The 346079-nt window shown below is 72.6% G+C and carries 330 protein-coding genes, 6 tRNA genes and 4 pseudogenes (1 of these 340 only partly in view); 182 read left to right on the forward strand and 158 right to left on the reverse strand.

Features of this window, described 5'->3' with window-relative positions; genetic code table 11:
- The 11 genes from dnaA to ACFYYT_RS16255 all read left to right on the forward strand — a co-directional run.
- Positions 1-895 carry the 3' portion of a chromosomal replication initiator protein DnaA gene (gene dnaA / locus ACFYYT_RS16205; RefSeq protein WP_351822086.1) on the forward strand. 890 nt of this gene lie to the left of the window's left edge, so only the last 895 of its 1785 coding nucleotides appear in the window; its start codon lies off the left edge, out of view; the stop codon is at positions 893-895.
- An 865-nt stretch (positions 896-1760) separates the two neighbouring features.
- Entirely contained in the window at positions 1761-2891 is a 1131-nt protein-coding gene (gene dnaN, locus ACFYYT_RS16210) for a DNA polymerase III subunit beta (RefSeq protein WP_351822083.1), read from the forward strand.
- Between the two features lie 61 nt (positions 2892-2952).
- Positions 2953-3942, forward strand: a complete 990-nt coding sequence (gene gnd / locus ACFYYT_RS16215) for a phosphogluconate dehydrogenase (NAD(+)-dependent, decarboxylating) (protein ID WP_385316336.1) — start codon at positions 2953-2955, stop codon at positions 3940-3942.
- 108 nt (positions 3943-4050) lie between these two features.
- Entirely contained in the window at positions 4051-5187 is a 1137-nt protein-coding gene (recF, locus tag ACFYYT_RS16220) for a DNA replication/repair protein RecF (protein WP_351822080.1), read from the forward strand.
- Positions 5184-5717 carry a DUF721 domain-containing protein gene (locus tag ACFYYT_RS16225; protein ID WP_351822077.1) on the forward strand — a complete coding sequence of 178 codons (534 nt, stop codon included), beginning with the start codon at positions 5184-5186 and terminating at the stop codon, positions 5715-5717. The genes recF and ACFYYT_RS16225 overlap by 4 nt, the downstream gene beginning before the upstream one ends.
- A 432-nt stretch (positions 5718-6149) precedes the next feature.
- Positions 6150-8171, forward strand: coding sequence for a DNA topoisomerase (ATP-hydrolyzing) subunit B (gene gyrB, locus ACFYYT_RS16230; protein WP_351822220.1), 2022 nt, complete (start codon positions 6150-6152; stop codon positions 8169-8171).
- Positions 8172-8211: 40 nt separating this feature from the next.
- Positions 8212-10833 (forward strand): DNA gyrase subunit A, encoded by a 2622-nt coding sequence (gene gyrA / locus ACFYYT_RS16235; protein ID WP_351822074.1) that lies wholly within the window; start codon positions 8212-8214, stop codon positions 10831-10833.
- Positions 10834-10835: 2 nt separating this feature from the next.
- Complete coding sequence (locus ACFYYT_RS16240; protein WP_351822071.1) at positions 10836-11480, forward strand: DUF3566 domain-containing protein; 645 nt, start codon at positions 10836-10838, stop codon at positions 11478-11480.
- Between the two features lie 83 nt (positions 11481-11563).
- Positions 11564-11637: transfer RNA gene (locus ACFYYT_RS16245), tRNA-Ile, on the forward strand.
- A 144-nt stretch (positions 11638-11781) separates the two neighbouring features.
- On the forward strand, positions 11782-11916 hold the full coding sequence (locus ACFYYT_RS16250; RefSeq protein ID WP_208809277.1) for a DLW-39 family protein: 135 nt from the start codon (positions 11782-11784) through the stop codon (positions 11914-11916).
- A 97-nt stretch (positions 11917-12013) separates the two neighbouring features.
- On the forward strand, positions 12014-13429 hold the full coding sequence (locus ACFYYT_RS16255; RefSeq protein WP_388608209.1) for a hypothetical protein: 1416 nt from the start codon (positions 12014-12016) through the stop codon (positions 13427-13429).
- Here ACFYYT_RS16255 and ACFYYT_RS16260 read toward each other — a convergent pair.
- Together ACFYYT_RS16260 and ACFYYT_RS16265 are read right to left on the reverse strand one after the other, a co-directional pair.
- Positions 13426-14637, reverse strand: coding sequence for a serine/threonine-protein kinase (locus ACFYYT_RS16260; protein ID WP_351830840.1), 1212 nt, complete (start codon positions 14635-14637; stop codon positions 13426-13428). The genes ACFYYT_RS16255 and ACFYYT_RS16260 overlap by 4 nt on opposite strands.
- Positions 14638-14671: 34 nt before the next feature.
- A complete protein-coding gene (locus tag ACFYYT_RS16265; RefSeq protein WP_351830837.1) occupies positions 14672-15220 on the reverse strand; it encodes a DNA-binding protein in 549 nt (182 codons plus the stop codon).
- A 161-nt stretch (positions 15221-15381) separates the two neighbouring features.
- Between ACFYYT_RS16265 and ACFYYT_RS16270 the strand changes: the two genes are divergently transcribed.
- A tRNA-Ala gene (locus ACFYYT_RS16270) sits at positions 15382-15454 on the forward strand.
- A 241-nt stretch (positions 15455-15695) separates the two neighbouring features.
- The gene (locus tag ACFYYT_RS16275; RefSeq protein WP_351830835.1) at positions 15696-16256 is read left to right on the forward strand and encodes a LysM peptidoglycan-binding domain-containing protein; all 561 of its coding nucleotides are present in this window, start codon (positions 15696-15698) and stop codon (positions 16254-16256) included.
- Positions 16257-16329: 73 nt separating this feature from the next.
- Here the strand turns inward: ACFYYT_RS16275 and ACFYYT_RS16280 are convergent, their stop codons facing one another.
- Positions 16330-17049: a DUF5324 family protein gene (locus tag ACFYYT_RS16280; protein WP_351830833.1), complete on the reverse strand. Its 720-nt coding sequence runs from the start codon at positions 17047-17049 to the stop codon at positions 16330-16332.
- 176 nt (positions 17050-17225) lie between these two features.
- Here ACFYYT_RS16280 and ACFYYT_RS16285 point away from each other — a divergent pair, with 176 nt between their 5' ends.
- Both ACFYYT_RS16285 and ACFYYT_RS16290 read left to right on the forward strand, forming a co-directional pair.
- The gene (locus ACFYYT_RS16285) at positions 17226-17753 is read left to right on the forward strand and encodes a peptidylprolyl isomerase (protein ID WP_351830846.1); all 528 of its coding nucleotides are present in this window, start codon (positions 17226-17228) and stop codon (positions 17751-17753) included.
- Positions 17754-17860: 107 nt separating this feature from the next.
- Positions 17861-18745 carry a rhomboid family intramembrane serine protease gene (locus ACFYYT_RS16290; protein WP_351830830.1) on the forward strand — a complete coding sequence of 295 codons (885 nt, stop codon included), beginning with the start codon at positions 17861-17863 and terminating at the stop codon, positions 18743-18745.
- A gap of 117 nt (positions 18746-18862) precedes the next feature.
- Here the strand turns inward: ACFYYT_RS16290 and crgA are convergent, their stop codons facing one another.
- Positions 18863-19117 (reverse strand): cell division protein CrgA, encoded by a 255-nt coding sequence (gene crgA / locus ACFYYT_RS16295; protein ID WP_266575696.1) that lies wholly within the window; start codon positions 19115-19117, stop codon positions 18863-18865.
- A 91-nt stretch (positions 19118-19208) separates the two neighbouring features.
- Between crgA and ACFYYT_RS16300 the strand changes: the two genes are divergently transcribed.
- The 6 genes and pseudogenes from ACFYYT_RS16300 to ACFYYT_RS16325 all read left to right on the forward strand — a co-directional run bounded on the left by ACFYYT_RS16300 (position 19209) and on the right by ACFYYT_RS16325 (position 23183).
- A complete protein-coding gene (locus ACFYYT_RS16300) occupies positions 19209-19985 on the forward strand; it encodes a DUF881 domain-containing protein (protein WP_351830826.1) in 777 nt (258 codons plus the stop codon).
- Complete coding sequence (locus ACFYYT_RS16305) at positions 19954-20670, forward strand: class E sortase (RefSeq protein ID WP_351830824.1); 717 nt, start codon at positions 19954-19956, stop codon at positions 20668-20670. The genes ACFYYT_RS16300 and ACFYYT_RS16305 overlap by 32 nt, the downstream gene beginning before the upstream one ends.
- A gap of 112 nt (positions 20671-20782) precedes the next feature.
- Positions 20783-20959 carry a hypothetical protein gene (locus ACFYYT_RS16310; protein WP_030225149.1) on the forward strand — a complete coding sequence of 59 codons (177 nt, stop codon included), beginning with the start codon at positions 20783-20785 and terminating at the stop codon, positions 20957-20959.
- Positions 20956-21594: an aminodeoxychorismate/anthranilate synthase component II gene (locus ACFYYT_RS16315; RefSeq protein ID WP_351830821.1), complete on the forward strand. Its 639-nt coding sequence runs from the start codon at positions 20956-20958 to the stop codon at positions 21592-21594. The genes ACFYYT_RS16310 and ACFYYT_RS16315 overlap by 4 nt, the downstream gene beginning before the upstream one ends.
- A gap of 146 nt (positions 21595-21740) precedes the next feature.
- A pseudogene (locus ACFYYT_RS16320) lies at positions 21741-22436 on the forward strand (class E sortase); the annotation flags it as partial.
- A gap of 12 nt (positions 22437-22448) precedes the next feature.
- Positions 22449-23183, forward strand: coding sequence for a class E sortase (locus ACFYYT_RS16325; RefSeq protein ID WP_351830818.1), 735 nt, complete (start codon positions 22449-22451; stop codon positions 23181-23183).
- A 110-nt stretch (positions 23184-23293) separates the two neighbouring features.
- Here the strand turns inward: ACFYYT_RS16325 and pknB are convergent, their stop codons facing one another.
- The 6 genes from pknB to ACFYYT_RS16355 all read right to left on the reverse strand — a co-directional run bounded on the left by pknB (position 23294) and on the right by ACFYYT_RS16355 (position 31353).
- On the reverse strand, positions 23294-25336 hold the full coding sequence (gene pknB / locus ACFYYT_RS16330; RefSeq protein WP_351826644.1) for a Stk1 family PASTA domain-containing Ser/Thr kinase: 2043 nt from the start codon (positions 25334-25336) through the stop codon (positions 23294-23296).
- Between the two features lie 157 nt (positions 25337-25493).
- Complete coding sequence (locus ACFYYT_RS16335) at positions 25494-26957, reverse strand: penicillin-binding protein 2 (RefSeq protein ID WP_351826643.1); 1464 nt, start codon at positions 26955-26957, stop codon at positions 25494-25496.
- Positions 26954-28378 carry an FtsW/RodA/SpoVE family cell cycle protein gene (locus ACFYYT_RS16340; protein ID WP_351826642.1) on the reverse strand — a complete coding sequence of 475 codons (1425 nt, stop codon included), beginning with the start codon at positions 28376-28378 and terminating at the stop codon, positions 26954-26956. The genes ACFYYT_RS16335 and ACFYYT_RS16340 overlap by 4 nt, the downstream gene beginning before the upstream one ends.
- A gap of 31 nt (positions 28379-28409) precedes the next feature.
- Positions 28410-29873, reverse strand: a complete 1464-nt coding sequence (locus tag ACFYYT_RS16345; protein ID WP_351826641.1) for a PP2C family serine/threonine-protein phosphatase — start codon at positions 29871-29873, stop codon at positions 28410-28412.
- Positions 29874-30017: 144 nt separating this feature from the next.
- Positions 30018-30515, reverse strand: a complete 498-nt coding sequence (locus tag ACFYYT_RS16350; RefSeq protein ID WP_351826640.1) for an FHA domain-containing protein — start codon at positions 30513-30515, stop codon at positions 30018-30020.
- Between the two features lie 10 nt (positions 30516-30525).
- Positions 30526-31353: a DUF3662 and FHA domain-containing protein gene (locus tag ACFYYT_RS16355; protein ID WP_351826639.1), complete on the reverse strand. Its 828-nt coding sequence runs from the start codon at positions 31351-31353 to the stop codon at positions 30526-30528.
- 292 nt (positions 31354-31645) lie between these two features.
- Here ACFYYT_RS16355 and ACFYYT_RS16360 point away from each other — a divergent pair.
- From ACFYYT_RS16360 to ACFYYT_RS16385, 6 genes are all read left to right on the forward strand, one after another.
- Positions 31646-31728 (forward strand) — tRNA-Leu (locus ACFYYT_RS16360).
- Between the two features lie 165 nt (positions 31729-31893).
- The gene (locus ACFYYT_RS16365; RefSeq protein ID WP_351826638.1) at positions 31894-33588 is read left to right on the forward strand and encodes a sensor histidine kinase; all 1695 of its coding nucleotides are present in this window, start codon (positions 31894-31896) and stop codon (positions 33586-33588) included.
- 20 nt (positions 33589-33608) lie between these two features.
- Positions 33609-34256 carry a response regulator transcription factor gene (locus tag ACFYYT_RS16370; protein ID WP_351826648.1) on the forward strand — a complete coding sequence of 216 codons (648 nt, stop codon included), beginning with the start codon at positions 33609-33611 and terminating at the stop codon, positions 34254-34256.
- Positions 34257-34323: 67 nt separating this feature from the next.
- Complete coding sequence (locus tag ACFYYT_RS16375) at positions 34324-35757, forward strand: DUF2252 domain-containing protein (RefSeq protein WP_388608222.1); 1434 nt, start codon at positions 34324-34326, stop codon at positions 35755-35757.
- Positions 35758-35935: 178 nt separating this feature from the next.
- On the forward strand, positions 35936-36766 hold the full coding sequence (locus tag ACFYYT_RS16380; RefSeq protein ID WP_351826636.1) for a hypothetical protein: 831 nt from the start codon (positions 35936-35938) through the stop codon (positions 36764-36766).
- A 111-nt stretch (positions 36767-36877) separates the two neighbouring features.
- Positions 36878-37222 carry a rhodanese-like domain-containing protein gene (locus ACFYYT_RS16385; RefSeq protein WP_351826635.1) on the forward strand — a complete coding sequence of 115 codons (345 nt, stop codon included), beginning with the start codon at positions 36878-36880 and terminating at the stop codon, positions 37220-37222.
- A gap of 13 nt (positions 37223-37235) precedes the next feature.
- Here ACFYYT_RS16385 and ACFYYT_RS16390 read toward each other — a convergent pair whose 3' ends face one another.
- From ACFYYT_RS16390 to paaA, 6 genes are all read right to left on the reverse strand, one after another.
- Positions 37236-38378, reverse strand: a complete 1143-nt coding sequence (locus ACFYYT_RS16390; RefSeq protein ID WP_351826634.1) for an acyl-CoA dehydrogenase family protein — start codon at positions 38376-38378, stop codon at positions 37236-37238.
- Positions 38379-38535: 157 nt separating this feature from the next.
- Positions 38536-39669 carry a 2Fe-2S iron-sulfur cluster-binding protein gene (locus tag ACFYYT_RS16395; RefSeq protein WP_351826633.1) on the reverse strand — a complete coding sequence of 378 codons (1134 nt, stop codon included), beginning with the start codon at positions 39667-39669 and terminating at the stop codon, positions 38536-38538.
- On the reverse strand, positions 39670-40170 hold the full coding sequence (gene paaD, locus ACFYYT_RS16400) for a 1,2-phenylacetyl-CoA epoxidase subunit PaaD (protein WP_351826632.1): 501 nt from the start codon (positions 40168-40170) through the stop codon (positions 39670-39672). It abuts the gene before it with no gap.
- On the reverse strand, positions 40164-40898 hold the full coding sequence (gene paaC, locus ACFYYT_RS16405) for a 1,2-phenylacetyl-CoA epoxidase subunit PaaC (protein WP_351826631.1): 735 nt from the start codon (positions 40896-40898) through the stop codon (positions 40164-40166). Before paaC ends, paaD begins: the two co-directional genes overlap by 7 nt.
- A complete protein-coding gene (gene paaB / locus ACFYYT_RS16410) occupies positions 40895-41179 on the reverse strand; it encodes a 1,2-phenylacetyl-CoA epoxidase subunit PaaB (RefSeq protein ID WP_030225109.1) in 285 nt (94 codons plus the stop codon). Before paaB ends, paaC begins: the two co-directional genes overlap by 4 nt.
- Entirely contained in the window at positions 41176-42198 is a 1023-nt protein-coding gene (paaA, locus tag ACFYYT_RS16415; RefSeq protein ID WP_351826630.1) for a 1,2-phenylacetyl-CoA epoxidase subunit PaaA, read from the reverse strand. The genes paaB and paaA overlap by 4 nt, the downstream gene beginning before the upstream one ends.
- 135 nt (positions 42199-42333) lie before the next feature.
- Between paaA and ACFYYT_RS16420 the strand changes: the two genes are divergently transcribed.
- Genes ACFYYT_RS16420 through ACFYYT_RS16430 form a run of 3 tightly spaced genes read left to right on the forward strand, consistent with a single transcriptional unit; the run spans position 42334 to position 45124 of the window.
- Positions 42334-43005, forward strand: coding sequence for a DUF5819 family protein (locus ACFYYT_RS16420; protein ID WP_351826629.1), 672 nt, complete (start codon positions 42334-42336; stop codon positions 43003-43005).
- Entirely contained in the window at positions 42990-44321 is a 1332-nt protein-coding gene (locus ACFYYT_RS16425; protein ID WP_351826628.1) for an HTTM domain-containing protein, read from the forward strand. Before ACFYYT_RS16420 ends, ACFYYT_RS16425 begins: the two co-directional genes overlap by 16 nt.
- Positions 44322-44365: 44 nt before the next feature.
- On the forward strand, positions 44366-45124 hold the full coding sequence (locus ACFYYT_RS16430) for a TrmH family RNA methyltransferase (RefSeq protein WP_351826627.1): 759 nt from the start codon (positions 44366-44368) through the stop codon (positions 45122-45124).
- Between the two features lie 55 nt (positions 45125-45179).
- On the opposite strand, the gene paaN is transcribed toward ACFYYT_RS16430, so the two are convergent.
- Positions 45180-46862 carry a phenylacetic acid degradation protein PaaN gene (gene paaN, locus ACFYYT_RS16435; RefSeq protein ID WP_351826626.1) on the reverse strand — a complete coding sequence of 561 codons (1683 nt, stop codon included), beginning with the start codon at positions 46860-46862 and terminating at the stop codon, positions 45180-45182.
- Positions 46863-47030: 168 nt separating this feature from the next.
- On the opposite strand from paaN, the gene ACFYYT_RS16440 reads away from it, so the two are divergent.
- Entirely contained in the window at positions 47031-48557 is a 1527-nt protein-coding gene (locus tag ACFYYT_RS16440; protein WP_351826625.1) for a 3-hydroxyacyl-CoA dehydrogenase, read from the forward strand.
- Entirely contained in the window at positions 48554-49141 is a 588-nt protein-coding gene (locus tag ACFYYT_RS16445) for a TetR/AcrR family transcriptional regulator (RefSeq protein ID WP_351826624.1), read from the forward strand. Before ACFYYT_RS16440 ends, ACFYYT_RS16445 begins: the two co-directional genes overlap by 4 nt.
- 101 nt (positions 49142-49242) lie before the next feature.
- On the opposite strand, the gene ACFYYT_RS16450 is transcribed toward ACFYYT_RS16445, so the two are convergent.
- The gene (locus ACFYYT_RS16450) at positions 49243-49824 is read right to left on the reverse strand and encodes an Lrp/AsnC family transcriptional regulator (protein ID WP_351826623.1); all 582 of its coding nucleotides are present in this window, start codon (positions 49822-49824) and stop codon (positions 49243-49245) included.
- 177 nt (positions 49825-50001) lie between these two features.
- On the opposite strand from ACFYYT_RS16450, the gene pdhA (ACFYYT_RS16455) reads away from it, so the two are divergent.
- The 3 genes from pdhA (ACFYYT_RS16455) to ACFYYT_RS16465 are packed head-to-tail and all read left to right on the forward strand — an operon-like array spanning position 50002 to position 53491.
- Complete coding sequence (gene pdhA, locus ACFYYT_RS16455; protein ID WP_351826647.1) at positions 50002-51138, forward strand: pyruvate dehydrogenase (acetyl-transferring) E1 component subunit alpha; 1137 nt, start codon at positions 50002-50004, stop codon at positions 51136-51138.
- Positions 51135-52142, forward strand: coding sequence for an alpha-ketoacid dehydrogenase subunit beta (locus ACFYYT_RS16460; RefSeq protein WP_351826622.1), 1008 nt, complete (start codon positions 51135-51137; stop codon positions 52140-52142). The genes pdhA (ACFYYT_RS16455) and ACFYYT_RS16460 overlap by 4 nt, the downstream gene beginning before the upstream one ends.
- A complete protein-coding gene (locus ACFYYT_RS16465) occupies positions 52142-53491 on the forward strand; it encodes a dihydrolipoamide acetyltransferase family protein (protein ID WP_351826621.1) in 1350 nt (449 codons plus the stop codon). The genes ACFYYT_RS16460 and ACFYYT_RS16465 overlap by 1 nt, the downstream gene beginning before the upstream one ends.
- A 123-nt stretch (positions 53492-53614) precedes the next feature.
- On the opposite strand, the gene ACFYYT_RS16470 is transcribed toward ACFYYT_RS16465, so the two are convergent.
- The 10 genes from ACFYYT_RS16470 to ACFYYT_RS16515 all read right to left on the reverse strand — a co-directional run bounded on the left by ACFYYT_RS16470 (position 53615) and on the right by ACFYYT_RS16515 (position 65610).
- Complete coding sequence (locus ACFYYT_RS16470) at positions 53615-54592, reverse strand: NAD(P)H-quinone oxidoreductase (protein WP_351826620.1); 978 nt, start codon at positions 54590-54592, stop codon at positions 53615-53617.
- 22 nt (positions 54593-54614) lie between these two features.
- The gene (locus ACFYYT_RS16475) at positions 54615-55715 is read right to left on the reverse strand and encodes a potassium channel family protein (protein WP_351826619.1); all 1101 of its coding nucleotides are present in this window, start codon (positions 55713-55715) and stop codon (positions 54615-54617) included.
- Positions 55703-56986, reverse strand: coding sequence for a molybdopterin molybdotransferase MoeA (locus ACFYYT_RS16480; protein ID WP_351826618.1), 1284 nt, complete (start codon positions 56984-56986; stop codon positions 55703-55705). Before ACFYYT_RS16480 ends, ACFYYT_RS16475 begins: the two co-directional genes overlap by 13 nt.
- A complete protein-coding gene (locus ACFYYT_RS16485; protein ID WP_351826617.1) occupies positions 56983-57864 on the reverse strand; it encodes an NTP transferase domain-containing protein in 882 nt (293 codons plus the stop codon). Before ACFYYT_RS16485 ends, ACFYYT_RS16480 begins: the two co-directional genes overlap by 4 nt.
- 225 nt (positions 57865-58089) lie before the next feature.
- Entirely contained in the window at positions 58090-58629 is a 540-nt protein-coding gene (locus ACFYYT_RS16490; protein ID WP_351826616.1) for a bacterial proteasome activator family protein, read from the reverse strand.
- Between the two features lie 82 nt (positions 58630-58711).
- The gene (locus ACFYYT_RS16495; protein ID WP_351826646.1) at positions 58712-61567 is read right to left on the reverse strand and encodes an ABC transporter permease; all 2856 of its coding nucleotides are present in this window, start codon (positions 61565-61567) and stop codon (positions 58712-58714) included.
- An 8-nt stretch (positions 61568-61575) separates the two neighbouring features.
- Positions 61576-62340: an ABC transporter ATP-binding protein gene (locus ACFYYT_RS16500; protein WP_351826645.1), complete on the reverse strand. Its 765-nt coding sequence runs from the start codon at positions 62338-62340 to the stop codon at positions 61576-61578.
- Between the two features lie 96 nt (positions 62341-62436).
- Positions 62437-63102: a PadR family transcriptional regulator gene (locus ACFYYT_RS16505; RefSeq protein ID WP_351826615.1), complete on the reverse strand. Its 666-nt coding sequence runs from the start codon at positions 63100-63102 to the stop codon at positions 62437-62439.
- Positions 63103-63174: 72 nt separating this feature from the next.
- The gene (locus ACFYYT_RS16510; protein ID WP_388608235.1) at positions 63175-63744 is read right to left on the reverse strand and encodes a hypothetical protein; all 570 of its coding nucleotides are present in this window, start codon (positions 63742-63744) and stop codon (positions 63175-63177) included.
- A gap of 213 nt (positions 63745-63957) precedes the next feature.
- Positions 63958-65610 carry a protein kinase gene (locus ACFYYT_RS16515; RefSeq protein ID WP_351823568.1) on the reverse strand — a complete coding sequence of 551 codons (1653 nt, stop codon included), beginning with the start codon at positions 65608-65610 and terminating at the stop codon, positions 63958-63960.
- Between the two features lie 226 nt (positions 65611-65836).
- On the opposite strand from ACFYYT_RS16515, the gene ACFYYT_RS16520 reads away from it, so the two are divergent.
- Positions 65837-67474: a protein kinase gene (locus tag ACFYYT_RS16520; RefSeq protein ID WP_351823571.1), complete on the forward strand. Its 1638-nt coding sequence runs from the start codon at positions 65837-65839 to the stop codon at positions 67472-67474.
- 61 nt (positions 67475-67535) lie between these two features.
- Here ACFYYT_RS16520 and ACFYYT_RS16525 read toward each other — a convergent pair whose 3' ends face one another.
- Positions 67536-67961 (reverse strand): pyridoxamine 5'-phosphate oxidase family protein, encoded by a 426-nt coding sequence (locus tag ACFYYT_RS16525; RefSeq protein WP_351823574.1) that lies wholly within the window; start codon positions 67959-67961, stop codon positions 67536-67538.
- Between the two features lie 163 nt (positions 67962-68124).
- A complete protein-coding gene (locus tag ACFYYT_RS16530) occupies positions 68125-68784 on the reverse strand; it encodes a response regulator transcription factor (protein ID WP_030225053.1) in 660 nt (219 codons plus the stop codon).
- A 325-nt stretch (positions 68785-69109) separates the two neighbouring features.
- Here ACFYYT_RS16530 and pdhA (ACFYYT_RS16535) point away from each other — a divergent pair, with 325 nt between their 5' ends.
- From pdhA (ACFYYT_RS16535) to ACFYYT_RS16555, 5 genes are all read left to right on the forward strand, one after another.
- Positions 69110-70318, forward strand: a complete 1209-nt coding sequence (gene pdhA / locus ACFYYT_RS16535) for a pyruvate dehydrogenase (acetyl-transferring) E1 component subunit alpha (RefSeq protein ID WP_351823577.1) — start codon at positions 69110-69112, stop codon at positions 70316-70318.
- Between the two features lie 5 nt (positions 70319-70323).
- Positions 70324-71304, forward strand: a complete 981-nt coding sequence (locus ACFYYT_RS16540; RefSeq protein WP_351823580.1) for an alpha-ketoacid dehydrogenase subunit beta — start codon at positions 70324-70326, stop codon at positions 71302-71304.
- Between the two features lie 12 nt (positions 71305-71316).
- A complete protein-coding gene (locus ACFYYT_RS16545; RefSeq protein ID WP_351823583.1) occupies positions 71317-72789 on the forward strand; it encodes a dihydrolipoamide acetyltransferase family protein in 1473 nt (490 codons plus the stop codon).
- Between the two features lie 149 nt (positions 72790-72938).
- On the forward strand, positions 72939-73898 hold the full coding sequence (locus ACFYYT_RS16550; protein WP_351823585.1) for a GNAT family N-acetyltransferase: 960 nt from the start codon (positions 72939-72941) through the stop codon (positions 73896-73898).
- Between the two features lie 398 nt (positions 73899-74296).
- Positions 74297-74698 carry a hypothetical protein gene (locus ACFYYT_RS16555; protein ID WP_351823588.1) on the forward strand — a complete coding sequence of 134 codons (402 nt, stop codon included), beginning with the start codon at positions 74297-74299 and terminating at the stop codon, positions 74696-74698.
- A gap of 12 nt (positions 74699-74710) precedes the next feature.
- On the opposite strand, the gene ACFYYT_RS16560 is transcribed toward ACFYYT_RS16555, so the two are convergent.
- The 3 genes from ACFYYT_RS16560 to ACFYYT_RS16570 form a co-directional block, all read right to left on the reverse strand.
- Positions 74711-75124 (reverse strand): PPOX class F420-dependent oxidoreductase, encoded by a 414-nt coding sequence (locus ACFYYT_RS16560; protein ID WP_351823591.1) that lies wholly within the window; start codon positions 75122-75124, stop codon positions 74711-74713.
- Positions 75125-75198: 74 nt separating this feature from the next.
- Positions 75199-76407 (reverse strand): DUF1266 domain-containing protein, encoded by a 1209-nt coding sequence (locus tag ACFYYT_RS16565; protein WP_351823594.1) that lies wholly within the window; start codon positions 76405-76407, stop codon positions 75199-75201.
- Positions 76408-76475: 68 nt separating this feature from the next.
- Positions 76476-76883: an ATP-binding protein gene (locus ACFYYT_RS16570; RefSeq protein WP_351823597.1), complete on the reverse strand. Its 408-nt coding sequence runs from the start codon at positions 76881-76883 to the stop codon at positions 76476-76478.
- A 218-nt stretch (positions 76884-77101) separates the two neighbouring features.
- Between ACFYYT_RS16570 and ACFYYT_RS16575 the strand changes: the two genes are divergently transcribed.
- From ACFYYT_RS16575 to ACFYYT_RS16600, 6 genes are all read left to right on the forward strand, one after another.
- Positions 77102-77965: a helix-turn-helix transcriptional regulator gene (locus tag ACFYYT_RS16575; RefSeq protein WP_351823600.1), complete on the forward strand. Its 864-nt coding sequence runs from the start codon at positions 77102-77104 to the stop codon at positions 77963-77965.
- Between the two features lie 4 nt (positions 77966-77969).
- Positions 77970-78146: a DUF397 domain-containing protein gene (locus tag ACFYYT_RS16580; RefSeq protein ID WP_351823603.1), complete on the forward strand. Its 177-nt coding sequence runs from the start codon at positions 77970-77972 to the stop codon at positions 78144-78146.
- Between the two features lie 38 nt (positions 78147-78184).
- Positions 78185-79459: an FAD-dependent monooxygenase gene (locus ACFYYT_RS16585; protein WP_351823606.1), complete on the forward strand. Its 1275-nt coding sequence runs from the start codon at positions 78185-78187 to the stop codon at positions 79457-79459.
- Between the two features lie 201 nt (positions 79460-79660).
- Positions 79661-81553, forward strand: coding sequence for a C1 family peptidase (locus ACFYYT_RS16590; RefSeq protein ID WP_351823609.1), 1893 nt, complete (start codon positions 79661-79663; stop codon positions 81551-81553).
- A gap of 59 nt (positions 81554-81612) precedes the next feature.
- Positions 81613-82296, forward strand: a complete 684-nt coding sequence (locus tag ACFYYT_RS16595; RefSeq protein ID WP_351823611.1) for a GntR family transcriptional regulator — start codon at positions 81613-81615, stop codon at positions 82294-82296.
- A complete protein-coding gene (locus ACFYYT_RS16600; RefSeq protein ID WP_351823614.1) occupies positions 82293-83672 on the forward strand; it encodes an MFS transporter in 1380 nt (459 codons plus the stop codon). The genes ACFYYT_RS16595 and ACFYYT_RS16600 overlap by 4 nt, the downstream gene beginning before the upstream one ends.
- Positions 83673-83687: 15 nt before the next feature.
- Here ACFYYT_RS16600 and ACFYYT_RS16605 read toward each other — a convergent pair whose 3' ends face one another.
- Complete coding sequence (locus ACFYYT_RS16605) at positions 83688-84512, reverse strand: maleylpyruvate isomerase family mycothiol-dependent enzyme (protein ID WP_351823615.1); 825 nt, start codon at positions 84510-84512, stop codon at positions 83688-83690.
- A 138-nt stretch (positions 84513-84650) separates the two neighbouring features.
- On the opposite strand from ACFYYT_RS16605, the gene ACFYYT_RS16610 reads away from it, so the two are divergent.
- Together ACFYYT_RS16610 and ACFYYT_RS16615 are read left to right on the forward strand one after the other, a co-directional pair.
- Positions 84651-85466 (forward strand): carbon-nitrogen family hydrolase, encoded by an 816-nt coding sequence (locus tag ACFYYT_RS16610; protein WP_351823618.1) that lies wholly within the window; start codon positions 84651-84653, stop codon positions 85464-85466.
- A 28-nt stretch (positions 85467-85494) separates the two neighbouring features.
- Positions 85495-85929, forward strand: coding sequence for a hypothetical protein (locus ACFYYT_RS16615; RefSeq protein ID WP_351823620.1), 435 nt, complete (start codon positions 85495-85497; stop codon positions 85927-85929).
- 31 nt (positions 85930-85960) lie between these two features.
- Here ACFYYT_RS16615 and ACFYYT_RS16620 read toward each other — a convergent pair whose 3' ends face one another.
- Positions 85961-86467: an LURP-one-related family protein gene (locus tag ACFYYT_RS16620; protein ID WP_351823622.1), complete on the reverse strand. Its 507-nt coding sequence runs from the start codon at positions 86465-86467 to the stop codon at positions 85961-85963.
- Between the two features lie 32 nt (positions 86468-86499).
- Here ACFYYT_RS16620 and ACFYYT_RS16625 point away from each other — a divergent pair, with 32 nt between their 5' ends.
- The gene (locus tag ACFYYT_RS16625) at positions 86500-87306 is read left to right on the forward strand and encodes a hypothetical protein (protein ID WP_351823625.1); all 807 of its coding nucleotides are present in this window, start codon (positions 86500-86502) and stop codon (positions 87304-87306) included.
- On the opposite strand, the gene ACFYYT_RS16630 is transcribed toward ACFYYT_RS16625, so the two are convergent.
- Positions 87269-88423 (reverse strand): acyltransferase, encoded by a 1155-nt coding sequence (locus ACFYYT_RS16630; protein ID WP_351823627.1) that lies wholly within the window; start codon positions 88421-88423, stop codon positions 87269-87271. The two genes, ACFYYT_RS16625 and ACFYYT_RS16630, sit on opposite strands and share 38 nt — an antisense overlap.
- A 210-nt stretch (positions 88424-88633) precedes the next feature.
- On the opposite strand from ACFYYT_RS16630, the gene ACFYYT_RS16635 reads away from it, so the two are divergent.
- On the forward strand, positions 88634-90214 hold the full coding sequence (locus tag ACFYYT_RS16635; protein ID WP_351823629.1) for a recombinase family protein: 1581 nt from the start codon (positions 88634-88636) through the stop codon (positions 90212-90214).
- 154 nt (positions 90215-90368) lie between these two features.
- The gene (locus ACFYYT_RS16640; protein WP_351823632.1) at positions 90369-92207 is read left to right on the forward strand and encodes an NHL domain-containing thioredoxin family protein; all 1839 of its coding nucleotides are present in this window, start codon (positions 90369-90371) and stop codon (positions 92205-92207) included.
- 41 nt (positions 92208-92248) lie between these two features.
- On the opposite strand, the gene ACFYYT_RS16645 is transcribed toward ACFYYT_RS16640, so the two are convergent.
- The 4 genes from ACFYYT_RS16645 to ACFYYT_RS16660 all read right to left on the reverse strand — a co-directional run bounded on the left by ACFYYT_RS16645 (position 92249) and on the right by ACFYYT_RS16660 (position 97167).
- Complete coding sequence (locus ACFYYT_RS16645) at positions 92249-93541, reverse strand: M18 family aminopeptidase (RefSeq protein ID WP_351823635.1); 1293 nt, start codon at positions 93539-93541, stop codon at positions 92249-92251.
- A gap of 102 nt (positions 93542-93643) precedes the next feature.
- Positions 93644-94378 (reverse strand): hypothetical protein, encoded by a 735-nt coding sequence (locus tag ACFYYT_RS16650; protein ID WP_351823637.1) that lies wholly within the window; start codon positions 94376-94378, stop codon positions 93644-93646.
- A 145-nt stretch (positions 94379-94523) separates the two neighbouring features.
- Complete coding sequence (locus ACFYYT_RS16655; protein WP_351823640.1) at positions 94524-96350, reverse strand: acyl-CoA dehydrogenase; 1827 nt, start codon at positions 96348-96350, stop codon at positions 94524-94526.
- 172 nt (positions 96351-96522) lie between these two features.
- Positions 96523-97167: an NAD(P)-binding domain-containing protein gene (locus ACFYYT_RS16660; RefSeq protein WP_351823642.1), complete on the reverse strand. Its 645-nt coding sequence runs from the start codon at positions 97165-97167 to the stop codon at positions 96523-96525.
- Between the two features lie 87 nt (positions 97168-97254).
- On the opposite strand from ACFYYT_RS16660, the gene ACFYYT_RS16665 reads away from it, so the two are divergent.
- Positions 97255-97650, forward strand: a complete 396-nt coding sequence (locus ACFYYT_RS16665) for a helix-turn-helix domain-containing protein (protein ID WP_351823645.1) — start codon at positions 97255-97257, stop codon at positions 97648-97650.
- Here the strand turns inward: ACFYYT_RS16665 and ACFYYT_RS16670 are convergent.
- Complete coding sequence (locus ACFYYT_RS16670) at positions 97647-98012, reverse strand: ATP-binding protein (RefSeq protein WP_351823647.1); 366 nt, start codon at positions 98010-98012, stop codon at positions 97647-97649. The genes ACFYYT_RS16665 and ACFYYT_RS16670 overlap by 4 nt on opposite strands.
- Positions 98009-98215, reverse strand: coding sequence for a hypothetical protein (locus tag ACFYYT_RS16675; RefSeq protein ID WP_351823649.1), 207 nt, complete (start codon positions 98213-98215; stop codon positions 98009-98011). The genes ACFYYT_RS16670 and ACFYYT_RS16675 overlap by 4 nt, the downstream gene beginning before the upstream one ends.
- Before the next feature lie 118 nt (positions 98216-98333).
- Between ACFYYT_RS16675 and ACFYYT_RS16680 the strand changes: the two genes are divergently transcribed.
- The 3 genes from ACFYYT_RS16680 to ACFYYT_RS16690 are packed head-to-tail and all read left to right on the forward strand — an operon-like array spanning position 98334 to position 99850.
- On the forward strand, positions 98334-99182 hold the full coding sequence (locus ACFYYT_RS16680; protein ID WP_351823652.1) for a helix-turn-helix transcriptional regulator: 849 nt from the start codon (positions 98334-98336) through the stop codon (positions 99180-99182).
- Positions 99166-99393: a DUF397 domain-containing protein gene (locus ACFYYT_RS16685; RefSeq protein WP_351823654.1), complete on the forward strand. Its 228-nt coding sequence runs from the start codon at positions 99166-99168 to the stop codon at positions 99391-99393. The genes ACFYYT_RS16680 and ACFYYT_RS16685 overlap by 17 nt, the downstream gene beginning before the upstream one ends.
- A gap of 10 nt (positions 99394-99403) precedes the next feature.
- Entirely contained in the window at positions 99404-99850 is a 447-nt protein-coding gene (locus ACFYYT_RS16690) for an SseB family protein (RefSeq protein ID WP_351823656.1), read from the forward strand.
- Here the strand turns inward: ACFYYT_RS16690 and ACFYYT_RS16695 are convergent.
- On the reverse strand, positions 99847-100281 hold the full coding sequence (locus ACFYYT_RS16695; protein WP_351823659.1) for a hypothetical protein: 435 nt from the start codon (positions 100279-100281) through the stop codon (positions 99847-99849). The two genes, ACFYYT_RS16690 and ACFYYT_RS16695, sit on opposite strands and share 4 nt — an antisense overlap.
- A 190-nt stretch (positions 100282-100471) precedes the next feature.
- Here ACFYYT_RS16695 and ACFYYT_RS16700 point away from each other — a divergent pair, with 190 nt between their 5' ends.
- Complete coding sequence (locus ACFYYT_RS16700) at positions 100472-101431, forward strand: pirin family protein (RefSeq protein ID WP_351823662.1); 960 nt, start codon at positions 100472-100474, stop codon at positions 101429-101431.
- A 46-nt stretch (positions 101432-101477) separates the two neighbouring features.
- Here the strand turns inward: ACFYYT_RS16700 and ACFYYT_RS16705 are convergent, their stop codons facing one another.
- Together ACFYYT_RS16705 and ACFYYT_RS16710 are read right to left on the reverse strand one after the other, a co-directional pair.
- The gene (locus tag ACFYYT_RS16705; RefSeq protein WP_351823665.1) at positions 101478-102554 is read right to left on the reverse strand and encodes an AI-2E family transporter; all 1077 of its coding nucleotides are present in this window, start codon (positions 102552-102554) and stop codon (positions 101478-101480) included.
- Positions 102555-102592: 38 nt separating this feature from the next.
- The gene (locus ACFYYT_RS16710; RefSeq protein WP_351823721.1) at positions 102593-104758 is read right to left on the reverse strand and encodes a SpoIIE family protein phosphatase; all 2166 of its coding nucleotides are present in this window, start codon (positions 104756-104758) and stop codon (positions 102593-102595) included.
- A gap of 135 nt (positions 104759-104893) precedes the next feature.
- Here ACFYYT_RS16710 and aspS point away from each other — a divergent pair, with 135 nt between their 5' ends.
- The gene (gene aspS, locus ACFYYT_RS16715; RefSeq protein WP_351823668.1) at positions 104894-106723 is read left to right on the forward strand and encodes an aspartate--tRNA ligase; all 1830 of its coding nucleotides are present in this window, start codon (positions 104894-104896) and stop codon (positions 106721-106723) included.
- Between the two features lie 109 nt (positions 106724-106832).
- On the opposite strand, the gene ACFYYT_RS16720 is transcribed toward aspS, so the two are convergent.
- Positions 106833-108572, reverse strand: coding sequence for a VWA domain-containing protein (locus ACFYYT_RS16720; protein ID WP_351823671.1), 1740 nt, complete (start codon positions 108570-108572; stop codon positions 106833-106835).
- Between the two features lie 299 nt (positions 108573-108871).
- Here ACFYYT_RS16720 and ACFYYT_RS16725 point away from each other — a divergent pair, with 299 nt between their 5' ends.
- The gene (locus ACFYYT_RS16725) at positions 108872-110962 is read left to right on the forward strand and encodes a PhoX family phosphatase (protein ID WP_351823674.1); all 2091 of its coding nucleotides are present in this window, start codon (positions 108872-108874) and stop codon (positions 110960-110962) included.
- 48 nt (positions 110963-111010) lie between these two features.
- On the opposite strand, the gene ACFYYT_RS16730 is transcribed toward ACFYYT_RS16725, so the two are convergent.
- The 4 genes from ACFYYT_RS16730 to ACFYYT_RS16745 all read right to left on the reverse strand — a co-directional run bounded on the left by ACFYYT_RS16730 (position 111011) and on the right by ACFYYT_RS16745 (position 116019).
- Entirely contained in the window at positions 111011-112276 is a 1266-nt protein-coding gene (locus ACFYYT_RS16730) for a HAMP domain-containing sensor histidine kinase (RefSeq protein WP_351823677.1), read from the reverse strand.
- The gene (locus ACFYYT_RS16735) at positions 112264-112974 is read right to left on the reverse strand and encodes a hypothetical protein (protein WP_351823680.1); all 711 of its coding nucleotides are present in this window, start codon (positions 112972-112974) and stop codon (positions 112264-112266) included. The genes ACFYYT_RS16730 and ACFYYT_RS16735 overlap by 13 nt, the downstream gene beginning before the upstream one ends.
- 143 nt (positions 112975-113117) lie before the next feature.
- Positions 113118-115121 (reverse strand): FUSC family protein, encoded by a 2004-nt coding sequence (locus tag ACFYYT_RS16740; protein ID WP_351823683.1) that lies wholly within the window; start codon positions 115119-115121, stop codon positions 113118-113120.
- 70 nt (positions 115122-115191) lie between these two features.
- On the reverse strand, positions 115192-116019 hold the full coding sequence (locus tag ACFYYT_RS16745; RefSeq protein WP_351823686.1) for a hypothetical protein: 828 nt from the start codon (positions 116017-116019) through the stop codon (positions 115192-115194).
- 245 nt (positions 116020-116264) lie between these two features.
- Between ACFYYT_RS16745 and ACFYYT_RS16750 the strand changes: the two genes are divergently transcribed.
- The gene (locus tag ACFYYT_RS16750) at positions 116265-116678 is read left to right on the forward strand and encodes a hypothetical protein (protein WP_351823688.1); all 414 of its coding nucleotides are present in this window, start codon (positions 116265-116267) and stop codon (positions 116676-116678) included.
- Positions 116679-116893: 215 nt separating this feature from the next.
- On the opposite strand, the gene ACFYYT_RS16755 is transcribed toward ACFYYT_RS16750, so the two are convergent.
- The 7 genes from ACFYYT_RS16755 to ACFYYT_RS16785 form a co-directional block, all read right to left on the reverse strand.
- Entirely contained in the window at positions 116894-117103 is a 210-nt protein-coding gene (locus ACFYYT_RS16755) for a hypothetical protein (protein WP_351823691.1), read from the reverse strand.
- A gap of 57 nt (positions 117104-117160) precedes the next feature.
- A complete protein-coding gene (locus ACFYYT_RS16760) occupies positions 117161-117532 on the reverse strand; it encodes a hypothetical protein (RefSeq protein ID WP_351823694.1) in 372 nt (123 codons plus the stop codon).
- 104 nt (positions 117533-117636) lie between these two features.
- Positions 117637-118284, reverse strand: coding sequence for a class F sortase (locus ACFYYT_RS16765; protein WP_351823697.1), 648 nt, complete (start codon positions 118282-118284; stop codon positions 117637-117639).
- Positions 118285-118593: 309 nt separating this feature from the next.
- Positions 118594-119655, reverse strand: coding sequence for a helix-turn-helix domain-containing protein (locus ACFYYT_RS16770; RefSeq protein WP_351823700.1), 1062 nt, complete (start codon positions 119653-119655; stop codon positions 118594-118596).
- 114 nt (positions 119656-119769) lie between these two features.
- Entirely contained in the window at positions 119770-120015 is a 246-nt protein-coding gene (locus ACFYYT_RS16775) for a hypothetical protein (protein ID WP_351823703.1), read from the reverse strand.
- Between the two features lie 43 nt (positions 120016-120058).
- Positions 120059-120811 (reverse strand): CbtA family protein, encoded by a 753-nt coding sequence (locus tag ACFYYT_RS16780; protein WP_351823706.1) that lies wholly within the window; start codon positions 120809-120811, stop codon positions 120059-120061.
- Positions 120812-120994: 183 nt separating this feature from the next.
- Positions 120995-121210: a CbtB-domain containing protein gene (locus ACFYYT_RS16785; RefSeq protein WP_351823709.1), complete on the reverse strand. Its 216-nt coding sequence runs from the start codon at positions 121208-121210 to the stop codon at positions 120995-120997.
- Between the two features lie 252 nt (positions 121211-121462).
- On the opposite strand from ACFYYT_RS16785, the gene ACFYYT_RS16790 reads away from it, so the two are divergent.
- Positions 121463-121957, forward strand: coding sequence for a histidine phosphatase family protein (locus ACFYYT_RS16790; protein WP_351823712.1), 495 nt, complete (start codon positions 121463-121465; stop codon positions 121955-121957).
- 17 nt (positions 121958-121974) lie between these two features.
- Here ACFYYT_RS16790 and pucL read toward each other — a convergent pair whose 3' ends face one another.
- Positions 121975-122892: a factor-independent urate hydroxylase gene (gene pucL, locus ACFYYT_RS16795; protein ID WP_351823715.1), complete on the reverse strand. Its 918-nt coding sequence runs from the start codon at positions 122890-122892 to the stop codon at positions 121975-121977.
- Positions 122893-123154: 262 nt separating this feature from the next.
- On the reverse strand, positions 123155-124504 hold the full coding sequence (locus ACFYYT_RS16800; RefSeq protein ID WP_351823718.1) for an aspartate aminotransferase family protein: 1350 nt from the start codon (positions 124502-124504) through the stop codon (positions 123155-123157).
- A gap of 324 nt (positions 124505-124828) precedes the next feature.
- Between ACFYYT_RS16800 and ACFYYT_RS16805 the strand changes: the two genes are divergently transcribed.
- A complete protein-coding gene (locus ACFYYT_RS16805) occupies positions 124829-125236 on the forward strand; it encodes an ATP-binding protein (protein ID WP_351831817.1) in 408 nt (135 codons plus the stop codon).
- 95 nt (positions 125237-125331) lie between these two features.
- Here the strand turns inward: ACFYYT_RS16805 and ACFYYT_RS16810 are convergent, their stop codons facing one another.
- Both ACFYYT_RS16810 and ACFYYT_RS16815 read right to left on the reverse strand, forming a co-directional pair.
- Entirely contained in the window at positions 125332-126213 is an 882-nt protein-coding gene (locus ACFYYT_RS16810; protein WP_351831814.1) for a SigB/SigF/SigG family RNA polymerase sigma factor, read from the reverse strand.
- Between the two features lie 200 nt (positions 126214-126413).
- Complete coding sequence (locus ACFYYT_RS16815; protein ID WP_388608271.1) at positions 126414-127145, reverse strand: TetR/AcrR family transcriptional regulator; 732 nt, start codon at positions 127143-127145, stop codon at positions 126414-126416.
- Between the two features lie 97 nt (positions 127146-127242).
- Here ACFYYT_RS16815 and ACFYYT_RS16820 point away from each other — a divergent pair, with 97 nt between their 5' ends.
- Together ACFYYT_RS16820 and ACFYYT_RS16825 are read left to right on the forward strand one after the other, a co-directional pair.
- Complete coding sequence (locus ACFYYT_RS16820) at positions 127243-128307, forward strand: aldo/keto reductase (protein WP_351824636.1); 1065 nt, start codon at positions 127243-127245, stop codon at positions 128305-128307.
- A 97-nt stretch (positions 128308-128404) separates the two neighbouring features.
- Positions 128405-128836, forward strand: coding sequence for a hypothetical protein (locus ACFYYT_RS16825; RefSeq protein WP_351824633.1), 432 nt, complete (start codon positions 128405-128407; stop codon positions 128834-128836).
- A gap of 185 nt (positions 128837-129021) precedes the next feature.
- Here ACFYYT_RS16825 and ACFYYT_RS16830 read toward each other — a convergent pair whose 3' ends face one another.
- Both ACFYYT_RS16830 and ACFYYT_RS16835 read right to left on the reverse strand, forming a co-directional pair.
- On the reverse strand, positions 129022-130218 hold the full coding sequence (locus ACFYYT_RS16830) for a hypothetical protein (protein WP_351824630.1): 1197 nt from the start codon (positions 130216-130218) through the stop codon (positions 129022-129024).
- Between the two features lie 253 nt (positions 130219-130471).
- Positions 130472-130837: a MerR family transcriptional regulator gene (locus ACFYYT_RS16835; protein WP_351824628.1), complete on the reverse strand. Its 366-nt coding sequence runs from the start codon at positions 130835-130837 to the stop codon at positions 130472-130474.
- 111 nt (positions 130838-130948) lie between these two features.
- Here ACFYYT_RS16835 and ACFYYT_RS16840 point away from each other — a divergent pair, with 111 nt between their 5' ends.
- Positions 130949-131389 (forward strand): hypothetical protein, encoded by a 441-nt coding sequence (locus tag ACFYYT_RS16840; protein ID WP_351824625.1) that lies wholly within the window; start codon positions 130949-130951, stop codon positions 131387-131389.
- 83 nt (positions 131390-131472) lie between these two features.
- On the opposite strand, the gene ACFYYT_RS16845 is transcribed toward ACFYYT_RS16840, so the two are convergent.
- The 11 genes from ACFYYT_RS16845 to ACFYYT_RS16895 all read right to left on the reverse strand — a co-directional run bounded on the left by ACFYYT_RS16845 (position 131473) and on the right by ACFYYT_RS16895 (position 140202).
- Complete coding sequence (locus ACFYYT_RS16845) at positions 131473-132882, reverse strand: DEAD/DEAH box helicase (RefSeq protein ID WP_388608276.1); 1410 nt, start codon at positions 132880-132882, stop codon at positions 131473-131475.
- Between the two features lie 122 nt (positions 132883-133004).
- Positions 133005-133208, reverse strand: coding sequence for a cold-shock protein (locus tag ACFYYT_RS16850; protein WP_014047008.1), 204 nt, complete (start codon positions 133206-133208; stop codon positions 133005-133007).
- Positions 133209-133448: 240 nt separating this feature from the next.
- Positions 133449-134648, reverse strand: a complete 1200-nt coding sequence (locus ACFYYT_RS16855) for an FAD-dependent oxidoreductase (RefSeq protein ID WP_351824620.1) — start codon at positions 134646-134648, stop codon at positions 133449-133451.
- An 85-nt stretch (positions 134649-134733) separates the two neighbouring features.
- Entirely contained in the window at positions 134734-135678 is a 945-nt protein-coding gene (locus tag ACFYYT_RS16860) for an RNA polymerase sigma-70 factor (RefSeq protein WP_351824617.1), read from the reverse strand.
- Positions 135679-135807: 129 nt separating this feature from the next.
- Complete coding sequence (locus ACFYYT_RS16865; protein WP_351824615.1) at positions 135808-136119, reverse strand: SCO5918 family protein; 312 nt, start codon at positions 136117-136119, stop codon at positions 135808-135810.
- Positions 136120-136167: 48 nt separating this feature from the next.
- Positions 136168-136632 carry a CBS domain-containing protein gene (locus tag ACFYYT_RS16870; RefSeq protein WP_388608410.1) on the reverse strand — a complete coding sequence of 155 codons (465 nt, stop codon included), beginning with the start codon at positions 136630-136632 and terminating at the stop codon, positions 136168-136170.
- Positions 136633-136678: 46 nt separating this feature from the next.
- On the reverse strand, positions 136679-138208 hold the full coding sequence (locus ACFYYT_RS16875) for a DEAD/DEAH box helicase (RefSeq protein WP_351824612.1): 1530 nt from the start codon (positions 138206-138208) through the stop codon (positions 136679-136681).
- Between the two features lie 280 nt (positions 138209-138488).
- Positions 138489-138692, reverse strand: a complete 204-nt coding sequence (locus ACFYYT_RS16880; protein ID WP_351824609.1) for a cold-shock protein — start codon at positions 138690-138692, stop codon at positions 138489-138491.
- A 281-nt stretch (positions 138693-138973) separates the two neighbouring features.
- The gene (locus ACFYYT_RS16885) at positions 138974-139246 is read right to left on the reverse strand and encodes a hypothetical protein (protein ID WP_351824607.1); all 273 of its coding nucleotides are present in this window, start codon (positions 139244-139246) and stop codon (positions 138974-138976) included.
- 36 nt (positions 139247-139282) lie between these two features.
- Positions 139283-139531, reverse strand: coding sequence for a hypothetical protein (locus tag ACFYYT_RS16890; RefSeq protein WP_351824641.1), 249 nt, complete (start codon positions 139529-139531; stop codon positions 139283-139285).
- 86 nt (positions 139532-139617) lie between these two features.
- Positions 139618-140202 (reverse strand): DUF5994 family protein, encoded by a 585-nt coding sequence (locus tag ACFYYT_RS16895; RefSeq protein WP_351824606.1) that lies wholly within the window; start codon positions 140200-140202, stop codon positions 139618-139620.
- A 315-nt stretch (positions 140203-140517) separates the two neighbouring features.
- Between ACFYYT_RS16895 and ACFYYT_RS16900 the strand changes: the two genes are divergently transcribed.
- Positions 140518-141021: a DUF5994 family protein gene (locus ACFYYT_RS16900; protein WP_351824603.1), complete on the forward strand. Its 504-nt coding sequence runs from the start codon at positions 140518-140520 to the stop codon at positions 141019-141021.
- Positions 141022-141045: 24 nt separating this feature from the next.
- Here the strand turns inward: ACFYYT_RS16900 and ACFYYT_RS16905 are convergent, their stop codons facing one another.
- Positions 141046-141984 carry a helix-turn-helix transcriptional regulator gene (locus tag ACFYYT_RS16905; protein WP_351824600.1) on the reverse strand — a complete coding sequence of 313 codons (939 nt, stop codon included), beginning with the start codon at positions 141982-141984 and terminating at the stop codon, positions 141046-141048.
- A gap of 392 nt (positions 141985-142376) precedes the next feature.
- Entirely contained in the window at positions 142377-142559 is a 183-nt protein-coding gene (locus ACFYYT_RS16910) for a hypothetical protein (RefSeq protein ID WP_351824646.1), read from the reverse strand.
- Between ACFYYT_RS16910 and ACFYYT_RS16915 the strand changes: the two genes are divergently transcribed.
- The 3 genes from ACFYYT_RS16915 (at position 142477) to ACFYYT_RS16925 (ending at position 145441) form a co-directional block, all read left to right on the forward strand.
- Positions 142477-143511 carry an ice-binding family protein gene (locus ACFYYT_RS16915; RefSeq protein ID WP_388608413.1) on the forward strand — a complete coding sequence of 345 codons (1035 nt, stop codon included), beginning with the start codon at positions 142477-142479 and terminating at the stop codon, positions 143509-143511. The two genes, ACFYYT_RS16910 and ACFYYT_RS16915, sit on opposite strands and share 83 nt — an antisense overlap.
- A gap of 318 nt (positions 143512-143829) precedes the next feature.
- Complete coding sequence (locus tag ACFYYT_RS16920; RefSeq protein WP_351824597.1) at positions 143830-144399, forward strand: DUF5819 family protein; 570 nt, start codon at positions 143830-143832, stop codon at positions 144397-144399.
- Positions 144389-145441 (forward strand): HTTM domain-containing protein, encoded by a 1053-nt coding sequence (locus ACFYYT_RS16925; protein WP_351824594.1) that lies wholly within the window; start codon positions 144389-144391, stop codon positions 145439-145441. The genes ACFYYT_RS16920 and ACFYYT_RS16925 overlap by 11 nt, the downstream gene beginning before the upstream one ends.
- A 9-nt stretch (positions 145442-145450) precedes the next feature.
- Here ACFYYT_RS16925 and ACFYYT_RS16930 read toward each other — a convergent pair whose 3' ends face one another.
- Positions 145451-146011: a hypothetical protein gene (locus tag ACFYYT_RS16930; RefSeq protein ID WP_351824591.1), complete on the reverse strand. Its 561-nt coding sequence runs from the start codon at positions 146009-146011 to the stop codon at positions 145451-145453.
- Positions 146012-146156: 145 nt separating this feature from the next.
- Here ACFYYT_RS16930 and ACFYYT_RS16935 point away from each other — a divergent pair, with 145 nt between their 5' ends.
- Positions 146157-146942: a hemolysin III family protein gene (locus ACFYYT_RS16935; RefSeq protein ID WP_388608288.1), complete on the forward strand. Its 786-nt coding sequence runs from the start codon at positions 146157-146159 to the stop codon at positions 146940-146942.
- A 43-nt stretch (positions 146943-146985) separates the two neighbouring features.
- On the opposite strand, the gene ACFYYT_RS16940 is transcribed toward ACFYYT_RS16935, so the two are convergent.
- Together ACFYYT_RS16940 and ACFYYT_RS16945 are read right to left on the reverse strand one after the other, a co-directional pair.
- Positions 146986-147330: a MerR family transcriptional regulator gene (locus tag ACFYYT_RS16940; protein ID WP_351824586.1), complete on the reverse strand. Its 345-nt coding sequence runs from the start codon at positions 147328-147330 to the stop codon at positions 146986-146988.
- Between the two features lie 816 nt (positions 147331-148146).
- Positions 148147-149085 (reverse strand): NAD(P)-binding domain-containing protein, encoded by a 939-nt coding sequence (locus tag ACFYYT_RS16945; RefSeq protein ID WP_351824583.1) that lies wholly within the window; start codon positions 149083-149085, stop codon positions 148147-148149.
- 84 nt (positions 149086-149169) lie between these two features.
- Between ACFYYT_RS16945 and ACFYYT_RS16950 the strand changes: the two genes are divergently transcribed.
- The gene (locus tag ACFYYT_RS16950; RefSeq protein ID WP_351824581.1) at positions 149170-149541 is read left to right on the forward strand and encodes a helix-turn-helix domain-containing protein; all 372 of its coding nucleotides are present in this window, start codon (positions 149170-149172) and stop codon (positions 149539-149541) included.
- Positions 149542-149741: 200 nt separating this feature from the next.
- Here ACFYYT_RS16950 and ACFYYT_RS16955 read toward each other — a convergent pair whose 3' ends face one another.
- Positions 149742-149966, reverse strand: coding sequence for a hypothetical protein (locus ACFYYT_RS16955; RefSeq protein WP_351824578.1), 225 nt, complete (start codon positions 149964-149966; stop codon positions 149742-149744).
- Between the two features lie 134 nt (positions 149967-150100).
- On the opposite strand from ACFYYT_RS16955, the gene ACFYYT_RS16960 reads away from it, so the two are divergent.
- Positions 150101-150565, forward strand: coding sequence for a hypothetical protein (locus ACFYYT_RS16960; protein ID WP_351824575.1), 465 nt, complete (start codon positions 150101-150103; stop codon positions 150563-150565).
- A 77-nt stretch (positions 150566-150642) separates the two neighbouring features.
- Here ACFYYT_RS16960 and ACFYYT_RS16965 read toward each other — a convergent pair whose 3' ends face one another.
- The gene (locus tag ACFYYT_RS16965; protein ID WP_351824573.1) at positions 150643-153270 is read right to left on the reverse strand and encodes an RICIN domain-containing protein; all 2628 of its coding nucleotides are present in this window, start codon (positions 153268-153270) and stop codon (positions 150643-150645) included.
- A gap of 337 nt (positions 153271-153607) precedes the next feature.
- Between ACFYYT_RS16965 and ACFYYT_RS16970 the strand changes: the two genes are divergently transcribed.
- Both ACFYYT_RS16970 and ACFYYT_RS16975 read left to right on the forward strand, forming a co-directional pair.
- Entirely contained in the window at positions 153608-155164 is a 1557-nt protein-coding gene (locus ACFYYT_RS16970) for a sigma-70 family RNA polymerase sigma factor (RefSeq protein WP_351824570.1), read from the forward strand.
- Positions 155165-155550: 386 nt separating this feature from the next.
- Entirely contained in the window at positions 155551-157932 is a 2382-nt protein-coding gene (locus ACFYYT_RS16975; RefSeq protein ID WP_351824567.1) for a non-reducing end alpha-L-arabinofuranosidase family hydrolase, read from the forward strand.
- Positions 157933-158161: 229 nt separating this feature from the next.
- Here the strand turns inward: ACFYYT_RS16975 and ACFYYT_RS16980 are convergent.
- Positions 158162-158232 (reverse strand) — tRNA-Gly (locus ACFYYT_RS16980).
- A gap of 463 nt (positions 158233-158695) precedes the next feature.
- Here ACFYYT_RS16980 and dcd point away from each other — a divergent pair.
- Both dcd and ACFYYT_RS16990 read left to right on the forward strand, forming a co-directional pair.
- Positions 158696-159283, forward strand: coding sequence for a dCTP deaminase (dcd, locus tag ACFYYT_RS16985; protein ID WP_351824564.1), 588 nt, complete (start codon positions 158696-158698; stop codon positions 159281-159283).
- Positions 159280-159777 carry a phosphoribosyltransferase gene (locus ACFYYT_RS16990; protein ID WP_351824561.1) on the forward strand — a complete coding sequence of 166 codons (498 nt, stop codon included), beginning with the start codon at positions 159280-159282 and terminating at the stop codon, positions 159775-159777. Before dcd ends, ACFYYT_RS16990 begins: the two co-directional genes overlap by 4 nt.
- An 83-nt stretch (positions 159778-159860) precedes the next feature.
- On the opposite strand, the gene ACFYYT_RS16995 is transcribed toward ACFYYT_RS16990, so the two are convergent.
- From ACFYYT_RS16995 to ACFYYT_RS17005, 3 genes and pseudogenes are all read right to left on the reverse strand, one after another.
- Complete coding sequence (locus ACFYYT_RS16995; RefSeq protein ID WP_351824559.1) at positions 159861-160814, reverse strand: Yip1 family protein; 954 nt, start codon at positions 160812-160814, stop codon at positions 159861-159863.
- A 740-nt stretch (positions 160815-161554) separates the two neighbouring features.
- Positions 161555-163771, reverse strand: a pseudogene (locus ACFYYT_RS17000) (heterodisulfide reductase-related iron-sulfur binding cluster); the annotation flags it as partial.
- A 110-nt stretch (positions 163772-163881) separates the two neighbouring features.
- Positions 163882-164415, reverse strand: coding sequence for a sugar transferase (locus ACFYYT_RS17005; RefSeq protein ID WP_351824556.1), 534 nt, complete (start codon positions 164413-164415; stop codon positions 163882-163884).
- Positions 164416-164643: 228 nt separating this feature from the next.
- Here ACFYYT_RS17005 and dnaK point away from each other — a divergent pair, with 228 nt between their 5' ends.
- From dnaK to ACFYYT_RS17025, 4 genes are read left to right on the forward strand one after another with little or no spacing between them, the layout of a single operon-like run.
- On the forward strand, positions 164644-166494 hold the full coding sequence (gene dnaK, locus ACFYYT_RS17010) for a molecular chaperone DnaK (RefSeq protein ID WP_351824554.1): 1851 nt from the start codon (positions 164644-164646) through the stop codon (positions 166492-166494).
- Complete coding sequence (grpE, locus tag ACFYYT_RS17015; protein ID WP_351824551.1) at positions 166494-167165, forward strand: nucleotide exchange factor GrpE; 672 nt, start codon at positions 166494-166496, stop codon at positions 167163-167165. Before dnaK ends, grpE begins: the two co-directional genes overlap by 1 nt.
- 39 nt (positions 167166-167204) lie before the next feature.
- Positions 167205-168392, forward strand: coding sequence for a molecular chaperone DnaJ (dnaJ, locus tag ACFYYT_RS17020; RefSeq protein WP_351824548.1), 1188 nt, complete (start codon positions 167205-167207; stop codon positions 168390-168392).
- Between the two features lies 1 nt (position 168393).
- The gene (locus tag ACFYYT_RS17025) at positions 168394-168858 is read left to right on the forward strand and encodes a heat shock protein transcriptional repressor HspR (RefSeq protein WP_351824545.1); all 465 of its coding nucleotides are present in this window, start codon (positions 168394-168396) and stop codon (positions 168856-168858) included.
- Positions 168859-168958: 100 nt separating this feature from the next.
- Here the strand turns inward: ACFYYT_RS17025 and ACFYYT_RS17030 are convergent, their stop codons facing one another.
- Complete coding sequence (locus tag ACFYYT_RS17030) at positions 168959-169990, reverse strand: helix-turn-helix transcriptional regulator (protein ID WP_351824542.1); 1032 nt, start codon at positions 169988-169990, stop codon at positions 168959-168961.
- Between the two features lie 84 nt (positions 169991-170074).
- Between ACFYYT_RS17030 and ACFYYT_RS17035 the strand changes: the two genes are divergently transcribed.
- Together ACFYYT_RS17035 and ACFYYT_RS17040 are read left to right on the forward strand one after the other, a co-directional pair.
- The gene (locus ACFYYT_RS17035; protein WP_385323160.1) at positions 170075-170371 is read left to right on the forward strand and encodes a hypothetical protein; all 297 of its coding nucleotides are present in this window, start codon (positions 170075-170077) and stop codon (positions 170369-170371) included.
- Positions 170371-170685, forward strand: coding sequence for a (2Fe-2S)-binding protein (locus ACFYYT_RS17040; protein WP_267088552.1), 315 nt, complete (start codon positions 170371-170373; stop codon positions 170683-170685). The genes ACFYYT_RS17035 and ACFYYT_RS17040 overlap by 1 nt, the downstream gene beginning before the upstream one ends.
- A 147-nt stretch (positions 170686-170832) precedes the next feature.
- Here the strand turns inward: ACFYYT_RS17040 and ACFYYT_RS17045 are convergent, their stop codons facing one another.
- Positions 170833-171237, reverse strand: a complete 405-nt coding sequence (locus ACFYYT_RS17045) for a TIGR03618 family F420-dependent PPOX class oxidoreductase (protein ID WP_351824534.1) — start codon at positions 171235-171237, stop codon at positions 170833-170835.
- Positions 171238-171351: 114 nt separating this feature from the next.
- On the opposite strand from ACFYYT_RS17045, the gene clpB reads away from it, so the two are divergent.
- Together clpB and ACFYYT_RS17055 are read left to right on the forward strand one after the other, a co-directional pair.
- The gene (gene clpB, locus ACFYYT_RS17050) at positions 171352-173958 is read left to right on the forward strand and encodes an ATP-dependent chaperone ClpB (RefSeq protein WP_351824531.1); all 2607 of its coding nucleotides are present in this window, start codon (positions 171352-171354) and stop codon (positions 173956-173958) included.
- A gap of 125 nt (positions 173959-174083) precedes the next feature.
- Positions 174084-174626 carry a YbjN domain-containing protein gene (locus ACFYYT_RS17055; protein ID WP_351824528.1) on the forward strand — a complete coding sequence of 181 codons (543 nt, stop codon included), beginning with the start codon at positions 174084-174086 and terminating at the stop codon, positions 174624-174626.
- A gap of 13 nt (positions 174627-174639) precedes the next feature.
- On the opposite strand, the gene ACFYYT_RS17060 is transcribed toward ACFYYT_RS17055, so the two are convergent.
- Positions 174640-175767 (reverse strand): hypothetical protein, encoded by a 1128-nt coding sequence (locus ACFYYT_RS17060; RefSeq protein WP_351824525.1) that lies wholly within the window; start codon positions 175765-175767, stop codon positions 174640-174642.
- Between the two features lie 109 nt (positions 175768-175876).
- On the reverse strand, positions 175877-177064 hold the full coding sequence (locus ACFYYT_RS17065) for a pyridoxal phosphate-dependent aminotransferase (protein ID WP_351824522.1): 1188 nt from the start codon (positions 177062-177064) through the stop codon (positions 175877-175879).
- Between the two features lie 128 nt (positions 177065-177192).
- On the opposite strand from ACFYYT_RS17065, the gene ACFYYT_RS17070 reads away from it, so the two are divergent.
- The 10 genes from ACFYYT_RS17070 (at position 177193) to ACFYYT_RS17115 (ending at position 187580) form a co-directional block, all read left to right on the forward strand.
- Entirely contained in the window at positions 177193-177447 is a 255-nt protein-coding gene (locus ACFYYT_RS17070) for a hypothetical protein (RefSeq protein ID WP_351824519.1), read from the forward strand.
- Between the two features lie 326 nt (positions 177448-177773).
- Positions 177774-178292 carry a DUF2617 family protein gene (locus ACFYYT_RS17075; protein WP_351824517.1) on the forward strand — a complete coding sequence of 173 codons (519 nt, stop codon included), beginning with the start codon at positions 177774-177776 and terminating at the stop codon, positions 178290-178292.
- A 100-nt stretch (positions 178293-178392) separates the two neighbouring features.
- Positions 178393-180033, forward strand: a complete 1641-nt coding sequence (locus ACFYYT_RS17080) for a polyamine aminopropyltransferase (RefSeq protein WP_351824514.1) — start codon at positions 178393-178395, stop codon at positions 180031-180033.
- Between the two features lie 77 nt (positions 180034-180110).
- Positions 180111-180983 (forward strand): SRPBCC family protein, encoded by an 873-nt coding sequence (locus ACFYYT_RS17085; protein ID WP_351824511.1) that lies wholly within the window; start codon positions 180111-180113, stop codon positions 180981-180983.
- Between the two features lie 43 nt (positions 180984-181026).
- Positions 181027-181815 carry an aldose 1-epimerase gene (locus tag ACFYYT_RS17090; RefSeq protein ID WP_351824508.1) on the forward strand — a complete coding sequence of 263 codons (789 nt, stop codon included), beginning with the start codon at positions 181027-181029 and terminating at the stop codon, positions 181813-181815.
- A gap of 21 nt (positions 181816-181836) precedes the next feature.
- The gene (gene pyrE, locus ACFYYT_RS17095; protein ID WP_351824505.1) at positions 181837-182400 is read left to right on the forward strand and encodes an orotate phosphoribosyltransferase; all 564 of its coding nucleotides are present in this window, start codon (positions 181837-181839) and stop codon (positions 182398-182400) included.
- Positions 182401-182663: 263 nt separating this feature from the next.
- On the forward strand, positions 182664-183686 hold the full coding sequence (fbaA, locus tag ACFYYT_RS17100) for a class II fructose-bisphosphate aldolase (RefSeq protein ID WP_351824502.1): 1023 nt from the start codon (positions 182664-182666) through the stop codon (positions 183684-183686).
- A gap of 229 nt (positions 183687-183915) precedes the next feature.
- Positions 183916-184641, forward strand: a complete 726-nt coding sequence (locus ACFYYT_RS17105; RefSeq protein WP_351824499.1) for a ScbR family autoregulator-binding transcription factor — start codon at positions 183916-183918, stop codon at positions 184639-184641.
- 83 nt (positions 184642-184724) lie between these two features.
- Positions 184725-185537: a BTAD domain-containing putative transcriptional regulator gene (locus ACFYYT_RS17110; protein ID WP_388608311.1), complete on the forward strand. Its 813-nt coding sequence runs from the start codon at positions 184725-184727 to the stop codon at positions 185535-185537.
- Positions 185538-185657: 120 nt separating this feature from the next.
- Positions 185658-187580 (forward strand): GAF domain-containing protein, encoded by a 1923-nt coding sequence (locus ACFYYT_RS17115; RefSeq protein WP_351815423.1) that lies wholly within the window; start codon positions 185658-185660, stop codon positions 187578-187580.
- Between the two features lie 37 nt (positions 187581-187617).
- Here ACFYYT_RS17115 and ACFYYT_RS17120 read toward each other — a convergent pair whose 3' ends face one another.
- Positions 187618-188853: a transposase gene (locus tag ACFYYT_RS17120; RefSeq protein WP_351815426.1), complete on the reverse strand. Its 1236-nt coding sequence runs from the start codon at positions 188851-188853 to the stop codon at positions 187618-187620.
- Between the two features lie 256 nt (positions 188854-189109).
- Between ACFYYT_RS17120 and ACFYYT_RS17125 the strand changes: the two genes are divergently transcribed.
- The 4 genes from ACFYYT_RS17125 (at position 189110) to ACFYYT_RS17140 (ending at position 192791) form a co-directional block, all read left to right on the forward strand.
- Positions 189110-189523: a DUF3151 domain-containing protein gene (locus ACFYYT_RS17125; RefSeq protein WP_351815429.1), complete on the forward strand. Its 414-nt coding sequence runs from the start codon at positions 189110-189112 to the stop codon at positions 189521-189523.
- Between the two features lie 126 nt (positions 189524-189649).
- Positions 189650-190498 carry a tryptophan 2,3-dioxygenase family protein gene (locus ACFYYT_RS17130; protein WP_351815431.1) on the forward strand — a complete coding sequence of 283 codons (849 nt, stop codon included), beginning with the start codon at positions 189650-189652 and terminating at the stop codon, positions 190496-190498.
- Positions 190491-191744: a kynureninase gene (gene kynU, locus ACFYYT_RS17135; RefSeq protein ID WP_351815434.1), complete on the forward strand. Its 1254-nt coding sequence runs from the start codon at positions 190491-190493 to the stop codon at positions 191742-191744. Before ACFYYT_RS17130 ends, kynU begins: the two co-directional genes overlap by 8 nt.
- Positions 191745-191915: 171 nt before the next feature.
- Positions 191916-192791, forward strand: a complete 876-nt coding sequence (locus ACFYYT_RS17140) for an alpha/beta hydrolase (RefSeq protein WP_351815436.1) — start codon at positions 191916-191918, stop codon at positions 192789-192791.
- A gap of 9 nt (positions 192792-192800) precedes the next feature.
- Here ACFYYT_RS17140 and ACFYYT_RS17145 read toward each other — a convergent pair whose 3' ends face one another.
- Positions 192801-194033 (reverse strand): serine hydrolase domain-containing protein, encoded by a 1233-nt coding sequence (locus tag ACFYYT_RS17145; RefSeq protein WP_351815809.1) that lies wholly within the window; start codon positions 194031-194033, stop codon positions 192801-192803.
- Positions 194034-194214: 181 nt separating this feature from the next.
- Between ACFYYT_RS17145 and ACFYYT_RS17150 the strand changes: the two genes are divergently transcribed.
- Positions 194215-194709 carry a hypothetical protein gene (locus ACFYYT_RS17150; protein WP_351815438.1) on the forward strand — a complete coding sequence of 165 codons (495 nt, stop codon included), beginning with the start codon at positions 194215-194217 and terminating at the stop codon, positions 194707-194709.
- 111 nt (positions 194710-194820) lie between these two features.
- Here ACFYYT_RS17150 and ACFYYT_RS17155 read toward each other — a convergent pair whose 3' ends face one another.
- On the reverse strand, positions 194821-196104 hold the full coding sequence (locus ACFYYT_RS17155; RefSeq protein ID WP_351815441.1) for an adenylosuccinate synthase: 1284 nt from the start codon (positions 196102-196104) through the stop codon (positions 194821-194823).
- 184 nt (positions 196105-196288) lie between these two features.
- Between ACFYYT_RS17155 and ACFYYT_RS17160 the strand changes: the two genes are divergently transcribed.
- Positions 196289-197095, forward strand: coding sequence for a diacylglycerol kinase (locus tag ACFYYT_RS17160; RefSeq protein ID WP_388608416.1), 807 nt, complete (start codon positions 196289-196291; stop codon positions 197093-197095).
- A gap of 152 nt (positions 197096-197247) precedes the next feature.
- Here the strand turns inward: ACFYYT_RS17160 and ACFYYT_RS17165 are convergent, their stop codons facing one another.
- Together ACFYYT_RS17165 and ACFYYT_RS17170 are read right to left on the reverse strand one after the other, a co-directional pair.
- Entirely contained in the window at positions 197248-197931 is a 684-nt protein-coding gene (locus ACFYYT_RS17165) for a response regulator transcription factor (protein ID WP_351815446.1), read from the reverse strand.
- On the reverse strand, positions 197928-199256 hold the full coding sequence (locus ACFYYT_RS17170) for a histidine kinase (protein WP_351815449.1): 1329 nt from the start codon (positions 199254-199256) through the stop codon (positions 197928-197930). Before ACFYYT_RS17170 ends, ACFYYT_RS17165 begins: the two co-directional genes overlap by 4 nt.
- Positions 199257-199462: 206 nt before the next feature.
- On the opposite strand from ACFYYT_RS17170, the gene ACFYYT_RS17175 reads away from it, so the two are divergent.
- Complete coding sequence (locus ACFYYT_RS17175; RefSeq protein ID WP_351815452.1) at positions 199463-199873, forward strand: DUF2690 domain-containing protein; 411 nt, start codon at positions 199463-199465, stop codon at positions 199871-199873.
- 105 nt (positions 199874-199978) lie between these two features.
- Here ACFYYT_RS17175 and ACFYYT_RS17180 read toward each other — a convergent pair whose 3' ends face one another.
- The 7 genes from ACFYYT_RS17180 to ACFYYT_RS17210 all read right to left on the reverse strand — a co-directional run bounded on the left by ACFYYT_RS17180 (position 199979) and on the right by ACFYYT_RS17210 (position 207489).
- The gene (locus ACFYYT_RS17180) at positions 199979-201196 is read right to left on the reverse strand and encodes a cytochrome P450 (RefSeq protein ID WP_351815454.1); all 1218 of its coding nucleotides are present in this window, start codon (positions 201194-201196) and stop codon (positions 199979-199981) included.
- Positions 201197-201278: 82 nt separating this feature from the next.
- Positions 201279-201938 (reverse strand): response regulator transcription factor, encoded by a 660-nt coding sequence (locus tag ACFYYT_RS17185; protein WP_351815456.1) that lies wholly within the window; start codon positions 201936-201938, stop codon positions 201279-201281.
- Positions 201935-203266 (reverse strand): histidine kinase, encoded by a 1332-nt coding sequence (locus ACFYYT_RS17190; RefSeq protein WP_351815459.1) that lies wholly within the window; start codon positions 203264-203266, stop codon positions 201935-201937. Before ACFYYT_RS17190 ends, ACFYYT_RS17185 begins: the two co-directional genes overlap by 4 nt.
- 88 nt (positions 203267-203354) lie before the next feature.
- Positions 203355-204026 carry a response regulator transcription factor gene (locus ACFYYT_RS17195; RefSeq protein ID WP_351815462.1) on the reverse strand — a complete coding sequence of 224 codons (672 nt, stop codon included), beginning with the start codon at positions 204024-204026 and terminating at the stop codon, positions 203355-203357.
- Entirely contained in the window at positions 204023-205327 is a 1305-nt protein-coding gene (locus ACFYYT_RS17200; protein WP_351815465.1) for a sensor histidine kinase, read from the reverse strand. The genes ACFYYT_RS17195 and ACFYYT_RS17200 overlap by 4 nt, the downstream gene beginning before the upstream one ends.
- A 10-nt stretch (positions 205328-205337) precedes the next feature.
- Complete coding sequence (locus tag ACFYYT_RS17205; protein WP_351815467.1) at positions 205338-206546, reverse strand: acyltransferase; 1209 nt, start codon at positions 206544-206546, stop codon at positions 205338-205340.
- On the reverse strand, positions 206539-207489 hold the full coding sequence (locus ACFYYT_RS17210; RefSeq protein ID WP_351815469.1) for an alpha/beta hydrolase: 951 nt from the start codon (positions 207487-207489) through the stop codon (positions 206539-206541). The genes ACFYYT_RS17205 and ACFYYT_RS17210 overlap by 8 nt, the downstream gene beginning before the upstream one ends.
- A gap of 188 nt (positions 207490-207677) precedes the next feature.
- Here ACFYYT_RS17210 and ACFYYT_RS17215 point away from each other — a divergent pair, with 188 nt between their 5' ends.
- Positions 207678-208157, forward strand: coding sequence for a diadenosine tetraphosphate hydrolase (locus tag ACFYYT_RS17215; protein ID WP_351815472.1), 480 nt, complete (start codon positions 207678-207680; stop codon positions 208155-208157).
- A 56-nt stretch (positions 208158-208213) separates the two neighbouring features.
- On the opposite strand, the gene ACFYYT_RS17220 is transcribed toward ACFYYT_RS17215, so the two are convergent.
- From ACFYYT_RS17220 to ACFYYT_RS17235, 4 genes are all read right to left on the reverse strand, one after another.
- Complete coding sequence (locus tag ACFYYT_RS17220; protein ID WP_351815475.1) at positions 208214-208870, reverse strand: LysE family translocator; 657 nt, start codon at positions 208868-208870, stop codon at positions 208214-208216.
- Positions 208871-208875: 5 nt separating this feature from the next.
- Entirely contained in the window at positions 208876-209358 is a 483-nt protein-coding gene (locus ACFYYT_RS17225; RefSeq protein WP_351815478.1) for a nuclear transport factor 2 family protein, read from the reverse strand.
- 117 nt (positions 209359-209475) lie between these two features.
- Entirely contained in the window at positions 209476-209955 is a 480-nt protein-coding gene (locus tag ACFYYT_RS17230; protein ID WP_351815481.1) for a MarR family transcriptional regulator, read from the reverse strand.
- Complete coding sequence (locus ACFYYT_RS17235) at positions 209948-210088, reverse strand: hypothetical protein (RefSeq protein ID WP_351815483.1); 141 nt, start codon at positions 210086-210088, stop codon at positions 209948-209950. The genes ACFYYT_RS17230 and ACFYYT_RS17235 overlap by 8 nt, the downstream gene beginning before the upstream one ends.
- 233 nt (positions 210089-210321) lie before the next feature.
- Between ACFYYT_RS17235 and ACFYYT_RS17240 the strand changes: the two genes are divergently transcribed.
- The 3 genes from ACFYYT_RS17240 to ACFYYT_RS17250 all read left to right on the forward strand — a co-directional run bounded on the left by ACFYYT_RS17240 (position 210322) and on the right by ACFYYT_RS17250 (position 213250).
- The gene (locus ACFYYT_RS17240; protein WP_351815484.1) at positions 210322-211674 is read left to right on the forward strand and encodes an aspartate aminotransferase family protein; all 1353 of its coding nucleotides are present in this window, start codon (positions 210322-210324) and stop codon (positions 211672-211674) included.
- 109 nt (positions 211675-211783) lie between these two features.
- The gene (locus ACFYYT_RS17245) at positions 211784-212455 is read left to right on the forward strand and encodes a GntR family transcriptional regulator (protein WP_351815486.1); all 672 of its coding nucleotides are present in this window, start codon (positions 211784-211786) and stop codon (positions 212453-212455) included.
- 144 nt (positions 212456-212599) lie between these two features.
- A complete protein-coding gene (locus ACFYYT_RS17250) occupies positions 212600-213250 on the forward strand; it encodes a hypothetical protein (protein ID WP_351815488.1) in 651 nt (216 codons plus the stop codon).
- A gap of 77 nt (positions 213251-213327) precedes the next feature.
- Here the strand turns inward: ACFYYT_RS17250 and ACFYYT_RS17255 are convergent, their stop codons facing one another.
- Entirely contained in the window at positions 213328-214059 is a 732-nt protein-coding gene (locus tag ACFYYT_RS17255; RefSeq protein WP_351815490.1) for an SLATT domain-containing protein, read from the reverse strand.
- 266 nt (positions 214060-214325) lie between these two features.
- On the opposite strand from ACFYYT_RS17255, the gene ACFYYT_RS17260 reads away from it, so the two are divergent.
- The 7 genes from ACFYYT_RS17260 to ACFYYT_RS17290 all read left to right on the forward strand — a co-directional run bounded on the left by ACFYYT_RS17260 (position 214326) and on the right by ACFYYT_RS17290 (position 220530).
- Entirely contained in the window at positions 214326-214670 is a 345-nt protein-coding gene (locus tag ACFYYT_RS17260; RefSeq protein WP_351815493.1) for a YbaB/EbfC family nucleoid-associated protein, read from the forward strand.
- A 39-nt stretch (positions 214671-214709) separates the two neighbouring features.
- The gene (gene recR, locus ACFYYT_RS17265) at positions 214710-215309 is read left to right on the forward strand and encodes a recombination mediator RecR (protein ID WP_351815496.1); all 600 of its coding nucleotides are present in this window, start codon (positions 214710-214712) and stop codon (positions 215307-215309) included.
- Complete coding sequence (locus ACFYYT_RS17270; RefSeq protein WP_351815498.1) at positions 215302-215949, forward strand: DUF5063 domain-containing protein; 648 nt, start codon at positions 215302-215304, stop codon at positions 215947-215949. The genes recR and ACFYYT_RS17270 overlap by 8 nt, the downstream gene beginning before the upstream one ends.
- Before the next feature lie 125 nt (positions 215950-216074).
- A complete protein-coding gene (locus ACFYYT_RS17275; RefSeq protein ID WP_351815501.1) occupies positions 216075-217358 on the forward strand; it encodes an aspartate kinase in 1284 nt (427 codons plus the stop codon).
- Positions 217355-218428, forward strand: a complete 1074-nt coding sequence (locus ACFYYT_RS17280) for an aspartate-semialdehyde dehydrogenase (RefSeq protein ID WP_351815503.1) — start codon at positions 217355-217357, stop codon at positions 218426-218428. Before ACFYYT_RS17275 ends, ACFYYT_RS17280 begins: the two co-directional genes overlap by 4 nt.
- A 282-nt stretch (positions 218429-218710) precedes the next feature.
- Positions 218711-219364, forward strand: a complete 654-nt coding sequence (locus ACFYYT_RS17285; RefSeq protein WP_351815506.1) for a SigE family RNA polymerase sigma factor — start codon at positions 218711-218713, stop codon at positions 219362-219364.
- Positions 219361-220530 (forward strand): hypothetical protein, encoded by a 1170-nt coding sequence (locus ACFYYT_RS17290; RefSeq protein WP_351815509.1) that lies wholly within the window; start codon positions 219361-219363, stop codon positions 220528-220530. Before ACFYYT_RS17285 ends, ACFYYT_RS17290 begins: the two co-directional genes overlap by 4 nt.
- Here the strand turns inward: ACFYYT_RS17290 and ACFYYT_RS17295 are convergent.
- Entirely contained in the window at positions 220508-221368 is an 861-nt protein-coding gene (locus ACFYYT_RS17295) for an SURF1 family protein (RefSeq protein WP_351815512.1), read from the reverse strand. The two genes, ACFYYT_RS17290 and ACFYYT_RS17295, sit on opposite strands and share 23 nt — an antisense overlap.
- A gap of 44 nt (positions 221369-221412) precedes the next feature.
- Positions 221413-223239 (reverse strand): prolyl oligopeptidase family serine peptidase, encoded by a 1827-nt coding sequence (locus ACFYYT_RS17300; RefSeq protein WP_351815515.1) that lies wholly within the window; start codon positions 223237-223239, stop codon positions 221413-221415.
- Positions 223240-223452: 213 nt separating this feature from the next.
- On the opposite strand from ACFYYT_RS17300, the gene codA reads away from it, so the two are divergent.
- Both codA and ACFYYT_RS17310 read left to right on the forward strand, forming a co-directional pair.
- Positions 223453-224844, forward strand: a complete 1392-nt coding sequence (gene codA, locus ACFYYT_RS17305; protein WP_351815517.1) for a cytosine deaminase — start codon at positions 223453-223455, stop codon at positions 224842-224844.
- A gap of 10 nt (positions 224845-224854) precedes the next feature.
- The gene (locus ACFYYT_RS17310) at positions 224855-225448 is read left to right on the forward strand and encodes an HD domain-containing protein (protein WP_351815520.1); all 594 of its coding nucleotides are present in this window, start codon (positions 224855-224857) and stop codon (positions 225446-225448) included.
- A 14-nt stretch (positions 225449-225462) separates the two neighbouring features.
- Here ACFYYT_RS17310 and ACFYYT_RS17315 read toward each other — a convergent pair whose 3' ends face one another.
- The 14 genes from ACFYYT_RS17315 to lxmA (ACFYYT_RS17380) form a co-directional block, all read right to left on the reverse strand.
- Entirely contained in the window at positions 225463-226779 is a 1317-nt protein-coding gene (locus tag ACFYYT_RS17315; protein ID WP_351815523.1) for a chloride channel protein, read from the reverse strand.
- Positions 226776-227309 carry a potassium channel family protein gene (locus tag ACFYYT_RS17320; protein WP_351815526.1) on the reverse strand — a complete coding sequence of 178 codons (534 nt, stop codon included), beginning with the start codon at positions 227307-227309 and terminating at the stop codon, positions 226776-226778. The genes ACFYYT_RS17315 and ACFYYT_RS17320 overlap by 4 nt, the downstream gene beginning before the upstream one ends.
- 148 nt (positions 227310-227457) lie before the next feature.
- Entirely contained in the window at positions 227458-228204 is a 747-nt protein-coding gene (locus tag ACFYYT_RS17325; protein WP_351815529.1) for an ABC transporter permease, read from the reverse strand.
- Positions 228197-228997 (reverse strand): ATP-binding cassette domain-containing protein, encoded by an 801-nt coding sequence (locus ACFYYT_RS17330; protein WP_351815532.1) that lies wholly within the window; start codon positions 228995-228997, stop codon positions 228197-228199. Before ACFYYT_RS17330 ends, ACFYYT_RS17325 begins: the two co-directional genes overlap by 8 nt.
- 110 nt (positions 228998-229107) lie before the next feature.
- Positions 229108-230121, reverse strand: a complete 1014-nt coding sequence (gene lxmJ, locus ACFYYT_RS17335; protein WP_351815535.1) for a F420-dependent peptide dehydroalanine reductase LxmJ — start codon at positions 230119-230121, stop codon at positions 229108-229110.
- Complete coding sequence (locus ACFYYT_RS17340) at positions 230118-231458, reverse strand: insulinase family protein (protein WP_351815538.1); 1341 nt, start codon at positions 231456-231458, stop codon at positions 230118-230120. Before ACFYYT_RS17340 ends, lxmJ begins: the two co-directional genes overlap by 4 nt.
- Complete coding sequence (locus tag ACFYYT_RS17345) at positions 231455-232729, reverse strand: pitrilysin family protein (protein ID WP_351815541.1); 1275 nt, start codon at positions 232727-232729, stop codon at positions 231455-231457. Before ACFYYT_RS17345 ends, ACFYYT_RS17340 begins: the two co-directional genes overlap by 4 nt.
- Positions 232726-233541, reverse strand: a complete 816-nt coding sequence (locus ACFYYT_RS17350; protein WP_351815544.1) for a class I SAM-dependent methyltransferase — start codon at positions 233539-233541, stop codon at positions 232726-232728. The genes ACFYYT_RS17345 and ACFYYT_RS17350 overlap by 4 nt, the downstream gene beginning before the upstream one ends.
- A gap of 1 nt (position 233542) precedes the next feature.
- Positions 233543-234598, reverse strand: coding sequence for a T3SS effector HopA1 family protein (locus tag ACFYYT_RS17355; RefSeq protein ID WP_351815547.1), 1056 nt, complete (start codon positions 234596-234598; stop codon positions 233543-233545).
- Entirely contained in the window at positions 234595-235755 is a 1161-nt protein-coding gene (gene lxmK / locus ACFYYT_RS17360) for a class V lanthionine synthetase subunit LxmK (RefSeq protein WP_351815550.1), read from the reverse strand. Before lxmK ends, ACFYYT_RS17355 begins: the two co-directional genes overlap by 4 nt.
- Positions 235752-236711 (reverse strand): hypothetical protein, encoded by a 960-nt coding sequence (locus ACFYYT_RS17365; protein WP_351815553.1) that lies wholly within the window; start codon positions 236709-236711, stop codon positions 235752-235754. The genes lxmK and ACFYYT_RS17365 overlap by 4 nt, the downstream gene beginning before the upstream one ends.
- Positions 236708-237289, reverse strand: coding sequence for a peptide terminal cysteine decarboxylase LxmD (gene lxmD, locus ACFYYT_RS17370; protein WP_351815555.1), 582 nt, complete (start codon positions 237287-237289; stop codon positions 236708-236710). The genes ACFYYT_RS17365 and lxmD overlap by 4 nt, the downstream gene beginning before the upstream one ends.
- 93 nt (positions 237290-237382) lie before the next feature.
- Positions 237383-237598, reverse strand: coding sequence for a lexapeptide family class V lantibiotic (lxmA, locus tag ACFYYT_RS17375; protein ID WP_351815558.1), 216 nt, complete (start codon positions 237596-237598; stop codon positions 237383-237385).
- Positions 237599-237736: 138 nt separating this feature from the next.
- Positions 237737-237952, reverse strand: a complete 216-nt coding sequence (gene lxmA / locus ACFYYT_RS17380; protein ID WP_351815558.1) for a lexapeptide family class V lantibiotic — start codon at positions 237950-237952, stop codon at positions 237737-237739.
- 255 nt (positions 237953-238207) lie between these two features.
- Here lxmA (ACFYYT_RS17380) and ACFYYT_RS17385 point away from each other — a divergent pair, with 255 nt between their 5' ends.
- Both ACFYYT_RS17385 and ACFYYT_RS17390 read left to right on the forward strand, forming a co-directional pair.
- Positions 238208-239962, forward strand: a complete 1755-nt coding sequence (locus tag ACFYYT_RS17385) for an ABC transporter ATP-binding protein (RefSeq protein ID WP_351815561.1) — start codon at positions 238208-238210, stop codon at positions 239960-239962.
- 82 nt (positions 239963-240044) lie between these two features.
- On the forward strand, positions 240045-240596 hold the full coding sequence (locus ACFYYT_RS17390) for a hypothetical protein (RefSeq protein ID WP_351815563.1): 552 nt from the start codon (positions 240045-240047) through the stop codon (positions 240594-240596).
- Between the two features lie 103 nt (positions 240597-240699).
- On the opposite strand, the gene ACFYYT_RS17395 is transcribed toward ACFYYT_RS17390, so the two are convergent.
- Entirely contained in the window at positions 240700-240945 is a 246-nt protein-coding gene (locus tag ACFYYT_RS17395) for a LuxR C-terminal-related transcriptional regulator (protein ID WP_351815566.1), read from the reverse strand.
- 191 nt (positions 240946-241136) lie between these two features.
- Between ACFYYT_RS17395 and ACFYYT_RS17400 the strand changes: the two genes are divergently transcribed.
- The gene (locus ACFYYT_RS17400) at positions 241137-242126 is read left to right on the forward strand and encodes a helix-turn-helix transcriptional regulator (protein ID WP_351815569.1); all 990 of its coding nucleotides are present in this window, start codon (positions 241137-241139) and stop codon (positions 242124-242126) included.
- Here the strand turns inward: ACFYYT_RS17400 and ACFYYT_RS17405 are convergent.
- Complete coding sequence (locus ACFYYT_RS17405) at positions 242123-242380, reverse strand: hypothetical protein (protein WP_351815572.1); 258 nt, start codon at positions 242378-242380, stop codon at positions 242123-242125. The two genes, ACFYYT_RS17400 and ACFYYT_RS17405, sit on opposite strands and share 4 nt — an antisense overlap.
- Positions 242381-242387: 7 nt before the next feature.
- A complete protein-coding gene (locus ACFYYT_RS17410; RefSeq protein WP_351815574.1) occupies positions 242388-242561 on the reverse strand; it encodes a hypothetical protein in 174 nt (57 codons plus the stop codon).
- A gap of 374 nt (positions 242562-242935) precedes the next feature.
- Here ACFYYT_RS17410 and ACFYYT_RS17415 point away from each other — a divergent pair.
- The 6 genes and pseudogenes from ACFYYT_RS17415 to ACFYYT_RS17440 form a co-directional block, all read left to right on the forward strand.
- Positions 242936-243548, forward strand: a pseudogene (locus ACFYYT_RS17415) (LacI family DNA-binding transcriptional regulator); the annotation flags it as partial.
- A gap of 268 nt (positions 243549-243816) precedes the next feature.
- Positions 243817-244287: a hypothetical protein gene (locus ACFYYT_RS17420; RefSeq protein ID WP_351815577.1), complete on the forward strand. Its 471-nt coding sequence runs from the start codon at positions 243817-243819 to the stop codon at positions 244285-244287.
- Positions 244284-244919, forward strand: a complete 636-nt coding sequence (locus tag ACFYYT_RS17425) for a hypothetical protein (RefSeq protein WP_351815580.1) — start codon at positions 244284-244286, stop codon at positions 244917-244919. The genes ACFYYT_RS17420 and ACFYYT_RS17425 overlap by 4 nt, the downstream gene beginning before the upstream one ends.
- Positions 244916-246559: a putative T7SS-secreted protein gene (locus ACFYYT_RS17430; RefSeq protein ID WP_351815583.1), complete on the forward strand. Its 1644-nt coding sequence runs from the start codon at positions 244916-244918 to the stop codon at positions 246557-246559. Before ACFYYT_RS17425 ends, ACFYYT_RS17430 begins: the two co-directional genes overlap by 4 nt.
- 35 nt (positions 246560-246594) lie before the next feature.
- Positions 246595-247017 (forward strand): DUF4279 domain-containing protein, encoded by a 423-nt coding sequence (locus ACFYYT_RS17435; protein WP_351815586.1) that lies wholly within the window; start codon positions 246595-246597, stop codon positions 247015-247017.
- Between the two features lie 51 nt (positions 247018-247068).
- A complete protein-coding gene (locus ACFYYT_RS17440; protein WP_351815589.1) occupies positions 247069-247470 on the forward strand; it encodes a hypothetical protein in 402 nt (133 codons plus the stop codon).
- Between the two features lie 252 nt (positions 247471-247722).
- Here ACFYYT_RS17440 and ACFYYT_RS17445 read toward each other — a convergent pair whose 3' ends face one another.
- From ACFYYT_RS17445 to ACFYYT_RS17460, 4 genes are all read right to left on the reverse strand, one after another.
- The gene (locus tag ACFYYT_RS17445; RefSeq protein WP_388608350.1) at positions 247723-248085 is read right to left on the reverse strand and encodes a hypothetical protein; all 363 of its coding nucleotides are present in this window, start codon (positions 248083-248085) and stop codon (positions 247723-247725) included.
- Between the two features lie 55 nt (positions 248086-248140).
- Entirely contained in the window at positions 248141-248476 is a 336-nt protein-coding gene (locus ACFYYT_RS17450) for a hypothetical protein (RefSeq protein WP_388608353.1), read from the reverse strand.
- Positions 248477-249123: 647 nt separating this feature from the next.
- Positions 249124-249197 (reverse strand) — tRNA-Pro (locus ACFYYT_RS17455).
- 90 nt (positions 249198-249287) lie between these two features.
- Positions 249288-250226, reverse strand: a complete 939-nt coding sequence (locus ACFYYT_RS17460; protein ID WP_351815595.1) for a metallophosphoesterase — start codon at positions 250224-250226, stop codon at positions 249288-249290.
- 68 nt (positions 250227-250294) lie between these two features.
- On the opposite strand from ACFYYT_RS17460, the gene ACFYYT_RS17465 reads away from it, so the two are divergent.
- On the forward strand, positions 250295-250756 hold the full coding sequence (locus ACFYYT_RS17465) for a GatB/YqeY domain-containing protein (RefSeq protein ID WP_351815598.1): 462 nt from the start codon (positions 250295-250297) through the stop codon (positions 250754-250756).
- 100 nt (positions 250757-250856) lie between these two features.
- Here the strand turns inward: ACFYYT_RS17465 and ACFYYT_RS17470 are convergent, their stop codons facing one another.
- The gene (locus ACFYYT_RS17470) at positions 250857-253208 is read right to left on the reverse strand and encodes a transglycosylase domain-containing protein (protein ID WP_351815601.1); all 2352 of its coding nucleotides are present in this window, start codon (positions 253206-253208) and stop codon (positions 250857-250859) included.
- 398 nt (positions 253209-253606) lie between these two features.
- Here ACFYYT_RS17470 and ACFYYT_RS17475 point away from each other — a divergent pair, with 398 nt between their 5' ends.
- Positions 253607-253957 (forward strand): WhiB family transcriptional regulator, encoded by a 351-nt coding sequence (locus tag ACFYYT_RS17475; protein ID WP_351815604.1) that lies wholly within the window; start codon positions 253607-253609, stop codon positions 253955-253957.
- Between the two features lie 37 nt (positions 253958-253994).
- Here the strand turns inward: ACFYYT_RS17475 and ACFYYT_RS17480 are convergent, their stop codons facing one another.
- Both ACFYYT_RS17480 and ACFYYT_RS17485 read right to left on the reverse strand, forming a co-directional pair.
- Positions 253995-255323: an ArsA family ATPase gene (locus ACFYYT_RS17480; protein ID WP_351815607.1), complete on the reverse strand. Its 1329-nt coding sequence runs from the start codon at positions 255321-255323 to the stop codon at positions 253995-253997.
- On the reverse strand, positions 255316-256305 hold the full coding sequence (locus tag ACFYYT_RS17485) for an ArsA-related P-loop ATPase (RefSeq protein ID WP_351815610.1): 990 nt from the start codon (positions 256303-256305) through the stop codon (positions 255316-255318). Before ACFYYT_RS17485 ends, ACFYYT_RS17480 begins: the two co-directional genes overlap by 8 nt.
- A gap of 46 nt (positions 256306-256351) precedes the next feature.
- On the opposite strand from ACFYYT_RS17485, the gene ACFYYT_RS17490 reads away from it, so the two are divergent.
- The 5 genes from ACFYYT_RS17490 to ACFYYT_RS17510 all read left to right on the forward strand — a co-directional run bounded on the left by ACFYYT_RS17490 (position 256352) and on the right by ACFYYT_RS17510 (position 259183).
- Complete coding sequence (locus ACFYYT_RS17490) at positions 256352-256513, forward strand: DUF4177 domain-containing protein (RefSeq protein ID WP_007264966.1); 162 nt, start codon at positions 256352-256354, stop codon at positions 256511-256513.
- On the forward strand, positions 256510-256983 hold the full coding sequence (locus tag ACFYYT_RS17495; protein ID WP_351815613.1) for a RidA family protein: 474 nt from the start codon (positions 256510-256512) through the stop codon (positions 256981-256983). Before ACFYYT_RS17490 ends, ACFYYT_RS17495 begins: the two co-directional genes overlap by 4 nt.
- A gap of 159 nt (positions 256984-257142) precedes the next feature.
- Positions 257143-258045 (forward strand): NUDIX hydrolase, encoded by a 903-nt coding sequence (locus ACFYYT_RS17500; RefSeq protein ID WP_351815616.1) that lies wholly within the window; start codon positions 257143-257145, stop codon positions 258043-258045.
- Entirely contained in the window at positions 258042-258887 is an 846-nt protein-coding gene (locus tag ACFYYT_RS17505) for an MBL fold metallo-hydrolase (protein WP_351815619.1), read from the forward strand. The genes ACFYYT_RS17500 and ACFYYT_RS17505 overlap by 4 nt, the downstream gene beginning before the upstream one ends.
- On the forward strand, positions 258884-259183 hold the full coding sequence (locus ACFYYT_RS17510) for a hypothetical protein (protein ID WP_351815622.1): 300 nt from the start codon (positions 258884-258886) through the stop codon (positions 259181-259183). The genes ACFYYT_RS17505 and ACFYYT_RS17510 overlap by 4 nt, the downstream gene beginning before the upstream one ends.
- A 22-nt stretch (positions 259184-259205) precedes the next feature.
- Here the strand turns inward: ACFYYT_RS17510 and ACFYYT_RS17515 are convergent, their stop codons facing one another.
- Both ACFYYT_RS17515 and ACFYYT_RS17520 read right to left on the reverse strand, forming a co-directional pair.
- Positions 259206-260006, reverse strand: a complete 801-nt coding sequence (locus ACFYYT_RS17515; RefSeq protein ID WP_351815625.1) for a nucleotidyltransferase domain-containing protein — start codon at positions 260004-260006, stop codon at positions 259206-259208.
- Positions 260007-260092: 86 nt separating this feature from the next.
- Entirely contained in the window at positions 260093-260767 is a 675-nt protein-coding gene (locus tag ACFYYT_RS17520) for a Crp/Fnr family transcriptional regulator (protein WP_003981529.1), read from the reverse strand.
- Between the two features lie 254 nt (positions 260768-261021).
- Here ACFYYT_RS17520 and nth point away from each other — a divergent pair, with 254 nt between their 5' ends.
- From nth to ACFYYT_RS17535, 3 genes are all read left to right on the forward strand, one after another.
- Positions 261022-261996: an endonuclease III gene (nth, locus tag ACFYYT_RS17525; protein ID WP_388608362.1), complete on the forward strand. Its 975-nt coding sequence runs from the start codon at positions 261022-261024 to the stop codon at positions 261994-261996.
- Between the two features lie 179 nt (positions 261997-262175).
- The gene (locus ACFYYT_RS17530; protein ID WP_351815627.1) at positions 262176-262892 is read left to right on the forward strand and encodes a CoA pyrophosphatase; all 717 of its coding nucleotides are present in this window, start codon (positions 262176-262178) and stop codon (positions 262890-262892) included.
- A 13-nt stretch (positions 262893-262905) separates the two neighbouring features.
- Complete coding sequence (locus tag ACFYYT_RS17535) at positions 262906-264108, forward strand: MarP family serine protease (RefSeq protein WP_351815815.1); 1203 nt, start codon at positions 262906-262908, stop codon at positions 264106-264108.
- Between the two features lie 54 nt (positions 264109-264162).
- Here the strand turns inward: ACFYYT_RS17535 and ACFYYT_RS17540 are convergent, their stop codons facing one another.
- From ACFYYT_RS17540 to ACFYYT_RS17565, 6 genes are all read right to left on the reverse strand, one after another.
- Positions 264163-264339 (reverse strand): hypothetical protein, encoded by a 177-nt coding sequence (locus ACFYYT_RS17540; protein ID WP_351815630.1) that lies wholly within the window; start codon positions 264337-264339, stop codon positions 264163-264165.
- A 183-nt stretch (positions 264340-264522) separates the two neighbouring features.
- Entirely contained in the window at positions 264523-265503 is a 981-nt protein-coding gene (locus tag ACFYYT_RS17545) for an alpha/beta hydrolase (RefSeq protein WP_351815633.1), read from the reverse strand.
- The gene (locus tag ACFYYT_RS17550; RefSeq protein WP_351815636.1) at positions 265500-265958 is read right to left on the reverse strand and encodes a phage holin family protein; all 459 of its coding nucleotides are present in this window, start codon (positions 265956-265958) and stop codon (positions 265500-265502) included. Before ACFYYT_RS17550 ends, ACFYYT_RS17545 begins: the two co-directional genes overlap by 4 nt.
- A 54-nt stretch (positions 265959-266012) precedes the next feature.
- The gene (nhaA, locus tag ACFYYT_RS17555; protein ID WP_351815639.1) at positions 266013-267488 is read right to left on the reverse strand and encodes a Na+/H+ antiporter NhaA; all 1476 of its coding nucleotides are present in this window, start codon (positions 267486-267488) and stop codon (positions 266013-266015) included.
- 255 nt (positions 267489-267743) lie between these two features.
- Complete coding sequence (gene acs / locus ACFYYT_RS17560; RefSeq protein ID WP_351815642.1) at positions 267744-269741, reverse strand: acetate--CoA ligase; 1998 nt, start codon at positions 269739-269741, stop codon at positions 267744-267746.
- 202 nt (positions 269742-269943) lie between these two features.
- The gene (locus tag ACFYYT_RS17565; protein WP_351815645.1) at positions 269944-272430 is read right to left on the reverse strand and encodes a SulP family inorganic anion transporter; all 2487 of its coding nucleotides are present in this window, start codon (positions 272428-272430) and stop codon (positions 269944-269946) included.
- A 233-nt stretch (positions 272431-272663) separates the two neighbouring features.
- Between ACFYYT_RS17565 and ACFYYT_RS17570 the strand changes: the two genes are divergently transcribed.
- Positions 272664-273974, forward strand: coding sequence for a hypothetical protein (locus ACFYYT_RS17570; RefSeq protein WP_351815648.1), 1311 nt, complete (start codon positions 272664-272666; stop codon positions 273972-273974).
- Here ACFYYT_RS17570 and ACFYYT_RS17575 read toward each other — a convergent pair.
- Positions 273931-274941 carry an ATP-binding protein gene (locus tag ACFYYT_RS17575; protein ID WP_351815651.1) on the reverse strand — a complete coding sequence of 337 codons (1011 nt, stop codon included), beginning with the start codon at positions 274939-274941 and terminating at the stop codon, positions 273931-273933. The two genes, ACFYYT_RS17570 and ACFYYT_RS17575, sit on opposite strands and share 44 nt — an antisense overlap.
- A gap of 109 nt (positions 274942-275050) precedes the next feature.
- Between ACFYYT_RS17575 and ACFYYT_RS17580 the strand changes: the two genes are divergently transcribed.
- Positions 275051-275872 carry an oxidoreductase gene (locus tag ACFYYT_RS17580; protein ID WP_351815653.1) on the forward strand — a complete coding sequence of 274 codons (822 nt, stop codon included), beginning with the start codon at positions 275051-275053 and terminating at the stop codon, positions 275870-275872.
- 458 nt (positions 275873-276330) lie between these two features.
- On the opposite strand, the gene ACFYYT_RS17585 is transcribed toward ACFYYT_RS17580, so the two are convergent.
- Positions 276331-277191: an HAD-IB family hydrolase gene (locus ACFYYT_RS17585; protein ID WP_351815656.1), complete on the reverse strand. Its 861-nt coding sequence runs from the start codon at positions 277189-277191 to the stop codon at positions 276331-276333.
- Positions 277192-277679: 488 nt separating this feature from the next.
- On the opposite strand from ACFYYT_RS17585, the gene ssd reads away from it, so the two are divergent.
- Genes ssd through ACFYYT_RS17620 form a run of 7 tightly spaced genes read left to right on the forward strand, consistent with a single transcriptional unit; the run spans position 277680 to position 282620 of the window.
- Positions 277680-278858: a septum site-determining protein Ssd gene (ssd, locus tag ACFYYT_RS17590; protein ID WP_388608420.1), complete on the forward strand. Its 1179-nt coding sequence runs from the start codon at positions 277680-277682 to the stop codon at positions 278856-278858.
- Positions 278855-280003 carry a TadA family conjugal transfer-associated ATPase gene (locus tag ACFYYT_RS17595; protein ID WP_351815659.1) on the forward strand — a complete coding sequence of 383 codons (1149 nt, stop codon included), beginning with the start codon at positions 278855-278857 and terminating at the stop codon, positions 280001-280003. Before ssd ends, ACFYYT_RS17595 begins: the two co-directional genes overlap by 4 nt.
- Positions 280000-280878 carry a type II secretion system F family protein gene (locus ACFYYT_RS17600; protein WP_351815662.1) on the forward strand — a complete coding sequence of 293 codons (879 nt, stop codon included), beginning with the start codon at positions 280000-280002 and terminating at the stop codon, positions 280876-280878. Before ACFYYT_RS17595 ends, ACFYYT_RS17600 begins: the two co-directional genes overlap by 4 nt.
- Positions 280878-281660 carry a type II secretion system F family protein gene (locus ACFYYT_RS17605; protein ID WP_351815663.1) on the forward strand — a complete coding sequence of 261 codons (783 nt, stop codon included), beginning with the start codon at positions 280878-280880 and terminating at the stop codon, positions 281658-281660. Before ACFYYT_RS17600 ends, ACFYYT_RS17605 begins: the two co-directional genes overlap by 1 nt.
- A gap of 60 nt (positions 281661-281720) precedes the next feature.
- A complete protein-coding gene (locus ACFYYT_RS17610) occupies positions 281721-281918 on the forward strand; it encodes a DUF4244 domain-containing protein (RefSeq protein ID WP_351815666.1) in 198 nt (65 codons plus the stop codon).
- A 34-nt stretch (positions 281919-281952) separates the two neighbouring features.
- Positions 281953-282282 (forward strand): TadE family type IV pilus minor pilin, encoded by a 330-nt coding sequence (locus ACFYYT_RS17615; RefSeq protein WP_388608373.1) that lies wholly within the window; start codon positions 281953-281955, stop codon positions 282280-282282.
- Positions 282279-282620: an Rv3654c family TadE-like protein gene (locus ACFYYT_RS17620; protein WP_351815671.1), complete on the forward strand. Its 342-nt coding sequence runs from the start codon at positions 282279-282281 to the stop codon at positions 282618-282620. The genes ACFYYT_RS17615 and ACFYYT_RS17620 overlap by 4 nt, the downstream gene beginning before the upstream one ends.
- A gap of 316 nt (positions 282621-282936) precedes the next feature.
- Here the strand turns inward: ACFYYT_RS17620 and ACFYYT_RS17625 are convergent, their stop codons facing one another.
- Positions 282937-285408 carry a DEAD/DEAH box helicase gene (locus ACFYYT_RS17625; protein ID WP_351815674.1) on the reverse strand — a complete coding sequence of 824 codons (2472 nt, stop codon included), beginning with the start codon at positions 285406-285408 and terminating at the stop codon, positions 282937-282939.
- Positions 285409-285489: 81 nt separating this feature from the next.
- Between ACFYYT_RS17625 and bldG the strand changes: the two genes are divergently transcribed.
- From bldG to ACFYYT_RS17680, 11 genes are all read left to right on the forward strand, one after another.
- Positions 285490-285831 carry an anti-sigma factor antagonist BldG gene (bldG, locus tag ACFYYT_RS17630; RefSeq protein ID WP_266935919.1) on the forward strand — a complete coding sequence of 114 codons (342 nt, stop codon included), beginning with the start codon at positions 285490-285492 and terminating at the stop codon, positions 285829-285831.
- 114 nt (positions 285832-285945) lie between these two features.
- The gene (locus tag ACFYYT_RS17635) at positions 285946-286392 is read left to right on the forward strand and encodes an ATP-binding protein (RefSeq protein WP_351815677.1); all 447 of its coding nucleotides are present in this window, start codon (positions 285946-285948) and stop codon (positions 286390-286392) included.
- A 236-nt stretch (positions 286393-286628) separates the two neighbouring features.
- Positions 286629-289031, forward strand: a complete 2403-nt coding sequence (locus tag ACFYYT_RS17640; RefSeq protein WP_351815679.1) for a sodium-translocating pyrophosphatase — start codon at positions 286629-286631, stop codon at positions 289029-289031.
- 172 nt (positions 289032-289203) lie between these two features.
- Positions 289204-289758, forward strand: a complete 555-nt coding sequence (locus tag ACFYYT_RS17645; protein ID WP_351815682.1) for a small secreted protein — start codon at positions 289204-289206, stop codon at positions 289756-289758.
- A 116-nt stretch (positions 289759-289874) separates the two neighbouring features.
- Positions 289875-291407, forward strand: a complete 1533-nt coding sequence (locus ACFYYT_RS17650) for a methyltransferase (RefSeq protein ID WP_351815685.1) — start codon at positions 289875-289877, stop codon at positions 291405-291407.
- A gap of 214 nt (positions 291408-291621) precedes the next feature.
- A complete protein-coding gene (locus ACFYYT_RS17655; RefSeq protein ID WP_351815687.1) occupies positions 291622-291819 on the forward strand; it encodes a hypothetical protein in 198 nt (65 codons plus the stop codon).
- Between the two features lie 266 nt (positions 291820-292085).
- Positions 292086-294917, forward strand: coding sequence for a type I DNA topoisomerase (gene topA, locus ACFYYT_RS17660; protein WP_351815690.1), 2832 nt, complete (start codon positions 292086-292088; stop codon positions 294915-294917).
- Positions 294918-295091: 174 nt separating this feature from the next.
- Positions 295092-298331: a dTMP kinase gene (gene tmk, locus ACFYYT_RS17665; RefSeq protein WP_351815693.1), complete on the forward strand. Its 3240-nt coding sequence runs from the start codon at positions 295092-295094 to the stop codon at positions 298329-298331.
- Positions 298332-298444: 113 nt separating this feature from the next.
- Positions 298445-299656 (forward strand): DNA polymerase III subunit delta', encoded by a 1212-nt coding sequence (locus ACFYYT_RS17670; protein ID WP_351815820.1) that lies wholly within the window; start codon positions 298445-298447, stop codon positions 299654-299656.
- Positions 299657-299800: 144 nt separating this feature from the next.
- Entirely contained in the window at positions 299801-301330 is a 1530-nt protein-coding gene (locus tag ACFYYT_RS17675) for an alpha/beta hydrolase (RefSeq protein ID WP_351815696.1), read from the forward strand.
- A gap of 358 nt (positions 301331-301688) precedes the next feature.
- On the forward strand, positions 301689-304493 hold the full coding sequence (locus tag ACFYYT_RS17680; protein WP_351815698.1) for an NACHT domain-containing protein: 2805 nt from the start codon (positions 301689-301691) through the stop codon (positions 304491-304493).
- Between the two features lie 80 nt (positions 304494-304573).
- Here ACFYYT_RS17680 and ACFYYT_RS17685 read toward each other — a convergent pair.
- Positions 304574-304647 (reverse strand) — tRNA-Thr (locus ACFYYT_RS17685).
- A gap of 282 nt (positions 304648-304929) precedes the next feature.
- Here ACFYYT_RS17685 and ACFYYT_RS17690 point away from each other — a divergent pair.
- From ACFYYT_RS17690 to ACFYYT_RS17705, 4 genes are all read left to right on the forward strand, one after another.
- On the forward strand, positions 304930-305499 hold the full coding sequence (locus tag ACFYYT_RS17690; protein WP_351815701.1) for an NADPH-dependent FMN reductase: 570 nt from the start codon (positions 304930-304932) through the stop codon (positions 305497-305499).
- Positions 305499-306110: a serine O-acetyltransferase EpsC gene (gene epsC / locus ACFYYT_RS17695; protein ID WP_351815704.1), complete on the forward strand. Its 612-nt coding sequence runs from the start codon at positions 305499-305501 to the stop codon at positions 306108-306110. Before ACFYYT_RS17690 ends, epsC begins: the two co-directional genes overlap by 1 nt.
- A gap of 75 nt (positions 306111-306185) precedes the next feature.
- Complete coding sequence (locus ACFYYT_RS17700; protein WP_351815706.1) at positions 306186-307217, forward strand: cysteine synthase family protein; 1032 nt, start codon at positions 306186-306188, stop codon at positions 307215-307217.
- Positions 307218-307355: 138 nt separating this feature from the next.
- Entirely contained in the window at positions 307356-307841 is a 486-nt protein-coding gene (locus tag ACFYYT_RS17705) for a GNAT family N-acetyltransferase (RefSeq protein WP_351815709.1), read from the forward strand.
- Positions 307842-307872: 31 nt separating this feature from the next.
- Here ACFYYT_RS17705 and ACFYYT_RS17710 read toward each other — a convergent pair whose 3' ends face one another.
- On the reverse strand, positions 307873-309615 hold the full coding sequence (locus ACFYYT_RS17710) for a bifunctional 3'-5' exonuclease/DNA polymerase (RefSeq protein ID WP_351815712.1): 1743 nt from the start codon (positions 309613-309615) through the stop codon (positions 307873-307875).
- 162 nt (positions 309616-309777) lie between these two features.
- Here ACFYYT_RS17710 and ACFYYT_RS17715 point away from each other — a divergent pair, with 162 nt between their 5' ends.
- Positions 309778-310959, forward strand: a complete 1182-nt coding sequence (locus tag ACFYYT_RS17715) for a DUF2786 domain-containing protein (protein ID WP_351815715.1) — start codon at positions 309778-309780, stop codon at positions 310957-310959.
- A 114-nt stretch (positions 310960-311073) separates the two neighbouring features.
- On the opposite strand, the gene tatA is transcribed toward ACFYYT_RS17715, so the two are convergent.
- Complete coding sequence (tatA, locus tag ACFYYT_RS17720) at positions 311074-311304, reverse strand: Sec-independent protein translocase subunit TatA (protein ID WP_351815718.1); 231 nt, start codon at positions 311302-311304, stop codon at positions 311074-311076.
- A 105-nt stretch (positions 311305-311409) separates the two neighbouring features.
- Between tatA and ACFYYT_RS17725 the strand changes: the two genes are divergently transcribed.
- Positions 311410-313455 (forward strand): FUSC family protein, encoded by a 2046-nt coding sequence (locus tag ACFYYT_RS17725; RefSeq protein WP_351815721.1) that lies wholly within the window; start codon positions 311410-311412, stop codon positions 313453-313455.
- A 128-nt stretch (positions 313456-313583) separates the two neighbouring features.
- Complete coding sequence (locus tag ACFYYT_RS17730; RefSeq protein ID WP_351815723.1) at positions 313584-313829, forward strand: DUF397 domain-containing protein; 246 nt, start codon at positions 313584-313586, stop codon at positions 313827-313829.
- 137 nt (positions 313830-313966) lie between these two features.
- Here ACFYYT_RS17730 and ACFYYT_RS17735 read toward each other — a convergent pair whose 3' ends face one another.
- The gene (locus tag ACFYYT_RS17735; RefSeq protein ID WP_351815726.1) at positions 313967-314455 is read right to left on the reverse strand and encodes an ATP-binding protein; all 489 of its coding nucleotides are present in this window, start codon (positions 314453-314455) and stop codon (positions 313967-313969) included.
- A gap of 385 nt (positions 314456-314840) precedes the next feature.
- Between ACFYYT_RS17735 and ACFYYT_RS17740 the strand changes: the two genes are divergently transcribed.
- From ACFYYT_RS17740 to ACFYYT_RS17760, 5 genes are all read left to right on the forward strand, one after another.
- The gene (locus tag ACFYYT_RS17740) at positions 314841-315677 is read left to right on the forward strand and encodes a helix-turn-helix transcriptional regulator (RefSeq protein WP_351815823.1); all 837 of its coding nucleotides are present in this window, start codon (positions 314841-314843) and stop codon (positions 315675-315677) included.
- Between the two features lie 89 nt (positions 315678-315766).
- Positions 315767-317224 carry an aldehyde dehydrogenase family protein gene (locus tag ACFYYT_RS17745; RefSeq protein WP_351815728.1) on the forward strand — a complete coding sequence of 486 codons (1458 nt, stop codon included), beginning with the start codon at positions 315767-315769 and terminating at the stop codon, positions 317222-317224.
- 135 nt (positions 317225-317359) lie between these two features.
- The gene (locus tag ACFYYT_RS17750; RefSeq protein WP_351815731.1) at positions 317360-317869 is read left to right on the forward strand and encodes a DinB family protein; all 510 of its coding nucleotides are present in this window, start codon (positions 317360-317362) and stop codon (positions 317867-317869) included.
- 144 nt (positions 317870-318013) lie between these two features.
- Complete coding sequence (locus tag ACFYYT_RS17755) at positions 318014-318772, forward strand: MerR family transcriptional regulator (protein WP_351815734.1); 759 nt, start codon at positions 318014-318016, stop codon at positions 318770-318772.
- A 152-nt stretch (positions 318773-318924) separates the two neighbouring features.
- Positions 318925-319629: a DedA family protein gene (locus ACFYYT_RS17760; protein ID WP_388608388.1), complete on the forward strand. Its 705-nt coding sequence runs from the start codon at positions 318925-318927 to the stop codon at positions 319627-319629.
- Positions 319630-319721: 92 nt separating this feature from the next.
- Here ACFYYT_RS17760 and ACFYYT_RS17765 read toward each other — a convergent pair whose 3' ends face one another.
- Both ACFYYT_RS17765 and ACFYYT_RS17770 read right to left on the reverse strand, forming a co-directional pair.
- On the reverse strand, positions 319722-321362 hold the full coding sequence (locus ACFYYT_RS17765) for a threonine/serine exporter family protein (protein WP_351815736.1): 1641 nt from the start codon (positions 321360-321362) through the stop codon (positions 319722-319724).
- Between the two features lie 200 nt (positions 321363-321562).
- On the reverse strand, positions 321563-322057 hold the full coding sequence (locus tag ACFYYT_RS17770; protein WP_030756147.1) for an inorganic diphosphatase: 495 nt from the start codon (positions 322055-322057) through the stop codon (positions 321563-321565).
- A gap of 163 nt (positions 322058-322220) precedes the next feature.
- On the opposite strand from ACFYYT_RS17770, the gene dacB reads away from it, so the two are divergent.
- From dacB to folE, 6 genes are all read left to right on the forward strand, one after another.
- Positions 322221-323648, forward strand: a complete 1428-nt coding sequence (gene dacB, locus ACFYYT_RS17775; RefSeq protein ID WP_351815739.1) for a D-alanyl-D-alanine carboxypeptidase/D-alanyl-D-alanine-endopeptidase — start codon at positions 322221-322223, stop codon at positions 323646-323648.
- A 39-nt stretch (positions 323649-323687) separates the two neighbouring features.
- Positions 323688-324833 (forward strand): zinc-dependent metalloprotease, encoded by a 1146-nt coding sequence (locus tag ACFYYT_RS17780; protein WP_351815741.1) that lies wholly within the window; start codon positions 323688-323690, stop codon positions 324831-324833.
- Between the two features lie 194 nt (positions 324834-325027).
- Positions 325028-326059 (forward strand): tRNA lysidine(34) synthetase TilS, encoded by a 1032-nt coding sequence (gene tilS / locus ACFYYT_RS17785; RefSeq protein ID WP_351815744.1) that lies wholly within the window; start codon positions 325028-325030, stop codon positions 326057-326059.
- 66 nt (positions 326060-326125) lie between these two features.
- Positions 326126-326686: a hypoxanthine phosphoribosyltransferase gene (hpt, locus tag ACFYYT_RS17790; RefSeq protein WP_266576669.1), complete on the forward strand. Its 561-nt coding sequence runs from the start codon at positions 326126-326128 to the stop codon at positions 326684-326686.
- Positions 326687-326899: 213 nt separating this feature from the next.
- A complete protein-coding gene (gene ftsH, locus ACFYYT_RS17795) occupies positions 326900-328930 on the forward strand; it encodes an ATP-dependent zinc metalloprotease FtsH (protein WP_351815748.1) in 2031 nt (676 codons plus the stop codon).
- A 94-nt stretch (positions 328931-329024) separates the two neighbouring features.
- Positions 329025-329633: a GTP cyclohydrolase I FolE gene (folE, locus tag ACFYYT_RS17800; protein ID WP_351815751.1), complete on the forward strand. Its 609-nt coding sequence runs from the start codon at positions 329025-329027 to the stop codon at positions 329631-329633.
- A gap of 102 nt (positions 329634-329735) precedes the next feature.
- On the opposite strand, the gene ACFYYT_RS17805 is transcribed toward folE, so the two are convergent.
- From ACFYYT_RS17805 to ACFYYT_RS17830, 6 genes are all read right to left on the reverse strand, one after another.
- On the reverse strand, positions 329736-330221 hold the full coding sequence (locus ACFYYT_RS17805; protein WP_351815754.1) for a DUF3180 domain-containing protein: 486 nt from the start codon (positions 330219-330221) through the stop codon (positions 329736-329738).
- Between the two features lie 58 nt (positions 330222-330279).
- Positions 330280-330888: a 2-amino-4-hydroxy-6-hydroxymethyldihydropteridine diphosphokinase gene (gene folK / locus ACFYYT_RS17810; protein ID WP_351815757.1), complete on the reverse strand. Its 609-nt coding sequence runs from the start codon at positions 330886-330888 to the stop codon at positions 330280-330282.
- Positions 330885-331244, reverse strand: coding sequence for a dihydroneopterin aldolase (folB, locus tag ACFYYT_RS17815; RefSeq protein WP_351815760.1), 360 nt, complete (start codon positions 331242-331244; stop codon positions 330885-330887). Before folB ends, folK begins: the two co-directional genes overlap by 4 nt.
- 131 nt (positions 331245-331375) lie before the next feature.
- Positions 331376-331819, reverse strand: a complete 444-nt coding sequence (locus ACFYYT_RS17820; protein WP_351815762.1) for a nuclear transport factor 2 family protein — start codon at positions 331817-331819, stop codon at positions 331376-331378.
- Between the two features lie 28 nt (positions 331820-331847).
- On the reverse strand, positions 331848-332720 hold the full coding sequence (folP, locus tag ACFYYT_RS17825; protein WP_351815765.1) for a dihydropteroate synthase: 873 nt from the start codon (positions 332718-332720) through the stop codon (positions 331848-331850).
- Positions 332721-333042: 322 nt separating this feature from the next.
- Positions 333043-334890 (reverse strand): phosphatidylglycerol lysyltransferase domain-containing protein, encoded by a 1848-nt coding sequence (locus tag ACFYYT_RS17830; RefSeq protein WP_351815768.1) that lies wholly within the window; start codon positions 334888-334890, stop codon positions 333043-333045.
- Between the two features lie 153 nt (positions 334891-335043).
- On the opposite strand from ACFYYT_RS17830, the gene ACFYYT_RS17835 reads away from it, so the two are divergent.
- Complete coding sequence (locus ACFYYT_RS17835) at positions 335044-336153, forward strand: alpha/beta hydrolase-fold protein (RefSeq protein WP_351815771.1); 1110 nt, start codon at positions 335044-335046, stop codon at positions 336151-336153.
- A 63-nt stretch (positions 336154-336216) separates the two neighbouring features.
- Here the strand turns inward: ACFYYT_RS17835 and ACFYYT_RS17840 are convergent, their stop codons facing one another.
- Positions 336217-337185 carry an ATP-binding cassette domain-containing protein gene (locus tag ACFYYT_RS17840; RefSeq protein WP_351815774.1) on the reverse strand — a complete coding sequence of 323 codons (969 nt, stop codon included), beginning with the start codon at positions 337183-337185 and terminating at the stop codon, positions 336217-336219.
- A gap of 169 nt (positions 337186-337354) precedes the next feature.
- Here ACFYYT_RS17840 and ACFYYT_RS17845 point away from each other — a divergent pair, with 169 nt between their 5' ends.
- From ACFYYT_RS17845 to ACFYYT_RS17860, 4 genes are all read left to right on the forward strand, one after another.
- A complete protein-coding gene (locus tag ACFYYT_RS17845; RefSeq protein WP_351815777.1) occupies positions 337355-338044 on the forward strand; it encodes an ABC transporter permease in 690 nt (229 codons plus the stop codon).
- Between the two features lie 4 nt (positions 338045-338048).
- Positions 338049-338717, forward strand: coding sequence for an ABC transporter permease (locus ACFYYT_RS17850; RefSeq protein ID WP_351815780.1), 669 nt, complete (start codon positions 338049-338051; stop codon positions 338715-338717).
- Positions 338718-338821: 104 nt separating this feature from the next.
- Positions 338822-339811: an ABC transporter substrate-binding protein gene (locus ACFYYT_RS17855; protein ID WP_351815783.1), complete on the forward strand. Its 990-nt coding sequence runs from the start codon at positions 338822-338824 to the stop codon at positions 339809-339811.
- Positions 339812-339909: 98 nt separating this feature from the next.
- Positions 339910-341061: a hypothetical protein gene (locus ACFYYT_RS17860; protein ID WP_351815786.1), complete on the forward strand. Its 1152-nt coding sequence runs from the start codon at positions 339910-339912 to the stop codon at positions 341059-341061.
- A 22-nt stretch (positions 341062-341083) separates the two neighbouring features.
- Here the strand turns inward: ACFYYT_RS17860 and ACFYYT_RS17865 are convergent, their stop codons facing one another.
- Together ACFYYT_RS17865 and ACFYYT_RS17870 are read right to left on the reverse strand one after the other, a co-directional pair.
- Positions 341084-341299, reverse strand: a complete 216-nt coding sequence (locus ACFYYT_RS17865; RefSeq protein WP_351815789.1) for a hypothetical protein — start codon at positions 341297-341299, stop codon at positions 341084-341086.
- A gap of 57 nt (positions 341300-341356) precedes the next feature.
- A complete protein-coding gene (locus ACFYYT_RS17870; RefSeq protein WP_351815792.1) occupies positions 341357-342499 on the reverse strand; it encodes an NADH-quinone oxidoreductase subunit D in 1143 nt (380 codons plus the stop codon).
- Positions 342500-342530: 31 nt separating this feature from the next.
- Here ACFYYT_RS17870 and ACFYYT_RS17875 point away from each other — a divergent pair, with 31 nt between their 5' ends.
- From ACFYYT_RS17875 to ACFYYT_RS17900, 6 genes and pseudogenes are all read left to right on the forward strand, one after another.
- Positions 342531-343022, forward strand: coding sequence for a PH domain-containing protein (locus ACFYYT_RS17875; protein WP_351815795.1), 492 nt, complete (start codon positions 342531-342533; stop codon positions 343020-343022).
- Positions 343023-343057: 35 nt separating this feature from the next.
- Positions 343058-344425, forward strand: coding sequence for a PH domain-containing protein (locus ACFYYT_RS17880; protein WP_351815797.1), 1368 nt, complete (start codon positions 343058-343060; stop codon positions 344423-344425).
- A gap of 109 nt (positions 344426-344534) precedes the next feature.
- Positions 344535-344867, forward strand: coding sequence for a hypothetical protein (locus tag ACFYYT_RS17885; RefSeq protein WP_351815800.1), 333 nt, complete (start codon positions 344535-344537; stop codon positions 344865-344867).
- Positions 344868-344887: 20 nt separating this feature from the next.
- Entirely contained in the window at positions 344888-345199 is a 312-nt protein-coding gene (locus tag ACFYYT_RS17890; protein WP_351815803.1) for a pore-forming ESAT-6 family protein, read from the forward strand.
- Positions 345200-345253: 54 nt separating this feature from the next.
- Positions 345254-345634 (forward strand): DUF6507 family protein, encoded by a 381-nt coding sequence (locus tag ACFYYT_RS17895; protein ID WP_351815806.1) that lies wholly within the window; start codon positions 345254-345256, stop codon positions 345632-345634.
- A pseudogene (locus tag ACFYYT_RS17900) lies at positions 345631-346079 on the forward strand (hypothetical protein); the annotation flags it as partial. The gene ACFYYT_RS17895 and the pseudogene ACFYYT_RS17900, both read left to right, overlap by 4 nt.

Genomic DNA, 346079 nt, shown 5'->3' on the forward strand with positions numbered 1-346079 from the left:
GGGCCTCGGCAAGACGCACCTGCTGCACGCCATCGGGCACTACGCGCGCAGCCTCTACCCCGGCACCCGGGTGCGGTACGTGAGCTCGGAGGAGTTCACCAACGAGTTCATCAACTCCATCCGCGACGGCAAGGGCGACGCCTTCCGCAAGCGCTACCGCGAGATGGACATCCTGCTCGTCGACGACATCCAGTTCCTCGCGAGCAAGGAGTCGACGCAGGAGGAGTTCTTCCACACCTTCAATACGCTCCACAACGCCAACAAGCAGATCGTGCTGTCCTCGGACCGGCCGCCCAAGCAGCTCGTGACCCTGGAGGACCGGCTCCGCAACCGCTTCGAGTGGGGCCTGATCACCGACGTCCAGCCGCCCGAGCTGGAGACCCGGATCGCGATCCTGCGCAAGAAGGCCGTGCAGGAGCAGCTCAACGCCCCGCCGGAGGTCCTGGAGTTCATCGCCTCCCGCATCTCGCGCAACATCCGCGAGCTGGAGGGGGCGCTGATCAGGGTGACGGCCTTCGCGAGCCTGAACCGGCAGCCGGTCGACCTGGGTCTGACCGAGGACGTCCTCAAGAACCTGATCCCGGGCGGCGAGGACAGCGCGCCCGAGATCACCGCCTCCGACATCATGGCGGCCACCGCCGACTACTTCGGGCTCACCGTGGACGACCTGTGCGGCTCCTCGCGCAGCCGGGTCCTGGTGACCGCCCGGCAGATCGCCATGTACCTGTGCCGGGAGCTGACGGACCTGTCGCTGCCCAAGATCGGGGCCCAGTTCGGCGGCCGCGACCACACGACCGTCATGCACGCCGACCGCAAGATCCGCGCGCTGATGGCCGAACGCCGCTCCATCTACAACCAGGTAACGGAGCTCACCAACCGCATCAAGAACGGCTGACGACGGCCCCCCGGCGGTGGCGTCAGGGGCTCTTCACACCCCACGACAGGGCGCACCCGGATCGAACCGGGGGCGCCCTTCTTCGTCCGTGCGCCCCTGGTCTGTTCGAATACGCCCCCTGGGGAGGCGGTCATCCACAGATTCGCCGACTTTCTTCCGTCCACAGCCTGAGGACAGTTTCCACTACCCACAATTTGTCCACAGGCGAGCGGGTTGAGGGACCATCAAAGCAGGTCAGCTGCCTGTGTACTTGTGCGCAAGAGTCATCCACAGCCTGTGGACAGAAAAATCATCCACAGGCTCGTCCACGCCTCTGTCCACCGGAGACCCACAGGTTCCCGCGTCCTGTGCACAGGACGCGAGGGGTTCTCCACACCGTTGTCCACTGTTCGGCAACGAGCCACCCCCCGTCACCGTCGCGAGTGAAAGCCGTCACACGGATGTCGACGTTTGCTGTGTGGACGACTGGGGAAAAGCTGGGGACACACCTGTGGAGTACCGGGGGTCTCCTGGGGACGGCCTGTGCAGAACTTTTCGTTCTCCACAGGGACACCGTGTTGTCCACCGGTGCCGCCCACAGGGTGTGGGGATAAAAAACAGGGGTTGACCTGGGAAAACGGGCTTATCCACCGTTTCCACAGGCCCTACTACTACCCCCATAGAGAGTTAGGCCGGATTCGGTTTTCAAGCAGGTCCTGTGCACAACTCGTCGATCGGCCGCCCCGACGCCTCGCTCCCGACTTGACCGCCAGCCGCGACGACTGTCGGCGCCGTACGTCAGACTGGTCCCCGGCATCGGTCGAGGCATCGACGAGCCGACGACGAAGGCCGGCAGACGAGCGAGCAACAGCAGGAGGCGGTTCCGGTGAAGATCCGGGTGGAACGCGACGTACTCGCGGAGGCGGTGGCCTGGGCTGCACGCAGCCTCCCGGCCCGGCCGCCGGTACCCGTGCTCGCGGGCCTGCTGCTGAAGGCCGAGGAGGGCACGCTGTCCCTCTCCGGCTTCGACTACGAGGTCTCGGCCCGCGTCTCCGTCGAGGCGGACGTCGAGGAGGACGGCACCGTCCTGGTCTCCGGCCGGCTGCTCGCCGACATCTGCCGCGCCCTCCCCAACCGCCCGGTGGAGATTTCCACAGACGGTGTACGGGCGACCGTGGTCTGCGGCTCCTCCCGGTTCACCCTCCACACCCTGCCGGTGGAGGAGTACCCCGCCCTGCCCGAGATGCCCACCGCGACCGGCACCGTGCCCGGCGAGGTCTTCGCCTCCGCCGCGGCCCAGGTCGCCATCGCCGCCGGACGCGACGACACGCTGCCCGTGCTGACCGGTGTCCGCATCGAGATCGAGGGCGACCGCGTCACCCTGGCCTCCACCGACCGCTACCGCTTCGCGGTCCGCGAGTTCCTGTGGAAGCCGGAGAACCCGGACGCCTCCGCCGTGGCCCTGGTGCCCGCCAAGACCCTGCTGGACACCGCCAAGTCCCTCACCAGCGGTGACACCGTCACCCTGGCGCTCTCCGGCTCCGGCCACGGCGAGGGCCTGATCGGCTTCGAGGGCGCGGGCCGCCGCACCACCACCCGGCTGCTCGAAGGCGACCTGCCGAAGTACCGCACGCTCTTCCCGACCGAGTTCAACTCCGTCGCGGTGATCGAGACCGCCCCGTTCGTCGAGGCCGTCAAGCGCGTGGCCCTGGTCGCCGAGCGCAACACGCCGGTCCGCCTCAGCTTCGAGCAGGGCGTCCTGATCCTGGAAGCCGGGTCCAGCGACGATGCACAGGCTGTGGAACGCGTCGACGCGAACCTGGAGGGCGACGACATCTCGATCGCCTTCAACCCGACCTTCCTGCTGGACGGCCTGAGCGCGATCGACTCGCCGGCGGCCCAGCTCAGCTTCACCACGTCCACCAAGCCCGCGCTGCTCAGCGGCCGTCCGGCCGTCGACGCCGAGGCCGACGAGGCGTACAAGTACCTGATCATGCCGGTGCGCCTCTCCGGCTGACGCCCCGCGCACACCGACGCCGGGCCCGGTCTCGCCGCCTGCGGGGGCCGGGCCCGCCGTCGTGCGGAGCGGGCCCCGCCGCGCGGCCCGGCGTAGGCTCGGATCCGGTGGGCACCCCGCGACCGGGGAGCCCCCGAACAGGCAAAGACGGCCCCAACGCGTAAGGAAGCACCTGATGGAGCTCGGTCTCGTCGGTCTCGGCAAGATGGGCGGCAACATGCGCGAGCGCATCCGCCGCGCAGGCCACACCGTCATCGGATTCGACCGCAACCCGGACCTCGCCGATGTCCACAGCCTGCGGGAGCTTGTGGACAGCCTGCAGTCCCCCCGCGTGGTGTGGGTGATGGTCCCGGCGGGCGCCGCCACCCAGTCCACCGTCGACGAGCTGGCGGAACTGCTCTCCCCCGGCGACATCGTGGTCGACGGCGGCAACTCCCGCTGGACCGACGACGAGAAGCACGCCGAGGAGCTGAAGGCCAAGGGCATCGGCTTCGTCGACTGCGGCGTCTCCGGCGGCGTCTGGGGCCTGGAGAACGGCTACGCGCTGATGTACGGCGGCGACGAGAAGCACGTCGCCGCGGTCCAGCCCGTCTTCGACGCCCTCAAGCCCGAGGGTGACTTCGGCGCCGTACACGCCGGCAAGGTCGGCGCGGGCCACTTCGCGAAGATGGTCCACAACGGCATCGAGTACGCCATGATGCAGGCCTACGCTGAGGGCTGGGAGCTGCTGGAGAAGGTGGACTCGGTCACCGACGTCCGCGAGGTGTTCCGGTCCTGGCAGGAGGGCACGGTCATCCGTTCCTGGCTGCTCGACCTGGCCGTGAACGCGCTGGACGAGGACGAGCACCTGGAGCAGCTCAGGGGCTTCGCGCAGGACTCGGGCGAGGGACGCTGGACGGTCGAGGCCGCGATCGACAACGCGGTGCCGCTGCCCGCGATCACCGCCTCGCTGTTCGCCCGCTTCGCCTCGCGCCAGGAGGACTCGCCGCAGATGAAGATGATCGCCGCGCTGCGCAACCAGTTCGGCGGCCACGCGGTCGAGAAGAAGTAGCCGGGCCGGCCGCCACCGCGGCGGCCGGGCACCACGGCACCACGGCAGCACAGCAGCACACAGCACCACTGAGCACAGCAGCAGGAAGCCGGGGGAGGTCGGCGCCGAATGCACGTTTCGCATCTCTCACTGGCCGACTTCCGCTCGTACGCCCGGGCCGAGGTTCCCCTCGCCCCGGGCGTCACGGCTTTCGTGGGGCCCAACGGGCAGGGCAAGACGAACCTCGTGGAGGCCATCGGCTACCTGGCCACCCTGGGCAGCCACCGCGTCTCCTCGGACGCCCCCCTCGTCCGGATGGGCGCCGACCGGGCCGTCGTCCGCGCCGCCGTCACCCAGGGCGAACGCCAGCAGCTGGTGGAGCTGGAGCTGAACCCCGGCCGCGCCAACCGCGCCCGGATCAACCGGTCCTCGCAGGTCAGACCCCGTGACGTGCTGGGGATCGTACGCACCGTGCTGTTCGCCCCCGAGGACCTGGCCCTGGTCAAGGGCGATCCGGGAGAGCGGCGCCGCTTCCTCGACGAGCTCGTCACCGCCCGCTCACCGCGCATGGCGGCCGTCCGCTCCGACTACGAGCGCGTCCTCAAGCAGCGCAACACCCTGCTGAAGTCCACCGCGATGGCCCGCCGCCACGGCGGCCGCTCCATGGACCTGTCCACCCTCGACGTGTGGGACCAGCACCTGGCCCGCGCCGGGGCGGAGCTCCTCGCGCACCGCCTCGACCTGCTCACGACCCTGCTGCCGCTGGCCGACAAGGCCTACGAGCAGGTCGCGCCCGGCGGCGGCCCGCTCGGGCTCGGCTACAAGTCCTCGGCCGGCGAGCCGGTCGACAGCGGCGCGGCCCGCAGCCGCGAGGACCTGTACGGGGTCCTGCTGGCGGCCCTGTCCGAGGTGCGCAAGCAGGAGATCGAGCGCGGCGTCACCCTCGTGGGCCCGCACCGCGACGATGTCCTGCTGCGCCTGGGCGACCTGCCCGCGAAGGGGTACGCCAGCCACGGCGAATCCTGGTCGTACGCGCTCGCCCTGCGGCTGGCCTCGTACGAGCTGCTGCGCTCCGAGGGGGCCGAGCCGGTGCTGATCCTGGACGACGTCTTCGCGGAGCTGGACGCGCGCCGCCGCGAGCGGCTGGCGGAACTGGTCGCTCCGGCCGAGCAGGTGCTGGTGACGGCAGCGGTGGACGACGACGTTCCGGGGGTGCTGACGGGCATCCGGTTCGCGGTCTCCGGCGGTGAGGTGACCCGGCTGTGAGCGCGGGCGAGGACGGTCAGGACAAGCGCAGGGCCCCGGAGCCTTCCGGGGTCGACCTCGCGCGGCAGGCGCTGGCCGCCGCCCGCGAGCAGGCCCGGGCCCGCGGCAACGCGGCGACCGGACGCAAGCGCCAGCAGCAGCCGGGGCTGCGCTCCGGCGCGCGGGCGGACGGCCGCGACCCGATGCCGCTCATGGCGGCCCTGGACCGGCTGCGCACCGAGCGCGGCTGGGAGATGCCGATCGCGGTGGCCGGGGTGATGGAGCGCTGGGCGGAGATCGTCGGCCCGGAGATCGCCGCGCACTGCGAACCGGAGCGCTACGAGGACCGTGAGCTCCTCGTACGGTGCGACTCCTCGGCCTGGGCCGCGCAGCTGAAGCTGCTGGCCCCGCAGCTGGTGGCGCGGCTCAACGCGGACCTGGGACAGGGCACGGTCCGGCTGATCAAGGTGCAGGGGCCCGGTGGCCGGCCCAAGCGGTACGGACCCTGGCGCAGCCCCGGCAGCACGGGCCCGGGCGACACCTACGGCTGAGGGCCCCCGCCGCCCGCTCACCTCCTGCCTCCACCCCCGCCCCGCCCCCGCCCCACCGTTCCGCGCCCCGCGGCCCCCGCTCCCGTACGGCTGCGGCAGGCGTCCGCGGGCACGCCGCCGCGCCTTCCCCGCCCGGCCCGGCCCCGGCGTGGCGTCCCCGTTCCCGTGGTGTCCCTCACGGTAGCCGCGGGTTGACAGGCCGAAGCGCTGGATGCCCGCGTGAGCCACTTTGAGCCCCTCCCTGGATATGGGGAGTCGGAGAGAGGAGGTTCAGGGCGGCACATGCGTACTCAGGTACCGGCAAACCCCCATTCATGTCCGTGGTACCGGTAGACTGGAGACAATCCCGCCCGTTCGCGGGGTTGACGCAGACAACGCAGATCGACGCGGCCGCTCCGCCGGTGTACATGCTGGTCCGGAGTACGGGCTGCGCTGTGCCAGAGAGGGCGCTTCGTGGCCGATTCCGGCGACTCCAACGAGAAGAATTACGACGCCAGTGCGATCCAGGTCCTCGAGGGCCTGGACGCGGTCCGCAAGCGGCCGGGTATGTACATCGGATCGACCGGCGAGCGTGGCCTGCACCACCTCGTCTACGAGGTCGTGGACAACTCGGTCGACGAGGCGCTGGCCGGGCACGCGGACACGATCGACGTGACGATCCTCGCCGACGGCGGCGTGCGCGTGATCGACAACGGCCGTGGCATCCCGGTCGGCATCGTGCCGTCCGAGGGGAAGCCGGCCGTCGAGGTCGTCCTCACGGTCCTGCACGCGGGCGGCAAGTTCGGCGGCGGCGGCTACGCCGTCTCCGGCGGTCTGCACGGCGTCGGCGTCTCCGTCGTGAACGCACTGTCGACCAAGGTCGCGGTCGAGGTCAAGACGGACGGCCACCGCTGGACCCAGGACTACAAGCTGGGCGTCCCGACGGCCCCGCTGGCCAAGAACGAGGAGACCGCCGAGACCGGCACCTCGGTCACCTTCTGGGCCGACGGCGACATCTTCGAGACGACCGAGTACTCCTTCGAGACGCTCTCGCGCCGCTTCCAGGAGATGGCCTTCCTCAACAAGGGCCTGACCCTGACGTTGACGGACGAGCGCGAGTCGGCGAAGGCCACCGTCGGCGCGGACGACCCCGAGGCGGACACGGCCGAGCCCACCGCGCGCACGGTGAAGTACTACTACGAGGGCGGCATCGTCGACTTCGTGAAGTACCTCAACTCGCGCAAGGGCGAGCTGATCCACCCGACCGTCATCGACGTCGAGGCCGAGGACAAGGAGCGCATGCTCTCGGTCGAGATCGCGATGCAGTGGAACTCGCAGTACACGGAGGGGGTCTACTCCTTCGCGAACACGATCCACACGCACGAGGGCGGCACCCACGAGGAGGGCTTCCGCGCGGCGCTGACCGGCCTGGTCAACCGCTACGCGCGCGAGAAGAAGTTCCTCCGCGAGAAGGACGACAACCTCGCCGGCGAGGACATCCGCGAGGGTCTGACCGCGATCATCTCGGTGAAGCTGGGCGAGCCGCAGTTCGAGGGCCAGACGAAGACCAAGCTGGGCAACACGGAGGCCAAGACCTTCGTGCAGAAGGTCGTCCACGAGCACCTCAACGACTGGTTCGACCGTAACCCGGTCGAGGCCGCGGACATCATCCGCAAGTCGATCCAGGCGGCCACCGCCCGCGTCGCGGCCCGCAAGGCCCGTGACCTGACCCGCCGCAAGGGCCTCCTGGAGAGCGCCTCGCTGCCGGGCAAGCTGTCCGACTGCCAGTCGAACGACCCGACGAAGTGCGAGATCTTCATCGTCGAGGGCGACTCCGCCGGCGGCAGCGCGAAGTCCGGCCGCAACCCGATGTACCAGGCCATCCTGCCGATCCGCGGCAAGATCCTGAACGTCGAGAAGGCGCGCATCGACAAGATCCTCCAGAACACCGAGGTCCAGGCGCTGATCAGCGCCTTCGGCACGGGCGTGCACGAGGACTTCGACATCGAGAAGCTCCGCTATCACAAGATCATCCTGATGGCGGACGCCGACGTCGACGGCCAGCACATCAACACCCTGCTGCTGACCTTCCTGTTCCGCTTCATGCGGCCGCTGGTCGAGGCCGGGCACGTGTACCTGTCCCGGCCGCCGCTCTACAAGATCAAGTGGGGCCGCGACGACTTCGAGTACGCGTACTCCGACCGCGAGCGCGACGCCCTGGTCGAACTGGGCAAGCAGAACGGCAAGCGGATCCGGGAGGACTCGATCCAGCGCTTCAAGGGTCTGGGCGAGATGAACGCCGAGGAGCTGCGCGTCACCACCATGGACGTGGACCACCGCGTGCTCGGCCAGGTCACCCTGGACGACGCCGCGCAGGCCGACGACCTGTTCTCGGTGCTGATGGGTGAGGACGTCGAAGCCCGGCGCTCCTTCATCCAGCGCAACGCCAAGGACGTTCGCTTCCTCGACATCTGAGTCGGCTCAGCTGACCGCCTGAAAGGACTTCTGACCAGCAATGGCCGACGAAACCACCCCCACCGCGGAGAACGCCGAGAACGCCGCGGAGGAGCAGCCCGTGATGCGCATCGAGCCCGTCGGGCTCGAGACGGAGATGCAGCGCTCCTATCTCGACTACGCGATGTCCGTCATCGTCTCCCGCGCCCTGCCCGACGTACGGGACGGCCTCAAGCCCGTCCACCGCCGCGTGCTGTACGCGATGTACGACGGCGGCTACCGGCCCGAGAAGGGCTTCTACAAGTGCGCCCGCGTCGTCGGCGACGTCATGGGCACCTACCACCCGCACGGTGACAGCTCCATCTACGACGCGCTCGTGCGACTCGCCCAGCCGTGGTCGATGCGCATGCCGCTGGTGGACAGCAACGGCAACTTCGGCTCCCCGGGCAACGACCCGGCCGCCGCGATGCGCTACACCGAGTGCAAGCTGATGCCGCTGGCCATGGAGATGCTCCGGGACATCGACGAGGAGACCGTCGACTTCACGGACAACTACGACGGCCGCAACCAGGAGCCCACCGTCCTGCCGGCGCGGTTCCCGAACCTGCTGGTCAACGGCAGCGCCGGCATCGCGGTCGGCATGGCCACCAACATCCCGCCGCACAACCTCCGCGAGGTCGCGGCGGGCGCGCAGTGGGCGCTGGAGCACCCGGAGGCCACGCACGAGGAGCTCCTGGACGCCCTCCTGGAGCGCATCAAGGGCCCCGACTTCCCCTCGGGCGCGCTGGTCGTGGGCCGCAAGGGCATCGAGGAGGCGTACCGGACCGGTCGCGGCTCCATCACGATGCGCGCGGTGGTGGAGGTCGAGGAGATCCAGAACCGCCAGTGCCTGGTGGTCACGGAGCTCCCGTACCAGACCAACCCCGACAACCTCGCGCAGAAGATCGCCGACCTGGTGAAGGACGGCAAGATCGGCGGCATCGCGGACGTCCGCGACGAGACCTCGTCCCGGACCGGTCAGCGCCTGGTGATCGTGCTCAAGCGCGACGCCGTCGCCAAGGTCGTGCTGAACAACCTCTACAAGCACACCGACCTCCAGACGAACTTCGGCGCGAACATGCTGGCGCTGGTGGACGGGGTGCCGCGCACCCTGTCGATCGACGCGTTCATCCGCCACTGGGTGCAGCACCAGATCGAGGTCATCGTCCGGCGCACGAAGTTCCGCCTGCGCAAGGCGGAGGAGCGCGCCCACATCCTGCGCGGTCTGCTCAAGGCGCTGGACGCGATCGACGAGGTCATCGCCCTCATCCGGCGCAGCAACACGGTCGAGATCGCGCGCGAGGGCCTGATGGGCCTGCTGGAGATCGACGAGATCCAGGCGAACGCGATCCTGGAGATGCAGCTGCGCCGCCTGGCGGCCCTGGAGCGGCAGAAGATCGTCGCCGAGCACGACGAGCTCCAGGCCAAGATCAACGAGTACAACTCGATCCTGGCCTCGCCGGAGAAGCAGCGCTCGATCGTCAGCGAGGAACTGGCGGCGATCGTCGAGAAGTTCGGCGACGACCGGCGTTCCAAGCTGGTGCCCTTCGACGGCGACATGTCCATGGAGGACCTGATCGCCGAAGAGGACATCGTCGTCACCATCACGCACGGCGGCTACGTCAAGCGCACCAAGACCGAGGACTACCGCTCGCAGAAGCGCGGCGGCAAGGGCGTGCGCGGCACGAAGCTGAAGCAGGACGACCTGGTCGACCACTTCTTCGTCTCCACCACGCACCACTGGCTGCTGTTCTTCACGAACAAGGGCCGCGTCTACCGGTCCAAGGCGTACGAGCTCCCGGACGCCGGCCGCGACGCGCGCGGCCAGCACGTGGCGAACCTGCTGGCCTTCCAGCCGGACGAGAAGATCGCCCAGATCCTCGCGATCCGCGACTACGAGGCGGCGCCCTACCTGATCCTGGCCACCAAGGGCGGCCTGGTGAAGAAGACGGCGCTCAAGGACTACGACTCGCCCCGTTCGGGTGGCGTCATCGCGATCAACCTCCGGGAGACCGAGAGCGGCGGCGACGACGAGCTGATCGGCGCCGAGCTGGTGTCCGCGGACGACGACCTGCTGCTCATCAGCAAGAAGGCGCAGTCGATCCGCTTCACCGCGACCGACGACGCGCTGCGCCCGATGGGCCGTGCCACCTCCGGTGTGAAGGGCATGAGTTTCCGGGAAGGCGACGAGCTGCTCTCGATGAGTGTCGTCCGGCCCGGTACCTTCGTCTTCACCGCGACCGACGGCGGCTACGCCAAGCGGACGGCAGTGGACGAGTACCGCGTCCAGGGCCGTGGTGGTCTTGGCATCAAGGCCGCCAAGATCGTCGAAGACCGCGGGTCGCTCGTCGGCGCGCTGGTGGTCGACGAAACGGACGAGATTCTCGCCATCACCCTCGGCGGTGGTGTGATCCGTACGCGCGTCAACGAAGTCAGGGAGACGGGCCGTGACACCATGGGCGTCCAGCTGATCAACCTGGGCAAGCGCGATGCCGTGGTCGGCATCGCTCGTAACGCCGAGGCCGGTCAGGAAGCTGACGAGGTCGACGAGATCGAGACAGAGATCGAGGCCGGGGCAGCCGACGGACAGGCCGCCGAGGCCGCCGAGGGCATCGAGCCCCCGGCTGGGGAGCACGAGGAGTAAGCGTGAGTGGAGCCACGGGCGCCGGACCGGCCAAGACTGGAGCGAACGGTGCCCGTGGCCCCGCCGCGGACTCCACGGGGGGACAAGGGGGAACGGTGACGGACACCCGGGAACCGCAGCCGGAAGCACAGCCGGCCGCGAAGTCGAAGACGAAGCCGAAGGCCGCCACCCAGGGCAAGGAGCGCGGCGGCCAGCCCTACCAGCCCCCGCAGGCGTACGCGGCCCCCAAGGGCCCCGGCGCGCAGCGGGGCGCCCCGGGCACCCGTACGGCGCCCAGGACGCGCAAGGCGCGGCTGCGGGTGGCCAAGGCCGACCCGTGGTCGGTGATGAAGGTCAGCTTCCTGCTGTCCATCGCGCTCGGCGTGTGCACGGTCGTCGCGTCGGTGGTGCTGTGGATGGTCATGGACGCCATGGGCATCTTCTCGACCGTCGGCGGCACCATCAGCGAGGCCACCGGATCCAACGAGAGCAACGGGTTCGACCTCCAGTCGTTCCTGTCGCTGCCGCGCGTACTGATCTTCACCTCGGTGATCGCGGTCATCGACGTGGTGCTGATGACGGCCCTGGCGACGCTGGGCTCCTTCATCTACAACCTGTCGGCGGGCTTCGTGGGCGGCGTGGAGCTCACGCTCGCCGAGGACGAATGACCTGCGCGGACGCCCCGTAGGAAGCGATTTTGGCTCGACCCCGTCTGTGCGCTAATCTTCAGGAGTCAGCGCGCAGCGCGGATGGGGCTATAGCTCAGTTGGTTAGAGCGCATCCCTGATAAGGATGAGGCCACAGGTTCAAATCCTGTTAGCCCCACAGTGTCGAAGACCCCCAGGCCCCAGGCCTGGGGGTCTTTGTCGTTGGGCCAGTTGAGGGGTTCCAGGTAACCGATCGGTATCGGCCGGTGTGTATTGTTGGGCGCCAGAAGTCCCCAACGTCAACGAAAGACGAGGTCGCGCGGTGAAGAAGCTGCTCCTGGTCGCACTGGCCGCCATCGGCGGGCTCCTCGTGTACCGCCAGATCCAGGCGGACCGCGCCGAGCAGGACCTGTGGACGGAGGCAACCGACTCCGTGCCCTCTGGTTCCGGCGTGTGAGACCCGCTTGATTCCATGAAGCCCCGGCTGCCGCTGCTGCCGGGGCTTCTTGCTGTCCCGGGACAGTGAGTTCCGTTATGTGAATATTGTGCTTGCGTTGGCAAAGACGGGGGTGCGGGGCGTGGGGCGGGTGCGTCGGGAACGCGGAAGGGGCGGGGCGGCGGCCCGGGCCGGGGGCCGGACCCTGCGCCGCGCACGGGCCGCGGGGCTGGTGGCCGGGCTGGTGGCGGCGCTCGCCGCCGGGCCGCCGGCGGGGGCCGCGCCGGCCGCGCAGGGGCCCGCCGCCTCGCCGCCGCCGCGGTACCGGGTGGCCGAGGGGGCCCGGCGGGTGGAGGGCGGACCCTCCACGGCGGACGCCCCGCTGCTGGAGGCGGGCGTGGTCTACGAGGACACCGCCGCCCCGGGCGAACGGGTCTACCGGCTGGGCCTGGACGACGCCTCCACCGTGTACGTCTCCGCCGTGCTGCGCCCGCCCGCCGGGAGCAGGGTGGGGTACGGGGACGGGCTGGAGGTGGAGGTGATGACCAGCGGCGGCCGGTCCTGCCCGAACAACCCGGGCCGGGGCGGCTTCGGCTACGACCCGGTCCCGCTGGCGGCGGCGGGCCAGCGGCGGCTGGAGGAGGACGCCGCATGCCAGTCGGCGGGCACGTACTACGCGAAGGTGACGCGGACGGCCGCGAAGGACTCGGACCAGTCGGCGTGGCCGGTGGAGCTGCTGGTGATGCGCGAACCGGCGCCCGCCCGGGGCAGCGCCCCCGCCCCGCCGCCGCCCGCCTCGCCCTCCCCGTCCCCGGTGCTGCCCGGCACGGACCCGGTCGCCCGCGGCGGGGGCACCGGCTTCAACGACGCCCGGGCGCTGGCCTCCGGGGTCTGGCGCGACGACCTGCGGCCCGGCCAGACGCGGTTCTACCGGGTCCCGGTGGACTGGGGGCAGCGGCTGGCGGCCGGCGCCGAGATCGCGAAGGCCCGTATGACCCGGCCGTACGGCTCGGCCTCCGACGGGCTCACCCTCTCGCTCTACACGCCCTACCGGGCGCTCGTGGCGTCGAAGGACGCCTCCTACGACGGGCGGCAGGCGGCCGTGACCCTGCCGGGGACCGTGCCGGTGGCCTACGCGAACCGCTTCTCGGACGAGGCCGTCGTGCGGCCGGTACGGGTGGCCGGCTGGTACTACCTCGCCGTCACCCTGGGCGGGAAGGTGGGCGAGTTCACCGAGGACGCCTCGCCGGTGCCGCTGACGCTACGGGTGGACGTGGACGGCAGCCCGGCCGGGGAGCCCGCGTACCGGGAGGGCCTGGCCGCCGCCGGATTCGGGGTCGGCGCGGCCGAGCGGGCCGCGGCGCGGGACGGGCTCACCGTCCCCGAGGCCCTCGCACGGGAGGACGCCCGCTCGGTGATGCGGACGGTGGCCGGCGCGGGCTTCGGGGCGGGGGCGCTGTTGCTGCTGGTGCTCGGCGGCTGGCTGCTGCTGTCCCGGCGCCGGGTCGGGCGGGACTTTGACGACAGACCCTAGATGCGGGTCAACGCCCAGACGGCGGTGGCGAAGCAGAGCAGGGCCGCCGTGAGGAGGCCGACGACGACCTTGGGCGGGGGCGGCGGAACGCGGCGGCGGGGCCGGGGTCCGGGGCTCGCGGGGTCTTCGGGGGTCGTCGGGGTCGTCGGGGGTGTCGGGGCCGCCTCCCGGCGCGGTGGGGGCGCCAGGTGGAAGCCGTCCGTCTGCTCCGCCGGGCCGAACCCGGGCGGCGGCGGTCCGAAGGCGCCGGCGGCACCGGCGAGTCCGGCGGCCGGGGTGTGCGGCGCCCGCTGCCGGGGGTCCGGCCGGGGGCCCGGAGCGGGCCTGGCCGGGGGGCCGTCCGGGCCGAAACCGGGCGGGAGCGGGCCGAGCTGGTCGAACACCTCCACCGGATCCTCGTCCGGGCCGGGCTCGGGCAGCAACTGGGCGGCCTCGGCAAGGGCCTTGCGCGCCCCCGTGGCGGTCCGGAACCGGTTGCGGGGGTCCGGGTGCAGGAGGTTCGCGATCACGTCCCACAGGGGCGCGGGGACGCCTTCGGGGGCCTCGGGGACGCCCTGGGCCGGGAACCGCTCCGCCAGGGCGCGGGAGTCGGGCTTGCGGCCCAGCATCAGGTACAGCGCGACGAGCCCCGCGGCGTAGAGGTCGGCGGGGAAGTCGGGCTCGGCGCCGCGCAGTTGCTCGGGGGCGAAGTAGCCGGGCGTGCCGACGACCAGGTCGGTCCGGGTGAGCCGGGGCTCGCCCTTGCGCACCGAGATCCCGAAGTCGGACAGCCGCAGGTGCGGCCGCCCGGTTCCGGTGGCCTCCATCAGGATGTTGGCCGGCTTGACGTCGCGGTGGACGACGCCCTCCGCGTGCACCGCCGCCAGCCCCGACAGGAGCTGGTCGAGCAGCGCGCACACGAACCGGGGCGGCAGGGCCCCGTAGTCACCGATCACGTGGGCGAGGGACCCGCCGGCGACCAGGTCCATGGTGAACAGGACCTTGTCGTCGTCTGCCGCCCAGCTGGCCGGGGCCAGCACGTGCGGGTGGTCGATGCGCAGCGCCTGCTCGCGCACGAAGCGCAGCAGGGTGTGGGCGTCGCCCTGGTGGAGCACCTTCGCGGCGATGTAGCGGCCGCGGCGGTGGTCCCACGCCCGCCAGACGGCTCCCGCCCCGCCCCGTCCGACCGGGTCGATCAGTTCGTACCGGCCGGCGAAGACCTCACCCATCGCTGTGCCCGTCCCCCGTTCACGCGCCCGCGTGTCAGTTCTGGTGGGCCTCGTAGTGCGCGACCGCCTCGGCGGTGCGGCCCGCGCCGTAGACCCTGAGGAACTCTGCCAGTTCCGGGTGGGTGGGGGCGAGCGAGTCCGCCGCGTCGATGATGTCCCCGGCCGCGGAGACCGACCGCAGCAGCGACTGGATCTCGCGCACGACCCGCTTGACGGTGGGGGCGCCGGAACTCGGCGTGCTCTGGCCGCTGTTGCTGAGGACGGAGCCCCCCTGGGTGTTCTTGATCTCGTCCATCCGGTCGGTGGCCTCGGCCGCGCTGACGCTTCCGTCGGCCACCTGTCCGGCGAGGTCCTGGAGGGCCTGGACCCGCTGGACCACGGCCGGGTTACCGATCTTGGCGCGCTGTCCGCTCATCAGCTGGGACAGCATCGGCGCCGACAGTCCGAGGACGGCAGCGAGGCGGGCCTGGTTGAGGCCGAGGTCATCTATGAGCCGTCGGAACAGCGCGCCGAGCGGCTCCCCGTACCAACTGCGCTGGAGTTCCCTGGCTCTGGCCGTGGCCTCTTGCTGTACTGCGTCCACTCTGACTACTCCCCTTCGCTGGTGCGAACCTCGCGAGCATCTTACGGAGCGTGGTCGCGGGGCGGGAGTCCCTATCATTTTGCGGGATGCGGGGGTACACCGGGTACTCTGTCCTGCGGAACGCCCGCTCCCGTACGGGGGAGGGCCGCATCCGGTTGTTTGGGGCCTTAGCTCAGTTGGTAGAGCGCTGCCTTTGCAAGGCAGATGTCAGGAGTTCGAATCTCCTAGGCTCCACTGTGAAAGACCCCCTGACCTGCGAAAACGCAGGTCAGGGGGTCTTTTTTTGTCGCCGTGGCCCGGCCGCGCGGCGCCCGGCCAGCACCGGCCCGGCCGCGCGGGCCGGGGCGCCGCGTGCTCCTCGGCGGCGGGGGCGGTCCCCCGGACGGCCCAGTCACGCGGCCGGGCGGCCCGCGGTGTCCGAGAGTGGGGGCAGGCACCGAGCCCAGGGGGCACCACACGCCGGAGGCGCACGTACATGGGAATCTTCGACTTCCTGAAGTCCGAGAAGCACAAGGAGCACGAGGCCGCGGACAAGGCGAAGGAGCAGGCGGAGCAGCAGGCTTCGGCAGGGCCCGCGCCCTCCGCGATGGGCGGCAAGTACACCGACGCCGCGGCGGCCACCAAGGCGGCGGCCGACCGGATGGCCGCGTCCGCACCGCCGAAGCCCCCGGTCACCGGGCCGGCTTCGCCGAGTCCCGCGTCGGCCGCGCACAAGGCCGTACCGGTGACGCCCCGGCCGCCCGCGGCCTCGGCGACCCGGCCGCCGGTCCCGCCGAAGCCCCCGGCGGCCGCCCGGCCCGCCTCGCCGAGTCCCGCGTCCGCCGCGCACAAGGCGGTGCCGGTCCCGCCCAAGCAGGCGCCCGCCGCCAAGAAGCGCACGTACACGGTGAAGCCGGGGGACTCGCTGTCCGCGATCGCCCGCCGCGAGCTGGGCAACGAGGCCCGCTGGCGCGAGCTCTACGCCATGAACCGGGGCGTCGTCGGCGCGAACCCGGACCTGATCCATCCGGGGATGGTGCTCACGCTCCCCAACTAGGGGGGTACGCCGAAGGGGCCCGGATCCAGGTGGTGGATCCGGGCCCCTTCCGCTTACCGGCCGGGAGGCGGGGTCAGAGCTGCTTGTCGCTGTCGGGGCGCGTCGGAGCGGGACCCGGCGTGCCCGCCTCGCCCTCGCGCTCCTTCTCCTCCAGCTCGTCGTCGAAGCTGGCCGGACCGGCTTCGCGCGAGGGGACCTCGGTGGCCGCCGGGGGCTCGACGAGCCAGTCCGGGTTCGACTGCCGGTCCCACCACTTCCACGCCGCGAACGCGGCGCCCGCGACGAGGCCGATGAGGGCGACGTTGCGCAGCCCCCGGCCGCAGCGGGCCCGGCGCTCGTGACGGCGTACCAGTCGGCGCACCTCCTCGGGCGTCACCTGCCCGCGCAGCGCGGCGAAGGCGGCGACCGAGCGGGAGGCGGCCTCCTCGGCGACCGGGGTGGCCACCGCGAGGGCGCTTTCGATGCGCGGCTGGGTGTACTCGGCGGCCTGGCGGGCGGCGCGGCGGGTCTGCTCCACCGCCTGGGTGGCGGCCCGGTCGACGTTCGGCGGAACGTGGGCGCGGGCGGCGACCATACGGGGATGCAGATGGGAGTCGTAGGCGGCGCGGGCCTGGAGCGACGCCTGGCCGGCCGCGTACGAGACCTTGGGCACCAGCCGCTCGTTCGCCTCGTGCGCGTAGTGCACGGCGGCGTCTCTGGCGGTTCCCGCGTACGGCGCCACCACTTCCGCTGCGTGCCTCACGGTGTCCTTGGCGCTCTCGGCGGCCAGGCGCACGCTGTCCTTGCGGGTCACGGGATCCTCCTCCTCGGTGGCGGACACAGTTCACCTTTCCACCCTTCGTCGGATCATGCCTGCCACAGGGCCGCCCGTCGCGTACGACAGGGCATACGGGTGGGGGGATTTTCTGTACGGCGCTGCCCTCCGTGGGAGGATCGGGACCGACAGTGATGACTATGGAAGGCAGACCCGTGGCCGAGAAGCTCTACGCCACCCTGAAGACGAACCACGGCGACATCGAGATCGAGCTGCTGGAGAACTTCGCGCCCAAGACCGTCCGCAACTTCGTGGAGCTGGCCACGGGCAGCCGCGAGTGGACCCGTCCCACCGACGGTCAGAAGACCACGGCACCGCTCTACGACGGCACCGTCTTCCACCGCGTCATCAGCGGCTTCATGATCCAGGGCGGCGACCCGCTCGGCAACGGCACCGGCGGCCCCGGCTACCAGTTCGCCGACGAGTTCCACCCCGACCTGGCCTTCACCAAGCCGTACCTGCTCGCCATGGCCAACGCCGGGCCGGGCACCAACGGCTCCCAGTTCTTCATCACGGTGGCGCCCACCGCCTGGCTGACCCGCAAGCACACCATCTTCGGCGAGGTCCGCGACCCGGCAAGCCAGAAGGTCGTGGACAAGATCGCCGCGGGCCCCACCAACCCGCGCACCGAGCGGCCCCTCGACGACGTGATCATCCAGTCGGTCACCGTCGAGAAGCGCTGACCGGGCGACGGGAACCTTTGCGCCCCGCCCGTCCGTCCAGGATGTGTACCTGCGCGCACCGGACCGGCGGGGCGGCTATCCTGCCCCGCCGCTGATCGAGGGGACCGATGGACACCGACCGTCTGCCGGGCTGCTACCGCCACCCGGACCGCGACACGGGCATCCGCTGCACCCGCTGTGACCGCCCGGTCTGTCCCGAGTGCAGGGTCGACGCCTCGGTCGGCTTCCAGTGCGTGGACTGCGTACGGGAGGGCTCCGGCACCGGGCACTCCCGTGCGGCCAACGCGCCGCGCACCCTCGCGGGCGGGCTCGTCGCCGCCGATCCCCAGCTCGTCACCAAGATCCTGATCGGGATCAACGCGGCGGTCTTCCTCGCCACGCTGGCCGTACCGGGGCTGGCGGTGCGCCTGGAGCTGCTCGGCCGCTACGTCGAGTACTACGGGGCCCCGCTGGAGGGGATCTCCACCGGGCAGTACCACCGGCTGCTGACCTCGGTGTTCCTGCATGTCGAGTGGTGGCACGTCTTCAGCAACATGCTGGCCCTGTGGGTGATCGGCGGTCCGCTGGAGGCCGCGCTGGGGCGGGCCCGCTACCTCGCCCTCTACCTGCTGTCGGGGCTGGGCGGCAGCGCCCTGGTCTACCTGCTGACCGCGCCGAACACCCCGACCCTCGGCGCCTCGGGCGCCATCTGCGGCCTGCTCGGCGCCACTGTGGTCCTCGCCCGCCGGCTGCAGTACGAACTGCGGCCGGTCCTGATCACGCTCGGGCTGATGCTGCTGATCACCTTCGTGCCGCTGGGCGGCAGCCTGACGGTGTCCTGGCAGGCGCACATCGGTGGTCTGGTGACCGGCGCGCTGGTGGCGCTGGGGCTCCTGGCGCCCGCCACCGGCAGCAGGCGCACCCTGGTGCAGGCGGGGACCTGCGCGGCGGTGTTCCTGCTGGCGGTGGTGCTGATCGTGGTCCGCACGTCCGAACTGTCCGCACTCACCTGATCACACCGGCGTCAACTCTCCACAGAGTTATCCACAGATCTTCTGTCTTTTCCTCAGGTGTGGATGACGCTGTGGATAACTCATGGGGAGAGCTTGCGCGGCGGCGCCGGATGCGCCCTACTTCCACTGCGTGGAGACACCGAACCCGGCCGCGATGAAGCCGAAACCGACCACGATGTTCCAGTTGCCCAGTGCCTCGACGGGCATCTGGGTATCGGTCACGTAGAAGACGACGATCCACGCGAGACCGATCAGGAACAACGCCAGCATCACCGGGGCCACCCAGCTGCGGTTCGTCAGCCTGATCGTCTGCGCCTGCTTCGCCGGCGGCGGCGTGTAGTCGTCCTTCTTGCGGATACGTGACTTCGGCACGAGGGGCTCTCCTGTCGATGCGCTGGGGACCTTGCCTGCCCCGGGCGTCCGTTAGCGTAGTGGACCTGTGGCGTTGAAGGAGAAGGGTACGTTGAGCAATTCCGACGACTCCTCCGCGGGTCCCCGTCGCCGGGCCAGACCGGTCCGGCTGCTGACGGCCGCCGTGTTCGCCCTGGCCGGCCTGATCTTCGTCACCAGTTTCAACACCTCCAAGGGTACGAACATCCGCACGGACGCCTCGCTCCTGAAGCTGTCCGACCTCATCCACGAGCGCAGCGCCAAGAACGCCGGGCTGGAAGAGAGCGCCGCGGCCGCGCGCGCCGCGGTGGACGCCCTCGCCGAGCGCGACGACGGCAGCACCAAGGCCGAGGACGCCAAGCTGGCCGCCCTGCGCGTCGCCTCGGGCACCGAGGAGCTCTCCGGCAAGGGCCTGAGCGTCACCCTCAACGACGCCCCGCCGAACGCCACCGCGCGCGTCCCGGGCGTGCCGGAGCCGCAGCCCAACGACCTGGTGATCCACCAGCAGGACCTCCAGGCCGTGGTGAACGCCCTCTGGCAGGGCGGGGCCCGGGGCATCGAGGTCATGGGCCAGCGGCTGATCGCCACCAGCGCGGTGCGCTGCGTGGGCAACACGCTGATCCTCCAGGGCCGCGTGTACTCGCCCCCGTACAAGGTGTCGGCCGTCGGCGACCCGGGCGCGCTGCGCAAGGCGCTCGCGGACTCCCCCGCCCTGCAGAACTACCAGCTGTACGTCAACGCGTACGGGCTCGGCTGGAAAGTGGACGAGGACAAGAGGCTGACACTGCCGGGCTACTCCGGCACAGTGGACCTCCACTATGCGAAGCCGCTGGAGTCCGCCGCGCCCTGACGTCGTACTGCGCCTGGTGGTACGGACGTTCAGCGAGGTGTGCCTGACGGCCGGGACGCTGATCGTGCTGTTCGTGGCGTACGTGCTGCTGTGGACCGGGGTCAAGGCCGACCGGGCCATGGAGGGCGAGCGGGACCGGCTGCACGACCGCTGGGCGGCGGCTCCGGCCGCCGCTCCGGCCCCCGCCCCCGCCCCCGCGCCTGCCCCCCGGCAGGCCGCCCCGGCCCCCGTGCCGGCCGCCTACCCGGCCGGCGGGGTCTTCGCCGAGATGTACGTCCCCCGCTTCGGCGACGACTGGAGCAAGCCCGTCCTCGAAGGCACCGGCGCCGACCTGCTCAAGAAGGGCCTGGGCCACTATCCCGGCTCGGCCCGCCCGGGCGGGGAGGGGAACTTCGCGGTGGCCGGGCACCGGCGCACCTACGGGGACCCCTTCAAGGACGTCCCCGAGCTGCGCCCCGGGGACGCCGTGATCGTGCGGGAGGCCGGCACCCTGTACACGTACACGGTCCGCGCGCGGCCGCTGCGCACCCTGCCCAACGAGACCGGGGTGGTCGACCCCGTGCCGAAGCGCTCCCCCTTCACCGCCCCCGGCAAGTACCTGACCCTGACCACCTGCGATCCGGAGTGGGGACACAGCCACCGGCTGATCGTCTGGGCCGAACTCACGGGCACCCGGCCCGTCTGACTGCCGAGGGGACCCCCTGATTGCCGAGGGGACCCCCGCCGCCGGGCCCCTGGCCTTTAGGCTGTTGCGGTACCGCTCCCGCGGTGCGCAGAGCGAGAGGGACGCGGACGGAATGTACGGCTGGATCTGGCGGCACCTGCCGGGCAACGCGTGGGTACGCGCGCTGATCTCTCTCGTACTGATCCTGGCGGTGGTGTTCGTACTGTTCCAGTACGTCTTCCCGTGGGCCGAGCCGCTGCTCCCGTTCAACGATGTGACGGTGGACGAGGGATCGGGAGCCACTCCGTGAGCGCGCGCATTCTGGTGGTCGACAACTACGACAGCTTTGTCTTCAATCTGGTCCAGTACCTCTATCAGCTCGGCGCCGAATGCGAGGTGCTGCGCAACGACCAGGTCGAGCTCGCGCACGCCCAGGACGGCTTCGACGGCGTGCTCCTCTCGCCGGGGCCGGGCACCCCGCAGGAGGCGGGCGTCTGCGTCGACATGGTCCGGCACTGCGCGGACACGGGCGTCCCGGTCTTCGGCGTCTGCCTGGGCATGCAGTCCATGGCGGTCGCCTACGGGGGCGTCGTGGGCCGGGCCCCCGAGCTGCTGCACGGCAAGACCTCACCGGTGCTCCACGAGGGCCTCGGCGTCTTCGCCGGACTGCCCTCGCCGTTCACCGCGACCCGCTACCACTCGCTCGCCGCCGAACCGCAGACCCTGCCGGACGCGCTGGAGGTCACCGCGCGGACCGAGGACGGGATCATCATGGGGCTGCGGCACCGGGAGCACGACGTCGAGGGCGTGCAGTTCCACCCCGAGTCGGTGCTGACCGAGTGGGGCCACCGGATGCTCGCGAACTGGCTCGTGCGCTGCGGTGACGCCGGCGCCGTCGAGCGGTCGGTGGGGCTGGCCCCGGTGGTGGGCAAGGCCGTCGCGTGACGACGGTCGCGCCGTCCGCGCCCAGCGAGGGCCGGGCCGCGCGGCGCAGGGCGGCCCAGGAGGCCGCGAAGCGCTCGCACGCGCGGGCACGCAAACGGGGCGGACGGGGACGGCGGCGCGCCCGCCCGCGCTCGGGCGGTCCGGTGGTGGTCCTCAGCCGGGCGGCCGGTGAGCTGTTCATCACCGTCGGCGTGGTGATGCTGCTGTTCGTCACCTACCAGCTCTGGTACACCAACGTGCTCGCGGAGCGCACCGCGAACGGGGCCGCCGGCTCCCTGCGGCAGACCTGGGAACAGGTGCCGGGGGCGGGGGCGGGGGCCGGGGCGTCGGCCGCGCCGCCGGTGGCCGCCTTCGAGCCGGGACAGGGCTTCGCGATCCTGTACATCCCCAAGCTGGACCTGAAGGTCCCGGTGGCGGAGGGGATCAGCAAGGCGAAGGTGCTGGACCGGGGGATGGCCGGGCACTACGGCGAGGGGGCGCTGAAGACGGCCATGCCGGCCGACAAGCAGGGCAACTTCGCGGTCGCCGGACACCGCAACACCCACGGCGAACCGTTCCGCTACATCAACAAGCTGGTCCCGGGGGATCCCATCGTGGTGGAGACGCGGGACGCGTACTACACGTACGAGATGACCTCGGCGCTCCCCCAGACCTCCCCGGCGAACGTCTCGGTGATCAAGCCGGTCCCCGAGGGATCCGGATTCACCGGACCCGGCCGGTACATCACGCTGACGACCTGCACCCCCGAATTCACGAGCACCTACCGGATGATCGTATGGGGCAGGATGATCGACGAACGCCCGCGCAGCCAGGGCGCCCCGCCCGCGCTGACCAGCCCGTAAGGACGACCCGCAGTGTCTCGTGCCCGCCGCCGCTCCGCACCGCCGCCCGCCGATCGCAGTGTGATCGCCGGGTTCCTGAGCCTGCTGGGCGAGCTCCTGATCACGGTGGGCCTGATCCTCGGCCTGTTCGTGGCGTACTCGCTGTGGTGGACCAACGTCCTCGCGGACCGGCAGGCCTCGGCCCGCGGCGACCAGGTCCGGCGGCAGTGGCAGGCGGCCCCCGCCCCGGCCGCGAACGCCCCGGTCCAGCCGGGCGCCCTCGACACCGGGGACGGCATCGGCTTCCTGCACGTGCCGTCGATGAAGAACGGTGAGGTGCTGGTCAAGCCGGGCACCGCGCCGGACGTGCTGAACGACGGCGTCGCCGGCTATTACACGGAACCGGTCAAAGCGGCGCTGCCCTGGGACGACAAGGGCAATTTCGCCCTCGCCGCGCACCGGGACGGGCACGGGGCGAAGTTCCACAACATCGACAAGGTGAAGACCGGCGACCCGATCGTCTTCGAGACCCGGGACACCTGGTACGTGTACAAGGTCTTCGCCGAGCTGCGCCAGACCTCGAAGTACAACGTGGACGTGATCAACCCCGTCCCGAAGGAGTCGGGGAAGACCGGTCCGGGCCGTTTCATCACCCTGACGACCTGCACCCCGGTCTACACCTCGAAGTACCGCTACATCGTCTGGGGCGAGCTGGTGCGGACGGAGAAGGTCGACGGCAAGCGCACCCTGCCGACGGAGCTGCGCTGAACCTTCCCCCGGCCCGTTGTTTCACGTGAAACGGCCCGGCCCCCTCATGAACGAGGGGGCCGGGCCGTTTCACGTGAAACAACGCCGCTGCGTCGGCTGCGTCGGCGCCGTCAGCGGCCGCCGGTCAGGCCGCCGAACCAGCCGCCGCCCTGCTGCTGCCCGCCCTGGCCGCCCTGCCCGCTGTTCGGCACGGTCTGGACGTTGATGACGGTTCCGGCGGGCTGCGGGGTGCCCGCCGCCGGGGTGGAGCCGAGCACCTGGGCGTTGTCGTCGGTCGGGCCCGACAGGACCGAGCCGAACACCAGGCCCGCGCGCTTGAGGTCGTCCTTGGCCTGGGCGACGGTCCGCCCCGTCAGCAGCGGCACCGCGGTCGGAGCGGCGCTCGCCTTGGCGATGCTCACGTTGACCGCGGTGTCCTTGGCCAGCTCGGTGCCGGGCGCGTACTGCTGCGCGACGATCGTCTTCGGCGGGGCTCCGGGGGAGTCGACCTCCGTGGTGCTGCCCAGCTTGAGCTTCACCGCCTGGAGGGCCTTGACGGCGTCCTCCTTCGACAGGCCGCTGAGGTCCGGGACGGTGCCCTTGGAGACTTCCTTGGCGACGTTGAGCGTGACCACCGAACCCTGCTCGGCCTGGGTGCCGCTCTTGGGGTTCTGCTCGATGACGGTGCCGGGGGTGGCGTTCTCGGACTCGACCAGCTTCTTCTCGACCTGGAACTTCTTGGCCTTGAGCGCCGATTCGGCGTCCGCGTAGCTCAGCCGGACCACGTCGAGCACCGGCACCTTGGGGGCGCCCGTGGAGACCTTGACCTTGACCGTGCTGCCCTTGTCGACCTTGGTGTCGGGAGCCTGGTCCTGCGAGCAGACATTGCCCTTGGGCTGGTCCGCGCAGGGTTCCTCGGCCGCCTTCTCCACCACGAGCCCCGCGTTCTTGCCGCTCTCCTGTGCCGAGGCGAAGGTCAGGCCGACGAACTTGGGCACGGCGGGGCGGTTGTCCACGGTCTCGTCGAAGAGGGTGCGGCCGATCAGGATCGCGCCGACGAGGACGAGGACGCCGGCGAGGACCAGCAGGATCGTCGAGGCCCGGCTCTTCTTCTGCTGGCGGCGGCCGTGCCCCTGGTCGTAGCCGCCGGAGCCCTGGTCCCCGTACCCGTATCCGCCGTCGCCCCCGGGGGGCATCGGCGGGAGCATCGAGGTCTGGCCCGCGTCGGGGGAGCGCAGGGACGTGGTGGCCTGGTCGTGGCCGGAGTGCCCGTAGCCGCCCTGGTCGGGGTAGCCGTAGCCGGCCGCGCCCATGGAGGCGGTGGCCGTGACGGGCTGGCCGTCGAGGCAGGCCTCGATGTCGGCCCGCATCTCGTCGGCGGACTGGTAGCGGTAGTCGGGGTCCTTGACCAGGGCCTTGAGGACGATGGCGTCCATCACGGGCGTGATCTCGGGGTCGAAGTTCGAAGGCGGCTGCGGTTCTTCGCGCACGTGCTGGTAGGCGACGGCCACGGGAGAGTCGCCGACGAACGGCGGCCGCACGCAGAGCAGCTCGTAGAGCAGGCAGCCGGCGGAGTACAGGTCGGAGCGCGCGTCGACCTGCTCGCCCTTGGCCTGCTCCGGGGAGAGGTACTGGGCGGTGCCGATCACGGCGGCCGTCTGCGTCATCGTCATGCCGGAGTCGCCCATGGCGCGGGCGATGCCGAAGTCCATGACCTTGACCTGTCCGGTCCGGGTCAGCATGACGTTGGCGGGCTTGATGTCACGGTGCACGATGCCGGCGCGGTGGGAGTACTCCAGCGCCTGGAGGATGCCGATGCACATTTCGAGGGTGCGCTCGGGCAGCAGCTTGCGGCCGGAGTGCAGCAGCTCGCGCAGGGTCGAGCCGTCGACGTACTCCATCACGATGTACGGGATGGAGATGTTGTCGACGTAGTCCTCGCCGGTGTCGTACACGGCGACGATCGCCGGGTGGTTCAGCGACGCGGCCGACTGGGCCTCGCGGCGGAACCGGGCCTGGAAGGACGGGTCGCGGGCGAGGTCGGCACGCAGGGTCTTGACGGCGACGGTACGGCCGAGCCGGGTGTCGTGACCGAGGTACACCTCGGCCATGCCACCACGGCCGAGCACGTGGCTCAGCTCGTACCGGCCGCCGAGGCGACGCGGCTCTTCCATAACGTTTGCAGCCCTCTCCGTCAGTCCCGACCGCACCCGTGTGTGGTCCGGCGGTGTGCTGTTCGCGGCAAGGCTACCGGCCGATCGTCAGTGATCGGTTCGTGACCACAGGCTGATATCGGACCGGTACCGAGCGCTCGGACCCTGTCGGCGGTTCTCATCCCTTGCTCTTCAGAACGGCTTCCATGACGGCCCTGGCGACCGGGGCCGCCAGGCCGCCACCGGTGATGTCCTCGCGGTCGGCGGCGCTGTCCTCGATGACGACGGCCACGGCGACCGGGGAGGTTCCGTCGGCGTTCTCGGCGTAGGAGATGAACCAGGCGTAGGGGCGCTTCGCGTTCTTCTCGCCGTGCTGGGCGGTGCCGGTCTTGCCGCCGACGGTGACGTTCTTGATCTTGGCGGTGGTGCCGGTGCCGTTCTCGACGACGTTGACCATCATCTGCTGGATCTTCTGCGCGTTCGCGGCGGAGAGCGGGCGGCTCATCTCGGACGGCTCGTGCTTCTCGACCGTGTCGAGGTTGGGCGCCGTCAGCTGGTCGACCATGTACGGCTTCATCAGCTTGCCGTCGTTCGCGATGGCCGCGGTGACCATGGCCATCTGGAGAGGGGTGGCGGCGGTGTTGAACTGGCCGATGGAGCTCTGGGCGTTGCCGTCCCTGCCCATGGTCTTGTCGTAGACGCTCGCGAAGGCGCGGACCGGGGTGTCGATCTTGTCGTTGTTGAAGCCGAACTTCTGGGCGGTCTCGACCATCTTGTCGCGGCCGACCTTGTCGCCCACGTTCGCGAAGACCGAGTTGCAGGAGACCTGGAGGGCGAAGTTCAGCGTCGCCTTCTCGCAGCCGCTCGCGTGGTTGACCATCGGCGTCTTCGTGCCCGGCAGGATGTACGGCTCGGGTGTGTCCGTAGGGGCGTTGATGTCGGTCACCACGCCGTTCTCCAGCGCGGCGGCGGCCGTGACCACCTTGAACGTGGAGCCCGGCGGGTAGGTCTCGCGCAGGGCGCGGTTGACGAGGTTCTTGTCCTCGTTGTCCTTCAGCGAGACCCAGGCCTTCTCGTCGGCCTTCGAGTTGCCGGCGAAGGCGGACGGGTCGTACGAGGGGGTGCTGACCAGGGCCAGGATGGCGCCCGTGCGCGGGTCGATCGCGGCGACGGCGCCCTTCTTGGAGCCGAGCTTCTCGTACGCGGCCTTCTGGGCGGCGGCGTTCAGGGTGGTGACGACGTTGCCGCCCTGCTTCTTCTCGCCGGTGAACATGCCGATGGTGCGGTCGAAGAAGAGCCGGTCGTCGTTGCCGGTGAGGATGCCGTCGTCGAGGGATTCCAGCTGGGTGGAGCCGAAGGCCTGCGAGGCGTAGCCGGTGACGGGCGCCCACAGCGGCCCGTCGGTGTACGTCCGCTTGTACTTGTAGTCGCTGCCGTCGGTCACGGCGGAGCCGGTGACGGGCTGGCCCTCGACGATGATGTTGCCGCGCTCGGTGGCGTACTGGGCGATCTGGACCCGGCGGTTCTCCTTGCGCGTGCTGAGGTCCTCGGCCTGCACGTACTGCAGCCAGTTGGTCCGGATCAGCAGCGCGAGGACGAGCAGCCCGCAGAACAGCGAGATGCGGCGCAGGGGCTTGTTCATGACGGGCGGACCACCTGGGTCATCTCGGAGTCGGGGGACGGGGCGGGGGCCGGGGCAGGTCGGCGTGCGGTGTCGCTGATCCGGATGAGGATGGCGATGAGGACCCAGTTCGCGAGGACGGAGGAACCGCCGGAGGCGAGGAAGGGCATGGTCATGCCGGTGAGGGGGATGAGGCCCATGACTCCGCCGGCGACGACGAAGATCTGCAGGGCGAAGGCGCCGGAGAGCCCGATGGCGAAGAGCTTGCCGAAGGGGTCGCGGGCGGCGAGGGCGGTGCGGACGCCCCGCTCGATGATCAGCCCGTAGAGCAGGAGGAAGGCCATGACGCCGGTGAGGCCGAGCTCCTCGCCGACGGTCGAGAAGATGAAGTCGGAGTTGGCGGCGAAGCCGATCAGGTCGGAGTTGCCCTGGCCCCAGCCGGTGCCGAGCACACCGCCGGAACCGAAGCTCATGATCGACTGGCCGACCTGCTCGCAGGCGCCGGACGTGGTGTAGCAGGCGAAGGGGTCGAGCCAGGCGGTGACGCGGACCTTGACGTGGCTGGCGAAGGTGCCGACCACCACGGCGCCGCCGACCGACATCAGCAGGCCGATGACGATCCAGCTGGTGCGCTCGGTGGCCACGTACAGCATGATCACGAACATGCCGAAGAAGAGCAGCGAGGTGCCGAGGTCGTTCTCGAAGACGAGGACGAGGAGGCTGACCGCCCAGATCATCAGGATCGGGCCGAGGTCGCGGCCGCGCGGCAGGTAGAGACCCATGAAACGGCGGCTGGCGAGGGCCAGGGCGTCGCGCTTCACCATCAGGTAGCCGGCGAAGAAGATGGCGATGACGATCTTCGCGAACTCGCCGGGCTGGATGGAGAAGCCGCCGACGCTGATCCAGATCTTCGCGCCGAAGACGTCCGCGCCCAGACCCGGAACCACGGGCAGGATCAGCAGGACCAGCGCACCGGCCATGGAGATGTACGTGAACCGCTGGAGCACGCGGTGGTCCTTGAGGACCAGCAGCACGACCGCGAACAGGGCGATGGCCAGCCCCGTGTACATCATCTGGCGCGGCGCGGACTCGGAGAAGACGCCGAAGCTGCGCTTGGCGAGGGTCCGCAGCCGCTCGGACTGGTCGAGCCGCCAGATCAGGACGACGCCGAGGCCGTTGAGCAGGGTGGCGATGGGCAGCAGCAGCGGGTCGGCGTACTTGGCGTAGCGCCGTACGACGAGGTGGCCGATGCCCGCGAGGACGGCGAAGCCCAGTCCGTAGAGGAACATGCCCGGGGGCAGCTTGCCGTGGATCGCCAGACCCACGTTGGCGTAGGCGAAGATCGGGATGACCACGGCGAAGGCGAGCAGCAGGAGCTCGGTGTTCCGCCGGCTCGGCGCCTCGATGGCGCCGATGGTGGTCGTGTTGGTGACAACGCTCATGGTGTGGCAGGCCCCCTGTGCCCGCGTATGTCTACTGCTTTTCGCACTGGCCGACGAGAGCTTGCTCCGCGGGAGTCAGGCTGGGGCCGGGCGTCTGGTTGTTCTGGGCTTCCGCGGCGCGGCGGGCTTCGTCCTTCTTGCAGGCGGAGACCTGGTTGCCGAGATCGTCGATCTTCTTGCGGGCCCCGTCGACGCTGCTTTCGCTGATGGTGGCCTCGACCTGCTTGCGCTTGAAGCTCGGCAGGTACTTCAGTTCGATGTCGGGGTGGTCCGTGTCCACCTGCGAGAGGTGGATCCAGGCCAGGTTCTGACTGATGCCGCGGTACAGGGCTACGTGGTCACCCTTGACGCCGACGTAGTACTGGCTCTGCGTCCAGCGGTGCCCGGCGTACAGGCCGCCGCCGACGACGCCCGCGACGAGCAGCAGGAGCAGCGTGCGCGTGGTCCACTTGCGCCCTTTGCTGCGCCGCCTGCGGGGGTGGTCGTAGGTGTCCTCGTACCCGGCGTCGGCCTCGTAGCCGTCGGCTTCGCCGAAGCTGCCGTACGCGCCGCCGCCGCCCTTGCCCTGCTCCGCGTAGCCGTAGCCGGAGGCCTCGCCGCTGCCGGGGGGACCGAAGGAGCCCGCGGGAGGTGCGGACTGGCGGCCGAGCCCGGAGGCGCGGCCGGCCGGGGTCTGCATGGCGTTGCCGTCGAAGAGCTGGTGCTGGTTCTCGGCGACCGCGCCGATGACGACCGGGGTGTCGTTCAGCTGGGCGGCGAGGGTGTCGCCGCTGTCGGTGTCGAGGACGTCCGCGACGATGCAGGTGATGTTGTCCGGGCCGCCGCCGCGCAGCGCCAGCTGGATCAGCGTCTGCACGGTCTCGTGCGGGCCGTGGTAGTCGGCGAGGGTCTCTTCCAGGGTCTGGTGGGAGACGACGCCGGAGAGCCCGTCGGAGCAGATCAGGTAGCGGTCGCCGGCCCGGACCTCGCGGATCGAGAGGTCGGGCTCCACGATGTCGCCGCTGCCGAGCGCCCTCATCAGGAGCGAGCGCTGCGGGTGGGTGGTGGCTTCCTCTTCGGTGATCCGGCCCTCGTCGACGAGCCGCTGCACCCAGGTGTGGTCCTGCGTGATCTGGGTGAGGACGCCGTCGCGGAGCAGGTAGGCGCGGGAGTCGCCGACGTGGACGAGTCCGAGCCGCTGGCCGGTCCACAGGAGGGCGGTGAGCGTGGTGCCCATGCCCTCCAGCTGGGGGTCCTCCTCGACCATCACGCGCAGCTGGTCGTTGGCGCGCTGCACGGCGGTGGCGAGCGCCGTGAGGATGTCGGAGCCCGGGACGTCGTCGTCGAGCTGCACGAGGGAGGAGATGACCTCGGAGCTGGCGACCTCGCCGGCCGCCTGCCCGCCCATGCCGTCGGCGACGGCGAGGAGCCGGGGGCCGGCGTAGCCGGAGTCCTCGTTGCCCTCGCGGATCATCCCCTTGTGCGATCCGGCGGCGAACCGCAGGGACAGACTCATGCGCACCTGCCCTGTCGACGATGCCTCGGGGTACAACCGGTCTCGAGCCACACTGCCCACCCTCCGGTCGGGAGCGCGCTCGGGTCCGTGTCCCCGGTGGGACGGACCGCCGCGGCTCGCTCGCTCCGCTCGCTCATTCTCGTACTACTTCCGCAGCTCGATGACGGTCTTGCCGATGCGGATCGGGGCGCCCGGCGGAATGGGCGTCGGGGTGGTCAGCCGGGTCCGGTCGAGATACGTGCCGTTCGTGGACCCGAGATCCTCGACGATCCACTGGCCGTCACGGTCGGGATAGATCCTGGCATGCCTGCTGGAGGCGTAGTCGTCGTCCAGCACGATCGTCGAATCGTGGGCGCGGCCCAGCGTGATCGTCTGGCCGGCGAGGGCCACCGTGGTTCCCGTGAGGGTGCCCTCGGAGACGACCAGCTTGGTCGGCGCCCCACGGCGCTGGCGCTGCTGGGGCGGCGCGGACTGCCGCCCCGTCTGCTGCGGAGCGCTGGGCGCGCCGCCGCGGCGGGAGCCGCGCTGCGTGACTCTCGTTCCGAAGAGGTCGCTGCGGATGACCTGAACGGCCACGATGACGAACAGCCACAGAACGGCCAGGAAACCCAACCGCATGACCGTCAGGGTCAGCTCTGACATTGCCCCCGCTTCACCCTTCGGCTTGCCGGTAAATGATGGTGGTGCTGCCCACGACGATCCGCGAGCCGTCGCGGAGCGTAGCGCGGGTGGTGTGCTGCCCGTCCACCACGATGCCGTTGGTGGACCCGAGATCCTGGATCGTCGGGGGTGTTCCGGTCCGGATCTCACAGTGCCGGCGCGATACGCCGGGGTCGTCGATCCGCACATCGGCCTCGGTGCTTCGGCCGAGTACGAGCGTGGGGCGCGAGATCTGGTGGCGGGTGCCGTTGATCTCGATCCAGCGGCGCGTGGTGCCCGGGGCGCCGGGAGGTACGGGTGCACCGCCCGGGCGTCCGCCCTGGCCGCCCTGGCCACCGGGTCCGCCCGGGGGCGGTCCGGAGGGCATGGGCGGGGCGGCCACCGGCGGGTAGCCGTAACCGCCCGGCTGCGGTCCCTGAGGGGACTGCGGGCCGTCCTGGGAGGTGCTGGAGGCGAGGGTGCGACTGCGGACCCGGTACAGGCCGGTGTCCAGGTCGTCCGCCTTCTCCAGGTGGACCTTGATGGGGCCCATGAAGCTGTAGCGCTGCTGCTTGGCGTAGTCGCGGACGAGGCCCGCGAGCTCGTCGCCGAGCTGGCCGGAGTAAGGGCTGAGGCGTTCGTAGTCACCCGTGCTGAGCTCGACGATGAAGTCGTTGGGCACGACCGTCCGCTCGCGGTTCCAGATGGTGGCGTTGTTGTCGCACTCCCGCTGGAGGGCGCCGGCGATCTCCACCGGCTGGACCTCGGACTTGAACACCTTGGCGAAGGTGCCGTTCACCAGACCTTCGAGTCGCTGCTCGAACCGCTTCAGAACTCCCATGGGGCACCTCCTCCGTCGTTGTCGCCCTGTACTGCTTACTGATCGTATCCACGCGTGGCGGATTCGGCTGGTTCCCCTTCGGTCCCGTGTGCAGGAGTGTTGGTCCTCACAAGGGATCGTAGGGGTGCTCCCGAACAGTGTCCCGCACCCGGAGGCGACTGCGGGAGGGGCCGCCCCGGCAGCCGTGAGGGTGCCCCGGGAAAGGGATGTGAATCCACCCCGGATGACGTGCTAATCTTTCGTTCGTCGCCAGGGGAACGGCCCGCAAGGGAAGTCCACTGGAGAGCTACTCGGGCGAGTGGCGGAACGGCAGACGCGCTGGCTTCAGGTGCCAGTGTCCTTCGGGACGTGGGGGTTCAAATCCCCCCTCGCCCACAGAAGAAGAACCCCCGCTCCGGAGAAATCCGGGGCGGGGGTTCTTCGTTGTACCCGGGTCCGTGCGCGCGTGCGCCGGAGCCCGGCCGCCCGGCGACTTTCGTCGGGCGGGGCGCGACGAAAGAGGGCGGGCGGCCCCGGGCGCGGGTGTCTAGGGTCGGTCGGGTGGATGTCGAGGCGGCGGTGCGGGCGGGCTGGGAGCGGCTGAAGGGGGCCGAGCCCTGGTCCCGGCGCGCGTTCGCGGGGGACCTGACGATCGCGGCGGTGCTGGCCGTGCTCGGGCTGGGCATCGACGAACTCAGCAACAGCTCCGGCAAGAAGATGCTCCTCGGCGTGGTGGCCGTGGTGACGCTCACGCTGCTGCGCCGCAGGCTGCCCGCGGCCACGCTGGTGCTGGGGGCCGCGGCCAGCGCCTTCCTGCCCGCCGTGTTCCTCGTGACCGTCGTGCTCGGCTGGTCCGCGGGCCGCCGGATCGTCGGCGTGGGGCGGGCCCTGACCGCCTTCGTGCTGGCCTTCCTCGTCGAGGTCGGGTTCAGCCTGGTCGACCAGTGGTCGCAGATGCGGCCCCTGCTGGTCGTCGTCTTCTCCACCCTGCTCTTCCTCGCCGCCACCGTCATGCCCGGTCTGGCCAGCCGCTACTGGTACCAGCGCCGGACCCTGCTCAGCGCCCTCCAGGAACGCAACGACCAGCTGCTGCGCGAGCGGACGATGGTGGCCGGACAGGCCAGGCTGCGCGAACGGCAGCGGATCGCCCAGGACATGCACGACAGCCTCGGCCACCAGCTGGCGCTGATCTCGGTGCACACCGGGGCGCTGGAGGTGGACCCCGAGCTGACCGACCGCCAGCGCGAGGGGGTCGGCGTCCTGCGGCAGGCCTCGGTCGCGGCGATGCACGAGCTGCGCGAGGTCGTCGGGATCCTGCGCGACGGGGTGGAGGCCCCGGCCGCGCCCGTGGAGGAGGCGCAGCCCGCGGCGCGCGGGGTGGCCGGGATCACGGGCATCGTGGAGGCCGCGCGGGCCGCGGGGACCGACGTACGGCTCACGGCGGCGGGCCGGCCCCGGCCGCTGGTCGCGGCCTGTGACCACGCGGCGTACCGGATCGTGCAGGAGGCGCTGACCAACGCCTACAAGCACGCGCCCGGGTCGGCGATCACCGTCGAGCTGCGCTACGAGGACGACTCCCTGGTGGTGGAGATCGCGAACGGGCCGGCGGCCGGTCCGGACGCGGGCGAGGTGGTCTCCGGCGGCCAGGGCCTGACCGGGCTGCGGGAGCGGGCCCGGCTGGTCGGCGGCATGGTCCACGCGGGTGCGACCGAGGGCGGCGGCTTCCGGGTCGCCGGAGTGCTCCCGTACGGGACCGAGCCGGCCGGGGCCGCCGAGGACGTGGCCGACGACTTCGGGCAGCGCTCCCAGGCCCGGGCCTCGGTGCGGCGCAGCGCGCCCCCGATGGACTGGGCGGCCGTGGACCGCGAGCTGGCCGTACCGGTCCGCAGCCGGACCGGTGGCATCGCGATGGGCTGCGGCATAGCCGTCGCGGCACTGGTGCTGCTGCTCATCGTGCTGGGGGCCGGGGTGACGCTGCTGGTGGGCTCCGTCGGCAAGGCGATGATCAGCGAGGAGGAGTACGACGCCGTGCAGGTGGGGCAGCCGGAGAAGTCCGTGCGCGACCGGCTGCCGGACGGGGACAGCGTCCTGACCTCGGGGCTGGACCGCAAGGGGCCGGCGAGGCCGGCGGGCACCGAGTGTCTCTACCTGCTCTCGACGGAGGATCCGTCCCGGTTCACCAACGACTCCGTTTTCCGCTTCTGCTTCCGGGACGGCAAGCTCGTGGAGAAGCAGGCGTACGAGGTCAAGCAGTAGGAGCGCGGGTGACAGCCAAGGTGATCAGAGTGGTGATCGCTGACGACGAGCCGCTGATCCGGGCCGGGATCAGGATGATCCTGACCTCGGCGCCGGACATCGAGGTCGTCGCGGAGGGTGCCAACGGGCGGGAGGCGGTGGAGCTGGCCCGCTCGCACGCCCCGGACGTGGTGCTGCTCGACATCCAGATGCCGGTGATGGACGGGCTGACCGCGCTGGGGGAGCTCGGGCGCGCGGCGCCGGGCGTACGGGCGCTGATCCTCACCACCTTCGGGGAGCGGGAGAACGTGCTGCGGGCGCTGAGCGAGGGCGGTGCGGGGTTCCTGCTGAAGGACTCGGCGCCGGGCGAGCTGATCGGAGCGGTCCGGGCGGCCGCGTCCGGGGACGCCTACCTCTCGCCCGCCGCGACCCGGCACGTCGTGGACCAGCTGGCGACCGGCCGGGCCGCGGGGCGCGGCGAAGCGGCCCGGCGGCGGGTGGACGGGCTCAGCGAGCGGGAGCGCGGGGTGCTGGCCCTGCTGGGCGAGGGCCTGTCCAACGCGGACGCGGGCCGTCGCCTGCACATGAGCGAGGCGACGGTGAAGACGTACGTCAGCCGAATCCTGGCGAAGCTGGAGTGCGAGAACCGGGTCCAGGCGGCCCTGCTGGCCAGGGACGCCGGGCTCTAGATACGGTCGGGCCGATCTGACCGGCGAAAGAGGCCGGTGCGGCGCTAGAAGTGCGGGGGCAGCGCGAGTGGTGACGGCAGCGAAGCAACAGACGGCCGAGACGGCGGCGGAACGGGACGGGCGGATACCGCGCGTCGACGGCTTCGCCCCCCGGTTCGTGACGGGATCGCCCCGGGAAGCCGGGAAGGCACTGCGGGTCCGGGTGCCGCGTGCGGCGCACGCCCGCTTCGAGGCGCCCGCCGGGCGCCCGGACGCGGTCCGCGCGGTGGAGGAGTCCAATGCCGGCCGGGTGGCCGAACTGACCCCGATCCGGGTGGGCCGCATGGCCGCCAACCCCTTCGCGTTCCTGCGCGGAGCGGCCGGGCTGATGGCCCACGACCTGTCGGGCGGACCGGTCACGGGCGTCGGCGCCCAGATCTGCGGCGACGCGCACGCCGCCAACTTCGGCCTGTACGGGGACCCGCGCGGCCGGCTCGTCATCGACCTGAACGACTTCGACGAGACCGTCTTCGGTCCGTGGGAGTGGGACGTGAAGCGGCTCGCGACCTCGCTGGTGCTGGCCGGGCGGGTCGCGGGAGCCGACGAGGACACCTGCCGTGCGGCGGCGCGGGACACGGTGGGCGCCTACCGGCGCACCATGCGGCTGCTGGCCAAGCTGCCGGCCCTGGACGCGTGGAACGCCATCGCCGACGAGGAACTCGTCTCGCACACCGATGCCCGGGACCTGCTGGGCACGCTGGAGCGGGTCTCGGAGAAGGCCCGCAACAACACCTCCGCCCGGTTCGCCGCCAAGGCGACCGAGGTGGGGGCGGACGGCGGCCGCCGGTTCGTGGACGCGCTGCCCGTGCTGCGCCGGGTCGGGGACGGGGAGGCCGCCGCGGTGGCCGCCTCGCTGGGCCCGTACCTGGAGACCCTCTCCGGGGACCGGCTGCCGCTGCTGGCCCGGTACGCCATCCACGACGTGGCCTTCCGGGTGGTGGGCACCGGCAGCGTGGGCACCCGCTCGTACGTGGTGCTGCTGCTGGATCACCGCGGTGAGCCGCTGGTGCTCCAGGTGAAGGAGGCGCGGCCGTCGGTGCTGCTGCCGCACCTGCCGGGGCTGGGCTTCCCCGCGCGGCCGGAGGAGCACGAGGGCCGGCGGGTGGTGGCCGGGCAGAAGATGATGCAGGTCGTCTCCGACATCATGCTGGGCTGGACCACGGTGGAGGGCCGGCCCTTCCAGGTGCGCCAGTTCCGCAACCGCAAGGGGAGCGTGGACCCGGCGGCGCTGGCCGCCGAGCAGCTCGACGACTACGGCCGGATGACCGGTGCCCTGCTGGCCCGGGCCCACGCCCACAGTGCGGATCCGCGGCTGCTGGCGGGGTACTGCGGGAAGAACGAGGAGCTGGACGAGGCCATGGCCGCGTTCGCCGTGGCCTACGCGGACCGGAGCGAGGCGGACCACGCGGATCTGGTGGCGGCGGTGAAGTCGGGCCGGATCGCGGCCGAGACCGGGGTCTGAGGGGCCGGCTCCGAGGGGCCGGCTCCGAGGGCGGGGCGGCCTTTCGGGCCGCCCCGGTTTGCGGGTGGGCCGTGTTTCACGTGAAACACGGCCCACCCGGGGGCCGTGCTCAGCGTGAGCCGTGTTTCACGTGAAACACGGCGGTCCGGGCGGGCCCGGCGGGCCGTAGGCTGGCCGGGTGAGCGAGCAGACCGAGCAGACAGTTCCCGAAGAGCCCGCCGACTCCCGCGACGAGCGGCCCGAGGCGCGGCTCGACCGGGCCGTGCGGGCCGCCGAGCAGGCGCTGATCGAGTTCGAGATCGCCGTGGAGACCTTCCGGGTGGAGGTCGAGAACTTCTCCCGGCTGCACCACCAGAAGCTCGGCCCGATGTACTCGCGGCTCGACGAGCTCGACGCGCTGATCGCCGAGGCGAAGGCGGCCCGCAGCGGCGACCCGGAGGACCTGCGCCTGGCCCGTGAGGCACGCGCGCTGGTCATGCCGATGCCCGGGGTGGAGGAGCTGTTCCACGACTGGATGGACTCGGACGGGATCTCCGACGACGCGGGCGCCATGCTCACCGACCGGTCCGTGAAGCCGCCGGAGCGGGTGCGGCCCTCGGAGGAGGTCCGCCGCCTCTACCGGGAGCTGGTCCGCCGGGCCCACCCGGACCTGGCCCAGGACGAGGACGAGCGAGCCCGTCGTGACGCCTTCATCGTGCGGGTCAACGCCGCGTACGGGCGGGGCGAGGAAGGACTGCTGCGGGAGCTGGCCGCCGAGTGGGAGGCCGGTCCGGCGTCGGCGGCCGCGCGGCCGAGCGAGAGCGAGGAGCTGTACGCCCGGCTGGAGTGGCTGGCCCGCCGCAAGGAGCTGCTGTCCGTGGTGGCCGGGGAGCTGGAGGACAGTGCGATCGGGGCGATGCTGCGGATGGCCCCGGACGACCCCGACCGGCTGCTGGAGGAGATCGCCGAGCAGCTGCTCGCGCAGGTAGCCGAGCGCGAGGCGGAGCTCGCGGCCTTCGGCACCCTCTAGCCGTGCGGCCGTGCGGCCGTGTGTTGTGCGGTCGTGTGGTTGTGCTGCCGTGCGGTGTACGGGGTCGGATAGGTTGGCGGGCGAGACCCGTGAAGAGAGAAGGCGACAGTTATGAACCTCGGACCGCTCCCCTCGGTGGACGCCGCCGCGGTGCCCGCCGAAGGCTTTGTCCTGGACGTCCGTGAGGACGACGAATGGGCGGCCGGTCACGTCGAGGGCGCGCTGCACATCCCGATGAGCGACTTCGTGGCCCGCTTCGGCGAGCTGACGGAGGCCGTCGAGGACGGCCGCCGGGTCCACGTGATGTGCCGGGTCGGCGGGCGCTCCGCGCAGGTGACCCAGTACCTGGTGCGCCAGGAGATCGACGCCGTCAACATCGACGGCGGGATGCAGGCGTGGGAGAGCGCCGGGCGCCCGATGGTGACGGACAACGGGAACCCGGCCTTCGTCCTCTAGGTCCTTCGGCCCGTCACGCGAGGGGGTGGGCGGCCAGCAGGTCGCCCAGGGCCTCCTCGTGGGCCGCGGCCGGGCCCAGCTGGAGCTCCAGCTGCTTGGCCCAGGCGTGGTAGCGGTGCAGCGGGTAGTCGGTGTCGGCACCGAAGCCGCCGTGGAGGTGCTGCGCGGTCTGCACGACCCGGCGCACGCCCTCCGAGGCCCAGATCTTGGCGACGGCGACGTCCCCCTCGCTGGGCAGCGGACCGCCCGCGCCGCCCGTGGCGGCGTCCAGCCGCCAGGCGGCCTGCCAGAGGGTCACCTCCATGGCGCGGAGGTCGATGTAGCGGTCCGCGGCCTGGACCGCGACGGCCTGGAAGGTGGCCACGGGGAAGCCGAACTGCTCGCGCTTGCCGGTGTACTGGCTGGTCATGGTGAGGACGCCCTCGCCGAGGCCGAGCGCGAGGGCGCAGGTGCCGGTGGCCAGGACCTGGCGGAGCCGGTCCCAGGCCCCGGGGGTCTCGATCAGGTGCGCGGCGTGGACGCGGACCCCGTCCAGGGTGAGTTCGGCGAGGCGTTCCCCGCTGGTGGAGTACTGGTCGGCGAGGGTGAGCCCGTCGGTGACGCGGGGGACCAGCGCGAGGACGGCCTCTCCTTCGCCGGTGTGGGCGGGTACGGCGATCCAGTCGCAGCTGTGGGCCCAGGGCACGGAGGTCTGGACCCCGTCCAGGATCCAGTGGTCGTCCTCGCGGCGTGCGGTGACGGCGAGTTCGGCCGGATCGTGGCCGGTGCGGCCGTGCGCGGCGACGGTCAGGACGAGCGTGCCTCGGCTGGCGCCGGGCAGCAGGGCGGCGGCCAGTTCGGGGCTGCCGTGGGACTGGACGGCCATGGCCGTGGCGCAGTGCTCCAGCAGCGGGACCCGGGCCAGGACCCGGGCCGCCTCGCGCAGGACGAGGCACAGCGCGATGGCGTCGAGACCCGCTCCGCCGTGCTCTTCGGCGAGGACGAGGCTCAGCAGGTCCGAGCCGGCGAGCTTGGCCCACAGGGGCCGGTCGAACTCCTCGGCGACGGCCCCGGGCGTCAGCGCGGGGCTCGGTACGCGGTCGGGGGTGACGTCCGCGAACACGGCCTTCGCCGCCTCGACGGCGGCCCGCTGTTCCTCGGTGAAGGTGAAGTCCACTGCCTGTCCTCCCGCGCGCACCGGATCCCGGTCGTATCCGTCGTCCGTTCAGATCTGACGGTGCGTCAAGATAGAGCACCGCAGGGGAAAAGCACAGCCTGACGGGGGCTCGGGAACGGAGGCCGGGAACGAAGCCGGGAACGGGCGCGCGGGCCGGTCAGCGGTCGAAGTCGATCTCCACTTCCTCCGACACCGCGTGGGACTGGCAGGCCAGCACGAACCCGGCCTCCGTCTCGTCCTCCTCCAGGGCGAAGTTGCGCTCCATCCGCACCTCTCCCGTCACCAGGAAGGCCCGGCAGGTGCCGCAGACCCCGCCCTTGCAGGCGTACGGGGCGTCCGCGCGGCCCCGCAGCACGGCGTCCAGCAGCGACTCGCCGTCCAGCACCGGCCAGGTGCCCGAACGGCCGTCGAGCCGGGCGGTGACCGTGCCGCCGGCGGCCGCGTCCGCCCGGGCGGGCGCCGCGGCCGCGGCGTCCTCGACGTGGAAGACCTCCTCGTGCACCCGGGTGCGGGAGACGCCCAGCGCGCCCAGGGCGCGCTCGGCGCCCTCGACGAGTCCGTACGGCCCGCACAGGTACCAGCCCGTCACCTCGGTCACCGGCAGCAGGGCGGGCAGCAGGGAGGTCAGCCGCGCCTCGTCCAGCCGGCCGGACGGGAGCCCGGCCTCCTGCTCCTCCCGGGAGAGGGCGGTGACCAGCTGGAAGCGGTCGGGGTAGCGGTCCTTCAGGTCGGCGACCTCGTCCAGGAACATCGTCGACGCGGCCGTGCGGTCGCCGCGCACCAGGCAGAACCGGGCGTCGGGCCGGGCCGCCAGCAGGGAGGCGGCGATCGACAGAACCGGGGTGATCCCGCTGCCGCCGACGACGGCCGCGTAGTGCGCGCCGGCCGGGGCCGCGGCCGGGTCCAGGACGAACCGCCCGGCCGGGACCATCACGTCCAGCACGTCCCCGGCGGCGATCTCCTTGTGCGCGAAGGTGGAGAACGCGCCGCCCTCCACCAGCCGCACCCCGACCCGCAGCCGGGCCGGGCCCGGGCCGTCGGCGGCCGGGGCGGGCGAGCAGATCGAGTAGGTCCGGCGGACCTCGGTGCCCTCGGAGCCGGTGCGGCGCAGCGTGAGGTGCTGGCCGGGCGCGTGCCGGTACTCGGCGCGCAGTCCCTCGGGGACGGTCAGGGTCAGCGCCACCGAGTCGTCCGTCAGCCGGTCGACCGCCGCCACCGTCAGCGGGTGGAACGCGCCGTGGCGCGCGGGGCGGCCGGTTCCGGCCGGGGCCTGGGGCACTGACACGGCCATCTACAGCTCCTTGAAGTGGTCGAACGGTTCGCGGCAGGCGACGCAGCGGCGCAGAGCCTTGCACGCGGTGGAGGAGAAACGGCTGAGCAGCTCGGTGTCGGTGGAGCCGCAGTGCGGGCAGCGCACGGACAGGGTGAGCGGGACGGCTCCGCCGGCGGAGTGCGGGCGCGGCGGGGCGATGCCGAACTCGGACAGTTTGCGGCGGCCCTCGGCGGTGATGTCGTCCGTCGACCAGGCGGGGGACAGGACCGTCGTCACCCGCACCCGCGGTATGCCGTGGCCGGTCAGGACCCGCTCGATGTCGGCGGACATGGCCTCGATGGCCGGGCAGCCGGTGTAGGTGGGGGTCAGGGTGACCTCCGCGTGGCCGTCCTCATGCATCCGCACCCCGCGCACGACGCCGAGCTCGGCGAGGGTGAGCACCGGCAGCTCCGGGTCGGGGACGGAGCCCGCCAGTTCGGCCAGCTCCGCTTCCAGGCGGGTCCGGGCGGCCGTCACCACGATGCTCCCGGGTGGCTGCGGTGCAGATGCTGCATCTCCGCGAGGAGCCGCCCGAACGACTCGGTGTGCAGGCCCTGGCGGCCCGCTCCGGCGGCCCAGGCGCCCGTACGGGGCCCCTCGGGCCGGGCGAGCCCGGCCCGCTCCAGTACGCCGGTCAGCGCGGTCAGCCAGCGGGCTTCGAGGGCCGCCATGTCGACCTCCAGCCCCTCCACCGGCTGGAACATCTCCCCGGTGAACTTCCACAGCGAGTCGAGCGCCGCCCGCATCCGCGACCGGCTCTCCTGCGTGCCGTCGCCCAGCCGCAGCGTCCACTGCTCGGCGTGGTCGCGGTGGTAGGCGGTCTCCTTGACGGCCTTGCCCGCCAGCGGGGCGAACGGGCCGTCGCCGGCGGCGAGCTCCGCGTAGAGCTCGTGCTGGTAGAGGGAGAAGTACAGCTGGCGGGCGATGGTGTGGGCGAAGTCGCCGCCCGGCTGCTCGACCAGCTGGAGGTTGCGGAAGGCGCGCTCCTCGCGCAGGAAGGCCAGCTCGTCCTCGTCGCCCGCCATGGAGAGCAGGACACGGGCCTGGCCGAGGAGGTCGAGCGCGATGTTGGCGAGGGCGACCTCCTCCTCCAGGACGGGGGCGTGACCGGCCCATTCGCCGAGGCGGTGGGAGAGGATCAGCGCGTCGTCGCCGAGGGCGAGGACGGCCGGCGTCACGGCGGTGGCCTGGGCGTCGGTGCTGCTCACAGGTGGCGCACCCCCTCGGGGATCTCGTAGAAGGTGGGGTGCCGGTAGGGCTTGTCGGCGGACGGGGCGAAGAAGGGGTCCCGCTCGTCCGGGGAGGAGGCGACTATCTCGGTGGAGGGCACCACCCAGATCGAGATGCCCTCGCCGCGCCGCGTGTAGAGGTCGCGCGCGTTGCGCAGGGCCATCTCCGCGTCGGGCGCGTGCAGGCTGCCCGCGTGCGTGTGCGAGAGGCCGCGGCGCGAGCGCACGAACACCTCCCACAGGGGCCAGTTCTGCGTCATGCCTGTACCTCTCGTCCGGTGCCGGTGTGCTTCTCGCTCGGCGCGTGCTTCAGCGCGTACGCGGCGGCCGCCTCGCGGACCCAGGCGCCTTCCTCGTGCGCCGTGCGCCGCTGGCTGATCCGCTCTTCGTTGCAGGGGCCGTTGCCCTTGAGGACGTCCCAGAACTCGGCCCAGTCGATGGCGCCGAAGTCGTGGTGGCCGCGCTCCTCGTTCCACTTGAGGTCCGGGTCGGGCAGGGTCAGGCCCAGCGACTCGGCCTGCGGGACGGCGATGTCGACGAACCGCTGGCGCAGCTCGTCGTTGGAGTGCCGCTTGATCCGCCAGGCCATCGACTGCGCCGAATGCGCCGACTCGTCGTCCGGCGGGCCGAACATCATGAGCGAGGGCCACCACCAGCGGTCGACCGCGTCCTGGGCCATGGCGTGCTGGGCCTCGGTGCCCCGGGAGAGCGCGAGGAGCAGCTCGTACCCCTGGCGCTGGTGGAAGGACTCCTCCTTGCAGATGCGGACCATCGCGCGGGCATAGGGCCCGTAGGAGCAGCGGCAGATCGGCACCTGGTTGGTGATCGCCGCGCCGTCCACGAGCCAGCCGATGGCGCCGACGTCCGCCCAGGTCAGGGTGGGGTAGTTGAAGATCGAGGAGTACTTCTGCTTGCCCGAGTGCAGCTTGTCGAGGAGCTCGTCGCGGCTCGTGCCGAGGGTCTCGGCGGCGCTGTAGAGGTAGAGGCCGTGGCCGGCCTCGTCCTGCACCTTGGCCATCAGGATCGCCTTGCGCCGCAGGGAGGGCGCGCGGGTGATCCAGTTGGCCTCAGGCTGCATGCCGATGATCTCGGAGTGGGCGTGCTGGGCCATCTGGCGGACCAGGGACGCGCGGTACTCGTCGGGCATCCAGTCGCGCGGCTCCACCCGCTCGTCCGCCGCCACGGCAGCGTCGAAGGATGCCCGGAGCTGCGCCCCGAGATCCCCGGGCTGTGTGCCCGCGGTGCCTGACGTGCCCGTTTCCGGGGTCACTGCGACCATCCCGGTCCCCTGTCAGAGTGTGCCGTCCGCCCGACCGACCGATCGTTCGGTTCATTCCCTTCAATGGTGAGACGGCGGCCCGTAGGGTGTCAACCTCTGTGGGCAACCCTGTGGAAGCCGGATGATCGGGGCGGGATGGATTCGAACCAGCGGGAGCCCGTGGAAGGAGACCTTCCACAGCCGGCCGAGAACCCCCGCGCACCCGGGATCGCGGGCCTTTCCGCCCCCTACCGGGCCGTCGCCGCACTCGCGCTCGCGGCCGTCGCCGTCGCCGCCTGCGCCCACCTGGCGCTCGTCTTCCTGCACGTCGCCCCGTCCAACACGGTGAGCAAGCGGCACGCGGCCCTGATCGACGGCTGGATCTACCCCGAGTTCGAGCAGAACTGGAAGCTCTTCGCGCCCAACCCCCTCCAGCAGAACATCGCCGTCGAGGTCCGCGCCCAGGTCCGCACCGCGGACGGCAAGCTCGTCACCGGCGGCTGGCGGGACCTGTCCGCCGAGGACGGCGCCGCCATCCGGCACGGCCTCCTGCCCAGCCACACGGAGCAGAACGAGCTCCGGCGGGCCTGGGACTTCTTCACCGGCTCCCACGACGAGAACGACAAGCCGAACGGCGAACGCGGCGAGCTGTCGGAGGCCTACCTGCGGCGCATCGCGCTGGAGCGGCTGGCCCCCGGCCACCGCGGCGACCGGATCCTGCGGGTCCAGCTGCGCTCGGCGACCCGGTCCGTGGCCGCCCCGGCCTGGAGCGACGAGAAGACCGACACCCAGACGTACTACCGGGAGCTGCCGTGGTGGACGGTGTGAGCGCGGCGGCCCGCCCGCGGCCGGCGCGGGCGGGCCACCCGCGGCGGGCCTGGGCCGAGCGCCCGCGGCGGGCGCTCGCGAGGGCCACGGGCGAGGCGCTCGGGCCCTACCAGAGCGCCGTGGTCCGCATCGGCTTCGCCGGTACCTGGCTGTTCTTCCTGCTCCGGGAGTTCCCGAACCGGCACGAGCTGTACGGGCCCGACGGGCCGTGGAGCTGGGAGCTGGCGCGGCGGCTGATCACCTCGAACGAGGCCTTCAGCGTGCTGATGTGGTCGAGGTCCGCGTTCTGGTTCGAGACCGTCTACGTGGTCTCCGTGCTCGCGAGCGCGCTGCTGGTGCTGGGCTGGCGGACGCGGGCGACGTCGGTCGTCTTCATGGTCGGCGTGCTGTCGCTGCAGAACCGCAGCGTGTTCATGGGCGACGGCGGGGACAACGTCATCCACCTCATGGCGATGTACCTGGTCCTGACCCGCTGCGCGCAGGTGTGGTCCCTCGACGCGCGGCGGGCCCGGCTGCGCGGCTCGGCCTCGGCGGGGGCGGTAGGGCCGGTGCTGTGGGGCGTGCTGGGCGCGGTGTTCGCGTACGGGGTGGTGACCGGGCGCCTCGGCCCGGGCTGGACGGCGGCGTTCGCGGCGCTGTGGGCGGGGGCCGCGGCATGGTGGCTGGCCGGGCGCCGCGCTCCGCAGGGTGAGGGGCGGGCCGCGCTCGACGTGCTGGCGAACCTGCTGCACAACGCGGGGATGCTGGTGATCATGGCCGAGGTCTGCCTGATCTACGCGACGGCCGGCTGGTACAAGATCCAGGGCTCGCGGTGGCAGGACGGGACCGCGCTGTACTACCCGCTCCGGCTGGACTACTTCACCCCGTGGCCCTGGCTGTCGGGGATGCTCGCGGGGAGCGGGCTGCTGGTGATGCTGCTGTCGTACGGGACGGTGGCGGTGCAGGTGGCGTTCCCGTTCACGCTGTTCAACCGGCGGGTCAAGAACGTGCTGCTGGCGGCGATGATGCTGGAGCACGCGGGGATCGCGGTGCTGCTGGGGCTGCCGTTCTTCTCGATGGCGATGATCGCCGCCGACGCGGTGTTCCTGCCGACGGGCTTCCTGGTGTGGGTGGGGCTGCGGGCCGGTGCCCTGCGGGGCCGTGCCCTACGCGGCCGTGCCCTGCGGGGCCGCACCCTGCCGGGCCCGTCCCCCACCGGGCCTTCCGCCGCTCCCCGGGCCGCGCCCGGCGCCCGCCCGGGCTCGGCGCCGCTGCCCGGGGCCCTGCCCCCGGAGCCCCGCGCCTCGGACGCCGACGGGGCCGAGGTGGGCCGGTGAGGGGCGGTGGGGGCCGGACGGGGTGAGCTCGTAAGGTCGGCGGTATGAGTGAGCAGGGGATCAGTGAGGGCGCGCGGGCGTGGCGCGAGTGGGCCGGGAGCGACAGGGCGGTCGTGCTCGACGGGTTCCACGCGCTGAAGCACGCCCTGCGCTTCGGCGCCGAGGTGCTGGTGGCCGTCGCCGACGACCCCCGGGCGGTACGGGCGCTCGCCGACGAGCTGGCTCCGGACGTGGCCCCCGAGGTGGAGCGGCTGGTGCGGCCGGCCGCGCTCGCGGAGCTGCTGCCCCGCGTGCACCCCACCGGGGTCGCCGCGCTCGCCGTCCGCCCCGACCGGGCCGCCGGACGGGCCGCGCTCGCGAGGCGGCCCCGTACGGCCCCCGTCGTCCTGCTCGACAACCCCCGCAACCTCGGCAACGTCGGGGCGGTGGTCCGGCTCGCCGCCGGCTTCGGCGCCACCGGGGTGCTGACCCGCGGCGACCTCGACCCCTGGCACCCGAACGTGGTCCGGGCCGGAGCCGGGCTGCACTACGCCACCACCGTGGACCGCACCGAACTCGACGAGCTGCCGCCCGGACCGCTGTACGCGCTCGACCCGGAGGGCGAGGACATCCGCGCCCTCACCCTCCCGGACGACGCCCTGCTGGCCTTCGGCTCGGAACGCCACGGGATCTCGCCCGAGCTGCGCGCCCGCGCCGACCACCTGGTGTCCCTGCCGATGCGCCCGCAGGTCTCCAGCTACAACCTGGCCACCAGCGTGGCCATGACCCTCTTCCACTGGGGCGGCCCCGCTCCCGCGCACTGAGCGCGCCCGAGGGCCGGGCCGGCCCCGCGCGTGGAGGGCCGCGGGGCCGGGCCGGTCAGGCCTGGCGGCGGACTTCCACCACGCGGAAGCGGTTCGCGACGAAGGCGCCGTCGCAGAGGGCCGCGTTCGCCGCCGGGTTGCCGCCCGAGCCGTGGAAGTCGGAGAAGGCCGCGGTCTGGTTCACGTAGACCCCGCCCGTGAGGTTCAGGGAGAGCTGCGCGGATTCCTCCAGGCAGACCTCCTCGATCGCCCGTTCGGTGTCCGCGGAGGTCGTGTACGCGCCCACCGTCATCGCGCCCTTCTCCCGCACGGTGCGGCGCAGCAGGTCGAGGGCGTCCGCGGTGGAGTCCACGGCCACCGCGAAGGAGACGGGGCCGAAGCACTCGGAGAGGTAGGCCGCCTCCGGGTCGGCCTTGGCCGCGTCCAGCTTCACCATCACCGGGGTGCGGACCACCGCGTCCGGGAACTCGGGGTTGACCACTTCGCGGGAGGCCAGGGCGACCTCGCCCAGGCCGGCCGCGGCCTCCAGGCGGGCCTTGACGTCCGGATTGACCAGGGCGCCCAGCAGCGCGTTGGCCCGGGCGTCGTCGCCCAGCAGGCCGCCGACGGAGGCGGCGAGATCGGCGACGACCTCGTCGTACGTCTTGTGCCCGGCGTCCGTGCCGATGCCGTCGCGCGGGATCAGCAGGTTCTGCGGGGTGGTGCACATCTGGCCGCTGTAGAGGGACAGCGAGAAGGCCAGGTTGGACAGCATGCCCTTGTAGTCGGAGGTCGAGTCGAGGACGACGGTGTTGACGCCCGCCTTCTCCGTGTAGACCTGCGCCTGACGGGCGTTGGCCTCCAGCCAGTCGCCGAACTCCGTCGACCCGGTGTAGTCGATCAGCTTGATCTCGGGGCGCAGCGCGAGGGTCTTGGCGATGCCCTCGCCCGGCCGCTCGGCCGCGAGGGCCACCAGGTTCGGGTCGAAGCCGGCCTCGGCGAGGACCTCGCGGGCCACCTGGACGGTGAGCGCGAGGGGGAGGACGGCCCGCGGGTGCGGCTTGACCAGGACGGCGTTGCCCGTGGCCAGGGAGGCGAAGAGGCCCGGGTAGCCGTTCCAGGTCGGGAAGGTGTTGCAGCCGATCATCAGCGAGATGCCGCGCGGGACCGCGGTGAAGGTCTTGCCCAGTTCCAGCGGGTCGCGCTTGCCCTGCGGCTTCGACCAGTCGGCCTGCCCGGGGACGCGGGTCTGCTCCTCGTACGCGTAGGCCACCGCCTCCAGGCCGCGGTCCTGCGCGTGGGGGCCGCCCGCCTGGAACGCCATCATGAAGGCCTGGCCGCTGGTGTGCATGACCGCGTGCGCGAACTCGTGCGTGCGGGCGGAGATGCGGGCCAGGATCTCGATGGAGACCAGGGCGCGGGTCTCCGGTCCGGCGTCGCGCCAGGCCGGGATGCCGGCCTTCATCGCGGGCAGCAGGACGTCGGGGTCGGCGTGCGGGTACTCGACGCCCAGCTCCGGGCCGTACGGGGACACCTCGCCGCCGGTCCAGCCGTCGGTGCCGGGCTGCCCGAGGTCGAGGCGGGTGCCGCGCAGGGCCTCGAAGGCGGCCAGGCCGTCGGCCGGGGCGGTCTCCCCGTAGGCCTTCGGGTGTTCGGGGTGCGGGGACCAGTAGGCGCGGCTGCGGATGGCGGCGAGCGCCTGGTCCAGGGTGTTCCGGTGCTTCTCGGTCAGCTGGGGGAGGGTGAGCTCGGCGGCCATCAGGGACCAACTCCTCGTTGAGCCGGGCAAGATCAGGCTGGTTTCACAGGCTGAGATCAGGCGGGGGCGGGTGAAGAAGAGCAGACTGCAGTTAGAGTAACCGAACGATCGGTCGGGACAAGAGGGCCCGGCAGACCTGTGGACAACCCGGTGCGGGAGGATCAGGACATGACAGCAATCGAGCGGTCCCGCACTGTGGCGGTCGTCGGCGCCGGCACCATGGGTCAGGGCATCGCCCAGGTGGCCCTCCTCGCAGGTCACCGCGTGCTGATCCACGACATCGGCCCCGGCCTCGCCGCCGCCGGCGCCGCCCTCGTGCGCGAGCGCGTCGAGCGGATGGCCACCAAGGGCCGGCTGGACCCGGCCACGGCCGAGGACGCGATCGGCCGGATTGGTGCCGCCGACGGCCTCGCCGCCCTCGCCGGCGCCGCGCTCGTCATCGAGGCCGTCGTCGAGGACGCCTCCGTCAAGCGGGCGCTCTTCGCTTCGCTCGAAGAGGTGGTTCCGGCCGACGCCCTGCTGGCCACCAACACCTCTTCCCTCTCCGTCACCGAGATCGCCGCCGGCCTCGCGCACCCCGGCCGCTTCCTCGGCCTGCACTTCTTCAACCCGGCCCCGCTGCTCCCGCTCGTCGAGGTGGTGAGCGGCTCCGCGACCGCGCCCGATGCCGCCGAGCGCGCCTACGACACCGTCCTGGCCTGGGGCAAGACCCCGGTCCGCTGCGCCGACACCCCGGGCTTCATCGTCAACCGGATCGCCCGCCCCTTCTACGCCGAGGCCTTCGCGGTGTACGAGGAGCAGGGCGCCGACCCGGCCACCATCGACGCCGTCCTGCGCGAGAGCGGGGGCTTCAAGATGGGCCCCTTCGAGCTGACGGACCTGATCGGCCAGGACGTCAACGAGGCCGTCACCCGTTCGGTCTGGGAGTCGTTCTTCCGCAGCCCCAAGTTCACCCCCTCGCTCGCCCAGCGCCGACTGGTCCAGTCGGGCCGTCTCGGCCGCAAGTCGGGGCAGGGCTGGTTCCCGTACGCGGAGGGCGCCGAGCAGCCCGCGCCGCACACCGCGGGCCCCGGGACGGCGCCGGACAAGGTCACCGTCGTCGGCGACCTCGGCCCGGCGGCGGAGCTGGCCGAGCTGCTGGAGGAGGCCGGGATCGCGGTGACGGCCACCGAACACGGCGGCCCGTACATCCAGCTGCCCGGCGAGGGCCAGCTGGTGCTCGCGGACGGCAAGACCTCGGTGGAGTTCGCCGACGTCGTCTACTTCGACCTCGCGCTGGACTACCGCGGCGCCACCCGGATCGCGCTCTCCGCCAGCGCGGACACCACCGAACGCACCCTCTCCGAGGCGGTGGGCCTCTTCCAGAAGCTCGGCAAGCGGGTCTCCGTCATCGGCGACGTCCCCGGCATGATCGTCGCCCGGACCGTCGCGATGCTGATCGACCTCACCGCCGACGCCGTGGCGCGCGGGGTGGCCACCGCCGAGGACATCGACACCGCGATGCGGCTCGGCGTCAACTACCCGCTGGGCCCGTCCGCGTGGCACGAGAAGCTCGGCCGGGACTGGGCATACGACCTGCTCCACCACCTGGACGAACGCTGTCCCGGCGGCCGGTACGCGCCCTCGCTGGCCCTGTTCAAGCTGGGTTACGCGGCCGGCGAGGACGAGGACGAGGGCGCGGAGGAGACCGGATGACCACCGTGAGGCGTGACACCTACACCCCGGAGACGCTCCTGTCCGTCGCCGTGCAGGTCTTCAACGAGCGCGGCTACGACGGCACGTCCATGGAGCACCTCTCCAAGGCCGCCGGCATCTCGAAGTCCTCGATCTACCACCACGTCGCGGGCAAGGAGGAACTGCTCCGCCGGGCCGTCAGCCGGGCCCTGGACGGCCTCTTCGCCGTCCTGGAGGAGCCCGGCGCGGTACGGGGGCGCGCGGTCGAGCGCGTCGAGCACGTCACGCGCCGCACCGTCGAGGTGCTGGTCGCGGAGCTGCCGTACGTCACCCTGCTGCTGCGCGTGCGCGGCAACACCCGGACCGAGCGCTGGGCCCTGGAGCGGCGCCGCGAGTTCGACCACCAGGTCGCCGAGCTCCTCAAGGCCGCCGCGGCCGACGGGGACCTGCGCGCGGACGTGGACATCCGGCTGGCCACCCGCCTGCTCTTCGGCATGGTGAACTCCCTGGTCGAGTGGTACCGCCCGCACCCGGGCACGACCCCCGACCAGCTCGCGGACGCGGTGGTCAGCATGGCCCTGGACGGCCTGCGCACCGCACGCTGAGCGGCCGGCCCGGGGACCCGTTCGGCCGCCGCGCGGGGAGTGACCCCGCGTGCCCCCGAGTGCCCCCCCCATGACCCCGGCCCGGCCCCGGCCGGCCGCCGTCAGTCCTCCGCGAGCGCGGGCGGCGGACCCGGCGGGAGGGGCTGGTTCGGGCCCGGGGCCAGCAGGTCGGTCTCCTCGAAGACCAGCAGGGTACGGGTGGAGAGGACCTCCGGGATGGCCTGGAGGCGGGTGAGGACCAGCTCGCGCAGGGTCCGGTTGTCCGGGGTGTGGACCAGCAGCAGGACATCGAAGTCCCCGCTCACCAGGGCGATGTGGGCCGCGCCCGGCAGCTCGCGCAACTGCTCGCGCACCGTCCGCCAGGAATTCTGGACGATCTTGAGGGTGATATACGCGGAGGCCCCCTGACCTGCGCGTTCGTGGTTCACGCGGGCGGTGAAGCCCCGGATCACCCCGTCGTCGATCAGCCGGTTGATGCGGGCGTAGGCATTGGCCCGCGAGACGTGCACCTGCTCGGCCACCGACCGTATCGAGGCACGGCCGTCCGCCTGGAGCAGCCGCATGATCGACCGGTCGATCGGGTCCAGGGGGCGCGGCGGAACCGCTGGTGCCGGTGTGACGGCCGGGCCACCCCCCGGTGGGACCGGTGCGGAGCCCGCTCCGGCCATTTGTTCATCCGGCATTGCCCACTGCCTCCCTCTGCTGGACGTCCTGCACCCATCCCAGGGCCCCGTCGCCACTTTGTCCACAGCCTGGAGCCGCCTGTAGCCAAATTGCGCTGACGACCGAACAATCGGTAGGTGAGGCGCCTCACACCCGAGCCGTCCCTGCCCGCTTCCCACGAGGAGGTGTACGCCGCCATGACGGTCCAAGAGCTGCCCGGTGCCGGTGCGTCCCACCGTGTCACCCCGCCGCCCGCCTGGAGGCCCCGTACGGAGGCCGCTCCGCTGCTTCCGGACCCCGAGCCGTACCGGGTGCTGGGCACCGAGGCGGCCGCCGGCCTCGACCCCGCGCTGATGCGCCGGTACTACGCCGAGCTCGTGCGCGGCCGCCGCTACAACGCGCAGGCCACCGCGCTGACCCGGCAGGGCCGTCTCGCCGTGTACCCCTCCACCGTCGGGCAGGAGGCCGCCGAGATCGCGGCCGCCCTGGTGCTGGAGGAGCAGGACTGGCTCTTCCCCAGCTACCGGGACACCCTCGCGGCCGTCGCCCGCGGGCTGGACCCCGTACAGGCGCTGACGCTGCTGCGCGGTGACTGGCACACCGGGTACGACCCGCGCGAACACCGCATCGCCCCCCTGTGCACCCCGCTCGCCACCCAGCTGCCGCACGCGGTGGGCCTGGCGCACGCCGCCCGCCTGCGCGGCGACGAGGTCGTCGCGCTCGCCATGGTCGGCGACGGCGGCACCAGCGAGGGCGACTTCCACGAGGCCCTGAACTTCGCCGCCGTCTGGCAGGCCCCGGTGGTCTTCCTGGTCCAGAACAACGGCTTTGCGATATCCGTCCCCCTCGCCAAGCAGACCGCGGCCCCGACCCTCGCCCACAAGGCCGTGGGCTACGGCATGCCCGGCCGGCTCGTCGACGGCAACGACGTCGCCGCCCTGCACGAGGTTCTCACCGAGGCCGTCCAGCGGGCCCGCGCCGGCGGCGGACCGACCCTCATCGAGGCCGTCACGTACCGGATGGAGGCCCACACGAACGCCGACGACGCGACCCGCTACCGCTCGGACGCCGAGGTGGAGGCCTGGAAGGCGCACGACCCGGTGGAACTGCTGGAACGCGAGCTGACCGCCCGCGGGATCCTCGACGAGACGGGCATCCAGGAGGCGCGCGCCGCGGCCGAGGCGATGGCCGCGACCCTGCGCGAACGGATGAACGCCGAGCCGGTCCTCGACCCGATGGACCTCTTCGCGCACGTATACGCGGAGCAGACGGGCCGGCTGCGCGAGCAGGCCGAGCAGCTGCGCGCCGAACTGGAAGCCGAGGGCGACGCATGACCACGGTGGCACGACCGGCGGTGAAGCCCGCGACGATGGCGCAGGCGCTCACCCGCGCCATGCGCGACGCGATGGCCGAGGACCCGACCGTCCACGTCATGGGCGAGGACGTCGGCGCGCTCGGCGGCGTCTTCCGGATCACGGACGGGCTCGCCAAGGAGTTCGGCGAGGACCGCTGCACGGACACCCCGCTCGCCGAGGCCGGGATCCTCGGCGCGGCGGTCGGCATGGCCATGTACGGGCTGCGGCCCGTCGTGGAGATGCAGTTCGACGCGTTCGCGTACCCGGCCTTCGAGCAGCTGATCTCGCACGTCGCGAAGATGCGCAACCGCACCCGGGGCGCCATGCCCCTGCCGATCACCATCCGGGTCCCGTACGGCGGCGGCATCGGGGGCGTCGAGCACCACTGCGACTCCTCCGAGGCCTACTACCTGGCCACGCCCGGGCTGCACGTGGTGACCCCGGCGACCGTCGAGGACGCGTACGGGCTGCTGCGGGCGTCCATCGCGAGCGACGACCCGGTGGTCTTCCTGGAGCCGAAGCGGCTCTACTGGTCGAAGGCGCAGTGGTCGCCGGACGCCCCGGCGGCCGTCCCGGGCATCGGGAAGGCGCTGGTCCGGCGGACGGGCACGAGCGCGACCCTGATCACCTACGGGCCTTCGGTGCCGGTCTGCCTGGAGGCGGCCGAGGCCGCCCGCGAGGAGGGCTGGGACCTGGAGGTCGTCGACCTGCGCTCGCTGGTGCCGTTCGACGAGGAGACCGTCGTGGCCTCCGTACGCCGGACCGGGCGCGCGGTGGTGGTCCACGAGGCGGCCGGGTTCGGCGGGCCGGGTGCGGAGATCGCGGCCCGCGTGACGGAGCGCTGCTTCCACCACCTGGAGGCGCCGGTGCTGCGGGTGACGGGCTTCGACATCCCGTATCCGCCGCCGATGCTGGAGAAGTACCACCTGCCCGGAGTGGACCGGATCCTGGACGCCGTGGCCCGGCTCCAGTGGGAGAACTGATGCCGCAGGTACTGGAGTTCAAGCTGCCCGACCTCGGTGAGGGGCTGACCGAGGCGGAGATCGTGCGCTGGCTGGTGGCCGTGGGCGATGTCGTCGAGGTCGACCAGCCGGTGGTCGAGGTGGAGACGGCCAAGGCGATGGTGGAGGTGCCGTGTCCCTACGGGGGCGTGGTCACCGCGCGGTTCGGCGAAGAGGGCACGGAGCTTCCGGTGGGAGCTCCGCTGATCACCGTGGCGGTGGGGTCGGGGACGGCTCCGGAGCCCGGGCCGGCGGCGGACGACGCGGCGCCGTCGGGCTCGGGGAACGTGCTGGTGGGCTACGGCACCGACCACTCGCGGCAGGCGCGGCGCAGGCGGGTGCGGCCGGCGGGCGGCGGCGCGGTGGCGGCCCCGGCGACCCTGGTCGCGCCGGTCGCTCCGGCGGCCCCGGTCGCCCCGGTCGTGGTGCCGGTGGTGGCTCCGGTGGCGGCCGAGGCCCCCGGCGGGCCCGTCGCGGTGATCTCGCCGCTGGTGCGCAAGCTGGCCCGGGACAACGGGATCGACCTGCGGACGCTGCGCGGGTCCGGCCCGCAGGGGCTGATCCTGCGGGCGGACGTCGAGGCCGCGCTGCGGCCGGTGGCCGCGGCTCCCGCCGCCGCGCCGGCGCCCGTGGACGCCGGGCGGGGCGAGCGGATCCCGCTCAAGGGGCTGCGCGGGGCCGTGGCGGAGAAGCTGTCGCGCAGCCGCCGCGAGATCCCCGAGGCGACCTGCTGGGTCGACGCGGACGCCACCGAACTCATGGCGGCGCGGGCCGCGATGAACGCCGTGGACGGCCCGAAGATCTCGGTGCTCGCCCTGCTGGCGCGGATCTGCACGGCCGCGCTGGCCAAGTACCCCGAGCTGAATTCCACCGTGGACCTGGCGGCGAACGAGATCGTCCGGCTCCCGGCCGTGCACCTCGGCTTCGCCGCGCAGACCGACCGCGGGCTGATGGTCCCGGTGGTCCGGGACGCCCACACGCGCAGCCCCGAATCCCTCTCGGCGGAGTTCGCGCGGCTCACGGAGCTCGCGCGGACGGGCAAGCTGACGCCGGGGGACCTCACGGGGGGCACCTTCACCCTGAACAACTACGGGGTGTTCGGGGTCGACGGCTCCACGCCGATCATCAACCACCCCGAGGCGGCCATGCTGGGGGTGGGCCGGATCGTGCCGAAGCCGTGGGTGCACGGGGGCGAGCTGGCCGTACGGAAGGTCGTGCAGCTGTCGCTGACCTTCGACCACCGGGTGTGCGACGGGGGGACGGCGGGCGGGTTCCTGCGCTTCGTGGCCGACTGCGTGGAGAACCCGGCGGTGCTGTTGCGCGGGCTGTAGGTCCGGCGTTACCGCCTCCCTCGCCGGCGGGCTGGAGAACCAGCCCCGGCGGCGAGGGAGGCGGGATCCGAGGGTCGGGCCCCCGGGCGGGGTCAGGGGGTCAGGGGTCAGCGGGTCAGCGGGTCAGCGGGTCAGCAGGATCTTGCCCACGTGGGAGCTGGATTCCAGGACGCGGTGGGCTTCGGCCGCCCGGTCCATCGGGAACGTGGCGTGGACGACCGGGCGGACCCGGCCCGAGGCGATCAGGGGCCACACGTGTTCCCGTACGGCGGCCACGATCGCCGCCTTCTCCGCCAGCGGCCGCGTGCGCAGCGAGGTCGCCGTGATGGCCGCCCGCTTGGCCAGCAGCGCGCCCAGGTTGAGCTCGGCCTTGACCCCGCCCTGCAGTCCGATGATCGCGAGGCGGCCGTTCACGGCCAGCGCGTCCAGGTTCCGGGCCAGGTACTTCGCACCCATGATGTCCAGGATCACGTCCGCCCCGGCCCCGCCCGTCGCGGCCCGCAGCTCCTCCACGAAGTCCTGCTCGCGGTAGTCGACCAGCACGTCCGCGCCCAGCTCCGCGCAGCGCGCCAGCTTCTCCTTGCCGCCCGCCGTCACCGCCACCCGCGCGCCGACCGCCTTGCCCAGCTGGATCGCCATGGTGCCGATGCCGCTGGAGCCGCCGTGGACGAGGAGGGTCTCGCCGGGACGCAGCCCGGCGACCATGAACACGTTGGACCACACCGTGCAGACGACCTCCGGCAGCGCCGCGGCCTCCACCAGGTCCACGCCGTCCGGCACCGGCAGCAGCTGCCCCGCCGGGACGGCCACGCGCTCCGCGTAACCGCCGCCGGCCAGCAGCGCGCACACCTCGTCGCCCACCGACCAGCCGGACACCCCCGGACCGAGGGCCACGATGCGCCCGGAACACTCCAGGCCGGGGTGGCGCGAAGCGCCGGGCGGAGGGTCGTAGAAGCCCTGTCGTTGGAGGACGTCGGCGCGGTTCACGGCGCTCGCCACGACCTCGACGAGCACCTCCCCCTCGCCGGCCACCGGATCGGGTGCTTCGGTCCAGACGAGGGCCTCGGGGCCGCCGGGCTGCTCGATGGTGATCGCATGCATGGCCCGGAATCTACCCCGCCCGTTACTCCGCCGGGCCGAGTATGACCTGAGGGGTCGTCGGCGGTGTCGCCCGCACGATGGTGATCAGGCGGTCCGTCAGCTGGAGCGGGCTCGCGTGCGGGTCGTCGTAGGCGAGGAGGCGGTGTCCGCGCAGCACGCTGACGATCAGGTCTTCCGTCTCCCGCACTCCGCGCCCCACCTCGGCCCTGCGGACGGGCCGTTCGATCAGGTCCAGGCCGGAGCCCTGCTGGATGAGGTCCTCCATCACGGTGCCCGCGCTCGGGCTGAGCACGGACAGGCCCAGGAGCCGGCCGGCCGCGCTCGCGCTGGTGATGACGGCGTCCGCGCCGGACTGCTTGAGCAGCGGCGCGTTCTCCTCCTCGCGCACCGCCGCGACGATCTTCGCGCCGCGGTTGAGCTGCCGGGCCGTCAGGGTCACCAGGACCGCCGTGTCGTCCCGCTGTGTGGCGATGACGATCTGACGGGCCTTCTGGAGTTCGGCCCGCAGCAGCACCTCGGAGCGGGTGGCGTCCCCGACGACTCCGGTGAACCCCTCCGAGTTCGCGATGTCGATCACCTTGGCGCTCGGGTCGACGATGACGACCTGATCCTTGCGGAGGCCGGTCGCCAGCAGCGTCTGCAGGGCGGAGCGGCCCTTGGTGCCGAAGCCGACGACGACCGTGTGGTCACGCAAGTTGTTCCTCCAGCGGCTGAGCCGCCACTCTTCGCGGGTGCGTTCGGTCAGCACTTCCAGGGTGGTGCCGACCAGGATGATCAGGAACAGCACGCGCAGCGGGGTGATCAGCAGGATGTTGGCCAGCCGCGCGCCGTCGCTGTACGGGACGATGTCGCCGTAGCCCGTCGTCGACAGGGTCACCGTCGCGTAGTAGACGCAGTCGAGGAAGTCGACCTGGCCGTCGGCGTTGTCGTGGTAGCCGTCGCGGTCCAGCCAGACGATCATCACCGTCAGGACCAGCACGAACAGAGCCATCAGCAACCGCCGCGTGACCTGCCGCAACGGTTTCTCGACCACGCGCGTGGGGAGTTTGACGCGGCGTGAGACGAGCTTCTCGTCCGCGCCGCGCGCCATGGCGTCCTGGCCGTGGAGTTTCACGTGAAACATCCTCCCGAGGCCCACGGCAGGTCGAGGACCTCGACGTCCTGTCCGGACCGGACTCCGTGCGGCGGTACGACGGCCAGCGCGTCGGCGGCCGCCACCCCCCGGAGCATCGCCGGGCCGTTGTAGCGCAGCGGTACGGCGTGCTCGTCGGTCAGCAGCACCGGCACCAGCCGCGTGTCGTACGGGTGGCCGTGCACGTCGCCCTCGACCGCCACCGTGTACCGGGGCCGCTGGCGGCGGCCCGCGAGGGCGCGCAACAGTGGTTCGGCGAGGGTCAGCAGCCCGGAGACGGCGGCCAGCGGGTTGCCGGGCAGCCCGACCACGTGACGGCCGTCCGCGCGGCCGCCCAGGCGGGCCAGCAGCATCGGGTGCCCGGGGCGTACGGCGACCCCGTCGACGAGCAGTTCGGCGCCGGCCCGTGCCAGTACGGGGTGGACGTGGTCGACGGGGCCGGAGGCGGTGCCGCCGGTGGTGACGACCAGGTCGGCGGTGGAGCCGGTGATCGCGGCGAGGAGGGCGTCGGCCCCGGCCGGATCGTCGCCGAGCCGGCGCGCGGCGACGACCTCGGCGCCGAGCCGGGTGAGCCAGGGGCCCAGCATGGGACTGAGGGCGTCGCGGATCAGGCCGTCGCGCGGCAGGCCCTCGGTGAGCAGCTCGTCCCCCAGCACCAGGACCTCCACCCGGGGGCGGGGCCGGGTCGGCAGCTCGTCGTACCCGGCGGCGGCGGCGAGGCCGAGCACGGCCGGGGTGACCAGGGAGCCGGCGGGCAGCAGCAGATCGCCCGAGCGGCACTCCTGGCCGCGCGGCCGGATGTCCTGGCCGTGGCTGACGGGCCGGGCGGCGTACAGCTGGCCGCCGGATTCGCGGGCGTGCTCGCTGCGGATGACGGCGCTGGTGTCGGCGGGGATCCGGGCTCCGGTGGCGATCCGGACGGCCTCGCCGTCGCCGAGCGGGGCGGGCTGCTCGGAGCCGGCCAGGATCCCGCCGCCGGGGAGGACGCTCCAGGGGCCGGGACCGGCGACGGCCCAGCCGTCCATGGCGGAGGTGTCGAAGGACGGCAGGTCGCCGAGGGCGTCGAGGGGGGCTGCCAGCACCTCGCCGAGGGCGTCCGCGAGGGCGACCCGGTGGGTGCGGCCCCGGACCCCCGAGCCGGCCCGGGCGGCGGTCTCCCGGGCGCGGGGCCAGGGGGAGGCGCGGTGGCCCCCGCCGGCTGGGGTGCGGCTGACCAGGGCGAGGGCTTCGTCCAGGGCGCCGTCGGCATCGGTACGGGTCATCCGGAGCCGGTCTCCTCGGGGTGGGGGGGCTGGGCCTCGGCGGCCCAGCGCAGGGCCAGGCCGGCGGCCTTGCGGGAGGCCTCGGCCACCGCCCGGGCGGGGTCGGCGCCGGCGGCTTCGGCGCGGGCGGCCGCGTAGCCGACCAGGAAGGTCGTCAGCGGGGCCGCGGGGCGGGCGACGCCGTGTGCGGCGTCACGGGCTACGTCGAGCAGGGTGGCGATGTCGACGTCGACATCGATGCCGAGCTCGTTCTTGGCGGCGGTGATCCATTGCTCCAGCACGCTTCCATGCTCCCTGATCCGGGCCCGGGCCGCCGCCAGGTCCTCCCAGGTGTCGCAGTCGAAGGAGGCGAGTGGCGCAGTGGCGGTCACGGTGACCGGGGCCAGCTCCAGTTCGGCGGTGAGCGCGCGGAGGGGGAGGCCGCGGAGGTGGCCGTGCTCGGTGGCGAGCAGGGCGGTCTCGCGGCGCAGGGGTTCGGCGCGGTAGGCGGCGACGAGGGGCTGGTCCCGGCCGTCGGGGTCGCGGAGCAGCGCGCCGTCGGCCGGGCCGGCGGAGGCGGCGCCGATCAGGGTGCGGACGGTGTCCCGGTCCAGGAAGGGCAGGTCGGCGGAGAGTACGAGGACCAGCTCGGCGGTCGTGGCGCGCAGCCCGGCCGCCAGGGCGGCCACGGGGCCGCCGCCGGGCGGGTCCTCCAGGGTCCAGGTGACCGGGCGGGCGGTGGGCCTGCGGGGGCCGACCACCACGGTGGTGGCGGCGTCCGGGCAGGAATCCAGGACGCGGTCCAGGAGGGCGCGGCCGCCTACGGGGAGGGCGGGCTTGTCGGCTCCGCCGAGGCGGCGGGCGGCGCCGCCGGCCAGGACGATGGCGTCGTAGCTCATGCCCCGAGTATGCGGTGGCCTTGGCGGCCCGCGCTTACCCGGGTTTTACGCGGGCCCGCCGCGCCGCGGCGCCGCTGCGCGGGCTGCTCCCCGCCCCGCCCTCAACCCGTTCCCGGAGCGCCGCCCCGGCCCCGACCCCGGCGGGGCTGTGTGCCCACCGCACCCCCAGGGCCCGGCCGGAGCCCGGGAGGGGGTGGGGCCGGAGCGTGGCTCCGGCCCTCGGGGTCAGAGGTACGGGCCCGAGCGGATGGCGCCGTGGGGGCCGTCTTCGTCGTCCTCGTGGGAGCTGCCCGGAGGCAGGGCGCGGCGCATCTGCTCCAGCTGGGCCCGCGCCGCCATCTGCTGCGCGAACAGGGCCGTCTGGATCCCGTGGAAGAGACCCTCCAGCCAGCCCACCAACTGCGCCTGCGCGATCCGCAGTTCCGCCTCGGACGGAATGGCCTCCTCCGTGAAGGGGAGGGACAGACGTTCCAGTTCCTCGACCAGCTCGGGGGCGAGGCCGTCCTCCAGCTCCTTCACCGAGGCGGCATGGATGTCCTTGAGCCGGACCCGGCTCGCCTCGTCGAGAGGCGCGGCGCGTACCTCTTCCAGGAGTTGCTTGATCATGCTGCCGATCCGCATGACCTTGGCGGGCTGTTCGACCATCTCCGTCACCGGGACCTCGCGCGACTCGTCATCGGCGCCGCCGACCGCCGCCCCGTCCTGTCCCACGATCAGGACGTGCGGGGGACTGTCCTGCGACCGTTCACTCCTCGGCATCTCCATGCCGTCATTGTCTCGCACACCTGCGTACTCACACGGTGTGCCCCCGTACGGGCGTGATCCACCCTGTACGGGGGCCGGAACATCAGCCCGCGGCCCGCCGGGCCAGGGCGCCGCTCGACTTCGTGACCAGGGCCGCCAGCAGGGCCGCCCCGAGCGGGACCAGCACCAGCAGCCCGGCGAGCGTCTCCCACGGCACCGCGATCGGCACGTAGAGCTCGGTGTCCCGGAGCGTGGCGTAGCCCATCTCGATGCCGTGACGGACCAGACGTTCCTGTTCGCGTTCCTGCGTGAGCCGCAGCCCGACCGCGGGCAGGATCCCCGCCGCCGAGCCGAGGACCACGCCCATCAGGGCGACCACCCCGCACTGGAAGCCGCTGAGCGCGCGCCGCACGCGCGGGGCCGCGCCGACCGCGGCCAGCGTCTTCAGGTCGGCCTCGGAGTCGGCCTGGGCCAGGCCGGTCGCGATGCCGGCGGCGCCGATGGTGACGAGGCCCGCGAAGACGGAGAGCGCGAGCACACCCAGGCTGCTCTGGCCCTGGTACCCCTCCTCGATCGTGAAATGGGCGTCGGCGCCCAGCCGGTCGATGTCCCCTTCGAGCCGCTGCCGCCGCTCGCTGGGGGCCTTGCCGTCGAGGCTGAAGTAGGAGCCGGCCGGGGCGGTGGCCAGGCCCGCCGCCTTGGCCGCCGCGGGCGGGACGACGAGGGTGAAGCCCCAGCCCTCCGCGCTCGCCGGAGCCTGGTGGACGGTCAGGACCTTGTCCTGGCCGGGCAGTTCGGCGTGCTGGGCGGTGGCCTGGTCGGCGGCGGCCTCGTCGGTGACGAGCCGCAGGGTGACCTTGCCGTCCTTCACGTTGCGTCCGTCGAAGGAGACGGCCCGGCCGTCCTTCAGGGCGGCCGCGGAGCCGGGGTCGGTGACCGCGAGCACGGCGAGCAGCTTCTCGTCGGCGACGACCATGTCCAACTGGGCGCGGTGTTTCGGCGTCGCGCACCGCGGGTCCTGCCGCAGGGTCCTGGCCTGGTCGGGGGTGAAGGAGGCGGGCCCGTTCGCGGCCTCCCAGAGCGGGCAGCGCGCTTCCTTCGGGGTGATGAGGGTGACGCGCCCGCAGCCCGGATCCGTGGATCCCCGGGCGCAGTTCGGGTTCCCGGCCACGAGCCGGTCCACGTCGGCCCGCACGCCGAGCGGCAGGTCCTTCGCGAGGGCCTCCCGCAGGGCGGGCACCTCCTTGCGGCCGAGGTCGCTGTCGGCGAGCAGGTACCCGGAGCCGGCGGGCAGTTCGGCGGTGTACTCGTGCCGCGCCTGGACGTCCTGGCTGTGCTGGTACGTGGACACCGCGACCGTTCCGGCGACGGCGGCCAGCACGGCGGCCACGGCCGGCGCTGTGCGGCCCCGGTTGCGGACGGCGTCGCGCAGGGCGAGCCGGGGGGCCAGCGGCAGCAGGCCGCCGAGCCGTCCGAAGACGCCGACCAGCACCGGCGTGAGGGCGACGATGCCCAGCTCGGCGAGGGCGCTGCCGCCCGCGACGACGTTCGGGCTGACCCGGTAGCCGGTGCCGTACACGGCGATGGCGGCGCCGCCGAGGACGGCGAGCAGGCCGAGGACGGGCAGGACCCGGTTGGCCCGGCGGATCCCGCGGCGGCCGGTGAGGGAGGCCAGTACGGTCTGCCGGGACGCGGTGACCGCGGGGGCGACGGCGGCCAGCAGCCCGGTCAGCACCGCGAGCAGGGCGATGCCGAGGAGCTCCAGCGGGCGGACCACGAAGCCGCCGAAGCGGACCCCGAGCTGCTCCTCCAGTACGGGGCGCAGCCCGATGGTGAGCGCCACGCCGAGGGCGGTTCCGCTGACGGCGGCGACGGCGCCGATCACCAGGCCGCCGGACAGGACGACGGACCGGACGTGGCGCCGGTTGCCGCCGTTGGCGCCGACCAGGCCGAGCTGGCGGCGCGAGCGCCGGGCCCCGACCGCGAAGGCGGGTCCGGCGAGCAGGCAGATCTCCAGCATGGCGAGGCCGACGACGGTGGCGAGGACGGCCTTCTGGGTGACTTCACCGCCGCCGGAGACCGGCTCGTACTGCTCCTTGCGCTGTTGCTTGAACAGCGGGACCTCGGAGTCGGCGGGCGGGCGCAGGGCCACGGCGCGGGAGAGCACGAGGGCGCCCTTGGCGTTGGCCTCCTTGGTCATGTTCCACGTGAAACCTTCACCGCCGCCGACCGAGACCAGGTAGGAGGTGGTGGTGGGGCCGGGGAGCCCGGATCCGCCTTCGGCCCGCAACGCGGCCTCCAGCGGGGCGAACAGGGTGCCGGGCAGCGCGAGCAGTTCGGTGTTCTTCAGCTTGGAGGGCAGCTCGTACGCGCCCACGATCCGGTAGGGGGCGGGGGCGCCGCGCATGCTGACCGCCGAGCCTACGTGCAGCCCGGAGGCGTCGAGGAAGGCCTGGGTGGCGATGACCTCGCCGGGGCCCCGGGGCAGCCGGCCGCGGTCGAGCGTGAACAGGCCCCGGGTCAGCGGGTCGTGCACGTCCAGCTCACGCAGGTCGCTCTGGAGCAGCCCGTGCGTGGTGCGCACCTTGATGTGGCCGGTGGTGTCCTCGGCGGCCTTGGCACCGGCCGGGAGGGCCGACGCGAGGGGCTGTGCCTTCTCCTTGCCGGGCCGGTACTTCTCGTAGCCGCCGACGGGCGCGAAGTGCTCGCCGTCGGGGTGCTGGAGGACGGGACCGTCCAGGCCCGACGGGGAGAGCCGGGCGTCGGCGGCGCCGATCTGCCGGGTCAGGCGCTGGTCGGCGGAGAGCTCGGAGCTGCGGAAGGTGAGGTCGGCGGCGCTCACGCCGACGATGGGCAGGGCGATCATCGCCAGGACCAGGGCGCTGCGGCCCTTGGCGCGCCGGGCGTCGCGGCGGGCGATGCGCAGGGCGGCGGCCCAAGGGTGGTACCAGGAACCGATCCGGGAGGTCACAGGCCGGCCGCCCGGCCGGAGAGCAGGGAGTCGGCCCCGCCGCGCACGGTTTCGTCGACGACGCTGCCGTCGCGCAGGAAGACGACCCGGTCGGCCCAGGCGGCGAAACGGGGTTCGTGCGTGACGAGGACGCCGGCGGCGCCCGCGTCGCAGCGGGAGCGGAGCAGGGCGAGGACGGATTCGCCGGTCTCGGAGTCGAGGGCGCCGGTGGGCTCGTCGGCGAGGACCAGGCGGCGCTCGCCGACGAGGGCGCGGGCGATGGCGACGCGCTGCTGCTGCCCGCCGGACATCTCGTCGGGGAAGCGGTCGGCGAGCGGGCGCAGGCCCATCTCCTCCAGCGAGGCGAGGGCGGCGGAGCGGGCCTTGCGGGCGGAGGTTCCGTCGAGTTCGAGCGGCAGGGCCACGTTCTCGGCGGCGGTGAGGGCCGGGATCAGGTTGTAGTCCTGGAAGACGTAGCCGATGCTGCGGCGCCGCAGGGCGGCCAGCGCCTTGCGGTTGGCGGTGGTGATGTCGACGCCCTCGACCAGGACGTGGCCGCTGGTGGGGGTGTCGAGTCCGCCCGCGAGGGTGAGCAGCGTGGACTTGCCGGAGCCGGACGGGCCCATGACGGCGACGAGTTCGCCGGGGTACACGCTCAGGTCGATGCCGCGCAGGGCGTGCACCTCGGTGGCTCCGCTGCCGTGCGTGCGCACCAGCCGGTCGAGCCGGAGTACGGGCCGGGGTCGGTGCTGCTGGTCGGGCGTGCCGTGCGGGTCGGGCATGCCGTGCTGGTCGGGCGTGCGGTACCGGCCGGGTATGCCGTGCTGGTCGGGCGTGCGGTACTGGTCGGACATGAGGGTCCCCCCTGGAACGTTGGTTCAGCCCCGGCGCGTGCGGGCGCTGCGGGACGGGCCGGCGGCGCAATCAGCCGGAGCGGCGGGATCGGCCGGAGCGGCGGGACCGGCCGGAGCGGCCGGGGACGCCGGCTCGGTGGCGGCGCGGGCGGCCAGCCGGACCAGCCGGGACTCGGAGTGGTCGAGCCAGCGGGCCTCGGCCTCGGTCTGGAAGATGAGCTGCTCCAGGACCAGCAGCCAGGCCAGGTCGTCGCGTTCGTCGGAGCGGCCGCTCTCGACGGCGGTGATCGCCTGCGCCTTGAGCCGGGTGTAGTCCTGCATCGCCCGGATCGTGGCGTGCCGCTGGGACTGGATGACGGCGCGGATGTCCACCCCGGGGGCGCCGACGGCCATGGCGAGCTTGATGGAGAGCTCGTCGCGGGGCGGGTTGGTGCGGTCGACGGGCCGTTCGTACCAGGCGCGGAGCTCGGTGCGTCCGGTGTCGGTGATGGCGTAGAGGGTGTGCCCGGCGGCGTCCTCGCCGCCGGGGGCGACGAGGCCGTCCCGCTCCAGGCGGGCGAGGGTCGTGTACACCTGCCCCACGTTGAGCGGCCAGGTGGAGCCGGTGCGGGATTCGAATTCGGTGCGGAGCTGGGAGCCGTAGCGCGGGCCCCGTTCCAGCAGGGCCAGAAGCCCGTGACGGATCGACATACTCAGTATGTATACCGAGTATGCTCCTCTCCACAAGCCCCCCGGGCGTCGCCGCACCCCACCGGACGCCCCCTAGCGGCCCTGTCGCAGCCGCATGCCCATGAAGCCCAGGCCCAGCCCCATCAGGGCCAGACCGGTGCCGAGCGGCAGGAGGTGGGCGGCCAGGTCCGCGGCCCGGTCGCTGGGGTCCGTGCCGAGCGCGTGGAGCCCGGGGGAGCGGCTCGGCGCGGGGCCGTCCGGGGTGTCCGCCGGGTCGCTCGCCGCCGGACGCGCGGCCGGGTCGTTCGCGGCGGTCCCCGGCGGCACGCGGTGCGGCGGGACGGCGGGCCGCTCGGGCTTGGGCCGCGCCGGACGGACCTGGCGCACCGGCCGGGGTGCGGCGAGCAGCTCGGTGGCGGGCGGCTCGCCGGCGGGCCGCCCCGGGTGCTCCCGGCCGACGCCCGCCGGACTGCCGGCGAGCTCCTCGTACGCCTCTTCCGGTACGGCCTCCGCGACCGCGCTCGCCGGCGCGGCGGCGCCGGGGGCGCGGGCGGGGGCCGCGCCCGCGGGCGCGGTGGCCAGCAGCGCGGCGGCGGCCAGTACGGCTCCGGCGGTCCAGCGCGGCAGGCGCGGCGGGCGCGGCGGGCGCGGGCGTCGGGTCACGGGGAAGCCCTCCCCTTCCGTGCGGCCGGAGCGCCGGGACGCCGAGGCATCAGAATGACGTCCTCAGATTTACATGGTGGGACAAAAGCGGCATCCCGGGCCGCCCATGAGGGTGGCCCGGGATGCCGGTCAGTCCTTCGGCGGTGCCCCGCCGTGCTTCGCCGTGCTTCGCCGTCTTCTGCCGCCCGCGCCGCCGTCGCGCGGTGCGGGCTCCTACTGCGGGTCGCCGGTCGAGACGACCAGGGTGAACTCCGTGCCCTCCTTGGGGACGTCCGCGCCGGACGCCGGGAGCTGCTCCAGGACGGTGTCCTGGCCGTAGACCGCCTCGTCACGCTCCTGGAGGGTGAACTTCCAGCCGGCGGCCTGGATGCACTCCTTGACCGAGCGGAGGTTCTTGTAGCGGAAGTCCGGCGCCATGACCTTCGTGGCGTCCTTGTAGGACTTCGTGGCGCTCTTGCACTTGTCCGCGTCGATCGTGCGCGAGGTGTCCGGCCCCTTGTGGCCCGCCGCGGCCGGGGCGGAGGCGGACGAGCTCGCGCCGCCGGACCCGGCGGTGTCCTTCTTGTTGTCGTCCCCGCCCTGGTTCAGCACCGCGATCAGTCCGCCGACGGCCAGCAGGGCCACCACGACCGCCCCGACCACCACCGGCGTGTTCCGCTTCCCGCCGCCGCCCGGCGAGGACGCCGCGGACGGGGCCGGAGCCGGGGAGATGGTGAACGGCGGCGGGGTCTGCGGGGCGTACTGCTGCTGCGGCGCGGGCGTGTGCGGGTACGCGTACCCGCCCTGCGCCGGGGTCTGCGGAGCGTACGGGGACGGCGCCGGGGTGTGCTGCGGCTGGTACGGCTGCTGGAGCGACTGCGGCGGCGGCGCCTGGAAGGCGGAGTCCACCGGCGGGAACACGGCCGAGCTGACGCCCGCTCCGCTGCCGCCCGGCGCGGCGCCCGGCACGATGACCGGAGCGCCGGTCTGACCGGCGGACAGCACCCGCAGGATCTCGTCCCGCATGGCCGCGGCCGTCGGGAAACGCTCGTTCGGGTTCTTCTTCAGGGCCCGCGCCACCAGCGAGTCCATCGCCTGGGTGACCGACCGGTTGATGGAGGACGGAGCCACCGGCTCCTCCTGCACGTGTGCGTACGCGATCGCCAGTGGGGAGTCCGCCTCGAACGGGATCCGGCCCGTCAGCAGTTGGAAGAGCATGATGCCGACCGAATACAGGTCGGAGCGGGCGTCCACGCCCCGGCCCAGGGCCTGTTCGGGCGAGAGGTACTGGGGGGTGCCGACGACCATGCCGGTCTGCGTCATCGAGGTGACCCCCGACTGCATGGCCCGCGCGATGCCGAAGTCCATCACCTTGACCACGCCGCGCTTGGTCATCATCACGTTGCCGGGCTTGATGTCGCGGTGGACCAGCCCCATCTCGTGGCTGGTCTCCAGGGCGGCCAGCACGTCGGAGGTCACCTTCAGCGCCTTGTCGGCCGGCATCGCCCCGTACTGGCGGACGTCGGCGTCGAGGACGGAGCCGAGGGGCTGCCCCTCCACGTACTCCATGACGATGTACGGCATGACCGTGCCGTCGCCCGAGCCGCCGAAGGAGACTTCGCCCTCGCCGGTGTCGAAGACCGAGACGATATTGGTGTGCGACAGTTTCGCAACAGCCTGCGCCTCACGCCGGAACCGCTCGCGGAAGGAGGCCTCCCGGCCCAGTTCGCTGTGCAGGGTCTTGATCGCGACCTGCCGGTCGAGGGCGGAGTCGTACGCGAGGTAGACGGCGGCCATGCCCCCCTCGCCCAGCAAATCCCTTAGCTGGTAACGGCCACCGGCCAGAGAGCCGCCTGCGTACCGGCCCTGTGTGCCGTCCTGGCTCATGACTGTTGCTTCCCCTCGGGCTGTGTCCCTACGCGTCCGGCTGAGCGCATGTCGCGCCCAGTCTGCCGGAGGGCAAGCACACGTCAAGCCGGTGCCCGCTCCGTGACCGGGGGGCCACGGGGCGTCTGTGTCCGAACGGTGACCGGTTCGGAGGCTGTAGCGTTCATCGGAGCACCCGATGAGGACCCACCGCTAGAGCGGACGAGAGAGACGACGGCGAGGACTGATGGCACCCGAACCCGAGGGAAACGGCGCCGGGATGACCGATGGTCCTGAGCACTGGGGCGCCGGCGGACTGGTGGGCGACGGACGTTACCGCCTGACCCACCGGCTGGGCCGCGGCGGCATGGCCGAGGTGTTCGCCGCCGAGGACGTGCGCCTGGGCCGCACCGTGGCCGTGAAGCTGCTGCGCGCCGACCTCGCCGAGGACCCGGTGTCCAAGGCCCGCTTCACGCGCGAGGCACAGTCGGTCGCCGGGCTGAACCACCACGCCGTGGTCGCCGTGTACGACTCGGGCGAGGACCGGGTCGGCCCGAACGTCGTCCCCTACATCGTGATGGAGCTGGTCGAGGGCCGCACCATCCGGGACCTGCTGATCAGCGCCGAGGCCCCCGGCCCCGACCAGGCGCTCATCATCGTCTCGGGCGTGCTGGAGGCGCTCGCCTACTCGCACCAGCACGGCATCGTGCACCGCGACATCAAGCCCGCCAACGTCATCATCACCCACTCCGGTGCGGTCAAGGTGATGGACTTCGGCATCGCCCGCGCCCTGCACGGCGTGCAGTCGACGATGACCCAGACCGGCATGGTCATGGGCACCCCGCAGTACCTGTCGCCCGAACAGGCCCTCGGCAAGGCCGTCGACCACCGCAGCGACCTGTACGCGACGGGCTGCCTGCTCTACGAACTCCTCGCCCTGCGGCCCCCCTTCACCGGGGAGACCCCGCTGTCGGTGGTCTACCAGCACGTGCAGGACGCGCCGGTGCCGCCCTCGCAGCTCCCCGAGGGCCACTCCATTCCGCAGGAACTCGACGGCCTGGTCATGCGGTCGCTGGCCAAGGACCCGGACGACCGCTTCCAGAGCGCCGAGGAGATGCGCGGGCTCGTCCAGTACGCGCTCCAGATGCTCCAGGACCAGGGGGCGAACACCGGCACCTGGAACACCGGCCCGGTCACCATGTCCCTCCCGCACGGCCAGCCCGGCTCGTCCACCACGGCGATGCCGGCGGGCGGCAACGGCGGCCCGCGCCCCCAGTACAACGCGCACGCCACGACCTCGCAGTTCCAGCAGCCGATGGTGCCCCCGCTCAACCCCGACGACGGCACCGCCTTCCCGGGCGGCGGCGGTCACGGCGGCCAGGGCGGCGGCCGTGGCGGCCACGGTGGCTACGACGGCTACGACGGGTACGACGACCGCCGGGGCGGCGGCCGCTGGAAGATGTGGGTCTTCGCGCTGCTCGCGGTCCTCGCCATCGCCGGCGGTGTCGCGTACGCGGTGAGCACCATGAACGGCACCGGCAAGGGCGGCGGCGGCAAGCCGGGGGCCGGCCAGAGCTCGCCGGGCGCGACGCCGAGCAACCCGAGCTCGACGCCGGAGACCCCGTCGAACCCGCCGACCACCGACTCGGGCGGCTCCTCGCACGACGAGACGTACGTGCCCACGCCGAGCCGCAGCAAGTACACGCCGAGCAGCAGCCCGCCGGCCACGGCGAGCAGCCCGCCGCCGAAGACGGAGGAACCGACCACTCCGCCGGCCTCACCGCCGACCAAGCCGCCGACGAAGCCGCCGACGATCGCGCCGCCGACTTCGGGCGGCGCCGGTGGCGGCGGTGGCGGGGACAACCCGGGCGGCACATCGGAATGACCGGAGAGGGCCCGGCGGAATCGCTTCCGCCGGGCCCTCCCGCATAGGTGCGCGCCGCTTGTCAGAGGGCGTGCTGGTACTGCCTGCCCTGCCGGTGCAGGTTCCCCGCGAGGGTGTGGACGGTGATGAGCTGGGGTTCGATCCGCATGTACACGGGGTCGAAGACCGCGCCGTCCACGAAATGCGGACCCGGACCGAAAAGCTCCAGTTCAGCGGTGGTCGGTTCGACGATTTCCGCCGTTCCGGTGAACTGGACGGACCACAGGCGCGGATCCTCGGAATTGGAGTTGTCCGCCCCGTAGGAGACGACGCTGCCGTTACAGGCCTGGTGGTAGCCGAATCCCGCGTGCATTCTCAGCACGACCTTGCCGTCCACCACGATGTGGCGGGCGAGGGCGAGGAAGGGCAGCGCGCGCATGCTGGTGGCGACTCGGCCGTAGGGCACGCGGCGCAGCAGTTCGATGGCGTGGAGTTCCTCAGGGGACATGCGGACCACTCTCCGGCACCGGCACGGCGTCGCGACAGAGGATCCCGCCCCGATGATCGGGGACGTTGGTCCCGAATGGAACGGCACGCCCCGTGGCACCGCGGCGCCACGGGGACGGCGGGTCGAGGAACGCTCCGGACGGGCCGGAGAGCGGCTGGACCGGCTAGCGCTTCTCGGCCTGGAGGCGCGCCACGTACGCGGCCGCCTGGGACCGGCGCTCCATGCCCAGCTTCGACAGCAGGCTGGAGACGTAGTTCTTGATCGTCTTCTCGGCGAGGTGCAGCCGTTCGCCGATGACCCGGTTGGTCAGGCCCTCGCCGATGAGGTCGAGGATCTTGCGTTCCTGCTCGGTGAGGTTCGACAGCCGGTCGTCGCCCTTGCCGTTCTTGCCGTCGCGCAGCCGCTCCAGCACCCGCGCGGTGGCCACCGGGTCCAGCAGCGACTTGCCGGCCGCGACGTCCCGTACGGCGCTGAGCAGCTCGTTTCCGCGGATCGCCTTCAGGACGTAGCCCGAGGCGCCGGCCATGATCGCGTCGAACAGGGCTTCGTCATCGGCGAACGAGGTGAGCATCAGGCACTTGATGTCCTCGTTCTGGGAGCGCACCTCGCGGCAGACCTCGACCCCGCTGCCGTCCGGCAGCCGCACGTCGAGGACCGCCACGTCGGGGCGGGTGGCCGGAATGCGGACGAGCGCGTCCGCGGCCGTACCTGCCTCACCGACGATCTCGATGTCGTCTTCGACCGACAAGAGCTCATGAACGCCCCGACGTACCACTTCGTGGTCGTCCAGGAGGAATACCTTGATTTTTCCGTCTTCGCGCACAAAGTCATCTTCACACACTCACCCCTTCCCTGCCGGAGTTACCCGGGATAACGTGCCGTTGTTCCGGCCCCCTGCAAGGCTGTGACCAGTCGTTGTTCCCGAGACCGCCGATTTACTTGGATATCCAAGCAAAATCGCAGGTCAAGCGGGGTTTCGCAGTTATGCGGAGCACTGGGTAACGTGCATTGCGCAGGGCACTCGCCGGGGCACCTGTCACGCCTGAATCCCGTACGCGCCGTGCACCCACCCCGTGCACGGGTACGGATACAGGTGAGCCGCACTGGTCCCCGGAGAACCCGGGTGCCGGACCGACGGAGGAGCACACGTGACCGTGGAGAGCACTGCCGCGCGCAAGCCGCGACGCAGCAGCGGCACCAAGCGGGCGGCAGGCGCGGCGAGCGCCCGCAAGACCGCCGCTGCCACCGCACAGCCGCACGACGCCGAGCCTCAGCTCGTACAGCTGCTGACGCCCGAAGGCGAACGGATCGAGGCCGGGGCCAACCCCGACGCCGCGGAGTTCGCACCCTTCGTCGCGGACATCACCACCGAGGACCTGCGCGGGCTCTACCGCGACATGGTCCTGACCCGCCGCTTCGACGGCGAGGCGACCGCCCTGCAGCGTCAGGGCGAGCTGGGCCTGTGGGCGTCGCTGCTGGGCCAGGAGGCCGCCCAGATCGGCTCCGGCCGGGCCCTGCGCGACGACGACTACGTCTTCCCGACCTACCGCGAACACGGCGTGGCCTGGTGCCGCGGCGTGGACCCGACGAACCTGCTCGGCATGTTCCGCGGGGTCAACCACGGTGGCTGGGACCCGACCACGAACAACTTCCACCTCTACACGATCGTCATCGGCTCGCAGACGCTGCACGCGACCGGTTACGCGATGGGCGTGGCCAAGGACGGCGCGGACTCCGCGGTCATCGCCTACTTCGGCGACGGCGCGTCCAGCCAGGGCGACGTCATGGAGGCGTTCAACTTCTCGGCCGTCTACAACTCCCCCGTGGTGTTCTTCTGCCAGAACAACCAGTGGGCGATCTCCGAGCCGACCGAGCGCCAGATGCGCGCGCCGCTCTACCAGCGCGCGCGGGGCTTCGGCTTCCCGGGCATCCGGGTGGACGGCAACGACGTCCTGGCCTGCCTCGCGGTCACCCGCTGGGCGCTGGAGCGGGCCCGCCGGGGAGAGGGCCCGACCCTGGTCGAGGCGTTCACGTACCGGATGGGGGCGCACACCACCTCCGACGACCCGACGAAGTACCGGCGCGACGAGGAGACGGTGGCCTGGGAGGCCAAGGACCCGATCCTGCGCCTGAAGGCCCACCTGCTGGCCACCGGCGGCGCCGACGAGGCGTTCTTCGCCGAGCTCGAAACCGAGAGCGAGGCGCTGGGCAAGCGGGTGCGCGAGGTCGTGCGCTCCATGCCCGACCCCGACACCATGGCGATCTTCGAGAACGTCTACGCGGACGGGCACGCGCTCGTCGACGAGGAGCGCGCGCAGTTCGCCGCCTACCTCGCGTCCTTCGAGGGTGGGGAGTGACCACGATGGCCATCGAGAAGATGTCGATCGCGAAGGCGCTCAACGAGTCGCTGCGCAAGGCGCTGGAGACCGACCCCAAGGTCCTGATCATGGGCGAGGACGTCGGCAAACTGGGCGGTGTCTTCCGCATCACCGACGGGCTCCAGAAGGACTTCGGCGAGGAGCGGGTCATCGACACCCCGCTCGCCGAGTCGGGCATCGTCGGCACCGCCATCGGCCTGGCCCTGCGCGGCTACCGGCCGGTCGTGGAGATCCAGTTCGACGGTTTCGTCTTCCCCGCGTACGACCAGATCGTCACGCAGCTCGCGAAGATGCACGCGCGCGCCCTCGGCAAGATCAAGATGCCGGTCGTCGTGCGCATCCCCTACGCCGGCGGCATCGGCGCGGTCGAGCACCACAGCGAATCCCCCGAGGCGCTCTTCGCGCACGTCCCGGGCCTCAAGGTGGTCTCGCCGTCGAACGCGGCCGACGCCTACTGGATGCTCCAGCAGGCGATCCTCAGCGACGACCCGGTGATCTTCTTCGAGCCGAAGCGCCGCTACTGGGACAAGGGCGAGGTCGACGTCGAGGCCATCCCCGGCGAGCTGCACAAGGCGCGCGTCACCCGCGAGGGCTCGGACGTCACGCTGGCGGCCTACGGCCCGATGGTGAAGGTCTGCCTGGAGGCGGCCGCCGCGGCCGCCGAGGAGGGCAAGTCGGTGGAGGTCCTGGACCTGCGCTCGATGTCCCCGGTCGACTTCGACGGGATCCAGGCGTCGGTCGAGAAGACCCGCCGCCTCGTGGTCGTCCACGAGGCGCCGGTCTTCCTCGGTGTGGGCGCGGAGGTCGCCGCCCGCATCACGGAGCGCTGCTTCTACCACCTGGAGGCGCCGGTGCTGCGCGTGGGCGGGTTCCACGCCCCGTACCCGCCGGCCCGCCTGGAGGACGAGTACCTGCCGGGCCTGGACCGGGTGCTCGACGCCGTCGACCGCTCGCTGGCGTACTGAGGAGCCACGTTCATGACCATCCGCGAATTCAAGATGCCCGACGTGGGCGAGGGCCTCACCGAGGCCGAGATCCTCAAGTGGTACGTCCAGCCCGGTGACACCGTCACCGACGGGCAGGTCGTCTGCGAGGTCGAGACGGCGAAGGCGGCCGTGGAGCTGCCGATCCCCTTCGACGGGGTGGTGCACGCGCTGCTCTTCGAGGAGGGCGTGACCGTCGACGTCGGCCAGGTCATCATCTCGGTCGAGACCGGCGGGGACGACGCGCAGGCCCCGGCCGCCGCCGCCGAGGCCCCGGCCGCCGTCGCCGCCGAGGCCGAGCCCGCGCCCGAGGCGCGCCAGCCCGTCCTGGTCGGCTACGGGGTCTCCACCGCCTCCACGAAGCGCCGCCCGCGCAAGGCCCCGGCGGGCGCGGCCGCGCAGAACGGCTCGGCCGCGGCGGTGGCTCCGGCCGCCCCCGCTCCGGCCGCCCCCGCGGCGCCCGCCCCGGCTCCGGCCGCCCCGGCGCTGCCCGCCGTACCGGCTCAGCCGGGCGGCGAGCGGCCGCTGGCGAAGCCGCCGGTGCGCAAGCTCGCCAAGGACCTCGGCATCGACCTGGCCTCGGTGGTCCCCACCGGCGACGGCGGGGTCGTGACCCGGGAGGACGTCCACGCGGCGGCCGCCTCGGCGATCGCCCCGCAGCAGGCGGCCGTACCCGCGACGGCTCCGGCAGCCGCCCCGGCCGCCGTCCCGGCCCCGGTGGGCGCGCCCGTCGCGCCGGCCGCGGCCGTCCCGGCCGACGCCTCGGCGCGCGAGACCCGCATCCCGGTCAAGGGCGTCCGCAAGGTCACCGCCCAGGCCATGGTCCACTCGGCCTTCACCGCGCCCCACGTCACCGAGTTCATCACCCTCGACGTGACCCGCACGATGAAGCTGGTCCAGGAGCTGAAGGACGACCCGGACCTCGCCGGTCTGCGGATCAACCCGCTGCTCCTGATCGCCAAGGCCGTCCTCGTCGCGATCCGCCGCAACCCCGACGTCAACGCGTCGTGGGACGAGGCGGCCCAGGAGATCGTGCTCAAGCACTACGTGAACCTGGGCATCGCGGCCGCCACCCCGCGCGGCCTGATCGTGCCGAACATCAAGGACGCGCACGCCAAGACCCTGGGCGAGCTGTCCACGGCCCTGTCCGAGCTGGTCGCCACGGCCCGCGACGGCAAGACCTCCCCGGCCGACATGCAGAACGGCACCATCACCATCACCAACGTCGGCGTCTTCGGCGTCGACACCGGTACGCCGATCCTGAACCCGGGCGAGTCCGCGATCCTCGCGGTCGGCGCGATCAAGCTCCAGCCGTGGGTCCACAAGGGCAAGGTCAAGCCCCGGCAGGTCACCACCCTGGCGCTGTCGTTCGACCACCGTCTGATCGACGGCGAGCTCGGCTCCCGCTTCCTGGCCGACATCGCCGCCGTCCTGGAACACCCGCGCCGGCTCGTCACCTGGTCGTAGCGGTCCACAGGCGGTACCCGCGGCATCCGCGGTACGTCCGAGGGGCCGGTCCCCCGCGCACGCGCGCGGCGGGACCGGCCCCTCGGCCATGCCGGGAGCCGGGGAGAAATGCCTGGTCAGCGCCGGTACGGGCGTGTGATCATCGCCGGATGCACTTCCGCGCTGCCTCCGCAGACCCCACAGACCGCGTCGGACTCGCCGGCCCCGCCGACCGCGCCGCCGCCTACCCGGCCGACGGCCCCGTCACCGCCCTCGGCGCCGACCGCGTCCGCGAGGAGTTCGCGGCCCACCGGCTGCGCCCCGAGTGGACCTGGTTCGCCGAGGACGAGGACGGGGAGCCGCTGGCCCGCGCCCTGTGGTGGGGCCGGGCCGACAGCGAGCGGCCCGTGGCCCTCGACTGCCTCCAGGTCCGCGAGGGCGTCGCCGACCCGGCCGCCCTCGCCGCCGGCCTGCTGGAGGCCGGCCACACCGCCTTCGGGGCGGTCCCCGGCTACCACCTGTCCCTGCCCCGCGACTGGCGCGCCGACCCGGCCCTGGCCGCCGCCGTCGCCTGGCGCCGGGAGGCCGCCCGCAGGGCCGGTCTGACGCGGGAGACCGAGCGCCTGCGCTACGAGTGGACCCCGGCCGCGGGAACCGCCGCGCCCACCGGGCGCCTCGTCTTCCGCGAGGGCACCGACGAGGAGTTCCTGGAGGCCTTCGCCCGGCTCTCCCGGGGCAGCCTCGACCTGAACACCCGGAGCGAACTCGCCACGATGACGGAGGAGGAGTTCGCCCGCGCCGACTTCGCGTTCTACCTCGACTGCCCCGGCGAGCGCGCGTGGTGGCGCCTGGCCCACCTGCCCGACGGCACCCTCGCCGGGATGGCCATCCCCTCCGCGACCCCCTACCACCGCAACGTCGGATACCTGGGAGTCGTCCCGGAGCAGCGCGGCCGGGGCCTGATCGACGAGGTCCTCGCCGAGATCACCCGCTTCCACGCGGCCGCGGGCGCCGAGCGCGTCACCGCGACCACCGACACCGTCAACGTCCCGATGGCCGCCGCCTTCGACCGGGCCGGTTACGAGGTCACCGAGATCCGCCTCGTCCTGGAGCCGCCGCCGGCGGCCTGACGCGGTAACCTCCCGCACCGGGAAGGGGGTCGGGGTGCCCATCACCGAGTTGCAGGTGTACTGCGTCGAGGAGACCGACGCCACGGGCGGCGTGTGCGTCGTGCGGTGCCTGGGCGGGGCCGCCCGGGCCGGGCAGGTCTACGCCGCCGGGCCCGCGCGGCTCGGGCTGCGCCGCATAGAGCGCCACGGCCGCCCGGTCGAGGCCTTCGGCGCCGGGCACACGGCACGGGTCCGCCTCGCGGGGGCCGTCGTCGCGCTGCTCGGCCGGGGACAGGTGCTGACCTCCGTACCGCCCGCCGGGCACGCCCTGGCGGAACTGGAGGCCTGGCTGGCCACCAGGCCGCCGCTGGGGGGACGAGCCCCTGCCGCGGACCCTGCGGAGCCTGGCCGGGGGCGGGATGCGGGACGAGGCCCTGCCCGCCGGGGTGCGGCTGCGCTGGGGCCGGGTGGCGCTGGCGGCGGCGGACTGGTGCGCGCGGGCCGAGGGCGCCTCGGGCCTGGCGCGGGGCATCGACCTGGCCCACGTACGCGGCTACCTGATCCGGGAGTTCGGGCCCGGGCCGGGCGGGGACCCGGCGGCGCTGTGCCGGGAGGCCCTCGCGCTGCTGGACCTGTCCCCCCGGGAGGCGGCCGCGCGGGCCGCCGTCTGGCGGGACCTGCCCCGGGCGGGGATCGTGCACCTGCGCCTGATCAAGAACCTGCTGGGCCACACCGAGGCGGTCCGGCCCTACCTCGCGGACGGCGGCCCCCTGCGGGAGGCCGTGGACGCCTGGTCTGCGGTGCGGCCACGGCTTCCCTGAGGGTGCTCCGGCTCAGCCCTTCGCGGCGTTGCCGGCGACCTTGGACGGGGTGATGCGCACGATGACCCGTACCGCTCCGTCGGCGGCCTGCGCGTACTCCTTGCCGCCGCCCGGGCCCAGGTACTCCTCGGCGATGCGGACCGCGACCGCGCGTCCGGCGTCCTCGGTGACGGTGGCGGTGCCGCGGATCTCCGCGTAGACGTAGGGGTTGGCCAGGTCGAAGACGGTCAGGCTGACCCGGGCGTCGCGGACCGCGTTGCGCTCCTTGCGGCGGCCCCGCTCGGTGGAGATCAGCACGTCGTCCCCGTCCCGGGTCACCCAGACCACCGAACTCTGGGGGCTGCCGTCGGGGTTGAGGGTGGAGAGCACGGCGGGGTGTGGGGCGTCGAGGAGCCGGCGTACGGCGTCGTTCAGCGTGATCGTCATACGCGGCAGGGTAGTTGGGGCACGGACGGCGCGGGGCGGAGCCGGGCGGCGGAGCCGGGATTACCCGAAGTCGCTCAGCGCCACGGGATGTTGAGCCAGGGACTCGCGGGATCGGTGGTCAGCGTCAGATGGGTGGCGAGGGAGGAGGTGTACCACTCCCCGAACTCCTCCTCGTCGAAGTGCAGGCACCGGCCGAGGGCGTACCCGGCGGAGAAGTCCGCCCAGGAGCGGTACGTCCGGCGGACCGCCCCGCCCGCGCGGAGCACGGCCCGCTCGGCGTCCTCCACGGTGCCGTAGCGGGTGGCGACGCCCCAGCGGGCCATCTGGGAGGCACGGCCGAGGTCCCAGCCCTCCACGGAACGCACCCAGCCGTCCGGCGGGAGCAGCCCGTCCGCCCGGAAGCGCTGCTCGTAGCGGGCGATCCGGCCGATGAGCCGGCGCACACCGGCGATCTCGCCCTCGACCTCGGCGCGGGGGCGTGGCTCGGCGACCGTGACCCCGTCGGGGGTGAGCTGCGGCTCGGCGGAGCGTTCGGCGCCCCGGCGCAGGCCGGCCTCGGCGGCGTGGCGCCAGTGCTCCACGTCGACGGGGCCGGCGAAGTCCGAGGCGAGGACCCGGCGCACGCGCAGCGCGAACTCCCAGACGGGGCTGACGGCTTCGGCGTTCAGCAGCTGGCGCAGGGCGTCCAGCCAGCCCGCGCTGTCGGTGACGCCCCACCATTTGCGCAGCCGTTCGCGCTCGCGGGTGTAGCCGAGTCCGTGGTAGGCGAGGGCATTCCAGAACTCCCCGTTGGAGACGGCCAGATGGGCGCCGACGGCGAGCCCGTGCGCGACCGGCCCGTGCAGCGGCCCGCCGGTGTGCAGGGCGTGCACGGCGCCCTCGGCCAGGCCCCAGGAGGGGGCGGCGTCCCAGTGCGCGCGCCAGCGGGCGCGGTCGGCGGGGGTGGTGGTCAGGTAGGCCTCGGCGGGGCAGCCGGGGTTCACCGCGAGGAAGGCGGGGTCCCGGGCGTCCCAGGCGTTCGCGAACCAGGCGAGGCTCTGGCGCAGGTACACGGTGTACGGGTCGGGCGCGGGCAGCATGCCCCGGGTGTAGACGGCCAGGGCGGCCCCGCCGGGCATGGGGTGGAAGCGCGCGTGCGCCGGTTCGGCGTCGACCTGGGCGCGGTGCTGGGGGAGGAAGAGCTCGGCCCGGGCGAGGGCGTCCAGGTAGCCGGGCCAGTCCCCGCGCGCCTTGGCCCCGTACAGCTCTCTCTCGATCGCGCTCGGCGCAGTCCAGCCATCCATACGTCCCGACTGTATAGGGGGGACCCGGGGCGCCCGCAGGCCGGTCGCGGGGTGTACGGGACCGGGTGCTACGGGGACTCCCCCAGCGGCAGCTCCGCCCAGACGGTCTTGCCGACCACCCGGTCCCTGACGCCCCAGTCCCGCGCGAGCGCCCCGACGATGTGCAGCCCCCGCCCGAACCGGTCCCCCGGCGCGGCGACCCTCGGCCGGGGCCACCGTTCCCCCCTCGGATCGGTCACCTCGATCCGCAGCACCGCCTCCATGAGCCGCAGCCCTACCCGCAGGTCCCGGCCGTCGACGGCCCCGTGCAGCAGCGCGTTGGTGGTCAGCTCGCTGGTCACCAGGGCCACGTCCGCCGCCAGCTGGGGCTGCCCCCAGAGCACCGCGAGCCACGCCGCGCGCCGCCGGGCCGCCGGTACGGAGTCCTGGCGGGGCGGGTAGTTCCGTACGTCGTACCGGGTGGGTGTGAGCTCCATGACCGTGGCACCTCCTGTGCGGGCGGTGGCATGCCGGTGCCTCGTGGGCAGCGGTGCGCTTCCGCCAACGGACGCTGTGCGGTGATTGGTTCGTCACCGACCGTAGGGGTCCGTCGCGCTGGCGTGCAAGCTGTCTTGGGGATATATATCCCCAAGGGTGAGTTGTGTGGTCCGGCCGGAGCGGTGAAGACTGCGTCCGGTGCGAGGAGGTGGACCAAGTGCCCACGGACAACCGGGTGTCGACGGTGCTGGCCCGTCGGCTGGGCGGCGAGCTGCTGCGGCTGCGTGACGCGGCGGGCCTGACCCAGCCGCAGGCGGCCCAGGTGCTCAGTGCGACCGCGGCGAAGATCGCCAAGATGGAGCGGGGCTGGGTGCCCTTCCGGGACCCCGACGTCATCGCCCTGTGCACGTTGTACGGCGTGACGGACAGGGCGGTCGTGGACGGCCTGCTGGCGCTGGCCAAGCTGGACCGGGAGCGCCGCAAGGCCAGGGGATGGTGGCAGAAGATGCCCATCGTCGGCGGTCTGGGCGAGTACATCGCGATGGAGGAGGTCGCCAGCCGCATCCGTACCTGGCAGCCGGCCCTCGTTCCCGGGCTGCTCCAGACCCCGGAATACGTGCGGGCGCTCGGCGTCACGTCCAACTGGTCGCACCCCGACGAGATCGAGGCGCTCGTGACGTCACGGATCAAGCGCCAGGCGCGGTTGTGGGGCGACGCGCCGCTGGAGTTCCACGCGGTGCTGTGGGAAGCCGCGTTGCGCCAGCAGGTCGGCACCGCCGAAGTGATGCGCGCGCAGCTCGACCACCTGGTGAGGATGGCGGAACTGCCGCACGTCCACGTGCAGGTGCTCCCCTTCCGGGCGGGGAGGTACCACGGTGTCGACGGTTCCTTCAACATCGTGTCGTTCGCGGAGCCCGGAGCACTGGACGTCGGCTATGCCGAGAGCCTCGCCTCTACTCTGTGGGCGGAGGGGGCGGAGGCCAGCGCCGCCTACAACCGGGCGTTCGCCCGCGTATCGCAGCTGAGCCTCGCGCCGCTCGATTCGGTGAGCCTGATCGACGCCATCAGCAAAGGTATGTAGGCCCTTGAAAAAGTTCGTGTTCGTGAAGTCCAGTTACAGCGGAGACCAGGCCAACACCGAGTGCGTCGAGGTGGCCACGAACGTGCCCGGCACGGTGGCCCTCCGGGACAGCAAGCGGCCGGACGGCCCGGTCGTCCAGGTCAGCGGGACCACCTGGGAGGCGTTCGTCGCGGCCCGGTAGCCGGGGCGGCGGACCTCCCTCTACGGCAGGAGACGCGTATGCGGGGCGGGGCGGTGGCGGTCGTCGGCGGGAGCATCGCGGGATGCGCGTTAGCGTCGGCGGCGGTACGGGCCGGGGCGGAGGGGGTCGTCGTGCTGGAGCGCACGCGGGGGCGGCTCGCCGACCGGGGGCTCGGGCTGTGCGTGCACGACGACCGGGCCGCCGAGCTGGCCGCGGCGGGGGCGCTGCCCGCGGGCATCCCCGCGCACCGGCTGGAGCGGCGCCGGTGGGTGGTGCGGGATCCGCGGGAGGCGGGCGGCCGGCTCATCTGGGAGCAGCCCTTCCCCTTCCACTCGTACCACTGGGGGCTGCTGTGGCGCGGGCTGCGCGCGGCGACCCCGGACTCCGTGGTCTACCGGCAGGGCGAGACGGTCGAGGCGGTGACGGGGGACGGGGGCGGCGCCGGGATCCGGTTCGCAGGGGGCGCCGTCGAGCGGTACGACCTGGCCGTCGGCGCCGACGGGTACCGCTCCGTGGTGCGCGAGGCGCTCTGCCCGGGGGCGCGGCCGCACTACGCCGGGTACGTCTGCTGGCGCGGCAACTTCGACGCGGGCCGGCTCGCCGGGCTCGGCGGCGCCGCCGATCCGCACCCCGGGGCGGTCACCACCGTCTGCTTCGCGGGCGGGAGCTGCGTGATCTACCGGATCCCCGGTCCGGACGGCCCCCGGGTGAACTGGGTGCTGTACGCGCCGCCGCCGCGGGGCGGCGGGCTGCGCTTCGACGACCCGACGAGCTTCCCGCCGGGCGCGCTGACCCCGGAACTGTCGGCGCACCTGCGGGCGTTGCTGGAGCGGGAGTTCCCGGCGTACTGGGGGGCGGCACTGGCCCTGACCGACCCGGCGGACACCTTCGTGCAGCCCATCTACGACCTGGAGACCGAGCGGGTGGCCGGGGGCCGGCTCCTGCTCGCGGGTGACGCGGCCACCGTGGTGCGCCCGCACAACACCAGCGGCGCCGCCAAGGCCCTCCAGGACGCCGCCGCCTTTGCCGCCGCGTGGCGCCGCGCGGGGACCTGGGAGGAGCTGGTGGACGGCTACCAGGCGGCCCGGGGCCGGGCCGGGCGGGACCTCGTGGCGCTGGCCCGGCGGCTCGGGCGGGCGCAGGTGGAGCGGACTCCGGCGTGGGCCTCGATGGGGCCGCAGGAGGTGGCGGCCTGGTGGCAGGGGCAGCTGGGCGGTGCGGCGGGCATCGGCGGCCAGGCCCTGACCCCGCCCCCGCCCGCGCCCCCGGCCGCTGATGCCGACGCGGCCCGGGCGGGCGGAACGGCCCCGTAACCCGCGCCCGACAGCATCCGTACCGCCCCCGTACCGCCCCCGTACCCCGCTCCGTACCGGCGCCCCCGCCGGCGGCCGCCCGGGGCCCGGCGCCCGCGACGGCCGTGCCTCCGTGCGCCCGCGCGGACCCCCTTGACGGGCGCCGGTGACGGGGAGACGCTCCCGGGGCCCAGGACCGGGCGGTTGCAGCTGGGGGGCGGTATGCCGGGGGAGTCTGGCCAGACGGCGGGGGAGCTGCGGGCACGGCTCGCCGCGTACGGGGCGCGGTGGTCGGTGAGCGAGCACCTGGCCGACGGGGACCCCGTACCGCGCCCCGCGCTCGGCCTGGAGCCGGGGGTGAACCTGACGCCGGCCGCCGAGGCGGGGACCGTGGACCTGCGGGCGCTCGTCGGCCGCCCCAGCGGCAACCCGCACCTGACCCGGCGCCGCGCGGCGCACGGACTGCTGGACGGGCGGCCCGGGGCCGCCGTCGCCCCCCGCCCGGTGGCCGTGGACTGGCGCAGCCGCTGGGGCTGGCCCTGGCTCACCAAGGTGAAGGACCAGAACCCCTGCGACTCCTGCTGGGTCTTCGCCGCGGCGGGCCTCGTCGAGTCGATGGCCCGGATCGAGCACGACGTATGGGCGCGCCGCTCCGAGGGCGACGTGCACGACGGGCTGAAGTCCGCCTGCGGGCAGGGCGGGAACCCGGAGACCGCCCTGGACTGGATCCGGACCAACGGCGGCCTCGCGGACCCGGACTGCTGGCCCTACGGCACCCCGCCCCCCGGCCTGCCCGCCGAGCGGCGCGAGGCCTGGCGCGCCGAGTACACGCCCAGCTGGGACCGCTCCGGGCGCACCGTCCGGATCACCGGCCACGTACGCCTGGGGGACGTGGAGCAGCAGAAGGCCTGGCTGGACACGGTCGGCCCGCTGACCGCCTGCTTCGACGTCTACGACGACTTCTTCGGGCTGGGGTCCGGCGTCTACCACCGCACCAGCGACCGGCTCGCGGGCGGCCACTGCGTCCTGGTCGTCGGCTACGACGACGCGGCGGGCTGCTGGCTGTTCAAGAACTCCTGGGGGACCGGCCACCACGTCGGCGGCTACGGCCGGATCGCGTACGGCGAGGTGAACATCGACTACTGGGCCAAGTCCGGGCTGGTCGGCACCAACATCGACCCCTGGAGCAAGCGGCGCCTGCACGCGGGCAACGTCTACGAGAGCGGCAACGGCCGGGCCCACCGCAACTTCGAGCTGGCCGCGACGGCGGGCGGCGGCGGCCGCCTGCGGCACTGGTGGCGCGACGGCGAGGCCCCCCACGGCTGGTCCCGGGCGGCGTCCTTCGCCTCGGACGCCTCCGGCCAGCCCGCCTTCACCGGCACCACCTACAACCGGAACATGGAGTCCCTGCACGTCACCACGGGCGGCCGGCTGCGCCACTGGTACTACGAGCAGGCCGTCGGCGTCTGGCGGGACGGCGGCGCCTTCGGCCCGGGCGACGCCGCGGTCGGCTCGACCCCGGCGTTCATCCAGAGCGACTACGGCAAGCCGGGCAACTTCGAGGTGGTCGTGCGCACCGCCGACGGCCGGCTGGGCCACTGGTGGCGGATCAACGGCGCGCCCTGGACCTGGAACGACGGCGGCCGCTTCGCCTCGGGCATCGCCCACTACGGGCCCGCCCTGGTACAGACCCGCAGCCGGCACCTGGACCTGGTGGCCGCCCGTGAGGACGGCACGATGCAGCTGTGGTGGCGCGACGACCCGAACGGCTTCGTCTGGCGCCCCGGCGAGGTCTTCGGCGCCGGGATCACCTCCGCGCCCTGCCTGATCGAGGCGCAGTACGGGGCCGTGGACGAGGACACCGCGGGCAACTACGAGCTGTGCGCGGCGCGCGCCGACGGCCGTGTCGAGCACTGGTGGCGCGGGAACGCGGCGGGCTCCGGCTGGGTCCGCGACGCGGTGTTCGGGCACGACGTGCGCACCGTCACCGGGATGCTCCAGGGCAGCTTCGGCTTCAACCTGGAGGTCGTCGTCCTGCGCACCGACCGCCTGCTCCAGCACTACTGGCGCGACGGCGCGGGCTGGCACGAGGGGCCGGTGATCGGTCCCGTCTGATCCAGTCCGGATCGTGGACACGGATACGCGTGCATCCCTCATGTATCTATCCTGTGCGCATGCCAGCCCTGCCGCTCTCGCCCGCCTCCCCGGCCCCCTCCGGCCCGAAGCCCCCGCCCGCCGCCGACCGCGTCTACCGCCACGTCAAGGAGGGCGTGCTGGAGCGCCGTTACGAGGGCGGGGTGCTGCTGACCGAGGGCGAACTCGCCGAGGCCGTCGGGGTCTCCCGTACGCCCGTCCGCGAGGCGCTGCTGCGGCTGGAGACCGAGGGGCTGCTGAAGCTGTACCCGAAGAAGGGCGCGCTGGTGCTGCCGGTCTCCGCGCAGGAGATCGCCGATGTCATCGAAACCCGGCTGCTGGTCGAGGAGTTCACCGTCCGCCGAGCCGTCCCCGCGCCGCCGGCCCTGCTGGAGCGGCTCGCGGAACTCCTCGCCGAGCAGCGGCGCTGCGCCGGGCGCGGCGACCTGGCCGCGATGATGCAGGCCGACCGGTGCTTCCACGCCGAGATCGTCCGGCACGCGGGCAACCAGATCCTCTCCCGGCTCTACGACCAGCTGCGCGACCGCCAGTTGCGGATGGGCGTGGCCCTGCTGCACGCGCACCCCGACCGGGTGGAGCGCTCCCTCGCCGAGCACGCCGAGATCCTGGACGCCCTGCGCTCCGGGGACGCCGAGACCGCCGCCGCCGCCGTACGCGGACACGTCGGCCGGGTCGAGGAACTGGTGCGGGGGACGGGCCGGTGAGCGGCTCCCGCACCGTCGCGGTGTCCGAGGACCCGCCCGGCGGCCGCCGGGCCGTGGCCGTCTGGTCGATCGGCGTCGCCGTCTACTTCGTCGCCGTCATCTTCCGCACCAGCCTGGGCGTCGCCGGCCTCGACGCCGCCGGCCGCTTCCACGTCAGCGCCTCCGCGCTGTCCACCTTCTCCCTGCTCCAGCTCCTGGTCTACGCGGGCATGCAGATACCCGTCGGCCTGATGGTGGACCGGCTCGGAACCAAGAAGGTGCTCACGCTGGGCGCCGTGCTCTTCACCGCCGGGCAGCTCGGCTTCGCGCTGTCCCCGTCCTACGGAATGGCGCTGGCCGCCCGCGCCCTGCTGGGCTGCGGCGACGCCATGACCTTCATCTCCGTGCTGCGGCTGGGCACCCGGTGGTTCCCCGCCCGGCGCGGGCCGCTGATGGCGCAGCTGGCCGGGCTGGTGGGGATGGCGGGCAACCTGGTCTCCACCCTGGTGCTGGCGCCCGTCCTGCACGGGCTCGGCTGGGTGCCGGCCTTCGCGGGCAGCGCCGTCGCCGGGCTGGTGGTCCTCGTCCCGCTGGTGCTGTTCCTGCGCGACCACCCCGAGGGCCACGAGCCGGCGCGGGCCGCGCCGACGGGCGGGGCGCGGGGCGCGGGCGCCTTCGTGCGCCGGCAGATCGCCGACTCCTGGCGGGAACCCGGCACCAGGCTCGGGCTGTGGGTGCACTTCACCACCCAGTTCCCCGCGATGGTGTTCCTGCTGCTGTGGGGGATGCCGTTCCTCGTCGAGGCGCAGGGGCTGTCCCGGACCACCGCGGGCGCCCTGATGACCCTGGTGGTCGCCTCCAACATGGGCTTCGGGCTGCTCTACGGCCAGCTCGTCGGCCGCCGCCAGGCCTCCCGGATCCCGCTCGCCCTGACCACCGTGGCGGTCACCGCCACCCTGTGGGGCGCCGTCCTCGCCAGCCCGGGGGACCGGGCGCCGATGTGGCTGCTGGTCACCCTGTGCGTGGTGCTCGGCACCTGCGGACCGGCCTCGATGATCGGCTTCGACTTCGCCCGGCCCGCCAACCCGGCCGAGCGTCAGGGCACCGCCTCCGGCATCACCAACATGGGCGGGTTCCTCGCCTCGATGACGACCCTGCTGGCGGTGGGCGTGCTGCTCGACGCCACCGGCGACAACTACCGGATCGCCTTCTCGTCGGTGTTCGTCCTGGAGGCGCTCGGCGTGGCCCAGATCCTGCGGCTGCGCGGCCGGGCCCTGGCCCGCGAACGGGAGCGCGGCGCCCCCGCCGCGCAGCCGCAGGCCGTGGCGGTCGCGGGCTCCGCCGGCCCCGCGAGCCCTGCGAGCCCCGCCAGCCCCACCAGTCCCGCCGGGGTCTGAGGGGCCCGGCGGGCCCTACGGAGTGACCGCGAAGGCCGCCAGGATCGCCTCGGCCAGCTCCGGGTCGCCCTCCGCCTTGACCCGGTCGGCCACCGCGCGCGGCCGCACCCGGCCCGCGGCGAGCCGTACGTACGTCTCCCAGTCCATGGTGAGCGTCACGGCCGGCCCCAGCGAGGGCGACTTGTCGAGGGTGGCCCGGCCCGTCGCGTCGACCCGTACGGTCCGCATGAACTCCAGCTGCCCGTGCACGTCCAGCACCACCGCCGAGTTCGGCGGCGCGCCCGCGCCCTTCGCGACCGCCTTCGGCAGCCCGGCGAGGAGCAGGTCGCGCGCCACGTAAGCGCCCGGGGAGTCCCAGTTGCCGGGCACGCCCAGCGCGGCCCGCAGGTCCTGCTCGTGGATCCACACGTCGAACGCCCGCAGCCGCAGCGCGTGCTCCAGGGGCACCTGCTCGCCGAGCGGTCCGCGTACCAGGGTGGCCGGATCCCGCTTCTCGCTCCGCAGCTGGCGCGCGCGCCGGATGACCGTGTACTCCAGCTCGGAGGTCATCTCCGGGGCGGTGTGGTGGCGCCGGACGTCAACCTGCACCTCCATGTACCGGGTGAACTCGTCGACGACGTGCCGCAGGTCGCGGGGCAGGGTGTGGATCGGCCGGGGGTCGCCGAGCTGCTCGCATTCGATGCCGATGATGTGCGACACGACGTCGCGGACGGACCAACCGGGGCACGGGGTGGCCCGGTTCCACTCGCTCTCGGCCAGCGGGAGGACCAGCTCGGTTATCGCCTCGATGGAATGCGTCCACGCGTCGGCATAGGGCTCAAGGCTGGGATGGACGGTCAACGGGACCCCTCGCGTGCAGTTTCAGTGGCGCGTTGTGGACTATTCCCAAAACTACGCTGCCGATGAGCACCCCGGCAGTGCTTTCGTGTGACGATCGTAGGCCCGAACGGACGGCTGATAGGCCAGGACGGTGGTACTGTGCGCGCTTCTCTGATCCAAATCGCGGTGAACGAAGGGGAGTCGGTGGGCTCCCGGCGTTCCCGCGCGGCCGAACTCGTGCGCGAGCAGGGCGGCAGCGACCTCGTCGTACTGCCCGAGCTGTGGACGGTCGGGGCCTTCGCCTACGAGCAGTTCGAGACCGAGGCCGAACCGCTGGACGGCCCGACGTACGAGGCCATGTCCAAGGCCGCCCGCGACGCCGGGGTCTGGCTGCACGCCGGCTCGGTCGTCGAGCGCGCCGGTGACGGCTCGCTCTACAACACCGCGCTCGTGCTGTCCCCGGCCGGCGAGCTCGCCGCGACCTACCGCAAGATCCACCGCTTCGGCTTCGACCAGGGCGAGGCGGTGCTGATGTCGGCCGGGGACTCGCTGACGACGGTGACCCTGCCGGAGCAGACCCTGGGCCTGGCCACCTGCTACGACCTGCGCTTCCCCGAACAGTTCCGGGGCCTGGTCGACGCGGGCGCCACGACCATGGTCGTCTCGGCGGGCTGGCCGGCCAGGCGGCGCGCTCACTGGACCCTGCTGAACCGGGCGCGGGCCGTCGAGGACCAGTCGTACGTACTGGCCTGCGCGCTGGCCGGCACCCACGCGGGCGTCGAGCAGTCCGGGCACAGCCTGGTGGTCGACCCGTGGGGCGAGGTGCTCGCGGAGGCGGGCCCGGGGGAGTGCGTCCTGACGGTGGAGCTGGACCCGGCGAAGGTGGCCGCCACCCGGGAGCAGTTCCCGGCGCTGAAGGACCGCGTGCTGGGGCTCCGCACCCCGGGCGGCGCGGCCGGTCGGGAGGGCTCATGATCCGGCGCGGACGGGGCAGGACAGCGCCATGACCCAGCGCAGCGAAACCGCGACCGCCACGGACACGGACACGGACACGGGCGCCGCCACGGCCCCCGGGGCCGCCACGGCCCCCGGCGCCGCCACGGCCTCCGGGGCCTCCGGCGCCTCTGGGGCCTCCAGGGCCGAAGCCGCCGAGGCCGTCGAGGCGGCCGCCGAGCCGCACGAGCCCGCCCCCGGCGAGCGCGCCGCGCGCGACCGGGTCCGCGCCGAGGCCACCGGCATGCGCCACCACGAAGCGGAGGACGCCCTGGAGGCCGCCCGGGAGGCCGGGGCGGAGCCGGCCGTCGTGGCGGAGTGGCAGCGCATCGAGGAGCACCTCGTGGACCACGGCGGCCCCTACGCCCCGGAGTCCGATCCCTACGTCCAGGGCCAGCTCACGGCCCGCTCCCACCACGCGGACAGCCACCGCGACGACCTTTAGGGCGGGTCCCGGGCGCGCGACCGGGAGGGCCTCACTCCTCGGGGTCCGGGCCCTCCCGCTCCTTCTCGGCCATCCGGATCACGCACACCGCGACCGCGATGAGCAGCGCCGGGTCCGCGTCCTCGCGGATCACGTCGACGGCGTACGTCTCGCGGATCCGGTACCACTGGCGGGAGATCAGCGCGAGCAGTTCGCCGTCGTACTCGACCTTGAACTCGCGGTCCAGGATCCGCCCGCTGACGTCGAGCTCCGTGCCGTCCGCCAGCGTCACCAGGAAGTGGTTGCGCAGCAGCGACAGGCGTTTGCGGCGGATCACCGCGAGGCGCAGGTCGTCCCGCTCCAGGGTCATCGCGTCGCGCAGGGCGAAGAGCTTCGCCCGCAGGGTGATCAGGATCCGGCCGTCCCGGTCCTTCAGCTCCAGGGTGTCGCGGAAGCGCAGGGCCTTCCCGTCGACGAGGAAGGCGGGCCGGCCGTCCTCGTCCTCGATCCAGTAGTCGTCCCCGATGGCCAGCAGTTTGTCCCGTACGAGGTATTTCATGCCCTGATCGTTGCCCGCGATAGGTTGCCGCCATGCCTCTTCTCTACGTGACCGACCTGGCGTACCCGGCGCGCGGCCGCCGCTACGGCGACGAGGACATATTCCTCACCGCCCGGCTCCGCGAGCACTTCCCGCTGGCCCTGTGCCATCCGCTGGACGCGGCGGCGCTGATGCCCGGCTTCGACGCGGTGATCGTCCGCAACAGCGGCCCCGTCCTGCACTACCAGGAGGCCCACGACGCCTTCCGCGCGGCCGCGCTCGCCGCCGGGACCCGCGTCTACAACCCGCTCACCGGCCGCGGCGACATGGCCGGGAAGCAGTACCTCCTCGACCTGACCGCCGCCGGGTTCCCGGTCATCCCGACCGTCGACGACCCGGCGGACCTGCACCTGCTGCCGCGCGTGCCCTCGTACGCGGTGAAGCCCAAGCAGGGCGCCGACTCCATCGGGCTCACCTTCACGGCCGAACCGTCCGGTCCGGCCGGGGAGATCCTGATCCAGCCGCGGATCGACTTCGCGTACGAGGTGTCCTTCTACTTCGTCGACGACGCCTTCCAGTACGCCCTGTACGCGCCCGACCCGAAGCGCCGCTGGGAGCTGGCCCCGTACGAGCCCACGGACGCGGACCTGGCCTTCGCGCGCCGCTTCGTCGAGTGGAACACCCTCGCGCACGGCATCCAGCGCGTCGACGCCTGCCGGGCCCCCTCCGGCGAACTGCTGCTCGTGGAGCTGGAGGACCTCAACCCCTACCTGTCCCTGGACCTGCTCGCGCCCGAGGTCCGCGACTCCTTCGTGCGGGCCCTCACGGCCTCGCTGCGCTCGTTCCTCGCCACCGCCTGAGCAGCAGCCGCCGGCCCGGGACCTCCACCCAGGTGTGCAGGGCCCAGGCGAGGGCCAGGGACACCGAGAAGGCCGCGGCGAGCACCAGCAGGCCCCCGTCCCACAGGGGGAGCTTGGGATGGCCGCCGAAGAGGTGCTCGCCGGTCCGGATCACCAGGATGTGGACCATGTAGAAGGCGAAGGAGACCTCGCCCAGCTTGACGCTGAGCCGCCCCCGCCAGGGCGAGGGCTCCCCCGCCACGTCGGCGCGCGCGGCGGCGGCGATCAGGCACGTGAAGCCGACGACGGTGCAGGCGACGGAGCGGTAGGCGTAGTCGGCCTGGTAGCTCAGGAAGTAGCCGCCCATGGCCAGGGCGAGGGAGGCGGTCAGGCCCGGGCCGCGCCAGCGCCCGGAGCGCACCAGCTCGGCCACGGCGATGCCGAGGACGAATTCGGGGAGGCGGACCAGCGGGAAGAAGTACTGGGACCAGATCGTGCCGTCGGGCACCCCGGTCAGCTCCCAGACGGTCGGCACGGCCAGGACGGCGGCCAGCGCGCAGGCCGCGACGGGCCAGGCGGAGCGCGGCCCGAGGCGGCGCAGCGGCCACAGGAGCAGCGGGAAGCAGAGGTAGAAGAACGCCTCGCAGGCCAGGGACCAGCTGACCGGGTTCAGCCCCTGGAAGTAGGGGATCTCCAGCACCCAGGACTGCACGAGCCCCAGGTTCGCCGCGAGCGGCCGCAGCCCCTGCTTGGTGTCCGGCGCGAACGCCACGGCCATCAGCAGCGCGAAGGCGACGGTGACCAGGTGCAGCGGGTACACGCGGGCGAACCGTCGCCGGTAGAAGGTCAGGACGCGCCGCCCGGTGGGGGCGGTGGCGCTGGACCAGGCGAGGACGAAGCCGGAGAGGACGAAGAAGAACGACACCCCGCTGTTCCCGGCACCGAAGGCGAAGGTGACCAGGTCGTTGGCGCGTCCGCCGAAGTACTCCACGATGTGCACGTGGTACAGGAACACCATCAGCGCGGCGGTCCACCGCAGCCCGGTGAGCGAAGGCAGCGAAACGATTCCGCCACCCCGGCCCTTCTCCGCCACGGCTCCCGCGCCGTCTGTTCCGCTTATCAGCTCAGTCGTCGCCACGGCCGCAAAAACTAGCACGCCCCCACCTTCCGCTTCCGCCCGGCGAAGCCCGCTCACCCGGGGCAGCGGGCCCCCGAGCGGACCGGTGCGGGGGGCCGGCCCAATACCGGAGGAACCTCCTACACCCTCGCCGATCCGCGAGGGCGGACCGGCATCCTCGATTTCTGGATCTCCTGAACCAATGTGCGCACTTCTCGCTAGCGTGGGGACGTGCACCAACACACCACTGCCGACCTGTACTTGCGCCTGTCCCTGGACCGGGAGGGCAAGACCGCGATCGACCGCCAGGAAGCGGACTGCCGCGCGTGGGCAGAGCGCAACGGACTGACCGTCCGCAAGGTCCACATCGACCGTGGACGTTCCGGTTACAAGAACGTCAGCCGCAAGGGGTTCGATGCGGCGATCACAGCGGCCACGGCCGGCGTCGTGGGCGTTCTGATCGTCTGGAAACTCGACCGCCTGTCCCGCAAGGGCATCGGCGAGGTCGGCAAGGCGCTGGACGACATAGGCCGGGCCGGCGGACGGCTGGTCTCCGTCATGGACGGCCTCGACACGAAGAACGACAGCGCCCGGGTCACCATCGCGATGCTGGCGGAACTGGCCCGCAACGAGTCCCGCAATCTCGGGATGCGCGTCGGCAACGCCAAGCGGTACCTGCGTCAGCGGGGCCAGTGGATCGGCGGACAGCCGCCTTACGGGCTGCTGGTGGACCCGGAGGCGAAGAAGCTCGTCCACGACCCCGAGACCGCCGTCTACGCCCGCCTGATCGCCGACGAGGCGCTCTCCGGGAAGGCCCTCGTCCACATCGCCCGGTTGCTGAACGAACACGGGGTGGAGTCCGCCCGTGGAGGCGAGTGGAACTCGTCCAGCGTCATGCAACTCCTTCGCTCACCGGCCTTCGCCGGTCTCATGCCGCAGACCGAGTACGAGGAGCAGCCGGACGGGACACGCAAGTACATGAACCGGGTCTCTCCCTACCGGGATCCCGAGACGCTCGAAACCGTGGGTATCGGTGAGGGGATCATCACGGTCGGGGAGCGTGAACTCATCCTCCGCCAGCTCGAAGCGCGGACGTTTCCTCTGGCGGGAAAGCGGCACGGCCACAAGCAGGGCAAGTCACTGCTCACTGGCATAGCGCGTTGTGGGCTCTGCGGGGCACGGATGAGCAAGGCCGGCACGTCGTACCACTGCTCCAGCCACCGGATGGGGCGAGGATGCTCCGGCGTATCGGCTCGGGTCGAGAGCATCGACGACTACGTGACCCGGGCATTCCTCTCGCGCCTGCCGTCCCTGGAGCCCCAGGACCCGCTCCTCGCCGTGATCGCCGATCGCTGGGTACAGCGGGAGGACCCGGAGGTTTTCGCGAAGCGGGACGCGATCGAGGCGGAGATCGCGGACGAAGGGGCCCGTCTGGCGGACCTGGAGGAGGCCAGGTACCTCCGTGGCGAGTTCACCGGCGCAGACGCGATCGACCGGTACGACCGGCTCGCCGGACGACTTCGTACCCGGATCGAGGGGCTGCGCGCCGACCTACTGCGGATGCCGACCCCTTCCGTGGACATCTCTCCTCTCCTGGACGCGGGCCTGCTGCGTGAGGCTTGGGAAGCCGACGATGCGGCCGGAAGGCGTGAACGCCTGGGCCTCGCAATCGATCGAGTGGAAGTCCGCCGAGGCAGGGTGGGCGTGAGGTTCGACGGCGACGAGCGCTGCCGGATCGTCTGGGCGACGGGCAACCGCGCGGTGCCTGAACCCGGACTGCCAGTGGACCTCCGAACCGACCGGGAACGCTGACGTGTGCACCGACAGGTGCACACAGCACACCGGCCGGACCGGTCACATGACCTTCCTCCGGGAGTTCTCGGAAGTCGCCGTGGTGGAGCGGGTGCCCTGAGTCGCTTCGTACGGGCGTGATCCCGCCTTCACACGGGGATGGCAAGCTTGAAACATGAACGATGCTGCCTCGGCGCCCACCCCCGCGCCCGCGCCCCGCCGTGCCCGTGTCCGTGCCCCCGAGCTGATCGGCAAGGGTGGATGGATCAACACCGGCGGCAAAGATCTGAAGCTGGCCGACTTCCGAGGTCGCACATTGATCCTCGATTTTTGGACCTTCTGCTGCATCAACTGCCTGCACGTCCTCGACGAGCTGCGCGAGCTGGAGGAGAAGCACCGCGACACCGTGGTGATCGTCGGGGTGCACTCGCCGAAGTTCGTGCACGAGGCCGACCACGCCGCCGTCGTCGACGCCGTCGAGCGGTACGAGGTGCACCACCCCGTGCTCGACGATCCCGAGCTCGCGACCTGGAAGCAGTACGCCGTGCGGGCGTGGCCCACGCTCGTGGTGATCGACCCCGAGGGGTACGTCGTCGCGCAGCACGCCGGCGAGGGGCACGCGCACGCCATCGAGCGGCTCGTCGGGGAGCTGGAGGCCGAGCACGCCGCCAAGGGGACCCTGCGGCGCGGCGACGGGCCGTACGTGGCGCCCGAGCCGGTCGCGACCGACCTGCGCTTCCCCGGCAAGGCGCTGCTGCTGGCCAACGGGAACCTGCTCGTGTCGGACTCGACGCGGCACCAGCTCGTGGAGCTCGCCCCCGACGGGGAGAGCGTCGTACGGCGCGTCGGCAGCGGGGAGCGCGGCTTCGGGCCGGACGCCTTCAGCGAGCCGCAGGGCCTGGCGCTGCTGCCCGACGGCCGGGTGGTGGTCGCCGACACCGTCAACCACGCGCTGCGCACCTACGACCCCGCCACCGGTGCCGTCGAGACCGTCGCCGGTACCGGACGCCAGTGGTGGCAGGGCTCGCCCACCTCCGGTCCCGCCCTGGAGGTGGACCTCTCCTCCCCCTGGGACGTGGCCTGGTGGCAGGGCCGGGTGTGGATCGCCATGGCCGGCGTGCACCAGCTGTGGACCTGGGACCCCGAGGCGGGGACCGTCCAGGTGGCCGCCGGGACCACCAACGAGGGGCTCGTGGACGGCCCCGCCGCCGAGGCCTGGTTCGCGCAGCCGTCGGGGCTGTCGGCCGCCGGGGACCGGCTGTGGATCGCCGACTCCGAGACCAGCTCCCTGCGGTACGCGGAGCCCGACGGCGCGGACGGCTACGTGATCCGCTCCGCCGTCGGCACCGGCCTGTTCGACTTCGGCCACCGCGACGGCGACGCCGCCCAGGCCCTGCTCCAGCACCCCCTCGGGGTGACGGCCCTGCCGGACGGCTCGGTCGCGGTCTGCGACACGTACAACCACGCCCTGCGCCGCTTCGACCCCGCCACCGGGCAGGTCACCACCCTCGCCACCGACCTGCGCGAGCCCAGCGACGCCGTCCTCGTCGGCGAGGACATCGTGGTCGTGGAGTCCGCCCGGCACCGGCTGACCCGGCTGCGGCTGCCCGAGGAGGCCGTACGGGTCGACGCGGTCGCCCACCGCACCCGGCGGGCCGCCACCGACGTCGCCCCGGGCACGCTCCGCCTCGACGTGGTCTTCCAGGCCCCGGCCGGGCAGAAGCTCGACACCCGCTACGGGCCCTCCACCCGGCTGCTGGTCTCCTCGACCCCGCCGGAGCTCCTCACCGCCGGGGAGGGCCCCGGCACGGACCTGTTCCGCGAGCTCGCCCTGAACCCGGAGGTCACCGAGGGCGTCCTGCACGTGTCGGCGATGGCCGCCTCCTGCGACGACGACCCGGCCAACGAGTACCCGGCCTGCCACGTCCACCAGCAGGACTGGGGCGTGCCGGTCCGCGTCACCCCGGACGGCGCCGCCCGCCTCCCCCTGGTCCTGGCCGGCCTGGACGCCTGAGCCCCCGCCACGGCCGGCCCGCACGGTCCGGCCGTGGCCGCTCAGCCCTCCAGGAAGGACAGGAGGGCGTTGGCGAGGAGGAACGGGTCGTCGGCGCCGCAGAGTTCGCGGGCGGAGTGCATCGAGAGGATCGCCACGCCGATGTCCACCGTCTGGATGCCGTGGCGGGCGGCCGTGATCGGGCCGATCGTGGTGCCGCAGGGCATCGAGTTGTTGGAGACGAAGGTCTGCCACGGCACCCCGGCGCGCTCGCACGCCCCCGCGAACACCGCGCGGCCGCTGCCGTCGGTCGCGTACCGCTGGTTGACGTTGACCTTCAGGATCGGGCCGCCGTTGGCCCGCGGGTGGTGCGAAGGGTCGTGCCGTTCCGCGTAGTTGGGGTGGACGGCGTGCCCGGTGTCGGAGGACAGGCAGATGGTGCCGGCGAAGGCCCGCGCCCGGTCCTCGTAGCTGCCGCCGCGGGAGAAGACAGAACGTTCCAGCACGTTGCCGAGCAGCGGCCCGTCGGCGCCGGTGTCGGACTGCGAGCCGTTCTCCTCGTGGTCGAAGGCCGCCAGCACCGGGATGTGGTCCAGGGCGGGGTGCGAGGAGACGGCGGCGAGGGCGGCGACGCCCGCGTGCACCGACAGCAGGTTGTCCATGCGGGGTCCGGCCAGCAGCTCGCGGTCGCGGCCCAGATAGGCGGGCGGCTCGATCGAGTGGACCATCAGGTCCCAGCCCGCCACCGAGCCCTGGGGCAGGCCCTCTTCCTCCTCCAGGAAGGCGATCAGGTCGCCCTCGCGGGCGTCGCCCAGACCCCAGATGGGCTGCATGTGGCGCTGCTTGTCCAGCTTCAGCCCGTCGGTGTTCACCGACCGGTCCAGATGCACGGCGAGTTGGGGCACGCGCAGCAGCGCGCGGTCCACGTTCACCAGCCGCTCGGTGCCGTCGCGCAGGGTCAGCCGCCCGGCCAGGCCCAGGTCGCGGTCCAGCCAGGTGTTGAGCAGGGTGCCCCCGTAGATCTCCACGGCGACCTGCCGCCAGCCCTGCGAGCCCGTGTCCGGGACCGGCTTGACCCGCAGGTTGGGGGAGTCGGTGTGGGCGCCGACGATCCGGAAGGGGGTGTGCGCGGCCGCGCCCTCCGGCACGTACCAGGCGATGAGCGCGCCGCCGCGCAGGACGAACCGGCCTCCCGTGCCCGAGTCCCAGGCGTCCTGTTCCGACAACTGCCTGAAGCCCGCCTTCTCCAGCCGCTCCGCCGCGTTGGCCACGGCGTGGTACGGCGACGGACTGGCCGTCAGGAAGGTCATCAGGTCGTCGGTGTGGCCGCGGTCGAAGCGGGCGGGAGAGCTCATGTGGTTCACCTTAACGACGGTCGTGTTCGCCATGTCCGGACTGCGGCGGATAGCCGAAACGTCGGGGGCCGGGGGCTCTTTGGCCCCGGGACCCCGTCGTTCTCAGCCCGGCGGACGCTCGAATCTGCGCTGCAGTTGCCGACGCTCGCCCCGGCGGATGCGCGGGAGCATCTCGGGGGTCTGCGGCGGCCGCTGCGCGCGTCTTCTGCGTCCGGCGCAGAAGATACAGGCCTCACCGGGAGGGGCATCGGGGTCCACCGGCGCGCCCGGGTGTTCGGAGCATCCGGAGGCCCCCCGGGGCCGGGACAGTTCGCGCGCGACGATGAAGGCCCGGTGCAGGTCGTCGGCGATGCGCACGAAGTCCTGGTCGGGTGAGCCGAGCGTGAGGTGGAAGCGCTGCTCGTCGATCGTGCGCAGGTACTGCCGGAGCATGTCGAGCGTGTACGGGGGCTCGGGCACGGGGTAGCCGAGGCGGCGCTGCTCGCCCGCCGCGGCGGGGCCCGCGGCGCGGCCGCCCTGGAGCCGGCGGCCGAGGCGGCGCCGGTCGTTGCAGATCAGGCAGCGGCCCCAGCCCTCGGGGGCCTCGGGGTCGAGGGCGCCGTTGGGGTGCTCGGGGCAGCCCGTGTAGCTCTTGGCGGGGGCGAGGGCGGAGGCCGTCCGGAAGGCGACGTACAGGGCGTCGGCGACGGGGTCGTACTCGGCCGGGTGCGCGCCGTCGTAGAGCTCGGTGATCCGGTCCCCGAGGGCGCCCACATTGGCCTGCAGCTCCTTGAGGGCGTACGGCCGCCCGGTGGGGACGGAATACCCCCTGCTGTTGTGCTGCTCCTGTGGACTCATGCCTACGAGCGTCCCATGAACGACCGACATCGGGGAAAGCCGCCGGCGGGGTGGGTCCGGTCACACCAGCGGCCGGGCCTCCGCTGGGAGGCCCGGCCGCTGTGCGTACACCGCGTACGAGGGGTGCGCCCCGCAGGGCGGCCGGCTAGAAGGCGGCCTCGTCCAGCTCCATGAGGGAGTTGTCGACGGCCTCGGCCAGCGCGCGCTGGACGGAGACGCCCGGCAGCACCTGGGAGGCGAAGAACTTCGCGGCGGCGATCTTGCCGGTGTAGAAGGCCACGTCCTTGGCGGAGGCGGTGGCGAGCTTCTCGGCGGCCACGGCCGCGCCCTTGAGCAGCAGGTAGCCGACGACGACGTCGCCGGAGGCCATCAGCAGGCGGGTGGTGTTCTGGCCGACCTTGTAGATGTTCTTGACGTCCTCGCCGGTGGCGGTGAGGTCGACGATCATCTGGCCGACGATGGCCTCCAGGTCCACGGCGGCCTTGGCGAGGGCGTCGCGGGCGGGGGCGAGGTCGTCGCCGCCGGGGCCCTCGGCGAGGAACTTCTTGATCGTCTCGGAGAGGACGTTCAGCGAGGCGCCCTGGTCGCGGACGATCTTGCGGAAGAAGAAGTCCTGGCCCTGGATCGCCGTGGTGCCCTCGTAGAGGGTGTCGATCTTGGCGTCCCGGATGTACTGCTCGATCGGGTATTCCTGGAGGTAACCGGAACCGCCGAAGGTCTGCAGCGACTGGGCGAGCTGCTCGTAGGAGCGCTCCGAGCCGTAGCCCTTCACGATCGGCAGGAGCAGGTCGTTCAGGCCGATCTCGGCGGAGGCGTCCTCGCCCGCGGCCTGCTTGACCTGGATCGTGTCCTGGACGGAGGCGGTGTACAGCACGAGGGCGCGCATGCCCTCGGCGTACGCCTTCTGCGTCATGAGGGAGCGGCGCACGTCGGGGTGGTGCGTGATGGTGACCTTGGGGGCCGTCTTGTCCATGAAGTTGGCCAGGTCCGGGCCCTGCACGCGCTCCTTGGCGTACTCCAGGGCGTTCAGGTAGCCGGTGGAGAGCGTCGCGATGGCCTTCGTGCCGACCATCATGCGGGCGAACTCGATGATCATGAACATCTGGCGGATGCCGTCGTGCTTGTCGCCGATCAGCCAGCCCTTGGCGGGGTGCTGGTCGCCGAAGGTCATCTCGCACGTGTTGGAGGCCTTGAGGCCCATCTTGTGCTCGACGTTGGTGGCGTACACACCGTTGCGCTCGCCCAGCTCGCCGGTCTCCCAGTCGAAGTGGAACTTCGGGACGAGGAAGAGGGACAGGCCCTTGGTGCCCGGGCCGTGGCCTTCGGGGCGGGCGAGGACGTAGTGGAGGATGTTTTCCTCCATGTCGTGCTCACCGGACGTGATGAAGCGCTTGACGCCCTCGATGTGCCAGGAGCCGTCGTCCTGCTGGACGGCCTTCGTGCGGCCCGCGCCGACGTCCGAACCGGCGTCCGGCTCGGTCAGCACCATGGTGGAGCCCCAGCGCTTCTCGACGGCGATCTCGGCGATCTTCTTCTGCGCCTCGTTGCCCTCTTCGAAGAGGATGCCGGCGAACGCCGGGCCGGAGGAGTACATCCACACGGCCGGGTTCGCACCGAGGATCGTCTCGGCGAACGCCCAGATCAGGGAGCGGGGCGAGGTGGTGCCGCCGATCTCCTCGGGCAGGCCCAGGCGCCAGTACTCGGAGTCCATGAAGGCCTTGTAGCTCTTCTTGAAGGACGCCGGGACGGGCGCGGTGTTCGTGGCCGGGTCGAAGACCGGCGGGGTGCGGTCGGCGTCCTCGAAGGAGGCGGCCAGCTCGTTCTCGGAGAGCTTGGTCATCTCGCTGAGGATGGTCCTGGCGGTCTCGGTGTCCATCTCACCGAACGGGCCGGTGCCGTACACGTTGTCGCGTCCGAGCACCTCGAAGAGGTTGAACTCGATGTCGCGGAGATTCGACTTGTAGTGCCCCATGGCGACGGCTCCGTTAAGGCTCGGGGAGACAGGTTCCTCGTACATACCAATCGGTAACGTCATGATGCTACCCGTCGGTAATAAGGCGCAACCCTTCAACGAAGACTGTGACCAGCGTCAAGCCAGGGACGCTGGAGCGCCGCCGGGGCACCGGCCCGGCGGCGCCGGGGCGTCAGGCCGCGGCCCCCGCGGGCTCCGGGAAGGCCAGGCGCGGCGAGCCGCCCGCCCACCAGACGCCGATCACGAAGGCGGCCGTGGCCTCCACGTACCCCGCCCGGTCCAGCCCGCCCGCGGGCATCGGGCTCCACCCCATCCCCGTGATCAGCTCCTCCACCCGACCCGCCGCCGCCGGGTCGTCCGCGCAGAACGGCACCGCGGGGGCGGCGCCGTCCCGGGTGACCGGGGGCCGGTCCCACATGCTCACGTGGGCCAGGTTGAAGGCCTTCACCACGTGTGCGCCGGGCGCCGCCGCCGCGATCAGCCCCGCCACGCTCCGTCCGCCGCGGGTCGTGAGCATCACCCCGCCGGGGCCGGGCTCCAGCGCGTTCGTGCAGTCCACGACGGTCCGCCCGGCCAGCGCCCCGGCGTGCTCCCGCGCCAGGTCCGGGGCCGCCCCGGCCGGTACGGCCAGCAGCGCCACCTCCCCGTACGCCGCCGCCTCCGCCGGGGACCCGTGCCCGGCCGCCCCGATCCGCCGGGCGAGCACCGCCGCGGCCGCCGCGTCCCGGCCGCCCACGAACACCTCGTGCCCGGCCCGTACCCAGGCGCCGCCCAGGGCCGCCGCCATCGCTCCCGTACCCATGACACCGATCCGCACGGTCCACCCCTCTCCTCGTCGAGTGGCCGACGCTACGGAGACCGACGCACACCGCCCGGTGTCCATCGTCCGGGGCAGGATGACCGCATGGACACGCCGACCGACCCGTCAGACCCGTCCGAGGGCCTGCCCGACATCCCGTACACGGCCGACTGCCGGGCGCGGGTCGCCTTCGAGGTGCTGGCCAAGCGCTGGGACAGCGTCGTGGTCTTCACGCTCGGCGTGCACGGCCCGATGCGGCCGCGCGCGCTCGTCGCGCGGATCGGCGGGATCAGCCCGAAGGTGCTGAACGAGGCGCTGCGGCGGCTGGAGTACAACGGCCTCGTCGAGCGCCGCCCGTACGCCGAGGCCCCGCCGCGCGTGGACTACGCCCTGACGGAGGCCGGCACCGCCCTGCTGGTCCCGATGCGGGGGATGGGAGCCTGGGCCGCGCGGTACGCGGACGCGGTGCTCGACGCGCAGGACCGGTACGAGGGCCGCTAGGGGCGGGGTAGTTCGGCCCAGACGGTCTTGCCGCCCGGCTCCCGCCGCACGCCCCAGCGCAGCGACACGGCGGCCAGCAGGGCCAGCCCCCGCCCGGACTCGTCGGTCTCCGCGGCCTGCCGCGGCGCGGGCCACGCGTGCGGACCGGGGTCGGTGAGCTCGACCCGCGTACGGGTTGCCCTGCCGGTGACCCTCAGGGTGACGGGGGTGCCCTCGCCGAGGTGGGCGATCACGTTGGCCAGCAGCTCGCTGACACAGAGCTCCGCGTCGGGGCTCGCCCCGGCCCCGAGGTGCTCGCGCACGGCGTGCCGCAGCAGGGGCGCCGCCTGGGGGACGGCGAGCAGCCGGATGGTGAGGCTCACCGCGAGGTCAGCACTTCGGCGAGCCGCCGCGCGGTGGCGGCGTTGCAGTTGCCGAGGGCGATGAGGGGCGGGGACTTGGACGTCCCCGCGTACGAGGGCAGGTGCAGGTCCAGCGAGGGCAGCGTGATCCCGTGTGCCGCGAGGGCGGCGCGGAGTTCGGTGAGGGCGGTGATCGCTACGCGGTCGCCGTCGTGATCGCTCATGGGGGGATTTCCGTTCCTGTGCGGAGTGTGACGAAGCCCTCACAGGCTGACGCGGCGCCGCGTACCGTGGGAAGGGTTTCGGCTCCACAGGACGAAGTGTGGAAAGCAGGCCCTGGCGATGGCCGCACGCAAGGACATTGACGGCTCGGAGAGCGTCCCGGCGTTCTACGGCAAGGAGCTGCGCTGGCGGCGCGAGAAGGCGGGACTGACGCTCCAGCACCTCGTGGAGGGCAGCTTCTACGGCGTCAGCTACCTCAGCGAGATCGAGCGTGCCCAGCGCCGCATGCCGCAGGATTTGGCCCGGCACGTGGACCAGGTGCTGGGTACGGACGGCTTCTTCGAGCGGTGCTGCGAGGACGTCCGGAATGCCCCGCAGGGACCGCACGCCAAGTACTTCGCGCCGGTGGCGGAGAAGGAAACGCGGGCGCGGACCATCGAGGAGTGGGCCAACGCACTGATCCCCGGACTGCTGCACACGGGACCGTACATCCGGGCGATCATCCATGCCACGCACCCGCTGGAGTCGGCGGAGGAGGTCGAGGCGAGGGTGCAGAAGCGGCTGAAGCGAGGACGGCTCTTCGAGGACCCGAAACGGCCGGAGTATTGGGTGATCCTGCATGAGTCGCTGCTCAGGTATCCCCTGCTGCCGCCCCTGGAGATGGCGGATCAGCTGGACCACATCGCCTCACTGGCCAGGCGCCGCCGCATCGTTCCACAGGTCCTTCCGTGGAACGTCGTCAGCCGACCGTTCATGGCGCACTCCATCAAGCTCATGTACTTCGATGATGAGCCGCCGTTCATGTACACAGAAGGGCCCTATTACGGCCAACTCATCGACGATCCAGCCATCGTGACCGCGTATCGGAACGCATACGATCACCTCAGGGCCGCCGCTCTGTCGTCGCAGGCGTCCCTCGACCTGCTCGAATCGACAGCCGAGGACCTTCGAAATGGAACGCAGCGTTGATCTGCGCAATGCCACCTGGCGGACGAGCACCTACACCAACGGCGATAACGGCGACTGCGTCGAAGTGGCCGACGGGGTGGACGGGGTCGTGCCCGTGCGGGACTCCAAGGTGACGGGCGGGCCCGTGCTCGTGCTGTCGGCGGCGGCCTGGGGGCCCTTCGTCTCCGCACTGAAGGGCGGTACCGCCCCGGACGGTCCGCGGCATCGATAGGCTGTCGGCCATGTACGGCTACGACCAGAACCCCGGCGCTCAGCAGCAGTACGCGCAGCCCCAGCAGGGCTACGCGCCGCCGCTGTACCCCGAGCCGTCGCCGCCGTCGCTCGCGGACGCCGTTCGGGCCTTCACCACCGGGCAGCTCGCCGCCGAGGACTTCCAGCAGATCTTCGCCTCCTCGAAGGTCTACTGCCCGCGCGGGGACACCCCGGGATTCCTGGCGCTGCACAACACGCAGCAGCCGGTCATCCCGATGTTCACCACGCTCAAGGAGCTCCGCCGGTACGCCGGCAAGGAGTCCAAGTACTTCGTGATCACCGGCGCCGAGGTGATCGACCTGCTCCCCACCGGCTACGGCTTCGTCCTCGACATGGAGGGCGACCACCGGATGGTGTTCGACGCCAAGGCCGTCGAGCAGATGGTCGACTTCGCCATGCGCCGCATGTACGGCTAGGAGCCGGTCCGGCGCGGTCCGCGCCGCCGCCACAGCGCCACGCCCGCCGCTCCCGCCGCCAGGGCCGCCGCCCCGTACCCGTACAGCAGGGCCGGGTCGGGGTGGTGGGCCAGGCTGAGGCGGATGCCGGCGTAGACCGGGAGGACGATGAGCTGCCAGCGGCCGTCGTAGTCGACCCCCGCGGTGGCCCACTGGAGCAGCAGCCCGGCGAGGAACGTCAGGACCGCCCAGGCGGTGAGGTACGGCCAGGGGGAGCCGGGCAGCGGGGTCAGCGGCATGCCCGTCGCCGCCCAGCGGTGGGTGGCGTAGCCGATGGCCGTGACCAGGGCGGCGATGCCGGCGGCCCGGCCGAGGGCGGCCAGGGGTGCGGGCGGGCTCCAGCGGGCCGGGGCGACGGGATCGGGCAGGGGTGCGGACGTACGGGTCTCCATGTCCGGGAAGACCGGGCTGCGCTCGCTTCGGTTGTCATGCGTAGGACATTTGGCGGGATTTACCTGGTCAGCGGCCTGCTGCCCCCTCGCGCGCCCGTCCGGGAATGAGCCGGGCGGGTGCACTGTTCTGTGGGGTGTGGCAGAAAGTTCGACTTTCAACTAAAGTTGATGCCAGAAGGAGGTCCTGACCATGCCCGCAGTGACTGTTGAGAACCCGTTGACCCTTCCGCGCGTGGCCGCACCGCAGACGGCCGAGCCGCGCAAGGTGCTGGCCGTGTCCACGGCCCCGGGTGGCTTCGAGGGCGAGGGCTTCCCGGTGCGCCGCGCGTTCGCCGGGATCGACTACCAGCACCTCGACCCGTTCATCATGATGGACCAGATGGGCGAGGTGGAGTACGCGCCGGGCGAGCCCAAGGGCACCCCCTGGCACCCCCACCGCGGCTTCGAGACCGTCACGTACCTGATCGACGGAACCTTCGTCCACCAGGACAGCAACGGCGGCGGCGGAGTCATCAACGGCGGCGACACCCAGTGGATGACCGCCGGTTCGGGCCTCCTGCACATCGAGGCCCCGCCGGAGTCCCTCGTCGTGTCCGGCGGGCTCTTCCACGGCCTCCAGCTGTGGGTGAACCTCCCGGCCTCCGACAAGATGATGCCCCCGCGCTACCAGGACATCGGCGGCGGCCAGGTCCAGCTGCTCACCACCCCGGACGGCGGCGCGCTGATCCGCGTCATCGCCGGTGAGCTGGACGGACACCAGGGCCCGGGCATCACCCACACGCCCATCACGATGATCCACGCGACCGTCAGCCCCGGCGCCCAGGTCACCCTGCCGTGGCGCGAGGACTTCAACGCCCTCGCCTACGTCATGGCCGGCCGCGGCTCGGTCGGCGAGGAGCGCAGGCCCGTCCACACCGGCCGGACCGCGGTGTTCGGCCAGGGCGGATCGCTCACGGTGCGGGCGGACGAGTCCCAGGACTCCAACGCCCCCGACCTGGAGATCGTCCTCCTCGGCGGCCGCCCCATCCGGGAGCCCATGGCGCACTACGGGCCGTTCGTCATGAACAGCCGCCACGAGCTCCAGCAGGCCTTCGACGACTTCCAGGCGGGCCGGCTGGGCACGGTTCCGACGACGGAGCGCACGAGGTAGAAGCAAGTAGAAGCAAGCGGAAGCAGCGGGAGCGGGGCCCCGCCCCTCAGCGGGGCGGGGCCCCGGATCCGTTCCCGGCCCCGTTCCCGGCTTCGCCGTAGCGGTCGCGGAGTTCCGCGAGGGTTCCGGTGACGGCTGCCGTCAGGGGGACGGCGAGGAGCATGCCGAGGATGCCGGCGAGGCTCGCTCCGGCCGTGATGGCCAGCATCACCACCGCCGGGTGCATCTGGACCGTCCGGCTCTGGACCAGGGGCTGGAGCACGTACCCCTCGATCATCTGCACCGCCAGCACCACGGCCAGCACCCACAGGGCGATCACCCAGCCCCGGTCGGCGAGGGCGACGAGGACCGCCACGGCGCCGGAGAGGAAGGCGCCGAGGTACGGCACGTACGCGGTGATGAACACCAGCGCGGCCAGCCCCAGCGCCCCCGGAACCCGCAGTACGAGCAGGGCGGTGCCGATCAGCACGGCGTCGACGAGGGCCACGAAGGTGGTGCCGCGCATGAAGCCCTCGACGGCGCGGAAGGCCCGGCGGGCCATCGCCTCCACCAGGTCGCCCGAACGGCTCGGCACCAGCGCGCGCAGCGCGCCCGTGGCCCGGTCGGAGTCACGCAGGAAGAAGAAGACCAGCACCAGGGCCAGGGCACCGGTCGCGATCATCGAGGCGACCGCGCCGACCCCGGAGAGCAGCCCCGAGGCGGCGCTGCCGCCGAACTTCGCGAGCAGGTCCTTGGCGTTCCCGGCGACGTCCTCCAGCGAGGTCCCGGCCGCCCCGAAGTGCTCGGCGATGCCCCGGCCGGCCCGCGCCAGCGCGTCGACGATCTGATCGCCGGTCTCGAACAGCGCCAGCGCGACGACGTACGTGGCCCCGCCGACGACCGCCACGACGGCGAGGCAGGTCAGCCCCGCCGCGAGCGAACGGTTCATCCCCTTGCGCACCAGCCGGCGGTGCAGCGGCCCGAGCAGGGCCGTACCGAGTACGGCCAGCAGGACGGGCGTGACCACGCTGCGCAGGAACACGCACAGCCAGATGCCGAGCGCGAGCACGCCCGCGACGAGCAGGACGACCGCGCACCAGGCGGCCAGCCGCCGCACCGGGGCGGGAAGCAGGGGGGTCGGCATCGCCGCGGCCGCCTTTCGGGAGGTGTCCTCAGCCCTCGTCAGTCCGGGTCCGGGCCCTGGTCCTCGTCCGGTTTCGAGCGCTCGTACAGCTCGAACCAGATCGACTTGCCGGCGCCCCGGGGGTCGACGCCCCAGGTGTCGGCGAGCATCTCCATCAGCAGGACGCCGCGGCCGCTGGAGGCCATCTCCCCCGGCTGGCGCTTGTGGGGCGGCTCGTCGCTGCCGTCCGCGACCTCCACGCGCAGCCGCCGCGCCCCCAGCTCGCCCACCGCCTCCGCGACCAGCAGGGCGTCGCCGTCGGTGTGCACCAGCACGTTGGTCACCATCTCGGAGACCATCAGCACCGCGGAGTCCACCTGGTCGGGGTCCGCCCAGTCGTGCAGCAGCTCCCGGACCTGGCGCCGCGCGCCCGCGATCCGCTCCGGCTCGGCCTGCGCCACCGTCGCCGCCATGCGCCGCGCGGGCCGTGCGCCGTGCGGGAACGCGGGGCCGCAGCCGCAGGCCGCGCCCTCGCGGCAGAGCAGCACCACGGCTATGTCGTCCTCGCGGCGGTCGGCCAGCGGTCCGGTGGTGTGGTGCGAGGAGGGGCCGTGGACGGCCTGCACCAGCAGGTCGGCCAGCTCCTCCAGGCTCTCCGTGTCGTGCGCCCAGGTCTCCAGGACAACCCGCAGCCGGGCCCAGCCGGTGTCCAGGTCGTGCCCGCCGGTCTCGATCAGCCCGTCGGTGCACAGCATCATCGTCTCGCCGGGTTCCAGGGCGAACCGGGTCGTCGGGTAGTCCGTGTCGGGGACGATGCCGAGCGGCAGCCCGCCCGCCGTGGGCCGCATCAGGACGGTGCCGTCCGTCATCCGGACCGCCGGGTCGGGGTGCCCGGCCCGGGCCACCTCCAGCAGGCCCGTCTCCGGGTCGCACTCCACGTACAGGCAGGTCGCGAAGCGCGGGCTCTGGTACTCGGCGTCCCCGGCGGAGTCCGACTCCTGGGAGGAGCACAGCCCGGCCAGGAAGCGGGAGGCCCGCGAGAGCACCGCGTCCGGCCGGTGCCCCTCGGACGCGTAGGCCCGTACGGCGATCCGCAGCTGCCCCATCAGGCCCGCGGCCCGTACGTCGTGCCCCTGGACGTCGCCGATGACCAGCGCGAACCGGCCCGAGGGCAGCGGGATCATGTCGTACCAGTCGCCGCCGACCTGGAGCCCGCCGCCGGTGGGGACGTAGCGGGCGGCGATGGTCATGCCGGGGATCTCGGGCCCCAGCTGCGGCATCATCGACCTCTGGAGACCGGTGGTGAGTTCCCGTTCGGACTCGGCGACCCCGGCCCGCTGGAGGGCCTGGGCCAGCATCCGGGCCACCGTCGTCAGCACGGACCGCTCGTCGGGCGAGAACGTCACCGGGTGCTTGAAGGCGGCCATCCAGGCGCCCATGGTCCGCCCGGCCACGATCAGCGGCAGGAAGGCCCAGGACTCCCGGCCGAAGCGCTGCGCGAGCGGCCAGGTGACCGGGAAGCGCTCCAGGTAGTCCCCTGGGGTGGGCAGGTAGATCGCCCGGCCGGTGCGGACCACCTCGGCGGCCGGGTAGTCCGTGTCCACCCGCATGTCGCTGAAGGGGCTCTCGTCCCCCGGACCGTGCCCGTGGTGCCCGATGATCGACAGCCGGTCGCCCGCCACCCCGAAGACGGCCAGCCCGTCGGGGCTGAAGCCCGGCATCGACAGGGACGCCGCCACCCGCAGCACCTCCGCCGTGGAGCGGGCCTCGGCGAGCGCCCGGCCCGCGTCCAGCAGGAAGGCCTCGCGGGAGCGGCGCCAGTCGCCGGTGATCGGGGTGTGCACGGCGGTGGTGCCGGGCTGCGGCTCGGCGATCTCCTGGATGGTGCCGATCAGCTCGTAGTCGACCCGGCCCCCGGCGGACCGGTTCTCCATCGGCTTGCTGCGGCTGCGCACGGTGCGCAGCACGCGCCCGTCCTCGTCCATGATCCGCAGCCGGGCCTCGGCGAGGGTGTCCTCGGCGACGGCCAGGTTCACGATGCCGTTGATCTCGTTCCAGTCCACCGGGTGGAAGCGGGAGCGCACGGCCACCTCGGGCAGCACGACGGGCTCCGCGGGCAGCCCGAGCAGCCGGGCGGCCTCGCCGTCGAGGGTGACCGTCCCGGAGGCGTTGTCCCATCGCCACAGGCCGGTCGCGATGGCGGCCAGGACGTCCTCGGTGCGCACCCGGCCATCTTTACAGGTCATCCCACCGGGCCGCCTGTTCGCCGCCTCTCCGGGCGCGCCCGCCGGGCGGCCCGCCCGGACGGTAACCTTGGGACGGTTGAATCCACCCTGGTATCGCGTAGAACTGGATGACTGATGCATCGGTACAGGTCCCACACGTGCGGCGAGCTCCGTGCCTCCGACGTCGGCTCCGACGTCCGGCTGAGCGGCTGGCTGCACAATCGTCGAGACCTGGGCGGCATCCTCTTCATCGATCTGCGTGACCACTACGGCATCACGCAGCTCGTCGCCCGCCCCGGCACCGCCGCCGCCGCCGTCCTGGACAAGCTGTCCAAGGAGACGGTCGTGCGCGTCGACGGCAAGGTCGTCTCCCGCGGCGCCGACAACGTCAACCCGGAGCTGCCCACCGGCGAGATCGAGATCGAGGCCGCCGAGGTCGAGGTGCTCGGCGCGGCCGCCCCGCTGCCCTTCACGATCAACACCGACGACGGGGTGAACGAGGAGCGGCGCCTGGAGTACCGCTTCCTCGACCTGCGCCGCGAGCGCATGCACCGCAACATCATGCTGCGCTCGGCGGTCATCGCGTCGATCCGCTCGAAGATGGTGGCCCTCGGCTTCAACGAGATGGCGACCCCGATCCTCACCGCGACCTCTCCCGAGGGCGCCCGTGACTTCGTCGTCCCGTCCCGCCTGAACCCGGGCAAGTTCTACGCCCTGCCGCAGGCGCCGCAGCAGTTCAAGCAGCTGCTGATGATCTCGGGCTTCGACCGCTACTTCCAGATCGCGCCCTGCTTCCGCGACGAGGACGCCCGCGCGGACCGTTCGCCGGGCGAGTTCTACCAGCTCGACGTCGAGATGTCGTTCGTCGAGCAGGAGGACGTCTTCCAGCCGATCGAGCGCCTGATGACCGAGCTCTTCACCGAGTTCGGCGGCGGCCGCGAGGTCACCTCCCCCTTCCCGCGGATCCCGTTCCGCGAGTCGATGCTCAAGTACGGCAACGACAAGCCCGACCTGCGCGCCAAGCTGGAGCTCGTCGACATCACCGACGTGTTCGAGGGCTCGGAGTTCAAGGCGTTCGCCGGCAAGCACGTGCGTGCGCTGGCCGTCCCGGACACCGCCGCGCAGCCGCGCAAGTTCTTCGACGGCCTCGGCGAGTACGCGATCTCGCTGGGCGCCAAGGGCCTGGCCTGGGTCCGCGTCGGCGAGGACGGCGCCCTGACCGGCCCGATCGCCAAGTTCCTCACCGAGGAGAACGTCAAGGTCCTCACCGAGCGTCTGGGCCTCGCGGCCGGCCACGCGGTGTTCTTCGGCGCGGGCGAGTTCGACGAGGTCTCCAAGATCATGTCGGGCGTGCGCGTCGAGGCGGCCAAGCGGGCGGGCCACTTCGAGGAGAACGTCTTCCGCTTCTGCTGGATCGTCGACTTCCCGATGTACGAGAAGGACGAGGAGACCGGCAAGATCGACTTCTCCCACAACCCCTTCTCCATGCCGCAGGGCGGCATGAAGGACCTGGAGGAGAAGGACCCGCTCGACATCCTGGCCTGGCAGTACGACATCGTCTGCAACGGCATCGAGCTGTCCTCCGGCGCCATCCGCAACCACGAGCCCGAGGTCATGCTGAAGGCCTTCGCGATCGCCGGGTACGAGGCGGAGACCGTCGAGCGGGAGTTCGCGGGCATGCTGAAGGCGTTCCGCCTCGGCGCCCCGCCGCACGGTGGCATCGCCCCGGGCGTGGACCGCATCGTGATGCTGCTGGCCGACGAGCCGAACATCCGCGAGACCATCGCCTTCCCGCTGAACGGCAACGCCCAGGACCTGATGATGGGCGCGCCGACGGTGCTGGAGGAGGCCCGCCTGCGCGAGCTGAACATCGCGCTGCGCAAGCCGGTCGAGACGAAGACGGCGGCCTCGGAGCGGCCCGTCTCGGACGCGGTCATCCCCGACCCGGGTTCGCCGCGCGGCTGATCCGGGCCCGCGCCGGCCGTAGCGCGCGCAACGCATGTAACGCATGTAACGCCGAAGGCGGCGCCCCCTCCGTGGTGGAGGGGGCGCCGCCTTCGGCGTGGGGGGCCGTCTAGAAGCGCTCCAGCAGGCCCTTGAGGAGGGCGGCCGAGGTCAGTTCGGCGGGGGCCGGGCCGGCGTGGAAGAAGCCGGCGTTCTCGGCGTCCAGCTTGCGCAGGAAGTCGAAGGCCTTGTTGTCGTGGTCGCCGAACGCGACGAACTGCCAGTGCACCTCGGGGGCGGTGGCCGCCGCGTCGGCGATGGCCTGGCGGGCGGGCTGCCGGTTGTCGGGCGCGCCGTCCGTCTGGAAGACGACCAGGGCCGGGCCCGTGCCGCCGTCCTTGCGGTAGCGCTCCAGGACGGCCTCCACGGCCACGTGGTAGCTGGTGCGGCCCATGCGGGCCAGCTCGGCGTGCCGGGTCTCGACCCAGGCCGCGTCGTGGGCGTCGAGGGTCAGCTCGGCGGTGCCGTCCACCTCGGTGGAGAAGAACACCGTGTGGACGGTGGCCTCCTCGTCGAGGTGCGCGGCCAGCGCCAGGGTGTGGTCCGCCAGGTACTGGGCGCTGCCGTCCTTGTAGAAGCCGCGCATGGAGCCGGACCGGTCGAGCACGAGGTACACCTTGGCGCGGGCGCCGGCCCGGCCCTTGCCGCGCAGCACCTGAGCGGCGGCCTTGTACGGGGCCGCGACCCCGGCCGCCCGCCGCCGGACCGCTGCCGCGGCCACGGCGGGCCCCTGCCCTGCCTCGTCGGCGACGGCCTCCGCCTCGGCGTCGGCCTCGGCCTCGACCGGGGTGGCGGCTGCGGGCTCCGCCTCCGGCTCAGTGGCTTCGGCTTCCGCCGGGGTGGCCTCCGCCTCGGCGGCGGGCTCGGCGTGGGCCGCGACGGCCTCCGGCTCGGCGGCCGCTGCTGCGGGCTCGGGCTCCGGCTCGTCGGCAACGGCCTCGGCCGGGGCTGCGGCTGCTGCCACGGGCTCCGCCTCGGCGGGCGCGGGCTCGGCGTGGGCCGCGACGGCCTCCGGCTCGGCGGCGACGGCTTCCGCCGGGGTGGCCTCCGGCTCGGCGGGCGCGGGTTCGGCGTGGGCCGCGACGGCCTCCGGCTCGGCAGCCGCTGCTGCGGGCTCGGGCTCCGCCGGGGTGGCTTCGGCCTCGGTGGCCGGCTCGGCCGGGGCTGCGGCTGCTGCCACGGGCTCCGGCTCGGCGGGCGCGGGCTGCGCCTCCGCCTCGGTGGCGGCGGCTTCGGCTTCCGCCGGGGTGGCCTCCGCCTGGGCGGCGGGCTCGGCCGGGGCTTCGGCCGGGGCGGCTGCTGCTTCGGGCTCCGCATCGGTGGCCTGCGGCTCCGCCTCGGCCTCCGGCTCGGCGGCGAGGGCTTCGGCTTCCGCCGGGGTGGCCTCCGCCTTGGCGGCGGGCTCGGGCTCCGCCGGGGCGGCTTCGGCCTCCGCCTCGGCCGGGGTGGCTTCCGGCTCGGCGACCGTGACGGCCTCGGCCTTCGCCTCCGCCGGGGCGGCCTTCCGCTCGGCGGGGGTCGGGGGCGGCTGGGGGGCCGCCGCAGGCGACGGGCGGCGTGCCTCCGGGACCGTCGGGTCCGCGACCGGCGTCGGGGCGGTGAGCACCGTTCCCGGCTCGCGGTCCCGCGGCGCGGACTGCGGCGGGACGGTGGGGTTGTCGAAGGAGGCCGCCACCAGTTCGGCGGCCGCGTCCAGGGGATGGCGTTCCGCCTGGCTGGGGACCGCCGCCGAGGTGGAGGAGTCCGACGTCTCCGGAACCGGCTCGGCAGACCGTCCGAACACCTTGCGCAACAAGCTCCGAATACCCATGGGCCAGGCCTTTCGCATGAGTGCGTGCGTCATTTGTCCGTGCTGCGCGGTTGATCCCTGCCCAGAGTGGACACGTAAGGTTATCGGCCCCTTGGCTGGAACTTCGGCAGGGGCGCCTTTCGTGGCGCCCAGCCAACCAGGGAACCGGGGCCTGCGCCCGAACTGCCCCTCCGCCGTGCCGGGTTCATTCAGCGTTCACTCCCGTGCCGTCGCATCGGCGCAACCCGCGCCTAGCGTCGCGTCACCGCTGGTTCGTACCGACACGCTGTCGGCCCCGTGCACTCACCGGAGGACACTTCGTGCGCAAGCTCCTGCCGATCATCGGCAACCCGCATGGGAGCGGCCGTTCCGCTCTCACCTGTCGCTACCGCTGTGGCGACGCATGCTTCCACGAGGTGCCCAACACCAGCGACAACGAGTACGTCGGCGACGTCATGGCCCGCGCCTACTCGCGCCGCTCGATGCTGCGTTCCGCAGCCGTCGTCACCGTCGCGACCGCCGCCGGCACCGCCGTCGCCCTCGGTGCGGGCGGCGGCCAGTCCGCCGAGGCCACCCCCACCGCCGACCCCCAGGCCGGTTCCGGCGAGGCCGCGCGCGGTCTGCGTTTCAAGGCCGTCGCGCCGAACACCGACGACCGCGTCACCGTCCCCGAGGGCCACGACCAGAACGTCGTCATCCGCTGGGGCGACCCGATCGTCAAGGGCGCCCCGGGGTTCAACCCGGACAAGCAGACCGCCGCCGCCCAGGCCGGCCAGTTCGGGTACAACAACGACTTCCTGAGCCTGCTCCCGCTCGGCGGCGGCTACGAGCGCCGGCAGCTCCTCGTGGCCAACCACGAGTACACGGACGAGAACCTCATGTTCAAGGGCTACGACCCGGCGAACCCGACCCGCGAGCAGGTCGAGATCGCCTGGGCCGCGCACGGCCTCGGCGTCGTCGTCGTCCAGGAGGACCACCGCTCCGGCAAGCTGACGGCGGTCAACCGCCACCAGCTCAACCGCCGCCTCACCGCCACCAGCGAGTTCCGCCTCACCGGCCCGGCCGCCGGCAGCCCGCTGCTGAAGACCTCCGCCGACCCGACCGGCACCAAGGTGCTCGGCACGCTCAACAACTGCTCGGGCGGCACCACCCCGTGGGGCACCACCCTGCACGGCGAGGAGAACTTCAACCAGTACTTCGCCAACGCCGCGCAGGTCACCGACCCGGCCGAGGCCGCCCGCCTGAAGCGCTACGGCGTGAGCGCCGGCGCCACCGAGCGCAAGTGGGAGCGGTTCGACAAGCGCTTCGACTGCGTCCAGGAGCCCAACGAGTCCCACCGCTTCGGCTGGGTCGTCGAGCTGGACCCGTACGACCCGGGCTCCGTCCCGCGCAAGCGCACCGCGCTCGGCCGCTTCAAGCACGAGGGCGCCCAGCCGCGGCTGACCGAGGACGGCCGTCCCGTCGTCTACATGGGCGACGACGAGCGCTTCGACTACTTCTACAAGTTCGTCTCCTCGAAGCAGATGAAGAAGGGCGACTCGCGCGCGGCGAAGGAGCACAACCTCACGCTGCTCGACGAGGGCACCCTCTACGTCGCCAAGCTCAGCGGCGACTCCCCGGCCGAGGAGTTCGACGGCTCCGGCAAGCTGCCCGCCGACGCCCAGTTCGACGGTTCCGGCGTCTGGATCAAGCTCGCCACCGCCTCCCCCTCCGGCAACGTCTCGCACGTCCCCGGCATGAGCGCCGAAGAGGTGTTCGTCTTCACCCGCCAGGCCGGTGACAAGGTCGGCGCCACCAAGATGGACCGCCCCGAGGACATCGAGCCGAGCCCGCGCACGGGCCGCGTCTACGTGGTGCTGACGAACAACGCCGACCGGGGCAAGCCGGGCAAGGAGGGCGCGACCGAGCCCAACCCGCGCAACCTCAACAAGCACGGCCAGATCCTGGAGCTCGCAGAGAACTTCGACGACCCGGCGGGCGACGGCTTCGCCTGGCGGCTGTTCCTGGTCGCCGGCGACCCGAAGGACCCGTCGACCTTCTTCGCGGGCTTCCCGAAGGACAAGGTCAGCCCGATCTCCTGCCCGGACAACGTGACCTTCGACCCGCACGGCAACCTGTGGATCGCCACCGACGGCAACCAGCTCGGTTCGCACGACGGCCTGTTCGGCGTCGCCACCGCCGGTGAGCGCCGCGGTGAGCTCAAGCAGTTCCTCACCGTGCCGCGCGGCGCCGAGACCTGCGGTCCGCTGGTCCAGGACAAGCGCGTCCTGGTCGCCGTGCAGCACCCGGGCGAGATCGACGGCGCGTCCGTCGAGAAGCCGCAGTCGGTGTGGCCCGACGGTCCGGGCAAGATCGTCCGCCCGGCGGTCGTGTCGGTGTGGCGCAAGGACGGCAAGAACATCGGCGTCTGATCCGCCGGTCATCCTCGCTGCGGCGTGGGGCAGTTGGCCGCACCCCGGTCAACTGCCCTCCGTCAGCCGCCCCACCGGCAGCCGCAGGGTCGTCACCGCACCCCCGTCCGGGGCGTTGGCGAAGGTCAGGGTGATCTCCAGGACCGCGGCCTGCCCCGCCACGATGGTCAGGCCCAGCCCGTGGCCCCGGCCGCGGCCGGGGTCCCCGGTGCGGAAGCGCCGGGGGCCCTGCTCGATCAGCTCGGCGGGGTAGCCCGGCCCGTGGTCCCGTACCACCACCACCGGGCCCTCGACCGTCACCTCGACGGGCGGCCGCCCGTGCCGGTGGGCGTTGGCCAGCAGGTTGGCCAGGATCCGGTCGAGGCGCCGCCGGTCGGTGAGCACCGCCAGATCCCGTACCACCCGGACGTCGGCGGGCAGCCGGGTCCCCGCGACGGCCCGCTCCACGGCCCGGCCCAGCTCCACCCGGGCCAGGTCGGCCCGCTCCACCCCGGAGTCCAGCCGGGAGATCTCCAACAGGTCCTCGGTGAGCAGGTGCAGGGCCTTCAGCCGGTCGTTGATCATCTCTTTCGGGCGGCCCTCGGGGAGCAGCGCGGCCGCCGCCAGCGAGCCCGTCAGCGGGGTGCGCAGCTCGTGCGCGACATCGGCGGTGAACCGCTTCTCGGCCTCCAGCCGTCCCTGGAGCGAGGCCGCCATCGAGTCCAGCGCCTGGGCGACGTCCCGTACCTCGTCGTGGTGGCGGCGCGGCCGCTCCGTCTGCGCGTCCGCGTCGGCGGGCAGGCCCACCCGGGCGTCCAGGTCCCCCGCGCTGATCCGGCGGGCCACGGCGGCCGCCCCGGCGAGCCGCCGGCTGATCCGGTCCGCGAGGAAGAGCCCGGCCAGGGCCACCAGCCCGGCCGCGAGCGCCGAGCACGCCAGGATCGCGGTGTCGAGGTCGCGCAGCCGGTCGCGGGTGTTCCCGTACGGGATCCAGACGGCCAGGGCCTGCCGGTCGGCGGGTGCGGCCGCCCACATCACCGGCTTGCCCTCGCGGGTGCCGACCATGCTGCCGGTCCGGCCGCGCGCCACGAGCCCGCGCAGCGGGCGGGGCAGGCCGGGGGGGTCCAGGGCGGCGTTCACGTCGCCGTGGGCGGTGCCGTACTCGTAGTGGCCGAGGGCGTGGTCGAGGTCCCGGCCGGCTTCCTTGCGGACCTCTCCGACGACCTGCCGGGCGACCACGTCGTGCACGAGGATCCCGAGGACGGCCGCGACCAGGCAGCACACCGTCGTCGTGGTGAGGGCGATCTTCCACCGCAGGCTGCTCAGCGGGCGCATCGGGACCGGTTCGCGGGCAGCGGCACGTCGGTGAGGCCGTGGCACTCGTCGAGGGTGAGCTGCGACAGGCTCATGCTGCCCGTCTTCGGGTCCCAGACGTAGTCGGAGACCGAGATGTACTGCGGGTTCGTGGTCGGTTCGCGGATGGCCAGGTGCTCGGCGGCCACCTCGACCCCTTCCAGCACCCCGCGCCGGGCCAGGATCCGGGCGACGCGCCCGTCGTCGCGGACGCCGTACACGCGCAGCTCGCTGATCCGGCCGTCCACGTCCAGGGCGGTGATCAGCTCCTCCCGGCCGTCGCCCGTCAGGTCGTGCAGGACGCCGGGACGCACCGGGCAGTCCGGTCCGCCGTCCCGGGCCCGCGAGCACAGGGCGAGCCGCTGCGCCGCGCGCGGGTCGACCAGGCGGCCCGTGCCGCCGTCCTCGGCGGTGGCGGCGGTGATGTCGGCCCGTACGACGGCCAGCGCGTCGACCCCGCGCATGGTCCGGGCGGGCACCTCGGGCAGCCCGGGCACCACGGCGGGCGCGCCCGCCTGCTGGCCGGGGCCGGGCGGGGCGGGGTGGATGTCCTTCCACAGGCTGCGGGGGGCGTGCACCGTGCCGAGGTCGCCGCCGTCGCGCAGCCCCTCCGTATCGGCGCAGCCCGCCGCAGCCGCCAGAACGGCGGCGAGGACCATCACGGCCGGCACCCGGTGCATGCTCCGATGCTCCCCCGGCGGCCCCGGCCCGGCCCGGCCCGTGCGCCGTTCGGGGGACGCGCGCCGCCGGCTGGGGCGGGATGCCGGGGCGGGCCGCAGGACGGCGTGGTGTGCGGCCCGCGCGCCCGCCCGCGCGCCGCCGGTCAGCGCTCGGGCTGGGCGATGGCGCGCGCGGCCGCGACCTCGTGGTGGAGCGGGGCGAGTACGGAGTCCTCCGCACCCGGCGCCAGCGGCGGGATCCGGACCTCCTTCAGGGTCCGGCTGCTGCGCAGCCCCGCCGCCAGGCCGTGCAGCTCGGCGCTGAGGGCCGCCACCTCCGCCGCGTCGGGGGCGGCCGCGCCGTGGTTGACCCGGACGCGGGCGGCGGTCGTCGCGTCCACGATCCGCTCCAGGGCCACCACCAGCGGCCACCACGCGGCGGCCCGGGCCCCGGTGGGCGGCGGCTCGGTCAGCGCCCGCTGGAACTCGCTGCGCACGCCGGAGAGGTCCCGGTAGATGCGCCGCCGGGCCTGGAGCCGGATCTGCCGGGCCTCCCGCAGCGCGGCCTCGTCCGTGACGGGGGCGAAGGCGCGGTCCACGTAGCGGGCGGCGTCGTCCACGGTGTCGGCGAGCCGGTCCCCGATCCGGGCGTGCCAGCTCTCGGGCCACAGCAGGTATCCGGCGACGAGGGCGATGGCGCAGCCGATGAGGCTGTCCAGCAGCCGCGGCAGGATCAGGTCGAAGCCCTGGTGGTTGAGCAGGTCCGACAGGAGCAGGATCACCGGGGTGATGGCCGCGGTCTGGAAGGCGTATCCCTTGGCGGAGAAGACCGGGATCAGCGCGGCCAGCAGCACCATGACGGGTACGTCCCACCAGCCGCGCGGCACCTCGGCCAGGACGGCGGCGGCGAGCACGAGCCCGGCGGCCGTCCCCAGGGCGCGCAGCACGGCCCGGGAGAACACCGAGCCGAAGTCGGGCTTCAGGACGAAGGTGACGGTCAGCGCCACCCAGTAGGACCGCTCCACCGGGATGAGGGAGACCAGCGACTGCGCGAGCCCGATGCACAGGGCCAGGCGCAGCCCGTACCGCCAGGAGGCCGCGGAGAACACCATGTCGCGCACCGCCCGGCGGGCCCGCACGCCCAGGGCGGCGGGCCGCCCGAGGCGGTCGTCGATGTTGTTCGGGTCCGGGTCGGCGAGGTGCACGGTGACCGCGGCGTGCCGCAGCGCGGAGTCGAGGGCGCGCCCGGACGGCCCCTCGGGCGTGGGCAGGACCAGGTCGGGCGTTCCGCTGCGGCCGTCCTCGACGGCCCGGGCCAGGTCCCGTACGGCCGCCGGGACGGCGGGGTCCAGGGGTCTGCCGCGCAGGTGGACGGCGGGGGCGGCCTCGACCAGCGGGATCAGCGCGTTGAGCTGGGCGAGCATCCGCACCAGCGGGGCGCTGCGGCCGTGCACCAGGGCGCGGCGGGCCAGGACGAGGTCGTAGGCCTGGTTCAGGGCCTGGGTGACCCGCTGGCGGCACTCCTCGTACGCGGACTGCGGCCCGGCCGCGGCCTCCAGGCTGTCGGCCAGCGCCCGGTAGGCCCCGGCGACGGCCGTCCGTTCGGGGCCGCGGCCGCGCAGCGGCCAGCCCAGCAGGGTCAGGACGAGGACGAACAGGCCGCCCGCGGTGAGCAGGAGCGGGGCGGTCCACCAGGGCCGGGGCATCGGCAGGCCGGCGCCGACGACGGCGTTGAGCAGGAGCAGCAGCCCCGACACGGAGGCGACCGTGCCGATCGAGGAGATCATCCCGGAGACGAGGGCGATCAGGGTGAGGACGCCGACGGCGAGCCAGCCCTGTCCGAAGACGAGGGTGCCGATGGCGACCCCGATGGCGCCGAAGAGCTGCGGGACGGCGATGTTGAGGATCCGCATCCGGTAGGCGTCGGCGGTGTCGCCGATCACCCCGGACAGGGCGCCCATGGAGACGAGGGCGCCGTACTCGGGCTCGTCGAGGGCGAAGCCGACGGCGAGCGGGGTGGCGAGGGCGATGCCGGCCCGGACGGCCGCCGCCCAGGGTACGGGGGCGTGGTGGGGCCGCAGTCCGGCGAGCAGCCAGGCGGGGGGTGCCAGCGGCTTCGGGCGCGGTGGCCCGGACGGTATGTGCTCGGTGCGTCGTTCGGTGGTCATTCCGCTTCCGTGTCGCCGCTCGCGAATCGGTTCTTCTGGGGGGTTCTGCGGAGTATGGGCACTTCCGAGCTTATGGGGTGCGGCGCAGCCGTCCGGACAGCCATGCGGCCAGGGCGGCCAGCAGCCCGACGGCGAGCACCACCCAGGTGGTGGTCCGCAGGAACGCGGTGAGCGCGTCGTACACCGCTCCGGCGGCGGCCCGGTCGACGTCGGCGGGCAGGTCGTCGAGGGTGAGGCGGCGGCCCAGGACGACCGCGAGCCACAGCAGTACGGCCCCCGCGGCCAGTCCGAGGCCGGTGGCCAGGACCGCGCGGCGCCGGCGGACGGCCACCGCGACCGCCGAGACGGCGAGGACCAGGGTGAGCACCGGCAGCCAGACTCCGGCGATCTGGAGCATGTGGAACCCCTTCCGGAGGGCGCCGAGGTTGTCGTACTCCATGACCTTCACGGTCAGATGGGTTTGCGGGATGCGGTCCGCGAAGGGCACCCCGTCGGCGACGAGTTCGCCCCTGACCTGGGCCGTCACCGGTGCGAGGTCGATGGTGACGGCGTCTCCGCGGCCGCTGTCGAGGGCGGCGAGGAAGGCCGTGTGCGCGGCCCGGTTGGCGGCGTCCCAGGCCGTCCGGTAGGCGGGGGTCCCGGCGAAGGAGTGCAGGGCCTCGCCGATCAGGGCGTCCACGCCGCCCTGGAAGGGGCCCGCGTCGATCTGGCCGGCCAGGGCGCGGGTGGCCTGGGTGACGACCACCCCCTGGACGGCCCGGTTTTCGGCGAGCGGGGACATGGCGGCGGTGTAGCGCCCGGCGTCCGCCAGCTCGTGGTGGGTCCAGTAGGCGACCGCGCTCACGGGCACGAGGAGGGCCACGAGCACGATCAGGGCCGCCGAGAGATAGGTGCGCACGTCACCAGGGAAAGCCCCGGAGGGCGGGCCGCGCCAGTGGCACTGCTGCGTCCGGGTGGCCCGGGCGCGTCTCCGCGCACCCGTACGCGCACCCGCCCGCGTCCCGTACGCGCACCCGTACACGCCCCGCCCGGGCCGCGCTCGTCGCGCGGGCCCGTACGGCCCCCCTGCCACCCGGACGAGTGATCCACTTGCCGCCCCGGGGCGGCGGGTGTGCCCTGGAGGCTGGAAGAGAGGAGCCCGTCATGGCACACGCGGCACCCACCGCCCCGCGGCGGCACCGGCCGATGACGTCGGCGGCGGACATGGACCACACGGCCAGGAACGCCCTGACCCGCGCCCTGCTCATGGGCCTCGTCTACGGGGTCTGGGCGGCCTTCATCAAGCGCCAGACGGGCCCGGTCGACGCGGGCAACGTCTTCTACGGGATCCTGTGCGGCGTCCTGTTCGCCGCCATCATGTTCGCCCTCAACCGGGTCGGCCCGAGCCTGCCGCGGGAGCTGCACGCGGCCGCGTACGGCGTGTTCCTCGGTGTGGCCGCCGGCTACCTGCACAGCCTCACCAACCAGTCCGTCCTGCGGGCCTGCGGCGTCGGGCTCGCGGTCGGCGCGGGCTGCGCGATCATCGCGTTCTACCGCTACTACACGCGGGAACCCTGACCCGCCCGGCCCCCGCCCCCGCCCCGCCCCCGCCCCGCCCCCGCCCCGCCGGGGCCGTACTTTCGGCCGATCCCGGACCGGCCGGCCGCCTGAGGCGCCGGGCACCCGCGGGAGCGGACAGTGGACGGTGGCGCCGGTTCCCGTGCCCCGTGGTCGAACCTCACAGGACCACAACCCGTTGCCGGGGGCACGGGAACCGGCGCCGCCTCGTTCTCCTACGCGGCCGGGTCGGTGGACCCCTGCTGCGTCGCGGGCCCGGTCTCGCACCCGGCGGTGACGGGGTCGGGGGCGGTCCCGGTGGCCGGGGCGGCCGCCGCCGCCGGCTGCGGCGCGGTCCGCTCCGCGCTCGGCCGGGCGGGCGGGGAGAAGCGGGCGGCCTCGGCGCGGAGCATGGCGTTCAGGGCGGCGTACGGGTCGATGGGCATGGCGGAACCTCACGGTGGTTCGAGGAGTGTGGGGGGACGCGCTGCTGCTCGGCCCGCTCAGCAGCGCAGGACCACGCTCCGTACCGCCCTCGCGGACAGGGCCGGTACGGCCCCGCCACCCGCCGTCGCGCGGACCGGACGCGCCGGTTCGCACGCGTGTTTCACGTGAAACATTCCCGGCGGCAGCCTCCGGACGGCCGCCGTGCCCCGTGCGTCCGTGCGTACGGCCGCCCGGGCATCGCTGTCCCCGGCCCCGTCGGACTGCCCCTCGGTGGGCTCGGCCGGGGCGGAGGAGGCGGGACGGGAGTCGGCGCCCGGCGCGGCGGCCGTGGCCGCCGCCGGACCGGCGCCGAACAGGCACAGCAGCGCGACGCAGGCCACCGTCAGGGCCCGGGCCAGCACCGTCCGCGCGTCCCGCGTACCGCTCATGAGGCCTTCCCTGCCCCGCCACGCCGGGCGGCTCCCCACCCGGCCCCCAGAAGCCCCCGACCGGGGGACGAAGTCACCCCCCAGGGCTGACCCCGGACGGCCCGTCAGGAGCCGTCCGGCCCACCGCCGCCGCGCAGGGGGCCGGTGAGCCGGGCCAGGACCACCGTCTCGCCGCTGACCAGCCGCAGCCGGGCCCGTCCCGGCCGCTCCGCCGAAGAGTCGACCCCGCCGGGCGAGACCCGCTCGACGGTGAACACGGCCGTACGGTGGTCCGCGCGCGGGATCTCGATGGTGCGGCCCCGCCGCAGTCGGCCGAGCGGGAGCCCGTCCGCGGTGATCACGGCGGTACCGGCGGTCCCGGGGACCGGGGCCCCGGGGTCCCAGCCGGCCGCGCCCGGCGTGCCCGGCGTGCCCGGCGTGCCCTGCGTGCCCTGGGTGCCCGGCGTGCCCTGCGGAGCCCGCTCCAGCGGCAGGTCCACCCCCAGGCCGGGGATCCGCAGCCGCAGCGGCCGCGAGGCCCGCAGGGGCGGGACGGACACCTTCCGCGGCGTGTGCCCCGGGCCGTGGGCCCCCGAGTGTTCCAGCCCGTGCACCAGCCGCCGGTGCCCGGACAGCCCGAGCGCCCGTGAGGGCAGCGCGTCGGCCGCCCCCGGGGCCGCGGGCTCGGCGCCCTCGCTGCCGTGCAACAGGGCCACCCCGGTGCAGAGCAGAGTGACCGTCAGCGCGGCGACGATCCACTGGGCACGGGCCATGGCGTTCCTCCCGGTCCGGCTCGGACGGCCGGCTCCTGTGAGCAGTGGACCCTTCCAGGGTCGCCCGCTGCGCACCGGGACGCCGTGAGGTGACGGCGCGTCACCGGTGTGTCGCGTCCGCGCGCCCGAGTCTTCGCAGTTGGCGGGGGTGCGCCGGGCGTGCTCCCGGAACTGCCGCGGCTACGCCCGATCGGGTGAGCCGCTCCCACGGCCCCCATCCCCCGGCGGGTGTCCCGCGAAGTCCCGCCCGATGCCCCCGGGACAGCCCCGGACACCCCAGGACGCCCCCGGACACCTCTGGAGGGCGCGCTAGAGGGCGCGCGCCGGCCAGTCCAGCAGCCGGGCCCCGATCACGGCCGTCTGCAGGGTGTACCGCTGGACCGGGTCCCCGGGGTCGGTCCCGGTCAGCCGGTGGATCCGCTCCAGCCGGTAGGTCAGGGCCCGCACGCTCAGGTTCAGCCGCCGGGCGGCCTCCGCGGCCACGCATCCCGAGCCGAAGTACGCGTCCAGGGTCTCCAGCAGCGGCTCGGCCCCGCCGCGCCCGGCGCGCAGCGGCCCGAGCACGCTCAGGACCAGATCGGCCATGGCGGCCCGGTCCCGGGTCAGCACGGGGAAGACCAGCAGGTCGGCGGCGTGCAGCACGGGCCCCGCGAGGCCGAGCCGGTCCGCGAGGTCGAGGGCGCCCAGCGCCTCCTCGTACGAGGTCACCACCCCGCCCGCGCCCGGATGCGGGCGTCCCACCGCGACGAGCCCCCGGGCGCCGAACGCCGCGCACGCGTGCTGCGCGAAGCAGGACAGCACCTCGTCGTCGGCGCCCGGTGCCACGCAGATGAGCCGGCCGTCCTTGGTGGCGAGCAGGACGGTGCGGTCCCCGAACCGGGCGGTGAGGGCCAGTTCGACCTGGCGGACGGCCGCGCCGGTGTCCTCGTAGGACTCGGGGCCGCGGGCGACGCCCACCGCGTGCGCCCGCGCCAGGTGCAGTCCGAAGCGGGCCGCGCGCTCGCTGAGGCGGCCGAGGTCGCTGCGTCCGAGGAGCAGGTCGTCGATGAACTCCCGCCGCGCGGCCTCCTCCTGGCGCACGGCCAGGCGCTGGGCGCGTTCGTACCCCTCGGCGAAGGCGTCGACGGCCACTTCCACCGCCGCCAGCACATGGTGGGGGACGGTCCGGCCGCCCAGCGCGGTCCGGGTGGCGGCCAGATGGGCGCCGACCAGGCCGCGCAGCCCGTACCCGGCTTCGGCGGCCCTCTCGCCGAGCGCACGGCGGGCGTCGAGCGCCTCGCGCCCGGGCCGGCGGCCGGTGGAGCGGACATCGGCGAGGATCCCCGCGTACCCGGCCAGATACTCCTCGGGTATGTCCCGTCCTGACGTCACACCGGCTCCCCCGTCGATTTCCGGCCCCCATTGTCTCCGCAGGGCCTCGAACAGGCCTGGTCCGGGGCCGACATCGGGCCCGGCAGCGGGCCCGGGCCAGGGGGGCCGCGAGGGTCAGATCACCACGAAAGCGACCGCCGCCGCCCCCATGAGGGCGGCGGCGAGGTGGATGGCGGGGTGTCCGTAGTCGCCGAACAGCAGCTGGCGGGCCAGTCCGCCCACGGCGGCCAGGGCGGTGATGACGCCGATCTGCGCGAGCAGGGTGGCCGCCGTGAAGGGCGCCACGAGCAGGAGCAACGAGTTCAGCCAGAAGGGTGCGGCGCCGGTCCAGCCCCGCCATTCCCAGATCGCGGTCGGCATGTCCCGGCTCCCACCTTTCACACCCGCAACAGGTGTGTCGTGCTCAACTCGTCGGCTGTACAGACTCCTTGGGCGCGACGACCGGGGCAATAGCGCGTTCGGCTAGAAATCCGAAGACGAGGCCGAAAGTCGCCCACAGGGCGGCCTGGATGGCCAGGGACGTGAGACGGAACTGCCAGATCAGCACCGCCGGGAAGTCCGCCGGGACCTCGTTGACCCCGGGCAGCAGGGCGTAGGCCAGGCCGACCGCGGCGACGAAGGCGAGCGAGGCGACGACGGAGGCGTTCCAGTGGCCCAGCGCGGGGGCGAGGCGACGGCCCAGGATCAGGGCGCCCGCCCCGAGCAGCAGGCTCAGGGCGATCATCAGGACGAACAGCGTGGTCCGCCGGACCACGGTGTCGGGGTCGCCCACGGCGGGCGGATTGGCCGGGTACTTGAGGAACGGCACCACGTTCAGGGTCAGGAACAGCCCGCCGGAGACCAGCAGCGCGGTGGCCCGCGGGCCGAAGCGGCCGATCCGGCCCAGGGCGTAGCAGAAGACGAGCGCGGCGATGCCGCCGAAGGCGACGCCGTAGAGCAGGGTGCCGGTGCCGAGGCCGGCCGTGGCCTGGAGGGCCCGGCTGACGGGCGCGTCCCCGGCATGGTCGTGCATGGGGGAGCCGGCTTCCTCGATGGCGATGGCGGCGTCGACCTTGGACTCGCCGAGCAGGTACGCGACGAGGAAGGCGACGGCGCCGGCCAACAGGCCGGCGAGCATGCCCCGCACGAGCAGGACACGGGGGGAGATGGGGTTCATGCTTCGGTTTCCCTTGCTGGGGCGGAGACGACGAGCGGGAGCTCACGGGGCCGCACGGGCGCGGAAGCCGCACGCGAACAGGGCACGGCGGACCCCCCGTACGGGCGGGCCGTACGGGGACGCCGTGGAGCCGTCGCGCGCGGGGGAGTTCCGGGCGGGTGCGGGGGCCGGGCGGTCAGCCGGTCAGTGGCAGGGGAAACCGAGCAGGTGGCGGCCGTCGTGCATCCACTCGTGGATGCCCTCGCCCTGGAAGACCGCGGTGGCGCCCTGCTCGGCGCCGACGAGGTAGAGCAGGACGAGCATGAGGACGCCCACGAACAGCGCCCAGGGGGCCAGTTCCTTCAGGGAAAGCGGGGCGACGGCGACGGGCGCCGACGTGGGAACGGCGGAGTGGGCCATGGCGAACCTCCAGGGGGAACACGCGTCCCGGTCAGTGGTGCTCTCGAAGAAGGTGGCGGGTCTGACTTCCCTGCCCACGTCGCCGCGGGAGGATTCACAGTGGCGCGACCGTGCCGGATTCTCACCGGTACTTCCGTCGTACCTTCTTCATGTCGTCCGAGACCGTACCGCGCGCATGGCCTGAACACCACGGCGTGTGTTCGCCGTCTCACGCCCTGGGCGTGCGCCGCGGGCGGCCGTACGCTCCCTGCCATGGCCCCCACGACGACGCCCGACGCCCGCCCCGCGCCGCCCGTACGGCTGCACCTGACCACGCCCGCGCTCGACGGGGCCGCCCGCGCGGGCCGCTTCGGCCACGGCGATCCGTGCCCGGGCCACGCGGGCCTGGCCGCTCCGGCGACGGGGGACTGGGCGGGACGGACCCTGGAGGAGGTCGCCGCCGAGGACCCGCTGGGGGTCCGGCGCTGGCTGACCGATCCGCAGTACGCGCCGCCCGGCGGCGGGGAGTCGGTGGCCGCGCTGATCGCCCGGACGGGCGCGCACCTGGCGGCGCTGCCGCCGGGCCGGCACGACGCGGTGGTGGCGCAGGCCGTCGTACGGGCGGCGGTGGTGTGGGCCCTGGAACTGCCCCCGGCGGCCTTCTGGCGGCTCGACGTACGGCCGGGGACCGTGACCGCCCTCAGCGGGCGCGCGGGCCGCTGGAACCTGCGCGTGGGCAGCCCCGTACGGGACTGCCCACCGGGGTGAGGAGGGGGTGCGGGGCGTTACGCCACGATCCAGTCGGAGGTGGCGATCACCGGCTGCACCCCGTCGCGGTGGATCGTGCCCTCGATCAGGCCGTACATCCGGTCCGCCGCGAAGTAGACCTCGTTGTCGTTCTTCAGCCCGAAGGGCTCCAGGTCGACGAGGAAGTGGTGCTTGTTGGGCAGGTTGAGGCGCACCTCGTTGACCTTGGGGCAGTTGTCCAGGACCCGCTCGGCCATCTGGTTCAGGGTCTGCTGGAGCGAGTACGAGTACGTCTCCGCGAAGGCGTCCAGCAGGTGCTTGCGGACCTTCTTGTACGACCGGTCCCAGTCGAACTCCGGGTCCTCGGCGGCCAGCGCCGAATGCGCCCAGCGGGAGGTGACCTTGGTGGCCAGGATGCGGTCGTACGCCTCCTGGAGGGTCGTGTACCTGTCCTTGATGTAGCCGTGGAACTCGGAGTTGGTCGAGTTCATCACCGTCAGGTCCTTCAGACCCGAGATGACCTGGAGACCGGTGGTCTCGCTGTAGGTGACCTGCGCGGTGCGAACTTCCTGGCCCTTGAGGACGAAGGAGTGCTGCTCCTTGCGCGTCGGGACCGGGATCCGCTCCCAGGCGTACTCCTCGATGCGGATCTGCGCCTCGCGGATCGGCGCCTGCGAGGAGACGAAGTGCCTGGCCAGCAGTGTGCCGAAGGCCTCGGGGGAGGCGATGCCGTGCTCCTTGGCGAAGGCGTACACCGTGTTCTTGGTGGTGTCGGTCGGCAGGCAGTTGGCGTTGTCGCCGGTCAGGTGGACGTCGCGGAACTCGCCGCGGAGCGCGACGGAGACGTTGAGGTCGCGGATCTCGTGCCAGGAACCGTCGCTGCCCTTGCGGGTCACCTTCACGATGCGGTTCTCGGCCTTGCCGTACTGGTTCTGGGCCAGGACGTGCTTGCTCATGGTGTCTTCCTTCGGGTACTCGGGAACACGGAGTCCGGTCATCTGGATCCCGTACGCCCGGCGTCCAGCGCCCGCCCCGAACCGAAGACGTGCCGCTCCCCGCCGTTCGGCCCGTGGGGCCGCCCCGGGACTGACGTGCATCCCGGTCCGTAGGTGCTTGATTCGTACTGACTGGATTGCAGCACGCGTACGGCGGGTCAACACCGCACCGATCGTCCGAACACCGGCCCCCACGGCTTGGGCGACCCCACAACCACGCGGGTCAGTCCATGTGCGCGTCCGTGACCGAGAGGGCTTCGTCGAGGATCGCCAGGCCCTTGGCCACGTCTTCGGCGGAGATGTTGCAGGGCGGGGCGACGTGCATCCGGTTCCCGGCGAGGAGCGGCCACAGGCCGCCCTTCTTCAGGGCCGCGCCGAAGGCCGCCATCGGCGCGGCCTCGGCGCCGGAGGCGTTGTACGGGACGAGCGGCTCGCGCGTGTCCGCGTCCCGTACGAGTTCCAGGGCCCAGAAGGTGCCCAGGCCCCGGACCTCGCCGACCGAGGGGTGCCGCTCGGCGATCTCGCGCAGGCCGGGGCCCAGGAGTCCGGCGCCGGTGCGGGCGGAGCCCCCGACGATGTCCTCCTCCTCCATCACGTTGATCGTGGCGACGGCGGCGGCGCAGGCCAGCACGTGCCCCGAGTACGTCAGCCCGCCCGGGTAGGGGCGGCGGGCGAAGGTCTCCGCGATGGCGGCGGAGATGGCGACGCCGCCGAGCGGCACGTAACCGCTGGTGACGCCCTTGGCGAAGCAGATGAGGTCGGGGGTGACGTCCCAGTGCTCGGCGGCGAACCAGGTGCCGGTGCGGCCGAAGCCCACCATGACCTCGTCGAGGATGAAGACGATCCCGTACCGGTCGCAGAGCGCGCGGACGCCCGCCAGGTAGCCGGCCGGGGGCACGAGCACGCCCACGGCGCCGCCGACGGTCTCCAGGATGATCGCGGCGATGGACTGCGGCCCCTCGAAGACGATCGTGTCCTCCAGGTGGCGCAGGGCCCGCTCGCACTCCTCGGCCTCGGTGGTGGCGTGGAAGGGCGAGCGGTAGAGGAACGGGCCCCAGAAGTGCACGACCCCGGCGGTCGCGGTGTCGTTGCCGAACCGGCGGGCGTCCCCGGTGAGGTTGATCGCGGTGGAGGTCGCCCCGTGGTACGAGCGGTACGCGGCCATCACCTTGGGCCGGCCCGTGTGCACCCGGGCCATCCGCACGGCGTTCTCGACGGCCTCGGCGCCCGCGTTCGTGAAGAAGATCTTGTCCAGGTCCCCGGGGGTGCGCTCGGCGATCAGGCGGGCCGCCTCGGAGCGGACGTCCACGGCGAAGCCGGGCGCGACGGTGCAGAGCCGGGCGGACTGCTCGGCGATGGCCGCCGCGACCTTGGGGTGCTGGTAGCCGATGTTCGTGTAGACGAGCGCGCTGGAGAAATCGAGGTAGCGGTTGCCCTCGTAGTCCCAGAAGTACGAGCCCTCGGCCCCGGCCACGGCCAGCGGGTCGATGAGCTCCTGCGCCGACCAGGAGTGGAAAACATGGCTCCGGTCGGCGGCTTTCACGGCGGCGAGGGCATCGGCTTCTGCGTTCATGTGCCGAGGGTAGTTGTCCAGGATGTGGACCCCGGGCTGGCTCCGGTGCGGCGCGGCCGGGGGGTGACTTGACGGACCGGACGGAGCCCGCTCGACGGGCCCGGCGCCGCCGCCTAGCGTCGCTCGAACCGGCCGCTCCACGGGGGAGGGCGGCGGGCACCACCCGGCGGGGCCCCCTTCTGGGCCCTCCGCACCGCGCGGAGGGCCCAGAAGGGGGCCCCGCTGTGTTCCGCGGATCCGGCCACCGGACGATTGGATTTGTGCCTCCAGGTCGGGGGTAGGTGCGGCGCCGGGGGTAAGGGCGCCGGTGGAGACGGGAGAACTGTGGCCGAGCAGACGCGGAGGCTGGTCCTCGGCGGTGGTACGACGGGTGTCGTGACCCGCTGTCGGGACTTCACGCGGCGTGCCCTCGCGGACTGGGCCTGGCCGGCCGGATCCGAGGCCGAGGACGACGTCCTGTTGCTGGTCTCGGAGGTGGTCACCAATGCCTGCCTGCATGCGGGCGGGCCGCGCGAGCTGGTGCTGCGGCACGGCCCCGGGTGGCTGCGTGCCGAGGTCACCGACGACAGCCCCGAGCCGCCGAGTCCCCGGCCGCCGGACCGGGGACGGCCGGGCGGGCACGGGCTGATCCTGCTGCGCAGGCTCGCCCGCAGCTGGGGCTGGGCCCCGGCGCCGCCGGGCAAGACCGTGTGGCTGGAGGTTCCGACGCCGCCCCGGCCGGACGCGGGCTGACGCTCCGGGCAGGCGGGGCGCCATCGGCGCGCCGGGGCCCCGCCGGTCCCGGCTGACGCGGGCGGGCGGGGCCGGGCATGGCGCTCCGGCGGGCTTCAGGCGTGCTCGGCGCCCGCGTCGGCTCCGGGGTCCGTCGTCGGGGCCTCGGCTCCGGTGTCGGTGAGGAGGCCGCCGCGCAGGCGGGTCAGGGTGCGGTTCAGCAGCCGGGACACGTGCATCTGCGAGAGCCCCATCCGCGCGCCGATCTCGGACTGGGTGAGCTCCTGGCCGAACCGCAGCGAGAGCAGCGTGCGCTCCCGGGCCGGCAGACCGGCCAGCATCGGCTTGAGCGACTCCAGGCACTCGATCAGGTCGTACGCGGGCTCCTCCTCGCCCAGCGAGGCCCGCTCGGCCTGCGGGTCGCGCTCCGCGTCCTCCTGCGGCGGGGCGTCCAGCGAACGCGCGGAGTAGGCGGAGGCCGCCTTGCGCCCCTCGATGAACTCCTCGTCGGTGACCTTCAGCCGGCGCGCCATCTCGCTGTCGGTGGGCTCCCGCCCGAGGTCCTGTTCGAGGGCGTCGTGGGCCTTGGCGGTGTCGATCCGCAGCTCCTGGAGGCGGCGGGGCACCTTCACGGCCCAGCTGGTGTCACGGAAGAACCGCTTGATCTCACCGCTGATCGTGGGCATCGCGAAGGTCGTGAACTCCACCCCGCGGTCCGGGTCGAACCGGTTGATGGCCTTGATCAGGCCGATCGTGCCGACCTGGACGATGTCCTCCATCGGCTCGCTGCGCCCGCGGAACCGGCGGGCGGCGAACTTCACCAGGCTGACGTTCAGCTCGACCAGGGTGTTGCGGACGTACGAGTACTCGGCCGTGCCCTCTACGAGTTCCGTCAGCCGCCGGAACAGGGCCACCGAGAGCGCCCGGGCTTCGCCGGTCGCCACGCCGGTGTGATCGGCACGGTCGGTGAGGGTGAGGGTGGGGTCGGTACGGTCCATCGTTCTGCGCTCCTCGGACAGGGCGCCCCTTCGGGGCCGTCGTCATGCGCGGTCGGCGTTCTTGTCCAGGTCGATATACCCGTTCCGATCGGCACATATCCGTACCAATCCCCCTGAAACCCCGCCGAGGGGCCCATCGCCGGTGTCCCACGGCGATGTTTCACGTGAAACCACGGAGCGTGACGGCGAGGGCGTGACGGTCAGCCCCGCCCGGGTCCCCGTACGAAGGCCCCCGCGCGGGCCGCCGCCACCGCGGCCTTCGCCGCCCGTTCGGCGGCGGCCTCGTCCAGGGGCTCCGCGGTGGTGAGGAAGCGGTAGTACAGCGGGGCGGACACGGCGCGGACCACCTCGGCGGCATCGGTCCCCTCGGGCAGTTCCCCCCGCTCCACGGCCTGCCGCACGCACGGCGCCCACTCCGCGACCCGGACCTCGTAGAAGCGGTGCAGGGCCTCGGCCGTGCGGGCGTCCCCGGTGGCGGCGGCGATCACGGCCTTGAACAGGGCTCCCTGGCGCGGGTCGGCCAGGGTGCGGCGGACGAGCTCCGCGTTGGCGAGCAGGTCCTCCAGCAGCGAGCCCGTCCGCGTCCGGGGCAGCGACTGCTCGGCCATGTCCGTCAGCAGGTCCGCCACCAGGCCCGCCACCGTGCCCCAGCGCCGGTAGACGGTGGTCTTGCCGACGTCGGCGCGCCGGGCGACCTCCGCCAGGTCCAGCCCGTGGAACCCCTGCTCGGCGAGCGTGTCCCCGGCCGCCTCCAGCACCGCCGCGCGCACCCGCGCCGTCCGCCCGCCGGGGCGCACGCTCCCGGGGGTAGCCGCATCGGCCCCGCCCGCCGACGCCGCCGCGCCCGCCGACGCCGCCGCGCCCGCCGACGCCGCCCCGTCCGCCGACGCCGCCCCGTCCGCCGTGGATCCCGCCTCACCCGGCAACGTCATAACGGGTCTCCAGTTCCATTAATCGCGATCTCTTGTTAGGTTGGGGCCATATTAACGGGCCTGCGGTGCCATTACCGCTCGCTGAAGGGATTTCGCCATGGAGTACAGACAACTCGGAACGTCCGGCCTCAAGGTCCCCGCCCTGAGCTTCGGCGCCGGAACGTTCGGCGGCCGGGGGCCCCTCTTCGGCGCGTGGGGCACCACGGACGCACGGGAGGCGCGCCGGCTCGTGGACATCTGCCTCGACGCCGGCATCACCCTGTTCGACACCGCCGACGTCTACTCGGCCGGCGCCTCGGAGGAAGTGCTGGGCCAGGCCGTGAAGGGACGCCGGGACCGGGTGCTGCTCTCCACCAAGGCCGGCCTCCCCACGGGCGACGGCCCCGGCGACGCCGGCACCTCCCGCGCCCGCCTGATCCGCGTCACCGAGGACGCCCTGCGCCGGCTGGGCACCGACCACCTCGACCTCTTCCAGCTGCACGCCTTCGACGCGGCCATCCCCGTCGAGGAGGTGCTCTCCGCCCTCGACGGACTCGTGCGCTCCGGGAAGATCCGCCACGTCGGCGTCTCCAACTTCGCGGGCTGGCAGCTGATGAAGTCCCTGGCCGCCGCCGACCGGCACGGATTCCCCCGCTACGCCGCCCACCAGGTCTACTACTCCCTCGTCGGCCGCGACTACGAGTGGGAGCTGATGCCCCTGGGCCACGACCAGGGCGTCGGCGCGATGGTCTGGAGCCCGCTCGGCTGGGGCCGCCTGACCGGCAAGGTGCGCCGCGGCCGGCCGCTGCCGCCGGACAGCCGCCTGCACGCGACCGCCGAGTACGGGCCGCCGGTCGAGGACGACCACCTCTACGACGTGGTCGACGCCCTCGACGGCATCGCGCGGGAGACCGGCCGGACGATCCCGCAGGTGGCCATCAACTGGCTGCTGCGCCGCCCCACCGTCGCCTCGGTCATCATCGGCGCCCGCAACGAGGAGCAGCTCCGGCAGAACATCGGCGCGATCGGCTGGGAGCTGACCCCGGAGCAGGTGGCCCGGCTCGATGCCGCGAGCCACCGCCCGGCCCCGTACCCGTACTTCCCCTACGAGCGCCAGGAGGGCTTCGCCCGGCTCAACCCGCCGCTCACCGGCCCGGGCGCGCCGGGTGGCTCCGAACGGTGAGGGTGCGGATGCAGAAGGTGATTAGTGTGCATATTTTGGCCTTGTGGTCAAAGATCCCGGATCACGCGTTACGCCCCCTTTGAGGAAGGCCTCACCCATGAAGCGTTTCCCCGTGATCGGCGTGCTCTGCGTCAGCGCGGCGTTCGGTCTCGCGGCCTGTTCCGACAGCAGCAGCAGCTCGCCCGCCGAGCAGGCCAGCCAGGCCGCCGCCGACCTCTGCACCGACCTGAACGCCCTCAAGGCCGACAACGCCAAGCTGCGGACGCTCGACCCGGCCGTCGCGACGAAGGACCAGGTCAAGGACGCCTACAACGCGGTACAGAAGGACTGGGAGAACGTCCGGAACAACCTCACCAAGCTGAAGGAAGAGCAGCGCAACGCGGTCAAGGCGGCCGCCGAGAGCCTCAAGAGCGGGTACCAGGACCTGCCCGGCGACACCACCGGCAAGGACGCGCTCACCAAGCTCCAGCCGCAGATCCAGACGCTCGACCAGGCCACCACGGCGGCCTCGACCAGCCTCAAGTGCTGACGGGCTGACCCCCGGCCGGGGGCCGGCACCCAGCCGTCCGGAGGGCGCTCCCGCCCCCCGGACGGCTTTCGGCGGTTCCGTCTCGTCCATCCGTACGGCCCCGGGACTCCAGGACGCCCCGCCGGACCGGGTGCGGGCGGTCTACGCCGCCGACGACACGACGGCCCCCCGAGGGCGCCGTACGCTCACCCGTCCCCGGGATCCGCCGGGCGTCCTGTCCCCTCGCCGGCGCGGCCCCCGGCCGCCAGCAGCGCGAGGACGGCCAGCACCGCCAGCAGGATGAGGACCAGCAGCAGCACCGTCAGCACCGTCGGGTGGTTCCACAGCGCGAACACCAGCGCGAGCGCGAGCAGGGCGCCCAGGGTCAGCGCCCGCCGCCGGGCCAGCACCCAGCTCCCGGCGCTTGCGGTCCGCACCCCGTGCGCGGCCCCCCAGCGGACGGTGGAGTCGGCCGCGCGCTCGGACCTGCCGCGCACGGCCCGCGGCAGCCGCCCGGCCCCGGACAGGTAGGCGCCGAGCGCCACGACGACCCCGAGGACCATCGCCGTCCGCAGGCTGACCCGCAGGAACCGCACCAGGGTGTCGAAGATCGCGGCGGCCGCCGCCGGGGACTGGACCTGCTCGGGCAGCTGGTCCAGGTAGGTGCGGCGTACGACGGCCAGGGCGATGGCGACGAGCAGGCACGCGGCGGCCGCGCACAGGGCCGTCACCACCAGCGCCCGGCGGCGCCGCCGCGCGAGCAGCACCCCGGCGGTGGCGAGCAGCACCGTCAGCACGGGCAGCCAGTTTCCGGCGAGGTCGAGGAGGCGTACCGCGTTCCTGATCTTCTTCAGCTCGTCGGACTGGAAGAGCACCATCTGCTTGTCGACCTCGGGGATCTTCTCGGCCGGGGAGAGCCCGGCCTTCACGAGGTCCTGTTTGACCGTCTCGACGGCGGCGCCGACGTCGAGGGTGACGGTGCCGTCGTCGACGCCGACCGGGCCGCGGCCCTTCCCGGTGAGCGCGCGCACCACCGACTGGTGGGCGGTGCGGTTGGCCTGCGTCCAGATCTGCTCGAAGGCACGGCTGGAGACGAAACGGGCCGCCACCTTGGAGACGGCCTGGTCGGCGGCGGAGTCCAGCTGGGGGCCGAGCGATTTGACCGCCGCACCGACGCGCGGCGGCAGGCCCTGTGATTCCAGCCACTTCGCCAGATCCGCGGTGACCTGCGCGCCGTCGATGCGGGCGCCGGCCGCCTCGGTGATGCGGTGTACGGCGGCGGCCTCGACCGCCGGGTCCGAGGCGAGGGGGGCGACCGTGGACACGTAACGGTCGTTGTCGAGCACGATGTCGTGCACCCAGACGGTGAGCAGGGAGACCGGTACGAAGAGGCACGCGAGCACGATCAGAACGGCGGACGCGGTGCTCGCGGCGACCCGCCCCGCACGGCGCCGCCGCCCCGGCGGCCCGGGGGGCGGCGGGGCCGACGGCCCGGACGGGGGCCCGGACGGGGGCCCGGACGGGGGCCCGGGGGGCTCGGACGGCAGACTCATGGCCCTCCCGGGGACGGAGGAGGCGCAGCGCCTCACCCGTCCATTGGAAGGGCCTCAGGGGCGCGGGCGCACCCCGGCTTGGGCCCACCGGGTGGCGGCGCCCTCAGCCGGAGGCGCCCCGCCCCTCCGCGCTCCCGGAGGTCCCGGAGCCCCCGCCCGCGGCCCGGCGGAACTCCGCGTTGATGCGCTGGGCCTCCTCCAGCTGGTCCTCCAGGATGACGATGCGGCAGGCCGCCTCGACGGGAGTCCCCTGGTCGACGAGCTCCCGCGCGCGGGCCGCGATCCGCAGCTGGTACCGCGAGTACCGGCGGTGTCCGCCCTCGGAACGCAGCGGGGTGATCAGACGGGCCTCCCCGATCGCCCGGAGGAAGCCGGGAGTGGTGCCGAGCAGCTCCGCGGCCCGGCCCATCGTGTAGGCGGGGTAGTCATCGTCGTCCAGCCGGCCGCCGAGCGATTCGTCACCTGTCATCTGCACCTCTTCGTCTGAACGCGTCGCGGGACCGGGGCGCCGCACGGCACCCGGCCCGGAGCAAATACAACACCATCCGCCCGGACGGCGCGGTGCATAGAATCCGCTTCCATGTCGAAGCCTGACGAGCTGCTCGTGGACATCGCCACCCTGGTGGAGTCCGCGCAGAGCAATCAGATGTCCCTGACCGTCGTCACCGGGGGTGCCGTCATCACCGGCCGGCTGGCCCCCGAAGCCGTCTGGAGGCAGCGGGTGGCGGAGGTCCTGACGGACTCGGCCCGCCTGGGCGAGTTCTCCGGAGCCTTCACCGAACCGGCCGGCCCGGCCGAGCCAGCCGAGCCGGCCGACCGGCCCGGTTCACCCGGTTCACCCGGTTCGTCCGGTCCGGCCGCCTCACCGCGCAAGGACGGCCCACCCACCCACCTCCACTTCCACGTCGCCCGCATCATCCAGGGCACCGTGGGCATCCCGGAGACCGGCGGCATGTACCGCGTCTCCATCGAGGATGTCAGCGCCTGGACCGTGGGCGACTTCAGCTACTCCGACCACTGACCGCCCCCGCACACACGGGAAGGGCCCCACCGGTACCGACCGGTGGGGCCCTTCCCCTGTGCGCTGTGCGCGTCTGCCTGCGGCTACGCCGCCACGCCCGCCCCGGGCCGCCCCGCGGGCGTCCGGGGGCCCCGGGAGCCCTGGGCCCCCCGGGCGGCGAAGGAGCCGCGCGCAGAGCGCTCCGAGGGCGGCGCGGTCACCGTCACGGGCACGCCGGACGGGGTCCGGGCCCCGGTGATGCGGCGCAGCTCCTCCTCGCCGGACCGGACCTGCGTGGTCTGCGGGACGATCCCGGCGGCGGCCATCAGCCGGACCATGTCCCGCCGCTGGCGCGGGGTGACCAGGGTGACGACGCTGCCGGACTCGCCGGCGCGGGCGGTGCGGCCGCCGCGGTGCAGGTAGTCCTTGGGGTCGGTCGGCGGGTCGACGTTGACGACGAGGTCGAGGTGGTCGACGTGGATGCCGCGGGCGGCGACATTGGTGGCGACCAGCACCGTCACGTGCCCGGACCGGAACCGCGAGAGCGTCCGGGTGCGCTGCGGCTGGGACATCCCGCCGTGCAGCGCGGCGGCCCGCACCCCACTGAAGAGCAGGTCCTCGGTCAGCCGGTCGACCCCGTGCTTGGTGTCCAGGAACATGATCACCCGGCCCTCGCGGGCGGCGATCTCGGTGGTGGCCGCCTGCTTGTCGTGGCCCTGGACGTGCAGGACGTGGTGCTCCATGGTGGTCACCGCACCGGCCGACGGGTCCACGGAGTGGACCACCGGGTCGTTCAGGTAGCGGCGTACGAGGAGGTCGACGTTGCGGTCGAGGGTGGCGGAGAAGAGCATCCGCTGGCCCTCCGGGCGCACCTGGTCGAGCAGGGCGGTGACCTGCGGCATGAAGCCCATGTCGGCCATCTGGTCGGCTTCGTCGAGGACGGTGACCGCCACCTGGTCCAGCAGGCAGTCCCCGCGCTCGATCAGGTCCTTCAGCCGTCCCGGCGTCGCGACGACCACGTCGCGCCCGCCGCGCAGCGCGGCGGCCTGGCGGCCGATGGGCATACCGCCGACGACGGTCGCCAGCCGCAGCCGCACGGACCGGGCGTACGGGGTGAGGGCCTCGGTGACCTGCTGCGCGAGCTCGCGCGTCGGTACGAGGATCAGCGCGAGCGGCTGCTTCGGTTCGGCGCGCCTGCCCGCCGTGCGGGCCAGCAGCGCCAGTCCGAAGGCGAGCGTCTTGCCGGAGCCGGTCCGGCCGCGGCCGAGTACGTCACGGCCCGCGAGCGCGTTGGGCAGCGTCGCCGCCTGGATCGGGAACGGCTCGCGCACCCCCGCCGCCTTCAGCGCGGTCAGCAGCGGCGACGGCATGCCGAGGTCGGCGAACGCCTCGACCGGGGGCAGGGCGGGAGTGAGGGTCCGGGGCGGCGCGAACTCGCGGTTCTGGCCACGCGAACCGGATGAGCCGTACGAGCGATTCAAAATACGGAATCCTTCCTTGATGTGCCGGCGCATATCAAGGGATTCCCTCGGCCTTGTACTGTGCGGCGGAGAATCGCGAGAACAGGCCGAATGAACGAAGAAGCCGGGGCCCGCACCCCGAAGGGTGCGGGCCCCGGCTCGCATCTGCGTCAGCGTCAGGCGGGAACGATGTTCTCCGCCGTCGGGCCCTTCTGGCCCTGCGCGATGTCGAAGTTGACCTTCTGGCCTTCCTGGAGCTCGCGGAAGCCCTGGGCGGCGATGTTCGAGTAGTGGGCGAACACGTCAGCGCCGCCACCGTCCTGCTCGATGAAGCCGAAACCCTTTTCGGCGTTGAACCACTTCACGGTACCTGATGCCATGTCATATCTCCTTCGGGGACGTGCGGAACCCCGTCCGGAAAAGACCGGCAAATGCGAGAACATCTCGGGAACCACAACTTCAACTGATATCGACAGTAGCACGCGGAACCCCGGCCCGGACGCCGGAAAACCCGCCCCATTTCGAGGCCCTAAAAACCCTCACCCGGCCCTCTTTTGAATCCTCATTCGGCGGCGACAGATATTCCCTCCCGGGGGAGGGAGAGGCCGTCGCGGGGCCCCTCACGGGGTGGCGGGGCGGGCCTCCCGGGTCCGCGCGGCGGCGTGGGGCGCGATCCGGCGGCGCCGGGCCGGCATCAGCATGGTCGGGTGGGAGACGCTCCACGCCGCGCCCGAGCAGATGAGCTCCTTGATGCGCGCGCCGGTCCGGCCCGTGATCACGGTGGAGGTCGGCCGGTCGTCGGGGGTCACCTTCTGGAGCATTCCGTCGCGGCGGCCGAGGCTGATGCACTGCACGCTGTAGCCGATCGTGCTCCCGGGAACCGTGCGACCGGTCAGGCGCGCGGCGAGGGCGTCGGCCGCCCGCCAGGCCATCGGGGTCGCCGTCGCGCAGGCCATCCGCAGCGGCTTTCCGCCCGGTCCCTCGGCGAGCGCGGCGTCACCGACGGCGTACACGTCGGGGTGGGAGACCGAGCGCATGGTGGCGTCGACGACGATCCGCCCGGTGTCCGACACCTCCAGCGTGCTGGCGGCCGCGATCGGGTGGACGCCGAAGCCCGCCGTCCACACGGTCACCTCGGCCGGGATCCCCCCGCCCGCGGCGGTGACCACGCCGTCCGCTCCGACGCGCGTGACGTCGGCCCCCTCGTGGACCGCGATGCCGAGCCGGCCGAAGACGCCGCGCAGGTGGCGCCGGGCCTTCCCGCTGAGCCGGTCGCCGATCTCGCCGCGGGCCGCGATGGCCACCTTCAGGTCCGGGCGGGCCTCGGCGATCTCGGTGGCCGCCTCGATGCCGGTCAGGCCGCCGCCCACCACCAGGACGGCCGCGCCCGGCGCCAGCTCGCCCAGGCGGGCCCGCAGCCGCAGCGCGTCCTGCTTCCCGGCGACGGTGTGGGCGTGCGCGGCGGCCCCGGGGACGCCGTGGTCGGCGGAGGTGCTCCCCAGGGCGTACACGAGGGTGTCGTAGCCGAGGGTCTCGGCGCCGTGCTCGCCGGTGAGGCCGACGGTCCGCCGGTCCGCGTCGACCGAGGTGACCCGCGCCTGCCGCAGCCGCACGCCGGTGCCTGCGTACAGGTCGCGCAGCGGGCGCCGCCGCAGGTCCTGGCCGCTCGCGAGCTGGTGCAGGCGGACCCGCTCGACGAACTCGGCGTCGCCGTTGACCAGGGTGATCTCGACGTCGTCGCGGTGCAGTCGCCGGGCGAGACGGCCGGCGGCGATGGCTCCGGCGTATCCGGCCCCGAGGACGACGATGCGGTGCTTCATGGCTGGCTCGCTCTCTCTCCGGTGGGATTCACCTCCTGAACCGGACGGCCGCGCGATCCCTGACAGGAAGCGGCTGTGACGTGGGTCACCAGATCTGCGTGAAGGGCCGGTGGGGGCCGGCGGCCGCCCACTGGCGGGTGATGCGCTCCAGCTTGTCCGGGTTGACCTGGATGTGGATCGCCCCGATCCCCTCGGCGGTCGGCGCGAGGCAGATTACGCCGAGGATCCGCCCGCCGGCCGAGATCAGCGCGGCGGGACCGCCGTTGACGACGGCGGCATGGAAGGAGGCGCTGCCGCCGACCTGGGCCCGCTTGGCCTCGCTCGGCCGGAACAGCCCGCGCAGGTAGCGCGCGATGTGCAGCGCACCGATGACCGGCGTCCGGCGGGCCCGGACCTCGGCTCCGCCGTCGGCCACGCTGACCGCGTCGTCGGTGAGCAGCCGGATCAGCGGCTCGGTGTCGCCGCTGAGGGCCGCGGCGAGGAACTCCTCGACGGCCCTGCGCGCGGCGGCCGCGTCGACCTCGGTGCGGGCCCGGCCGGTGGCCAGGTGCTGTCTGGCCCGCCGGTGGATCTGCTGGCAGTTGCCCTCGGTGAGGTCCAGGATCTCCGCGATCTCGCGGTGCGGGTAGCCGAAGGCCTCGCGCAGCACGTACACCGCGCGCTCGTTGGGCGACAGCCGCTCCATGAGGGTGAGCATCGCGATGGACACCGACTCGCGCTGCTCGGCGGTGTCGGCCGGACCGAGCATCCGGTCTCCGGCCAGGACCGGCTCCGGGAGCCACTGGCCGACGTAGGTCTCCCGCCGGACCCGTGCCGAGGTGAGCTGGTTGAGGCAGAGGTTGGTGAGCACCTTCGTCAGCCACGCCTCGGGCGTCTCGATCCGCTCCCGGTCGGCCGCGTGCCAGCGCAGGTACGCGTCCTGCACCGCGTCCTCGGCATCGCCGGCCGAGCCCAGCATCCGGTAGGCGATGGCCTCCAGACGGCCCCTGGAGCGCTCGAACGGATCGGCCTCGTACGCGGGGAGCGGCATCAGGCCATGATCGGCCATGGCTGCGAACGGCGTCCACCCCCCGCTACGCCGCCGGCCCCCTCGCTGGGGGGCGAGGGGGCCGGCGGGGGCAGGTCGGGCGGTGGGTCAGACGGCCGGTCAGGCGGTCGGTCAGACCGTCGCCGGGACGCCGAGCAGCGCGCTGGCCCGCTCGAGCGGGCTGGTGGCGGGCTGCGGCGCGGCGGCGCTGGGAACGGCGCGGCAGGTGAAGCCGAGCTGGGTCATGGCCCGGATGACTTCGCCGGCGCTGAAGTCGCGCCGGTCCTGGCGCGTGACGACCTGGCCGACCTGCTTGACGGGGTAGGTGCGGCGGCCGATGATCACGGACTCGCCGACGACCGGCTCGGGCTTGATGCCCTTCATCGATTCCAGGACGCCGCTCTTGGTCAGGTCGAACGGGAAACGGGCGATGACACAGCGCATGGATGCCTCACAGGAAGAAGGGGGACGGTCGTGCCGCGGGGAGTCGGTTCAGCGTGCGAGGGCGAAGACGCCCAGGGGACAGCCGCTTTCGTCGACCACGGGCAGTGCTTCGAGCCGGCGGTGGCGCATCGCGTGCCGGGCCTCGGCCGTCGTGGTCAGCGGCGAGGCGAACGGCCCGTGGTCCTCCAGGACGTCACGCAGCCGGATCCGGTCCGTGTACGCGTCGCCCTCCCGGACGGCGGCGAGCCGGGCCCGGCCGACCAGCCCCACGCACAGGCCGTCCTCGTCGCAGACGAGCAGACGATCCGTGCGGGCGCTGGTCATGACCGACAGGGCCACCTCGACCGTCATGTCGTCACCGACCTGCGGACCGGCCGCCTCCATGACGTCGCCCACCGTGCGGTGCGCGTAGCCGGTGTGCGGGGAACCGGTGTGCGTGGAACCGGTGTGCGCGGGGCCGGCGTGCGTGGAGCCGGCGTGCGCGGGGCGGGGTTGCGTGCGGACCAGCGTCACCATGTGCCTCCTGCAGAGATGGGTCAGGTTCCTGAGCACGTGGTGGTCAGGCCGCCGGACCGTTGGAGGACTGCGGTCCGCCCGTGCGCCGGGCGCCCGAACGGGGCCTGCGCCGGCCGCGCGAGGTACCGCCGGCGCCGCTGCCGCGCTCGCGCCGCTCGGACACCGGTGCGGTGATGGTGACGGCGATACCCGAGGGCTCCTGGGCGCCGGTGATGCGGTTCAGGGCCTCTTCGCCCGGACGGACCTGCGTGGTCTGCGGGGTGATCCCGGCGGCGGCCATCAGCCGGGTCATGTCGCGGCGCTGGTTGGGGGTGACCAGGGTGACGACGCTGCCGGACTCGCCGGCGCGGGCGGTGCGGCCGCCGCGGTGCAGGTAGTCCTTGGGGTCGGTCGGCGGGTCGATGTTCACGACGAGGTCGAGGTGGTCGACGTGGATGCCGCGCGCCGCGACGTTGGTCGCGACCAGGACGGTGACGTGCCCGGTCTTGAACTGGGTGAGCGTCCGGGTGCGCTGCGGCTGGGACTTGCCGCCGTGCAGCGCGGCAGCCCGCACACCACTGTTGAGCAGGTGCTCCGTCAGCCGGTCGACGGCGTGCTTGGTGTCCAGGAACATCATCACCCGGCCTTCGCGCGCCGCGATCTGCGTCGTCGTCCGCTGCTTGTCCGCGCCGTGGACGTGCAGCACGTGGTGCTCCATCGTCGTGACGGCGCCGGCGGACGGGTCGACGGAGTGCACGACCGGATCGGTCAGGTAGCGGCGCACCAGCAGGTCGACGTTGCGGTCCAGGGTGGCGGAGAACAGCATCCGCTGGCCCTCCGGGCGCACCTGGTCGAGCAGGGCGGTGACCTGCGGCATGAAGCCCATGTCGGCCATCTGGTCGGCCTCGTCGAGGACGGTGATCGCGACCTGGTTCAGCCGGCAGTCGCCGCGGTCGATCAGGTCCTTCAGCCGGCCCGGCGTGGCCACGACGACCTCGGCCCCGCCGCGCAGCGCGGCGGACTGCCGGCCGATCGACATGCCGCCGACGACCGTGGCCAGCCGCAGCTTCACGGCGCGGGCGTACGGGGTGAGGGCGTCGGTCACCTGCTGCGCGAGCTCGCGCGTCGGTACGAGGATCAGGGCGAGCGGCTGGCGGGGCTCGGCGCGCAGCCCGGCGGTGCGGGCCAGCAGGGCGAGGCCGAAGGCCAGGGTCTTGCCGGAGCCGGTGCGGCCGCGGCCGAGGACGTCCCGGCCGGCGAGGGTGTTGGGCAGGGTGGCGCCCTGGATCGGGAAGGGCACGGAGACGCCCTGCGTGCCGAGCGCGGCCAGCAGTTCCCCGGGCATGTCCAGGTCGGCGAAGACGTCGACCGCGGCCAGCGCGGGGGTGATCGTCTTGGGCGGGGCGAATTCGCCCTGGACCGCGGCGGGCCGGCGGCCGTAACCGCTCGATCGGCTCGGACCCGCGGAACGGCCGGGGGTGGACGAGCCGAAACGGCTGCCACGGGGCGCACCCGCGCCGCCCGTGCCGAAAGCGGGACCGCCACTGCGGCCGCGGGTGCGGGAGGAGCGCTCATTGGTGCGTACGGGGTTCATTCAGAACCTTCCTTGATACGACGGCACGCATCAAGGAACTCCCGCAGCGGAACGGCGGCGCAGGGAATTACGAGAACGGGCCGAATGGAATTCGAAAGCGAACCTGGCGTGCGGGAAATCCGTAGGGGCTCAGGTGCTGGTGCTGGTGCTGTAATGGGCGACGTCGGAGGGACGTGCCCCGAATGCTGCGTTCCGCAGGCGGAACCACTGCGGAAAAAGCGTGCAGCCGGGGCCCGCACCCCGAGGGATGCGGGCCCCGGCTGCACCTTGCGCGTCAGCGTCAGGCGGGAACGATGTTCTCGGCCGTCGGGCCCTTCTGGCCCTGCGCGATGTCGAAGGTGACCTTCTGGCCTTCGAGCAGCTCGCGGAAGCCGGCGGCGGCGATGTTGGAGAAGTGGGCGAACACGTCGGGGCCGCCACCAGCCTGCTCGATGAAGCCGAAGCCCTTCGCCGCGTTGAACCACTTGACGGTGCCGTCAGCCATGTCATATCTCCTCTGACCCGGAGATTGACCGGGAATTCAAAGCGCGTCTGGGCCGGAAAAATGCAACCCGACATCGACAGTAGCATGCTGGGGTGCATTGTGTCCGCTCAATTCCACCCTCTTATGTGCGGTGGTAAAAAGTCTCCTCGCGGGGTCCATCAAACTCTCAGACCGCGGACATAGATAATTGATTCGCGGGGCGGCGTGGGGTCGTCGGCCCCACCGCCAGGGCGAGGGCCCCGAGAAGCAGGGCGGCAGGCCGCCGGTGCCGGCCCAGCGGTTCAGCCGCGTTCCTCCTCCGCGGCCTCCATGAGCCGGATGCCCTGGTGGGTGAGGGTGACCATGGCCGGGATGTTGCCGGGTTCCCAGTCCACGGTGATCAGGCCCTCGCCCGCCAGGTAGGTGCAGGCGGCGGCGAGGTCCTGTTCCGGTACGCCGAGGTCGCGGGCGAGCCGGGTTCCCGTCATCCCCAGCAGGCGGTTGCCCTCGATGGCTTCGTATAGGGCCCCGAGGATCTGCTCGCGATAGCCCTTTCGCTCGCGGAGGGTCGCCATGACCGCTCCTCTCCTACGGGGTGGGGCCCGTGGTCGTCAGATCTCGTCGGCGTGGGTCTCGGTGCGGCTGCCGACAGGAGCTCTGCTGCTGGTCAGCCAGGAGCGCGCGGGTCCGGCGGCGGTTTCGGTGTCCACGGTGAGGTGGAGTCGGGTACCGCCGCCCCGGGCCGGGTAGCTGCGCTGCTCGGTGCCGGCGAAGCAGTGGCGCAGGACCTCCGCGACCGCGCGGGCGGCCTCGGGAGAAGCGGCGACGATGCGTACTTCCGCCTGCCCGGCCGACGGCATCGCCCCGGGGTCCGTCCCGCTCGTTGTCACGGGGCGTGGTTCTTGTCGGCTGGAGACGGAACGGCCCGTGCCGATGCTCATGCCGCTCACCTCCATGTGTCACCAGGCACGGGGAAGGGCATGACCGGCAGTCCGAGCGGCCCTCCGTAGGGCGACACGCACGCGCCGCCCTCGTCCTCCCAGCCGTCCTCCGGGCGCCGGGTGTCCCGCATGCCGCGTCCGATGACGGCTTCGTTGGCCAGCAGGGCCCCGGCCTTCAGAACGCTCCCGGGGATCGCGGCGGCAGCCATCAGCCGGGCGGCAGCGGCGGGCTCGGTCTCGGGCGGGATCACCAGGAGATCCCAGCGGCCCATGGCCGGGGAGAGCAGGATCAGCTTGTCGGGGTCCTGCTCGGTGAACCATCCGACGTGCAGGGTGTGGCCGCCGCCGACGGGCACCTTGTGGGGGACGACGGGCCAGCGGGCGGGGTTCACGGTGACGCGCGTGACGCGCCCCCACGGTTCGCCGAGGGCCGCCGCCAGCGGCGGGAGCTCGGCGGCGAGGTCGCGGGAGCGGGGCCACCAGGCGCCGTCCAGCTGGCCCGAGAGCATGGTCTTCGGGGTGAGCGACAGACGCGCCGGAAGTGCGGGGGCGGTGCCGCGCGGTGTGGTGAGGTCGAGGAGCGTAGACATGGCGCGAAACCTGCCCCCGGGCTGCCCGTCGGCAGCCCGGTGTTCGGCGATCGCCGGGAACGGCACCTGCGCGGAGCTGGTGTTCGAATTGCTCCCGGTCCTTTGACCATACTCCTGCCGGAGGGCTCCGAACCGTTTCGTGACCAGGCACTTTACGGGCGGACGGTCCCTGCGGCCGGCGGCCGGCATGCGGCGGGGTTGTCAGCAGCGGCGGCGCGCAGGTCCGGGGCGTAGCGTGAGGGAACGGGCCGTGAAGGCACGGCCGCGGCGTTGCCGGGCCGGGCACAGCCGCATTCCCGAGAGGGGCGGACCGCGATGGCTGACTCCGACACTCCCCGCCCCGCGCCGCTGCTCCTTCCGGACGCCATCCACCAGGCGGTGAAGCCGGGGACGGCCGTGCTGCGGCTGGAGACCACCCACTCCCGGACGGGGATCCTCGACGGCGCGTGGTGGCCGCGCTCCCGGGACATCGCGACCGAGCTGCCCGCCCTGATCAAGGTTCTGACGGAGTACCTCGGCCCCGTCACCCGCGTCGGCCTCGACGCCGGCGCCTGGAACGGACTCCCGACCCGCCTGGTCATCGCCGACCGCGTCGTCCACATCGACTCCGACCCGGTCGGCGACGACACCATCCTGATCACCCGCGGCCGCGCCGACCTCTTCGCCCTCCTGGTCGTTCCGCCGGACACCACGCCCGACGCCGCACGGACCGCGATGGCCCGGGCGGTCCGGGCCGACAACATCACCCAGGCCGCACAGCTCCTCGTCGCCTCCCTCGACGATCCGGGCCCCGGGGCGGAGGCCGAGCGCCGCCGGTGAGAGCGCCCTGACACGTTCAACGGGTCAGGGCGCGGGCGCCATGACGGCCTGTCGGCGGCTCGCGTGGGCGTCAGCGGGTGCGGGAGCGGCGGGCCTTGAGTCCGGGTTCGTGTGCTGCCTCAGGACGTCGGTGAGGAACTGACGGGTGCTCGCGGGACCCAGCGCCTGTGCCTGCAGATGCGCGAACGTGTCCCGGCAGGCCCGTACGTCGGAACGTTTCTCCGCGTACAGGCCGCAGGTGAACCGCTCCTGATACACCACGCCGGACTCGGAGGCGCTGGCGAACTCGAGCAGCGAGAAGTGCCCGGAGACCCCTGGATGCGCTCCCGCGGAATACGGGAGCACCTGCACCGTGACGTGCGGCTGCGTGCTCATGTACATCAGATGCTCCAGCTGACCGCGCATGACCTCATGGCTGTCGACGACGCGCCACAGCACCGACTCGTCGAGCACGGCCCACAAGCGCAGCGGGCGGTCCGAGGCCTTCGTGATCCGGTCCTGGCGGCGCAGCCGTACCCGCAGGCGCGCGGCTGCCTGCTCGGTGGTGGGGGGCGGGAGCGCCGCCGAGATGAGCGCCCGGGCGTAAGCGGGCGTTTGCAGCAGGCCCGGGACCACCAGTGGCTCGTAGGCGCGGACCGAAGTGGCTTCGCCCTCCAGGCCGATGTAGGCGCCGTCGGGAATGTCGCCGTAATTGTTCCACCAGCCTTCCTGGCGGGACTCTTCGGCCATCTTCATCAGCGAGTCGACGATCCTCCGGTCCCGGACGCCGTAGAGCGCGCACAGGTCACGGACATCGCGTGGGTTGATGCGGCGCCGGCCGTTCTCCAGGAGGCTGATCTTGGGCTGGGAAACCAGCAGGTGTGCGGCGGCCTGCTGCATCTTCAGGCCGCTGTCTTCCCGGAGGCGGCGCAGCTCCGCTCCGAGCCGACGCCTTCTGATCATGGGATTGACGTACGCCGTCACGGAACCTCTACCTCCACTCACGGGTTCTGCTGCTCAGCAGATTGCCAGGGCCGGATGGAAACGAATCCCCTATTTGGCCCCGTGTCGTGAGCGCGTTTGCGCCGTACCGCCGAAGGGCGGATGGCGGTTCCGGCCTTCCTGACTGGGAGTGGGCGCGGAGCACGGTCATCGCAATGCTGACGTTCTTCGTCGCCTTGTTTTTTGGACAGTCATATTTGCCGTCGGCCCATATGGCCGAATATGCGAATCACCCATATGCATCACATTCCGATGCGGATTACTTCGTAATATGCCAGCGAAAATGGAAGCGGGTTCCGTGCGACCGGGAACTTCCCCCTACGCCACCACTCAGGAGTTGGTCCCTCGATGACGCCGAACATCTCTCACCTGCCTCAATGGCGCAGAACGCCCGCCTTGATCGCGTCGGCGATCGCGGCGGTGATCGCCGTTGCGGTGGCAACGGTGACGCCGACACCGGCACATGCCATCGCAATCCCCGTACCTCTCGGCACCGCGACCCCCTTCGCGATCCTGGCCGGTACGCAGATCACCAACACCGGCCCCTCGACGGTCACGGGAGACATCGGGGTGCATCCGGGATCGGCCATCACCGGATTCCGCCCGCCGGTGACGGAGGACGGAACGGTCAACGGTGTCCAGCACCGGGCGGACGCCGTGGCCCTCACCGCCAAGAACGATCTGGTCAACGCCTATGACCAGGCCGCCGGCCAGCCCGTGGACCAAGCCATTCCGGCGGGCCTCGCCAATGTCACGCTGGCTCCCGGCGTCTACCACGCCGCGGCCGGTCTCGGACTCACCGGCGACCTGGTCCTGGACGCCGCGGGTGACCCCAACGCGGTGTGGGTGTTCCAGATCCCCGAGTCCTTGACGACGGCCTCCGCCAGTCGCGTGCTCCTCGTCAACGGGGCTTCGCCGTGCAACGTGTACTGGCAGATCGGAGCGTCCGCCACCCTCGGCAGCGGCTCCACATTCGTGGGCACGATCATGGCTCTGACCTCGATCACCGTCGACGACGGGGTGTCCGTCGCCGGACGGCTGCTGGCTCGTAACGGCCTGGTGTCCCTGATCAACGACACGATCGACCGGGGGAACTGCGCCACCGGCAGCACCGGTGGGACCACGGGCGGTCTGGTCACGGGCGGTCTGGTCGCCGGCACGACCACGGGCGGCACGGCGACCGGCGGCACGGCGACCGGCGGTACCGCGGGCGGCCTGCTCGGCGGGGTGACGACCGGTGGGACCACGGGCGGCGGTCTCCTGGGCGGTGTCCTGGGCGGAGCCACCGGCGGCCTTCCGGGTGGTCTCATCGCGGGCACCACGGGCGGCACCACGGGCGCCACCACGGGTGGCGTCAACGGCGGTGTGACCGGCGGGATCCCCGGCTACCCCAAGCCCCCGCACGACCACGGCAAGCCCGGTCACGACCACGGCAAGCCCGGTCACGACCACGGCAAGCCCGGTCACGAGGAGCACGGTGAGCATGGTGAGCACGGCTACGGCGAGTAGGGCCGTGCCCGGCCCCGAAGAGCACCACGGGCACGACAAGTAGGCAGCCAGACGGTGCCGGGCGGCGGAGCGTCACCGCGTTCGCCGCCCGGCGCCGGCGAGAGCCCGGGAGATCAGTTGCGCGCAGTCGGGACGGAAAGGGCGGCCGAGGCCGTGCTGGAATCAGCGGAGCCGGCGGGGGTGAAGGAGCCGGAGCAGCGGAGCGGAGCCTCGGCGGCAGCACCGGACCAGGTCGGGAAACCCCCTGGAGACCCGGCCGGTCCGGACCACCTGACCACCCCGTGGAGAGCGGCAGTCTCGGCCGGTGCGGTCGTGTGCGTGGCGACGGCCCTGATCCACGTCCTCCTGGTCTTTCTCCACGTGGCACCCCCGAACGCCGTTTCACAGCAGTACGGCCCAAAGATCAACGCATGGGTCTTTCCCCTGTTCGAGCAGAACTGGCGCCTGTTCGCCCCCGATCCGGAGTCGGTCAACCGGCAGATCTCGGCGCGGACCGTGCGCACCGCCCCCGACGGCACCGCCGAGGTGAGTGACTGGTTCGATCTGTCCGGCCCGGATGGTGCCGCGGTCGAGCACAACGCCTTCCCCAGCCACACGACGCAGAACATGCTGCGGCGGGCCTGGAGTTCCTACCTCGAAACACATGGCGGCGACGACCAGCCGCGTACGGAGCGGGCTTCGATGATGCAGACGTACCTGCGCAACATCGCGGTGGACCGGGTGGCCGCCCAGCGCGGTGGCCGCTTCGATTCCATCCAGTTGCGGGTGATCACCCGGCCCATCGGCCCGCCTGCCCCAGCGGGCGACCCTCGCCGGGCCACCTCCGTTCCCGCGCCCGCCGACACCCGGTACCTGCCCGTTTGGACGGTGGCCCCGCATGAGCACTGAGCGGACGACCTCGGCGCGTCGCGCCTCCTGCGCCGTGCTGACCGAGTCACCGGTGTCCCTCTACGCGGCCGCCGTGCTGCGCATCGGTTACGGATTCCTGCACCTCGTGCTCCTGTTGCGCGAGTTCCCGTACCGGGACGAGATCTGGGGGCCCGGTTCGCCGTGGACCCCCGAGCTGGCGAGGCAACTGTTCGACCAGACCGGCTGGCTCAGCGTCCTCACCTTCTCCGACAGCCGGATGTACTTCGAGATCTGCTACGCGGCGGCCCTCGTCACGTCGGCACTCTTCATGCTCGGCTGGCGGACCAGAGCGACCTCCGTGCTGTTCGCGGTCATGGTCGCGTCGTTCCATTCCAGGGCGGTCTTCATGACGGACGGAGGGGACAACGTCACCCTCCTCATGGCGGCGTACCTCGTGTTCACCATGTGCGGACGCCGCTGGTCACTCGATGCGCTCACCGCGCGGACGCGAGCGCCGGCGGCCCCGCCGGGCGGTCGTCGCATGCGCAACCTCGCCCAGGCCCGACGGACCCTGACCACAGTGCTGCACAACTGCGGCATGTTCGTCATCGCCGTACAAGTCTGCTTCCTCTACGGATCCGCAGGCCTCTACAAGGTGCAGGGCGGTTCCTGGGGGAACGGGACAGCCCTCCACTACGTCCTGAACCTCGACCTGTTCCGGCCCTGGCCGGCCCTGTCCCTCATGGCGGACGCGCACCCGGTACCGATGGCCGTCGCCGGCTATCTGACGGTGCTGCTCCAGGTGGCGTTTCCGTTCGTCCTGTTCGGCAGACTGAAGTACCCCGTTCTGACCATGCTGCTGGGCATGCACCTCGGCATCGCCGTGCTCATGGGCCTGCCGCTGTTCTCCGGCGCGATGATCATCGCGGACGCCGTCTTTCTGCCGGACCGCTTCTACCGGGCACTGGGACGGTGGTGGCGGCCCCGCGTCCGGTGGACACGGGCCGCCGCGCCCCCGGCCCTGGCCGGGCCCGGCGCCGGGGTCGGGGTCGGGGCCGGGGCCGTTCCCGAGCAGCGGTGATCCTGCCGGTCAGACCCTCGTCCATGCGTCGAGAAAGGCCTTCCGCCCGGCCGGATCCGCTGATTTGTGGTCCGCGTGCAGGACGCGCCAGGCGCTGAGTTCGAGGTCCCGGAGCCACAGTTCGCCGATGACCTGCGTTTTCAGGTCGGGGAGGTGGTCGGACTCGGAGAGCGCCTGGCCGATGACCTCCCCGGCCGCGATGCGCTGGGGCGGGGTCATCTCGTCGACAGCCGACAGGATCTGCCCGGCCAGACCGGTGCCCTCGCCCGCAAGCGAACTCAGGACGTACGTCTTGATGTTGGCGGGCAGCAGGTAGAGGGAGCCCGAAGACCTCCACAGGTCCGACCAGAAGCGTTCTCCGGCCTCGGTGGGAGCGGGGAGCGCGGCCAGCAGTCCGAGGAGGTGCGCGGTGGCCGCGTATCCGTCGGAGTGGGCCGCCGCGACGACGGCGATGTCCGCGACGCGCTCCACGTCGATCCGGCCGGCTGCGAGGCCCGGGTCCAGTCCCAGCCGCTGTTCCAGCTGATGGGAAAGGGGAACGGATGCGTGGGAGCGGAACTCGGGAAGCATCGGCGGTCCTTGAACGTCGGTGAGCGGTAAGCCCGTTCGGGAGCTCTGATCGTTCCCACAGCCCGCCGGATTACACGAGTTCCGCCTTCTCGAGTGGCGGAGGCGTCGGGCGCTGCTGCCCGGCGCGGGCTCCTAGCATGAGCACATGGTTGCCAGTCATGCCCAGCATTTCGAGTCAGGACGGGAAGCAGTGTCCGTAGACGACACCGAAGCCGACAGCGCTCCTTCCGCGCGGACCGTCGGGGGACGCGAGGACCCCCACCCGGTGGCCGGCCTGGTCGAGCGGGCGGCCGATCTGGTGGAGCCGCTCAAGCCCAAGCTGCGCGGCTGGCTCCATGCCGGCATGGTCCCCGCATCGCTGGCCGCGGGCATCGTTCTCATTTGCCTGGCGGGCACCCCGCGCGCCGCCCTGGCCTGCACCGTGTACGCCGTCACCGCCTGGATGCTGTTCGGGACGAGCGCGGTCTACCACCTCGGCACGTGGGGCCCGCTCGGCGAGGCCGTCCTGCGCCGCCTCGACCACGCCAACATCTTCCTGATCATCGCCGGCACCTGTACCCCGCTCGCCGTGCTGCTGCTCTCCCCGGACCGGCAGTCCGTCCTGCTGTGGATCGTGTGGACGGGTGCGCTGGCGGGCATCGCCTTCCGTGTCCTGTGGGTCGGAGCTCCCCGCTGGCTGTACACCCCCTGCTACCTGGCCCTGGGCTGGGCGCCGGTGCGTTACCTGCCCGACTTCCTGCACAGCGGCGGGGCGGCCGTACTCACCCTGGTCGTGACCGGCGGGCTCCTCTACAGCGCGGGGGCCGTGGTGTACGCCCTCCGGCGCCCCGATCCCTCACCCCGCTGGTTCGGCTACCACGAGGTCTTCCACGCCCTGACGGTGGCGGCTTTCGGCGCGCACTACACCGCGATCTTCCTCGCCGCCCGCTGACCCCGACGAGGCCCGGGGCTGCGGGCGGGCGGCACCGCTCGCCTCAGGCCGGGGCCGGGGCCGACGGACCGGACGCTTCGGCGACGCGGCGGTATTCGGCGTTGATGCGCTGGGCCTCTTCGAGCTGGTCTTCGAGGATGACGATCCGGCAGGCGGCCTCGATGGGAGTGCCCTGGTCGACGAGTTCCCGGGCGCGTGCCGCGATGCGCAGCTGGTAGCGCGAGTAGCGGCGATGGCCCCCTGCGGAGCGGAGCGGCGTGATGAGGCGGGCTTCGCCGAGTGCGCGGAGGAAGCCCTGGGTGGTGCCGAGCATCTCGGCCGCCCGGCCCATCGTGTAGGCGGGGTAATCGTCGTCGTCGAGACGGCCGAACGAGTCGTCTGCTGTCATTGAACCTCTCTCATGGAACGCGTGGAGGGGCCCTGGCGCCATACGGCACCAGGGCCCCGAAGGAACTACTACACCATCTGCCGACCCTGATCCTGCGTCGGCCCTCTGTTTCCGCCGACCCGTCCGAACCGGGACAGGCCGTGCGGGGATCGCGGTTGCTTGACCGGAGACCACCTCACTATCGATGTCCTGCGGTACCAGGGCTCTGACTTCCGCCCCGGCGATCCTGATGGCGCTCGGCTCCTCCGTTCTTCCCTCGATCCCCCACTGCTTCCAACGGGGGCACTGCGTACTGCTGGTACTGCTCTTACTGCGGGGTACTGCACTTACCGGGTACTGCGCACTGCTGGTACTGCGCACTGCTGGTACTGCGCACTGCTGGTACTGCGCACTGCTGGTACTGCACCTACTGGGTACTGCTCGGTGGCCTGCGTCAGCGCCACTCTCCGGCAGCCAGCCCCGTCGCCCATCCTGCGTCTGCTCTGGCTTGGAACCCCACTGCCGAACTTCCCGATGCGCGCGCCCGCAGCCGACGCCTTCACCGAGGTGCTGCTCACTCACTTCACTGCTGGTACTTCACTGCTGACGGCAGCCCCTGATGACTGCGGGCCACCCGGTCCGGTCGCCAGTCCCGTCGCCGTCCTGCACAACCATGGCTTCGAAACTCCACCACCGCACCGCACTGCGAACTGCTCCTGCGTGTACTGCTGCCCGGCAGTTCGTCTCTGCCGGGCCTTGCTGTCTCTCTGGGCTACGAGAGAAACCATAACCACGTCACCACCCAATGTCTACTCTGGCGGCCATAGATTTTCGCGCCTACCGAACAGAGCTAGCCGCCGCCCGACGCCAGCGCGGTCCTCGGATGCTGTCGATGATGCGAGTCCAGTTGTCGCTGCCGTGGCCGTCCTCGATCGCCTGCCGGTAGTGGGCCTGCACGGCCAGTGGGAGCGCGAGGTCGAGGCCGAGTGAGGTGCTGGTCTCGACGATGTGGTCGGACGTCGCACCCATCATGGTGACCGTGCTGAGGTCGCCGGGATGCTGGCCGGCATCAAGCGCGGCACCGGGGCGCTCTTCACCAGCCCGCAGGATGGCGCCGATCGAGTCGGCGAAGGAGAGCAACTCGGGCAGCGCTTCCTTGGCCTTCATTCCCGCAGTGCCGAGCATCGCGGTGGCGTGCATCAGTCCGGACAGGGCGGTGAGGAACACCGCGAGTTGGGCTTGGTACATCATCTGGGCGAGGCCCGGGTCCTCACCCAGATGCCGTGGTGTCCCGAGCAGTGTCAACGTCGCCAGGTGTCTCTCCATCGCCTCGTCGCTGCCGCTGTAGTAGACGTGGGCTGCCTCCGTGCCGACCATCGGCGCGGGAACCATGACACCTCCGGTGAGGAAGGTGGCGTCGTGGCCCGCTGCCCAGGCGGCCGCCTCTCGTGTGCGGTCGGGAGTGTCGGAGCTCAGGTTGACCAGCGTCCGGCCCGCGAGGGATTCGGTGGCGCTTTCGAGGACGTCGTACATCGCCGGGTAGTCGGTGAGGCTGAGGATGACGAGGTCACTCGCTTCGACCGCCTCGCCGGGCGTCGCCGCGAGCGCTGCTCCGTCGGTGACGACGCCGGCGGCCCGACTGGCGGTGCGGTTCCAGACGGTGACCGGGTGGCCGGCGGTGAGGAGGGTGCGTGTCATCGCCTGGCCCATCGGGCCGAGTCCGATCACGGTGACAGGGCTCTTCTGCCTGGTGGTGCGGTTCTGTTGGTCGTTCACACCGCCATGTTCGCCAGAGCGGCACTACGCTCGGAAGTACCCACTATTTACTGCGGTACTTACCTTTTAGTAAGGGGATCAGCGATGGCCAAGGCGCCGAGATGCGGGCCCTATATCTGCGGCATCGACGCTGCGCTCGACGTGGTGAGCGGCAAGTGGAAGGGGCTGATCCTCTGGGAACTCGATGCCCACCGCGTACGCCGCTTCGCCGAGCTCCGTCGCGCTCTGCCGGGAGTGAGCGAGAAGATGCTGACGCAGCACCTGCGTGAGATGGAGGCGGACGGTCTCGTGCTCCGGAAGGTCTATGCCGAGGTACCGCCGCGGGTGGAGTACTCCCTGACCGAGGACGGGCGCATGCTCAATCAGGCGCTCGGGCCGCTCGGCGCCTGGGGGACTGAGCGGATACGTCGCGAAGGCCACGAAACGGTCAACGTGGCCGAGACCTCACCCGGCTGAGCGGCCCGGCCGCCGCCAACCCCGCCCCGGCGCCGTAACACCCGGCTTTCCGTGTTGCCGGTTTCTCCGGCCGAGGCGGCGACTTGCGGCTGAGCTGCGAGCCGGCTCCACCAACTGGCCGTTCCGGGTCGGTGTTCGGTCGCGCCTACCGCAGCCGCCCAGGATCGGCCTCCCCCGCGGCCGTGGCTACCTCCCGGCGGTCAGCTCCTCCTCTCCTTCCGGCGGGGGCGGCCGATCTCGGCAGCCGTCGCGCCGACTACGGCGAGCGCGTCCGCATACAGGCTCAGAGCGTGCGCGCCCGCGTCGCCGCCTGTCAGGACCAGTACGACGATGACGATCACCCACAGCCGGAGATCGGGCATCCATCCCGGCAGCCCCATCGGGCCCGGGCTGGGACTGAGGACGGTACGTTGGTGCTGGTTCATCGGTCTCCTTGGACGCGAGTGGACTGCGGGCGGCTCCTGGGCCAACAGGGGCCGCCCTTCGCGTAACCAGCATGCTGAGAGCTCGCTCGCCGGTTGTCAGTGCCGGGCTGACGGCCGTGCGTCAAGATGCTGATATGACGTCGTCTCAGCATGACCGGTTGAGGAACCTGCTCGTCGCACTGTCGAATGCCGCGCTGGAACTGGCCAATGACGGGGTGGCGCTGGCGCATCCTCGGGAAGGTGCGGCTTTGGGGCTGGTGATCACACCGACCCTCCAGAGCAAGGTCGCCCATGTCGAGGCACTCGCATGCGCCGTCTTGCGTCATTCGGGCGTGTCATGGGACGCGATGGCCGGCAGGTACGACGTCACGCGCCAGTCCTTGCACCGAAGACTGTCGGCTTCCGCGGATCAAGTCGCGGAGAACGCCCAGAAGCTCGCGGCTGGTCAAGAAATGTCCGCGTACCAGGAACTCGGTCTTCTCGTGGCGGCGTGTCAGCGCCTGGGGCAGAACTTCGAAAGGGAGTTGGAACGGGCCCCGGAGTCATGGGAAGCGCGTCGAAGGACCCCGGGCTGGTGGTGGGAACCGGGCGACAAGTAGGGGGACGAAGCGGGGTTCCTCGGCCATGGCGGGGCCGCAGGCCGTCGGGCGCCCGTGGCCCCGCCATGGTGTCGGGGTCAGGAGGACGGGTCGCCGTACTGGAGGCCGCGTCCGTTGGTGCCGATGTAGACGCGGCCGTAGGTGTCGGGGTCGCCGGTGATGACGCCGAGGCTGCCGATGCCGCCCCACTGGTGGGCGTCGTCGTTGATGCGGAGCCAGGTGGCGCCCTTGTCGGTGGAGCGGAAGACTCCGGTGACGTCCTTGACGGTGCCGATCAGGTACAGCGCCTGGTAGTCGGCACCCGGCGCGGCCTTGCCGAAGCCGAGGGCTGAGGCGGACTGCGCCGTGGCGAGCGGGGTGAAGGTGCGGCCGCCGTCGGTGGAGTGCAGCAGCCCCTTGCCGCCCCCGGCGATCCACAGGTCCCCGGCGACGCCGGGGACGGCCGTGAGCCGGCCGGAGGGCAGGTTGGTGGCGCGGGCGCCGAAGCTCGCGCCGCCGTCGGTGCTGGCGTAGAGCGTGCCGCCGGCCAGTGAGTAGAAGGTACCGGCCGAGGAGCGGTCGGCGACGACCACGGCGTCGGTGCCCAGGCCGACGACCTTCGACCAGGTCGTCCCCTTGTCGGTGGAGCGGTACGGGGTCTGGCCGGCCTCGGTCCAGACGATGGTGGAGCCGTCCGCCGCGAGCGCGATGTGACCGCTGTGGGCGCCGGCCACCGGCTCCGACGTGAAGCCGTTCCAGCTGACGCCGCCGTCGGTGGAGTAGGCGCCGTCCTGCGTGCCGCCAGTGCCGACGCGGACCATCATCGAGGGGTTGGACTGGGCGAAGTCGATGTCGGTGCTGCTGGACATCAGCGGGTTCTTCAGCCGCCCGGCGGGCACCTCGGTCAGGGAGCCGTACCGGAAACCGCCCTGGTCACCCATGGAAGTGACGAGGGTGGCGCCGCCGGGCGGGGCGATCGCGTCCGCCAGCGAGGTCTCCTCCAGCCCTCGCGCCCCCGCGGCCCAGTGGCTGGTGCCGCCGCTGTCGGTGGCGGAGGCGTCCTTGCTGCGCCAGATGCCGTTGCCGGTGCCGTACAACGCGTGCCCGGAGTCGAAGGGGTCGATGGCCAGGGCCGTCATCCAGTGCCCGGTGGCGGTACCGATGTAGGGAGCGCCGGAGGCGTCCCGCACCGACTTGTCGGCCTGTGCCTTCCAGGTCGTGCCGCCGTCGGTGCTCCGGTAGATCTCGTCCTGGGGCCACCAGCGGTCGAGGGTGGTGACCATCACCGTCGAGGGCTTCTGCGGGTCGACGGCCAGGCCGGAGAACCCGTAACCGCCCTGGGACGGGGAGACGTTCTTCCACGCCCCGCCGGCCGGCGTGTACTTCCAGACCGAGCCCGCCGTCACGTCGTTGGGGCCGACGGTGTTCGTGTACGTCACGTACAGCGAGCCGTCACCGGACAGGACTCCATGCTGCGGCAGCTGGCCGGTGGGCTGCCCGGGGACGGCCTGCCAGGTGTTTCCGCCGTCGGTGGAGCGGTACAGGGAGGTGGACTTGTCGCCGACGCCGACGTAGAGCGTCTTGCTGCCGGCCGGGCCGTACGTCACGAAGGAGATGCCCGTGCCGCTGCTCGCGCCGTCCTTGACGGGGAACGCGGAGACCTGCTTCCACGTCACGCCGTAATCGGTGCTGCGCCACAGGCCGTTCTTGCGGGTGCCCAGCAGCAGGGTGCCGTGGTCCGCGGGGTCGATCACCAGTCGTTCGCCCGCGCCGCGACCGGGCTCGTTGGCGCCCAGCTTGAAGGGCAGCTCGGTGCGCTGGAAGGTGCGGCCCCGGTCGGTGGAGCGCAGTATCGCGGCGTTGCCGGCCCACTCGTTGGTGTAGGTGCCCGCTCCGAGGTAGAGCCGGTTGGGATCGACGGGGTCGGTGGCCAGCGAGTCGATGCCCAGCAGGTTCCAGTCCTTCTCGCCGACCCAGTCGGTCAGCGGGATCCACTGTTCGGCCCCGGTGTCCCAGCGGTAGGCGCCGCCCATGTCGGTACGCGCGTACAGCAGACCCTTCTCCTTCGGGTTGAACACCAGCCCGGTGACGTAACCGCCGCCCACCACCTGGGCGTTCTTCCACGTGTACGGTCCGGATCCGGCCGGCTGGGACCCGGCCGCCTTCACCAGCTTCCACTGCTGGTTGGTGCTGCCAAGGCCGGGATACTGGATGACTCCCGCGCCATCGGCCGTGGAGCCTCCGGAGACGTCCAGGACCTGGCCGGTCCGGCGGGAGGTGAAGGTGACGGCTTCGGAGCCGCTCACATCGTCGATCCGCCACTGCTGGGAGGCGGAGGAGCTGTCGGTCTGCTGCTCCGCGGAGGCCGCCTGGGCGGTCGAATCGCCCGCTATGCCGAGCACTTTGCCGCTGTTGCGGTTCACCAGCTCGTAGTAGCCGTCCCCGGTGGGCTTCAGCTTCCACTGCTGGTTGGCGGTGTTCTGGTCGGTCCACTGCTGGATGCGTGTGCCGTCGGCGGTGGAGAAGGCGTTGACGTCCAGCACCTTGCCGCTGCGCACCGAGACCAGCCTGTAGTACGCGTCGCTGTCGACCGTCGCGGCCTGGGAGTCCTCGACTCCGAACACGAAGTACGACCCGGCGCCGAGGGGAATGCCGAGCAGCAGAACGGTGGCGCTCAGGCGACGGCGGTGACGCCCGCGGCGCCGTCCGTTCGTGGGGTTCTTCATGGGGGGTCTTCTCCTTGCATGCCACCAGAGGAAAGGTGGATCCGGCCATCGCAGCCGCCGGATCCGACTCCTTGTGGTCACAGGCCCCGCAAGAGGTTGCCCTGAGCCGGGAACTTCTTCAGATCGCCTCGTCGTGGCGCGGCAGGCGTTGATCAGCGGCCGCGTGACGTTCGCGCCGAGGCTGGACCACCACCGACAAGCCCACAACGCGCGCTGCCGGAGGGCCGAGTGGGCGCGGGCCGGCCCAGTGACCCGGGGCACGGGCCTTGGCCACATACCCTTGCCGACGCCGAGGTTGCGCCGCACTCGGCGGATCGCTCCACTGAGGGGGGTAGGAATGGGGCTCGTGGATCCGGACCACGCGGGGCTGGTCGTCGCGGCGCGGGCCGGTGACGACCGGGCGCGCGAGGAGCTGATCGCCGCGTACCTGCCGTTGGTCTACAACATCGTCCGGCGAGCGCTGAGCGGACATGCCGACGTCGACGACGTCGTCCAGGAAACCCTGCTGCGCGTGGTGCGCGACCTGCCTGCCCTGCGTGCCCCGGAGAGCTTCCGCTCCTGGCTGGTTTCGATCACGCTGCGCCAGATCACCACGCACTGGCAGAGGCAACGCGACTTCGCCGGCCGGACCACGGTCATCGACGAGGCACTCCAGATACCGGACACCGGCGCCGAACCCGAGGACGTGACGATCCTGCGTCTGCACGTGTCGGACGAGCGCCGGCAGGTCGTCGAAGCCGGCCGGTGGCTCGACCCGGACCATCGGGCGCTGCTGTCGCTGTGGTGGCAGGAATGCGCCGGTTTGCTGAGCCGTGACGACATCGCCGCCGCGATGGGGCTCACCGTCGCCCACGCCGGAGTACGCCTGCAACGCATGCGCGAGCAGCTGGAACTGAGCCGGACGATCGTCGCCGCGCTGGAGGCCGACCCGCGCTGTCCGCAGTTGGACGAGAGCCTCGTCGGCTGGGACGGTCTGCGTTCATCGGTGTGGCGCAAGCGGATCGCGCGGCACACCCGCGTCTGCCCGGTCTGCACGGCGACGACGGCAGAACGGGTGCCGGCCGAACTGCTGCCCCTCAGCCTCACGAGCCTCACGCTGGCCGTCCCCGCCGGACTCATCGCCGCGCTGGCCGCCAAGGGCCTGCTCCCGGGTACGGCGGCGAGCGCCGCCGGGCTGGCCACGGCGCCCGTCGCCGTCGGCACGGCGACGGGGGGAGGCAGTCTGCACAGCGCGCTGACCGGCACGTTCCATGCGGTGACCGCCCATCCGATGGTGAGCCTCGCCACCGCCGCGGTGCTCATCACGGGGACCGCCACCTACGCGACCTGGCCCGAACCGGCGCAACGGGAGCCCGGGGCCATCGCCGCTCCCGCGGTCGGCACTCCCGCGCCGATCCCGTCGCGCACCACCACGTCGGCCGGACCGTCCCCGGTGAGTCCGTCCGCCGTCGCAGGCACCGTTGCGCTGGGTGCGCAGTCACTGGAGTCCGTGGACGAACCCGGCCTGTACCTGGCGTATGCCGACGACTTCGCGACGCTCGGCCGAGTCTCCGCGTCCAGCGGCGCGCGGACACGGCAGCGGGTCACGTTCACGGTGGTCGGGGGGCTGGCCGACACCCGGTGCGTCACCCTCCGCTCCGCCGACGGCCGCTACCTGCGCCATCGTGACCTGAGGCTGCGGCTGAGCACCGATGACGGCAGTGAGCTGTTCCGTGAGGACGCCACCTTCTGTCCGCAGCCCGGGGCGGTCGCCGGATCGGTCACCCTGCATGCGCACAACTATCCCGGATCGGTCCTCCGCCACCGCGACGGCGGCATCTGGCTCGACGGCTCCGACGGCACCCGGTCCTTCGCCGGCCAGGCTTCCTTCGTCATGCGCAAGGCGTGGGCCTGAGAACCGCTCCCTGAGCGATGCGGACCGGGTCGCGCGCTGACAGCCGGTGATCCTGCGCCACGGTGCCGGCACGCACGTCCCCAGCGGCGGTCACCGGGGCTTGGCGTAACGCTTTTTGCCTGCGAGATGCATCACCGGGCAATCGTCGGGGCGGCGCGACTTTTCCGTTACGAGGGCGCGAGTTCGCGGGCCTCCACTTCATGGGGCGCTCTTCCCGCCGCTCACCACGACGTGGCGGCGCGGCAGGTTCCCCGACCTTCCCCGTTGACGTACCCCCTGAAGAAAGCCCCTCCAATGACGCGACACAGTCACCAACCCCGGGAGACCGGTGGGCGGGAACGGCCCCACCTCCCGCACCGCACCCACCCTGGCCACCGGGGTGAATCATGAAGGGCCTGCACCAGCTCGGCCGGCGTCGCCGGACACTGACGATAGGCCTGTCGGCCGCTGCGCTGGTGGGCGGTGTCATGACGCTCCTGCCCAGCTCGGCCGGAGCCGCGACGCCCCTGGGTACGCAGGCGGCCCCCTCGGGCAGGTACTTCGGCACCGCCGTGGCCGCCGGCCGGCTCGGCGATGCGACGTACGCCGCGCTCGCGGACCGGGAATTCAACATGATCACCCCGGAGAACGAGATGAAGTGGGACGCCATCGAGCCGTCCCGCGGCAATTTCAACTTCGGCCCGGCCGACCGGATCGTCAACCGTGCCACGGCACAGGGCCAGCGCATGCGCGGCCACACCACGGTCTGGCACTCGCAGCTCCCGGCCTGGGTCAGCTCCATCGGCGACGCGAACACGCTGCGCAGCGTGATGAACAACCACATCACCACCGAGATGACCCACTTCAAGGGCAAGATCTACGCCTGGGACGTGGTCAACGAGGCGTTCGCCGACGGTTCCACCCAGCACCGCGGCTCGGTGTTCCAGAACGTGCTGGGCAACGGCTTCATCGAGGAGGCCTACCGCACCGCCCGGGCGGCCGATTCCTCGGCCAAGCTCTGCTACAACGACTACAACATCGAGAGCTGGTCGGACGCCAAGACCCAGGGCGTCTACGCCATGGTGAAGGACTTCAAGTCCCGTGGCGTGCCCATCGACTGCGTCGGATTCCAGAGCCACTTCGGCGCCGGTGGCCCTCCGTCCAGCTTCCAGACCACCTTGTCCAGCTTCGCCGCCCTGGGCGTTGACGTCCAGATCACCGAGCTGGACATCGCCCAGGCGTCGCCCACCCACTACGCCAACACGGTCAAGGCCTGCCTGTCCGTGGCCCGGTGCACCGGCATCACGGTGTGGGGCATCCGCGACAGCGACTCCTGGCGCGGCGGCGAAAGCCCCCTGCTGTTCGACAACAACGGCAAGCCCAAGGCCGCGTACACCGCCGTCGTGAACGCCCTCAAGGCCGCCCCCGGCACCACGGCCGGAGCCGGCACCGGGGCGATCAAGGGCGTCGCCTCCGGCCGTTGCATCGACATCAACGGCTCCACCACCGTCAACGGCACGCAGGCACAGCTGTGGGACTGCAACGGGCAGACCAACCAGCGCTGGACCTACACCTCCGACAAGCAGCTGATGATCTACGGCAACAAGTGCCTGAGCGCCCTGGCCAACGGCACCACCAACGGCACCGCGGTGGTCATCGCGGACTGCGACGGCGGCGCCGGCCGGCAGTGGAACATCAACACCGACGGCACGATCGCCGGCATCCAGTCCGGGCTGTGCCTGGACGCCGTCGGCGCGGCCACCGCCAACCGCACCAAGATCCAGCTGTACGCCTGCTGGTCCGGCGGCGGCAACCAGAAGTGGACCGGCCCGTCCGGGACCTCGGCCCCGACGGCGCCCGCGCCGCCGGGCGGGACGTGTGCCCTTCCGTCGACCTACCGATGGACGTCTACGGGTGCGCTGGCGCAGCCGGCGAACGGGCGGGTCTCGCTGAAGGACTTCACCACCGTGACGTACAACGGCAAGCACCTGGTCTACGGGACGGACTTCTCGGGATCGTCGTACGGCTCGATGATGTTCGGCCCCTTCACGAACTGGTCGGACATGGCGTCGGCCGGCCAGAGCGGCATGAACCAGGCCGCGGTGGCGCCCACGCTGTTCTACTTCGCGCCCAAGAAGATCTGGGTGCTGGCGTACCAGTGGGGTCAGTGGCCCTTCATCTACCGCACGTCGAGCGACCCCGCCAACCCCAACGGCTGGTCCGCGCCGCAGCCGCTGTTCACCGGCAGCATCCCCCGCACCGACTCCCCCACCGGCCCGATCGACCAGACCCTGATCGCCGACGACAAGAACATGTACCTGTTCTTCGCCGGTGACAACGGCAAGATCTACCGGGCGAGCATGCCGATCGGGAACTTCCCGGGCAACTTCGGCTCCTCGTACACGACGGTCATGAGCGACACGGCGGACCACCTGTTCGAGGCGCCGCAGGTCTACAAGGTCCAGGGCCAGAACCAGTACCTCATGATCGTCGAGGCGAAGGGTGCGAACCAAGCGCGCTACTTCCGCTCGTTCACGGCCTCCAGCCTGAGCGGTTCGTGGACCCCGCAGGCCACGAGCGAGAGCAATCCCTTCGCGGGCAAGGCGAACAGCGGGGCCGGCTGGACCAACGACATCAGCCACGGTGACCTGGTCCGCAACAACCCCGACCAGACCATGACCATCGACCCCTGCAACCTGCAGTTCCTCTACCAGGGCAAGTCCCCCACCGCGACCGGCCCCTACGACCAACTGCCGTACCGTCCGGGTGTCCTCACCCTGCAGCGCTGACCCGCCCGCCCCTCGGTGATCGCCATCCGGGCCGGCCCGGATGGCGCGCAGCCGAGCGGTCCCCGCCGCGCGCAACCCCACCCGCTGACCGACCTGCACCGCCCCGAGAAACCCCGGCCGCCCGTCGGCCGGGGTTCCTCCCTCCTGTGGACGCGCTGAAGGACACGGCTCTGGGGCAGGTCTGGACAACAAAGAAGGCCCAGGTCGCTGACCTGGGCCTTCTTCAAAGAGCGGATGACGGGAATCGAACCCGCGCTATAAGCTTGGGAAGCTCATGTTCTACCATTAAACTACATCCGCACGGGGGTCCAATGGCTTGGATCCGTACCGTTGCACACTGTACCCCATGATCGACCCCCGGTGAATTCCCCCGGGTGGCAGCGCTCGCGGAAGTCGGACAGCAGGGTTCGTGGGGGCGGGAGTTGGGGCGTAGCGTGGGGGGTCGGAGCGGCGGCTGGAGTGGGTCCCGATCATCCCCTAATGTGGCGATTCATCGCAGTACGGCGCGTTGGGGAAAGGGACTCGATGGAGCACACAGTCGTCCGTTGTGCCGAAGGGCACGTATTCAGCACCGCCTCGTTCCCGTTGCAGCACCTCGGTGCCGGACGGATCGGGCCCGGGCGGCTGCTGCGGTGTCCGCGGTGCGCGCGGCTGCGGCACGCGGTGCCCGTGGGCGGCGCCAAGCGGTAGGCGGCCGGTGGGCCGGGCGCGCGGGTGTCGCTCCGATTGGGGGTGGCCCGCGCGCTCTGCGTATCCTCGGGACGTGCTTCTCTCCGACAAAGACATCCGGGCCGAGATCGACAGCGGACGGGTTCGCATTGACCCCTTCGACGAGTCGATGGTGCAGCCCTCCAGCATCGACGTGCGGCTCGACCGGTTCTTCCGGGTCTTCGAGAACCACCGCTACGCGCACATCGACCCCGCCGTCGAGCAGCCCGACCTGACCCGCATGGTCGAGCCCGAGGGGGACGAGGCCTTCATCCTGCATCCGGGCGAGTTCGTGCTCGCCTCGACGTACGAGGTCATCTCGCTGCCCGACGACATCGCCTCCAGGCTGGAGGGGAAGTCCAGCCTGGGCCGCCTGGGTCTGGTGACGCATTCGACCGCCGGGTTCATCGACCCCGGGTTCTCGGGTCACGTGACCCTGGAGCTGTCGAACCTCGCCACCCTGCCGATCAAGCTGTGGCCGGGGATGAAGATCGGCCAGCTGTGCCTGTTCCGGCTCAGCTCGCCCGCGGAGTTCCCGTACGGCAGCGAGCGGTACGGGTCCAGGTACCAGGGGCAGCGCGGCCCGACCGCCTCGCGCTCCTTCCAGAACTTCCACCGCACCCAGGTGAGGCACGAGGCATGAGCGACGTACGCGAGAACCTGAACTACGAGGGATTCGGGCATGCCGTCCGCGAGCTGGCGCAGACGATCGCCGACGACGGCTACGAGCCGGACATCATCCTGAGCATCGCCCGCGGCGGTGTGTTCGTCGCCGGCGGTCTGGCGTACGCGCTCGACTGCAAGAACATTCACCTCGTGAATGTTGAATTTTATACAGGAGTGGGTACCACTCTTGAAATGCCGGTGATGCTGGCCCCCGTCCCCGAGGCGATCGACTTCACCGACAAGAAGGTGCTGATCGCCGACGACGTCGCCGACACCGGCAAGACGCTCAAGCTGGTCCACGACTTCTGCCTCGGGCACGTGGCCGAGGTGCGCTCGGCCGTGATCTACGAGAAGTCCCACTCGCTCGTGAAGTGCGAGTACGTGTGGAAGAAGACCGACGAGTGGATCAACTTCCCGTGGTCGGTCGAGCCGCCCGTGGTCAAGCGTGAGGGCCAGGTCCTCGACGCCTGAGGGCCGGACACCGACACCGGCATGACGGAGGGCCCGCCGCGCATCGCGGCGGGCCCTTCGGCGTGGGTGCGGCGGTACGGCGGCTAGAGCGTGCCCAGCTTGATGATCGACAGCAGGGCCACCAGCTGGATCGCGGACGCGCCGAGCGCCTTCTGCCACGGCAGGTCGTGCGACTTGCTGACCAGCGAGGTGAAGAGCGCGCCGGCTGCCAGCCAGGTGGCCCAGCCGAGGATCTGGACGAGCATGTTGTCGCCGCCCAGGAAGATCGCGAAGAGCAGGCGCGGGGCGTCCGTCAGCGACATGACCAGCATCGACAGGCCGACCGTCGGCTGCCAGGCGCCGTCGCCGCCCAGCTGGCGGGCCAGCGTGTGGGTGACCGCGCCCAGGATCAGCCCGCAGATGACGAAGGCCGCGCCGGTGCTGAGGACGATCGGGATCGCCTGGGTGAGGGTCGCCTTGATGGCGTCCTCGCGGGCCTTGTCGAAGCCGAAGACCGCGAGCATCCCGTAGAGGAAGGTCACGGTCAGCGCCGGGCCCCAGACGGCGTAGTCGCGCATCTGGAGGAAGGTCGGCCCCGGGCGCATCACGATGCCGCGCAGGAGCTCCTTCCAGGGCAGCCGCGGACCGGCGGGGGCGACGGCCGCCGCGCCCGCCTGGTACGTCGCGCCCTGGCCGTACGGGTCCTCGTTGACGGAGAAGGCCTGGGTGTGGCCCGGGTTGTTCGCGTACGAGGAGGCGTACGGAGCCGTGTACGCGTCGCCGTGCGGGTCCGCGTACGGATCCTGCGGCTGCTGCGGGTGCGGCCGGCCGTACGGGTCGAAGTACTCGGGCTCGCCGTGGCCCCCGGGGCCGCCGCCCTGCTGCGGCCAGTGCTGCTGCGGGGGCGGCCCGGCGGGCGGGTACGACTGACGGCCGTACGGTGCCTGCGGCGCTTGTGGCGCCTGCTGCTGACCGTACGGCTGCTGCCGCGGGGCTTGCGGGGGTTGTTGCGGGGTGCGGTTGTTGTCCCGGCCGCGTCCGATCCTGAATCCAGCCACGTGATCGAAAGTACCTGCTCCGCGGGGGATCGGTGGCCGGGCCGCCGGAAGTGGGGGGCTTTGCGGCTGAGCTGTGACATCCCCTAGGGGACACCGGGAGTTACCGGTTTGCGGGGCTGCGGGGAGGTCTGCGGTGGTTCGTTACCTTCCCTATGGGATGTCCTGATGTTCGGTCCGTGGCTTCGGGAGGGTCGCCGGTTCGAACCCCGCGAACGGCTGACCTCCGGTCCGGTGACGCGGGAACGGCCGGTCCCCCCTCGCGGGGGACCGGCCGTTCCGTACCTGTCTGTTGCCGGGTGGCCCGGCCCGCCCTACTTGGCGCCCTCGGCCTCGGCCTCGGTCTCCGGCGCCGCGGCCGTGGCGTCCTTGGCCTCGGCCGGAGCGTCGGTCGCGGCCTTCGGCGCGGGTTCGGCTGCGGGCTTGGCCTCGGCCGGGCCGTCGGTGGCGGCCTTCGGCGCGGGCTCGGGTTCGGCGGGGGCTTCGGCCTTCGGCTCGGAGTCTGCCTTCGCCTCAGCCGCCTCAGCCGCCTCCGCCGCCTCAGCCGCCTCCGCCGCCTCCGCCGCCTCCGCGGCTTCCGCGTCGGCCTTGGCCTTGGCTTCCGCGTCGACCTTCGCCTTCGCGGCGGCGGCGGCAGCAGCAGCCTCCGCCTCCGCCTCCGCCTTCGCCTTCGCGGCGGCAGCAGCAGCCTCCGCCTCCGCCTCCGCCTCGGCGGCAGCGGCGGCCGCGGCGAGTTCGGCTTCCGTCGGCTCCGGGGCCTTCACCGATGCGAGCAGCAGCTGCGCCACGTCCACCACCTGGACGGATTCCTTCGCCTGGCCGTCGTTCTTCTTGCCGTTCACCGAGTCGGTGAGCATGACGAGGCAGAACGGGCAGGCCGTGGAGACGATGTCCGGGTTCAGGGACAGGGCCTCGTCGACGCGCTCGTTGTTGATGCGCTTGCCGATCCGCTCCTCCATCCACATCCGCGCGCCGCCCGCGCCACAGCAGAAGCCCCGCTCCTTGTGGCGGTGCATTTCCTGCTGGCGCAGCCCCGGTACGGCCGACATGATCTCGCGCGGCGGCGTGTAGACCTTGTTGTGGCGGCCCAGGTAGCAGGGGTCGTGGTAGGTGATCAGCCCGTCGACCGGCGTCACCGGCGTCAGCCGGCCCTCGTCGATCAGGTGCTGGAGCAGCTGCGTGTGGTGGATGACCTCGTACTCGCCGCCCAGCTGCGGGTACTCGTTCGCGATCGTGTTGAAGCAGTGCGGGCAGGTCGAGACGATCCGCTTCGCCGTCTTCGGCTTCTTCGTCGACTCGTCCTCGTCGTCCTCGCCGAAGGCCATGTTCAGCATGGCCACGTTCTCCTGGGCCAGCTGCTGGAACAGCGGCTCGTTGCCCAGGCGGCGCGGCGAGTCACCCGTGCACTTCTCGTCGCCGCCCATGATCGCGAACTTGACGCCCGCGATGTTCAGCAGCTCCGCGAAGGCCTTCGTGGTCTTCTTCGCCCGGTCTTCCAGGGCGCCCGCGCAGCCGACCCAGTAGAGGTAGTCGAACTCCGAGAGGTCCTCCGCGTCCTTCCCGATGATCGGGACCTCGAAGTCGACCTCCTTCGTCCACTCGACGCGCTGCTTCTTGGCCAGGCCCCAGGGGTTGCCCTTCTTCTCCAGGTTCTTGAGCATCGTGCCCGCCTCCGACGGGAACGCGCTCTCGATCATCACCTGGTAGCGCCGCATGTCGACGATGTGGTCGATGTGCTCGATGTCGACGGGGCACTGCTCCACGCACGCACCGCAGGTCGTGCAGGACCACAGCACGTCCGGGTCGATGACGCCGTTCTCCTCGGCGGTGCCGATCAGCGGGCGCTCCGCCTCGGCCAGGGCCGCCGCCGGGACGTCCTTCAGCTGCTCGGGGGTCGCCTTCTCGTTGCCCTCCATGTCCTTGCCGCCGCCCGCGAGCAGGTACGGGGCCTTGGCGTGCGCGTGGTCGCGCAGCGACATGATCAGGAGCTTCGGGGACAGCGGCTTGCCGGTGTTCCAGGCCGGGCACTGCGACTGGCAGCGACCGCACTCGGTGCACGTGGAGAAGTCGAGGATGCCCTTCCAGGAGAACTGCTCGACCTGGGAGACGCCGAAGACGTCGTCCTCGCCCGGGTCCTCGAAGTCGATCTCCTTGCCGCCGCTGGTCATCGGCTGGAGCGCGCCCAGAGCGACGGCGCCGTCCGCGTTCCGCTTGAACCAGATGTTCGGGAAGCCGAGGAAGCGGTGCCAGGCCACACCCATGTTGGTGTTGAGCGAGACCGTGATCATCCAGATCAGCGAGACGCTGATCTTGACCATCGCGGTGAAGTAGATGGCGTTCTGCAGGCTGCCGAGCGAGAGCCCCTTGAAGGCCAGGACCAGCGGGTACGAGGCGAAGTACGCGGGCTCGTACGAGTCCACGTGGTGGATCGCGCCCTCCAGGCCGCGCAGGGCGAGGATGGCGAGGCCGATGGTGAGGATGACGTACTCGACGAAGTACGCCTGCCAGGCCTTCGAGCCCGCGAAGCGCGACTTGCGACCGGCCCGCGAGGGGAGGTTGAGCAGCCGGATGGCCATCAGGATGACGATGCCCACGACCGTCATGACGCCGATGAACTCGGTGTACATCTCGAAGGGCAGGAAATCGCCGACGATCGGCAGCAGCCAGTCCGCCTGGAAGAGCTGGCCGTACGCCTGCACCAGGGTCGGAGGCAGCGTCAGGAAGCCGATGGCGACGAACCAGTGGGCGAAGCCGACGATGCCCCAGCGGTTCATCCGGCTGTGGCCGAGGAACTCCCTGACCAGGGTGAGCGTTCGTTCCTTCGGCCGGTCCGTACGGCTGCCCGCCGGTACGGGTTGGCCGATTCTCACGAAGCGGTAGATCTGGGCCACGGCTCGGGCGAGCAGCGCGACGCCGACCACGGTCAGGACCAGCGACACGATGATCGCGGCGAGTTGCATGGGAGGGCTCCTCGGGCGGGACTTACTAAGCGGTAACTTATTGAGTCAAGGCTTGAGGTTACCCAGTTCCCGCGCCGCGATGTAGGTGGGCGAGCGGTGATCTGTGTCGCTCAGGCATGCCTCTGTCGGTAGGCCGCCCGAGGGGTCTGCGCGAGGATCGCGAGATCCATCCCCAGCCAATGGCTCTCCACATAGTGCCGGTCCAGCAGGGCCATCTCCTCCCAGGGGAGGTCGGATCGCGCGCTGACCTGCCACAATCCGGTCATTCCGGGGCGTACGTGCAGGCGTTCGGGCCGGTCCGTCCGGGCGAGCGCGGGCTGGGGGCGGGGTCCGACCAGGGACATCTCCCCGCGCACCACGTTGAGCAGCTGCGGGAGCGCGTCCAGGGCGCACCGCTCCACGGCCTCGCCGGCCCGCCCGGCGCCCTCGGTCCGCAGCCGCCAGGTGTGGAACGGGCGCCCGCCGAGGCCGAGCGCCGGCTCGCGTACGAGGACTCCCCGGCGCCGGGCCGCGTAGAGCAGTGCGGCGGCGAGCAGGAGCGGCAGGGCGCACACCGTCAGCAGGGCCAGGGCGCCGATCAGGTCGAAGACCCGCTTGGCCGGCCACGGCGCCGGCCGGGCGGGGAGCGTGAGCAGCAGGGGCATGGCAGCACGGTGCCGGACGCCGGGTGCGGGGCATCCGCGCCGCGCGGCGGGCGTCCCCCGCTCGGCGGTGGGGGGCCCGGCCCCATGGTCGCCGGCCCGAACCCCGCAGCGAGGGTGAGCGTAAGGGGCACCTAAAGGTTGAGTGTCCCCGACTCACCTCTGTTGACGTGGGGAGCGTCGTGGGGCACTCTTGAGTCCGTTGCACTCAAGTCAGCTGGAGGAATTGAAATGGCACGTGCGGTCGGCATCGACCTGGGCACCACTAACTCCGTCGTCAGCGTTCTCGAAGGCGGAGAGCCCACCGTCATCACCAACGCCGAGGGCGCCAGGACCACGCCGTCCGTCGTCGCCTTCGCCAAGAACGGCGAGGTCCTCGTCGGCGAGGTGGCCAAGCGCCAGGCGGTCACGAACGTGGACCGGACCATCCGCTCCGTCAAGCGCCACATGGGCACTGACTGGAAGATCAACCTGGATGGCAAGGACTTCAACCCGCAGCAGATGAGCGCCTTCATCCTGCAGAAGCTCAAGCGCGACGCCGAGGCGTACCTGGGCGAGAAGGTCACGGACGCGGTCATCACCGTCCCGGCCTACTTCAACGACTCCGAGCGTCAGGCGACGAAGGAGGCCGGCGAGATCGCGGGCCTGAACGTCCTTCGTATCGTCAACGAGCCGACCGCGGCCGCCTTGGCCTACGGCCTCGACAAGGACGACCAGACCATTCTCGTCTTCGACCTCGGTGGCGGCACCTTCGACGTGTCGCTCCTGGAGATCGGCGACGGCGTCGTCGAGGTGAAGGCCACCAACGGTGACAACCACCTCGGTGGCGACGACTGGGACCAGCGCGTCGTCGACTACCTGGTGAAGCAGTTCCAGAACGGCCACGGCGTCGACCTGTCCAAGGACAAGATGGCGCTCCAGCGTCTGCGCGAGGCCGCCGAGAAGGCGAAGATCGAGCTGTCCTCCTCCACGGAGACCTCGATCAACCTGCCGTACATCACGGCCTCCGCCGAGGGCCCGCTGCACCTGGACGAGAAGCTCACGCGCTCGCAGTTCCAGCAGCTCACCGCGGACCTGCTCGACCGCTGCAAGACCCCGTTCCACAACGTCATCAAGGACGCGGGCATCAACCTGTCCGAGATCGACCACGTGGTCCTGGTCGGCGGCTCCACCCGCATGCCGGCCGTCGCCGAGCTCGTCAAGGAGCTCACCGGCGGTCAGGACGCCAACAAGGGCGTCAACCCGGACGAGGTCGTCGCCATCGGCGCCACCCTCCAGGCCGGTGTGCTCAAGGGTGAGGTCAAGGACGTCCTGCTCCTCGACGTGACCCCGCTGTCCCTGGGTATCGAAACCAAGGGCGGCATCATGACCAAGCTCATCGAGCGCAACACCACGATCCCGACCAAGCGGTCCGAGATCTTCACGACGGCCGAGGACAACCAGCCGTCGGTGCAGATCCAGGTCTACCAGGGTGAGCGCGAGATCGCGGCGTACAACAAGAAGCTCGGCATGTTCGAGCTGACCGGTCTGCCGCCGGCGCCCCGCGGCGTCCCGCAGATCGAGGTCTCCTTCGACATCGACGCCAACGGCATCATGCACGTGACGGCGAAGGACCTCGGCACGGGCAAGGAGCAGAAGATGACCGTCACCGGCGGCTCTTCGCTCGGCAAGGACGAGGTCGACCGCATGCGCCAGGAGGCGGAGCAGTACGCGGACGAGGACCTGCGCCGCAAGGAGGCCGCCGAGTCCCGCAACCAGGGTGAGCAGCTCGTCTACCAGACGGAGAAGTTCCTCTCGGAGAACGCGGAGAAGGTTCCGGCCGACGTCAAGACCGAGGTCGAGACGGCCATCACCGAGCTCAAGGAGAAGCTGAAGGGCGAGGACGCGGCGGAGATCCGCACCTCGACCGAGAAGCTCGCCGCGATCAGCCAGAAGCTGGGCCAGGCCATCTACGCCGACGCCCAGGCCGCTCAGGGTGCCGCGGGCGGCGCCGGTGACGCGGGCCAGGCCAAGGCCGCCGACGACGACGTCGTCGACGCCGAGATCGTGGACGACGAGAAGCCGAAGGGCGGCGCTGCCTGATGCCGGAGGAGACCCCGGGCTTCGACGAGAAGCCCGAAGTCCCCGCCGACGGCACGTCCGACGACGCCGCCGAGCCGAAGGCCGCCGCTTCCTCCGACAAGGAGGAGGCCGCGGCCCCGGCCGGGGACTCCGCAGCAGCAGACGTGGCTCTGCTGGCGCAGCTGGACCAGGCCCGTACCGCGCTCGGCGAGCGCACCGCGGACCTCCAGCGGCTCCAGGCGGAGTACCAGAACTACCGTCGCCGCGTGGAGCGGGACCGGATCGCCGTCAAGGAGATCGCGGTCGCGTCCCTCCTGACGGAGCTCCTGCCCACCCTGGACGACATCGGCCGGGCGCGCGAGCACGGCGAACTGGTCGGCGGCTTCAAGTCGGTGGCCGAGTCGCTGGAGACCGCGGCGGCCAAGATGGGCCTCCAGCAGTTCGGCAAGGAGGGCGAGCCCTTCGACCCGACGATCCACGAGGCCCTGATGCACTCGTACGCGCCGGACGTCACCGAGGACACCTGCGTGGCGATCCTGCAGCCGGGGTACCGGATCGGCGAGCGTACGATCCGTCCCGCGCGGGTCGCGGTCGCCGAGCCCCAGCCGGGTGCGGCGCCCGCCGCCAAGTCCGAGTCCGCGGAGGGTGACAAGCCGTCCGACAAGGACGCGGATGCCCCCGAAGAGGGCTGACGCAGCACACGTAGGAAACCGAGAGGAGGGCCACCGGGGATGAGCACGAAGGACTTCGTCGAGAAGGACTACTACAAGGTCCTCGGTGTCCCGAAGGACGCCACCGACGCCGAGATCAAGAAGGCGTACCGCAAGCTCGCGCGCGAGTTCCACCCGGACGCCAACAAGGGCGACGCCTCGGCCGAGGAGCGCTTCAAGGAGATCTCCGAGGCGAACGACGTCCTCGGCGACCCCAAGAAGCGCAAGGAGTACGACGAGGCCCGAGCCCTGTTCGGCAACGGCGGCTTCCGCCCCGGTCCGGGCGGGGGCGGCGGCTCCTTCAACTTCGACCTGGGCGACCTCTTCGGGGGCGCCCAGGGCGGTGGCGGCGCGGGGGCCGGCGGCTTCGGCGGCGGCCTCGGGGACGTCTTCGGCGGCCTGTTCAACCGCGGCGCCGGCCCGGGTGCGGGAAGCCGCACCCAGCCGCGCCGCGGCCAGGACGTCGAGTCCGAGGTGACGCTCTCCTTCACGGAGGCGGTGGACGGCGCGACCGTCCCGCTGCGGATGTCCTCGCAGGCCCCCTGCAAGGCCTGTTCGGGCACCGGAGACAAGAACGGCACCCCCCGGGTGTGCCCGACCTGCGTCGGCACCGGCCAGGTGTCCCGCGGCAGCGGCGGCGGCTTCTCGCTGACCGACCCCTGCGCGGACTGCAAGGGCCGCGGCCTGATCGCGGAGACCCCCTGCGACGTCTGCAAGGGCAGCGGGCGGGCCCGCAGCTCGCGGACCATGCAGGTCCGGATCCCGGCGGGCGTCTCGAACGGCCAGCGGATCCGGCTGCGCGGCAAGGGCGCTCCGGGCGAGCGCGGCGGCCCGGCGGGGGACCTCTACGTGATCGTCCACGTCGACTCCCACCCGGTGTTCGGCCGCAAGGGCGACAACCTCACGGTGACGGTCCCGGTGACCTTCACCGAGGCCGCCCTGGGCGCCGAGATCAAGGTGCCGACCCTGAACGGTCCGGCGGTCACGCTGAAACTCCCCCCGGGCACCCCCGGCGGCCGTACGATGCGGGCCCGCGGCAAGGGCGCGGTCCGCAAGGACGGCACCCGCGGCGACCTGCTCGTCACGGTGGAGGTGGCGGTGCCGACGGAACTGTCCGACAAGGCCCGCGAGGCCCTGGAGATGTACCGCGACGCGGCGGGGTCCGAGGACCCGCGCGCCCTGCTGTTCGAGTCCGCGAAGGGAGCTTGACATGGACGGCCGCCGACCTCAGACCCGTTTCGGCAGTGGTGCCTACCAGCTGACCGACGAGACCCCGGTCTACGTGATCTCCGTGGCCGCCCAGCTCTCGGGCCTGCATCCGCAGACCCTGCGCCAGTACGACCGGCTCGGCCTGGTCTCCCCGGACCGTACGGCCGGCCGCGGCCGGCGCTACTCCGCCCGGGACATCGAACTGCTCCGCACGGTGCAGGCGCTGTCCCAGGACGAGGGCATCAATCTGGCGGGAATCAAGCGGATCATCGAACTGGAGAACCAGGTGGCCGCGCTCCAGCAGCGCGTCGCCGAGCTCGCCAGCGCGGTGGACGGCGCCGCGGCCACCCTCAAGGCCCGCGAGGCCCAGGTGCACGCCTCGTACCGGCGCGACCTGGTCCCGTACCAGCCGCCGCAGCCGGGCAGCGCGCTGGTCGTCTGGCGCCCCAAGCGCCCGCTGGACTGACGCGCGGCAGCGGCCCCGCAGCACGTACGCAAGAAGCCCCGCCCGGATTCCGGGCGGGGCTTCTTGCGTACGGGGGCTTGCGCGGCCCTGTACGGCCCTCTCAGCCCTCCGGAACGTCCGGGGGTCCCTCGGTGTGCAGGATCCCCGACTGGGCGATCAGGTAGCCCAGCTGGGCCCTGCTGCCGCTGCCCAGGGCGGTGGCCAGCCGGGCGATGTGCGCGCGGCAGGTGCGCACGTTCATCCCCAGCCGGCGCGCGATGGCCTCGTCCACGTGCCCCTCGATCAGCAGCTGGGCGATGGAGCGCTGGACGCCCGAGATCCCGTCGGGCATGTGCGTGTACGTGACCTCGTCGCTGAGCGGCACGGCCCGCCGCCACAGCTGCTCGAACACCTTGATCAGGTAGTCGACCAGCCCGGGGTGGCGGAGTTCCAGCGCCACCCGCCGGTCGTCGCTGACCGGGATGAAGGCCACCGTGCGGTCGAACACGATGAGCCGCTCGATCAGCTCCTCCAGGGTGCGGATCTCCACCTTGCCCGCCGAGATCCGCTCCACGTAGGCGAGCGTGCCCTGGCTGTGCCGGGCGGTGTGCTGGTAGAGCGTGCGGATGCTCACCCCGCGGTCGATCAGCGGGGCGTCGCGCTCCAGCGCCTCGCTGAGGGCGTAGGAGGGGCGGGCGCCGCCCGGCTGGACCGTCAGCATCTCCGTGTGGCACTCGGCCGTCGCCAGGTCGAGCGCGGCGTTGATCTGGTCGAATCCCTCCAGGACGGTGATGGCGTGGGTGTTCGCGGGGTTCTGCGCGCTGATGGTGAGGAACGGCTCGAATGCGTCGGTGAGGTCGATCGCGCTGCGCCGCCGGTCCTGGATCTCGCGTTCCAGGGGCTGGAGCCGCTGCGCCAGTGCGATGGCGGGCGGAACCGCCCGGAGCTGGTTGGCGTCATCCGGGTCGGGGCGCAGGAGGGCGAATTCAAGCAGGCAGGGAACGTTTTCCACCTCGCTGCGCGGTACCCGTCCGGTGCTCAGCGCCGCCGCGTAGAGCCGGGCTCCCTCGTCGCACATCGATGTCACGGGGTGGGGATGCGTCGGGTTTGTGTCGCTTATGGGCAAATCTCCACCCCCCAGGGTCCTGAACATGCAAGAACATGATGCATCGTCCCTGTGGCCGTAACGTGCCTGAATGAGCCATGGTCTGACATGCGGGGGAGAGGATTCCATCAAGTGAGGACGAAGCCGACCATGTACAAGAGAATGCTTCGCTCGGCGCTTGCCGTTGTTTTCTCCGCTGTTGCGGTCTTTGGGGCAGTCGGCGCTGTCAACGGCGACGCGGGGGGTGCTCTGGCCGACAGCGGTTGGAACGTCGCGCCGGCCAACAGTGGCACGGACGCCAGGCCCGCGGGCAAGGCGGACAGCGGCTGGAACACCGTGGCGGACGGTGAGCTCGACAGCGGTTGGAACGTCGTGCCGACCGTCCAGTCCGACAGCGGCTGGAACGCCGCCCCCGCGACGGTCGCCTGATGACCCCCGACGACCGCGACTTCCGACGTGAGATGGCTTCCGCCTACCGGTCCGGCTGGCAGTTCATCGACCTTGCGACCGCCATTCCCTACGCGGGCGATTCGCTGATGGTCACCCTCTTCGGCCAGCCGATCGTCGTCGTGCGCGAGGAGGACGAAGACGTCCGCGCCTACCGCTGTCTGCGCCGCCCCCGGGGCGCACCGCAGCCCGTCCGCTGCGAGGTGCGGTACGGAATGGTCTTCGTCAACCTCGATCAGCGTGATCACCAGCTCTTCGAACCCGACATCACCGCCGCCACCCCCCGCAGTGCCTGAGGCGATTCCCCCGTCGTTGCAGATCGCCCCAGGTGCTTCCCCCACACAACGGCGCCATCGTGGACCTGACCACGATGGCGCCGTTGTGATGTCCGCGTCCAGTGGTCGGACCGGACCACCGCTCCGGGCGGCCCCCCGGGGTCGGGGTCAGGCGCGGCCCATCGCCCGGTCCAGGGTGATCTCCAGGACGACCCGGTCCGGGTTGGGCGAGGGCGTGCGCCCGTAGCGCACCGCGTAGCGCGCCACCGCGTCGGCGACCGACGCCTCGTCCGTACGGATCACCGCGCGCCCCTCCAGCGTCGCCCAGCGCCGGCCCTCCATCTGGCAGACCGCCACCCGCGCCGAGCCGTCCGGCGCCGCCAGGACGTTGCGCACCTTCTTGCTGTTCTTGCTGGAGATCACCCGCGCCAGCCCCGCTTCCGGGTCGTAGGTCACGCCGACCGGCACCACGTGGGGCGTGCCGTCCGGGCGGGGGGTGGTCAGGGTGCAGACGTGCCGTTCCCGCCAGAAGGCGAGGTACTCGGGCGTCGGATTGAGTACGTCATGGGCCATGCCGCGAAGCGTACGCGGGGGCGCTGCCAAACTGGCCTTGAGTGGAATAGACTCAACTTTGCAGACGCTGAACCTGTCAGATTTTTGTGCCCCGCCGGAGAGGAGACCCCGAGAGTGGACGCCGAGCTGACGAACAAGAGCCGCGATGCCCTGAACGCGGCCACCAGCAGGGCCGTCAAGGACGGCCACGCCGACCTGACCCCCGCACACCTGCTGCTGGCACTGCTCGCCGGCGAGGACAACGAGAACGTCACCGACCTGCTCGCGGCGTCCGACGCCGACCAGGCCGCCGTCCGGGCCGGCGCCGAGCGGCTGCTCGCCGCCCTGCCCAGCGTCACCGGTTCCACGGTCGCGCCCCCGCAGCCCACCCGCGAGCTGCTCGCCGTCCTGGCCGAGGCCGACGCGGAGGCCGGCCGGCTCGGCGACGACTACCTCTCCACCGAACACCTCCTCATCGCGACCGCCGCCAAGGGCGGGGCCGCCGGTGAGGTCCTTTCCGCCCAGGGCGCGACCGCGAAGAAGCTGCTGTCCGCATTCGAGAACGCACGAGGAGGACGGCGGGTGACCACCCCCGATCCCGAGGGCCAGTACAAGGCCCTGGAGAAGTTCGGCACGGACTTCACGGCAGCCGCCCGCGAGGGCAAGCTCGACCCCGTCATCGGCCGCGACCACGAGATCCGGCGCGTTGTCCAGGTGCTTTCACGCCGTACGAAGAACAACCCGGTGCTCATCGGCGAGCCCGGCGTCGGCAAGACCGCCGTCGTCGAGGGCCTGGCCCAGCGCATCGTCAAGGGGGACGTCCCCGAGTCCCTGAAGAACAAGCGGCTCGTCTCCCTCGACCTCGGTGCGATGGTCGCCGGCGCGAAGTACCGGGGCGAGTTCGAGGAACGCCTCAAGACCGTCCTCGCGGAGATCAAGTCCAGCGACGGCCAGATCATCACCTTCATCGACGAGCTGCACACCGTCGTCGGCGCGGGCGCCGGCGGGGACTCCGCCATGGACGCGGGCAACATGCTCAAGCCCATGCTGGCCCGCGGCGAACTGCGGATGGTCGGCGCGACCACCCTCGACGAGTACCGCGAGCGCATCGAGAAGGACCCGGCGCTGGAGCGCCGCTTCCAGCAGGTGCTGGTCGCCGAGCCCTCCGTCGAGGACACCATCGCGATCCTGCGCGGGCTCAAGGGCCGTTACGAGGCCCACCACAAGGTCGTCATCAACGACAGCGCGCTCGTCGCCGCCGCGACCCTCTCCGACCGGTACATCACCTCCCGCTTCCTGCCCGACAAGGCCATCGACCTCGTCGACGAGGCCGCCTCCCGGCTGCGCATGGAGATCGACTCCTCGCCCGTCGAGATCGACGAGCTCCAGCGCTCCGTGGACCGCCTGCGGATGGAGGAGCTGGCCCTGAAGAACGAGTCGGACGCCGCCTCCCGCGAGCGCCTCGACAAGCTGCGGAAAGACCTCGCGGACCGCGAGGAGGAGCTGCGCGGCCTGACCGCCCGCTGGGAGAAGGAGAAGCAGTCCCTCAACCGGGTCGGCGAGCTCAAGGAGCGCCTGGACGACCTGCGCGGCCAGGCCGAGCGCGCCCAGCGCGACGGGGACTTCGACTCCGCCTCCAAGCTGCTCTACGGGGAGATCCCGGCCCTGGAGCGCGAGCTGGCCGAGGCCACCGAGGAGGAGGAGGCCACCAAGGCAGGCGGGGGCGCCGCCGCCAAGGACAGCATGGTCAAGGACGAGGTCGGCCCCGACGACATCGCGGACGTGGTCGGTGCCTGGACGGGCATCCCGGCCGGCCGGCTGCTGGAGGGCGAGACCCAGAAGCTGCTCCGCATGGAGGACGAGCTGGGCCGCCGCCTGATCGGCCAGGGCGAGGCCGTACGGGCCGTCTCCGACGCCGTGCGCCGCACCCGCGCCGGCATCGCCGACCCGGACCGCCCGACCGGCTCGTTCCTCTTCCTGGGCCCGACGGGCGTGGGCAAGACCGAGCTGGCCAAGGCCCTCGCGGACTTCCTCTTCGACGACGAGCGGGCCATGATCCGCATCGACATGTCGGAGTACGGCGAGAAGCACAGCGTGGCCCGGCTCGTCGGGGCCCCGCCCGGGTACGTCGGCTACGAGGAGGGCGGCCAGCTCACCGAGGCCGTCCGGCGGCGCCCGTACTCGGTCGTGCTGCTGGACGAGGTGGAGAAGGCCCATCCTGAGGTCTTCGACGTCCTGCTCCAGGTCCTCGACGACGGCCGGCTCACGGACGGCCAGGGCCGCACCGTGGACTTCCGCAACACCATCCTGGTCCTGACCTCCAACCTGGGCAGCCAGTACCTGGTGGACCCGGCGATCTCCGCCGAGGACAAGAAGGCCCGCGTCCTGGAGGTGGTCCGGGCGAGCTTCAAGCCGGAGTTCCTCAACCGCCTCGACGACCTGGTGGTCTTCTCCGCCCTCACCCGCGACGAGCTGGCGCACATCGCGGAGCTCCAGATCGGCCGCCTCGCCCGGCGCCTCGCCGACCGCCGCCTGAACCTGGACGTCACCCCCGGGGCCCTGGCCTGGCTGGCCGACAAGGGCAACGACCCGGCGTACGGCGCCCGCCCCCTGCGCCGCCTGATCCAGACGGCGATCGGGGACCGCCTGGCCCGGGAGATCCTCTCCGGCGAGGTCAGGGACGGCGACACCGTCCGCGTCGACGTGGCCGGCGACGACCTCCTGGTCGGCAAGGCGCTCTGAGCGGGCGGGGCCCCGCCGCCTTCCGCGTCCCCGTGTCCGCCCGGAGCGGATCGGGCGTGCGGGGGTGGACACGGAGTGGGAGCGATGGTGGAGGATGGCTGTATCCGCACGAAGGGAAGTACACGGTGAGCATCGACCCGGCCTCGATTCCGAACTTCGGGGGTCAGCCCGAACCGCAGGCCACAGGACCGGCGGGCCCCGTCGTCCCCGACCAGGATCTGGTCAAGCAGCTCCTGGAGCAGATGGAGCTCAAGTACGTCGTCGACGACGAGGGTGACCTCGCGGCGCCGTGGGAGGACTTCCGGACGTACTTCATGTTCCGCGGCGAAGACGAGCAGCAGGTCTTCTCCGTGCGGACCTTCTACGACCGCCCCCACGCGATCGACGACAAGCCGCAGCTGCTCGAGTCGATCGACGACTGGAACCGCCGCACCCTGTGGCCGAAGGTCTACAGCCACACGCACGACGACGGCTCGGTCCGTCTGATCGGCGAGGCGCAGATGCTGATCGGCACCGGCGTCAGCCTGGAGCACTTCGTGTCCTCCACGGTCAGCTGGGTCCGCGCCTCGATCGAGTTCGACAAGTGGCTCGTCGAGCAGCTCGGCCTGGAGAAGGACGTCGACTCCGCGGAGGGCGACGACACGGCCGAGGGCGACGAGACCAACTAGTCGCCGACGGCCCTCACAGGGGTACCCGCGCCACCAGGAGCAGGTACACCCCGTAGCCGTACGAGAGCCCGGCCGCGCACCCGGTCACCACGACCGCGGTGCGCGGCCGGGCTCTCGCCATGACGGCCGCCAGCGGCAGCAGCAGCGGGAACGCGGGCAGCAGGAACCGCGGCTTCGACTCGAAGAACCCGGCGCCGCCGAAGGTGATCAGCAGCAGGGTCCCGGTGTACGCGAGCAGCGGCAGCGGGGCCCGTTCCAGCACCAGGGCCGCCGCGAGCAGCCCCGCCGCGGCCAGCACGGCCACCGTCACGGTGGTCGCGAGGGGGACGTGCCCGCCGGTCAGCACCGTCTCGGCGGACCGCATCGCCCCGACGCCGAAGTCGAAGCGCGAGCCCCACTGCCGCTGCACGGCGAAATAGCCGAGCGGGTCGCCGCGGGTCGCCCCGACGGCCAGGACGTACGCCGCCCAGCCCGCCGGGGCCAGCAGCCCGGCCGCCCACACGCCGGGCGCGCGGTTGCCCCGCAGCGCCAGTTCCCGTACCGCCAGCGCCGTCACGGCGGCGGCCACGGCGATCCCGGTGGGCCGGGTCAGCCCGGCGAGCACGGCGAGGGCCGCGGCGCAGGCCCAGCGCCCGCGCAGCAGCGCGTACAGGGCCCAGGCGGCGAGGGCGGCGAGCAGCGCCTCGGTATAGGCCAGGGTCAGCACCACGGCGTGCGGGAGCGCCGCCCACAGGCCGACGAGCAGCACCCCGGCCCGGGCCCCGAGGAGGTGCTCCCCGACCCGGTACACCCCGACGGCGGCCACCGCGGCGGCCGTCCAGGCCACCGCCAGCCCGGCCGGCGCGGTGGCCCCGGCCAGCCGGACGAGGGCGGGGTAGAGCGGGAAGAAGGCGTAGTCGCTCTGGATGGAGCCGGCGGCCCACATCTGGGTCCGGCCGTAGCCGTGGGCGGCGATGGCGAGGTACCAGACGGAGTCCCAGGAGCCCCCGAGCACCCGTACCGGGCCGCGCCCGGCCCACCAGGCCGCGGCGGCCAGCACGAGCACGCCGGCCCCGCGCACGGCCGCGAACACGCCGAGCGCGACGAGGGCCGCCGGGGCCGTGGTTTCCCGCACCCGCGGCCGCAGGGACACCGTCGTCATGTTCTGCCCGGCTTTCCCGTGCCCGCGCGGGCCGCTCCTCGCACGGCGCGGGCGGCGGGCACTCCCAAGTCGTCGGTCCCCCTCCGGCGCCACCCTACGAGCCCGCGGCCTACAGACGCCCGAGGCGGGCCACGGCCTCGTCCAGGATTTCCGTCCGCTTGCAGAAGGCCCAGCGCACCTGGGTGGCGCCGGCGGACTTGTCGTCGTAGAAGACCTGGTTCGGGATGGCGACGAGGCCGCAGCGTTCGGGCAGGGCGCGGCAGAAGGCCAGGCCGTCCGTCTCGCCGAGCGGGGAGACGTCGGTGGTGATGAAGTACGTGCCCTGCGGGCGGAAGACCTCCAGGCCGGCGGCGGCGAGGCCGCCGGCGAGGAGGTCGCGCTTGGCGGCGAGGCCGGCGCGCAAGCCGTCGTAGTAGGCGTCGGGCAGGGCGAGGGCCTCGGCGACGGCGTACTGGAAGGGACCGGAGGAGACGTACGTGAGGTACTGCTTCGCGGAGCGGACCGCGGAGACCAGGGCGGGCGGGGCGGTGATCCAGCCGACCTTCCAGCCGGTGAAGGAGAAGGTCTTGCCCGCGGAGGAGATGGTGACGGTGCGCTCGCGCATGCCGGGCAGCGAGGCCAGCGGGGTGTGGCCGCCCTCGAAGACGAGGTGCTCGTAGACCTCGTCGGTGACGACCAGGAGGTCCCGCTCGACGGCGAGCTCGGCGATCGAGGCCAGTTCGGCGGGGGTCAGGACCGTGCCCGTCGGGTTGTGCGGGGTGTTCAGCAGGAGCAGCCGGGTGCGCGGGGTGACCGCGTCGCGCAGGGCGTCGAGGTCGGGGCGGAAGTCCGGGGCGCGCAGGGTGAGCGGGACGCGGACGGCGCCGGCCATGGCGATGCAGGCGGCGTAGGAGTCGTAGAACGGTTCGAGGGCGATGACCTCGTCGCCGGGCTCCAGCAGGGCGAGGAGGGCGGCCGCGATGGCCTCGGTGGCGCCGGCGGTGACGAGCACCTCCGTGTCCGGGTCGTACGCCAGTCCGTAGAAGCGCCGCTGGTGGGCGGCGACGGCCTCGCGGAGCTCGGGGACGCCGGGGCCCGGCGGGTACTGGTTGCCGCGGCCGTCCCGGATCGCGCGGACGGCGGCCTCGGCGATCTCGGCGGGGCCGTCGGTGTCGGGGAACCCCTGGCCCAGGTTGATCGATCCGGTGCGGGCGGCCAGGGCCGACATCTCCGCGAAGATCGTGGTGCCGAAGGAGGCCAGGCGGCGGTTGAGGAAGGGGCGGCTGCTGCTGCTCGCGGGTGCGCTCATGGGCGCCATCCTGGGGGGAAGCTCTGGAGTTGCTCAAGTGTGCTTTGGCCGCCGTGGCCTGCGGGCATCCCCCCTGCACGCCGGGACATGGGGATCCCGGGCCCCGGGGGACCGGGCATCGGAGAGGGGGCGGGGACATGCTCCTCGTATGGGTGATCATCGGGGTCGTCGTGGCGGGAATCGTCTGGATCGCCAAGATCGTCGGCTGGGGTTCGGGCCGCGGTCGGGGCGGCGGTTCGGGCGGCGGCAGCAGCTCCAGCGGCTGGGTGGGCGGGGACGGGGGCTCCTCGTGCGGCTCCTCCTCGTCCTGCGGCTCCTCTTCCTCCTCGTGCGGTTCGTCCTCGTCCTCGTGCGGCTCCTCCTGCGGTGGCGGGGGCTGCGGGTCCAGCTGACACTGGAAAGGCCTTCCGGACCTGCGTGAACGCGGGCTCCGGCGGGGACAACTACCCCGGGACGTCTTCTTGTTCGGGCTCGCACTACGGCGTACGGGGGGAGTGCCGTTGAACACGTGAACTGTGTATCCCCCCGGGGGGATGTAAACCCCGTCAAGTTGGGTAAAAACGCTGTGAGTGCCGTGCCTTTCATGATTCCCTCGGTTGAGTAGACCAGTCCTCGGGCCTCCCTGGACTTCCTGCGGACCCGTGCCGGTGTCCCCCCACCCGTTGACCACCGCTGGCGGGCCCGGCCCCTCTCCCTCGCGCGTTTGCGGAGCCGACTCATGCTCACGACCCTCCAGACCACCTACACCGACACGCGTGCCGCCGACCTCGCCTGGGCCCTGGGACGTGAGCGGCTGCCCGCCCTTGCCGTGCTGAACCTCCAGCTCGCGGACGCGAAGGTGGAGCTGCGTCTGCTCGGAGCCTCCCACCAGGTGCTCCTGGAGGAGGGCGAGGTGCTCTGTTCGGAGACGGTCGCCTGCATGCCCGGCAGCAGTACGCCGCTTCCGCTGGGCGTGGCCAAGCGGGTGGGCGACTGGGAGTACGAGTTCGCCGCGCGGGTCGAGACCCTCTCCCGCGGCTCCTTCACGGGCCGGGCCCAGGAACTGCTGGCCCTGGTCGCGGACCACCCGAACGGGTTGGCGGGCACCTTCCCCGGCGACGAACACGCCTTCACCGCCCTGCTCGCGCAGCGCTGCGAGGGGCAGGTGCGCTGGCGGACCTGGCACGCCTACCCGCAGGAGGGCCAGCTGGTGGCCACCCGCACCCGGGTCGGCGTGCGGATGGGGGTGCCGGCCTAGGGGGGTTGCGCGCCGATTGCGCCAACTGGCCGATTCAATAAGCCACTTGCACCCATGTGGGTGACAGGGTGTGCGTGGGTGGTGACGTACGGTTCGCTTCATGATCGACCGTTCCGCCCCCCGCGGGGTGCTCCCGGCGGCGGAGCCGCGGGGCGTGCAGACCGTCCCGGCCGCCCTGCCCGTACGTCCCCGGACCGGCCGACTCCTCGTCCTGGCCACGGTGTTCGTGTGCGCCGCCTGTGGACTCGTGTACGAGCTGGAGCTCCTCGCCCTCGGCTCGTACCTCATCGGCGACTCCGTCACCCAGGCGTCCGTCGTGCTGTCCGTCATGGTCTTCGCCATGGGCGTCGGCTCCCTGCTCGCCAAACGCCTGCGCGCCCGGCCCGCCTTCGGCTTCGGCGCCATCGAGGCCGTCCTCGCCCTGCTCGGCGGCTTCTCCGCCATGGCCCTGTACGCGAGCTTCGCCTGGCTGGGGGAGTCCCGCCCGGCGCTCGTCGGCTTCTCCTTCGCCATCGGCGTGCTCATCGGCGCGGAGATCCCGCTGCTGATGGTCCTCATCCAGCGCATCCGCAGACAGGACGCCGGCGGCGCCGTCGCCGACCTGTTCGCCGCCGACTACGTGGGCGCCCTCGTCGGCGGCCTCGCCTTCCCCTTCCTGCTGCTCCCGATGGTCGGCCAGCTCACCGGGGCGATGCTCACCGGCACCGTCAACGCGGTCGCCGGGGGCGGCCTCGTCCTGTGGCTGTTCCGCCGCGACCTCAGCCGCCGCTGCCGCTGGCTGCTGATCGCCGCCAACGTCACCGTCCTCGCCTTCCTCGCCTGCGCGACCCTGCTCGCCGACGACTTCGAGCGGATCGCGCGCACCGCCGTCTACGGCGGGGAGGTGCGGGTCGCCGTCCAGACCGGCGTGCAGGAACTGGTGCTGACCGGCCCCGCCGCCGGCTCCCCCCGCTCCCTCGACCTCTACCTCGACGGCCGGCTGCGGGTCTCCGGCTACGACGAGTACCGCTACCACGAGGCCCTGGTGCACCCCGCGATGACCGGCCCGCACGCCCGCGTCCTGGTCCTCGGCGGGGGCGACGGGCTCGCCGCCCGCGAGGTGCTGCGCTACCGGGACGTCGCCTCCGTCACCGTCGTCGAGCTCGACCCCGGCGTCGTCCGGCTCGCCCGCACCGACCCGATGCTCTCCGTGCTCAACGGCCGCGCCTACGAGGACCCGCGCCTGGGCGTCGTCACCGAGGACGCCTTCCGCTGGCTGCGCGGGCCCGCCGCCCGCGCCCGCTTCGACGTCATCGTCTCCGACCTCCCCGACCCGGGCATCACCCCGAGCACGAAGCTCTACTCGCAGGAGTTCTACGGGCTCGCCGCGCGGGCCCTGAACCCCGGCGGGCGCCTCGCCGTGCACGCCGGGCCGCTGACCGGCCGGCCGCGCACCTACTGGACCGTCGAGGCCACCCTGCGGGCCGCCGGGCTGCTCACCACCCCCTACAGCGCGGGCGGCCGGCTCTCCGGCTTCACCGCCGGGCCCGACCGCACGGCGGGCGCCACCGGCTCGCCGCCGCAGGACTGGGGCTTCGTGCTCGCCGCCCGCGAGAAGGTCCCCGAGCTGCGCGTGGACCGCGACACGCCCGCCCTGCGCGCGGTGTCCACCCGCTCCCTCCAGGACGCCGCCCGGGACGCCGCCCGGAGCCGCCCGGCCGGGCTCCCGCCCTCCACGCTCCCGCACCCGCGCTACTCCTGATCCCGGGCGCGGGCGCGGGCGCCCCGGCGCCGTCGTGTCCGTGTGCACGGCCGGGTCCCGTCGGTAGGCTCGACCACATGGAGCATCAGGTGTTCGTTCCGGTACCGGCAGACGATCTCCGCGCAGTGCTGCGCGACCCCGCCCGGGTGGCCCGCTGCGTCCCCGGGCTCCAGCAGGACGCCGACACCGGGGCCGGACCGCCGGCCGGCCGGCTCAAGGTGCGGGTCGGCGGCCACACCGTGACCTACCGCGGGGCGCTGGCCCTCACCGAGCCGGAGACCGACCGCTTCGAGGCCGTGGGCGAGGGCGCCGAGGTGCGCGGCAACGGCACCGTCGCGCTCCGGCTCGGGCTGCGGCTGATCCCGCACGAGGGCGGCACCCGGCTGGAGTTCACCGCCGAGGCGGAGGCCGGGGGGCGGGCCGCCGGCTTCGATCCCGGGGCCACGGTCACCGCCGGCCGCCGCCTGCTGGACCGGTTCGCCGCCAACCTGGCCGGCGCCTGCGCACCGGAGCGCGAGCTGCCGCACGACCCGGTGGCCGAGGCCGAGGAGGCGGAAGAGGCCCGCGGGACGGCGGAGCCGGGTGACTCCGGCGAGGACGTCACCGAGGTCACCGCCTCCGTGTTCGACACCGAGGTGCCCCCGCCCTCCCTCGATCCCGCCCTCGACCCCTTCCTGACCGGGGACTTCGCCGCGGACGGCGCCCCGGGCGCCCCCGGCGGGCCCGATGCTGCGGGCGGCCCCCCGGCCGAGGCCGCGCACGCCCGCCGCACGATGATCGGCCGCAGCGCCGAGGAGGTCGACCACCTGCCGCCGCGCGGCCGCTACGCCCCCGTCCCCGCCCCCTCCGCCGCCGGAGCGGGGGCCGGGATGCGCTGGGTCGCCCCGGCCGCGGCACTCGCCCTGGCCTCGGCCGTCGTGGTCGGACGGGCGTTGCGCCGGCGCCGCTGACGGGCGTTGCGCCGGCGCCGCTGACGGGCCGTAGGGTCGCGGTATGAGTACGCGACTGAGCGCCGGCGGCGCCGAGATCACCATCGACCGGGAGAACGGCTGCCGGATCGGCAGTCTGCGCGTCGACGGCACCGAGCTGCTGCGCCAGGGACCGCACTTCGGGTCCTTCCCGATGGTCCCCTGGTGCGGCCGGACGGCGAACGGGCGCTTCCGCGACGGGGCGGCCGTCCACCAGCTGCCCCTGAACCACCCGCCGCACGCCATCCACGGCTTCGGCCGGGACGCGGTCTGGCGGCCCGCCGGGGCGAGCGAGACCCGGGCGGCCTTCGTCTACGACCTCGCCGACCCCTGGCCGTACGCCGGCCGGGTGACGCAGGTCTTCGAGCTCACCGAGGACGCGCTGACGCTCACCATGGGCGTGGAGACGTACGGGGACTCCTTCCCGGCGCAGGCGGGCTGGCACCCCTGGTTCCGCCGCGCCCTGACGCCCGGCGGCCCCGAGGCGCAGATCGCCTTCGCGCCGCAGTGGCAGGAGGAACGCGGCGAGGACCACCTGCCGACCGGCCGCCGCACCGACCCGAAGCCGGGCCCCTGGGACGACTGCTTCGGGATGCCCGGGGGCGTCGACGTCACCCTCACCTGGCCCGGCCTGCTGGAGCTGAAGGTGACCAGCCGCGCCGAATGGGTGGTGGTCTACGACGAGCAGCCCGAGGCCGTCTGCGTGGAGCCCCAGTCCGGCCCGCCGAACGGCCTGAACACGCTCCCGCAGCTGGTCACGCCCGTCGACCCGCTGGAGATCTCCAGCACCTGGACCTGGCGGCGGCTCCCGTAGGGCGCAATTAAGCTCGGGGGCATGACCGACGTCAACGAAGTAAGGCCGCAGGGCACACGCGATGCGCTTCTGCAGCAGATCAAGGACAAGGCCGTCGTGCACGGCAAGGTGACCCTCTCCTCCGGCAAGGAGGCCGACTACTACATCGACCTCCGCCGGATCACCCTCGACGGCGAGGCGGCCCCGATGGTCGGGCAGGTCATGCTCGACCTCACCGCCGACCTCGACTTCGACTGCGTCGGCGGCCTGACCCTGGGCGCCGACCCGGTCGCCACCTCGATGCTGCACGCCAGCGCCGCGCGCGGCGGGCGCCTCGACGCCTTCGTCGTCCGCAAGGCGCAGAAGGCGCACGGCATGCAGCGCCGCATCGAGGGCACCGACGTCAAGGGCAGGCGCTGCCTGGTCGTCGAGGACACCTCGACCACCGGCGGCTCCCCGCTGACCGCCGTCGAGGCGGTCCGCGAGGCGGGCGGCGAGGTCGTCGCCGTCGCCACCATCGTGGACCGGGGCGCGGCCGACGCCATCGCCGGAGCGGGCCTGCCCTACCTCACCGGCTACCGCCTCGGGGACCTCGGCCTCGGCTGACCCGCCCCGCACCGGGGACACGGGGAGCGCGCGGGCAACTGGTGACCAAGGTCCCCGCGGCCCCGCTTTCCGGGTCCTGACCTGCTCCTTTCCTGGCGGGTGGAGCGCTCCTCGCGGAGGGCTCCGCCCGCGGTGGACCGGATGGCGAGACGGGTGGGCTGGAGTGTCGCGCCGAGTCTGGAAAGATGGGGGCGACGTCTGACGTCGCCCCCAGGTCAGGGCCCGCAATAAGCACACTCCCCGCACATCCAAGGAGCGGACAGATGCCCATCGCAACCCCCGAGGTCTACAACGAGATGCTCGACCGGGCGAAGGCAGGCAAGTTCGCCTACCCGGCGATCAACGTGACCTCGACCCAGACCCTGCACGCTGCGCTGCGCGGCTTCGCGGAGGCCGAGAGCGACGGCATCATCCAGATCTCCACCGGCGGTGCCGAGTTCCTGGGTGGCCAGTACAAGAAGGACATGGTCACCGGCGCGGTCGCCCTGGCCGAGTTCGCGCACGTCGTCGCCACCAAGTACGACGTCACCGTCGCGCTGCACACGGACCACTGCCCCAAGGACAAGCTGGACGGCTACGTACGTCCGCTCCTGGAGGTCTCCGCCGAGCGCGTGGCCCGCGGCCTGAACCCCCTCTTCCAGTCGCACATGTGGGACGGCTCCGCCGAGACCCTGTCCGACAACCTGGCCATCGCCCAGGAGCTGCTCGCCAAGGCCGCCGCCGCGAAGATCATCCTTGAGGTCGAGATCACCCCGACCGGCGGTGAGGAGGACGGCGTCAGCCACGAGATCAACGACGAGCTGTACACCACCGTCGACGACGCGCTGCGCACCGCCGAAGCCCTGGGCCTGGGCGAGAAGGGCCGCTACCTGCTGGCCGCCTCCTTCGGCAACGTGCACGGCGTCTACAAGCCGGGCAACGTCGTCCTGCGCCCCGAGCTCCTCAAGGACCTCCAGGCCGGCGTCGGCGAGAAGTACGGCAAGGCCTCGCCGTTCGACTTCGTCTTCCACGGCGGCTCGGGCTCCACGGCCGAGGAGATCGCCACCGCGCTGGAGAACGGCGTCGTGAAGATGAACCTCGACACCGACACCCAGTACGCCTTCACCCGCCCGGTCGCGGACCACATGTTCCGCAACTACGACGGCGTGCTGAAGGTCGACGGCGAGGTCGGCACCAAGTCCACCTACGACCCGCGCACCTGGGGCAAGCTGGCCGAGGCCGGCATGGCCAAGCGCGTCACCGCGGCCTGCGCCGACCTGCGCTCCGCGGGCACCAGGCTGAAGTAACCCGCGCCGGGGACGTCCGTCCCCGCCGAGGACCCGGGAAGGGGGTCCGCCGGTCCGCACCACGGACCGGCGGGCCCCCTTCCGCGCGGCCGGGGCCCTCGCGCCGGGTCTTTGTGACGGAGCCGGGGAGCCCCGGTGGACGGGCGGCCGGGCCATGGTGTGGAATCTACCCAGAGAAACGTACCCGTGGGGATGTAACGCCGGCGGGCCAGGAGAGGCGACGCCAGACATGAGGACAGAGCGACCCCAGGTGAAGCAGGACCGGGCGGTGCGCACGCGTCGGGCGATCCTGGAAGCGGCGGCCGAGGTCTTCGAGGCGCACGGCTACGAGACGGCCAAGCTCTCCGACATCGTCAACATCGCGAAGGTCACCAAGGGCGCGCTCTACTTCCACTTCGACTCCAAGGAAGCCCTGGCCCAGGCCGTCATCGACGCGCAGAACGAATCGCAGCCGGAGCTGGCCGCACAGCCGTACAAGACCCAGGAGTTCGTGGACATCGGCATGGTGTTCTCGCATCGGCTGCGGCACGAGACGCTGATGCGGGCGAGTGCCCGGCTCACCCTGGACCACGCCGGCCGCCACCTCGACAAGGCCGCCCCCTACCAGGCCTGGATCGACCAGCACGTCGGCGTGCTGGAGGAGGCGGAGCGGCGCGGGGAACTGCTGCCCAACGTGGACCCGCTGGTGCCCTCGCGGCTGATCGTGGGCGCGTACGCGGGGCTGAACACCATGTCCCAGATGCTCCGGCTGGATCTGGACGCGCAGGTCTCGGAGCTGTACTCGCACGTGATGCCGAACGTGGTGGTGCCGGCCGTGGCGATCCGGCTCGACACCCGGCCCGGGCGGGGCGCGCGGGCCCTGTACGGGCCCGACGGGGGCCACACCTGCCGGACCGGCTGCCCGGGCGGTACGGCTCCGGCGGACGCCGCCGAGGCCCGGGAGATCTCCGTCTGACGCGAGGACAGGACCCGGCACCCCTTCCCTGAAAGATCCTTCCGGGTATTATTTTTCTCCTGCCGCCCAGGGGGGAGAAGACTGTGGACATTGAGGTGCTCGGACCGCCACGGGTCACCGAGAACGGCGTGCCCGTCACGGCCCCCACACCGGAGTCCCGGCACGTCCTGGCGGTCCTCGCGGCCTCCCCCGACCGGGTCGTACCGGTTTCGGTGCTCGCCGACGAGCTGGCCGGCCGCGTTCCGCCCGAGCACGCCCGGGCCGCCCTGCACGCCGCCGTACGCCGGCTGCGCGAGCGGTTCGCCGAGGCGCTGGGGGCCTGTGGGGTACGGACTGCGGAAACGGTGCTCTCGTCACGTCCCGGCGGGTATCTTCTCGACACCGGCGGCGGCCGCTGCGACGTGCGGGAGTTCGAGCGCGAAGCGGGCGCCGGGTACCGGGCCATGAGCCGGGGGGACTTCGCCCGCGCCGCCTCCCGGCTGCGCCGCGCCCTGGACCTGTGGACCGGCCCCGCCCTGGACGGCGTCGAAGCGGGCCCCTGGCTCCGCGGCCGCATCGCGGCGCTCGACGCGGACCGGCTCTCCGTACTCGGCCAGTGGGTCGAAGCGGAACTCGCGCTCGGCCGCCACCGCGAACTGCGGCTGGAGCTGGCGGGCCTGCACGGGGCGGGCGCCGGACGCCCCGACGGCGCGTACCCGGCCGCGCTGCGCCGGGCCGAGGCCCGGGCGCTGGCCGGCCGCCCCGCCGCCGGGCCCCGCCTGGGCGGCCTCGTGCGCCCGGCGGCCGGACCGGGCCCGGTCGGTGCCGGCCGCCCCGCCGCCTGGCCGGGCCGGGTCACGGGCGGGCCCGTGGCGCCCGCCGCCGAGCGGCCGCTGGCCTGCGGCGCCCGCTGCTGACCGGCCCCGGGCGGCGACCGGCCGCAGCCGCCCGGCCGCGCCCTGCTTGACCCTTTCCCGGACGGAACCTAGGTTCGGGAGCCGGGCACAAAACAGCTGGTCGGACGGGGGAACAGCACGATGGGCGGGGAAGACGGGGGCTCACTGGCCGTACTGGAACTGCTCGCGGCGGACGCCCCGCAGAGCCGCTACGACGCCCTCCTCGCCGAGGCGCACGGCGCGGGCGCCGGGGAGGCCGCCCTCGCCGAACTCACCCGGGCCGTCGAACTCGCCCGCACCGTCAGGGCCGGCGCGGACCGCCGCAAGCAGCGCGAGGCCGCCCTCACCGCCCTCGTCGACACCGCGCACGACCTGACCTCCCCGTACGACATCGACGGCCTGCTGCGCCTGATCACCCGGCGCGCCCGGCGCCTGCTCGGCTTCGACATGGCCTGGGTCTCGCTCAGCCGCCCGGACGGATCCGCGTACGTACGCACCTCCGAGGGCGAGACCACCGCCTTCAACGTCGGCCTCGAACTGGGCACCGGCCGCGGCCTCGGCAGCATCGCGCAGGCCCGCCAGTCCCCGGTGTGGACCGCCGACTACCTCGCCGACCCGGCCATCGCCCACTCCCCGGGCATCGACGCCGTCGTCGCCGCGGAGGGCCTGCACGCGATCATCGCCGTCCCGCTGCGCCGCGGGGACTCCAGCCTCGGCGCGCTCTACGGATCCGACCGCTCCGTACGGCAGTTCACCCCGGACGAGATCGGCATCATGCTCTCCCTCGCCGACCTGGCGGCCGTCGCGATCGAGAAGGCCCGGCTGCTGGAGCAGACCCGCGACGAGGTCACCGAGCTGGAGGCCTTCGGCTCGCGCACCAACACCGCCCTCACCCGGGTCCGTTACCTCTGGGAGTGCCACGCCCGGCTGGCCGGGCTGGTCCTCGACGGGGCCGGGCTGCCCACCCTGGCCCGTGCCACCGCCGACGCGCTGGACGGGGTCCTCCAGGTGCGGGACCCGGGCGGGCGGCCGCTGACCGCCACCGGCGAGCTGCCCGGCCTGGACGAGGAGACGGTGACCAAGGGGGCCCTCCAGGCGCTGACCGACCGGCGGCCCCTGCGGCTCCCGGGAGACCTGTGGCTGGCCCCCGTCCTGGCCGGCGCGGAGGACCTCGGGGTGCTGCTGCTGCGCGCCTCCGCCCCGCTCGCCGAGGAGGACGTACGGCTCCTCCAGCTGGCCGCCCAGTCCGTGGCCTGCCTGATGCTGATCCAGCGCGGAACGGCCGCCGCCGAAGGGCCCGTCCACGACGAGCTCCTCGCCGACCTGCTGGAGCGGCCGCACTCCGTCGACCCGCACCTGCTGGAGCGCACCCGGCGGCTCGGCCTCGACCTCGACCGCCCGCACGTGGTGGTCGTCGCCCGGCCCGAGGGCGGCGAACTCGGCAAGGCGGTCGCCTGGGCGTCCTCGTACGCGTACCGGATGGGCGGCCTCAAGGGCGTCCGCCGCGGCTGCGTCGTCCTGGTGCTGCCCGGCGCCGACGCCTCGGCCGCGGCCCACCGGGTCTCCGGCGAACTCTCCCCGCTGCTGGGCCACGCCGTCTCCACCGGCGCCGCCGGACCCACCGGGGGTCCGGGGGAGGTGGCCCGCGTGTACGCCGAGGCGGTGCGCTGCCTGGACGCGCTGACCGCCCTGGACGGGGTCGGCGGCACGGCCTCCCTGAGCGAACTGGGCTTCCTCGGGCTGCTGCTGTCCGCCGACCACGACGTGGAGTCCTTCGTGGCCCGCACCATCGGCCCGGTCCTGGAGTACGACGCCGACCGGCTGACGGAGCTGACCCGCACCCTGGAGGCCTACTTCGCCGCCGGGTCCAGCCCCACCCACGCCGCCGAGGTCCTGCACGTGCACCCCAACACCGTCTCCCGCCGCCTGGAGCGGATCGCCGAACTGCTGGGCCCGCACTGGCAGAAGCCCGCCCGGGCCCTGGAGATCCAGCTGGCGCTGCGCCTGCGCAAGGCCCGCACGGTGCTGCACGAACGCCGCACGGCGGCGCACCGCCCCGGCTGACCGACCCGGGCCGGTCCCGGCCGGTCCCGGCGCGCGCCTACGCCGTCAGGGCGCGGGCGGCGTGCGCGACCGAGGCCAGGGTGACGTGGCGGTGCCAGCCGGGCAGGGCGCGGCCGGCGAAGTCGCGCAGCCCCGCCTCGCGGCCGGTGCGGCCGGCGGCGGAGCCGACGCGCAGCCCCTGCTTCGTCAGCCGCAGCAGCGGGCCGACGGGGAGGCGTACGAGGTCGGTCACCCACAGCTGCGACGGGGCGCGGTGGGGGTCCGTCCACTCGCCGACCAGCAGCAGGTGGCGGCGGCGGGCCGGGGAGGGGTCGGGCATCATCACCCGCACCGCGACGGCGAGGGTGCTGCGGTGCCGGCCCCCCGGGTGCGCCGGGTCCGGGTCGGTCCACTCCACCGGGGTGCACAGCCCGCGCACGGACTGGAGGACGTCCCGCGCGCTGCGGGGGCCCGCGCCGTGGCCGGGCAGCGCCGGGTCGGTGACGAGCAGCGGGGTCGCCGGATCGGCCCGGGCGATGACCGGCACCCCGGCCTCCGCGAAGCGGTTCATCGTGGACCGGGTGCCGATGCGGTGGATGTCCAGCACCACCGGCCGGGGGGCGCCCCCGCCCCGGCGCACGGTGTCGAGCACGGCGGCCGTCGCGGACTGCGCGTAGGCGGCGTCCTCGTACGGGCCGCGCTCGGCGGGCGTGCGCGGGGCGGCGCCCTCCGCCTCGGGCAGGTACATCCGCCACCCGACCGGCGTCACCAGGGCGGCGGAGGTGAACCAGGTGCCGAAGGCCTGCTGGCCGCGGAACATCTGGCCCAGGTGCGGGTCGAAGCGGTGCGCCACGCCCACCGAGTGCTCGCCGCCCCGGGGGATCGCCATCGGCTGCGCCACCCAGGCGGTCAGCGGGGTGGTGGCCTCCAGGTACCCGGAGAGGGCGTCGCGGAGGGGTTCCCAGTCCCAGGTGGAGCCGGAGATGAAGTGGTGCGTGCTCTGCTCGGCGGCGCCGCCGCCGACCTGCCCGGCGATCCCGCGCATCGACTTGCGGCCGGGGAGGGCGAGCAGCCCCCGTACGTACTGGCGGCCCTTCTCACGCTGGTCCTTGCGGCGCAGGGGGGCGAGGACGGTGTCGCAGAGGTCGTCGGCCATGGCGTAGGCCGGGTCGGGGCCCTGCTCCGGGCGCGGGGCCCGGTGCGGGCCGGCCCGGTGCGGGCCGGTCCGGTGCGGGCCGGTCCGGTGCGGGTCGGTCCGGTCCGGGTCCGTGCCGGTGGTGGTGCTGCTGCTCATGATCGTTGCCACGACATCCCCCTAGGCGTGCATCGACTGCACCCCCACGTTCCGCCGCCGGGCCCCCCGCGCGGGAGGTGCCCCGGCCACCGGACTTCCCCGGAACGTGGTGGGCGGGCCACCACCCCGGTCCGCCGCGGCGCCGGGCCCGGTACGGAAGCCTGCGGGACGCCGGGGACACCGGTCGCGGGGATTGCGGCGGTTCGTCAGGTCGGCCGGGACCGCGCCCGTCCGGCCCATCGGACACACTGGGGCCATGTCGATTCACCAGAACCTCCTCGGGGGCCCGGCCCCCACCCACCTGCCCGACGAGCCCGCCCCCCGCGAGGCCCTCGCCGCCGGGACCGACCCGGCCGAGGTGGCCGCCGCCCACCCGACCTCGTCGCTGGCCTGGGCCGCCCTCGCCGACCGCGCCTTCGCGGCGGGCCACACCGTCGAGTCGTACGCGTACGCCCGCACCGGCTACCACCGCGGCCTCGACTCGCTGCGCCGGGCCGGCTGGAAGGGCCACGGCCCGGTGCCGTGGGAGCACGAGCCGAACCGCGGCTTCCTGCGCGCCCTGCACGCCCTGGCCCGGGCGGCCGGGGCCATCGGGGAGAAGGACGAGTACGCGCGCTGCTCGACCTTCCTGCGCGACTCCTCGGCGACGGCCGCGGACACGCTCGGATAACCGTCGGCGTTCGCCCTAGAGGGCTTCCGGATCCCTTGCTTATGATGCGAGCAGGGGACCGGGGCTCCACTTACCTCACCGGAAGGAGCGGACCGCTACCCGGAAGCACGTGTCGAGGAGACAGAAATGTCGCACGCCCTTGATGCCTCCGGAGCCGGTTCGGACACCCCGAACCTCGACTTCGCGGGCACGACTCCGTACGAGGACTACGTCCAGGCGGACGTCCTCACCCACCTCCAGCACCTCCGCTCGGACGACCCCGGCGAGATGGTCTTCCTGGTGACGACCCAGGTCATGGAGCTGTGGTTCACGGTCATCGTCCACGAATGGGAGACAGCGGCCCGCGCCCTGCGCGAGGACGACCTCCCGGTCGCGATGGACGCGCTGAAACGATCCCTCCGCGAGCTGGAGGCTCTGAACGCCTCCTGGCGGCCCCTCGCGCAGCTCACTCCCTCGCAGTTCAACGCCTACCGCTCGGCGCTGGGCGAAGGTTCCGGTTTCCAGTCGGCGATGTACCGCCGGATGGAGTTCCTGCTCGGCGAGAAGTCGGCGTCGATGCTCGTCCCGCACCGGGGCGCGCCGCGCGTCCACGGGGAGCTGGAGAAGGCGCTCCAGGAGCCCGGCCTCTACGACGAGACCCTGCGCCTGCTGGCCCGCCGCGGCCTGCCGGTCCCGCAGTCGGTCCTGACGCGTGACCTGGCCCTGCGCTACGAGCCCTCGGCGGAGGTCGAGGCCGTCTGGACCGCCCTCTACGCCGAGCCGGACGGCCGTCACGCCGACCTGCACCGGCTGGGCGAGATCCTCACGGACGTGGCGGAACTCGTCTGGCGCTGGCGCAACGACCACCTGGTGGCCACCCGCCGCGCGATGGGCGCCAAGACCGGCACGGGCGGCTCCGCCGGAGTCACCTGGCTGGAGAAGCGGGCGACGAAGAACGTCTTCCCCGAGCTCTGGACGGCCCGCAGCTATGTCTGACACGACCACGACCACGAGCACGACCACGAGCACGAGCACGACCACGAGCACCACCGACCCGACGGAGCTGCGGGCCCGCGCCGCGCGGCTGGACGCCGAGGACGGCCTCGCCAAGCTCCGCGAGCGCTTCACCCTCCCCGAGGGGATCGTCTACCTCGACGGAAACTCCCTCGGCGCGCTCCCGGCCGCCGTCCCCGACGCCGTGGCGGACGTCGTCCGGCGGCAGTGGGGCGAACTCCTCATCCGTTCCTGGGACGAGAGCGGCTGGTGGACCGCCCCCGAGCGGATCGGCGACCTGATCGCCCCGCTCGTCGGCGCGGCCCCCGGCCAGGTGACCGTCGGCGACTCCACCAGCGTCAACCTCTTCAAGGCCCTGGTCGGGGCCGCCCGCCTGGCGGCCCCCGGCCGGACCCGGCTGCTCGTCGACGCCACCACCTTCCCGACGGACGGCTACATCGCCGCCTCCGCCGCCCGGCTGACGGGCTTGGAGCTGGTGGCCGTCGATCCCGCCGAGGCGGCGGCCGCCTTCGACGGGGACACCGCGGTGGTGCTCCTCAACCACGTCGACTACCGCAGCGGCCGGCTCCACGACCTGCCCGCCCTGACCGCGGCCGCGCACGCCGCGGGCGCGCTGATCGTCTGGGACCTGTGCCACAGCGCGGGCGCCCTGCCGGTCGGCCTGGACGCGCACGCCGTGGACCTCGCGGTGGGGTGCACGTACAAGTACCTCAACGGCGGACCCGGTTCCCCGGCGTACGTCTACGTGGCCGCCCGCCACCAGGGCGCGTTCGACTCCCCGCTGCCCGGCTGGAACAGCCACGCCGAGCCGTTCGCGATGACCCCGGGCTACGAGCCGGCCGAGGGCGCGGCCCGCGCCCGGGTCGGTACCCCGGACATCCTGTCCATGCTGGCCCTGGAGGCGGCGCTCGGGGTGTGGGAGGGCGTGGACATCGAGGACGTCCGCGCCAAGTCGCTCGCGCTGACGGACTTCTTCCTGGAGTGCGTGGCGGCGTACGTCCCCGGGGGCAGGGCCCTGCCGGTCACTCCGGCCGGGCACGCCGAGCGGGGCAGCCAGGTCTCGCTGCGCGCCGACGACGCGCGCGCGGTGATGGCCGAACTCGTCTCCCGGGGGGTCGTCGGGGACTTCCGCGCCCCCGACGTCCTGCGCTTCGGGTTCACCCCGCTGTACGTCGGATTCGCCGATGTGGAGCGCGCGGCGCGCACACTGGGTCACATTTTCGGGTGACGCGGTAGCGAAACGTCACTGCGACGGGCGGGCGGGGCTACGGCTCCGCCCGCTCCAGTTCCGCGCTGTCCGGCCACAGGAGGGCGGGTTCTAGCCTGATACGGTCCCGCTCTGCCGGTACACCGGAACATCTGTCCCCGCTGTCCCACGCGTTACCGAGAGGTTGAGCCGATGACGGACCCCGCAGTCGAACGGGACGCCGCCGAGGCCGCCTCGGCCTTCGCGCACCCCGCGGTCGCCCCGGAGGCGAGCGCCGCGTACGGGGAACACCCCGACCAGGTCATCGACTTCTACGCCCCGCGCGGGGACGCCACGGGCCCGGCCCCGCTGGTCGTGGTCCTGCACGGCGGGGCCTGGCGGGCCCCCTACGACCGGCAGCACGTCACCCCCTTCGCGGACTTCCTGGCCCGCCGGGGCTTCGCCGTCGCCAACGTCGAGTACCGGCGCGGGAGTTCCCTGCCGCACCAGAACGCCGGCGGGCCGGTCGCGGGGCGCTGGCCGGAGACCTTCGACGACGTCGCCGCCGCCATGGACGCCCTGCCCGGCCTGGCCGCCGGGGCGCTGCCCGCCGCCGATACCCGGCGCACGGTGGTGACGGGGCATTCGGCGGGCGGACACCTCGCGCTGTGGGCGGCCGCCCGGCACGTGCTCCCGTCCGGGTCCCCGTGGCGGCTGCCCTCCCCGCCGGCGCTGCGCGGGGTGGTGGCGCTGGCCCCCATCGCGGACTTCACGGTGGCGCAGGCGCTGGGCGTCTGCGGGGGCGCGACGGCGCAGTTGCTGGGGGGCGCCGAGCACTGGGACGCGCGGCTGCCGGGCGCCGACCCGGCGGCCCTGCTCCCGACGGGCATCGCCACCGCCGTCGTGCACGGGCGCGAGGACATCGTGGTCCCGCACGCGGTGGCGGAGTCGTACGTCGCCGCCGCCGGTGAGGCGGGTGAACTGGTCGGCCTGACCCTGCTGGACGGCGTCGGCCACTTCCCGCTGATCGACCCGGCGGCCGACGCGTGCGCGGTGGTCTGCGAGGAGATCGCGCAGCTGGCCTGGTAGGGGCCCGCGCTAACGGCTTTGCACGGGAGGCTTCTTGCCCGGATAGACGTGGCCCGGAGTGACGATGCCCGTGATCGCACTGCCGAAGAGGGTGCTCGGTTCCTGCCCGTGGACCAGGACGTCGGTGTTCAGCAGGACCACCATCCTCGCCTTCGCCTGCGGCAGGTACACCGTCAGCGTCTCGTAGCCGGGCAGCGAGCCGTTGTGGCCGATCCAGCCCTGGACGTCGAAGATGCCCAGCCCGTAGCCGTCACCGGGGATGCCGACCGGCTTCGTCTTCAGGCGCTCGGCCTGGGTCGCGGGCGTCAGGAGGGTGCCCGTGGCGAGGGTCTTCGCCCAGCTGCGCAGGTCCTGGAGGTCGGAGATGACCGCACCGGCGGCCCAGGCCCAGGAGGGGTCCCAGGCCGTGGCGTTCTCCACCTTCCCGGAGGCCGTCTGGTCGGTGTAGCCCTGGGCGTGCGGAGCGGGGAACTCCGAGCCGGTGGGGAAGAGGGTGTGGTGCAGCCCGGCCGCCTTGATGACGTCCTGGTTGACGACGTCGGCCAGCCGTCGGCCGGTCGTCTTCTCGATCACCAGGCCGAGCAGGATCAGATTGGTGTTGGAGTACTCGAACTTCGCGTCGGGCGCGAAGTTCACCGGGTGTCCGAAGGAGTAGCCCAGCAGCTCCCGCGGGGTGAAGACGCGGTCGGGGCTGCTGGTGAGCGCCTTGTCGAAGGCGGGGTCCTCGCTGTAGTTGAAGAGCCCGCTGCGCATGCCCGCCAGCTCGCGCAGGGTGATGCGGTCTCCGTTGGGGACGCCGGAGACGTACTTCCCGATGGGGTCGTCCAGGCCGACCTTCCCCTGGTCGACGAGCTGGAGCAGGGCGGTGACGGTGAACGTCTTGGTCTCGCTGCCGACGCGGAACCGCAGGTCCGTCCTCATCGGGGCGCCGGTCGCCTTGTCGGCCACGCCGAAGGCCTTCACGTAACTGCCCTTGCCGGGGGCCCACAGGCCCACGATCACGCCCGGGACCTTGGCCTCGGCCATGGTCTTGCGGATGGCCGCGTCCAGCTCGGCCGCGACGGCGGGGGTGAGCCGGGCGAAGCCGTCGTCGGCGGACGGTGAGGGGGTGGGGGAGGGGGCCGCGGGTCCCGGGGCGGCGGACGCCCCGTACGCGTGGGCGGCGCCCGCCGGGACGAGGAGCACGGTCGCCGCGGCGGCGGCCACGCAGGCCCGGCGCAGGGGTATGAGGGTCGCCTTCACCACGGTTCCTCCTGTTGCCCGAGGGAACTTTCAGGCTAGGCCCGCTCCGGACCGCCCGCCCGCCGGAGCCGGCGCGGGTGTCGGGCCGGGGAGGGAAACCCCTCGCGACGACACGCGCGGCCCCCCGGGCGACGATGGAAGGGCGGAAACGACGGACCCGTCCCTCGTGGAAGGCAGCGCCATGAACCGACGTACGCGTCTGCTCGTCCTCGCCCCCGCCCTGGCGGGGGCCCTCTCCCTCGGGACCCCCGGACCCGGCGCCTTCGCGCGGGCCCCGGCTCCCGTGGCCGTGCCGTCCCCCGCCGCGTGTTCCGTGACGGGTGTCCGGCCCGACGGGACAGCGACCCTGTCCGGCCGAGGCTTCCAGCCGGGGACCGCCGTCCTGGCCCTGGGCGACAGCCCGACGGAGCGGTTCACGGTGAAGGCCGACGGCTCCTTCTCGATGCCCAAGACGGCGAACGCCCCGTACACGGTCCGCCAGGGCAACACGGACACGAGGTGCACGGGCGCCACGGGGAGCGCACCGGTCGGCGGCAATCCCTACAAGGCCGGCGTCCGGGAGGGCTGGGACGCCGCCCGGCGGGACTGCGACGTGCGGGCCCCGGCGTCCGGCAACGGTCCGTTCACCGAGGGCTGGAAGAAGGGTGCCGCCGTGGCGCGCGAGGCGTTCTGCTGAGCGGCACGGCACGGCACGGCACGGCACGGCACGGCGCGGGGCGCGGCCGGACACGGGCAGGGCCCCGGAGCTCGAAGCTCCGGGGCCCTGCCCGTGGGGGTGGTGCCGTTCCTAGAGGAACGAGTTGATCTCGATCGTCTCGGTGCGGCCGGGGCCGACGCCGATCGCGGAGATCGGGGCGCCCGACATCTCCTCCAGGGCCTTCACGTACGCCTGGGCGTTCTTGGGGAGGTCCGCGAAGGTCTTGGCCTTCGTGATGTCCTCGGACCAGCCCGGGAGGGTTTCGTAGATCGGCTTCGCGTGGTGGAAGTCGGTCTGCGAGTACGGCAGCTCCTCGACGCGCTTGCCGTCGATCTCATACGCGACGCAGACGGGGATCTCCTCCCAGCCGGTCAGGACGTCCAGCTTGGTGAGGAAGAAGTCCGTCAGGCCGTTCACGCGGGTCGCGTAGCGGGCGATCGGGGCGTCGAACCAGCCGCAGCGGCGGTCACGGCCGGTGGTCACGCCGCGCTCGCCGCCGATGCGGCGCAGGGCCTCGCCGTCCTCGTCGAACAGCTCGGTCGGGAACGGGCCGGCGCCGACGCGGGTCGTGTAGGCCTTCAGGATGCCGATGACGCGGCTGATCTTCGTCGGGCCCACGCCGGTACCGGTGCAGGCGCCGCCCGCGGTCGGGTTCGACGAGGTGACGAAGGGGTACGTGCCGTGGTCGACGTCGAGCAGGGTGCCCTGGCCGCCCTCGAAGAGCACGACCTTGTCCTCGTCCAGCGCGTTGTTCAGGATCAGGGTGGTGTCGGCGACGTAGCCCTTGATCTGGTCCGCGTACTGGAGCATCTCCTCCACGATCGCGCCGGCCTCGATGGCGCGGCGGTTGTAGAGCTTCGCGAGGAGCTGGTTCTTGCCCTCCAGCGCCGCTTCGACCTTCTGGGTGAGGATCGACTCGTCGTAGAGGTCCTGGACGCGGATGCCGATGCGGTTGATCTTGTCCGCGTAGGTCGGGCCGATGCCGCGGCCGGTCGTACCGATCTTGCGCTTGCCGAGGAAGCGCTCGCCGACCTTGTCGAGGGTGACGTTGTACGGGGTGATCAGGTGCGCGTTGCCGCTGATGAGCAGCTTGGAGGTGTCGATACCGCGCTCGTTCAGGCCGCGCAGCTCGGAGAGCAGGACGGCCGGGTCGACGACGACGCCGTTGCCGATCACCGGGGTGCATCCGGGGGAGAGGATGCCGGAAGGGAGAAGGTGCAGCGCGTACTTCTGGTCACCTACGACGACCGTGTGGCCGGCGTTGTTGCCACCCTGGTAGCGCACTACATAGTCGACGGAACCACCGAGCAGGTCGGTGGCCTTTCCCTTGCCCTCGTCACCCCACTGAGCTCCGAGCAGCACAAGAGCGGGCACAGGCGTACACCTCTTCCGGATGGGGCATGTCCAAGGTCAGGGGGCGTACGACGATGTACACCGCAGGCTGAGCCGTCGGACCGGTGCCCCGGAATAGACGAAGGCCCTGGCGCAATAGCGCAAGGGCCTCTTGCACAAAGATGCTACCCGAGGAAGGACCGAGGTGTCGGCTCCAGAGCCCACCATGAGCCATGCGGGCGCGCCGGTAGGCGGCCTGCTCGTGCTCGTCGACCCGGTCGCCCGCCGTCTTGACGGCGAGTCCGTGCGAATCGCGAAGGATGTGCTGTCAGCGGGGGCGGCGACGAAAATCTGCCTCCCGGATTCGCAGGAGGAATTTGCGCGGGCCCTTGCCCGCCGGGGTCATCGGCGGCTGGTGATCGTCGGCGACGACCGGGCGCTGGTCCGGGCCGTGGCGCTGCTGCACCGGGAACGGGGGGCGGTGGACCGGGCGGTCTCGCTGGTGCCGGTGGGTCCGGCGGGGTCGCTGGCGCTGGCCCGCTCGCTCGGCGTGCCGCTGTCGGCGGTGCTCGGGGCGCGGGCGGCGCTGGACGGGGTGACGCGGCCGCGGGACCTGCTGGTGGACGACAGCGACGGGGTGGTGCTGGGCGGGCTGCGGATCTCCGGGACGGCGGACGCGGCGGGCCCGTCGGCGCGTCGCGGCGGTGGGTACCGCTCGCTGCTGCGGACGCTGCTGCCCGGGCCGGCCGCGGTGGTGCACCGGCTGAGGGTGGAGGTGCGGGTGGACGGGGTGGTCCTCGCGGACGTGGACCAGCCGGTGCAGGACGTGGCGGTGCGGACCGGTGACGGGGGCGGTCCGGCGGAGGTCGTGGTGCGGGTGGCGGGCGGCGCGCCGCTGACGGGGCGCGCGGAGGCGGTGACGGTGTCCGGGGCGGACTTCCGCTACCGGGCCGACCACGTCCTGACCGGCCCGGTCCGCCGCCGCACCTGGACCCGGCACCCGGCGGCATGGTCCCTCACCCTGCCGCGCTGAGGCGGCGGGCGGGGGCCGGGCCGGCGGACGGCCCGCCTGCGGGCGGGCCGGGCTGCGGGGTGGCGGGGTGGCGCTCGACGGCGTGCAGGTCCGCGAAGCCGCGCCGGTGCCCCGCTCACGCCAGGCGGGGCTCCGGAGCCCCGCCACCGCGGCTACGCCTGGGCGGTGGGGGCGGGGCCGCCGGGGACGACCAGGCCCGTCTCGTACGCCACGACGACGGCCTGGGCCCGGCTGTCCAGGGCCAGCTTGCTCATGGTCCGGTTGAGGTGGGTCTTGACGGTCGCCTCGCTGATGAAGAGCAGCTCGGCAATCTCCGTGTTGGACAGCCCGCGCGCCGTCAGCCGCAGCACCTCCCGCTCGCGGGCGGTGAGCGCGTCGAGGGCGGCGGGGGTGTCCGGCACGGGGTCCGCGCGGTGCACGTAGGCCTCGATGAGGCGGCGCGTCACGCTCGGGGCGAAGAGCATGTCGCCGCGGGCCACCGCCGCGACCGCCTCGATCAGCCGCTCCGGGCCGGTGTCCTTCAGCAGGAACCCGGAGGCTCCGGCGCGCAGGGCGGCGTACACGTACTCGTCGAGGTCGAAGGTGGTCAGGACGAGGACCCGGGGCAGCGGGTCCACCGCCTGGGCGAGGATCCGCTCGGTGGCGGCGGTGCCGTCGAGGCCGGGCATCCGGATGTCCATCAGGATCACGTCCGGGCGGGTTTCGGCCGCCCGGGCCACGGCGCGCTCGCCGTCCTCGGCCTCCCCGACCACCTCGATGCCGGGCGCCGCCTGGAGCAGCGCCACGAGGCCGGCCCGGATCAGGATCTGGTCGTCGACGACGAGGACCCGGATCATGCCGGCGGCCGGTTCTCCGGCCCGAGGGGACGCGCGGCGGTGACCGGCAGGGTGAGGCGCACGCTGAATCCCCCCTCGGTCCGCGGGCCGGCGGCCACTGTTGCGCCGTAGAGCTTCGCGCGTTCGCGCATGCCGATCAACCCGTGCCCCGGTCCGGGGGCAACGTTGGCCGGATCCGGTCGGCGCGTACGGCGGTCCGGCGTGCCGTCCGGTCCTCCCGGCGTGCCGTCCGGTCCGGCCGGTACGCCGCCGTCGTCGGTGACCGTGACCTCCAGGGTGTGCGGGAGGTACGCGACGAGGACCTCGACGCGCGCCGACGGGGCGTGCTTGACGACGTTGGTGAGGGCCTCCTGGACGACCCGGTACGCGCACAGTTCCACGCCCGGCGGCAACGGCCGCGGGGTGCCGCCCGTGCGCAGCTCCACCGCGACGCCCGCGGCCCGCACCCGCCGCGCCGCCTCCGCCAGCCCCGCCAGGCCCGGTATCGGCGCGTACGGGGTCCGCTCGTCGCCCCGGTCGCCCTCGGCGGGCGGGCCGCGCCGGGCGTCCGGCTCCTCGTCGGCGGCCGAGCGCAGCAGGGTCAGGATGCGGCGCAGCTCGCGCAGCCCCTCCTGGCTGGTCTCGGCGATCGTGCCGAGCGCGGCCCGGGCCTTCTCCGGCGCGGACGGGAAGACGTAACCGGCCATCCCCGCCTGGACGCTGATGACCGACATGTGGTGGGCGACCACGTCGTGGAGCTCGCGGGCGATGCGCCGCTGCTCCTCCGAGACCGCGCGGCGGGCCCGCCCCTCCTGCTCGCGGCGCAACTGGGCGGTGACGGCGGCCAGCTGGCGGTTGCGCTCGTCGAGCAGGCGGGCGCCGTTGCCGAAGGCCCACACCACCACCGGGACGACCAGGGCCTGCAACACCGCCACCGCAAGCCCGAGCTCACGGGCGCTCAGCCCGCTGAGCAGGACCACGGCCGCGGTCAGCGCCGCGCACGCGGCGGCGGTACGGGGCGGACGGCGGGCCGCGACCCCGTACAGCGCGACCACCGGGCTCCAGAAGTTGAGGGAGGGCTGGTAGCCGGCGGCCAGGTACCCGGCGAAGGCCAGGCAGCAGGCGACGAGGACGGGCACGGGGGCGGTCCGGCGCGCGGCGAGCGGCAGCCCGGTCAGCGCGGTCAGCAGATAGGCGGTGGCGTCGAACGGGGGCCAGCCCGCCGGGTGGTACTGCTGCCCGGTGACGGCCGCGGCGGTGGTCAGGCCCAGCGCCAGCACGGCGTCGGCGAGCCGGGGATCGACGGAGCGGAACCGGTCAGCCGCCGGCCAGGCCCTGGTGCGCATCGGCGAACCCTACGCGGGGGGCCGGGCGGTGGTCGTCATACCAGGGGTGTAGCGGGCGGGGGCGGCGTTCTGCCGCAGAGGTTTACCGGGGGAGTCCACTCTGCGGTTGACGCCGTGCGGGGGCCTTCCGGGGGACCGTACGGGGGTTCGACCGACAGCACGCCGCCCGGCGTGCCGATCACCTCGACGTCACCCAGGGGGATCACATGCAGTTCACGAGGAAGGCCGCCGTCCTGACGGCGGGCGTGGCACTGGTCGCGGGACTCGGCTTCACGGGGACCGCCGCGCACGCGGCGGGCACCGGGGCGCAGGCCTGCTCCACGAGCGACGCCGTCACGAAGAAGACGGCCACCGTCGACTCCATCCACATCGAGCTGCGCTACAGCCCGTCCACGCGCTGTGCGTGGGGCCGGATCTACACCGCCGATCCGGGCGACAAGGTGTGGGTGGACCGCTCCGGCAACGGGGGCAGCACCTGGACCGGCCCGATGGGCATGACCACCGTGCAGTCCGGCAGTGACACCCACACCGGGGCCTACAGCGACGCGGGCTTCGTGATGCGGGCCTGCGGCTGGAACGACAGCACCGGCACCACGCGCTGTACCGGCTGGTACTGAGTCCCGTCCGGCCGTGCGGCCGCCCGTCCACGGGGGGCGGGCGGGCGTGCGGCCGGGCAGCGGGGCCGGGCAGCGGGGCCGGGCAGCGGGGCCGCGACGCCCCGGTCAGAACTCCACAAGCAGTTCGCGCAGGCCACGGATGACGAAGCCGTCGCCCCACCGGGGCTCGCGCACGAGCCGCACGGGCGGGAGCCCGGGGTCCAGGAGTGCGCCGAAGGAGGCGGCCAGCTCCAGCCGGGCCAGGGGGGCGCCGAGGCAGTAGTGGATTCCGGCGCCGAAGGTCAGGTGGGGGTTGTCGGACCGGGTGAGGTCCAGTTCGTCCGGGTTTGTAAAGCATGCCGGGTCCCGGTTCGCGGAACCGAACAACAGTGCGACTTCGGCTCCCCGGGGGATCTCCGTATCCCCGATCCGGATGTCGTCGAGCACCCACCGCTCGAACAGCTGGAGGGGTGTGTCGTAGCGCATGAGTTCATCCACAGCTGTGGACAACTTTTCGGGATCCGGCGATCCGGGGTGCGCGCGCAGCCGCGCGAGCTGCTCGGGATTGCGGAACAGGGCCCACCAGCCGTTGACGGTGGTGTTGACGGTCGCCTCGTGCCCGGCGTTCAGCAGGAGCACGCAGGTGGAGATCATCTCCTGCTCGCTGAGGCGGCCCTCCTCATCGTGAGCGGCGATCAGACCGGAGATCAAATCGGTGCCGGGCCGCTTGCGGCGCTCGCCGATCAGCTCCCGCAGATACGCGCTGAACTCCAGGCTCGCCGTCACCGCGCGCCGGGCCGTCTCCGGGTCGGGGCGCAGCTCGTACATCCCGCAGATGTCCGCCGACCAGGGCCGCAACAGCCCCCGGTCGGCCTCGGGGACGCCCAGCAGCTCCGCGATCACCGCCACCGGCAGCGGCTCGGCGACGGCGGTCAGCAGATCACCGCCGCCCGCGCGGCGCAGACCGTCCGTCAGCTGCCGGGCCAGGCGCTCCACGGAGGGCGCCAGCCGCTCCACCATCCGCGGGGTGAAGGCCTTCGCCACCAGCCGCCGCACCCGCGCGTGGGCGGGATCCTCCAGGTCCAGCAGGCCGTTGTCGTTGAGTACGTGGAAGGGCTCGTGTTCCGGGGGCGGTGCCTGCCGGCCGAACTCCTCGTGGCTGAAGCGGTGCAGGTACGTCCGCCCCAGCCGTCGGTCCCGCAGCAGCGCGCTCACATCGGCGTAGTGCGGCACCAGCCACTGCCCGGTCGCCTCCGACCACAGCGCCCGCCCGCGCTCCCGCAACTCCCGGTAGGCCGGGTACGGATCGGCGACGAACGCGGCGTCCCACGGATCAAAGCCCATCCCCGCAGACTAACCGCGACCGGCCGGAGAGTCCCGGCGCGCGCGGGGCGCGGAGGGCCAACGGCGTCTCCCGCCGCGCGGACTAAGCCGGTGTCACCAGCCGGGTCTCGTAGGCGAACACCGCCGCCTGTGTGCGGTCCCGCAGGCCCAGCTTCACCAGGATCCGGCTCACATGCGTCTTGATCGTGGACTCCGCCACCATCAGGCGGTCCGCTATCTCCGCGTTGGACAGCCCCTGCGCGATCAGCACCAGCACCTCCGTCTCCCGCTCCGTCAGCTCCGTCACCCCCGCCGGATCCGCCACCCGGGGAGCCTGCGACAGCTTCGAGAACTCCACGATCAGCCGCTTCGTCACCGAAGGGGCCAGCAGCGCCTCTCCGGCCGCCACCACCCGCACCCCCTCGGCCAGCTGCCGGGCCGAGGCGTCCTTCAGGAGGAAGCCCGAGGCCCCCGCCCGCAGCGCCTGGTACACGTACTCGTCGAGGTCGAAGGTCGTCAGGACCAGCACCTTCGCGTCCGTGTGGGCCGCCACGATCTGCCGCGTCGCCTCCAGACCGTTCATCTCCGGCATCCGGATGTCCATCAGCACCACGTCCGGCCGCAGCGCCGCCACCTGGGCGATGGCCTGACGGCCGTCGACGGCCTCGCCGACCACCTCGATGCCGTCCATCGCGTTCAACAGGACGGAGAAACCCTCGCGGACCATCATCTGGTCGTCGACGATCAGCACTCTGATCGTCATGCCCGCTCCTCCTCCGCCTGCGGCCGGCTGCGCACCGGTATGAACACGGCCACCTCGTACCCGCCCGAGGCGTTCTCCCCGGCCGTCATCTCCCCCTCCAGCATGGCCACCCGCTCCCGCATCCCCGTCACCCCGTGCCCGGCGCCCGGCGAGGGCCGCACGTCCCCGACCGGCGGACCGTTGACCACCCGTATCCCCAGACCACCCAGCACGTACGACACCTCGACCCCGGCCGCCGCACCCGGCGCGTGCCGCAAGGTGTTGCTCAGCGCCTCCTGGACGATCCGGTACGCCGACAGCTCCACGCCCTGCGGCAGCTCCCGCACCGCACCCGTGACGGTCTTCTCCACGCTCAGCCCGGCCTCCCGCACATTGGCCAGCAGCCCGTCCAGCGAAGCCAGCGTCGGCTGCGGGGCGTCGGGCGCCTCGTAGTCCGCGGACCGCACCACGCCCAGCACCCGGCGCAGCTCCGTCAGGGCCGCCACCGCGTTCTCCCGGATGGTGACGAACGCCGCCTCCAGCTCCGGCGGCGGATTCTTCACCCGGTACGGGGCCGCCTCCGCCTGGATCGCCACCACCGACATGTGGTGCGCGACCACGTCGTGCAGCTCCCGCGCGATGGTCGTCCGCTCCTCCAGCAGCGTCCGCCGGTCCCGCTCGAAGGCCGTCACCTCCAACTGCGCGGTGACCACCTGCTTCGCCTCCCGACGGGTGTTGCGGACCGTCACCAGCAGCAAAGCCACAGCCGACGTGAACGCCATCGGCGCGACACTGCCCGAGTCGCCCGGACCGAGCAGGATCCGCGCGGCCGTGCCGAACAGCACGGTGATGACCCACATCCAGCCGGCCACCCGGGGACCGGTCCGCAGCGCGACGAACACCATCACGGCGAGGCAGGCGACGAAGGTGCTGGGCGACCAGGGCCAGCTGAACTCCCTGGCATGCAGCACCGCGAGGACGGCGGTGGAGGCCAGCGCCGCCCAGAACGCCGCCAGGGGCCGCACCAGGGTCATCAGCACCGGCACCGCGGCCACCAGCCCCGTCACCACGCCCTGGACCGGCGGTACACCGGCGAGCCCGCCGGCCCCCGCCAGCATGAGCACGAGGAACGCCGTCCCCATCACCACGGCGTGCGGCAGGTAGGCCGCCGAGGCCCGTATCCGCTGGGGCAGCCGGCGGGTCAGCGGTCCGTCCGTCCGCATCGGTCCGAGCGGCCGGTAGGCGAGGGCGTCGGTGAGCAGGTCGTCTCGCAGGCTCTGGATCACTCCCGAAGCCATCCGTACTTCGGGCGGCCGGGTCGTGGCCCCGGTGGCGGTCGTCTCGGTCATGTCCAAACCGTAGGCCGCCCGCCCCCTCGTCCGCGTCGGCGCCGAAGGGGATTTCCCGGCCTCCCCCGCAAGTACTACGAGGGCCGGGTCAGTAGCCCGCTGGACGGACCAGACCCGACTCGTACGCGAACACCGCGGCCTGCGTCCGGTCGCGCAGGCCCAGCTTCACCAGGATCCGGCTCACATGGGTCTTCACCGTCTGCTCGGCGACCGTCAGGTGCACCGCGATCTCCGCGTTGGACAGGCCCTGCGCGATCAGCGACAGCACCTCCGTCTCCCGCTCCGTCAGCTCCTCGATCCGGGCCCGCGAGGGCGCCCGAGGCGCTCCCATCCGCGAGAACTCGGTGATGAGCCGCTTCGTGATGTTCGGCGACAGCAGGGCCTCGCCCGCCGCCACCACCCGTACCGCCTCGGCGAGCTGGTCGGCCGAGGCGTCCTTCAGCAGGAAGCCGGAGGCCCCGGCCCGCAGCGCCTCGTAGACGTACTCGTCGAGATCGAAGGTGGTCAGCACCAGCACCTTCACCGTCGCGTCCGGGACGCCGGTGATGAGGGAGGTCGCCTCGATGCCGCCCATCCCGGGCATCCGGATGTCCATCAGGACCACGTCCGGGCCGAGCTCCGCGACCTTCGCGACCGCATCGGCCCCGTCCACGGCCTGACCGACCACCTCTATGTCGGGCTGTGCGTTCAGAAGGACGGTGAAGCCCTGCCGGACCATCATCTGGTCGTCCGCGATCATGACCTTGATCGGAGTGCTCATGCGTCCTTCTTCTTCTCTGAGGAGGAGCCGCCGGGGGGATCCACGGGCAGCACCGCGCTCACCTCGTACCCGCCGCCGGGCCGCGGTCCGGCCACCAGCTCGCCCCCCAGCATGCCTGCCCGCTCCCGCATCCCGAGCAGCCCGTGCCCGGCGCCGACGGAGGGCGGGGCCGCCCGGGCAGGAGCGGAGTTCGCGACGCACAGGTGCAACTCGCGCGGCCCGTAGGCGATGCCCACCTCCACCCGGGAACCGGGCGCATGGCGCAGGCAGTTGCTGAGGGCCTCCTGCACGATCCGGTACGCCGTCAGCTCCAGGCCCGGGGCCAGCGGCCGCCGTATCCCCGCCACCTCGGTGGTGACCTCAAGACCGGCACCCCGCACGTTGTCCACGAGCCCGTCCAGCGCGGCGAGGGTGGGCTGAGGATGCTGCGGGGCCGCATCGCCGGACTGCTCGGACCGCAGCACCCCCAGGACCCGGCGCAGCTCGGTGAGGGCCTCCAGCGCGTTCTCCCGGATCCCGGCGAGGTTCTCCTTCAGCTCCTCGGACGGGTTCTCGACCAGATGCGGGGCAACCTGCGCCTGGATGGAGATCACCGACATGTGGTGGGCGACCACGTCGTGCAGCTCCCGCGCGATCCGGCTGCGCTCCTCCAGCAGGGTCCGCCGGGCCCGCTCCTCCTCGGTCAGGGTCTCCTGGGCGACGAGCTGGCCGCGGGCCAGGCGCACCGCCCGCAGCGCGTACCCCAGGAGCCCCACGAAGCCGAAGACGAGGGAGGCGGCGAAGAAGCTCGTCGTGCTGTGCTCCGGCTTGAACGCAAGCTCGGCGACGAGGCCGAGGGCGACGGGGAAGGCGACGACCGCGACGGTGACCCGCGGGGGCACGCGCAGCGCGGTCAGCAGGATCAGCGGAGCGAAGGCGAGGAACCCGGCGGGCAGCCAGGGCCAGCTCTGGCCCTGCCCCACCTGGCCGTGGATCGCCCAGGCGACGAGGCCGGCCGTCAGCAGACCCAGCCACCAGCCGGCGACCGGGCGCGACAGCCCCACCGCGATCGACACCCCGGTCAGGAGCGACAGCGCCACGGGCGGTCCACCCGTCACGCCGTAGTGGTCGGACAGCTGCGTGTTGGTGAGGAAGGCGAAGAGGACGGCCGCGTACAGCACCACCGCGTGCGGGAGCCGGGCCAGCCACCGGGGGCGGGACAGCCGGGGGAGCGGGTCCCGGCGCAGGGTGAACAGTTCGAGGAGCGCTCCGGCGCCGGGGGCGAAATCGGCTTCCGGGGGCGGTGCTTGCTGTCGGGTCACGCGGATCAGCCTAGGCACGGACGGCCTCCTCGAAGCGGGCCGCCCGGGGCAGTGCGGCCCCCGGCGGCGCTACGGCTGCGCCCGCGCGCGGGGTACCCGCCCGGCGGGGCTGTTCGTGGACGCGGAACGCGGCCCAGCAGACGGCCAGGGCGGCCGCGAACACCGGCAGCCACAGCAGCCGCTCGGCGATCCAGGCCGCCGACGCCGGCGCCGTGTGCAGCCCGGGCAGGTCGGTGGAGAACAACAGCCCGAGGGCGGTGACGGACATCATCGCGGTCTGGTGCCAGAGGAAGACGGTCATCGCGGAGAGGTTCAGCAAGGCCACCTTCGCCCAGGTCCGGGGCCTGCGCATGGCCCGCGCCAGCGGCGCGCGGAGCAGCAGGGCCAGCCCGCACTGGGCCAGACCGAAGGCGGCGGCGGCCAGCGTCGGCGGGTTCAGGTTCGACACGGCTGCCCCTGGTACCCCCACCATGGAGGCCGGGTACCCGCCCCAGAGGATCAGCGCGGCGGTCGCGGCAGCGCCCCCGCCCAGCAGCACCAGGGCCGTCCGGCGCCGGGTGAACGCGCCCCGGGACCAGGCGGCGCCGAGGGTGTAGGGCACGAGCCAGCCGGCGGCGACATTGACCCAGCCGATCCAGGCCGGACCGCCGAGGCCGAACCGCCACAGGTCCACCCCCGCCACCACGGCCAGGGGCGCCGGCGGAGGGAGCCGGGCGACGAGCGGGGTGGCGGCGGTGAGCGCGGCGAACACCAGCAGGAACCAGAGCGGCGACCACACCAGCTTGAGCAGGGTCCGCACGGTCTCGATCCCGGCGCCTCCCAGCAGCAGCGCGCCCGCCACGACGGCCCACAGCGCCAGCACCGCCGTCACCGGACGGAACAGCCGCCCGAGGCGCTGCCCCACCCAGATGCGGTACGGGACCCCGCGGGCCCGCGCCGAGGCGTACCCCTGGGCGGCGACATGGCCGCCGACGAGGAAGAACACGGCCAGCGTCTGGAACACCCACGACACCGGGGCCAGCCAGGGCATGGAGGCCAGCGGGCTCGTGCCGTGCAGGCCGCCGTCCCCGGAGGTCAGGGCGGTGACCAGCCAGTGGCCGAGCACCACGCCGAGGATCGCGAAGGCCCGCAGCGCGTCGACGGACCGGTCCCGGTGGGCCGGGGTCGCCCGGTCGACGCGGTCGGCGAGGGCGGCCCAGCCGGATCGGAGCTCAACCACGGGAGGCCTCCCCACCGATGACGATGCGGGCCAGGGAGTCGAGGGACGCCGTGCCGGGCTTGAGGTAGTCGCCGTGCCCGGCGGAGCCCGCCGCGAAGGGCCGGGCGCCGAAGGCGGGATCCACCGGGTCGGTACCGAACCCGAGCCTGGCGAAACGGACGTGGGGGACGCCGCCGATCCAGTCCTCGCCGCCCCGCCCGGCCCACACCCGGGCCGTGGTCGGCAGGCCGGCCGCGGAGGAGGCCCCCGTACCCGGACTGCCGAAGAGGACGACATCGCTCACCCCGGGTCCCGTCCGGGTCCGGGCGCAGACCACCGAGCCGTACGAGTGGCACAGCAGTGACAGCCGGGCGCCGGTGGGCGCCGCACCCCGCAACCAGGACAGGAACGGCGCCAGTTCGGCTGCGGCCCGGTCGGCACGGTCGGTGGTCAGGACGGTGCTGCTCACCGTCCCCGGCGTCTCGTACCCGAGCCAGGCGACCACCGCCGAGCGCGGATGCTCCGCGCGCAGCCGCCGCTGGAGGGAGACGGCGCCGTCCCGGAAGCGCTGGTAGGTGTCCAGCGTCGTATCGGACCCGGGCACCAGGACGGCGACCCGGTCGGCGGTGTCCAGATCGCCGAACACCTCGACGGCGCGGCCCGTACCGCGGCCGTCGAAGGCGAGGAACCGCGGCGAGGCCCCGTCACCGCCCGGCGAACCGGCCGCCATCGCACGCAGCGTCGCCGCCCGTCCCGCGTACCCCGCCTCCCGCGCGGTCCGGGCCGCCTCGGCTATCGCGGAGAGGCTGGCCGTGTACCGGCTCCGCGCGGTCGCGGACTCGGCGAAGACCGCCGGAGCGGGCGCCGGGACGTCCGGGGAGGCGGCCGCGGTCACGGGGACCACGACGGCGGCGGCGACGAGGCCGGCCAGCAGGGTGCGGCGGATGCGGCTGCCAGCGGTCATGGCGGTTCCCTCTTCCTCGGTTTCGGTGTGGGAGCGGACACTCACCCGCTCCCACACCGAAGTTAGGAAGAAGCCCCCCTCGTCGGCGTCACGCTCCGGAGCGCACTTCCCGAGTAGCTCCCAGGTATGACGGCCCCTACCTCAGAGCCAGCAAAACCCCTGGCGTCAGGCCGCGTTAGGGTGCCGGAATGAACGCGACCGACTGGCGGCACGACCGCATTGGCAGCGCGCACCGCGGCGAGAACCCCACCGTCCTGCGTCGCCTCGACGCGGGCTTCGCGGTGATGGGGGACCGGCAGTTCCTCCCCGGGTACGCGGTGCTGCTGACCGACGACCCCGCCGTGACCCGCCTCTCCGAGCTGCCCCGCGCGCGCCGCCTCGCCTACCTGACCGACCTGGAGCGGTGCGCCGAAGCCGTCGAGCGCGCCTGTGCCCGCCTCGACCCGGCCTTCCGCCGCGTGAACATCGAGATCCTCGGCAACACCGACCCCTACCTCCACGCCCACATCTGGCCCCGCTACGACTGGGAGCCCGACCACCTCGTCCGGATGCCGGTCTGGCGCTACGAGGACGAGGAGTGCTGGCGCGGCGAACACCACGCGCTGGCGCCCCGCCACGACCCACTGCGCGCCGCGATCACCCGGGAGCTCGACGCCCTCCTCAAGTAGCGGGCCGGCTCACTCCGAGGAGCCACCCGCCACCCGCCACCCGCCGCCGGACACGGTCACGTCGCGGACGTCGCCACGCGCACCCCGAACCCGATCAGGACGATCCCCGTCACCCGGTCCATCGCCCGGCGCACGCGCGGCCGCGTGAAGAACTGCCGGGCGCGCGAGAGGACGTACACGTACGTGCCCAGCCAGAGCAGCGTCAGCAGGACGTGCACCAGGACCAGGAGCGCCATCCCCGCCGCCGGGCTCAGGTCCCGCGGCGCGAGGGTGGGCAGCAGGCCGGTGTAGAACACGGCGATCTTCGGGTTGAGGGCGTTGCTCACCAGCCCGGTGCGCCAGGCACCGGCGCCGCCGCGATCCGGCAGGGGACCGCCGCCCGAGCCGCCGCCCGAGCCGCCAGAGCCGTCCGCGCCACCGTCCGTACCCCCGCCCGGGCGGCGCAGGGACTGGATGCCGAGGAAGCACAGGTACGCCGCTCCCGCGAGCTTGACCGCCAGGTACACCTCGGCCGACGCGGCGAGCAGCGCCGCCAGCCCGGCGACGGTGAGGGCGCCCCAGAGGAGCAGACCGGCGGCGATCCCGCCCACCGTGCGCAGTCCGTCGGCCCGTCCGCGCGAGACGGCCCGCCGGGTGACGATGGCCATGTCGGGGCCGGGAACGAGGGTGAGCAGGCCTAAGACGCCGGTCGCCGCGGCGAGTTGCGTGAGCACGTGGCTCAGTCTGCCACCAGGGGCTCGACGTAAACGGCCCTCCAGCGGGGCGCGGGGTCCTGTCCAGGGCTGGTCCAGTACTCCCGTGCGCCGACGATCTCCCCGTCGCGCACAGTCCAGAGGGAGACCGCCCGGTAAAGGACGTGTTCTTCCGGTATTTCCACCTCGGTGACGACGAGGTCCCCGTCCGCGAGGATGCGCAGGACCTCGACCCGGCCGAGGGGCCGTTCGTCGCCGAAGCCGCCGGACCCCCCGGAGCCGCCGAAGCCCCCGGAGCCGCCAAAGCCCCCGGAGCCGCCTGAGGGATCGGAATCGGAACCGTCGGACTCGTCACGGAGCACGGCGACGAAGTTGGCCCTGCCCACGATGCGCTCGCCGCTGACCGGCCATTCGATGACGGCGTCCTGGGCGATGAGCCCGGCCACGCCGTCCCAGTCGCGTGCCTCGATCCGCTCCCACAGTCGTGCCACTACCTTCAACGGCTCCATGTGCCGCAGTGTGCGACGGGCTCCTCGCACGTAACAAGCTTTGCTTGCAGGCTTATTGACTTCGACACAATCGGCCCGTGACCGCCCCGCCGGCCCGTCCGCCGGTACGCCCGCAGGTCAGGCCGGGGCGTCGGCGATCGCGCCGAGGGCCGCGGAGAGGCGGGCCAGGACGCGGGCCGTCTCGGCGAAGGCCTCGTCACCGAGCTCGGCGGCCAGGCGGTTCGCCAGGGCGGCGTGCCCCGGGTTGATGCGGGCGAGGGCCGCGCGGCCCTCCCCGGTCGGGCGCAGCAGCTTCGCGCGCCGGTGCGCCGGGTTCGGGGCGTACTCCGCGAGGCCCTTGGCGGCCAGCAGGTCGGCCACCCGCTGCACGCTCTGCCGGGTGATCCCCATGGACCGGGCGATGCCCGCGACGGGCAGCGGCTCGTGCAGCACCGCGCCCAGCACCTGCCACGATGCCGCCGTCAGCCCGGCCGGGCGGGCCAGTTCTTCGGAGACGCCGAGGAACTGGCCGTTGAGCTGGAAGACGCCGAGCGCGGTCCGGCTCAGCAGGTCCTGCCGCTCCCGCAGGGGCAGCGGCGGCGGTTGCGCATCAGGCATGTCCGGCCTCCGCCTCCGCCGCCAGCGCCGCCGCCAGCGCCACCGGCTCCGTCGGCCCGGCCGTGATCAGGTCGCCGTCGGTGACGGCGAGGTGGACGGGCTGGTGCGGGGCCGGTCTCGGGGTCTCGTTCATGGTGCTCGCCTCCGAAGCGGAGTGAGGGAGTGAGAAGGGGGTCAAGGAGAGGGGGAGAAAAGGAAGGAGGGGGAGCCGGAGGAAGCCGAAAGCGATATGACAGCAGGCTGTCATCATGGAAGGGTCCTGTCAACGGCGCCACGGGCGGCCCCGACAGACTGCCGAGGGCGGGACGCCACCCCCATACAGTCCGCCGATATCCCTTCCGACCTGCGCACTTCTAGCGTGACGGCATGACCCCTCATGTCACCGGCGCGACCGTCAAGGCCGCCGACCGCGCGCACGTCTTCCACTCGTGGTCCGCCCAGGCCCTGATCGACCCGCTGGCCGTCGCCGGGGCCGAGGGCTCGTACTTCTGGGACTACGACGGGAACCGCTTCCTCGACTTCTCCTCCCAGCTGGTCAACACCAACATCGGCCACCAGCACCCCAAGGTGGTCGCGGCCGTGCAGGAACAGGCCGCCCGGCTGTGCACCCTCGCACCCGGCTTCGCCGTGGACGTCCGCTCCGAGGCCGCACGCCTCATCGCCGAGCGCACCCCCGGGGACCTGGACAAGATCTTCTTCACCAACGGCGGCGCCGAGGCCGTCGAGAACGCCGTGCGGATGGCCCGGCTGCACACCGGCCGCCAGAAGGTGCTCTCCACGTACCGCTCGTACCACGGGGCCACCGCCGCCGCGATCAACCTGACCGGCGACCCGCGCCGCTGGCCCTCGGACACCGCCTCCGCCGGCGTCGTCCACTTCTGGGGCCCGTTCCTCTACCGCTCGCCCTTCCACGCCGTCACCGAGGCCGAGGAGTGCGAGCGCGCACTCGCGCACCTCGCCGACACCCTCGCCTTCGAGGGCCCGCAGACCGTCGCCGCCATCATCCTGGAGTCGGTGCCGGGCACGGCCGGCATCATGACCCCGCCGCCCGGCTACCTCGCCGGCGTGCGCGAGCTCTGCGACCGGTACGGCATCGTCTTCATCCTCGACGAGGTCATGTCCGGCTTCGGCCGCACGGGCAAGTGGTTCGCGGTCGAGCACTGGGACGTCACCCCCGACCTGATCACCTTCGCCAAGGGCGTGAACAGCGGCTACGTGCCGCTCGGCGGCGTGGCCATCTCCGGCGCCATCGCCGAGACCTTCGCCACCCGCCCCTACCCGGGCGGTCTGACCTACTCCGGGCACCCGCTGGCCTGCGCCGCCGCCGTCGCGACGATCAACGCGATGGAGGAGGAGGACATCGTCGGCAACGCCGCCCGCATCGGGTCCCAGGTGATCGGCCCGGGGCTGGCGGACATCGCCGAGCGCCACCCCTCCGTCGGGGAGGTCCGGGGCCTCGGCACCTTCTGGGCCCTGGAACTCGTACGGGACAAGGAGACGCGCGAGCCGCTCGTCCCGTACAACGCCTCGGGCGCCGCGAACGCGCCGATGGCCGAATTCGCCGCCGCCTGCAAGGCGTCCGGACTGTGGCCCTTCGTCAACATGAACCGGACGCACGTCGTCCCGCCCTGCACCGTCACGGAAGCCGAGGCCAAGGAGGGTCTGGCCCTCCTCGACGAGGCGCTGACGGTGGCCGACCGGCACACGGCGGGCGGCTGATCGTCCGCATAACGATCGGTACATCCGCATAACGGCGAGGAAACCGTTCGGTTTCAGCCGCGCTGCCTGGCCTAAGGTGTCCGAAGATCTACGGAGGAGACGGACCCCTATGCCAGGCAGCGGAAGCGGAGCTGTCACCCGCAACACCCTTCGGCAGCAGATCGCGGACGCGCTGCGCGACGAGGTGCTGGCGGGGCGCCTGCCGCCGGGGACCGAATTCACGGTCAAGCAGATCGCCGAGCAGTACGAGGTCTCGGCGACCCCGGTGCGCGAAGCGCTGGTCGACCTCTCGGCGCAGGGACTGCTGGAGTCCGTGCAGCATCGGGGCTTCCGGGTGCGCACGTACACCGTCGACGACTTCCGGGGGATGCTCGAGGCCCGGACGCTGATCCTGGACGGGGTCTTCCGCCGCCTCATGGAGCGCGGGGTCGCCCCCGGCGCCGCCGAGATGCTGGTGTCGGTACGGCGCCGCGCGGAGGAGGCCCGGCGGGCCGTGCGCGACGGATCCCTCGAAGTGCTGATCGGCTACGACCTGCGGTTCTGGCGGGAGCTCAGCGGGCTGGTCGGCAACCCCTACATATCGGAGTTCCTGCACCGCATCCGGGTGCAGTGCTGGGTCTTCTCCGTTCCCCACCTCCAGGGTGCGCCCCAGCTGCGGACCGCGCTGTGGGACGGGCACAACGAGCTGGTGGACGCCGTGACGCTGGCCGACCCGGACGAGGTGCGCCGCCTGGTGCGGGCCTACAACCAGCACGGGCTGGACTGGGCCGCCGGGCTCTGAGGCCCCGCGCCGCCCCCCGCGCCGCCCCCCGCGCCGCCCCCCGCGCGCGTCCCGCCCGCGTCCCGGGTTCTGCGCACCCCTTCGCGGAGGGTGTCCGGCGCATTACTCTGGCCGGATCGGCGGCAACGACTGATCGGAGCCCGCGTGGCCTGTGACCTGTGGCTGGTCCCCCTTGTCGACGTGCTGTGCCACAGCCCCGACAACCCCTTCGCGGAAGAGATCGCCTCGTACGACAAGGCGCTGGGCGCGGCGGGTCTGCCGTCGGTGCCCGTCTTCGCTTACATGCCGGGCCTGAGCGGGGACGTGGCCCCGGTCGCCGGTTTCGACTACGACGCCCTGCACTTCCTGCGGCGGGCGTACCTGCTCCAGATCTGCGGACTGCCGGTGACGCCGGTGGACGAGCTGGGCGGAGACTACGAGCAGCTGCTGGAGATGTTCGAGCCGACGGCGCAGCAGTCGCACCTGGTGTGGCACTACGACCACGCCGGGGCGTACGTCCCGGTGGACTTCGCGGCCCCGCTGGCCAACGAGGAGCTGCTGGCCGGGGGCGGTCCGCTGGGGTCGGCGCAGGGGCTGCTGCGGGAGCTGGCCTTCGTGGCCCCGGCGATCGGGATAGACCCGGGCAACCCGCCGGCCGCGCCCGCGCCGCCGGGGAGGCCGACGTCGCTGGAGGAGCCGGCCGGGCCGATCCCGTACGACGCGAGTCCCTTCGCGCGGGAGCGGCACGTGTGGCTGGGCCTGCACGCGGCGGCGACGCGCAGCCTCGGCCAGGGCTCGATGATCATCTTCAGCTGACCGGAGCGCGGGCGGCGCGGTCCGTACGGGCCGCGCCGCCCCGCCCCACCACCCCGGACGGCCGACTCAGCGCCCGCTCACCGCGGCTGCTCCGGCGGCCGCTGGCGCGGCATGTTCGGCCGCGTGCCCGGGGGCAGCGGAAAGCGCGCCGGGGGAACGTACGCGTCCGGCCGCGCGGCGGAGCCGGCCAGGGACTGCATCACCAGCGGCGCCGGTCCCGAGCGGAACTCCACCATCCAGTCCGCCGTCTCCGAGCGCACCAGCTCCGTGACGTCCTCGGAGAAGCGCCGCAGCACCGTCAGGCAGCGCTCCGCGGCCTCGCTCGCCGTGCCCTCCGTCGGGCCGAGCACCTCGCGGACGTTCTCCGAGGCCCAATCGAACTGGAGGGTCTGCAGGCGCCGCTGCACCGCCTGGGCGGTGGCGACGTCCCGCATCCAGCCCGAGGTCAACCCGAAGAACCGGTCACAGGCCAGGCAGGCGGCGGCCAGCAGCAGCGACAGGTACCCGTACGAGGCCACGCCCGGCGCCGAGCCCGTCAGCTCCAGCAGCGGCATCGCGGCGCCCGCGACGGCGCCCACGGCCGCGCCCACCCGCAGGGTCCGCGCGCCCCGGCGCTTCCACGCCCGGTCGGACAGGTACCACTCGGCGGTGCGCAGCGCGTCGGCCTCCACCCGCCGGTAGAGCTCGTCGAGCCGCTCGGCGGGTTCGCCCCAGTCCCCGAGCGGGAACGGCCGGCCGGTCAGGTCGCCGTCGCCGTCCTCCGCGGGATCCCGGGGTGGCCCCTCGGGCTGCATCTCCGGCTGACTCACCCGGCACTCCCTCTGCCCTGCGCTGACATCTCGTGGTGCGCGTGTGCGCAATGGTGCGCATGCTCTTCCTACCTTCGAATGACACGCGATGGACAACGAATCCGGGGTTTTCCGCCCGCACGGAGCCCTGCGACGGGTACGCGCACGCCCCGACTCTCACTCGAAAGAGTTGGTCCTCCCGGCGTAGGGCGCGGCGCCCGGGGAGCACGTAGGCTCGGATTGACCGAGCGTTCCCGAGGGTCTTCGTGACGTAGGAGTGAGTACCTGTGATTCCCGGTGGTGGCCAGCCCGACATGCAGCAGCTGCTTCAGCAGGCCCAGAAGATGCAGCAGGACCTCGCAGCGGCCCAGGAGGAACTGGCGCTGGCGGAGGTCGAGGGCCAGGCCGGAGGCGGTCTGGTGAAGGCGACCGTCACCGGTTCCGGTGAACTGCGGGCGCTGGTGATCGACCCGAAGGCCGTGGACCCGGAGGACACCGAGACCCTCGCCGACCTGGTGGTCGCGGCGGTCCAGGCGGCCAACGAGAACGCGCAGACCCTCCAGCAGCAGAAGCTGGGGCCGCTGGCCCAGGGCCTGGGCGGCGGCAGCGGCATCCCCGGCCTCCCGTTCTAGTACCGAACCCCAGAAGATCCAGAGAGAGAAGGCAGTCCGTTGTACGAAGGCGTGGTCCAGGACCTGATCGACGAACTGGGCAGGCTGCCCGGCGTCGGGCCCAAGAGCGCGCAGCGGATCGCCTTCCACATCCTGCAGGCCGAACCGGTCGATGTCCGCCGCCTCGCGCACGCGCTGCTGGAGGTCAAGGACAAGGTCCGGTTCTGCGCGGTGTGCGGGAACGTCGCGCAGGAGGAGCGGTGCGGGATCTGCCGCGATCCGCGGCGCGACACCACGGTCATCTGCGTGGTCGAGGAGCCGAAGGACGTCGTCGCGATCGAGCGGACCCGCGAGTTCCGGGGCAAGTACCACGTCCTGGGCGGAGCGATCAGCCCGATCGAGGGCGTCGGTCCGGACGACCTGCGGATCCGCGAGCTGCTGGCGCGGCTCGCGGACGGCACGATCACCGAGCTGATCCTCGCGACCGACCCGAACCTGGAGGGCGAGGCGACCGCGACCTACCTCGCCCGCATGATCAAGCCCATGGGCCTGAAGGTCACCCGTCTGGCCAGCGGGCTCCCCGTCGGGGGAGATCTGGAGTACGCGGACGAGGTCACGCTCGGGCGGGCCTTTGAAGGAAGGCGACTTCTCGATGTCTGACGCAACGCTGCACGCCCTGGGACAGGATCCGGACGACTTCGCCGCCTCGATCGCGGACCAGATCGAGTCCTTCATCGTCGCGGTCACCGAGGTGGCCAAGGGCGAGGACCCGGACAGCGCGGTGCCCTTCCTCCTCCTGGAGGTGTCCCAGCTGCTGCTGGCGGGCGGCCGGCTGGGCGCGTACCAGGACGTCCTGCCCGAGGAGCGCTACGAGCCCGACCTGGGCCCGGAGCCGGACGTGGACGACCTGCGCGAGCGCTTCGCGGTCATGCTGGAGCCGGTCGACGTCTACTCCGAGGTCTTCGACCCGTACGAGCCCCGCAAGGCCCCCGTCGCGCACCGGATCTCCGACGACCTGGCCGACGTGGTCGCCGACCTGCGGCACGGGCTCATCCACCACCAGGCGGGCCGGGTCACCGAGGCGCTGTGGTGGTGGCAGTTCTCGTACTTCACCAACTGGGGTCCGACGGCCTCGGCGACCCTGCGCGCCCTCCAGTCGCTGATCGCGCACGTCCGTCTCGACCAGCCCCTGGCGGCCCTGGACGGGCTGGACACGGACGAGGACCTGACCGAGGAGGAGCTCGCCGAGCAGGCCGGGCTGGTCATGGCGGAGGAGCTCGGACAGCTCGGCCGCAAGTAGCCGGAGCGCTCCGCGGGGCAACCGGAACTCTGATCTTTTCGTCTCATGATGTGGTACGAGGCGGTCGGATCCCGACCGCTCGTTACACTGCACCAGCAATGAGACGGACCGAGCGAGGAGCGCACGTGGGCCTTGTCGTGCAGAAGTACGGAGGCTCCTCCGTAGCCGATGCCGAGGGCATCAAGCGCGTCGCCAAGCGGATCGTGGATGCCAAGAAGAACGGCCACCAGGTGGTCGTCGTGGTTTCCGCGATGGGCGACACGACGGACGAGCTGATCGATCTCGCCGAGCAGGTATCTCCGATGCCTGCGGGGCGCGAATTCGACATGCTGCTGACCGCCGGAGAGCGGATCTCCATGGCCCTGCTGGCCATGGCGATCAAAAACCTGGGCCACGAGGCCCAGTCGTTCACCGGCAGCCAGGCAGGCGTGATCACCGACTCGGTCCACAACAAAGCGCGCATCATCGATGTGACGCCGGGCCGGATCCGCACCGCGCTGGACGAGGGCAACATCGCCATCGTCGCGGGCTTCCAGGGGGTGTCCGCGGACTCCAAGGACATCACCACCCTCGGCCGGGGCGGCTCGGACACCACCGCCGTGGCGCTGGCCGCGGCGCTGGACGCCGAGGTCTGCGAGATCTACACCGATGTCGACGGCGTCTTCACCGCGGACCCCCGCGTCGTGAAGAAGGCCCGGAAGATCGACTGGATCTCCTCCGAGGACATGCTGGAACTGGCCGCGTCCGGTTCCAAGGTGCTGCTCCACCGCTGTGTCGAGTACGCCCGCCGCTACAACATTCCGATCCACGTGCGCTCGTCCTTCTCCGGGCTGCCGGGCACCTGGGTCAGCAACGAGAATCCCAACGTTTCGCAAGGGGACGAGCAGGTGGAGCACGCCATCATCTCCGGAGTCGCTCACGACGTCTCCGAGGCCAAGATCACCGTCGTCGGCGTTCCGGACAAGCCGGGCGAGGCCGCGGCCATCTTCCGCGCGATCGCGGACGCCGAGATCAACATCGACATGATCGTCCAGAACGTGTCGGCGGCCTCCACGGGCCTGACGGACATCTCCTTCACCCTCCCCAAGACCGAGGGCCACAAGGCCATCGACGCCCTGGAGAAGGCGAAGGGCCAGATCGGCTTCGACTCGCTGCGCTACGACGACCAGATCGGCAAGATCTCCCTGGTCGGCGCGGGCATGAAGACGAACCCGGGCGTCACCGCCTCCTTCTTCCAGGCGCTGTCCGACGCGGGCGTGAACATCGAGCTGATCTCGACCTCCGAGATCCGCATCTCGGTCGTCACCCGCCAGGACGACGTCAACGAGGCCGTCCGCGCCGTGCACACGGCCTTCGGCCTCGACTCCGACAGCGACGAAGCCGTCGTCTACGGAGGCACCGGACGATGACGGCGCCCCGGTCCTCCGGCCCGGCGCTCGCCGTGGTCGGGGCGACCGGAGCGGTCGGCACGATCCTGCTCCAGATCCTGTCCCAGCGGGCGGACGTCTGGGGCGACATCCGCCTGATCGCCTCACCGCGCTCGGCCGGCCGCGTGCTGGCCGTCCGCGGGGAGGAGACCGAGGTGCTCGCCCTCACCGAGGACGCCTTCGACGGCTTCGGCGCGGGCGACATCGCGCTCTTCCTGACCCCGGCGGAGGTCTCGGCGCGCTGGGCCCCCGTCGTGACCGCGCGCGGCACCGTCGTGGTGGACCAGTCCGCCGCGTTCCGGGAGGACCCCGAGGTGCCCCTGGTGGTGCCCGAGGTGAACGCCGGTGCCGTACGGACCCGGCCGCGCGGCATCGTCGCGGGCCCGGACTGCGTCACCGCCGCGATGATCGCGGCCCTGGGCGCGCTGCACGCCGAGTACGGGCTGGCCGAGCTGGCCCTCTCCTCGTACCAGGCCGCCAGCGCGGCGGGCCGGGCCGGCAGCGAGGCGCTGCGCCGGCAGCTCTCGCTGGTGGCCGGGACCTCCCTCGGGGAGCAGCCCGGGGACGTGCGCCGGGCCGTGGGCGAGGACACCGGCCCCTTCGCCGCCCCGCTCGCGCTGAACGTGGTGCCCTGGTCCGGGGAGCTTCGCGAGGACGGCTGGTCCTCGCACGAGCTGGCCGTACGGGCGGAGACCCGGCGGATCCTGGGGCTGGACGCGCTGCCGGTCGCCGTGACCTGCGTACAGGTTCCCGTGCTGACCGGGCATTCCCTGACCGTACGGGCCCGCTTCGAGCGGGAGGTGAGCGCGGGGCACGCCCGGGAGATCCTGGAGGCGGCGCCCGGGGTGGTGCTCGTCGACGATCCGGCGGCGGGGGAGTTCCCCACGCCCGCGGACGCGGCCGGTACGGACCCGGCGTGGGTGGGACGGGTGCGGGCCTCGCTCGACGACGCGCGCTCCCTGGAGTTCTTCGTGTGCGCGGACAACCTGCGCAAGGGTGCGGCGCTGAATGCCACTCAGATCTCGGAACTGCTCGCGGGTGAATTCGCGTAATCGCTTTGTAGGATCGGCTCCGATCCCTTGATCAAGGTGATGGCCCGACTGCCGCCTGGATAAATGGGGCAATTGGGAAGAGCGGTTACGCATGAAGGCAATGGGGAAATTGCTGGTTACTCTGCCGCACGCGTACAACCCTGACGGGGGGACGGGTGTCCAACGGGCGTGGCAGAGGCACTGTTGGAGTGGTCCGTCCTACCGGCGCGCACCGGGATCGCTGCGTCGCGCCGTCGAACCGGTGCGCCCGCGGACCCCGGCGGGCCCGGTGGGCTCCCGGTGATGGTGCCCGTCCCGCCGGCGAGCGTTCCGGTCACCGCGCCGTCCGTCCTCCCGCCCCGGGGCGGCCGCGTGCCCGCGCCCCGCGATAGCGCGCCCGCCGAAGGGACCGCGGGCGCCGCCGGGACGGTCGCCGCCGACGGGGCACGGCCGGTCGTGGCCGGCACCACGGTCGACCACCTCACCGAGACCTACCAGGCCCACTACCGCTCCCTCCTGGGTCTGGCCGCCCTCCTGCTCGACGACACCGCCTCCTGCGAGGACGTGGTCCAGGAGGCCTTCATCCGCGTCCACTCGGCCCGCAACCGGGTGCGCGACCGGGACAAGACGCTGGCCTATCTCCGCCAGACCGTCGTGAACCTCTCGCGTTCGGCACTGCGCCGCCGCATCCTCGGTCTCAAGCTGCTGTCCAAGCCCATGCCGGACATGGCGAGCGCCGAGGAAGGGGCGTACGACCAGCTGGAGCGCGACGACCTGATCAAGTCGATGCGCGGACTCCAGCGCCGCCAGCGCGAGGTGCTCGTGCTGCGGTACTTCGCGGACATGACGGAGGCCCAGGTCGCCGAGACGCTCGGCATATCGCTGGGCTCGGTCAAGGCGTACGGATCGCGGGGCATTGCCGCGCTGAGGGTGGCGATGGAGGCCGCGCAGTCATGAGCGACGACGAGAAGAACCCGCCGGGCCCGGCCGGCCGCCCGGCGGGCCGCCCGGCCGCCGACGAACGGGCCCTGCGCGCCCTGCTGGCCGGAGCCGTGGTGGGCCTGGAGCCCTCGGACGGGGCCCTGGAGCGGTTGCGCCACGCGGTGCCCGCCCGCCGGGCCCGCAAGCGCCAGGCCCTCGTCGGCGCGGCCGCGGTGGCCCTGCTGGCCGGTACGGCGATCCCGGCCGCCCTGCACCTGGGCACGGACCAGGGGGCGGCCGCCGGGCACTCGGCGATGGCCGGTCACGGCGAGGCCCGGGACGGCACGACGGGCGGCCCCGCCGATCCGCGTCAGAACGGCTCGGGCGACGGGGGCAAGGGCGCCCCGAGGGCGGCCAGGACTCCGAGCGCGGGCCAGGAGACCGGCGGCGCCGGGACCGGCCCGTCCCCGCAGGCGAGCGCGTCCCCCTCCGGCGGCACGGTGGCGGGCAGCTCCGCCGCCGGGGCCACCGCGGGCACCACGAGCGGCGCCGGCAACGGACCGCAGCCCCCGGCGGGCGCCGCCCCCGGGGTGCCGGCCTGCACCGCCGGACAGCTCGGGGTGGCGGGCAGCGCCCGCGCCCCCGAGTCCGACGGCAAGGTGCTCGGCAGTTTCAAGGTCACCAACGTCTCCGCCCGGGGCTGTACGGTCACCGGCCCGGACACCGTGACGGCGGTCCCGCTGCCCGCGACCCCGCCGCCCGCGCAGGCGCCCGGGGTGACGGTGACGGGCCACACGGCGGGGGACCCGGCCAGCGGGCTGCTGCCCGACCCGTCGGCGGAGGCCCCGGTGCTGGTCCTGGAACCGAACAGGGCGTACGAGGTGCGGTTCGCCTGGGTGCCGTCCGCGCGGTCCTGCCCGGCGGCGAGCCCCGGCCCGTCGGCCAAGCCGGCCCAGTTCGGCGAGGCCCGGACCCCGGCCCGGCAGCCGGACGGCGCCGGAGCCCCGGCCACCTCGGGGGCGGCGGGCGGTGACGCGGCCGCGGCGCAGGGCGCGGAGGCGGGGACCGGCGCGCAGGGGGGCGCGGGAGTGGCGGTCTCGCACACCCCGGCCAGCGGGGATCCGGTCACCCGGACCACCATCGCGGACGCGTGCGGGGGGACGGTCTACCGGACGGGCATCATTCCGCAGGCCGCGCCGTAGCGGGGGCTCCTTCGCGGGCCCCGGCGGCGTCGGCGGCTTCGGGGGCCTCGGCGGCTTCGCCGGCCTCCGGCGCGGCCGCTACGGGCGCCGGGAGCAGTCCGGCCTCGGCGTCGCGCAGGGTCTCCACGTCACGGCGGTAGAGCCGGAACCACATGAACAGCACGAAGGCGACGAAGACGAACCACTCGCCGGTGTAGCCGAGGTTCTGGAAGGCCTTCAGGTCGAGCCCGGTGTTGAGGGGGGCCTTCGCCGGCACCGGGATCATGCCGTCCGCCGGCGTCTGCACCGTCAGCCAGGCGTCGTAGAGCGGGTCCTGCACCAGGTTGACCAGCGTGGCCGCGCCGATCACCCCGACCTGCCCGGCCGGCAGTCCGCCCTGGGAGTGCACGCCCTTGGTGCCGGAGTTCTCGGAGGCCTGGAGGGCTCCCGTCACCTCGGTCCGCCCGGCCGGCGGGGCCGGGGCCTTCGCCGGGTCGGGCGTGCCCGGCAGCCAGCCCCGTACGACGGGGACGGTCTTGCCGGTGTCGGTGCGCAGCAGCGTCAGGACGTAGAAGCCGGTCTTCCCGTCGACCTCCCGGTCCGGGACGAGGAGCTGCTGTCCGTACTCCCCGCTCGCCGAGGCGAGGCGTCCGGAGGTCTTCGTGTCGACCGGCAGCAGCGAGTCCAGCGGCGCGGCCGGCTGGTCGGCGGGGCGTTCGGCGGTCGCCTCCCGGTGGCTGCCGACACGGTCCTCGAACCGGCCGAGCTGCCAGGTCCCCATGAACAGGCAGAAGGGGATGGCGAGCGCGACGAAGACGTTGATCCCCCACCAGCGCGGGGTCAGGAGAAACCGGTGCACCCCACCACCGTACGGGGGGTGCACCGGCGGGCCGTCTCCGGGGCTCAGCGGGGCAGGTGCTTGAGCGCGAATTCCAGGTCCATGCGGACCTGCTTGATCCGCTCCTCCACGACCAGCGAGCCGTGTCCCGCGTCGTAGCGGTACACCTCGTGGACGGCGCCGCGTGCCGCGAGCCGGTCGACGTAGTTGTCGATCTGCCGGATCGGGCAGCGGGGGTCGTTGACGCCCGCCGCGATGTGGACGGGGGCCTTCACCGCGTCGACGTACGTCAGCGGCGAGGAGGCCGCGAAACGCTCCGGGACCTCTTCCGGCGTCCCGCCGAAGAGGGTGCGGTCCAGGGCCTTCAGCGCCTCCATCTCGTCGTGGTACGCCGTCACGTAGTCGGCCACCGGTACGGCGGCCAGCCCGACCGCCCAGGCGTCCGGCTGGGTGCCCAGGCCCAGCAGCGTCAGGTACCCGCCCCAGGATCCGCCGGACAGCACCAGGCGGGCCGGGTCGGCGAGGCCGGCGGCCACGGCCCACTCCCGGACGGCCGCGATGTCCTCCAGCTCGATCAGGCCGACGCGGTGCTTGAGGGCGTCGGTCCACTCCCGGCCGTAGCCGGTGGAGCCGCGGTAGTTGACCCGGACCACGGCGAAACCGTGGTCCAGCCAGGCCGCCGGAGTGGCCAGGAAGGAGTCGCTGTCGTGCCAGGCCGGGCCGCCGTGGATCTCGAAGATCGTCGGGAAGGGGCCCTCACCGTGGCCGGCCGGGCGCTGCGCGAGCGCGTGGATCCGCCCACCGGGGCCCTCCACCCACACGTCCTCGACCGGCACCGAGCCCGGGGGCCGGAAACCGGGCGGGTCGAGCACGACGCCGCCCGCGGTGGACCGTACGGTGGCCGGCTCGGCCGCCGAGGACCACTGGTACTCCACCGTGCCGTCGGGGCGGGCCGTCGCGCCCGACACCGTGCCGGGGGGCGTGTCGACGCGCCGGAGCTCCCGCGCGGAGAGCTCGTAGCGCCACAGCTCGCTGCGGGCCTCGAAGCTGTGCGCGATGAGCAGGGCGGAACCGTCCGGATACCACTCGGCGCTCACGTCGCCCGGCAGGTCGACCGCGAGGTCCTCCTCGGTGCCGGTGGCGACGTCCCACACCATCGGCTCCCAGCGGCCGCGCCGCTGGTGGCCGACGAGGAGGCGGGTGTCCCCGGGGACCGGGGCGAAGCCGAGCACCTCCAGGCCGAGCTCCACGGCGCCGCCGCGGGTGTCGTCGAGCTCGGCCACGGTCTCCCCGTCGAGGGTGACCACGCGCAGCGACGAGTGCATCGCGTCGCCGTGCTCGGTGTGCTCGATGGCGAGCAGGCTCCCGTCGTGGGACAGGTCGCCGACGCCGGCCGACTCGCGGTGGCGGTAGACGACGGTGGGGGCGCTGCCGTCGGGGCGTACGACGTGGATGGTGGAGCCGTCCTCGTCGGTGGACCGGCCGACGACCGCCGTGCCGTCGCGGCCGATGGCGAGCCCGGCCGGGTAGGAGGGCTCCAGGCCGGGGGTGGCGGGTTCGTCGGGTCCGCCCGCGAAGGGCTGGCGGACCCAGGTGCCGAACTCGTCGCCGTCGGTGTCGGAGAACCACCAGATCCACTCGCCGTCGGGGGAGAGGGTGCCGTCGGTGGTGCCGTTGGGGCGGTCGGTGGCCTGGCGCTGGGTGCCGGTGGCACGGTCCCAGGCGTAGAGCTCGTAGGTCCCGGTCGCGTTCGAGACGAAGAGCGAGCGGTCCGGGGCGTCCTCCGCCCAGTCGGGGAGCCCGACGCGCGGCGCCCGGAAGCGCTTCTCCCAGTCGGGCATCTCGGGCGTCTCGGCGGCTGCGCCGGGGGTCAGATCGCTGTCGCTGGTCATGCCCTCCATTCTTGCCGCACCGGTGGGTGTGGTGCGGCGGCCGCTGTGGCGGGCGGCCGCGCCGGGTGGGGCTCCGGGTCGGGCGCCGGGTGGGGCGGCGGATGGGGCGCCGGACGGCGGAAGGCCGGGCGCGGCGCGGCTGACCCCCGCCACAGCGGGTCGGCGGCCCGATGTTTCACGTGAAACACGGAGCCGCGTGCGTACGCTGGCCGCATGCGGATGATCGTCCGGGGTGCCCGGCTGCTCCACACCGATGGCCTGTCCGACGTAGAGGTCGCCGAGGACGGCCGCATCGCGCGGGTGATCCCGTACGACGACCAGAAGGAACCGCCGGCGACCGGCGTGCTCATCGAGGCCCACGGCGGCCTGCTCACCGCCCCCTTCGTCGAACCGCACATCCACCTGGACACGGCCCTGACCGCCGGGCAGCCGCGCCCCAACGCCTCCGGCACCCTCTGGGAGGGCATCGCCTGCTGGAGCGAGCGCAAGCGGACCCTGACCCGCGAGGACGTGGTCGCGCGGGCCACGCAGGTGCTGCGCTGGCAGGCCGCCCACGGCGTACTGCACGTGCGCACGCACTGCGACGTCACCGATCCCTCCCTCACCGCGCTCGACGCGCTGCTGGAGGTCCGCGACCGGGTGCGGGACGTCATGACCCTCCAGATCGTGGCCTTCCCGCAGGAGGGCATCGTCTCCTTCCCGGACGGCGAGGCGTTGCTGCGCGAGGCCGTGCGGCGCGGGGCCGACGTCGTCGGCGCGATCCCGCACTTCGAGGACACCCGGGAGGACGGGGTCGCCTCGCTGCGGACCGCCTTCGCGCTCGCCGAGGAGCACGGGCTGCGCGTCGACGCCCACTGCGACGAGATCGACGACGAACAGTCCCGTTTCGTGGAGGTGCTGGCCACGCTCGCCCTGCGCTCGGGGCTCGGCGCCCGCGCGACCGCCTCGCACACCACGGCGATGGGCTCCTACAACGGCGCGTACAGCTACAAACTCCAGCGGCTGCTCTCCCGTTCGGGCATCAGCCTGGTCGCCAACCCCTTCGCCAACCTCAACCTCCAGGGCCGCTTCGACGCCTATCCGCGGCGGCGCGGCCTCACCCAGGTCAAGGAGATGCTGGCCGCCGGGGTGAACGTGGCCTTCGGGCACGACGACGTGATGGACCCCTGGAACGCCCTCGGCACCGCCAACCCGCTCCAGACCGCCCTCGTCGGCCTCTACGCCGCCCAGCTCACCGGCGCGGACGAGATCCCGGTCGCCTTCTCGATGGTGACGGACCGTGCGGCGCGCGTCCTCGGTCTCGACGCCTCGCAGTACGGCATCGCGGAGGGCGCCCCGGCCTCCTTCGTCCTGCTGCCGGCCCCCACGCCCGAGGAGGCGGTCCGCCGTCAGGTCAGGCCGCGGTGGGTGGTCGCGCGCGGCAGCGTCCTGGCCGAGACCCCACCCGCGCCGACGCGGCTGTCCTGGCCGGGCGAGGACCCGTCGGAGGTGGATTTCGTACCGGCTCGGGCGGCGGCCCCGTCCACGGCTCCGGCGCCGGCCCCGGTCCCGTCCACGGGCTCGTCCACGGCCCCGGCGCCGACCCGCCGCCCCGGGCGCCCCTAAGGTGCCTCTCATGACGTGGACCCTTCACAACCTCGACTCCGACACGGCCCGTTCGGTCTTCGCGGTCGCCGCGGAGTACGCGGACGCGGCCCTGCTCAACCACTCCGTCCGCTCGTTCGCCTTCGGCGCCGAACACGCCCGCCGGCACGGCCTCGCGTACGACGCCGAACTCCTCTACGTCAGCGCCCTGCTGCACGACCTGGGCCTGACCCCGCCCTTCGACAGCCACACCCTCCCCTTCGAGGAGGCCGGCGGACACGTGGCCCGGATCTTCACCGCCGGCCTGGGCTGGGCCCCCGAACGCCGGGCCCGCGCCCAGGAGGTGATCGTGCTGCACATGCGCGACGACGTGACCGCCGCCCAGGACGTCGAGAGCCACCTCCTCCAGGTCGGCACCAGCGCCGACGTCTCCGGACTGCGCGTCGACACCTTCGACCCGGCCTTCCGCGCCGCCCTCCTGGAGCGCTACCCCCGCCTGGACTTCGGCCCCGCCTTCCTCGCCCTGGTCGAGGACCAGGCCGCCCGCAAGCCCGCCTGCGCGGCGGCCGCGTACGTCGCGAACGGCGCGGCCCGGCGCATCGCGGCGAACCCCCTGGACGCCTGACCCGCCGCCCCCGCTCACGCCCGCGGCGGGGGCTTGGCCTGCGGGGGGCCGGACGGGAGCAGTTCCGTCGTGATCAGGGAGGCCACCACCGCGAGGATGATCAGGGGGGTGACCGCCAGGTTGCCCAGCAGGACCGTCACCAGCACCGCGCTGCTGACCGGGAGCCGCAGGACCCCCGCCGTGGCGGCCGCCAGTCCCGCCGCCACGGCGGGGACGAGGCCCAGTCCCGGCAGCGGCGACAGCAGCAGGCCCGCGGCCGCGCCGAGGAACAGCGCGGGGAAGACCGGGCCGCCGCGCAGGCTGCCGAGGCACAGGGCGTAGCCGACGGCCTTGCACAGGAGGACGGCGATCAGGGCGCCGATGCCCCACGCGCGGGGATCGGCGGTCAGCGTGGCCAGGGTCGCCTGCCCGGAGGAGGCCACGTCCTGCGGATCGCGGCCGGTGGCCAGCGCGTACACCGCCGCGCAGACGCCGGCGCCGAGCGCGCACAGCGTCGTACGCACCAGCGGCCGCCCCGCGACGTACGCGGCCACGGCCCGGCCCGTGGCCATCGCCCGGTGCTGGACGGCGGCCACGAGTACGGCGATGAGCAGCCCCCAGGCCACGTCCGGGGCGTCCAGCCGGGTGAACGTCCCGGGCAGCTTCGCGGTCAGGCCGCCCGTCTCCAGGCCGGTCCACCTCCCGAACCCGGTGAACACCAGGGCCCCCACCCCGCTGGAGAGCAGCGCGGGCAGCATGACCCCGAACAGCCGGACCCCGCCCACCCCCACCAGCTCGATGAGGAGCACTCCCGCGATCAGCGGGCTGCCGAAGATGGCCGCGATGGCCGCGGCGGCGCCCGCCGCGCCCAGCAGCATGGTGGTCTGCGGGGTCGAGGGCCCCCGCGCGAGGTCCCGCATCAGCAGCGCGAACCCGCCGCCGAGGGCGATCAGCGGTGCCTCCGGGCCCAGCACGGCGCCCAGCGGCAGGCTCGCGGCGGCGGCCAGCACCACCCCGGGCAGCACGGCCGTCGAGACGCCGCCCATCGCCACGCCGTTGGCGGGGATGTGGCCGCCCGCGCCGGTCATGTGCGTGACGACCAGCCCGACCAGGACACCGGAGACCAGCAGCAGCGGCAGCGGCCACCACCAGGGCGGCGCGTCCCAGCCGAGGGAGTGCGGGAGGGTCGACCACAGCACGTGCTGCAGTTCGTGCATCCCGGCGAGGAACCAGAAGGAGACCAGCGACACCGGCACGCCCACGAGCGCGCCGAGCAGCAGCGTCTTCAGGTAGCCGGGCGCCTTCAGTACGTCGGCCAGCCGGGCCGGTCCCACGGGCTGCGCGGAGCTCACGGTCCGCTCCTTCCCGGCCGGCGGGTCAGCCCGACCTGCACCGCACCGAAGAGCACCTTGGCGACGAGCCCCACCACGACGAGGTCGGCCACCATCTGGACGGTCGCCAGGACCCGGCCGGGCCCGTCCACCGCCACGATGTCGCCGAAACCGACCGTCGCGAACACCGACACCGTGAAGTAGAGGGCGTCGGTGCGGCTCAGCGGCTCGTTGAACGACTCCGGGCGCTGTCCCGAGAGCAGGAAGTAGGAGGCCGAGAACAGCACCAGGAACAGCGGCAGGGCGGTGGCCAGCGCCTCCAGCATGCGCAGCCGCGGATGCTCCGACCGGGCGATGACGCTGACCTGCCAGGCCACCAGGGCCCCGAACAGGGCCAGCCCGGCCAGCAGCGCCAGCACGGTCGACGTGCCGAAACCCCGCTCCAGCGGGGCGATGTAGTAGAGCCCCGTCAGCAGGACAGGCGCCCCGATGGTGCGGGCCACGAGGCCCGGGAGCTCCGTGCGGCGCCGTCGGTCGGAACCGTCGCCCATGACCCTCCTCACCCGTGCCCGGGCGGCCCGCCCGTCCGGCGGAGCCCTCCACGCATTGCAACACCGCCCGCCCCCCGCCGCACCTCAGCCGCGGGAGCGGGGGTTACGGCGCGGGAGGGGCGGGGCGGGGTGCGGCCGGAGCCCGGTGTCACACGTCGCGGCGGACGAACAGCCGCTGGGCGAGCAGTGCCAGCCCGGCCCCCCAAGCGAGGAGGACCAGCAGCGCGTACGGCGCGTCCAGCCCGTCCGGGAAGCTCGACGCGTCGCCCAGCACGGCGAGCTGAGCCCCGTCCGGAAGGAAGCGGCCCACCTCCGGGAACTGGCTCAGCACCGTCAGCTGGCCGACCGTCCCCCACATCAGCAGCCCGATCACCGCGACGAGCTGGCTGCGCACGACGAACCCGACCGCCGCGCCCCACGGCCCGGCCAGCGCGCACACGCCGACGACCGCCGCCGCGATCCGCCAGGTCCCGCCGTCCAGCACCAGCGAGGCGTCCCGCGCCCCGAACAGGGCCGCCCCGGCCACGAGGGAGCAGAGCACGCACGCCAGCCCGAAGACCACCCCGTACAGGCCCGCCACCAGCAGCTTCGCCCCGACGACGGCGCCGCGCCCGGGCGCGTACAGGACGCTGCGGCCGATCGCGCCGCTCTTGTACTCGCCCGTCACGAGCAGGGCGCCGAAGAGCGTGGCGAAGAGGCTGCCCGACCCGGCCAGGTTCATCACCCGGTGGGAGGTCTCCGCGGCCGTGCCCGCCAGGTCCTCGGCGGCGTAGACGACACCCAGCTGGCCGAGGAAGCCCAACGCCAGGGCGATCAGCAGCAGGCCGGGCAGGGCCGCGCCGGAGCGGGCCTTCAGGATTTCGGCGGCGATCTGGTGCCGCACCGCGTTACGCACGAGAGGCCTCCCGGCCGGAACGGGGACCGTGGGCGGCGGCGCCGTCGGCGCCGTCTGCGCCGTCCACGAGTTCGAAGTACGCGTCCTCCAGGCGGCCCCCGCCCCGGCGGACCAGGTCCTGGAGGGTGCCGGTGAACAGGACCGAGCGGCGCAGCACGACGATGTCGTCGACGCTCTGCTCGACCTCCGAGAGCATGTGGCTCGCCATCAGCACGGTGCGCCCCTCGGCGGCGGCGCCCTCGACGAGCCGGCGCATCCAGCGGATCCCGTCCGGGTCCAGGCCGTTGAGCGGCTCGTCGAGGACGAGGAGCCCGGGGTCCGGGAGCAGTGCCACGGCGAGCGCCAGGCGCTGGCGCATGCCGGTGGAGCAGGCGCCGGTGCGCCGGCGGGCGGCGTCGCCCTCCAGGCCGACCTGCGCGAGCACCTCGTCGACGCGGGTCCGGGGGAGCCCGAGCGCGCGGGCCGAGACCTCCAGCTGACGTCGTACGGTCAGCCGGGGCGGGAAGCCCACCGAGTCCATGACGGCGCCGATCCGCCACGCGTGTCCGGGGCCGGTGCCGGGCTCCGCGCCCAGCACGCGGGCGGTGCCGCTGTCGGGGCGGGCCAGGCCGAGCAGGATCCGCAACAGGGTGGACTTGCCCGCGCCGTTGGGGCCGAGCAGACCGGTGACCTTGCCCGGCCGCAGCTCGAAGGAGACGTCATCGAGGGCCTGGTGGCCGCCGAACCTCTTGCCGATGCCCGACAGTGCCACGCCGGCGCCCTCGGGCCGGTGCGGGTGTTCCCTGCTGTTCACGGATCTTCTTCCTGTTCGGACGGGACCGGGGGCGGGGTCCCGGGGCGGGTCCCGGCGGGTGCTCGGGGACGCTCCCATCCCACCAGCGGGCGGGGCGTCCAAAGGGGCCGTCAGACAGCAGGTTCCTGCCGGGGACGCGGCAGGATCCTGTCGCAGGCCGCGAGGATCTCCTCCATGTCGGCGGCGGCCGCCCGCACCCCTTCCGTCAGCAGCACGCCCGAGGGGTTGAGCATGATCTCGTCCACTCCGGCGCGCCGGTACGCGTCCAGGGCCTCCGCGACCTCCTGCGCGCTGCCGGTGAGGACGACCTGACGCTCCAGCAGCGCCGTCGCCGTCCCGGCCGGATCGTGCGGGTCCACGCCGACTCCGGCCCGGCGCAGCATGTCCGCGTAGTGCGGGGCCTTCAGGTGCTCCCCGGCGGCGGCCAGCGCGAGGCGGCGCGGGTCGCGCCCGGGACGCGTCAGCGCGACGTGCACGGCGGTCGCGATCCGGGGCGCGGCGGGCCGCTCCCGGGCGCCCTCCTCCAGGGCCGGACGGAGCGTGCCCGCCAGGTAGGACGGCGGGGTCATCCAGGTGATGGCCACGTCCGCGACCTCCCCGGCGGTCCGCGCCATGCCCGGCCGCAGCACCCCGGCGCCGACCTCGACCGGCTCGTGGTCCAGCGACATCAGGCCCCCGTGCATCCGGTGGTACGGGCCTTCGAGCGCGACGGTCTCCCCGTCGAGCAGGGCCCGCACGGTGGCCAGGTAGTCCCGGACGGCCGTACGGGGGCTCGCGTACGGGCTGCCGGTGAGCCCCGCCACGAAGCCGGGGTTGCCGATGCCGAAGCCTGCGACGACCGGGCGGCCGGTGACCAGCGCGAGCGAGCGGGCCTGGAGCGCGGCCTCGTACGGGTGGCGCAGCGGCAGCAGGGTCACGCTCGTGCCGACCGGGACGGCGTGGCCCATCCCGGCCAGGTGGGCCAGGACCTGGTGGGGCTCGGCCTTGAAGGACTGGCACAGCCACAGCCGCCGGGCGCCGCTGCGCCGGACCAGCGCGGCGAAGGGGGCGACCAGCTCGGGGTGGTCGGGCTGGAGGGGGTAGAGCACGGCGGGCAGCCGCGGGTCGGGGTGCGGGGCGGTCACGGCGTCCACCGTTCGCTTTCGGAGTCGGAGTCGGAGTCGGAGTGGGGCGCGGGCGCGGTGTCGAGGGTGGAGACGAGGAAGCCAGCCGGATCGAGGAACCGCGCGGCGGCCTCGGCGACCTGGGCGTACGTCACCCGGGCGAGCGCGGCCCGGTAGGACTCCAGCCAGTCCAGGGGCAGTCCGGCGGCGGCGAACCCGGCCAGCGCGCTCGCCTCCTCGGTCCGGGTGGCCAGCGCGAACCGGGTGAAGCCGGTGGCGTAGGCGCGGGCCCGCTCGACCTCCCCGGGGGCGGGGCCGTCCTCGGCGAGTTCCCGCAGGCAGGCCGTGACCTCGGCGGCCATCCGGCCGGAGCCGCCGGGGGCGCCGGCGCACTCGACCTCCAGCCAGTGCCCGGCCCGGTTGCCGCGGAGGCCGGCGGAGACCGCGTACGCCAGCCCGTGCCGGTCGCGGATCCGGCGCACCAGCAGCGAGGAGGCGTACCCGCCGAGGACCAGCTGCGCCAGGTGCAGCGGGGCGTGGGCCGGGTCGCCCTCGGGGACGGCCGGACCGGCGGCCAGGACCAGGGCCTGATCCGTGTCCGCCGCGGCGGCCGGTCCGGTCAGGGCGAGCCGGCCCGGGAGCGGGGCGGACCGGGCGAAGGGCGGCAGCAGCAGCCCGGACGGGCCGCCGGTCCAGCCGTCCAGGTGCCGCCGGACCAGGGCGGTCACGGTGTCGGGGGCCTCGCCGGACAGCACCAGCAGCACGGCCCCGCCGGGGACGACGGCCCGCGCGTGCAGCCGGTGCAGGGCGGCGGCGTCGGGCTGCGGGGCGGTGTCGGGCGCGGTGGGATCGGGCGCGGCGGCGTCGGGCCGGTCGGCCGCCGGTGCGGCCGTCAGCGGGTGGGCGCCGAAGGCCCGGGCCAGCAGGGCCCGCCGCAGCCGCTGCCGGGGGCCCGGCGTCCGGGTGGCGGCGGCCGACCGCCAGCGGGCCAGGGCGAGCTCGTCCTCCCGGTAGGCGGGGCGCAGCATCAGGTCGGCGAGGAGTTCCAGCGCCCCGCCCAGCCCCGGGCGGAGCACGCTCGCGCCCATCACCAGCGACTCGGCGGTGACGACCGTACTGAGCTCGGCGCCCAGGTCGGCGGCCCGGTCGGCGATGCCCTGCCGGGTGCCGCCGCCGCCCGCCGTGGTACCCGTACCCAGGCAGGCGGCGAGCAGCTCCTGCGCGTCCCCGGGCCCGGGCGGCCCGGTGCGGGCGTACGGGAGCACCAGCCGCAGCTCGGCGAGCGGCGCGCCGGGGGTGTGGACGGCGAGCACCCGCAGGCCGTTGCCGAGCAGCGTGTCGGTGGTCTCGCGGTTCACGGGGTTCCTCCGAGTTCGGTCACCGAGCGGGGCCCGGCCAGCAGGGCGCGGGCGGCCTCGGACACGTCGGCCGGGGTCACCCGGGCCAGCTCGTGGGGGAGGCCGGCGGGGGACGCGCCGGGGAAGAGCAGCGCGGTGCGCCCGTGGGCGACGGCGCGCGAGGTGAGGGAGTCGGCCGCGCGGTGGCAGGCCAGCAGCAGGGAGTTGAGGGCGCGCCGGTGCTCCGCCCCGGCGGGGGGACGCGCGGCCACCTCCGCGAGCACCTCCGGCCAGCCGTCGGCCGCTTCGGCGGGGGCCGCTCCGGGGGCGCAGGCCAGCAGGACGAGGGCCAGGTCGGGGGCGGCCGACCCGAGCCACTGCCCGTGGTACCCGCAGGTGATCCGGGCGGACGCGACGCGGGGATCGCGCCGGGTGAACCGCGGCAGGACCCCGCGTCCGAGCACCTCGGCCAGGACCACGTGCGCCAGGTAGCCGTGCCGGTCGGCGACGGGGTCGGGCAGCGGATGGCCGAGGGCGGCACCGCTGACGGGGGATGCCAGCGGTGCCGTCCGGATCACGCCCGGGACCCCGGCCCCGGGAACGCCCGCGCCTCCGGGAAGGCCCGCGCCCCGCGGCACGCCTTCGGCGCCCGGCGGGCGACCGCCCCCCGGAAGGTCCGCGAACAGCGTGGCCACCGAGCCCGCGACCCGGTCCGGGTCCACGTCCCCGGCCACCGACAGGGCCATCGCCCCGGCCCGGTAGTGGCGGCGGAAGAAGGCCGCCGCGTCCCCGGCGGTGACCCGGGCCAGCTCGGCGGGGGTGCCGAAGCTGTCGCGGCGGCCCGGGTGGAGCGCCCCCAGGGCGGCCTCCCAGACCCGGCCGCCGGCCGCCGCGCCGCGGATCTCCTCCCCGATCACGGCCGTCTCCGTACGCACCACCGCCTCCTCGGGGGCGAAGCCGAGCAGCCGTTCCGCCTCCCACTCCAGGACGGCGGGGAGCATTCCGGCCGGCACGGTGGTGTGGAAGACGGTGTGGTCGCGGTGGGTCTCCGCGTTGCAGACCCCGCCCGCGCCCTCGATCCGGGCCACGTGGCCGTCCTGCCCCTCCCCCTCCGCCGCGCGCGGGAACATCAGGTGTTCCACCAGGTGGGCCGTGCCGTGCGCGCCCGCCGGGTCGTCGTCGCCGCCCGCCGCCACGGTCAGGGCCACGGAGACCAGCCCGCTGCCCTCGCCCGCGGGCCGTTCCACCGTCAGCGCGAGGCCGTTCGGCAGCCGGCCGGCCCACGGGCTCATGCCAGCGGCCGGAAGACGGAGACGCACATCTTGCGGCTGTCACCGCCGTCGAAGGGCTGCTCCTGCCAGCCGGAGTAGCGGTCGGCCAGCTCCAGGCGGGCGATGGCGGCCAGCAGGTCGAGCTCGCTCGGCCACAGGTAGCGCATGACCGTGGAGGAGGAGACGGGGGCGCCGCCGTCCAGGAAGAGCGTGCTGTTCAGCAGCATGTTCTGGGAGGCGGGCAGCACCTCCAGCGACTCGATGACCACGCCGCGGCCACCGGCCGGACGGGTGGTGATCGCGCTCTTGCGCTGCACGTGGTGGTCGCTCGGGTCGAAGGTCTCGATCACCACGTGGCCGCCGGGAGCGGTGTGCCGGGCCACCGCGTGCATCAGCGCGATCTGTTCGTCGACCGCCATCGCGCAGCACAGGACGTTGAAGGGCGCCAGCACCACGTCGAAGGTGCGGCCCAGGTCCAGGCGGGCGAGGTCGCCGAGCACCGGGGTGATCCGCCCCTCGGGGTCCTTCTCGGCCAGCCGGGCGAGCATGCCCTCGGAGGTGTCGATGCCGTGCACCTCGAAACCCGCGTCGGCCAGCGGGAGCGCCACCCGGCCGGTGCCGACGCCGAGTTCGAGGACGCTGGCACCGGGCGCGGCGATCGTCGACAGGTAGTCGGCGATCTCGGTGGAGCCCGGGTAGATGTCGTCGTAGACCTCGGCGAGGGCGTCGCTGTACGCGGTGGTGATGACGGTGCCGAGTCCGCTCGCGTCCGGGGCGGCGTCGGCGTTGGCGTCGGCGTCGGCGTCGGCGTCCCGCGTCGTGGTGTCGCTCATGTCAGTTCCCCTCCGTGGTGGAGTTCGTCAGGTGGGTGGGGTGGGTGGCGTTCGCGGGGATGTTGTTCTCGGGGTGCAGCGGATCGATCCCCGCCGCCCTGAACTCCCGTGCGATCCGCTCCTGGAGGGATCCGCCGTCGCCGGCCGCCAGCGCGTGGTCGACCAGTGCCGTGGCCAGCGCGAAGCCGCGGTGCTGCCCGAAGCTCATGCCGCCCTGGCCCGGCCGCGGGTCGCGCGGATCCCAGGCGGCCGCGACGCCCGGTGCGAGGCGCTCGGTGAACAGCGAGGTGTCCGGGCCGGTCCCGGGCAGCCCCCGCACCGCCTCCACCACCGCGCGTTCGCCCGGCTCGTGGTCGCCGTGCAGGTAGACGACCACCCCGTCGCGGCGCGGGAAGTCGTCCGGATCGGAGAGGACCTTCGCGTGGTACAGCGCGCCGGCCCCCTCCAGGGCCGCCAGCGCGGCCGCCCACAGGGCCGTCGCCCCGTCCGCGTCCAGGGCGTGCAGGAAGATCCGGCGGATGGCCCCGGCCGGGCGGGGCAGCGCCCGCGAGCCCATCACGTAGAAGAAGCCGGGCGACAGCGCGGGCCGGGCCGCCTCCAGCGCCAGTTCCACCAGGTCCCCCGGGCGGGGCCCGGATCCGGGGGCTGCCGGGGCTCCGGAGGGTCCGTGGCCGATCAGCCGGTCGGCGGGCACCCGGGCGGTGATGTCCGGCAGCCGCACGACGAGCTGGTCGCCGCCGGGACGGCGCAGCACCTCGATCAGCCGGCCCGGCGTCGGCGTCCAGGCGTGCGGGACGCCCGCCGCGAGGCGCTCCTCCAGGGCCGGGTCGCGCAGGCTGCGCCGGGGCGCGCCGCCCGGTTCGCGGCGCTGGGCGCCGTTGCCCGCGTGGAACTCCTCGTACAGCGCGTTGCTCAGCCGCCCGCGCAGGTCGCGCGGGCTGTCCGCACGGAGCTCGTGCCCGGCCACGGTGGCCCGGAGCGCGTCCTTCCGTACGGAGACCAGGTCGAGGGCGGCCGCCAGTCGCGGGGCGAGGACGAGCGTGTCGGTGGTGGTCATCGGGGGCTCCCGGAGGGGGTGTCGAGCCGCAGCGTGGCGACGGCGGCGGACGGATCGAGCAGCAGGACCCGGCCGATGCCGGCCGCCGCGCGGGCCACGGGGCTGAGGACGGCGTGCGCCTGGGCGGTGGCGATCAGCCGGTCGTACATGTGCCAGCCCGCGAAGCCGACGGCCCGTTCGGCCAGACCGGCGTCGGGTGAGCGGCAGTCGAGGTAGCCCCGCCAGAAGGCCGCCACGTACGGGACGTGGCGGCGCAGGCTGGCCGAGCCGCGCGCGACGATCTCCTCGTGCGTGAGCTCGAAGCCGGACGCGGGCTGCGGCTCCGCACCCCGCTCGCCGGTCGGGGCGAACACCGAGTAGGTGGCCTGGAAGAGCCATTCGCCGATGAACGCGCCGACGTCGCGCGCCGGGTCGGCGATCCGGAACTCCTCCCAGTCGCAGAGGTGGAGCGTCCCCTCGTGCAGGATGAACTGGTCGAAGCGCAGGTCGCAGTGGGCCGGGGCGTGGACGGCGGCCCGCTCGCGCTCGCGCAGCAGCCCGAGCGCGGCGACCACCTCGGCGTCGTCCTGCACCAGCTTCCAGGCGGCGATCTGCGCCATGCTGCGGTCGTGCAGCGCGGCCCACGGGAAGGCCTCCAGCCAGCTCAGCGGCGGCAGCGGGGCCTCCCCCCGGTCGAGTTCGACTCCGGCGTCCTCGGGGTCCAGGCCGTGCAGGGTGGCGACGGCCCGGCCGGCGGAGCGGCACAGTTCCTCGTCGAAGTCCCCGTCGAGGGCGACTTCGGAGCCGGAGCGGGCGCCGGAGAGCAGCCGGTAGGCGCCCAGGGCGGCTTCGCGGTGGACGCCGAGGTGGGCGGGGGAGCGCAGCGGGGAGTCCGCGGGCAGCCGGGCCGCGAGGGCCTCGTAGGCCAGCGAACGCTCCAGCTCGGGGCTGCTGCCGTCGGCCGCGCGGGCGACGCTCTTCACGAAGACCCGCTCGCCGCTGGTCGTGGTGCCCGCCCAGTTGTCGTTGCGGCCGCCGAAGGCGGTGAGCCCGTCCGCCACGAAGGTGCCGAGGCCGAGCCGCCGCAGCAGCTCGTCCACCTCGGGCGCGGTGTCCAGGGCGGTGGGCTGGTAGCGCAGCAGCGCGGGCTGCGGCTCGGTCGGGGACGCTGTGGTCATGACTCTCCCTGGGGGACCGCGCGGCGGCCCTCTTCGTCGATCAGCTCGGCGGTAAACGCGATGTGGCCCAGGAGTTCGTCGTCCCACCCCCGGTAGGTGGCGAAGTCCTGCATGTGCGTGACGATCCGCAGGACGGCGGAGCGTCCGGTGCGGACCGGGTCGGGTCCGGGCCCGTAGGCGTCCAGCAGCACCCGCTGGAGGTCCGACGCGTCGTGCGGGGGCCGGGCCCAGGCCAGCTCCACGAGCTCGCCGAGCAGCCAGCCGAGGTCCAGTTCGGGGCGCCCGGCGGCGAGGTCCTCCCCGGTCAGCAGGGCCGCCCGGCCGTGGCGCGCGGGCGGCACCAGCGCGCCGAGCGAGGCCCAGCCGTGGATCAGGGACCGGCCGGCGGGTTCCGCGCCGGGCTGCGTGCCGGGCCCGGTGCCGGGCCGCGTGCCGGGTTCGGGTGCCAGGTCGTCGGCCCAGTCGAGCAGCCGCTCCATCCGCCCCGCGCCCCAGAGCGCCAGGGCCCGTTCGCGCAGCTCTCCCTCGCGGCGGGCCCAGTCGCGCAGCCGCGTCAGCCCGGGCGGGGGTCCGAGCGCGGGCCCCTCGGACCCCGGTACCCGTACGGCGTGCAGCGCGCGCAGGGCCCGGGCCGCCGAGGCCAGCGCATGGGCGACCAGGGTGCGCGCCCCGGGCCGGAAGTCCCGCAGCCAGGCGGCGGCCGAAGCCGACCCGGCGACCCGGTGCAGGAGCCCGCCGCCCACCTCCTCGGGGACGGTCAGCAGCGCTGCCCCGCCCCCCTCGGGCAGCCGGGGCACCAGACGGGCGGCGGGCGCCGTCAGCGGGCCCCCGACCTGCGCGCCGGGTCCCTGCCACCACAGGAAATCGCCGTCGGGCGCGCGGAGCACCCGGGTGGTCTGGAGCCCCGTCCCGTACTCCGCGAGCACGTCGAGGCCGAGCAGCTCCGGGGCGGTCATCCGGCCTCCCCCCGCACGGCGGCGGCGCGGGCCGCGCACAGGTCGTACAGCTCGTTGAGCGGGGCCGAACCGCCGTCCTCCAGCTCCCCGGTGCTCGCGCTGACGGCGGGGACCGTCGGCGCGAGGACCACGCCGGGCCGGGCGCGCAGCACGTCCAGGTGGCCCCGTACGACGGGACTCTCGTGGGCCGCGGGCGGCAGCGAGGGGGCGACGCCCACCAGCGCCCGGGTGGACTGGAGCGCGAGCAGCAGCGGGGTGTCGGTGATGCCGAGGGCGTAGCGGCCGACGAAGTGCAGCGTGGCCGGGTGGACGAGGACGAGGTCCGCCCAGCGCGCGAGTTCCACGTGGGGGACGTCGACGCCGGAGAATTGGCTCCAGTCGTCGATGAACACCTCTTTGCCGGACAGCACCGAGACCGCGTCCGCGGAAACGAACCGCAGGGCGGAACGGGTCAGTGCGGTCCGGACTTCCGTTTCGGGGTGCGCATTGCGCAGCCAGTTGATCCAGAAGGGGAGGAAAGCCACCCCGAGTGCCCCGGTCCCCACGACGAGGACCCGTTTGAAACCGGCGTCCACCACTCCTCCTTCGGTCCGTGCCGGCGCCGGGGCCGGCCGGGCGCCGCGACGCCGTGTGGCGCGCGGTGCCGGCCGGTCCCCGATGTCAGGCGGTGATCAGCACTTCTTCTCGACGGTCTTCGCGGCGAGCGAGCCGAGGGCGGCGGCGCAGGCCTGCGAGGAGCGGGCGGAGATGACGGTGGCCTGGATGGCCCACGGGACGGTGGGGCTGAAGGCCGGGCCGGCGGTGGCGCCGTCGTGCAGGCCCAGTTCCTCGGCGGAGGTGTAGGCGGTGTAGCCGTCGAACAGGTCCTGCTCGCTGACGTTCTGCATGGGTGATTCCCACTTCCCTGGTGGCGGGCGCTGCGGCCGGTCCGGCCGGCGCCCTCTCGATGGCAGTGCCGCAGGTGCGGTACTGCGGTGTTCCGGTACTGCGGTGGCGCCTGCGCGCCGTGCGCGGTCAGGCGCCGGTCAGCACTTCTTCTCGACGGTCTTCGCGGCGAGCGAGCCGAGGGCGGCGGCGCAGGCCTGCGAGGAGCGGGCGGAGATGACGGTGGCCTGGATGGCCCACGGGACGGTGGGGCTGAAGGCCGGGCCGGCGGTGGCGCCGTCGTGCAGGCCGAGTTCCTCGGCGGAGGTGTAGGCGGTGTAGCCGTCGAACAGGTCCTGCTCGCTGACGTTCTGCATGGTGGAACTCCTTCGGATTGCGGAGAAGAATTCCCGGACCGCCCTTTCCCTGCGGCGGCCGGTGTCCGTTGGGGACAGACCGATGGTGACCCCGCGCCGCACCCCCGCACCATTGCCACTTGCGGCATTGCCAGGAGCGCCAACTCCGTTTCCGGCAACGGCCGTCGGTGCGCATCCGCACTCCTCCCGGCCGCCGCGCGGCATTGCCGCAAGTGGCAATTCCGCCCGCACGGGAAGAGGAATAGAAATGCGGGTGTGAACACTTCTGACGCAGAACAGCCCAAGGCTGAGCGGCCCGCGCTGCGCGCGCTGCTCTCGTACGCGCGGCCGCACCGCGGTGTTCTCCTGCTGGTGCTGCTGCTGACCCTGCTCGCCAGCGCCGCCGGGCTCGCCCAGCCGATGGTCATCCAGTCCGTCCTGACGAACCTGATGACCGGGGCGGGCCTGCGCGACCAGCTCACCCTGCTGATCGGCCTGCTGCTCCTGTCCCTCGCCCTCATGTGGGGACAGGCCTGGCTGAGCGAGCGCACCGCCGAACGCGTGGTCCTGCACGTACGCCGCGGCCTCATCGCCCGCCTGATCCGGCTGCGCACGAGCGAGCTGGACCGCGTGGAGCCGGGCGGCCTGACCACCCGGGTCACCTCCGACAGCACCCTCGTCCAGCACGCCGCCACCGGCGGCCTCATCCAGATCGTCGACGGATCGATCCACCTGCTGGCCACCATCGTCCTGATGGGCGTCACCAGCCTGCCCCTGCTCGGGATCACCTCGGTGGTCCTGCTCGTCGTCGGCGTCGCCATGGGCGTGGTCATGCCGCGCATCCGCCGGGTCACCAGCCAGGCCCAGGAGTCCGTCGGCGCGATCGGCGCGGCCCTGGACCGGGCGCTGGGCGCCGCCCGTACGGTCAAGGCGAACGGCGGGGAGGCCAAGGAGACCGAGCGCGCCGACGCCGCCGCCGAACGCGCCTACCGCGCCGGCCTGGTGGGCGCCCGCTACCAGGCGATGATCGCCGTCCTGGCCGGTCTCGTCGTCCAGGCCTCGTTCCTCGCGGTCATCGGCTTCGGCGGCGCGCTCGTGGCCACCGGCGCGCTGGACCTGGCCGCCCTGATCGGCTTCCTGCTCTACCTGTTCAACCTGGGCGGCCCCATCCTGTCGCTGGTCTCCGGCACCACCTCCCTCCAGCAGGGCCTCGGCGCGCTCGCCCGGATCGAGGAGGTCCGGGAGATGGAGACCGAGGACGACGTGGACCTCACCCCGGCCCGCCCCGCCGGCCCGCCGCCCGAGGTGGTCGTGGAGGACCTGCGGTTCTCCTACGAGGGCCGTACGCCCACCCTGAAGGGCACCAGCTTCACCGCCCCGGCCGGCGCCATCACGGCGATCATCGGCTCGTCCGGATCGGGCAAGACCACGCTGTTCTCCCTGATCCAGCGGTTCTACGACCTCGACGGCGGCGCCATCCGCCTCGACGGCACCGACATCCGCACCCTGAGCCGCGCCGATCTGCGCCGCCGCATCGCCTACGTCGAGCAGGACTCCCCGATGCTCGCCGGCACCCTCCGCGAGAACCTCCTCTACTCGGCGCCCGACGCCACCGAGGAGGCCGTCGCCGAGGTGCTGCGCAAGACGTTGCTCGACGAGTTCGTCGCGGGACTGCCCGACGGGCTCGACACCGAGGTCGGCTCGCGGGGCCTGGCCCTCTCCGGCGGCGAGCGCCAACGGCTCGCCATCGCCCGGGCGCTGCTGCGCGAACCGCAGGTCCTGCTCCTGGACGAGGTCACCGCCCACCTCGACGGCCACAGCGAACTCGCCCTGCGCAAGACCGTCGAACAGGCCGCCGAGAACTGCACGGTGCTGCTGATCGCCCACCGGCTGTCCACGGTGACCTCCGCGCACCAGCTCGTCCTGTTCGACGACGGCCGGGTCGGCGACCACGGCCCGCACGGGGAGCTGCTGGAACGCAACGGCCTGTACCGCGAACTGGCCGCGACCCAGCTGGCCTCCGTCCGCTGACCTGCGCCACCGACGGAGAATCGACGGGGCGGCGTCATCCGTGATCCACCGCCAGTTCTCACCGCACCGAAGGACTTGAACCATGAACGACGACGCAGCCGACGCAGCCCACGCCCCCGCGGCCGGCCCGCGGGACCGCACCCCCCTGGAGGACGCGCGCTTCGGCGCGATCACCGTCCGCCAGGAGGGGCAGGAGCGCCTGGAGGTCGAGGGCGAGGGCATCCCCCGCGTCACCCTGGAGCGCGACCCCGCGTCGGAGGTGGACCCGCAGACCGCCATCGGCACCCGCGACCCCGAGCGCCTGACGATGACGATCGACGGCCGCACGGCCGTGCTGAAGCCGGCCAAGGGCGCGCTGAGCAGGCGTTCGTACCGGGTGGACGTGGAGTTCGAGGGCGTCGGCTACCGCCTGGTCCCCGATTCCGTGCCCAGCAGCCGGCTGACGCGGGACGGCCGCCACCTCGGAGACTTCTCCTCCGAGGGGGACGAGCTGGTCCTCGCCGAATGGCGCGAGGACGCCGAGGTCCGGCCGACGGACGCCGCCGTCGGCTACGCCCTGGCCTCGGCCTTCGGCACGGGGGGCCAGCCCATGTGGATGATGATCGTCGACGGCGTGGCCAGCGCCCTCCCGTAACCGCCGACGCCCCCCGCCCCGGCCCGCGCGAAAGGCCCCTCCGGACCGACCGGAGGGGCCTTTCGCATACGGGTACGCGTACGGGTGCGTACGGGCCGCGAGGTCAGGCGGCGACGGCGCCGGGCGGGGCGCCCTCCCGGCCGCCCGTGATCTCGTCCGCGTACAGGTGGGCCACGATCGCCGCCTCGAAGCGCGACTTGAGGTCCAGCTTGCGGACGATGCTGGCGGTGTGGGCGCGGACGGTGCGCTCCGCGATGCCCAGGTGCCGGGCGAGCCTGCGGTTCTGCTCCCCGGAGGCCAGCAGAAGCAGCACCTCCACCTCGCGGCCGGTGAGTACCGAGAAGTCCAAAGGATGTTTTTCGGTCAATGTCTTCACTGCAACTTCCCCCGTTGACGGTTCATGATTCATGTCACTTTCGGCCGCTACGCCGGACTTGGTTTTTACCTGGGCATTACCCTGCGTTCCACTAGGGAGAACCGTTCGGCGTCCGACCCGCGCCGCGCGGTCCTGAGAACACACGTCCTGCGGGGGGCAACACAGTGAACGGCACCAGCCTGCTCATACTCGGACTCACGGGCACGGAGGAGCGGGTCTACCGCCACTTCCTGCGCAATCCCGGGACGGTCGGCGAGGACATCCACCTCCTCCTGCACGCCCCCCGCGAAGAGGTCGAGGCCGCCCAGGAGCGGCTGAACCGGCTCGGTCTGCTGCGCGGCGACCGGTCGGCGCTCTTCGCCACCGATCCGGAAACGGCCGTCGGCCGGCTGACCGACCTCCAGCTGCGGGTCCTGCACGAACAGCTCCGCCAGGTCACCCAGTCCCGCCACCTGATCGCGGACCTGGAGGCGGAGCAGGGCTCCAAGTCCCTGGCCCCGCAGGGGGTGGAGCGGCTCGAAGTACTGGCCCAGATCCGCGACCGCATCGACGACCTGGCCTTCTTCGCCCGCGACGAGATCATCTCCGTGGAGCCGTACACAGCCCTCACGCCCGACAACATCGCCCACTCCCGTCCCCTCGACACCCGCTGCCTGCGCCGCGGCGTCCGCATCTGCAGCGTCGTCCGCAAGGAGGCCCTCGACCACCCGCCGACCGTCGCCTATCTGCGCGAACTCACCGCACAGGGCGCGTCGATCAGGGTCGCGGAGAGCTTCTCGGAGCGGATCCTCGTCTACGACCGCCAGACCGCGCTGGTCCCCGTCGACCCGGAGGACACCTCGCGCGGCGCGCTGGTCACCCAGCAGGCCGGTCTGGTCTCCAACATCCTGGCCCTCTTCGAGAAGATCTGGGACCAGGCCGTCGACCTCACCCTGCTGACGGGCGACGGCCACGGGGCCGACGACGTCCTGTCGGAGATCGAACGCCGGGTGCTCGAAGAGCTCTGCCGCGTCGGCAAGGACGAGACGGGCGCCAGGAACCTCGACATCTCCGTCCGCACCTACCGCCGCCACGTCGCCGACGTGCTGCGCATCCTCGGCGCCACCAGCCGACCGCACGCCGCGCTGCTCGCACGCGAGCGTGGCTGGATCTAGCCGGTCTCCGGCCCGCCCGGGCTCCAGCCGCGGAACGCGGTGTCGGCGAGCGTCCGCGTCAGCCAGGCCGGGACGGCCTCCGCCGCGACGTCCCGCCCCGCGTGCACCAGCATCCGGATCCGGTCGCCCTCCACCCACTGGGCGCAGGTCCAGTCCGGGGGCAGCAGCCCCACGAGCCGCAGCACGGTCGTCTCCGCCGCGGCCCCCGGACCGGCCCTGACCAGGGTCACTTCGTACGGTTGCCGCTCGCTCACCGGCCCCTCACTGCCAGCCGTTGACGCAGCTCGGCTTCGGCAGGGCCTTGACGGCCGGCAGCGCACACGCGGCCCGCGGCACCCCGGCCCCCGGCCCGGCCGCGTACGCCTCGGCCGGCACCAGCAGCACCAGGAGGGCCGTGGTCGGCATCAGGGCTGCGGTGATCTTCTTGACGCTCATTCGAATCTCCGTGTGATGGAAGAGCGGACGGTTGCGCCCGGCTGTTCGCCGGTGAGAACCACCATGTCAGCGCCCCGCCCCACCCCACCCGAAGATCCCTGTCAGCTTGCTGCACACCCCCCTCAACTTCGTGCCACCCACCCACAAACGCCCACCAGGGACCTGATCAGGTCTGACGAAACCGTGATGGCGAGAAGTAAACCCCCAACCTCCTGGTCCCGAACGCGGTCCACCCAAGATCCCCACCTGCGCAGATGGTGTTCCCCTGGTCAAGGCACTGTCCTCGGCCGGCGTGAGCGGGTCCGACAGGTGCCGGAGAGCGGAGCGGCTCCCAGTCGGCTCCCGGCGGGGGGCCGCCAGGTGTGTTCGGCTGCGGCCGGGACGACGAGCTCGTGGCTGTGGTCCTCAAGGCGTACCACGTGATGCGCCGGTGCGAAATCGGCAGCCTGCAGACTGAGTTCGTCCGCCGGAACGCGGTCCGTGGCGAGCGGTAGCCGTACGGACTGGACTCCGGCGAGCTGCTGCGCTGCCCTCTCGAGGACGACAGCTACCGCACCATCGACACCCTCGACTGGCCCTCCGCCTTGGTGGCCGACCACATCGCGCGCACGAAGCCGACGCCCCGTCCGTGCCACACGCGGACCCACCTCTTCCAGGGCCCGGCCTGTGCCCGCACCGGCGGCCAGCAGGGGGCGAAGCTGGTGGATGTCGCGCGCGGCGCCGACGACTCCGCCAGTACGGTCTCCGACGTCCTCACCACCCTGACTGTGTCCGGGAGGACACCCGTGCCCGCGTCGAGCGCGCCATCGGCGACCCGGGCTTCGTACGTGGCGGGTCGCAGAGCGCGAACGCCGCCCACGGGGGCCGCAATGGCTGGTCCGCCTTGCTGTTCCAACCGGCTACCACCGGCTGGTCCGCGGTCGCAACGCCAAGGGGCAAGGCGACGCCTGCTGGTTCCCGATCACCAGGGGCTGGCAGCGTCAGGGCAGTACGTGCATCGCGAGTACGGAGCCGTCCTGATGGACGGAGACCGGGCCGTTCCACGATGCGTCCCATCCCAGACCAGCCCTTGGCCTTGGCCTTGGACAACCGTTGTTGGTGGCTGGCGGGACTTTGGCCTGAGATGTGCACCCGTGAATTGCTGCGTGGGCCCGAAAGTCACATGACAACGGGCAGTACGTTCGACGTGAACAGGTTGGGGAGTTCAGCTGGTTGGCTAGGAGCTGACCAGCGGACCGGCGTGAGGAGTTTTTGGGTGGGGTTTGACGAGGAGTGGGCTCAGCTGCGTGCGGCAGCGGTTGAACGCGCAGCCTCAGCTCCGGCAATACCGCCGGCCGAGGCAGCTGTTCCGGCCCCGGTGGTTGATCCGCTGGAGGAGGAGCGGGAGGCGGTGCTGGAGCGGCTTGCGGATTTCCGTAGCCGGGTGGTGCTGGTGCCGTTGGACGAGCGGGGTGGCTTGTGGACCGCCGCGTTCGGGGGCCTGGACTGGATCTGCGCGTTCTCGGACGAAGTGGCGCTGGCCCGGTTCGCAGAGGCGCGGGACGAGCCGGGGGATCGGTGGCCGTACCGCCGTGTGGTCGGCGCACGACTGCTGGACGAGGTGGTGCCGGCGCTGGACTTCCCGTGCGGGGTCGCGCTGAACGCGGCGGGTCCTGATGGTGCGGTGTTCCCGCCGGTGCGGGGGATCGTGCCGGATGTGGCGGCGGTTGACGGGGTGCCGGCGTGAGCGGAGACAGGGCGGATCTTGATGTCTCGAAGGCGGCGCTGGGCCAGATCGCCGAGGGAATCACGAAGACGCTGGCCGAGCTGAAGGAACTCGGGATGGTGGGAACGGCCAGTATGGGCCGGGGCTTCTCCGATCTGGGATTGTCGGGGATGGAGGCGGGTCACGACGGCCTGGCGTCCACGCTCAGGACGTTTTGTGAGCGTTGGGAGTGGGGAGTTCGCTCTCTGGTGCAGCAGGGCAATGATTTCGCGGCGAAGGTCGGTCTGTCGGCTGGTGCGCTCCACGAGCAGGACCAGTACATCCAGGGCGGTTTCAAGGTGCTGGCCAACTCGGCGATGGGCAATCCGTACGTGTCCGAGGACGACATCACCAGGAAGGGTTGGGACGACGTCCTGGCTGATAACCCGTACACGCAGATCAGGGACGCGGACTACACCCCGGCGTCCTTCGTGCGGGCCAACGAAGAGGGCGAGGAGGCCTGGAAGAGCGCAGTGCGGGACGTGAACAGCTCCGATGTCCTCCTGCCCAACCAGGTCATTGACGCCGCCGGTCTACGCGGCGAGGTGGACAAGGTGGTCGACGACATGGTCGGCCCGGCACCTAAGCCCAAGACAGGCGATGAAGGCCGGTGACGGACTGGGGCGGGCTGGTCGACAAGGGCCTGGGCGAGCTGGAGGACAGCTGGGACGCCGCCAAGAGAGTCGCAGGCGAAGGCGTCGATAAGGTCACCGGCGGGATCGGGGGTGCTCTCGACTCCGTCGGCGCGCACGACTGGGCGCACAAGGTCCAGGACTTTGGCGACAACGTCGCCTCCGGTCTCGGAGCCGCCGTGCGCGAGCGGGACCTCGGGCAGAGCGAGCTGGCGAGCGAGCTCGTCCACGGCAAGCCGTCGGCGATCAGGGAATCGGCCAGCCACCTAGCGGACTTCCATACGGCGTTCGACCGAGTCGGTCAGGGCATGAAGGCCCTGGATTCGGGCCATTGGAAGGGGGCCGCGGCCGACGTGTTCCGTGCGAAGTTCGCGATGCACCCCGCGGACTGGTTTCACGCTTCCGCTGCCTGTGAGGCCGCGGGCAAGGCTCTCAACGGCTATGCGGAGACGGTGGAGTGGGCGCAGAAGCAGGCCCTGGAGGCCATCGAGCTCTACAAACAAGGCGTGAAGGCGTCGAAGGACGCCGAGGCCGCGTACAAGGCGCAATTCGACGCCTACCAGAAGTCTGTGCAAGCCGGCCCCTGCCCGGCACCGGGCCCCGATCCGGGAGAGGCTGCCCGCACCCGGGCCCACGAGATTCTGGACGAGGCCCGCCGCCAGCGCGACGATGCCGCACGCACGGCTGAGCACACCCTCACCGCGGCTCTCGAACACGCCCCGGCCACACCGTCGGCATCCCACCGCGCCTGGGCCGACTTCCTAGACCACGAGGGCGCCCAGGTCGTAGAGCTCAACCACGTCGTGGGCGGAGTGCTCAAGGGCACTGCGGGAACCCTCAACTTTGCCCGCGGCCTCAACCCCAACGACCCCTACAACCTCACCCACCCCGCCGAATACCAGCAGCACGTCAACATGACGTTGGCCGGCCTCGTCTCGACCGCCGCTCACCCCGAACGTGTCCCGTCAGCACTGATCGACAGCTTCAAGGACGACCCCAGCGAAGGCCTAGGACGGCTCCTGCCGGAGCTGATCGGCACCAAGGGTCTGGGCGGAGCCCGGACAGCGGCCAGACTCGCCGCCGAAGAGACGATTCCCATCCGTACCGGCAAAGCCCTCGACCGTTTGGCCAGCAGAGGCTCCGGCGCCCACATTCCGGATTTTGAAGACGTGAGACGGGCTGTTGTCGAAAGCAAACCAGAAGTCCTGTCGCGACCGTGGCCTGATACGGACGGCCGATACTATGCGAGTCGCGTACTTAAAGGTGGACGGCCGGATGGGGAAACCGTGCTGGCTGGTCACGGCTACATCGAGATGGGTGCTGGCGAGATAGTCGTCCCGCCGGGAACGAGAATATCGTTCTATGTGCCCCACGGTGATAGAATTCCAGGATTGAATGGGGTTGCAGTCGAAGGCGGTTCCTACCCTGGAGGGGCCGTGGAATCTTTTGGTCCCGGCGATCGCATACCGAATTATACGCTTGCACCCCCGGAAGCAACGGGAGCTGGTGGCTTCACTGTGTACGAGAATTCGACAACGGTGGCACAGCGGACGATGCTGTCGGATCTCCTGAAGGAAAACATGGGGAATGTTCACTGGGCTGCATGCCGGGAGTTCAAGTAGTGAAATCAAGAGAGTGAGTGGGATGGGGCGGTCCGATGGATTCTGAATTGGGGCGGGCGGGGAACCCGTGGGTCCTTACAGATGTGTCTCTTGTGGTCAAGAGGGGGGACCTTGATCCGGACTCGGTGACGGCCCGTCTCGGGCTGCAGCCGACAGCGGTACGCATGCCGGGGCTGGATCGCTGGGGCCCTCCGGGTGAAGTCGACGGACAGTGGCGACTGCAATGTGATGACCGTACGACCAGAGAGTTTTCCGAACAGCTGGATAATATCCTGATTTCGGCAGAAAGGTGTGCGGCGCAGCTAAAGGAAATGATGGCAGAGGGGTTCGAGGTCTACCTGGCCATCTATGGCTTCGCCAATCACGAATCTCGAGTCTTTTTTTCTTCTCTGGCCATCTCCAGGATCGCCTCCTTGGGTGTGCCTCTGGTTCTTACACCAAACCTGAACGAGCGATGATCTACTGGAAGGGCAGGGGCTGAAATGGCTGCGGTGGATAGTTGGCGGCGTGTGAGCGTTACTCTCGTAGTCAAAAAGAGCGGAATCAATGCACAGTTCGTGACTTCGGCTCTTGCGCTCGACGTGGCGCCGCTTGGGGTGGGCTCGCGCATCGATTCCAGTCCAGACTGTTGGGTGGCGAGCTTCGGCGAAGGTGCCGGCGGCCTGCTTGAGCAACAGGTCTTCTCGCTGGTCGCCCAGCTCCGGACCAAGCTCGAACACGTGGGGCTGCTTCTTTCGGATGGACACTCAGTGCATGTGGATATCGCCGGCACCGTGGAGACCGGATCGAGAATGTTTGTGTCGCCTGATCTCCTGTCGGAGCTGGCGTCTTTGGCCCTTCCCCTGACGTTCACCTGTCGCAGGGAGGAAGGGGCTCCCGAAAGTGACCCGTTGAGCTGGATCGACGGGTAGCCGAGCAACCTCGAAGCTGTCAGCAGGGTGACAACGTTTGCTTTTGAGGACCCTCCTGCGTGTGCTCGGCGCTCTCCTCAGCCTGTGCCACAACCCTGGCTTGGAAACCCATTTCAGCAGGTCACAAGGTTGCGTAAATCGCCCACGAAGAGGCGGTCAACCCAGGCCACCGGCCGCTTGCTGAAGTCGACGCGATCGATGGACCGGAGGTGAAGAGGTCAGCTGCCAGGTGGCTTCCACGGCAGGATCGACTCACCTGTCGAGTAGCGTCCCGAGGTTGTCTACCGTCGGGCGCGCGGTCGGATCGGCTGCGTCGGCGTCGAAGCGGACGCCCTCGGCCCGCAGCACATCTGCGGGGGGCTCGATGCGGATTGGATCGGTCCACCGGAACCCGGAGCCGGCGCGGCCCGCTGCGTTGAGGACCCGCCAGGCGTTGGGGCGCTGGCCGCAGGCGGCCAGGTGGGTGCCCACCGGGACTGCGTGGCTGCCGATCACGGCCGCCACGTCCCCGTACGTAATGCACCGTCCGGCGGGGACGGCGTTCGGGAGGATGTGCAGGCTCGCCCAGTCCTTGCCGGTGCCGTATAGCTGGTTGGCCAGGCGCACCAGGTCCATGCCTGCAAGAGCCGCCCACTCGCCAGGGCCGACCGCCTCCGGCACATGGCCGGTGTCACCCACCAGGTGGTGCCCCCGTATCCCTTCGACCTTGCGGCCGGTCACGCTGGTGAACACGCGCTTCGCCAGGCCGGTAGGCGAGTAGGCCGGCCACCGGATTCAAGGTCAGCGAGTTGGAGGGGCTGTTGCTCCATGTGGCGGTGCCACGCCTGCCGTCTTCACGCACCCACTGCTGGATGGTCTCGCGGATGGCTTCCGGTGCGCCGTGTCCCGGGAGTAGCCCGGCCTCGGCGAGGACGCGCACGGCCTTCTGGGCCTGGGCGCGCTCCTCCAGCTTCCCGACGGCGGCCTTTGCCTCGCGTCGGGCCGGTGCCAGGGTGAACTCCTCCACCTCTGAGGGTCGGATAAACCTTGGTGAAGCGGGTTACAAGCTTGTCCTGGACCTTCCACAGGCCCACCTGGATGGGGTCGATGTCGAGGTTCATCTCCGACAGCCAGACCACAGTGTGGGTGACCTGCTTGGGGAAGTCGGCAGCGATGATCACCTGCCTGGGGTGCTGGAGGAGCTCCGGACTCCACTCCCGTCCACGTGGTCAAGGGGGCGCATGCCCTGCATGCGTCGAGTCCGATGGTCTCTCCCCCGCCCGTCAGGAGGTCGTGGTGAGCCTGGGCCGGCGTGTCGAGGTCGAACCGGGAGACGAGGGCGGCATAGGTGATCGCCTGGAGGTGTACGTCGCGGACGTCCCGTCGGTCCCGGGCCGGTATCCCGTCCGTGTCGGCCCACCGGTCGAACTCGGAGGTGATCACGAGCACCGACTCGCCATGGACCCGGGGGTTGGCGATCACCCACTCATGGAGGCGCCGCCGTTCGAGGAGCCCTTCCGCGGCCAGGGCGGTCGGGGAGACGGGCGTGGCCGAGCCCCCGTCGACGCGACGGTGAAGAGACTACCCGCGCTAATGGCTCTCAATACAGGGGCAAACGCCAAACAGGGGCCTGATCCGCGATGCGGATCAGGCCCCTGACCTGGTCTTACGAAGTCGGGGTGGCGGGATTTGAACCCACGACCTCTTCGTCCCGAACGAAGCGCGCTGCCAAGCTGCGCTACACCCCGATGTCCACCTTGCAGGCTCGCTGCCTGGCGACATCGATTACTTTAGCGGACCCTCGCCCTGAGACGAAATCCGGTTTTCGCAGGTGGCCGTCAGGCCTTCGGGGTGAGGGTCAGGAGGGTGGCCTCCGGGGGGCAGGCGAAGCGGACCGGGGTGAAGCGGTTGGTGCCGCAGCCGGCCGACACGTGCAGGTAGGCGCGCTGCCCCTCGGCCTCGTACGTGGACAGGCCCTTCACCCGCTTGGTGTCGAGGTCGCAGTTGGTGACGAGGGCCCCGTAGAAGGGGATGCACAGCTGGCCGCCGTGGGTGTGCCCGGCGAGGATCAGCGGGTACCGGTCGGCGGTGAAGGATTCCAGGACCCGCAGGTACGGGGCGTGCACGACGGCCATCGAGAAGTCCGCGTCCGTCTCGGGGCCGCCCGCCACCCGCTCGTAGCGGTCCCGCTTGATGTGCGGGTCGTCCAGGCCGGTGAAGGCCAGCTCCAGCCCGTCCAGCTTGAGCCGGGCCCGGGTGTTGGTGAGGTTCAGCCAGCCGGCCGCGTCGAAGGCGTCCCGCAGGTCCTCCCACGGGTTGTGGACGGCGCCGACGACCGGCTTGTTGCCGTTCAGCCCGTGCCGGCCCTGCGCCTTCTCGATCAGGTAGCGCCCGGGGTTGCGCAGCCGGGGCCCGTAGTAGTCGTTCGACCCGAAGACGTACACGCCGGGGAACTCCATCAGCGGCCCCAGTGCGTCCAGCACCTCGGGCACGCCCTCCGTGTCGGAGAGGTTGTCGCCCGTGTTCACCACGAAGTCGGGGCGCAGCCCGGCCAGGGACTGGAGCCAGGCGCGCTTCTTGCGCTGCCCGCCGACCATGTGGATGTCCGACACCTGGAGCACGCGCAGCGGTCGCATCCCGGAGGGGAGGACCGGCACGGTGACCCGGCGGAGCCGGAAGGAACGGGCCTCGAAACCGGCGGCATAGGCCACTCCCGCGGCCCCCGCCGCCGCGAGTCCGGCCGTGACCTTCAGGGGGACTTCGTAACGCGCGCGCATGCCCCCATCGTCGCAGACCCGGAAAACCGGCGGGCGCCACCGCCCCCGCACCTGGCAGACTCAAGGGCATGACCACGCTCAAGGCCAAGCTCCAGGAAGACCTCACCACCGCCATCAGGGCGCGCGACGAACTCGCTTCGTCCACCCTGCGCCTGACCCTCACCGCCATCACCAAGGAAGAGGTCGCGGGCAAGGAAGCCCGTGTGCTCTCCGATGACGAAGTCCTCAAGGTGATCGCCAAGGAGGCGAAGAAGCGCCGCGAGGCCGCCGAGGCCTTCGCCCAGGGCGGCCGGGCCGAGCAGTCCGCGCGGGAGACCGCGGAGGGCGAGTTCCTCGACGGTTACCTGCCCAAGCAGCTCGGCGACGACGAGCTCGCCGCGATCGTCGCGGCCGCGGTCGAGGAGGCCAAGGCGGCGGGTGCCGAGGGGCCGCGGGCCATGGGTGCCGTCATGAAGATCGTGAACCCGAAGGTGGCGGGCCTGGCGGAGGGCGGCCGGGTCGCCGCCGCCGTCAAGAAGCACCTCGCGTAGCCCGCGACCGGGCACCGGACACCGGGCAGCGGCAGTAAAGCAGTAAAGGGGAGGGCCCCGGCGGACGTGTCCGCCGGGGCCCTCCCCCTCTTCGTTTCCGCTACTGGGGCTCCGCGCCGCCGTCACCCGCGTTGGTGCCGCCGGTGAGCAGGTCGGTCGCCCCGCCGCCGCCGGTGGCGCCGCCGAAGAGGCCGCCCGTGGGTCCGGCCGCCGTCGCGCCGCCGGGGCGGTTGTCGCCCGGCTTGTTGTCACCGCCGGGCTTGCCCGGCTTCCCGGGCTTGCGCGGGGTGACCGGCGGGCTCGGCGGGTTGTTGCGGCCGCCGTTGTTCCCGCCGGTGCCGTTCCCGCCCCCGCCCCCGCCGCCCGGAACCGAGGGCTCCGGGATGCTGACCGTCACGAAGCCGGGGGCCTCGCGGCCGGACAGCGAGCCGGAGACCGCGTCCTTCCAGATCGGACCGGGCAGGCCACCACCGAAGACCTTCGGGTAGTACTGGCCGCCGATGGTGATGTCCTCCATCGTGATCTTCTTCGCCCCGCCCGAACCGACCCACACCGCTCCGGACAGGTTCGGCGTGTAGCCGACGAACCAGGCGTTGTAGCGGTTGTCCGTCGTACCGGTCTTGCCGGCGTTGTCCCGGTCGGTCAGGCCGGCCCGCTCACCCGTACCGGAGTCGACCACTCCGCGCAGCAGGGTGTTGATGGTGTCGGCCGTGTCCTGGGCCATCGCCCGGTCGCACTTGGTCTTCGGCACCGCGAGCGCCTTGCCGTGCGCGTCGGTGATCGACTCCAGGGCGATCGGGGTGCAGTAGACGCCCCGGTTGGCGAAGGTGGCGTACGCGTTGGCCATCGTCAGCGGGGACATCTCGGCGGAGCCGAGCGCGATGGACGGCTCCTCGGGCAGCTTCACACCGCTGGCCGGGACCACGCCGAGCTTCTGCGTCATCTCCGTGACCGGGCAGAGCCCGATGTCGGAGATCATCTGCACGAAGTACGTGTTGATGGACTTCTCCATCGCCGTCTTCATCGCGTACGGGCCGACCTCGTCCGAGGTCTCGTTCTCGGCGGTCTGCAGTTTGCCGTTCGCGAGCGGGAGGTTCTGCCAGTTCGAGCCGTCGCAGCGCGACACCGGGCTCGGGTACTCCATCTTGTTCGGCGCCGAGTAGACCTTCGTCGGCTCCATGCCCCGCTCTATGGCGGCGGCCGCGATGAACGGCTTGAACGTCGAACCCACCTGGAAGCCGAAGTTGGACCCGCCCATCCGCTTGTCCACGGAGTAGTTGATCTGGGTCTCGTTCTTCCCGAAGCCGTACGGCTTCGACTGGCCCATCGCCAGGACGCGCCCGGTGCCCGGCTGGACCATGGTCACGGCCGTCGCGATCGAGTCGTCCTCGTTCACGTGGTCCTTGATCGAGGCGTTGGCCGCGTCCTGGGACTGCGGGTCCAGCGTGGTGCGGACCGTCAGGCCGCCCTGGTTCCAGATCTTGGCGCGCTCCTCGCGGGTCTTGCCGAACACCGGATCCGTCAGGAAGGTGTTGCGCACGTAGTCGCAGAAGAAGCCCGCGCCCTTGACCGCGGTGATGCAGCCGTTCTTGGGGCGCGTCACCTTCAGCTGGACCGGCTTCTGCTTCGCCTCGTCGGCCTCGGCCTGCGAGATGTCCTTCATGTCGGCCATCCGCTGGAGGACGGTGTTGCGGCGCTTCATCGCCTCCTGCGCGTCGTTCACCGGGTCGAACCGGCTCGGCGACTGCACGACGCCCGCCAGCAGCGCCGACTCCTCCAGGGTTAGGTCCTTGGCCGGCTTGCTGAAGTAGCGCTGCGCCGCGGACTCGATCCCGTACGCCTGCTGACCGAAGTAGGTGATGTTCAGGTAGTTCTCGAGGATCTTCTTCTTCCCGAGCTCCTCCTCGACCTGGATCGAGTACTTGAGCTCGCGGATCTTGCGCCCGAGGCTCTTCTCCTGAGCCTCGCGGACCTTCGACTCGTCGTCGCCGGCCTCCTCGACGAAGACGTTCTTGACGTACTGCTGCGTCAGCGTGGAGGCGCCCTGAGCGGCGCCGCCCTCCTGCGCATTGCGGTTGACCGCGCGCAGGATGCCCTTGAGGTCGACCGCGCCGTGCTCGTAGAAGCGCGAGTCCTCGATCGCGACGATCGCCTTCTGCATGTACGGCGAGATGGCCGTGAGGGGGACGACCTGCCGGTCCCGTGAATAGACGGTGGCGATCAAGCCACCTTCCGCGTCCAGAATCGTGGTGCGCTGGCTCAGCGGAGGGGTCTTCAGATTGGCCGGGATCTCGTCGAAACCCTCGACGGTCCCCTTGGCCGCGAGCCCCAGCGCGCCTGCGCCCGGGATCGCGATGCCGGCGAGTACGACTCCGGAGAGAACGGACACCCCGAGGAACTTGGCGGCCTGCTGTGGCCCCGTGAGCCCGCCGCCCGAGCGCTTCTTTCCCATGGAGGGCAGCCTACGTTCTCATTCGCCGGACACACGCGAATGCCTTGGCCTAAGCTGACCCCAACTGTCACAGGAGCGCGGTGCGACATCAACCCCCCGGCTTGATTTTCACCCTTCCCGAATGGGGTGGACTCATGTCCGAATCCCGCCCTTCCCTCTGACGGCCGCGCACCGGCGCTTTCCTGATTTCACCCGAATCGCCGGATAGGTCGGGCATGTCGCCGGATCACTCCGTCGGGTGATCTGCCGCTTACCCATAGTCCGTTCGGACCATTCAAGATTGGGCCCGTCGGGGGTGTTGCACTCTGCCCACCTTCCGTAACGTCCTCAACTGGCAGCGGTGAATATGCCGCATGCCGCCGTGGGGGAGCCTCGATTCGGGAGAGGACGGCGCCGGGATGGGCTGGGTTACCGACTGGAGTGCGCAGGCAGCCTGCCGCACTACCGATCCGGATGAACTGTTCGTTCAAGGAGCGGCACAGAACAGGGCCAAGGCGGTGTGCACCGGATGTCCGGTGCGGACCGAATGCCTGGCCGACGCGCTCGACAACCGTGTCGAGTTCGGAGTATGGGGCGGAATGACCGAGCGGGAACGCCGTGCGCTGCTGCGCAGGCGCCCCACCGTCACCTCGTGGCGACGGCTGCTCGAAACCGCCCGCACGGAGTACGAGCGCAGCACGGGCATCCTCACCATGGATGTGGACGCGGAGCTCGACGTCACGTACGAGACGTACGCGGCAGCCGGGTAACCACCCGGCGCGCCACGACGTCACGTCGTACGAACGCCTACGCTCCGGCCGGAACCCCGGCCGCGAGCTGCTCTCCGATGGCCCGTAGCCCGGCGAGGTCGTGCACATCGCCGGGCAGGGCGGCCACATGTACCACCGCCACTTCGGGGTGGAGCAAGGTGAAGCGGTCGCGTGTGCGCTGTTCGCGCGCGATCACCTGCATCCGTTCGGCGTGCAGGCGCAACAACCCGGCCGTGATCTCGTCCACGTCGCTCGCGCCGTGGTGCCCGTTCTCGTGCCGGCCGCCGTCTTCGCTGTCGCTGTCGCTGTCGTCTTCGCAGTCGTCGTCGTTCGCTTCGCCCGCGCCGGGGGAGCCGTTCTCGGCGGCGTCACGCAGTCCAGTTTTCCCGGACTCCTGATCGACAATGCCGCCTTCTTCAAGATTCTCTGCGGCGGCCAGGGCCCGCTCCGCGGACAGCCGCGCGGCGTCGCTCCCGTGCACCCGGTTCAGCACCAGCCCGGCCAGCGGCATCCGTTCCGCGGCCAGCCGTTCCACGAAGTACGCCGCCTCGCGCAGCGCGTCCGGTTCGGGGGCCGCGACCACGAGGAAGGCCGTCCCCGGGGCCTGGAGCAGCCGGAACGTCGCGTCCGCACGCGTGCGGAACCCGCCGAACATCGTGTCCATCGCCGCCACGAAGGTCTGGACGTCCTTCAGCAGCGAGGCACCCATCAGCTTGCTCAGCGTGCCGGTCATCAGCGACATGCCGACGTTCAGGAACTTCATCCCGGCCCGCCCGCCGACCTTCGCCGGAGCCATCAGCACCCGGATGAACTTCCCGTCCAGGAACGACCCGAGGCGCTTCGGCGCGTCGAGGAAGTCCAGCGCCGACCGGCTCGGCGGGGTGTCCACCACGATCAGGTCCCAGTCGTCCCTGGCCCGCAGCTGGCCCAGCTTCTCCATCGCCATGTACTCCTGCGTGCCCGCGAAGCCGGCCGACAGGGACTGGTAGAAGGGGTTCGCCAGGATCGCCTGCGCCCGGTCGCCGTCCGCGTGCGATTCGACGATCTCGTCGAACGTCCGCTTCATGTCCAGCATCATGGCGTGCAGTTCGCCGTCGCCCGCCACGCCCGCCACCCTGCGCGGCGTGTTGTCCAGCGAGTCGATGCCCATCGACTGGGCCAGCCTGCGGGCCGGGTCGATGGTCAGCACGACCGCCTTGCGGCCCCGTTCGGCCGCCCGGACGCCGAGCGCCGCGGCGGTGGTGGTCTTGCCGACCCCGCCCGCGCCGCAGCACACGATGATCCGGGTCTTCGGGTCGTCCAGCAGCGCGTCGACCGCCAGCTGTGCGGGAGTGTCCAGGCCCACGGTGTTCCCACCCTCACTCATCGGCGTCCGCCTGCTTGCGGAGTTCCGTAGCCAGCTCGTACAGCCCGGCCGGGTCCATCCCCGAGCCGAGCAGGGGAAGTTCGTACGTCGGCACCCGCAGCCCCGCCAGCACCGCGCGTTGCTCCCGCTCCAGCTCCACCCGGCTCGCGTGCTCGGCGGCCTGCGCCAGCAGCGGCTCCACCAGCCGCTCGGCCAGCCCGCCCCGCCGCGCGCCCCCGAGCCCCGCCCGGGACAGGGCCTTGGCGATCTCCCCCCGGTGGCCGTCGGCGGCCTCGCGCAGGGTGCTCTCGTCCAAGTGGTGCGGGCGCACCATGTTCACGAAGACCCGGCCCACCGGGAGCCCCGCCGCCTGGAGTTCCGCGATGCCGTCCGCGGTCTCCTGGACGGGCATCTCCTCCAGCAGGGTCACCAGGTGCACCGCGGTGTCCGGGGACTTGAGCACCTTCATGACGGCCTGCGCCTGGTTGTGGATCGGCCCGAACCGGGCCAGCCCCGCCACCTCGTCGTTGACGTTCAGGAACCGGGTGATCCGCCCGGTCGGCGGAGCGTCCATGATCACGTGGTCGTAGACGAACCGGCCCGCCTTGTCCTTGCGCCGCACCGCCTCGCACGCCTTGCCGGTCAGCAGGACGTCCCGCAGCCCCGGCGCGATCGTCGTCGCGAAGTCGATGGCGCCCAGTTTCTTCAGGGCGCGCCCGGCCGAGCCGAGCTTGTAGAACATCTGGAGGTAGTCCAGCAGCGCCCGCTCCGCGTCGATGGCGAGCGCGTACACCTCACCTCCGCCGCCGCCTGGCGCGACGGCGATCTTCCGCTCCTCGTAGGGGAGCGCTTCCGTGCCGAAAAGCTGTGCGATGCCCTGCCTGCCCTCGACCTCCACGAGAAGAGTCCGCCTGCCCTCGCGTGCGAGGGAGAGCGCGAGTGCCGCGGCGACCGTGGTCTTGCCGGTGCCGCCCTTGCCGCTGACCACCTGGAGCCTGCTCACAGCGTCCGAGCCTAACCACTCCCGCGCAGGCATTACGCTCGGCCCCATGACCAAGAAGTTCGAATACGCGACGGTCCCCCTGCTGGTTCACGCCACCAAGCAGATCCTGGACACCTGGGGCGAGGACGGCTGGGAGCTCGTCCAGGTCGTGCCCGGCCCGAACAACCCCGAGCAGCTCGTGGCCTACCTCAAGCGGGAGAAGGCATGAGCGGCGTCGTCGAGGCGCGGATCGCGGAGCTGGGCCTGACCCTGCCCGAGGTCGTCCCGCCGCTGGCCACCTACCAGCCGGCCGTCCGGTCGGGCGCGTACGTGTACACCGCCGGCCAGCTGCCGATGGTGCAGGGCAAGCTGCCGCTGACCGGCAAGGTCGGCGCGGAGGTCTCGGCGGAGCAGGCCAAGGAGCTGGCCGCGACCTGCGCGCTGAACGCGCTGGCCGCCGTCAAGTCCGTGGTCGGTGACCTCGACAAGATCGCCCGCGTGGTCAAGGTCGTCGGCTTCGTCGCCTCGGCCCCCGACTTCACGGCCCAGCCGGGCGTCCTGAACGGCGCGAGCGAGCTGCTGGGCGAGATCCTCGGCGAGAAGGGCGTGCACGCCCGCAGCGCGGTGGGCGTGGCGGTCCTGCCCCTGGACGCCCCGGTAGAGGTCGAGATCCAGGTGGAACTCACCGCCTCGGCCTGACGCTCCACCACCCCCTCCCGGCTTCGCGCCGCCGCACCGGACTCCCTCCGGCGCGGCGAGCCCGGAGCCGGTGCCGTTTCCCCCTCCGGCCCCATCCACCCTCTCCGGCCAGGGGAGGGGGGCCTCGAACATCGGGCCGGATGGTCGTAGCATCCGGCCATGCCGAATGGTCAGCACGGTCCGTCGCCCACCCAGCCCGCCGGAGGCCAGTGGTACCCCCCGGAGTGGCCCGACCGCATCCGCGCCCTCGCGGACGGCGCCCTCACCCCGGTGGCCCCCAAACGCGCCGCCACGGTGATGCTGCTCCGTGACACCCCGAGCGGCCCCGCCGTACACATGCTGCGCCGTCGGGCGTCCATGGCCTTCGCCGGAGGCGCCTACGCCTACCCCGGCGGCGGGGTCGACCCCCGCGACGAGGACCGCCGCGTCGGCTGGGCCGGCCCGGGCCGGGACGTCTGGGCCGGGCGGCTCGGCACCGACGCCGCCACCGCCCAGGCCATCGTCTGCGGAGCCGTCCGCGAGACCTTCGAGGAGGCCGGCGTACTCCTCGCCGGGGAAACCCCCGACACGGTCGTCGGCGACACCACCGGCGACGACTGGGAGGCCGACCGCGCGGCCCTCGTCGCCCGCGAGCTCTCCTTCGCCGAGTTCCTCGACCGCCGCGGCCTGCTGCTCCGCTCGGACCTGCTCGGCGCGTGGGCCCGCTGGATCACCCCGGAGTTCGAGCCCCGCCGCTACGACACCTGGTTCTTCGTCGCGGCCCTCCCGGAGGGCCAGCGCACCCGCAACGCCTCCACCGAGGCCGACCGGACCGTGTGGATCCGCCCCACCGAGGCCGCCGCCCGGTACGACGCCGGCGAGCTGCTGATGATGCCGCCCACCATCTCCACCCTGCGCTCCCTGGAGCCCCACCCGACCGCCTCCGCCGCCCTGACCGCGGCCGCGCGCCAGGACCTGACGCCGGTGCTGGCGCAGGCCGAGCTGATCGACGGGGAGCTGGTGCTGAGCTGGCCGGGCCACGATGAGTTCACCAAGCGCGTCCGCCCGGGAGGCCCCGCATGACCGACGCCGTGGCCCTCCCCGGCCAGCCCCGCGGAGTCGTCGCCTCCGGTCCGGCGACCGCCCGCGCCGTCAACGTACTGGCCCCCAACGCCTCGGCCATGACCCTGGACGGCACCAACACCTGGCTCGTCTCGGAGCCCGGCTCCGAGCTGGCCGTCGTCATCGACCCCGGCCCGCTGGACGAGGGGCACCTGAGGGCCGTCGTCGCCACCGCCGAGCAGGCCGGCAAGCGCGTCGCCCTGACCCTCCTCACCCACGGCCACCCCGACCACGCCGAGGGCGCGGGCCGCTTCGCCGAGCTGACCGGTACGAAGGTCCGCGCGCTCGACCCCGCCCTGCGCCTCGGCGACGAGGGCCTGGCCGCGGGCAGCGTGATCCGCACCGGCGGCCTGGAGCTGCGCGTCGTCCCCACCCCCGGCCACACCGCCGATTCGCTCTGCTTCCACCTGCCCGCCGACCGGGCCGTCCTGACCGGCGACACGATCCTGGGCCGCGGCACCACCGTCGTCGCGCACCCCGACGGCCGCCTCGGCGACTACCTGGACTCCCTGCGCCGCCTGCGGTCGCTCACCGTCGACGACGGCGTGACCACGGTGCTGCCGGGCCACGGACCCGTTCTGGAGGACGCCCAGGGCGCCGTCGAGTACTACCTGGCCCACCGCGCCCACCGGCTCGCGCAGGTCGAGACGGCGGTGGAGAACGGCTTCGTCACCCCCGAGGCGGTCGTCGCCCAGGTCTACGCCGATGTGGACCGCTCGCTCTGGCCGGCCGCCACGTGGTCGGTCCAGGCGCAGCTGGAGTACCTTCGTGATCACGGACTGATCCCGGGGGGGCCCGAATGAACACACTGCTCGTCCTGCTCGCACTGCTCGCCGCCGCCGGCTGGGTCATCTCGACGGTGACCCTGCGCACGAGGGCCCTGGCCGCCCGGGCCGACCGGCTGGAGCGGCGCCTGGGCCTGGTGCTGGAGCACTTCGGCATCGAGGAGCCTGAGCCCGCCGGGCTGGACGGCGTACGGGGCCTGAAGCGCGAGGGCCGCGAGGTGGCGGCCGTCAAGCGGTACCGGGAGATCACCGGCGCGGGTCTGCTGGAGGCCAAGCAGGCGGTCGAGGCGCTGGACGCCGCCCCGCGCGCCTGACCTCCCCCGGAACGGACACCCCCTAGCGCGGTGCCTTCGTCCCGTGCCGGGCCGTGTACTCCGCCGCGAGCCACGGGCCGAGGTCCTCGACGTACGCCCGCACCACCGCCGGGTCCTCGACGGGGGCCAGCACCACGGCGGCCGCGGCCCGCATCTGCGCGGCCCGCCGCGGGTAGTACCGGCCGAAGACCTCCGCCGACTCGGTGAGGTCGCTGGTCCAGCCGCCCCACCGGGGCATGACCAGCGTGAACCCGGTGCGCACCAGGTGCCGTGCGAAGCCACGGCTCAGCCGGCGGTACTCGGCCGGCTCCGAGGCGGCCTCGAACCGCTCCCGCCAGCCGGGCAGCAGGCGGGCCAGGTCCCCGTTGGTCTCCCGGGCGAGCAGGCCGTCGGGACGGTAGCGGGGCAGGTGCTCGGCCAGGTCGTCGCCGAGCAGCGGCGTGCACAGGCAGGCCAGGAACCAGCCCAGGTCGTAACGTTCCTGCTCGCTCAGCAGCCGGTCCTTGCCGAACAGCAGGATGCCGACGCCGTCGATCTCCGGGAAGTCCTCGTCGAGGCCGCGCCCCAGTACCTCGGCGGTGTCCCGGTCCTCGTCGGAGGGTTCGTGGTGCAGGGCGAGCAGCAGGTCGAGGTCGGAGCGTCCGGGGCGGGCGGTCCCGCGCGGGACGGACCCGTAGAGGTAGGCGCTGTGCAGCCGGGCTCCGTACGCCTCCGCGGTGCGGGCGCGCGCGGCGGCGACCAGGGCCGAGAAGGCGGGCTGGACCCGGCCGAGGGACCCCTCACGCTCGAAGTGGCCGTCCGCGTCCAGACCTCTGCGTTCCATGATCCCCAGTCTGCCCGTCCGGGCCCGGGGACGCGGAAGGGGCCCCGCCCTCTCGGGCAGGACCCCTCACGGTGAGGCCGGGTGCGTCAGCGAGAGCGCTTCGCGAGGCGCTCCACGTCCAGCAGGATCACGGCGCGCGCCTCCAGGCGCAGCCAGCCGCGGCCCGCGAAGTCGGCCAGGGCCTTGTTCACGGTCTCGCGGGAGGCGCCGACGAGCTGGGCCAGCTCCTCCTGCGTCAGGTCGTGCACGACGTGGATGCCCTCCTCCGACTGCACGCCGAAGCGGCGCGACAGGTCGAGGAGCGCGCGGGCCACGCGGCCCGGAACGTCGGAGAAGACCAGGTCGGACATCTGGTCGTTGGTCTTGCGCAGGCGGCGGGCGACGGCGCGCAGCAGCGCGGTCGCGACCTCGGGCCGGGCGTTGAGCCACGGCTGGAGGTCACCGTGGCCGAGGCCGAGGAGCTTGACCTCGGTCAGCGCGGTGGCGGTGGCGGTGCGCGGGCCCGGGTCGAAGAGCGACAGCTCGCCGATCAGCTCGCCGGGGCCGAGGACGGCCAGCATGTTCTCGCGACCGTCGGGGGAGGTGCGGTGGAGCTTCACCTTGCCCTCGGTCACGACATACAGCCGGTCGCCGGGGTCGCCCTCGTGGAACAGGGCGTCACCGCGTGCGAGGGTCACCTCGCCCATGGAGGCGCGGAGCTCCGCGGCCTGCTCGTCATCGAGCGCCGCGAAGAGCGGGGCGCGCCGCAGAACGTCGTCCACGAGTCTCTCTCCTATGTCGACCAGCTCAGGGGACCGGTCTCCCATTTTGCCGGACGGCTCAAACAGTGCGATCAATCACTACCTAGGATGCCGGACGCGGGCCCGTGCTGTGTGGTGAGCGGCCGATCGGGGTGGTGTTACCTGAGGTCCGGGCGGGTGTCGGTGCCCGGCCTTAGGCTGGCCGGGTGTCCAATAAGCCGGTGAGAGCACAGGCCAAGGGGTCCGCAGGAGTGACGGCGGCCCATAATTCTGCCGTGGGCGAACAAGCCCCTGCGGAGGCGTCCGGGGCGGTCCGGTCGGGCCCCCAGGGCAAAGCTTCGGCCAAGAAACCGAAGTCCGCGACCGCAGGCACGACCAGGGGCGCGGCCGCAGACGCGGCCGCGGACGCCGGCGCGGGCGCGTCGGGCGCCACCGCCGCCACGGTCACGCCCTCCAGGTCCCGGGCGGCGGCCAGGCCCGAATCCCGCCTGGCCATGATCCGCAGAGCCCGGCGGATCAACCGCGAGCTGGCCGAGGTCTACCCGTACGCCCATCCGGAGCTGGACTTCCGCAACCCCTTCGAGCTCCTGGTCGCCACCGTCCTGTCCGCGCAGACCACCGACCTGCGCGTGAACCAGACGACCCCGGCGCTGTTCGCCGCCTACCCGACCCCCGAGGACATGGCCGCGGCCGTGCCGGAGGAACTGGAGGAGCTGATCCGGCCGACCGGGTTCTTCCGGATGAAGGCGAAGTCGCTGCTCGGCCTCTCCCAGGCCCTGCGGGACCGCTTCGACGGCGAGGTCCCCGGCCGCCTCGAAGACCTGGTCACCCTGCCCGGCGTCGGCCGCAAGACGGCCAATGTCGTCCTCGGCAACGTCTTCGGAGTCCCCGGGATCACCGTCGACACCCATTTCGGACGGCTGGTGCGCCGCTTCAAGTGGACCGAGCAGGAGGACCCGGAGAAGGTCGAGGCGGAGATCTGCGCGATCTTCCCCAAGAGCGAGTGGACGATGCTCTCGCACCGCGTCGTCTTCCACGGCCGCCGGATCTGCCACGCCCGCAAGCCCGCCTGCGGCGCCTGCCCCATCGCCCCGCTCTGCCCGGCGTACGGGGAGGGCGAGACCGACCCGGAGAAGGCCAAGAAGCTGCTGAAGTACGAGAAGGGCGGCTACCCGGGCCAGCGGCTCTCCCCGCCCCCGGACTACCCGGGCCGCCCCGCCGCCCCGCTGGGAGCCCCTACGGAGGCCTGAGTGAGGGCTGAGCGAGGGCTGAGCCGGGCCTGAGCCGGGCATGAGCGCGGCCGGGGGCGCGCGGCCAGCCCGCCGCGCGCCCCCGTAGGAACGAATCCGTACCCGGACCGCGTTCAGCGGTGTGGGAACGGGGTCCGCAGGAGACGGTGTTCAACAGGAGATCGGGGACAGGGGTGCCTATGACGCGCGGTACGCAGGACGAGACCACGGCCGCCGCCCGCGGGGACGGCGGCCTCACCCTCAGCACCGAGGGCCTGCCCGCCTGGCTGGACCCGGTCGTGGAGGCCGCCCGTACCGTGCGCCCGCGCCAGCTCAGCCGCTTCCTGCCGCCCGAGGACGGCCGGGGCCGGCAGTCCGCCGTGCTGATCCTCTTCGGCGAGGGCCCGCGCGGTCCCGAACTGCTGCTCCAGGAGCGCGCCGGCACCCTGCGCTCGCACGCGGGTCAGCCCTCCTTCCCCGGCGGCGCCCTCGATCCGCAGGACGGCGACCCGCACACCACCGGCCCGCTGCGCGCCGCGCTGCGCGAGGCCGAGGAGGAGACCGGCCTCGATCCGGCCGGCGTCCAGCTCTTCGGGGTGCTGCCCCGGCTCTACATCCCCGTCAGCGAGTTCGTCGTCACCCCGGTGCTCGGCTGGTGGCGCGAACCGTCCCCGGTCGGCGCGGTGGACCCGGCCGAGACGGCCCGGGTCTTCACGGTGCCCGTGGCGGATCTCACGGACCCCCGGCACCGGGTGACCGTGGTACACCCGCGCGGCCACCAAGGCCCCGCATTCACGGTCGAATCGGCCCTCGTCTGGGGCTTCACCGCCGGAGTGATCGACCGCATCCTGCACTTCGCGGGCTGGGAGCGCCCGTGGGACCGCTCACGTCAGGTCCCACTCGACTGGCACGCATGAGACGGTGACCCTCGTGAACGTGCTGGACATCCTGCTGCTGGTCGCCGCCGTGTGGTTCGCGATCGTGGGCTACCGCCAGGGGTTCGTCGTCGGCATCCTGTCGGTGATCGGCTTCCTCGGCGGTGGTCTCATCGCCGTGTCCCTGCTGCCCCTGATCTGGGACCGGGTGACGGACAACGGCACCCAGGTGACGACCACCGTCGTCGTGATCGCCGTCGTCGTGATCATCATCTGTGCCTCGATCGGCCAGGCCCTGACCACCCATCTGGGCAACCGGCTGCGGCGCCACATCACCTGGTCGCCCGCCCGCGCGCTCGACGCGACCGGCGGCGCGCTGGTCAACGTCGTCGCGATGCTGCTGGTGGCCTGGCTGATCGGCTCGGCGCTCGCCGGGACCTCACTTCCCACGCTGGGCAAGGAGGTCCGCAACTCCAAGGTGCTCCTCGGCGTGTCCCGGGTGCTCCCGGCGCAGGCGAACACCTGGTTCTCGGACTTCAGTTCCACCCTGGCCCGCAACGGCTTCCCCCAGGTCTTCAGCCCGTTCTCCAACGAGCCCATCACCGAGGTCAAGCCGCCCGACCCGGCCCTGGCCCGCAGCGCGGTCGCCGAGCAGGCGAAGCTCTCGATCGTGAAGGTCGTCGGCACCGCCCCGAGTTGCAGCAAGGTCCTGGAGGGCACGGGCTTCGTCTTCGCGCCGGGCAAGGTGATGACCAACGCCCATGTCGTCGGCGGGGTCGTCGAACCGACCGTGCAGGTCGGCGGCGAGGGCAAGCTCTTCGACGGCAAGGTGGTGCTCTACGACTGGGAGCGCGACATCGCCGTGCTGGACGTGCCCAAGCTGCGCGCCCCGGCCCTGGAGTTCACCGACAAGGACGCCACGAGCAGCAGCGACGCGATCGTGGCCGGTTTCCCCGAGAACGGCGCCTACGACGTCCGCGCGGCCCGCGTCCGCGGCCGGATCAACGCCAACGGCCCGGACATCTACCACCGGGGCACCGTCCGCCGCGACGTCTACTCGCTGTACGCGACCGTCCGCCAGGGCAACTCCGGCGGCCCCCTGCTGACGCCCGAAGGCCGGGTGTACGGGGTCGTCTTCGCGAAGTCGCTCGACGACCCGAACACCGGCTACGCCCTGACGGCCGACGAGATCCGGGACGACATCCGCCTCGGGAAGACCTCGGAGCGCCGGGTCGACACCCAGGGCTGCGCCCTCTGACCCCACCGGGCCCCGGACGCCGCCGGGTCCCCGGTCTCCGGGGCCTCCGGGGCCCTACATCCGGGGATGGCGCAGCCGCGCCGAGACCCATCGGGCGCGGCGGCGCAGGATGCGGGGGATCCCCAGCCGGGGGTCGACGTGACCGTCCCGGACGGTCCTGTCGTGCGTGCCCGGCGCGGTGGCCGAGCGGCGTTCGTGTGCGGTGTCACCGTGGTCGTGCGTCCAGCCCATACAACGAGCTGTGCCCGGGCCCCAAGGTCCGTAACCCCCCTCGGGGCGGCCAATTGGCCTATGCGCCGGGCAATTGAACGCTCATGTGAATGTCGTACGAAAGCTCCGCCAAACCGGCGAACGGTCCGTCAGGGGCTCGGCGGACGCCCGGCGGACGCCCGGCGGAGCCCGGCGGACGGCCCGTCAGCGGTCGGGCTCGGGGTCTTTCAGCCAGTTCACCAACTCGGTGGAGAACGCCGCCGGGTCCTCCTCGTGCGGGAAGTGCCCCAGGCCGTCGAAGAGCCGCCAGCGGTACGGGGCTTCGACGTACTCCCCTGAGCCGGCCGCGCTGCGGGTGCGCATCACCGGGTCGAGCGAGCCGTGCAGGTGCAGCGTCGGCACCCGTACGGGCCGCTTCATCCGCCGGTAGAACTGCAGTCCGTCCGGCCGGGCCATCGAGCGCATCATCCAGCGGTAGGGCTCGATCGAGCAGTGCGCGGTCGAGGGGATGCACATCGCCCTGCGGTACACGGCGAGGGCCTCCTCGTCGGAGCCCTCCGAGCCGTCGGCCTGGAGCCGGGGTCCGGACCACTCCCGGATCAGCTCGCCCACCAGGGCCCCGCCGTCGGCGACCAGTTGCCGCTCGGGGACGAACGGCCGCTGGAACCCCCAGATGTGGGAGCTCGCCCGGGTCTGCCCGAAGTCGGCCAGCATCGCCGAGCGCCAGCGGCGCGGATGCGGCATGGAGGAGACGACCAGCCGGCGGACCAGCTTGGGCCGCATCACGGCCGCCGTCCAGGCGAGGTAGCCGCCCAGGTCGTGCCCGACGAGGGCGGCGTCCGGCTCGCCGAGGGACCGGATGACCCCGGTGATGTCCAGTGCCAGGTTCGCGGGGTCGTAGCCGCGCGGAGTGCGGTCGCTGCCGCCCACCCCGCGCAGGTCCATCGCCACCGCGCGGTACCCGGCGTCCGCGAGGGCGGTCAGCTGGTGCCGCCAGGTCCACCAGAACTGCGGGAACCCGTGCAGCAGGAGCACCAGCGGCCCGTCGCCGACCTCCGCGACGTGGAAGCGGGCCCCGTTCGCGGCGACGTCCCGGTGGGTCACCGCCCGGCCGCCGGGAAGGCCGATCCGTACCGCCGAAGCAGCGGTGGGCGCAGGGCTGGAGTCCGGCGAGGGGGCTGTCATGAAGACGAGCGTGCCACACCCACGGCCTGGTCACTCACCGGCCGCGGATGCGGCTTGACGGTGCTGACGACGGCGGCGGTCCGCTTGACGGAGTCGATGGTCTTCACCGGCGGCTTGACCTTCTTGAACTTCGCCACGGCGAGGAGCCCGATCAGGCCCGCGAGCAGCCAGAACGCGCCGCCGACGATGAGGAAGGACCAGGCCAGGCCGAGGCCGAGATTGTGGATCCCGTAGGCCGCGGCGAAACTCAGTACGGGGAGGGAGAACAGCAGCAGTACGCCCGCCACGATGGCGGCCCCGCTGCCGATTCCCGCGCGCTTGACGTCCTGCTTGATCTCGACCTTGGCGAGGGCGATCTCGTCGTGCACCAGGGCCGACATCTCGGCGGTGGCCGAGGCGACCAGCTGGCCGAGCGTGCGCTCGGCTCCCGGAGCCCCTTGGTCCACTGCGCTCATCTCTGATCTCCCTCTGTCGTCTGCTGCCGACGGTTGTCCTGCGTCTCCGTCAGATCATGCCGGACGGTCGGCCCCGGTGCTGGACCCGCCCGCCGGTTCGCCCGCCGGGTCGTCCGCGGATCCGGGCGCCGCCGCGTCCAGCGGTCCGCGGGCCGCCGCGGCCGCGGCCGCGGCCCGGCGGCGGTGTTCGGCGGCCTTGTCCTCGTGGATCTTCGCCATCCGCAGGTGGTACGCCGGGTTGTCCTGCTCGTAGATGTCCGGGATCCCGTCGAGGTCCTCGTCGCGCTCCTCGTCCTCGGTCAGCTTCTGGTAGCGGCGGTTGCGCATCTTGAGCATGACGCTCGCGACGATCGCCGCGATCAGGGAGCCGATCAGGACGGAGGCCTTGATCTCGTCGGTCAGTACGGGGTCGTCGGTGAAGGCGAGTTCGCCGATCAGGAGGGAGACGGTGAAGCCGATGCCGGCGAGGGAGGCCACGGCCAGCACGTCGGGCCAGGCGAGGTCCTCGTTGAGTTCGGCCTTGGTGAAGCGGGCCGCGAGCCAGGTGCCGCCGAAGATGCCGACCGTCTTGCCGACGACCAGGCCGAGGACCACGCCGAGGGTCTCCGGGCGGGTGAAGACCTGCGCGATGGCCTCGTCGGAGAGCGAGACACCGGCCGAGAAGAGGGCGAAGAGCGGGACGGCCAGGCCGGCCGAGACCGGCCGTACGAGGTGCTCGATGTGCTCGCCGGGGGAGTGGTCCTCGCCGTCCTTGCGGGTGCAGCGCAGCATCAGGCCCATCGCCACTCCGGCGATGGTCGCGTGGACGCCGCTGTTGTACATCAGGCCCCAGATGACCAGGGCCAGCGGTACGTACACGTACCAGCCCCGTACGCCCACGCGCAGCAGGAACCAGAAGAGGACCAGGCCGAGGACGGCCCCGCCGAGGGCCCAGAAGTTCAGCTCGCTGGTGAAGAACACCGCGATGATCAGGATGGCGAAGAGGTCGTCGACGACGGCCAGGGTCAGCAGGAAGGCGCGCAGCGCGGACGGCAGCGAGGTGCCGATGACCGCGAGGACGGCGAGCGCGAAGGCGATGTCGGTCGCGGTGGGAACCGCCCATCCGCCGAGCGAGCCGCCGCCCACCGTGTTGACCAGGACGTAGACCAGCGCGGGCGCGGCCATGCCGCACACGGCGGCGATGACCGGGAGGGCGGCGGCCTTGGCGTCGCGCAGGTCGCCCGCGACGAGTTCGCGCTTGAGTTCGATGCCGGCGACGAAGAAGAAGATCGCGAGCAGGCCGTCGGCCGCCCAGTGTTGGAGCGAGAGGTCCAGGCCGAGGGCGGCGGGCCCGATGTGGAAGGACCGCACGCGTTCGTAGCTGTCGGCCAGCGCGGGGATGTTCGCCCAGGTGAGTGCGGCGATGGCGGCCACCAGAAGCAGGATGCCGCCCACGGTCTCGGTGCGCAGCGCGTCGGCGACGAAGCGGTGCTCGGGCAGGGTGAGCCTGCCGAGGAACTTGCGGCGGGTGCTGGGCGGGGGCGTGGCCACGGTGGGGAACCTCCGGGTGGTCGACGGCATGGCAAATGCAGTTGCCGACCAGACTTCCCGGCGCACCCTGAGATCCCTCGGAGGTCCTGGACTTCCCGGAACTCCTGGAGAACGTCAATTATTGACGTTTCCTTTACCCTACAGGGTCCGCGCGGTCGTATCGGGTGATCTTCACCTTAAACGGGAGGAGGGCGCCCGGCGCGTTGTGCGCCGGACGCCCTCCGGGCCTTGGCCCGCCTGCCGCTCCGCTGCCGGTCAGTCCTCGCTGGAGGCGCTGGGCAGCTTGGTCTGGATCAGGTCCATGACCGAGGAGTCGGCCAGAGTGGTGACGTCACCGACGGCGCGGTCCTCCGCCACGTCGCGCAGCAGACGCCGCATGATCTTGCCGGACCGGGTCTTCGGCAGCTCCTGCACGGGGACGATCCGCTTCGGCTTGGCGATCGGGCCGAGCGTGGCGCCCACGTGGTTGCGCAGCTCCCCGACCAGGGTGTCGGTCTCGGTGGCGGTGCCGCGCAGGATCACGAAGGCCACGATGGCCTGGCCGGTGGTCTCGTCCTTGGCGCCCACGACGGCCGCCTCGGCGACGGAGGGGTGCGAGACGAGCGCCGACTCCACCTCGGTGGTCGAGATGTTGTGGCCCGACACGAGCATCACGTCGTCGACCCGGCCGAGCAGCCAGATGTCGCCGTCGTCGTCCTTCTTGGCGCCGTCGCCCGCGAAGTACTTGCCCTCGAAACGGGACCAGTAGGTGTCGACGAACCGCTGGTCGTCGCCCCAGATGGTGCGCAGCATCGACGGCCACGGCTCGGTGAGGACGAGGTACCCGCCCCCGCCGTTGTCGACCTCGCGGCCCTCGTCGTCCACGACGGTGGCACCGATGCCGGGCAGCGCGCGCTGCGCGGAGCCGGGCTTGGTCTCGGTGACACCCGGCAGCGGGGCGATCATCATGGCGCCGGTCTCGGTCTGCCACCAGGTGTCCACGATCGGGCAGCGGTCGCCGCCGATGTGCTTGCGGTACCAGATCCAGGCCTCGGGGTTGATCGGCTCGCCGACCGAGCCCAGCACGCGCAGGCTCGACAGGTCGAACTTCGCGGGGATGTCGTCGCCCCACTTCATGAACGTACGGATCGCCGTGGGCGCGGTGTAGAGGATGGTGACGCCGTACTTCTGCACGACCTCCCAGAACCGGCCCTGGTGCGGCGTGTCCGGCGTGCCCTCGTACATCACCTGGGTGGCGCCGTTGGCGAGCGGCCCGTAGACGATGTAGGAGTGCCCGGTGACCCAGCCGATGTCGGCGGTGCACCAGTAGACGTCGCTCTCCGGCTTGAGGTCGAAGACGGCGTGGTGGGTGTACGCCGCCTGCGTGAGGTAGCCGCCCGAGGTGTGCAGGATGCCCTTCGGCTTCCCGGTGGTGCCCGAGGTGTACAGGATGAAGAGCGGGTGCTCGGCGTCGAAGGCCTGCGGGGCGTGCTCGGTGGACTGGCGGCCGACCGCGTCGTGCCACCAGACGTCCCGGCCCTCGGTGAAGGCGGTGTCCTGGCCGGTCCGGCGGACCACGAGGACGTGCTCGACCTGCGGGCACTTGGCTACGGCCTCGTCGATGGCGGGCTTGAGCGCGCTGGGCTTGCCGCGGCGGTAGCCGCCGTCGGCGGTGATCACCAGCTTGGCGTCGGCGTCCTGGATGCGGGAGGCGACGGCGTCGGCGGAGAAACCGCCGAAGACCACCGAGTGCGCGGCGCCGACGCGGGCGCAGGCGAGCATCGCGACGACCGCTTCGGGGATCATCGGCAGGTAGACGGCGACCCGGTCGCCGGCCCGGACCCCGAGCTCGGTGAGGGCGTTGGCGGCCTGCGAGACCTCGTCCTTGAGCTGGGCGTAGGTGATCGAGCGGCTGTCGCCGGGCTCCCCCTCGAAGTGGATGGCCACGCGGTCGCCGTTGCCGGCCTCGACGTGCCGGTCCACGCAGTTGTACGCCACGTTCAGCTTGCCGTCGGCGAACCACTTCGCGAAGGGCGGGTTGCTCCAGTCGAGCGTTTCGGTCGGCTCGGTGTCCCAGGTCAGCCGCCGGGCCTGCTCGGCCCAGAAGCCCAGCCGGTCCGCGTCGGCCTGCGCGTACGCCCCTTCGGTCACGTTGGCGGCGGCGGCCAGAGCGGCGGGCGGTGCGAACCGGCGCTCCTCTTTGAGCAGATTGGCCAGGCTGTCATTGCTCACGACATCTCCCTTTCCCAGGGTGTCCGTTGTGTCCCCGGGCATAGCTCATCAGGTCAGACGCCCAGGTGACAAGGGGTAGCCGAGAATTGGTTTAGACCTATACCACGACTGGGCCCGCACTCCGCAGGGACGGGCGGTCCGCGCCGACGGACCGCGCGCAGCGGCCCCCTCCCGCTACAGGGCGCGGGAGGGGGCCAACGGCTTGCACGGATACGGGAGGGTATCGGTTCGGGAGGGATGCCGGTCAGGCGTTCTGCCCCACGCTGTCGAAAACCCGACAATCGAAGAAGTCCTCGCCCTCCGACAGCAGGTACGCCTGTGCCTCGCCCACGTGGAAGTACATCCCGTGCAGCTCCAGCGTGCCCTCGGCGAGCCGCCGGGCCACGGACTCGTGCGCCCGCAGGTGTTCCAGCTGCTGCACCACATTGGTCAGGCACAACTGCTCCACGGCGTCCGCCGGGAGCCGCCCCGCGATCCGGGCCCAGGCGTGGTGGCGGCTGGCCATCCGCTCCAGGCTCGGCAGCCCGTGCCGCAGCCAGCGGCGCAGCGGCGTCATCGGCGCTCCGGGGTGGGAGTTCAGCAGGGCCTGCATGGCCCCGCAGCCCGAGTGCCCGCACACCGTGATGCTGTCCACCTGGAGCACGTCCACGGCGTACTCGATGGCCGCCGCGACCGAGTCGTCGGTGGCTTCGGCGCCGGGCAAGGGGACCAGGTTGCCCACATTGCGGACGGTGAACAGGTCCCCGGGGCCGCTGGCCGTGATCATGCTGGTCACCAGGCGGGAGTCCGCGCAGGTCAAGAAGAGCTGCGAGGGCCGCTGTCCCTCCCGGGCCAGCCGGGCCAGCTCGTCGCGGACGTGCGGGGCGGTGTCCCGCTGGAAGGCGCTGATCCCGCTGGCGAGCTGACCCGCGCCCCGGCGGCGGGGCGCGGCCGCCACGGCGTCGCGGGGCTCGGCGGCGCTGGGGATCGCGGCGGTGGCCTCACCGGAGGCCGCCGGGTCCGCCGGGCGCGGGGCGCGGTGGTCGCAGTGGTTCTGCCAGGGGGTCCACGGGCGGCAGCAGTGGTGCGCCCCCCGTCCCTCGCCCCGGTGGCCGCCGGCCCCGCCGATCGCGGTGCTCCCGCCGGCCATTGCCTGACCGGCCCCGGTGGGGGAGTCCCGGTCCGCTTCCGGGCCGGCTCCGCCCGGCGCCGTCCCGATGACCGGCCCGGGGCCGCCGCGGGAGATGGCGGCCCCGGCCCGCCCGGTCAGTTCTGTGGAGCCCCCGTGCGCGTTGTGGGAGTCCTGCCAGTCCTGGAGGATCTCGTAGGCGGCGTGGTCGATGAACGAGCCGTCCAACTCGACGACGGCGTGGCCCCCGTGGGGGATCGAGTTCAGGACCCGGCTCAGGCGCGGCACGGCCAGGAAGGTCAACTGCCCGCGTGCCCGCACCCGGTGGACGCCGTCCACGACCTCCAGGGTGATCCTCGTGCGCGCCAGCCGGTGCATGGCCAGGGCCACGGCCACGGCGATGCCGACGGCGACGCCCTCCAGGACCCCGCCGAACACCACGGCCACGATGGTGGCCGCGTAGACCAGGACTTCCCGGTACCGGGTGACGGTCCTCAGGTGCGTGATGCTGACCACCTGGATGCCGACGGCCAGCACCAGCGCCGCCAGCGCCGCCAGCGGGATCAGGTCGAGCACCGGGACGAGCAGCCCGGCGGCGAGTACCACCCACAGTCCGTGCAACATGGCCGATTTCCGGCTCACGGCACCGGCCTTGACGTTCGCCGCGCTGCGCACGGCCACGGCGGCGACGGGCAGTCCGCCGAGCATCCCGGAGACGATGTTGGCGGCGCCCTGCCCGCGCAGTTCGCGGTCGAGGTCGGCGCGGGGCGGGCGCTCGCCCGTACCGCGCGCGGAGGCGATCAGCTTGTCGGTGGCGACCGAGGACATCAGGGACTCGACGCTGCCGACGAGGGTGATGGTCAGCACGGCGGCGATGATCCCGAGCACCGGGCCCTGGGGCAGCTCCGGCAGGGTGTGGCCGCTCCAGGACGGCAGGTCCACGCGGGGCAGGTCGAGCCCCGCCAGGGCGGCGAAGGCGGTCGCCGCGGCGACCGCGGCCAGGGCGGCGGGCACCTTGCGCAGGGCCCGGCCGACCGGCCCGGGGACGCGGGACCAGCCCAGCAGGACGCACAGCGTCAGCGCGCTCACCCCGAGCGCGGCCGGATGCAGATCGGCCAACTGGGCGGGCAGGCCAAGCACGTTGGCGAGCGCCGAGCTCTGCGGGGTGCCGCCGAGCACGATGTGCAGCTGGGCCAGCGCGATGGTCACGCCGATGCCGGCCAGCATTCCGTGCATGATCGCCGGGCTCACCAGCAGGGCCGAGCGCGCGGTGCGCAGGAAGGCCAGCCCGAGCTGGCAGCAGCCGGCCAGGACCGTGATGGCGCAGGTGGTGCGCCAGCCGTAGTGCTGGATCAACCCGGCCGTCACCACGGTGAGTCCGGCGGTCGGCCCGCTCACCTGGAGCGGGGCGCCGCCGAGCCGGCCGGCCACGATCCCGCCCACCGCGGCGGCCACCAGCCCCGCTTGCAGGGGGGCTCCGGCGGTCAGGGCGATGCCCAGCGAGAGGGGGAGCGCGATCAGGAAGACGGCGACGGAGGCGGAGAGGTCCGCCTGGAGCCCCTTGGGGCGCGGGCCGCCGTGGTCGGTGCTTTTGGTCAGGGAAGGGGGGGTGGCTGTCGTCATGGGTTCCCGTCTCCTCGGGGAGGGGTGAAGCGGCGGGAGTCTCAACACTCGGTAAATGAACGGTAATGGAGAGTAAAGGCTGGTGGTAGGCAATGCGGGCAAATGGGCTACGAATTAGCACTCAGGGGTGATTAAGTATTTTGTCTGGCTTGTCATACCTTCCTTAAAGCAGACCGCATGGGACGTTGCGTCGCGGAAGTCCAGCGATGGAACTGCGAGGGAGAGGTGTGCGGATGATCGCCGCCACGAAGAAGATCGCCGGCGGCCTGGTCGCCACGGCCCTGGTGCTGGGCGTTGCCGGGTGCAGCACCTCCGAGCCGGCCAGGCCCGGCGCCCCCGGCGGCCAGAGCGCGAAGAAGGGCCCCGCCGCCCAGGAGGCCCCCGGCAGCGTCAACCGTCCCATCGGCGACGGTTCGACGGCCTACACCGGCGCGCAGCCGAACGTGCGGAAGCCGGAGAAGCTCAAGCCCGGAGAGAAGCCCCCGCAGTTCGTGGTGTTCTCGTGGGACGGGGCCGGCGAGGACAGCCAGAAGCTCTTCTCGCACTTCCGCGAGGTCGGCAAGCAGTACAACGCCCGGATGACCTACTTCCTCAGCGGCGTCTACATGCTGCCGGAGGAGAAGCGTTCGCTCTACACCGCGCCGCAGCACTCCCCGGGCCTGTCCGACATCGGCTTCGGCGACGTCCAGGGCATCAAGGACACCGCCACCCAGGTCCGCGAGGCATGGCTGGAGGGGAATGAGATCGGCACCCACTTCAACGGCCACTTCTGCGGGCCCGACGGGGGCGTCGGCACCTGGTCCGTGGAGGAGTGGAAGAGCGAGATCAACCAGGCCAAGTCGTTCGTCAAGAGCTGGAAGACGAACACCCCGGCCCTCAAGGACACGGCGGCGCTGCCCTTCGACTACGACAAGGAGATGGTCGGCGCCCGCACCCCCTGCCTCGAAGGCCAGAAGAACTTCATGCTGGCGGCGAAGGACATGGGATTCCGCTACGACTCCAGCGGCATCAGCAAGCAGATCTGGCCCAAGAAGACGGACGGTCTCTGGGACATCCCGCTCCAGCTGGTGCCCATGCCGGGCCGTGCCTTCGACACGCTCAGCATGGACTACAACTACATGGTCAACCAGTCCGGGACGACCACCCAGGGCGACCCGACCCAGCACGAGTACTGGGGCGACCAGATGCGCGACGGCCTGCGCCAGGCCTTCGACCGCGTCTACCAGGGCAACCGTGCGCCGCTGATCATCGGCAACCACTTCGAGTCGTGGAACGGCGGCACCTACATGCGTGCCGTCGAGGAGTCCATCAAGACCATGTGCACCAAGCCCGAGGTCCGCTGCGTGCCCTTCCGCGAGCTGGTCGACTGGCTGGACGCGCAGGACCCCAAGACCCTGGAGTGGATGCGCGGCCTCGACGTCGGCCAGAGCCCGAAGGAGGGCTGGACGAAGTTCCTCACCGCGGGGCCGCCGCCCGCCGCGCCGACGGCCCCGGTCGCGGTCAAGCCGGCTGAGGAGCAGGCCGGGGCGTCGGACGAGGGCTGATCAGGGCCTCGTGCAGGACGAAACCGGGGTCGATCTGGTCCGCCAGGTCGACCCCGGTCTTGGCGTTCCCCCAGCTCTCCGCGTTGCGGAGGTGGAAGTGCACCATCTGCTCGGTGTACCGCTGCCAGTCGCGGTCGGCGTAGGAGTCCTCGGCGGCGTCCTGGAGGGTCTGGAGCGCGAGCCTGTTGGTGGCCTCCAGCAGTTCGAACCGGGCCGGCCGGCCCTTCTCCATCGCCCGCACCCAGTCGGAGTGCCCGAAGGTGACGAGCAGGTCCTCGCCCACCTCGTCCTGGAGGAACTCGATGTCCTCCGGCCCCTGCACCTTGTTCCCGACCACCTTGAGCGCGACCCCGAAGTCCCTCGCGTACTCCTTGTACTGGCGGTAGACGGAGACGCCCTTGCGGGTCGGCTCGGCGACGAGGAAGGTCACGTCGAAGCGGGTGAACATGCCCGAGGCGAAGGAGTCGGAACCCGCCGTCATGTCGACGACGACGTACTCCTCCGGGCCGTCGACCAGGTGGTTGAGGCAGAGCTCGACCGCGCCGACCTTCGAGTGGTAGCAGGCCACCCCGAGGTCGGCCTCGGTGAACGGCCCCGTCGCCATCAGCCGTACGGGATCCCCGTCGAGCAGCAGCGTGCGCGCGCAGGCCTCGTACACCGGGTTGTCCTCGGTGACCCGCAGCAGACGCGAACCGGCGCCGGGCGGGGTGGTCTTGATCATGCTGTCGGCGGAGGCGATGCGCGCGTTCGAGCCGCGCAGGTACTCCTTGATGAGGGGCAGGTGCGCGCCCAGGGCGGGCAGCGCGGCCGCCTCGTCCTCGTCGAGCCCGAGGGCCGCTCCGAGGTGCTGGTTGATGTCGGCGTCCACCGCGACGACGGCGGCTTCATTGGCTGCGAGGTGGCGGATGAAGAGGGAGGACAGCGTCGTCTTCCCGCTGCCGCCCTTTCCCACGAAAGCGATCTTCATGTTCACCAAGCGTAGTGGACCGATCGCTGGGTGTGGTCAAGGTGAGTGAAGAAGACCACTCCAAGGAGGGGTCGGTGTCAAGGGCGTGCAGTGCGTAGGCTCCCTACTTATGAGTAGCGCTCCTGACCCGCTGGCGGCCCTCGGTTCCCTGCCGGGCGTCGCAGAGTCCGTGGATTCCGTACGCAAGGCCGTGGACCGGGTCTACGGGCACCGTGTGATGCGCCGGCGCGGTGCGGAGATCACCTCGGAGGCCGCGCTGCGCGGCGCCCGCGGGAGCGCGGCGCTGTCCGGGGCCGACTGGGCGCTGGAAGAGGTGCGCCGGCGGAGCGACTTCGGCGCGGAGGAGCAGGCGCTGACGGTGGGCGCCGCGCTGCGCCTGACCGCCGAAGCGGGCCAGCTGCTGAGCATCTGGCGCCAGTCGCCGCTACGGGTCCTGGCCCGGCTGCACCTGGTGGCGTCCGGCTCGGCCGGGGCCGAGGACGCGGCGGGCCGGCCGCGGCTGGCCGGCGAACCGGTGGACGAACCCCTGGTGGACCTTCCGCTGCCCGGCGCCGACGAGGTCGCGGGACGGCTGGACGGCCTGTCCCGGCTGATCATCGCGGGCGGCTCGGCCCCCGCTCTGATCACGGGCGCGGTGGTGCACGGCGAACTGCTGGCCCTGCGGCCCTTCGGGACCCACAACGGCCTGGTCGCGCGCGCCGCCGAGCGCATCGTGCTGATCAACAGCGGCCTCGACCCGAAGGCGATCTGCCCGGCGGAGGTCGGGCACGCCGAACAGGGCGCGGAGGCCTACCTGGAGGCCTTCGGGGGGTACGTCTCCGGGACCGCGGAAGGGATGGCGGCCTGGATCGCGCACTGCGGGCGGGCGATCGAGCTCGGGGTGCGCGAGTCGACGGCGGTCTGCGAGGCGCTCCAGCGCGGCGCCGCGTAGGGCTCGAAGGGCCTGGGCTGCGCGTTTTCCGCGTTTTCCGGTCCGGGCATGGGTTGCGGCGACACCGCACTGCTCTGGTGTCGCCGCTGGCATTCACGCCCAGTTACCAAGCGTCCTCGATGTATGCCCATCAGGTCGGGAACTCTGCCCGGTTACCTGGTGCGGCTGGCCCGTAATCGACGGGTCGACGTCGCGTGGGTGCTCGGCGTTCATGCTTCGGTCCGTGGGCCTTGCTGCGTTGTAAAGATGATCCTCTCGGATGTTCTTTGGTCTCGCGGGCCGTTGACTCCTTTGTACTCCGCTTTGGAGTAGAGCGAAACCCCTGACCGGAGTTCTTTACTTTCCTGGGCAATTGCGAACGATTCGGACGTCCTAAATCACTCCAGGTCAGGACATCCGGTACCCGGCGTCTGATGGCCCGGGTCAGGGGTCAGGGGTAGGGGGTCGGGGGTCAGGGGTCAGGCGGAAGCGGCGGCCCGGCGGCGGCTGGCGTACCAGACGAGCCCGGCGGTGGCCGCCGCCGCTCCCACCGCCGCGGCGGCGACGAGGGCCGGCCGCGCGGGCATCGAGAGCCCGGGCAGCCGCTGCTTCAGCCGCACCGGCTTGCTGAACACCAGGACCGGCCACTCCCGTGCCACCGCTTCCCGGCGCAGTGCCCGGTCCGGGTTGACCGCGTGTGGATGCCCGACGGCTTCGAGCATCGGCACGTCGGTGAACGAGTCGCTGTACGCGTAGCAGCGGGCGAGGTCGTACCCCTCGGACTCCGCGAGCTCCCGCACGGCCTCGGCCTTGGTGGGCCCGTAGGCGTAGTACTCGATCTCCCCGGTGAAGCAGCCGTCCTCGCCGACCACCATGCGGGTGGCCACGACCCGGTCCGCCCCGAGCATCTCGCCGATCGGCTCGACGACTTCGGCGCCCGAGGTCGACACGATCACCACGTCACGGCCCGCGGTGTGGTGGGCCTCGATGAGGGACGCGGCCTCGTCGTAGATGATCGGGTCGATCAGGTCGTGGAGCGCTTCGGCGACGATCTCGCGGACCTGCTGCACGTTCCACCCCTTGCACAGGGCGGACAGGTATTCGCGCATCCGTTCCATCTGGTCGTGGTCGGCGCCGCCGGCCAGGAAGATGAACTGCGTGTACGCGGTGCGCAGCACGGCCCGCCGGTTGATCAGGCCGCCTTGGTAGAAGGACTTGCTGAACGTCAGAGTGCTGGACTTCGCAATGACCGTCTTGTCCAGGTCGAAGAAGGCGGCGGTCCGAGGCGAGGAGTGCGGCAAGGGCTGATTTTCCACGCACCGAGCATATGCGCCCACCATTCGGCGTAAGGTGTGGCGCGTGGGTTTGCCTGAGAAGGCTCTCGGGTACACCATGGAAGTCACGGATCGTTCGCGACCGTGCTAACCCGGTCTGGCTCCTCCCCCCCCGAGTCGGACCGTGGGGACGACCCCCGCTCTCCCCCCCGGCGGGGGTCGTCGCATGTCCGGACGCGGTTTGCGTCCCATGCCTTCGGCCTTCAGTGACCATCGGTCCGGCCCTCCCTCTTCAGCGGGCCCGCCCGGCGCAGGCCCTCACTCCCCGAACTCGTCACGCTGCGTAGTGGTTCCGGCGCGCTCCGGAACTCATCCGAGTGGGTGGCGAAGTTATTCACAACGGCCTTCTTGTCCACAGTTTTCGAGCAAGATCCACTTCCTTTTCCGGATCGCTGCACCGTGATTCCAGCCGCGAAGTCCGCGGCTCCTGGATTTGCGGCGAGAAGGAGGCGGAGATCGTGGCTGGATCGAAGTCGTGTGAAGCACCGGAGCCCGTGGCGGCCGGTGGGGGCGGGCTGCCCGCCCGTGCGCTCGGGGCCGGAGCCGGTGGCGGCCGGCCGCTCATCATCACCGAGGACCCGCTGCTGCTCGACGACCTGCTGCGGCTGTGCGCCGCCGCCGGCGCCGAGCCGCACGTGCACCATGCGGTGCCGGAGCAAAGCGGAGGCGGCGGTGACCGCAGTGGCGGAAGCGACGCGGGCGGCCGGGGCGGCCTCGGGCCGCGCGGCGAGCCGGGATGGGAATCGGCCCCGCTCGTCCTGGTCGGGGACGACGCCGCCGGCCGCGTGAGCGGAGCGCCGCGCCGGGACGGCGTGTTCCTCGTCGGCCGGGACCTCGACGACCCCCGCGTGTGGCAGCGGGCGGTGGAGATCGGCGCGGAGGAGGTGCTGCGGCTGCCCGACGCCGAGAGCATGCTCGTGGACCGCATCGCGGACGTGGTGGAAGGAGCCGGGCGCCCCGCCCTGACGGTCGGCGTGATCGGCGGCAGCGGCGGGGCCGGCGCCTCCACCCTGGCCTGCGCCCTCGCGCTGAGGGCCGTCCGCACCGGGCAGCGCACCATCCTCATCGACGGCGACCCGCTCGGCGGGGGCATGGACGTCCTGCTCGGCGGTGAGGGCACCGAAGGGCTGCGCTGGCCGGACTTCGCCGCCTCGCGCGGCCGGGTCGGAGCGGGCGCGCTGGAGGAGTCCTTGCCCGAACTGCACGCCCTGCGGGTGCTGAGCTGGGACCGCGGCGACCGGGTGGTCGTGCCGCCCGCCGCGATGCGGTCGGTCGTGGCCGCCGCCCGCAGGCGGGGCGGGGTGGTCGTGGTCGACCTGCCCCGCCGGGTGGACGAGGCCGTGGCGGAGGTGCTGGCCCAACTGGACCTGGTGCTGCTCGTGGTGCCGGGCGAACTGCGGTCGGTGGCCGCCGCGGGCCGGGTGGCCGCCGGAGTACGGATGGTGGCCCGGGACGTGCGGGTCGTCGTCCGGGGGCGCTGCCGGGAAGGGCTCGACGCCGAAGCCGTCGCCCGGCTGCTGGGAGCGCCGCTGGCCGGGGAAGTACCGGTGGAAGTGGGGCTTCCGGGGCGGGTGGCCGAAGGGGAACCGCCGGGCGCGCGCGGCCCGCTGGCCCGCTTCTGCGACGGATTCTGGCAGCGGGTGCTCGGCCCCGCCCAGGGGGTGCCGGCATGAGCGCCGTGCTGCTGGACGCGGTGCGCCGGCATCTGGCAGAGAGCGGGGCCGAGCCCACCCCGGCCCGGGTCGCGGCGGCCCTGCGGGCCCGGGGCCGGCTGCTCGGGGACGCGGAAGTGCTGGGCGTGGCGGAGGAGTTGCGCTCCGAACTGGTCGGCGCGGGGCCGCTGGAGCGGCTGCTCGCCGACCCCGAGGTCACCGATGTCCTGGTGGCCGCCCCCGACCGGGTATGGGTGGACCGGGGCGGCGGGCTGGAGCTGACGGAGGTGACCTTCGCCGACGCCGAGGCCGTGCGCAGACTGGCCCAGCGGCTGGCCGCCGTCGCCGGGCGCCGGCTGGACGACGCCCGGCCCTGGGTGGACGCCCGGCTGCCGGACGGCACCCGGCTGCACGCCGTGCTGCCCCCGGTGTCCGTCGGGTCGGCCTGTCTGTCGCTGCGCGTGGTGCGGCCCAAGGCGTTCACGCTGGACGAGCTGGTGGCCGCCGGGACCCTGCCGCCCGGCGGGCAGCGGCTGCTGCGGGCCATGGTCGAGGCGCGGCTGTCGTTCCTCGTCTCCGGAGGGACCGGGACGGGCAAGACCACGCTGCTCAGTGCCCTGTTGGGGCTGGTCGGGCCGGGCGAGCGGATCGTGCTGGCGGAGGACTCCGCCGAGCTGCGCCCCGACCATCCGCACGTGGTGCGCCTGGAGACCCGGCCGGCCAATCAGGAGGGGGCCGGGCTGGTCACCCTGGCCGATCTGGTGCGCCAGGCCCTGCGGATGCGGCCCGACCGGCTGGTGGTCGGCGAGGTCCGGGGCGCGGAGGTGGCCGACCTGCTCGCCGCCCTGAACACCGGGCACGAAGGCGGCTGCGGCACGGTGCACGCCAATGCCGCGGCGCACGTTCCGGCGCGGCTGGAGGCGCTGGGGACGGCCGCCGGGCTCGACCGGGCCGCCCTGCACAGCCAGTTGGCGGCGGCACTGACCCTGGTGGTCCACCTGGTACGGGACCGGGCCGGGCGCCGTCGGGTGGCCGAGGTCCATGTCCTGGAGCGGGATCCGGCCGGGCTCGTGGTGACCGTTCCGGCGCTGCGCTGGGGCAGCCGGGGTTTCCTGCGGGAGCGGGGCTGGGCGCGGCTGGGGCCGCTGCTGGGAGGTGCGCGGTGAGCCCCGGGGTGCCGGCGGTGTCCGTCTTCGCGGGGGCGCTGTGTGCCGGGACGGCCGCCTGGGTGCTGGCCGGCGTGGACCGGCTGCCCCGGCGGGCCCGGCTGGTGCTCGCCGGGGGCGGCCCGGTGGCACCGGGCGGGCCGTCGCCGGGGCGGCTGGTGGCCCTGCTGCTGGTGCGGGCCGCGCGGGGGCGGGAGTGGGCCGCGCTGTTGGCGGGGCTGCTGGTCGCCGCCCTGGGCGGATCGGTGATTCCGCTGGTGCTGGGGGCGCTGGCGGTGCCCTTGGTGCGGCGCCGGCTGCGGGCGCGGGAGCGGGAACGGGCGCGCGGGGCCCGGGCCGCCGAGGTGGTGGCGCTGTGCGGTGCCGTGGTGGGGGAGCTGCGGGCGGGCTCCCAGCCCGGGCAGGCGCTGACGGTGGCGATACGCCGTACGGCCGCCGGCCCCGGGGGTCCGGGCGCGGCTCAGACGGCGGCGCTGGCCGCGGCGGCCTTCGGCGGGGACGTGGCCGCCGCACTGCGCGAGGCAGCCCGGGAACCGGGTGCGGAGGGGCTGGCCGCGATGGCGGCCTGCTGGCGGGTCTCCGTGGACGGGGGCGCGGGCCTGGCGGCCGGACTGGACCGGCTGGAAGGGGCACTGCGGGCCGAACGGGACCGGCAGGAGTCGCTGCGGGCCCAGCTGGCGGGAGCCAGGTCGACGACGGTGGTGCTCGCGCTGCTGCCGCTGGTGGGGCTGCTGATCGGTACGGGGTTGGGAGCGGATCCGCTGCGGGTGCTGCTGCACTCCCCGGTCGGGTGGGCCTGCCTGCTGGCGGGCGGGGTGCTGGAGGCGCTGGGGCTGCTGTGGTGCCGGCGGATCGTACGGACGGGGGAGCGGTGATGGGCGGGACGGCGGTCCACAGGCTGGGGATGGCGCTGTGCCTGGCGCTGACGGTGTGGAGCCTGGCGGCGGGATGCGCCGCCCGGCTGCGGCGGCGGGCGCGGCGGCGCAGATGCGCGGGGCTGTTCCCCGTACGGGCGGAGCGGCGCCGGCCGTTGTGGCCGTCCCGGGTACGGGCGGCCGCCCCGGCCTGGGCGGGGCCGGCCGGGGCGCTGCTGGCGGGCTGGGTGCTCGTCGGCGGGGCGGTGGGCGCGCTGGCCGGCTGCGCGGCGGCGTTCGGGGCGTGGCGGCTGCTCGCCCGCTTCCGGGCCGCGCCGTCGGCCGGGGTCGATCCCCGGGAGGCGGAGCGGCAGTTGCCCTTCGCCGCGGATCTCCTCGCGGCCTGTCTGGCGGCGGGCGCGGGGCCGGTGGAGGCGGCCGAGGTCGTGGGGGAGTCGCTGGGCGGCCCGGTGGGCGAACGGCTGGCACTCGCGGGGGCGGAGCTGCGCCTCGGGGGCGAACCGGGTTCCGCGTGGGGGCGGTTGGCGCGGATACCGGGTGCCCGGGACCTGGCGGAGTGCCTGGAGCGGGCCGCGCGGACCGGTGCTCCGGCCGCGGAACCGGTCTCCCGTCTGGCGGCGGCGCTGAGGGCCGACCGGGCACGGCGCTCGGGCGCCCGGGCGCAGCGGGCGGCGGTACTCGTCACCGCGCCGGTGGGGCTGTGCTTCCTCCCCGCCTTCCTCGCGGTGGGGGTGGCGCCGGTGGTGATCGGAATGGCCTCCGGACTGCTGTCGGACCGCTGAAAGAACGACTCGGACCACACCTGAAATCACATCAAGAACGTAATCACACAGGAGGTTGTCATGAGGATCATCTGGCTGCGTGTGCGGACGGTGCTGAACGGCCGCTCGGGCGACGCGGGAATGTCGACTTCGGAATACGCCATGGGCACGATCGCGGCCTGTGCGTTCGCCGCCGTTCTGTACAAGGTGGTGACGAGTGACGTGGTCGCGGCGGCCCTTCAGTCGACCATCGGGAAGGCGCTCGATGCGCCGTTCTGAGCGAAATCCGGGGGAAATCCGGGACCGGGGATATGTGACGGCGGAGGCCGCTCTGATCATTCCGGCGCTGGTGCTGTTCGCGGCGCTGCTGGTGTGGGCGCTGATGGCGGCGGCCGCGCAGATCCGGTGTGTGGACGCCGCGCGGGCCGGTGCCCGGGCGGCGGGCCGCTCGGAGCCGGCGGAGGCGGCCTTGGCGGCGGCCCGGGAGGCCGCCCCGCCGGGGGCCCGGGTGGAGCTGGAGCGCTCGGGCGACCTGTGGCGGGTCCGGGTCGAGGCCCCGGCGCCGGGGCCGGCCGGGCTGCCGGTGCGGATCGGGGCGCTGGCGGTGGCCCTGGCGGAGGACAGCGTGGGGGCGCCGCCGTGAGCCGGGACCGGGGCTCGGCGACGGTGTGGGCCACGGTGGTGGCCACGGCCCTGGTGGCGGTGTTCGGGGGTGTGCTGCTGCTCGGGCAGGCGGTGGTGGCCCGCCACCGGGCCGGGGCGGCCGCGGATCTGGCGGCCCTGGCCGCGGCGGCCACCTGGGCGCGGGGACCGCAGGACGCGTGTGCGGTGGCCGGGCGGGTGGCGCGGGCTCAGGGGGCGGCGGTGGTGCTGTGCCGGGTCGGGGGCGAAGTGACGGAGGTCACAGCCCGGGTCCGGGCGGGGCCCTTCACCCCGGCGGTCCCGGCCCGCGCGGGCCCGCCGCTCCTCCCGGGGGGCTGAGCGGCGACTCCCTGGAGGGCTGGGCGGGGCCTCCCGGGAGCCCCCTCCTCCGGACGGCCCCCATCGAAGCCCTGACCGGCGCTCCACGGGCTCTCTGGAGGGGTGCGGTGCCGGTGGTGCCGCCGGGCGGAGCCGGCTCCCGTGGAGGCCTCTGGGGCCCGGCGAGGCGGATGCATGGCGGGGTGGGCCCCACGGTGGCCTTCCTCCGGCGGGCCCTCCGGGGCGGCCCTCCCCCCCCGGGGAGTGAGGACTCGGGGCGCTGGTCGGAGGGCCGGGGGGCCGCGGCGGGGCCGTTGGGAGCGGCCGGGGCGGCGCGTCAGGGGCCGGAGGGGGTGGTGGGGTCGGGGGGCGGGGTGAGGAGGTGGGTCAGGAGGCGGAGGGCGCCGCGCTTGTGGAGGGGGTCGTTGCCGTTGCCGCACTTGGGGGACTGGATGCAGGAGGGGCAGCCCGCCTCGCACTCGCAGGCGGCGATGGCGTCCCGGGTGGCCGTGAGCCACGCCCGGGCGGTGTGGAAGCCCCGCTCGGCGAATCCGGCGCCGCCGGGGTGGCCGTCGTAGACGAAGACCGTCGGGAGGAGGGTGTCGGGATGCAGCGGGACGGAGACGCCGCCGATGTCCCAGCGGTCGCAGGTGGCGAACAGCGGGAGCAGGCCGATGGAGGCGTGCTCGGCGGCGTGCAGGGCGCCGCCGAGGATCTCCGGGTTGATCCGGGCCTCGTCGAGCTGGTCCTCGGTGACCGTCCACCACACGGCCCGCGTGCGCAGGGTGCGCGGCGGCAGGTCCAGTTTGGCCTCGCCGAGCACCTCGCCGGTGATCAGTTTGCGCCGCAGGTAGGAGACGACCTGGTTGGTGACCTCCACGGAGCCGAAGCAGAGCCGGGCGGCCCCCCAGGGGATCTCCGTCTCGGTCTCCAGGATGGCGATGGAGGTGGTGTCCCGGGCCGTGGTGGAGAACGGCGGGGAGGCTTCCTCGACCAGGGCCACCGAGTCCTCCAGGTCCAGGTGCTTCACCAGATAGGTCCGGCCCTGGTGGAGGTGGACGGCCCCGTCGTGGACGGCGCTGTGGGACGCGGACTCGTCCACGGTGCCCAGCAGCCGTCCCGTGGCGGCCTCGACGATCTGCACGGGCCGGCCGCCGCCGCCCCGGATGTCGGCGAGGTCGCAGGCCCGCTCCCGGCGGGTCCAGTGCCAGGCGGTCGCCCGGCGCCGCAGCAGCTTCGCCGACTCCAGCTGGGGCATGAGCTCGCGCGCGGAGGGGCCGAAGAGGTCCAGGTCCGGCTCGGTCAGCGGGATCTCGGAGGCGGCCGCGCACAGGTGCGGGGCCAGGACGTACGGGTTGTCGGGGTCCAGGACGGTGGCCTCCACCGGCCGGCGGAAGAGGGCCTCGGGGTGGTGGACCAGGTAGGTGTCCAGGGGGTCGTCGCGGGCGATCAGCACGGCCAGGGCGCCCTGCCCCGCCCGGCCGGCCCGGCCCGCCTGCTGCCACAGGGAGGCCCGCGTGCCCGGGTAGCCGGTGATCAGCACGGCGTCCAGGCCGGACACGTCGATGCCCAGCTCCAGGGCGGTCGTGGCGGCCAGTCCCAGCAGGTCACCGGAGTGCAGGGCGGCCTCCAGGGCGCGCCGTTCCTCCGGCAGGTAGCCGCCCCGGTAGGCCGCGACACGCCCGGGCAGGGACCGGTCCACCTCGGCGAGCCGTTCCTTGGCGATCACGGAGATCAGCTCGGCGCCGCGCCGGGAGCGCACGAAGGCCACCGTGCGGACGCCCTGCACGACCAGGTCGGTCAGCAGGTCGGCGGTCTCGGCGGTCGCCGTACGGCGCACCGGGGCCCCCTTCTCGCCCTTCAGGTCGGTCAGCGGCGGCTCCCACAGGGCGAAGACCACCTCGCCGCGCGGGGAGGCGTCGTCGGTGACCTCGGTGACCGGCACGCCCGTCAGCCGGGTCGCGGCGGCCGCCGGGTCGCTGGCGGTGGCGGAGGCCAGCAGGAAGACCGGCTCGGAGCCGTAGCGGGCGCACAGCCGGCGCAGCCGCCGCAGGACCTGGGCGACGTGGGAGCCGAACACTCCCCGGTAGGTGTGGCACTCGTCGATGACGACGTAGCGCAGCGCCTTCAGGAAGGACGACCAGCGCGGATGGGAGGGCAGGATCCCCCGGTGCAGCATGTCGGGGTTGGTCAGCACGTAGTTCGCGTACTGGCGCACCCACTCGCGTTCCTCGAAGGGGGTGTCCCCGTCGTACACGGCGGGCCGTACGGCGTTCCCGAGGGGCGCGGAGAGCTGCCGCACCGACCGGCGCTGGTCGGCCGCCAGAGCCTTGGTCGGGGCCAGGTAGAGGGCCGTCGCACCCCTGCCGTTGGGGGCCTCGGCGCCGTCGGCGAGGGCGGAGAGCACGGGGGCGAGGTAGGCCAGGGACTTGCCGGAGGCGGTGCCGGTGGCGACGACCACGGACCGGCCGTCCAGCGCGTGCTCGGCGGCCGCGGCCTGGTGTTCCCACGGATGTTCGACGCCGGCGGCCTGGATGGCGGCCACGACATCGGTTCGGATGCGGTCGGGCCAGACCGCATGACGACCCGCCCGAGGGGGCAAGTGCTCCGTATGGGTGATGCGCGCAGCTCGGGAAGGCCCCCGTGACAGGCGGTCCAGGACCGCGCCGGGAGTGGGTCGTGGGTCCGCCGCGGCCGTGGCCGGACCGGGGCGGTGAGTGTTGGCCATTGGAACCGAGTGTGTCACCGGCGTGCGGGACAATGGACCCAAGGCGTCGTGCGCGCCTGCCGGTAAGTGATTGAATGCCATCGCGGCAGCCGATCCCTCCCCTACCTTCGGGTGGGGAGGCCCCTGGGGGGCGCCGCTCGATAGCAAGGTGCTGGAGGATCCGTGGACCTGTCCCTGTCGACTCGCACTGTCGGCGACCGCATGGTCGTAGAGGTCGGTGGCGAGATTGATGTGTATACCGCGCCCAAGCTGCGCGAGCAGTTGGTGGAGTTGGTGAACGACGGCAGCTACCACTTGGTTGTCGACATGGAGCGAGTGGACTTCCTCGACTCCACCGGCCTCGGTGTGCTCGTGGGAGGCCTCAAGCGCGTGCGCGCGCACGAGGGCTCGCTGCGTCTGGTCTGCAACCAGGAGCGCATCCTGAAGATCTTCCGAATCACCGGTCTGACCAAGGTGTTCCCGATCCACACCACTGTGGAAGACGCCGTCAACGCCACCGACTGACGGCTCCTGGCGCGTGCCGCCGCGGCGGCACCGGAGCCGACGAGGAGAGGGGTACCGGACCGCGGTCGGTCCGGGCCCCTGTCAAGGCACGCCCGTAGTCCGAGGGGGACGCACATGGCCACCGTTGAACTGCGCTTCAGCGCCCAGCCCGAACACGTCCGGACGGCCCGCCTGGTCGCGGCCGCCGTGGCGCGCCGGGCGGGGGTGGAGGAAGCCGTCCTCGACGAGGTCCGCCTCGCCGTGGGCGAGGCCTGTTCACGTGCCGTCGGACTGCACCGCAGCAACGGGCTGACCGCGCCGGTCCGGGTGGTGCTGACCGAGGAGGAGAAGGCTTTCTCCATCGAGGTCGGCGACGAGGTGCCCGGGCCGGCCGGCGGTTCCGCCGAGACCGTGTCCGGGATCACCGCTGCCCTGGATCCGGACGCCGACGGCGAGGACGAGATGGGCCTCGCCGTGATCAGCGGCCTCGTGGACGACGTCTCGGTGACCGCCGGCGAGTTCGGCGGAACGATCCGGATGAGCTGGCCCGTCGCCGGAGGCGGCGCCTCGGACCTCCCGTAGTCCCGCGTCCGTCGTATCTTCCGATCTTTATCAAGGCCCTGCTGAGCAGGGCCTTTTTTATTTCCGAACGACCGTCAATGCCTTTGCCCCATTACTTCTTTCGAGGGTAATGGAGTGACGTGATCTATTGCTGAGGAACGCGTACGGGCCAATTCCGTTTCACGCCCACTGTTTTGATCGGGTCGCGCTCCCTACAATCCGTCCACATCTTGAGCTCATCACGTCAAGGAGGACGAATGACGGGGCTCTTCACCCCTATCGCGCCGGATCGCGTCAATGATCTGGCAGCCGCAGTACTGACCGATGACAATCGGCTCATCGTGTTCGTCATCGCCGGAGTCGCGCTGGCGGCCCTCGTCGTCGCGCAGATCCTGGTCCGCCAGGTGCTCGCCGCCGACGAGGGCACCGAGAGCATGAAGACGATCGCGGCGGCGGTCCAGGAGGGCGCCAACGCCTATCTCGGACGCCAGTTGCGCACCCTCGGCGTCTTCGCCGTCGTGGTCTTCTTCCTGCTCTTCCTGCTCCCCGCCGACGACTGGACGCAGCGGGCGGGACGTTCCGCCTTCTTCCTCGTCGGCGCGCTCTTCTCCGCCACCACCGGCTACATCGGCATGCGTCTCGCGGTCCGCGCCAACGTGCGCGTCGCGGCCGCGGCCCGGGAGGCCACCCCGGCCGAGGGCGAACCCGCCAAGGACCTGACCGAGGTCTCCCACAAGGCGATGAAGATCGCCTTCCGGACGGGCGGCGTGGTGGGCATGTTCACCGTCGGCCTCGGACTGCTCGGCGCGTCCTGCGTCGTCCTGGTCTACGCCGCCGACGCCCCCAAGGTGCTGGAGGGCTTCGGCCTCGGCGCCGCGCTGATCGCGATGTTCATGCGCGTGGGCGGCGGCATCTTCACGAAGGCCGCCGACGTCGGCGCCGACCTGGTCGGCAAGGTGGAGCAGGGCATTCCGGAGGACGATCCGCGCAATGCCGCGACCATCGCCGACAACGTGGGCGACAACGTCGGCGACTGCGCGGGGATGGCGGCCGACCTCTTCGAGTCCTACGCCGTCACCCTGGTGGCCGCCCTGATCCTCGGCAAGGCCGCCTTCGGTGACCTGGGCCTGGCCTTCCCGCTGATCGTGCCCGCCATCGGCGTCATCACCGCGATGATCGGCATCTTCGCGGTCGCGCCGAAGCGCTCCGACCGCAGCGGGATGACCGCGATCAACCGCGGGTTCTTCATCTCCGCCGTGATCTCCCTGGTCCTCGTCGGCGTCGCCGTCTACGCGTACCTCCCGGCCACCTACAAGGAGCTCGTCGGCGTCGAGGACGCCGCCATCTCCGGCCACTCCGGGGACCCGCGCGTGCTCGCGGTGGTCGCCGTGGCCATCGGCATCGTGCTGGCGGCGCTGATCCAGCAGCTCACGGGCTACTTCACAGAGACCAACCGGCGCCCCGTCCGGGACATCGGCAAGTCCTCGCTGACCGGCCCGGCCACCGTGGTCCTCGCCGGCATCTCCGTCGGCCTGGAGTCCGCCGTCTACACGGCGCTCCTGATCGGCCTCGGCGTCTACGGGGCGTTCCTGCTCGGCGGTACGTCGATCATGCTGGCGCTGTTCGCGGTGGCCCTGGCCGGCACCGGCCTGCTGACCACCGTCGGCGTCATCGTCGCCATGGACACCTTCGGGCCGGTCTCGGACAACGCCCAGGGCATCGCGGAGATGTCCGGCGACGTCGAGGGCGCGGGCGCGCAGGTGCTCACGGAGCTCGACGCGGTCGGCAACACCACCAAGGCCATCACCAAGGGCATCGCCATCGCCACCGCGGTCCTCGCCGCGGCCGCGCTCTTCGGCTCGTACAACGACGCGATCGCCACCGCGGTCAAGTCGGTCGGGGCCAAGGCGGACGAGATGAACCTCAGCCTGGACATCGCCCAGCCCAACAACCTGGTCGGGCTGATCCTCGGCGCGGCCGTGGTGTTCCTCTTCTCGGGCCTGGCCATCAACGCCGTCTCCCGCTCCGCGGGCGCCGTCGTCTACGAGGTGCGCCGACAGTTCCGCGAGCACCCCGGGATCATGGACTACACCGAGAAGCCCGAGTACGGGCGCGTCGTGGACATCTGCACCAAGGACGCGCTGCGCGAGCTCGCCACGCCCGGCCTGCTCGCCGTCCTCACCCCGATCGCGGTGGGCTTCTGCCTCGGCGTCGGAGCGCTCGGCTCCTTCCTCGCGGGCGCCATCGGCACCGGCACCCTGATGGCGGTCTTCCTCGCCAACTCGGGCGGCGCCTGGGACAACGCGAAGAAGCTCGTGGAGGACGGCCACCACGGCGGCAAGGGCAGCGAGGCCCACGCCGCGGTCGTCATCGGCGACACCGTCGGCGACCCGTTCAAGGACACCGCGGGCCCGGCCATCAACCCGCTGCTCAAGGTCATGAACCTGGTGGCCCTGCTGATCGCCCCGGCCGTCGTGCAGTTCAGCTACGGCGAGGACGCCAGCGCGACCGTACGGGCCGTGGTCGCGGCCCTGGCCATCGCCGTCATCGTCGGCGCGGTCTACATCTCCAAGCGCCGCGGCATCGCCGTCGGCGACGAGGGCGACGACGGCACCGCCGAGAGGGTGGCCCAGCCGGCCGGCCCGGCGGTGGTTTCCTGACCCTGCGGACGCCCGCTCGCGTCGGCCGCGGCCGACGCGGCGGACCGGCTCGAAGATGCGCCCGAACGGCGGACGGGCGGCGCGGACTGACGCGCCGTCTGTCCGCCTTTGTGCGTACCCGGATGGAGGGCGTGTATCTTCCGGGCCGAGAGCCTTCGAAGGGACCAATCCGGTGAACAAGAAGCTTGCGGCCGCGGTGTCCGGCGGTGCGGTACTGATGCTCGTCCTGTCCGGCTGTGGTGGTGGGGACGACGGCGACAAGAAGGCCGACGCCTGGGCCAAGAAGGTCTGTGACCAGTGGGAGCCAGAGCTCACCAAGATCAAGAGCACCAATGACCAACTGAAGCGGGTGGCCAGCCAGAGCAGCAAGCCGGAGGAGGTCCAGAAGACCGACTCGGCCGCGTTCCAGACGCTGTCCGACGCCTACAAGACGATGGGCGGCGCCCTCTCGGGCGCCGGCGAAGCGCCGGTCCAGGACGGCAAGACCGCCCAGGACGCGGTGGTGAAGAGCTACGGGGAGATCTCCAAGGGCTACACCGAGCTCAAGACGAAGATCGACGCGCTCGACGCGAAGGACCAGGCGAAGTTCGCGGAGGGCCTCCAGCAGGTCGCCGGGGGCCTCACCGAGATCGCGGCCAACGAGACCGCGAGCAAGGAGAAGCTCAACTCGACCGGCCTGAAGGTCATCTACAGCCAGAAGGGCTGCCAGGTCACCAGCAAGGGCTGAGCGCGTACGCCGTCCGGGGCGGCCGGGACCCGGACGGGCCCGGCCGCCCCGGTGCGTGCGGGGGCCGCGCGCCGGGGGTCGCACGAATCAGCGGCCCCAGCGGCCACAATGGACGGGTGAGTACCACCAGCCTCCCCACGCCCGCCCGCGCCGCCGAACTCCGCGCCGCCCTCCTCGCCGCCGGGTTCACCGCCGACGGACTGCTCGAGATGCTCGGCGCCCCCGCCTACGCCGCGCTCGCCCGCAGCGAGACGGTCCCCGCCCTGCGCGCCGCCCGCAGCCACGGGGACGGCCCGCTCGCCTGCCTGGTCCGGCTGTTCCTGTTGCAGGGCGCCGTGCCGTACGCGCAGGCCGCGGCCGCGCTGCCCGTCGAGGCCGCGCTCGCCGACGGCTGGCTGCGGCGGGAGGAGGCCGCCGACGGCGCGGACACCGTGCGCGCCACCGTCGACGTGCGCCCGTACGGCGGCCCCGACGGCGAGGACTGGTTCATCGTCTCGGACCTCGGCTGCGCGGTCGGCGGGGCCGGCGGCATCGGCAGCCGCGACGAGGGCGTCGTGCTCGGCGTCGGCGGGGCCTCCACGACCCTGGCCGGAATCACCGTCCGCGTCCCCGTCGGTTCGGCCCTCGACCTGGGCACCGGATCCGGCATCCAGGCCCTGCACGCCGCCCAGCACGCCACCCGGGTCACCGCCACCGACGTCAACCCGCGCGCCCTGGACATCACCCGGCTGACCCTCGCACTGTCGGGGGCGCCCGCGGCCGAGCTGCTCGCCGGGTCCCTCTTCGAGCCCGTGGGGGAGGAGACGTACGACCTGATCGTCTCCAACCCGCCCTTCGTGATCTCCCCCGGCGCCCGGCTCACGTACCGGGACGGCGGCATGGGCGGCGACGACCTGTGCCGGACGCTGGTGCAGCAGGCGGGCGCCCACCTGAACCCGGGCGGCTACGCGCAGTTCCTCGGCAACTGGCAGCACGTCGAGGGCGAGGACTGGCACGACCGGGTCCGCTCCTGGGTGCCGCGCGGCTGCGACGCGTGGATCGTGCAGCGTGACGTACAGGACGTGACGCAGTACGCGGAGCTGTGGCTGCGCGACGCGGGCGACCACCGCTGCGATCCGGCCGAGTACGCACGCCGCTACGAGGACTGGCTCGACGAGTTCGAGGCGCGCGGGACCAAGGCCGTCGGCTTCGGCTGGATCACGCTGCGCCGCACCGAGGCGGCCGAGCCCTCGATCGTCGTCGAGGAGTGGCCGCACTCGGTGGAGCAGCCGCTCGGCGAGACCGTCCTCGCGCACTTCGCCCGCCAGGACTACCTGCGCGAACACGATGACGCGGCCCTGCTGGCCGGGTACTTCCAGCTCACCGAGGAGATCGTCCAGGAGCAGGTCGGCGCGCCCGGGGCGGAGGATCCGGAGCACGTGGTGCTGCGGCAGCACCGCGGCATGCGCCGCGCCACCAAGGTCGACACCGTCGGGGCCGGTTTCGCGGGAGTGTGCGACGGCTCACTCAGCGCGGGCCGGATCCTGGACGCGATCGCCCAGCTGGTCGAGGAGGACCCCGTGGTCCTGCGGGACCGGACGCCGGAGGCGATCCGGATGCTGGTGGAGCAGGGCTTCCTGGAGCCCGTGCAGGGGCCGGCCGCGGGCTGACGGGGCGGGCTGACGGGGCGCGCGCGGGCGGCCGTAGCCACGATGTAACCCGGGGTTCGCCTGCCGTCTCCCCACGGCTGGCAGGCTCCGGGACGACGGGATCCGGGGGGATGCCGTTGGCGACACGCCGGACGGCCGCGCGGGGAATCCGAGGGGGGTTCCCGCGCGGAGCCGTCCCGCGGCCCGCGCGGGGTTCCGAGCGAAGGGGAGCGGTATGGAGAGCGGTCCGGCGATCTTCGCGGCAGCCGTCTTCCTGCTGTTCGGGACGGCGCTCCTGCTCTGGACGGGGGCGCGCGTCGTGCACCGCGCGCCGGTGGCCGAGGGAGTGCGCCCCGCGGTGGCCGTACCGTTGGCACTGCTGGCCGGAACGGGGTCCCTGGCCCTCGGCGTCTGGTGCCTCCAGCGGTTCTGAAGGACCCGCCCGGCATGATCTCCACGGGGTGAGAAACCCGACGTCGAGGCGGGTGCGGGGGCGGGGCCAGACGGCCCCCAGGCCACTCGGCCCGGTGACCGGAAGGGGGCCGCCGTGGCATCCGGGCGGCAGAAACGGCACTTGTCGGGTTACCGTTCGAGTGGCCGTTGCGGGCTTGTGCCGTTTGACACGGGGGCGGGTTGTACCGTCACACTCCGCAGCGTCGCCGTACCGCGACCGAGTGCCGACCGGAGAGAAGAGCCAAGTTGTCCCCGACTAGCGAGACCGCAAAGGGCGGCCGCCGACTCGTCATCGTCGAGTCCCCTGCCAAGGCGAAGACGATCAAGGGCTACCTCGGCCCGGGATACGTCGTCGAGGCGAGCGTCGGGCACATCCGCGACCTGCCGAGCGGCGCGGCCGAGGTTCCCGACAAGTACACCGGCGAGGTCCGCCGGCTCGGCGTGGACGTCGAGCACGACTTCGCGCCGATCTACGTCGTCAACGCGGACAAGAAGGCGCAGGTCCGCAAGCTGAAGGACCTGTTGGCCGAGTCCGACGAACTCTTCCTCGCCACCGATGAGGACCGCGAGGGCGAAGCCATCGCGTGGCACCTCCAGGAAGTCCTCAAGCCCAAGGTCCCCGTCCACCGGATGGTCTTCCACGAGATCACCAAGGACGCGATCCGCGACGCCGTCGCCAACCCGCGCGAGCTGAACCAGCGCATGGTCGACGCCCAGGAGACGCGCCGCATCCTCGACCGCCTCTACGGCTACGAGGTCTCGCCGGTCCTGTGGAAGAAGGTCATGCCGAAGCTGTCGGCGGGCCGCGTGCAGTCGGTGGCCACCCGTCTCGTCGTCGAGCGCGAGCGCGAGCGCATCGCCTTCCGCTCCGCCGAGTACTGGGACCTGACCGCGACCTTCGCCACCGGCCGCGCCGGTGACGCCTCGGACCCCTCGACCCTGGTCGCCCGCCTGAACGCGGTGGACGGCAAGCGCGTCGCACAGGGCCGCGACTTCGGCTCGAACGGGCAGCTCAAGAGCGAGACGCTGCACCTCGACGAGGCGGGCGCCCGGGCGCTCGCCGCCGCGCTGGAGCAGACCTCGTTCGCCGTCCGCTCGGTCGAGTCCAAGCCCTACCGCCGCTCCCCGTACGCCCCGTTCCGCACGACGACGCTCCAGCAGGAGGCCTCGCGCAAGCTGGGCTTCGGTGCGAAGGCGACGATGCAGGTGGCGCAGAAGCTGTACGAGAACGGCTTCATCACCTACATGCGTACGGACTCCACGACCCTGTCCGACACCGCGGTGTCGGCGGCCCGGGCGCAGGTCACCCAGCTCTACGGCTCCGAGTACCTGCCGGAGAAGCCGCGCGTCTACGCCGGCAAGGTCAAGAACGCCCAGGAGGCGCACGAGGCGATCAGGCCCTCGGGTGATCGTTTCCGCACTCCGGCCGAGACCGGTCTGAGCGGCGACCAGTTCCGCCTGTACGAGCTGATCTGGAAGCGGACCGTCGCCTCCCAGATGAAGGACGCGACCGGCAACTCGGTGACGGTGAAGATCGCCGGCCGTGCGGCCGACGGCCGTGACGCCGAGTTCAGCGCCTCCGGCAAGACGATCACCTTCCACGGCTTCATGAAGGCCTACGTCGAGGGCGCGGACGACCCGAACGCCGAGCTCGACGACCGCGAGAAGCGGCTGCCGCAGGTCGCCGAGGGCGACGCGCTGAGCGCCGAGGAGATCACCGCCGACGGCCACTCGACCAAGCCGCCGGCCCGCTACACCGAGGCCTCGCTGGTCAAGGAGCTGGAAGAGCGCGAGATCGGCCGCCCGTCGACGTACGCGTCGATCATCGGCACGATCCTCGACCGCGGCTACGTCTTCAAGAAGGGCACGGCGCTCGTCCCGTCCTTCCTGTCGTTCGCCGTCGTGAACCTCCTGGAGACGCACTTCGGGCGGCTCGTCGACTATGACTTCACCGCGAAGATGGAGGACGACCTCGACCGCATCGCGCGGGGCGAGGCCCAGTCCGTGCCGTGGCTGAAGCGGTTCTACTTCGGCTCCGAGGAGGCCTCGCAGGTCGTACCGGCCAACGGCGACCACCTCGGCGGCCTGAAGGAGCTGGTCACGGACCTGGGTGCGATCGACGCCCGGGAGATCTCCTCCTTCCCGGTCGGCGACGGCATCGTGCTGCGCGTGGGCCGCTACGGGCCGTACGTGGAGCGCGGCGAGAAGGACGCCGAGGGCCACCAGCGCGCCGACGTACCGGAAGAGCTGGCTCCGGACGAGCTGACGGTCGAGTACGCGCAGGAGCTGTTCGCGAAGCCGAGCGGTGAATTCGAACTGGGCGCCGACCCGGTGAGCGGGAACCAGATCGTCGCGAAGGACGGCCGCTACGGCCCGTACGTCACGGAGATCCTCCCCGAGGGCACGCCGAAGACGGGCAAGAACGCGGTCAAGCCGCGGACGGCCTCGCTGTTCCAGTCGATGAGCCTGGACACGGTCACCCTCGACGACGCGCTGAAGCTGATGTCGCTGCCGCGCGTGGTGGGCGTGGACGCGGAGGGCGTGGAGATCACGGCCCAGAACGGCCGCTACGGCCCGTACCTGAAGAAGGGCACGGACTCGCGGTCGCTGGAGACCGAGGACCAGCTCTTCTCGATCACCCTGGACGAGGCGCTCGCGATCTACGCGCAGCCCAAGCAGCGGGGCCGGGCCGCGGCCAAGCCGCCGCTGAAGGAGCTGGGCACGGACCCGGTGAGCGAGAAGCCGGTGGTGGTCAAGGACGGCCGCTTCGGGCCGTACGTGACGGACGGCGAGACGAACGCGACGCTGCGGCGGGACGATGACGTCGAGACCATCACGCCCGAGCGCGGCTACGAGCTGCTCGCGGAGAAGCGGGCGAAGGCTCCCGCGAAGAAGACGGCGAAGAAGGCCGTCAAGAAGGCTCCCGCGAAGAAGGCCCCGGCGAAGAAGGCGACGACGGCGAAGACCGCCACCGCCGCGAAGAAGACGACGGCGGCGGCGAAGACCACCGCCGCGAAGAAGACGACGGCGAAGAAGGCCGTGGCGAAGAAGGCGGTCACCGCTCCGGCGGACGAGTAGCCTCCGGCTCCGGCTCCGGCCCGGCTCCTGTTCCGGGCTGGCTCCGGCCCGGGTCCCCGCGCGACACCGCGCGGGGGCCCGGGCTTTCGCGTTCCCCGAAGGTGGGTCCCGGGTCACATCCGACCTTGTCCACAGGCCCCCGCACCTGCCAGGCGCAGCGGATAGGCTGGGCGGATGACGCGAACCGAGCAGCCAACGGTCGTGACCGCCTCCGAGAACCCCACCTACGACGAAGCCCTGGCCGCGGACTCCCGCGAGCGAGCGGTGCGCGCCCTGCTGCGCACGCCGGGGCTCCGCCGGCTGTGGAGTGCCCAGCTGGTCAGCGGCATCGGCGATGCCCTGGCCCTGCTGGTCCTGGTGCTGCTGACCCTCCAGGCGGCCGTCACGGCCGACTCGGGGGGACCCTTCGGCGGCGGCTACCGGGGTGCGGCCTTCGCCGTCGCCGCGGTGTTCGCCGTACGGATCCTCGCCACAGTGCTGTTCGGCGCGGTCCTGCTGGGGCCGCTGGCCAAGCTCACCGGCCCCGGCGGCAAGCTCGACCGCCGCTGGACGATGGCCGGCGCCGACGGGCTGCGGATCGGCCTGTTCGTCGTCGCCCCGCTCTGGCTCGACTGGATCCCCGCGCACGCCACGACCGCGCTGCTCGCCACCGTCTTCGTCGCCGGCGCCGCCGAGCGGGTGTGGACCGTGGCCAAGGAGAGCGCCGCGCCCGCGCTGCTGCCGGCGCCGCCGCCGGAGGGCGCGACCGTCCGGCCGCTGCCCGACCACCTCGACGCCCTGCGCCGCCTGACGCTGCGCACGGCCTTCGCGGCGATGCCCGTCGCGGCCGCCGCGCTGCTCGCGGCGACCCTGGTGGGGCGGGCGCTGGGGCTCGGCGTGGACTGGTTCGCGGCGAACCCGTCGGCGCTGGGTTCGTACGTGGCCGCCGGGCTGTTCGCCGCGTCCGTCTCGCTGCTGCTCCCGCTGACGCTGCCCGCCGGCAAGACCCCGAGGCCGCGTTCCCCGCTGGAGGGGCTGCGGGCCCCCCGGGTGGGCGAGCGGCCCGAGAAGGGCCGTACCGGTTCCGTACGGCTGTTCGTGCTGGCCTGCGCCGCCGTGGCCGGGGCGGTTTCCAGTGCCGCCTCAGTGGCCGTCCTGCACGCCTTCGACCTGGGCGGCGGCCCGTCCGCTTACGCCCTGCTGGTGCTCGCCCTGGTCGGCGGTACCGGCCTGGGCATCCGCGGCGCCCAGGCGGGCAAGGCGCTGCCCGGGCTGTCCCGGCGCCGGATGCTGGCCCTCGCCATCGCGGTGGCCGGGCTCGCGCTGCTGCTGACCGGGCTGGTCCCGGACACGGCGACCGTGCTCTTCCTGGCGCTGCTCGCGGGCACCGCCGCGGGCGTGGCGGCCCACACCGGGCACACCCTGCTGGACCAGGAGACCGAGGAGTTCCGCCGGGCCCGTGTCACCGCGCACCTGCAGGCCGTGGTCCGGGTCGCCGTCGCGGTCGGGGCCGTCGCCGCTCCGCTGCTGGCCGCCGCGATCGGACCGCACCGGCTGACCGGCGGCGAGGTCGTCTTCGCCCACGGCGGGGCCGCCTTCACCCTGATGCTGGTCGGCGCGCTGCTGCTGCCGGTCGCCGTCGTGGTCCTGGCCAAGGCCGACGACCGGGGCGGCGTACCGCTGCGGCGCGACCTGCGCGAGGCGCTGCGCGGCGGGGAGCCGCTCCAGGCCGCCTCGGCGACCGGGTTCTTCATCGCCCTGGAGGGCGGCGACGGGGCCGGGAAGTCCACTCAGGTGGAGGCGCTGGCCGACTGGATACGGGGCAAGGGCCACGAGGTCGTCGTGACGCGCGAGCCGGGGGCCACCCCGGTCGGCAAGCGGCTCCGCTCGATCCTGCTCGACATCTCCTCCGCCGGGCTGTCCAACCGCGCCGAGGCGCTGCTGTACGCCGCCGACCGCGCGGAGCACGTCGACACGGTGGTCCGGCCCGCGCTGGAACGGGGCGCCGTGGTCATCTCCGACCGCTACATCGACTCCTCGGTGGCCTACCAGGGCGCCGGCCGGGACCTGTCCCCGACCGAGATCGCCCGGATCTCGCGCTGGGCCACCGACGGCCTGGTACCGAATCTGACCGTGCTGCTCGACGTGTCGCCGGAGGCCGCCCGGGAGCGGTTCACGGAGGCGCCCGACCGGCTGGAGTCCGAGCCTGCCGAGTTCCACCAGCGGGTGCGGGCGGGCTTCCTGACGCTCGCCGCGTCCGACCCCGGGCGCTACCTGGTGGTGGACGCGGGCCAGGACCCCGGTTCGGTGACCACCGTCGTACGCCACCGCCTGGACCGGATGCTGCCGCTCTCGGAGGCCGAGGTCGCGGCGCAGCTCGAAGCGCGGCGGCTCGCGGAGGAGGAGGCCCGGCGCAAGGCCGAGGAAGAGGCCGCCCGCAAGGCGGAGGAAGCCCGGCTGAAGGCCGAGGAGGAGGCCCGGCTGGCCCGCGAGGCCGAAGAGGCGCGGGTCAGGGCCGAGGCGGAGGCCGCCGAGGCGCGCCGGATCGCCGAGGAGGAGGCCGCCCGCAGGGCGGAGGAGGAGCGGCTGCGCGCCGCCGAGGAGGCGCGGGCCCGGGCCGAGGCCGAGCGGTTGCGCGCCGAGGCCGAGGAGAAGGCGCGCGCCGCCGAGCGGGAGCGGATCCGGCTGGAGGAGGCGGAGGCGGCCCGGCTGCGGGCGGAGGCCGAGGCCCGGCGGCTGGAGAAGCAGCGCCGTGCGGAGGAGGCCCTGCTGCGGGCCGAGGAGGCGCGCAGGCTGGCGGAGGCCTCGGCGGCCGCCGCTGCCGCCGCGGCGGCTTCGGCCGCCCCTCCGGCGGCGACGCCTGCGCCTGGACCTGCTGTCTCGCCTGCTGTCTCGCCTGTGCCTGCTGCCGCGCCTGCGCCGAAGGTGGCCATGCGCAAGAAGCCGCTGCACCCGGACCCGTACCAGCCGGACGAGGCCGTCACGGTCGAGACCCCGGTGTTCAAGCGGACCGTGCGGCCCGATGACGTGACGCAGACTGTGCCCGTGCCGAAGGCCGACCGCGCGGTGGACGAGACGGCCGTGCTGCCGCCCGTACGCCCGGACGGTCAGCCGCCTCGCGCGGCGTCGGCGCGTGCCGCGGGCCACCAGCCGCAGCAGCAGCCGCAGGCGTCGGCTCCGGCCACGCGGCCGACGGCCCCGCACTCGCAGGAGAGCCCGGCCGACCGGGTGCCGCCCGGCATCTTCCGGGACTCGGGCAACGACGTGACCCGCGAGCTCCCGGTGCTCGGCGAAGACGGCCGGCCGCGCCGGACCCCGTCCGACTGGGCCGAGGCCACCCCGATGGACGACCTGCCGACCCTGGCGGACGAGCTGCTGGGGCCGCCGCGGGACGAGGACGGCGACGAGGACCGGGGTGGCCGGCGCCGCCGCTGACCACTGACCACTGACCACTGACTGTCAGTGGCAGGGGCCACAATGTGAGCAGCCGCGCGAGTCGTGCGCGGCATTCGGTACTTCGGTACGCAGAGGGAAAGGCGGTGGGCGGGATGCCCGTGTGGGACGACCTGGTGGGTCAGGAGCGCGTGCAGACGCAGCTCGCCTCCGCCGCGCGGGACGCCGACGCCCTCGTCACGGCCATTGCGGCCGGGACCCCGCAGCCGCCCCAGTCCAAGATGACCCACGCCTGGCTGTTCACCGGACCGCCCGGCTCCGGCCGGGCCACCGCCGCCCGGGCCTTCGCGGCCGCCCTCCAGTGCGTCAGCCCCGACCGCGCCCTCGGCGGGGAACCGGGCTGCGGGTTCTGCGACGGCTGCCACACCACCATGGTCGGTACGCATGCCGACGTGGAGATCGTCCGTACCGATCTGCTGTCCATCGGCGTCAAGGAGACCCGCGACCTGGTGCGCCGGGCCCAGCTCTCGCCGGCCGTGGGGCGCTGGCAGGTCATCGTCCTGGAGGACGCCGACCGCCTCACCGAGGGCGCCGGCAACGTCCTGCTGAAGGCGGTGGAGGAGCCCGCGCCGAGGACGGTGTGGCTGCTGTGCGCGCCCTCGCTGGAGGACGTGCTGCCCACCATCCGCTCCCGCTGCCGGCACCTGACCCTGGGCACCCCCTCGGTGGCCGCCGTCGCCGACCTGCTGGTGCGCCGGGACGGGGTCGAGCCCGCCGTCGCCGCGAGCGCCGCCCGCGCGACCCAGGGCCACATCGACCGGGCCCGCCGGCTCGCCACCGACGAGTCCGCCCGGACGCGCCGGGCCACCGTGCTGAAGATGCCCCTGCGGGTGGACGACGTGGGCGGCTGCCTCAAGGCCGCCCAGGAGCTGGTCGACGCCGCCGGCGAGGACGCCAAACAGATGGCGGAGGAAGTCGACACCAAGGAGACCGAGGACCTCAGGGCGGCGCTCGGCGCCGGAGCGGGCGCGGGCGGCCGTATGCCCCGGGGCACGGCCGGGGTGATGAAGGAACTCGAAGACCGCCAGAAGCGCCGTCGCACCCGCACCCAGCGCGACAGCCTCGACCTGGCGCTGACCGAGCTGACGGGCTTCTACCGGGACGTGCTGGCGCTCCAGCTCGGCTCGAACCTGGCCATCGCCAACGAGGACATACGGCAGGACCTCGACCGGGTCGCCCGGGCCTCGGGCCCCGAGCGCACCCTGCGGCGCATCGAGGCGATCATCGCGTGCCGGGACGCCCTCGACCGGAACGTGGCGCCGCTCCTCGCGGTCGAGGCGATGACGATGGCGCTGCGGGCGGGGTAACCCCGCTTCACCCGTCCGAGCGATCCCGGAGGTTCCCCGGGGAGGGCCCCGCGCCCGCGTGACGGCGTCCGCCCCCGGTCGGCGGTCGGCCGCCCGGCCCGCGGCGGCCGGACGCGCTCCGCGGGCAGCGCGTAGGCTCGCCGCATGGACACCAGGCGTCTGCTGCGTACCACCGGGATCGTGATCGCAGCCGCCGGGCTGCTGCTCTCCGGGTGCACTTCGGGGGGATCCGAGGCGGCCTCGGCGCAGCCGTCGGCGGTGCCCGCCGCGCTGCGCCCGTACTACGAGCAGAAGCTGAACTGGCGCGACTGCGGTGTCCCCGGCTTCCAGTGCTCCACCATGAAGGCGCCGTTGGACTACGCGAACCCGGGCTCCGGGCAGGACGTCGACATCGCGGTGGCCCGCCGCGCCGCCACCGGCCCGGGCAAGCGGCTCGGTTCCCTGCTGGTCAACCCGGGCGGTCCCGGCGGCTCCGGCATCGGCTACCTCCAGGCGTACGCGGGCGTCGGCTACCCGGCCGCCGTGCGCGCCCAGTACGACATGGTCTCCTTCGACCCGCGCGGGGTGGCGCGCAGCAGCCCCGTCGAGTGCCTGACCGGCAAGGGGATGGACCGCTTCACCCAGGTGGACCAGACCCCGGACAGCGCGGCGGAGCAGGCCCTGCTGGTGGCCGCGTTCAAGGAGTTCGCCGCGGCCTGCCAGGCCCGCTCGCAGCGCGTCCTGCCCCACGTCTCGACGGTGGAGGCGGCCCGGGACATGGACATGCTCCGCGGGGTGCTGGGCGACGAGAAGCTGAACTACGTCGGGGCCTCGTACGGCACCTTCCTGGGGGCGACGTACGCCGACCTGTTCCCGGGGCGCGTCGGCCGGCTCGTCCTGGACGGCGCCATGGACCCGACACGGCCCGCCCTGGAGCTGAACCGCGACCAGACGGCGGGCTTCGAGACCGCCTTCCGCTCCTTCGCGAAGGACTGCGCGAAGGAGTCGGACTGCCCGCTGGGGCGGGGCAACCCGGACGCGGTGGCGCAGAACCTGAAGGAGTTCTTCCGCAAGCTCGACGCGCAGCCCGTCCCGTCGGGCGACCCGGGCCGTCCGCTCGGCGAGTCCCTCGCGACGACCGGCGTCATCGCGGCCCTGTACGACGAGAGCGCGTGGCCGCAGCTCCGTACCGCCCTCACGGACGCGATGAACGGCGACGGCTCCGGACTGCTGGCCCTGGCCGACAGCTACTACGAGCGCGGCGGGGACGGCAGCTACGCGAACCTGATGTTCGCGAACGCGGCCGTCAACTGCCTCGACCAGCCGCCCGCCTTCGACGGTCCGGAGGCGGTCCGGGCGGCGCTGCCGTCCTTCGAGAAGGCTTCGCCGGTGTTCGGCGCGGGGCTCGCCTGGGCCTCGCTGAACTGCGCGTACTGGCCGGTGAAGGCCACGGGCTCGGCGAAGGCCCTGGCGGCGAAGGGGGCCGCGCCGATCGTGGTGGTCGGCACGACCCGCGACCCGGCGACCCCGTACAAGTGGGCCCAGGCCCTGGCCGGCCAGCTGGACTCCGGCACCCTGCTCACGTACGACGGCGACGGCCACACGGCGTACGGCCGCGGCAGCGACTGCATCGACACGGCGATCAACCGCTACCTCCTGGAAGGCCAGGCCCCCCCTCCCGGCAAGCGCTGCTGACCCCCGGGCCGCCGCCCGCGTCCGGTCCTCAGACGCCCCTGCGCCCGGGGCTACGGCGCTCCTTCCGGCGACGGAGCCTCCCGCCCGGGTGCCCCCCGCAGCGCGGTGCGCACCCGGAGTGCGGCGTCGATCAGCAGGGCCAGGGCCGTCAGTGTGTCGGCCACGGTCTTCAGGGTCTCCACGGTTCTCGTTCCGTCCTCTCGTCCAACTCGCCACGGCGGTCCGTGCGATCGCCGTGAGACCAGTTGTCGCGGATCCGGCGCCGCAACCCCAGCAGGGTGGAAAATCAGGTACCGGAGGAGACGGTCCGGGACGGGCATGGACGGGCCGACTCATACAGGGGCGGGAGCGGAGCAGCATGGCGCAGGAGTCTCGGGGCGGCCTGCCGCCGGCGGCGGAGTTCGCGGTATGGCTCGTGGAGTTGAAGGTCCGCAGTGGTGATCCCGGCCTGGAGCGGTTGTCGAGGCTGACCGGTCAGGTGCCGCGCGGGCACCACGTGCCGAAGGCGACGCTGTCGAAGGCGCTGCAGGGCCGGGTGCTCCCGTCGCTCGACGTGGCGGCGGCAGTGGCCCAGGCCTGTGTCCTGCACGCGGGCGGGACCCGTGACGCGATGTCCGCCACCCGGCAGGAGTGCGTGGACCGCTGGACCCGGGCGAAGTCCTCCGAGCGGGTGGCGAAGATCGGCCGTATCGCGACGGAGGAGCCGTTGGCGGGTTCCGGTCTTGCGGCGTTCCAGCAGCGCTCCGAGGCCGAGGAAGCATTCCTCACCAAATACTTCCGGTGCATGGCGGCGTCGCTGGACCGGATGGAACTCTTCGGCGTCACCTTGCGCCAGCAGGATTTCAGCTACCGGATGAGTACCTCGTACATCAGCCTCAGGGCGGTCCGGCACGGCCCGACGTCCCCGTACCGGCCCCAGACCCCGGCACCGGACGCGTACCGCGGCGCTCACGGCGGGCCGTTGCGGGTGGAGGACGCCATCGCGCGCTCCCGGCGCGTTCTGATCCGGGGAGACGCCGGCTCGGGCAAGACGACCCTGCTGAAGTGGATCGCCGTCGGTGCCATGGACAGCACGCTGCCGGCGCCCATGGAGATGTGGAACCGGGCCGTGCCCTTCTTCGTCCCACTGCGCCATTTCGCCCGGGAACTGCCCACGCCCGAGCAGTTCCTGGACTACGCGGCCCGGACCCTGGCCGCGGCCGCGCCGCAGGACTTCGTACGGAACGCGCTCGACTCGGGCCACGCCATGGTGCTGATCGACGGCGTGGACGAGCTGCCCAGCGGGCGGCGGGGAGAAGTCCGGGACTGGCTGCGCGAACTCACGCAGAGCTACGAGAAATGCCGGTACGTGATCACCTCCCGGCAGGCCGCCATCGAGAGCGGGTGGCTGGCCGACACGGGTTTTCTGTCACTGGAGCTCACTCCGATGAGCCTCTCGGACCAGAACCTCTTCATCTCGCACTGGCACGCCACCATGCGGTCGGCCGTGAGCGACGAGTCGGAACGGGTCCGGCTGCGGGAGCACGAAAAGGCGCTCCTGCGGAGCATGGCCGAGCGCCGCGAGTTACGCCGGCTCGGGGGCAACCCCCTGCTGTGCGCCTTGCTGTGCGCACTGCACTGGGACCGGGAGATGCACCTCCCCAGCGACCGGCTGAAGCTGTTCGAAGCCGCCTTGGAGATGTTGCTCGTACGGCGCGATCAGCAGCGCAACATCACCGGGGACACCGTCCGCCTCAGCAGCGGGGTCCAGGAGCTGATCCTCAGGAAGCTCGCCTACTGGATGATCCGCAACGATCTGACCGAGGTGTCCCTGGAGCAGATGGCGGAACGGGTGGGCAGCTACTTGAGGGAGACCCCGGACGACGCGCTCGACCCGGCTGCCGTCGCCCGCCACCTCCTCGTCCGGACCGGGCTGCTGCGTGCTCCTGCCGTCGGCCGCGTCGACTTCGTGCACCGCACGTTCCAGGAGTACCTGGCCGCAGACCAACTGCTCAACGACGACGACCTCAATTTCCTGATCAAGCACGCCCACGAGGACCACTGGCAGGACGTCGTCGTCATGACCTCGGGACGGGCCCGCGACTCGGAGCGCAACCAGCTCGTCAAGGGCCTGCTGAAGAGGGCCCGCAAGGACAAGGTCCATCGCACCCGGCTGATCGTGCTCGCCGTCGATTGCGCGGGCAACGCGCCCTCGCTGGACGCCGACCTGCGGCGCGAGACACAGACCCGGGCGCAGGAACTCATTCCGCCGCAGGACCGAAAGCAGGCGGAGGCGCTGGCAGGACTGGGCGAGGTCGCGCTGGACCAGATGCCCGCGCCGGCGTCCAGCCTGGGGCCGCACGAGGTGGAAGCGATCCTGCACACCTGCCGGCTCGTCGGCGGCGCGGCCGCAATGCGGGTCCTGGCCCATTACGCCCGGCATTTCGATCAGTCCATCGAGCGCCAACTCATCCAGATGTGGCGCGATTTCGACCGCGGCGAATACGCCCGCGTCGTGCTGTCCGCCCTGTCCGAGATCAGCTGGCTCAGGGTGGACGCGGACTGGCTTCCGTACGTGTCGTGCCTCACCAACCTCGTCCGGCTCCAGATCGACGGGCCCGTGCCGGGCTACGAGGTGGTCGAGCAGCTGGAGCGCCTGTACGGGCTGACACTCGTGGATCCGGCACCCGAGTTGAGCGGGTTGCGCGCCCCTTCGGCGCTGCGGGCGCTCGCCGTCATCGGCCGGGTCGAGCACCGGTCGTTCCAGCGGCTCCTGCTCCCCCGGATCGAGGAGCTGCACGCGGAGGTCCGGTGCGTGCACTCCTCCCTCGCGTCGTGGCAACTGGTGTCGGGAATGCCGGCCACCACGCGCCGGACCCTGACCACGGTGATGACGGACAGCCCCTTGTCCGACATCACCGTGGAGAACCTGAGCACGACGTTTCCCGCCCTGAAGGTACTGTCGGTCCGACCGGACTACGTGGTCGGAATCGACCAGATCGCGTCCATGCTGAAAGTCCTGAAGGCACACACAGAGGTCACTACGTTCCGGCTCGAGGTCGCGGAAGCCGACTCCGACTACCTGGTCGACCAGATCGGTGATTCCCTGTTCCTGTACTGGCAGACCACGACCGGCGTGGACGACCGTGGAAGGTTCCAGGCCACGTTCACTCGGCACGCGTGAGCGCCACCACGCCGCCAACAGGCGCCCGAAGGGCATGAAAAAGCCCCAGGTCACGGCGAGTGAGTCCTGGGGCTAATCCGAGCCGCCTTCGGGATTCGAACCCGAGACCTACGCATTACGAGTGCGTTGCTCTGGCCAACTGAGCTAAGGCGGCACCGCTGGGGAGATGAGGGGAATTCCCCGGAGGGAGGCTCTCATCAGCAGCGGCGCCAAGTCTACAGGGTTAAACGGGGTGCCCTGCACCGGGCTGGGTGGGGTGGGGCTCCGGTGGGGGTGGAGGGGTTGGTTATGGGGTCTCCACCGGGGTTCGAGTCGGGCATCGGCGGAGGGTGGCACCTTTGCGTCGAGGGGCGCGGGCCTGATCGGTGGCGTTCCGTCGAGTGAGTTCGGGAACCGCGGACAGGGGTCTCCGGGCGGCCGAGGAGGAGGAGATCCTGTGGTGAAGATCGTTTTGTTGTCCGGCAGCACGCGCCGGGACTCGGTGAACACCGCTGTACTGGAGACCGTGCGCCACATCCTGGCGGGCCTGCCGGGGGAGCACGAGGCCGTGGCGCTGTCCGTGGCCGAGCTGCCGTTCTACGAGGCGGAGCTGGAGCGGACCGACGGTTCGGCGGCGGTGCGGGCGGCCAAGGAGCTCGTCGCCGGTGCGGACGCGCTGTTCATCAGCACCCCCGCCTACAACGGGGAGATGCCCGGAGCGCTCAAGAACGCGCTGGACTGGCTCTCCCGGGGCATCGGCGCGCCGAGTCCGCTGACCGGCAAGGTGACGGCCGTGGCCAGTGCCTCGCCCGGAGCCCGCGGCGGGCTCGACGCCCAGGCCGGGCTGGCCGGCGTACTGGAGCGGTGCGGGGCGCGGGTCGTCCGGCACGAGCCGGTCGCCGTCGGCGGGGCGGGCGCCCTGGCCACCGAGGACGGGCGGTACACCGATCCGGAGCTGGTGGAGCGGCTGGCGAGCCTGACCGGCGCGCTGCTGGCCGAGGTGGCCGACGCGAAGGTGCTGGTCTGATGGCGGCCGACCGGATAGGGCTGTTCCGCCTCATGAAGGAGGACCTGGAGGTGGTGGTCGCGCGGGATCCGTCCATGCGCAACCGCCGCGAGGCCCTGCTGCACGCGGCGTTGCCCGCGCTGTGGGCGCACCGGGTCGCGCACCGGCTGCACTCGCGCGGGCTGCGGATGACCGCGCGGATCATCGCCTGGCAGGCCCGCCGGGGCACCGCCGTCGAGATCCATCCCGGCGCGGTGCTGGGACGGCGGGTGTTCATCGACCACGGAGCGGCCGTGGTGATCGGCGAGACCGCGGTGGTCGGCGACGACGTGACCATCTACCACCAGGTGACGCTCGGCGCGGTCGGCTGGTGGAGCGACAACGCCCGGCCCGAGGGGGAGCGCCGCCACCCGGTCGTGGGCGCGGGGGTGATCCTCGGCGCGAACGCCACGGTCCTGGGCCCCGTAACGATCGGTGAGAGCGCTGTCATCGGCGCCCAGGCGCTGGTGAACAAGGACGTGCCCGCGGGTGCGAGGGTGCTCGCCGCGACCGCCGTGATCAAGGCCGTCGGCCAGGAGCCGCAGCCCATGGAAGACCTGTACGCGGTGACGGCGTCGGCCGGCTCCTGGTAGCAGGCCCGGCCTACCGTGCGCCCCCGATCCGCAGCCGTACGCGAACCGTACGAAACGACTTGTGAGGAAGCAGACGTGGAAAGCCGTGACACCCGCCGCATCGCCGACAGCATCGAGGACCTGATCGGTTCGACCCCGCTGATCCGCCTGCGGTTCGACGACACCGCCCCGGGCACCGAGGTGCTCGCCAAGCTGGAGTCGGCCAACCCGATGTCCACCAGCAAGGACCGGGCCGCCCTGTACATGTTGAAGGCCGCCGAGGAGCGGGGCGACCTCACGCCGGGCAGTGGGACCGTCATCGAGGCGACCTCCGGAAACACCGGCATCTCGCTGGCCGCGCTCTGCGCCGCCCGGGGCTACCGCTGCGTCATCGTGCTGCCCGACAGCGCGACCAGCGAGCGGGTCGCCCTGCTCCGGGCGCTCGGCGCGGAGATCGTGCAGACCCCGCGGGACGCCGGTTACCCCGGTGCGATCGCCAAGGCCGAGGAGCTGCACGCGGCTACCCCCGGGTCCTGGTTCCCGTGCCAGCACGAGAACGCCGACAACGTCCGGGCGCACTACGAGACCACCGGCCCGGAGATCTGGGCCGACACGGCCGGCCGGGTCGACGTCCTCGTCTGCGGCGTGGGCACCGGCGGGACGCTGACCGGCATCGCGAAGTACCTCAAGGAGCAGGACCCGACCATCCGGGTCGTCGCGGTCGAGCCGGAGAACTCCCCGGTGCTCTCCCAGGGCACCGGCGGCCTGCACAGGATTCCCGGCCTCAACGGCGGCTTCGTCGCCGCGACCACGGACGTGGACCTGATCGACAGCGTCGTGACCGTCTCCGACGAGGACGCGATGGCCGGAGCCCGTGCGCTCGCCCGCCGGCAGGGCGTCTTCGTCGGGGTCTCCTCCGGCGCCGTCGCCCACGCCTGCTCCCGGCTGGCCGCGCATCCGGACTACATCGGCGCCACGATCGTCACCGTGCTGCCCGACACCGGCGAGCGCTACCTCAGTCTCTGGGACGAGGAGGCCGTCCCGGGCACCGCGGCCACCGGCCGCCCGGCGGAAGTCCCCGTCATCCGTCCCGCCACCCCGCCGAGCGTCGCGACCGCCACGTCCTGACGTCGCCGCGGGCCGGTCCGCCGCCCCGCCCCTTCGTGGGTACGAAGGGGCGGGCAGCAGCGGCGGCACACCCCCGCCGGGCGGCGCGTCGCCACTGAGCACAATGGGCGGACGCACCGACCGAGCGAGGAGACGTACATGACGGACATCGAGACCGGCCGGACCGTTGAGGTCCGGGAGGCGGGCGCGGCGGACGTCGAGACGGCGGCGGAGCTGTTCCGCGGCTACCTCGACTTCTACGAGGTGCCCGCCGGGGATCCCGACGGCCCCCGGGCCTTCCTCGCCGAACGCATCGCGAAGGGCGAGTCGCTGGTGCTGCTCGCCGACGTGCCCGGCGCCGGGACGGTCGGCTTCGCCCAGGTGTACCGGGCCTTCTCCTCCCTCACGCTGAGCACGGCGTGGATCCTGAACGACCTGTACGTGGCCCCGTCCGGCCGGCGCACCGGCGCGGGCCGGGCGCTGCTGCGCGAGGTGCTGCGCCGGGCGCGCGCGGAGGGGGTGGCGGGGGTGCAGCTGGAGACCGCCTACGACAACCGGCGCGCGCAGGCCCTGTACGAGTCGGAGGGCTTCGTGCGCGAGGAGTTCCACGTCTACTTCCACGACTTCGGGGTCGCGAAGGGCTGAGGCCTTCCGGCGGACCCCTCGCCGGCCTGCGTCACTTGGCGTCGGCGTAGCACTCCACGACCGCGGTGGTGAAGGGGAAGCGGACCGGGGTCTCGCCGAAGCAGAGCCGGCCGGCCCGCTCCGAGGCGGCCCGGATCGCCTCGGCGACGGCCGGGGCCTCCTCGGCGGGGCAGTGCACGATCACCTCGTCGTGCTGGAAGAACACCAGCTCGGCGCGGAGCCCGGCGCCGGTCAGGGCCTGGCGCAGCGCCGCCAGGAGCAGCAGGGCCCAGTCGGCGGCACTGCCCTGCACGACGAAGTTGCGGGTGAAGCGGCCGCGGGCGCGGGCGCGGCCGTCGGCGGAGGCGTGGCCCGGGCCCGGGGGCCGGCCGTCGGGGCGGTCAGGGCGCTCGGGGCGGTCCTGGGGGAGACCGGCCTCGCCGCCGTCGTCCTCGGGGTCGGCGGCCGGCGGCGGGCAGGTCCGGCCGAGCCAGGTCCGCACGAGCCGGCCCTCCTCGCCCGCGCGGGCGGCGTCGTCCACGTAGGCCACGGCCCGGGGGAAGCGGCGGCGGAGCGCGGCGAGGTTCTTGAGGCCGTCGCCGGAGGTCTGGCCGTAGACGGCGCCGAGCACGGCGATCTTGGCCTTGTCCCGGTCGCCGGAGAAGCCCTGCCGGGAGACGGCCGTGTAGAGGTCCTCGGCCCGGCCCGCCACCTCCATGAAGGCCGGGTCGCGGGAGATCGCGGCGAGGACGCGCGGCTCCATCTGGTCGGCGTCGGCGACGACGAGCCGCCAGCCCGGATCGGCGATGACCGCCCGCCGGATCACCTTGGGGATCTGCAGGGCGCCGCCGCCGTTGGTGACCCAGCGGCCGGTGAGGGTGCCGCCGGGGACGAACTCGGGGCGGAAGCGGCCGTCGTGGACCCAGTCCGCGAGCCAGGACCAGCCGTGGGCGGTGTAGATGCGGTACAGCTTCTTGTGGGCCAGCAGCGGCTCCACGGCGGGGTGGTCGACCTCCTGGAGGGCCCAGCGGCGGGTGGAACCGAGCTTGATCCCGGCCTCCGCGAAGGCCTTGATGACATCGGCCGGCAGATCGGGGCGCACGCGGCGGCCGAAGGCGGCGGACACCTCGTCGGCGAGCTCGGCCAGCCGGCGGGGTTCGCCGCCACCCCCGTAGCGCTCGCCGAGCAGCTCGGTCAGCAGCGCGCGGTGGACGTCGGCCCGCCAGGGCAGGCCGGCCCGGTGCATCTCGCCGGCGATCAGGAAGGCGGCCGACTCGGAGGCGACGAGCAGGCGCATTCGGTCGGGGTGGGCGGTGGCGGCGATCCGGCGGGCCTGGTCGGCATGGACGGCGAGCAGGGCGTCGAGGGAGAGCGGGGTGGCGGGCCGCGGGTCGAAGAGGGAGTCCTGGCTGCCGCGTTCGGCGGCGCGCGGCGGCGGATCCGGCGGTACGGGGGCACCGCTGAGGCGGGCCCAGGCGGCCGCCGCCGAGCGGGGCAGGCCGAAGCGGCCCTCGTGGCCCAGGAGCAGCAGCTCGGCGTCCTCGACGTCGTAGCAGCGCTCGACGCGGACGCCGGCGGCGAGCAGGCGGGGGTGGACGGCGGCGGTGGACGGCCAGATCCAGCGGGTGGCGTCGGGGGCGGCGCGGACGGCCTCGGCGGGATCGCGGACGCGCAGGCGGGGGCCGGTGGCGGGGGGTACGGGTGTGGCGTGCCACCAGCCGTCGGCGGCCTCGGCGAGGGCCCAGGGGCCGGGTGCGTCGCTCACGAGTGCGAGTGTCCCACCGGCCTCTGACATCCCCCGCCCGGCCCGCCGGGCGGGGGGCGGGGGGACGCTGCCGGTCGGGCGGAGGCTGGGCGAGGGCGGTGCCGTCGGGCGAGGCGCACGCCCGGGGCGGCGGCCGCCGGCGGGGGCGGAGGCTGGTGGTTGGGGGGGTGGGGGACATGCCAAGCTGAGGGGGTGAGTGAGTTCGCCGAGACCGTTGACCGGGCCTTTGCCGCCGCGCTGTACGCCCAGGACGACGCCGGGCTCGATACGGGCGCCTCCGTCCTCGCCGCCGAGCCCGGGCGGTGGGCCGGGGTGGGGCGGGAGCTGCTCGTGCGCGGGGAGGCGTACGCACGGCAGGCCTGGGAGCGGGGCTGGCAGCCGGCCGACGTGCTCCGGCTGGTGCGCCGGGACCTGGAGGAGCTCCACGTACGGATCACCGAGGACGTGATCGCCGCCGAGGCCCGCCGCTACGCCCGGCTCCCCGAGCGGTGGACGGACGCCGAGGCGTGGTGGGACGAGGACGCCGCGTACGCCGAGCAGCTCGCGCGCCGCACCAGGGCGGACCGGTTCACGCTGGGCACCGCCGTGCTGGAGGTGTTCCGGCTGCTGATCCGGCTCCCCTCCATCGAGCCCGTCGGCCCGGTCCCCGGCGACCCCGCGGAGGACCTCGCCGCGCACGCGCACATCGAACCCCGCATGCTCGGACGGATCCGCGCGCTGCTGGCGAAGGCGGAGGCGACCACCTTCCCGGAGGAGGCGGAGGCGCTGAGCGCGAAGGCCCAGGAGCTGATGGCCCGCCACACGGTGGACGAGGCGCTGCTCGCGGCCCGCGGCGGGGGCCGGGGACAGCTGCCCGGTGCCTGCCGGGTCGGGGTCGAGCCCCCGTACGAGGAGGCCAAGGCGGTGCTGCTGGACGCGGTGGCGACGGCCAACCGCTGCCGGGCGGTGTGGAACAGCGGCTTCGAGTTCTCCACGGTGGTCGGCTTCGAGAGCGATCTGGAGGCGGTGGAGCTGCTCTACACCTCGCTGCTCGTCCAGGGCACGGCGGCGATGACCCGCGCCGAGGCGGCCCAGCGGGCCGGCGGACGCAAGCGGACCAAGACCTTCCGGCAGTCCTTCCTGCTCGCCTACGCCAGCCGGCTCGGGCGGCGGCTCGCGGAGACCGCCGAGCACACGGCCGCCGAGGCGCCGGACAACCTGCCCGCGCTGGTGGCCCGCGACGTCGCGGTGACCTCCCGGGCGGAGGAGATGTTCCCCCGCACCACGACGACCCGGCTGCGCGGCGCCACCGACCACGCGGGCTGGGAGGACGGCACGGCGGCGGCCGACGCGGCCCACGTGGGCGGCAGCCGCAGCCGCCCGTCCCTGCCGTAGCCGTAGCCGGGGCCGGGGCCGGGGCCGTAGCCGGGGCCCGGGCCGAGCCGGGCGGGGCCGGACCGCGCCGGGCCCGGGGCTGCCCGGATCGCCCCGATCGCCCGGCCGCCGGCGTCAGGCCGCCGGGGGCTGGGGGGCCGCGGCGGGGGTTGCGGCCCGAGGGGGTGCGTCGTGGGCCGCCGGGGGCGTGTCCTCCGTGCGCAGCGCACGCGCCTCGGACTTCAGGATGCGCGCCGAGCGGCCCAGGGAGCGGGCCATGTCCGGGAGCTTCTTCGAACCGAACACGAGCAGGCACACCACCAGCACGATGATCAGGTGCCAGGGTTCGAGGCCATTGCGGAGCATGTGCGTACCCACCTTTCGACCGGATGATGATCCGTCCCATGGAACCGCCCGGCAAGGGATCCGCACAAACCTGAAGAAACCCTGAAAACCGTTACGCTCGTCGCCATGAGCTGGCTCCGGGCGCTGAAGGACACGGCCCGCTCGGGCGTGAAGATCGAACGGACCCGCCTGGAGCCCCTCGTCGCGGTCCGGGCCGCCGCCGGCCTCGCGCTCGTCATCGGCTTCGGGCTGGCCTTCCTCGGGCCCGGCGCGGCCGCGAGTTCCGCCTTCGGGGCCTTCACGGCCGCCACCGCGAGCTTCCAGCAGAGCTGGCGGCCGCGTCCGTTGCTCGCCCTCGCCTCGGGGCTGACCCTGGCGGTCTCCACCTTCATCGGCTACCTCGTCGGCTCCTCGGACACCGGGCTCTTCCTGCTCCTGCTCGCCGTCTGGTCGTTCGCGGCGGGGCTGCTGTGGGCGGCCGGGCCGGTCGCCGGGATCCTCGCCTCCGGGAACGTCGCGATCATGCTGGTCACCGTCACCCTGCCGACCTCCCTCCCGCAGGCCGCCGGGCACGCCGCGGTGATCGCCGCGGGCGGGGTGGTGCAGGCGCTGCTGATCGTGCTGTTCCCGGTCCGCCGCTGGGGCGCCCAGCGCGACGCCCTGGCCGACGCGCTGGCCGCCGAGGCCGACTACGCCCGCCGCCTGCGCCACGACCCGGTCGCCCCCTTCGACCCCGCGCCGCTGATGAGGGCCCGGGACGCCGCCGCGGTCACCGTCCGCCAGGCCCGGCGGCGGCCCTCCGAACTGCACGGGGCGCGGGGGCTCGCCGAGCGGATCCGGCCCGTGCTGGCCTCGCTCGCCGACCCGGCGGTGGGGGCGCCCGCCGAGGGGCCGGCCCGGGACCGGGTGCGGGAGCTGCTCGCCGCCGCCGCGACGGTGCTGGACGCCGCCGCGCGCGCGATCCGCCGAGGGGATCCCCTGGACCTGCCCGCCCCGGCCCTGGCCGTGCTCCAGGCCCCCGACCTCCCCGAGGTGCTCCGGGGCGCGCCGCTGCGGGCCGCGCGGCGGCTGGCCGCGCTGCTGGCGGACGTGCTGGAGACGGCCGATCCCCGGTCGGGGCGGACCGCCGACCCGGCCGAGTCGATGCTGCGGCCCTCGCTGGCGGGGCTGGTTCCGATGGTGCTGAGGGACGTACGGGCCGAGCTGCGGCCGGGCTCGCCCATCCTGCGGCACGCCGTCCGGGTCACGGCCGTCGCCTGCGCCGGGTACCTGATCGGGCAGGAGCTGCCGTTCGGGCACGGCTACTGGGCGCCGATGACCTCGGTGATGGTGATGCGGCCGGACTTCACGCAGACCTGGTCCCGGGCCGTCGCCCGCTTCGCCGGCACCCTGGTCGGGGTCGGCGTCGCCACCGCGATCGTGCAGCTGGCCCAGCCCGGGATGTACCTGTCGGGGCTGCTCGCCGTGGTCAGCGCGGCCCTGATGTACGTGCTGATGCGCACGGGGTACGCCGTGGGGCAGCTCTTCCTCTCGGCGTACGTCGTCTTCCTGCTCGGCATGGGCGGCGTGCGCTGGGACCAGACCGTGCCCGACCGGATCGCCCTGACCCTGGTCGGCGGGGTGCTGGCGATGGTGGCCTACGCCGTCTACCCGGCCTGGGAGACCCCGCGGCTGCGGGACCGCCTCGCCGACTGGCTGGCCGCCGTCGGGCGGTACGCGGCGGCCGTGCTCGAACAGTACGCCGACCCGGCGGGGGCCCGGCGCGCGAACGTCCGGGAGACCCTGCTGGCCGCCCGCGACGCCCGGATCGCCTGGCAGGAGGCGCTCGCGCGGGCGGCGGGGGAGCCGGTGCGCCACCGGGGCCTGTCCCGGGCGGCCGCCGACGGGGCGGGGGAGGCCCTGGCGGCGGCCGGCCGGCACGCGATGCTGCTGGAGGCCCACCTCCCGGACCGGGCGCACGAACCGGTGCCGGGGGCGGCCGAGCTGGCGGCCGCCCTGCGCCGGGCGACCGAGGAGGGCGCGAAGGCGGTGCGCGAGCGCCGGGTCCCGGAGTGGGGCGGGGTCCGGGAGCTGCTGCCCGAGGGGGACGCACCGGGCTCGGCCGTGCTGCGGGGGGCGGCGGAGCAACTGCTGGACGCGCTGGACGAGCTCTCCGAGGCGCTGCGGTCCTGAAGGGGCCCGAGAAGTGATCAACGGTGACGGACCCGGCACCCCGCGTGCACGTGCATCTGCCCATGCAGGCGCTGGTGAACACAGCTATGATCCGGTGCAGTTGACATCTGCACTATCGGGGGCTTCCTGTGGACCACGCGTACAACGGGATGGCAGCTGCAGAACTCGCTTCCTTGTATGAGCTGACCTGGCAGAAGAGCAGACACAGCAACTCGCAGGGATCCTGCGTTGAGTTCGCCAGGCTGCCCGGCGGCGACGTCGCCATGCGCAACTCGCGCTTTCCCGATGGGCCGGCGCTCGTGTACACGCCGGCCGAGATAGAGGCGCTGCTGCTGGGCGTCAAGGACGGCGAGTTCGATCATCTGATCGGCTGACGGAACAGCGCACTCAATCGAGCCATGCACGTGCACTGGCCGGGACTGATCGAAATGATCAACCCCGGCCAGTTGTCCTGTTCGTGACGTTCCGTCCCCCGGTTGTGCGAACCCGCCAGGAAGGCCGGTCCCGGGGGTCAGTCCTGGAGCATGAACAGCGCCCAGACGACCTTGCCGGTCAGCCGGCCCGCGAGCGGGTGCCAGCCCCAGTTGTCGCTGTAGGCGTCCACGAGGAACAGCCCGCGCCCCGACTCCAGGTCGCAGTTCTCGTCGGTCCGCTCCGGCGCGAAGGAGCCGCCCGGCCGCTCCTCGCTGGGGTCGCGCACCGCGCACACCAGCCGGGTGCTCCACCGCATCAGGTGCAGCCGTACGGAGCCCTCCGGCTCGCCGGCGCACCCCCGCGCCTCGTCCGGCAGGGCGTGGCGCAGCGCGTTGGTGACGAGTTCCGAGACGACCAGCGCGACATCGTCGAAGCGGTCGTCCAGGCCCCACTGGGACAAGGTCGAGCGGGTGAACGAACGGGCGCCCCGCACCGCCTCGAAGCGGGCGGGCAGGGCGCACGACGCGGACCCGGAGACAGCCGTGGGGTCGACCGGGGGCAGCCCCTGCCGTAACGGCTCGAGCATGGTCGATCCATTCGTCCCCATGCGAGGCACTCCCGGGATTCGCGGACGAAGCGGCGGCTTTGTCCAAAGAGAACTGCGGGGTGGGTCCGGCGCCGGCGCGAAGAGCACGCAGGTGCGCGAGACCATCGTTCCGAATGGCGCAGCCGTATGCAAGGGCAGATGCACGTGCACGCGCCGGACCTGTCCGCTCCCGTGACGGTTCTTGCTCATTTCTTCCTACGCATACTTACGGACTTCTTTTCCGGGGCGCCGGATTCCGTTACAGAACGAGTACGGTCCGATGCGTTTTGGTGGCAGACTCTCGCACCGGGGTACGGGGGCCCACGACGCACACGCTCATCGCGATGGGGAGGGCAGGACAGTGACCGCAGAAGCCAGCGGTTCCGTGGTGCGCCGCATCCTCCTGGGCTCTCAGCTCAGGCGACTCCGAGAATCCCGCGGCATCACCCGTGAAGCGGCCGGCTACTCGATCCGCGCATCAGAATCGAAGATCAGCCGCTTGGAGTTGGGAAGGGTGAGCTTCAAGGCCAGGGACGTCGAGGACCTCCTGACGCTCTACGGGGTCACGGACGGCGCGGAGCGGGAGTCCCTGCTGGGACTGGTCCGCGAGGCCAACGCGGCGGGCTGGTGGCACAGTTACGGCGACGTGCTCCCCGGCTGGTTCCAGACGTACATCGGCCTGGAGGGCGCCGCCTCGCTCATCCGCATCTACGAGGTGCAGTTCATCCACGGCCTGCTCCAGACCGAGGCGTACGCGCACGCCGTCGTCCAGCGCGGCATGCCCGGCGCGTCCGCCGCCGAGATCGACCGGCGCGTCGCCCTGCGCCTGGAGCGCCAGAAGGTCCTCGTCTCCGAGAACGCCCCCGTCTTCCACGCCGTCCTCGACGAGGCCGCGCTGCGCCGCCCCTACGGCGACCGCGACGTGATGCGCGGCCAGTTGGAACACCTGATCGACATCAGCCAGCGGCCCAACGTGCAGCTCCAGGTGATGCCCTTCTCCTTCGGCGGACACGCGGGGGAGAGCGGAGCCTTCACCCTGCTGCGCTTCCCCGAGTCCGACCTCCAGGACATCGTCTATCTGGAACAGCTCACCAGTGCCCTCTACCTCGACAAAGAAGAGGAAGTGGGGCAGTACTCGCGGGCGATGGAGCGGCTCCAGGCCGATTGCCCCGATCCCGACCGGACCCGGGATCTCCTGCGCGGACTGCTCCAACTGTCCTGAACCGCACGTACTATGACGTCTGATCAGTGCATGACGACCGATCGGTCTCCGGTGCAGCGCACGGGTGCGCGCTCGCAGTAAGGGATGGCATGTCCATATTCACCGACCTGGCTCACCAGTACATCGACGGCGAATGGCTGGCCGGCACCGGTTCGTGGGACATCATCGACGTCAACCCGTACAACGGGGAGAAGCTCGCGGCCATCACGGTGGCCACCACCGAGCAGGTGGATCTGGCCTACCGCGCGGCCGAGCGGGCGCAGCGGCTCTGGGCGGAGACCAGCCCCTACGCGAGACGATCCGTCCTCGAACGCGCCCTGCGCATCACCGAGGAGCGCCAGAAGGAGATCGTCGAGGCGATGATCGACGAGCTCGGCGGGACCCGTCCCAAGGCCGAGTACGAGGTCCACCTCGCGATGGAGTTCCTGCGCGAGGCGGTCCAGCTGGCCGTCCGCCCCGAGGGCCGCATCCTGCCCTCGCCGGTCGCGGGCAAGGAGAACCGGGTCCAGCGGCTGCCCGTCGGCGTCGTCGCCGTGATCAGCCCCTTCAACTTCCCGCTCCTGGTCACCCTGAAGTCGGTCGCACCCGCGCTGGCCCTGGGCAACGCCGTCGTGATCAAGCCGAACCAGAACGCCCCGGTGGCGGGCGGCGGGATCATCGCCAAGATCTTCGAGGACGCGGGCCTGCCCGCCGGCCTCCTCAACGTCCTGGTCACCGACATCGCCGAGATAGGCGACGCGATCCTGACCCACCCCGTCCCCAAGGTCATCTCCTTCGCCGGATCCGACCGCACCGGACGGCACGTCGGCGCGGTCGCCGCCCGCCACTTCAAGCGGACCGTCCTGGAGCTGAGCGGCAACAGCGCCCTGGTCGTCCTGGACGACGCCGACGTGGACTACGCCGTCGACGCGGCCGTCTTCAGCCGCTTCGTCTTCCAGGGCCAGGTCTGCATGGCCGCCAACCGGATCCTCGTCGACGCCTCCCTGGCCGAGGAGTTCACCGAGAAGTTCACCGCCCGGGTGCGCGCCCTGAAGACCGGCGACCCGCGCGAGGCCGACACCCACATCGGCCCCCTGATCAACTCCTTCCAGGCCGAGGCGCTGACCGCCCTGGTGGACCGCGCCGTCGAGTCCGGCGCCCGGGCGCTCGTACGCGGGTCTACGCGCGGCAACCTGGTCGAGCCGACCGTGCTGGCCGGACTGCCCGAGGACTCCCCGCTGCTCGGCCAGGAGATCTTCGGCCCCGTGGCGCTGCTGGTGGTCTTCGACGGTGAGGAGGAGGCCGTGCGCCTGACCAACGCGACCCCGTACGGGCTGAGCGGGGCCGTGCACACGCGGGACGTGGAGCGCGGGGTCCGCTTCGCCCAGCGCATCGAGACCGGCATGATCCACGTCAACGACTCCACCATCGGGGACGAGCCGCTGACCGCCTTCGGCGGCGAGAAGGCCTCGGGCCTGGGCCGGCTCGGCGGCGAGGCCACCGTCGAGGCCTTCACCACCCAGAAGTGGATCTCGGTACAGCACGGCCGGACGGCCTTCCCCTTCTGAGGCGCGCCTCCCTTCCGAGGCGCGCCGGGCGACGGCCGCAGTAGAGGACAGAACCTGTCCGCAAGGCTCCGTAGCGTGGTTCCCGTCAGCAGGAGGACCGGGGCGCGCGAGCGCCCCCTACGGAAGGCGGCCGTCATGCCCCACCCCACCGAGGAGATCGCCGGAGACGAGCGCGGGACGCTGCTCCTGTTCGTCGAGGACCAGCGCGAGGCGATCCGCCGGGCCGCCGAGGGGCTCACCCCGGAGCAGGCCGCGAGCCGCCCCACCGCGAGCGAGCTGTCGCTGTCCGGGCTCGTCAAGCACGCGGCCGAGGTCGAGCTGAACTGGCTGCGCATGGCCCAGCGCCGGCCGAACGAGCACCGGCGCGCCCCCGAGACCTGGCTGGAGGGCTTCCACCTCGCCGAGGACGAGAGCCTCGACTCCGCCCTCGCGTTCTGGGACGGGGTGAAGAAGGAGACGGCCGACTTCGTGGGCTCCGTGCCCACCCTCGACCAGTCCTTCCCGCTGCCCAAGGCGCCGTGGTTCCCCGACGCGGAGGTCTCGGTCCGCTGGATGCTGCTGCACCTGGTGCGCGAGTTCGCCCGGCACGCGGGGCACGCCGACATCCTGCGGGAGTCCATCGACGGCACGAAGGCGATGGGCTGACCGGACGGCCGTGACACCCGTGCGGCCGTCTTCGCGACTGCCTGCGGGCCCGTCCGCGCCCCCGTCTCCAGGGGAGGGACTTGCACCTCACGTGGCGTGAGGAGCCACAGTGAGGGGCGTATCCAACCAGAGGAGCGGAAAGCGATGGGCTACTCCGTGGGCCAGGTCGCCGGTTTCGCCGCGGTGACGGTGCGCACGCTGCACCACTACGACGAGATCGGCCTGCTCTCCCCGAGCGGCCGCAGCGGGGCGGGGCACCGGCGGTACGACGACGCCGACCTCGACCGGCTCCAGCGGATCCTGTTCTACCGGGAGCTCGGCTTCCCGCTCGACGAGGTCGCGGCCCTGCTGGACGATCCGGATGCGGACCCGAGCGAGCACCTGCGCCGGCAGCACGCCCTCCTGTCCGGACGGATCGCCCGGCTCCAGCAGATGGCCGCGGCCGTCGAGCACGCCATGGAGGCGAACACGATGGGCATCAACCTCACGCCGCAGGAGAGGTTCGAGGTCTTCGGGGACCAGGACCCCGAGCAGTACGCCGAGGAGGCCGGGCAGCGGTGGGGCCACACCGACGCCTACGCGCAGTCGCAGCGCCGGGCCGCCTCGTACACCAAGGACGACTGGAAGCGGATGCAGGACGAGGCCGCCGACTGGAGTGCCCGGTACGCGGCCCTGATGGAGGCGGGGGAGCCGGCCGAGGGCGAGGCCGCGATGGATCTGGCCGAGGAGCACCGCCGGCACATCTGCGCGTGGTTCTACGAGTGCCCGTACGAGATGCACACCTGCCTCGGCGACATGTACGTGGCGGACGAGCGCTTCAAGGCCTTCTACGACGCGGTGCGGCCGGGCCTGGCCGAGCACCTGCGGGACGCGATCACGGCCAACGCCGTGCGCAGGGTGTGACCCGCGCGTCACCGTGCGGTGGCCGCGAGCTTGCTCACACGACCCCCTCCGGGCCTGGAACCCGGCGGGGGTCGTGTGCGTTGATAATTGAGACCAGCTGACTCGTCGCCCCCCACCGCCGACACCCCCTGATCCAGGAGAGCCCGGAACTCGTGTACACGCTTGCGCTCGGCCCTGAGTGGCTGTCCCCGGAGTACCTGATCGGCCATTTCGGCCTCATCGGCATCCTGGTCATCGTCTTCGCGGAATCGGGTCTCTTCGCGTTCCTGCCCGGCGACTCCCTGCTGTTCACGGCGGGCTTGTTCGTCGCGAGCGGCGACATCAGCCAGCCCCTGTGGCTCGTCTGCACGCTGATCGTGGCCGCCGCGATCATCGGTGACCAGGTGGGCTACCTGATCGGCAAGTACTTCGGCCCGAAGCTCTTCAACCGGCCGAACAGCAAGGTGTTCAAGCGCGAAAACCTCGACGCGGCGCACGAGTTCATGGACAAGCACGGCCCCAAGGCCATCGTGCTGGCCCGCTTCGTGCCGATCATCCGCACCTTCGCGCCGATGGTCGCGGGCGCCGGCGCGATGAAGTACCGCACCTTCCTGACCTTCAACGTCATCGGCGGCATCGCCTGGGGCGCGGGCGTCACCTGCCTGGGCTACCAGCTGGGCCAGTTCGACGTCATCAAGAACAACGTCGAGACGATCTTCATCGGCATCGTGCTCGTCTCCGTCATCCCGGTGATCTTCGAGGTGCTCAAGTCCCGCAAGAACAAGGCGAAGACCGCCGGGCAGGCCCCCGCCGCGCCGTACGGCGCCCCGGAGGACCCGCAGGCTCCCGGGCAGCGCGGGCGGCACGCCAAGCGCTAGCGGGTGCCCAGCGGGCCCGCAACGGCCGCCCCCGCCGCGCCCCGCCGAAAGCCCCGGAGACCGGCGTCCCCGGGGCTTTCGCGTGCCCGGGGTCAGAAGCCGCGGGTGCGCTTCGCCGCCCGGCGCTTGGCCGCGCTCTGGGCGCCCGGGATCCGCATGAAGAGCCGCGAGGTCTCCGACCCCAGGTTCACCCCGACGGCGATGGCCAGGGCGATGGCGGCGGCATTGGTCAGCGAGGCCAGTCCGGTGTCGAGGCGGTTCTCGGCGATCGAGAGCAGCCCGTAGTACGTCGCCGAGCCCGGCAGCAGCGGCCCGATGGCCGCCGTCACATAGGGCAGGGCGGAGGCGAAGCGGTAGCGGGAGAAGAGCTGTCCGAACAGGCCGACCAGCCCGGCCGCGATGGCCGTGGACGGTACGGGGGGCAGCTCGGCGGCCCGCAGCGCGCCGAAGGTCACCCAGGCGACCGCGCCGTTCAGGGTCACGATCGTCACCGTCGACCACTCCTGCTGGAGCAGGATCGCGAAGGTGAACACCAGGACCATCGAGGCCAGGATCTGGATCACCGGCCGGCTCGGGATCTGGAGCACCTCGTCGGGGTTGGGCTGGGCGCCGAACTGGAGGCCCAGGTAGATCACGGCGAGGACGCCGCTGATGATCCCGATGAAGAGGTACATGACCTCCAGCAGCCGGGCCGAAGCGGTGATGTAGTAGCCGGTCAGGCCGTCCTGGACGGCCGCGACCAGGGCCCGCCCGGGCAGCAGCGCGAAGAGCCCGCCGGTGATCACGGCGGAGGCCCGCACCTCGATCTGGGCGATCTTCAGGGCCACGCCGATGGCGGCGGGCGGCATCGCGGCCACCACGAACTGGTAGAACTCCGGCAGCCCGCGCCCGGCGCAGAACCAGGCCAGCCGGTCGCCGAGGACGGCGCCGAGGGCCGCGCAGAAGAAGACCGTCACCCCGCCGCCGACCAGGATGGAGGCGGCGCCCGCGAGCAGCCCCGCGGCGGCCGTGAGCACCCAGGTGGGGTACGGGTGGCGGTTGCGGCGGATCTCGGCGAGGCGCCGGTAGGCCTCCTCCAGGGAGACGTCCACCTCGGGCGCGCTGATGTCGTCCACCAGCCGGAAGACGGCGGCCAGCCGGGTGTAGTCGGTGCCGCGGCGGCGCACGGTGCGGCTCGCGGAGACGGGGTGGTCCACCAGGGAGGGCTGGTGGGTGATCGAGAGCATGGTGAAGGTGACGGTGGGCTCGCAGCGGTCGAGTCCGTAGGAGCGGGCCACGGCGAACATGGCGGCTTCCACGTCCTCGGCGCCCTCGCCGCCCGCGAGCAGCAGCTCGCCGATGCGCAGCGTCAGGTCCAGGACGCGGCCCACGGCGGGGCCCGCCTCGCTCTGCTTCTGCACCGGCTCGGCCACCGGACGCACGTCGACCGGCATGCGCAGCATCGTGCGCATCCGGTCCTGCCAGGGGGACTCCTTCATCCGCGAGACGGGGAAGCCGCCGGGGACGTAGGCGGGCGGGGACTGGTGGGCGCTGTACGTCGCCGGGGCGGCGAAGGCGGAGCCCTCGGGCTCGGGGACCTGCGCGGCCATGCCGTCGGGGACGGCGAACTCGGAGGTCGGCTGGTCTTCCTCCGGAGCCTCCGGCGCCATCCCGGGCGGCGGGGTGAAGGCGCTGTGCGCCTCGTCCGACTTCGGCTTCCGGTCCTCGGACCCGGATCCTTCGGCCTCCGCCACTCGTCCTCCCGTCCTGGGCAGCCTCCGCACCAGTATGCGGAATCGTTTCCTCCCCTGCGAAACCGGAATCACACGCGGAGCGACGGACGGCGCGGGCAGACGGGCGCCAGGCGAACGGGCAGGGCCGGGACGTGCGCGAACGCCGACGGGCGGCACCCCCTGAGGGATGCCGCCCGTCGGGACGGTCAGTGAGCGGAAGCTCAGTGGTGGCCGCCCTGCGCCTCCAGGCGCTTGAACGAGGCCTCGATCTCGGCCTCGGCCTCGGTACGGCCGACCCAGTTCGCGCCCTCGACGGACTTGCCGGGCTCCAGGTCCTTGTAGACCTCGAAGAAGTGCTGGATCTCCAGGCGGTCGAACTCGGAGACGTGGTGGATGTCGCGCAGGTGCTCGACACGCGGGTCGGAGGCCGGCACGCACAGCAGCTTGGCGTCGCCGCCCGCCTCGTCCGTCATGTTGAACATGCCGATCGCGCGGCACTTGATCAGGCAGCCCGGGAAGGTCGGCTCGTCAAGGATGACCAGCGCGTCCAGCGGGTCGCCGTCCTCGCCGAGGGTGTTCTCGACGAAGCCGTAGTCGGCCGGGTAGCTGGTCGAGGTGAAGAGGCGACGGTCCAGACGGATCCGGCCGGTCTCGTGGTCCACCTCGTACTTGTTCCGCGAACCCTTGGGGATCTCGATGGTGACGTCGAACTCCACGTCCTGCTCCTCCATGCTCAGCTTCATTGCTTCGAGACTGCATTGATCCATCTGCGCGCTCGTACGGCCCAGCCCTGCCGGGTGGGGTGCCATGCTCGCGGCAAGACGCAGTGGTTAAGTGTCCCTCACGCATATGTGTGATCGCGAAAGGGGCTGGTCCGAGGTGCCCTTGGCCAAGACATGGCAGCTCATCGCGGGGTCGGCCGTCGCCGGCCTCGCCCTCTCGGCCGCGGTGGTGTCCGCCGCCGGCCCCTGGGACTCCGGCCAGCGTAAGGCCGAGCGGGACAAGGCCGCCTCCTGGAGCCGCACGGGTGGCGCAGATCACGCCGCGACCGCGGGCGGCCCGCCCCAGGCGGCGCCCAGCGCCCCCGGGGTGCTCGCCGGGGTCGGCCCGCGCCCCGCCGACGCCGTGGGCGCGGCCCCCGACGCCCTGGCCGGGGTGCTGGGACCGCTGCTCGCCGACCCGGCGCTGGGCACCGTACGCGCCGCCAGCGTGGTCGACACCGCCACGGGACGGGTCCTCTTCGAGTCGGGTTCGAGCGAGGCCATGACCCCGGCCTCCACCGTCAAGATCGCCACCGCCAGCGCCGCCCTCGCCGCCCTCGGCCCCGAACACCGCATCCGGACCACCGTGACGCCCGGCGCCGGCCCCGGCACGATCGTCCTGGTCGGCGGCGGCGACCCGTCCCTGACCGCCAGGAAGAAGAGCCCCGCCGGATCCGGCGGCAGCCTCGTCGCCCTCGCCGCCGACACCGCCCAGGCCCTCAAGGCCGCCGGCACCGACACGGTCACCCTCGGCTACGACGACTCGCTCTACACCGGAGCCGTCCGCCACCCGATCGGCCGCAACGACAACCTCGCGCCCGTCACGGCCCTCACCGCCGACGAGGGCCGCCCCGACGACTCCACCTCCGGGCCCGTCACCCGTACCGAGGACCCCTCCGGGGACACCGCCCGCGCCTTCGCCGGCCTGCTGCGCGACCGCGGCATCAAGGTGACCGGCGACCCCGCCAAGGCCCAGGCCCCCGCCGGGGCGCAGCCGCTGGCCACCACCCTGTCCACCCCGCTCGCCGGGCTCGTCGAGCGGATGCTGACCAACAGCGACAACGACATCGCCGAGGCCCTCGCCCGCCAGACCGCCCTCGCCGCCGGGCAGGGCGCCGCCTTCGAGGGCGCCGAGAAGGCCGTCGCGGAGAAGCTCGCCTCCCTCGGCGTCGACGTCACCGGCACCCGCTTCGCCGACGGCAGCGGCCTCAACCGGGCCGACAAGGTCACCACCCGCCTCCTGACGGGCCTGCTCGCCGCCGCCGCCGACCCCCGCCACCCGGAGCTGCGGCCCGTCCTCACCGGGCTGCCCGTGGCCGGGTTCACCGGCACCCTGCGCGCCCGCAACGCCGGCACCTCCCCGGCCGCCGGGCTGCTCCGGGCCAAGACCGGCACCCTCACCGGGGTCAACTCCCTCGCCGGAACCGTCGTCGACCCCTCCGGCCGGCTGCTCGCCTTCGCCTTCCTGACGGCGGGCGCCGCGGACGGCCCGGCCGCCGAGAAGGGCCTCGACAAGCTGGCGGCCGCCGTCGCCACCACCTCGTAGGGGGATCCGCAGGAGCGCCGGTCCACGTACGGTTGACGCATGACGAGCATCGGTGGTGCGGAGATGGTCGACTGGAACCTCGCGGTGGCGACCGCGACCCGGCTGGTGCGGCCGGGTCCCGACGTCAGCCGCGACGAGGCACGGGCGGTGGTGGCGGAGCTCCGCCGGCACGCCCGGACCTCCGAGGAGCACGTGCGCGCGTTCACCCGGATGATGCCCGAGGGCAGCCCCCTGCCCGACACCCCCGTCCTGGTCGTGGACCGGGCCGGCTGGGTCAAGGCCAATGTCGCGGGCTTCCGCGAACTGCTGGGCCCCCTGCTCGGCAAGATGCAGGACCGCCGCGCGGGCGCCCCCGGGGCCGCCGTCCTCGGCGCGGTCGGCGGCAAGGTCACCGGCGTCGAGCTGGGCATGCTGCTGAGCTTCCTGGCCTCCCGGGTGCTCGGCCAGTACGAGACCTTCGCGCCCGCCCTCCCGGACCTCCCCGGCGGCTCCGCCACCGGCGGCAGGCTGCTGCTCGTCGCCCCCAACATCGTGCACGTGGAGCGCGAGCTGGAGGTGAACCCGCACGACTTCCGGCTCTGGGTCTGCCTGCACGAGGAGACGCACCGTACCCAGTTCACGGCCGTCCCGTGGCTGCGCGCCCACCTGGAGGGCGAAATCCAGACGTTCCTCGGCGCCACCGAGCTGGAGCCCGGGGCCGTCCTGGTACGGCTGCGCGAAGCCGTCCAGTCCTTCGCCGGGGCCCGCCCCGAAGCCGAACAGGGCGACGAGGGCCGCTCCCTCGTCGAACTCGTCCAGACCCCCCAGCAGCGCGAGGTGCTCGGCCGCCTGACCGCCGTCATGTCCCTGCTGGAGGGGCACGCCGACTTCGTGATGGACGGTGTCGGGCCCGAGGTGGTGCCCTCCGTCGCCGAGATCCGGGAGAAGTTCCAGCAGCGCCGCGCCACCGGGGCCGGCCGGCTCGACGCCGCCCTGCGCAAGCTGCTCGGCCTCGACGCCAAGCTCCGCCAGTACCGCGACGGCGAACGCTTCGTCCGCGCCGTCGTCGACCAGGTCGGCACGGACGGCTTCAACCGGGTGTGGACCTCGCCCAACACGCTGCCCACCAAGGCCGAGATCGCCCGGCCCGCGGACTGGGTGGCGCGCGTGCACCGCAAGGGGAGTGCGGGGAGCGAAGAAAGGTGACGCGGGGGGCGTAAACATGTCTCACTGGGGGAAGCAGCATCACCCGTCCGAGGGACCGTGGGCCGTGGAAGGGCGTGCGATGCTCGGAGAACGGCTCGTCTCTGTCACCATCGACGCACTCTGAGTGACGAACGCCATTCCCCGCGCAACACCCCCACCCTCCGAGCATCCGAACTCCACGAAGGGCACCGGACATGGGTCCCCATCCTGCGGTCGCGGCGATACGCCTGGCGGTCCGCCGCGTACTCCACGACGTCCTGAACGACCTCCCTCCCCACGCCGCCGACCCCCGCACCGGGGCCGGCACGCCACTCGTCCTCGTCGCCTGCTCCGGCGGCGCCGACTCCATGGCCCTCGCCTCCGCCCTCGCCTTCGAGGCCCCCAAGCTCGGCATCCGGGCCGGCGGCGTCACCGTGGACCACGGCCTCCAGGCCGGCTCCGACCTGCGCGCCGCGGAGGTCGTCACCCGCATGACCGCGCTCCGCCTCGACCCGGTGGAGTCCGTCGCCGTGCGCGTCGGCCGCGAGGGCGGACCCGAGGCGGCCGCCCGCGACGCCCGCTACGCCGCCCTCGACGAGGCCGCGGACCGGCTGGGCGCCGTCGCCGTGCTGCTCGGACACACCCGCGACGACCAAGCCGAAACCGTCCTGCTGGGCCTCGCCCGCGGCTCCGGGATCCGCTCCCTGTCCGGCATGGCGGAGAAGTCCGGCGGCACCGGCCGCAGCCACCGCTACCGGCGCCCCTTCCTCCAGATCGACCGGCAGACCGCCCGCAAGGCCTGCATGGTCCAGTCCCTCCCCGTCTGGGACGACCCGCACAACATCGACCCCGCCTACACCCGCTCCCGGCTGCGCCACGAGGGACTGCCCGCCCTTGAGAAGGCGCTCGGCAAGGGGGTCGTCGAAGCGCTCGCGCGCACCGCCCAGCTGTCCCGGGACGATGCCGACGCCCTCGACGCCTGGGCCGCCGACGCCGAGGCCGGAGTCCGCGACGAGGACGGCCGCCTGGAGTGCGCCAAGCTGTACGCCCTGCCCCCGGCCGTCCGCCGCCGGGTGCTGCGCAGGGCCGTGGTCGCGGCCGGGTCCCCCGCCGGCTCCCTCTTCGCCCGGCACATCGAGGAAGTCGACCGCCTCATCACCGGATGGCGGGGCCAGGGCGCCATCAACCTGCCCGGCCGCGTCGAGGCCCAGCGGCAGGGTGGCAGACTTGTCATCCGGCAGGGCTGATTGGTGCTGAAACACGGTTGAGTCCTCCGGGGTCACCCCCCGGAGCCCCGGCCGACAACGAAAGTGATGCGGGTGGACGAGAAGGACATGGGCAGCGACCTCCAGTCGGTGCTCATCACCAAGGAAGAGATCGACGCGAAGCTGGCCGAGCTGGCCGCGAAGATCGACGCGGAGTACGCGGGCAAGGACCTGCTCATCGTCGGTGTGCTCAAGGGCGCCGTGATGGTGATGGCGGACCTGGCGCGTGCCTTGTCCACCCCGCTCACCATGGACTGGATGGCGGTGTCCTCCTACGGCGCCGGGACGCAGTCCTCGGGCGTGGTCCGGATCCTCAAGGACCTGGACACCGACATCAAGGGCAAGCACGTCCTGATCGTCGAGGACATCATCGACTCGGGCCTGACCCTGTCCTGGCTGCTGTCCAACCTGGGCTCCCGCGAGCCGGCCTCCCTGAAGGTCGTCACGCTGCTGCGCAAGCCCGAGGCCGCGAAGGTCGCGATCGACGTCGAGTGGGTCGGCTTCGACATCCCGAACGAGTTCGTCGTCGGTTACGGCCTCGACTACGCGGAGAAGTACCGCAACCTGCCGTTCGTCGGCACGCTCGCCCCGCACGTCTACGGCGGCTGAACCCGCCGGACGGCGGTAACGTCGGCCGTCCCGCCGCTCGCGCCCCCGGGGGAACCTGGGGGCGGCCTCCTGCGTTGAGGAGGGGAGCGGGTCTGTCAGCCGTCCCATGAGGCCGCGGGTGACAATACAGGGGTACATTCCGAAGAACAGTCTTTACTCACAGCAGCATTTACCTACGGGCAGGAGGGACGGGGTGCCTGGCGCCCCGTATGGATGGACGTGAAGCGATACTTCCGTGGGCCGGTCATGTGGATCGTGCTGGCCGTCCTCGCCGTGGTCGTGTTGATGAACGTCGTCGGCTCCGGCGGCGGCTACAAGTCGGTGGAGACCAGCGAGGTCATCAAGGCGATCAACAGTGGCCAGGTGGAAAGCGCCAAGCTGACCACCGGTGACAGCCAGATGATCAAGATCGAGCTGAAGAAGGACCAGAAGCTCGGCAACAACGACGGCACCAAGTTCCAGGCCAACTACATCGGGGATCAGGGCGTACAGCTCGCCCAGAACCTCCAGACCAAGTTCGAAGCCGGTCAGATCCCTGACGGGTACTCGGTCACTCCGGACAAGACCAGCCCGTTCCTGAGCGTGCTGCTCTCGCTCCTGCCCTTCGTCCTCATCGTGGTCGTCTTCCTGTTCCTGATGAACCAGATGCAGGGCGGCGGCTCCAGGGTCATGAACTTCGGGAAGTCCAAGGCGAAGCTCATCACCAAGGACACCCCGAAGACGACGTTCGCGGACGTCGCGGGTGCGGACGAGGCCGTCGAGGAACTCCACGAGATCAAGGAGTTCCTCCAGGAGCCGGCGAAGTTCCAGGCCGTCGGAGCCAAGATCCCCAAGGGCGTGCTGCTCTACGGGCCCCCCGGCACCGGCAAGACCCTGCTCGCGCGAGCCGTCGCGGGCGAGGCCGGCGTTCCCTTCTACTCGATCTCCGGTTCCGACTTCGTCGAGATGTTCGTCGGCGTCGGTGCCTCGCGTGTCCGTGACCTGTTCGAACAGGCCAAGGCCAACGCACCGGCGATCGTCTTCGTCGACGAGATCGACGCCGTCGGCCGGCACCGCGGTGCGGGCCTCGGCGGCGGTCACGACGAGCGCGAGCAGACCCTGAACCAGCTGCTCGTCGAGATGGACGGCTTCGACGTGAAGGGCGGCGTCATCCTGATCGCCGCCACGAACCGGCCCGACATCCTCGACCCGGCGCTGCTGCGCCCGGGCCGCTTCGACCGGCAGATCGCGGTCGACCGGCCGGACATGCAGGGCCGTCTGGAGATCCTCAAGGTCCACCAGAAGGGCAAGCCGGTCGCTCCGGACGTCGACCTCTCGGCCGTCGCCCGCCGCACCCCCGGCTTCACCGGTGCCGATCTGTCCAACGTTCTGAACGAGGCGGCCCTGCTGACCGCCCGCTCGGACCTGAAGCTGATCGACAACCACATGCTGGACGAGGCGATCGACCGCGTCGTGGCGGGCCCGCAGAAGCGGACCCGGATCATGTCGGACCGGGAAAAGAAGATCACCGCGTACCACGAGGGCGGACACGCCCTGGTCGCGGCGGCCTCCCCGAACTCCGACCCGGTCCACAAGATCACGATCCTGTCCCGCGGCCGGGCCCTGGGTTACACCATGGTCCTGCCCGACGAGGACAAGTACTCGACCACGCGCAACGAGATGCTCGACCAGCTGGCGTACATGCTGGGCGGGCGCGCGGCCGAGGAGCTGGTCTTCCACGACCCGACGACCGGCGCGGCGAACGACATCGAGAAGGCCACCGCCACGGCGCGGGCCATGGTCACGCAGTACGGCATGACCGAGCGTCTCGGTGCGATCAAGTTCGGCGGCGACAACACCGAGCCGTTCCTGGGCCGCGAGATGTCGCACCCGCGGGACTACTCGGAGGAGGTCGCGGCGCTGGTCGACGAAGAGGTCAAGAAGCTCATCGAGACCGCGCACAACGAGGCCTGGGAGATCCTGGTCGAGAACCGGGACGTCCTGGACAACCTGGTCCTCGCGCTGCTGGAGAAGGAAACGCTGAACAAGGAGCAGATCGCCGAGATCTTCTCCACGATCGTGAAGCGTCCGGCCCGCCCCGCGTGGACCGGCTCCTCCCGCCGCACCCCCTCCACCCGTCCGCCGGTGCTCTCTCCCAAGGAGCTCCAGCTGACGAACTCCGCCAACGGCACCTCGGCGGCCACGCCGGCCGTGTCGGTGGAGAAGGCACCGGAGTCCTCCCCGGAGGACCGTCCGGAGGCCTGACCAGGTCCGGAATGGATGCCGCGCCTCCCAGGTTCTAGCCTGGGGGGCGCGGCTTCTTTCATGACCGCGTGGTGTGGACAGGAACGAGGATGAGATGACCGACCCAGTGACCCTGACCGGTGGCGAGGGCACGATCGGCGAGTTCGACGAGAAGCGCGCCGAGGCGGCGGTCCGCGAGCTCCTGATCGCGGTCGGCGAGGACCCGGAGCGCGAGGGCCTCCTGGAGACGCCGGGCCGCGTGGCCCGGGCGTACCGGGAGATATTCTCCGGCCTGTGGCAGACGCCGGAAGAGGTGCTGACGACGACCTTCGACCTGGGCCACGACGAGATGGTCCTGGTGAAGGACATCGAGGTCATGTCCAGCTGCGAACACCACCTGGTCCCGTTCCACGGCGTCGCGCACGTCGGCTACATCCCGTCCGCCGACGGCAAGATCACCGGACTGTCGAAGCTGGCGCGGCTGGTGGACGTCTTCGCCCGGCGCCCCCAGGTCCAGGAGCGGCTGACCACCCAGGTCGCGGATTCCCTGATGGAGATCCTCGACCCGCGCGGTGTCATCGTGGTCATCGAGTGCGAGCACATGTGCATGACCATGCGCGGGGTCCGCAAGCCCGGCGCCAAGACCATCACCTCGGCGGTCCGCGGCCAGCTCCGCGACCCCGCGACCCGCAACGAGGCCATGACCCTCATCATGGCGCGCTGACGGGCTCCTGAGCGCCTCGGGGAGGCCCAGGGCGCCCGGGGTCCTCCCGGGCCTCCGGGCTCCTCAGGCGCCCCCTCGGGCTCCCCGCGCGTCCCGCCCGCCTCAAGCGGTGGCGGGAGCCTTGTCCGGGTCCTCGTCCTCCGGAAGCTTCAGGACGTGTTCCAGGAAGAGCGCGGCGGCGATCACGGCGGCTCCGGCCAGCACCGAGCCGCCCGCGTACCAGGCCTGGTCGCGGCGGGCGGGGACGTCGAGGGCCTCCGTCACCAGGAAGATCCCGACGCCCCCGTACATGCCCGCCACCAGGGCCGCGACCAGCGCGCTGGCCTGCCCGAAGACCACCGCGCGGGCCGCCATCAGCGGTTCCACGCCCTTGGCCCCCGGCCGGCGCTCGCGCTGGGCCTTCAGCCGGGCGCGCAGCGACAGCGCGGTGGCGAACAGGACGACGGCGATGACCGCCAGCACGATCGGCGCGGCCAGCGGAACGCCCGGCAGGGTGCCGTACGCGTTCCACAGCCTCGCGCCCGCCCAGGACAGCACCCCGGCGATCACGAAGATGCCCGCCAGGACCGCCGGCCTCAGTTGCTTCACTTGCCCGTTCCCCGCTCTCAGTGACTGGCCTTCACGGCCCTGAACAGGCTACTAACGACTACTCCGGCAGGCGGAGTTCCAGGTCGGGGCGTGCCGTGAGGCCGGCCGGCCCGACCGCGGCCAGCAGCGCGGCCACGGGGCCGTGGCCGGGGACCTGGGCCTCGGGGTCCACGTCGTGCCAGGGGGCCAGGACGAAGGCGCGCAGGTGGGCCCGGGGGTGGGGGAGGGTCAGGACGGGGTCGTCGGAGACCACGTCCGCGTAGGCCACGATGTCGACGTCGATGGTGCGGGGCCCCCAGCGCTCCTCGCGGACGCGGTCGAAGGCCTCCTCGATCGCGTGCCCGCGCTCCAGCAGGCTGGAGGGGGGCAGAGTGGTCTTCACCAGGGCCACGGCGTTGAAGTACGAGGGCTGCGAGCCGGGCTCGACGCCCCACGGCTCGGTCTCGTAGACCGGGGAGACGGCCTTGACCCGCAGGCCGGGGGTGTCGCCGAGGGCGTCGACCGCGCCCTGGAGGGTGTCCAGGCGGTTGCCGAGGTTCGCGCCGAGCGCGATCACGGCCCATTTGGGGTTGGACAGGGTCACGTCCGCCGCGTCGACCGCCTCGACGACGGAGGCGGGTACCGGCTGGACGGTGGGGTCGCTCTGGGCGTTCAGGCCGTTGTTCATGCGCGGCTCCGGGTGATCGTGATGGTCACGTCGTCGAAGGGGACGGTGATGGGTGCGTCCGGCTTGTGGACGACGACCTCCACCTGTGCCACCGCTTCGTGCTTCAGACACTGCTGGGCGATCCGCTCGGCGAGGGTTTCGATCAGGTCGACCGGCTCTCCCCGGACCACGTCGACGACCTCTTCGGCCACGACGCCGTAGTGCACGGTCTTGGCCAGGTCGTCGCCGGCCGCCGCGGGACGGGTGTCGAGGTGCAGCACGAGGTCGACGATGAAGGTCTGGCCCTCTTCGCGCTCCCGGGGGAAGACGCCGTGGTGCCCGCGAGCCTTGAGGCCGCGCAGTGCGACACGATCCACGCGAATCACTCCTGCTTTCGTAGGTGCTTCCGGTCCCGGGGCTCCCCGGGGCCATGGGCCTACGCCGAGTGCGGTCGGCGTCGTCCGCCTTCGAATTTACCCGCGACGCGGCTCCGCTCCCGCCCTTGGGGTCAGTCGGTGCCCGCTTCGTCCTCGTCTTCGGAGTCCGTGAGAACCGGAGAACCGTGGTGGGACCAGAGCCGCCAGCCCTCCGGTGTGCGTCGGAACACATTCGTGGCGACGACGAGCTGGCCGACCAGCGGCCCCAGTTCCCCGGCTTCCTGGGCGGGGCCGCCGCTCAGGATGTTCTCGGTGCAGGTGACCAGGGCGGTGTCGCCTATGAGGGCCACCTTGGTGTCGGTGAGGAAGAACTGGATGTACTCGGTGTGGGACATGATCAGCGCGTACGAGCGCAGCACCTCGCCGCGCCCGGAGAGCACCGGCCAGCCCGGGTGCACGCAGGAGATCTCGTCCTCGAGCCAGAGCGCCGACAGCGCGTCGAAGTCCCCCTGCTCCATGGCCTCGTAGAAGGCCGCGTTGACCTCTTCGACGGCTTCGATGTCGGTAAGGCTCACCGTGCCCCTTCCCTGTGCGAACGGCGGGTCACAGTGCCCCTTCCACGGCGCGGGCCACCCGAACCGCGTCGGCGGTCGCCCGTACCTCGTGCACCCGTACGGCCCAGGCGCCCTGGTGGGCGGCGATGGCCGAGACGGCCGCGGTGGCGGCGTCCCGCTCGCGGGCGGGCGGCGGGGGGCAGTCGGCGGTCCCGGCCAGGACGCGGCCGAGGAAACGCTTCCGCGAGGCGGCGACCAGCAGCGGGAAGCCGAGGGCGCGCAGCTCGCGGAGGTGGGCGACCAGGGCCAGGTCGTGCTCGGCGTTCTTCGCGAAGCCGAGGCCGGGGTCGACGACGAGCCGCTCGGGGGCGATGCCGCCGCCGACGACGGCGTCGATGCGGGCGCGCAGTTCGGCGGTGACCTCGCCGAGGACGTCCTCGTAGACGGCGAGGCTGTTCATGCCGTCGCTGAAGCCGCGCCAGTGCATGACGACGAAGGGCACTTCGGCGGCCGCGACCGCGGGGATCATGCCGGGGTCGGCGAGGCCGCCGCTGACGTCGTTGACGAGGGTGGCGCCCGCCTCGACGGCCCGGGCGGCGACGGCCGCGCGCATGGTGTCGACGGAGACGGTGACGCCCTCGGAGGCCAGGCCGCGGACGACGGGCACGACCCGGCGCAGCTCTTCGTCGGCGTCGACGCGGGAGGCGCCGGGGCGGGTGGACTCGCCGCCGACGTCGATGAGGTCGGCGCCCTGGGCGACGAGGTCGAGGCCGCGCTTGACGGCGGCGGTGGTGTCGAACCAGCGGCCGCCGTCGGAGAAGGAGTCCGGGGTGACGTTGACGACGCCCATGACCCCGCAGCGGTCCCAGTCGGGCAGCCCGGTGACCAGGCCCCTGGAGGCGGGCCCGCGGTTGGTGTTCATGGGGTCCAGGGTAGAGCCCCGCCCCGGCCGGGCGGCTCCGCGCCGACCGGGCCGGGGGCTCCCCGGCGGCCGGGCGGGCCCGGATGCGCCGGCGCCGGCGGGGCCGGGGCAATCCGGCCCCGCCGGCGCGCGGTGGGCGGGCCGCCGGCCGGGGCGGACCTCCCGCGGGAGAGTGGGCCGGGCCGGTGAGGCCGGGCCTCCGGCCCGTGGGTCAGGGCCTCGGCCAGGGGCCTCGGCCAGGGCTTCGGCCAGGGGCCTCGGCCAAGGGCCTCGGCCAAGGGCCTCGGCCGGCCTCCCGCCGGAGGGAGGCCCCGGCCGGGGGTCAGGCCGCCTGGATCTCGCGTTCCTTCTGGGCCGGGACCGTCCCGTGGGTGTGGGCGCAGGTGCGGACCGGCTTGGGGCCGCGGCGGCTGGCGAACAGCCGGGGCAGGGCCAGCGTCACGAACCCCTCGGCCTGCATCACCGCGATGCCGATGCGCGGCAGGTCGCGGGTCTGCCGGTAGACCATGAAGCGGGGCTCCCAGCGGGGGCGGAACTTCGCGTTGAACTTGTAGAGCGACTCGATCTGGAACCAGCGCGACAGGAAGACCAGCAGGCCGCGCCACATCCGCAGCACCGGCCCGGCGCCGATCTTCTCGCCGCGGGCGAGCGCCGAGCGGAACATCGCGAAGTTCAGCGAGACCTTCTCGATGCCGAGCGACGGGCAGGCCTCCAGGGAGGCCACGATCAGCAGCTCGTTCATGCCGGGGTCGGCGGCGCGGTCGCGGCGCATCAGCTCCAGCGACATGCCGTCCTTGCCCCAGGGCACGAAGTGCAGGACGGCCTTCAGGTCGCCGAAGGGGCTGGTGTCGCCCTCCTCCACGCGGTGCGCGGTGGCGATGTAGCAGTCTCCGTCACCCTCGTCGCCGACCCGCCCCAGGGCCATGGAGAAGCCGCGTTCGGTGTCGGTGCCGCGCCAGGCGGAGGCCGCGCCGCGCACCTGCTCCAGCTCGGTCTCGGTCAGCTCGCTGACCCGGCGGACCTTGGTGGTGTAGCCGTTGCGCTCGATGCGCTTCACCATCTGGCGGACGTTGCGCATGGGGCGGCCGGAGAGGGAGAAGTCTTTGACGTCGACGATCGCCTCGTCCCCGAGCTCCAGGGCGTCCAGGCCCGTCTCGCGGGTCCAGACCTCGCCGCCGGTCTCGCTGCAGCCCACGACGGCCGGGGTCCAGGAGTGGGTCTTGGCCTCCTCCATGAACCGCTCGATGGCGCCGGGCCAGGCCTCGACGTCGCCGACGGGGTCGCCGGAGGCGAGCATCACGCCGGAGACCACGCGGTAGGTGACGGCCGCCTTGCCGCTGGGGGAGAAGACGACGGCCTTGTCGCGGCGGAGCGCGAAGTGGCCGAGCGAGTCGCGGCCGCCGTGCTTGAGGAGCAGCTCGCGCAGCTTGGCCTCGTCGTCGGCGGTGAGCCGGGCCGCCGGGTGCTCGGGGCGGAAGGCCAGGTAGATGGTGGTGACGGCGGTCAGCATGCCGAGGGCGCCGAGGGAGTAGCCGACGGTCCAGGACACCCGGCCGGCGTAGTCGACGGGTCCCTCGAAGCCGAAGAGGCCGTAGACGACGTGGGTGATCTTCTCGGACAGGCTCGGACGGCCGACGACCTTGCCCGGGTGGACGCTGACGATCACCAGGCCGAGGCCGATGGAGCCGGCGCTCATCAGCACGAAGTTCGCGAGCGCCTTCCAGCGGCTGCGCGGGTCCGGGAGGGCCTTGAATTCGCCCTGGTGACGCAGCAGCAGCGCGAGGAGCACGGCCGCGATGACCACGCCGATGAAGGAGTGGCGGTACGCGAACTGCGCCACGGCACCGGCCGGCAGCAGGACGACGGCGGCCCGCCAGGCCCGCCGCTTGCGCCGCTTGAGGCCGTGCGCGAGGAGCAGGATGAGGACGCCGGCGCTGATGGAGAGGGCCGCGGCGAACGGGCCCAGCGAACCGGGCAGTACTTCGGTGACCGCGTGGATCCGGCTGTGCCGGAACCGCGGGAAGACGCCCGCGGCGACGTCCAGCAGCCCGACGATCATGACGGCTGTGCCTACGAGGCCGGGGACGGCCTCCGGTCGTGGGCCTCGGAGGATTCGGCCGACCCGCTTCGGAACCTGTCCGGACTTATCGCCATCTATCCTGCTAGACATCGCTTCCCGTTGCTCCGCGAGAGATCATGTGGCCGAAGGCCGTGACGGCCTCCGGGGTGTGGTGCGTCCACTAGGACGACATCCGGGAGGAGGCGGTTCACTCTTCCCGTCGGAAAAAACTAGTCCTGCCATCAGAAAGTCGACTGACTGCTCATGGGTCTCACCAGTAATACGGTTCTGGTCCTGGCCATCATCGCCGGTGTGTTGCTGTTCGGGGTGACGGTCTGGTTCTGGCCGAAGCTTTCGGGCCGCTCCTGGCGCTCGATCGCCGGCCGGATCGGCCTCCTGCTCGCGACCCAGCTGGCGCTGTTCTCGGCAGTCGGTCTGGCGGCGAACAAGTCGTTCCTCTTCTACGGTTCGTGGGCCGACCTGTTCGGCCAGGAGACGTCCATCGGCAAGGTCGTCGACCACTCGATGAGCAGCCGCGACATCAAGGTCATCGACAAGCAGAAGCTCGACGTGCCGGGCGGCGGCAAGCCGCAGGTCGGTGGTCAGATCCTGAAGGTTGCCATAACCGGGCAGAAGTCGAAGATAACGAGTCCCGGCTACGTCTGGCTCCCGCCGGAGTACTTCCAGGCCCAGCACAAAGGGCAGAACTTTCCTGCCTCCATCGTCCTGACGGGGTACCCGGGAACGGCCGAGAACCTGATCAAAGGGCTGAACTACCCCATGACGGCCTTCAAGCAGGCCAAGCAGGGCAAGATGAAGCCGATGATCCTGGTCATGCTGCGGCCGACCATCGCGCCGCCGCGCGACACCGAGTGCGTGGACATTCCGGGCGGCCCGCAGACGGAGACCTTCTTCGCGCAGGACCTGCCGCAGGCCATCCAGACCACCTTCCGGGTCGGCAAGAAGCCGGAGAACATGGGCTTCGTCGGGAACTCCACCGGCGGCTACTGCGCCCTGAAGATCGCCGCGCAGCACCCGCAGACCTTCGGTACGGCCGTGGGCCTGTCCGCGTACTACAAGGCGGCGGACGACGCGACGACCGGTGACCTGTTCCACGGCGACGACAAGCTGAAGAAGCGCGCGGACGTCCTGCACAGCCTGGAGAACAAGAAGCCCAGCGGCACGTCCTTCCTCGTCACCACGAGCGAGAAGGGCGAGGACAACCTGAACGACACCAAGAAGTTCATCAAGCTGGTCAAGGGCCCGGACCGGGTCTCCTCGATCATCCTCGACAGCGGCGGCCACAACTTCAACACCTGGCGCCGCGAGATCCCGCCGATGCTGGTGTGGCTGAGCACGCGCATGCAGGCCTGATTCCCCGCGGGAACAGGCGCAGGGCCCGACTCCGGTCGGGCCCTCTTCCGTTCCCGGGTACGGCTAGGCCTCTTGCAGGTGGGCCCGGCGCAGCGCGCGGTGGACGCCCTCCGGGGTCAGTACGCCGACCAGCGCGCCGGTGTCCGGATGCGTGACGCCGATCCGCCCGGAGTCCTCCTGGAGCAGGGCGGCCAGGGCTTCGCGCAGCGAGGCCCCCAGGGCCACGGACGCGGCCGGGGCGGGCGAGGAGCCCGCCGCCGGAGCCAGGTCGGCCGCCTCCACGGGGGTGACGGCGAGCCGCTTGAGGCCCCGGTCGGCGCCGACGAACCCGGCGACGTACGCGGTGGCCGGGGCGCCGAGCACGGCGGCCGGGCGGGCGAACTGCTCGATGGTGCCCTCGCCGTAGACCGCGATCCGGTCGCCGAGCCGGACGGCCTCCTCCAGGTCGTGCGTGACCAGCAGGATCGTCTTGCGGACGGTGCGCTGGAGGGTGAGGAACTCGTTCTGGAGGCGTTCGCGCACCACCGGGTCCACCGCGCCGAACGGCTCGTCCATCAGCAGCACCGGCGGATCGGCGGCCAGCGCGCGGGCCACGCCGACGCGCTGGCGCTGGCCTCCCGACAGCTGCTCCGGGTACCGGCCCCCGTAGACGGCCGGATCCAGCCCCACCAGTTCGAGGAGCTCGGCCGCCCGGGCGCGGGCCTTGGCCTTGGGGGTGCCGATCAGCTGGGGCACGGTCGCCGTGTTCTCCAGCACCGTCTTGTGCGGGAACAGCCCGACCTGCTGGATGACGTAGCCGATCCGGCGGCGCAGCTCGACCGGGTCGGCCGCCGCGATGTCCTCGCCGCCGAGCAGGATCCGGCCCGAGGTGGGCTCGATCAGCCGGTTGACCATCTTCATCGTGGTCGTCTTGCCGCAGCCGGACGGGCCCACCAGCGTGACGAGCTCGCCCTCCGCCACCTCGAAGGACAGGTCCTCGACGGCCGTGGTCCCGTCGGGGTAGCGCTTGGTCACATGCTCGAATCGGATCACATCGCCATCCTTCCTCACGAGCGGCAGGGTTTTGTAAAGGCTGTGTTGCCTCAGTGCGAAGGATTCCGGCCATTGTCGGTGCCGGGGGTTATGGTCGCTGGTGGCCGCGCATGCGTTCGTGCGGGCCGCATACGACCACGAGACGCGCGGGTGACGGGGGGTGAGGAGCATGGCCGGGCAGAGCTGCCTGGTGGCCAACGACTGGATCTGCTGGGACTACGTCAGCTCCCGCTCCCAGGAACTCACCGACGCCACCGTCCAGCACGTCTGGATCACCGGCGTCTCGGTGCTCATCGGCGTCGCCGTGTCCGTCCCGCTCGCGCTGCTGGCCCGCCGCGGCCGCCGCTGGGCGGCCCCCGTGCTCGGGCTCACCACCCTGCTCTACACGGTCCCCTCGCTCGCCATGTTCTCGCTGCTGCTGCCCTTCTTCGGGCTCTCCGCGGCGCTGGTGGTGACCGGCCTGGTGCTGTACTCGCTGACCATCCTGGTGCGCAACGTGCTGGCCGGGCTGGAAGCCGTCCCCGAGGAGGTACGGGAAGCCGCGCGCGGGATGGGCTACGGACCGGGCCGGCTGCTGTGGCAGGTGGAACTGCCGCTGGCGCTGCCCGCGCTGCTCGCCGGGGTGCGGATCGCGACCGTCTCGACGGTGGCGCTGACCACCGTCGGCTCCATCGTCGGCAAGGGCGGGCTGGGCAACCTCATCGCCCCGGCCGTCAACAGCTCCTTCAAGGCGCAGGTGCTCACCGCCTCCGTGCTGTGCGTGCTGCTCGCGCTCCTCGCCGACCTGCTGCTGCTCGGGGTGCAGCGGCTGCTGACGCCGTGGACCCGGGCCGGCGCCCGCACCGCGAAGGGGGCCTGAGGCCGTGGGCGTACTCGGACAGACCTGGGACTGGCTGGCCGACGGGGCCAACTGGTCCGGGGAGAGCGGCGTCTGGCACCGCCTCGGCGAACACGTCTACGTCAGCGGGATCGCCCTGGCCGTCGCCTGCGCCATCGCCCTGCCCCTCGGGCTGTGGCTCGGGCACATCGGCAAGGGCGGCGCGCTCGCCGTCAACGTCTCCAACGCCGGCCGGGCCGTCCCGGTCTTCGCGGTGCTGGCCCTGTTCATGGTCTCGCCGCTGCGCAGCGCGGGCTATCTGCCGACCATCGTCGCGCTGGTGCTGTTCGCCGTGCCGCCGCTGCTGACCAACGCCTACGTGGGCATGCGCGAGGTGGACCGCTCGGTGGTCGAGGCCGCCCGGGGCATGGGCATGTCCGGCCGCCAGCTGTTCCTGAAGGTGGAACTGCCGCTCGCGCGCGGCCTGGTGATGACCGGGCTGCGCTCGGGCGCCGTGCAGGTCATCGCCACCGCCACCATCGCGGCGATGGTCGGCCAGGGCGGCCTGGGCCGGATCATCACCGCCGGTTTCAACACGTACAACACTCCGCAGGTCGTCGCGGGGGCCCTGCTGGTCGCGCTGCTGGCCCTGGTGGTGGAGGGCGCGCTGGTGGCGGCGGAGCGGCTGCTGCCGAGCCGCCGGACGGCGCGCTGACCCGGTCCCGGTGCTCCCCTCCGTGCTCCCCTCCTTTCGCGTTTCCTTTCGTGTCCGTTCCCTCCCCTTCCCGTTCCCCTTTCCCCTTTCCCGTAGGAGCTTTGATGAGCAAGTCCACGCGCATCCTCGGCGCGACCCTGGGCGCGGTGGCCCTGACCGTTTCGCTCAGCGCGTGCGGGGGCGACAGCCTGGAGAAGACCAAGGACGGCGGCTCCTCGGCCGCCGCGTCCTCCTCCGGCGGCGGCGCCAAGGGCAAGCTGGTCGTCGGCTCGGCCGGTTTCACCGAGTCCAACGTGCTGGCCGAGCTCTACGCCCAGCTCCTCAAGGGGGCCGGCTACGACAGCTCCATCACCACGGTCAACAACCGCGAGCTGTACGAGCCGTCGCTGGAGAAGGGCGAGATCGACGTCGTCCCGGAGTACGCGGCCACCCTCGCGGAGTTCCTCAACGCCAAGGTGAACGGCTCCGGCGCGCCGAAGGAGAAGCCGGTCGCCTCCAGCGACGCGGCGGCGACGGTGGCGGCGCTGGACAAGCTCGCCGCGCCGCTCGGCCTCAAGGCCCTTCCGGCGGGTGCGGCGGTCGACCAGAACGCCTTCGCGGTGAGCAAGGAATTCGCCCAGAAGAACAACCTCAAGACGCTTTCCGATCTCGGCAAGTCGGGGCTGAAGGTGAAGATCGCGGCGGGTGACGAATGCTCCGTCCGTCCCTTCTGCGCACCGGGGTTGGAGAAGACGTACGGAATCTCCGTTTCCGGTATCGACCCCAAGGGCGTCGGCACCCCGCAGGCCAAGCAGGCCGTCAAGGACGGGGTCGACCAGCTGGTGCTGACCACCACCACCGACGCCACGCTGGACAGCTTCGGTCTGGTCCTGCTGGAGGACGACAAGAAGCTCCAGAACGCCGACAACGTCCTGCCCGTCGTCAACGCCAAGGACGCCGGGGCCCCGGAGGTCGCGGCCGCCCTGGACAAGCTCACCAAGGTGCTCACCACGGCCGACCTCGTGGACCTCAACCGCAAGGTGGACGCCGAGCGCGCCAAGCCCGCGGACGTCGCGAAGGCCTATCTCGACTCCAAGGGCCTTCTCGCCAAGTAGCGGTTACCGGATTGATGGAGAATTGTGGGGTAACCGCCCGGCAAGAGATTGCCGGGCGGGTACCCCACGCGCCGTCCACGCACTGTAAATTTCAGGCCATGCCCCGTGGACGCCACCGCAATCCCGAGCCCCTGCACCGACTCCTCACGCCGACGGCCGTCGCCGGGGTTTCCGTCGCCAGCGCCGGCGCGGCCTGGCTGCTCGCGGAACCGCTCGCGCTGCGCCTGCTCGTGGCCCTGACCGCGGCCGCCGGCGTCGGCGGCGCCGTGCTCATGCGTTCCTGGGACAGGGCGGCCGGCCGCCGTGTCGCGGAGCTCGCGCGCGAACGCGTCAAGGACGAGTGGAAGACGGACGAGCGGATAGCCGAGCTCGAATCCGATCTGGAGGAGGCGCGCCTGCTGCGCGTCAAGCTCGACACCAAGCTCCGCGCCAAGCGGGTCGAACTCGCGGGCCTGCGCGGCGAGCACGCCGCGCTGCTGCGCCGGTACGCGACCGCCGAGACCGAGCGCGCCAGCGCCCTGGAGAAGCGCCGGCTGCTGGCCCTGGAGGCGGCCGAGGCCCCCGCCGGGGCGGCGAAGGAGCTGCCCGCCGTCTCGCAGGAGCGCACCGGCAGCGGCGCCCCCACCGCCATCGGCTACGCCCGGGCCAACGCGGCGCTCGTCGCCCTGCTCCGCAAGGCGGAGGCGAAGGCCGCCGGCACCGCCGGGCCCAAGGAGCTTCCCGCCGGGCCGCCCGCGCCGAGGGGCGGCGGAGTCCCGGTCGCCGGAGCCGCGTCCGGAGCCGGGGCGGCGGCGGGGACCCCGTCCGGAGCCGGTGCGGCAGCCGGGGCCGCGTCCGGAGCGGGCGCGCCGACCGGGGCCGCGGCCGGAGCAACCACCCATACCCGTACGCCCGGTGGCGCACCCGCCACGGCGGCCGTCCCGGCGCGCCGGCCGGCCGCCGCGGTGGCCCCGTACGCCTCCCCGCGCCGCTCCGCCTCGCGCGTCGAGGGCGGCTTCGACTTCTTCGGCACCAAGACCACCGCGCAGGCCCGCGCCGCCATCGAGTCCGTGCAGAACGAGGACCTCGCCGACGTGGTCGGAGCCGAGGCCCTCGCCGTGCACAAGGCCGAGTCCGCGGGTACCGCCTCCGGACCGGAGTTCAAGCCGGCCACGCCCGAGCAGCGCGCCCTGGGCCAGGTCATCGACCTGACCGCCCACGACGAGACCGAGCCGATCGACGTCGTCAGCCTGCGCACCGCCATCTCCTAGCGGGGGCCGCGCGGGACGCGGTTCAGAACAGCGGCAGTTGACCGGCGTGCGGGCCGAGCGTGAACCCGTCCAGCGTCGGGGCCGAGGCGCCGAGCATCACCCGCGCGCGGGAGCCCGGGCAGGACACCAGGTCGCCGCGCCCGCGCCCGGTCGGGGGGTCGTGCCGGGCGATCCGGCCGGCCGTCACGGCGCAGTCGCGGCCGCAGGCGGGGCAGGCCCGCCGGGGGGAGTGGGACATGCCCCCAGTGTGCCCTGCCCCACCGACAGCGTGGCGCCCGGTCCGGGCGCGGTCCGGCTACTTGTCGATGTCGCCGACGACGAAGAAGAGCGAGCCCAGGATCGACACCATGTCCGCGACCAGCTGCCCCGGCAGCAGTACCGCGAGGGCCTGGATGTTGTTGAAGGAGGCGCTGCGCAGCTTCAGCCGGTACGGGGTCTTCTCACCCTTCGAGACGAGGTAGTAGCCGTTGATGCCGAGCGGGTTCTCGGTCCAGGCGTACGTGCTGCCCTCGGGCGCCTTCAGCACCTTCGGCAGCCGCTGGTTGATCGGGCCGGGCGCCAGCTCCTCCATCCGGTCCAGGCAGGCCACGGCCAGGTCGAGGGCGTTGTGCGTCTGCTCCAGGAGGACCTCGAAGCGGGCCAGGCAGTCGCCGTCGGTGCGGGTGACCACCCTGAGGACGTCCTGGAGCTCCCCGTAGGCGAGGTACGGCTCGTCGCGGCGCAGGTCGAAGTCGACGCCGGAGGCGCGCGCGATCGGGCCGGAGACCCCGTACGCGTGCACCGCCTCGGCGGACAGGACGCCGACGCCGCGCGTGCGGCCGCGGAAGATCTCGTTGCCGTGGACGAGCCGGTCGTAGACGTCCATCCGGGTCCGGACGTCGGCGACGGCCGCGCGGGCCCGGCCGAGCCAGCCGGCGGGCAGGTCCTCCTTGAGGCCGCCGACGCGGTTGAACATGTAGTGCATGCGGCCGCCGGAGATCTCCTCCATGACGGCCTGGAGCTCCTCGCGCTCGCGGAACGCGTGGAAGATCGGGGTGATCCCGCCCAGTTCGAGGGGGTACGAGCCGAGGAACATGAGGTGGTTGAGGACCCGGTTCAGCTCGGCGAGCAGCGTACGCATCCACACCGCGCGCTCGGGCACCTCCATGCCGAGCATCCGCTCGACGGCCATGACCACGCCGAGCTCGTTGGAGAACGCCGACAGCCAGTCGTGGCGGTTGGCCAGCATCACGATCTGGCGGTAGTCGCGGGCCTCGAACAGCTTCTCCGCGCCGCGGTGCATGTAGCCGACCACCGGCTCGGCACTGACGATGCGCTCCCCGTCCAGGACGAGGCGCAGGCGCAGCACGCCGTGCGTGGAAGGGTGCTGGGGTCCGATGTTGAGCACCATGTCGGTGCTCTCCGCCGCTCCGCCGATGCCGACCGTGGTCTCCGTCATGGCCGCATTGTCTCAGCCCTAGGGTGGGGGCATGGGAACCGGGACGAAGCGTGAGACGGGCGAGCCCGCGTGGGTGGGGCTGCCGGGCGGGCTGCTCACGCTGCGGCGGCTGCTGCTGGTGGTGTGGACGGTGGCCCTGACGGTGGCGACCGGTGTGCCGCTGGGCCTGCTGGCCGGAGCGGCGTGGGCGGCGTTCGCGGTGGTGTGGCCCTGCGCGCTGGTCTGGGGGTGGGTGATGCTCGGGCGGAACTGGCGGTCCTGGCGGTACGCGGAGCGCGCCGACGACCTGCTGATCAGCCGGGGCGTGCTGTGGCGCAAGCAGACGGTGGTGCCGTACGGGCGCATGCAGCTGGTGGAGGTCACCTCCGGGCCGCTGGAGCGGCGCTTCGGGCTGGCCTCCGTACAGCTGCACACGGCCGCCGCGGCCTCGGACGCCAGGATCCCGGGGCTGGTCCCCGGGGAGGCGGAGCGGCTGCGCGACCGGCTGACGGAGCTCGGCGAGGCCCGATCGGCGGGCCTGTGACCGGCCCCGCGGCCTCGGGGGAACCGGCCGGCCCCGTGCCCCCGCCCGCGCGGACACCGCAGCGGCCGCCGACGCCGCAGCGGCCGTCGACGGCGCAGCGGCCGTCGACGGCGCCGGGGGAGCGGCGGCTGCACGTGCTGACCCCGCTGCGGCGGGCATGGGTGCCGATCGCGGCCACCGCGGGCCTGGTCCTCCAGCAGGGCGAGCGGGCCCAGGAGTGGGTCCGCTCCTACCCCGTCGGGCTGCGGCTGCTCGGGCTGGCCGCGCTGGTCCTCGTCTTCGGTACGTACGGGCTGCTCAGCTGGTGGTTCACCCACTACTCCGTCACCGACACCGAGCTCCGCATCCGCACCGGCCTGCTCTTCCGCCGCACCGCCCACATCCGCCTCGACCGCCTCCAGGCCGTGGACGTCACCCGCCCGATGCTCGCCCGGGTGGCCGGCGTCGCGAAACTCCGGCTCGACGTCATCGGCACCGAGGAGAAGGACGAGCTGGCCTTCCTCGGGGAGCGCGAGGCCGTCGCGCTGCGCGCGGAGCTGCTGGCCCGGGCCGCCGGATTCGCCCCGGCCGAGGCGGCCGCCCTCGGCGAGGCACCGCAGCGGGAGCTGCTGCGGGTGTCGGTGCGCGACCTGGTCGTCTCCCTGCTGCTCAGCCTCGGCGTGTGGGCCGCGCTGGCCGGCGGGCTGGCCGCCCCGGTGGTGGTGTGGTGGCTCAGCGACAACCCGTGGGCGGCCCTGGCCCTCGTCGTACCGATGCTGGGCGCGGCATGGAAGGGGACCCTGGGCCGCTTCCTCGCCGAGTACGACTGGACGGTCGCCGAGTCCCCCGACGGGCTGCGGCTGGACCACGGGCTGCTGGACCGGGCCCACGAGACCGTCCCGCCGGGGCGCGTGCAGACCGTACGGATCGTGGAGCCGCTGCTGTGGCGGCGGCGCGGCTGGGTGCGGGTGGAGCTGGCCGTCGCGGGCTCGAAGAACGCGGTACTGGTCCCGGTGGCCACCCGGGGCGCCGCCCACGCCGTGATCGCCCGGGTGCTGCCGGGCGCGGACCTGGCGGCGCTGGCGTTCAGCCCGTCCCCGCGCGCGGGCTCGCGGTGGGTGGTGCCGGTGTGGTGGAGGGGCTACGGCCTGGCCGTCTCGGCGGAGCTGTTCGCGGCGCGGCGCGGGCTCCTGTGCCGACGTACGGAGATCGTTCCGCACGCGAAGGTACAGAGCGTGCGCCTGTCCCAGGGGCCCTGGGAGCGCGCCCGGGGCGTGGCCGACCTGCATGTGGACACCGGCGCGAACGGCACCGTCACCGCCCGGTTGCGGCCGGCCGCGGAGGCGCCCGCGCTGCTGAACGCCCAGGCGGTCCGCTCCCGTACCTCGCGGGAGGCGGCGCGGCCCGACCGCTGGATGACGTAATTCCTGGAAGACGTGCGGGCCATGTGAAACCGTGTTTGTGTTCGCAACGTCCCTTGGGTAGACAAGTACGAGCATGCGAGTGACGCAACGACACGTCAGGGGTGGGTGAATGAAGTTCGACATGGGCAGCACCACGCTGTCCGAGCTGGGCAAGGCCACGAGCGGCTCCAGCGAGGACCTCGGCACGCTGATCAAGCTGCTGGTCGCCGCGGCGGACCCGCTGGAGGGCAAGTTCAACGGAGCCGGACGCGCCGCGTTCGACTCGTTCAAGCGCCGCTCGGACGCGATCACGGCGGAGCTGAACGCCTCGCTGCGCGCGATCCTCGGCGGCCAGCAGGGCATGAACACCTCCTTCACCACCGGTGACCAGGAGCAGCAGGACAACGCCCACCAGAACCAGGGCTCCGCGAACTTCGACGCCGCGCGCTTCGGCGCGCGCTGATCCCGGGGGGATTGAGGGACATGGGACAGAACCTGGACCGCACGTCGTACGACGTCGCAGCCTCCGTGGAGGTGCAGGGCGGACTGGCCGGCATCATCGGCCAGTTGGAGCGGGTGCTCGGCGAGCGCGAGGCGGCCGTGAAGGCGGCGATGTCCGAATTCACCGCCGACGGTGTCTCGGACGAGTACCACGGCAAGGAACTGCGCTGGCACAAGGCGGCCAACGAGGTGCGCGACATCATCCGCCTCGTGCGCGGCACGCTGGAGCAGAACGACACCACCGCGCAGGCCACGCTGGCCAAGGCCAAGGCGGCGGTGGACGGCATCGGCTGACGGTTCGCGCCGTAGGGGATCCGAGCAGGGAAACGAAGGACACGGGGGCAGTTCATGGGCTGGGACATCAAGCCGTCCGGCGTACAGGGCGTCGTCAACAAGACGATCACCGCGGCGGAAGGCTTCCAGAAGGCGGGCACGTCGCTGCAGACGGAGCTGCCGGAGGCGGCCAAGCACGCCGGCACGGTCACTCCGGGCGGCGGCACGGGCGGTGAAGGCGGGGGAATGGGTCCGATCGCCGGTGCGCTGGGCGAGCTCATGAACTCCCACCAGCACCGGCTCGCGTACATCTCGGCGCGTACGGAGGCCTCGCTCAACGGCGCGATCAAGGCGACGACGGCGTACGTGCAGGGCAACCTGGAGCAGGCGGCGAACGCGCAGGCCGAGGCGCTGAAGGAGCCGAAGGTCGACCTCCCGGGGGCGGGGCAGAAGTGACCGATCACGTACCGATCAATCCGTGCACGATTCCGCAGTTCACGGGTGACCTGGACGCGCTCCAGCAGGATCACACGGCGATCACGGCGGCGGCGGGGACGTTCCGGGACGCGGGTGCGAACGTCGATTCCGAGTTCCAGGGGCTGTCGGCGTTCTATTCGGCGCCGGAGGCGGCGCAGTTGTTCGCGACGACGAAGCCGGTGAAGACGGACAGTGATTTCTTCGCCGATCAGCTGGAGTCGGCGGCGAAGGCGCTGGGTGAGTACATCACCGAGGCGCGGCCGATCGTGGCGCAGCTGAAGTCGCTCCAGGCGAAGGCCACCACGTTCAGCAACAAGATCAGTGGGGATGAGCACTGGAAGGACGACGGGGACAAGATCGATGAGAACAACGATCTGATCCACGACGTCAACGCGGCCGTCTCCGCGTTCTGGGCGGCGGAACG

Source organism: Streptomyces sp. NPDC002032, from assembly GCF_042890765.1.
Lineage (GTDB): Bacteria > Actinomycetota > Actinomycetes > Streptomycetales > Streptomycetaceae > Streptomyces.

Bases quoted from the DNA above. Each gene is read 5' to 3' on its own strand.
- recF (WP_351822080.1), top strand. From the start codon at position 4,051: ATGCACGTTTCGCATCTCTCACTGGCCGACTTCCGCTCGTACGCCCGG.
- gyrA (WP_351822074.1), top strand. From the start codon at position 8,212: ATGGCCGACGAAACCACCCCCACCGCGGAGAACGCCGAGAACGCCGCG.
- ACFYYT_RS16260 (WP_351830840.1), bottom strand. From the start codon at position 14,637: ATGGGTGAGGTCTTCGCCGGCCGGTACGAACTGATCGACCCGGTCGGA.
- ACFYYT_RS16275 (WP_351830835.1), top strand. From the start codon at position 15,696: ATGGGAATCTTCGACTTCCTGAAGTCCGAGAAGCACAAGGAGCACGAG.
- ACFYYT_RS16290 (WP_351830830.1), top strand. From the start codon at position 17,861: ATGGACACCGACCGTCTGCCGGGCTGCTACCGCCACCCGGACCGCGAC.
- ACFYYT_RS16305 (WP_351830824.1), top strand. From the start codon at position 19,954: ATGCGAAGCCGCTGGAGTCCGCCGCGCCCTGACGTCGTACTGCGCCTG.
- ACFYYT_RS16310 (WP_030225149.1), top strand. From the start codon at position 20,783: ATGTACGGCTGGATCTGGCGGCACCTGCCGGGCAACGCGTGGGTACGC.
- pknB (WP_351826644.1), bottom strand. From the start codon at position 25,336: ATGGAAGAGCCGCGTCGCCTCGGCGGCCGGTACGAGCTGAGCCACGTG.
- ACFYYT_RS16335 (WP_351826643.1), bottom strand. From the start codon at position 26,957: ATGAACAAGCCCCTGCGCCGCATCTCGCTGTTCTGCGGGCTGCTCGTC.
- ACFYYT_RS16340 (WP_351826642.1), bottom strand. From the start codon at position 28,378: ATGAGCGTTGTCACCAACACGACCACCATCGGCGCCATCGAGGCGCCG.
- ACFYYT_RS16345 (WP_351826641.1), bottom strand. From the start codon at position 29,873: ATGAGTCTGTCCCTGCGGTTCGCCGCCGGATCGCACAAGGGGATGATC.
- ACFYYT_RS16350 (WP_351826640.1), bottom strand. From the start codon at position 30,515: ATGTCAGAGCTGACCCTGACGGTCATGCGGTTGGGTTTCCTGGCCGTT.
- ACFYYT_RS16355 (WP_351826639.1), bottom strand. From the start codon at position 31,353: ATGGGAGTTCTGAAGCGGTTCGAGCAGCGACTCGAAGGTCTGGTGAAC.
- ACFYYT_RS16385 (WP_351826635.1), top strand. From the start codon at position 36,878: ATGAACCTCGGACCGCTCCCCTCGGTGGACGCCGCCGCGGTGCCCGCC.
- ACFYYT_RS16395 (WP_351826633.1), bottom strand. From the start codon at position 39,669: ATGGCCGTGTCAGTGCCCCAGGCCCCGGCCGGAACCGGCCGCCCCGCG.
- paaB (WP_030225109.1), bottom strand. From the start codon at position 41,179: ATGACGCAGAACTGGCCCCTGTGGGAGGTGTTCGTGCGCTCGCGCCGC.
- paaA (WP_351826630.1), bottom strand. From the start codon at position 42,198: ATGGTCGCAGTGACCCCGGAAACGGGCACGTCAGGCACCGCGGGCACA.
- ACFYYT_RS16420 (WP_351826629.1), top strand. From the start codon at position 42,334: ATGGATTCGAACCAGCGGGAGCCCGTGGAAGGAGACCTTCCACAGCCG.
- ACFYYT_RS16430 (WP_351826627.1), top strand. From the start codon at position 44,366: ATGAGTGAGCAGGGGATCAGTGAGGGCGCGCGGGCGTGGCGCGAGTGG.
- paaN (WP_351826626.1), bottom strand. From the start codon at position 46,862: ATGGCCGCCGAGCTCACCCTCCCCCAGCTGACCGAGAAGCACCGGAAC.
- ACFYYT_RS16440 (WP_351826625.1), top strand. From the start codon at position 47,031: ATGACAGCAATCGAGCGGTCCCGCACTGTGGCGGTCGTCGGCGCCGGC.
- ACFYYT_RS16445 (WP_351826624.1), top strand. From the start codon at position 48,554: ATGACCACCGTGAGGCGTGACACCTACACCCCGGAGACGCTCCTGTCC.
- ACFYYT_RS16450 (WP_351826623.1), bottom strand. From the start codon at position 49,824: ATGCCGGATGAACAAATGGCCGGAGCGGGCTCCGCACCGGTCCCACCG.
- pdhA (WP_351826647.1), top strand. From the start codon at position 50,002: ATGACGGTCCAAGAGCTGCCCGGTGCCGGTGCGTCCCACCGTGTCACC.
- ACFYYT_RS16460 (WP_351826622.1), top strand. From the start codon at position 51,135: ATGACCACGGTGGCACGACCGGCGGTGAAGCCCGCGACGATGGCGCAG.
- ACFYYT_RS16465 (WP_351826621.1), top strand. From the start codon at position 52,142: ATGCCGCAGGTACTGGAGTTCAAGCTGCCCGACCTCGGTGAGGGGCTG.
- ACFYYT_RS16470 (WP_351826620.1), bottom strand. From the start codon at position 54,592: ATGCATGCGATCACCATCGAGCAGCCCGGCGGCCCCGAGGCCCTCGTC.
- ACFYYT_RS16475 (WP_351826619.1), bottom strand. From the start codon at position 55,715: ATGTTTCACGTGAAACTCCACGGCCAGGACGCCATGGCGCGCGGCGCG.
- ACFYYT_RS16480 (WP_351826618.1), bottom strand. From the start codon at position 56,986: ATGACCCGTACCGATGCCGACGGCGCCCTGGACGAAGCCCTCGCCCTG.
- ACFYYT_RS16485 (WP_351826617.1), bottom strand. From the start codon at position 57,864: ATGAGCTACGACGCCATCGTCCTGGCCGGCGGCGCCGCCCGCCGCCTC.
- ACFYYT_RS16490 (WP_351826616.1), bottom strand. From the start codon at position 58,629: ATGGAGATGCCGAGGAGTGAACGGTCGCAGGACAGTCCCCCGCACGTC.
- ACFYYT_RS16500 (WP_351826645.1), bottom strand. From the start codon at position 62,340: ATGCCCGACCCGCACGGCACGCCCGACCAGCAGCACCGACCCCGGCCC.
- ACFYYT_RS16505 (WP_351826615.1), bottom strand. From the start codon at position 63,102: ATGTCGATCCGTCACGGGCTTCTGGCCCTGCTGGAACGGGGCCCGCGC.
- ACFYYT_RS16515 (WP_351823568.1), bottom strand. From the start codon at position 65,610: ATGAGCCAGGACGGCACACAGGGCCGGTACGCAGGCGGCTCTCTGGCC.
- ACFYYT_RS16520 (WP_351823571.1), top strand. From the start codon at position 65,837: ATGGCACCCGAACCCGAGGGAAACGGCGCCGGGATGACCGATGGTCCT.
- ACFYYT_RS16525 (WP_351823574.1), bottom strand. From the start codon at position 67,961: ATGTCCCCTGAGGAACTCCACGCCATCGAACTGCTGCGCCGCGTGCCC.
- ACFYYT_RS16540 (WP_351823580.1), top strand. From the start codon at position 70,324: ATGGCCATCGAGAAGATGTCGATCGCGAAGGCGCTCAACGAGTCGCTG.
- ACFYYT_RS16545 (WP_351823583.1), top strand. From the start codon at position 71,317: ATGACCATCCGCGAATTCAAGATGCCCGACGTGGGCGAGGGCCTCACC.
- ACFYYT_RS16550 (WP_351823585.1), top strand. From the start codon at position 72,939: ATGCACTTCCGCGCTGCCTCCGCAGACCCCACAGACCGCGTCGGACTC.
- ACFYYT_RS16555 (WP_351823588.1), top strand. From the start codon at position 74,297: ATGCGGGACGAGGCCCTGCCCGCCGGGGTGCGGCTGCGCTGGGGCCGG.
- ACFYYT_RS16560 (WP_351823591.1), bottom strand. From the start codon at position 75,124: ATGACGATCACGCTGAACGACGCCGTACGCCGGCTCCTCGACGCCCCA.
- ACFYYT_RS16565 (WP_351823594.1), bottom strand. From the start codon at position 76,407: ATGGATGGCTGGACTGCGCCGAGCGCGATCGAGAGAGAGCTGTACGGG.
- ACFYYT_RS16570 (WP_351823597.1), bottom strand. From the start codon at position 76,883: ATGGAGCTCACACCCACCCGGTACGACGTACGGAACTACCCGCCCCGC.
- ACFYYT_RS16585 (WP_351823606.1), top strand. From the start codon at position 78,185: ATGCGGGGCGGGGCGGTGGCGGTCGTCGGCGGGAGCATCGCGGGATGC.
- ACFYYT_RS16590 (WP_351823609.1), top strand. From the start codon at position 79,661: ATGCCGGGGGAGTCTGGCCAGACGGCGGGGGAGCTGCGGGCACGGCTC.
- ACFYYT_RS16595 (WP_351823611.1), top strand. From the start codon at position 81,613: ATGCCAGCCCTGCCGCTCTCGCCCGCCTCCCCGGCCCCCTCCGGCCCG.
- ACFYYT_RS16615 (WP_351823620.1), top strand. From the start codon at position 85,495: ATGACCCAGCGCAGCGAAACCGCGACCGCCACGGACACGGACACGGAC.
- ACFYYT_RS16620 (WP_351823622.1), bottom strand. From the start codon at position 86,467: ATGAAATACCTCGTACGGGACAAACTGCTGGCCATCGGGGACGACTAC.
- ACFYYT_RS16625 (WP_351823625.1), top strand. From the start codon at position 86,500: ATGCCTCTTCTCTACGTGACCGACCTGGCGTACCCGGCGCGCGGCCGC.
- ACFYYT_RS16640 (WP_351823632.1), top strand. From the start codon at position 90,369: ATGAACGATGCTGCCTCGGCGCCCACCCCCGCGCCCGCGCCCCGCCGT.
- ACFYYT_RS16645 (WP_351823635.1), bottom strand. From the start codon at position 93,541: ATGAGCTCTCCCGCCCGCTTCGACCGCGGCCACACCGACGACCTGATG.
- ACFYYT_RS16650 (WP_351823637.1), bottom strand. From the start codon at position 94,378: ATGAGTCCACAGGAGCAGCACAACAGCAGGGGGTATTCCGTCCCCACC.
- ACFYYT_RS16655 (WP_351823640.1), bottom strand. From the start codon at position 96,350: ATGGGGCACTACAAGTCGAATCTCCGCGACATCGAGTTCAACCTCTTC.
- ACFYYT_RS16665 (WP_351823645.1), top strand. From the start codon at position 97,255: ATGGACACGCCGACCGACCCGTCAGACCCGTCCGAGGGCCTGCCCGAC.
- ACFYYT_RS16675 (WP_351823649.1), bottom strand. From the start codon at position 98,215: ATGAGCGATCACGACGGCGACCGCGTAGCGATCACCGCCCTCACCGAA.
- ACFYYT_RS16680 (WP_351823652.1), top strand. From the start codon at position 98,334: ATGGCCGCACGCAAGGACATTGACGGCTCGGAGAGCGTCCCGGCGTTC.
- ACFYYT_RS16685 (WP_351823654.1), top strand. From the start codon at position 99,166: ATGGAACGCAGCGTTGATCTGCGCAATGCCACCTGGCGGACGAGCACC.
- ACFYYT_RS16690 (WP_351823656.1), top strand. From the start codon at position 99,404: ATGTACGGCTACGACCAGAACCCCGGCGCTCAGCAGCAGTACGCGCAG.
- ACFYYT_RS16695 (WP_351823659.1), bottom strand. From the start codon at position 100,281: ATGGAGACCCGTACGTCCGCACCCCTGCCCGATCCCGTCGCCCCGGCC.
- ACFYYT_RS16700 (WP_351823662.1), top strand. From the start codon at position 100,472: ATGCCCGCAGTGACTGTTGAGAACCCGTTGACCCTTCCGCGCGTGGCC.
- ACFYYT_RS16705 (WP_351823665.1), bottom strand. From the start codon at position 102,554: ATGCCGACCCCCCTGCTTCCCGCCCCGGTGCGGCGGCTGGCCGCCTGG.
- aspS (WP_351823668.1), top strand. From the start codon at position 104,894: ATGCATCGGTACAGGTCCCACACGTGCGGCGAGCTCCGTGCCTCCGAC.
- ACFYYT_RS16720 (WP_351823671.1), bottom strand. From the start codon at position 108,572: ATGGGTATTCGGAGCTTGTTGCGCAAGGTGTTCGGACGGTCTGCCGAG.
- ACFYYT_RS16730 (WP_351823677.1), bottom strand. From the start codon at position 112,276: ATGCGCCCGCTGAGCAGCCTGCGGTGGAAGATCGCCCTCACCACGACG.
- ACFYYT_RS16735 (WP_351823680.1), bottom strand. From the start codon at position 112,974: ATGCACCGGGTGCCGGCCGTGATGGTCCTCGCCGCCGTTCTGGCGGCT.
- ACFYYT_RS16740 (WP_351823683.1), bottom strand. From the start codon at position 115,121: ATGACCACCGAACGACGCACCGAGCACATACCGTCCGGGCCACCGCGC.
- ACFYYT_RS16750 (WP_351823688.1), top strand. From the start codon at position 116,265: ATGGCACACGCGGCACCCACCGCCCCGCGGCGGCACCGGCCGATGACG.
- ACFYYT_RS16755 (WP_351823691.1), bottom strand. From the start codon at position 117,103: ATGCCCATCGACCCGTACGCCGCCCTGAACGCCATGCTCCGCGCCGAG.
- ACFYYT_RS16760 (WP_351823694.1), bottom strand. From the start codon at position 117,532: ATGAGCGGTACGCGGGACGCGCGGACGGTGCTGGCCCGGGCCCTGACG.
- ACFYYT_RS16765 (WP_351823697.1), bottom strand. From the start codon at position 118,284: ATGGCCCGTGCCCAGTGGATCGTCGCCGCGCTGACGGTCACTCTGCTC.
- ACFYYT_RS16775 (WP_351823703.1), bottom strand. From the start codon at position 120,015: ATGCCGACCGCGATCTGGGAATGGCGGGGCTGGACCGGCGCCGCACCC.
- ACFYYT_RS16780 (WP_351823706.1), bottom strand. From the start codon at position 120,811: ATGAACCCCATCTCCCCCCGTGTCCTGCTCGTGCGGGGCATGCTCGCC.
- ACFYYT_RS16785 (WP_351823709.1), bottom strand. From the start codon at position 121,210: ATGGCCCACTCCGCCGTTCCCACGTCGGCGCCCGTCGCCGTCGCCCCG.
- ACFYYT_RS16790 (WP_351823712.1), top strand. From the start codon at position 121,463: ATGGCCCCCACGACGACGCCCGACGCCCGCCCCGCGCCGCCCGTACGG.
- pucL (WP_351823715.1), bottom strand. From the start codon at position 122,892: ATGAGCAAGCACGTCCTGGCCCAGAACCAGTACGGCAAGGCCGAGAAC.
- ACFYYT_RS16800 (WP_351823718.1), bottom strand. From the start codon at position 124,504: ATGAACGCAGAAGCCGATGCCCTCGCCGCCGTGAAAGCCGCCGACCGG.
- ACFYYT_RS16810 (WP_351831814.1), bottom strand. From the start codon at position 126,213: ATGGACCGTACCGACCCCACCCTCACCCTCACCGACCGTGCCGATCAC.
- ACFYYT_RS16815 (WP_388608271.1), bottom strand. From the start codon at position 127,145: ATGACGTTGCCGGGTGAGGCGGGATCCACGGCGGACGGGGCGGCGTCG.
- ACFYYT_RS16820 (WP_351824636.1), top strand. From the start codon at position 127,243: ATGGAGTACAGACAACTCGGAACGTCCGGCCTCAAGGTCCCCGCCCTG.
- ACFYYT_RS16825 (WP_351824633.1), top strand. From the start codon at position 128,405: ATGAAGCGTTTCCCCGTGATCGGCGTGCTCTGCGTCAGCGCGGCGTTC.
- ACFYYT_RS16835 (WP_351824628.1), bottom strand. From the start codon at position 130,837: ATGACAGGTGACGAATCGCTCGGCGGCCGGCTGGACGACGATGACTAC.
- ACFYYT_RS16840 (WP_351824625.1), top strand. From the start codon at position 130,949: ATGTCGAAGCCTGACGAGCTGCTCGTGGACATCGCCACCCTGGTGGAG.
- ACFYYT_RS16845 (WP_388608276.1), bottom strand. From the start codon at position 132,882: ATGCGCCGGCACATCAAGGAAGGATTCCGTATTTTGAATCGCTCGTAC.
- ACFYYT_RS16850 (WP_014047008.1), bottom strand. From the start codon at position 133,208: ATGGCATCAGGTACCGTGAAGTGGTTCAACGCCGAAAAGGGTTTCGGC.
- ACFYYT_RS16855 (WP_351824620.1), bottom strand. From the start codon at position 134,648: ATGAAGCACCGCATCGTCGTCCTCGGGGCCGGATACGCCGGAGCCATC.
- ACFYYT_RS16860 (WP_351824617.1), bottom strand. From the start codon at position 135,678: ATGCCGCTCCCCGCGTACGAGGCCGATCCGTTCGAGCGCTCCAGGGGC.
- ACFYYT_RS16865 (WP_351824615.1), bottom strand. From the start codon at position 136,119: ATGCGCTGTGTCATCGCCCGTTTCCCGTTCGACCTGACCAAGAGCGGC.
- ACFYYT_RS16875 (WP_351824612.1), bottom strand. From the start codon at position 138,208: ATGAACCCCGTACGCACCAATGAGCGCTCCTCCCGCACCCGCGGCCGC.
- ACFYYT_RS16880 (WP_351824609.1), bottom strand. From the start codon at position 138,692: ATGGCTGACGGCACCGTCAAGTGGTTCAACGCGGCGAAGGGCTTCGGC.
- ACFYYT_RS16885 (WP_351824607.1), bottom strand. From the start codon at position 139,246: ATGGCGACCCTCCGCGAGCGAAAGGGCTATCGCGAGCAGATCCTCGGG.
- ACFYYT_RS16890 (WP_351824641.1), bottom strand. From the start codon at position 139,531: ATGCCGTCGGCCGGGCAGGCGGAAGTACGCATCGTCGCCGCTTCTCCC.
- ACFYYT_RS16895 (WP_351824606.1), bottom strand. From the start codon at position 140,202: ATGTCTACGCTCCTCGACCTCACCACACCGCGCGGCACCGCCCCCGCA.
- ACFYYT_RS16900 (WP_351824603.1), top strand. From the start codon at position 140,518: ATGGCTGACTCCGACACTCCCCGCCCCGCGCCGCTGCTCCTTCCGGAC.
- ACFYYT_RS16925 (WP_351824594.1), top strand. From the start codon at position 144,389: ATGAGCACTGAGCGGACGACCTCGGCGCGTCGCGCCTCCTGCGCCGTG.
- ACFYYT_RS16930 (WP_351824591.1), bottom strand. From the start codon at position 146,011: ATGCTTCCCGAGTTCCGCTCCCACGCATCCGTTCCCCTTTCCCATCAG.
- ACFYYT_RS16935 (WP_388608288.1), top strand. From the start codon at position 146,157: ATGGTTGCCAGTCATGCCCAGCATTTCGAGTCAGGACGGGAAGCAGTG.
- ACFYYT_RS16940 (WP_351824586.1), bottom strand. From the start codon at position 147,330: ATGACAGCAGACGACTCGTTCGGCCGTCTCGACGACGACGATTACCCC.
- ACFYYT_RS16950 (WP_351824581.1), top strand. From the start codon at position 149,170: ATGGCCAAGGCGCCGAGATGCGGGCCCTATATCTGCGGCATCGACGCT.
- ACFYYT_RS16955 (WP_351824578.1), bottom strand. From the start codon at position 149,966: ATGAACCAGCACCAACGTACCGTCCTCAGTCCCAGCCCGGGCCCGATG.
- ACFYYT_RS16960 (WP_351824575.1), top strand. From the start codon at position 150,101: ATGACGTCGTCTCAGCATGACCGGTTGAGGAACCTGCTCGTCGCACTG.
- ACFYYT_RS16965 (WP_351824573.1), bottom strand. From the start codon at position 153,270: ATGAAGAACCCCACGAACGGACGGCGCCGCGGGCGTCACCGCCGTCGC.
- ACFYYT_RS16970 (WP_351824570.1), top strand. From the start codon at position 153,608: ATGGGGCTCGTGGATCCGGACCACGCGGGGCTGGTCGTCGCGGCGCGG.
- ACFYYT_RS16975 (WP_351824567.1), top strand. From the start codon at position 155,551: ATGAAGGGCCTGCACCAGCTCGGCCGGCGTCGCCGGACACTGACGATA.
- ACFYYT_RS16990 (WP_351824561.1), top strand. From the start codon at position 159,280: ATGAGCGACGTACGCGAGAACCTGAACTACGAGGGATTCGGGCATGCC.
- ACFYYT_RS17005 (WP_351824556.1), bottom strand. From the start codon at position 164,415: ATGCCCCTGCTGCTCACGCTCCCCGCCCGGCCGGCGCCGTGGCCGGCC.
- dnaK (WP_351824554.1), top strand. From the start codon at position 164,644: ATGGCACGTGCGGTCGGCATCGACCTGGGCACCACTAACTCCGTCGTC.
- grpE (WP_351824551.1), top strand. From the start codon at position 166,494: ATGCCGGAGGAGACCCCGGGCTTCGACGAGAAGCCCGAAGTCCCCGCC.
- dnaJ (WP_351824548.1), top strand. From the start codon at position 167,205: ATGAGCACGAAGGACTTCGTCGAGAAGGACTACTACAAGGTCCTCGGT.
- ACFYYT_RS17025 (WP_351824545.1), top strand. From the start codon at position 168,394: ATGGACGGCCGCCGACCTCAGACCCGTTTCGGCAGTGGTGCCTACCAG.
- ACFYYT_RS17030 (WP_351824542.1), bottom strand. From the start codon at position 169,990: ATGTTCAGGACCCTGGGGGGTGGAGATTTGCCCATAAGCGACACAAAC.
- ACFYYT_RS17040 (WP_267088552.1), top strand. From the start codon at position 170,371: ATGACCCCCGACGACCGCGACTTCCGACGTGAGATGGCTTCCGCCTAC.
- ACFYYT_RS17045 (WP_351824534.1), bottom strand. From the start codon at position 171,237: ATGGCCCATGACGTACTCAATCCGACGCCCGAGTACCTCGCCTTCTGG.
- ACFYYT_RS17060 (WP_351824525.1), bottom strand. From the start codon at position 175,767: ATGACGACGGTGTCCCTGCGGCCGCGGGTGCGGGAAACCACGGCCCCG.
- ACFYYT_RS17065 (WP_351824522.1), bottom strand. From the start codon at position 177,064: ATGGCGCCCATGAGCGCACCCGCGAGCAGCAGCAGCCGCCCCTTCCTC.
- ACFYYT_RS17070 (WP_351824519.1), top strand. From the start codon at position 177,193: ATGCTCCTCGTATGGGTGATCATCGGGGTCGTCGTGGCGGGAATCGTC.
- ACFYYT_RS17075 (WP_351824517.1), top strand. From the start codon at position 177,774: ATGCTCACGACCCTCCAGACCACCTACACCGACACGCGTGCCGCCGAC.
- ACFYYT_RS17080 (WP_351824514.1), top strand. From the start codon at position 178,393: ATGATCGACCGTTCCGCCCCCCGCGGGGTGCTCCCGGCGGCGGAGCCG.
- ACFYYT_RS17085 (WP_351824511.1), top strand. From the start codon at position 180,111: ATGGAGCATCAGGTGTTCGTTCCGGTACCGGCAGACGATCTCCGCGCA.
- ACFYYT_RS17090 (WP_351824508.1), top strand. From the start codon at position 181,027: ATGAGTACGCGACTGAGCGCCGGCGGCGCCGAGATCACCATCGACCGG.
- pyrE (WP_351824505.1), top strand. From the start codon at position 181,837: ATGACCGACGTCAACGAAGTAAGGCCGCAGGGCACACGCGATGCGCTT.
- fbaA (WP_351824502.1), top strand. From the start codon at position 182,664: ATGCCCATCGCAACCCCCGAGGTCTACAACGAGATGCTCGACCGGGCG.
- ACFYYT_RS17105 (WP_351824499.1), top strand. From the start codon at position 183,916: ATGAGGACAGAGCGACCCCAGGTGAAGCAGGACCGGGCGGTGCGCACG.
- ACFYYT_RS17115 (WP_351815423.1), top strand. From the start codon at position 185,658: ATGGGCGGGGAAGACGGGGGCTCACTGGCCGTACTGGAACTGCTCGCG.
- ACFYYT_RS17120 (WP_351815426.1), bottom strand. From the start codon at position 188,853: ATGAGCAGCAGCACCACCACCGGCACGGACCCGGACCGGACCGACCCG.
- ACFYYT_RS17125 (WP_351815429.1), top strand. From the start codon at position 189,110: ATGTCGATTCACCAGAACCTCCTCGGGGGCCCGGCCCCCACCCACCTG.
- ACFYYT_RS17130 (WP_351815431.1), top strand. From the start codon at position 189,650: ATGTCGCACGCCCTTGATGCCTCCGGAGCCGGTTCGGACACCCCGAAC.
- kynU (WP_351815434.1), top strand. From the start codon at position 190,491: ATGTCTGACACGACCACGACCACGAGCACGACCACGAGCACGAGCACG.
- ACFYYT_RS17140 (WP_351815436.1), top strand. From the start codon at position 191,916: ATGACGGACCCCGCAGTCGAACGGGACGCCGCCGAGGCCGCCTCGGCC.
- ACFYYT_RS17150 (WP_351815438.1), top strand. From the start codon at position 194,215: ATGAACCGACGTACGCGTCTGCTCGTCCTCGCCCCCGCCCTGGCGGGG.
- ACFYYT_RS17160 (WP_388608416.1), top strand. From the start codon at position 196,289: ATGAGCCATGCGGGCGCGCCGGTAGGCGGCCTGCTCGTGCTCGTCGAC.
- ACFYYT_RS17165 (WP_351815446.1), bottom strand. From the start codon at position 197,931: ATGATCCGGGTCCTCGTCGTCGACGACCAGATCCTGATCCGGGCCGGC.
- ACFYYT_RS17170 (WP_351815449.1), bottom strand. From the start codon at position 199,256: ATGCGCACCAGGGCCTGGCCGGCGGCTGACCGGTTCCGCTCCGTCGAT.
- ACFYYT_RS17175 (WP_351815452.1), top strand. From the start codon at position 199,463: ATGCAGTTCACGAGGAAGGCCGCCGTCCTGACGGCGGGCGTGGCACTG.
- ACFYYT_RS17180 (WP_351815454.1), bottom strand. From the start codon at position 201,196: ATGGGCTTTGATCCGTGGGACGCCGCGTTCGTCGCCGATCCGTACCCG.
- ACFYYT_RS17185 (WP_351815456.1), bottom strand. From the start codon at position 201,938: ATGACGATCAGAGTGCTGATCGTCGACGACCAGATGATGGTCCGCGAG.
- ACFYYT_RS17190 (WP_351815459.1), bottom strand. From the start codon at position 203,266: ATGACCGAGACGACCGCCACCGGGGCCACGACCCGGCCGCCCGAAGTA.
- ACFYYT_RS17195 (WP_351815462.1), bottom strand. From the start codon at position 204,026: ATGAGCACTCCGATCAAGGTCATGATCGCGGACGACCAGATGATGGTC.
- ACFYYT_RS17210 (WP_351815469.1), bottom strand. From the start codon at position 207,489: ATGACCGCTGGCAGCCGCATCCGCCGCACCCTGCTGGCCGGCCTCGTC.
- ACFYYT_RS17215 (WP_351815472.1), top strand. From the start codon at position 207,678: ATGAACGCGACCGACTGGCGGCACGACCGCATTGGCAGCGCGCACCGC.
- ACFYYT_RS17225 (WP_351815478.1), bottom strand. From the start codon at position 209,358: ATGGAGCCGTTGAAGGTAGTGGCACGACTGTGGGAGCGGATCGAGGCA.
- ACFYYT_RS17230 (WP_351815481.1), bottom strand. From the start codon at position 209,955: ATGCCTGATGCGCAACCGCCGCCGCTGCCCCTGCGGGAGCGGCAGGAC.
- ACFYYT_RS17235 (WP_351815483.1), bottom strand. From the start codon at position 210,088: ATGAACGAGACCCCGAGACCGGCCCCGCACCAGCCCGTCCACCTCGCC.
- ACFYYT_RS17240 (WP_351815484.1), top strand. From the start codon at position 210,322: ATGACCCCTCATGTCACCGGCGCGACCGTCAAGGCCGCCGACCGCGCG.
- ACFYYT_RS17245 (WP_351815486.1), top strand. From the start codon at position 211,784: ATGCCAGGCAGCGGAAGCGGAGCTGTCACCCGCAACACCCTTCGGCAG.
- ACFYYT_RS17270 (WP_351815498.1), top strand. From the start codon at position 215,302: ATGTCTGACGCAACGCTGCACGCCCTGGGACAGGATCCGGACGACTTC.
- ACFYYT_RS17280 (WP_351815503.1), top strand. From the start codon at position 217,355: ATGACGGCGCCCCGGTCCTCCGGCCCGGCGCTCGCCGTGGTCGGGGCG.
- ACFYYT_RS17285 (WP_351815506.1), top strand. From the start codon at position 218,711: ATGGTGCCCGTCCCGCCGGCGAGCGTTCCGGTCACCGCGCCGTCCGTC.
- ACFYYT_RS17290 (WP_351815509.1), top strand. From the start codon at position 219,361: ATGAGCGACGACGAGAAGAACCCGCCGGGCCCGGCCGGCCGCCCGGCG.
- ACFYYT_RS17300 (WP_351815515.1), bottom strand. From the start codon at position 223,239: ATGACCAGCGACAGCGATCTGACCCCCGGCGCAGCCGCCGAGACGCCC.
- codA (WP_351815517.1), top strand. From the start codon at position 223,453: ATGCGGATGATCGTCCGGGGTGCCCGGCTGCTCCACACCGATGGCCTG.
- ACFYYT_RS17310 (WP_351815520.1), top strand. From the start codon at position 224,855: ATGACGTGGACCCTTCACAACCTCGACTCCGACACGGCCCGTTCGGTC.
- ACFYYT_RS17320 (WP_351815526.1), bottom strand. From the start codon at position 227,309: ATGGGCGACGGTTCCGACCGACGGCGCCGCACGGAGCTCCCGGGCCTC.
- ACFYYT_RS17345 (WP_351815541.1), bottom strand. From the start codon at position 232,729: ATGAGCCCGTGGGCCGGCCGGCTGCCGAACGGCCTCGCGCTGACGGTG.
- ACFYYT_RS17350 (WP_351815544.1), bottom strand. From the start codon at position 233,541: ATGAGCGACACCACGACGCGGGACGCCGACGCCGACGCCGACGCCAAC.
- ACFYYT_RS17355 (WP_351815547.1), bottom strand. From the start codon at position 234,598: ATGACCACCACCGACACGCTCGTCCTCGCCCCGCGACTGGCGGCCGCC.
- lxmK (WP_351815550.1), bottom strand. From the start codon at position 235,755: ATGACCACAGCGTCCCCGACCGAGCCGCAGCCCGCGCTGCTGCGCTAC.
- ACFYYT_RS17365 (WP_351815553.1), bottom strand. From the start codon at position 236,711: ATGACCGCCCCGGAGCTGCTCGGCCTCGACGTGCTCGCGGAGTACGGG.
- lxmA (WP_351815558.1), bottom strand. From the start codon at position 237,598: ATGCAGAACGTCAGCGAGCAGGACCTGTTCGACGGCTACACCGCCTAC.
- lxmA (WP_351815558.1), bottom strand. From the start codon at position 237,952: ATGCAGAACGTCAGCGAGCAGGACCTGTTCGACGGCTACACCGCCTAC.
- ACFYYT_RS17390 (WP_351815563.1), top strand. From the start codon at position 240,045: ATGAACGACGACGCAGCCGACGCAGCCCACGCCCCCGCGGCCGGCCCG.
- ACFYYT_RS17410 (WP_351815574.1), bottom strand. From the start codon at position 242,561: ATGAGCGTCAAGAAGATCACCGCAGCCCTGATGCCGACCACGGCCCTC.
- ACFYYT_RS17435 (WP_351815586.1), top strand. From the start codon at position 246,595: ATGGATTCTGAATTGGGGCGGGCGGGGAACCCGTGGGTCCTTACAGAT.
- ACFYYT_RS17445 (WP_388608350.1), bottom strand. From the start codon at position 248,085: ATGGACCTGGTGCGCCTGGCCAACCAGCTATACGGCACCGGCAAGGAC.
- ACFYYT_RS17460 (WP_351815595.1), bottom strand. From the start codon at position 250,226: ATGCGCGCGCGTTACGAAGTCCCCCTGAAGGTCACGGCCGGACTCGCG.
- ACFYYT_RS17465 (WP_351815598.1), top strand. From the start codon at position 250,295: ATGACCACGCTCAAGGCCAAGCTCCAGGAAGACCTCACCACCGCCATC.
- ACFYYT_RS17470 (WP_351815601.1), bottom strand. From the start codon at position 253,208: ATGGGAAAGAAGCGCTCGGGCGGCGGGCTCACGGGGCCACAGCAGGCC.
- ACFYYT_RS17475 (WP_351815604.1), top strand. From the start codon at position 253,607: ATGGGCTGGGTTACCGACTGGAGTGCGCAGGCAGCCTGCCGCACTACC.
- ACFYYT_RS17480 (WP_351815607.1), bottom strand. From the start codon at position 255,323: ATGAGTGAGGGTGGGAACACCGTGGGCCTGGACACTCCCGCACAGCTG.
- ACFYYT_RS17490 (WP_007264966.1), top strand. From the start codon at position 256,352: ATGACCAAGAAGTTCGAATACGCGACGGTCCCCCTGCTGGTTCACGCC.
- ACFYYT_RS17495 (WP_351815613.1), top strand. From the start codon at position 256,510: ATGAGCGGCGTCGTCGAGGCGCGGATCGCGGAGCTGGGCCTGACCCTG.
- ACFYYT_RS17500 (WP_351815616.1), top strand. From the start codon at position 257,143: ATGCCGAATGGTCAGCACGGTCCGTCGCCCACCCAGCCCGCCGGAGGC.
- ACFYYT_RS17505 (WP_351815619.1), top strand. From the start codon at position 258,042: ATGACCGACGCCGTGGCCCTCCCCGGCCAGCCCCGCGGAGTCGTCGCC.
- ACFYYT_RS17510 (WP_351815622.1), top strand. From the start codon at position 258,884: ATGAACACACTGCTCGTCCTGCTCGCACTGCTCGCCGCCGCCGGCTGG.
- ACFYYT_RS17515 (WP_351815625.1), bottom strand. From the start codon at position 260,006: ATGGAACGCAGAGGTCTGGACGCGGACGGCCACTTCGAGCGTGAGGGG.
- ACFYYT_RS17530 (WP_351815627.1), top strand. From the start codon at position 262,176: ATGACGCGCGGTACGCAGGACGAGACCACGGCCGCCGCCCGCGGGGAC.
- ACFYYT_RS17540 (WP_351815630.1), bottom strand. From the start codon at position 264,339: ATGGGCTGGACGCACGACCACGGTGACACCGCACACGAACGCCGCTCG.
- ACFYYT_RS17545 (WP_351815633.1), bottom strand. From the start codon at position 265,503: ATGACAGCCCCCTCGCCGGACTCCAGCCCTGCGCCCACCGCTGCTTCG.
- ACFYYT_RS17550 (WP_351815636.1), bottom strand. From the start codon at position 265,958: ATGAGCGCAGTGGACCAAGGGGCTCCGGGAGCCGAGCGCACGCTCGGC.
- acs (WP_351815642.1), bottom strand. From the start codon at position 269,741: ATGCCCGGGGACACAACGGACACCCTGGGAAAGGGAGATGTCGTGAGC.
- ACFYYT_RS17565 (WP_351815645.1), bottom strand. From the start codon at position 272,430: ATGACGACAGCCACCCCCCCTTCCCTGACCAAAAGCACCGACCACGGC.
- ACFYYT_RS17570 (WP_351815648.1), top strand. From the start codon at position 272,664: ATGATCGCCGCCACGAAGAAGATCGCCGGCGGCCTGGTCGCCACGGCC.
- ACFYYT_RS17575 (WP_351815651.1), bottom strand. From the start codon at position 274,941: ATGAAGATCGCTTTCGTGGGAAAGGGCGGCAGCGGGAAGACGACGCTG.
- ACFYYT_RS17580 (WP_351815653.1), top strand. From the start codon at position 275,051: ATGAGTAGCGCTCCTGACCCGCTGGCGGCCCTCGGTTCCCTGCCGGGC.
- ACFYYT_RS17585 (WP_351815656.1), bottom strand. From the start codon at position 277,191: ATGGTGGGCGCATATGCTCGGTGCGTGGAAAATCAGCCCTTGCCGCAC.
- ACFYYT_RS17595 (WP_351815659.1), top strand. From the start codon at position 278,855: ATGAGCGCCGTGCTGCTGGACGCGGTGCGCCGGCATCTGGCAGAGAGC.
- ACFYYT_RS17605 (WP_351815663.1), top strand. From the start codon at position 280,878: ATGGGCGGGACGGCGGTCCACAGGCTGGGGATGGCGCTGTGCCTGGCG.
- ACFYYT_RS17610 (WP_351815666.1), top strand. From the start codon at position 281,721: ATGAGGATCATCTGGCTGCGTGTGCGGACGGTGCTGAACGGCCGCTCG.
- ACFYYT_RS17625 (WP_351815674.1), bottom strand. From the start codon at position 285,408: ATGGCATTCAATCACTTACCGGCAGGCGCGCACGACGCCTTGGGTCCA.
- ACFYYT_RS17635 (WP_351815677.1), top strand. From the start codon at position 285,946: ATGGCCACCGTTGAACTGCGCTTCAGCGCCCAGCCCGAACACGTCCGG.
- ACFYYT_RS17640 (WP_351815679.1), top strand. From the start codon at position 286,629: ATGACGGGGCTCTTCACCCCTATCGCGCCGGATCGCGTCAATGATCTG.
- ACFYYT_RS17655 (WP_351815687.1), top strand. From the start codon at position 291,622: ATGGAGAGCGGTCCGGCGATCTTCGCGGCAGCCGTCTTCCTGCTGTTC.
- tmk (WP_351815693.1), top strand. From the start codon at position 295,092: ATGACGCGAACCGAGCAGCCAACGGTCGTGACCGCCTCCGAGAACCCC.
- ACFYYT_RS17670 (WP_351815820.1), top strand. From the start codon at position 298,445: ATGCCCGTGTGGGACGACCTGGTGGGTCAGGAGCGCGTGCAGACGCAG.
- ACFYYT_RS17675 (WP_351815696.1), top strand. From the start codon at position 299,801: ATGGACACCAGGCGTCTGCTGCGTACCACCGGGATCGTGATCGCAGCC.
- ACFYYT_RS17680 (WP_351815698.1), top strand. From the start codon at position 301,689: ATGGCGCAGGAGTCTCGGGGCGGCCTGCCGCCGGCGGCGGAGTTCGCG.
- epsC (WP_351815704.1), top strand. From the start codon at position 305,499: ATGGCGGCCGACCGGATAGGGCTGTTCCGCCTCATGAAGGAGGACCTG.
- ACFYYT_RS17705 (WP_351815709.1), top strand. From the start codon at position 307,356: ATGACGGACATCGAGACCGGCCGGACCGTTGAGGTCCGGGAGGCGGGC.
- ACFYYT_RS17710 (WP_351815712.1), bottom strand. From the start codon at position 309,615: ATGTCAGAGGCCGGTGGGACACTCGCACTCGTGAGCGACGCACCCGGC.
- tatA (WP_351815718.1), bottom strand. From the start codon at position 311,304: ATGCTCCGCAATGGCCTCGAACCCTGGCACCTGATCATCGTGCTGGTG.
- ACFYYT_RS17725 (WP_351815721.1), top strand. From the start codon at position 311,410: ATGAGCTGGCTCCGGGCGCTGAAGGACACGGCCCGCTCGGGCGTGAAG.
- ACFYYT_RS17735 (WP_351815726.1), bottom strand. From the start codon at position 314,455: ATGCTCGAGCCGTTACGGCAGGGGCTGCCCCCGGTCGACCCCACGGCT.
- ACFYYT_RS17745 (WP_351815728.1), top strand. From the start codon at position 315,767: ATGTCCATATTCACCGACCTGGCTCACCAGTACATCGACGGCGAATGG.
- ACFYYT_RS17750 (WP_351815731.1), top strand. From the start codon at position 317,360: ATGCCCCACCCCACCGAGGAGATCGCCGGAGACGAGCGCGGGACGCTG.
- ACFYYT_RS17755 (WP_351815734.1), top strand. From the start codon at position 318,014: ATGGGCTACTCCGTGGGCCAGGTCGCCGGTTTCGCCGCGGTGACGGTG.
- ACFYYT_RS17780 (WP_351815741.1), top strand. From the start codon at position 323,688: ATGACGAGCATCGGTGGTGCGGAGATGGTCGACTGGAACCTCGCGGTG.
- tilS (WP_351815744.1), top strand. From the start codon at position 325,028: ATGGGTCCCCATCCTGCGGTCGCGGCGATACGCCTGGCGGTCCGCCGC.
- hpt (WP_266576669.1), top strand. From the start codon at position 326,126: ATGCGGGTGGACGAGAAGGACATGGGCAGCGACCTCCAGTCGGTGCTC.
- ftsH (WP_351815748.1), top strand. From the start codon at position 326,900: ATGGACGTGAAGCGATACTTCCGTGGGCCGGTCATGTGGATCGTGCTG.
- folE (WP_351815751.1), top strand. From the start codon at position 329,025: ATGACCGACCCAGTGACCCTGACCGGTGGCGAGGGCACGATCGGCGAG.
- folK (WP_351815757.1), bottom strand. From the start codon at position 330,888: ATGAACAACGGCCTGAACGCCCAGAGCGACCCCACCGTCCAGCCGGTA.
- folP (WP_351815765.1), bottom strand. From the start codon at position 332,720: ATGAACACCAACCGCGGGCCCGCCTCCAGGGGCCTGGTCACCGGGCTG.
- ACFYYT_RS17830 (WP_351815768.1), bottom strand. From the start codon at position 334,890: ATGTCTAGCAGGATAGATGGCGATAAGTCCGGACAGGTTCCGAAGCGG.
- ACFYYT_RS17835 (WP_351815771.1), top strand. From the start codon at position 335,044: ATGGGTCTCACCAGTAATACGGTTCTGGTCCTGGCCATCATCGCCGGT.
- ACFYYT_RS17845 (WP_351815777.1), top strand. From the start codon at position 337,355: ATGGCCGGGCAGAGCTGCCTGGTGGCCAACGACTGGATCTGCTGGGAC.
- ACFYYT_RS17855 (WP_351815783.1), top strand. From the start codon at position 338,822: ATGAGCAAGTCCACGCGCATCCTCGGCGCGACCCTGGGCGCGGTGGCC.
- ACFYYT_RS17860 (WP_351815786.1), top strand. From the start codon at position 339,910: ATGCCCCGTGGACGCCACCGCAATCCCGAGCCCCTGCACCGACTCCTC.
- ACFYYT_RS17865 (WP_351815789.1), bottom strand. From the start codon at position 341,299: ATGTCCCACTCCCCCCGGCGGGCCTGCCCCGCCTGCGGCCGCGACTGC.
- ACFYYT_RS17870 (WP_351815792.1), bottom strand. From the start codon at position 342,499: ATGACGGAGACCACGGTCGGCATCGGCGGAGCGGCGGAGAGCACCGAC.
- ACFYYT_RS17875 (WP_351815795.1), top strand. From the start codon at position 342,531: ATGGGAACCGGGACGAAGCGTGAGACGGGCGAGCCCGCGTGGGTGGGG.
- ACFYYT_RS17885 (WP_351815800.1), top strand. From the start codon at position 344,535: ATGAAGTTCGACATGGGCAGCACCACGCTGTCCGAGCTGGGCAAGGCC.
- ACFYYT_RS17890 (WP_351815803.1), top strand. From the start codon at position 344,888: ATGGGACAGAACCTGGACCGCACGTCGTACGACGTCGCAGCCTCCGTG.
- ACFYYT_RS17895 (WP_351815806.1), top strand. From the start codon at position 345,254: ATGGGCTGGGACATCAAGCCGTCCGGCGTACAGGGCGTCGTCAACAAG.